Source organism: Thermus aquaticus, assembly GCF_001280255.1.
GTDB classification, from domain to species: Bacteria; Deinococcota; Deinococci; order Deinococcales; family Thermaceae; genus Thermus; species Thermus aquaticus.
In genome coordinates this window covers 1,265,699-1,689,216 of sequence record NZ_LHCI01000106.1, presented here as the reverse complement: position 1 = coordinate 1,689,216, position 423,518 = coordinate 1,265,699, and the positions used below count along the sequence as shown (strand labels likewise).

Here is a 423,518-nt window from a genome sequence, read left to right as displayed (position 1 = left end):
GGGGTGGGACTCCGAGGTGTACCGGTTTCGCGGGGTGGTGGAGGGGTTGTTTGGGGGGATGAAGACCTGGCTGGGGGGGCCTACCTTTGGGGAAGCCTTGGACGGCCATGGTGCGGGCGTTTTTGGAGCTCATCGCCTGCGGCCTTAGGGTCCTTCTCTCCCTTCTGCCGCCGCCCCCTGGGTACAAGGCGATTTACTGGGCAAGCCCCAGTGGGGGTGCCAAAGGGCCAAGCCGAGGGTCAGTCCGCCCCCACGGGAAAGGCGAGAAGGCGTCCCTGGTGCCGGATGACCTCAAAGGACACCTCGTAAACCTCCTGCAAAAGCTCGGGGCGCAGGAGCTCTGAAGGGGACCCCTGGGCCAAAAGCCGCCCCCCCTTGAGGAAGACCAGCCGGTCGGCGAAAAGGGCGGCCAGGTTGAGGTCGTGGAGGGCGGCCAGGACCAGGCGGCCTTCCCGGGCCAGGCGGCGGCAGAGGGCCATCACCTCCATCTGCTGCTTGGGGTCCAGGTGGTTGGTGGGTTCGTCTAGGAGGAGGATGGGGGTGTCCTGGGCCAGGATGCGGGCCAGGTCCACCCGGGCCCGTTCGCCCCCCGAAAGGGAGGGGTAGGGGCGGTGGGCCAGGTGCAGGGCCCCCGTCTGGGCCAAGGCCCAGGCCACGCGCTCCTCCTCCCTGGGCCTCTTTCCGTGGGGAAGCCGCCCAAGGGCCACCACCTCCTGGGCGGTGTAGGGAAAGGCCACCCCCCGGTGCTGGGGCAAAAAGGCCCGCACGAGGGCGAGCTCGCGGGGCGTGTAGGCCCGGAGGGGCTTTCCCCCGAGCCAGACCTCCCCCCTCGAGGGCCTCCACTCCCCGCTCAGGAGGCGGAGGAGGGTGCTCTTCCCCGCCCCGTTGGGGCCGAGGAGGGCCACCAGGGCCCCGGCGGGAAGCTTCAGGTCCACCCCCTCCACCAGCCAGTGGCCCTGGCGGGCATGCCCCAGGGCCCGGGCCTCAAGCATGCCTCCCCTCCCAAAGGACCAGGTAGAGGAACAGAGGACCCCCCAGGACCGTGGTCAGGAGCCCCACGGGAAGCTCCGCCGGGGCGAAGAGGGTCCGGGCCAAAAGGTCCGCCAGCACCGCGAGGGCCGCCCCCCCGAGAAAGGAGCCCGGAAGGAGAAAGCGGTAGTCCGACCCCACCCACCGCCGCAAGAACCAGGGCACCAAAAGGCCCACGAAGGCGACGTTGCCCCCCGCGGCCACTGCGGCCCCCACCGCCAGGCCGGACCAGGCCAACACCCACCTCCTCAGGCTCCAAACGGGCACCCCCAGGTGAAAGGCCTCCTCCTCTCCCAGGGCCAGGGCGTTCAGGAAGTGGGCTAGGCGAAGGAGGGCGAGCCCGCTGAGGAGGAGGAGGGATGCGGTCAGGGCCACGCCCTCCCAGCTGGCCCCGGCAAAGCTACCCAAGGTCCAGAAGCTGAGGCTACGCCCCTGGGGGTCGTGGACCATGAACTGGACAATCCCCAAAACGGCCCCTAAGGTAAGCCCCGCCGCCAGGCCCACGAGGAGAAGCACCGGGCCCTCCCGGTGGGCCAAACGGGAGAGGAGCCCCGCCAGGGCGAAGGCCCCCAAGGCGGCGAAGAGGGGGAGGAGCCAGGGGAGGGAGGGCCAGAGGGCCAACCCCAGGAGGGCCCCCAAGGCCGCCGCCCCGCCCATCCCCACCAGACCGGGCTCCACCAGAGGGGTCCGGAACACCCCCTGCAAGGCCGCCGCGGCCATGGCCAGGCCCCCGCCCACCAGGGCCGCCAGGACCACCCTGGGAAAACGGATGTTCCAGAGGACGGCCGCCCGCTCCCCCCCTTCGCGAAGGGCCTGGGGAAACTCCCAAAGGGGTATGGGGTAGGCTCCCTGCGAGGCGGCCAGAAGCAGGGCCAAGGGGAGGAGCAAGGCCAAGAGGGCCAGGGCCCTGGCGTAGGGCCGTCTGGCCAAGGTGGCCGATCCCCTCACCTCCGGAAGTCCGGGTGCGGGATGAGCACCTGCCCGCTCTTCTCGTAGATGGCCACGTGGAGATCCAGGGCCGCCTTGCCCACGGTGTAGCCGTACCCCGAGAGGTAGGTCACGTCCATGGCCACGATGCGGCCCGCCTTGCCCGCGGGGGTCTCGGCCACCCCGGGAAGGCGCAGGACCGCCTCAAAGCTAAAGGGCTGGTCAGGGAAGAAGGGCACCAGGATGACCTCGGGACGGGCGGCCACCACCGCCTCGGCGGTGAGGCTCACGCAACCCCGCACCGCTCCAGGCCCTTGCACCTTCTTCACCGCACTTTGGGCCCCGGCTAGGGCGATGAGGCCTGCCCCGCTGGCTTCCTCCCCGCAGACGAAGGTGTTGCGGGGATCCCGGGGGTAGAGGTAAAGGACCCGGGCTTCCGGACCTCTCCGCACCAGGATTTTGGAGCGGAGGGCCAGGAGGTCCCGCTCCAAAGCCCGCACCAGGTCCTCCCCGCGGGCCACCTGGCCCACAGCGGCGGCCACGGTGCGGATCTTCCTCTTGACCCCCTCCACCGTGGGCTCATCGGGCACCAGGACCACGCTCACCCCGGCCCGGCGAAGCTGTTCTAGGACCGGGGGCGGGCCCGCCTCGGAAACCGCGAGCACCAAAGTGGGCCGTTGGGCAAGGATGGCCTCCGCATTCAGGCGGAAAAAGAGGCCGACATCGGGCTTGCGCACCACCTGGGGAGGGATGTAGGAGCCCGTGTCCCGGGCCACGATGCGGTCGGCCACCCCAAGCCTGCCCAGGATTTCGGAGATGGAACCGCCCACGCTGACGATGCGCTCGCTGCTCCTAACCTCCACCTCCCGGCCCGTGGCATCGGTAACCCGCACTGGCTGGCCCAGAGCCAGACCCAGCAAGAGCAAAGAAAGGGCGATTAAGCGCATAACCGGCGCGAGAATAAAGTCCCAAGCCTCCTAGGGTCAAGTGGGGCAGGCTACGTTCCCCGGCTTCCCGGTGCCTAAGGGGCCTGCCCTCGAAGGCCAGGGTGGGGCGGGGGCCATAGGCCCAGCTCCTCCAGGGCGCAGGAAAAGCCTGAAGCCGCATCCCCTGCACCTCTCGCACGAAGGGGATGGTCTCCTCGTCCCGCCTACTTTGCCAGTAGGCCACCAGAGAGGCTTCTGGACCTGGCGGGCCACCCCCCTTTGTGACCTGGCCCCCTTGTTCCCTCACCCCTTCTTCGTATACTACCTACTGCAGGCTAGGGGTGCCCCAATGGAGGGGCTGAGAGCTGGGTGGTCCCAGCAACCCTTGGAACCTGATCCGGGTAATGCCGGCGGAGGGAAGCCTATGCGGATAGAAGCCCCACAACCCATTCCCGCCTCCCTCGGGCCGCGTGGGCCGTTTCCGTCGGCCTGAGGAGGTGGTGGCGTGCAGGGAAGGCTTTACCTGGTGGTGACCCCCAGGCCCGGCTGGTCCTTCGCCGAGACCCTGGACCGCACCGAGCGGGCCCTGGCGGGCGGGGTGGAGGTCCTGCAGCTTCGGGCCAAGGACTGGGAGGCCAGGCCCATCCTGGAGCTGGGGGAGAGGATGCGGGCCCTGGCCGAGCGCTACGGGGTTCCCTTCTTCTTAAACGACCGGCCCGACCTGGCCGCCCTCCTGGGGGCGGACGGGGTCCACCTGGGGCAGAACGACCTCACCCCCCCGGAGGCCCGGCGCTTCTTCGGGGGGATGGTGGGCCGCTCCACCCACGCGCCGGAGCAGGCCCTGAGGGCCCTCGAGGAGGGGGCGGACTACCTCTCCGTGGGGCCGGTGTGGGAGACCCCCACCAAGCCGGGGCGGCCTGCGGCGGGCCTCGGCTACGTGCGCTGGGCGGCGGAGAACCTGGGGAATAGGCCCTGGTTCGCCATCGGCGGCATAGACCTGGCCAACCTGGACCAGGTCCTGGAAGCCGGGGCCAGGCGCATCGTGGTGGTGCGGGCCATCCTGGACGCCCCCGACCCCGAGGGGGCGGCCAGGGCCTTTAGGGAGCGGCTCTATGGTGTGGCTTAACGGCGAGGCCAGGCCCCTCGAGGGGCGGGACCTCAGGGAGGTCCTGGAGGAGCTTAGGGTGGAGCTGGAGCGGGTGGCCGTTCTCGTGAACGAGGAGGCCTTCCCCGGGCGGGAGCTTCCTCCCTACGTCCTGAAGGAGGGGGACGTGGTGGAGGTGGTGGCCCTCATGCAAGGAGGCTAGATGGACACCTGGAAGGTGGGCGACGTGGAGCTCAAAAGCCGCCTCATCCTGGGCTCGGGCAAGTACCGGGACTTCGGGGTGATGCGGGAGGCCATCTGGGCGGCGGGGGCCGAGGTGGTCACGGTCTCCGTAAGGCGGGTGGAGCTCAAGGCCCCGGGGCATGTGGGGCTTTTGGAGGCCCTTGAGGGGGTGCGCCTCCTCCCCAACACCGCCGGGGCCAAGACGGCCGAGGAGGCGGTGCGCCTCGCCCGGCTGGGGAGGGCCCTCACCGGGGAGCGGTGGGTGAAGCTGGAGGTCATCCCCGACCCCACCTACCTCCTCCCGGACCCCGTGGAGACCCTGAAGGCGGCGGAGCGCCTCTTGGAGGAGGGCTTCCTGGTCCTCCCCTACATGGGGCCGGACCTGGTGCTGGCCAAAAGGCTCGCCGCCCTGGGCACGGCCACGGTGATGCCCCTGGCGGCCCCCATCGGCTCGGGCTGGGGGGTGAGGACCCGGGCCCTTTTGGAGCTCTTCGCCCGGGAGCGGGCCTCCCTCCCCCCGGTGGTGGTGGACGCAGGGCTCGGCCTCCCCTCCCACGCGGCGGAGGTGATGGAGCTGGGCCTGGACGCGGTTTTGGTCAACACCGCCATCGCCGAGGCCCAGGACCCCCCCGCCATGGCCGAGGCCTTTAGGCTTGCGGTGGAGGCGGGGAGGAGGGCCTTTTTGGCGGGGCCTATGCGGCCTAAGAAGGCGGCGAGCCCCTCCAGCCCCACCGAGGGCGTGCCCCTGGGGAGGCAGGGGTGAGGGCCGAGGTGGCCGTGGTGGGGGCGGGGATCATCGGGACCCTGGCTGCCTACGAGCTGGCCAGGCGGGGCCTTTCCGTCCTCCTCCTGGACGCGGGGAAGGAGGGGGCGGCCACCCTGGCCAGCGCCGGGATGCTGGCCCCCTACCCCGAGGGGCTTTCCGGGGAGCTCCTGGAGGCGGGGCTTTTCGGCCTGGGCTACTACCAGGAGCTCCTGGCCGAGCTCAAGGAGCGGGGCTTCTCCGTGGAGGCGGGCTTTGCCGGCACCCACGTGGTGGTCCTAAGCGAGGGGGAGAAGGCGGCCTGGAGGGCCGAAGAGCCCCTCCCTTACCCGGTGCGGGGCGGCCGGGGGGCCCGGCGCTTCCCCGGGGGGTACGTGAACCCCAAGGCCCTCCGGGAGGCCCTCCTGGCCGCCCTCCGGGGGATGGGCGTGCCCCTGGTCCAGGCCGAGGCCGAAGGGGTGGCGGAGGGGAGGGTGATCCTAAGGGAAGGTGCGGTGGAGGCCCGCTTCGTCCTCCTCGCCGTGGGGGCCTGGGGCGGGCGGTTTGGCCTAGGGGTGCGGCCCCTGAAGGGGGAGGCCCTCCTCCTCGAGGGCGAGGCCCCGCCCGGACCCCTCTTCGCCGGGGACGGCTACCTCCTTCCCCGGGAGGGCGGGGTCTATGTGGGGGCCACGAGCCGGGAGGGGTGGGCCGGGGGCGTGGACCTCTTCGGCCTCCGCTGGCTCGCCGACTATGCCCACGAGCGCTTTCCCCTTCTGGAAGGGGCCCGCTTCCTTGGGGTCCTCTGGGGCTATCGGCCCCTAGGGGAGCTCTTTGTGGGCGAGGTGGGAGAGGGCATCTACGCGGCTACAGGGCACGGGCGCAACGGGGTCCTCCTGGCCCCGTGGACGGCCAAGAGGCTTCTTGGGCTTATGGGGGTGGAAGGATGACGCAGCTGGAAGCGGCGAGGAAGGGCATCGTTACCGAGGAGATGGCCTACGTGGCCGAGAGGGAAGGGGTTTCCCCCGAGTTCGTGCGGGAGGGGGTGGCGGCGGGCCGGATCGTGATCCCCAGGAATCCCAACCACCGCACCCTCACCGACTTCAAGGGCATCGGCGAGGGGCTTTCCGTCAAGGTCAACGCCAACCTGGGCACCTCCTACGACTACGTGGACGTGGAGGCGGAGGTGGAAAAGGCCCGGGTGGCCATCCGCTACGGGGCGGACACCATCATGGACCTCTCCACCGGCGGGGACCTCAAGGAGATCCGGAGGAGGATCCTGGAGGTGGCCACCGTGCCCCTGGGCACCGTGCCCGTCTACGAGGCGGAGTTCCGGGCGGCCAGGCGCAAGAGCTTCTTTGACATGTCGGCGGACGAGCTGTTCCAGGTCATAGAGGAGCACGGGAAGGAGGGGGTGGACTACATCACCGTCCACGTGGGGGTCACCCTGAAGAACCTGGAGGTCTACCGGCATAGCGCCCGCACCACGGGCATCGTGAGCCGGGGCGGGGGCCTCATGGCCGCCTGGATGCTCCACCGGGGCGAGGAAAACCCCCTCTACGCCCGCTACGATGACCTCCTGGAGATCGCCCGCACCTACGACATGACCCTCTCCCTGGGGGACGGCCTCCGCCCTGGCTCCCTGGCCGACAGCACCGACCGGGCCCAGATCGCCGAGCTCCTCACCATCGGGGAGCTGGTGGAAAGGGCCAGGAGGGCGGGGGTGCAGGCCATGGTGGAGGGTCCCGGGCACATCCCCCTGAACGAGGTGGCCGCCAACGTCCAGATCCAGAAAAAGCTCACCGGCCACGCCCCCTTCTACATCCTGGGTATGCTCCCCGTGGACACGGCGGCGGGGTTTGACCACATCGCCGGGGCCATCGGCGGGGCGCTGGCGGGGTGGATGGGGGCCGATATGCTCTGCTACCTGACCCCGGCGGAGCACCTGGGCCTCCCCACCGCCGAGCACGTGAAGGAAGGGGTCATCGCCTTCAAGATCGCCGCCCACGCCGCCGACGTAGCCCGGGGGAATCCCATAGCCCTGGAGCGCAACCGGAGGATGTCCGAGGCCCGCTACCGCCTGGACTGGGAGGGGCAGTTCGCCCTCTCGCTTTTCCCCGAGGAGGCGAGGCGGATCAAGGAGGAGCGGGGCTCCAAGACCAAGGCCTGCAGCATGTGCGGCCCCTTCTGCCCCATGAACCTGGTGGAGGCGGTGCTTAGGGGCAGGGCCCGGATGGAGCTTCCTCTGGCATGATGCGGACCGCCCTCACCATCGCTGGCTCCGACCCCTCCGGGGGGGCGGGCCTCCAGGCGGACCTGAAGGCCTTCGGGCGCTTTGGGGTCTACGGCATGGCCGCCCCCACCCTCCTCACGGTGCAGAACACCTTGGGGGTAAAGCGGGTGGAGCTCCTCCCCCCAGAGCTGGTCTACGAGGAGATCGCCGCTATCGCCGAGGACCTCCCCATCCACGCCGCCAAAACCGGGGCCCTGGGAAGCGCTCCCATCATCGCCAAGGTGGCCGAGGCGGTGGAGCGCTTCGGCATCCGGCCTCTGGTGGTGGACCCGGTCATGGTGGCCAAAAGCGGGGACCCCCTCCTGGACCTCTCCGCGGTCTCCACCCTGGTGGGGAGGCTTTTCCCCTTGGCCACCCTCATCACCCCGAACCGCATGGAGGCCGAGGTCCTCCTGGGTAGGCCTATCCGGGGCCCGGAGGAGGCCGAGGAGGCGGCCTTGGCCCTTTTGGACCTGGGCCCCCAGGCCGTCCTCCTCAAGGGGGGGCACCTGGAGGGGGAAGAGGCGGTGGACCTCCTCGCCAGAGAGGCGGGGGTTCGGCGCTTCTCCGCTCCCAGGGTGCGGACCCGGAACACCCACGGCACGGGCTGCACCCTCTCCGCCGCCATCGCCGCCCTCCTGGCCCTAGGGAGGCCCTTGGAAGAAGCGGTGGCCGAGGCCAAGGCCTACCTCACCCGGGCCCTCTTGGCCGCGCCCCCCCTGGGCCACGGCCACGGGCCCCTGAACCACCTGGCCTAGCTCACCAGTCCCTCACCCCCTGGGCCAGGGCGTAGAGGTAGACGAGGGCCCCGGCGTCCCAGGCCTGGGGGCGGCAGGCCGTGGGGTAGGGCACGGGAGGTAGGCCCGCCTCCCTGGGAAAGCCCCCCACCAGCTCGGGCAGCCGCAGGTCGGGCTGGCTTCGGGCCAGGTCCAGGAGGGCCTGGGCCACCCGTTGGCCCTCCCTCCTTCGGCCGTAGCGGAAAAGCCCCCCGGCGAAGAGGGCCGTGTCGTGGGGCCAGACGGAGCCGTTGTGGTAGGAGAGGGGGTTGTAGCGGGCCTCCTTGGCCCCCAGGGTGCGGAGGCCCCAGCCCGTCCACATCTCCTCGGAGAGGAGGGTGTTTAGGAGCGCATCCACCCTTTCCTCGGGGACGGCCCCTGCCCAGAGGAGATGGCCGGCGTTGGAGGCCTTGACCCTCAAGGGCTCTTTCCTCTTGTCCAGGGCCAGGGCGTAGGTCTTGGCCTCCTCCAGCCAGAACCGTTCCTGGATGAGGCGGAAGAGCCCTTCGGCGTGGCGCTGGTGCCTCCTCGCCTTCGCCTCCTCCCCAAAGGCCCGGTAGAAGGCGCTGGCCGCCAGGTGGGCGGCGTAGGCGTACCCCTGGACCTCGCTGACCGCCAGAGGGGGCTCGGCCAGTCGGCCGTCACGGTGGCTCATGGAATCGTGGGAGTCCTTCCAGGCCTGGACGCTCAGCCCCCCGCCCGAGGGGGCGAACTCCAGCAGCCCATCCCCATCCAGGTCGGCGGCTTCCATCCAGGCCAGGGCCGCCTCCCAGTGGGGCCTGAGCTCCCGCACCAGGGCCAGGTCCCCGGTGAGGTCCAGGTACCGGCCCAGGAGGACCAGGAAGAGAGGGGTGGCGTCCACGGTGCCGTAGTAGCGGGCGAAGGGTACTCGGCCCAGGCGGGAGAGCTCCCCCAGGCGCACCTCGTGGAGGATCTTCCCGGGCTCCTCCTCCCGGAAAGGATCCCACACCGCTCCCTGCCGCCTGGCCAGGTAGCGGAGAACCCCCCTGGCCACCTCCTTCCCCCAGGGGAGGAGCATGAAGGCGGTGAGGAGGCTGTCCCGGCCAAAGGGGGCCACGAACCAGGGGATGCCGGCGGCGGGCACCGGGCCCTCGAGGGTGGCCAGGAGGAGGGCCCGGAGGTCCAAAAGGGCCTGCTGAAAGACCTCGCTCCAAGGCGCTTCCGCCTGGGGGAAGGCGGAGAGGAAGGCCTCGTAGCTGGGAAGGTCCCCCCCTTCCCCCAGGGGGCTTTCCAGGCTCACCGTCCAGCCCACCTGGCCTTCCCCTCTGGGCGGGAGGTGGAGGCGGAAGCCTTCCGGGGGAGGCAAGGGGGTGAGGGCGATCCCCTGCTCCACCCCGTCCGGGGCCCGGTAGACGAAGGCCCGGCCCTCCTTTGGGGCGGCGTGCCAGCCTCGAGCCTGGAAGAGATCCTCAAAGATGGCCTGAAGCTCCAGCCCCACCACCACCTCCACGGGCCCAGACCCCAGGTTCTGGAAGCGCAGGACCTCTTCCACCCGGCCCCGGGCCACCCTCAGGGTGCGCCTCAGGTAGAGCTCCCCGTCCGGCCCCCGGAACCTGGCCCAGTCCTGTACCAGGTGGTCGGGCCGAGGGGATCGGCTTTGCAGGAGTTCCAGGCCCGGGGGAAGGGCCAGGCGGTAGCGGGCCAGGAAGCGGGTGTCGTGCCGGTAAAACCCCTCGGCTCCCCCCTCGGCGAAGCCCCTCTCGTTCAGGACCAGGTAGGTGTCGTCTTCCTTCAGGGGAAAGGTCATGGCTTACTCCTTGACCGCACCCACGTTCACGCCCTCCACGAAGTAGCGTTGGAATACGGCGAAGAGGATGAGGATGGGGATCATGGACAAAAACCCTCCCGCCAGGATGAGCCCCCAGTCCCCCACCTGGCCGTAGGCGTTGCGGAAGGAGAGGAGGCCCAGGGGAAGGGTGTAGATCTCCCGGGGGCTGGTGAGGACGATGAAGGGCCAGAAAAACTCGTTCCAGGTTCCCTGGAAGGTGAGGATGGCCAGGGCCCCCAGGGCAGGGGTGGCCATGGGCAGGACGATGCGGAAAAGGGTCTGCAAGGGCGTGGCCCCGTCGATGAGGGCGGCCTCCTCCACCTCCCGGGGGATGGACTCAAAAAACTGCTTCATGATGAAGACGGCTCCCGCCCCCACCAGTCCGGAGAGGATGAGCCCGGCATAGGTGTTGAGGAGGGTTTCCACGCCGAAAAGCCTGGAGAGGCCGAAGATCCCGTCTTTTAGCACCAGGTAGTTGGAGATGAAGGTGACCTGGCCGGGCACCATCATGGAAAAGAGGAGGAAGAGGAAGAGGGCCTGCCTGCCCGGGAAGCGGAGCCTGGCTAGGGCGTAGCCCGCCATGGAGGCGAAGACCAGGGTGGTGAGCACCTTGATGAAGGCGATGAGGAAGGAGTTCAGGGTCCAGCGCAGAAAAAGACTCTGACCCGTCTCTAGGCTTCGGCTTTCCTGGAAGGCGCGGACGTAGTTGTGAAAGGCATAGCCCAGGAGGCCGGGAACCACGTTGTCCCAGGAGGCCACCCTTCCCCGACGCTCCATGCGGACCGGGTCCAGGGTGGCTTCCAGGAGGAGGGCCCCTCGAGGGGCCTCCAGGTCCAGGGGCACCCGCTCCAGGTAGGGCCCCTCCTTCTCGTAGGCGATCCGCAGGCGAAAGCGGTGGAGGTAGCCCTCAGCCTCCCCCAGCCGGAAGGGCCGCGTTTCCACAAGCTCGGGGCCGAGGAGGCCCACGTAGTCGGCGGCGTAGGGGCCCTCAAAGACCGCTCCCATCCCCGCCCCGGGCTTGCGCCGGGGGATGGCGGCCTGCAGGTCCGGAGGGGTGGGCTCGGGCCAGAAGTAGGCCACCTCCAAGACCACCTCCCTCCCCGGGCGCATCCCGCCCAGCCAGGGGTCCCCGGAGCCCTTCTGGCCCAGCTGCCAGGCGGCCGCCCAGTTCTTGGGCCTCACCTGGGGAAAGCCCAGGGTGAAGGGCCACTCCAGGGGATTGGTCTTGAGGCTAGCCAGGAAGCCCATGAGGAAAGGCCCCACGAAGAAGACCCCGAAGGCGAGGAGGAGGCCGTAGGCCCAGGCCACCCGGGCCCAGCGCCTTCTGGCCGCTTCCTTGGGGCTCATGTCCACCCCCTTTCGCTTACGCCGAAGCGGCGCTGGAGGAGGACCACGAGGAGGGTAAGGCCCGCCAGAAAGAGGGCCGCTGCCGAGGCCAGGCCCACCCGGGGCGCGGCCCCGGAAGGGAAGACGTTGCCGTAGACGTAGTAGGCCAGGGTGATGGTGGCCTCCAGGGGGGCCCCGCCGGAGCCTCCCACGAAGAGGACCTGGTCAAAGAGCTGCAGGGTGCCGATGAGGCCCAGGGTAATGACCAGGAAGAGGACTGGCCGCAGGAGGGGCACGGTGATGCGGCTGAACATGACCCAGGGGCTCGCCCCGTCCAGGGCCGCCGCCTCGTAGAGGGTCTTGGGAATGCCCTTGAGCCCCGCCAGGAAGAGGACCATGAAGGTGGGGATAGTGGTGTAGGTGTTCATGAGGATGATGGCCCAGAGGGGGTAAGGGATGCCCAGGAAGGTGGCGGAGGTGGGAAGCCAGGGGACTTCCACCCGCGCTTCCCGAACCTGGACCAGACCCAGAAGGTCCAGGGCGTAGGTCCCTAGGAGGGCTAAGGGGAGGCTCAGAAGGGCCAGGGCGGGGTCCAGGAAAGAGGTGGGGGTGCCCTTCCGCTTCTCCCAGAGCACCTGGGCCCCCTGGAGGAGGGCGAAGAGGAGGGCCAGGGCCAGGAGGTGGGGCAGGTGGGCCAGGAGGAGGGAGAGGGCCTGGTTCACCAGCCCCGTGCGCTGGAAGAGCCAAAGGAGGAGGAGGCTTGCCGCCGCCGTGGAGATGACCGAGGGCAGGTAGTAGACGGTGCGGAAGGCGGTGATCCCCTTTAGGGGCTGGTTTAGGGCCAGGGCCAGAAGCAGGGCAAGAAAGGTCTGCAAGGAGGTGACCACCAGGCTGTAGGCTAGGGTGTGCCAGAGGGCCTTGAGGAAGAGGGGGTCCTGGAAGAGGCGCAGGTAGTTGGCCAGGCCCACGAAGCGGGGAGGGGAGAAGAGGTCGTAATCGGTGAAGCTGAAGTAGACCGCCCGAAGGAAGGCGTAGAGGAAGAACACCCCTAGGGTGAAGAGGAGGGGGAGAAGGAGGAAGAGGGCGTAGAGGCCCTCGAGGGTCCGGGCTTTAAGGCGCATGGGTGCTCCCAGAGGGGAAAGGGGGCGGCGGGAACCGCCCCCTTTGGGTCTACCTCCTGCCCGTGAGCCGGTCCAGGGCCGCCTGGGCGTCCCTTAGGGCCTGGTCCACGCTCTTCTGGCCGGTCAAGACCGCCTGCAGGGCCTCGTTGATGGGCCGCATCCAGTCACCGCCAAAGCCGCGGAACTTAAAGGGGTAGACCAGGTTGACCCCACCCTGGGAGGTAGAGCCCTGGAAGACGACGCGGTTCAGCTCGGGCTCCTTGCCAGGGCGCTGGAAGTAGGGGTTGTTGGCCAGGGCTCGGCGGCTCGGGATGGCCAGGCCTCGCTCCAGGACCCACTGCTGGGCCTCGGGGGAGGTGAGGGCCTTGAGGACCTTGGCCGCCGCCTCCTTGTTTTTGCTCTGGGCGTTCATGCTCCAGGAGACGGTGAAGACGAAGTTGCCCCGCCTCTTGGTCACAGGGTCCAGGGGGAGGAAGGTGGTGCCGTAGCGCATGTTGGGGGCCTTGTCCCGCAGGAACCCACCGATCCAGGCGCCCTCCAGGGCCGTGGCCGCCTTCTCCCCGCCGAAGCAGCCGCCGGTCCAGCCCTCGCCCAGGTCCTGGGCGAAGCGGGCCGCTCCCCGCCTCACCAGGCCCGTGTACCACTCAAAGGCCCGGCGGAAGTTGGCGTCCAGGACGGTGTGCCCCTTCTCGTCAAAGGGCTTCCACCCCGTGGCGAAGGCGAAAGCTCCAAAGCGGGCGAAGTCCGCCACCACGCAGAGACCCGCCACGTCCTTCAGCTTGCTCTGGACCTGGCGGAGCTTGGCCTCAAAGGTCTCCCAGGTGTCCTGCTGGTTGGGGTACTTGACCCCCGCCTCGTCAAAGATGTCCTTGTTGAACTGAAGGGCCAGGGTGTTGAAGTCCTTGGGGATGCCGTAGAGCTTGCCCTGGTAGGTGAAGGCCTGGACCAGGTTGGGCAAAAACTCCCCCACCTCCTGCTTGGAGAAGTAGCGGTCCAGGGGCTCCACCTTCCCGGTGGCGAAGAGGCTCTCCGACCAGAAGATGTCCATGTAGAAGAGGTCCGGGGCCGTGCCCGCGGAGAGGGCGTTGAAGAGCCACTGGGTGTAGTCCCCCTCAATGGGCTCGTAGACCACCCGGATGCCTTCCTTGTCCAGCTTGGGCTGGACCACTTCCTTCAATAGGCCGTTGACGATGGCGATGTCGGTGCCGCCCCAGCCCGAGATGCGCACCTGGGTCTGGGCCAGGGCCGTGAGGCCAAGAAGAGCGAGAAGAACCGCGAGAGCCTTGCGCATACTTCCACCTCCGTTTGCCAGAATGCCTAGGGCCGAGGGCCTTCAGGGTTTTGCGCCGTCTATCACCTCCCTTTTTGCCGTGGTGCCCCGCACCACCAGGTGCACGGGCACCCGTTTGGCCACGGGTGTCTCGCCCGCCAGGGCCTTCTTGAGGAGGAGGGTGGCCTCTTGGGCGATGGTGGGGATGTCCTGGTGGACGGTGGTGAGCTCCTGGCCCACCTCGGGGAGGTCGTCGTAGCCCACCAGGCTCACGTCCCAGGGAACCCTTAGGCCCAGGTCATCGAGGGCCGCCTTGGCCCCCAGGGCCATCTCGTCCGAGGCGGCGAAGAGGGCGGTGAAGCGGAGCCCCCCTTCCCAGGCCCGTCGGACCGCCCGGTAGGCGGCGAGGGGGTCAAAGTTTCCGTCCAGCACCAGCTCTGGCCTGAAGGGAACCCCCTTTTCCTCCAGGGCCTGGCGGTAGCCCATAAGGCGCTCCCGGCCCGCCTGGTGGTGGAGGTGGCCCGTGAGGTGGGCCACCGCCTCGTGGCCCAGCTCCAGGAGGTGGCGGGTGGCCTGGTAGCCCCCGTCCACGTCGTCCGGGGCCACGGCGAAGACGCCGGGGTAGGCCCCGATGAGGACGAAGGGCCGCCCGGAGTGCCTGAGCCCCTCCAGACGGGGATCGTGATCGTGGGCGCCCAGGAGGATGTAGCCCATGGCCTCCTCCAGGGGGAGCCCGTACGGATCCGTGGCCACCTCCTTCACCCGGAGGCCGTCCTGGGCTAGGGCCTCCGAGAGGGCCTCGAGAAGGAGGGCAAAGTAAGGGGTGTACCGGCGCACCCCCGGAGCCAGGAGGAGGCCCACGCTGGTGGAGCGCCCCACGAGCTCCCGGGCCGCGGCCGAGGGGGTGAACCCCAGGGTGCGCACCAGCTCCAGGATACGCGCCCGGGTCTTAGGGCTCACCCCGGGGCGGCCGTTCAGCGCCCGGCTGACGGTGCCGACGGAAACGTTTGCTAAGCGCGCGATTTCTCGTATGGTGAAAGGCTCTTTTTTAGCCATCGTAATCGTTTACGCAAAGCCTAACCCACTCCCCTCGGCCCTGTCAAGCCCCACCCTTTCCCCCAGGGTGGGCTTCTGGTAAAACCGAGGGGGAGGTTGGGCATGACCATCGCCGAGCTGGAGGAGACCCTGAAGGAGGAGGCCCGCCGCTTCCTGGCGCGCGCCCAGGGGCTCAGGAGCCCGCACACGGAGGACCTTTTCTGCCGCCGCCTTTACATCTCCCCGGAGGAGGTCCGGGTGGAAAACTACCCCAGGCAACGCCCCTTGGCCGCCTTCAACCCCGGGGCGGTCCTGAAGGACGGGGTGGTCCACCTCTTTCCCCGCCTGATCTTTGACTACTACAGCTACGCCTCGGCCATCGGGCACGCGGCGGTGCCCGTGGAGGACCTCCTTCGGGGCCGGATCCCAAGGCCCTTGCCCGTGCGGATCGTCCTCTACCCCACGGAGCTCTACGAGGCGGTCCGGGGGTGCGAGGACGCCCGGGCCCACGCGGCGGGCGCGGGGTTCCTCCTCTTCTACACTGCGGTGGGCAAGCTGGGGGACGCCCGGAACACCGACCACAAGGACGTCTTCACCGCCACCCTCGCTCTGGCTGAGCTGGGGGAGGACCTTTCCGTGAGGCGGAAGGGGCTCCTGAGGGTGGGCCAGGAGGGGGAGGGGCTTTACCTGCCCACGAAAAACGCCACCCTGCTGGACGGGGGCAACCTCCTCCTGCGGCCGAGCTTTTCCGGCGTCCCGGACCTCTGCTGGCGGGGGCGCCTCGCCTTGGACACCCTGCGGGTGACCGACCTCAGGCCCGTGCTTCCCCCGGAGCCCTTTGAGTACAAGGTTGGCTGGTCCACCAACGCCCTCCGCCTCGAGGACGGCACCTACCTGGTGGCCTTCCACGGCATCTTCCGGGGGGACCTCTCCTACCGGCACGGCTTCGCCCGCCTTAGGGGGGACGGGGAGATGGTGGGCCTTTCCCACTACCTTCTGGCCCCCCAGGGCCTGGTGGAGTCCTACGGGGACCGCCCCCTGACCCTGTACGGCAACGGCCTCTTCCTCCACGGGGAGGAGCTCGTCTTCGTGGGCGGGGTGGGGGATTACGCCCTCGGGGTCTTCACCGCCCCCCTGGAGGAGGTCCTCGCCCGCATCGTCCCGGTCTAGGGCAGCCGTGGGGGCTTGCGGCGCACCCGGGGGAGGGTAGGGGTGGAAAGGCCTCCCTGGAAGGATCCCCTGGTTCACCTCCCGCCTCTTCTCTGGGCCTTGAACCTGGTGGCCTTGAGGGCCGCCATGCGGGAGATGCCTCCCGAGTGGGGTTCCTTTCTGCGCTTTGCCCTTGCCCTGCCCTTTTTTCTCCTCTTTCTCCGCCGCCTGCCCAGGCTTTTCCCTCTAGGGGAAACCCTTTTTCTGGCCCTCTTTGGGGTGACCCTCTTCAACCTGGTCTTCTTCAGCGGGATGCGTCTGGCCCCCGCCTCCGATGCCAGCGCCGTGGTCGCGGTCTACCCCCTCTCCACCGCCTTCGCCTACAGCCTTTACTTCCGCAAGCCCCTGCCCAGGAACCTCCTCCTGGGCCTCCTCCTCTCGGAGGCGGGGGTGGTCCTTCTGGCCCTGGGGCACGCCGGCGGGGGAGGGGGGAAGGGGAGGCTTCTTGGGGATCTTCTCCTGGTCTTGGCGGCTTTCATGTGGGGGGCCTACAGCGTGGGCGTGGCCCTGGCGGTGGCCAAGCGGCCCGCGTTGGAGGTCACCGCGGCCAGCATGCTCTTGGGAAGCCTCCTCCTCCTTCCCCTGGCCCTCACCAGGCCCTTTCCCGAGGCCAGCGGGAGTGCCTGGCTTTCCCTCCTCTACACCGCGTTGGGCGGGGCTTTCCTAGCCTTCACCCTGTGGGGCGCGGTCTTGGCTGGTCGTGTCAAGATGTATGTGTAGGACGAAGGCTTTAGCATAAAAGGGTATAAGTCCAGATAAATCCTTACACGACCGGCCGAGCCAGTGCCGGGCGGGGAGAGGCTTCTCAAGACCCCCCACTTCGCCCTCTACCGCTTTCCTCTCTGGGGAGGCCTGACCCTGAGGCCCGAGGCCCCCCTCATCCTCACCCTCCTGGAGGGGGAGGCTTGGCTTCCTGAGGAGACCCTCCGGCCCCCCGCCACCTTCCTTCTCTTTCCGGGGGAGGAGGTGCGCCTTCAGGGGGAGGGGCTTCTCTTGGGGGCGGAGCTAGGGGACGAGGCTTCGGACCAGGGCCTCGGCCTCCTTTAGGAGGGCGTTTACTGTCTCCTCCTCCGTGGCCTCGGCGTAGATGCGAAGAAGGGGTTCGGTGCCTGAGGGGCGGAAGAGGACCCAGGCTCCCTCGTAGACCCACTTGATCCCGTCTAGGTCCTCGAGGCCCCCGGGGGTGAGGCCCGCCAGGGGGCGGGGCTCCCACAGCTTCTCCAGAAGCCCTTCCGTGGGGATCTCCAGGTCTAGGCGATCGTAGGCGTGGGTGAGGCCGGTGAGGGCCTCAATCTCCCGGAACTGGGTGGCGAGGTCCTTCCCCGTGCGGGCCACGCTCTCCAGGAGGAGGAGAGCGTTGAGGATCCCGTCCCGTTCGGGCAGGTGCCCCTTCACCCCGATCCCGCCCGACTCCTCCCCCCCGATGAGCACGTCCTCCCTCAGGAAGGCCTCTGTGATCCACTTGAAGCCGATGGGGGTGGTCTTCACCGGAAGCCCCAGCCGCTCTGCGAGGCGGTCCACGATCCAAGAAACGGCGAAGTTCTTCACCACCCCCCCGGAGAGCCCCTTGGCGTGGAGGTGGCGAAGGAGGACGGCGAAGACCTGGTGGGGGTTGAAGAAGCGGCCACCGGGCAGGACGGCGGCGATGCGGTCCCCGTCCCCGTCCGTGGCCACGGCGAAGGTGGGCGCCTCCTCGGGGCCCATGACCGCGAGGAGGGTCTTGAGGTTCTTGGGCAGGGGCTCGGGGTTCACCCCGTAGAAGAGGGGATGGGGGACGTTGTGGAGCTCCCGCACCTCCAGGGCCAGCCCCGCGTGGCGCAGGAAGGCGGAGAGGTGGCTGTCCCCCGCCCCCCCCATGGCGTCGTGGTAGAGCACGCCGGGGAAGCGGGAGAGGGCCTCGAGGTCCAGAAGCCCCTTCAGGTGCTCGTAGTAGGCGGTGCGGACCTCCAGGGGCTCGGCCCTTCCCCGGGCCTCCGAGGGGGCCTCGGGGAGGAGGGCCTCCACCCCCTTCACCTCCTCGGGAAGGGCGCTTCCCCCGTAAGGCCCCTTGAGCTTCACCCCCAGGTACTGGGGGGGGTTGTGGCTTGCGGTGAGCATGAGGCCCCCGTCCGCCCCCAGGTGGCGGACGGCGAAGGAGAGCATGGGGGTGGGGTGGGGGCCCTGGAGGAGGTAGGCCTTAAGCCCGAGGCCCGCCAGGACCTCTGCCGCCTCCTCGGCGAAGGCCTGGGCCTGGAAGCGGGTATCGTACCCCACCACCACCGTCTTTCCCCCCCTGGCCAGGAGGTAGCGCCCGTAGGCGGTGGCCACCCGGGCGAGGTTGAAAAAGGTGAAGTCCCGTGCGATCACTCCTCGCCAGCCGTCGGTGCCGAAGCGAATTCTCTCGCCCATCGCTCCCGTAGTCTAGCAATAGACAAAGGCTTCTGTGCTACACTCGCTGATGACCATGGTGCCTTCGTATGCGGTTATCCTGGCCGGAGGTAAAGGAGAGCGCTTTTGGCCTCTTTCAACTCCGGAAAGGCCGAAGCCCTTCCTCAAGTTATTCGGTGAAAGAAGCCTTCTTCAGGCTACGGGCGAAAGGCTTTTAGGGGTAGTGTCGCGTATTTTGTGGGTTAAGCATGGAAGGCGGAATGGACGGAGAGGAGCTTAAGAGCTTGACCAAGGAGGAGATCAGCCGGCGCATCCGGGAAGGGGTCAAGGCCGTCATTGAGCAGGTGTTGGAAGAAGAGATGACCGAGCACCTGGCCGCAGGTTACCGTGAGCGCACCGAAAGCCGCCGCGGGGAGCGGAACGGCTACTACACCCGGGACCTCATCACCCGACGACCACCCTTCCATCCGCCAAGCGGTGATGGCGGAGCTTCCTGGGGCCAGCTGGCAGCGGTGCGTGGTGCACTTTATGGGGAACGTTTTAGCTCATGTGCCGCAGTCGGAGCGGGGCGTGGTGGCCGAGGAGCTCCAGGAGGTGTTTGTGGCGCGGCGGCGGGGCACGGCGGAATCTCTGGCCCGGGGGTTCGTTGAGCGCTACCGGGACCGGTACCGACGGGCGGTGGAGGTGTTTGCCCAGGGTTTGGGGGAGGCCCTGACCTACCTGGACTTTCCCGGGGTCCACCAGCGGCACATCAAGAGCACGAATGTGCTGGAGCGGCTTATCCGTGAGGTGAAGCGGCGGACCAGGGTGGTTGGGGTCTTCCCCGGCGAGGGGAGCCTGGTGAATTTGGCCACGGTGGTGATGCTGAGGGCCACGGAGGACTGGGCTTTCCGGCGTTACCTGGACATGGGCCTGCTTTGGGCCGCGGAAGAGAAACCCACAAAAATCGCGACTTGACCCCCGAGACCGCGGTAGGGGTAGGGCCCTATACCCCATATACTCACATCCCTTGATAACAATCAGAAGATCTTGACAAGCAGGCTATTTTGCGTTCTAATTATTCCTGAACCTAACCGAATGGTCGGTAAGGAGGTTGGAATGTTGCGTTTAATGATCTTCACAGGAGCTCTGCTTTTCCTTCTCATCAACTCTCTCAGCCTCGCGCAAGGTGGCTACCGCTGGCCCCGACAGCTAATCTTCGGTTCCACCGAAGTGGGCACTGCTGGCTACGCCCTTCTGGTGGCCTGGACCACGGAGTTCACCGTTGCCACAGGGGTCCAAGCCCGGGTGTTACCAGGTACCACAACCACAATCACAAGCTGGCTGTTGGAAGGACGGGTGGATTTTGTCTCAGCCCCGCTGACGGTCCTGGTGGAGTCCCTAGACGGGGAACCAGGATACCGCCCAGGGCCTTTAAGAGTGGCCTACCCTGTTTTCCTCACGCCTTGGGGACTGATGGTTCGGGGAGATAGCCCTTACCGCAGAGTGCAGGATGTTGGTCCAGGCACACGCCTAGCCTGGCCCCCTTTCTCATACTTCCACCGCATTTTGGATGGACTCCTCGCATGCCGGGGTCTGACGCGGGAGCATGTGCGCCTAGTACCCGTAGCCAACTATAGCGCCAACTCCCGCGTCATCGCTGAAGGAGGCGCGGACATCGCCTTCACCTCTCCTATATCAGACGTGAACGTGGAGGTGGAGGGGAATCCGAGGGGCATTCGCTGGCTGGCGGTGCCAACGGCCCAGGAAGATCGCACCTGCCTCCAGAGATGGCAGCGGGCCTACCCCCTTCTGCAGCTCGTGCGCCCTGCAGAAATCGGGGTCCAGTCCGCCCGGGGCGTGCGGATGTTCGTGATACCAAGCGTGTACTACACCCGCGCAGACGTGAGCGAGGAACTCGTCTACAACCTGGTGAAGTGGTTGGATGAAAACCACAGCCTCTACAGGGATAAGCACGCCCTTGCTAGATTCCAAAGCATGGAGAGCTTGCGCTTCATTGTGGAAAACATGGGCGTGCCCCTCCACCCGGGGACCGTGCGCTACCTGAGGGAGAAAGGCCTCTGGACCCAGGAAATGGCCAGGAAACAGGAAACCGCGGTAAAGCTGGTGGACCAATATGCTACCTTGTACGAGCGCGCCTCCAGCCTTGCCCGTTCCCGCCGTATCTCCACCGATCCTGCCAGTGAGTCTTGGCAGCGCTTCTGGCGGGATTTCCTGGCACAAAACCGCGTGCCTCGGTTCTCCGAGGCTTGGCGCCCCTAAGACGCCAGGGCATGGAAGGGCGTTTCGCCAGCTTGCCTTCCTGGGCCAGAGCTTGGGTCCTCCTGACCTCCCTCCTGGGGCTCTGCCTGATCCTCTTCTACTTCTTTGGCTTAAACCTTTTGAGGAAAAGTCTCCTAGACCTCACGTACTACTGGCTCCTTCTCGCCTTTTTCCTCCCCCTGACCTTCCTCCTTTTCCCGGCACGATCCCAGGATAAACAACCCTATTGGTACGACTATGCCCTCGCCATAGGCGCCCAGGGAAGTGGGCTACTCTTGGCTTGGCATGGACCCTCCATGGTCCTTAGGCCGTGGACGAATCCAGAGTCTTTTTGGCAGGCGGCCGTGGCCATCTTCCTTCTGTTGGCGGTCTTGGAAGGGGCGAGGAGGGCTGGGGGTTTAGGCTTTGCTCTGGTAGCCCTTCTTCTAGGAGCCTACCCTCTCCTCGCTCCCTACATGCCAGGGCTCCTATGGGGGCCCCCTATTACCTGGAGAGAGGCCTTGGGCTACGGCATGTACTCTACCCAAGGCCTCCTCGGTTTGCCGATGCGCACTGTAGGGGAACTCTTGGTTGGTTTCTTGGTGCTGGCTGCCTTCCTTGTCGCTACTGGTGCAGGCCAAACCTTTTTAGAGTTAGCATCAGTTCTCTTTGGATGGACCCGGGGCGGGGCAGCCAAGGTTAGCGTGATGGCCAGCGGCCTGTTCGGCAGTTTAAGCGGTAGCATCCTCTCCAATGTGGCCAGCACGGGAAGCGTCACGATCCCCACCATGATCCGCTCGGGCTTCTCACGAACCTACGCCGCTGCTGTGGAAGCGTGCGCCTCCACCGGGGGTGTCCTCATGCCCCCGGTTATGGGAGCGGTGGCCTTCGTGATGGCTACCCTTCTAGGCATACCCTACGGCCAGGTGGTGATGGCCGCCCTGATCCCCTCTTTCCTCTACTACCTTTCTCTCTTCGCTCACGTGGACCTTTATGCGGCACGACATGGACTGAGAGGGCTTCCACAACGTAACCATCCTCCCATAAGAGAGATCCTTCGGAAGGGAGCGCCTTTCATCCTGGTGCTGGCATTCCTAGTTTTCGCCTTGATCTACCTTAGGCTGGAGAGGTTTGCACCCTTTTATGCTCTGGGAATGCTTCTGCTCTTTCTCATCCTCCAAAAGCGGGTTTCCCTTGAAACTATGTACAGAGGTATCCTTGCTGCAGGCTCCCTTATCAGCCAAACCCTAGCCCTAATCCTTCCTGTTGGCTTGATCCTGGCAGGGCTTTTAGGGACGGGTGCAGCTCCCGCCCTCACAGGGGCTTTGGTCCAGTTAGGGGAAGGAAATCTGTTTCTCATCCTATTTCTTGGGGTACTCGTGGCCTTCCTCCTTGGGATGGCCGGTGTCATGGTAGCTGCTTATATTCTGTTGGCGGTCACTCTGGCACCCGCCCTAAGCCGTCTTGGGGACTTCTACCCCCTGGCGGTTCACCTCTTCATCGCCTATTGGTCCATGCTCTCTGCCATAACCCCTCCTGTAGCGGTGGCCGCCTTTCTGGCAGCGCGCCTAGCTGGGGCAAACCCTCTCACCACCTCTTGGGAAGCGATGAAATTAGGGTTGGCCATCTATTTCATTCCCTTTTTCTTCTTGTTCGAGCCAGCCCTTCTCCTTCATGGAAGCCCTGCTTCTATCGCCTACCACATCCTCCTTGCCCTCACAGGAATCCTCCTTCTAGTAGGAGGCCTAGAGGGTTACTTCTGGGGTCTGGGCCATCTTCCGCTTTGGACTCGCCCCATCTATATCCTAGGGGGCCTTCTTCTGGCCATTCCCGAAGGGACGACCAGCCTGATGGCTATCCTCCTGGTTCTCCTAGTGAGCGGATGGCTGTGGAGCAAGCGGAGGAAATTATGATTCCCAAGAAGGTCATCTTTCACCCAGACGCCACCTACAAGCCAGATTGGCGGCGGGAGGAGATCCCGCTTACCAAGGAGGACCTTTAGGCCATGTGGGCGAGAACGGGCGAGGTGCTGGCCAGCATAGAGAGGCAGGAGCGGATGATCCGCCGCTTTTACCGCTTCCTCACCAAGCACTTCGCCCCCAAGGAGGTGCGGGATGGACTTCAGCCTGGACCAGGAGACGGCGGCGCTTAGGGATCGGGTGCGGGCCTTTGTGGAGGAGGTCGTCATCCCTCGGGAAGGGGAGGTGGCCAAGGATTTAGGCCGCATGGAGGAGGTCCTGAGGGAGCTGCAGAAGGAGGCCAAGGCCCGGGGGCTCTTCCTGCCCCACATGCCCAAGGAGCTGGGCGGGCTCGGGCTCTCCTGGCGGCAGCTGGCCGTGGTCCTGGAGGAGGCGGGGCGGAGCCTCCTGGGTCCCCGGGCCCTCAACGCTGCCGCCCCGGACGAGGGCAACATGCACCTCCTCCACAGGGTGGCCAACGAGGCCCAGAAGCGCCGCTACCTCTACCCCCTCCTCTCCGGGGAGGTGCGCAGCGGCTTTGCCATGACCGAACCCATGGGAGCGGGAGCAGATCCGAATCTTCTTAAGGCCACAGCCCGGCGCAAGGGGAGGGGCTTTGTGCTGGAAGGGCGGAAGTGGTTCACCACCGGGGCCGAGGGGGCGGCCTTCTTCATCGTCCTGGCCCGGGCTGAGGAGGGCCCCACCATGTTCCTGGTGGACCGGGATCACCCAGGCCTGAAGCTGGTCCGCACCATCCCCACCATGGACCACTGGAGCCCCGGTGGCCACGGGGAGATCCTCCTGGAGGGGTGCGAGGTAGGGGAGGAGGCGGTCTTGGGAGAGCCGGGCAAGGGCTTCCACTACGCCGAGCTCCGCCTGGACCCGGCCCGCCTCACCCACTGCATGCGCTGGCTGGGCGTGGGGGTGCGGGCCACGGAGCTGGCCCAGGAATACGCCCTGAGGCGGGAGTCCTTCGGGAAGAGATTGGCGGAGCACCAGGGGGTGCAGTTCATGATCGCCGACAGCCATATAGAGCTCCACGCCGCCCGGCTCATGGTTTGGCACGCCGCCTGGAAGCTGGACCGGGGGGAGAGGATCCGCCACGAGGCCTCTATGGCCAAGGTGTTCGTAGCCGAGGCCGTGGGCCGGGCCGTGGACCGGGCGGTCCAGATCACGGGCGGCCTGGGCATCAGCGAGGACACCCCCCTGTCCATCTTCTACCGCGAGGTCCGCCCCTTCCGCATCTACGATGGGCCCAGCGAGGTCCACCGGGCCAGCATCGGCAAGCGGGCCCTGTATAAGGGGCTTAGGCCATGAGGGAAATCCTCCAGGCCGCCCTCGAAGAGCTCTTCGGACCAGGGGAAATCCTCGCCCTGAGGCGCCTCCCCGGCGGGGCCTCCAAGGAGGCCTGGGCCCTGGACTATCAGACCGGAAAAGAGGCCCTCCCCCTCTTCCTCCGGAGGGCGGGAGGGGGCGTTATCTACGCGGGGACCCTGCCCCTGGCCCAGGAGTTCCGCCTCCTCCAGATAGCCCACGCCCACGGGGTCAGGGTGCCCAGGCCCCTTCACTACTTCCCCGACCTGGAGGGTCGGGAAGCTTTCCTCATGGAACGGCTGGAGGGGGAATCCATCGGGGCCCGCATCGTCCGGCGCCCCGAGTACGCCAGGGTGCGGGAACGCCTCCCCGAGGCCATGGCCCAGGAGCTGGCGGCCATTCACGCCATCCCCCTTTCCGAAGTGGGCTTTCTTCCCTTCCCGAGCCGGCCTCCCTGGCAGGAGGCCTTGGACCTGGCCTACCGCGACCTGGATGCCTTAGACGAGCCCCACCCCGCCCTGGAGTGGGGGCTCCGCTGGCTCTCGCAAAACCCCCTGCCCCCTCGGCCCCCTGTGCTGGTGCATGGGGACTTCCGCATCGGCAACCTCCTCGTCACCCCTGAGGAGCTCGTGGCTGTCCTAGACTGGGAGTTCGCCCACATCGGCGACCCCCGGGAGGATCTGGCCTGGCCCCTGGTGCGGGCCTGGCGGTTCGGGGAGGACGGAAAGCGCCTAGGGGGGATCGGGGAAGTGGGACCTTTCTTGGAACGGTACAACGCCCTCACCGGCCGAGGGATCGCGGAAGGAGAGCTTTTCTGGTGGGAGGTCCTGGGCAACGTCCGCTGGGGCCTAGGGGCCCTGAAGCAGGCCAGGCGCCACCTAAAGGGAGAGGAGCGCAGCGTGGAACTGGCCGTCTTGGGGAGGCTGGCCGCCGAGATGGAGTACGAGATCCTTGACCTTTTGGAACGCCATGGATAGGCCCAACCTTGACGAACTCCTAGAGGCCACGGCGGAGTTTCTGGAAAGGGAGCTCTTGCCCACGGTGGGCGACCCCAGGCTCCGCTTCCAGCTCCTGGTGGCCCTAAACGCTCTCGGCATCGCCCGGAGGGAGCTGGCCCTGGGCGAGGCCCTGCGGCAGGAAGAGGCGGCGGAGCTGGAGGCCCTCTTGAGCCACGGGGGAGACCGGGAAGCCCTCCTAAAAGAGCTGGCCTGGAGAATCCGCCAAGGCCAGGCCCCCGAGGCCACCTCCGCTTTCCTCAAGGCCCATGTGCGGCGTAAGCTTCTCTTGGCCAACCCCAAGTACCTGGAACGATACCCATGAGGCGGCGTCTCCTCCTCCTGCGCCACGGAGAAGTGGACTACTTCCCGGGGGGGCGACCCGTTCCCCCCGAAGGGGTGGGCCTCACCGAAAGGGGCCGAGCCCAAGCGGAGGCCGTGGGGGAGCTCCTGCGAGGGGTTCCCCTGGACCGCGCCGTCCACTCGGGGCTCAGGAGGACGCAGGAGACCGCCGAGATCGCGCTCAAGGGCCGCTCTGTACCCCTCGAGGCCTGGCCGGAGTTTCAGGAGATCCGGCCAGGAAGGCTCAAGGACCTGGAGGACCCCAAAGAAGCCTTTCTCAAGGCCTTCTTCCCCAGGGACCCCTCGGATCGCTTCCTCGGCGGGGAGCGCTACGGCGACTTCCTGGATCGGGTTCTCGCCGCCTACGCCCGCCTTCTGGCTCAACCCTGGGACACCCTTCTCCTGGTGGCCCACGGCGGCGTGATCCGGGCTATCCTCTCCTACGCCCTCACCGGCAAGCCCATCCTGTTGCCCCTCGAGGTCCACCCCTGTGGCCTCTCCGTCCTGGACATGGACGAAGAGAGGGCCTTCCTTCGCCTCCACAACCTCACCCCCTACGAGCTTCTTCCCCAGGAGCGCAGGACCACCATGGAAGCCCTCTGGGAGGCCTACTATGGGGGATAGGGGTCCCGGGACTGGGCTCGGGTTGAGCCCCAACAGGACGGTGAACCCTCCACCCCGCTGAGAGAGGGGGCATAGGGCACCCCATCAAAGGCCCAGGTAGGTTTTCTGAAACTGGACATCCCCCAATAGCTCCTGGGCAGGGCCCTGGCGCACCAGCCTGCCGTTGGAGAGGACATAGGCCCGGTCGGCCATGGCCAAGGCCCGGGCTGCCTCCTGCTCCACCAGGAGCACGGTAACGCCCTCCCCACGAATCCGCTGGATCTGCTCAAAGACCAGAGCCCGAACCTTGGGCGCCAGCCCAGTGGAGGGCTCGTCAACGGCCAGAAGCTTGGGCCGGGCCATGAGGGCCCGCCCCAAGGCCAGCATCTGCTGCTCCCCTCCAGAAAGGTCCCCAGCCCGCTGCGCCCGCCTCTCGTACAGCCTGGGAAAGAGCTCGTAGACGAAGGCCAGCTGCTGCCGCACAGCTGCTTTGGGAAGGAGAAGGCCGCCAGCGAGGAGGTTTTCCTCAACGGTGAGCTCCCTAAAAGGCCGCCGCCTCTCGGGGCACAAAACCAGGCCCAACCGGGCAATCTGATGGGGCAAAAGATGGTCCACCCGCTGTCCCTGGAAGCGCACCTCCCCCTCGAGGCGGATCTCCTCAGCCTTGGTGCCCCGGTGGAGGTGGGCTTCAAGGCGCACTAGGCCGGATATGGCCCGGAGAAAGCTGGTCTTCCCCGCCCCGTTGGGACCCACCAAGCAGACGAGTTCCCCTTGGCGCACCTCCAAGTCTAACCCGAAGAGGATCTGTGCCTTGCCGTAGAGCAGGGAGAGGCCCCGGACCTCAAGCATGAGCCCCCTCCCCCAGGTAGGCCTCCACGACCCTGGGGTCCCGGAGCACCTCCTCCGGACTCCCCTCTGCCAAAACCTCCCCAAAGTTCAACACCACCACCCGGTCGGCGATCCGGAAAAGCTCGGAAAGCTTGTGCTCAATGATGACCATGGCGCACCCCTCGCTGTGGAGGCGACCGAACCGCCCCCCTTTGCGGAGTCTGGCCAAGGATTTGGCCAAGAGTTCCGTTTCCACGGGGGTTAGCCCGGCAAAGGGCTCATCCAGGATCAGGAGCTCGGGCTCCGTAGCCAAAGCGCGGGCGATCTCCAGGCGCTTAAGCTCCCCCTGGGAAAGCACGGAGGCGGGCTCCTTGGCCTTGTCGGCAATGCCCACAAACTCCAAGGCATCCAGGGCCCGGGCCTCGGCCCGCTTCACCCAGTCCCCGCGCCGCCCCCCGCGGGGCCCATAGGCGGCCACCAGGACGTTGGCGATGACGGGAAGGCGCTTCAGGGGCCTGGGGTTCTGGAAGGTGGCGGCAAGGCCGAGCCGCACCCTCTCCCACGTGGGCAACCGGGTGATGTCCCGCCCCTGGAAGCGTACCCTCCCCTCATCGGGCAGGTGGATGCCCAAGAGAACCCGGAGGAGGGTGGTCTTCCCCGCTCCGTTGGGGCCAATGAGGCCCACGATCTCCCTCGACTTCACCCGGAAGTCCACCCTGTAGAGAGCCTGGAGTCCCCCGAAGCGCTTAGAGATCCCCTCGGCCTCAAGCAGATCCATCCTGCACCTCCTCACGAAGCTCCCTCCGGGAAACCTTGCCCACGTCCGTCTTAGGGAGCTCCCCCCGGAACTCTATCTCCCGGGGAAGCTTGTAAGGGGCCAGGCGCTCGCTAAGGAAGGCCAGGAGGTCCTCTTCGGTTACCTTCCCTCGGGCCTCGGGCTCTAGGACCACATAGGCCTTGGGGTAAGCCCCCACCCTGGGATCGGGCACGCCCACCACGCCCGCTGCTTTGACCAGGGGGTGGGCCCTTAAGGCCTCTTCGATCTCGCGGGGGAAGACCGGCCGCCCCTTATACTTGATCATGTCCTTAGCCCGGTCGTAGAAGTAGAAATATCCCTCCTCATCCATGCGCACCAAGTCCCCGGTGCGGAAAAAGCGGATTCCTTGGTGCAGGAAAAAGCTCCGTGCGTTCTCGTCCTCCCGACACCAATAGCCCCGGGTCACGTTGGGCCCAAAGAGGGCCAGCTCCCCCACCTCCCCCACGGGCACGGGCTCAAGAGTATCCGGGTCTACCACCAGGGCCTGGATACCGGGCAGGGGGATGCCGAAGGAACCCCGCTTCACCCGCTCCCTGGGGTTGATATGGCTCACGGAGGTGGTCTCCGTCATGCCATAGCCCTCAGCGATCTCCCGGCCCGTCTTCCGGGCAAAGGTCTCAGCCGTGGCCTCGTGCAGGGTGTCCGCTCCGCTCACCACCACCGCAAGCCGCCGCCAGTCCACCCAGTGGGCCTTAGGATGGTCCCTTAGCACCTCGTAAAGCGAGGGCACGCCGAAAAAGTGGGTAGCCCGGTAGCGGACCATGGCCTCGAGGATCCAGTCAGGATCGGGAGTGGAAAAGACGATCAGCCTGGCCCCAGACAGCAACCCCCCGAGGAGGAGAACCACCTGTCCGTAGATGTGGTAGAAGGGCAGAAAGGCCAGGATGACGCTTTGCGACCCAAAGGGGTTTAGGCTTTGGATCATCCGGTGGGCAGCCAGGATGTTGCCATGGGTAATCTCCACGCCCTTGGGTAGGCCTGTGGTGCCCCCGGTGTAGGGAAGGGCGGCCAGGTCCTCTGCAGAGCGGGAAACGGGAGCCCGCAGGGGCTCGCTCCTAAGCAGGTGGGCGAAGGGGTAGGTTCCCGCCCCCTGGGGAACAGGCAACCCCCGCACCAAAAGCTGTTGCCAGACGGGCAAGGCCTCCTTAAGGGAGACCACCACCGTAGCCTCCAGCTCTACGCCTGTCCGGCGCGCCGTTTCAAAGAGGGCGTCTTGGACCACCAGGAACCGCGCCCCAGAATCCCTAAGCTGGTGGGCAAGCTCGTGGGAGGTGTAGAGGGGGCTCACAGGCACCACCACTCCACCTGCCCACAGTATGCCTAGGTAGGCGATGGCGAACTGGGGGCTGTTGGCCAGGTAGAGGCCCACCCGGTCCCCGGGCCTCAGGCCCAGGGCTTGAAGTCCCCCGGCAAAGCGCTGGGCGGCCTCGAGGAGCTCCCCGTAACGGTAGGCCCGCCCGTAGTAGAGGATGGCCACCGAACGCTCCCAGCTCCGGAAGGCCTCCGCTACCCATTCGCCCACGCTCCCCTGACCCGGCTCCACCTGCGAAGGAGTTCCCGGAGGATAGAAGCGGGTCCAGGGGCGTTCCAGATAAAGGGCCTCAGTCACGCTACCACCTCCTTCTCAGGAAGGCGCAACTCCACCCCACAGGCCCGGCAGCGCCTGCGGGTGAAAGCGTTGCGCACCTTGCACCTGGGACACGTCTCCTCCAGGCGGTCCAAAACCCCCCGCACCACCCCTTGGGGCAGGAAGCGCATCACCAGCAGGATCAAGAAAGCGAAGGCCACCATCCGCACCTCCTCAACCACTCGGAGAAACTCCAAAAGGGGGAAGAGGAGGAAGGTGCCCGCCACGGGGCCGTAGATGGTAGCCAGCCCCCCGAAAACCGACCAGACGATGGGCTGAATGGAGTTGAAGACGGAGAGGCTGTCCGGCCCCACCACCCGCAGGAAGTGGGCGTGGAGACCCCCAGCGAGGCCAGCGAAGAAGGCGCTGGCCCCAAAGGCCAAAAGCTTGTAGCGCACGGTGTTCACCCCCACCATGCGCACCGCCACCTCATCCTCGCGGATGGCGTGTAGGAAGAGGCCGATCCGGGATCCGCCAAGCTTCCAGAGAAACAAGGTGGAGAGGAGAAAGGTGAACACCACGATGTAGTACTCCTGCAGGCGGCTCTGCCCCAGCCGGGGCAGGCCGGAAAGGCCCAGCTCACCCCCCGTGATCTTAGGAAAGACGAAAACGAGGCCCAGGGCGATGATGGGAAAGGCCAGGGTAACGAGGGAAAGGTAAGGTCCCCGGACCCTTAAGGACGGGAGGCCAACGAAAACTCCCGCCAGCGCAGCCAGAGAAGCCCCCAAGGGCACAGTAAGCCAGGGGGGAAGACCCAGCTCCCGCCCTAAGATGGCCGAAACGTACCCGGAAAGACCGAAAAAGAAGGCGTGTCCCAGGCTCACCTGGCCCGTGTAGCCGGAAAGCAGGTCCCAGCTAGCGGCATAAAGTGCGAAGATGGCCGTGAGGGTTAGGACGCGGAGCCAGTAGGGATCCTGGGTAAAGAGCGGCAAAACCAACAGAAAAAGGACGAACAGGAGGGCCACGCTCCGCCCGGGCAAGGCCAGAACCTCATGCCTAAGGTAGAGGAAAATCCAGGGTAGGGACCAAACCCGCAAAGGACCGGTCATCGCTCCTCCGCAAAGCCCACGCCGAAAAGGCCCTCTGGCCTAGCCACCAGGACCAAGACCATGATGAAAAGGGCCACCGCAGTCCGCAGAAAGGCCCCCCCTGGAACAAGGTTGACCACCAAAACCTCAGCAAAGGCCAGGACCAAGGCCCCTAAAAGGGCTCCGGGAAGGCTACCCAGCCCCCCCAGGACCACCGCGGCCAGGACCACCAGGAGGGGAGGGTTCCACATGTGGGGCTCGAGGGTGGCCATGGGAGCCACGGCCAAGCCCGCCAGAGCTGCCAGCAAGGCCCCTAGGCCCACGGCCCAGTACCCGGCACGGGACAGGCTTATGCCCACGAGCTCCGCCGCCTCCTGGTCCTGGGCTGCGGCCCGGATCCCAAGGCCGAGCCGCGTTCCCTTCAGGAGGGCCCACGCGGCCAAAAGCACTGCGGCAGCGAAGCCCAGGGCCAGAAGGGCCTGCTGGGCCACCCGCACCCCCAGGACCTCCACGTACCCGGGAAGGAGGGCGGGCACAGAGCGAAAGTGCCCCCCAAAGAGAAGGAGGACCACCTCCTGCAGGAGGAGGGCTAGGGCGATGGTGACGATGAGCACTGTGGCCTCGTGCTCCCTCAGGGGCTCGAGGAGGAGCCCATAGGCGGCCAGGGCCAGGAGGAGAACAACGAGAACCCCGAGGAGAGCTGCCCCAGCAAAGCCCGTCCACCCCAGGAAGAAGAAAAGGGCGTAGGCGGCCACCATGTAGAAGGCCGTGTGGGCCAGGTTCAGGATCCGGGCCACCCCGTAGGTGAGGGCGAACCCCAGAGCCAGCATCCCGTAGATGCCGCTCAGGACTAGGCCGTTGACCAGGATGGCTGCGAACATCTACCGCCTCCAGGCCTCCACCACCCAGGGGGGCAGCTGGTAGGGGCGCACGCCCGCATAGCTGATCACCTTATCCCCCACTCGCCAGTTGCGAGGCCAGAAGGCCTGCATGCGGTTGCCCACCCACTGGACCCCAAGCCCGGTGGTGAAGCCAGGACCCCAGGTGACATCGTGCGTTTTGTCAAAGACAATCCGGCCGGAAGGACCCACTAAATCGGTGGCCTCCAGGGCCTTGACCACCGCCTCCACATCCAGGGTGCCAGCCCGGTTCAGGGCATCCGCAAGGACATAGAGGGCCCCGTAGGCTCCGCTGGCGGTGTAGATGGGGAACTCCTTGAAACGAGCCTGGAAGCTGGTGATGAAGGGGATGGTCTTGGGGGTGATGGCCACGCCCGGAGCCAGGGAACTGAGGGTGGCGACGTAGTTCCCCAGGTTATCCGTGGCCTTGAGCCAGGTCTCCTGCTGGGCTTCCACGTTGATGCCCACAGGGGCAGCGGGGATCCTCAGGCGTCCCCAGTCACGCCCGAAGGGAACCCCTACAGGGCCGGAGAGGACCGTGTAGATCACCTGGGCCCCGGCGCGCTGGATGGCGGTGAGCTCCGAGGTGACATCGGTCGCCACCGCTGAAGGCCGCCAGGTTCCCGCCACTTCGGCCCCATACCCCTGGGGTGGGGGTGCGGCGATAAGCCGGGTGGCCGTCTCCACCAGCGGATCGGCCCAGGCCGCCCGTTCGGCCAGGATGGCCACCTTGGGCCGCGGGATACCCAGCTGCTGCCGCACCGCTTGGACCACCTCGCCTAGGAGTAGGAGAGAGGTGCGGGCCAGGTCGCTGGACCTATTGGGGCTTACGCGGAAAAGGTACTTGAAGCGCTCGTAGTTCCGGTCCACACGGCCGGCGAGGATCCCGTCTAAGCCCGCACCCGTGAAGATGAAGATCCTCTTGTAGTCCGCCGCCACCTCGGTCATGGCCAGGACCGCCTCACTCCGGAAGCCCCCGACAAGGAAGTCCACGCGTTGGGCGGTGATAGCCCGCTCCACGGCGGTAGCCGCATCGGTTACGCTCAGCATCTCGTTGGTGTCCACCCTTAGTAGCTCAATGCGGTAGCGTCTGTCCCCCACCTGGATGCCCCCGGCGCGGTTGATCTCCTCCGCGGCCAGAGTGGCTCCGTACCACGTATGGGCCCCCTGCACGAAGGCCATGGGTCCCACTACGCCAATCCTCAGGGTCTGGGCCCAAGCCAGCGAGGTTAGGACAGCCAAGCCCCCGAGCGTAAGCCACTTGGACATCGATATCCTTAACATCCTTAGCTCCCCCCTTCTAAGCCAAGTGTTCCGCCAAAGACCCTGACCGTCTTCCAGACGGACTCGTTAGGCGAAGTTACCGACTAGTCGGTCGGGACGGTTGAGTAAACGGTTGAGTATAGGTTAACCCCTCAACCCAGAAGTGTCAAGAGGGGGCGCAGCTGAGCCCTCATCACCGTGAGGGCCGGGGCTTGACAAGGGGAAAAGAAGAGGGGGGTTAGTAAGGTGTGCAACCCACAACTACCAGGGGAGGCGGGAACCCTGGTATCTGGCCTTCCTTGGGCTTCCGGGCCGGACGCCTCCCTATGGGCGGCGGTTCATCTGGGGTGGGGGCCCCAAAGAGGAAGGAACTGCTTCCGCCTGGCCCGGATCGCCCTGGCCCAGGGGCCCCCGCCCTGGCGGGAAGCGGTGGTGGTGGAGCTGCCAGGTTGCTTCAGGAGCTGGGAGGGGGCAAGTGATGAGAGGTCAGACAGGCCCCACCTTGACAGGAGATAGCCGGGGGGCTTAATATGGCCTCAATTCTACTGAACGGTCGGTAAGGAGGTGAGGGATGAACCCAGGTCGCCAACACCGAACTCCGCCTGAACTGGTCAAGGTAAGGGCCCCTAGCGTCCGCAGCATCCCTCCAGCAACCTTTTAGGAGGTGATGTAAGGTGAAGGGTAGAACTTGGATCACCATTGGGTTCCTCCTGAGCTTGGCCTTAGCCCAGGTCCAGGAGGGGGTGGACTTAAGCCGGCTCGCCGCCTTCAAGGCCCGCCTCGAGGCTGAGGTAGACCAGGGCAGGCTCCCCGGGGCGGTATTCTTGGTGGCCCGAAACGGCCGGGTGGTCCTCCACGAGGCCGTGGGGTACCTGGATCCCACGACCAAGGCCCCCATGTCCAAAGAGGCCATCTTCCGGGTTTACTCCATGACAAAGCCCCTGACCTCGGTCTTAACCTTGCAGATGGTGGAGGAAGGGAGGCTTTTCCTTACCGACCCCATCGCCCTCTACCTCCCTGAGTTCCGGGACCTCAGGGTAGGGGTAGAGAAGTCCCAAGATGGGAGATCCGTGCTGGAGCTTGTCTCCGCGCCAAGGCCCATCACCATCTACGACCTCCTGCGCCACACCTCTGGAATAACCTACGGGATCTTCTTTGATTCCCTGGTTAAGCAGGAATACCGCAAGGTAGGGGTGGACGCTGTAGACCAGACCCCGGAGGAGTTCCTCAGCAAGCTCGCCCGTCTTCCCCTCCAGTTTTCACCAGGCTCGGTGTGGGAGTACGGTAACTCCACGGACCTCCTGGGCCACCTCCTGGAAAAGATAGCGGGGAAAAGCCTCGCTGAGCTCATGGCAGAGCGCATCTTCAAACCCCTGGGAATGGCCGATAGCGGCTTCCAGGTGCCTAAGGAGAAGTGGGAACGGATCGCCGAGCCCTTCCGTCAGGACCCCTTTACCCGAAGCCCCACCCCTCCAGCCCTCAACATCCGAGAACCCCCCAAGCGTTTCTCGGGGGGTGCGGGAGCCGTGGCCACAGCCTTGGACTACTACCGCTTTCTCCAGGCCCTCCTGAATGGGGGGGAGCTCGCAGGTAAGCGCATCCTCTCCCGCAAAAGCGTGGAGCTCCTCACTCGAGATCACCTTGGACCCCTCTATCTCCCCTCCCTACAGCGGGGAGACCCCTACCTCCCGGGCCCAGGGTACGGTTTCGGCCTAGGTGTGGCCGTACGCCTTTCCGAGGGAGGCAGTCCCCTTCCGGGATCGGCGGGAGACTACTTCTGGGCAGGGCTTTTCGGCACTTACTTCTTCGTGGACCCCAAGGAGCGGCTCGTGGGCATCTACATGATGCAGAATCCCGGAGGGCGCACCTACTACGCCCAGCTCTTTAGGAACGCAGTCTACGCCAGTTTGCGCTGATGGGAAGGCTTTCCGGCAAGACCATCCTTATCACCGGAGCGGCGAGCGGCATCGGCCGGGTAGCCTTAAAGCTGTTTGCAAAGGAAGGAGCGAGGCTCGTGGCCGTAGACCAGGAGGAGGCTACCCTAGCCGAAGCAGTAGCAGAACTAGAGACCGAGGCCTTGGCCGTCCCCGCAGACATAACCGACCCCGAAGGGGTGGAGCAGGCCTTCCAGGAGGGCCTGGAGGAGTTCGGGCAGCTTCACGGGTTGGCCCACTTTGCAGGCGTGGCCCACTCCGCCATTTCCTGGAAACTATCCCTAGAGGACTGGGAGAGGGTTCTCCGGGTCAACCTCACGGGAAGCTTCCTGGTGGCCAGGAAGGCGGGGGAGGTTCTAGGTGAGGGGGGAAGCCTGGTCCTCACGGGCTCGGTGGCAGCCTTAGGGGCCTTCGGGCTCGCTCACTACGCAACCAGCAAAATGGGCATCCTTGGCCTCGCCCGCACTCTGGCCCTGGAACTGGCCCCGAAGGGCATTCGGGTGAACGCCCTCGTCCCAGGTCTCATCGCCACCCCCATGACGGCGAGTCTGCCCGACTGGGCCTGGAGGGCAGAGGTAGAGGCCTCTCCCCTTAGGCGGGCAGGCCGCCCCGAGGAGGTGGCTCGGGCCGCCCTCTTCTTGCTCTCCGAAGAAAGCCGCTTTATCACAGGCCAAGCCCTCTTCGTAGACGGAGGCCGCTCCATCGCAGGCCTTCCTAGCCTACCGCCGGGGTTTGCTAAAGGAGGTGGCAAGGGTGTCCATGGATGTTAGGGACTCTCAGCTGGGCCAGAGGTTTGCCACGCAGTGCGGCACGGGCCCCTATCGCCACCGAGGCCGCTATCAGGGGCCTTGGGGTTTACAGCCCCGCCGGAGCGAGGCCCACCATACTTCTTCCCTTTGCCGGGGCCACCACCCCCCTGGCCTTTTGTCCCTCTTCACACTATGGGGCTTCCGGCAACGCCACCTCCTCCTTGCTCAGACAGGGACCCGGAACCCCCAACCCTGGAAGCCCGCCTCCATCGGGCATGTGATCTGTGGAGATGAGGTGACCTTCGCTTCCACAACGTGGAGGAGGTTTCCTTGAGTCCTTTCGCTGGCTGGTTCGGGGCCAAGGTCCTAAAAAAGGCGGGCGGTGAGGCGGAACTTTGCTTGAAGGTGCGAGAGGAGTTTCTCCAAGGCCAGGGCCTGGTGCACGGGGGCATCTTAGCGGCTCTTCTGGATAGCGCCTTGGGGAGCGCCGCGGAGAGCCTAGCGGGAAAAGTGGTCACCGCAGAGTTAGCGGTGAGCTACCTGAGGCCCGTACGGGGCGGCAGCTTGTTGGCAAGGGGCCGCATCCTCCACCTGGGGAAGCGGCTGGTCTTTGCGGTGGGGGAGATCTACCTGGAAGGTAGCCCTGTGGCCTTCGCCAAGGGAACCTTTTATCGGCTGGAGCCGGACCAAGACCAAGGAGGGCAGTAGACTTAGACCAAGGGGGGTGAAGGCGTGCTTTTAAGCACCATGATGGACGAGGAGCTGAACCTTTGGGACTTCCTGGAGCGGGCGGCGGAGCTTTTTGGGAAGAAGGAGGTGGTTTCCCGCCTCCACACCGGCGAGGTCCACCGCACCACCTACGCCGAGGTCCACCGCCGGGCCAAGCGGCTCATGGGAGGCTTGAGGGCCCTCGGGGTGGGCGTGGGGGACCGGGTGGCCACCCTGGGCTTCAACCACTTCCGCCACCTGGAGGCCTACTTCGCCGTGCCCGGGATGGGGGCCGTCCTCCACACCGCCAACCCCCGCCTCTCCCCCAAGGAGATCGCCTACATCCTCAACCACGCCGAGGACAAGGTCCTCCTCTTTGACCCCCAGCTCCTGCCCCTGGTGGAGGCCCTCCGGCCCGAGCTCAAGACCGTGGCCCACTTTGTGGTGATGGACGAGAAAGCCCCCGAGGGCTACCTGGCCTACGAGGCGGTCCTGGGGGAGGAGGCTGAGCCGGTGCGCCTCCCCGAGGAGGCCGCCTGCGGCATGGCCTACACCACCGGCACCACGGGGCTTCCCAAGGGGGTGGTCTACAGCCACCGGGCCCTGGTCCTCCACAGCCTGGCCGCCAACCTGGAGGACGGCACTGCCCTTTCCGAGAAGGACACCGTGCTTCCTGTGGTCCCCATGTTCCACGTCAACGCCTGGTGCCTCCCCTACGCCGCTACCTTGGTGGGGGCCAAACAGGTCCTCCCCGGCCCTAGGCTGGACCCCGCCTCCCTGGTGGAGCTCTTTGATGGGGAGGGGGTGACCTTTACTGCCGGGGTGCCCACGGTCTGGCTGGCCCTGGCCGACCACCTGGAGAGCACAGGCCACCGCCTCAAGACCCTGAGGCGCCTGGTGGTGGGGGGTTCGGCGGCTCCGCGGAGCCTGGTGGAGCGCTTTGAGCGCCTGGGCATTGAGGTGCGCCAGGGCTACGGTCTCACCGAGACCTCCCCGGTGGTGGTGCAGAACTTCCTCAAAAGCCACCTGGAGGCCCGCCTCTCTCCTGAGGAGAAGACCGCCCTCAAGGCCAAAACCGGCCTCCCCATCCCCCTGGTGCGCCTCAGGGTGGCGGACGAGGGGGGAAGGCCCGTGCCCAAAGACGGGAAGACCATGGGGGAGGTCCAGCTCAAAGGCCCCTGGATCACCCAGGGCTATTACCGGAACGAGGAGGCCAGCCGGGCCGCCCTGACCCCGGACGGCTGGTTCCGCACCGGGGACATCGCCGTCTGGGACGAGGAGGGCTACCTGGAGATCAAGGACCGCCTCAAGGACCTCATCAAGTCCGGCGGGGAGTGGATCTCCAGCGTGGACCTGGAGAACGCCCTCATGGGCCACCCCAAGGTGCGGGAGGCGGCGGTGGTGGCCATTCCCCACCCTAGGTGGCAGGAAAGGCCCTTGGCCGTGGTGGTGCCCCGGGACGAGCCCCCCAGCCCCGAGGAGCTGAACGGGCACCTCCTCGAGGCGGGCTTCGCCAAGTGGCAGCTTCCCGACGCCTACGTCTTCGTGGAGGAGATCCCCAGGACCAGCGCCGGCAAGTTCCTCAAGCGGGCTCTTAGGGAGAAGTACAGGGACTTTTTTGGCGGAGGGGCATGATGTTTCTAGAGCGTTTTCGCTTAGACGGCAAGGCGGCCCTGGTGACCGGGGGCTCCCGGGGGCTGGGCCTCGAGGCCGCCCTGGCCCTCCAGGAAGCGGGGGCCAGGGTGGCCGTTCTGGCCCGGCGGGCCAGCTTCCTGGAGGAGGCGAGGAAGGCTTTAGGGGAGGAGGCCCTTTATCTGGAAGGGGACGTGCGGGACGAGGCCCGGCTGGAGGAGGTGGTGGTGGCCGTGGAGGCGACCCTGGGGCCCCTGACCATCCTGGTCAACGCGGCCGGGATCAGCTGGGGCGCCCCCAGCCTGGAGATGCCGGTGGAGAAGGTGCGGGAGGTGTTGGAGGTCAACCTGGTGGGCGCCTTCCTGGCCAGCCGCGTGGCGGCCAGGCGGATGAAGGAGAGGGGTTACGGCAAGATCATCCACATCGCCTCCGTGGCCGGCCTCAAGGGGGAGTACCCCGAGGTCCTGGACGCCGTGGGCTACTCCGCCTCCAAAGGGGGGCTAATCGCCCTCACCCGGGACCTGGCGGTGAAGTGGGGAAGGTGGGGCATCCGGGTCAACGCCCTGGCCCCGGGTTTCTTCCCCACCCGCATGACGGAGAAGGTCCTGCCCCGGATAGAGTCCCTGCTCCAGGCCACCTTGCCCCTGGGCCGGCCGGGAAGACCGGGGGAGCTGGGCGGAGCGGTCCTCTTCCTGGCAAGCCCCGCCTCGGACTACATCACCGGGGCCGTCCTCCCCGTGGACGGGGGGGCCACGGCCACCTAGATCCTTGCCAGGACCCGGTTTAGCCCAGGCCCAGCTCCCGCAGGGCCTCCTGCCGGAGCCGTTCCGCCTCCTGGGCCAGGGGGCTTCCCTGGAGCCGGGCGAAGGCCTCCTCGTTCAGGGGGTCCAGCCGGAGGAGGGCGAGCCAGCCCCTCAGGTCCTGGCCCTGCCGCAGGAGGCGCCTTTTCTCCGCCAGGTAGGCCAGGCGGCGCTCCTCCAGGGCGGGGTGGTCCAGGTCGGCGAAGGGGAGGTCCAGGGGGGCCTTGGGGTCCAGGAGGTCCAGGTAGAGCTCGGGGACCTCGAGGCGGAGGCCGTAGGGGCGGGCCCGCAGGAAGTAGGGAGGTGCCCCTTTGGGGCGGCCGGGCTCCAGGGCGTTCACCACCTCCCACCAGAGGACCCGGAACTCCCCCGGGGAGGCCTCTAGGGCCTCCAGGAGGTCCTCCTTGTGCCAGTCCCGTGCGGCCAGAAGGGCCAGGAGGAGCCTGGCCTTCTCCCGGCGCAGGCGCACGGGTCTCCCCTCCACCAGGACCTGGAAGCTTCCCAGGGTCCGAATCTCCACCGACACCCCGGGGTGGTAGGCCTCGGGGAGCCGTCCCAGGCGCCAGAGGCCCCGGCGTAGCCGGGGAAGCGGCGGGGTAAAGAGGGTGCGGCCGGCGAGGAAGGGGTAGCGGAGAAGGAGCCCTTCAAAACCGTCGGCGAAGGGGTAAGCCTGGGCCACCGCCCTAAGGAAGGGGTCCAGGAGCTCCAGGGGAGGCAGAGGGAAGGCCTCTCCCCGGCGGAGCCAGGCCAGGGCCACCACCAGGGTCATGAACCCCTCCACCCAGAGGTCCCCCGCCGCCCGGGCCAGGCGGACCATCTCTCCGTAGGCCTCCCGGTCCCCCAGGGCGGCCAATCCTCCCAGAGCCTCCACCCGGAGGCGGGCGGGTCCGCCCTCGGCCAGGGCCAGGGCCGTCTGGTAGGCTCCCCGGGCCTCGGCGGGCCGCCCCAGGGCCAGGAGGGCGTGCCCCTTCCTGGCCTCGGCCAGGCTCACGCCGAAGGGGCTTCCCAGGACCTCGGCCTCAAAACGGCCCCGCTCGGCGAAGCGCAGGCCCTCTTCCGCATCCCCGGCCACGCACTCCAGGAGGGCCCGGAGTAGGGTCCCTTCCCGGTGGTTCTGGGGCGGGCGGTGGAGGCCCGGGTCCTGGGCCTCCTTGAGGAGGGCCAGGGCCTCGTCGGGCCGGCCCAGCCTGAGGAGAACCCTGGGGCCAGAAAGCCCAAGGGCGAGGGCCTCTTCTGGCCGCCCCTCGTTGAGGAGGTTTTCCGCCAGGAGGGGGCTCGCCTCCTCGGGGAAGCGCTTCAGGGCCTCCTCCAGGTAGGGCCTGGCCCGGGCGGGCTCCACCGTGTCCAGGAAGAGGCGCACCAGGCCCAGGTAGGCCCGGCCCTCCCCCGCCTCCAGGGCCCGCTGGTAGGCGGCCTCCGCCTCCCGGTACCGCCCCGCCTGGCGCAGGGCCTCGGCCTCGAGGAGGAATAGCCCCGTCCGCCCCCGCCTCACCCCCTCGGGCAGGTGGGCGAGGAGCCTGAGGACCGTGTAGGTGAGGCCCCGCTCAAGCCAGGCCTGCCCTTCCTTGAGGAGGAGGTCGGCGGCGTGGCCGAAGCGCCCGGCCTCCAGCAGGAACTCCGCCGCCCGGACCCCCTCGCCCTGGTGGAGGGCGGTCTCGGCGGCCTGGGCCAGAAGCTCCCGGGCCTCGGCCTCGGGCAGAAGGGCCTTGAGGGCGCTCCGCACCAGGGGGTGGAAGGCCAGCCTGCCCGGCCTGCGCTCCAGGAGGAGGTCCTCGGCGTAGGGGAGGAGGTCCTGGGCCTCTTCCTCCGGCACCTCCCCCAGGAGGGCGAGCCGGGCCGCCTTTAGGAGGAGCTCCTGGGGAAGGCCGTAGGCCAGATAGGTGAGGAGGCCCTCCCCGCTCTCCAGGGCGAGCTCAGGCCTTAGGCCCCGGCGCATGGCCAAGAGGACGACCCGGAGGCCCAGGGGCCAGCCCCGCACCAGGGAGTGGGCCCGCTCCACCTCAAAGGCGGGGAGCTCCGGGGCCAGGGCCTTGGCCAGGGCCCAGGCCTCTTCGGGGTCAAAGGCCAGCTCCTGCTCGGTTAGGACGGTGAGGAAGGCGAAGGGGGCGGCCTTGCGGGAGAGGAGGAGGAGGCGCAGAGAGGGGAGGCGGCAGAGCCCCTCCAGGGCCTTCAGGACCCCGGGGCTTTCCGCCCTATGGGCCTCGTCCAGGACGAGAAGCTGGGGGCCCAGGGGTTCCAGGGCCTCCAGGAAGGCCTCGAGGGCCCGGGGCCAGGCTCCCCCTTCCAGCAGGCGGGCGGCCTCCGAGAGCCCGGCCCGGTCCCGGTAGGCGTAGAGGAGGTGCCAGAGGAAGACCGCCGGGTCCTTGGCCTCCTCGGCCAGGGCCAGGTAAATCCCGCCCATCTCCGCCGCCAGGCTGGTCTTGCCGTAGCCGGGCCCTGCCGCCAGGACCACCCCCGGGCTTTTGCCAAAGGCGGCCTCCACCAGGCCCAGGGGGCGGAGGCGGGACACCTCCCGGGCGGTGCGGGGCGGGCGGAGCCTCGAGGGGGGCACCGGGTAGGGCACACCTCCATTTTGGCCGAACCCTGGGGGAAACGGGGGTGTAACGGGCGTGTAACGCCCCCCCGCTACCCTAAGGGCAGATGTACGTGCGAAGCCTTGGGGTTTACCTGCCGAGAGGCCGCATGACGGCGGAGGAGATCGCCGCCTCGTCGGGTCTGCCCGTGGAGGTGGTGCGGGAGAAGCTCGGCATCCGGGAAAAGCCCGTGCCCGGTCCCGAGGACCACCCGGCGGAGATGGCGGCCTGGGCCGCCGAGGAGGCCCTGAGGCTGGCGGGCTTCCCCGGTGAGGGGGTGGACTGGGTGCTTTCCATGGTGGAGGAATATAAGGACTACCCCGTCTGGGCCACGGCCCCCTACCTGGCCCTCCGGGTGGGGGCCCACCGGGCCAGGGGGCTGGACCTGAACCAGAAGTGCGCCACCTTCCTGGGGGCCCTGGAGGTGGCCCGGGGCCTCTTCGCCACCCGGAAGGAGGCCCAGGCGGTCCTGGTGGCCGGGGGGTACCGGAACGGGGACCTGGTGGACTACCAAGACCCCCACACCCGCTTTCTCTACGACCTGGCGGCGGGCGGGGCCGCCGCCCTCCTCACCCGGGAGGGGCCCGGGCTCAGGCTCCTGGGCCTGGCCCACCGCATGGACCCCGAGCTGGCCCTCTCCGTCAAGGTCCCCGTGGGGGGAACCAGGCGCCCCCTCACCCAGGAGAACCTGGGGGAGTACTGCCTAAGGGTGGAGGACCCCGAGGCCATGAAGGCCAGGCTGGACGCCACCTCCATCCCCACCTTCCTGGAGGTGGTTCGCGAGGCTTTGGAGGAGGCCGGGTACGGGGAGGCGGACCTGGACTACCTGGCCCTCCTCCACATGAAGCGCTCCGCCCACCAAAAGGTGCTCCAGGGCCTGGGCCTCGCCGAGGGGCAGTCCATCTACCTCGAGGACTACGGCCACCTGGGCCAGCTGGACCCCATCCTCTCCCTGCAGCTGGCCTGGCGGGAAGGGAGGCTTAAGGAGGGGAGCCTGGTGGCCTTGGCGGCGGCGGGGGTGGGGTACTTCTACGGGGCGGCGGTGCTGAAGCTTGAGGGGAGGCTTTATGCTTGAGCCCAACCGCATGGCCTGGCTGGCATCCCAGCACCCGGAGCGAAGGGCCCTCTTCTTCCGGGAGCACTGGTACACCTACGGGGAGCTCTACCAGAGGGCCAGGCGGGCGGCGGGAGCTCTCAGGGCCCTGGGCGTGGGCCCGGGGGACCGGGTGGGCCTTCTCTCCCACAACCACCTGGCCTACCTAGACCTCCTCTTTGCCGGGCCTCTTCTGGGCCACATCCTCACCCCCTTCAACCACCGCTTAAGCCTCCCCGAGCTCCAGGCCCTCCACGCCTACACGGAGCCCAGGGTCCTCTTCTACGGAGAGGGGTTTGGCGAGGTGGCCCTGGCCCTGGACCCCAAGGCCCTCCCCCTCGAGGCCCTGGAGGAGGGAGAAGAGGCTCCGGAAGCCCTTTCCGTGGGCCTGGAAGACCCCGCCCTCCTCCTCTTCACCGGGGGGACCACCGGCCTGCCCAAAGGGGCCCTCATCCCTTACCGCCAGCTTCTGCTGAACGCCCTGGAGACCGCGGCGGCCTGGGGCCTTTCCCGGGAGGACCGCTACATCCTGGCCACCCCCATGTTCCACGCCGCCCTCAACGCCCTGGCCACCCCCCTTCTCTTCCTGGGGGGGCAGGTGGTGCTCATGGAGCGCTTCCGGGCTGAGGAGTACCTGGAGCTTACCCGCTGCTTCCGGCCCACCATCCTCTTCCTGGTGCCCACCATGTTCCAGATGCTCACGGAGGCCGAGGGCTGGGAGGGGTTGGACCTCGGCTTCGTCCGCTTCGCCATCTCCGGCGGGGCCCCCTGCCCGGCCCCGGTGCGGGAGGCCTTCCGCAGGAAGGGGGTGCGCTTCAAGCAGGGCTACGGCCTCACGGAGTGCGGGGTGAACTGCTTCGCCTTTGAGCTGGCGGAGGCCGAGGCCTACCCCGAGAGCGTGGGCCGCCCCATGCCCCACCTGAGGGCGCGCCTGGTGCGGGAGGACGGGAAGGAGGCGGGGATAGGGGAGGCGGGGGAGCTCTGGCTTTCCGGGGGTGTGGTCATGAAGGGCTACTTCCGCCGCCCGGAGGAGAACGAGAAGGTCTTCGCCTGGGACGGGGAGCGGCTTTGGCTCAAGACCGGGGACCTGGCCTACCGGGACGAGGGGGGGCGCTTTTACATCGTGGGCCGCAGGAAGGAGATGTTCATCTCCGGCGGGGAGAACGTCTACCCGGTGGAGGTGGAAAGGGTCCTCTACGACCACCCGGCGGTGAAGGAGGCGGCGGTGGTGGGGGTCCCCGACCCCAGATGGGGGGAGGGGGGGGCGGCCTTCGTGGCCTTAAAGCCCGGGGAGACCCTCGAGGCCGAGGCCCTGAGGGCCTTTCTCCGCCAGCGCCTTGCCGGGTACAAGGTGCCCAAGCACGTGGTCTTCCTGGAGGAGCTTCCCAAGACCGGGCCGGGCAAGGTCAACAAGGAGGCCTTGAAGAGGCTTTGGGAGGAGGCCCATGGTGAGGCTTAGGTACGAGGTGGTGGGCGAGGGGCCCAAGGTGGTCCTCCTCAACGGCATCTTCCAGCGCCTGGAGAGCTGGGACCCGGTCCTTCCCCACCTTAAGGGCTTCGCCCTTCTCCGCTACGATATGCGGGGCCAGGGAGAAAGCGAGGCCCCGGAGGGGCCCTACACCCCGAGGCTCCACGCCGAGGACCTCCTCGGCCTCCTGGACCGCCTGGGGTGGGAGGAGGCCGCCCTGGTGGGGCTTTCCAACGGGGGTATCGTGGCCATGGCCCTGGCCCTTCTCGCCCCGGAAAGGGTCAGGGGCCTGGCCCTCGCCTGCACCACCCCCTACCTGGACCCGGCCCTCCGGGTCAAGGTGGAAAGCTGGCTCCATGCCCTCAGGGCGGGGGGAACTCCCCTCCGCCTCCGGGTGGCCCTGCCCTGGGTCTTCGGGGCCCGGTTCCTCAATACCCACCCCGAGCTCCTCGCGGAGGAGGGCCTTAAGGCCCTGGCCGCCCAGGCCCCGGGAGAGGCGGCCCAGGAGCGGCTCCTTCAGGGCTTCCTCACCCTGGAGGACCTGAGGCCGCATCTGAAGGCCCTCACCCTCCCCGCCCTCGTCCTCTACGGGGAGGAGGACCTCCTCTTCCCCAAGGCCTACGCCCAGGCCCTGGCGGAGAGCCTTGGGGCCAGGCTTGCCGCCCTGCCCACCGGGCACGCTGCCCCCCTCGAGGACCCCCAGGCCTTCGCCCGGGAAGTCCGGACTTTCTTGGAGGAGGTATATGCTTAGCTATCTGGAGGCTGGACAGGGAACACCCGTGGTTCTGGTTCACGGCAACTTCGCCTGCAAGGCGTGGTGGCGAGGCCTTTTGCAGGACCCCCCGGACGGGGCCCGGCTCCTGGCCCCTGACCTCCCCGGCTTCGGGGAGACCCCGGCCCCCGAGGGCTTCGTCCCCTCCATCCCCGCCTACGCCGAGGCCCTCCGGGGCTTTCTCCGGGAGATGGGGGTGGAGGAGGCGGTCCTGGTGGGCCACTCCCTGGGCGGGGCGGTGGTGATGGAGGCGGCCACGGAGAAGACCCGGGGGCTTGTCCTCCTAAACTCCGCCCCGCCCTCGGGCCTTGAGACCCCCGAGGCCTACTACCCCATCCTGGAGTCCTACCGGTATAACCGCGAGGCCCTGGCCCAGGCCCTTGCGGCCATGGCCCCCACCCACCGCCCCCCATGGTTCCCGGAGCTGGTGGACTGCGCCCAGAGGATGCACCCCGCCCACTATCAGGGGAACGCTCGGGCCCTTGCCGCCTGGCGGGCCTCCCGCGCCTACCCTGGCCCGGTGCTGGTCCTCTACGGAACCCTGGACCCCATCGTGACCAGGGCCATGGCCGAGGAGACAAAGGCCTTCTTCCCCAAGGGCAGGCTCATGGTGCTGGAGGGGGTGGGCCACTCCCTGAACCTCGAGGACCCGGCGCGGCTCAAGGCCATCCTGGAGGACTTTTTGAAGGAGGTGGCCCCATGAGGTTTCGGGTAGGGGACCGGGCCAGCTACACCCAGACCATCTCCGAGGCCCACGTGGCCCTCTTCGTGGGGGCGGTGGGGGACACCAACCCCCTCCACGTGGACGAGGCCTACGCCAAAAGGAGCCGCTTCGGCGGGCGCATCGCCCAGGGCATTCTGGTGGCGGGCCTCATCTCCACGGTCATCGGGACCAGGCTCCCCGGGGTGGGGGCCATCTACCTGGGCCAGACCCTGCGCTTCCTGAAACCCGTTCGCCTCGGGGACACCATCACCGCCACCGCCGTCCTCAAGGCGGTGCGGGAGCGGGAGAAGGGAGGGTATGTGCTCACGCTGGACACCTTCTGTGAGAACCAGAGGGGGGAGCGGGTGATCGAAGGCGAGGCGGAGGTCCTATGGGAAGGATGAGCTGGGCTTGGGTGGCAGCGGTTTTGGCGCTTGGGGTCCTTGCGGGGTGCGGGCAGAGCCCCGCTCCTTCTGCCCCGGCCGAGGTGAGGCCTGCGGGCTCGGGCCAGGTGACGGTGGGGACGTACACCCATCCCTGGGGCACCCGCGGCTACCGCCTCTACCGTCCGGCGGCCGGACAGCTTCCCCTTCTGGTCATGCTCCACGGGTGCACCCAGACCGCCGCTGATTTCGCCTTAGGCACCCGGATGGACCGAGTGGCCGACGCCCTGGGCTTTGCCGTCCTCTACCCGGAGCAGTCGTTCCTGGCCAACGCCAGCCGGTGCTGGAACTGGTTTTACTCCCTCAACCAGGGCCGGAGCGGGGAGGCCGCCCTTCTTGCGGACATGGCCCGGGATCTGGCCCGGAGCTTCGGTTTGGACGGGTCGCGGATAGGGGTGGCGGGGCTTTCCGCCGGAGGGGCCATGGCAGTGATCCTGGCTGCGGCCTATCCCGAGCGTTTCGCCTTTTTGGGCGTGGTGGCGGGCTTGGAATACAAGGCGGCGGAGACCCCCTACGGGGCGTTCCTGGCCATGCAACAGGGGGGGCCGGACCCGCAGGCCCAGGGGGCCAAGGTCTGCCAGGCCTGGGGGCGGGCCTACCGCATCCCTCTCGCCGTCTTCCACGGGGACGCGGACACCACCGTGAACCCGGTGAATGGGCAGCAGGTCTACCTGCACTGGCTTTACGCCCACCGCTACTGCGGGATCATTTCGGGATGGACAGAGAGCAGGAGCACCGTCAGCATGGGCGGGCGCAACGTGAGCCTGAGAACGGCTCGGGACGGCCAGTGGACGCTGGCCGAGTTCTACCTGATCCAGGGCATGAACCACCGCTGGCCCGGGGGCGACCCCAGCGGAAGCTACACCGACCCCTCGGGGCCGGACGCGAGCGGGATCATCGCAAGCCGCTGGCTTGCGAGCCGATAAGGAGGTGTAGGGATGAAAGGGATCAAGTGGGCGCTTCTCGTCGGTTTTGTAGGTATGGTCGGTTTGGTGGGTATGGCCTGGGCTCAGACCCAGGTCAAGGTGGGGGTCATCCTGCCCCTCTCGGGGGTCTCCGCCGTTTCGGGCAAGGCGGCCCTGAACGGCATCCAGCTGGCGGCGGACGAGGTGAACGCCGCCGGCAAGGTACGCCTGGAGCTGGTGGTGGTGGACGACGGCACCGACCCCGCCAAGGCGGTGCCCGCCTTCACCAAGCTCATGACCGTGGACCGGGTGGACATCGTCATCGGGGGGCTGGCCAGTAGCGTGGCTTTCGCCCTCTCGGGCCCGGTGAAGCAGTACGGCCCCCTCTTCCTCTGCATCGGGGCCGCCTCCTCCGTGGTGGAGCAGGCCTTTGAGGGCTACCCCCTCTTCTTCCACTACCACCCGTGGGACTACCACAACGTGACCGCCGCCCTCCAGTTCTTCCAGTACCTCAACCAGGCGCACGGCGCCAAGAAGGTGGCCATCCTTTACGAGGACGGGCCCTTCGGCTCGGCGGGGATCGGGGTCTACAGGCAGCAGCTGGAGCGCCTGGGCTACCAGGTCCAGGCGGAGCCCTACAAGGCGGGCAGCGGCCAGTTCACCCCCATCCTCACCCGCTTCCGGGCCTTCGCCCCCGATATCCTTTACTGGATTGGATACGATGTAGACGCCCTGCCCATCGCCACCCAGACCCGGCAGGTGGGGCTCAGGCCCAAGCTCATCTACGGGGCTCCGCCCTCCTGGCCCATCGGCTTTGAGAAAAACCCCCTCTCCCAGGACGTGGCGGGGATGACCGCTTGGCTCCCCACGGTGCCCAACGCCGAGTCCCGCCGCTTCGTCCAGGCCTACCGCAACAAGTACGGGGAGGTGACGGAGGAGTACATGGCCCCCATGGGCTACACCATTGTGAAGAGCCTGGCCCTGGCCGCCGAGCGGGCGGGGAGCGCCGACAAGAACCGGATCGCCGAGGCCTTGAGCGCCCTCAAGATGAACACGCCCTTTGGCCCCCTGAGCTTCAAGCCCTCGGACACCGGCAAGACCCGGTACCAGGGCTTCGGGCCGGAGATCTGGTTCCAGTTCCAGTACATCCAGGGAACCCGCCGTCCGGTCTTCCCCAAGGACAAGGCCAGTGTGCCCCTCCGTTACCCTGGGGAGTACTACCTGCGCTAGCATGGAGCTCCTTCTCCAGACCCTCCTGAACGGCCTCCTCATAGCTGGGGTTTATGCCCTGGTGGCCACCGGGCTTGCCCTCTCCCTGGGGGTGGTGGGCATCGTCAACTTCGCCCACGGAGAGTTCCTCATGGTGGGGGCCTTCCTCTCCTACCTGCTCTACGCCGCCCGGGGCGTGGACCCCCTCCTCGCCCTGGGCCTGGCCTTCCTGGCCGCCTTCCTGGTGGGGGCCCTCACCTACTGGGGCCTCATCCGCCCCGTCCTCAAGGCCCCGGAGCTCAACCAGATGCTCCTCACCTTCGGGCTTTCCATCCTCCTGCAGAACCTGGCCCTCCTCCTCTTCGGGGCCGACACCCGGGTGGTGGCCCCGCCCTACCAGGCGGCGACCCTGGCCCTGGGGCCTTTCTTCCTGGGGGCGGTGCCCCTGGGGGCCTTCCTTCTCTCTTTGGCCTTGCTCCTTCTACTCCAGGCCTTCCTCACCCGGACCCCCTTGGGCCTGGCCATGCGGGCGGTGGCCCAGAACCGCCTGGCCCCCGGGCTTTTGGGCATTGAGGCGGAGAGGGTCTATCTTTTGGCCTTTGGCCTGGCGGCGGCCTTGGCCGGGGTGGCGGGGGTGATGCTCTCGGTGATGCTCTACGCCAGCCCTACCGTGGGCTTTCTCTTCACCCTCAAGTCCTTCGCCATCGTGGCCCTGGCGGGGCTCGGCAACCTGAGGGGGGTCATGCCCGCCGCCTTGGTCCTGGCCCTGGCCGAGGCCCTGGTGAGCACCTACGTGCCGGGGGGTGGGGGTCTGGTGGAAGCGGTCTTTTTCCTGGTCCTCTTCCTGGCCCTGGTGGGCCGGGCCTGGAGGTGGGGATGAGGGGGGTGGTCCTCTTCCTCCTGGTCTTCGTCCTCCTGCCCTTCCTGCCCCTCGGGGTCTGGCGGGCCTACCTGCTGGACGCGGGGGTCTTCCTGCTCCTTTACACCGCTTTGGCCCTCTCCTGGGACCTGGTGGCCCGCACCGGCCAGCTCTCCCTGGCCCATGGCGCCTTCTTTGGGCTTGGGGCCTATGGGGTGGGGCTCCTCGTGCCCCACGTGGGGACCCTCCCCGCTCTGGCCTTGGGGAGCCTGCTTGCGGGGTTTTTCGCCCTCCTCCTGGGTTCGGTAACCTTGAGGCTCCACGGCCTCTACTTCGCCATCGCCAGCCTGGCCTTCAGCGAGGTGCTGAGGACCCTGGCCCTGAAGCTCCCCTTCACCGGCGGGCCCATCGGCCTTCCCGTTCCCCCGGCCTTCGGCGGTGCGCCTTTGGCGCCCTACTACCTGGCCTTCGCGGTTCTGGCCGTGGCCGTAGGTCTCAGCCTCTGGGCGGAGCACAGCCCCTTCCGCCTGGCCCAGGCGGCCTGCCGGCAGTCCGAGCCCGTGGCCCGGGTTTTGGGGGTGCGGGTGGTGCGGGTGAAGCTCCTTTCCCTCCTCCTGGGAAGCCTGGTAGCGGGCCTGGCGGGCGGGGTCTACGCCATGAAGGCCCTCTTCATCAACCCCTACGAGGCCTTCAGCCTGGGGCGGGCCGTGGAGGCCTTGGTCATCCCCATCTTCGGCGGGCTCTACACCACCCTGGGCCCCCTTCTTGGGGGCGTGGTCCTGGTGGGGCTGGAGCAGGTCTTGAGGCTTTGGATCCAGGAGGGGTACCTGGTGGTCTACGGGGCCATCCTCATCCTGGCCATCCTGTTTCTGCCCCGGGGGCTTCTGGGGCTCTGGAGGAGGCGGCGTGGCTAAGGTCTTAGAGGTCCAAGGGGTGTCCAAGCGTTTTCTCGGGCTGAAGGCCCTGCAGGGGGTCACGCTCCACCTGGAGGAGGGGGAGATCCTGGCGGTCATCGGCCCCAACGGGGCGGGGAAGAGCACCCTGCTCAACGTGATCTCCGGCCTTCTTCGGCCCGATGCGGGGCGGGTCCTCTTCCTGGGCCGGGACGTGACCCCCCTCCCCCCCGAGGCCCGCACCCATTTGGGCCTGGGCCGGGCCTTCCAGATCCCAACCCCCCTGCCCGAGCTCACCGTGCGGGAGAACCTGCTGGTGGGGGCGCTTTTTGGCAGGCCGGGTCGAAGCCGGAAGGAGGCGGAGGCCAGGGTGGAGGCGGTTTTGGAGCTCACCGGCCTGGCCGCCAAGGCCGAGGCTCCGGCGGGGGAGCTCACCCTATTGGAGGACAAGCGCCTGGAGCTGGCCCGGGCCCTGGCCACCGGCCCCAAGGTCCTCCTCCTGGACGAGGTCATGGCGGGCCTCCGCCCCAAGGAGGCCCAGGAGGCGGTGGACCTGGTGCGGCGGATCCGCGACGCCGGGGTCAGCGTTCTCTTCATTGAGCACCTGATGCCGGTGGTGCGGGCCTTGGCGGACCGGGTGGTGGTCTTGGACTACGGGGAGGTCATCGCCGAGGGGCCTTACGAGCAGGTGGCCCGGGAGGAGAGGGTGCGGGAGGCCTACCTGGGGAGGCGGGCATGAGGCTTAGGGTGGAGGCCCTCGAGGCGGGCTACGGCAAGGCCCAGGTCCTCTTCGGCGTGGACCTGGAGGTGGTGGAGAACGAGCTTGTGGCCCTCCTAGGGGCCAACGGGGCGGGGAAGACCACGCTTCTTCGGGCCATATCGGGTCTGGTGAGGCCCTGGTCGGGCCGGGTCCTCTTGGAGGGGCAGGACCTCGGAGGGCTTTCCCCCGCCAAAAGGGCCCGGATGGGCCTAGGGCACGTGCCCGAGGGGCGGCAGCTTTTCCCCCTTATGACCGTGGAGGAGAACCTGAGGCTGGGGGCGGTCTTTCTGGCCCCGGGGCGGGAGCGGGAGGGCTACGAGCGGGTCTACGGCCTCTTTCCCCGCCTGGCCGAGAGGCGGCGGCAGCTGGCGGGGACGCTTTCCGGTGGGGAGCAGCAGATGCTGGCCATCGGCCGGGCCCTTATGGGCTTTCCCAAGATCCTGCTGGTGGACGAGCCTTCCCTGGGCCTTTCCCCGAGGCTCGCTGAGGAGGTCCTTCTGGCCCTCAAGGCCGTGGCGGGGGAAGGCGTGGGGGTGCTCTTGGTGGAGCAGAACGTGGCCCTCACCCTGGATGTGGCCGAGAGGGGCTACGTCCTGGAGCACGGGAAGGTGGTGCTGGAAGGCCCCGCTTCGGCGCTGGCCCAAGACCCCCGGGTGCGGGAGGCGTACCTGAGCCTGTAGATTGGGGCCATGGGAATACTTTCGGGAAAGGCGGTTTTGGTCACGGGGGCGGGGAGCGGCATCGGCCTGGCCATGGCCCGGGCCTTCGCCCGGGAGGGGGCGAGGGTTCTGGTCCACGACGTGAAGGACGCCCGCTGGCTGGCCGAGGAGCTGGGCGGGGTCTTCCTCCAGGCGGACCTCGCCGATCCGCAGGCGGTGGAGGCTTTGGGGAAGGAGGCGGCGGCGCTGGGGGTGGACATCCTGGTCAACAACGCCGGCTTCCAGCACATAGACCCGGTGGAGGCCTTCCCCCTAGAGACCTGGCAGGCCATGGTCCAGGTGATGCTCACCGCCCCCTTCCAGCTCATCAAGGCCCTGATCCCCGGCATGAAGGCCAGGGGATGGGGGCGGATCATCAACGTGGCCAGCGTCCACGGCCTGGTGGCGAGCCCCTATAAAAGCGCCTACATCTCGGCCAAGCACGGCCTCGTGGGCCTCACCCGGACCGTGGCCCTCGAGGCCGGCCCCTACGGGGTCACGGTGAACGCCATCGCCCCGGCCTACGTGCGCACCCCCCTGGTGGAGGGCCAGATCCAGGACCAGGCCCGCACCCTGGGGATCTCCCCTGAGGAGGTGGCGGAGAAGGTCTTCCTGGCCCAGGCGGCCATCCGGCGCCTCATTGAGCCCGAGGAGGTGGCGGAGCTGGCCCTCTTCCTGGCCTCGGAGAAGGCCTCGGCCATCACCGGGGCGGTCTTGCCCATAGACCTGGGTTGGACGGCCCGGTAGACTGGGGTATGGAACTCTTCCTGGTGCGCCACGGCGTGGCCGAGCCCCTGCCCGAGGGGGCGGGGGAGGAGGCGGACGATGCCCGGGCCCTGACGCCCAAGGGGGTCCGCCGCTTCCGCAAGGTGGTCAAGGGGCTTTCCGCCTTGGGGGTGGAGCTGGACCTGATCCTGACAAGCCCCAAGCGCCGGGCCCTGGAGACGGCGGAGCTCCTCTCCGACCTCCTCTCGGGGGAGACCCGGGTCACGCCCCATCTGGCCGAGCCCCCGGGGGAGGCCCTTCTGGCGGAGATCCCCCAGGAAGGCCGGGTGGCCCTGGTGGGGCACGAGCCCTACCTTTCGGCGCTTTTGGGCTGGCTCCTCTTCGGGGACCTTCTGGGGGGGTCGGTGCGGGAGGCCCTCGAGGGCCGCTTCGTCCTCAAGAAGGGCGGGGTGGCCTGGCTGGAGGGGACGCCGCGCCCCGGGGGCATGGCCCTAAAGGCCCTCCTTCCCCCGAAAGTCTTCCGCATATGAAAGACGCCCGGGACTGGGTGGCCCACCTGGAGGCCTACCTGCCCCTGGCCCTCTCTGGCGAGGACCCCGAAGGGGTGCACCAGGTGCGGGTGGCGGGCAGGCGGCTTCGGGCCTACCTGGACCTTCTGGGCTTCAGGGTCTTAAAGGACGACCTTCGCTTCCTGGTGCGCCAGGCGGGGCGGGTGCGGGACCTGGAGGTGGCCTTAGGCAGGCCCCTTCCCGAGGGGTTTCGGGAGCACCTGAGGGCCGAGCTTTCCGAGGCCAGGCGGAGCCTGGTGGCCCTCCTCCGTTCCCCCTGGATGGGGGCCCTTCTCAGGGCCCTCAGGCACCTGCCGCCCCTGGACAAAGGGCAGGCCAGGAAGCGGCTTAGGCGCCCGCAGGAGCGCCTGGAGGCCCGCTTTTTGGAGCTTAGGGCGGAGCCAAGCTTGGAGCGCCTTCACGCCTTCCGCCGGGCCCTCAGGCGGGTGCGCTACGCTAAGGAGTTCCTGGGCCTTTCTACCAAGCGGGAGAAGGCCCTGCAGGAGGTTTTGGGGGAGGTGAACGACCTCAGGGTGCTCAAGGACCTCCTTCTGGCCTACCTCCACCGCCGGGAGGACCCCGAGGCCCGGAGCTACCTGGAGGGGTTGGAAAGCGCCTTGGAGGCCGCTACCCGGAGGGCCCTGGAGGGCCTCGGCCTCGGGTCCATCCCTCGGGGTTAGGGGTTGGGCCTCCAGGAGTAGAGGGCCCGGAGCCCGGCGGTTTTCTTGTGCCGATGGGCCTGCATCCGGGTCAGGACCTCATCCAGGAGGGCTACGGCCTCCAGCACATGGGGTCCCTTGTTGACCATGACGCACTCCGCCCGGGCCGCCAAGGTGGCGTCGGAAAGCTCCGCCCGTTGTTATCCTTGCCTTTACAAGGCAAGGCCGTTTTGAGTTAAAGTCTCTTCATGGGGCGTCTGGACCTGGAACGGGCCTGGGAACTTTTGGAGGAGGGCGACCTGCCTGAGGCCTTGGAGCACGCCGAGCGGGCCTACCGGAGGCACCCCAAGGACCCCGAGGCCCGCTTTCTTTACGGCCACCTCCGCTTCGTCCTGGAGGGGAGCTACGAGGGGCTCCGGCTCATGGAGCTGGGGGCCAAGGCCCTGGGCATGGAGGCTTGCACCCACCTTTGGCAGGTCTATGGGACAGACTTTCCCGCCCACCTCCTGGACCTGGCCCGCTTCCTGAAGCAAAAGGGTCTTCCCCTCCCGGGGGATACCGCCTGGGCCGAGGCGGTCTTGGAGGAGCAGGAGCTCCCCCTAGAGCTGGCGCGGGAGGTTGAGAGGAGCCTCTACCAAGAGGACCTGGTTTCTCTGGAAGGCTTTTACCGGAAACGCCCTACCCCTTACCTGGGCTACCTGTTGGTGCGCCTTTACCTGGTCCGCGGGGCTTTCCTCGAGGCCAGGCGCCTGGCCGAGAGGCTGGACAGGGAGTGGGGCGGGGACTGGCGGGTAGACCTGGCGGTCCTCCTCGCCCGCTTTCCCCAGGAGGGCCCGGCCCTGGCGGAGGAAGCGCGCCCTCTCCTGGCCCGTACCCCCCGGGACCCCCACCTGGCCGAGGGGCTAGCCCTTCTGGCCCTAGGGGTAGGGGAGGGCGGGGTGGCCCTGGGGCTGGACCGCGCCTTTGACCCGCCGTTGCGGGCCCGATTCCCCCAGTTGGAAGCGCCCCTAGCGGCCGCGGAGAGGGGTGAAGCCCTGTTGCCTCTGGAGCTTTTCCTCCCTCGAGGCCGGGCGGACATCCCCCTTCCTCCCTTCGCCTGGGAGGCCCTCCAGCCCTGGTTGCCCCGCCTCGAGGTCCGCGACCTTAACCTTTGGACGAGGCCCTTCCTGCGCTCAGGCCTCCTCTCCCCGGAGGACCCCCGGCTCAAGCCGGAGGCCCGGGACGCGATCCGGCGCCTAGGGGCCCTGGAGGAGGGAAGACCTCCCTTTGTGCCCCTGGCCAGCCTGGGGGAGCTCCTCGGTGCCTCCCCCGAGGAACGGGAGGCCGCCATGGCCGCCTTATCGTTGGAGGAGCTCCGACACTTCCGGAAGGAGTTCCCGGAAAGTCTCCTTCTGGAGCTGTATGACCTCCTCCACCGGCCCCTTCCGGAGTGGCCTGAGCGAGGGGTTCGCCGCCTCCTGGAGAGGGACCTCCCCTGGGGTGTGAGGGAGGCCCTCCGCCTGCGGCTGGAGCTTAAACGGGACCCCCTGGCCCCCCTCCCTGCCCCCGAGCCTCCGCCCGGGGCTCGCTGGCCGGAGGAGTTCTTCTACACCTGGCTTCTCCTGGTCCCGCCCTTGGAGGAGGTGGAGGAGGCGTTCCTCTACCCCCTGGGCGGCAAGGGCGCACTTCTGGACTGGACGAAGGTCTTTGCCTTGCGCCCTCTGCGCCTCGGGGTCCAGAAACCCTGGCGGCAAGAGCCCCTTCCGAGGGGAGGCGGCCTCCAAGACTGGGTCCGGCGCGTGCCCTTGAGCGTCCGGACCTTATGGCTTGCCGACCTGGAAGTGGAGATGGGCCTGGAGCTACCGGACCTCCTGGACCCTACGGCCCTGAGGGACCTCATAGAGGAACTGGAACCCGAGGCCCGCACCCTCTTGGCCCGTCTGGCCCGCGAGGAACGGCTCCCCCTTTCCCAGGTGGAGGAGAAAGTCCTAGGGGAACTGGAGCGCCGCTTCCTGGCCTTCGCTGGGGCGGGAGAAGTGGGCGTGCCCCAGGACCTGAGGGCAACGCTCTCCCGGTTGCTCTGAGGGCCGCTTCATACCACCCCATGCTGGCCCAAGCCAGCATGGGGGCTCCGGCAAAAGGTTCCTGGGGAAGTTACCAGGCCTGGTGGGGGCGGTGGTCCTCGAGGGGCATCCCCTCTACCTGGGGGTCCAATGGCGCCCTGGTCCCTCTTTGGCCTTCTCCGCCAGGCCTAGGCTAGGGTGTGGGAGCCATAAGCTAACTGTGATGGTGCGGTCTTTGGGCCTTCACCGTATAGAAGCTCGGTCCTTTTGGGGCCTGGCGGCCCGGGTCAACCTGATCCTTTTGGTCCACAACCCCGTTCGGAGTCGGGTCTTGCTCAGGATGGCCGGGGTGGAGCTATGAGGTGGCACACGAAGGTATTCACCTCCGTGCGAAGGCCCTTGAGGCCTCCGGAGCCAACATAGGTGAGGCGTGTCATGGGGCGGTCAAACGCTAAGTACCCCGCCGTGGCTCTTGCCACGGCGGGGGCCCCAAAAGGGCCTAGCGCCCTACGCTGGCGTTGTACCTGGCCAGGGCCTGGTCGGCCTTGGCCTTGGCCTCGGCCAGGGCTTCCCTGGCGGGCCTGCCCCGCAGGACCTCCTCCCAGGCCGCGGCCACGTACTGGCGGATCTCGGGGAAACTCCCCATGAGGCACCCGGCGGAGATGTTGTTCACCTTGGAGGTGGAAAGCTGCTGGATGGCGGTGGTGAGGTTGGGGTTCTTCACGTGGGCCTGGCGCACCTCGGGGATCCCGTCCACCCCCTTGACCACGGGGAAGTAGCCCGTGGCGATGTGCCACTTGGCCTGGGTCTTGGGCTCCAAGAGGAAGCGCACGAAGGCCCAGGCCGCCTCGGTCTCCTCCGCCGGGAAGCCCTTCAGCACGTAGAGGGCGGCGCCGCCGATGGCCACCCCGTTCCGCTCCTTGAGGTAGGGGAAGAAGGCGGTGCGCAAGGGGAAGCGGCCCCCCACCTGGCGCAGGACCCCGGTGAGGCTGGCGGTGGAGTAGCTGGCGATGGCCGCCTGGCCCTGGGAGAAGAGGCTTTGGGAGTCGCTCCAGTTCCTGCCCGTGTTGGCGGCCACCCCTTCCCGCACCAGCCGGGCGTAGGTGTCCAGGAAGGCCGCCGCGGCCTCGTTGTCAAAGGTCACTGCCGTGGCCCGGGCCTTGCGCCCGTTCTCGTTGTTGCAGAAGTACTGGCCGGAGTTGTAGGAGAACTGCTCCACGAACCAGGAGTCAATGGGGATGGAGAGACCGTAGCGCACCGTCTTGCCGGAGGCGTCCTTCTTGGTGAGCTTCCTGGCCGCTTCCTCCAGGTCCTTCAGGCTCCAGGTGGGCTTGAAGGCCAGGCCCGCCTCCTGGAAGGCGGCCATGTTGAAGTAGAGGAGGGGGTTGGAGGAGTTGAAGGCGAGGCCGTAGAGCTTGCCCTCCACGGTGTAGTAGCTCCGGGTCTGGGGGACGAAGCTGTCCAGGTTGAAGCCTTTCTGCCGGGCTAGGTCCTCGAGGGGCACCACGGCGCCCGAGTCCGCCATGATCCGGGCCCCGATGTCGTAGACCTGGATCACGTGGGGGTAGCCCCGGCCCGCCCTCAGGGCCGCCAGGAGCTTGTTGATGCCGTCGTCGTAGCTTCCCACGTACTGGCTTTTGACCTCGTACCTGCTCTGGCTGGCGTTGAACTCCTTGACCAGGGCCTCCGTGGCCTCCCCCAGGACCCCGCCCATGGAGTGCCAGAAGGTGATCTGCACCTTCTGGCCCAGGGCCGTGCCAAGGACCAGCGCCGCTAGACCTACCGTTAAAGGCTTCCGCATACCGACCTCCTATCCCTTCAGCCCGCCCAGGGCGATCCCCTTGACGAAGGCCCTTTGGGCGAGCAGGAAGGCCAAAAGGGTGGGCAGGAGCACCAGGAAGCTGGCCGCGGCCACCACGTTCCACCGGGCCACGGCGTCCGCCTCGTTCAGGATGAAGTTGATGGCGATCTGGGCGGTCTGCATCTCCTTGGACTGGGTCACCACCAGGGGCCAGAGGTACATGTTCCAGGTGCCGATGAAGGTGAGGGCGGCCAAGGCCCCTAAGGCGGGGGCGGCGAGGGGCAGGGCCACGTGGCGGATGAGGCCCAGGTGGCCTGCCCCGTCTATCCGGGCGGCGTCAAAGTAGTCCTCGGGGATGGTCTTGATGTACTGGCGGAGGAGGAAGACCCCCAGGGGGCTTGCGGCGAAGGGGAGGATTAGGGCCTGGTAGGTGTCCAACCAGTCCAGCCGGTTCACGAGGAGGTAAAGGGGGAGGAAGGTGACCTCGCCGGGGACCAGGAGGAGGGCCACCGCCAGGCCGAAGAGGGCCCTCTGGCCCCGGAAGGGGATGCGAGCCAGGGCGTAGCCTGCGAGGAGGCTGGTGAAGAGGACCCCAAGGGTGGTTAGCGTGGCCACCAGGAGGCTGTTGCCCAGGTAGCGCCACAGGGGGTAGTCGGTGAGGGCGGCCCGGTAGCCCTCGAGGCTCACCCTGGGGGGCAGGAGGCCGGGGGTGAAGAGGTCCTCCGGGGCCCGGAGGCTGGCCGAGAGGAGGACGAGAAGGGGAAGGGTGAGGAGGAAGGCGTAAAGGGAGGCCAGGAGGTAGGTGGGCCAGCGCTTACGCATAGTGCACCCTCCTTCCCAGTAGCCGGAACTGCAAGGCGGCCAGGACCACCAGGAAGAGGAAGAGGAGAAGCCCCTCGGAGGCGGCGTAGGCGAAGCGGAAGTTGAAGAAGGCGTCCTGGTAGACCCGGTAGATCCAGACCGTGGTGCTCTCCATGGGTCCGCCTCTGGTGAGGAGGTGGATCTGGCCGAAGGCGGTGAGGCTTTTCAGGAGGACCAGGAGGCCCACCAGGAAGAGGGTAGGGGAGAGGAGGGGGAGGACCACCCGCCAGAACCGGGTCCAGGGCCCGGCCCCGTCCACGCTGGCGGCCTCCAGGACCTCCTCGGGGATGTTCTGGAGCCCCGCCGTGAGGAGGATGGCGGTGAAGCCCACCCCGGCCCAGGCGGTGACCACGGCCAGGGTGGGGAGGGCCAGCTCGGGGCTGGTCAGCCAGGGCTGGGGGGAGAGGCCGAGGGCCTTAAGGGCGTGGTTGAGGTAGCCGCCCACGGGGTGGAGGAACCAGCCCCAGGCCACGGCGGCCACGGCGGTGGGCACGGCGGTGGTGAGGAAAAAGAGGGTGCGGAAGAAGGCCACCCCAGGGTAAGGGCGCCAGACCAGAAGGGCCGCCAGAAGGCCCAGGAGGAGCTCCAGGGGCACCACCATGAGGGCGAAGAGGAGCGTGGTCCTCACGCTTTTCCAAAAGGCGGGGTCGGCCAGCACCTGGCGGTAGTTTTCCAGCCCGCTATAGCGGAGGTCCCGGCCGAAGAGGTCCTCCTGGTGAAGGGAAAGCCACACCGCCTGGCCCAAGGGCACCACGTAGAAGAGGAAGAAGAGCCCGATGGCGGGGAGGACGAGGCCCAGGGCCCAGGCCTCTTCCTTGCGCCTGTGCGCCCGGGCCCGCGCGCTAGAGGGGGATGCCCTAACCATCAAGGGCATCCTTCCACGCCTTTGTCAGAAAAGCGTCATCCCACCCTTGACCTTCCCCTGACGGCGGGGGGCTACCATCCGCCCATGGACCTTCGCCTGAGCCTCAACGTGCAGGACCTCAAGGCCATGGCCCCCCGGTTGGAGGCCCTGGGCCTTGGGGCCGAGGCCTACCTGGACCCGGAGGTGCTGGAGGACGACGAGCTCTTTTGGAATGCGCCCCGCCTCCGCCTCCCCCTCTCCGTCCACCTGCCCTTCTGGAACCTGGACCTCCTTTCTCCAGACCCCGAGGTGGCGGGCCTCACCTTAAGGCGCCTCCTCTTCGGCCTGGAGCGGGCGGTGGAGCTGGGGGCCGACCGGGCGGTGCTGCACTCCGGCATCCCCACGGGCCGCACCCCGGAGGAGGCCCTGGAGCGGGCCCCCCTTTTCGCCGAGGCCCTGAGGCCCGTGGTGCGCCGGGCCCGGGCCCTGGGGATGGCCCTCTTCCTGGAGAACACCCACGAGCCTGACCCCGCTTCCCTCAAGGTGGTCCTCGAGGCCCTCCCCGAGCTGGGCTTCTGCTTTGACGCCAGCCACGCCCAGGTCTTCAGCCGCACCCCCCTTCCCGGGCCCTGGCTGGCCCTGGCCCCGGACCACCTGCACCTGAACGACCACGACGGGGCCTACGACCGGCACTGGAACCTGGGGCGGGGCCTCGCCCACCACGAGGACTGGCTGGGGCACTTCCTAGAGGCCACCCTGGTCCTAGAGGTCCGGGGGGACCCCACCCCTTCCCTGCGCTGGCTGGAGGGGTTTCTTGACCAAACCCTGACGGAGGCCCTGTAGCCTCGGGCCATGCGGAAAATCCTGGTCAGCAACGACGACGGCATCTACAGCCCCGGCCTCTGGGCCCTGGCGGAGGCGGCGAGCCGCTTCGGGGAGGTGGTGGTGAGCGCTCCCGACGCGGAGCAGAGCGGGGCCGGGCACGCCATCTCCATCGCCCACCCCCTCAGGGCCTACCCCCATCCCGCCCCCTTCCCCGCCTACCGGGTGCGGGGGACCCCGGCGGACTGCGTGGCCTTGGGAATGCACCTCCTGGGCCCCGTGGACCTGGTCCTCTCCGGGGTCAACCTGGGGAGCAACCTGGGGAACGAGATCTGGCACTCCGGCACCGTGGCCGCCGCCAAGCAGGGCTTCCTCCTGGGGGCCTCGGCGGCCGCCTTCAGCGTGCCCATGAACGGGGAGGAGCCCGACTTCGCCGCCCTAAAGCCCTGGATAGAGGACGTCCTGGAGGTCCTCCTCAGTCTCGAGGCGCCCTTTTTGGTCAACGTAAACCTCCCCCTCACCCCCAAGGGCATGCTCTGGACCCGGCAGTCCGTGCGCCACTACGAGGGCCTGGTGGTCCCCGAGACCGACCCCATGGGCCGGAAGGTCTACTGGTTCGCGGCGAGGCCCCTCAGGGAGGCCGAGGAGGGCACGGACCGCTGGGCGGTGGAGCAGGGCTTCGTGAGCCTCACCCCTCTTCGCCTGGACCTCACGGACGAGGCCAGGCTTTCCCCCAGCTACCGGCATGGGGCCCACCCTTAGCGTGGTCATCCCCACCAGGAACCGGCCCCACCTCCTCCGCGGGGCCCTCCTGAGCCTCCTCCGCCAGACCTACCCCGCCTTTGAGGCCGTGGTGGCCGAGGACGGGGACGGGGAGGGCCTTGGGGTGGTGGAAGCCCTGGGAGATCCCCGCCTCAAGGGGGTCTGGTCCGGGGGAAGGGGGCAGGTGGCGGCCAGGCTACGGGCTCTGGAGGTGGCCCAGGGGGATCTGGTCCTCTTCCTGGACGACGACGACCTTCTCCTGGATCCCGCCTACCTCTACCGGGTGGCCCGGGCCCTCAAGGGGGGCGCGGGGGTGGCCTACTCCGGGGGCCTCTTCCTGACCCCCAGCCGGGACATCCCCTACGAGCCCGGCCCCCTGGGCCCCTGGCTCCTAAAGGACAACCGCATCCTGGCCTCGGGGACCGCCCTTTCCCGCAAGGCCCTCCATGACCTCGGGGGGCTGGACCCCCAGATGGGCCACTACTGGGACTGGGACCTCTGGCTTAGGGCCTACCGGGCCGGGCTTCCCTTCCGCTACCTGCCGGGGCCCAACGTGGGGGTGCGGGTCCACGGGGAGAACCAGAGTTACGGGGCCAACCTGGAGGAGCGCAGGCGGGACCTCGAGGCCCTCATGGCCAAGCACGGCCTCGCGGGCATCGCCCTAAAGGACCACCTCCAGCTGGCCCTGACCGGCCTCTGACAGAGGTGTGCTCCAATGACCCGTGGAGGTGATGGGGATGAAAAGGAGGGACCTCCTCAAGACGGCGGCGCTTCTGGGAAGCCTCAGCCTCGCCCCCAAGGGCCTGGCCCAAGGCGCCCCCCAGAACGCGCCCGCCCTAGGCCGCAGGTACCGGAACCTGATCGTCTTCGTCTACGATGGCTTCTCCTGGGAGGACTACGCCATCGCCCAGGCCTACGCCAGGAGGCGCCTGGGCCGCACCCTGCACCTGGAGCGCCTTCTCACCCGCTACCCGAGTGGCCTCATCAACACCTATAGCCTCACCAGCTACGTCACCGAGTCCAGCGCCGCGGGCAACGCCTTCTCCTGCGGGGTGAAGACGGTGAACGGGGGGCTGGCGGTCCACGCGGACGGCACTCCCTTGAAGCCCTTCTTCGCCGCCGCCAAGGAGGCGGGGAAGGCGGTGGGCCTGGTGACCACCACCACGGTCACCCACGCCACCCCGGCCAGCTTCGTCATCTCCAACAAGGACCGCAACGCGGAGAACGAGATCGCCGAGCAGTACCTGGCCTTCGGGGCCGAGGTCTACCTGGGAGGCGGGGACCGCTTCTTCAACCCCGAGAGGCGCCCCGACAAGAAGGACCTCTACGGGGCGTTCCAGAAGGCGGGGTACGGCGTGGCGCGCACCCCGGAGGAGCTTAGGGCCAGCAACGCCTCCAGGCTCCTGGGGGTTTTCTCGGACAGCCACGTGCCCTACGAGGTGGACCGGCGCTTCCAGGGGGTGAAGGTCCCGAGCCTCAAGGAGATGGTCCAAGCCGCCCTGCCCCGGCTGGCCTCCTACCGCAACGGCTTCGTCCTGCAGGTGGAGGCGGGCCGGATTGACCACTCCAACCACCTCAACGACCCCGCCGCCACCCTTTGGGACGTCCTGGCCGCGGACGAGGCCCTGGAGCTCCTCACCGCTTTCGTAGACCAGCACCCGGACACCCTCCTCATCCTGGTCTCCGACCACGCCACCGGGGTGGGAGCCCTCTACGGGGCGGGGCGGAGCTACCTAGAGGGCTCGGCGGGGATAGACCTCCTCGAGGGCCAGAAGGCCAGCTTTGAGCACATGCAGAGGGTCCTGGGGAGTAACCCCGACGCCGCCCAGGTCAAGGAGGCCTACCGGGCCATGAAGGGGGTCAGCCTCACCGACGAGGAAGCCCAGATGGTGGTGGAGGCCCTCACCAAGAAGGTCTACCGCCCCGACGGCGTCCGCTACGGCATCCAGCCCGCCAACACCATGTCCTGGGCCATGGTCCAGCGGAACGCCAGCAAGCCCGACCGGCCCAACATCGGCTGGAGCTCGGGCCAGCACACGGCAAGCCCGGTGATCGCCCTCCTCTACGGGCAGGGGCTCCGCTTCCTCCAGCTCGGCCTCATGGACAACACCCACATCTTCCGCCTCATGGGCGAGGCCCTGGGCATCCGCTACCAGAACCCGGTTATGTCCGAAGAGGAGGCCTTGGAGATTCTCAAGACTAGGCCCGTGGGGATGCGCCACCCCGCGGACGCCTGGGCCTAGCCAGCCCTCCTCCTTCCTTTCCCCCGGGGAGCCCCGGGGGTTTTCGCCTGGCCCTGACCGCCCTCTGACCGAAGGACTTTACATTGAAGAGGGCAAGGGCTTTACATTGAAGGGGGTGAACGAAGATGGCTCCTTCCCTCTGGTCCCGCGCCTTGGCCGAGTTTCTGGGCACCTTCGCTCTCCTCCAGGCCAGCCTGGGGAGCCTAGCCTGGGGGGAGGGGCCTCTGGTCCCGGCGCTGGCCAGCGGCCTGGCCATCCTGGTCATGGTGGTGGCCCTGGGGGGTGTTTCCGGGGCCCACTTCAACCCGGCGGTGAGCCTGGTCTTCTTCCTAGAGGGGGCCCTGAAGGCCAGGGAGCTTCTCGCCTACTGGCTGGCCCAGCTTTTGGGGAGCCTCAGCGCCTCGGGGATGGCCGCCTTTCTCTACCCGGGGGTCCTGGCCAAGGGGCTTCCCACCTCCTCCGACTGGGGCAGGGGACTGGCCGCCGAGGTCCTGGGGGCCTTCTTCCTGGTCCTCGTCATCCTCATGGTGGTGCGGACCAGGCACCCTCTGGCGGGGGTGGCCATCGGCCTCACGGTGACCCTCCTCGTCCTCGCCCTGGCCTCCCTTTCTGGGGGCGCCTTCAACCCCGCCCGCTGGGCGGGCCCGGCCCTCCTCCTCGGGGACCTGGGCGGGGCCTTGGTTTACCTCCCCGGCCCTTTCCTGGGGGGGCTTCTGGCCCTGGCCGTCTCGCGGGCCCTGGCCCGGGGAGAGGCCGGGTAGCGGGTAGCGGGCCCACCCCTTTTCTCATCTCGGTGGGCTAGAATGCCCTTAGGGCGATGGAGTCCGCCCTAACCGCCCGCTTCGGGCTGATGACTCCTACCGGGTTTCCGGTAGGGGTTTTTGCTTGGGAGGGACCCGTGGAGAGAACGGCAGAAAGGCCAAGCCTCCTCGGCCCGGAGGGGCCCGTGGAGGAAGGGAAAGGGGCGTCCCCGCCCACTTCCAGGACCTCCACCTGGACGAGCTGGAAGCCGCCCTCTTCGCCCCTCACGGGGGGATGGGCCTGGAGGCCATCTTCCGCAGGCCCCTTCAGGACGAAAAGGCCGTGGTCCACCGCCAGAGGGTGGCCCAGGACCTGGAGGCCGAGCCGCTGGCCCAGGCCTTCCGGACCTTTTTCCGGGGCATGGAGAACATGCGCAAGGGTCTGGAGCTGGCGGAGGGGGCCCGCCACCCCTGGCAGAAGCGCCTCTACTTCCTCCTGGCGGCGGAGGCCTACCTGGAGGCCTTGGAGGGCCTTTGGAAGAGGAGGCCGAAGACGGCCAGATAGGCGGCGATGACGGCGCTGGGGTAGGGGAGGAGGCGGTTTAGGAAGCGGACCGCCGGGTCCAGGGCCGCCGCCAGGGTGAAGGCCAGAAAGACGTAGAGAAGGGGGTAGAGATGGGCGATGGCCCAAAGGGCCAGGAGGAAGAGCCCCGGCTAAAGGAACCAGCGCCCCATGTCTGCCGGTCTACCCGGCTTTGGACGGAAGCCAAGGGCCTTGCCCAGGAGGGCTTTTTCGTGCTAGGGTCAGGGGCATATGTGGCGGGTTCTGGTTTCCGACGAGATGCGCCTGGGAGAGGTCAAGTACCCCGGGGTCCTCCTGGACTACCGCCCAGGCATCGGCCGCGAGGAGCTTCTGGAGATCATCCCCGCCTACGATGCCCTCATTACCCGAAGCCGCACCCAGGTGGACGCCGAGCTCTTAAAGCGGGGCAAGCGCCTCAAGGTGGTGGGCCGGGGCGGGGTGGGGGTGGACAACGTGGACCTGGAGGCGGCGAGCCGCCTGGGCATCCTGGTGGTCAACGTCCCCGAGGCCAACACCCGCTCGGCCGCCGAGCTGGCCTTCGGCCTCCTCCTCTCGGCCGCCCGGGGCATCGCCCTCTCCGACCGCAAGATCCGCGCCGGGGAGTGGGACCGCAAGTTCCTGGGCCTGGAGCTTAAGGGCAAGACCCTGGGCATCGTGGGCTTGGGCCGCATCGGCGGCCAGGTGGCCCGCTTCGCCAAGGGCTTTGAGATGCGGGTCCTGGCCTACGATCCTTACATCCCCAGGACCCGGGCCGAGAGCCTGGGGGTGGAGCTTCTGGAGCACCTGGAGGACCTCCTCCGCCAGAGCCACTTCCTCACCGTGCACACCCCCCTGACCGAGGAGACCCGGGGGATGATCGGCCGCCGGGAGCTCTACCTCCTTCCCCGTGGGGCGGTGGTGGTGAACGCCGCCCGGGGCGGCATCGTGGACGAGAAGGCCCTTCTGGAGGTGTTGGAGGAGGGGCACCTCTTCGCCGCCGGCCTGGACGTCTTCTCCGAGGAGCCCCCGCCCAAGGACCATCCCCTCCTGAAGCACCCCCGGGTGGTCCTCACCGCCCACCTGGGGGCCAACACCCTCGAGGCCCAGGAGCGGGTGGGGGAGGCCATCCTGGAGAGGGTGGTGCGCACCCTGGAGGGGGACCTCTCCTACGCCCTGAACACCGGCTTTGACCCCGAGGCCCTTCAGGCCCTACGGGGCTTCCTCCCCCTGGGCGAGGCCCTGGGCAGGCTCCTGGCCCAGATCACCCGGGGGCGGCCCCAGGTTTTGGAGGTGGCCTTTCTGGGCCAGTACGAGAAGGACCCCGAGCCCGTGGCCAGCGCCGTGGCCAAGGGCCTCCTCTCCCGGGTCCTGGGGCCCGAGGCCGTGAACCTGGTCTCCGCCAGGCCCCTCCTGAAGGAGCGGGGCATCCGCCTCGTCACCCAGAGGCAGGAGGAGGCGGGAGAGTACACCAGGCTCCTGGAGGTGCGCCTCACCACCGACCAGGAGACCCGCCGGGCCCGGGGGGTGGTCATCGGAGGCAAGCCCCGCTTGGTGGGCATTGACGACTACTCCCTGGAGGTGGTGCCCGAGGGGTACATGCTGGTCTGCGTCAACTACGACCGCCCGGGGGTGGTGGGCCAAGTGGGAACCCTCCTGGGCGAGGCCGGGGTCAACATCGCCGGGATGCAGTTGGGCCGGGACGTGCCCGGGGGGCGGGCCCTGTTCGTCCTCACCGTGGACCAGAAGCCCGCCCCGGAGGTCCTCGAGGCCCTGAGGGCGTTGCCCGTGCTGGAACGGGTGGACCTGGCGGAGCTCTAATACCACCCCACGCTGGCGCAAGCCAGCGTGGGGGCCCCAAAAGGGCGTACCGAAGGTAGCTACTTAGCAAGTTGGCCTCGGGACTCCACCCTTTTTTGTAGACCGCAATCTCACCGATTGGAGGAGATGGCCCTCCTTCTTGAGGGAGCGGGCCTTCCCAGGATGGCGGGCCGGGTGCTGGCCTGGCTCCTTGCCGCCGACCTCCCCCGAAGAGACGCCTCGGGAGATAGGGGAAGGGCTGTCCTGAGGGCTTTCGGTTAGCGGAGACTTCTTGCACAAGCGAGAAACATCGTGATTTGTATCACTTACGCTTGCCAAAGGCGTACACCAACTCCTCCCCCTTCCGCACCACGAGGAGCAGGGCGGGCCGGCCCAGGCCGTCCTTGAGCAGGTACTTGGTCCGGACCTCCCCGTCCACCACCTTCTCCTCCTGCGCCTCCACGAAGTAGCCCGCGGCGGCGAAGGCCGTGAGGATCTGCTGGACGAAGGCGGCGTGGAGGCGGCTTGCCAGGCCTTTGGCGGCATAGACCTCCAGGGCGTAGCCCCTGGCCTCGGGAAAGCGGGCCAGGATGGGCTCCGGGCTTCTCGCCTTGTAGCTCCCCTGGGGCAGGCGGATGGCGGGGTCCAGGCTCGAGGCCACCGCCGCCACCGCCGTCACCTCTACCAGGGTCTGGGCTAGACCCCCTCCCCAAAGGGCCAGGAAGAGCATCACCACCTTCCACTGGGCCATGCCCCCATGATACGCCCCCTTGCGCCCCGGAAGCGGGCGTGGTATCTTGCCTGCAAACCTAAGGAGGTGAATGAGCATGAAGCGCAGAGAGTTTCTAAAGAAGGTGGGTGTGGGTTCCTTGGCGGCTTTGGGCATGCCCTACCTGGCCAGGGCTCAGGCCAGGCCGGTGAAGATGGCGCTGCTTCTGCCCCTCACCGGTCCCTTCGCCTTCGCCGGCAACGCCGGGCGGGAAGGGTTTGTGGACGGCGCGGACTACGTGAACGAGGTGCTGGGGGGGATCGCCGGGCGGAAGCTGGAGCTCATCGTGGAGGACACGGGCTACGACGTAGCCAGGGGCACGGCGGCCTTTAACCGCGTCCTCGCCCGGGAGCGGCCGGACGAGCTCCTCTTCGTCTACGGGGACTCCACCGGCCTCTCCAAGGCCCTGGCCCCGGAGATCGCCCGCCTGGGCCTGCCCTACTCGGCCACCAGCTTCGCCAGCGAGCTGGCCGACCCCAAGACCTACCCCACCATCTTCGTCTTTGGCCCCACCTACAACGACATGATGGAGGCCCTTCTGCGTCAAGTGCGCCTGCAGAAGGGCAAGGCCAGGATCGCCCTGGTCTACTCCAACACCGAGTTCGGCCGCGACCCCATCCCCTACGCCAAGGAGCGGGCCAAGGCCCTGGGCATGGAGGTGGTTCACGAGGAGGTCACGCCCCCGGCCTTCACCGACGCCACCCCCGTGGTCCTGAACCTGCGCCGGGCCAACCCCGACTTCGTCATCCTCCAGGGTTACGCCCTTTCCGTGGAGCCCTTGATCCTGCGCGCCGCCCGCGAGCAGGGCCTCAAGGCCCAGTTCATGGGCACCTACTACTCCGCCGAGCTGGTCCTCATCCAGCGGGCGGGGCCCGCCGCCGATGGCTTCACCGTCACCTACCACAACCCCTACTGGTACGAGGCCCTGGTCCCCGCCGTGGACGAGATGCGCAAGTTCCGGCAGCGGAAGGGCCGGGACACCTCCTACCGGCCCACCTACTACATGGGGAGCCTGGCCGTGGTCCTGGCCGTCGCCGAGGCCATGCGCCGGGCGGCCCAGGCGGGGAAGCTCTCCCGGGCCGGGCTGGTGGAGTACCTGGAGAAGATAGGGGACTACAACGCCCTGGGCCTCACCCGGGGCTTCCAGTTCGTGGACCACCGCATCCCCTACACCAAGCTCTACCGGGCCAGCGTCAAGGACGGGCGCTTCAACGCCATCACCGACTGGATCAAGCTGGCCTAGGCCCGCTTGGGCCCCGGGCTGGCGCGGGCTGGCCCGGGGCCTTTAGGAGGCTCCTGTGTCCGACCTCTTGCCCTATCTCATCGGCGGCCTGGCCAACGGGGCTCTTTACGGCCTCCTGGCCTTGGGCTTCGTCCTGGTTTACCGGGCCACCAGCGTGGTCAACTTCGCCATCGGGGAGTTTCTCCTGGTGGGGGCCTACCTCACCTACACCTTCGCCCTCTTCCTGCCCCTTCCCCTGGCCATTCTGGCCGCCCTTCCCCTGGCCTTCCTCTTCGGCCTTCTGGTGGAGCGGGGGTTTGTCCGTCCCCTCCTGGGCAGGAACGTGGTGGCGGTCATCATGGCCACCATCGGCCTGGCGGCGGCCCTGGACGGCGGGGTACAGCTCCTCTGGGGCCCCGACCTCAAGTACCTGCCCGGGAGCCTTCCCGACCTGGGCTTCGCCATGGGGGAGGTCTTCGTGCCCTCCCGGGCGGTGTGGAACCTGCTCCTGGCCGTGCCCCTTGGGCTTCTCCTTCTTTTCCTCCTCCGGCGTAGCCGGTACGGCGTCCTGGTGCGGGCCATCTCCGAGCGGGAGGTGGCGGCGTTGGCCCTAGGCATCCCCACGGCCCGCATCCTGGCCGGGGTCTGGGGGGTTTCCGCCCTCCTCGCCACCCTGGCGGGGGCCCTGTTGGCCGTGGCCAGCGGGGTGGGGCACAACCTGGTCTTCCTGGGCCTCAAGGTCTTCCCGGTGGCCATCCTGGGGGGTCTGGACTCCGTGGGGGGGCCCTGGTGGCGGGGTTTTTGCTGGGGGCCCTCGAGGCCCTCTCCCAGCGCTACCTGGAGCCCATCCTGCCCGGCTTCACCGAGGCCCTGCCCTTCGTGGTGGTGCTCCTTGTGCTCCTGGCGCGTCCTTATGGCCTTTTCGGCGAGCGGCAGATTGAGAGGGTGTGATGCTTTCCGTGGAGAACCTCAAGGTGGTGTATCGGGGCGTGATCCTGGCCCTGGACGGGGTTTCCCTGGAGGTGCGGGAAGGGGAGGCCGTGGCCCTTTTAGGCCCCAACGGGGCGGGGAAGAGTTCCTTGGTGCGGGCCATTGCCGGCCTCCTGCCCAAGTTTGAGGGGCGGGTCCTGGACGGGCACGTCCGCCTCATGGGCCGGGAGGCCACCCACCTGGACCCGGTGCGGATCTCGGCCCTGGGCCTGACCGCCGTCCTCGAGGGCCGCCCCCTTTTCCGCTACCTGACCCCGGTGGAGAACCTGGTGGCGGCGGGGCACCGCCTCTCCCCGAGGGAGCTCAAGGAGGGCATGGAGGAGGTCTTCGCCCGCTTTCCCCGCCTCTACGAGCGCCGCCACGAGCAGGCGGGCTACCTCTCTGGGGGGGAGCAGCAGATGCTCCTTCTGGGCATGGCCCTCCTCACCCGGCCCAAGCTCCTGGTGGTGGACGAGCCCTCCTTGGGCCTGGCCCCCAGGCTGGTGGCGGAGGTCATGGCCACGCTGGACGCCCTGAGGCGGGAGAAGGGCCTAAGCCTCCTCTTGGTGGAGCAGAACGCCCGGGCCGCTCTCTCCATCGTGGACCGGGTCTATGTGCTGGAGCGGGGGCGGGTGGTCTTTGAGGGGGAGGCCAAGGCGGCGGCGGAGGACCAGGACGTGATGGAGTTCTACCTGGGTAAGGAGGAGGTGGGCTTCCGCCAGGCCCGGCGCTACCGGCGAAGGAAGCGGTGGGTGTGATGCCACCCCACGCTGGGGGCCCTAGCAAAAGGTTCCTGGGGAAGTTACCAGGCACGTTGGGGCGAAGGAAACAGGAAACAAGGGTATGAAGATGATTCTGGAAGTCAAGAACCTCCACCTCGCCTTCAAGGGCGTCAAGGCCCTGGCCGGAGTGGAGTTTTCCGTGAGCCCAGGGGAGTTCTTCGCCGTCATCGGCCCCAACGGGGCGGGGAAGACCACGCTTTTAAACGTCCTCTCCGGGGTCTACGAGCCCGAGCGGGGCGAGGTCGTCTTCCTAGGCCAAAGCCTAAGGGGGAAGTCCCCCCAGGAGCGCGCCCGGATGGGGCTTGGGCGCACCTTCCAGGGGCTGGAGATCTTCCGTGGCATGAGCGTCTTGGACAACGTGAAGCTGGGGGCGGAGCTGGCCCTGGAAACCTACCCTATGGCCCTCCCAAAGGCGGAAAGGGAGTGGCGCCTTCGCGCCTGGGCCGAGGAGGTCCTGGACTACCTCCACCTCTCCCCCTACCGCCACGCCCCCGCCGGCCTCCTCCCCTACGGCCTGCAGAAGCGGGTGGAGGTGGCCCGGGCCCTGGCGGGAAAGCCAAAACTCCTCCTCCTGGACGAGCCCATGGCGGGGCTTTCCCTGGAGGAGAAGCAGGACCTGGCCCGCTTCCTCCTGGACGCCCGGGAGGAGTGGGGGGTGACCCTCCTCTGGGTGGAGCACGACCTGAGGGCGGTCCTGGAGCTTTCCGACCGGGTTCTGGTCCTCTCCTACGGCGAGGTCCTCTACTACGGGCCCCCTTCCGGGGTGCGCCAGGACCCCCGGGTGGTGGAGGCCTACCTGGGCCAGGGGTGAGTATGCGGGGAACGCTTTTAGAGCACCTGGTGAACCACGCCAAAGAGCGGCCCAAAGCCGCCGCCTTGCGGGTAAAGAGGCTTGGCATCTGGCAAAAGACCTCCTGGGAAGACCTCCTGGACCGGGTCCTGAGCCTGGCGGGGGGCTTGGCCGCCATGGGCCTAAAGGAAGGGGAGGTCCTGGCCATCCTGGGCCACAACGCTCCGGAGTGGGTGGAGGCCGAGCTCGCCGCCCAGGCCCTGGGGGCCCTGCCCATGGGCATCTACGCCGATGCCATGCCCGAGGAGGTGGGCTACTTCCTGGAGTTCACCGGGGCCAGGGGCATCGTGGTCTCGGACGAGGAGCAGCTGGACAAGGTCTACCCCCACCTGCACCTGGTGGACTTCGTCCTGGTGTGGGAGGAGGCGGGGATGAGCCGCCACTTCGGGGGGAAGGTCCGCCGCTTCAGCGAGGCTCTGGGGGATAGGCGGGTAGGGGAGGAGGCCATGGGAAAGCGGCGCCCCGAGGAGACCGCCCTCCTCGCCCCCACCTCGGGGACTACGGGGCGGAGCAAGCTGGCCATGCTCTCCCACGCCAACCTCCTGGCCGGGCACAGGGCTTTAGCCCAGGCCCTGGGGTTCCAGAAGGGGGCCTGGGTATTCAGCTACCTGCCCCTCCCCTGGATCGGGGAGCAGATGCTCACCGTGGTCCAGAGCCTGGTGGAGGGCTCCACCGTCCACTTCCCCGAGGACCCCACCACCCTGAGGGAGGACCTCAAGGAGGTGCAACCCGACTTCTTCCTGGCCCCGCCCAGGCTCTGGGAGGACATGGCGAGCCTCATCCAAAGCCGGATGGCCGATGCGGACTTCCTCAAGGCCTTCTTCTACCGGGTGGGCATGGGGGCCCTCCTGGAAGGGGCTAACCGGGAGTTCCGCGGCGAGAAGGTGGGCCTTTGGCTGGACCTCAAGCGGGCCCTCTTCTACCCCCTGATCGCCAGGCCCCTCAGGGCGAGGCTGGGCCTCGCCGCTTGCCGCATCGCCGTGACCGGGGGGGCCCCTTTAGGCCCCGAGGTCTTCACCTTCTTCCGCGCCCTGGGGCTGGACATCCGCCAGGTCTACGGCCAGTCGGAGACCGCCGCCGCCACCACCGCCCACACCACCGGGGACGCCCCTCCCGAGACCGTGGGCCCGCCCCTCCCCGGCACCGAGGTGCGCCTCAGCGAGGAGGGGGAGATCCAGGTCCGGGGCCCCCAGGTCTTCCAGGGCTACTTCCGGCAGGAGGCGGCCACCCGGGAGAGCTTCACCCAGGACGGCTTCTTCCGCACCGGGGACGCGGGCTTCTTTGACGAACGGGGGCACCTGGTCATCCTGGGCCGGGTGAAGGAGGTAGGGGCCCTTTTGGACGGCACCCGCTTCGCCCCGCAGTTCCTGGAAAACCGGCTCAAGTACTCCCCCTACATCCGCGAGGCCGTGGTTCTGGGCCACGGCAGGCCCTTCGTCACCGCCCTCGTGGAGCTGGACCCAGAGAACGTGCAGAACTGGGCCCGCAAGCGGGGCATCCCCTTCACCACCTACCTCTCCCTCACGGAGCGCCCCGAGGTCCGGGCCCTCATCGCCGAGGAGATTCGCATGGTGAACCAGACCCTGCCCGAAAAGCTCAGGATCCGCCGCTTCGCCATCCTGCCCAAGGAACTCCACCCCGACGACGAGGAGGTTACCCGCACCCGCAAGGTCCGCCGCCAGGTGGTGGAGGCCCGCTACGCCGCCGCCATCCAGGCCCTCTACGGCGAAGGGGGGCGGGTGGAGGTTACCCTTCCCATACGCTACCTGGAGGGGGAGGGAAGGCTGGAGGCGGTCCTCGAGGTCCAGGAGGTCTAAGGTGTACGCCCTCTCCAAGCGCCTCACCGACGCCTTCAGCCGCCGCTACGCCCGGACGGTCCGGGAGACCTACCGGGAGGACGAGGCCTACGCCAGCACTCCCCTGGGGCGGCTTGGCCTCTTTGCCCTCCTCCTTCTCCTCCTCTTCCTGCCCTTTCTCCTGGGCCCCTACCCCATGTACGTGGCCACCCTGGTGGCCATCGGGGCCCTTTCCGCCCTGGGGCTTCACCTTCTGGTGGGCGGGGCGGGCCAGATCTCCTTGGGGCACGCCGCCTTCATGGGGGTGGGGGCCTACGCCGCCAGCCACCTGGCGGGGCCCCTGGCCCCCCTGGGCATCCTCCTCGGCGGGGGGATAGCCGCCCTCCTGGGCCTCCTCCTCGGCCTTCCGGCGCTCCGCATCAAGGGGGTGTACCTGGCCATCGCCACCTTGGCCTTCCAGTTCTTGGCGGACTATGTGTTCAAGAACTGGGAAGCGGTCACCGGGGGGATTCGGGGTCGTACCCTGCCCCCGGCGGAACTCTTCGGCATCCCCTTGGACTCCCCGGAAAGGCTCTGGTACCTGGTCCTCCTCTTCCTTCTACCCCTTTTCTTTTACGGCAAGCGCCTACTCATGACCCGAACCGGGCGGGCCTTCATGGCGGTGCGGGACAACGACCTCTCCGCCCGGGTGGCTGGGGTGAACCTGACGCGGGTGAAGCTCTTCGCCTTCGCCCTCTCCGCCTTCTACGCCGGGGTGGCCGGGGGGCTTCTGGCCCAGCTCTACAAGGCGGTGACCCCGGAGTACTTCCCCCTTTCCGTGAGCATCCAGTACCTAGCCATGGTCATCGTGGGCGGGGCGGGCACGGTTCTGGGGGCCATCTTGGGGGCCTTTTTTGTGCTCCTCATTCCCGAGGTCCTCAATAGCTACGTGGGCGCCCTAGGGCCCCAGTACGCCGCCGCCCTGGCGGCCTGGCGCAACGTGCTCTTTGGTCTCCTGATCCTGGCCTTCTTGATCCTCGAGCCCCTGGGTTTGGTGGGGCTTTGGGGACGGGTGCGCAACTACTTCCGCACCTGGCCCTTGCCCTACTGAGCCTTTCTGTTGCAGAAGGGGAACCAGCCGGTTCCCCTTCTTCGCGTGACTGGGGGAGGAGGGCCTGGTCAAAAGCGCTTTCACGCGGTTTTCACAGCCCTACCCCTACGATGTGTGCGGGAGGTGGGAACCTTGAGAAACCGCAAACCGCTGACCGTCTTTCTGGCCTTCCTCCTGGCCCTGGGTTTGGCTCTGGCCCAAACCCTCCTCCTGGACCTAAAGGCCCAGAAGGTGGTGGTCAAGGAGGGCAAGGAAGTCTTGGAGGAGGCCCTGGCGGTAGCCCCTGGAGACACCCTGGAGTGGCGCCTGGTGGCGGAGAACCGGGGTAAGGAGACCTTGCGCCAGGTGGCCCTGGTTATCCCCATCCCCAAGGAGACCTTCTACCTGGATGGGACGGCGGCCCCCTTGCGGCTAGGTAACGCCACCATCCGCCCGGAGTTCAGCTTTGACGGGAGCAAGACCTTCGGTCTGCCACCCCTGAAGAAGCGGGTCCGGGTGGTGGAAAACGGAAAGGAGGTGGAAAAGGAGGTGGAAGTGGACCCCAAGGAGTACACGCACGCCCGTTGGGTACTGCCGGAGCTGAGACCCGGCCAAAAGGTGGAGGTCCGCCTGCGGACCATGGTCAAATAGGTGGATGTTAGAGGCTGTCGTAAAAGGGTGGTATCCTTGAAGGGTGCCTCTTAGACGATGTTACCCCAGCGACCTAACCGACGAGGAGTGGGCCCTCCTGGAGCCCCTCATCCCCGCCCCCAAGCCCGGCGGCCGGCCCGCCAAGGTGTCCAGAAGAGAGATCATGAACGCCATCCTTTACGTCCTGAAGAACGGCATCCCCTGGCGAGCCATGCCCCATGACCTGCCCCACTGGTCCACCGTCTACCACTACTTTCGCCGGTGGCAGAAGGAGGGGGTGTGGGAGAAAGCGGTGCAAGCCCTGGTCCGCCGGGACCGGGAGCGAGAAGGGAGACCCGCTTCCCCCAGCGCCCTGGTCATGGACAGTCAGTCGGTGAAAACGACGGAAAAAGGGGGCCCCGGGGAAACGATGGGGCGAAAAAGGTCAAAGGGAGAAAGCGCCAGATCCTAACGGACACGGGGGGCCGCCTCCTGAAGGTCTTTGTCCACCCGGCCAATGAGCATGACAAGTGGGGTGGGCGGGCCTTGCTGGCGGGGATGGGCCTCTCCTTGTGGCCACGGGTGCGGAAGCTTTTCGTGGACTGGGGGTACCGGGGCCTCAAGGAGACGGCTTCTTCCCTGGGTTTGGAGCTGGAGGTGGTGGCCCGTCCCTACGCGGGGGTACGGGGGGTCTGGGTGCGGGAGGGGGCGGAGGTGCCGGAGATTCCGCGGGAGCGTGGGTTCAAGCCTTTACCTAAGAGGTGGGTGGTGGAGAGGACCTTTGCCTGGCTGGGGCGGAACCGGCGTCTTGCCAAGGACTATGAGGAGAACCCTCGGGTAAGCGAGGCCTGGGTCTATCTGGGCATGCTACGATTGTTGGTGAAGCGGCTAGCCAGGGCCGCGTAACTGCCCCTGGAGGACTTTTACGACAGCCTCTTAGGAAAGGAGGTAGCAGATGCAAGGAAACGCTAAGAGCTTCTTGAAGGCAGTCCTCCTGGGGTTCGGCCTAGCCCTTTTGGTCCTGGGCACGGCTTTGGCCATGACCCCAGCGGGGACGCAGATCCAGAACCAGGCTTCCGCCAGCTACATTGACTCGGCAGGCCAGCCCCGCACCACCACGTCCAACCTGGTGGTTACGGTGGTGCAGCAGGTCTACGACTTCACCATAACCCCAAACGGCACCGAAAGCGCTCCCGGACAGATCAGGACTGCCCTTCCCGGTGGCCAGGTGATCTTTAACTACTTGGTCACCAACACCGGTAACGGCACCGACACTATCAACCTGAACACGGTCCAGGGCACCTCTGACAACTTTGACCTCCTGAGCCCCACCATCTACCTGGATGCCAACTGCAACGGCAACCTGGACCCCGGGGAGACCACGCCCATCACCAGCGTGACCCTGGGCATGGGCCAGCAGGCCTGCGTCATCGTGAGGGCCACCATTCCCGCAGGCGCCACCAGCGGCCATTACGGGAACCTGAACCTGGTAGGCACCTCAGCGGGCAGCCCCAGCGTCACCGACAACAACAACTGGGCCCGGGCCCTGGCCACCGCCCAGGCCGCCCTCACGGCCTTCAAGAGCGCTTCGCCCACTGGCCCCGTGGCCCCTGGCGGCACCATCACCTACACCATCTCCGGTGCTAACGTCGGTGGTAGCCCCGCTTACGGCTACCCCGTCACCGTGGACGGCACGCCCAGGAACGGCATCCTGATTGAGGACATCATTCCTACTGGGCTCACCGTTACCCAGGTTTCCGGCTCCGCCGGCGCTGGTACCGTTCGCTTCATCTACTACGATGGCACGGCCTGGACCACGTTGACTTCCACCACCGGTCTGAGCATCGTGGGCGGTGGCAACAAGAAGGTGGGCATGCTCATTGAGGGCACGGGGGCCTTCTTCCCCGTGGGCGCCGGGTACACCTTCTCCTTCCAGGCCACGGTGCCCTCTTCTGCGCCCGCCGGAACGGGCTATGCCAACACCGCCACCGTGACCTTTGACGCCAACGGCAACGGGAATGCCAACGACCCCGGCGAGACCGTTACCACCAACACCACCACCAACACCGTGGCGGCCGCCTACAACGTGGCCGTGGGGCCGTTTGGCTTCCCTCAGGGGAGCGCTACCGGTACCTACACCGTGGGTGGCTACACGGTGAACCGCTCCGGTGACCAGCAGACCATCGCCTCCGTCAACAGCGGCACCACCGTCATCTTCCGCCACACCCTTAAGAACACCGGCAACACTGCCGATAGCTTCACCCTGAGCTTTAGCGGCGCACCCGCTGGCTGGGCCTGCAGCCTGGTAGCCGATGACCTCACCACGCCCATCAGCGGCCCCGTGGGCCCCGTGGCCGCGAATAGCGACTTCAACTTCGCCCTCAAGTGCCAGGTTCCCGCCACCTACACCTCTAGCACTGCCACTACCATCACCATTACGGCCACCAGCGTGGGTGACCCCTCCAAGAGCGACACCACCACGGATGTGGTAAGCGCCGTGGCCGATGGGTTCCGCTTTGACCTCTACGGTGGTCTGACGGCTCCCTACCAAGTGGGCAAGACTCCGGATGGTCTGCAGCACACCTCTGATGACACCAGCACGACCCGCCCCTCAATCCCCACTACCACCGCCAACCCAGGGACTTCGGTGACCTACCGCCTGCGTGTAGAAAACCGCAACCCCAACAACCAGGCGGACAACTACCTGCTTCTGGTGCAGCCAGTTCTGAACTTCGGGCAGGTGGATAGCGTCCTCTTCTATGCGGACGCCAACGACGACGGTATCCCCGATGGTGCGCCCATCTCCAACACGGGTCTGGTCAACTTCGGAGACACCTTCAAGTACTTGGCCGTGGTCACGCTGAAGGCCAACGCTGCCCCCGTTTCCGTAGGCTTCAACTTCGCCGCTCAGAGCACGGCGTCCACCTCGGAAGGACTGGACTGGGTCTATGCCCAGATTGACGTGAACCTGGTGGCCCAGGTCACCCTGGACCCCGACCGCTCCGGCACCGTGACCAGCCCGGGCACCATCCAGTACACCCACACCCTGACCAACAACTCCAATACGCCGCTCTACTGCTACGTGGGTGGCAACGGCGGTAGCTACGGCTGGACCTACCAGTACTCTACGGACGGGAGCAACTGGTACAGCGCTTTGGGGAACGTGTCTGTGGGCGCGAACGGGGGTACCCAGACCATCTACGTCCGGGTGCTGGTACCCGCTGGCGAGCCCATCGGTCGGACTGACGTGAACACCGTCCAGGCCCGCTGCTTCGTCACCTACCCGTCCGATCCCCTGGCCACTACCCCCGATGCGCAGGACACCGCCACCGAAACCACCACCATCGTGGGCGGTGAGCTGCGCGTGACCAAGCGCGCCAAGACCTACGTGGGCACTGGCCCGGCCGTGCGCGATGCCACCGGCGCCACCGCCTTCCCCGGCGACGTGATTGAGTACACCATCGAGGCCGAGAACATCGGCACCGGCGACCTCACCAACGTCAAGATCTCCGCCCCCATCCCCGCCTACACCACCTTCGTGAGCGTCTCCGCCACGGCCACGGGCTTCAGCGGTAGCTACACCGTCCTCTACTCCACCGACGGCACCACCTGGAGCGCCACGCCGCCTGCCAGCGTGCCCACGGGTGGTACGGTCTACGTGGGCGTGGACACGAACGGAGACGGCAACATCACGAACGCCGACACCATGCCGCCCGGCGCCAAGATCACCATCACCCTGAGGGTCCAGGTGCAGTAGGCCCTAGTTCCCGCCCCGGGGAAGCCCCCGGGGCGGGCCCCACAAAGGGGGCTTCAAAGGTTTTTCACAAGCGCTTTTTAGGGTAGAAAACGATGAGACTCGCCCTCGCCCTCCTCCTGAGCCTCTTCAGCCTCGCCTGGGCCCTGACCCCGGCGGGCACCGTGATCCGCAACCAGGCCGAGGCCCGGGTGGGAGGGGAGCGGTATTTGAGCAACGTGGTGGAAACCCGGGTCCAGGCCCTCTGCGTGCCCAGCGTGACCCCTGACGGCACCATCCCGAGCCCGGGCCAGGAGGCCCAGGCCCCGGCGGGGGGCTTCGCCTACCTGGTCTACCGGGTGGCCAACCTGGGGAACGCCCTCTTTACCCTGGGTCTGGACTATCTGGACCAAGATGCGGGCTTCCGCCCCGAGGCGCTCCGCCTCTTTTTGGACGTGAACGAGAACGGCCAGCCGGACCCCGGGGAGCCCACGGTGGCCTCCCTGGACCTGGCTCCCGGGGAGGCGAAGCGGGTGGGGGTTGAGGTCCGGCTTCCTAGCCCCGCCTCCGGCTCCTACTTCTTCACCCTCAGGGCCACCTGCGCCGACAACCAGGGGGTGAAGCGGGACGAGGACAACTGGGCCCGGGTGCGGGTGGGGGAGGGGCCCGTCCTCCAGGTCTTCAAGGAGGCCACCCCCACCGCCGCCAGGCCCGGGGAAGCGGTCACCTTCCGCCTCACCCTCCACAACCTGGGCGGGGAGGCTTTGGGCCCCATCTACCTGACGGACGACCTCTCGGGCCTGCCCCTGGTCTACGTGGGTGGCTCGGCCAGGGCCCCTGTGGGCCGGGTGGAGTTCTATGACGGAAGCGCCTGGACCCCTCTGGAGCCCGCAAGCCCCAGGGCCATCCGCCTGGTCCTTTCCGGCCTAGCCCGGGGCGGCATGGCCGAGCTCTCCTTCCAGGCCCGGGTCCTCGAGGGAACGCCTCCCCAGACCCTGCGCAACCTGGCCCGGGCGGAGGGGCCGGGGGGCCCGGCGGAAGGGGCGGCGGAGGTCACCGTCCTGCCCCTCTACCAGCACCACCTGGGCCCCCAGGGGAACCCCAGGGCCCTGCCCGGGGGCGAGGGGAGCGCCGACGACCGCCAGGCCAAGGAGGCCCTCGAGGGCACCCGGGTCTGCTTCGCCCACACCCTGGAGAGCGCCGGGTCCGTGGCCGAGGCCTACGCCCTCCGGGTGGAGGGGCTTCCCGGTGGGGCGACGGCCGCCTTCCTCACCCTCTCCGGGACCCCTCTCGCCAACCCCCTGCCCCTGAACCCGGGGGAGAGGGCGGACTTCCTGGTCTGCTACGGGGGCTTCACCGCCCCCTTCGCCGCCAGGGTGGTGGCCCGGGGCGGAGCGGGCGACAACGCCACCTGGGACGAGATCACCCGGGTCCATCCCCAGGGGAGCCTCACCCTGCGCAAGGCGGTGAACCCGGCGGGCACGGTGAGGCCCGGGGACACCCTCACCTACACCCTCACCCTGGAGAACGCCATCGGCCCCATGGAGGTGGAGGTCCGGGACCCCCTGGACCCCCACCTGGAGTTCGTGTCGGCCTCCCACGGAGGGCGCCTGGAGGGGGGGAAGGTGGTCTGGCGCCTCACCCTTCCCCCGGGAACCACGACCCTCACCCTGACGGCGCGGGTGAAGCCCTCCACGCCGGACGATACCCGCATTCGCAACGGGGCTAGGCTCCACGCGCCCCTCTCTCCGGACCCCATCCCCTCCAACCCCGTGGAGAACCCCGTCTGGAGCGCTGGGCTCCTCCTCCAAAAGGAGGTGACGCCCAAGGAGGCCCAGCCGGGCGACCTCCTCACCTACACCCTGCGGGTGGCGAACCCGGCGGGGGCGGCCCTCGAGGTCCGGGTGGAGGACACCCCTGACCCCCGCCTGGCCTACGTGGAGGGAAGCGCCACCAAAGGGTGCCAGAGCCCCGTTCCCTGGCCCGTGGAGGTGCGGGATGGCAAGCTCCTCTTCGCCCCCTTCACCCTGCCCGCCCAGGGCACGGAGTGCCTGAGCTATCGGATGCGCCTCCGCCCTGGCCCCGCCGGACAGATCGGCAACGTGGCCCAGGCCCTTGGCCTCTCGGCTAACGGGGCTGCCACCGCCTCGGCCCAGGCTCAGGCGGTGGCTCGCCTGCGCCCCGGGGTTTTTGAGGAGAAGGGCCTCCTCCTGGGCCGGGTCTTCCTGGACCTGGACAAGGACGGCCTCTTCTCCCCCGGGGACATCCCGCTTCCTAGGGCCAGGCTCCTCCTCCCCGGTGGCCTACAGGTGCTCACCGATGCCGAAGGGCGCTACGCCTTCCGGGACCTCCCCTATGGGGTCTACGAGGTCATGCTGGACCCCGCCACCGCTCCCTTCCCGCCCCGGCCCCACCCCGAGGCCCTGGGCGAGGGGTACCGCCACCGGGTGCCCGTGTACGGCCTGGCGGTCAGCGACTTCCCCCTCGCCCTGGACCTCAGCGTGAAGGTGCGCCGAAGCACCACCTTGCGCATGGGGCCCCTCACCGTGGAGAAGCGGGTGCTGGAGGCGGAAGGGGCCAGGCTGGTGGTCCTCACCCTCAAGGCGGCGGAGCCCCTGCCCGAGTTCCGCCTGACCGACCCCGTGCCTGGGGGCGAGGACTTCGTCTTTGAGGCCGAGGTGCTGGAAGGGGAGAAGACCCTGAGCTACAGGCTCCCCCCTGAGGCGCCCTTCACCGATCCCGAGGTGCGCTGGAGGTATCCGTGAGGAGGCTCATCGCCCTCACCCTGCTCCTTGCCTTGGCGCAGGCCCAGCCCGCCCTGCCCCCCGATTTGGGGGCACCCCCGGCGGGGACCGACTGGGGGGTTATGGGCGTGATCCCGGGTAGCGGCCTTGGCTGGGCCAGCGACACCGTGGTCCTCCACTTGAGGGCCAAGGGGGAGGTCCGCCTCTTTCTCTACTCCCCGGGCCTGGACCCCGAGGACTACCGCTCGGCCCTGAAGGGGAAGCCGGAGCTCGGGGACGAGCGCTACGACAAGAACCCGGTCAAGACCACCTTCCGCCTGTTGGATGCCGACGGGCGGGTCCTGGCGGAGAAGGTCTACGGCCTCGAGCCCCACCGCTACGACCTCCTCTACCGGGGGCCCCTGAACGGGGAGTACCGCCTCGAGGCCCGCCTCGAGGGCCTGGCCAAGAACGCCTTTGCCCTCTTCCTGCCCAAGGGGGTGGAGGCCTACGCCCCGCCTGGCCTCTCGGTCTTTTCGGTGCGCTCTCCCCAGACCGCCTACCGGGCCAAGGAGCCCTACCCCCTTTACCGCCTTTTGGTGAAGACCCCGGGCTTCCGCCTGGGCCTTTACGACGGGGACGGGCCCGAGGAGCTGGAGGCCTACCTGGACGGCCCCAAGGGGCGGGCCAGGATGCCCGTGAGCGGGGATAGGGAGTGGGTCTTCTACGAGCTTTCCCCTGGGGCTTACACCCTCTCCTTCCGGGTGCCCCCCACGGCCAAGCAGTACTCCAACACCGTGGCCTTGGGTTTCCCCACCTGGATGCGCCTGAGGGAGGACGGGGTCATGGAGGAGTTCAGCCCCCTGCCCGTAGAGGTGCGGGCGGTGGACACCCAGGGGAACCCCGTGCCCATGGAGCGCCGCCTGGTGGAGGAGCGGGGCTATAGGGTGGTGGAGCCCCTCCTGCCCCAGGGCTACCGGCTTTTGCGGGTGCAGGTGGAGGGGGGCGAGCTTCTTGAGGGGAACCGGGTGCGCTTTGGCCTCATGGGCGGGCGGGCGGTTTACGTGCTGGAGAAGCCCGCGCCCAAGCTCGAGGAGAAGAAGGCCACGCTCCGCCTCGAGGCCCTCCTGGTCCTGCCGGGGAGCGAGCGGCCTTACGCCCTCCCCTTGAGGGTGGCGGACCGGGAGGTCCGCACCCCGGCCACCCTGGAGCTTTCCCCCGGGGCCTACTCCTGGGCGCTTCCCCAGGTTCCCGGGGCCCAGGTGGAGGGGCCCACCCAGGTGGCCCTGGAGCCCGGCGGGTCCAAGACCCTGGTCTTTAGGGTCTACCCAGAGGTGAACCTGGAGCTTTCCCCCATAGAGACCTCCCTGAGGGAAGGGGAGAGGGGGGTCCTGGTCCTCAAGGCCACCACGCCCTTCCCCGACCTCCTGCCCGCCGAGCTCAGCCTGGAGCTTCCCGAGGGCCTCGAGGCCCTCGCCCCCACCCGGGCCACCCTCCCCCTCAAGGGCGAGGCCCGGCTGGAGGTGCCCTTCCTGGCCAAGGAGCGGGGCACCTACGGGGTAACGGGGACCCTTCTTCCCTACGGCCTCAAGCGGGAAGGGCGGGTTTTGGTCAGGCGCCCCGCCACCTTCGCCCTGGAGAAGCGGGCCCTGAGCCCCCGGGTTCCGGTGGGGGAGAAGGTGGACTTCCTCCTTCTGGTGAAGAACCTGGGGGATGATCCTGGCCAGGTGGTTCTGGAGGACGTGGCCCCGGAGCTGAACCTCGCCTATCGGGAGGCGCTCTCCTTGGGTTCTGGTGAGGTCAGGGAGATCAGGCTTAAGGGCCATGTGAACCGCCCCGGGCCCACCATCAACACCGCCCGGCTCCTCCAGGGGGATAAAGAAGTCGCCCGGGCCCAGGCCGAGGTGGTGGGCCTCGCCCCCGGGGCCCAGCTGGAGCGGGAGGCGGACCTGGGCGCTTACGTGCCCGGGCAGGAGGTCTTGGTCTGCCTGCGGGTGAGGAACACCTCTGAGGTTCCCCTGTCCTACACGCTTCGGGACGAGCCCCCCGAGGTGGTGGAGGCGCTTTCCCGCACCCAGTTCCAAGGGGAGCTCAGGCCCGGGGATGCCCAGGCCCACTGCTACGGGGCCCGGGTGCGGTTTGGGCCTGAAGGGGAGGGGCGCTTCCGGGCCACCCTTACCTACGGGGGCGAAACCCAGGTGAAGGAGGCGAGGCTTAAGCGGGTCTTGCCTTCTTTGGTGAAGGAGGCTTCGGCGAGTAGGGTTCTTGCGGGCGGCGAGGTGCGCTTCCGCCTGCGGGTCAAAAACCCCCTTCCCCGTCCCCTGGCCCTTACCCTGCGGGAGTCCCCTGACCCCGGCTTGGGGATGGAGGCCCAGGAGGTGCCCCTTCTCCTCTCTGCCAATGAGGAGAAGGTGATGGAGTTCAAGGCCACCCCCAAGGCCCCGGGCCAGTACCGGAACCAGGCCTCCCTGTTCTTCCAGGGCCCCCCGGCCGCCTTCCCCGCCGAGGCCAGGGTCCAGGTCCTGCCCCTCCTGCAGGCGGAGCGCCTTTCCACCATTGAAATCCCCTACGGCGTGAACGCCCAGGCCGGCCAGGTGCTCCTGGGCTTCGCCCTCCCCGAAGGGGCGGAGTACGAGCCCGGCAGCGCCCGGCTGAACGGGAACCCCATCAAGGCCAGGCTCCTTAAGAACAAGGTCCTCTTCCTGGCGCCGGAGACCCAGGGCCTGGTGAGCTTCCGGGTGCGCCACGCCCAGGCCCTTCCGCCCCTGGCTGAGCCCGAGCTCACCCTGGTCTACGGCGGCCGGGAGGTGGCCTTCCGGGGCACGCTGAGCCTGGCCGACTACCGCAAGGCCTCTCCTGAGCCCGAGTCCAGAAAGGCCCCCATCCTCTACCCGCTCCCCGGCGCCCTGGTGCCCGAAGGGGTCACCCGGGCGGTGGTGGAGGTGCCCGCCGGGCTCACCCCCCGCCTCCTGGTGAACGGGGAAGAGGTGCCCTTCGCCAACGTGGGCCTGGTGGCCGAGGACCGGGAGAGGGGCGTGACCCGGGTGGAGTACTACGGCCTGAAGCTGAAGCCCGGCAAGAACCTCCTGAAGCTTCAGGCCCCGCCCCTCTACGACGAGGTGGAGGTCTTCGTCCCGGGCAGGCCCAAGGCCATTGAGGTCCTTCCTTTGAGCCTCCAGGCCGACGGGAGCACGCCTTTGGAGTTCCTGGTGCGGGTGATGGACGAAAACGGCCTGCCCACGGGCTTCGGGGCCCTCACCCTCGAGGCCAGCCCCGAGCCCCTCCTCCCCGATGCCTTCCCCCTGGAGCCCGGCTACCAGCTCCTCCTCAAGGACGGCGAGGCCCGCCTCCTCCTCAGGCCCACGCCCGTGCCCCGGGAGGTGGTGGTGCGGGCCCGCTTCGCCCCCCTGGAGGCCGAAAAGCGCTTCTTCGCCGGGGGTCTGGACAAGCCCCTCTGGCTCCTCCAGGGCGGGCTGGTGTGGCGGGTGGCGGAGGGCGAGTTCTTTGGCACCCTCGCCGCCTACGCCGAGCTTCCCTTCCTCCGGGGCCGGCTCCAGGCCGCCATCGGCTACCCGGCCGGGCTTCCCGCTTCCCAGGCCCCGGACCGCTTCCCGGTCACGGGTTCGGCGGGAGAGGCCCAGAGGATCCTCCCCTCCCAGGACCCCGTGGCCTTCCGCTACGACGACCACCTCCTCACCCTGGGCTACGGGGAGATGAACCTCTCCCTGCCGGGGGTTTCCGCCCCCAGGGCCACCGGGGCCTACCTGGAGACCCGGGGCGAGGTCGGCCTCAAGGCCTACGCCGCCCTCGTGGCCTCCGGGGAGAAGGAGGTGGAGATCACCCCCGACGGCACCCGCCTCTACTTCCTGGGCGAGGCGGTGAAGCCGGGGAGCGAGAAGCTCACCCTGGTGGAGGGGGCTTCCGAAAGGGTGCTGGTCCCCCTCAAGGACTACACCCTGGACTACCCCACGGGCCTCATCGCCCTGGCCAGGCCCCTCTACCCAGTGAGCGAGTCCGGCCTCTCCGTCCGCCTCAAGGTGCGCTACACGCCCATGGAGGCGGGCCGGGACTTCCTGGCCTACGGCTTCGGGGCCGAGTACCGCATGGGGGCCTTCAGCGTGGGGGCCGCCTACCAGCGCCTCCCCTCCGGGGAGGAGTGGGGGGCCGAGGCCCGCTACCAGGAGGGCTCGGACCGGGCCCGCCTGGCGGTGCAGAGGGGGAGCAAGACCCGCTTCGCCCTCGAGGCCGCCCTGGGGAACCCCACGGCCCTCCGCCTGGAGGCCAACCTCACCTACACCCTGGAGGACAGGGCCCTGAGCGGCCAGGCCAAGGCCTCCTACCCCTTGGGCCCCGGCCGGGTCTCCTTGGAGCAGAGGGACTTCCAAACGGCCCTCCTCTACGAGATAGACCTTAAGCCCCTGGTGGTGGGGGCGGGCCTGGGCTACGCCTGGGACCAGGCCCTCTTCCTGGCCCTCCTCCGGGGCGGGTATCGGGAAGGGGGTACGGAGGTCCTGGCCACCCTCACCAACCAAGGGGCCGCCCTCGAGGCCCGCCAGGCCCTCTCCGACACCCTCACCGCCGAGGCCTTCCTCTCCACCGACTGGGAGAGGGTGAAGGGCCGCTTCGGCCTTAAGCAGAGGCTAGGGGACGGCAACCTGGCCGTCTCCTACGAGCTCCCGAACGAGGCCGGGGAGGCGGGCCGGGCCCGCTTCGGGGCCGAGGTGCCCCTCCCCATCACCGACAAGCTTTCCCTGAACCTCTCCGGCCAGCTGAGCCTCCCCGGGGGCTTTGGCCTCTCCGCCGCCCTCCGCTACCGGGAGGAGGCCCTCTCCGCCCTCCTGGCCCTGGACTACGCCGAGGGGAAGCTCGTCCTCCGGGCCGGGGCCACGGGCGCGTTGGACCGGGAGAGCACCCTGGGCCTGGACGCCACCTTCCAGCTCCTCCCCGAGCTCAAAGGCCGCTTCAGCGTGGCCTACGCCCTCCGGGGAAGCCGGCTCGCCCTCCTCACCTACCACCGCCTGGTCTACCCCGAGGGGGAGCTCAAGGGCGAGGTCCAGGCCGCCTACCTCCTCACCCCGGGCCTGCAGGTGCGGGCGGCCCTGGCCTACCGCCACCTCCTGGAGGACCCCTTGGCCTTCACCTACCAGCTCTCCCTGGCGGCTTTGGGCTACCTGGGAGACACGGGCTTCGGCCTGGGGGGCGGGGTCCACTACGCCGCCCAGCCCGGCACCGGCTACAGCGCCCTCGCCTTCAGCGTGGAGGGGGCCTACCGCCTCCGGGACTACGCCAGCCTGGCCCTGGGCTACACCTTCACCGGCGCCCCCCTCTTCCTCACCCCGGAGGCCAGAGGGGGCCTCTACCTGCGCCTGGACATCTTCGGAGGTAGCCGATGAAGCGAGTTCTGATTCCGCTTTTGTTGCTTTTGCCGGGACTGGCTGAAGCCCAAGTGGTGCGCCCTTTCCAGTTTGCGTATAACCAAGACATCCACGGCGACATTGTGATCATTGGCAATACCCTCATGACCTGCGGAACCAGCACCGTTACCCCCTCCAACCCTCCCAACTGCAACACCAACGACACCAGCCTAAACAACGACCGGCAGATGGTTTTTGTGGATTTTGACGGTGACCCCAGCACCCCCAACTCTTCGCGGGCCACCTTAAACCTACCTTCCGGGGCCAACGTGGTTTTTGCAGGCCTTTACTGGGGAGCCCGGGCTAATCCCACCAGCACCGCCCGGAACCAAATCAGGCTTCGGCCTCCCGGGGCAGGGGCCTATCAAACCATAACCGCTACCTGGCTCGAGACCATCACCACCCAGGGTACGAGCACCACCCGCCCCTACGCCGCCTTTGCCGATGTAACAGCGATTGTCCGGTCTGCTGGCAGTGGAGACTACTGGGTAGCCGGGATCACCGCGGCAACTGGTAACGACGGACTTGGTTTTTATGCGGGCTGGAGTCTGGTGGTCGTTTACCAGCACCCTTCCGAACCCCTGCGCCGCCTATCGGTGGCCCACGGATTGGCCGTTGTGAGCAATGGGAATAATGTAACTCAGACTATTTCGGGACTTTTGACGCCTTTGGTGGGACCAGTGGAGGCCCGGATAGGAGCCGTGGCTTGGGAAGGAGATGCAGGAATTACAGGAGACCAATTCCAGATTCGCCCAACTGGGAGCGCTACCTGGCAGAGTTTGAGCGACAGTCAGAACCCGTCTAATAACTTTTTCAACTCCAGCATCAGTCGCTTGGGTTCCCGCTTCTCCGCCAAACTCCCAGACTACGTCAACCAGTTTGCCCTTGATGCCGACCTGGTGCAGTACAATGGCCTACCTAACGGTACCACCTCGGTAGACCTTCGGTTCACTTCTTCTCAGGATGTCTATTTCCCCCAGGTGCTCACTTTTGCGGTCAACCTCTACCTTCCCGACCTCGTCACCACCTTCACCAAGACCGTCCAGGACCTAAACGGGGGCGATGTCCTGCCGGGGGACGTGCTGGAGTACACCATTAGCTTCACCAACACCGGCCTAGACGGCGCAACCAACGTGGTGGTGCGCGATCCCATTCCTGCCCACACCCAGTACGTGCCCGGCAGTCTGCGGGTACTCACCAACGCCACCGGAGCCCCCACCGGCACCTTTACCGATGCCGCTGGGGACGACATCGCCGAGTACGCCGCCTCCTGCCCCGAGTTCTCGGGCGCCCCCTGCGTGCGCTTCCGGCTGGGTACCGGGGCCAACGCCACCAGCGGTGGGTTGATTCTGCCCACTCAGGGGGCTAGTGTGCGCTTTCGGGTACAGGTGCTGCCCTCCGCCGCGGGCCAGACCATCACCAACACTGCCCATGTGAGCTACAACAGCCAGACCCTGGGGACGGGCTACAGCAAAACCGCTTCGGCCAGCGTCCAAATCCCGGTCTACCAGAGGATCAGCGGCAAGGTCTACGAGGACCCCATCGGCAACGCCCAGCCTTCGGGCTTCGTGCCCCGGCCCGGGGTTAGGGTCCGCCTCTACCAGGACCTCAACAATAACGGCCAGATAGACGCCTCCGACACCTTCGTGGCCGAAACCACCACCGCCTCGGACGGGAGCTACACCTTTAGCGTGTTGAACGGTTACTACCTGGTGGCCGTGGATTCCCGTTCCGTGAGCCCCAGCGCTGGCTTCAACACCGGCTACGGCCAGGGGGATGTCTGGGCGGAAGAGACCTACGGAGACGACCCCACCACCCCCGCCTTGGACCTGGGCCCCCGCTACGGCGGGGCGAACCCCGGGGCCTCGGACGGCTTCAACCCCTCCGACACCGCTCCTTCCGCCAACACCGGAGCCAAGCACCTGGCCCGGGTCCAGGTTTCGGGTAGCGACGTGAGCGGCGTGGACTTCGCCTTCAGCTTCAACGTGGTGACCAACCTGCGGGGCGGGGACACCGCCGACGACGACGCCAGCGCCAACCGCACCGTCCAGGGCTCGCTTCGCCAGTTCCTGCAGAACGCCAACGCCATTGCAGGCCCCAACGCCATGCGCTTCGTGCCCGCAAGCCCCTACGCTCCCAATACCTCAGGCTCAGGTGGGAGCTGGTGGACCTTAAGCGTCAGCAACCCCCTGCCCTTCGTCCTGGACCAGTACACCACCCTGGACGGCACCGCCTACGATGCCCAGAACCCCCTTTCCCTGCGGGACACCAACCCGGGCGTTTTGGGCACCGGGGGCACGGTGGGGGTGGACGGCCTTCCCCTGCCCCAGACCCCCAGGCCCGAGCTGGCCCTGGACTTTAGCGCCCAGACCAACGCCAGCGGCACGGCGGGCATCCGGGTGGAGGCCCAGAACACCACCATCCGGCGTCTGAGCCTCTACGGCCAGCGGGGCTTTAGCACGGGGGGACAGGCGGCCATCTTCGTCACCAGCGCGGGCCAGGCCACCCTGGAGGAGCTGGTGGTGGGGGCAGTTCCCGATGGAAGCGACCCGACCAGCGTGGGGGCCCAGCAAAACCGCCGCTACGGGGTGCGCCTCGAGGGGCGGGCCACCGTCCGGGGGAGCTTCTTCGCCTACAACGGCTACGCCATCCTGCTCAACGGCCCCTCGGCCCAGGGGAGCCAGATTGAGGGGAACGAGTTCGCCTACAACGGCCCTAACTCCACCTCCACGGAAGGAGCGGCGGACGGGGACACCGTGGCCTTCTGGAACAGCGGGACCGCCTGGACCACCCCGACCGTCTTCCGGGGGAACCTGGTGCGGGACGTGCGGGAGGTAAGTGGGCTTGCGGCAGCCACCGACCGGGGGAAGGGGCTTGAACTCTGGTACTCGGGCACCAGGAACGTCCTCATAGAGAACAACACCATCCTGCGGGCCAGGACGGCGGGGGTGGGGATCCACGGCGGGGCCCAGGGCAACACCCTGCGGAAGAACATCATCCAGGACACCCTGGGCTACGCCGGCCAGGGCGGGGCGGGGGTGCACCTCTCCAACACCGGGGGCACGCCCCTCCGGAACCGCATCACCCAGAACCACTTCGGCAACAACCGGGGCCTGGCCATAGACCTGGACAGCGGTGCCGGGACGGTGGGGAACGGGGTTACCCCCAACGATGGGAACTGCAACAACACCTCCGAGCCCAACGTGGGCCTGGACTTCCCCGTGATCACCCGGGCCCAGGCGGTGGGCAGTAGCCTCCTCGTTGAGGGCACGGCCTGTCCCAACGTGACCGTGGAGGTGTACAAGGCGGTGGCGGGGAGTGGGGACTTTTTGGGAGGCCTCGGCTACGGGGAGGGGGTCCTTTACCTGGGGTCTGGCACCGCCAGCTCTAGCGGGGCCTTCAGCTTCACCGTGCCCCTTTCGGGCCTGAGCCCGGGCGATTACGTGAGCGCCATCGCCATTGATACGGGCGGCAACACCTCGGAGTTCAGCGCCAACTTCCAGGTGGTCTTCGGCTACACCCTTTCCGGCCAGGTCTACCACGACCGGGAGCCCAACGGCATGAGGAACGGGGAGGACTGGTCGGACGGGGTGCCTGTCTACGTGAAGCTGGTGCAGGGCAGCACGGTGGTGGCGGTAGAGACGGTAAACCCTGGGAGCGGGACCTACACCTTCACCGGGGTCGCCCCCGGCAGCTACACCCTGGTCCTGGACGATAACAACGACCCCGCCGACACCACCCCCACGCCGCCCTCGGGCTGGCTCTTCATCAACCCCGCTGGGGGCAGCCGGGGTGTGACCGTCACCAGCGCCGATGTGACCGGGCAGGACTTCGGCCTCTTCCGGGGCTTCCGCCTGGAGGGGCGGGTCTTCCTGGACGACGGGGAGGGGGGCGGCGACGCCAACAACGCCTGGCAGGACGGCGGGGAGCGGGGGGTGCCCGGGGTGGTGGTGACGGCCACGGACGGCACCAACAGCCGGACGGCCACCACGGACGGCCTGGGCTTCTACCGGCTTTACATCCCCTATAGCTTCGGGAGCGTGACCCTCTCCCATCCGGCCCGCCCGGCCACGGGCTGGAACGACGGGACCACAGCTTACCAGGTAGCCTCCTGGGCGGAGGCCACTGCGCCAAACTCCAGCGGGGCCACGGTGAACTTGGACCCCTCGGCGCTTTCTGGCGTGGTGGTGCGGAACTTTGGCGTGGTGCGGGAGAGCCGGCTTTACCCGGACGCCTCCGGGCAGACGGGCTCTCCCGGGGCCATAACCTACGCCCACTTCATCAAGCCCGGGACCCTGGGGAGCTACACCCTGAGCCTGGCCAACGCCCCCCGGTTCGCCTACCAGGTGCGCCGGGACGTGAACTGCGACGGGGACTTTGACGACCCTGGGGAGGGCTTCCAGGGGCTTCCCCTCACCTTCACCGTGGACGCCACCTGGCCCCGGGAGGCGGACGGGAGCCTGAAGGCCTGCGGCCTGGAGGTTCGGGTCCTGGTGCCCGCCGGGGAGCCCGACGGGAGCCTGGACATCGCCCTCTTGAGTGGGGCCCTCAGCTACGCCAACAACCCTGGGGTGGTGGAGGCCCGTGGCCTGACGGACACCACCACAGTGTCCACGGGGCAGGTGCGGCTGGAGAAGCGGGTGCGGAACGTGACCCAGGGGACGGCCTTTGGCGCCTCGGCTTCGGGCAAGCCTGGGGAGGTGCTGGAGTACTGCATCGCCTTCCGGAACCTGGGGACGGCGGCGGTGACGGGCTTTGTGCTGACGGACCCCATACCCTTCTTCACGGACCTGTTGTCTTACGGCTCCTCGCAGGACATCAAGCTGACCTTTGGCACCACCACCTACCTGACGGCGGCACAGGACAGCGACCAGGGCGAGGTGGTGGGGGGCGTGGTGCGGGTGGCCTTGGGGACGCTAGGGCCTGGGGCCTATGGGGAGGTATGCTACCAGGCCAGGATCCGCTGAGCGTCGTGTCGGCCGCCCCAAAGGGGGGTCTCCCCTTTGGGGCTTAGGAGGAAGGCGTTGCGGTCGTCCTTGAGCTGGCGCTTGAGGACCTCGAGGACCTTAGCCTTTCCCTCCTTGTCTAGGACGGGGAAGAGGAGCTCAAACCGGTTCTGGAAGTTCCTGGGCATGAGGTCGGCGCTGGTCAGGTAGAGGGCCCAGCGGCCCCCCTGGTAGAAGGCGGCCACCCGGGCGTGCTCCAGAAAGCGCCCCACCAGGCTCCGGGCCCGGAAGCGGGGGTGGAGGAGGGTGAGGGTGCTCCGCACGATGAGGTCCACCCGGGCCCCCTTGTCGGCGGCCCGGGCCAGGGCCTCGAGGAGGGCCGGGTCGGTGAGGTGGTTGCACTTGAGGAGGATCCGGCCCTTGGGGTGGCTTTCGGCCCGGATGTGCTCCAGAAGAAGCTCCTGGATGGCCTCGCCCGTCTTGAGGAGGTTAAGCCTAGGGGTCCGCCCCTCCTGGAGGGCCCGGAAGAACTCGGCCACCTCCATGACCACCTCCTTCCTGGCGGTGAAGAGGGAGAAGTCCGTGTACTGGCGGCCGTTTTGCGGGTTGTAGTTGCCGGTGCCCAGGTGGGCGTAGCCCCCCTTTTGGGTGAGGAGGAGGAGGGCCTTGGCGTGGACCTTCCTCTCCGAAAGGGGGAGGACCGCCACCCCGGCCCGGAGGAAGCGCAGGTACCAGGAGAGGTTCAATAGCTCGTCAAAGCGGGCCCGGGGCTCCAGGAGGACGTGGACCCGCTTGCCCGCCCTGGCGGCCTGGATCAGGGCCTCGGCCAGGGGGTTGGCCTCGCCGATGCGGTAGAGGGTGGCGTAGACCTCCTCCACCTCCTCGCTTAAAGCGGCCTCGGCGAAGCGCTCAAGGGCGGCGTAGTCCTCAAAGGGGTGGTAGAGGACCAGGTCTTTTTCCTGAAGCCGCTTCAGGGGGTTTTTCATGAAGGCCCGGGGCCGCTTGGGCTCCAAGGGGGGAAAGCGCCACCTAGAGGGGCCTTCGGCCACCAGGGTCTCCACCAAGGTCAGGTTCAAAGGGGGCGAGAGGAGGATCACCTCCTCGGGCAGGAGGCCCAAAGCCTCCTGGAGGCCCTCAAGCCAGCCCTTTGGGAATCCCCTTTCCGCCACCAGAAGGGTGGAAAGCCCCTCCTGGCGGCCCTCGAGGGCCTGGGCCAGCTCGTCCCAGTCGGCCCGGGCCCGCTCGCTTTCCAGAAGCCTGAGGACGCGAAACTCGTAAAGGGGGCTTTCCCGGGGCAAAAAGAGGTCGCTCCTGGCCCGCATGAGGGCCCCCAGGCGCACGTAGGTCCCCTCCCGGCCCGGTACCTTGAGAAGCCGGGGCAGGTCCTGGGGGAGGCGGACCAGGTGGTCCTCGGAGGCGAAGTAAAGGGCCCCGTGGCTGGCTTCCTTGGCCGCCTCCCAGGCGATGAGGTCGGTCTTGGGGACCACCACCTCCGCCAAAAAGACCCGGAAGTAAAGCCAGTCCAGGTCGTCCAGCTCCTCGGGCTCCAGGATCTTTAAGTGGGGGGCGGCCTCGGCTAAGAGGGCCCGGTAGCGCCCTTCGGCCAAACGGGCCTGGTCCTCGGCCTCCTTCAGGAGCCTTAGGTGGGCCTCGCTTCCCCTATGCTTCAGGAAGGGCTTGGCGATGCGGGCGGCGAAGAACTCGTCCAGGTTCCGGTTCCAGATGGCCAAAAAGCGCATCCTCTCCAGGAGGGGGAAGTCGGGCCTCTCGCTTTGGCGGAGGACCCGGCGGTTAAACTGAAGCCAGCTCTCTTCGGGGAGGAGGCGCATGTGCTACAGATTACGCCAGAGCAAGGTCAGATAGCGGTCAAAAGGAGAAGCCTAGCGGTCCTGGACCTGGGCTCGGGCACCTTCCGCCTGGTCCTCTACGCCTACGAGCCCGGTCGGTACTTCCAGCTTCTGGACGAGCTCAGGGAGCCCGTGGCCCTGGGGGAGGGCCTGAGCCGGGGGAGCCTCGCCCCCGAGGCCCTGGAGCGGGGGAGGAAGGCCCTTAAGGCCTTCGCCAGCTTCCTCGAGGCCCTGAAGCCCGACGAGGTCCTGACCCTGGCCACCAGCGCCGTGCGGGACGCCGCCAACGGGGGGGTGGTCCTCGAGGAGGCCAGGCGCCTGGGCCTCCAGGCCAAGCTCCTCCCCGGCGAGGAGGAGGCCAGGCTCGGGGTGCTGGCGGTGGCCAACGCCCTCCCCTTCCAGGCGGCCTTGGTGGTGGACCAGGGGGGTGGGAGCGCCCAGGTCTCCCTGATGGAGGGGCGCCGCTTCGCCTTCGGTAGGGCCCTGCCCCTGGGGGCCCTCCGCCTCACGGAGGCCTACCTCCGCTCGGACCCCCCCAAGAAGGCCGAGGTCAAGGCCCTGGAAAAGGAGGTGGCCCGGCACCTCCAGGGCCTTCCCCTCCCCAGGGGGCTTCCCCTGGTGGCCCTTGGGGGGAACCTGCGGGCCATCGCCAGGCTCCACCAGAAGCGGAAGGGCTACCCCCTGGACCTCCTCCACGGCTACTACCTGCCCAGGGGCGATCTGGAGGACCTGGCCGAGGACCTCCTTTCCCTTTCCCTCAAGGCCCGGGCCTCGCTTCCCGGGGTCCAGGCCGACCGGGCCAGGACCCTGCCGGCGAGCCTCCTCTTCCTGCGCCTCCTCCTCAAGGAGGCGGGCGCCCCAGGGGTCTATGTGAGCGGGGTGGGGATCCGCGAAGGGGCCCTCTTCACCCGCCTCCTCCCCGAGCCCCACCTCCTGCCCGACCCCCGGGCCTTCGCCGTGGAGAACCTGTTCCGGCACTACCCCTTCAACGAGGCCCACCGGGAGCGGGTGAAGGCGTTGGCCCTGGAGCTATTCCAGGGCCTCGCCCCCCTCCACGGCTACGGGGAAGGGGAGAAGCGGCTTCTTCTGGAGGCCGCCCACCTGCACGACATCGGCATGCACATCGGCTACCACGAGCACCACAAGCACGGGGCCTATCTGGTGCTCTCCACGCCGCTTTTCACCATGAGCCACCGGGAGCAGGCCCTGCTGGCCCTTCTGGTGCGCTACCACCGGCGGGGAAAGCCGGAGCCCGGGGCCTTCAGGAGCCTCCTGAATAGGGGAGACGCCAGGCTCCTTCTTCGGCTCTCCGCCCTCTTGCGCCTGGCGGAGATGCTGGAAAGGACGCGCTCGGGGCGGGTCCGAGGGGTGCGGGTGGCTTTGGGTGAGCAGGTCCGGCTTCTTCTGGAGGCCTCGGAGGAGCCCTGGGTGGAGGTTGTGGAGGCCAGCAAGCAGGAGGGGCTTTTCCGGGAGGCCTTTGGTCTTGGGTTAGAGGTGGCGTGGTAGGTTGAAGGGGGGAATGGTGTCACAAGCCGATAAAATCGTGATACTTAACACAAATAGATCACCCTGAGGCTTGACAACCTCCCCCAGCCAGGGTAGAGTACCTTTACCAACCGGTCGGTAGACTATGATCGCCACCACCCGCACCCGCATCCTGGAGGAAGCCGCCAAACTCTTCACCGAGAAGGGCTACGAGACCACCAGCGTTCAGGACATCGCCCAGGCCACCGGGCTCTCCAAAGCGGCCCTCTACCACCACTTCCGCAGCAAGGAGGAGGTGCTCTACGAGATCAGCCTCCTGGCCCTCGAGGGCCTCATCCGGGAAGGGGAGAAGGCCCTGAGCGAGCCCCATCCCTCCCTGGCCCTCCTGCACTTCATGGAGGGGCACGCCCGCTTTTTTGAGGAAAACCACGCCTTTTTCGTCACCATGCTCCAGGGCATCAAAAGCCTTTCCCCCGAGAAACGGGAGAAGACCGTGGTCCTGCGCGACCGGCACGAGGCCAACCTCCGTACCATCCTGAGGCGGGGGATAGAGGCGGGGGTCTTTCGCCCGGTGGACGTGGCCCTGGCGGGGCGGGCAGTCCTCTCCATGCTTAACTGGATGATCCGCTGGTTCCGGCCTGGCGGCCCCATGCGGGCCGAGGAGGTGGCCCGGGGCTACTACGACCTGATCCTAAGGGGGTTGGAGCGTGAAGGTGCCTGAGCACAAGGAGATCCGGGAGCTTGCCCGGAGGTTTCTTTCCGAGCAGGGCGGGGCGCTTAGGGCCTACGAAGAGGAGGAGGCCTTTCCCTGGCCCCTTGTGGAGGGGATGGCGAGGCTCGGCTTCCTTGGGGTCTTCGTCCCCGAGGAGTTGGGTGGGGCGGGGCTGGACTTCTGGGCCTACATCGCCCTCCTGGAGGAGATGGGGGGGTACGCCTCCTTGCGCTCTGTCCTCTCCGTGCAGCAGAGCCTGGTTCTCACCCCTCTCCTGGCCTATGGCACCGAGGCGCAGAAAGAGCGCTATGTGCCCAGGCTGGCCCGGGGCGAGGTCCTGGGGGCTTACGCCCTCACCGAGCCGGAAGCCGGCTCGGACGCCGGGAGCCTAAAGACCAGGGCCTACCGCGACGGGGATTTTTACGTCCTCGAGGGCCAGAAGACCTTCATCTCCCACGCCAACGTGGCCGAGGTCTTCATCGTCTTCGCCAAGACGGACCCTGACCAAGGCAGCAAGGGCATCAGCGCCTTTCTCGTGGAGCGCCAGGATGGGGTGAGGACCACCCCCCTCAAGGGGAAGCTGGGCCTGAGGGCTGCGGACACCGGGATGGTCTTCCTGGATGGGGTGCGGATTCCCAGGGACCGGCTCCTGGGCCAGGAAGGGGAGGGGTTTAAGATCGCCCTGTCCACGCTAGACACGGGCCGCATCTCCCTGGCGGCCGGAGCCGTGGGCCTCATGCAGAGGGCCCTGGACCTCTCCTTGGCCTACGCCAAGGAGAGGCGGCAGTTTGGCAGGCCCATCGCCAGCTTCCAGCTCATCCAGGAGAAGCTGGCGGAGATGAAGCTGGACCTGGAGGCCAGCCGCCTCCTCACCTACCAGGCGGTGGCCAAGAAGCTCTCCGGGGAACGGTACACCCTCGAGGCCAGCATGGCCAAGCTCTTCGCTTCCGAGGCCGCCAACCGGGTGGCCTACCGGGCCATCCAGGTCCACGGCGGGTACGGCTTCTTTGAGGAGTACGAGGTGGCGAGGCTTTATCGGGATGCCCGCATCCTCACCCTCTACGAGGGGACGAGCGAGATCCAGAAGCTGGTCATCGGGGCCCACCTGACGGGGATCAGGGCCTTTGCTTGAGGAGGTGCGCCATGCCCTTATACTTTGAGGACTTTCAGGTAGGCCAGCGCTTCACCACCCCCGCCCGCACCGTCACCGAGGCCGACATCGTCCACTTCGCCGGGGTCTCCGGGGACTTTAACCCCATCCACACCGACGCCGAGTTCGCCCGCTCCACCCCCTTCGGGGCCCGCATCGCCCACGGCCTCCTGGTCCTCTCCATGCTGACGGGCCTCAGGCAGCGCTCGGGCCATTTTGAGGGGACCCTCATCGCCTGGCTGGAGATCAGGAACTACCGCTTCCTGAAGCCCGTCTTCATCGGCGACACGGTCCACGGGGAGACGGAGATTCTGGAGAAGCGGGAGACCTCGAGGCCCGACCGGGGCATCCTGGTGCAGAAGGTGCGGGTCCTGAACCAGAAGGGCGAAGTGGTGCAGGAGGGGGAGTTCGTCACCATGGTGAAAAGAAGGGAAGGAGGCGCCTGATGGGCAGGCTGGAGGGGAAGAACGTTCTCATCACCGGGGCGGCCCACGGCATCGGCCGGGCCACCCTGGAGCTCTTCGCCCGGGAGGGGGCGAGGCTTGTGGCCTGCGACCTGGACCGGGAGGGCCTCGAGGCCGCCTCCCAGGCCACCGGGGCCATCCCCGTGGCCATGGACGTGGCGGACCCCGCCTCCGTAGAGCGGGGCTTCGCCGAGGCCCTGAAGGCTTTAGGCCGCCTGGACGGCGTGGTCCACTACGCCGGCATCACCCGGGACAACTTCCACTGGAAGATGCCCCTGGAGGACTGGGAGCTGGTGCTCAAGGTGAACCTCACCGGAAGCTTCCTGGTGGCCAAGGCCGCCAGCGAGGCCATGCGGGAGAGGAACCCGGGGAGCATCGTCCTCACCGCGAGCCGGGTCTACCTGGGCAACCTGGGGCAGGCCAACTACAGCGCCTCCAAGGCGGGGGTCGTGGGGCTCACCCGCACGCTGGCCCTGGAACTGGGGCGCTACGGCATCCGGGTGAACGCCCTGGCCCCCGGCTTCATTGAGACCCGGATGACGGAGAAGGTGCCGGAGAAGGTGCGGGAAAAGGCCATCGCCGCCACGCCCCTGGGCCGGACCGGGAAGCCTCTGGAGGTGGCCTACGCCGCGCTCTTTCTGGTTTCCGACGAGTCCAGCTTCATCACCGGCCAGGTCCTCTTCGTGGACGGGGGGCGGACCATCGGCGCGGCCCCGGCCTAAGGGGTAGGATGGGGGAGGAGGTCCACCATGAAAGGGCACCCCGAGGTGATCCAGAGCTTGCAGGAGCGGCTTTCCGAGGAGCTGGCCGCCATTTTGCAGTACATGGTCCACGCCGAGATGGCGGAGAACTGGGGCTTCAAGGCCCTGGCCAAGCACCTGAAGGCCCACGCCATCACCGAGATGCGCCACGCCGAGAAGCACATTGAAAGGATCCTCTTCCTGGAGGGCTTTCCCGAGGTGAGCCGCATCGGGGAGATCAAGATCGGGAAGAACGTGCAGGAGATCCTCTTCAAGGACTACGAGGGGGAACTGCAGGCGGTGAAGGGCTACAACGAGACCATGAACCTGGCCCAGAGCCTGGGGGACAACGGCACCCGGGATATGGTGGCGGCCATCCTCGAGGACGAGGAGGCCCACGTGGACTGGCTGGAGACCCAGCGGGAGCTTCTGGACCAGATGGGCCTCAGCAACTACTTGCAGTACCTGGCCGGGGGCCTGGACTGAACGTTTGCAACTCCTCAGGACACCGGGGCCTTCAGGTGCTTGCGGGCCCAGCGGTCCACGGCCTGGATGACCGCCTCCAGCTCCTCGCCCGAGGGGGTGAGGCGGTAGCGGGTGCGGGGGGGCATGTAGGACTCCACGGTCTTCTCCACGAGCCCCAGCCGCACCAGGTGGTCCAGGCGCTGGGAGAGCGTGGCCGGGTTCACCCCGCCGATGGCTCGGGAGAGCTCGTTGAACCCCTTGGGGCCCTCGAGAAGGGCCCGGATGATGTGCAGGGTCCACTTCTCCTGCAGGAGGTTGAGGGCGGCGTAGACGGGGCAGAAGGCGCCTTCTTCCCGCGCCGGGGCATCGGCCATAGCCCTATGGTAGCACTAAAGGTCGGGGAGCCGGGAGGCCGCCTCCTTAAGCCTTTCCCGGGAGGCGTGGAGGTAGATCTGGGTGGTGGCGATAGACTCGTGGCCCAGGAGGTCCTTGACGGCGTCCAGCTGGACGCCCCTTTCCACCAGGAGCGTGGCGTAGGCGTGGCGGAGCTTGTGGGGGGTGAAGCGCCTGGGGTCTAGGCCCGCCCTAAGGGCGGCTTCACGGAACTTGGCCTCCACGTACCGGGCCGAGGGCACCCGGCCCCGGCACCGCCCCTGGGCAAAAGTGAATACATTCACATTTCCCTGGGGTGGGCCCAGCTCCAAGAGCGCGCTCTGAGCGGTCCGGGAAAGGGGTACCAGCCGTTCCTTGTTGCCCTTACCCACCACCCGCACGGCCACGGGGCGCCCGCCTTCCTGGACGATGTTCTTGCCCTTCAGGGAAAGGGCCTCGGAGATGCGGAGGCCCGTGCCGTAGAGGAAGCGGGCAAGGGCGGTGAGGAGCCGGGCCTCCTTTTCCTGGGCCAGGGCCTCGAGGAAGCGCAAGAGCTCCTCGGGGGCCGGGTGCAGGGGAAGCCGCCTTCCGGCCTTGGGCCGCCCAATGCCCTCGGTAGGGTCCGCCACGGCCTCGCCCCGCACCTGGGCCAGGTAGCGGTAGTAGCTCCTCAGGGCCGCCAGGAAGCCCTGGACCCGCCTGGGGGCCCAGCGCTCCTCCAGGAGGATGGCCCGCACCGCCTCGGGGCCTGGCGGGAGGGCGCGGGCCTCGAGGAAGCGGAACCAGAGGACCAGGTCCTGGAGGTAGCGGCGCACCCCCCGGGGCGAGTAGCCCCGCTCCAAAAGAAGGTATTCGGCATAAGGGGCCAGGGGCAGAAGGGCCTTCTCGGGCTTTTTAACGCCGATGGTTTTCCAGATAACACCCTGGGTGGTCGGCCCAGCCATGGGGGCATTATACATGCGCGAAATGTACCTTTCGCGAAGATGGAGGACTTGCGCCCCTCAAAACTTCCAGCGCTCACCCCACGCGCGTGGGGCCCACGCCAGATGACCTCCCAGGCCATGGCGCCCTTCCCCGACCCCGACTTGCCCACGATGAGGAGCCGGCGGGCCTATCTACCGCCCATAGTCCCGCCAGTTTGCTACCTTTACCCAGGCGAAGGCGGCGAAGTCGCCGATGTTTTCGGTAAGCAACGTGCGGTTGTGCGCCCAAGCGGTCGTCGCAATCATTAGGTCAAACAGCTTCTTGTGGGGGTTGGGAAGCTTCGGCAGGTTCAGCTTCGCCGCTTCCCGCATGGCCTTCCTAGCCACCTTGCCCTCAAAGGGCAAGACGGCAAACCGCGCGAACATGGCCTCCACACTTCTTTCCCGCCTTGGGTCAACAACAAACTCTCCGGTGGCGTACTCAACCTGAACGATGGCCGAAGTTACCAGTTGCTCCTCGCTTAGCCTAGCAAGAAAACGATAAGCCTCCGGCTCGCCGCGCCGGAGGGCAATGAAGAAGTTGGTGTCAAGAAGAAGGCGCTTCGGCGGCCTCATTCTTGCGCCTAACCTTGCGCAAAGGGTGGCGGCGTCCGGTTACTCGCTCTATGGCCTCCACCATCTTCCTGGCATCCTCATCCGTAAGGGGAGGCATAGACTGGACGATCCTGAAGACTTCCGCCGCCTTCTTGGACTTGAAGACCAGGCCCTTAGCCATCGTGCCCTCATCTTACCTCAAGCTTGGTAGGCCCGCCACAGCTCCCACCTAGCCCAGGCGGTCAGGGCGAGGGCTACCACGGCCGGGTGGTCTCGCCCCTCGGGCACCCCTGGCCCTCCGGTCCATCCCCACGTGCGTGGGGACTACCCCCTGCGCACCCCGCTAAAAACCCCGCGAAACGGTCCATCCCCACGTGCGTGGGGACTACGCGGCCCTGGTGCCCACCCGTCCATATGTGGCCGGGCCATCCCCACGTGCGTGGGGACTACGGAGGACGTTTTGGAGACATAACGGCCTACCTCGGGCCATCCCCACGTGCGTGGGGACTACGGATTTGCCCGTCTGGCGGGCCCAGAAGCCGATCGGGCCATCCCCACGTGCGTGGGGACTACCCGTAGGCATCACTCCAGGAGCCCCCACTCGTCCGGGCCATCCCCACGTGCGTGGGGACTACGTCAAGGCCCTCCTTGAGGAGGAGGCCCCTATTCGGGCCATCCCCACGTGCGTGGGGACTACGCCCGGGTTCCCGACAGGCGTTGTCGGGTTGCCGGGCCATCCCCACGTGCGTGGGGACTACCAGGTTCGGCGAGGTGAGCAGGGCGGCGTAATCCGGGCCATCCCCACGTGCGTGGGGACTACGCCAACGCCGCCGCCTGCATCCTGGAGTCGGCCGGGCCATCCCCACGTGCGTGGGGACTACTATATGGCCGCTCGAGTGTGTATATATGTCTCCGGGCCATCCCCACGTGCGTGGGGACTACCCATCTAGCACCTCCTCAGTGAGTTCGGGTTCGGGCCATCCCCACGTGCGTGGGGACTACGTTCAGGAGTTTTTCTAGCTCCTCCCGGTAGCCCGGGCCATCCCCACGTGCGTGGGGACTACCCCGGCCATAGCCTGGACCACGCCCTTGGTTACGGGCCATCCCCACGTGCGTGGGGACTACTGACTACGAGGTCCTGCCTGACCAAGAAGAGCGGGCCATCCCCACGTGCGTGGGGACTACATCTGCCCCACATACTCCCCTGGCTCCAGCTCGGGCCATCCCCACGTGCGTGGGGACTACTGTGAGTGACGATCAACACGGCTGATCCCTGCCGGGCCATCCCCACGTGCGTGGGGACTACTGGAGGGCCATTCGCCCTTAGGGTTCCGCACCGGGCCATCCCCACGTGCGTGGGGACTACGGCCACCTCCACATTAGCCACATTATAGGCCACGGGCCATCCCCACGTGCGTGGGGACTACTCTTAGACACGGGCCCCAAAACTACAGAAGACCGGGCCATCCCCACGTGCGTGGGGACTACACTTGACCAGGACGGCAAAAATGCCGCTTCACCCCCCGTTATGTGTCTTTTAGGGAATGATTACGGTTTTTGGTTTTCAAGATCCCCTTCGGAAGCCTTGGCGAGGCGCTTTTTGTACCTCTCAACTTGCCTGGACAACTTCTCCGCCTTCCGCGCCGCCTCGGCGTTCCGAACGCCCACCAACACTATACCATCAAAGTCCCGCAGGAAGCGATCCGGGTAGCCGTGAAGCCGCAAGGCGAAGCCCTGCTCGTTGTTGGTACGGTAGGCGAGGGCCACCCTGCCGCCCTCGGCCTTCTCCACGGCCCGCTCCCAGAGGAGTTCCCGCACCGTGGCGCTAACCCGACCCACGAAGACCCCGGTGTCCACCTCCACCAGGAAGCGGGTGAGGTCCCCCCTAAGGCTCTTCGGAACCTTCTCCAGGATCATCACCACCATAGGCCACCCCGCCCTCCACCTCCCCCTCGAGGTCCCAAAGGCCCCCAGGACGGGTTGGGTCCTCTTCCACCAGGTCCTCGTCCCCGGGAAGGCCCAAGCCCCGGAAAAGCTCCAGGAGGTCCTCGGCCATACGCTCCAAAAGCCTTCCCTCCTGAATGGCCTCCCGCAGCATCCGGCGCACCCTACGCTCCACCCCCTCCTCGGACTCCGCCACGGTGCGGAAAGCGGCCGGGACGAGGTAATCCGCCTTGTAGAGATCGGCGATGTCGTAGACAAAGGAGAGGAGCTTCCCGGTGTGGATGAAGCCCAGGGCAGGGCTAAAGCCCATGGAGACGATGGCGGCGTGGGCGAGGCCGTAGAGGTAAGCGGCCCCGGCGGAGAGGGCCCGGTTCACGGGGTCCGCCGCCCGCCAGTTGCCCCGGTCGTAGCTCCGGCCGTGCCAGGGCACGCCCGTCTCCCGGCTCCAGCGGGCGTACGTCTCCCGCACCCGCACCCCCTCGAGGCCCCGCACCTGCTCCAGGGTCAGGCCCTCGGGCAGGGGCTCGGGGAAGCGCATGCGGTAAAGCCGCATCACCACCTGGAGGTGCAGGGCCGGTTCGGCCCAGGCCCGGGCCTGCCGGTAGAGCCGGACGGCGCTCCGGGTGTCTCCCAGGCCCTGGGCGTAGAAGCGGGCCATGCCCTCCCCCACCCAGGCCACGGTGCAGCCGTTTTCCGCGAGGAGGCGGATGGCGGCGTGGGTGATGCGGGTGCCGGGGCCCAGGAAGAGGACCCCTAGGCCCGCCACCGGGGCCAGGGTGAGGCCTTCTTGGTCGTAGATGCCGATGCCTCCCGCCTCCCGCTCCACCACGGCGTGCTCCACGTAGAGGTAGGAGAGGCCATCCCGGAACTTGGGAAGCTCCTTGAGGTTCCTGGCGCTGGGCACGGGGGGCATGGGCCCTCCTAGGGAGCGAGGGAGAGGAGGCCGAGGCCGAGGGCCTTGCCGGGGCCTATGCCCTGCTTCAGGGTGGCCTGCGCCTTCCCCGGGTCCACCACCTCGAGGCGCCCCTCAAAGAGCACCGCTTGGACCTGGAGAAGCCTCCCCTCGCCCCCTTCCCCTTTGCCGCGGCGGGCTTCTAGAAAGGTGTCCTGAAGGATGCGGACCAGGGGTCCCTGCTCCCCCTCAAGAAGGCGGAAACCTCCCTCCAGAAGCCGCCTCTCCAGCCAGGCGACCTTCTCCGCCGGGGTCTTCAAGGCCACCCGCTTCCCCGTGGCCGCAAGGCGCTTGGCGGGGTTGGCCCGCAGGCGGAAGCGGAGGCGCTGTCCAGGGTGGAGGGCTGGCTCAAAGGGCTTCGGGGGGAAGACCTCGGCGTACCCCTCCTCCAGCACGCTCCAGTCGGGCTCGGTGAGGGTCTGCACCAGGACCACGGGAGGCTCCAGGCCCCGGGTGGGCTCCAGGCGCCAAAGAAGCCGCTCCCTTCCTTCCTTAAGGGCCTCGGACACCGCCTTGGAGAGGGTGCGGTGCATCTCGTAGGGGTTGGCCAGGTCCCGTCGGGCCGCCTTGGAGGCCGGGTTTAGCACCAGCTTGCTAACCCACATGGGCCACCTCCCACCTTGGGGGGCCTTCCGGAACCGCTTCTTGGGGAAGCACCTCCTCCCGCACATACCGGGCGGCGAAGCGGCGCTCGCTAAAGGGCCCCGAGGGCTGGTCGTAGACCAGGCGGCCCTCCCCGGCTTCCAGGACCAGGAGAAGTTCCCCCTGAGGCCTTCCCCTCCCCAGGTAGGGGTAGGCCTTCAGGGCCTCCACCAAGGGGGCCTCGAGGAAGCCGTCGGGCAGGTAGGGCGGGGGGCTTGGCACGTAGCCCTTGCGGCCCAAGTAAAGGGGGAAGCGGGGGCGCTTCAGGGCGCTATGGAGCTCGCGAAGGAACCCCCCGTCCCCCTCGAGGCCCACCAGGAAGGCGGCGTCGGAGAGGAAGTACCGCCAGCTCTGCACGTCCCGCTTGGCCTTGAGGTCGGCGGCGAGGACGCCCTGAGCCGTCTGGTAGTCCACCCGGAGCACCCCCTTCCGGTCCACCCGCACCCCCATGCGGAGGGCGGCCAGGTCGGAGATGTCCTCCCTCCGGTCCCGGCCCAAGGCAGCGGCCAGAAGGCCCACTACCCCGCTTTTCGTGGGGTAGGGCCAGGTGTCCCGGTGGTCAAAGCGGCTCCGGGTGCCCCAGGACTGCAGGGGGCCTTGGAGCCTAAGGAGGAGGGTAGCCACGCTACACCTCCAGAAGCGCCCTCACGGCCTCCGCCACCTTCTCCTTGAGGGCCTTCAGGTCCCCTAACCGGGGAAGCCCGTCCCCCTGCGCTTCCGTGAGGTCCAGGGCCCCCTTCCACTCGGGGCTCAAGGGCCCATACACCCGGTCAAACCTGGCCCACTCCTCCATCAGGGCCTCCGCCGAAAGGCGGGAAAGGGGCGCGTCTTCCCTGGGCCGGATGGGCCGCTCAAAGGCCGTGGCCAGGTTCCGGGGCATCCCCTCCCCGGCCCGAAAGGCCACGAAGAGGGGCGGGTTGTGGGCGGCGAAGCTGTTCTGCTTGCCCGAGGGCAGGGTGAGGGCGAAGGCCTCGAGGAAGGCCAGGGCCCCCTTGAGGGCCAGCTCCTTGTCCCCCTGGAGGTTTTCCAGGAGCTTTTCCAGGTCCACCACGGCGTAGCGGTAGAGGGTAGCGGAGTAAAACTCCACGTCCCCCATCATCCCCGCCCCGGTCTCCTCCTTGGGGTTCAGGTCGTCCACGGCGGTGTAAAAGTCAAACTCCCGGTCCACCTTGTGGGTGGAGAGGGCGTGGGCTACCTGGGCTGCGGCGTCCTTCCCGAGCTCGGGCCGGTCCGCCAGCATCCGGCCAAAAAGGGCCAGGTCCACGGCCTTACCCCCGTCCAGGACCCGCTCCAGGGCCTTTTTGAGCTCGTCAGGGACCTCCGCCTTTTTCTTGCCCTTCACCTCCCCGGAGAGGGCCTCGAGGTTCTCCCGGATGCCCTGGGCCAAAGCGTCCAGCTCACGGTTGCCTAGGAAAAACAGGTACTCCGTCCGCCCCTCCTTCACCCCAAAGCCCAGGGCATTCAAGGCGTTTTCCACGGCTCGGCGGGCAAGCTCCTCCTTCACGTCCTCAAGCCTGCGGAGAAGCTCCTCCACAAGCCGCTTGGTCCGCACCGCCCGCTCCTCCTCGGAAAGGAGGGGCCAGTCCTTGAAGGCCACCCGCACCGCCCGCTTCTGGGCCTGGCTAGAGATCCTGGCCCGGCGGAAGCCCCCAAAGAGGGCGTCCTTGGGGCTTCCCGTGTCGTCCCGGTTCAGGTTGCTGGGAGCCACCGTCTGCAGGATGTGCACTTCCAAAAGCTTCATGCCTCCACCTCCTTCTCCTTCTCTTCCTCCGAGGCCTCGGTTCCGTAAAACTCCCTGGCCCAGCGAGCCTGGACCCGCCGCTCTGGGGAAAACCAACCGAGGAGGTCATCCAAAAGCCGGGCGAAGTCCAGCCCCTCCCCAACAAGCCCCACCGCCTGGCGCAGGCGGAAGGCGATCTGGTCCCGGTCAGCGTCCAAAAGCGCCAGGAAACGCTTCTCCACGCTATCGGACTCCTGGGCTTTCTCCCTTAAGGCCCGGGCCAGGGTGCGCCCCTTCTGGTGGGCACCGTCTTTAAGGGCGTAGAGGGCCGCCACCAGGTAGTGGGCCTCCCGCTTCCAGCCCTCCTCCCTGACAAAGGGCTCCACGTAGGGCATGGCCTTGGGGTAGGCCCCCGGGGGAAAGGCCAGGCTCCGCCTCAGGGCCGCCCGCGCCGGTGTCCAGGCCCTTTTTCCCTTCAAGGCCTCCAGCCACTCCAGAAACCGCTCTCCTTGGCTCACTTCACCACCTCCTTCAGCTCACCCAGAAGGCGCCCAAGAACCCGCTCCCCCTCGGCCACGGCCTTGAGGTGCCTGGCCTCGGTGCCCAGGAAAAGGCGGGTGGCCGCCCAGGCTTCCAGAGCGGCCCTCTTAAGGGCCTCCTGCCATAGCCCAAGCGCCTCCCCTTCCCCCACACGGGCGAGAAAGCCAGGGAAGGCGCCGTCCAGAGCGTGCCAGTAAAGCCGCCCCAGGGGGAGGGAGCGGGCGAAGTCGGTGAGCTCCTTGCGGTCCCGCTCGCCCACCACCGCCCGGGCCACTTGGAGGGCCAAGCCCTGTAAACCCCGCCCCAGCTCCTCGGCATCCTTCAGGGCCTTCTCCAGCTTCCCCTCCGCCTCCGGGCATAGAAGACCGGGCGGCAGAGGGTAGACCTCCCGGCGCACGTCCAGGACCTTGGCCTGGTCCGAGACCTGGCCCAACACCCTCAAGGCCACCCTGGCCTCTTCGCCCCCATCCTCGAGCTCTCCCTGTAGGTTCTCGGCGTGCTCCACGGTGGCGGCCACTTTGCCCCCCTGCCTGGGGAGCATGGCGGAGAAGTCCCGCCAGAAACTCCTGTCCTCGGAAAGGCGAAGGGCCGCCAGGTTGCCTCTGCTATCTAGGCGCTGGGCCACCATGGGGTCCCGGTAAGTGGCCTCTAGGGGCTCCACCCCGGGGCCGTACCCCATGAAGCGCACCCCGCCCCCCTCGTCCAGGAGGCGCACCCCCCGGGTGGGCCAGGTGTAGACCCGGGTCCGGCCGGCAATGGGCCATTTGGTCCTGCCGCCCTCGAGGTCGGCGAGCCTCAAAGGAGGCACCTCCCAGATGGGGGCGTCCTCCTCCGGGGTGTAGGGCACAAGGTTGAGGAGCAGGGTTTCCAGGAGGTTCCCCCCGGTGGGCAGGAAAAGGGCGGGGCGGGCCACAGGGGCGTCCTTGGCCGAGGCCACCCCAAAGCGGCGGAGAAGCCCACCGAGGGCAAAGGTCTGGTGCACCAGGAGCGCCCGGGCGGCCTGGGCGTAGGCGACTTTGGGGACGTTTTCCTCGGTGGTGTGGTCAAAGAGGGTGGGGTTGTTGCCGCTTGCGAGCTCGGGGAGGAGCTTGCTCCAGGGGAGGGCGTTCTCCTCCGGGAGGTCCGCCACCTGAAAGAAGGGGGTCTTGGGGTGGAAGAGGAAGAACCTGTCAGCAAAGCGGTCCAGGTAGTTCGTCAGGGGCCCCTCGGGGAAACGGCCCGCCCGCCACCAGTCCAGGACGTCCTCCAGGCGGCGGGGGCCCATAAGGGCCCGGTGGAGCACCGCCAGGAGAAGGCGGTGCAGGGCGGCCTCCTCCAGAGGCGAAGGGGTTTCTATGCGGGTAATGTTGTGGGCCTGGAGGAGGGCCTCTCTAAGCCCCACCTCCTCCACCCTCCCTTCCCTGAGCACGGGGATCCAGGGTTCCTCCAGAAGCGAAAACTTCTTCATGCTCCTCCCTTTATACCTCCTCTTCCCGACAACCCCTGTCGGGTTTAAACCTCCTTGTAGACCACACCCAGCTCTGGGTCCAGGTCCACTTGGAAGGCGCTTTTCTTTAGCGCGAAGACGCTTCCCACCTCTAAGGGCCTAAGGCCCCATAGGAGGCCGCTTCTTTTCCAGGGGCTGGGCGGGTCCTGCCCGAGGAGGGTTTGGGGTATGGGGTAGCGGGAAAGCCGCACCGCCCGCCGGAAGAGGGCCTCGGCCTCCTCCCGGGAGACCTCCCCCTTCAGGGGCGCCCTCCGCCGCCCCTCCCGGTCCAGGAAAAGCCCCTCACCCACCCGGAAGAGGGGCACCACGGCCACGCTGGGGTCCCCCAGGCGGGTGAGGAGGCGCTGGGTCTCCGCCTTCTCCTCATCGTCCTCGAGACGCTCCTGGGCCACCAAAGCGCCTTCGTCCCAGTAGGCCAGGAGGCGGGCTGGGTCCCTCAGGGAGAGGGCCCTGGCGGTCTCAGCCTCTTTGGCCCGGCGCTTTTTGAGGCTCTCCAGGCTCTTCCGGGCCCGCTCCAAAAGGTCGGCGGGGAACTCGCCGGGGTCCTCTTTGGGGACCCCTTCCCCTAGATGAACCGCCTCCTCGTAGACCGCCTCCAGGAGGGGCTCCAGGTCCTGGGGGAGCCGGAAGGAAAGCCGCCCCTCGAGGGCCCTCCAGGTGGCCAGCAGAACGAAATCTTCATAGACGGCGTCCCAGTAAAGGGGTTCGCCGAAGTCTAGGCCCTCCGGCACGCCCAAGAGGAGGCGGGGGAAGGCGTGTTTTTCAGGCCGGGACCGCCCGTGGCGGTGAAGCCTGCCGGCCCGCTGGAAAACCAGGTCCACAGGGGCCAGGTCGGTATAGAGGAGGTCAAAGTCCAGGTCCAGGCTCTGCTCCGCCACCTGGGTGGCCACCAGGATGGCCCGTTCGGGCCTGGGCCCCTCCTTGCCGAAGAGGGCCACGATGACCCCTTCCCTGAGGGCCCGCTCCTCGGCGGGGAAGCGGGCGTGGAGGAGGAAGACCAGGGTGCCATCGTCCAGGACCTTCCCCACCACCTCGCCCCCACGCTCGGGCAAGGTCCCAAGCACCTCCTCCCAGGCCTTCCCGCCCGAAACCCCTCCCAGGCGGCGCGCCAGCCCTTCCAGGGTGAGCGCTTCCCCCTTCCCCAGGGCCTGGTAGAGGGCCTGGGCCCGGTCCACGGTGTTCACAATGGCCCCAAGGGCCCCGGGGAGGGCTTCCTTCAGGGCCTTTGCCACCTCCTCCACCCCCACGGGGACCCGCTCGAGGGCCAGTTCCACTTCCCGGGCGGGGGATAAGGAGGCGCAGCGCACGGCTTCTCCCTCCACCACCACCACCCGGGGGTAGGCCCCCAGGTCCTGGGTCACCTCCCCACCCGCCCAGGCCGAAAGGAGCTCCCGCCGCCTCGAGGGGGGCAGTGTGGCGGTCATGACGATGGCGCTGGAGCCCAGGGCCTTGAGCCACCTGAGGAGCGAGAGGAGAAGCCCCGAGGTGTAAACGTCGTAGGCGTGGACCTCGTCCAGGACCACCACCCGGTTCATGAGGCCCCAAAGGCGGATGAAGTGGTGCTTGACCCGCAGGACCCCCAACAGGGCCTGGTCCAGGGTGCCCACCCCGTTAGGGGCCAGCATGGCCCGCTTGCGGGCGGAAAACCAGGCCGAGGCCACGGCACCCCCTTCTTCCCCCTCGTCCCACACTTGGGCGGGGTTGGCCCGCTCCAGGAGCTCGGCGTAGCGGGGGTTGAGGAGGGCGGTGCCGTGCTGGAGCTGGACCTCGGGCTTTTCAAGGATCTGCTCTAAAAAAGCCTGGACCCTGGGAAAGAGACCGTTGGCCGTGGCCTGGGTGGGCAGGCCCACGTAAAGCCCCCGGTGGTAAAGGCTCTGTTGCAGAAGGTGGTGGGCGAAGAGGGCGGCCTCGGTCTTCCCCATGCCCATGGGGGCCTCCACCAAGACCAAGACGGGCTCCTTGGGGCTTCCCAGAACCTGGGGAAGCGTGGCCTGAAGAGGGTTGGGTGGAAAAGGGAAAAGCTCCTGGAAGTCCCGCCTTTCGGGAAGGTGGAAGGGCCTCCAGCCAAGCCGCTCCAGGGCCTCGGCGGCGAGGTCTTGGGCCTCGCCGTAGTAATCCGGGGCAAGCGGGTCCCGTCCGTAAGGGAAAAAACCGGGGTCCGAGGCCACCCAGTCGGCGAAGGAGGCCAGGGCCATGACCCGAAGCACGGCCTCGGGCCTGGCCTCCCCGCCTTCCAGCTCGGGGAGCCGGGCCCCAAGCTTTTGGAACAGCTCCTCCAGAAGCCAACTTCGGACCTCCCACCAAAGGGGGTCTTCCTGTTTGAGCTGGCGACGGGCGGCTTTCTTCTCCTCGGGGCTTGCCAAGAAGCCGTGGTGGGCCCCGAGGGCGGCGGCGAGGTCGTTGGCCGCACGCTCGGGGAGCCCCTTCTCCTTAAGGAGCCGCTTCAGGAGGAGCTCCGTGAAGACCCCGTGGGCCACCCACTCCAGGCCCTCCTTCAGGGGTAGGCCCGCCGCCTGCACCCGCCTCGCCCCCTCCTCCCAGGCCGCCTGGAAGACGGGGCTCGCCTTGCCCAGATCGTGGAGGCCCACGAGGAGGGCCACCCAGGCCACAGCCTCCTCCACGGAAAGCCCCCAGTCCTCCGCGTAGAGGGCCAGGGTCCGGAAAGGCTCGCGGAAGAGCACCGCCTGGGCCACCGCCGCCGTGTCCAGCATGTGGGCGAGGAGGGGGTGGAAGGGATCGCCGCTTTTAGCCCACAGGGCTAGGGCTGCCTTTTCTGCGCTCATGCGCCCACCTTAAGCGGGGTTCCCGACACCTCATGTCGGGTTCCGTAGAGCTCCAAGAGCCGCTTTGCTTCCTCTAGCCAGAGGTGCCGGAGCTCCGGGGGGCTCAGCACCTCCACCCGGGGACCGAAGCTTTGGATCCAGGCCAGCACCTCGTAGGGCACCCCGTCCTTGAAGGGAGCGGCCTCGAGGCGGGCGAGGAGGCTCCCGTCGGGAAGCTCCGCCTCGAGGTGGAGGCCCGGGTAGTCCCCCTCCAGAACCCGCCAGGCCGCTTCAGGGGCGAAGCGGAGGCGCACTTCCACCCCCTTCTCCCGCACCCCCACCACCCCCCAGGCCTGGCGCAGGTAGGTCCTAGGGTCAAAGTCCTGGGGGATCTCGTAGGTCTCGTCCAGGAGGCGGGCGTTGCGCATCCGGGAGAGCTTAAAGGTGTGGACCGCCTTGTGGAAGGACCGCTCGTAGCCGATGGCGTAGAGGCCGAGGTTGGTGCGGTTCGCTTCCAGGAAGTAGACCAGAAGCTCCTTGGGCCGCCAGTTTTTGGAGCCGCCCGAGCGGTACTCAAAGGCCAACACCCTTCGCTCCAGAAGGGCCCGGGCCACGAGCTCCAAGGTGCGGCTATCCCCGTTTCGGGCCTCCAGACCCTCTGCGCTCTTCAGAAGGAGTTCCCGAAGCGGTTGGGGCAGGGCGCGGGCGAGCTTCTCCAGGGCGCTGCGGTACTGGCGGGTCGGGGCCTGGTGGTAGATGAGCCTCCCGGCAGCGAAGAGGGCCAGGGCCTCTATGGGGTGGAGGGGAGGGGGAAGGTCCCGGATAACGTAGACTCCCCGGCGGAGGCGCTCCACAGGCTGGCCGAGGGCTTTGAGGGCCTCGAGGTCCCGCTCCACGGTGCGCTCGCTCACGCCGAAGCGCCGCGCGAGCTCCGTCACCCGGTAGGGCCGGAGCTTCAGGAGGTCGGCCAGCGCAAGCAGTCGGGCGCTCTTGGCCTCCTGTCCCATGGAAAAAGCTTAAGTGCACTCCCCTCAGACTTGCAACTCCACTCCTTCAGAAGTCCTTCAGAGCCCGGACCACCGCCCTCTTAGGCTCTTGAAGGCTCGCGGGACTGTTAAAGCCGGCTTCCAGGGTTGCCGTGCCAAGCCTGACCATGCTAGGCTAGAGGTAGCCTCTTCTTTCCTCAGACCTACGCCTCGAGGCTGTGGAGCTTGACAAGCTTACCTGCACTATCTCCCGGAAAGACACATAACGGGGGGCGAGAGGGTATTTTTGCCGTCCTGGTCAAGTGTAGTCCCCACGCACGTGGGGATGGCCCGGGGGGCTCGCCACTCAGGCCCGCTAAATCTCCGTAGTCCCCACGCACGTGGGGATGGCCCTGTAGGAGGTGGAAGATGCGCAGGATTTTGGTGGTAGTCCCCACGCACGTGGGGATGGCCCGGAGTTCAGGAAGCAACTGGCCGAACTCCAGGAGTAGTCCCCACGCACGTGGGGATGGCCCGGAGAAGCGTGCTCTTCCCGTGCTGCGGCGGAGGTAGTCCCCACGCACGTGGGGATGGCCCGTTGCCGTAGTCCAGGGGCGTGCCCCGGGTGGAGTAGTCCCCACGCACGTGGGGATGGCCCGGTATCCTCGTCTTCTTGGACGATGGGGTACCCGTAGTCCCCACGCACGTGGGGATGGCCCGACGGCGTGGGCCTTCAAGCTGACGAGCTTCTTGTAGTCCCCACGCACGTGGGGATGGCCCGAGGCACTTCCCCTAGACGCTTCTTCTCCCCCGTAGTCCCCACGCACGTGGGGATGGCCCGTGGGGCGTGGCGGACCCTGGGGCCCTCTTCGCGTAGTCCCCACGCACGTGGGGATGGCCCGTCAACACTCGTCGCGGCCAACGCGCGAATCACGTAGTCCCCACGCACGTGGGGATGGCCCGTTCCTTGTTTTGTCTCCAAAGGACTACGCCGCGTAGTCCCCACGCACGTGGGGATGGCCCGGCCGCCCGGAAGGCCGGGGTGTGGCCCAAGCGGTAGTCCCCACGCACGTGGGGATGGCCCGACCTCAGAGAGAGGCATCCCCCGAGCGTGCCGTAGTCCCCACGCACGTGGGGATGGCCCGTGCTCCGGGAACTGGGGTTTTACATGCCCAAGTAGTCCCCACGCACGTGGGGATGGCCCGCGGGCCGAAGCCTGGCGGGGCCTCTATGAGGGGTAGTCCCCACGCACGTGGGGATGGCCCGTTCGGAGACGTCCCGGTCGTGGTGGGTGCCCCGTAGTCCCCACGCACGTGGGGATGGCCCGGCCTTGTGGGAGCCCTTTGGCCATGCCGTCCACGTAGTCCCCACGCACGTGGGGATGGCCCGCCCCCCGACTTCTCCCAGGGCTTTGAGCAGGGGTAGTCCCCACGCACGTGGGGATGGCCCGTAGCTCGTAAAGTCCGGCCAGGGCATCGGGGTGTAGTCCCCACGCACGTGGGGATGGCCCGGCCTCCTGGTCCCCGAAGCGCTCAGGGTCCAGTAGTCCCCACGCACGTGGGGATGGCCCGGCCCGCAGGAAGGCCAGCATCTTCGGGGAGGCGTAGTCCCCACACCCGTGGGGATGGCCCCAGTACGAGGCCGCCCAGCGCCAATACGAGGAAGTAGTCCCCACACCCGTGGGGATGGCCCGGTTTTCGTGGCCACTAGCGATCGTTCTCTCCATGTAGTCCCCACACCCGTGGGGATGGCCCGCACGTGGAGGTGGCCAAGCGCCTCCAGGAAAGCGTAGTCCCCACGCACGTGGGGATGGCCCGACGTGCGCCTCCTTACCCGGGAAGAGGCCGCCGTAGTCCCCACGCACGTGGGGATGGCCCGGAGGGCCAGCCTCAGCCTGAGCCTCGGGAGGGGATGGCCCGTAGCGCATAGCACCTCTTGGGCTGGGTGGGAGCCTCCCCCAGCCAGCCTTCCCACCCCCTGCCGGCGCCGGGGCCAGGCCCTGGAGTGTGAGGCGGGACACTTGTCCCTTACCTCCGGACGTGCTAACCTAACAAGCGATCGTTAGGTATGGACCGCCGCAGCCAAATCCTCCAGATGGCCGGGCACCTCTTCAGCCAGCGGGGCTACCACGCCACCAGCATCCGGGACCTGGCCAAGGCCCTGAACCTCCAGGGGGGAAGCCTCTACGCCCACATTGCCTCCAAGGAGGAGCTCCTTTTAGAGGTGGTGCGCCAGGCGGCGGCCCGCTTCCAGGAGGTCCTAAACAGCCTGCCCCAGGCGGGGCCCAAGGAGAAGATGGTGGCCCTGGTGAAGGGCCACCTCAGGGTCATCGCCGAGGAGCTTCCCCGGGCCACGGTCTTCTTCCACGAGTGGAAGCACCTCTCCCCTCCCCTCCTAAAGGAGGCCAAGGCTCTAAGGGACCGGTACGAGGAGGGGGTGCAGCGGGTCATCGCCGAGGGGGTGGAAAAGGGGGTCTTCCGGGTGGCGAACCTCCGGCTGGCCACCCTCTTCGTCCTCTCGGCCCTCAACTGGACCTACCAGTGGTACCGGCCCGAGGGGCCCATGTCCCTGGAAGAGCTCGCGGAAGCCTACGCCCAGATGGTGCTCAAAGCCCTTGGGGCTGAGGAAGGAGGCGAGGATGGTGAGGCTTAGGATCGGCTACCCGGAGGACCCCGACTACCAGGAGCGCCTGGAGGAGTTTGAGGCCAGGATCGCCCGGGGGGAGAAGATTGAACCCGGGGACTGGATGCCGGCCGAGTACCGGCGCCAGCTCATCCGCATGATCTCCCAGCACGCCCACAGCGAGTGGGTGGGGATGCTCCCCGAAGGGGCCTGGATCACCCGGGCCCCCTCCCTGAGGCGGAAGCTCATCCTCCTGGCCAAGGTCCAGGACGAGGCCGGGCACGGCCAGTACCTCTACCACGCCGCCGAGACCCTGGGCATCACCCGGGAGGAGATGGTGGAGGCCCTGCTTTCCGGCAAGGCCAAGTACTCCAACATCTTCAACTACCCCACCCTCACCTGGGCCGATGTGGGCATCATCGGCTGGCTGGTGGACGGGATGGCCATCAAGAACCAGACCATGCTGGCCCAGTGCTCCTACGGCCCCTACTCCCGGGCCATGGTGCGCATCTGCGCCGAGGAGACCTTCCACCACAAGCAGGGGAAGGAGGCCGTCCTCCTCTACGCCAGGGGGAGCAGGAAGCAGAGGCAGATGGTCCAGGACGCCCTGAACCGCTGGTGGTGGCCCACCCTGATGATGGCCGGGCCCCACGACTCGGAATCCCCCCACACCCCCCTTCTCCTCCGCTGGGGCATCAAGACCAAGACCAACGACCAAATCCGCCAGGAGTTCTTAAACGAGCACGTTCCCGAGCTCCTGGAGGCGGGGCTCACCCCCCCTGACCCCGACCTCCGCTACGACGAGAAGACGGGGAACTGGATCCACGGCCCCATCCCCTGGGACGAGTTCTGGAAGGTGATCGGCGGCGAGGGCCCCATGAACCGCCACCGCCTCGAGGCCAGGAGGCGGGCCCACGAGGAGGGGCGCTGGGTGCGGGAGGCCCTCGAGGCCCACGCCAAGAGGCGCCTGGCCCAGGCCGCCGACTAGGAGGAGGCCATGTGGGGAACCGAGTGGCCCCGGTGGGAGGTCATCAAGCAGGACACGGAGAAGAGCCTGCCCCAGATGGTGGGCTCGGTCCACGCCGCCGACCCCGAGCACGCCCTCCTCGTGGCCCGGCACGTCTTCGTGAGGCGGCCCTCCGCCTACGCCCTCTTCGTGGCCCCGGCCGAGGCCTTCTTCCACGTGACCCGGGAGGCCCTCAAAGACCCCAAGGCCCTGGAGGTGCCCGAGGGGGAGGAGGAGGCCTACTGGGTCTTCGCCAAAAGGAGCCACCGCCGGAGCATGGTCTACGGGGACCTGGTGGGCCGCTTCCTGGCCAAGAGCCCGGGGGAGGCGGTGAAGGAAGCCCTGCTCCAGACCCAGGGGGTGGCCTTCTGGGCCGTGCCGGAGAGGGTCATCGTGGGCACGGAGCCCAAGGCCGAGGTCATAGAGAGCTGGTTCGCCCCCGCCAAGGACAAGACCTACCGGCTGCAGTCCTACTACGGCCTCATCACCGCCAAGGAGGTGGAGGATGCTTGACCCCTACCTGAAGGAGGCCCTGGTGGGGAAGCTCACTGCCCTGGCCGACGACGAGGTGGTCCTGGCCCAGAGGCTTTCCGAGTGGGTGGCCCACGCCCCCATCCTGGAGGAGGACATCGCCATCGCCAACCTGGCCCAGGACGAGCTGGGCCACGCCAAGCTCTACCTGGAGCTGAGGCAGGAGCTGGACGGCAGCGACCCCGACCAGGTGGTCTTCTTGAGGGACCCCCTGGACTACGGGAACGCCGTCTTGGTGGAGCTTCCCCGGGGAGACTGGGCCTTCACCATGGTGCGGCAGTACCTCTTTGATGCCTACGAGGGGCTTTGGCTCCGGGAGGCCGCTTCCTCCCGCTACGCCCCCCTGGCCGAGGTGGCGGCCCGGATCCTAAAAGAGGAGCGCTTCCACCTCCGGCATTCGTCCTTGTGGGTGGAAAGGCTCGCCCTGGGGACCGAGGAGTCCCACCGTAGGGCCCAGGCGGCCCTGGACCTCCTCTTCCCCTACGCCCGCCAGCTCTTCCGCCCCCTGGAGGGGGAGGAGGCCTTGGTGGAGGCGGGGTTCGTGCCGGACCTAAAGGCCCTGGAAGGCCCCTACCTGGAGGAGGTGGGAAGCTTCCTGAAGGGGGTGGGGCTCAAGGTGCCCGAGGGCGGGTACGTGCCCAAAAGCCGCCGGGAGCACACGGAATACCTGTGGTCCCTCTTGGCCGAGATGCAGTCCGTGGCCCGCTGGGACCGGGAGGCCAAGGCGTGGTAGAACGCTACTTTGAGGCCTTAAAGGGCGTCAAAGACCCGGAGATCCCCGTCCTCAACATCGTGGAGATGGGGATGGTGCTGGGCCTCGAGGCCGAAGGGGATAGGGTCCGGGTCCGCTTCCGCCCCACTTTCTCGGGCTGCCCCGCCTTGGCCCTCATCCGGGAGGAGATCCGAAGGGCCCTGGAAGAGGCGGGAGCCAAGGAGGTGGAGGTGGTGGAGGAAAGGACCCCCTGGACCACCGAGCCCATGACCGAGGAGGCCAAGGAGAAGCTTCGCGCCTACGGCGTGGCCCCGCCCCTCCCCCTCCCCATGGCCCACCAGGACCCCCCCTGCCCCCGGTGTGGGAGCCGGAGGGTGGCCCTCAAAAACCCCTTCGGGGCCACGCTGTGCAAGATGCTCTACCAGTGCCAGGCCTGCGGGGAGGTCTTTGAGGCCTTTAAGACGGTCTAGGAGAAGGCATGCGCAAGCTGCAGAGCTACCTGATGGGCGCCTGGCATGAGGGCGCCGGGGAAGGCATGGCCATCCGGGACGCGGTCACGGGAGAGGAGCTTTACCGGGTGACCTCGGAGGGGCTTCCCCTGAAGGAGGCCGTGGCCTGGGGCCGGGAGGTGGGGGGAAAGGCCCTTCTTGCCCTGGGCTTCCAGGAGCGGGGAAGGCGGCTTAGGGCCCTGGCCCAGCACCTCTCCGAGCGGAAGGAGGAGCTTTACCGCCTCTACGCCACCACCGGCGGTACCCGGCGGGACGCCTGGTACGACGTGGACGGGGGGATCGGGGTGCTTTTCACCTACAGCTCCCTGGCCCGCGCCCTCCCCGAGGGGAACCTGCTGCCCGAGGACGAGTACATCCCCCTCTCCAAGGACCTCTCCTTCCAGGGGCGGCACGCCCTGGTGCCCAAGGGGGGGATTACCCTCCAGATCAACGCCTTCAACTTTCCGGTCTGGGGCCTTCTGGAAAAGTTTGCCCCCGCCTTCCTGGCGGGGGTGCCCACCCTGGCCAAGCCCGCCACGCCCACGGCCCACGTGGCCGAGGGGCTCGTGCGCCTCATGCTGGACTCGGGGCTTCTTCCTGAAGGGAGCCTGCAGTTCGTGGCCGGGGGGCTCGGGGAGGCCCTCGAGGCCCTGGACCACCGGGACAGCGTCTACTTCACGGGCTCCAAGGCCACCGCCGACCGCCTGCGCCTCTACCCCGCCTTCCAGAGGGGGGCTCTTTTCAACGCCGAGACCGACTCCCTAAACGCCGCCATCCTGGGCGAAGAGGCGGGGGAGGAGGAGCTGGAGCGCCTCGCCGAGGAGATCGCCCAGGAGCTCGCCATCAAGACGGGCCAGCGGTGCACGGCCATCAGGCGGGTCCTGGCGCCGGAAAAGAAGCTCACGGCGCTTCTGGAGGCCACCCAGGCCCACCTAGCCCCCCTCCGCCTGGGCGACCCCAGGGAGGAGGGGGTGGACCTGGGCCCCCTGGCCTCCCTGGCCCAGAAGGAGGAGGTGGAGCGGGCGGTGGCGGCGCTCCTTCAGGCGGGGGCCAGGGTCTACTGGGCCCACCCCGGGAGGCGGGATGGGACCTTCTTCCCGCCCACGCTCCTCCTGGCCGAGGACCCCTGGGCCGAGGCCCTCCACCGGATTGAGCCCTTCGGCCCCGTGGCCACCTTCTTCCCCTACCGCACCAAGGAGGAGGCCCTGAGGCTCGCCCGGCTGGGCGGGGGCATGCTGGCGGCCACCCTGGCCACGCCGGACCCCGGGGAGGCCCGCTTCTTCCTCCTGGGCCTCGGGGGCGAGGTGGGCCGGCTCCACCTCCTGAACCGGCGGGACGCCAAGACCTCCACCGGCCACGGCTCCCCCCTGCCCCGCCTCCTCCACGGCGGGCCGGGGCGGGCGGGGGGCGGGCTGGAGCTGGGGGGGCTCCTCTCCGTCAAGGCCCACCTGGCCCGCGTTGCCCTCCAGGGGGACCCCGAGACCCTCCAGGCCCTTCTTTTGGAGTACGCCAAGGGGGGCGAGCGCCCCGCGGAGGTCCACCCCTTCCGCAAGTACTACGAGGAGCTCCAGGTGGGCGAGACCCTCATCACCCACCGCCGCACGGTCACCGAGGCCGACATCGCCCTCTTCTCCGCCCTCTCCTGGGACCACTTCTACGCCCACACCGACGAACTCGCCGCCCGGGAGAGCCTCTTCGGCAAGCGGGTGGCCCACGGCTACTTCGTCCTCTCCGCCGCCGCCGGGCTCTTCGTGGACCCGGCCCCGGGGCCGGTCCTGGCCAACTACGGCCTCGAGGGCCTCCGCTTCACCGAGCCTGTGGCCGCCGGGGACACCATCCAGGCCCGCCTCACCGTCAAGGGCAAGCGTCCTAGGGACGAGAAGAGCGGCGTGGTGGAGTGGGCGGTGGAGGTGCAAAACCAGGAGGGCAAGGTAGTGGCCGCCTACACCATCCTCACCCTGGTGGCCCGGAAGCCCTCCTGAGGAGGCGGGCCCACTCCTCCCGGATGGCCTTGGCCATCCGGGGAAAGGTCCGGTGGTAGGCGGCGAGGAGGGCCCTTTTCTCCTCCCGGCTTGCCGGCGCGCCTTCCGCAAGCCGGGCGCGGAAAAAGGCCCGGGCCTCCTCCGGGGGGCCGTGCCAGCGGGCGAGCTCCTTTAGCTTCCGGTCCAGGAAGACCAGGGTGAGCACGATGCGCTTCTCCCCAAGCCTATAGGCTTCGCGAAGGTCCGGGTTCTCGTCCCGGAAGAAGAAGCGGGCCCGCTCCCCGGCGGCCTTGGCCAGAACGGGCGCGGCCTGGTGGCAGTCGGGGCACCAGTCCTCCACCAGGGCCAGGACCCAGGCCACCTCCTCCGGCAGGGGCTCGGGAGGGGCGGCCTCGAGGAAGGCCAGGAGGAGGGAGGCGTGGCGGCTTCGCTCCAGGAGCTGGGTGAAGGTCATGCCCTGGGCGAGGCGGGTCTGGAGGGCCGGGGCCATATCATGTGCTTTTGTTCACGATTCTCCAAGCTTGCGCTTTTCGTCTCCACTAGCCGCACCCTGCCGAAAGGCCTCCCACCGCGCGCGAAGCCTGGCGAAAAGGGCCTCCACCTTGGCCTTGGGCAGGATCACCTGCTCCGTCCGCCCCCGGCCCAAAAGGTCCCCCAGCTCGTTGTAGGCCTCCATGACGGCGTGGACCCGGTTCCCCTCGGTGCGCTCGTGGCGAGCGATGATCCGCACTCGCATGCCGGGCAGGGCCGAGGCCAGGTGGCGCACCTCCACGTAGCTCCCGATCCCCTCCTCCCCCTCTTCCAGAAAGGGCAGGATGATCTTCCGCCCCGCCAGCTCCATGTGCTTGGCCATCCAGTAGGTGGCGTACACGGGGTGGACCGGCCCCAGCTCCTCAAAGTCCACGGTCATGGCCTCGGTGACCACGGTCTCAAAGACCGCCTCATAGCCGATGGGGATGGGGCGCATGGCCTACTTCCTCAGGTCCAGGACCCGCCTCAGCTTGCCCCCCTCGCTCCTCGGGGCCTGGCCCGGGGCCAGGAGGGTCACCCGCATGCTGACCCCGATGGTGTCCTTGATCTTGTGGGCCACCTTCTCCCTTAGGGCGTGCAGGCGGTGGTCCGCCTCAATGACCTCGTCGGAGAGGGCCTTCTCGCCGATCTCCCGGAAGAACTCCTCGGAGACCTCCACCTTGAGCTCGGCCTCGTCCAGGGTGCCCTCCCGGCGCACCACGATCTGGTAGTAGGGGACCACCTCGGGGATCCCCAGGAGGACCGCCTCCACCTGGGTGGGGTAGACGTTGACCCCGCGGATGATGAGCATGTCGTCGGTGCGGCCCAGGATGGGCCCCATGCGCACGTGGGTGCGGCCGCAGGCGCAGGGCTCGTAGGTGAGGAAGGTCAGGTCCCCGGTCCAGTAGCGGAGAAGGGGCATGGCCTCCTTGGTGAGGTTGGTGAGGACCAGAACCCCCACCTTGCCCTCGGGAAGGGGTTCCCCGGTGTCCGGGTCCACCACCTCGGGGAGGAAGTGGTCCTCCCAGATGTGGCTTCCCTGCCGCTCCTCCACGCACTCGTTGGCCACCCCGGGGCCGATGATCTCGGAAAGCCCGTAGATGTTGGTGCTCCTCACCCCAAGCCCCTCGTCCACCTGCTTCCTGATGGCCTCGGTCCAGGGCTCGGCCCCCAGGACAGCGTACTCCAGGGAAAGCGCTTCCGGGGAAACCCCCCGCTTCCTGAACGCCTCGGCCAGGGTCTGGGCGTAGGAGGGGGTGCAGGAGATGACCTCCGGGCGGAAGTCCTGGATCAGCATGACCTGGCGCTCCGTCATCCCTCCGGAGACCGGCACCACCGTCATCCCCAAGGCCTCGGCCCCGCCGTGGAGGCCAAGCCCGCCGGTGAAGAGGCCGTAGCCGTAGGCGTTGTGGAGCATCATCCCCGGCCTGGCCCCCGCCGCCGCCAGGGAGCGGGCCACCACCTCGGCGAAGACCTGGAGGTCTTTTTTGGTGTAGCCCACCACCGTGGGTTTCCCCGTGGTGCCGCTACTGGCGTGGATCCGGGCCACCTCCTCCCGGGGCACGGCGAAGAGGCCGAAGGGGTAGTTTTCCCGCAGGTGGTCCTTCCTGGTAAAGGGGAGCTTGTGGAGGTCCTTAAGCCCGCCAAAGGCCTTGGGGTCCACCCCCGCCTCGTCCAGGCGCTGGCGGTAGAAGGGCACCCGCTCGTACACGTAGCCCACCACGAAGCGGAGCCTTTCGTCCTGAAGCTTCTCTAGCCTTTCCCGGGAAAGGGTTTCCAACTCGGGCTGGAAGATCATGCCGCCTCACCTCCTAAGCGAAAGACCGTGCCGATGAAAAGGGCCACCTTCTTGCCCTCGGCCACCACCTCCACCTCGTAGGTGGCCGTGCGGCGGGAGAGGTTCACCTCCTTGGCCCTGGCCTCCACCCTGGCCCCCAGGGCCAGGGGCCGGAAATAGTCCATGCGGCAGGAGAGGGCCACGGCGGGGCCCCGGGAGTTGGAGGCCAGGGCGAAGGCGCTATCCGCCAGGGCGTAGAGGAAGCCCCCGTGGGCGGTGCCGTGCAGGTTCAGGTGGGCCTCCCCCACCTCCCCCGCCACCACCGCCTCCCCCGGGGCCAGGTGGAGAACGGCAAAGCCCAGGTGCGCCATGAAGGGGTCTTTCATCCCTCCTCCGCCGTCCCCAGGTAGGCCTCCACCACCCGGGGGTCTTCCCGAAGCGCCGCCGCCGGGCCCGAGAGGACCATCTCCCCCGCCTCCATGACCAAGCCCCGGTCGGCCAGCTCCAGGGCCACCTTGGCGTTCTGCTCCACCACCAAGAGGGTGGTCCCCTCCCCCTTGAGCCCGGAGAGGATGCGGTAGATCTCCCGCACCATGAGGGGGGCGAGGCCCAAGGAGGGCTCGTCCAGAAGGAGGAGCCTGGGCCTGGCCATGAGGGCCCGGCCCAGGGCCAGCATCTGCTGCTCGCCGCCGGAGAGGGTGCCTGCGGGCTGCCGACGCCTTTCTAAAAGCCTGGGGAAGAGGGCGTAGATCCGCTCCAGGTCAGGCCTCAGGTTCTCCCGCCTGCGGAAGCGGGTGAAGCCCCCGAGGAGGAGGTTGTCCTCCACGGAGAGGCCGGGAAAGAGGGCCCGCCCCTCGGGGACCAGGACCACCCCTCGGGCCAGGAGGCCCTCAGGGGTTCGGGAAGGAACCTGGGCCCCGTCCAGAACAACCCGCCCCTCGGCGCGGGCGAGGCCGAGAAGCCCCCGGAGGAGGCTCGTCTTCCCCGCCCCGTTGGGGCCGATGACCGCCAGGGCCTCCCCTTCCTTAAGGGCGAAGGAGACGCCCCGCACCGCCTCGAGGGGGCCGTAGCGCACCGAGAGGTTTTCCACGAGAAGCATCAGGCCACCTCCCCCAGGTAGGCCGCCCGCACCAGGGGGTCCTTCTGCACCTCTTTGGGCGTGCCCTCGGCGATCTTCTCCCCGTAGTTCATGACCACCACCCGGTCCGCCAGGCCCATGATCAGGTCCATGTCGTGGTCCACGATGAGGATGGAGTAGCCCTCGCGGGCCAAGGACTTGAGGAGGTGGGCCAGCTCCCGCTTCTCCCCCGCCCTAAGGCCCGCCCCCGGCTCGTCCAGGAGGAGGACCGAGGCCCCCGAGGCCAGGGCGCGGGCGATCTCCAGGAGGCGTTGCTGGCCTGCAGGAAGCCTCTCCGCCTTCTCCAGGGCCAAGCTCTCCAGGCCCACGCGCTTGAGGGCCCGGTAGGCGGTGGCCAGGGCCCGCGCCTCTTCTTTCCGGTGGAGGCCCAGGAGGACCTGGAGGAAGCCCGCCCGGGTGCGGGCGTAGGTCCCTAGGGCCACGTTCTCCAGGACGGAAAGCTCGGGGAAGAGGTGGGGGTGCTGGAAGGTGCGGGCCAGGCCCAGGGGGTGGATGCGGTGGGGGGGAAGGCCGGTGATGGGCCGGCCCAGGAGGCGCACCTCGCCCGCGTCCGGGGGGATGGCCCCGGTGATGAGGTTGAAGGTGGTGGTCTTCCCCGCCCCGTTGGGGCCGATGAGGGCCAGGATCTCCCCCCGTCTGAGCCTTAAGGACACGCCGTTGACGGCGAGGAGCCCCCCGAAGGCCTTCCTGAGCCCCTGGGCCTCGAGGACCACCTGGCCCTCCCCGCCCAGAAGGGGCCTTTCGGGTAGGGGCGCTTCCCGGGGCAGGCGGCCCTCCCGCCGGGGGAGGTAGCGCGCCAAGAGGGGCCAGAGGCCTCTTGGGGCCAGGATCAGGATGGCGGCCAGGATGAGGCCATAGGCGATGGTCTCGTAGTTGCCCTGCCGCCCCAGGAGGAGGGGGAGGAGGTCCTTAAGCCAGTCCTCCAGGCCGGTAAAGAGGGCCGCCCCCAGGAGGACCCCGGGGATGGCCCCCACCCCCCCGGCCACGGCCATGACCAGGTACTTGATGGAGGCCTCGAGGGAAAAGGGCGTGGGATTCACGAAGCGGAGGAAGTGGGCGTAGAGGAAGCCCGCAAGCCCCGCCAGAAAACCGGAGAGGAGAAAGGCCTTAAGCCGCAAAGCCGCCGGGTCCACGCCGAAGCTGGCGGCGGCTAGGGCATCCCCCCTCAGGGCGAGAAGGGCCCGGCCCAGGCGGCTTTCCCGGAGGTTATGGAGGGCGAGGACGAGGAGGGCGAGGAGAAAGAGGCTTAGGAAGGCGTAGCGGAAGGCGCTGTCCAGGGGGAGGCCGAAGAGGACCAGGGGGGGTAGGTCGGTGAGCCCCGTGTGCCCCCCGGTGAGCCCCACCAGGTTCCCCGCCAGGATGTAGAGGGCCACCTGCCAGGCGATGGTGGAAAGGGGCAGGAAGTGGCCCTTAAGCCGCACCGTGAGCCCCCCCAGGACCAGGGCCAGAACGAGGGCGAGGCCCAGGCCCAAAAGGAGGCCGAGCCACGGGGAATACCCCCCCTTGACCGTCAGGAGGGCCGTGGCGTAGGCCCCCATGCCCATGAAGGCCGCCTGGGCAAAGCTGGTCATCCCCCCAAGCCCCGTGAGGACGTAGAGGGAAAGGGCCACCAAAGCGGCGATGGCGAAGAAGTTGAGGAGGGTCAGGTAGAAGGGAAAGGGGGAAAGGAGAAGGGGAAGCAGAAGGAGGGAAAACCACAGGTAGCGCATCACTCCTCCACCGCCCGGGCCTTCAGGCTCTGGAAGAAGAGGGCCGGCACCAACAGCAGGAAGACCAGGGCCTCCTTGTAGGCGCTGGCGTAGAAGCTGGTGAAGCTCTCAAAGAGGCCCACCAGAAGGGCCCCCAAGAAGGCCACCGGGTAGCTCAAAAGCCCCCCCAGGATGGCGGCCACGAAGCCCTTTAGGCCCAGCATGAAGCCCATGAAGTAGGCGGCGTTGATGAGGGGGGCGAGGAGAAGCCCGGAGACCGCCGCCAGAAAGCTGGCGATGGCAAAGGCTACCATCCCCGCCTCCTCCGGCCGGATGCCCAGAAGCCTGGCCCCCAGGCGGTTCTCCGCCGCCGCCAAAAGGGCCTTGCCGAAGAGGGAGAAGCGGAAGAAGAGGTAGAGGGCCACCACGGCGCTCAGGGCGAAGAGGAGGACCAGGACCCCCTGCCAGGAAAGCCCCACCGTGACCTCCCCCGAAAGGAGCGGGGCCGGGCGGTACTGCTCCGGGCCGAAGAAGACGAGGCCCAGGCCCTGGTAGGCCACGTGGAGCCCCACGGCCATGATGAGGTAGGCCAGCACCGTGGCCTCCCGCATGGGCTGGAAGAAGACCCGGTAGGTGGCGAGCCCCAGGTAGACCACGAGGAGGATGGCCGCCGGGTAGGCCAGGAGGGGAAGCTTCAGCCCCAGGAGGGCGAGAAGGAAGAGAAGGGCCCCCAGGCCCAGGGGCCAAAGGCTCCCCCGCCCCCGGGAGAGGAGGGCCCAGAGGAGGCCCAGGGCCAAGGCCAGCCACAGGGTCCCGGGAAGCTTACCCCCATGGAGCCACACCAGGGAAAGGGGGGCGAACATGAGGAGCTCCCCGATGGGCACCAGGATCACCCGGGTCACGGCGAAGACCAGGACCAGGGCCAGGGCCAGGAGGCCGTAGACCACCCCGTTCTGCAGGGCATCCAGGAGGAGGAAGCCGAGGATGGTGGCGTCCATGGCCTAGCGAAAGGTGCGGACCAGCTTCCAGCGGCCCCCTTCCACCTGCACCATCACCGCGCTGTCCTCAAAGCGGAGGCCCAGGTGGTCCTCCTTGCTGAAGGTGAAGACCCCGTGGGTAGCCACCAGGCCCCGGGTGGCCTCAATCTCGTCCCGCAATGCGGCGCGGAAGGCGGCCAGGTCCTTGTCGGGGTCAGCCTTCTTGAGGGCCCGCTCCAGGGCCGGCCTCAGGATCAGCCAGGCGTCCCAGGCGTGGGCCCCGAAGGTGGAGTAGGAGCCGATACCGTACTTGGCCTCGTAGCGCTGGATGTAGTCCAGGGCCACCCGCTTGCTGGGGTAGCCGGAGGGGAGCTGCTCCGCCACCAGGATGGGCCCGGCGGGCAGGAGGGTGCCCTCCACGTCCTTGCCCCCCACCCGGAGGAAGTCGGGGTTGGCCACCCCGTGGGTCTGGTAGATGAGGCCGCCGTAGCCCCGCTCCTTCAGGGTGCGCTGGGGAAGGACGGCGGGGGTGCCGCTAGCCCCGATGAGGACCGCCTCGGGCCTCCTGGCCAGGATGCGGAGCACCTGGCCGGTGACGCTGGTGTCCGTGCGGTTGTAGCGCTCGCTCACCACGAGCTGGAGGCCCTTGGGCTTGAGCTCGGCCTCAAAGAAGCGGGCCCAGCCCTCGCCGTAGGCGTCGTTGAAGCCGATGTAGCCCACGGTCTTCACCCCCCGGGCCACCATGTCGGCCACGATGGCCCGGGCCATGAGCTCCTCGGTCTGGGGGGTCTTGAAGACCCAGTAGCGCTGGGCGTCCACCGGGTGGATGATGTCCTTGCTGGCGGCCAAAGAGATCATGGGCACCTTGGCCTCGGCCACCACGGGGATCATGCCCAAGGAGGCGGGGGTGGTGGTGGTGCCGATGACGGCCACCACGCCCTCCTCCACCAGGCGCCTGGTGTTGCGCACGGCCTGGGTGGTGTCCGAGGCGTCGTCCAAGATGGTGAACTGCACCTTCCTCCCCGCCACGCCCCCCGTGCGCTCCAGGATCTCCTGGATGAGGAGCATGGTGTTGCGCTCGGGGATGCCCAGTGAGGCAGCGGGCCCCGTGGCGGAGACCACCACGCCCACCTTGAGGGCGCCTTGGGCCAGGGCCGAGAGGGCCAGGAAAAGGCCTGCCAAAAGCCAACGCTTCATCTCGCACCTCCTCTTTCCCACGGGCCTAGGGCCCGGTCGGGCCTAACTAACGTTTGCTTCAAGCATAGGAAGGGACCTTTGTCCTGTCAAGGGCTCTAGATGACGTGCTGGGGGATGCCCTCGAGGCCCGAAGCCCGCGTGGGCACGGGCCTTTCCTCCAGGTCCAGAAGGAGGCTTCCCTCCAGGAACCAGCTCTTGGGCGTGCGGTGGCCCCAGAGGGTCTGGCGGCGGGGGTCGTTGAGGGACCAGCGCAAGGGAGGGTGGTCGGGGTCCACGGTGAGGTAGTCGGAGGTGTAGAGCTCCACGCGGTGGCCGTCCGGGTCCTTGAGGTAGAGGAACATGGCGTTGGAGATGCCGTGCCGCCCAGGGCCCCGCTCAATCTGGTCGGTACGCATGGCCCCCGCCAGGATGTCGGCCGCCCGGATGATGGCCAAGGCGTCGGGGAGCCAGTAGGCGAAGTGGTGGAGCCTGGGGCCCTCGCCGTTGGTGAAGGCGATGTCGTGGACGTTGCCCTTGCGGTGGAGCCAGCTGGCCCAAAGCCTCCCCTCCTCGTCCTCGGTGTATTCGCTTAGGCGAAAGCCCAGGGCCTCCTGGTAGTACCGGGTGGCCTCGGAGACCTCGGGGGAGAAGACGTTGAAGTGGTCCAGGCGCAGGACCCCCGGGCCCCGGTATTCGTGGTAGTTCTGCAGGACCCGGGGGAGCTTCTCCGCCCGGAAGTAGAAGGCGAGGGGGTAGCCAAAGGGGTCCTGGACCCGAAGGACCACCGGGCGGCCCCAGTCGGCCTCCTCCCGGTGGGAAAGGCCCTCCCGCCTGGCCCAGGCCCTTAAGGCCTCCATCCCCTCCTCCGAGTCCACCTTGAAGCCCAAGGCCCGCACCGCCGGGAAGGGGGCCTGGGTGAGCTTCAGGCTCCACTCCAGCTCCTCGTAGCCCCTTAGGTAGGCGCTCTTCCCCTCCCGATGCTCCAGGCGGAGGCCCAAAAGCCCCTGGTAGAACTCCAGGCTCCGATCCAAGTCCCTCACCCAAAGCTCCAAAAACCCCACCCTCACGATGGCCATACTAGCCTCCTGTAGCCCCGGGCGAAGTAGACGAGGGGCGGGCCCGGCTCCCCCAGCTCCACCGCCTCCACCCGCCCCACCACGAGCCCGTGGTCCCCCGCCGGGTAGATGGCCTCCAGGCGGCACCGGAGCACCGCCAAGGCCCCGGGAATGGCCCCCTCCACCAGGGCCACGCCCTCTTGGGGCTTGCCAGCGAAGTGCGCGGCGATGGCCTCCTGCCCCTCGCGAAGGAGGCTCACGGCGAAGGCCCCGCTGGCCTCCAGCAGGGGGAAGAGCCTGGCCTTCTTGGCGATCCCCAGGGCCACCAGGGGAGGCTCCAGGCTCAAGGACATGAAGGCGGTGGCCGTCATGCCCCTTTCCTCCCCGTGGCGGGCGGAGACCACCGTGACCCCGGCGGCGAAGCGGCTCATGGCCTCCTTAAAGGCCTCCTTCACGCCTCAACCTCCGCAAAGACCGCCAAAGAGGCCTTGAGAAAGTCCCTGACCCGGGCCTTGTAGGGCTCCTTGTCGTAGACGGCGTAGAGGGTCTGGTACATGCGCACCGGGTCGCCGAAGAAGAAGCGCTCGTAGAGCTCCTGCCGGGCCCCGAAGCCGGAGAGGGTCATGTCCCAGGCCAGGCGGAAGAGGGCCACCCGCTCTTTGGCCTCGAGGGTCGCCCCCTGCAGGTACTTCTCCAGAAGGGGGGCGAGGGGCCCCTTGAAGTCCTTTTCCGAGGGGAGGGTGATGAGGCCGGAGGCCCCGATCTGCTCCAGGATCTCCCTTAGGCGGGGGTAGAGCCTGGGGTAGAGGTTCCGGGCCCCGTCCAAGGCCCCCCGGTCAGGCACCAGGAGGCCGTAGGCGTTCTCCCTGGCCTCCTCCTCGGCCCGGGTCCAGAGGGCCCGCATGGCCTCCAGGTAGACGATGATCTCGGCGATCTTTTCCTGAACGTGGCCGTAGGCGTCGGCCCCGATCCCCTCAGCCAAGAGGCTCGCCACCCCCAAGAAGGCCTCGGTCTTGGCGGTCTTCAAGGCCACCACCTGGTGGGCCATGTGGTTGAGGGCCCCGGTGGCGGCATAGGCGTGGTTGCAAAGCTCCACGTTGCCCAGGATGAAGACCCGCTCCCAGGGGACCAGGACGTCGTCAAAGACCACCAGGCAGTCCATCTCCTCGAGGCGGCTACTGAGGGGGTGGTCAAAGGGGCTATCCCCGCCCACCAGGCCCTCCCGGCAGACGAAGTGGAGGCCCGGGGTGGAGGTGGGGAGGGCGAAGGCCAGGGCGTACTTCTCGCTCCCCGCCTGGAGGAGGGTGGAGGGGAAGATCAGGACCTCGTCGGCCAGGGGGAAGGTGGCCGTCATCCGGGCCCCCCGGACCACGATGCCCGCCTCGGTCTGCCGCACCACGCCCACGGGGATGTAGGGGTCGGGCTGGGCGGAAGGGGGCTTGGCGCGGTTCACCTGGGGGTTGGTGAGGGCGTGGGTGGTGGCCAGGTCGTGGTCCCGGAGGTAGGCGTAGTACTGGCGCACGTTGTCGGCGAACTCGCCGAAGTAGTCGGCGCTGGCGGCGTAGGCCATGACCACGGCGTTCAGGTAATCGGGGCTTCGGCCCATCATCCCCAGGTGCTGGTCCGCCCAGAGCTTGTAGGCCCGGCCCCGCCGCCTCAGGTCCTCCTTGGTCTTGGGGATGAGGAAGCTCATGCCGTGGCGCTTCCCCCCCTCCTCGTAGGTGAGGGCTTCCCGGTACCGGGGGTCGTGCTGGAGGTCGTAAAGGGCGGCCATGGTGCGCACGATGCCCCGGAAGACCGGGTGGGTGGTGGGATCCTCCACCTTCTCCCCCTTGTACCAGAGGTTGGGGGGGCGCATCCTCAAGGCCTCTATGTACTCCGCTCCTGTCCTCGCCATGCTAGCCTCCTTGGCCGAACTTGGGCACGTGGGGGGGCCTTAGGGGAAGGCCCACGCTCTTGAGGTCCGTGTAGAAGTCCAGGGCGTAGAAGCCCCCTTCCCGCCGGTCGCCGCTCGCCTTCACCCCGCCGAAGGGCGTGGGCAGGTGGCGCACGTTGTGGCTGTTGAGGTAGACCATGCCCGCCTGAAGCTCCAGGGCCAGGCGGTGGGCCCGCTCCAGGTCCCGGGTGAAGACATAGGCGGCGAGGCCGTACTTGGTGTCGTTGGCCTTCTTGAGCCCGTCCTCCTCGTCCTTGAAGGGGATGGCCACCAAGACGGGGCCGAAGATCTCCTCCTGGGCGATTTTCATCCCGTTCTCCCCCACGAAGAGGGTGGGCTTCAGGTAGTTCCCCCGGGAGAGGTCCTCGCCCCTATAGGAGGTGAGGGCCCGCTCCCCGCCCACAAGGAGCCTCGCCCCCTCCGCCTTGCCCGCCTCTATGTAGCCAAGGACCCGCCTCAGGTGCTCGGGGTGGATGAGGGGCCCCACCTCGGTCTCCGGGTCCAGGGGGTGGCCCACCCGGATCCTGGCCGCCCTCTCGGCCACCCGGCCCACGAAGTCCTCAAAGATGCCCTCCTCCACCAGGAGCCTGGAGCTCGCCGTGCACCGCTCCCCGTTGAAGGAATAGATCTGGAAGACCACGGCGTCCAGGGCCCTCTCCAGGTCGGCGTCGGCGAAGACCAGGGCCGGGCTTTTGCCTCCCAGTTCCAGGGAGAGCCGTTTGAGGTGCTGGGCGGCGTTTTTCATGACGATCTTCCCCGTCTCCGTCTCCCCGGTGAGGGTGATGAGGGGCACCAGGGGGTGGGCCACCAGCGCCGCTCCCGCCTCCTCGCCGAAGCCCTGGACCAGGTTGAAGACCCCCGGGGGGAGGTCGGCCTCCTGGACGATCTCGGCCAGCTTGGTGGCGGTGAAGGGGCTCCACTCGGCGGGCTTCAGGACCACGGTGTCCCCGAAGGCCAGGGCGGGGGCGATGCGCCAGGTGGAGAGCATCAGGGGGGCGTTCCAGGGGGTGATGACGCCCACGGGGCCCGAGGGGACCCGGAGGGCGTAGTAGAGCCAGTCCCGGTCCACGGGGTAGGTGCGGTCCTCCATGGCGTGCTCGGCGTACTCGGCGTAGAAGGCGAAGTTCTCCGCCGCCCGGGCCACCTGGGCCCGGACGATCCGGAGCGCCTGGCCGGCATCCAGGCACTCCATGACCGCGAGCTCGTCGGCGTGCTTCTCTATGAGCTCGGCGATCCTCAGGAGGTAGCGCTTCCTCTCCCTGGCCGGGGTGCGGCTCCAGCGGGCGAAGGCCTCGTGGGCCGCCCGGGCCGCCCGGTCCACCTCCTTTTCCCCACCCCGCGCCGCCACCCCCAGGACCTCGTTGGTGGCGGGGTCCAGGGAGGGGAAGGTCTCCCCGCTCTCCGAAGGGATGAACTCCCCGGCGATGAAGTGCAGGGCGGGCCTTTCCCCAAGCCGCTTTCGGATCTCCTCAATCCGCTCCCAGGGGATTCCCGCTACCCGGTCGGCGTACCTCATGCCTCCTCCTCTATGGGGTTTTCCAGGGCCCCAAGGCCCTCAACCTCCAGGCGCATCACGTCCCCCGGCCGCACCCGGCTCACCCCTTTGGGGGTGCCGGTGAGGAGGACATCGTAGGGCTCTAAGGTCATGAACTCGGAGATGAAGGCCAGGAGCTCGGCGACCGAATAGAGCATCCTCGAGGTGTGCCCCTCCTGGCGGAGCTCCCCGTTCACGTAGGCCCTGAGCCAGAGGTTCTGGGGGTCCTCCACCTCCTCCACCACCAGAAAGGGCCCGAGGGGCAAAAAGGTGTCCCGGCCCTTGGCCCGGATGGGGGGGCGGAAGGTGTCCTTCACGAAGTCCCGGGCTACCAGGTCGTTGGCGATGGTGTAGCCCAGGACGTAGTCCAGGGCGTCCTTTTCCTTCACCCGCTTCATGGGCCGGCCCACCACCACGGCCAGCTCCACCTCGTAGTGGACGAACTCCGCCCCCCTGGGGTAGAGGACGGTGCCCTTGTGGGGCAGGAGGGTGTTGTTGGGCTTCCAGAAGAGGGCGGGCTCCTCGGGACGGGCCAGGTTTAGCTCCTCGGCGTGGTCGGCGTAGTTGAGGGCTACGCCCAAGACCTTGCCCGGGGTGAAGGGGAGAAGCCAGGCGACGGCCTCGGGGTCGTGGGCCTCCCCGGCCTCGTCCAGGAGGAGGCCATCGCGATAGACCCCCTGGTGCACCCGGCCCTTGTGGAAAAAGCGGGCTAGCTTCACGCCTCACCCCCCAAAAGGCCGTAGCGCTCCGCCATCCGCCTAAGCCTCTCCTCCACCTCGGGGGTGGTGGGGGCGAGGGGCAGGCGCCACTCCTTCTCGCAAAGCCCCATCCAGGAGAGGACGGTCTTCAAGGGGATGGGGTTGGTGTCCCAGAAGATGGCCTCGTTGGCCTCGAGGAGGTAGTAGTGCAACTCCCTGGCCCCCCCGTAGTCCCCGGCGAGGGCCCTTTCGCAGAGGAGGGCCACCTCCTTGGGAAGCCAGTTGGCGGTGGCGGCGATGGTGCCCACCGCCCCCAGGCTCATCATGGGCAGGGTGAGGCTTTCCAGGCCGCAGAAGACCAGGAAGTCCCGCCCCGCCTCCTGCAAAAGGTGGGAGACATACTCCAGGTCCTTGGAGGAGTGCTTGAGGCCGATGATGTTGGGGAAGTCCCGCCTGAGGCGGGCCACGGTCTTGGGGGCGATCTCCACCCCGGAGCGGCCCGGGATGTTGTAGAGGACGAGGGGAAAGTCGGGGACGGCCCGGGCCACCTCGGCGAAGTAGCGGTAAAGCCCCTCCTGGTTGGGCTTGACGTAGTAGGGGACGATGACCATGGCCCCCGCCGCCCCCACCTCCCGGGCGTAGCGGGTGAGCTCCAGGGTCTCCTCCAGGCGCAGGGAGCCCGTGCCCGCCAGGACCGGGACCCGGCCCGCCGCCGCCTCCACGGCCAGCCTTATGACCCGCTTCCTCTCCTCGAGGGTCTGGGTGCCGGGCTCCCCGGTGGTGCCCCCCACGCTAACGCCGTGGGAGCCCCCCTGGATGACCCGCTCCACAAGCCGCCTCAGGGCCTCCTCGTCAATCCGGCCCCGCCGAAAAGGGGTGATGAGGGGTGGTATGGACCCGCGGAACATGGGGCTCCTTTCGCTTTTCAGGATGAAAAGGCCCCCGGTGGCGGGCAATGATCTCTTTGCACAAAACTGCCCGGATCTTTGGTTAAAAAAACCAAAAAGGGCGTCCTCCCGTGGGGGTCGCGCCGTGGTATTGTTGTTTTGAACCATGAATGCCGCCAACTTTGGGGAAAACCCCCTAAGCTTCTCCGCCCTCATGGAGGACCTGGGCCTCACCCCTTTGGTCCCCTCGGAAAGGCCCGTCCTCTACCTCCTCCCCGAGCCCCGTCCCCTCATGGCCCAGGAAGGGGCCCTCCTCCTCTTCCGCCCGGAGGGAAGCCTTTACCGCCACCGCACCGCCTCGGGCTTCCTCCTGCCCGAGCCTGACGCGGAGCTCCAGGCCTTCGCCGAGCGGGAGGGGATGGGCCTCGCCCTCTACCCCCCCTGGCTAAAGCGGGAGGAGCTGGAAAGGGCTATCGCCCTGAGGCTTTTCGCCCTGGGGCCGGGCCTGGCCCTGGCGGGGCTTCTGGACCTTCTCCTGAAGCTTCCCGAAAGGCCCCTTTTAGAGGTCCTCCACCAGGCCACGGGCCTCTCCCTGGCCCGGGTGGCCCCCTGGGGGGAGGTCCTGGGCTTCGCCGGCCCCGTGCCCCCGGAGCACCCAAGAGCCCCCGGGGAGGGCCGGGGCTTTGTGGCCCTGGAGGCCGGGGAAGGGGTTCTGGTGGCCTACGGGGAGGAGGCCCCCCTCAGGCGGGCCCGGGGGCTATTGGAGGTGGCCGCCCGGCTCCTCAAGGTGCGGGCCCTGGAGCGGAGCCTGGAGAGGATGCGAGAGGAGTCCCTAGGGGAGGCCCTCCTTTTGGCCCTGGTCCTGGGGGAGGCCGAGCCCGAGCGGCTTTTCGCCTACGGCTTCACCGAGGGGGTGGAGTGGGTCCTGGGGCTCCTGGAGCCCCCCTCGGTCCCGGGGCGGCACCGGCTGGCGGAGGAAAGGCGGCGGGAGGCCACCCTGGAGCTCCGCCGCCTCGCCGGGGCCTATTTGGACCGCCTGGGGGTGCCCTACCTTCTCGGGGTGCGGGGGAACCGGGTCCTGGCCATGTGGCAGGTCCACAGCCCCAAGAAGGAGGCGGAAAGCCTCCTCAAGGCCCTTCCCCCGGGAAGCCGCCTGGGCTACTCGGCGGTCCACGCCGGGGGGGAGGTGGCCGAGGCCTACCGGGAGGCCCTGATCGCCCTCAAAGCCGCCAGGCCCGGCGAGGCCCTCTCCTTCACCGGGCTGGACCCGGTGGCCTTCGTCCTCCTGCAACAGTCCCCCGAGGACCTGAAGGCGCTGGTGGAGCGCTATCTGCCCCTGCCCCCCAAGCTCCTGAAGACCCTCGAGGCCTACCTGGAGGCGGGAAGCCTGGAGGAGGCGGCGAGGAGGCTCCACATCCACCCCAACACCCTCCGCTACCGCCTGAAGCGCATGGAGAAGGTCCTTGGCCCCCTCTCCCGCCCCGAGACCCTGGCCCGGGTCCACCTGGCCCTGCGGGCAAGGGACCTCCTGGTGGGCTAAGTGCCCGCGCTTTGGTTTCGCAACATGGAGTGCCCAAATCGGGGCTTTGGAAGGGCTTTTCTGGGGCCCCCACCGCGGCAAAAGCCGCGGTGGGGTACTTAATACCACCCCACGCTGGCCCAAGCCAGCACGGGGGCCCCGGCAAAAGGTTCCTGGGTTACCAGGCATGGTGGGCCTAAGGACAAGGCAAGGGTATAAAGAGGGACCGGTAGACGGCCTCCTTTTCCGCCTCGCTAAGGGCCGCTGTTTCCCAGGATTTCGCCGTAAAGCCCCACCACCTCCCCCACCACCAGTAGGGCTGGGGAGGGAACCCCCTCCCCTAGGCCCGGAAGGTCCCCCACCTGTCCCAGCCGCACCGTCTCCCCCGGCCAGCCCACCCGGGCGAGGAGGGCAAGGGGGGTTTTAGGGGAAAAGCGCTCCAGAAGCCGCTCCTTAAGCCCCCCCAGGGCATGGAGGGGCATGAGGAGGACCAGGGTGTCCGCATGGGGAAGGGGGAGGGTGGGGTCGTGCCCTGTGGCCACGGCGAAGCTCCGGGCAAGGCCCCGGTGGGTGAGGGGCAGGCCCAGAGCAGAAAGGGCCCCCACGGGGCTCGTCACCCCGGGGACCACCTCAAGGGCGATGCCCGCCCGCTTCAGGGCCAGGACCTCCTCTCCCCCGCGCCCGAAGACCATGGGGTCCCCTCCCTTAAGCCGAGCCACCACCCGCCCCTCCCGGGCCAGGGCAACGAGCCTTTCCGTGATGGCCTCCTGGGGGGTCTTCTCCCCGTACCCCTCCTTGCCCACGGGGACGAGCTCCCCTTTGGCCAGGGCGAGGACCCCAGGGTGGACCAGGCGGTCGTGGAGGACCACCTCGGCCACCTCTAAAACCCTCAGGGCCTTCAGGGTGAGGTGCTCCGGCCCCCCGAACCCCGCCCCCACCAGGTAGACCTTTCCCCTCATCGCCTCCTCGGGAAGAGACGGTGGAGCCTCCGGTGGAGGGCGTCCAGGTCCTGGTAGAGGGCCTCGGCCTCCGCCCTTAGGGCCTTAAGGCGCCCCTCCATGGCCTCCACCGTGAGGAGAAGCCCACGCCAGTAGGGCTCTTCGGGCTCCTTGGCGGCCTTTTCCTCCAGGTGAAGAAGGGCTTCCTTTAAGGCCCCTTCCAGGGCGGGGAAGGTTTTGGCCTCGGCGAGGCGCCTAAGCTCGGGCCTTTCCCCGAGCACGGGGGCGAGTTCCTCCCGCTCGTGGAGGAGGTCGTGGGCCTCCTTCTCCAAAAGCTCGCCGATCGCGATCCTCAGGGCCGAAAGCTCGTGGCATGCCATCTAGATCACCTCCAAAAGCTTTTCCTCGTAAATCTCCCCCCCCTCCAGATGGGCCTTCCGGAAGGGAAGGGCGTCCTCCGGGGAGAGCCCTCCGTAGACCACTCCCTCGGGGTAGGCGATGAGGACAGGCCCCTTGCCGCACCGGCCCAGGCAGGGGGTGGGGGTGAGCTGGACCCAGGGTCCCAGGTCCCTTAGGTCCTCCTCCAGGCGGCGTAGAAGCCCCAGGGCTCCCCTTTCCCGGCAGTCCTCCCCGGTGCAGAGGAGGAGGTGGGTGAAGGGCCCATGGGGGTGGCGGCCTGGGGCGAAGAGGGCGTGGCGGAGGGCGCGAAGCCCCGCGATCTGGGCCTCCCGCCTCGGGGCAAAGCGCCCCACGGGATAGCGGTAGCGGCAGGTGTCGCAGGGGGCGTACCCGCCCTCCAGGGCTTCCCGGTACCGGTCCACCAGGGCCTCGAGGAGGGCGGGGTGGCCCATGAGGGGAGGGAGGACCTCGAGATCCAGGCCCGCTACCCGGCCCCTCAGCCTCTCCTCCACCACCCCGCGGAAGAAGAGGTGGGGTAGGAGGAAAACCCGCCTGGGCCTAAGCCCGGCGAGCCGGAGGAGGGCCTCCCTGGGCGTGGGCCTCGCCTTGGCGGCGTAGGCCGGGAGCGTGGGCACCCCGGTTTTCTCCTCTATGAGCCGGGCCAGGGCCGCGCCCTCGGCGTTCGCCCCGGGGTCGGTGCCGCCCCTCAGGACCAGGACCGCCCCGTCCTCAGGCGTGGCCCCCTTGCGCCTAAGCCGCTCCGCCCATAGGGCCACCAGGGCGGGGTGGGTGCCGAGGGGACGGGCGAGGAGGAAGCGGGCCTTAGGGTAGTGAGCCTGCGCCGCCTCCAGGGCCAGGGGGAGGTCGGCCTTGAGGTGCCCCGCCCCGAGGAGGAGGAGGGGAAGGACCACCCCGCCTCCCCGCCCAGCGAGTTCCAAGGCGGCCTCGAGGAGGGTGGGGCTTTGGTGCTCCACAAAGCCCAAACGCACCCCCACCCCAAGCCGCCGTTCCAGCCCTACCCTGAGGCCTTGGGCCAGGGCCCGGGCCCTGGGGTCGGGGGAGCCGTGGGCGGCCAGGAGGATCACGGCAGGGCCTCCTCGGGGAGCCTCAAGGACAGGACCCCAAGGGCCAGGGTGAGGTTCCCCCGCTTGGTCTTCTCCACGAGAAGCCTCGCCCCTTCCGCCAGGACCGCCGCCTCCGCCACCCCCCATAGCCCCGTGTGGCGGAAAACCGCTTCCGAGGGGTTGGGAATCCTTTGGGCGTTCAGGACCTCCTTGGGGTGGAAGCGCAAGGGGAGCCCTGTCTCCTCCGCGAAGGCCAGAAGCCCCGCCTCGTCCCGCTTGAGCTCGGCGGTGGCGAGGGCCCTCAGGCTTTCCCGGGCGAAGCCCCTTTCCTGCAAGAAGCTGAAGACCTCCCGCCGTATCTCCTCTAAGGGGGTCCCCCGGTTGCACCCGATCCCGAGGACCAGGGCGGGCGGGTGGGCGAAGAGGGTGGGGACGGGGAGGGGGAAAGGCCGCCTCACGGTGAAAAGCACCATCCCTTCCACCCCTTCCGCTTTCGGGGCCTCGAGGAGCCGCACCATGGGGTAGCGCAACAAGGGGCTAAGGTCCACGCAGTCCGACCAAAATCCCACCGGCCTCCCGTCCACCAGGAGGGCGGAAACCTCCTTGAGGGGCTTCCAGTCGGGGACCCGGGCCCCCAGGGCCTTCGCCAGGAGGTCGGGGGCAGGGGCGCCAAGGCTGTCCGTCCCCGTGGTGAGGACGGCCTCGCCCCCCAGGGCCTCGGCGAGATGGCGGGCGAGGGGGTTCGCCCCCCCCAGGTGCCCTGCGAGGAGGGGGACGAAGTAGCGCCCCTTGAGGTCCACCACCAGCACGGCAGGGTCCACCCGCTTGTCCAGGATGAGAGGGGCGATGGCCCTGAGGACGATCCCCGAGGCCATAACGAAGACATGGCCATCGTGGAGGGACCAGGTTTTGGGGAGGAGTTCCCTGATGGGTTCCTCAAAGTAGACCGCCCCCTCCACGAGCCCCCGGTACTTGGCCGCGGCGTAGAGGGTGCTCCCGGGGAGGGCCTTGTGGATCCTCTCCGCCACGGAAAGCCCGGGGAGGGTCAGGGTGTAGACGGCGACCCTTTCCGGGCGGAGGGGCCCGATCTCAGGCATCCCCCCTCCTCAAGGAGCGGCCCGGGGTCTCCCCGGGGAGGGCCTCCCCGGTCTTCAGGTCGTACTTCAGGGCGTAGCCCCTAGGGGTGAGGAAGGTGCCTTCGTAGAAGCGGCTTTGGCGGTTGCCGATCACCACCGTGGTGAGCATACCCGCCTCCGCTTCCCTGAGCCCTTCCAGGGTGGTGAGGGTCACCTCCTGCCGCTTGCGGTAGGCGCTTTTGACCAGAGCGGCCGGGGTTTCCTTGGGGCGGTATTCCAGGAGGATCTCGGCGCTTCTTCTAAGCTGCCAGTCCCGCCTTTTGCTCTGGGGGTTGTAGAGGACCACCACGAAGTCCCCTTGCCCTGCAGCGTGGAGCCTCTGCTCTATTAGGGGCCAGGGGGTGAGGAGGTCGGAGAGGCTGATGAGGCAGGTGTCGTGGGCAAGGGGGCTTCCCAGGAGGCTCGCCACGGCGTTCGCTGCCGTGACCCCAGGGATCACCTCCAGAGCCACCTCCTTTCCCCCCAGGGCGAACCGCCCCGGGAGGCCCACTCCCCCGTCCACCCGGAGGAAGCCGCGCTCCTCCATGAGCTCCAAGACGGGGGCCGCCATCCCGTAGACCCCGGGGTCCCCCCCGGAGACCAGGGCCACCCTCTGGCCGGAAAGGGCCCGCTCCAGGGCCTCCTCCGCCCGGTCCAGCTCCTCCGTCATCCCCTTCCGGACCAGCTCCTTGCCCGAGAGGAGCCCCATCTCCTCCAGGAGCTTCACGTAGGTGCTGTAGCCGATCACCACTTGGGCCCTCTCCAGGGCTTCCCGGGCCCTCTGGGTGAGCCCCCCGAGGTCCCCGGGGCCCATGCCCACCAAAAAGAGCGCTCCCATCCTTCACCTCCGGTAGCGGTGCCTAAAGCTTGGGTCGTAAAGCCGGCTCCTCGCTCCCTTCGCCCTCAAGGCCTCCCCCACCAGGTAGACCGTGGTGTCCCGGGCGGGAAGGCGGGCGAGGCCCTCCAGGTCCGTAAGCCCCACCTCCTCCCCCGCCTGGCCCACCTTGTGGCCGTAAAGCACCGGGGTATCCCCGGGAAGCCCCGCCTCCATAAGCTCCCGGGCAAGCCTCTTGGGGTGCATCCCCGAGAGGTAGACCGCCAGGGTCAGGCCCCTTCGCGCCAGGGCTTTCGGGTCCTGCCCCTCGGGCACGGGCGTCCGCACCCCAAGCCGGGTAAAGGCCACCGCCTGAGCCACCTCCGGGGCGGTGAGGGAAAGGCCTGCCTTGGCGGCTAGGGCGAAGGCCGCCGTGACCCCGGGGACCACCTCCACCCCCACCCCCAAGGCCTCGAGGGCCTCCTTCTCCTCCAGAAGCGTCCCGTAAAGCCCCGGGTCCCCCGAGTGGAGCCGGACCACGGTCCCGCCCCTTCGGGCCTCCTCGGCCAACACCCCCACGATCTCCTCCAGGACCATCCCCTTGGAGTCTTGGAGCACCGCCCTCGGGGCGAGCCCCCGCAGCGCTCCTTCGGGGAAAAGGCTTCCCGTGTAGAGGACGAAGCGGGCCTCCCCTAGGAGCCTTGCCCCCTTTACCGTGAGGAGCTCCGGGTCCCCCGGTCCCCCGCCCACCACGTGTACCAAAGGCCTCATCCCTCTCCCTCCTGCATCGGGGAAGCCGCCCGCCAAAGCCCCACCAGGGTCCAGTAGTCCTCCCTCCTGGCCTGGTCTAGGGGCAGGACCTTCTCCCCCGGCATCCCAAGCCGCAGGAAGGCCCAACCCTTCCACCCGGGGAAGGCCCTTTCCAGGGCCTTCAGGTCCTTGGCCTTGTAGACGAAGACCGCCTGGAAGCGCTCTAGACCCGTGGGGTCTAGGGGCCTAAGGCCCGTCACCACGGCGAACCCCTCCTCCCCCATGGCCAAAGGCTTCAGGACGCGGGCCGCCGCCAGCTGGTGGGCGCTGATCCCGGGAACGGCCTCCACCTCCACCCCCTCCAGGTGGGGGAAGAGGTTGACCGGGGAGGCGTAGAGGAGGCTGTCCCCCAGGACCAGGTACCCTCCTTCTCCGTAGCGCGCCAGGGCCTCCCGGATGCGCCGCGCCGACTCTTGCCGCGCAGCCCGGGTCTTCTCCGGGTCGCCCCCGGTGAAGAGGGGAAGGGGTACCAGGGGCGTGCCCTTGGGGATGTGGGGTTGAGCGGCCCTCAGGGCGAGGGGTTCCCGCCCCTCTTCAAGGGGGTAGAAGAGGACGGGAAGGGTCTGGATAAGCCTCAGGGCCCGGAGGGTGAGGAGCTCAGGGTCACCGGGGCCTACGCCGATCAGGTAGAGCTTCATGCCCCCTCCTTCCTCACGGCGAGAAGGGTGATGGGGTTTTGCGCCTCGAGGCGGTGGTAACGGGCAAGGGGCACCACCCGGCCCACCTGGACCTGGAAGCCCTCCATGGGAAGCCCCGTCCCCTTTAGGAAGCCACAGGCTGCGAGGAGGTTCTCCAGGGTGATGGCCGCCACCACGAGCCTCCCCCCGGGCCTTAGGGCCTCTAGGCTTACCCGGAGGATCTCCTCAAGCTCCCCCCCGCTTCCCCCCACGAAGACGGCGTGGGGGGCGGGAAGGCCCTCCAGGGCCTTTGGGGCCTCCCCCTTCACCAGGAAGAGGTTAAAGGCCCCGAAGCGCTGGGCGTTCTCCTCTATGTGGGGCCAGGATTCGGGGTTTTTCTCCACGGCGTAGACCTCCCCCCACGGCGCGAGCCGCGCCGCCTCAATCCCCACGCTTCCCGTCCCGGCGCCCACGTCCCAAAGGACCCCGTCTGGGGGGAGGCCGAGGAGGCCCAGGGCGAGAAGGCGAACCTCCCGCTTGGTGATGAGCCCCTTCTTGGGCATCCTCCGCTCAAAGGCCTCGTCGGGGAAGAAGCCAAGCCTTGGCGGAAGAGGCCCCTTGGCCTCCAGGACAAGGACGTTGGGGTCTAGGAAGGTCTCCCGGGCCACCTCCTCCAGGCCCGCGAAGCTCCGCACCCGCTCGTCCTCCTCCCCGAGCCTTTCCGCCACGTGGGCCCGGGCATCCACGCCCATGGTCAGGAGGGCCCGGGCGATCCGCGCCGGGGTGTGCTCAGGGTCGGTGTAGACCACGGAAAGGGGGGAGAGGCTGAGCTCCAGAAGCGCCCCGCCCAGGGGCCTGCCGTGGAAGGAGAAGAAGCGGGCTTGGTCCCAGGGGAGCTTGAGCCTGGCGAAGGCCTCCTGGAAGGCGGTGGGGGCGGGGTAGACCTCGGCCTCGGGGAAGCGCTCCAGGACCCGCTTGCCGAGGCCGAAGAAGAGGGGGTCTCCCGAGGCCAGGAAGGCCACCTTCCTCCCCGCCTTGACCCGTTTCTCCGCTAGGTCCAGAAGGGCCTCCAAGGGGCCCTGGACGGGCACCTTCTCCCCAGGGTGGTCGGGGAAGTGGGCGAGGTGGCGCCTCCCCCCGATCAGGACCTCCGCCTCCTCCAGGCGCCTTAGGGCCTCGAGGCTCAGGCCCTCCCGGCCCCTCGCCCCCATCCCGATCACGTAGACCGCCATCATCCCTCCCTGAAGGCGGAGGAGGTGTCCACCCCGCCGTCCGCCGCAAGGCGGATCAGGGCGTGGAGGGCGGCTACCACCAGGGTGCTTCCTCCCTTCCGGCCCTCCGTGACGATCCAGGGCACCGGGGCCTCCATGAGGGCCCGCTTGGCCTCCAGGACGTTCACGAACCCCACGGGCATTCCCAGGACCAAGGCGGGCCTCGCCCCTTGCCGGATGGCCTCCACCAGGGCAAGGAGGAAGGTGGGGGCGTTCCCCACCCCCACGATGGCCCCTTGCAGAAGCCCCTTTTCCCACGCGTAGGCCACCGCCGCCTCAGCCCGGGTGCCCCCCGTGGCCTTGGCCCGCGCCACCACCTCGGGGTGGGCGAGGAGCTCCACCACCTCGTTGCCGAAAAGCCTAAGCCTTTCCGGGTTCAGGCCGCAGGCGATCATCCGGGCGTCCACCAGGATCCGCGCCCCCTCCTGGATGGCCTTTAGACCCGCTTCCACCGCCCCTTCGCTAAAGCGGGTGAGCTCCTTGTACTCAAAATCGGCGGTGGCGTGGATCATCCGGCGCACGATGGGCCACTGCAGGGGAGAAAACCCGTGGGCCCCGGCCTCCAGGTCCACGATGCGGAAGCTCTCCTCCTCTATGGCCCGCCCCTTCTCCGTCATCTGGTGGGCGGGGTTCCTCTGGGCCTTGATCAGCTCATCCACGGTACACCTCCCTGTCGGGCCAGGCGGCGAGGCATTGCCCCTGGTCAAAGTCCGTGAGGGCCACGCTCACGAAGGGCCTTTCCCCGATGTAGGCTTGGAGCTTCTCCCGGGCGAGGCGAACGAGGTTTAGGAAGAAGAGCTCCAGCCCCTCCTCTAGGGCGAGCTCCAGGAAGCGCCTTGCCGTGGCGGCCCCTTCCGCCTCCTTAAGGACCCTTGGGCTCGCCCCCGCCTGCTTAAGGAGGGAGAGAAGGAGGAAGCGGTTCACTTCGCCGCCCGCCGCGTGGGTCATGGTCTTGCCGTCGGCCATCTTGGAGATCTTCCCGATCATCCCCACGACGCGCACCACCTCTATGCCCACCTTTCGGGCGGCCCGCAGCACGTCCCCCACGAAGTCCCCCATTTCTATGAAGGCCATCTCGGGAAGGTGGGGGAGGAGCCTTTGCGCGAAGCGCTCGCTCTTGCCTCCCGTGGTGGCGGCGATCTCCAAAAGGCCGTTGGCCCGCGCCACCCCCACCGCCTGGACCACGCTCATGCGGAAGGCGCTGGTGGAGTAGGGCTTCACCACCCCTGTGGTCCCCAGGACGGAAAGCCCCCCGAGGATTCCGAGCCTGGGGTTTAAGGTCTTCTTGGCGAGCTCTTCGCCCCCGGGGATGGCGATGGTGATGGCGAGGGGCTTTTCCGTCACCTCCCGCACCGCCTCAAAGATCATCTGCCTGGGCACCGGGTTGATGGCGGGCTCCCCCACGGGCACCCCAAGGCCGGGCTTGGTCACCACCCCCACGCCTTCCCCGCCCTCCAGGCGGTCGGCGCTGGCGAAGCGCACCAGGGCCTGGATCTCCGCCCCGTGGGTCACGTCGGGGTCGTCCCCGGCGTCCTTGATCATCCCCACGAGGACCCCTTCCCCCTTCCGTTCCAGGCGGAAGACCTTGAAGGTCTGCCGCCACCCTGCGGGGAGCCAGATGTCCACCTCCTGGGGGGCTTCGCCAAGGAGGGCGAGGGCCGCGGCCTTGGCCGCTGCGGCGGCGTTCGCCCCCGTGGTGAAGCCGATGCGGCTTCCCTTCTTGTCCCGGGGCGGGGGGTAGGGGTGGCTCATGCGGGGCGCAAGGCGTAGAGCCTCAGGGAAACGAGCAAGCCGAAAAGCCCAAGACCTAAGGGCAGGGCGAGGGCCTCGAGGTCTACCCCTCCAAGCTCTGCCAGGGCCAGAAGGAGGGCCACGGCCACCACCGACCATCCGAGGAGGCGGCTTGCTACCTCGGCCCTTCGGGAGTCTTTGGCCAGGGTCTGAAGGCGGCTTGCCAAAAGCCCGTCCACCCCGTCCACGAGGAGCATGCCCAGGGTGAAGAGAGCCCCGAGCCTCAGGGGGGAAAGCTCGGCGGAGAGGGCCAGGGCAGAGAGCTGGCTCGCCGTCTCAAAGCCGAGGCCGAAGAGGACCCCGAGGAGGAGGGGGTTAAGGAGGGGAAGCCCTTTTGGGGGGGTTGGGGGGGTGGGCCGCAGGAGCCGATAGAGGTTCAGGGCCGCCACCAGGAGGAGGAGGAAGGCGGGAAGGTGGAGGGCCTCCAGGTCCACCCGCTGGAGGAGGCTTGCCGCTGGGAAGGCTAAAAGGGTGACGATCCCCCCGTGCCCCAAGGCGAAAAGGACGCCGTTAAGGGGAGAGGGCCTCACCCGGGAGAGCCCGTCCACCGCCGCCAGGTGGTCGGGGTCCACGCCGTGGCGCATCCCCAAGGCCACGGCCAAAAGCTCGAGGCCCGTCACGGAGCACCTGCCTTTTGCGGGGAATAGAGGGCTTGGGACCGGTATCCGCCTTTCTTCATCGCCGCCTCCTTTCGCCCCTGCTCGGGGGCAGGTGAGGCGCGGACCGGGGCGGGTATTCGGGCTTCCGGCCTAGACGATGGGCCTATGGGTTGGGCCGGTTACCGTTGCGGCACAGCGCCGGACTCTCACCGGTCTTCCCCCTTTTGCGCCCCAGGGCATCCGGGCCCTGGGGCACCCCGGCCGCACGGACCCCCCATGGGGGGCTTGGCCCAGGTTTTACCCCTTCCTCTGTCCGGCTGTCAAGCCTGGCCCCAGGGCCTTGACGGGGGCCCGGGGAGGGCCTAGGCTAGTACCGACCGATCGGTTAGGAGGCGGTATGCCCGAGGCCTGGATCGTGGAAGCGGTGCGAAGCCCCATCGGCAAGCACGGCGGGGCCCTCTCCTCCGTGCGCCCCGACGACCTTCTGGCCCACGTCCTTTCCGCCCTCATGGAGCGCTCAGGCGTCCCCAAAGAGGAGGTGGAGGACGTCTACGCCGGGTGCGCCAACCAGGCGGGTGAGGACAACCGCAACGTGGCCCGCATGGCCCTCCTCCTGGCGGGCTTTCCCGTGGAGGTGGCCGGGTGCACGGTGAACCGGCTCTGCGGCTCGGGCCTCGAGGCCGTGGCCCAAGCGGCCCGGGCCATCTGGGCCGGGGAGGGGCAGGTCTACGTGGGCAGCGGGGTGGAGTCCATGTCCCGGGCTCCCTACGCCGTGCCCAAGCCGGAAAGGGGCTTCCCCACCGGCAACCTCACCATGTACGACACCACGCTGGGCTGGCGCTTCGTCAACCCCAGGATGGAGGCCCTCTACGGCACCGAGAGCATGGGGGAAACCGCCGAGAACCTGGCGGAGATGTACGGGATCCCCCGGGAGGAGCAGGACCGCTTCGCCCTCCTCTCCCACGAGAAGGCGGTGCGGGCCTGGGACGAGGGTCGCTTCCTGGACGAGGTGGTCCCGGTGCCGGTGAGGCGGGGGAAGGAGGAGGCCCTGGTCTCCGTGGACGAGGGGCCCAGGCGGGACACCTCCTTGGAGAGGCTCGCCGCCCTAAGGCCCGTCTTCCGGGAGGGGGGCACGGTGACCGCGGGGAACGCTAGTCCCCTGAACGACGGGGCGGCGGCGGTCCTCCTGGTCTCCGACGCCTACGCCAAGGCCCACGGCCTCAGGCCCCTGGCCCGGATCCGCGCCATCGCCGTGGCCGGGGTGCCCCCCCGGATCATGGGCATCGGCCCCGTGCCCGCCACCAAGAAGGCCCTGGAGAGGGCGGGCCTGAGCCTGAAGGACCTGGGCCTCATAGAGCTCAACGAGGCCTTCGCCGCCCAGAGCCTGGCCGTCCTAAGGGAGTGGGGCCTTTCCATGGAGGACGAACGGCTCAACCCCAACGGCGGGGCCATCGCCCTGGGCCATCCCTTGGGGGCCTCGGGGGCCCGGATCCTCACCACCCTGGTCCACGAGATGCGGCGGCGGGGGGTCCAGTGGGGCCTCGCCACCATGTGCATCGGCGTGGGCCAGGGGATCGCCGTGGTGGTGGAAAGCCTCTAAAGGGGCGCAGGCCGCACCTCCTGGCCCCGGGCCTCGAGGTGGTAGGCCTCCTCCCCTTCCCCGGGAAAGTCCTCCCGGAAGTGGCTCCCCCGGCTTTCCCGCCTGAGGAGGGCCATGCGCAGGAGGAGGCGGGCCAGGAGGAGGAGGTTTCCCGCCTCCACCTCCTCCCGGGCCACCTCCTGGGGGGGACGCTCAAGAAGGGGAAGGCCCTCGGCCAGGTCCAGGGCCTGCTTCAGGCCCTCCCCCCGGCGCACCACCCCCGCCTCGCGGCCCATGGCCTCCCGAAGGGCGGGCAGGAGGCCCGGGTCCAGGCTGAGGGCGGGGAGGGGCTCGGCCCCTTTGGGAAAGGCCAGGTCCCCCAGGGCCGCCAAAGCGGCCCGCTCTCCCATGACCAGGCCCTCCAGGAGGCTGTTGGAGGCCAAGCGGTTGGCCCCGTGGAAGCCGGTGGAGGCCACCTCCCCGGCGGCGTAGAGCCCCGGCACCCCGGTGAAGCCCCTGAGGTCCGTCCGCACGCCGCCCATGGCGTAGTGGGCGGCGGGGGCCACGGGCAGGGGTTCACGGAAGGGGTCCAGGCCCAGGGCCAGGGCGGAGGCCACCACCGTGGGGAAGCGCTCCCTCAGGTTGGGGATGGGCCTTAGATCCAGGTAGACCCCGCCCGTCCGTTCCCGCTCCCGGTGGACCGCACGGGCCACCACGTCCCGGGGGGCGAGCTCGCCCAGGGGGTCATAGCGGGGCATGAACCTCTCCCCGTGGGCGTTGAGGAGGATGGCCCCCTCGCCCCGGCAGGCCTCGCTGATGAGGGCGCCATCGGGCAGGGCCGTGGGGTGGAACTGGACGAACTCCAGGTCCCTCAAGACGCCCCCCGCCCGCCAGGCCAGGGCCATCCCGTCTCCCGTGGCCCCTTTGGGGTTGGTGGTCACGGGGTATAGCCGCCCAAAGCCCCCCGTGGCCAGGAGGACCGCCCCGGCCCGCACCCATAGGGGCCCCCCGGGGGAGAGGATCAGGGCCCCCACCACCCGGCCGCCCGAAAGGAGGAGGCTGGCCGCCATGTAGCCCTCCAGGACCGGGCTTCGGAGGCGGGCGAGGAGGCCCCTCAGGAGGAGGAGGCCGCTTCGGTCCCCGCCCAGGTGGCGGACCCGGGGGCGGCTGTGCCCCCCTTCCCGGGTGGGTTCGGGGTGGAAGGGAAGCCCCAGGGCCAGGAGGCGCTCCAGGTGGCGGGGGGCCTCCTCCAGGATGGAGCGGGCCACCGCCGGGTCCACCAGGCCCCGCCCGGCCCGGAGGGTGTCCAGGAGGTGGGCCTCGAGGTCGGCCTCGTCCAGGGGAAAGGCCACCCCGCCCTGGGCCCAAGGGGTGGACCCCGAGGGCAGGGGGTCCTTGCTGAGGAGGAGGACCCTGGCCCCTTCCGCCTCCGCCGCCAGGGCCCCGTAGACCCCGGCCACGCCCGCTCCCAGAACCAGGAGGTCGGTCTCCAGGCGCTCCATCAGCCCACGGCCACCATGGCGGAAAGGGCCCGCCTGGCCTTCTCGGCCACCGCCTCAGGCACCCGGACCACGTGCTTCAGGTCCCGCAAGGAGAGGTAGACCTTCTCCAGGGTGATCCGCTTCATGTACTCGCAGACGGCGTCCGGCTTCACCGGGAAAAAGGCCTTTCCCGGGGCCTCCTTCCTGAGGCGGTGGAGGATGCCCACCTCCGTGGCCACCACGAACTCCCGCCCCTCGGCGGCCTTGGCGTAACGGACCATCCCCTCGGTGGAGAGCATTTTGGCGTCGGGCTTAAGGTAGAGGCAGCCGGAGCCGCAGCCGCACTCGGGGTGGATGAGGAACTCCGCCCCGGGGTGGGCCTCCAGGAGGGCCTTTAGGTGCTCCTCCCGGATCCCCGCGTGCACGTGGCACTCCCCGGGAAAGAGGTCCAGCCTCCTCCCGGTGACCCGGGCCACGTGGGCCCCCAGGAACATGTCGGGGACGAAGTAGATGGGCCGGTCCTCGGGAAGCCCCGCGACCACCTCCACGGCGTTGGCGCTGGTGACGCAGACGTCGGCCAGGGCCTTCACCTCGGCCCTGGTGTTGACGTAGGCCACCACGAGGCCGTCGGGGTGGGCCGTCTTCCAGGCCAGGATGTCCTCGGGCCGGATGCTGTCAGCCAGGGAACAGCCCGCCTCCAGGTCCGGGAGGAGGACCGTCTTCTCGGGGTTCAGGATGGCGGCCGTCTCCGCCATGAAGTGGACTCCGCAGAAGACGATGACCTCGGCTTCGGTCCTCTGGGCCTCTCGGGCCAAGCCCAAGGAGTCTCCCACGAAGTCCGCCACCTCCTGGACCTCGGGAAGCTGGTAGGAGTGGGCCAGGATGACCGCCCGGCGCTGCCGCTTCAGTTCCAGTACCGCTTGGGTCAGGGTTTCCTTATCCATGGTCTTCGGCTTGGACGGGCTTGAGGCCTTGCCCAAAGAAGTGAACGTCGTAGGCGAAGGCCTTCTCCATCTTCCTATGCCGCATGAAAAGAAAGCTGGCCCAGCCCACCAAGCTCACATCCCTCCGCCCCGAGGCCAGGGTGGCGGTGAGGGCCGCCTGGTGCAGGGCCTCGTCCACGGGGGCCACCCGCACCACCCCCAAAAGGTCATGGACCAAGGCCCTGGCCGCCTCCATCCCCAGGCGCCTCTGCGCCAGGGCCAGGCTCTCCACCACCCCGTAGGCGTGGGTGTGGAGGGGAACCCTTCGCCGAAGAAGCCCCGCAAAGACCTGGGCCGCTTCCCGGTGGTGGGCGTCGTCCCGGTCCAGAAGGGCGTAGAGGGCCGAGGTGTCAACGAGGACCACGGAAGGCCTCTTCCAGATAGCGGTCGTGGGCCTCGCCCACGTCCCCTGCCCCCGAGGCGAAGCGGCCCACCGCCTCCAGGGCGCGCCTCGCCCGCTCCTCGTGGCCGCCCCCTTCCTCCTCGGCCAGGTAGCGCTCCACCGCCCGGCGCACCGGTTCCCCCAGGGAGACCCCCTCCTCCAGGGCCCTGGCCTTCAGCCGGGCCACCTGGTCCGCGGAGAGCCGGACCTGGGTCCGCACCATACCACCATGATAGCCGGTTATGCCATCATGGCCTGGTCACCAGGAGGGAGAGGTCCAAGGCCTTGGCGGAGTGGGTCAGGGCGCCCACGCTCACGTAGTCCACCCCGGCCTCCGCCGCCCCCCTCGCCCTTTCCAGGGTCATGTTGCCGCTGGCCTCGAGGGGCACCCGCCCCGCCACCCGGCGCACCGCCTCCCGGATGGCCTCCAGGGAAAAGTTGTCCAGGAGGATGAGGTCCGCCCCCGCCTCCAGGGCCTCCTCCAGCTCGGCGAGGCTCGTCACCTCCACCTCCACCTTGAGGTAATGGGGGCCCCCTGCCCTGGCCCGCCGCACCGCCTCCCTGACCCCGCCCGCTGCCCGGATGTGGTTCTCCTTGATGAGAACGCCGTCAAAGAGGCCGAAGCGGTGGTTCCTCCCGCCGCCTACCCGCACCGCGTACTTCTCCAAGGCCCGGAGGCCGGGCGTGGTCTTGCGGGTGTCCAGAACCTGGGCCTTGGTGCCCTTCAGGGCCTCCACGTAGGCCCGGGTGAGGGTGGCGATACCGGAAAGCCGCTGCAGGAGGTTCAGGGCCAGCCGCTCCCCAGCCAGGATACCCCTCAGGGGGCCCGCCCCCCGGGCCACCTCCTGCCCCCTTCCCACAAAGGCCCCCTCGGCCACCAGAGGGGTGAAGGCCAGCCTGGGCTCCGCCAGGGCGAAGACCCGACCGGCCACGGGCAGGCCCGCCACCACGCCCTCCTCCTTGGCCACGATCACCGCCTCGCCCTCCAGCCCCTCGGGAACGAGGAGAGTCGTGGTAAGGTCCCCGTGCCCCAGGTCCTCCAAAAGCCAGGCCCTCAGGGCCCCGTCCAGGAGAAAGCCCTCCACTCCTCCTTTATACGCCTCCCGCCCTCACAAAGGCCAGGCCCCTGGCGGCGTAGGCTAAGGGCGTGAACCGCCTCCACCGGACGAGAAGCCCCTACCTCCTGGCCCACGCCCAAGACCCCGTGGACTGGTACCCCTTCGGCGAGGAGGCCTTCCAGAAGGCCAAGGCCGAGGGCAAGCCCATCTTCCTCTCCGTGGGCTACTCCAGCTGCCACTGGTGCCACGTGATGCACCGGGAGTCCTTCCAGGACGAGGAGGTGGCCGCCCTCCTCAACGCCCACTTCGTGCCCGTCAAGGTGGACCGGGAGGAGCTTCCCGACGTGGACGCCGCCTACATGCGGGCCCTGGTGAGCCTCACCGGCCAGGGGGGCTGGCCCATGAGCCTCTTCCTGACCCCCGAGGGCAAGCCCTTCTTCGGGGGCACCTACTTCCCCAAGGAGGACCGGGGCCACCTCCCCGGCTTCAAGCGGGTCCTCCTGGCCGTGGCCAGGGCCTGGCAGGAGGAGCGGGAGGCCCTGGAAAAGGAAGCGGAAAGGCTCACAGGGGCCCTATGGCGAAGCCTGAACCCCCCACCGGGCCCCATCCCGCCCGGGGTGGAGGAAAGGGCCCTGGAAGCCCTGGCCCGGGCCTTTGACCCCGAGTGGGGCGGCTTCCTCCCCGCCCCCAAGTTCCCCCAGGGGCCCCTCCTCCTCTACCTCCTGGCCCGGGCCTGGCAGGGCGAGGAAGCCCCCAGGCGCATGCTAGAAAGGACCCTCACCGCCATGGCCCTAGGCGGGGTTTACGACCAGCTGGGCGGGGGGTTCCACCGCTACGCCGTGGACCGCCATTGGCGGGTTCCCCACTTTGAGAAGATGCTCTACGACAACGCCCTCCTGGCCCGGGTCTACCTGGGCGCTTACCGGGTCCTCAGGAAGCCCCTCTTCCTCCGGGTGGCCCGGGAGACCCTGGACTGGCTCCTCTCCATGCAGGGCCGGGAAGGGGGGTTCTTCACCGCCCTGGACGCCGAGAGCGAGGGGGAGGAGGGGCGCTACTACACCTGGACCGAGGAGGAGCTCCAAGAGGCCCTGAGGGAGGACTTCCCCCTGGCCCGGCGCTACTTCGCCCTGGGGGAGGACCTCCCGGGCCGCTCCGTCCTCACGGCCTGGGGGGAGGAGGAGGTTAGGAAGGCCCTCGAGGGAGGCTTTGAGGCCTGGCGGGAAGGCGTGCGGCGGAGGCTTCTCCAGGCCAGGCGGAGGCGGATGCCCCCCGCCCTGGACGACAAGGTCCTGGCCGACTGGTCGGCCCTGGCGGTGCGGGCCCTGGCCGAGGCGGGAAGGCTGCTCAAAGAGGAGCGCTACCTGGAGGCGGCCCGGAAGGGAGCCCACTTCCTCCTCCTTCGCATGCGCCAAGGCGGGCTTCTCCGCCACGTCTGGCGGGAGGGGCACCTGGGGGAGGAGGCCTACGTGGCCGACCAGGCCTTCGCCGCCCTGGCCCTTTTGGAGCTTTACGCCGCCACGGCGGAGTGGCCCTACCTGGAGGAGGCCCGCAGGCTGGCCGAGGCGGGCCTCGCCCTCCTGGGAGAAGGCCGCCTCCCCCTCCCCGCCAAGGCCCTCGAGGAGGGGGCCATCCCCTCGGGGGAAAGCGCCCTGGCCGAGGCCTTGGTGCGGCTTGGGGGGATCTTCGGGCCCGAGTACTACGAGAAGGCCGAGGCCCTCCTGGAGCGGGAGGCCCACTTCCTGGCCCGCCACCCGGAGGCCCTGCCCGGCTTCCTCCTGGCCCACCGCCTCCTTCAGGAAGGAAGCGAGCTGGCCGTCCCCCTCCCCTCCCCCTTCCTGCGGGAGGCCCAGGCCCTCTACCTCCCCCTCACCCAGCTGGTCCTGGGGCCCGCCGGGGCCCTGCCGGCCCTGGAGGGCAAGGAGCCCGGCCTCCTCTACCCGTGCCGCCGGGGGGCCTGCCGCCTGCCCACGGACCGCCTGGAGGAGGCCCTGAAGGCCCTCAAGGCGCCCTGAAGCGCACCCAGGCCCCGGGCCAGGCCTGGCCCAGAAGCCAGAGGTCCCTGGGGTCCACCAGGGCAGGCTTGGCGTAGCCCCCCAGGCTCCCCTTGTCGGCCAGGAGGACGAGAGGCCGCCCCGAGGGGGGCACCTGGACCCCGCCCAGGGGGGTGGGCTCGGAAAGCCCCTCCCCTCCGGGGACCTCGGGGCCTTCCAGCTCCAGGCCCACCCTGTCGGCCCGGGCCACGCGGAAGGGGCCCTCTAGAAGGGCCAAGAAGGCCTCCCGGGTGTGCTGGGGCCCGGGGAGGAGGCGGAGGGCGAGGACCTCGGGGAGGGGTGGGAGGGGATAGGCGAGGCCCGCCCGGGCGGGCCTTAAGGCCTTCAGGCCCAGGACGTCCCCCGCCTTAAGGGGCCTTCCGATCCGCCCCCTTAGGTCCGGGGAGACCGAGCCCAGGAAGGGCTTGGCCTCGAGGCCCCCCGCCACCGCCAGGTAGACCCGGGCTCCCCTTCCCTTGGGCAGGAGGCGGAGGGCCTTTCCCCGGGGCCAGAGGAAGCTCCGCCCCGGGGCCACCTCCTCCCCCTCCAGAAGCCCCACCAGGCCGTACCCCGCGAGGGCCGCCACCAGGGGGCGGAGGGCGGTGAGCACGGGGCCCTTGTAGGCGATCTCCAAAAGCGGAGCCCCCTCCGGGTTACCCACCAGGCGGTTGGCCACCCGGGCCGAGCGGGGGTCCAGGGACCCGGAGCGGGCGAGGCCCAGGTGCCCCGCAAGGAACCGCCCTCCGTCCACCACCAGGTCCAAAAGCCCCGCCTCCTCCACCCGGATGGCGGGAAGGAGGGGGTCTTCCGGCAAGAGCTCTAGCGGCGGGGGCTCCTCCGGCGTAGGCCCCTCCGCCTCCCGAAAGCGGACCCGGTCCCCCGGGCGGAGGAGGAAGGGTTCGGGGCGGTGGGGATCGTAGACCGCCACCAGGCTCGTCCCCAGAAGGTTCCATCCTCCGGGAGAGGGCAGGGGGTAGATCCCCGTCTGCGGTCCCGCCACCGCCACGCTGTGGGCGGGCACCCTAGGCCTCGGATGGGGCCTCCTGGGGAGGCGCAGAGGGGGCTCCACGGGGGCCATGAAGGGGAAGCCCGGGGTGAAGCCCAGGGCGTAGACCCGGTAGAGGGGCTTCTGGTGGAGGGCCTTCACCGCCTCCACCGAGAGCCCGGCCCTCCCCGCCACCTCCCGGAGGTCCTCGCCGTCGTAGCGCACAGGGACCTCCACCACCCTCCCCTCCCCCACCTCCTCCCGAGGCGGGGCCTTCAGGAGGCGGAGGAGCCTGGCCTTGGGAAGCCGCCTGGGGTCGTATTCCAGGTAGAGGGTGCCGTAGGCGGGGACCGCGTCCAGAAGGCCAGGAGGAGGGGCCTGGAGCAGGGTCTCGGCCAGGGCCAGGGCCCTCCGGTTCGCCTCCTCGGACAGGCCCTCCCCGAAGCGCAGGTAAAGGCCTGCGAGCACCTCCCTACTCTACCCCCGGGGTGGGCCTCCCCTTGAGCTCCCGGTCGGGAAGGAGGAGGATGAAGGCCAGGGCCAAGGCGATGAAGAGGGCGCTATAGAGGAAGATCCTCCGCAGAGCCTCGGTGATGCCCAGGCTCAGGGCCTCCTTGAGCCGAGCCTTGGTCCTCTCCAGCTCCTCCACCGCCCGCCTGGGCACCTCGTCCAGGGCCTGGGCCTCCGCCTGGGCCAGAGCCCGCCGCAGGGCCCGCTCGGCCTCGGGCTCGGCCCGGGCCAGGGCCTCGTCCACCTGGCGGAGCAGCTGGTCCCGCAGGCCAGGCGGGGGCGGGTTCTCCACGAGGGCCTTGAGCCTGGCGTCAAGGAAAGGGGAGGCGAGAAGGGCCGCCTTGGCCTCGGGATCCCCGGAAAGGACCCGCTCCAGGAGGGCCAGGGTGCCCTTCCTCAGGCCCCCCGGGGGGATCATGGCCTTGAGGGCCTGGGGCACCCCGGGGTCGGCCAGGAGGGCTTGGTAGGCGGCCTCGTCGCCCCGGAGGGCCCGCACCGCCAGCCCCTCGAGGCGGGCAAACCGGGCGGGAAGGCCCCCTGGGGTCAGGTCCTTGAGGAAGGCCTTGGGAAGCGCGGGGTCCTCCGCCAGGGCCCGGTAGGCGGCCTCGTCGCCCTTCAGGGCGCGGACGAGGAGGTCCTCCAGGCGGGCGAACTCCCGGTCCAGGTCCAGGGCCATCCCCTCCCCGCTGCGGGCCATGGCGGGGGCGGAAGCGCCGCCGGGGAAGGCCTGGGCCAGGTGGCTCGTGAGGCTACCGGCGAGCACCGTCCCGAGGAGGGCGATGCCCATGGTGGAGCCGATCTGCCGCATGAACTGCACCGCGCTGGTGGCGCTCCCGATGCGGGCCATCGGCACGTCGTTCTGGGCGGCCACGTTGAGGAGGCTCTGGGCCGGCCCAAGCCCCAGGCCGATCAGGAAGAAGAGGCCCACGGCGAGCCACAAGGGGGTATCCACCTGCAGGACGAAGTGAAGGGCCAGAAACAGGGCGAGGAGGAAGAGGGCGCTCCCCAGGAGAAGGGCCTTGTAGCGGCCGAGCCGGGCGGCGGCCTGCCCCGCCCCCACGCTCCCCAGCACCACCCCAAGGGTGAGGGGGAGGACCGTGACCCCGCTCTGGCTCGCCGAAACCCCCTTCACCACTTGGAGGTAGAGGGGAAGAAAGGCCACGGTCCCCAAGAAGGCGGGCCCGTAGAAGAAGGAGGCCAAGGCGGCGTAGGTGAAGGTGGGGATGCGGAAGACGGAGAGGTCAAAAAGGGGGTGCTCCACCCGGAGCTCGGCCCACACCCAGAGGAACAGGCCCAGGGCCGCCAGGGCGAAGAGGCCCAGGATCTCCGGGCTTCCCCAGGGGTAGGTGCTGCCCCCCCAGGAGAAGGCCAGCATGAGGGGCACCGCCCAGCCCGCCAAGAGAAAGGCCCCCAAGAAGTCAAAGCGCTCCCGGTGCCCCGGGGAGAGCCGGGGCATGTAGCGGAGGATGAACCAAAGGGCCACCGCCCCCACGGGCATGTTGATGTAAAAGACCCAGCGCCAGGAGAGGTGGTCCGTGAGGAGGCCGCCGAGCCAGGGCCCCACCGCCGAGGAGAGGCCGAATATGGCCCCAAAGATCCCGGCGAGCTTCCCCCGCTCCCTGGGGGGGAAGAGCACGGCGATGGTGGTGAGGGCCAGGGCGAAGAGGGCCCCACCCCCGAGGCCTTGGAGCCCCCGGAAGAGGATGAGCTGGGCCATGTTCTGGGAGAGGCCCGAGAGGGCCGAGCCCAAGAGGAAGAGGACCACGGCCGTGAGGAGGATGCCCTTCCGGGAGAAGAGCTCGGTAAGGCGGCCGAAGATGGGCGCGGAGACGGTGGAGGCCAGGAGGTAGCTCGTGGTGACCCAGGCGTAGTACTCCGCCCCGCGGAGCTCCCCCACGATGCGGGGCATGGCGGTGGAGACGATGGTCTGGTCCAGGGCGGCCAGGAACAGGCCCAGCAGAACGCCTGCCATGGTAAAGCGGACCTCTTGCGGTGTCGGTTCCTTCATGCTTCTCCCTCCAACCTGGAAAGCAGCCGGGCCAAAAGCGCCTGCTCCTCCTCCGATAGCCGGGCCAGGCGCCGGGCCAAGGCCCCCTCCAGGAGGCGCTCCGCCTCCCGCAAGGCCGCCTCGCCCTTGGGGGTAAGCTCCAGGCGGTAGCGGCGGAGGTCCTTGGGGTCCAGGCTCCGCCTGAGAAAGCCCTCGGCCTCGAGGCGCCGCAGCATGTGGCTCACCGTGGGCGGGGGAAGGCCCATGGCCCGGGCGGCCCCCATGGGATGGGGATGGGCGCGGAGGACGCTCAGGAGCCAGGGGTCAAGCCCGGAAAGCCCAAGCCGGGCAAGCCCCGGCGCCACCTCCTCCCGCAGGGCACGCTGGAGCCGCCAGATTCGGGCGAGCAGGGCCCAGACCACCGGGGTATTCTACCAAAAGCCAATATTTTCATTGTGAACTAAGTGCCCGCACTTTGGTTTCGCAACATGGGGTGCCCAAGTCTGGCTTGTGGAAGGGCTTTTCTGGGGCCCCCACCGCGGCTTTCGCCGCGGTGGGGTACTTATCCCACCCATCCCCCGCCCTTGACAAAGGGCCCGGGGGCCCGTAGCCTCCGGGGAAAGGAGGTCAAGATGCAGGGCATCCTCTACAGCCTGGGCCAGAACCACTACGCCCTGGACCCGGACCTACAGGCCGTCCTGGAGGCCTTCGCCCCAGGCCTGCCCCAGGAGGAGCTTTCCGCCTTTGGGAGGCTGGTGGGGGAGGAGGTCCTGGAGGTGGCCCACCACGTGGACGCCCTCTCCCCTCCCCGCCTCCTGATGCACGACCTGGACGGGAACCGCATAGACCGGGCCCTGCTCTCCCCGGCGGAGAGGGCCCTTTTGGAAAAGCTCCGCCCCATGGTCCGCCCCGCCTACGAGGGCCGGGGCTGGCCCCTGCACTACGCCATGGGCTACCTCCTGGCGGACGGGGGGCTTTACTGCATCCTCACCATCACCCACCAGGTGGCCTACGCCCTCCACAAGTACGCCCCCGAGTGGGAGGCGGTGAAGCGGGAACTCCTTTACGGGAAGGCCTACGGGGCCACCTGGATGACGGAGGTCCAGGGAGGAAGCGACCTGGGGGCCAACCGCACCCTGGCGCGGCGGGAGGGAGAGGCCTACCGGCTTTACCACGGGGACAAGTACTTCGCCTCGGGGGCGGGCCTCGCCGACTACGCCCTGGTCACCGCCCGGCCCGAAGGCGCCCCGGAGGGCCCCAAGGGGCTCGCCCTCTTCCTCCTGCCCCGGGAGGTGGAGGGGAGGCTCAACTTCCGGGTGCGCCGCTTCAAGGAGAAGCTGGCCACCCGGGCCGTGCCCTCGGGGGAGGTGGAGCTGGAGGGAAGCCTCGCCTACCTCCTCGGCAGGCCCGAGGAGGGGATCTACTACACCCTGGAAACCCTCACCGTGGCCCGCCTGGCCAACGCCGTGGCCGCCATGGGCCTCGCCAAGAAGGCCCACCTGGAGGTCCTCTTCCGGGTGCGCCGCCGCACGGCCTTTGGCAGGAGGCTTCTGGACCACGACCTGGTCCAGCACGACCTTTTGGAGATGCGCTTAAGGCAGGTGGCGGGCACGGCCCTGGCCTTCCTGGCCGTGGCCCGGTTTGACCAGGTCTGGGAGGAAAGGCCCCCCTACTCCCAGGGCTACCACCTGGCCCGCCTCCTCTCCCACCTGGCCAAGGGGCGCACCGCCGAGCACGCCGCCCAAATCACCGGGCTCGCCATGGAGCTCTTCGGGGGCCTGGGCTTCTTGGAGGACTACGGCGTGGCCCGCTTCCACCGGGAGGCCCTCATCACCCCCATCTGGGAAGGCCCCGCTAACATCCAGGCCCTGGACATGCTGGAGGCCGTGGCCAAGAAGCGGGCCCACGAGCCCCTCCTGGAGATGCTGAAGGGCACCCCCCTGGCCCTGAAGGCCGCCGAGGGGGCCCTGGGGCTTCTAAGGGAAGGGGGGGCGTGGCAGGCCAAGGAGGCCCTGAGGCGGCTCGCCGACGCCGTCAGCGTCCACGCCTTGGAGGCTATGGGCGAGCCCTACGGGGAGATGGCCAGGCTCTACGCCCGCCGCTTCCTGGAAGGGGAAAGCCTTCCCAAGGAGGCGGCTAGACCAGAGCTTTACGACCCCTGGTGGAGCCTCTCGTAAAGGGGCGTGAGGTCCTCGGGGGTGAAGCGGGCCGTGTACCCCTTGGGGGGCACGGGCTCCTCATAGAAGAAGCGGGGGAGGCGGTCGTCCTGGTGGGTGAAGCCCGCCAGGTGGTTGAAGCGGTGCTCCAGCCTCAAGACCCCCTCCCCCACCTCCCGCCAGAACTCCGGGGTGAGGCGGGTGCCAAGGGCGGCGTTCACCGCCTCCACCACGAAGGCCACCTCCTTGTTGGTGACGCTTCCCCCGAAGACGCAAAGGCCCAGGGCGTCGTTGGCGGCGGCGTTCACCTGGGCGGTGTAGCTGGCCTCGAGGACCTCCTCCACCTTCATGGCCCGGGTCTCCAGCCTGGGCGCGTTGCCGGCCGTGTGGTCCGCCCCCTGGGCGGTGATCATCATGGTGATGCCCGTGGCCTCCACCACCCGGGGGTCATAGGCGGAGATGGCCTGCCGCTTGATGACGGGAACCCTTTCCACGCCCAGGGCCTCCCCTAGCCGGGCCGTCCCCTGGGCCAGGAGGCGGGCCTCCTCGCCGTCTTGGTAAAGGGAGCGGAGCCTCTCCTCCATGAAGGCGTAGTCCCCCCAGTCGGCCAGGCCCTTCTCCATGAAGAGGGCCAGGCTGGCCCCGGTCTCAATGGTGTCTATGCCCAGGTCGTTGGCCAGGCGGTTGAGGCGGGCCAGCCCATCGGGGTCGGGGAGGCCGCAGTTGGTGCCGAGGAGGCCGATGGTCTCGTACTCCAGGGGGGAGACCACCTCCTCCCCCTTCTCGTCCACGATCACGTTGGAGCACTGGATGACGCACCCCGGCATGCAGGCGTGGGTGTGCTTGCCGCCCCGGCTCTTGTTGAGGGGGGCGATGTGCTGCCCGCCCATGCGGAAGGCCTCCGGTGGAGAAAGCCGCCCCTCGCGGAAGTTGCGCACGGGCAGGCCGCCGAAGGCGTTCTGGAAGTCGGCCATGCCCATGGTGCCGATGGCGTTGTAAAACTGCATGACCAGGGGGTCCTCCCGGAGGAGCCTGGCGTAGCGGCGGACGGCCTCCAGCACCTTGGGCTTATCCCAGATCTCCGCCTTCCCCGGCACCTCCACCACGATAGCCTTGACCCTTTTCAGGCCCATCACCGCCCCCACGCCGCCCCGGGCCGCCAGGCGGGAGGGGCGCCCGTCTATGTCGGAGAAGGCGATGCCGGAAAGAAGCCCAAGCCTCTCCCCCACAGGCCCCATAAGGGCGAAGGCGATCCGCTCCCCGTAGGCGGCGAAGAGCTTTTTGGCGGCGGCGAAGTTACCAAGGCCGAGGAGGTCTTCAGCCGGGTCAAAGAAGACCTCCCCCGACCTGGTAAGGCGGAGGACCACCCAGTCCTCGCTCTGGCCCTCGAGGACCAGCCAGGCCAGCTTCATCTGCCCCAGGGCGTAGCCGAAGGTGCCCCCGCCGTTGGCCTCCTTGATGCCCAGGGTGAGGGGGCTCCGGGTGCCCACGCTGGTGCGGTTGGCGTTGGAAAACCCCGTGCCCGCCAGGGGCCCCACGGCGAAGACCAGGGGGTTCTCCGGGGAGAGGGGGTCAAAGCGGTGGGCCTCCCGCTCCAGCAGGATCCTGCCTGTGCGGTACCGCCCCCCGAAGGCCACCTCCTCCGGGGCCACCTCCTGCCAAAACGCCTTTTTCGCCTTCAGGTCAAGCTGTAAAGACCGCCACACCGTCCACCTCCACGCGCACCACCCGGGCTTCCTCCGGGTGTTCCAAAGGGTCCCGATCAAAGACCACCAGGTCGGCCCGCTCCCCGGGCCAGAGTCTGGCCGGGGGCAGGGCGCTCGCCTCAGGCCGAGTGTAGTAGAAAAGGGCCCGCTCCAGGGGGATCCCTCTTCCCATCAGGGGCCGGCCCGCCGCCAGGGCCCCCTTCAGGGGACCCACCTCCCGCACCACCGGGGCATCGGAAGAGAAGGCCAGGGCCAACCCCGCCTGCTCCAGAAGGGCGGCCATCAGGGCCCGGTGCAGGCTCCGGGCCCTCTTCTCCACCTCCGGCTGCTGGGCCAAAAGCCGCCTCAAGACCTCCTCGCTGACCTGGGCGAAGGGGATCTCCCAAGGAAGCTCCAACGCCGCCACTCCCGCCCGGGCCAGGACGGAAAGGGCGGGCTCAGGGAAGGTCTCAAAGAACTGGGGCACCGCCAGGGCGACGGCGGCGGGCTCCGGCACGTCCACCACGTGGACCCAGCCCACCCGCCTCCACGGGTCCCCGGCCAGGAGGCGGGCCCGGGAAAGGGAGGGAAGGCCCAAGTACCCCACCGCGGCTTTTGCCGCGGTGGGGGCCCCAGAAAAGCCCTTCCAAAGCCCCGACTTGGGCACCCCATGTTGCGAAACCAAAGTGCGGGCACTTAGAAGCTCGGCCGAGGGAAGGCCCGACATCACCTCTCCAGCTTTTGCACCACAAGCCCCCTGAGCCGGTTCACCGCCGCCCCAAGCTCCAAAGGGCGCGTGGCGGAAAGCTCCGGGACCTCCTCCAGGGCGAAGAGGTCCTCCACCGCCAAGGCCCTTTCCACCAGGGCCTTGAGGGGCGTCCTGCCGTCGGCCAGGCGCTCCAGGCGGCGGAAAAGGGCCCCGAGGAGGCGCACCTGGGCGTTCTCGTGGAGGTCCAAGGCCGAGAGGTCCACCACCTCCTCCCCGTAGAGGAGCTCCCTCAAGCCCCGGCCCTTGACCCTCTCCCGCCTGCCCCGCCTGGGGTCAAAGCTCTCCGGCAAGGGAGCCCGGGGAGGCACCTTTAAGGGGTAGCGGGGCTCGCCGTAAAGGCGGCCCGTGGGGTGGCTCTGGGCCACGGCCCGGGCCTCTTCCGTCACCTCCTTGGGCAAGTACTCCTCCATCAGGACCACGGTGTCGGCCAGGTCCAGGTAGTCGCCCACGCCCCCCACCACCAGGACCAGGCTCACGCCCAGGGCCTTCAGGTCCCCCACCCGGTCCAGAAGGGGGGTAAGGGTCTCCCGCTTCACCAAGGCCTGCATGCGGGCGTCCCGAACCAGGAGGTTGGTGGCCGAGGTGTCCTCGTCCAGGAAGAGGGTCCGGGCCCCGAGCTCCAGGGCCTCGAGGATGGCCGCCGCCAGGCTGGTGGAGCCCGAGGCGTCCTCGGTGGAGAAGAAGCTGGTGTCCTGGCCCAGGGGAAGGTCGTGAACGAAGGGCCTCAGGTCCACCCCCTTCACGCTCCGCCCGTCCTCGGACTGGACCCGCTGGGCCCAGGCCTCGGTCACCACCCACTCCCGGCCGTCCCCGGGGATGTGGGGGTGGACCCCGTGGACCAGGGCCTCCAAAAGGGTGGTCTTGCCGTGGAACCCGCCCCCGGTGATGAGGGTGAGGCCCCGGGGAAGCCCCATGCCCAAGACCTCCCCGGCGTGGGGCACTCGGAAGGCCACCCTGAGGGAGGGGGGGCTTCTGAAGGGGATGGCCCCCTTAAGGGGCCTTTGGCTCACCCCGCTTTCCCGGGGGAGGATGGCCCCATCCCCCACGAAGGCCACCAGGCCCCGCTCGGGAAGGCGCTTCTGGATATAGGCGAAGTCCTCCGCCTGGTGGACGTGGGCGAGGAGGGCCCTCGTGTCCAGGTCCTGGAGGAAGCCCCGGAGGTGCTCCAAAAGGGCCTTGAAGAGCCTCGCCGCCTCCTTCCCCAGGATGCGCCTGCCATGGGCGGGAAGGCCCAGGCGGAAGCGCAAATGGAGCTCCTCCCCCAGGTGGACCCCGGCCCGCTTCAGGACCTTGGGGCTTTCCACGGCCACGTAGACCTCCCCGGAGTGGCCGCTTCCCCCCACCCTGGGCAGGGAGCGGAGGCGGGCCTTGAGGCTCCTTAGGAGGAAGTCCTCCAGGGCGATGCACCCCTCGAGGCTCCCGTAGACCCGAAGCCCCTCCAGGCCCTCCCGGTAGCGCACCTCCAGGACGCTGGGGCTAGCGAAGGGGTCCCCCTGGACGTGGACGAAGCGCAAGGAAAACCCTTCCCCCCGCCACACGCCCTTCAGGTCCTTGTAGAAGGGGTAGGGCTTCCCCTCCAGGGCCGAGAGAAGGGCCAGGAGGTCGCCGTAGCTCCGCGCCATGGCATCCCGGCCTTTAGCCGACCCCCACCTCCACCCGCCTGAGGGCGCGGGAAAGCCGTTCCACCCCCTCCAGGAACTCCTCCTCCCGGATGGTGAGGGGCGGGGCCACGATCAGGACGTTGTGCTTGGCCAGGACGTAGACCCCTTCCCGGAAGAGGGCCTTCAGGAGAGCCTGCATGGGCGGGCTGAAGGGGGCGTGCCAGGGGGAGAGGGGCTCCTTGGTCCCCTTGTCCCGCACCAGCTCCACCCCATAGAAGGCCCCAAGCCCCCTTACCTCCCCCACCCAGGGGTGGTCCAGAAGGGGCCTCAGGGCCTCCAGGAAGAAGGGCTCAAGCCGCCTCGCCTGCTCAAAGAGCCCCTCCTCCCGGTAGGCCTCGAGGGCCGCCAGGCCCGCCGCCACCGCCAGGGGGTGTCCGGCGTAGGTGTGCCCCGTGGGCAGGGGGGTCTCGTCAAAGGCCCGGGCCAGCCCCTCCCGCACCAGGACCCCGCCCAGGGGCACATAGGCCGAGGTCACCCCCTTGGCGAAGGTGATGAGGTCAGGCACCACCCCCAAGCGCTCGGCGGCCAAGGCCGCCCCCACCCGGCCGAAGCCCGTCATCACCTCGTCAAAGACCAAAAGAATCCCGTGCCGATCGCAGATCTCCCGCACCCCCTCCAAGTACCCCGGGGGGTAGACGATCACCCCGTTGGAGCCCACCACCGGCTCCAGGAAGATGGCAGCCACCCGCTTGGGGTCCTCGTGGAGGAGGACCCTTTCCAGGTGCTCCAGGGCCCTCTTGGCCTCCTCCTTGGGGTCCTCGGTGTAAAAGGGGCTCCGGTAGGGGTAGGGGGCGAAGAAGTGGACCACCCCCGGGATGGCGGGCTCGGCGGGCCACCTGCGGTTTTCCCCGGTGAGGGCGGCGGCGCCGTGGGTGGCCCCGTGGAAGGAGCGGTAGGCGGCGAGGACCTTGGAGCGGCCCGTCAAGTGGCGGACAAACTTAAGGGCGTCCTCGTTGGCCTCGGCGCCGGAAGGGGTGAAGAAGACCCGGGCCCCTTCCGGCCAGGGGGCCAGGTCGGAGAGGGCCTTGGCCAGGAGGGCCCGTTTGTCGTGGAAGAGGCTTGGGGCGGCGTAGGCCAGCGTGGCGGCCTGCTCGGCGATGGCCCGGCTCAGGCGGGGGTGGCCGTGGCCCAGGTTCACCGCCACCAGGCCCGCCGAGAGGTCCAGGTAGCGCCTCCCCTCGGCATCCCAAAGCCACACCCCCTCCCCCCGCACCACCAGGGGCGGGTCCAGGGGCCTCTGCGCCACCCAGGGGGTGAGGACGTGCCGCTTGTGGAGGGCCCTGAGATCCATGGCGGGGATTATACCCCACTGCCCTCACCGCCACGTTCCCGGAAGCCCGCTTAGGGACTCCTCCAGGCGCCGCCAGCCCCCGGCCTGGAGGAGCTCTTCCAGCTTCCCGCCTCGCTCCACGCCTCCCAGCACCCCTCCGAAGACGGGCTCCCGCCAGAAAGTCCCCGTGTCAAAGGACTGCTTGTAGAGGCGGAAGGTCTCCCCGGTGGCCGGGTCGCGGGCGTAGGTCTGGTCGGAGAGGAGGTTGGTCCAGGAGCGGCTCATCCAGGTGTTGAACTCCTCCGCTTCCTTGTTCATCTGGAGGACCATCCGGGTGAGGTCGCGGCTCACCGTCCGGCTCCTTTCCGCCTCCAAAGCCATCCAGCGGGGGTCCAGGGCGAGGCCGAGGAGGACCCCGGCCAGGACCCCCTCCTCCCGGGCGAGGGCCTCCTTGGGGCCCTGCACCAGGGCGATCTCCAAATGGAGGGTGCAGTCGGCGGAAGAAGCGGCGAAGGAGGGGGCGTACCGGAGGAACCCCAGGGCCTCCACCACGGCCTGCCGCCCCACGCTTCCCTGGCGGGCGCGGAGGTCCAGGCTCTGCCGCCAGCTCTGGAACTGGTCCCCGGGCCGCCCCATAGCCATTAACATCTGCTGGCCCATCTGCCAATAAAAGGCCTCCCGCACCTTTTCCAGGTACTGGGCCACCCGGCTCACCCCCTGGAGGGGCTTGGCCTTTTCCACTTCCCAAGGGCTCCCCGTCTCCCAGGCCCAAAGTCCCTGGGCGAAGAGGGCGGGAAGCTCCCCAGGGCCCTGGGCGCAGAGGAAGCCCGGTACCTTCCCCGCTCGTCCGTTCCAGAGGAGGATAGTGCTGGGACTCCCCCCGAAGGGGGTGGCGATGGCCAAAGCCTGCAGGTAGATCGCCTCCCTCCGGAGAACCACCCCACCCTTGGAAAGCTGGAAGACGGGGCGGCGCTGGGTTTCGGTAAAGCCCACCACGCCCCCCTGGAGGGTGTACCCCTGGGGTACGGGAACCCGCAGGGCGGGAACCCCGAGCAGGGGATCCAACACCGCCTCCACCCGGTAGGGCACCCGCTTCTCGGGGCCCAAAAACTCCAGGGAGCGGAGAAGGCCCAGGACCTCCTTCCTGCGGTCCGTGGGCAGGTCCTGGGGCAGGTAGGCGCTCACGGCGAGGAGGCTCTTGGGGCCCGGGAGGAGGAGGTGGGTGGCCTCGTAGCGAAGGCCGGAAAGGGCCGCTTGGACCTGGGGGTCTGCGGCGAAGAGGAGGAGGTCCCCCATGGCCCCCTGGGTGAGGGGAAGGGGGTAGCCGAGGCCCCGGGCGAGGAGCATGAGCCCTCCCGAGGCCGGCTTGAAGTGGAGGGTGGCCTGCCCCCCGCTTAGGCGCCTCGCCTCCTCCAGGAGGGGCCTCACCGCCTCCTTAGGGGGCTTCAGGGGCATGCCCCGCACCAGAAGGGTGCTTTCCAGGTCGGTGAGGAGAAGGCCTCCCTCCCCCAGGACCACCTTCCACCCTTCGGGCAGGTCCAGGGCGAAGCCGTGGAGGCGGTCGGCCATCCGCTCGGCCCACGCGCCCATACCCAAAAGGAACACCGCCCAAAGCACCGCCATCCGTTTCATCCTCTCCCCTCCTTTGCGAGCCTCTGGATCTCCGGGTCCAGGGGGTTGTACCGCCCGCCGCCTCGCCTTAGGCGCACCAGGTCGTGGGGGAAAGAGCTGAGCCACCAAAGGGCAAGGCCGAATCCCAGGGCAACGAGGGCGACCCCTAAGCCCTCGGCGAGGGAAGAGAGGGAAAGCCCCACCCCCAAAAGGGCCAGGGCCCCGTAGATCTTCAGGAAGTGCCGCCGGTAGAGGCCGAGGGCCCATCGGTGGACTCCCTCCGCCTCACGGGGCGGGTAGAGGGCTCCCAGGAACCAGACCCGGCCGCGCTGGCCCAGGAGGTAGTCCTCGAGGCCCTCCACCCCCCGCCAATCCACCCCCAGATGGGCCAAGGCCTGGTCCCAGCCGGGAAGCCCCAGGGGCAGGGGAAGCCGCTCCCCAGCGAAGTCCAGAAAGAGTCTGCCGAAGAGGCGGTCTAGGGCCACGCCCTTCAGGGCCTCCCTGGGGTAGAGCCTCCCCCCGTGGCGCACGCCCTCGGGCTCCAGGGCGAGGGTATAGGCGGTGCGGCGGAGGTGGAGGGCGAAGGCCCAAAGGAGAAGCCCCCCACCAGCAGGGCCAAGGGTTCCCGAGCCGTAAGCCCAAAGGCAAGGAGGAAGGCCCCAAGGAGCAAGGCCCACCAAAGGCGCCAGCGCATCCCAGCGGGAAAGGCCAGCTCGCGCATGCTTCCCCCTACTCAAACCCGATCCAGGCCGCAAAGGCCCGGAGGCTTTCCTCAAGAAGGTCCAAGAAGGCTCGGATGGCCCCCTCCGCCACCCCGCCCGAAGCGCCCCGCCGTCCGCCCACCTCCCTCCCGCCCCTCAGGGCGCCTCCCCGCCCGGGGGTCCACCGGGAAGGGCGCCTCCAGCGCCGGGGTGGGAAGGCCCGCCGCACTTCCCGCCGTCCCTATACCCTTCATACCCTTCATCCTCCCTCAACGCCCGAAGCCAAATCCAGGGCACAGAAGGACCCCGCGCCCCTCTCGCCGGGAAGGGATTCCCGTCCTGAAGGTCCAGGTCTTGGGCCACGGCTTGTCCTCCCAAGGGTCAGCTTACGAAAGGGACCTTACACTGTTCTTAAACAGCCCCGCCCCTTGACACTATGTGAAAATGCGATACCGTCGTGTGCTACTTGACCCAAACCCCTGCGGTGTGAGAAAAGAGGGGGTGCTATGGTCTCCTGCCGAGAGCACCCCCTCTACTATCTTGACGCAGAAACCCTTCTGGTGGCTACCTACATCTGGGTGGATGACGAGCTCAAGGCCCTTCAGGCCCAAGGCTTCAAGCTCCCCAAAAAGCAAAAGCACCAGAAGGCTACTCTGGCCGAGCTACTGACCCTCGCCATCTTTTTCCTCCTTCAAGGCCAAGACCTCGCCAAAGGCTACCTAGCCGCTAAATCCACCCTGAAGGCTTACTTCCCCTCACTCCCTCATCTCTCCCGCTTTTACAGGGTCCTCCAAAAGGCCCAAGGGATTCTGGCCCACCTGGCCATCCGCCTCGCCGGGGGGATGGGTCTCCTCCAGGTGGTGGACCTCAAACCCATCCCCCTGGCCCACGGCCACCGCATCCACAGCCTCTCCCTCCCTGAAGCCGCTGTGGGCGTGGGGCCCCTGGGCGCGTTCGGCGGTTACGTGCTGATGCCGGTGATGAACGAGCGGGGCCTCTTTTTCCGCCGGGCCCTTCTCCCCGGAAATGCCCGGGAGACCTGGGGGAGGGACTTGGTGGCGGACCTTCCCGCGGTCTTGGGGGACCGGGGATTCCGTTGGGTCCAAGGTATCAAGACCCCGCCCTACCGGGTTCGTGGGGGGAAGGTGGTGGAGACGGGGTGGAGAGGTTGGATGGGGAGGGTCAGGAACTGGATTGAAGTTCGCTTCAGCGTGATGGTGCGGTCTTTGGGCCTTCACCGTATAGAAGCTCGGTCCTTTTGGGGCCTGGCGGCCCGGGTAAACCTGATCCTTTTGGTCCACAACCTCATTCGGAGCCGGGTCTTGCTCAGGATGGCCGGGGTGGAGCTATGAGGTAGCACACGAAGGGATATCATTTGCTTCATGAAGCGCTTGGCCGGCTTTCTGCTCCTTCTGGTCCCCGCCCTGGCCCAGGTGCGGGTGGCGGCCACCACGCCCATCCTGGCCGACCTGGTGAGCGCGGTGGGCGGGGATCGGGTTCGGGTGGCCACGGTGGTCCCGCCGGGAGCGGACCCCCATACCTTTGAGCCCACCCCCGCCCTGGCCAAGGCCCTCTCCCAAACCCAGCTCCTCTTCGCCAACGGGCTTGGCCTCGAGCCCTTCCTGCCCAAGATGAAAACCCTCCTTCCCAAGGGGGCCCAGGTGGTCCTCCTGGCCGAAGGGCGGAGGGGCCTCATCTGCGGAGAGGAGGAAGACGGCCACGCCCACGGCCCCTGCGACCCCCACCTCTGGCTAGACCCCACCTACGCCCTGGCCTACGCCGAGACCATAGCCAAGGAGCTAACCCGCCTGGACCCGGCCGGCCAGGCCCAGTACCGGGCCAACCTCAAGCGCTTCCAGGAGGAGGTCAAGAGGCGGGACCAGGCCTTCATGGCCTGTAACCTGAAGGGGGTCAAGGTGGTGGTCCAGCACGACGCCTTCCGCTACTTCGCCCGCCGCTACGGCCTGGTGGTGGTGGGCGTCTTAAGCCACGGGGGCGCCCAGGAGGTGGGGAGCCGAACCTTTTTGGCCCTAGTGGAAAAGGCCAAGAAGGAAGGGGTCAGGCTGGTCCTGGCCGAACCCCAATTCCAGGGGAAGGCCATCCGCACCCTGGCCGAGGCCATCGGGGCCAGGGTAGCCGTCCTCTACACCGACACCCTGGACGACAGGGTGAGGAGCTACCTGGACCTCCTGGACCACAACCGGAAGGCCCTTTGCCCATAATGGGGGCATGGGCTTCAAGGAGATCTTCGGCGCCCTCCCCGAGGCCAGCGCCCAGGCCCCGGGGCGGGTGAACCTTTTGGGCGAGCACACCGACTACCAGGAAGGCTACGTCCTCCCCACCCCCCTCCCCTACTTCACCCAGGTGGAGGTGGGCCGGGCCCAGGGCCGGGTGGAGGCCTACAGCGAAACCCTGGGGGAGCTCAGGGCAAGGCCCCTCGCAAGCCCGCCCCAAGGGGACTTCCTGGACTACCTCCTGGGGGTCGTCTGGGCCCTCCGGGAGGCGGGCTACGAGGTCCCCGGGGCCCGGTTTTACGTGCGCAGCCAGGTACCCCTGGGAGCCGGGCTTTCCAGCTCGGCGGCCTTGGAGGTGGCCGCCCTGAGGGCCCTCAGGGCCCTCTACCGCCTCCCCCTAAGCGACAAGGACCTGGCCCTTCTGGGCCAGAAAGCCGAGGTGGCCTACGTGGGGGTGCGGTGCGGCATCATGGACCAGATGGCGGCCAGCCTGGGCCAACCGGGCAAAGTCCTCTTCCTGGACACCCGCACCCTGGCCTACGAGAACCTGCCCCTCCCCCCGGGAACCCGGGTGGTGGTGCTGGACCTGGGTCTTGGCCGCCGCCTGGCCGAGGCCGGGTACAACCAGCGAAGGGCGGAGGCCGAGGAGGCGGCGAGGCAGCTTGGGGTGCGGGCCCTGCGGGACGTGGCCGACCTCTGCTTGGTGGAAAGCCTCCCCTTCCCCCTGGACAAGCGGGCCCGCCATATCGTGAGCGAGAACCTCAGGGTGCTAAGGGGCGTGGAGGCCCTGAGGCGGGGGGACGGCCGGGCCTTCGGCGAGCTCATGACCCAAAGCCACCGCTCCCTCTCCCAAGACTACGAGGTGAGCCTCCCCGAGCTGGACGAGCTGGTGGACGAGGCCCTAAAGGCCGGGGCCCTGGGGGCCAAGCTCACGGGGGCGGGGTTTGGCGGGGCGGTGGTGGCCCTGGTGGAGGAAACCCGCCAGCAGGCCTTCCAGGAGGCCCTTCGCGCCCGCTTCCCCACCCTGCGCTTTCTCTAAGGGGTAAGCTGGGGCCATGGAAAGACCAAGCCTCCCTCCCCTCCTGGATCGCCTTCTCCCCCTGGACGAGGCCAAGGTGGCGGAGGCCGCCCGGGAGGCCGGGGTGCCCCTGGCCCAGGCCTGGGGTGTGGTGGCCTACTAAGTGCCCGCACATTGGCTTTGCAACAGAGGGTGCCCAAGTCGGAGTTGTGGAAGGGCTTTTCTGGGGCCCCCACCGCGGCTTTTGCCGCGGTGGGGTACTTATCCCCGCTATCGGGGCCTTCCCCAGGGAAGGCTCCTGGTGGACGACCCCGTGGCCCGGGCCCGAGGGTTCGCCCGCCTAAGGAAGGAGGCCGAGGGCACCTACCCCCCTTTGGGCCTCGAGGCCCTCTCCCCCGTCTATGCGCTTCCAGGACAGAGCGCTTCGTGGAAACCCAGGGGGTGGAGGTGAACCCAAAAGACGCCCAAAGGCTGGGCCTGGCCGACGGGGAGCCCGTCTATGCGGTGAGCCGCCGGGGCAGGATCCGCGCCCGGGCCTGGGTCAAGGAGCACCCCCGAGGGGGTGGTCTACGCCCCCTTCCACTTCGCCGAGGCCCCCGCCAACCGCCTCACCCGTAGCGCCCTGGACCCCATAAGCCGCATCCCCGAGTACAAGGTGAGCGCCGTGCGGCTGGAAAAGGCCGACTAGAGGGCGGGGAAGGCGAAGGTCTCGTAGCCCAGCTCGGCCACGGCGAACCAGCGGTACTGCTCCTGACGGAAGGCCCAGTAGGCGGTGTAGACCTTTTTGTAGGTGGCGTCCTTGGCCGCCTGCTCCTCGTAGAGGGCCTGGGCCTCCTCCAGGGCCTTCCTCATGATCTCCAGGGGCCACCTCCTGAGCTTCACTCCCGCCCCTAGGAGGCGCCTTAGGGCCGGCGGGTTCTGGGCGTCGTACTTGGCCATCATGGTCAGGTTGACCTCGGCCGCCGCCACCTCAAAGGCCTCCTGGAACTCCTTGGGAAGCCTCTGCCACTCCTTCAGGCTCACCAGGAAGGAAAGCTGGGCCGAGGGCTCCCAGAAGGAGGGGTAGTAGTAGTATTTGGCCACCTTGTAGAAGCCCAGCTTCTCGTCGTCGTAGGGGCCGCTGAACTCGGTGGCGTCTATGGAGCCCCGCTCCAGGGCCGGGTAGATGTCCCCCGCCGCCAGGGTCTGGGGCACCACCCCAAGCCGCCCCATGACCAGGCCCCCAAGGCCAGGGATCCGCATCCTAAGGCCCCTCAGGTCGGAGAGGGCCCTGATCTCCTTGCGGAACCAGCCCCCCATCTGGGCCCCGGTGTTGCCCCCGGGAAACTGGATCAGGCCGAAGTCGGCGTAGACCCCCCTAAGGAGCTCCAGGCCCCCGCCGTACCGCATCCAGGCGTTGTGCTGGCGGTAGGTCATGCCGAAGGGCACGCCCCCGTCAAAGGCTAAAGCGGGGTTCTTGCCAATGTAAAAGGGCCCGTAGGTGTGCCCCGCCTCCACGGTGCCCGCCTGGACGGCGTCCAGCACCTGGCCCCCGGGAACGATCTCCCCCGCCTGGTAGGGGCGGATCTGGAACCGCCCCCCCGTGAGCTCAAAGACCCTCCGGGCCAGGTCCTCGGCCCCGCCATAGAGGGTGTCCAGGCTCTTGGGGTAGCTGGAGACCAGGCGCCAGCGCACCTGGGGCGCAGCCTGGGCGCGGGCCGTGAAGAGGAGGCTTCCCGCCAGGCCCACGCCTACCTTCTGGAGAAAGCTCCGCCTCCGCATAGACCCTCCTTGGGAGGGCTATTATAGCCTTGTTTCCTTCGGCCCACCGCGCCTGGTAACTTCCCCAGGAACCTTTTGCCGGGGCCCCCATGCTGGCCTGGGCCAACATGGGGTGGGATTATACCCTCAGGCTCCGGCCAGAAGGCGCTCCACCAGGGCGAGGAGGGCCTGGCCTTCAAAGGGCTTGCCCAAGAAGGCCTGGGCCCCAGCGGCCATGGCCTCGCTCTGGCTTTTGGCGGAGACGCTGGCCGAGAGGGCCAGGACCGGGGTGCTCCCTTGGGCCCGCACCTGGCGGATGACCTCGAGGCCCGAAACCCCCGGCATGACCAGGTCGCAGACCACAAGGTCATAGGCTTGCCCCAGCTTTTCCAGGGCCGCCTCGCCCGAAGGCGCCCAGTCCACCTGGTGCCCGGCCCGTTCCAGCATCCGCCGGACCATGTGGGCCACCAGGGGCTCGTCCTCAACCAGGAGAATCCTGGCCATATAGGGGTAGGATAACCCGGAAGAGGCTTCCCTTGCCCTCCTCGCTCTCTACCTCTATCCGCCCCCCGTGGGCCTCCACGATGTGCTTGGAGATGTAGAGGCCAAGCCCGGTGCCGGAAACCCCTCGGGCCCGGGCGTTCTCCGCCCGGCCAAAGCGCTGGAAGAGTTTGGGAAGATCCTCCTTCGGGATGCCAGGCCCGGTGTCGGCCACCTCCAAGGCCAGGGCTTCCTCCGTGGCGTAGGCCCTCAGGCTCACCCGGCCCCCGGGAGGCGTGAACTTGAAGGCGTTGGAGAGGAGGTTGCCCACCACCTGCACCATCCGGTCGGGGTCGGCCTCAAGGAGGGGAAGCTCCCCCACGTCCACCAAAAACTCCACCCCGGAAAGCCGGGCCACCCCGCTGAAGCTCTTGGCGAGCTCCAGAAGGAGAGGCCGAAGGTTCACCGGGCGCTTGGCCACCTCAAAGCGGCCCGCCTCGAGGCGGCTCGTGTCCAGCAGGTTGTCCACCATGGTCTTGAGGCGAAAGGCGCTTTCCAGGATAAACTCCACGGATTCCTTGGCGGAAGGGGGAAGCGCCTCCTCCCTTAGGAGCTCCGCCAGGCCCATGATGACCGCCAGGGGGGTCCTGAGCTCGTGGCTCACGGCGGCGATGAACTCCCCCTTCACCCTCTCCGCCTCCAGGTGGGGCCTCAGGTCCCGCAAGGTGACCACCACCCCGCCCACCCGGGGCTCGTGCAGGAGGTTCTGGCCCCAGGCGCTCACGGGGATAGGGGTGCCGTCGGCGTGGAGCACCTTGAACTCCGCCACCCGCACCACCCCGGGCTGGGCCAGAAGCTCCTGGAAGAGGGCCTCAGCCCTGGGCCGGTCCTCGGGGTGGACGAACTCCAGGGCCCGGATGGGGGCCCTCTTGTACCCCTCGGGATCGTAGCCCAGGATGTGGCGCACGCTTTGGGAGACGAAGCGGACCAGGCCCTCCCGGTCCAAAACGTAGACCACGTCCTGGGAGTGCTCAAGGAGGGCCTTGAGCTTAGCCTCCTCGGCCTCCAGAAGGGCCAAAAAGCGGGCCTTTTCCAGGATGAGGGCGAGGAGGGTACCCACCTGGCCCAGCCGGGCGAGAAGCCTCTCGGAAAAACGCCTCTCCCTGCGGTAGCCCAAGAGCAGGGCCCCCCGGAAGCTCCCCGCCCGGAAGGGGACCACCAGGGCGCCTTTCAGGCCCAGGGCCCCGGCGAGGGCGCAGTCCTCCGGCTTCAGGGCCTCCATCCCCAAAGGGGCCTCCTGGTCCAGGGCCCGCTCCAGCAGGTTGGGCCGGGGGAGGTCTTGGGGCAGGGCGCAGGTGGCGAAGAGGACCTCCGTCCGCCCGCCCTCCTCGGAAAGGAGGAGCCCCTCGTCGGCGGCGAAGGAGGCCCTGAGGCGCTCCACGATGGCCCGGCCCAGGGCCTTCAGGTCCCGCTCTTTGAGGGCCTCCTGGGCCAGGTCCACCAGGGCCTGGGTGAAGGCGGCCTGCTCCCTAAGGGCCCTCTCCATCCGGGTCCTCTCGGTGATGTCGTGGAGGACCAGGATCCTGGCCTCTCCCACCTTTCGGCCCCGGACGCTGTAGGCGTTCCCCCCCAGGGCGAGCTCCAGGCGGCCCCCCTCGAGGGCCGGGGCCAGCGCGGCGGGCAGGTCCTCTAGGGCCACCTCGGGCCCCGACGAGAGGACCTCCCGGGCCTTTCCGTTGGCGAAACCCCGCTCGCCGAAGAGGACCACCACGCCGTCCGGAAGCTCCTCCAGAATCTGGGAAAGCCGCTCCCGTTCGGCGGCCAAGGCCAGGGAGAGGGCCTTTTTCTCCCGAAAAAGCTCGGCGTTGCGGTAGGCCACCCCCGCCGCCTGGGCCAGAAGCTCCACGTAGCGGAGGTCCTCATCCCGCACCGGGCCGCCAGCGGGACCGTAGTCCATGGCCAGGACCCCCAGAACCCGGTCCTCGGCGAGAACGGGGACGAAGGCCACGCTGGGCCCCATGTCCTGGGCCACCTCGGGGGGCAGGGCCTCCTTGGGGAGGAGAAGGCTCACCTTCCCCCGGGCCGCCCGGGCCAGGGGATCGGGGGAGGAGGCGAGGCTTAGGCGAAGGCGGCTTCGCCCCTCCGTCCAGTAGGCCCTCCCCTCCTTCACCGTCAGGTACCCCTCCAAGACCTCACCCCGCACCAGGGCCACGGTGACCCGGTAAAAGCCGAAACGCTCCGCAAGGGCCCGGGCCAGGGTCTCCAGAACGGCCTCAGGCTCCAGAAGCCGCGCCACCTCCCGGGCCAAGGCCGTCACCTGGGAAAGGGCCTCGGCGTGCCGGGAAAGACGGCTTAGGGCCTGGTTGCGCTCGGCCATGAGCTCGCCGTTTTTTAGGGCCAAGGCGGTGAGCTGGGCCAGGAGGGGGAGAAGGGGGACGAGCCTTCCCGGAACGCCTTCCAGGCTCAGCACCCCCTTGGCGGCGAAGCGGGGGCAGGAAGGGCAGACCATGGCCCGGGTGGCCCGGGTAGCCCGGGGCCTCGCCACGCACCGCCTCTCGGGATCGGACCAACAGAAGCCCTCCTCCTCCCCCACCACGGGGAGGAGCCACTCCTCCCTGACCTTAAGGGGTCCCTCGCTGAAGAAGGCCTCCTGGACCGGCCCCGCCTGGTAAAGGGGCAGGGCGAGGGCGGAGACCGTGTAGTGCCGACCCCGACCCGAGGCCACCTCCCCCACCAGCTCCCGGGTCTTCGGCTGGAAGAGGAAGAGGGCCGCCCGCTCCACCCCCTCGTCCGTGGCCACCTCCAGGAGGTTCCTGAGGATCTGGGTGGGCTCGAGGTCCTTGAGGAGGGCCCGCTGAAACCGGGCCAGGACCTCCATCTGCCCTACAGGCCGCATCCTGCCCCAATGGTAGCATGGGGGCCAGGGTTGCCAGGGGCGGCGGAAAATCTTAGACTTGGTCAAAGGGAGAGGCCCCTGGCCCCAGGAGGAGGTGCGGGATGCCCATAGACTTCAGCCTCACGGAGGAGCAGAAGCAGCTCCAGGCCCTGGCCCGGCGCTTCGCCAAAGAGGTCATCATGCCCGTGGCCCGGGAATACGATGAGAAGGAGGAGGTCCCCTGGCCCATCATAGAGAAGCTCCATGAAGTCGGCCTCCTGAACGCCATTATTCCCGAAGAGTACGGGGGCATGGGCCTCAAGATGCTGGACGAGGTCATTGTGGGCGAGGAGCTGGCCTACGCCTGCATGGACATCTACACCATCCCCATGGCCAGCGACCTGGGCATCACCCCCGTCCTCCTGGCGGGCAGTGAGGAGCAGAAGGCGCGCTTTCTTAGGCCCCTCACGGAGAAGCCCGCCCTGGCCGCCTTCGCCCTAAGCGAGCCCGGCAACGGCTCCGACGCCGCCGCCCTCAAGACCAGGGCCGTGCGCCAGGGGGACCACTACGTGCTGAACGGCACCAAGATGTGGATCTCCAATGGCGGTGAGGCCGAGTGGGTGGTGGTCTTCGCCACCCTAAACCCCGAGCTCCGCCACAAGGGCGTGGTGGCGCTGGTGGTGGAAAAGGGCACCCCCGGCTTCCGGGCGGTCAAGATCCACGGCAAGATGGGCCAGCGGGCCTCGGGTACCTACGAGCTCGTCTTTGAGGACGTGAAGGTGCCCGTGGAAAACCGCCTGGGCGAGGAAGGGGAGGGCTTCAAGATCGCCATGCAGACCCTCAACAAGACCCGCATCCCCGTGGCGGCGGGGAGCGTGGGGGTGGCGCGGCGCGCCCTGGACGAGGCCAAAAAGTACGCCAAGGAGCGGGAGGCCTTTGGCAGGCCCATCGCCGAGTTCCAGGCCATCCAGTTCAAGCTGGCCGACATGCTGATGGGCATAGAGACCGCCCGGGCCTACACCTACTACGCCGCCTGGCTGGCGGACCAGGGTCTGCCCCACGCCCACGCCAGCGCCATCGCCAAGGCCTACGCCTCAGAGGTGGCCTTTGAGGCCGCCAACCAGGCCATCCAGATCCACGGGGGCTACGGCTATGTGCGGGAGTTCCCCGTGGAGAAGCTCCTCCGCGACGTGAAGCTCAACCAGATCTACGAGGGCACCAACGAGATCCAGAGGCTCATCATCGCCAGGCACGTGCTTTCGGAGTAAAGGGGGTAGGGAATGAAGTTTGTAGCGGTGATCCGACAGGTTCCAGACGGGGAAAGCCGGCTCAGGATCCAGGAGGGCAGGGTGGACCTCTCCGGGGCCACCCTGATCCTGGACCAGATGGACGAGTACGCAGTGGAGGAAGCCCTCCGCCTCAAGGAGAAGCACGGCGGGGAGGCCATCGTGGTGGGGTTCGGCCCCGAGCGCGCCGAGGAGGCCATCCGCACCGCCTTGGCCATGGGCATGGACCGGGGGGTCCACGTGGTCTTTGAGGGCTTCGCCGACCCGGTGGCGGTGGCCGAGGCCCTAGTCCCGGTGCTGCAGGAGGAGGCTCCCACCCTGGTCCTCACCGGGGGACAGCAGGCGGACTGGGATAGCCAAGCCCTAGGGGCAGCCCTGGCCGAGGGCCTGGGGGTGCCCGTGGTGGCCTGGACCACGGTCATAGAGCTGGAAGGAGATACGGCCAGGGCCAAGCACGACCTGGACGAGGGAGCCGAGTGGGTGCGGGTGCGGCTTCCCGCCCTCTTCACCACCCAGCAGGGCCTCAACGAGCCCCGCTACCCCACCCTGCCCGGCATCATGAAGGCCAAGAAAAAGGAGGTCCGCAAGGTCCAGGCTGAGGTTAGGCCCAAGGTGGTCCTCCTCTCCGAGGAGATCCAGGAGAAGGCGCGTTTGGGCAGGATTCTGGACGGCAAGGACCCGGTGGCGGCAGCGGAGGAGCTGGTCCGGCTTCTTCACGAAGAGGCCAAGGTCATCTAGGAGGGCGAGATGGTTCTGGTAGTCCTGGACCACGACGGCAACAAACTGCGCAAGGGAACCCTCGAGGCCCTGACCCGGGCCCGGAGGCTGGCCGAGGGCCTAGGGGAGAAGGTGGCCGGGGTGCTCCTGGCCGAGGAAGGGGCGCCTTTAGAGGAGGCCAGGAAATACGTGGACATCCTCTACACCGCCACCCTGGGCCCCTACACCGCCGAGCGGTGGGCGGCCGGCGTGCTGGCGGCGGCCAAGGAGGGGGCCAAGGCGGTGGTGGTCCCCTCCAGCCGGCAGAGCCGCACCTACCTGGGCCGGGTGGCCTACGCCCTGAAGGCGGGGCTTCTGGAGGACACCCTGGACTCCTCCCTGGAGGGGGGCGAGGTCCACGCCACCCGCTACGCCTACCTGAACCGGGTCACGCAAAGGGTGAAGGCCCCCCTCCCCGTGGTCCTCACGGTGAAGCCCAACACCACGCCCCTGGCCGAGCCCCTGGGGACCTCGGCGGAGGTGGTGCCCCTATCGGTGCCCCAGGTGCCCACCGTGGAGGTGCTGGAAAGGGTAGCGGAGGAGAAGAAGGGGGTCTCCCTCACCGAGGCCAACGTGGTGGTCACTGGCGGCCGGGGCATGGGCGGCCCCGAGGCCTTCAAGCTGGTGGAGGAGCTGGCCGCCCTCCTGGGCGGGGCCGTGGGGGCCACCCGGGCCGTGGTGGACGCCGGCTGGCGGCCCTACGGCGAGCAGGTGGGCCAGACGGGGAAGACGGTCCAGCCCGCCCTCTACATCGCCCTGGGGGTCTCCGGAGCGGTGCAGCACCTGGCGGGGATGAACAAGAGCAAGTACATCGTGGCCGTCAACAAGGACCCCGAGGCCCCCATCTTCAAGCACGCCGACTACGGCATCGTGGGGGACGTGCACCATGTCCTCCCCGCCCTCATTGAGGCGGTGAAGAAGCTCAAAGACTAAGGGGCCCCCATGCTGGCTTGCGCCAGCATGGGGTGGTATTAAGTGCCCGCGCTTTAGTTTCGCAACATGGGGTGCCCAAGTCTGGTCTTTGGAAGGGCTTTTCTGGGCCCCCCGCCGTGGCTCTTGCCACGGCGGGGTACTTAGGCCTGGCCTTCCCCGGAGGGAGGCGGGGCCTCTTCTTTGGCCCCTTTCCCGGGGGTCCTAAGGAAGCGCAGGAGGAGGTAGGCCAAGAGGAGGACGAGAAGCAGGCCCACCACGTAGGGCCAGGCCGCTCCGCCCGAGACCTCTGGCGCCTCCGGCAGGCTGATGGGGGGCGCCGGGGTCTTGGAGACCTCCTCCTCCACCTTGCCGAGCCTCTCGGAAAGGGCCTTCAGGGTCTCCCCCTGGGCCTGGACCTGGGCCTCGAGGGCGCTCACCCGGGAGGCCAAGCCCCGGTAGGCCTGGTAGGCCCCATACCCCGCCCAGGCCAGGAGCAGGACCAGCACCAAAGCCAGAATCCAACCCCACGCGCGCCGCATGGTTACCTCCTTTCCGGGCCGGGGCCAGGCCCTCTCCGAAAACCCTCCCTAGTGTATCATGGCCCCCAAGATGGCCGATAACGCCAGGCTTCTCTTGGACGAGCTTCTGGCCGAACTGGAGGAAAGGCGGCGGAAGGTGCTCATGGGGGGCGGCCCGGAGCGCCAGAAGAAGCAGCACGAGCAGGGCAAGCTGACCGCCCGGGAGCGAATAGACCACCTCCTGGACGAGGGAAGCTTCGTGGAGCTTATGCCCTTCGCCGAGCACCTGGAGACTGGGCTCATGGAGGGCCTCGAGGCCCCCGCCGACGGCGTGGTCACCGGCTACGGCACCATCGGCGGCCGGTTGGTCTTCGTCTTCAGCCAGGACTTCACCGTCCTCGGGGGCTCCCTGGGCAAGATGCACGGCCGCAAGATCGCCAGCCTCATGGACCTGGCGGCCAAGGTGGGGGCCCCGGTCATCGGCCTCAACGACTCCGCCGGGGCCCGGATCCAGGAGGGGGTAGACAGCCTCTCCGGCTACGGGGAGGTCTTCTACCGCAACGCCATCTACTCCGGGGTCATCCCCCAGATCTCCGCCATCCTGGGCCCTTGCGCCGGCGGCGCCGTCTACAGCCCCGCCATGACCGACTTCGTCCTCATGAGCCGCCGGGCCTACATGTTCATCACCGGCCCCGAGGTCATCAAAAGCGTCACCAAGGAGGAGGTGAGCTTTGAGGCCCTAGGTGGGGCCGACGTCCACATGGAAAAAAGCGGCGTGGCCCACCTGGAGGGCGAGGACGACCGGGAGGTCCTGGACCTCATCAAAAAGCTCCTCAGCTACCTGCCCCAAAGTAGCCGGGAGAGGCCCCCCGTCCTGGAGCCCCAGGACGACCCCCACCGCCCGGTGCCCGAGGTCCTGGACATCGTCCACCCCGACGCCAAGAGGCCCTACAACATGCACGCCCTCATACGGGCCATCCTGGACGGGGGCGAGTTCCTGGAGATTCAGCCCCGCTTCGCCCGCAACATCATCGTGGGCCTGGGGCGGCTCGGGGGCTACCCCGTGGGGGTCATCGCCAACAACCCCCGCTTCATGGCCGGGGCCCTGGACATCAACGCCTCGGACAAGGCGGCCCGCTTCATCCGCACCATGGACGCCTTTGGCATCCCCCTCCTCACCTTCGTGGACGTGACCGGCTTCCTGCCCGGCGTGGCCCAGGAGCACGGGGGCATCATCCGCCACGGGGCCAAGATGCTCTTCGCCTACGCCGAGGCCACGGTGCCCAAGATCACCCTCATCGTGCGCAAGGCCTATGGGGGGGCCTACCTGGCCATGAACTCCAAGGACATGGGGGCCGACGTGGTCCTGGCCTGGCCCACGGCGGCGGTGGCCGTCATGGGGGCGGAAGGAGCGGCCAACATCGTCTTCCGCCGGGAGATCCAGACCTCGCCAAACCCCGAGGAGACCCGCAGGAAGAAGATTGAGGAGTACCGCAGGGCTTTTGATAACCCCTGGGTGGCCGCGGGCCGGGGCTACATTGACGACGTGATTGACCCCGCCGAGACCCGCCGCCTCCTCTACCGCCACCTAAGGATGCTCTGGGAGAAGAAGGAAGAGCGCCCCTGGAAGAGGCACGACAACATCCCCCTGTAGCGGAGGCCCGGACCTACGACCAAAGTTCTAAAGTGCCCACACTTTGGTTTCGCAACATGGAATGCCCAAGTTGGGGCTGAGGCCTGCCCCTTCGCAAGCCCCTACTGAGGGCTTTCCCCACCAAGCCCCCCTTTCCGGGGGGCTTCTTTTATGCTGGAGGCCGTGGACCTGGAGTCCTTCGCCCGGGAGCTTATCCAGTGCCGCCTCTGCCCCAGGCTCGTGGCCTGGCGGGAAGGGGTGGCGGGGAAGAGGCGGGCCTTTCGGGAAGAGGCCTACTGGGCGAGGCCCGTGCCCGGCTCCGGGGACCCTAGGGCCAGGATCCTCCTCTTCGGCCTGGCTCCCGGGGCCCACGGCGCCAACCGCACCGGCCGCCCCTTCACCGGGGACGCCTCCGGAGCTTTCCTCTACCCGCTTCTTTACCAGGCCGGCCTCGCCAGCAAGCCCGAAAGCCTCCCCGGGGACGACCTGAGGCTCCATGGGGTCTACCTCACGGCCGCGGTGCGGTGCGCGCCGCCCGACAACCGGCCCACCCCCGAAGAGCTCCGGACCTGCGCCCGCTGGACGGAAGTGGAGCTTTCCCTCCTCCCTGAGCTTAGGGTCTTCCTGGCCCTGGGCCACATCGCCCACCAGGCCCTCCTCGCCCACTTGGGCCTCAGGAAGCGGGACTTCCCCTTCGCCCACGGCCGGGTCTACCCCCTGGAAGACGGGCGCTACCTGGTGGACAGCTACCACGTCTCCCGGCAGAACACCCAGACGGGGCGGCTAACCCGGGAGATGTTCCTCGAGGTCCTCCTCCTGGCTAGGCGCCTCGCCGGGCTTTGAGCCAGGCCGTAAGCTCCCGGTAGGAGAGCGTGTTCAGGACCCTTTCCGGGCCGATCCAGGCCCGCTTGGCGGTCCCCACGGCCAGCTCCATGAAGCGGAGGTGGTCCAGCTGGTGGGCGTCGGTGGAGAGGCTCACCCATAGGCCCATCCCATAGGCCATGCGGGCCAGATCGTCGGGCAGGTCCATGCGGTCGTAGTAGCCGTCAATCTCCACCGCCACCCCCCGCTCCAGGGCCTTCTGGAAGATGGCCTCCCAGTCCGCCTCTATGGGGGGCCTGCGGCCGATGAGCCTGGCGGTGGGGTGGGCCAGGACGTGGACAAAGGGGTTCTCCAGGGCCTTGAGAATGCGCCGGGTCTGGTCGGCCTTGGGGAGCTTGAACTGGGAGTGGATGGAAACGAGGACGATGTCTAGCTCACGCAGGACCCAGTCCGGGTAGTCCAGGGAGCCGTCGGGCCGGATGTCCACCTCGGCCCCCGCCAGGAGGTAGGGGGGGCCGTGGGCCTCGTTGAAGCGGCGGATGGCCTCTATCCGCTTTAACGCCTCCTCCGCCGAGGGCCCCCCCGCCACCCGCACCGCCGGGGAGTGGTCGGTGACGGCCAGGTACTCGTAGCCCAGCTCCCTGGCCGCCTGCCAGAGCTCCTCCAGGGTGTTCTGGCCGTCGGAGTAGGTGGAGTGGACCTGGAGGTCCCCCTTTACCTGGGAAAGCTCCAGAAGCCGGGGAAGGGCCCCCCTCTGGGCCGCCTCAATCTCCCCGTGGTCCTCCCTCAAAGGCGGGGGGATGAAGGGCAGGCCCAGGGCGGCGTAGACCCCCTCCTCGGTCTCGCCGGCGATCCGCTCCTCGCCCCGGAAGACCCCGTACTCGGAAAGCTTCAGGCCCATCCCCTGGGCCAGGGCCCGGAGGCGGATAGAGTGCTCCTTGCTGCCCGTGAGGTACTGGAGGCCCGCCCCGTAGCTCTCCTCCGGCACCACCCGGAGGTCCACCTGGAGGCCGTTTTTTAGAAAGACCGTGGCCCGCTCCCTGCCCTTGGCGTAGACCTCCTTCACCCCGGGCAGGGCCACGAAGCCCGCCACCACCTTCTCCGGCTCGAGGCTCGCCACCAGGTAGTCCAGGTCCCCCACGGTGTCCTTGTAGCGGCGAGCGGAGCCGCAGAGCTCCGCCTTTTTCACCCCGGGGAGGGCCCGGATCTGTTCCAGGAGGTTTCGCGCCAGGGAGAGCACCGCCCCCAAAGGCCGCCGCTTGCCCGCCGCCTGGGCCAGGAGGAGGCCCTCCTTGATGCGCTCGGCCTTCTTGGCCCCGAAGCCCTTGAGCCTAAGGAGGTCCCCCCTCTCCAGGGCCTCCTTGAGCTTCTCCAGGGAGTCTATGCCCAAGGCCTCGTAGAGCCCTCGGGCGGTCTTGGGCCCCACCCCCGGGACCTCCATGACCTCGAGGACCCCCCTCGGCACCTTCCCGCTCAGCTCCTCGTGCTTCTTCACCCGGCCCGTGGCGAGGAACTCCAGGATCTTGTCGGCCAGGTCGGGGCCGATGCCGGGAAGCTCCAAGAGGGCCTCCTTGCCCTTCTTGGCGATCTCCTCTATGGGGGTGTCCAGGTCGTAGAGGGTGCGGGCGGCCTGGTAGTAGGCCCGGACCCGGAAGGGGTTGTCCCCCAGAAACTCGCTCATGAGCCCGATCTCCTCAAAGACCCGGGCCAGCTCCTGGTTTCTCATGGCTTCACTATATACTTGGAGCGGTGCCCAGGCCGGACCGCTTCCGCAAAGCCGTGGTGGCCCTCCTCAAGGAGGCGGGCCGCCCCATGCACTACGCCGAGATCGGCCGCCACCTGAAGGAGACGGGCCTATGGGCAGAGGTGCGGGAGCCGGAGAAGATCGCCAAGGTGCGCCTCTCGGCCCTGGCCCGCTGGGAGCGGAGCCCGGTGGTGGCCCTGGGCGAGGGCCTTTACGCCCTCAGGGAAGAAGGCGGTACGAGGCCAGAACCTTGAGGTAGTTGGCCCGCTCAAAGGCGGCGGGCTCGGCCACCTTCTGGTAGCCCAACACCCCCTGCATCTCCTTCACGCTCCCGTACTCCTTATTCCTCCATGAAGGCCCTTAACCTTCACCTCTTCCCTACCCTACCCCCGCCCTGGGGTGAGGAATGTCCCGGGGATAAGATGAGGGCATGCTGGGTCCCTGGCGCTACCTTCTGGCCCTGGTCTTCCTCCTCCTGGCCCTCTTCTTGGAGGAAGCGCGCCCCCTCTTCCTTCTCCTCTCCGGTCTCGCCCTCCTTCTGGGAAGGCCTAGGTCCTGCCCCCGCCCTTGACGAAACCCCCCTGGGGACGAAGACTTAGGGGCGTGGACGCCTTCACGGAAAACCTCAACAAGCTGGCCGAGCTGGCCATCAGGGTTGGGCTCAACCTGGAAGAGGGCCAGGAGATCGTGGCCACCGCCCCCATAGAGGCGGTGGACTTCGTGCGCCTCCTGGCGGAAAAGGCCTACGAGAATGGGGCAAGCCTCTTCACCGTTCTTTATGGGGATAACCTCATCGCCAGGAAGCGCCTGGCCCTGGTGCCGGAGGCCCACCTGGACAGGGCCCCCGCCTGGCTGTACGAGGGCATGGCCAAGGCCTTTCACGAGGGCGCGGCCCGCCTGGCGGTGAGCGGCAACGACCCCAAGGCCCTGGAGGGCCTTCCCCCTGAGCGGGTGGGCCGGGCCCAGCAGGCCCAGAGCCGGGCCTACAGGCCCACCCTCTCCGCCATCACCGAGTTCGTCACCAACTGGACCATCGTCCCCTTCGCCCATCCGGGCTGGGCCAAAGCCGTCTTCCCCGGCCTCCCGGAGGAGGAGGCGGTGCAGAGGCTCTGGCAGGCCATCTTCCAGGCCACCCGGGTGGACCAGGAGGACCCCGTGGCCGCTTGGGAAGCCCACAACCGGGTGCTCCACGCCAAGGTGGCCTTCTTGAACGAAAAGCGCTTCCACGCCCTCCACTTCCAGGGGCCCGGCACGGACCTCACCGTGGGCCTGGCCGAGGGGCACCTCTGGCAGGGTGGGGCCACCCCCACCAAGAAGGGGCGGCTTTGCAACCCCAACCTGCCCACGGAGGAGGTCTTCACCGCCCCCCACCGGGAGCGGGTGGAGGGGGTGGTGCGCGCCAGCCGCCCCCTGGCCCTCTCCGGCCAGCTGGTGGAAGGCCTTTGGGCCCGGTTTGAAGGGGGCGTGGCCGTGGAGGTGGGCGCCGAGAAGGGGGAAGAAGTCCTCAAGAAGCTCCTGGACACCGACGAGGGAGCGAGGCGCCTGGGGGAGGTGGCCCTGGTACCCGCAGACAACCCCATCGCCAAGACCGGCCTCGTCTTCTTTGACACCCTCTTTGACGAGAACGCCGCCAGCCACATCGCCTTCGGCCAGGCCTACGCCGAGAACCTGGAAGGCCGCCCCAGCGGGGAGGAGTTCCGGCGCCGGGGCGGCAACGAGAGCATGGTCCACGTGGACTGGATGATCGGCTCCGAGGAGGTGGACGTGGACGGCCTCCTCGAGGACGGCACCCGCGTCCCCCTCATGCGGCGGGGGCGTTGGGTGATCTAAAGGCCCGAGCGCTTACCGGGGCGGCCTCTTACGGCCGCCCCCTTTTCGTCCTTTGGGGCGAGGGCGAGAGAAGTGCTTTTGTGCGAATATTCACGATTCTTCCCGCTCGTGCCTTATCTCTCCTATACAACCTCAAGGGCCTCCCGGAACATCCCCAGGAGGTCCTCCGGGGCCTCGAGGCCCACGGAAACCCGCACCAGACCGGGCGTCACCCCCGCCTGGAGCCTCCCCTCCTCGGGGAGGCGGCTGTGGGTGGTGGTCCAGGGGTGCACAAGGAGGGTGCGGGCGTCCCCCAGGTTGGCGGCCTTGGGCAGGGGGATGGCCCTAAGGAAGCGGCTCGCCGCCTCCTGGCTCCCCAGGTCCAGGGTGAGCATGGGCCCGAAGGCGCTCAGGTACTTCCGAGCCCGCCCGTGGGCGGGGTCCCCCTCTAGCCCCGGGTAGCGGAGGGCCTTCACCTTGGGGTGGCCCTGGAGGCGCTCGGCGAGGAAGTGGGCGGTCTCGCTCATCCGCGCCACCCTCAGGGCCACGGTCTCCAGGCCCTGGAAGAGGAGGTAGGCGTGGAAGGGGGAAAGGGCCATGCCCAGGAGGGAAAGGCCCAGGGTACGGACCCGCTCGGGGTAGCACCGCCCTCCCAGGGCCTCCCAGGGCACCTGGCCCCGGGGGTCCTTCTCCAGGAACTGGGGGTAGCGGGCCCAGAGCGCCGTGTCCCGGGAGAGGACGGCCCCGCCCAGGACCGAGCCGTGGCCGCTGGCCCACTTGGTGAGGCTTTGCACCACCACGTGCGCCCCCCACCTGAGGGGCCGGCAAAGCGCCCCCGCCGCCCCGAAGGTGTTGTCCACGATGAGGGCCACCCCCTTCTCCTCGGCCAAGGAGGCCAGGCCCTCGAGGTCCGGGATGTAAAGGGCGGGGTTGGCCAGGGTCTCCACGAAGATGGCCCGGGTGCTGGGGCTAAGGGCCTCCCGCACCCGGTCGGGCTCGGGGTCCACGTACCGAACCCGCACCCCCATGAGGCCCAGGACCTGGCCGAAAAGCCCGATGGTCTGGCCGAAAAGCCCCCTCGCCGCCACCACCTCGTCCCCCTGGCGCAGGAGGGCCAAAAGGGCGGCGAAGGTGGCCGCCTGGCCGCTGGCCAAGGCCACGGCGTAATCCGCCCCTTCCAGGGCCTTGAGCCTTTCCTCCAGGGCCCTGGCCGTGGGGTCCTTCTGCCTGGCGTAGACGTAACCTTCCCCAGTGGCGAAGCGCTCCGCCCCCTCCTCCAGGGTCTTGAAGCCGTAGGCGGCCACGGCGTAGATGGGAAGCCCCAAGGCCCCATGGGGGTCCTCGGGGAGGCCGGCGTGCACCGCCAGGGTCTCGTACTCCATCCTGCCCTCCTAGCGCACCAGAAGCACGGGACAGGGGGCCTCGGCCACCACCTTCTGGCTCTGGCTTCCCAGAAAGAGGCTCCCCACCGCCCCCAGGCCCCGGGTGCCCATGACGATCAGGTCCGCCTTCTCCCCGATGGCCGCCTGGAGGATGGCCTCCGCCGGCCGCCCCTGCAAAAGGAGGGCGTCCTCCCGGGGAACCCCGGTCAGGGCCATGGCCTCGGCCCGAACCTTCTCCGCCCGCTCCAGCCGCCTCTTCAGGGCCTCTTCAAAAAAGGGCTCCCCTAGGTAGTCGGGCACGGGCTCGTAGGCGTGGACCACCAGAAGCCTCGCCCCGTGGGCCTGGGCCTCGGCCTTGGCCACCGCCGCCGCCCGCTTGGCGTGGTCCGAGCCGTCGTAGGCCAGGAGGATGGTCTTGAACATGAGGCCATTTTACCCAAAACAGCGAAAAGGCTCGCTACCGCCTCGGTTGGACATATATACCCTTGACAGGATGAAGCTCATAAAGCACTATGACGGTATGGAATGCTGCCTGGATCGGCGTAGGGTGGTGCAGGGGCTTACGGGACTGGCCCTGGGAGGGTTAGGATTGGCACAACGGGGAAAAAGACGCCTGCGGCTAGCTTTTTGCTCCCAGCTCCTGTGCATTGTCCCCTATGAAGTGGCCCTGAGGCGGGGCTACTTTGCCGAAGAGGGCCTCGAGGTGGAGCTGGTCTACGCCCGGGGAGGAAGCCAGGCCCTGCAGTTTTTGGTGGGGCGGGCGGTGGACTACGCCGCCACCAGCCTGGACGCGGCCCTCCAGGCCTACCAGCAAGGGGCCCCCATCCTCCGCTTCTGTTCCACAGGCCGCCTCCCTCTCTTCGCCCTGGCCGCCGGCCCCAAAAGCGCCATCAAGGGCCTCAAGGACCTGGAGGGGAAGGCCGTGGGGGTTTCGGCCCTGGGCAACGCCGACCACGTCCTTTTGGTCTACCTCCTGAAAAAGGCCGGGGTGGATCCAAAGCGGGTGCAGTACGCCACCTTAGGCCCCAACCTCTACGAGGCCCTCAAAGCTGGGCACGTGGAAGCGGGAATGGTCCAGGAGCCCGCCCTCACCCTCCTCAAGGAGGCCGGGGGGCGGGAGCTGGTGAACCTCATGGACCTGAAGCAGGCCCGGGCTTACCTGGGCGGCCCCTACGAGTTCATGGGGGTGGCGGTGCGGCGGGAGGAGCGCCAGGGAAGGCTTGAGGAGATGCGGGCCATGGCCAGGGCCCTGGAGAAGGCCCTCCGCTTCATCCACGCCGCCAACGCCCGCCTCATCGCTGACACCCTGCCCAAGGCCCTGATTGCGGGCGGGGACGAGGAAAGGCTCCGGGGGGTGATTGAGCGCTACCGCAAGGACCTCTACCCCACAGGGGTGCGGATTGACCTGGAGGCCGCCCGCCGGGTAGCGGAAAGCCAGGTGGAGGCGGGCCTCCTCCCCCCCTCCTTCCGGGTGGAGGGGCTTTTGGACCTGGAGGTGCTGGGTGCTTGAGGTCCGGAACCTGGCCTTAGGCTACGGGAAGGTCCCCGTCCTGGCAGGGGTGAGCCTCCACGTGGCCGCGGGGGAGTTCGTGAGCCTGGTGGGGCCTTCGGGCAGCGGCAAGAGCACCCTCCTTCGGGCCATCGCCGGTCTCCTGAAGCCCCTTTCCGGGGAGATCCGGCGGGGGTTTCCTAAAGAGGCCCTGGGCTTTCTCTTCCAGGAGGATGCCCTCCTTCCCTGGCGCACCGCCCGGCAAAACGCCGCCTTGGGCCTGAGGATCCGCGGGTGGCCCCGGGAGAAGGCCCTGGAGGAGGCCGAGGCCTGGCTTTCCCGCCTGGGGCTTCAGGGGCTTGGGGACCGCTTTCCCCACGAGCTCTCCGGGGGGCAAAGGAAGCGGGTGGCCCTGGCCCAGGTCCTGGCCCTAAGGCCCCGCCTCCTCCTCATGGACGAGCCCTTTTCCAGCCTGGACGCCATCCTGCGCATGGAGATCACCCGCGACCTCCTCCGGCTGGTGGAGGGGGAGGGGATCTCCGTCCTCCTGGTGACCCACGACCTCGAGGAGGCCCTAGCCCTCTCCGACCGGGTTTACCTCCTCTCCCAGGGGCCCAGGGCCCGCATCGCCAAGGAGTACCCCGTTCCCTTCCCCAGGCCCCGGGACCCGGTGGGGGTGCGGAGCGACCCCCGCTTCGGCACCCTTCTTAAGAGGCTGTGGCAGGATCTGGAAGAGGTGGCCCTATGCGCCGCGTCCTAGGGGTTTTCGGTCTTCTCCTCCTCTGGGAAGGGCTTTCCGTCTCGGGGCTGGTAAACCCCCTCTACGCCCCACCCCCCCACGAGGTCCTCCTCACCCTTTGGGGCTTCCTCGCCAGCGGCGAGGCCTGGCCCCACCTCCAGGCCACCTTCAGCGCCGCCCTCTTGGGGCTTTTCTGGGGGATCCTCCTTGGGGGGGCCTTAGGCCTTCTCGCCGCCTTCAGTTCCCTCGTCGCCGACCTCCTGGAGCCCGTCATGCTCCTCCTCAACGCCATCCCCCGGGTGATCCTCGCCCCCCTCTTCGTGATCTGGCTCGGCATCGGCCTGGCCTCCAAGGTGGCCCTGAGCCTGGTCCTGGTGGCCGTGCTCATCTTCTTCGCCGTCTACGGGGGGGTGCGCAACGTGGACCCGAGGCTCGTGGAAAGGGTCCGGACCCTGGGGGGCGGAAGCCTATGGCTCCTGAGGGAGGTCTACCTCCCCTCCCTCGCCGCCTGGGTCCTCTCCTCCCTGAAGGTGGCCGTGGGCTTCGCCTTCACCGGAGCGGTGGTGGGGGAGTTCGTGGCGGCCAGCCGGGGCTTAGGCTACCTCCTCTCCTTCGCCCAGAGCACCTACAACGCCAAGCTCTCCCTGGCCCTCATCGCCCTAATCGTCCTCTTCGTCCTCTTCCTCTTCTTCCTCTTTGAGCGCTTGGAGCGCCACCTCCTCCGCTGGCGGCCGCAAGTGGGCGGGCAGGGGTAGGGCTAGGCCTCGGCCCGCCTCTCCGAGGGGATCTCCACCTTCCGCCCGCAACGGCAGGTCTCCCCCTCTATGCGGAAAACGCTCCCGTCCGCCCGGGGGTAGAGCCAAAGGGCCCCGCAGTCCGGGCAGCGGACCTCGGCCACCAGGGAACGGATTTCTTCCGGGCTAAAGCGGTAGGCTTCCCCGCACCAGTGGCAGACCACCTCCGCCCCTCCGTCCTTCACGATCATGTCCTCCCGCTCCTCGGGGGTGAAGAAGACCAGGGCCTCCAGGGCCTTTTCCCGGCTACAACGGCACTGGAAGCGGACCGGGATCTCGTTTTGGGCGTAGCCCAGGGCCCTCAGGTCCGTGGGCGCGTAGCCGAGGCCCTGGAAGATGGCCTCCAAAGCCCCCTCCAGGCCCTTCTCCTTGAGGAGGGGCGTGAGGCCCTGAAGCCCCGCCAGGTTGGCCTCGAGGCGGGCCACCACCTCCTCGGGGGCCCCGGGCATGACCTGAACGGCCACGCCCCCCGCCACCTCCACCTCGCCTTCCCCGTGGACCCGCACCCCCAGGAGGACGGCGGAGGGGATCTGCTCGGACTGCCAGAGGTAGTGGGCCAGGTCCTCGGCGATCTCGCCGGAGACCAGGGGCACCGTGCTGGTGTAGATCTCCCCGTTGGGGAGGCTCCGGTCCACCCGCAGGACCCCGGGCCCCAGAAGCTCCCCCACGTTGAGCTTGCCGTCTTCCCGCAAGGGCGCCTCCGCCTTCGGGTTTTTCACGTAGCTCCTCACGTGGCCGAAGGCGTCGGCCTCCGCCACCAGGCCCCCCAGGGGCCCCGCGCCCTCTATGCGCAGGGTGAGGCGCTCCTTGGGGGTCTTGAGGAGGAGCTGGGCCAGGAGGAGGGCCCCGGTCATGGCCCGGCCCAAGGCGGCGGTGGCCGTGGGGGAAAGGCCGTGCCGAAGCCTGGCCTCCTCCACCACGTCCGTCGTGTCCGCCGCCACCACCCTCAGGTTCCCGTCCCCGGCAAGTCCCCTCAGAATCCGCCCCATACCCCGCCATTTTGCCACAACCCCTATAATCGCCCTATGGGCCTCGTCATCTACGACACGATGCAAAGGAAGAAGGTCCCCTTTGAGCCCGCCACCCCGGGGCACGTGGGCATCTACGTCTGCGGCCCCACTGTCTACGCCGACCCCCACCTGGGCCACGCCCGGGGCCCCATCGTCTACGACGTCTTGCGGCGCTACTTCCTCCACAAGGGCTACAAGGTCCGCTTCGTCTCCAACATCACCGACGTGGGCCACCTGACCGAGGACGACGAGGGCGAGGACAAGGTGGCCAAACGGGCCAAGCTGGAAAAGCTTGAGCCCATGGAGGTGGCGGAGAAGTACACCTGGAGCTACTTTGACGCCATGGCGGCCCTGAACGTCCTGAGGCCCTCCATCGCCCCCAGGGCCTCGGGCCACATCCCCGAGATGTGGGAGCTCACGCAAAAGCTCCTGGAGCGGGGTGTGGCCTACGTGCGGGAGGGGAGCGTCTACTTCCGGGTCCGGGCCTTCCCGGAATACGGCAAGCTCTCCGGCAAAAGGCCCGAGGAGCTCAGGGCCGGGGCCAGGGTGGAGGTCCGGGAGGAGAAGGAGGACCCCCTGGACTTCGCCCTGTGGAAGGCCGCCGAGCCCGGCCACCTCATGCGCTGGAAGAGCCCCTGGGGGGAGGGCTACCCCGGCTGGCACATTGAGTGCACCGCCATGAGCCTCAAGTACCTGGGGGAGGGGTTTGACCTGCACGCCGGGGGGATTGACCTCCAGTTCCCCCACCACGAGTGCGAGATCGCCCAGGCGGAGGCGGCGGGGTACCGCTTCGCCCGGCACTGGATGCACCACAACCACGTCCTCCTGGAGGGGGAGAAGATGGCCAAGAGCACGGGAAACCTGGTCCTCCTCCACGACCTTCTCCGCGCCCACGAGCCCATGGCCGTGCGCTTTTACCTCCTGCAGACCCACTACCGGAGCCCCATGGACTTCACCTTTGCGGGCCTCGAGGCCGCCAAGAAGGGCTATGCCCGCCTCCTGAACGCCTACCGGGAGGTGCGCGCCCGCAAGAAGACCGCCCCCAAGGGCACCACCCCCGAGCTGGAGAGGGCTTTGGAGGCCCTGGAGAAGGGCTTCATGGCGGCCATAGAGGACGACCTCTCCACCCCTGAGGCTCTGGCCCAGTTCTTCACCTTCCTCCCCGAGCTCCACCGCCTCCTCCCCGAGGCCAGAGAGGAGAGCCTAAGGCGGGCGGAAGAGGCCTTCCACACCCTGGGGGAAGGGATCCTGGGCCTCTTCCCGGAAAGGGTCCTGGAGGAGAAGCTCTCGGGGCCTCTCCTCGAGGGCCTCATCGGCCTCCTCCTAGAGCTGAGGGAAGAGGCCCGGCGGGCCAAGGACTACGCCAAAAGCGACCTAATCCGGGACCGGCTCAAGGCCCTGGGGGTCATCGTGGAGGATACCAAGGAAGGCCCCAGGTGGCGCATAGAGGCGCTGTGAAATGACCCCGCCGCCCTTGGCGGCGGGGACTTCACAAAAGCCCCTAGCGCGGGATGGGGTAGCCCTGGGCCTCGAGGACCGCCTCGGCCACCTTCCGCCTCAGGGCCACCAGGTCCACGGGCTCGCGCTTGGTGAGCCTGCGGGCGGCCGAGTAGACCACCCGGGCCTCGTCCCCCTCCACAAGCCGCGGCAGAACGCCAAGGGCCCTCATCTGGGCCCGGTCCAGGGCCTGCACCAGATAGACCCGGGCCATGGCCTGGGCCAGGTCCCCAAGCCGCCTGGCCCGGAGGACGGCGCTCTCGGCGGCGTAGGCGTCAATGAGGATGTCGGCGGCGGCCGCCAGGACCTCCTGCTCCTCCTCCACCCCCTGGCCGTACCTCTGGGCCGCCAGGCCGGCCACCATCAGGAAGAGTTTCTTGAGGCCGGCGATCTGGTAGAGCTCCAGGTCCTCGGGCTCCTCAAAGCTGGGCTCCAAAAGCTCCTTCTGGAGCTTCATGGCCGCCTGGAAGAGGGGGAGTTGCCCCTTCAGGGCCCGGCGGAGGAGCATGCCGGGGATGAGGAGGCGGTTGATCTCGTTGGTGCCCTCAAAGATGCGGTTGATGCGAGCGTCCCGGTAGGCCCTCTCAATGGGGTACTCCTGGGAGTAGCCGTAGCCGCCGTGGATCTGCACCCCTTCGTCCACCACGTAGTCCAGGACCTCCGAGCCCAGCACCTTGATGATGCTGGCCTCCACGGCGTACTCCTCAATGCCCGCCATCACCGCCTCGGCGCCCTCCTTGCCCAAAAGGGCCTCGTCAATGAGACCCACGGTGCGGTAGACGGCGCTCTCGGCGGCGTAGATGCGGCTCGCCATCTCCCCCAGCTTCTCCTGGATGAGGCCGAAGCGGCCGATGGGGCGGCCGAACTGGACCCGCTGGGCCGCGTACTGGGCGGAAAGCTCCAGGGCCCGCTTGGCCCCGCCCACGGCCCCCGCCCCCAGCTTGTAGCGGCCCACGTTGAGGACGTTGAAGGCGATCTTGTGCCCCTTGCCGATCTCCCCCAGGACGTTCTCCACCGGCACCTTGACGTCCTCCAGGATCACCTGGCGGGTGCTGGAGGCCTTGATGCCCATCTTCTTCTCCTCGGGGCCGAAGGAGAGGCCCGGGGTGTCCCGCTCCACCAAAAAGGCGGTGAAGTGCTCCCCGTCCACCTTGGCGAAGACGGTGAAGAGCTGGGCGAAGCCCGCGTTGGAGATCCACTGCTTGACGCCGTTCAGGATGTAGTATTTGCCGTCTTCCGAGAGGGTGGCCCGGGTCTTGGCGGCCAGGGCATCCGAGCCCGAGCCGGGCTCGGTGAGGCAGTAGGCGGCGATCCACTCCCCGCTGGCGAGCTTCGGCAGGTACTTGCGCTTCTGCTCCTCGGTGCCGAAGTAGACGAGGGGCAGGGTGCCGATGGAGGTGTGGGCCCCGTAAGTGACGGAAAAGCCCCCGGTTCCCGAAAGCTCCTCCGCCACCACGGTGGAGATCACCTTGGGCAAGTCCAGGCCCCCGTAGGCCTCGGGGACGTCAATGGCCAGAAGCCCGAGCTCCCCTGCCTTACGCATCAGGGGCACGTTGAGCTCCAGCTCCCCGTGCTCCATGCGGTCCAGAAGGGGAAGCACCTCCCGCTCCACGAAGGTGCGGGTGGTGCGGGCAATCTCCTTGACGCTCTCGTCAAAGTCCTCCGGGGTGTAAATGGCCTCCGGGCTCTCCAGAAGCCAGCCGCCGCCCTTTTTCCAAAGCTTCTTCTCCTTGGTCATGGTCGCCTCCTTACGCCGGATACACCTCAAAGACGCCGGCGGCCCCCATGCCGCCGCCGATGCACATGGTGACCAGGCCGTACCCCCCGCCCCGCCGGGAAAGCTCGCTGATGAGCTGGGCGGTGAGCTTGGCCCCGGTGGCCCCCAAGGGGTGGCCCAGGGCGATGGCCCCGCCGTTGACGTTGGTTCTCTCCTCGGGCATCTCCAAAGCCCGCATCACCGCCAGGACCTGGGCGGCGAAGGCCTCGTTGAACTCAATGAGGTCAATCTGGTCTAGCTTTAGCCCGGCCCGCGCCAAGGCCTTGGGCACGGCCTTCACCGGGCCGATGCCCATCACGTCGGGCTCCACACCGGCCACGGCGAAGCTCACCAAGCGGGCGAGGGGCTTAAGGCCCAAAGCCTCGGCCTTCTCCCGGCTCATGACCACCACCGCCGCCGCCCCGTCGGAGTAGGGGCTGGCGTTCCCCGCCGTCACCGTGCCCCCCTTCTTGAAGGCGGGGCGGAGCTTGGCCAGGGCCTCGAGGCTGGTCTCGGGCCGCACGGTCTCGTCCCGCTCAAAGAGGACCTCCTCCACCCGTTTCTTGGTGCCCTGGTAGGTGACCTTAGGCACCCGGATGGGCACCACCTCGCTAAAGCGCCCCTGGGCCCAGGCCTGGGCCGCCCTCTGGTGGCTCCTAAGGGCCCAGCGGTCCTGGTCCTCCCGGCTGATGCCAAACCGCTCCGCCACCCGCTCGGCGGTGTAGCCCATGCCGATGTAAACGGAATAGGCCTCCGGGCTCCACTCGGTGGGGGTGAGGTCGGGGTGGAGCCGGGTGTGGAAGCCCGACATGGGCACCTGGCTCATCATCTCCCCCCCACCCGCCAACACCGCGTCCGCCATCCCCGTCATCACCGCCTGGGCCGCCATGGCGATGGTCTGGAGGCCCGAGGAGCAGAAGCGGTTGACCGTGGCCCCCGCCACCTCCACGGGAAAGCCCGCCCGGAGGAGGGCCAGGCGGGCGATGTTGAGCCCCTGGGCCGCCTCGGGCATGGCGCAGCCCCAGAGAACGTCCTCAAGCTCCCTGGGGTCCAGGCCCACCCGCTCCAGCGCCCCCCGCATCACCTGGGCCGAGAGGTCCACCGGGTGGAGGGTGGCCAAGGCCCCGTCCTTCTTGCCCCGGGCCACGGGGCTCCGAACCGCGCTCACGATGACCGCTTCCCGCATCTTCTCCCCCTTTAGTTCCTAAGAGGCTTCCCCGTCTTCAGGGTGTAGGCGATGCGCTCCTGGGTCTTCCGGGTGCCGAGGAGCTTCAAGAAGGCCTCGCGCTCCAGGTCCAGGAGGTCCCACTCCGAGACCTCCCGGGCCGGCCCTTCCCCGCCGGAGAGCACGTAGGCGATCTCCAGGCCGATCTTCATGTCGTGGTCCGTGATCTCCCCCGCCTCGCGGAAGGCCCACACGGCGTAGCGCAGGTTGCCAAGCGCCTCGCTCCCCAGGACGCGGATGGTGGGCGGCAGGGGCGGACGGTAGTCGGGGGCCAGCTCCAGGACCCGCCTTTTGGCGTCGGCGATCAGGAAGTCACGGTTCATGGAGATGCCATCCCGGTCCCTGAGGAAGCCCATCTTCCTGGCCTCGAGGGCGCTTGTGGAGGTCCTGGCCATGGCGATCAGGTTGAAGGCCCGCTTGACCGCCTCAAAGGGGTCCGCCTCCTCGTAGGGGGCGAGCTCCTTGGTGAAGCGGAGGAGCATCTCCTTGGTGCCGCCCCCGGCGGGCAAAAGGCCCACCCCGGCCTCCACCAAGCCCATGTAGAGCTCGGCGTGGGCCTGAACCTTATCGGCGTGCAGGGTGAACTCGGCCCCGCCCCCCAGGGTGAGGCCGAAGGGGGCCACCACCACGGGGAAGGGGCTGTAGCGCAAGGACATGGAGGCCTTCTGGAACTGCCGCACCGCCAGGGAGAGCTCGTCCCAGTCCCCCTCCTGGGCCAGGGAAAGGATGAGGGCCAGGTTGGCCCCGGCGGAGAAGGCCCTGGGGTCCTCGTTGCCGATGACGAGCCCCAAATAGCCCTTCTCCTCCACGTACTCCAGGCTCTTCTGGAGCATGCGGATGACTCCCTCCCCGATGGCGTTCATCTTGGTGCGGAACTCCAGAAGGGCCACCCCATCCCCCAGGTCCAGAAGCGCCGCCTCCTTGCCCTCCAGGAGGGTCTTCCCCTCGGACTTCAGGGCCTTTAAGGAGATGACCCCTTCCCGCTTGGGCAGGGGGTGGTAGGCCCCGTCAAACCCCAGGAAGGCGCCGTTCTTGTAGAAGGCCCCGTCCGCCTTCTCCAGAAGCTCGGGGACGGAAAGCCCATGGGCCCCAAGGAGATCCCTCACCCGGGCTAGGCCCACGGCGTCCATGTTCTTGAAGGGCCCCGCCTCCCAGCCAAAGCCCCACTCCAGGGCCTGGTCCACGGAGACCAGGTCGTAGGCGATCTCCGGAGCCTTCTCCAGGGTGTAGTGGGCGGTCCTGGCGAAAAGCTCCTGGAGGAAGGCCCCGTACTTGCCGGGAAGCTCCAGGGCCTTGGGGAGGCGCTCGGAAAGGGGAAGGTCCCGGATGGCCCCGAGCTCGGGGAGGTCCAGCTTGGCCCTGGGAACGTAGTCCAGGGTCCTGGGGTCCAGGACCAGGATCTCCCCGTTCACCCGCTTGTAAAAGCCGGCGCCCGTCTTCTCCCCCAAGCGCCCCTCCTCCACCAGGCGGAGGACCCAGGCGGGAAGGGCGAAGTCCTCCCCGGTGGCGTGGGCCAGTTCCTCGGTCACCAGCTTCAGCACGTCCAGGCCTGTGAGGTCGGCGGTGCGGAAGGTGGCCGAGTTGGGGCGGCCCAGGAGGGGCCCGGTAAGGGCGTCCACCTCGTCAATGGTGAGGCCGTGCTTCTCCATGAGGCGGACCGCCTGCACCATGCCGTAGACCCCAAGCCGATTGGCGATGAAGCCGGGGGAGTCCTTGGCGAGAACGGTCCCCTTGCCCAGGATGCGCTCGCCGAAGCGGCGGATCTCCGCCAACACCCTGGGGTCGGTCTCGGGGGTGGGGATGAGCTCCAGGAGGTGGAGGTAGCGGGGCGGGTTGAAGAAGTGGGTCCCCAGGAAGCGCTTGCGGAACGCCTCGGAGCGGCCTTCCAGGAGGATCTTCATGGGGATGCCGCTGGTGTTGGAGCTGACGATGGCCGTGGGCTTGAGGAGGCCCTCGAGGCGGGCGTAAAGGGCCTGTTTGGGCTCCGGCTTCTCTATGATGGCCTCCACCACCCAGTCGCAGTCCTTGAGCTTCTCCAGGTGGTCTTCGGTGTTGCCGATCTCCACATAGCGGGCGAGGTCGGCGTCCATAAAGGCCGCCGGCTTGGCCTTCAGGGCCCGCTCCAGCCCCTTCTTGGCGTACTCGTTCCGGTCTTCCTTTCCGGGGATGTCCAAAAGGACCACCGGGACCCCGGCGCTGGCCACTAGGGCGGCGATCCCGCTTCCCATGGTCCCCGCGCCCACCACGCCTACCTTCTTGATCATGGACACCTCCTTATACTGAGTCAAAGTTTACGCCCACGCCCCCTCTCCTGTCAAAGGGGCTTGACACCTCCGGGAGGTAGGCCTTAAGTACCCCACCGCGGCTTTCGCCGCGGTGGGAGCCCCAGAAAAGCCTTTAGCCCCGACTTGGGCATCCCATGTTGCGAAACCAAAATGCGGGCACTTAGACTGAGTGCGTTATGAAAAGAATCCTTTGGCTAGCGGCAGTAGGGCTTTTTAGCATCGGCCTCACCCAAGGGGTGCGGAGCCTGGGCATGGGGGGCGTGGCCCTCCCCGGGCCCGCCCACGCAGGGGCCAACCCTGCCTACGCCGCCTTCCCGGACACCTGGGGCAAAGAAGGCATCCAGCTCCCCATCGGTCTCCTGCGCCTGCTTCCCCTCTTCCCCGACACCAGCCCCTTCGCCTACTTCACCGACCCCCAGGCCTTCAAGGCCAACTTTGACCTCCTCAGCGCCTACGACCAGGCAAGCCACTTGCACAGCTTTCTCCTCAACCCTGCCCGAAGCCCCGACGAGGTGGTCTTCCGGGTGAGCGCCAATGGCCTCAGCATCACCGACGGTTCAGGACGGAACCTGATCCCCTCTTTCCAGACCGGGGCCTCTCCGGAAAAACCCCAGGCCCTCATCCCCGCTCCCCTCTTCAGCATCGCCCTGGACCTGGGTCCTGGGACCTATCTCTCCTTCGGGGCCTTCGCCGGAACCCAAGGGGTACGGCTTTCCCCCAGCCGGGAGCTGGCCCAGGCCTTGGCTGGGGGAAGCCTGGACGTGTGCAAAAGCCAGAACCCGTCCCCATGTGTCCTAGAAGGCGCCGGTGCCTTCAGCGCCGGGCTCAGCCTGGCCCTGGGCTTCGCCGCGCCCCTGGCGGAGGTGCCCGGGCTGGGCCGGGTCTACGTGGGGGTCAGGGGCGAGGGGTTTTACGGCCTGGGCTACGCCGAGGGAAGGGCCCTGGCCCGGCCCACCTTTGACCAAGACGGCAACGTGAGCGGGGTGAGCTACGAGTACCGCTACTTCCTGAGCTATCCCGACTACCTGGAGGGGAGCTTCGGCCTGGGGGCCGGGGGTATGGGCTACGGCCTCCGGGGGGACGCGGGGGTGGCCGTGGACGGGGGCAGGTGGGCCCTTGGCCTTGGGGTGCGGAACCTCCTGGGCTTTGCGGAGTGGAGGGGCCTAGAGGTCCAGGTACGGGACGGGACGGAGACCCGCACCCCCACCACCAAGCGGAGCGATTTCTCAAGCCCCGAGTTCTTCGTCAACGGAGCGTACCGCATGGAAGGCACCGACCTCCTGGTGGCGGCGGACGCCCGCTTTGGGAGCGTGGCCCCCGCCTTCCACCTGGGGCTGGAGTACCCCCTGGGTCCCGTAGCCCTACGGACGGGAATCGGCTATGAGGGGGGCCTCCGCTTTGGCGTGGGCATGGGGTTGAACTTGGAAGCCCTAGCCCTGGACCTGGCCCTCACCACCCACCAAGCCCCCCTGGTGGGAGGCACGGTGTACGGCATCGCCCTGGCAGTGAACTTCTAGGAGGTGTGGGATGAAACGCGCCCTACTTTTGACCGGTCTGCTCCTCCTGGCCGCCTGCAGCGGGCACACGGTGCACCGCCTCGAGGTGGACCTCTTGAGCTTCGTTCCCCAGGATAGCCGCCAAGGTACCCTGGACCTGACCCAGACCGAAATCCAAGTCCCCGGGGACCCCGCCGGCCAAGAGGTGGCGGTTCCCGGTGTAGACGCCCTGGTAGACGCTCGCTTTTTGGTGCAGGCGGAGCTGGAAAACACGGGCACCCTCCCGGCCTCCCTCAGCCTCGAGGTGCGCCTCGCACCCCAGGGAGACGCGGACCTCTACGATGGCAACGGGGACATCCAGGTGGGAAGCGCCACCCTAAGCTTGAATCCGGGGCAAAAGGGACCCCTGGGCCTGGACCTGACCCTGAAAGCGGGGGACCCCGGCTACGACTTGGTGAAGAGCGGCAACTTCCGGGTGGGGGCCCGAATGAGCCTCAGCGGGGAAAAGGTGAGCTACAAGCTCACCCAGGCCGAGGTGGTCCTGCGCCTCAAGCTCTTCAACCTGATCCCCTAGCGGTCGGCGAAGAGGTAGAGGACCTCCATGAGGGCCTCGGGGTAGTCCCGGGGCCTCAGGCCCTTTTTGGGAAGGCGGAAGCCCGGGGGGTACTGGGTGATCTCCACGCGGTGGGGCAGGGCCTTGAGGGCCCGGGCGTCATAGTCCAGGGGGTAGCGGGGGAAAACCACCACCAGGTGGGTGAGGTCCTCGGTGATGGAAAGCGCCCCCTTCCTCTCGGCCACCAGGCGGAGCCGGGTGAGGTTGACGAAGTTCTCCGCCTCCTCGGGGAGGGGGCCGTACCGCTCCTTGAGCTCCCGCACCAGGCGGGAGACCTCCGCCAGGGTCTTGGCCTCAGCGAAGCGGCTGTAGTAGCGGCTCCTGGCCTCGAGGCTCCCCACGTACTCGGCGGGAAGGCGGGCGGAGAGGGCGAGGTCCAGGGTAACGTGGGGCCTCTCCTCCACCTTCTCCCCCTTGAGCTTCCTTAAGGCCTCCTCAAGAAGCTCCGTGTAGACCTCCAGGGAGAGGGCCCGGATGTGGCCGTGCTGCTCGGGACCCAGAAGGTTCCCCACGCCCCTTATCTCCATGTCCTTCTCCGCCAGGAGGTGGCCGCTTCCCAGGTCCGAGAGGTCGGCGATAGCGTGGAGGCGCTTCTCCGCCGCCTCAGTGAGGCGGGGCGGGTGAAAGAGGTAGGCGTAGGCCTCCTGGTCCCGCCGCCCCACCCGGCCCCGGAGCTGGTAGAGGGTGGCGAGGCCCAGGAGGTCCGCCCGCTAAATGAGGATGGTGCCCGCCTCGGGGACGTCCAGGCCCGCCTCAATGATGGTGGTGGCCAGAAGGACATCGTAGGCCCCCTCGGCGAAGAGCACCATGGTCTCCTCAATAAGGCCCTCGGGCATCTGGCCGTGGACCACGCCGATCCGGGCCTCGGGCACCAGGTCCTCCAGGTAGCGCCGCCTGGCCTCAATGGAGGCCACCCGGTGGTGGACGTAAAAGGCCTTGCCGCCCCGCTCCAGCTCCCCTAGGATGGCCTCCCGCACCAGGAGGGGGTCAAAGGGGGCCAGGTAGGTCTTGATGGGCTTCCTCCCCGGGGGCGGGGTCTTGATGCTGGAGAGGTCCTTGAGGCCCACCAGGGCCGAGTAGAGGGTCCGGGGGATGGGCGTGGCCGAGAGGTAGAGGGTGTCCACGTTCTCCTTAAGCTCCCGGATCCTTTCCTTCTGGGCCACGCCGAAGCGGTGCTCCTCGTCCACGATGAGGAGGCCCAGGTCCTTGAAGGCCACGTCGGGCTGGAGGAGGCGGTGGGTGCCGATGACGATGTCCACCCGGCCCTCCTTCAGGTCCTTGAGGATGGCCTCCTCCTCCTTGGGCGGGGTGAAACGGGAGAGGACCTCCACCCGGACGGGGAGGCCGCGGAAGCGCTCCCGGAAGGTCCTGCCGTGCTGTTCGGCCAGCAGGGTGGTGGGCACCAGAAAGGCCACCTGGGCCCCGTGGCCCACCACCCGGTGGGCGGCCCTCAGGGCCACCTCGGTCTTGCCGAAGCCCACGTCCCCGGAGACCAGGCGGTCCATGGGGTGGGGGCTTTCCAGGTCGCGGAGGACCTCCTCGAGAGCCTGCCTCTGGTCGGGGGTGAGCTCGTGGGGAAAGCCCGCCTCCACCAGGGGGTCCCACTCGGGCAGGGCGGGGAAGGCCCGGCCCGGGGTGGCCTTCCTCTTGGCGTGGAGGACGAGAAGCCTGGCGGCCAGCTCCTCCACGTCCTTCCTGGCCTTCTCCTTGGCCCTCTGCCACTCCCCCTTGCCCAGGGAGGAGAGCTCCGGGGGGTCGTCGGTGGTGCCGGGGTGGCGCTTGAGGAGGGGTAGCCCCTCCACGGGCAGGTAGAGCCGCCCCTCCCCCCGGTAGCGGAGGACCAGGTAGTCCCGCCTGACCCCCAAGACCTCCCGGGTTTCCAGGCCCAGGTACTGGCCAATGCCGTGCTCGGGGTGGATGAGGAAGTCCCCGGGGCTTAAGGCGCCGGGGTCGGAAAGCCCTTCCCCCAGGCGCACCCTGGCCCGCACCGCCCCCGTGGCGAAGACCAGGGCCTCGGTGAGGAGGACCTCCTCCCCCCACTCCACCCCGCCCTCAAAGGCCCCGGGGAGGAGGGAAAGCCGCCCCTTGGGCCCGGGGTAGCGCTCCAGGACCAGGGGGGAGAAGGGCGCGAGGCGCCTTTTCAGGTACTCCAGGGTGCGGGCGTGGCCGGCGAAGAGGTGGACCCTTTTGCCCTCCTTGAGCCAGCGGGCCAGGTCCTTTTCCAGGGCTTTGAGGCTTCCCCGGTAAGGGGGAAGGGGCCTCGCCCCAAGCTCCAAAGAGGGAAGCTCCACCCCGCCCCCCAGGGCCACCAAAGGCCTCCCCGCAAGGAGAGGCCAGAGCTCCTTGGGGGCCAGGGCCGGGGTGTCCAGGTAAAGGGGCCCGGGGAAGTGGAGGACCTTTTGGGAGGTGAAGCCCTCGGCCTTTCCCGGCTTGGGCAGGAGGACGTGGCGCCTCCTCTCCTCGCCCGAAACCAGAAGGCGCTCCAGCTCCTCCCCAAAGAACTCCAGCCTCACCTCCCCCACCTCCAGGACCTCTCCCAGGACCCGCACCTCCTCGTCCCGGGCGTAGCCCATCTTGAAAAGCCGCTCCAGGAGGCCTTCCCGGGAATAGGCCCGCCCCACCTCGAGGACCAGGCGCCAGGCCTCGGGGTCCTCGGGGAAAGGGCTTAGGGCCTCCTCGTAGCTCATGACGAAGAGGGCCCGCTCCTCCAGGGCCTCGAGGCCCGGGTTCACGTAGACGGGCGCGCCGAAGGCGGCGAGATCCCGGTAGCGCTTTAGGCGCTCTTCCGGGGCCAGGAGGAGGGCAGGGGGTCTCTCCCGGGCGAAAAGCAGGGCCGAGGCCACCTGGGGCAGGGCCACCCGGTGGCCGTAAAGCTTCTCCTGAGCGATCTCCATGCAAAGCCCCAAAGGGGCCAGAAGCTATTCTAAAGCGTAGGCGTGCACGGCCAAAGACCCGAGGCCCACGTTGGCGGCGATGGCGGCCCCCGAGCGGGTGATGCGGCCCCGCTCCAGGCGTAACGCCCCCTCTAGAGCGCGCTTCAGGCCCTCAATCCACTCGCCCTTGGCGTCGGTGTGGGCGATGGCGATGCGGGCGGCGCGGCCCCTGAACCCCTCCAGGACCAGCCGGGCGAGCGCCTCGGGGACGGCGCTCTCCCGGGCCACCTTGAGGAAGCGGATGTGCCCCTTCTCTATGCGCAGGATGGGCCGGAGGCCCAGGAGGTTCCCCACCACCTCGCCGAAGCGGGGAAGGCGGCCGTTTCGGGCCAGGTGGGAGAGGTCGGCCACGCTGAAGTAGAGGCTGGAGCGCTTCATCCTCTCCATCTCCCGCACCACCTCTTCCTCCTCCGCGCCCCCCTTAAGCATCTCCACCGCCCTCAGGACCATGGCCCCAAGCCCGGCGGAGACCATCCCCGAGTCCACCACCCGGATGCGGGTGGGGGCCACCTTCAAGGCCGCCTCCCGGGCCCGCTCCACGGTCTTGGAAAGCTCCCCGGAGACGTGGAGGGAGAGGAGGCGGTCGTACACCTGAAGGTACCGCTCGTACACCTCGGCGAAGTCCTCCACACTGGGGGGCTCGGTTACGGGCTCGGCCCCCGCCCGCATGGCCTGGTAGAGGGCGTCCGGGGTGAGCTCTTGCCAGTCCTTGTACCTCCTGCCCCCCACATGCACATAGACCGGCACCAGGCCTACGGCTTGGTCCTGGAGCACTTTGGGGGAGAGGTCCGAGGCAGAGTCGGTCACAAGACCTAGGTCCACGCCCCCCATCTTATACCAGGTCAAAGGATAGGCCCCTATAATGGCGAAGGCATGGTCCTGGTCACCGGCTTTGAACCCTTCGGGGGCCTACCCCACAACCCCTCGGAGGCCCTCCTCGCCCTCCTACCGGAGGCCATCGGCGGCAAGCGCCTCCGGAGGGCCCTTCTCCCCGTGGACACCGCCAGGGTAAAGGAGGCCCTCGAGGCCCTCCTGGAGGAAGGCCCGGAGGCCGTCCTACACCTGGGCCTGGCGGAAGGGCGGCCCCTCCTCTCCCTGGAAAGGCTCGCGGTGAACCTCCTGGACTTTGAGCGCCCGGACAACGCCGGAAACGTCGTGGAAGACGTCCCCATCGTCCCCAACGCCCCTTTAGCCCTCCCGGCCCGCTTCCCCGTGAAGGCGGTCTTAAAGCGCTGGCGGGAAGCGGGCATTCCCGCCAGGCAAAGCCTCTCCGCCGGGAGCTACCTCTGCAACCAGGCCTTCTACCTTTCCCTCTTCCACCTGCCTGAAGAGGTCCCGGTGGGCTTCATCCACCTCCCCCCCGACGAGACCCTGGCCCTAAGCAAGCCCGGGCCTTACGTGCCCCTCGAGGTCCAGGCCCGGGCCGTCCTCCTCGCCCTGGAGGTCTTGTGAAGCCCGTTCTCTTTGTTTCCAACGGTCCTACGGAAGATGCCATAGGCGCCCGCATCGCCCAAGGTCTCCCCAGGGTGGTTTGGGCTTTACCCTTGGTAGGAGAGGGCAGGGTTTACGAAAAGGTGGCGGAGCGCATCCTCGGACCCCGTAAGGAAATGCCCTCAGGGGGATTTCTTTTCGGAAGCTGGAAAAACTTCCTTGCCGATCTCCAAGCAGGCTTCCTCAGCATGACTCTCCAGCAATGGCGTGCGGCTCTCACGATACCCAAACCCGCCGCAGTCGTGGTTGTGGGGGATGCCTATGCGCTTACCGTAGGGGTCTTGGCCGCTCGGGGAGCGCCCCTGTACCACGTGAACCCCCTCGTTTCCGCCCACTACCTCGAGGGCCTTTCATCCCCCCTAGAGCTCCTCCTAGACTGGGGAGGAAGCGACTTCACCCCCTATGAAAGGCTTCTCCACCGCAGGGCCAGGGCCGTCTTCGTAAGGGATGAAAAAAGCCTCAACCGCCTGAGGTCCTTGGGGATACGCCACGCCTACTGGTACGGAAGCTTCGCCATGGACCTCCTGCCCCCGCCCGAACGCGATCTAGGCTTCGTAGGGCCAGACCCCCTCCTAGCCCTCCTGCCAGGGACGCGGGGGGACGAGACCTTTAGCCTACCCCTCATGCTGGAAGCGAGCCGGTACTTGCCTCTGGTTCCGGCAGTAGCTTGGCCCAAGGCATGGGAAGCCTTGCCGTCCCTTCCCGGCTGGCAGAAGACCTTTTGGGACGGGGAAACCCTTAAGCTGGAGCGCCAAGGCCACACCGTCTGGGTCCTCCGCCGAGCCTTTTCAGCCATACTCCATCGGGCCAAGCTGGCCTTCGCCACGGCCGGCACGGCAACCGAGCAGGCAGCGGGCCTTGGCATTCCCATCGTGGCCTTCCCCACCCCAGGCCCCCAGTACACCAGGGCCTTCGCCCGCAGACAGAAGCGCCTTTTGGGGGAGGCGTTGCACTTGGTGGAAGCCGATCCCTACCGCGTAGCTGGCCAGGGGCTAATCCTTCTTCAGGCTCCGGAGCTTTACCAGCGCTCCAGCGAGGCTGGAAAGGCCCGAATAGGGCCACCCGGAGGCATCCAGGGCACCAGGGAACACATCCGCAAGGAGCTGGAGGAAGCGTCCCAGTAGTCTGGATGGGGAGAACCGTATGCGCCTCTACCGCGTAGGCCTCTTCACCGATGTGTACTTCCCCAACCCCAACGGGGTCACCACCAGCGTCTACCTCCTCCTGCGGGAGCTCAGGCGCATGGGGCACGAGGCCTGGGTCCTGGCCCCCGCCCACCCGGAGGCGCCAGAGAACGAGGAGGGCGTGGTGCGGGTGCCCTCGGTGGCCTACCCCTTTTACGAGGGGCAGCAGATCGCCCTGCCCTCGGCCCGCTACCTGCCCACGGACTTTGAGATCGTCCACACCCACACCCCCCTCACCCTGGGGGTCTGGGGCCTGAGGCTGGCCCGCAACAAGGGTCTGCCCCATGTCTCCACCTTCCACACCCACTACGAGAAGTACGCCCACTACGTGCCCGGGCTGGCCTTCCTGGACCGGTACACCGGCATCATTCCCCGCCTGGCCAAGGCCTTTTACAACCGGGTGGAGGTGGTCATCACCCCCACGGAACCCGTGAAGCGCCTGGCGGAAAGCTACGGGATAGAAAGGCCCATCCGGGTCATCCCCACCGGGATTGACAACCGCCTCCTGGAGGAGGCACCCCTGCCCTCCCCTTCCCCCTGGCCCGAGGGGAAAAGGCGGCTCATCACCGTGGGCCGCTTAGGGAAGGAGAAGAGCTTTGACGTGGTCCTCGAGGCCGTGGCGGAGATGGCCAAGGAGGCCGAGGTCTTCCTGGTGCACATTGGGGAAGGACCGGAGCTCCCCCACCTCCAGGCCCTGGCCCACAGGCTCGGCATCGCCGACCGGGTGCGCTTCCTGGGGCCCGTGCCCTACCGCAAGATCGGCGGCTACTACCGCCTGGCCGAACTCTTCGTCTTCGCCAGCGAGACGGAAACCCAGGGCCTGGTCATCTGGGAAGCCCAGGCCATGGGGGTGCCCGTGGTGGCCGTGGGGGCCGAAGGCACCCTGGAGGGGGTGGAGGACGGGAAGACCGGGTACCTGGTGCCGCCAAAAGACGCCAAGGCCCTGGCGGAAAAGGCCCTGGAGCTCCTTCGGGACGAGGAAAAGCGCCAGCGCTTCAGCCTCCAGGCCCGGGCCTGGGCCATGGAGCGCTCGGCGGAGCGCATCGCGGAAAAGATTGTGGCCGTCTACGACGAGGCCAACGAGATCCTCCGCGCCGAGCCCAAGAGGCTCATCTTTCCCTTTCCCCGCCTCCCCCTCGCCAAGGAAGACGACTAAGGAGTTTCTAGCGGTTTCGGTCAGCGTAGTAATCCTCCCCGTAATCAGCGGGTCTACCCAACAAACGAGCTAGCACGTTCTTGAGATGCAGCCCGTAAAAACTCCAGCGCCCTTTCTTTAACCGTCGGCTGGAGGTTTTAACCCGTGCCTGGGGAAGGTAGAGAATCTTACCTCGTTCCTTTAGCTTGAGCACCAACCGCAAATCTTCTCCGTACGGAACGTCGTATCCACCCACCTCTAAGGCAATCTGACGACGTACGGCGTGGTTACCTCCAGAAGCGTTGGGTTGGCCCAGCAAGTGCATAATTCTTAAAAAAATCGGGAAGCCATAGCGCGAAAGCCAACGGTCCAGGAGGGGCCCATCCATAAACTCAATGGGCCCATAAACCTCTACTACCTCAGGGTCAACAAAGGCATCCTGTATAGCGGCTATCCACCCCGGCTCCACCACGCAATCGGCATCTGTTGCGGCTACTACATCGCCGGTAGCTGCTTCTAAGCCTGTTTGGCGGGCTATGTGCAAGCCTATTTTGCTTTGATAGATCACCTTAGCCCCCATACTCCGCGCGATCTCCCCCGTGCGATCCGTAGAAGCGTTATCTACCACGATAATCTCGTGCGGAGGCGGATTCTGCTTCAAAATAGACTCAAGGCAGGCTCCGATGAATTCTTCTTCGTTTCGCGCGGGCACTACTACGCTCACCCTAGGCTTCATTCTCCCTCCTTTTGGCGCACAAGTGTGGCGAAAACCTAACCCTAAAAGTATACTCCAACGTGTTTCGCTACCTGCCGTGGGCCCGGGAAGGCCTCTTCGTCCTCTTCCGCCTCATCCTGACGGTGGGGCTCATGGAGGGGGTGCGGAGCGGGTACTTCGCCGGGCTTCTGCCCTTCTACGCCCCGGAGAAGCTCCACCTGGGCCCCACCGCCTTCACCCTGGCCTACACCCTGCACCAGCTTGCGGAAAACCTTTCCAAGAGCCTGGGTGGGCTCCTGGCGGAGAGGGTGGGCTTCGGCCTCACCCTGAGCCTGGCTGCTTTGGTGGGCTTTCTGGCCCTCCTCCTCACCCCCCTGGCCCAGGGGGCCTGGCTCCTTTGGGGCCTGGGCCTCCTTTGGGGGCTCTTTATGTCCACCCTCCACCCCGGGCTCATGACCTACGCCAGCCGCATTGCCGTGCCGGGAAGGGAGGCCAGGGCCCTCTCCTTCACCTTCACCCTGGTCATGCCCTGGGTGGGCATAGGCCTGGTGGGCGTGGGGCAGGTGGCGGCCCGGCACCCGGAGGCGGGCCTCACCGTCCTCCTCCTGGCCCAGGGGATGGCCCTGGCCCTGGCCCTCTCCCTCCTCCGCTTCCGCATCCCCATGCCCCAGAGGACCGGGGAGCGCTACCCCCTAAGCCGCCTCCTCCTCTTTCTCCCCGCCGCCTTCGGCCAGACCTTCGCCCCCGCCTTGGTCTCCCTCTTTCTCCTCCGCTTCGCCCGGGAGAGCCTGGGCCTCGAGCCCCTGGAGGTGGGGGGGCTCCTCCTCCTGGGCGGCGGGCTCACCTTCGGCCTCCTCCCCTTCACCGGCAGAATGGTGGACAAGAGGGGCTACCGCCTAAGCCTCATCCTGGGCCTGGCCCTCTTGGGTGGAGTCATGCTCCGCCTGGCCCAGGGACCCTCTTTAGCCGAGGTCTTCCTCCTTGCGGCCCTGGGGGGCCTGGGGTTTAGCCTCTTCATGCCCGGCTGGAACGGCTTCCTGGCCAGAAACCTGCCCCAGGAGAACCGGGCCGCCATCTGGGGTAGCCTGATGACCGTGGAGGGGCTGGGCGTGGCCCTGGGCCCGGTGGTGGGGGGCGCCCTTTGGGAGGCCTTCGGCCCCCACATCCCCTTCTTGGTCGGGGGCTTCATCTTTCTCGGCCTAAGCCTTTTCTACTTCTATGCGCTGGCCCTAAGGAGGTTTACATGGAACTAGCCCTTGGACTGGTACTCTTGCTCTATGGCCTTTCGGACATCCTCTTCCGCTTCCTGGGCCTTGGGGCCTACGCCCGGGGAAACCGTCGGGAGCCCAAGGTGGCCCTCACCTTTGACGATGGCCCCTCGGAAACCACGGAGGCCCTCCTGGCCCTCCTCAAGGCCCACGGGGTCAAGGCCACCTTCTTCCTGACCGGCGAAAGGGCGAAGAAGCGGCCGGACCTAGTGGAGAAGATAAGGGAGGCGGGCCACCAGATAGAGGACCACGGCCAGATCCACCAGGCCTGGAAGCTCTTTCTGCCCTGGGTGGAGTGGCGGCACATGGCCGAGAACCCGGGGCGCTACTACCGCCCCCCCCACGGCCTCCACACCCCCTTCACCCGCCCCTTCGCCCGGATTCTGGGCAAGCGGGTGGCCCTTTGGGACCTGGAGAGCAAGGACTGGCTGGACCTCCCCCCCGAGGCCCTGGCCGAGCGGCTCCTCTACTACCTGCGCCCGGGAAGCGTAGTCCTCCTCCACGATGGCCCGGAGAGGACCCTGGAGCTTCTAAAGCTGGCCCTCCCCAGGATGCTGGAGCTGGGCTACCGGCCGGTCACCCTAGACGAGCTCTCCCCTATACCCCTAGGGCCTCGTCTAGCCCTGATCAGGGGCCTTCAGGGGTTCAACGAGCGGTATGACCGGACGCACGGGCTAAAGAGGGTGGGCCTTGGCCCCTTTGACTTCCTCAAGGTGGAAGCCAAACCCTTTCCTTGGCCTCCATTCAAGGGAGAGTCCGCTTTGGAACTCCACCTTGACTCCGAACGGGTGGTGGAGCTCACCCCCTTCCAGGCCCTCAGGCAGATTCGGGAGGGGATGAAGGAGCTTGCGGCCATGATAGAAAGAGGCGAGATTCCTCGGCCCAAACTCCTTTACGGCTTCAGCTATCAGGCGGAGGACCTACGGGTTTTGGGTTTTCAGCCCTGGCCTTACCCTCTCCCCTCATGGGCTACCCGTGTGGCGGCCTTGGCCACCATGTGGCAACTCTGGCTCTACCGGGGTGATCTCCCCAACTGGCGTAGGCCCGCGGCTAGCCTCCGTTACATGGAAACCGAGGAGCTCCTACGGCGATTCCCACCGTCCACTCCCGCTTCCCCACCCCCGGCACCCGGTGGGGGCGAAACCCCACCTCCTTCAGGGCCCGCCTGAAGGCCCCCTAGGCCGAGTAGGTGGCGAGGACCGCCCCCCGTCGGCTGGCCAGACGAAGCTTCTTCAGTACCTCCTCCTCCCAGGCCTCGGGGTTCTTCTGGGGGCTGAAGGGGTCCAGAAAGACCGCCGTGGCCCAAAGGGTGGGAAGGGCCGCCTCGCGGATGTCCCCAAAGACCACCTTTAGCTCCCCCCAGGGACCGGCAAACCGCTCCTCGGGCCAGGCCTTTAGGATTTCCCCAAAGACCCTCTCCCCCAGGGGCAAAGGGAGGCGGATGGCGGCCATGACCTCCCGGGGCAGGGGCTCCTTCTCCACCGCCAGGTACCGGAGGAAGACCCCCCGGGCCAGGGCGCTTTCCAGGGCCACGCGGAAGTTCACCATAAGGCCCAAACCCACCTCCAGGACCCGAGGGGCCGGGTGGAGGTGGGTCCTGGTCTTCTCCAGGTAGAGCCTCCGGGCCTGCAGGAGGGCCCCCTGCCTGGGGTGGTAGGCCTCGCCGTAGCCGGGGTGGAAGAGGGTGGGGGTGCCGTCTTCTGTGTAGCGAAACTCCACCGGCCCTTAGAATACCCCCCATGGAGCTCGGCCTCTGGGATAAGCTTTCGGGCACCCTGGTCAACGCCGCCACCGTGGCCCTGGGCACGGGGCTGGGCCTCGCCCTCCGGGGGAGGCTTCCTGAGCGCATGGCCCGCATCATGGTCCAGGGTGTGGGGCTCACCACCCTCTTCATCGGCCTCTCCATGGCCCAAGCCCTGGGCCGGGCCAAGGGCGGGGTGGTGGACGGGGTGGTCCTGGGCCTCATCGCCCTGGTCCTAGGGGGGCTTGTGGGCGAGGCCCTAGGGGTGGAGGAGGCCCTCGAGGGCCTGGGGGAGAAGATCAAGCGGGCGGTGCGGGGCGGGGGAAGCTTCACCGAGGGCTTCGTGGCCGCAAGCCTCCTCTTCTGCGTGGGCCCCATGACCCTTCTGGGCTCCATCCAAAACGGCCTCACCGGGGACGCCAGCCTCCTCCTCCTCAAGGCCACCTTGGACGGGATGAGCGCCATCGCCCTCACCAGCTCCTTCGGCATCGGGGTGGGCTTCAGCGTCCTGGTCATCCTGCTCTACCAGGGCGGGGTGGCCCTCCTGGCGGGCACCCTGGCCCAGGTCCTGCCCGACCCCGCCCAGGACCCCCGGGTTCTCCTGGTGACCGGGGTGGGGGGGCTCATGGTCCTGGGCGTGGGCGCCAACCTCCTGGGCCTCACCAAGGTGCGGGTGGCCTCCTTCCTGCCCGCCCTCCTCCTCGCTCCCCTGGTCTGGGCCTTGGCCGACTGGCTCAGTTAAGATGACCCCTATGGAGCTTTCCCCCGAGCTTCTTAAGAAGCTGGAGGGCCTGGCCAGGCTCAGGCTCTCCCCCGAAGAAGAGGCCCTGCTCCTCGAGGACCTGAGGCGCATTCTGGAGTTCGTGGACGCCTTGCCCAAGGTGCAGGCGGAGGCCGAGGAGGAGGCCACGGGCAGGCTTCGGGAGGACGTGGAAACCCCGCCCCTTCCCCAGGCCCTGGCCCTTTCCGTGGCCCCCGACGGGGAAGACGGCTTCTTCCGGGTACCCCCGGTCTTGGAGTGACCATGGTGGACCTCAAGCGCCTTCGCCAGGACCCGGAGACCTTCCGCAAGGCCATCGCCCTGAAGGGCGTGGACCTGGACCTCGAGGCCCTCCTGGCCCTGGACCGGGAGGTCCAAAGCCTCAAGGCCCGCCTCCAGGAGGTCCAGACCGAGAGAAACCGCATCGCCAAGGAGGTGCCCAAGGCCCCCCCGGAGGCCCGCCCCGCCCTGGTGGCCCGGGGGAAGGCCCTGGCCGAGGAGGCCAAAGCCCTGGAGGAGGCCCTGAGGGAGAAGGAGACCTGCCTCCAGGAGCTTCTTCTGGAGGTTCCTCTCCCCCCCTGGCCCGGGGCCCCCGTGGGCCCGGACGACAGCGCCAACGTGGAGATCAAGCGGGTGGGAACCCCCAGGGAGTTCCCCTTCCCGCCCTTAGACCACGTGAGCCTTCTGGAGAAAAACGGCTGGTGGGAGCCCAGGGTCAGCAAGGTATCGGGAAGCCGCACCTACGCCCTGAGGGGGGACCTGGCCCTCTACGAGCTCGCCCTCATCCGCTTCGCCATGGACTTCATGGCCAAGAAGGGCTTCACGCTCCTCACCCTCCCCTCCTACGCCCGGGAGGCGGCCTTCATCGGCACCGGCCACTTCCCCGCCGCCAAAGACCAGGTCTGGCCCATCGCCGGCACCGACCTCTACCTGACCGGCACGGCGGAGGTGGTCCTGAACGCCCTGCACTCCGGGGAGATTCTGAAGAAGGAGGAGCTTCCCAAGCGCTACGCTGGCTACGCCCCCGCCTTCCGCTCGGAGGCGGGAAGCGCCGGCAAGGACGTGCGGGGGCTCATGCGGGTCCACCAGTTCCACAAGGTGGAGCAGTACGTCCTTACCGAGGCCACCCTCGAGGCCTCGGACCGGGCCTTCCAGGAGCTTTTGCAAAACGCCGAGGAGATCGTGAGCCTCCTGGAGCTCCCCTACCGCCTCCTGGAGGTCTCCACCGGGGACATGGGGCCCGGGAAGTGGCGGCAGGTGGACCTGGAGGTCTGGGTGCCCTCGGAGGGGCGCTACCGGGAGACCCACTCCTGCTCGGCCCTCCTGGACTGGCAGGCCCGGCGGACAGGCCTCCGCTACCGGGACGAGGAAGGCCGGGTGCGCCACGCCTACACCCTGAACAACACCGCCCTGGCCACCCCCCGCATCCTGGTTATGCTCCTGGAAAACCACCAGCTCCCCGACGGCCGGGTCCGGGTGCCCGAGGCCCTGGTCCCCTACATGGGCAAGGAGGTGCTGGAGCCGTGCGAATAGAGGCCGCCGAGCTCAGGATCCTGGAGCTTCCCCTGAAGTTCCGCTTTGAGACCAGCTTCGGGGTGCAGACCAAAAGGACCATCCTCCTCCTGAGGCTCTTCGGGGAGGGCCTCGAGGGCCTGGGGGAAGGGGTGATGGAGAGGCTTCCCCTCTACCGGGAGGAGACGGTGGCGGGGGCCCGCTACCTCCTGGAGGAGGTCTTCCTCCCCCGGGTCCTGGGCCAGGACCTCCCCAACCCCGAGGCCCTCGCCCACGCCCTAAGCCCCTTCCGGGGCAACCCCATGGCCAAGGCGGTCTTAGAGATGGCCTTCTATGACCTCTTCGCCAAAGCCCTGGGAAGGCCTTTGTGGCAGGTTCTGGGCGGGGTGCGGCGGGAGGTGGAGGTGGGGGTGTCCTTGGGCATCCAGCCTTCCCTGGAGGCCACGCTCAAGGTGGTGGAAAAGCACCTCCAAGAGGGCTACCGCCGCATCAAGCTCAAGATCAAGCCCGGCTGGGACTACGAGGTCCTGAAGGCCGTGAGGGAGGCCTTTCCCGAGGCCACCCTCACCGCCGACGCCAACAGCGCCTACCGGCTGGCGGACTTCGCCCGGCTTAAGCGCCTGGACGGGCTGGGGCTGGACTACCTAGAGCAGCCCTTGGGCTACGAGGACCTCCTGGACCACGCCAAGCTCCAGCGGGAGCTTTCCACCCCCATCTGCCTGGACGAGAGCCTCACCTCGGCGGAGAAGGCCAGGAAGGCCATTGAGTTGGGCTCGGGCCGGGTCTTCAACGTTAAGCCCGCCAGGCTGGGCGGCCACGGGGAAAGCCTCAGGGTCCACGCCCTGGCCCAGAGCGCCGGCATCCCCCTCTGGATGGGGGGGATGCTGGAGGCCGGGGTGGGGCGGGCCCACAACCTCCACCTGGCCACCCTGCCCGGCTTCACCAAGCCGGGGGACGTGAGCTCAGCCAGCCGCTACTGGGAGGAGGACATCGTGGAGGAGGCCCTCGAGGCCAAAGAGGGCCTCATGCCCGTGCCGGAAGGCCCCGGCATCGGGGTCCACCTGAAGCTTTCCTTCGTGGAGAGGATCACCCTATGGAAGGGCTACTGGTCCGGGAGCTAAGGGGCTGGGAGGAAATGGAACGGGTGGTGGACCTCCAGCGCCAGGTCTGGGGGCGCTCCGAGAGCGACCTGGTGCCCCGGGGCCTCCTCATCGCCGCCCAGGACGAGGGGGGGCTGGTGGCGGGGGCCTTTTGGCAGGGGGAGATGGTGGGCTTCGTCTTCGGCTTCCCCACCCAGGACCCCGGCCTCCAGCACTCCCACATGCTGGGGGTTTTGGAAGCGTACCGGGGCACGGGGGCCGCCCTCCTCCTCAAGCGCTTCCAGCGGGACTGGTGCCTGGCCCGGGGCATCCGCAAGGTGGTCTGGACCTTTGACCCCTTAAGGGGCCCCAACGCCAACTTCAACCTGAGGAAGCTGGGGGCCTTGAGCCGCACCTACCTCCCCGACCACTACGGCCCCATGAGCGGCATCAACGCCGGTGCCCCTTCGGATCGGCTTCTCGCCGAGTGGGACCTCCTCTCCCCTAGGGTCTACACCCGCATCTATGCCCCCCCGCCGGAGGCCCAGGTGGCGGGCCTTCCCCAGGCCAACCGGGTGGAGGGGGAGGTGCCCCTCGAGGCCAGGCTGGACCTGGAGGCAGAGAGGATCCTGGTCCAGATCCCCGAGGACTGGGGGCGGATCCTGAGGGAGGACCCCGCTTTGGCCCTGCGCTGGCGGGAGCACAGCCGAAAGGTCTTCGGCCACTACTTTGCCCAGGGCTACGCCGCGGTGGACTTCGTCCGGGGGCCCAACCGCTATGTTCTGGCCAAAGGCTGAGATCTGGACCGCCCGGGTGGTCTACACCGGCTTCGGCACCCCCATGCTCCAAGGGGGCCTCGCCGTCCAGGGCGGGGTGGTGGTGGGCCAGGGGCCTCTAGCGGAGCTTCTCGCCCGCTTCCCGCAAAGCCAGGTGGTGGACAAGGGCCTCGCCCTCTTCCCCCCGCCCGTCAACGCCCACACCCACCTGGACCTCTCCCTCCTTCCCCTCTACCGGGGGCCCTTCGCCGGCTTCATCCCCCACGTGGTGGCCCACCGGGCGCAAAGGGGCCTCGAGGGGGCCAGGCGGGGCCTGGAGGAGCTCATGGCCTCGGGGGTGGGGGCCTTCGGCGACATCGTCTTCAAGGACGAGGTCATGGAGTTCCTTCTGCGGGAAAGCCCCCTGCCGGGCGTGGCCTTTTACGAGGTCTTCGCCCCCGAGCCCGCCGAAGCCGAGGAGGTCTTCGCCAGGGTCAGGGCCAAGCTTTCCGCCTGGCGGAGGCTGGAGGGCCGGGTAAGGGTGGGCCTCGCCCCCCACGCCCCCTACTCCGTGAGCCCGCCCCTCCTTAGGAAGCTCGCCCAGTACGCCCGGGAGGAGGGGATCCCCCTTATGGTCCACGCGGCGGAAAGCCGGGAGGAGGTGAGGTTCCTGCGGGAAGGAGGGGGGCCTTTGGCGGCGCTTCGCGCCCGCTTCGCCAAAAGCCCCTGGCGGCCCCCGGGCCTCACCCCCGTCCGCCACCTCCACGCCCTGGGGGCTCTGGGGCCCGGCACCATTCTGGTCCACGGGGTCCAGGTGGACGAGGAGGAGGTGCGGCTCATCGCCGAAAGCGGGGCCAAGGTGGTCCTCTGCCCCCGCTCCAACGAGAACCTGGAGGTGGGGGAGGCTCCCCTTGCCCTTTACGCCCGCCACGGGGTGGAGCTGGCCTTGGGCACCGACTCCAGGGCCAGCAGCCCGGACCTGGACGTGAAGAAGGAGGCCCTCCACCTCCAGGGTAAGGCCGACCTCCGCCTCCTGGTGCGGGCCCTCACCCGGGGCGGGTACCGGGCGCTCGGCCTTCCCACCCCCCGCCTCACCCGGGGCACGCCCGCCCGTCTGGTACACTCCCTTTGATGCGGCCCCCGCCCCGCCTCCCCACCCTGCTGGACGAGGGCATGCGCCAGACGGGGCCGCTCATCCTCTATAGCGCCTTCACCGGGGCCCTGGCGGGGCTTTTGGTGGCCCTCCTGAACCTGGCCTTGAAAGCCCTGAGCGCCTTTTTCGGCGCCTTCATGGGCTACCTGCCCCCCGAGGCCCCAGGGGAAGGGGGGCTCCTCCAGGCCTTCACCGGCCCCCCCTCCCCTCTCCTGGCCCTCGTCCTCCCCCTCCTCTTCGCCCTCACCAGCTTCCTGGGAACCGGGCAGGGGCTCTTTGCCCTCCTCCTGGCCGCCAGGGAGGGCCGCCCACCCAGGCGGGGCGCCTACCCCCGGTCCGTCCTGGGAAGCGCCCTCCAGATCGCCTTTTACTCCCCCATGGGCCGGGAGGGGCCCTTCGGGGTTCTGGGCCTCTGGCTGGGAAGCGCCCTGGACCGCCGCTTCCCCCGGGTGGGCGGGGGGCTGGCCTTCGCCGGGCTGGCGGCGGGGCTAGGGGCCGCCCTCCACGCCCCCGTGGCCGGGGCCCTTCTGGCCACGGAGATCCTCTACCGCTCCCTCCTCCTCGAGGCCCGGGCCCTGACCCCGGCCCTCATCGGGGCCCTCTCGGGCTTCGCCGTCTACGGGGCTTTCTTCGGCTACACCCCCCTCCTCCCCCTCCGGGCGGAGGTGGACCTGGCCGCCGTCCCCTGGGGCGGGGTGGTGGGGCTTCTGGCGGCGGCCCTGGCCACCTTGTGGACGGAAGGGGGACGCCTCTTGGAAGGGCATTTAAAGCGCCTGGCCTTCCCCTTGAGGCACGCCCTTTTGGGCCTGGCCCTGGCCCTCTTCCTCCTCCTTCTGCCGGAGGCCCTGGGCCACGGCCTCGGCTGGGTGGCCGTGGCCGCCACGCCCCTTCTGGCCACCTGGGCCCTTTTCTACCTCCTCCTTTCCAAGCTTCTCCTCCTCCTCCTGGCCCAGGGGGTGCGGGCCTACGGGGGCCCCTACACCCCGGCCCTGGTCCTGGGGGGGCTTCTCGGGGCCCTTTTGGCCCGGCTTCCGGGCCCCCTGGCCCTGCCGCCCGAGGCCCTGGCCCTGGCCGGGGGGGCGGCGGTCCTCTCCGGGGTGGCCCGGGCCCCCTTCGCCGCCACCCTCCTGGCGGCGGAGTGGGGCGGGTACGCCACCTTGCCCCTGGTCATCCCCGCCGTCCTCCTAGCCTACGTCCTCACCCCCGCCCACGCCCTGGAGGAGGCCCGCCCGGAAGCCCCGGCCACGCCGGAGGGGTCTCCGTCTGAAACGCCTCCGCAAACGCCACCCCCGCCTCCTGTCCCCGAAGCCGACGACGGGCGCGAAAGTCCTCGAGGGTAACCGGCCAGCGGTAGAAGGCCTGGTAGAAGGCGAAGACGGCCTCGGCCACCTCCTCGGTCTCCGTCACGTCCACGTGGACCAGGGGCCTCAGGAGGTCCCGCCTCGGGTAGTGGTAAAGGCGCACGGGCTCCCGGTGGGCCTCCCCCACCAGCTTGGGGATGCGGCAGAGCTTCAGGGCGGAAAGCACCGCCTGGTAGGTGGCCCGGTGGTCCGGGTGGACGTCCAGGGGGTCCCAGGTGAGGACCGCCTGGGGGCGGAAGTCGGCCATGAGCCGGGCCAGGGCCAGGGCCTCCTCCCTACCCCCCGTGAGGAAGGTGTCCCTAAAGGGGAGAAAGCGGTACTCGGCCCCTAGAAGGCCCGCCACGTGGGCCCCATGCCCCTCCCGCACCCGGGCCACCTCCTCCGGGCTGGCCTCGCCGAACTGGCTCGCCAGCTCCCCCCGGGTCATCCAGACCAGAAGGACCCTGTCCCCCCTCCGGGCGTGCAGGGCCAGGGTGCCCGAGGCCCCGATCTCGTCATCGGGATGGGCGAAGACGGCCATAAGGTTCATGGGGTAGAGTCTACCCAACTTGCCTCCGGAGGGAAAACCCCTTAGCATGGGGCCTAACTATGGTGCGGGGCATACGGGGGGCCATCACCGTGGAGGAGGACACGCCCGAGGCCATCCACCGGGCTACCCGGGAGCTCCTTTTGAAGATGCTGGAGGCCAACGGCATTCAGAGCCACGAGGAGCTGGCCGCCATCATCTTCACCGTCACCGAGGACCTCCCCTCGGCCTTCCCCGCCGAGGCCGCCCGGCAGATCGGCATGCACCGCGTCCCCCTCCTCTCGGCCCGGGAGGTGCCGGTGCCGGGAAGCCTCCCCCGGGTCATCCGGGTCCTCGCCCTCTGGAACACGGACACCCCTCAGGATCGGGTGCGCCACGTGTACCTGCGGGAGGCGGTGCGCCTTCGGCCTGATCTGGAAAGCGCCCAATGAGGGGAAACCGCTTCTTTGTTCCCCGGCGCAAGCTCACGAAGTACCTCCTCAACCCGAATCACGAGGCAGGCCGGGCCAAGGCCCGTTTTCTCCTCCTAGCAAGGGGTTTAGCCCCAAAGACCCCGCTACCCTGGAACAGGCCCTGATCCAGCATGCCCGGGAAGCCGCCGTCTGCCAGATCCGCCCCGGAGCCGAGGGCAAAGGCTATCTGGTAAGCTACCTAGGCCCCCTGCACGCGCCCACGGGCCCTGTGGAAAGGTTCATGAGCGGGTACATTGAGGAAGGGGAAGCAACGTTTGTCACCGCCTACCCCGCCGGAACCAGGGACCGCTGCCATGAGGCTACAGGAGCTTGACAGCGTGGAACTGACCAGGGATCTCCCCTCCTTTGTCAGGGGAACCCGGGGCGTGGTGGTCCTCGTCTACCCCAGCGGGAAGCAGGTAGAGGTGGAGTTCTTGAACCCCAAGGGGGACACCCTGGGCGTGGAGAGCCTCCCCACGGCCTTCTTGCGCAAGGTGCCACGAGCGCCCAAACCGAAGGCGGCCCCTCGCAAAGTTTCCTCCCAGGAGCTAGTGAAGCTCTTGGCTCAAGAGGGGAACGTATCCGAAGAATCGGCCAGCCGCATCCTAAAGCTTTTGGGCCGCCTTGCGGCCCAAAAGCGGGTGACCTGGAAGGCGATAAAAGGGCTAGCCGAATAGGCTAGACCCCCAACACCTTCCCCCAGTCCGTGGGCTCCTTGGGGCTTATGTAGCCGGTGTCCATCTGGGCCAGCTGGAGCCTGCCGGAGTACTCCTCGTTGACCGCGTGCCAGTAGGTGTACTCCTCAATGACCCAGATCCCCGACTCCCGGGCCCCGTTGCCGCTGGCCTTCACCCCGCCGAAAGGCAGGTGGGCCTCGGCCCCCACGGTGGCGTTGTTGATGCTGGTCATGCCGGCCCGGATCCCCACCTTGAAGAGGTAGGCCCAGTGGCGGTGGTTGGTGTAGATGGCGCTGGAAAGCCCGTAAGGGGGGCTGTTGGCCACCTCTATGGCTTCCTCAATGCCGTCCACCTTCACCAGGTTGACGGTGGGCCCGAAGATCTCCTCCTGGAACTGGCGCATGCCGGGGCGGGCTTCAAAGACCGTGGGCCAGCCGAAAAGGCCGGCCTCAGGGTCCCCGTGGAAGCGGGGGTAGGGGTTGTCCCGGGTGATGCGCCCCCGGCCGAAAAGGAGCGTGGCCCCGTCCTCCTCGGCCCAGCGGTAGTGCTCCAGCCAGCGGGCGTAAAGCCTCTCGTTGATGAAGGGGCCGTAGGTGACCTCAGGGTAAAGGAGGGGGTTGCCGATGGCGGTGGCCTCCACCTTCTCCAAAAAGCGGCGCTTGAACTCCTCGTAGATGGGGGCATCCACCAGGATGTTGCCCGCCGAGGTGCACCGCTGTCCCCCGGTGGCGAAGGCGCTCCACCAGGCTCCCTCCACCGCCAGGTCCAGATCGGCGTCCCGCATGACCACCAGCGGGTTCTTGCCCCCAAGCTCCAGGGTGGGCCGGATGAGGTTCCGCCCCGCCACCTCCCCGATCCAGCGGCCCACCTTGGTGCTCCCCGTGAAGGCGAACTTCTGGAAAAGCCCCTCGTCCATGAGCTCCACCAACCACTGGCCCGTGGAGTCCTTGCCCCCGCCGAAGACCAGGTTGATGACCCCGGGGGGCAGGCCCGCCTCCTCAAAGAGCTTGACGAACACGTAGGACAGGACCGGAGAATCTTCGGAGGGCTTCCAGACCACAGCGTTGCCGGTGAGGACCGCCGGGATCAGCTTCCAGCTGGGCACGGCGATGGGGAAGTTGCCGGCGGTGATCATGCCCACCACCCCTAAAGGCCTCCTGAAGGTGAAGAGCTCCTTGTCCCGCATCTCGCTGGGGACGGTCTGGCCGTAGAGCCTGCGCCCCTCGGAGGCGAAGAAGATGGCGGTGTCTATGGCCTCCTGCACGTCCCCCGCCGCCTCCTTGAAGGTCTTCCCCACCTCCCGCACCATGAGGCGGGTCAGGGTGGGCTTCTCCCTTTCCAGGATCTTGGCCAGGTTGAAGAGGACCTGGCCCCGGACCGGGGCCGGGGTGCGGCTCCACTCCAAGAAGGCCTCCCTGGCCTTCAGAGCCGCTTTCCTCAGGGTGTCCTTGGTGCCCTCGGGGAAGCGGGCGATCAGGTCCTCGTGGTCGGAGGGGTTTCGCCGTTCCAAAGGCGCCCCCTCAAAGACCTCCTCCCCGCCGATGAGGTGGCCCAGCTCCAGAGCGTTGCCGTACTTGCTGGCGAAAGCCTTCATAGGAACCTCCAAAGAGGATTCTACCCCTGGCCGAACTTGGCCTTCAAAGCCCTCAAGGTGGCGGGAGGGACCAGCTTGGACACGTCCCCACCGTAGCGGGCGATCTCCTTCACCATGGTGCTGGACACGAAGGAGTAGCGGGTGGCGGAAAGGATGAAGAGGGTTTCCAAGCCCGGCAGGAGCTGACGGTTCAGGTGGGCCATCTGCAGCTCGTACTCGTAGTCGGAGACGGCCCTCAGGCCCTTGACGATGGCCTGGGCCCCCACCCGCTTCACGAAGTCCACCAGAAGCCCGCTGAAGGTAGCGGCCTCCACGTTGGGGAGGTGGGCGGTGGCCTCCCGGACGATGGCGAGCCGCTCCTCGGCGGTGAAGAGGTACTGCCCCCGCTTGTTGGGGTTCTCCAGGATGGCCACCGTGACCTTGGCAAAGAGGCGGCTCGCCCGCTGGATCACGTCCAGGTGGCCGTTGGTCAGGGGGTCAAAGCTTCCGGGATAGACCACGTGCATCTAAACCTCCACCAGGGTGAGGGCGTTCTCCCCGTAGACCCGGCGCTCCCCCAGGGGCAGGTGGAGGTCCTTGGGGTGCTGGAGGATGTAAAGCCCCCCCTCCTCCACCAGGCCGCTTTCCAGAAGGGCCTGGAAAAGGGCCGCCAGGTCCATGGGGTAGGGCGGGGCCATGAAGGCCACGGTGTAGCGCTCCCCTTTGGCCTTGGCCTCGGGAAGGAAGACCTCCACCGGCAAGGGGACGATGCGGACCTTAAGCCCGGCCCGCCTGGCGTTGTCCCTGAGGAGGGCGATGGCCTCCTTGTCCTTCTCCACCAGGGTGGCCTCAAAGCCCTCGCTGGCCGCCTCGAGGCCCACCGCCCCGCTTCCCGCGTAGAGGTCCAGAAACCGCCCCCTTTTGGGGTAGCGGAGGCGCAGGTAGTCAAAGAGGGCCTTCCTGAGACGCACCGGGGAAGGCCGGGCCGAGGCGGGCACCTTGAGGGGCACGCCCTTCGCCTTGCCGCCGAGAATCCTCACCACGCCCATAGCTTAAAGCTCCAGGGCCAGCCCGGCCAGGCGAGCGAGGCCCTGGTCCACCTCCTCTAGGGTGAGGAGGATGTCCAGGTGGGCCAGGGTGCTGGCCCGGCTCTCGGCCAGGCCGGCCTCGAGGCGGGCCAGGTGGGCCCGCCTCAGGCCCTCAAAGAAGGCCTCGCCTGGCTCCCGCAAGACCTCCTCCGCCAGGGCCCGCTCCCCTCCCAGGGCCGCCGCCAGCTTATCCAGGCTGGAAAGGACCCGGGAGGCCGCAAGAAGCAGGTCCTCCTTCCCTTCCGGGCTAAAGCGGAGGCCCTGGGACCAGAGCCTCTCCGCCTGGCGCACCACCCTCCGCACCAGGTCCCCCAGGTGCTCCAGCTCGCTGGCGGCCATGAAGAGCTTCACCGCCCGCTCGTCCCCCGTGCGGCTCACCAGCTCCGAGGTGTAAAGGACCAGCTCCCGGGTCAGGGCGTCCACCTTCGCCTCGAGGGCCTCCAGGCTCCGCTCTCCCCCCTCCTCCTGGCTCAGGACCCGGATGGCCTGGGCCAGCATCCCCCGCACAGCGTCGGCCACCCGGGCCAGCTCCCGCCGGGCCAGGCCCAGGGCGAGAAGGGGGGTATCCAGGGCCTCACGGCGCAGGTACTTGGGGGCCACCCTGCGCCTGGGGAAAAGCCTCTCGGCCAGCCTTTCCCAGAAGGGGGCCAGGGGCGGGTAAAGGAGGGCGTAGAGGAGGTGGCTCAGGAGGTGCCAGGCCAGGACGCCGTCGGCCAGGGGAGGGACCAAGGGCAGAAGAAGCAGGGAAAGGAGAAGGCGGTGGAGGAAAAGGGGCACCCCCAGGCGTAAAGCCTCCACCCGACCCCCCAAAGCGGCCAAGAAGAAGGTGCTGGTGGTCCCCACCCCGGCCCCCAGGACCAGGGCCTCGGCCACGCCCGGGGTAAGCTTCCCGGAAAGGAGCAGGGCCAGCGCGGCCACGCCGTTAGCCGAGCCCAGAAGCCCCCCCAGAAGGAGGCCCGCCAGATACCCTTCCCCAAGGCCCGAGAGCCTCTGGGCTAGGGCCAGAACCGGGGCCAGCCCCGCCCCCATCTCGGCGAAGCCCAGAAAGAGGAGGCCGAGGCCGAAGAGGAAGAGGCTGAAGCGCCTTACGGCGGGCACCAGGTAGAGGAAAAGGGCCAGGACCAAGAGGGCCTCCCAGACCCTCTCCCTGGCCACGGCCAGAAGCCCCACCCAGACCCCGGCCCCGGCCGTGGCCGCCAGGGCCAGAAGGGCCGCCTGGGCGTGGGTCAGAACGCCCACCTCCAGAAGCGCCAGCGCCAGAAGCCCAAGCCCCGAGCCGCTCCCCGAGAAGGCCCCGAGGAGAAGGCCGTAAAGGAGGCCCCAAAAGGGCGAGCCCAGGACCCGGGCCAGAAGCCCCCGCCTTCCCTTCCAGGCCCAAAGGGCCTCGGCCACCAGGTGGAGGCCCAGGAAGAAGAGGGCCAGGCCCGCCAGAAAGCGCACGGGGGCAGTATACAGAAAGCCGGCCCCAAGGGCCGGCCCTATGGTCGGGGAGACTGGATTTGAACCAGCGACCCCCTCGTCCCGAACGAGGTGCGCTACCGGGCTGCGCTACTCCCCGTAGCGGAGTCCAGTATAGGGGAGGAGGGGCAAAAGGTCAAAGGGGATTGACGCAGGGCCCCGGGGTTTCTACACTGGGGCCTAACCGCGCCGGGGCGCGGCCAAAACCAGCCCGTTCTCTTATCCAGAGCGGTGGAGGGTACGGCCCTGTGAAACCGCGGCAACCTCCCGCCCCCTCCGTTCCATGGCCGGAAGCGGGCGGGGCTGGTGCCAACGCCGGCCCGGGCGGGGGAAACGCCCGGGGACGATAAGAGAGGGGGGTAAGCGCCACGCCCAACCCCTTCTTGGCGAGAGAACGGTCTTGCCGGGAAGGGGCTTTTTATGGCCCCTTCCAGCGCCCCCGCGGGGAAGGAGGCCAAGATGCGCTTTGAGACCCTGCAGCTCCACGCCGGGTACACCCCGGAGCCCACCACCTCAAGCCGGCAGGTGCCCATCTACCCCACCACCAGCTACGTCTTCACTAGCCCCGAGCACGCCGCCGACCTCTTCGCCCTGAGGGCCTTCGGCAACATCTACTCCCGCATCATGAACCCCACGGTGGACGTCCTGGAGAAGCGTCTGGCGGCCCTCGAGGGGGGCCAGGCGGCCCTGGCCACGGCAAGCGGCCACGCCGCCCAGTTCCTGGCCCTCACCACCATTGCCCAGGCGGGGGACAACCTCGTCTCCACGCCCAACCTCTACGGGGGCACCTTCAACCAGTTCAAGGTGACCCTGAAGCGCCTGGGCATTGAGGTGCGCTTCACCTCCAGGGAGGAGCGCCCGGAGGAGTTCCTGGCTCTCACCGACGAGAAGACCCGGGCCTGGTGGGTGGAGTCCATCGGCAACCCCGCCCTCAATATCCCCGACCTCGAGGCCCTGGCCCAGGCGGCCCGGGAGCGGGGCGTGGCCCTTTTTGTGGACAACACCTTCGGCATGGGGGGCTACCTCCTCAGGCCCCTGGAGTGGGGGGCCGCGGTGGTGACCCACTCCCTCACCAAGTGGGTGGGGGGGCACGGGGCGGTCATCGCCGGGGCCATCGTGGACCGGGGCCAGTTCCCCTGGGACAACGGCCGCTACCCCCTCATCACCGAGCCCCAGCCCGGCTACCACGGCCTCAGGCTCACCGAGGCCTTCGGCAACCTGGCCTTCATCGTCAAGGCCCGGGTGGACGGCCTCCGGGACCAGGGGCAGGCCCTGGGGCCCTTTGAGGCCTGGGTGGTCCTCCTGGGGATGGAGACCCTCTCCTTAAGGGCGGAGCGCCACGTGGAAAACACCCTGCACCTGGCCCACTGGCTCAGGGAGCACCCCAAGGTGGCCTGGGTCAACTACCCGGGCCTCGAGGACCACCCCCACCACGGAAGGGCCCAGAAGTACTTCCGGGGCAGGCCGGGGGCCGTCCTCACCTTCGGCCTCAAGGGCGGGTACGAGGCGGCCAAGGCCTTCATCTCCCGCCTCAAGCTCATCTCCCACCTGGCCAACGTGGGGGACCCCCGGACCCTGGCCATCCCCCCCGCCTCCACTACCCACTCCCAGCTCTCCCCCGAGGAGCAGGCCCTGGCCGGGGTAGCGCCGGAGATGGTCCGCCTCTCCGTGGGCCTGGAGCACGTGGAGGACCTGAAGGCGGAGCTAGAGGAGGCCCTGGGATGAGGGAGATCGCCCTGGAGGCCTGGGGGGACCACGAGGCGCTGATCCTCAAGCCCCCCCGCTCCCCCCTCTCCATCCCCCCGCCCAGGCCCCGCACCGCCGTCCTCTTCCCCAGGCGGGAGGGGTTTTACACCGAGCTGGGAGGGTTTTTGCCCGAGGTGCGCCTCCGCTTTGAGACCTACGGGGGGCTTTCCCGCAAGCGGGATAACGCCGTCCTGGTCTTCCACGCCCTCACGGGGAGCGCCCACCTGGCGGGGGTCTACGACGAGGCCACCTTCCAAAGCCTCTCCCCCCTGGAAAGGGCCTTTGGGAAGGAAGGCTGGTGGGACAGCCTGGTGGGGCCGGGGAGGATCCTGGACCCAAGCCTCTACTACGTCATCTCCGCCAACCACCTGGGAAGCTGCTACGGCTCCACCGGGCCCCTCTCCTTAGACCCCAGGACGGGGAAGCCCTACGGCAAAGACTTTCCGCCCCTCACCATCCGGGACCTGGCCCGGGCCCAGGCCAGGCTTCTGGACCACCTGGGGGTGGAGAAGGCGACGGTGATCGGCGGGAGCCTGGGGGGGATGGTGGCCTTGGAGTTCGCCCTCATGTACCCGGAGCGGGTTAGGAAGCTGGTGGTCCTGGCGGCCCCGCCCCGCCACGGCCCCTGGGCCCGGGCCTTCAACCACCTCGCCCGCCAGGCCATCCTCCTGGACCCCGGGTACCAAGAGGGCCACCCCGCCCCCAGGGGCATGGCCCTGGCCCGGGGCATCGCCATGATGAGCTACCGGGCCCCCGAGGGGTTCGCCGCCCGCTGGCAGGAGGCCCCGGAGCTAGGGGAGGCCTATCTGGACTACCAGGGGGAGAAGTTCCTGAAGCGCTTTCACGCCGAGAGCTACCTGGTTCTATCCCGGGCCATGGACACCCACGACGTGGGCCGGGGGCGGGGGGGCCTCGAGGCCGCCCTCAAAAGGCTTCGGGACCTGCCCGCCCTCTTCGTGGGCATTGACACCGACCTCCTCTACCCCGCCTGGGAGGTGCGGGAGGCGGCCCGCCTGGCCGGGGCCCGATACCGGGAGATCAAGAGCCCCCACGGCCACGACGCCTTCCTCATAGAGACCGACCAGGTGGAGGAGATCCTCGAGGCCTTCCTCCCCTAAGGCCCGGCCTACTTGCCCACGCAGAAGTTCTGGAAGACCCGGGCCACCACCTCCTCGGCCACCTCCCGCCCCGTAAGGGCGGCCAGGGCCTTCAGGGCCTCCTCCAGGGCCAGGCCCATGAGGTCCTCGGGGAGCGCGAGGGCCTCCCCTAGCCTTTCTTTGGCCCTAACGAGGGCCTCCACCTGGCGCTCGGTGAGGAGGAACTCCCCGCCCTCCCGGCCCAGAAGGGCCTCCTTCAGGGCCTCCTTGAGCCTCTCCATCCCCTCCCCCGTCAGACTGGAGACGGAAAGAAAGGCCGGGTCCTCCCAGGCCGGGGGCAGGTCGGCCTTGGTGGCCACCCGGACGACCCTCTCCCAGGGAAGGGGGGGCGGCGGGGGCCGGGGAAGCGAGCGGTCGGCCACGTAGAGGATGAGGTCCGCCTCCTCGGCAATCCTGAGGGCCCGCTCCACCCCCGCCCGCTCCAGGGGGTCCTCCGTCTCCCGCACCCCGGCGGTGTCCACGGCGATGAGGGGGATGCCGAAAAGCTCCAGGGGGGCCTCCAGGTAGTCCCGGGTGGTGCCGGGAATGGGGGAAACCAAAGCCCGCTCGTAGCCCAAAAGGGCGTTCAAGAGGGAGCTCTTCCCGGCGTTAGGCGCCCCGATCAGGGCCAGGCGGGCTCCCTTCTGGGCCAGGCGGGAGGCCTTGGCCTGGGCCAAAAGGCCCTCCACCTCCGCCAAAGCCTCCCGGATCACCCCTTCCGCCCGGTGGGGCTCCACCCCCTCCTCGGGGTAGTCCAAAAGGGCCTGGATGTGGGCCAAAAGCCCAAGGAGCTTCTCCTCCAAGGCGGCGATCCTGCGGGAAAGGGCCCCCTCCAAGGCCCTCAGGGCCTGCCTCCTGGCCAGCTCCCCTTCCGCCTCTATGAGGGCCAAAACGGCCTCCGCCTGGGCCAGGTCCAGCTTGCCGTTGAGGTAGGCCCTTAAGGTGAACTCTCCCCGCCCGGCGGGCCTCGCCCCCAAGGAGACCAGGACCTCCATCACCCGCCTCAAGACCGCCGGGGAGCCGTGGGTCTGGAACTCCACCAGGTCCTCCCCGGTGTAGGAGTGGGGGGCCCGGAAGACCAAAAGCAGGGCCTGGTCAATGACCTCCCCCGTGGCGGGGTCCACCACCTCCCCCAGGGTGAAGCGGCCGCCCTTGAGGCGCCTCGGGTCCCGGCCCCGGAAGGCCCGGGCGGCCAGCTCCAAGGCCCCCTCCCCGGAAAGGCGCACTACGCCGATGGCCCCCTTGCCGGGGGGCGTGGCGATGGCGCAGATGGGGTCCTTGAGGGTCACGCCACGTCTACCTGGACCTCTTCCCGAATAATCCTCAAGGGGCGGCCCAGGTATTCCTCCAAAAAGCCCAGGGCATCCTGAATGGCTTCCCCCGGGGTGAAGCCGTACCCTTGGAGCTCCGGGTAGTCCAAAAGCCGGGCCACGTAGGGCTCGTGCTCACCTTCCAGCTCCGGATGGTATTCTACCAGCACCCTAAGTCTCATCCTCCAACCTCTCTATGGCCCTCAGCAGAGCCTTGACCGCTTCAGGGTGAACGGGCTTGCTCCTTGGATGTGGCTCGTGGACGCTGACCACCAAACCGCTCTTATGTGAAAGCCTTCTCCTGCTACCCTTGCCCACATGGAGGGAGAACCCATAGGCCTCGGCTAGGTCCAGAAACTCGTCCCAGGAGCACCTGGCGACCCTGGCGCGAACCCTGGCGAGAAGCTCCTCCCGCCCGTCCATTATAGGGCCCCCTCCAGGGCCTCGAGGGTCCTCGCCACCTCCTCCTCGCCGTGGGCGGTGGAGAGGAAGGCGGCCTCAAAGTTGGAGGGCGGCCAGTACACGCCCCGGGAAAGAAGGCCGTGGAAGAAGCGCTTGAAGAGCTCGGTATCGGTGCGCCTGGCCTCGGCGAAGGTGCGCACGGGGCCTTCGGTGAAGAAGACGGTCAGCATGGACCCCACCCGGTTGATGGTGTGGGGCACGCCCTTCCTGGTCAAGACCTCCCTAAGCCCCGCCTCCAGCCTGGCCCCCACGGCCTCCAGGTGGGCGTAGAGGCCGGGGTCCGCCTCCAGGATTTCCAAGGTGGCCAACCCCGAGGCCATGGCCAGCGGGTTCCCAGAAAGGGTCCCCGCCTGGTAGACGGGCCCAAGGGGGGCCACCCGCTCCATGACCTCCCGCCTCCCCCCGTAGGCGGCGGCGGGAAGCCCCCCGCCCAGGACCTTGCCCAGGGTGACGAGGTCGGGCTTGAGGCCAAAACGCTCCGTGGCCCCGCCAAAGGCCAGGCGGAAGCCCGTCATCACCTCGTCGGCGATGAGGAGGACGCCAAACTCCCTGGCCTCGTGGAGGGCCTTCAGGAAGTCCTCGGTGGGGACCAGCACCCCGGCGTTCCCCACCACCGGTTCAAAGATGATGGCGGCGATCTCCTCCCCCCGGCGCCTCAGGACCTCCCTGAGCCCCTCGGCGTCGTTGTACTCCAGGACCAGGGTGAGCCGGGCGTAGGCCTCGGGCACCCCGGCCGAGGAGGGCACCCCCAGGGTGAGGGCCCCGCTTCCCGCCTCCACCAGAAGGCCGTCGGCGTGGCCGTGGTAGTTCCCCCGGAACTTGACGATCAGGTCCCGGCCCGTGTACCCCCGGGCGAGCCTCAGGGCGCTCATGGTGGCCTCCGTCCCCGAGCTCACGAAGCGCACCAGCTCCACGCCCGGGTAGGCCGCCTTGACCTTTTTGGCTAGGGCCACCTCGAGGGGGTGGGGCGCCCCGAAGGTGAGCCCTCCCTCCATGACCTCCCGCACCCGGGAAAGGACTTTGGGGTGGGCGTGGCCCAGGATGAGGGGCCCCCAGCTCAGGACGTAGTCCAGGTAGCGGTTCCCGTCCGCGTCCCAGACGTAGGCCCCCTCGCCCCGCACCAGGTAAGGGGGAGTCCCCCCCACCGCCTTGAAGGCCCTGACCGGGCTGCTCACCCCGCCCGGGATGTGCCTCCCTGCCTCCTGGAAGTACGCCTCAGAAATGGGCCGCTCCATGCCCTCCACTCTAAGCGCCCCGCCGTGGCTTTACCACGGCGGGGGCCCCAAAGGCTTGGAATGACGGGCGGCCCTTTGGCGGGGCCCGGAAGAAGCCCTAATAGGTTAGCACCTTCCTGAGGGCGGCCAGGACCCTCCTGGCGTTGGGGCGGTAGAGGTCCTCAATGGCGCTGAAGGGCGGGTAGGGGGCGTCGTACCCCGCCACCCGGAGGACCGGGGCCTCGAGGTGGTCTATGGCCCCTTCGGCGATGCGGGCGGCCACCTCGGCCCCAAAGCCCCCGGTGCGCATGGCCTCGTAGACCACCACCGCCCGGCCCGTCTCCCGCACCGCCTCCAGGAGGGTGTCCTCGTCCAGGGGCACCAGGGTCTCCAGGTCCACCACCATGACCTCCACCCCTTCCCGGGCCGCCACCTCCGCCGCCTCCAGCATCACCTCCACCATCCCCCCGTAGCCGATCAAGGTGGCGGCCTTCCCCTGGCGCACCACCCGGGCCTTTCCCAGGGGCAGGGTGTAGTAGCCCTCGGGGACGGGGGCCCGGGCGCTCCGGTAGAGCTTGATGGCCTCCAGGAAAAAGACCGGGTCCTCGTCCTCTATGGCCGAAAGGAGGAGGCCCTTGGCCCTTTCTGGGCTCGAGGGGATTACCACCTTGACCCCCGGGGCGTGGGCCAGGATGGCCTCCGGGGAGTCGGCGTGCTGTTCCGGGGTGTGGACGCCCCCGCCGTAGGGAGCCCGCACCACCACGGGAAGGCCCACCCGCCCCCGGGAGCGGTGCCGCCACCGCCCCAGGTGGGAGAGGATCTGGTCCAGGGCGGGGTAGAGGAAGCCGGCGAACTGGATCTCGGCCACGGGGCGCATCCCCCCCATGGCCAGGCCGATGGCCATGCCTAGGATGCCGCTTTCCGCCAGAGGGGTGTCAAAGACCCGGCTTTCCCCGTGCTTGGCCTGAAGCCCCTCGGTGACCCGGAAGACCCCCCCAAGCCGCCCCACGTCCTCCCCGAAGACCAAGACCCTCCCGTCCCGGGAAAGGGCCAGGTCCAGGGCCTCGTTGATGGCCTGGACCATGTTGAGAAGGCGCGTCTTCTCGGCTACCATGCCTCCTCCACGTGGAGGCCCCGCCGCAGGGCCTCATAAGCCCGCCTCTGGTCGGGGCCCATCTCCTTGTAGACGTGCTCCACGATCTCCTCAGGCCTGGGCTCTGGGGCTTGGTCGGCCAGGGCCAGCTCCCGGGCGAACTCCTCCTCCAGCTCCTCCAGAAGAGCCCTTTCCCTCTCCTCGTCCCAGAGGCCTCTTTCCTCCAGGGCCTTCCTAAGGCGCAGGATGGGGTCCTTCCGCCGCCAGGCCTCCTCCTCCTCCCGGGTGCGGTAGCGGGTGGGGTCGTCAGAGGTGGTGTGGGGGGCCAGGCGGTAGGTGAGGGCCTCGAGGAGGGTAGGGCCTTCCCCCCGCCTCGCCCTTTCCACCGCCTTCTTAGCCTCCAGGTAGACGGCAAAGGCATCGTTCCCGTCCACCACCACCCCGGGCATGCCGTAGCCCTCGGCCCTACGGGCGATGTAGTCCACCCGCATCTGCTTGGCGCGGGGAACGCTGATGGCGTAGCCGTTGTTCTGCACCAGGAAGACCACCGGGGCCTGGAAGACGGCGGCGAAGTTCAGGCCCTCGTGAAAGTCCCCCTCGCTGGTGCCCCCGTCCCCGATGGAGGTGGCCACCACCCAGTCCTCCCCCCGGTACCGGCCCGCCAGGGCCAGGCCCACGGCCTGGGGAATCTGGGTGGCGATGGGGATGTAGGGGTTCACCACCCGCACCCCCTCGGGAAAGCCCCAGCCCGCCGGGTGGGCCCGCCAGTAGAGGATGAGGACGTGGATGGGGAGGCCCCTGGCGAGGAGCATGGCGCTCTCCCGGTAGGAGGGGACCACCCAGTCCCCCTCCCCTAGGGCCAGGGCCACCCCCACCTGGGCCGCCTCCTGGCCCATAAAGGGGGGGTAGACCCCAAGCCGCCCCTGGCGCTGGAGGGTGACGGCCTTCTCGTCAAAAAACCGGGCCCGGCGCATGGCCCGGTAGAGCCTCAGGGCCTCCCCCTCTTCCAGGGGGAACTCGCCCTTTTCCAGGTAGGCCACAGGCTTTAGCTTCACGCCAGGGAGTTTACCACAGGAGCCAGGCGCTCCAGGGCCACCATAAGCTCCTCCTCCTTCTTGCAGAAGGCGAAGCGGAAAAGCCCCTCCGGGGGGTCTTCCCAGTAGAAGGCCGAGGCGGGGATCAGGGCCACCCGGGCCCTTTCCACCAGGCGAAAGGCGTCCCACCCCGGAAGCTCGGCCATGAGGAAGTAGGTGCCCTCAGGGATGTAGACCCGAAGCCCCAGGGCCCTAAGCCTCCCGGCGAGAAGGTCCCGCCTTTTCCGGTAGCTTTCCCTCAAGGCCTCGTAAAAGCCTTCCCGCCTCGCCACCCTCAGGGCCTCGGCCACCCCGGCCTGGAGGGGGGAGGGGGCGGAAAAGCTGGTCCACTGGCGCATCCCGGCGATGGTGGGCATGAACGCCTTAGGCCCCACGATCCAGCCCACGCGGTAGCCGGTGGCCTCGAGGCGCTTCCCGGCGCTCCCCACGGTGAAGGTGCGCTCCGGGGCGAACTCCCTAAGGCGCCTGGGCCTCTCCCCGTAGTAGAGCTCGTCGTAGACCTCGTCGGAAACCAGAAAGAGGTCGTGCCTCCTGGCAAGCTCGGCGATGGCCTTTAGCTCCGCTTCCTTGAAGACGAGGCCCGTGGGGTTCATAGGCGTGTTCAGGAGGAGGAGGCGGGTCCTTGGGGCGATGGCCCTCTCCAAGGCCCCAAGGTCCAGCCGGAAGCCCCCTTCCTCCAGGGGAAGCCGCACCAGCCGGGCCTCGGCCCCGGCCAGGAAAGCGTCCGGCAGGTAGACGTCAAAGAAGGGTTCCAGGACCACCACCTCCTCCCCCGGCCCCACCAAGCTCTGGAGGAGGACGTAAAGGGCCTCGGTGGCCCCGGAGGTGACCACCACGGCCTCAGGCTCCACGCCAAACTCCTCCGCCAGGGCCTCCCTTAAAGCAGGAAGCCCGGCGGGAGGGGCGTACTGGTCGTAGCGGCCCAGGGCGCGGCGCACCGCCTCCAGGAGGAAGGGAGGCGGGGGGGTGGAGGGGAAGCCCTGGCCCAGGTTCACCGCGCCCAGGCGCTGGGCGAGGGCGCTCATCTTGGGAAAGATGCTCTCCTTGGCGGCCTGGGTCCGGGGGTGGAGGCGCATGGGGATAGGGTAGCGCAACTTTATGCCCGTGGGGAGAGGTCCCCTTGGGCGAGGCTTCTTGGCCTCGCTCCGTAGCCGCTTAGCCCGCCATCCGAAGGAGGGCGAGGAAGCTTTCCAGCTCCAGGCTGGCCCCGCCCACGAGCCCCCCGTCCACGTTGGGCATGGAGAGGAGGTCGGCGAAGTTCTTGGGGTTCACGCTTCCCCCGTAGAGGACGCGCACCCGGCTGGCGAAGGCCTCTCCGTAGCGCTCGGCGAGGGCCTGGCGGATGGCCTGGTGCATGGCCTCGGCGTCCTCGGGGGTGGCGTTTTTCCCGGTGCCGATGGCCCAGACGGGCTCATAGGCGATGACCAGGCGATCGGGGCTTTCGGGCTCCACGCCCTTAAGGCTCCCCAAAAGCTGGGCCAGGGTGTAGGGTACGGCCTCTCCCCTCTCCCGGACTTCTAGAGGCTCCCCCACGCAGAGGATGGGGGTGATGCCCTCCTCCAGAAGCCTTTTGGCCTTCTCCGCCACCAGCGCATCGCTTTCCCCGTGGTAGCGCCTTCTTTCCGAGTGGCCCACGATGGCGTAGCGGCATCCCAGGTCGGCGAGCATCCGGGCCGACACCTCCCCGGTGTAGGCCCCCTCCCGGTGGGCGGACACGTCCTGGGCCCCGTAGGCGACCCCCGTGCCCGAGAGGACCTCCTTGGCCACCGGGAGCATGGGGAAGGCGGGTAGGACCGCCGCCTCCGAGTCCAAGGGGGGAAGGAGCCTTTTTAGCTCCGCCAGCCAGACCCGGGCCTCCGAGGGAACCTTGTGCATCTTCCAGTTTCCTGCCACTAGCACACGCCGCATGGGGGCATCATAAAGGGAAAGCCCCCGCTCAAGAAAGAGGCGGGGGCCTGAGGAACTTTGTCTATTCCAGGACCTCAATCCCGGGAAGCGTGCCCTTCTCCAGGTACTCCAGGCTGGCTCCGCCCCCGGTGGACACGTGGCCAAAGCGGTCCTTCAGCCCCAGGCGGTTCACCGCCGCCACCGAGTCCCCGCCCCCCACCACGGTGAAGGCCCCTTCCAGATCCGCCAGGGCCCGGCCCACGGCCAGGGTCCCCTCGTCAAAGGGGGGCACCTCAAAGACCCCCATGGGCCCGTTCCAGAAGGCGGTGCGCACGCCCCTCAAGGCCTCCCGGAAAAGCTCCCGGGTCCTGGGCCCGATGTCCAGGCCCATGTAGGGCGTGGGGATGGCGTCGGCCGGGAAGACCTGGGTGGGCACGCCGGGCTCTATCTTTTCCGCCGCCACCACGTCGGCGGGCAGGTAGACCTTTACCCCCAGGGCCTCGGCCCGGGCCAGGAGGTCCCTGGCCAGGTCCAGGCGGTCCTCCTCCACCAGGCTTTTACCCACCTCCCCCCCCAGGGCCTTGATGAAGGTAAAGGCCATGGCCCCGCCGATGAGGAGGCGGTCCACCTTGGGCAGAAGGCTCTCCAGCACCCCGATCTTGTCGGAGACCTTGGCCCCGCCGATGACCACGGCGTAAGGCTTCTCCGGGTCGTGGAGAAGGCGGGAGAGGGCCTTCACCTCCTTTTCCATGAGGAAGCCGGCGTAGGCGGGGAGGAGCCTGGCCACCCCCACCACGCTGGCGTGGGCTCGGTGGGCGCTCCCGAAGGCATCCAGCACGAAGGCATCCCCCAGCTGGGCGTAGCGGCGGGAGAGCTCCGGGTCGTTCTTCTCCTCCCCGGGCTCAAAGCGCACGTTTTCCAGAAGGGCCACCTCGCCCGGGGCCAGGCCCTTCACGGCCTCCAAGGCCTCGTCGGAGCCCGGGCTATGGGGAACGAAGCGCGCCTTGGGGATGTGCCGGGCCAGGGCCTCGGCCACGGGGGTCAGTGAGTACTTGGGGTCGGGGCCCTTGGGGCGGCCCAGGTGGGAGAGGAGGACCAAAGAGGCCCCCCCCTCCAGGAGGTGGCGCAGGGTGGGAAGGCTTTCCAGGATCCGGGTCTCATCCTGGACCACGCCGCCCTGGATGGGGACGTTGTAATCCACCCGCACCAGGACCCGCTTCCCCCTGGGGTCCAGGTCCTTCAGGGTGCGCATCTAAACCCCCTTCCTGAGGACCAGCTCCACCAGGTCCGCCACCCGGTTGGCGTAGCCCCACTCGTTGTCGTACCAGGCGAAGACCTTGACCATGTTGCCCAGGGCCTTGGTCAGCTTGGCGTCCACGATGGAGGAGTGGGGGTCCATGACGATGTCCTGGAGGACGATCTCGTCCTCGGTGTAGGCCAGGATGCCCTTCAGGGGCCCTTCGGCGGCGGCCTTGAGGGCGGCGTTCACCTCCTCGGCGGTGACCTCCCGCTTGAGGAGGGCGGTGATGTCGGAGATGCTCCCCGTGGCCGTGGGCACGCGGAGGGCCATGCCGTCAAAGCGGCCCTTGAGGGAGGGCAGGACCAGAGCGGTGGCCTTGGCCGCCCCGGTGGTGGTGGGGATGATGTTGATGGCGGCGGCCCGGGCCCGGCGCAGGTCCTTGTGGGGCAGGTCCAGGAGCCGCTGGTCGTTGGTGTAGGAGTGGACGGTGGTCATGAGGGCCTTCTCCACGCCGAAGGCCTCCTCCAGGACCTTCATCACCGGGGCCAGGGAGTTGGTGGTGCAGGAGGCGTTGGAGATGATGTGGTGCCGGGAGGGGTCGTAGGCCTCGTGGTTCACCCCCATGACGATGGTGATGTCCTCGCCCTTGGCGGGGGCGGTGATAATGACCTTCTTGGCCCCCCCTTCCAGGTGGGCCTTGGCCTTGTCGGCGTCGGTGAAGACCCCCGTGGACTCAATGACCACGCCCACCCCCGCCTCGGCCCAGGGGATCTCCTTGGGGTCCTTGACGGCCGTGGCCCGGATGGCCTTCCCGTCCACGTAGAGGTACTGGTCGTCGTAGGCCACCTCGCCGGGGAAGCGGTGGTAGATGGAGTCGTACTTGAGGAGGTGGGCCAGGGTCTTGTTGTCGGTGAGGTCGTTGATAAGGGCCACCTCCACGCCCCGGCTATGCAGGATGCGGAAGACCTGACGCCCGATGCGGCCGAATCCGTTGATGCCTACCTTCATAGCTTTCCTCCTTCGCCCCGAAGGGGCTCTAACGCCAGTCTACTATCCTTCGCAAACCCTTGGCGCATAAGGGCCCTTCGTCCCCCGATAAGCCCCCCCTTTAGGGGGCCCTTGACCCCGTCAACCCAGGTCCGGTATTTTGGTTGACGAACCCGGCAGGGTTCATAAGGAGGAGGCTATGAAAAAGACCCAGTCCCTGCCCTACCTGCCCCTGGCCAAGACCCTGTGGCCCGCCCGCTCCTTGGGCCGCGACCTGAGCCTCGTCCTGGCGGGAAGCCTCTTTGTGGCCCTTCTGGCCCAGGTGGCCATCCCCCTCCCCTTCACCCCGGTGCCCATCACCGGGCAGACCCTGGGGGTTTTGCTGGTGGGGGCCGCCCTGGGAAGCCGGCTTGGCTTCATGGCCCTCCTGGCCTACCTCCTCGAGGGGGCCATGGGCCTTCCCGTCTTCGCCGGAGGCACGGGCGGTCTGGCCAAGATCCTGGGGCCCACGGGGGGCTTTCTCCTGGCCTTTCCCCTGGCCGCCGGCCTGGTGGGGCTTCTAGTGGAGCGCTTGGGCCTGGACCGGAGCTTCCTGGGCACCCTCCTCGCCATGCTCCTGGGGAACGCCCTCATCTACCTCCTGGGCCTGCCCTGGCTCTGGGCCTGGCTTATGGGGGCGGGGAAGGCCCTTGGTCTTTCCGGGCTTCTCGCCATGGGCCTCTTCCCCTTCATCCCCGGGGACCTGGTGAAGGCGGTCCTGGCGGCTCTTCTTCTCCCTAGCGCCTGGCGCCTCCTGGGCCGGAGGTAATGCGCCTCGCCCTCGCTCATCTGGGCAAGCGGGAAAGCCTAGAGTTGCTCCTCAAGGCCCTAAGCCCCCTAGCCCGGGCCGCCCGGGAGGAGGGAGCGGGGCTTTTGCTCCTGCCCGAGCTGGTCCTGGGGAAAGCGCCCTCGCCCCCCCTTCCGGAAGCCCTCTCGGCGCTTGCCCAGGAAACCGGGATCCTCCTCGTGGCCGGCCACCTGGGGGAGGGCTCTCGCAACCGTCTCCAGGTTTTTCCCGAAGGCCCCGTCTACGACAAGGTCCACCTCTACCTGCCCCAAGGAGAAGAGGGCGACCGGGGCCTCCTCCCCGGGAAGGGCCCCGTGGCCTTCCCCTGGCGGGGCCGGAGCTTCGGCCTCGCCCTCTGCTACGACCTGGACTTCCCCGAGCTCTTCCGGGCCTACGCCCTGAAGGGGGTCCAGGCCTTTCTGGTGGGGGCCGCCTGGCCCGGGGCCTACGCCGGGCTTCTTGAGATCCTGGCCCGGGCCCGGGCAGCGGAGAACCAGGCCTACCTCTTCCTGGCAAGCCGCGCGGACACGGGGAGCCCCACCCTCTTCATCGCCCCCGACGGACGCGTCCTGGGGAGGCGGGAGGAGGAAGGGCTCCTCCTGGCCGAGCCCGACTGGGGCTTCCTCGAGGCCTACCGGGAGAAGTACCCCATCCTGCGGCACCGCCGGGAGGAGGCCTATCGGGTAAGATAGGCCCCGTGCGGCCCACGCTGGAGAACCGTCGCGCCCGCCACGACTACGAGATCCTGGAGACCTACGAGGCCGGGATCGCCCTCAAGGGCACCGAGGTCAAGTCCCTCCGGGAGGGGAAGGTGGACTTCACCGGGAGCTTCGCCCGCTTCCAGAACGGCGAGCTCCATCTGGAAAACCTCTACATCGCACCCTATGAGAAGGGCTCCTACATGAACGTGGACCCCAGGCGGCCCAGGAAGCTCCTCCTGCACAAGCACGAGCTCAGGCGCCTCCTGGGCAAGGTGGAGCAGAAGGGGCTCACCCTGGTGCCCCTCAAGATCTACTTCAACGAGCGGGGCTACGCCAAGGTTCTCCTGGGCCTGGCCCGGGGCAAGAAGGCCTACCAGAAAAAGCTGGACGACAAGAAAGAGGCCGTGCGCCGGGCTTTGGAGGAGCTATGAGGCTTTGGCTCCTTTTCCTTTGGGGTCTGGCCCTGGCCCAGGCCCCCAAGCCCCTCAAAGTGGGGGCCCTCACCGGGGAGTCCCTCTACCCCGGCGGGCGGGGGGTGGCCTACGGGGAGGCCCGCCTGGTGGCCCAGGGCCTGGGGCTAAGCCTCTGGCAGGGGGGCGGCCAGGTGGCCCTGGGCCTGGGGAGCCGGGTGCAGGCCTTCCCCGTGGTGGCCGAGGAGGCCAGGGCCGCCACAGGCCCTTCCGCCTGGCGGCAGGGGGACAAGGTCTATGTGCCCCTCCGTCCCCTGGCCGAGGCGCTGGGACTCGAGTACCGGGCCCGGGAAGGCATCCTCCTGAGCCTCCCCTGGGCCAGGCTCCTGGGGGTGGAGCGGGGCCAGGGAAGGCTCCTCCTCCGCTTTTCCCGGGAGGTCAACGCCGTGGTCCGGGAGGGGGGGGTGCTCTTCCTCCTGGCCCAGGGGGAGGGCGAGGGCTTGCGGCAGGAGGCCCTGGGCCTCTTCCTGCCCCTAGAGTCCCCGCCCGACCGCCTCTACTACCCCGGCGGGAACCGGGTGGCCCTGGAGTGGGGGCCCCTTCCCCGCCCCAGGCCCCTGGTCCTCCTGGACCCCGGGCACGGCGGCCAGGACCCGGGGATGACCTTTGGGGACCTCAAGGAGAAGGACCTGGCCCTGGACCTGGCCCGCAGGGTGGCGGCACGCCTTCCGGGAAGCCGCCTGACCCGCACCGGCGACGAGACCCTTCCCCTCGAGGCCCGCCTGGAGAAGGCCCGGGAAGCCGGGGTCCTCATCTCCTTCCACCTCACCCAAGGAAGCGCCCTAAACCTCTACCTGCCCAAGGGGCGCACAACCCCCCTGGCCAAAAGCGCCGAGGCCCTCCTGGCCTCGGTCACCAAGGAGCGGGCCGGCCTCCTCAAGGCCTACGCCGGAGACCCCCGCCTCCTCGCCAAGGCCCTGGAGGAGGCCTTGGGGTCCCTGGGCCTGGTGGTGGCCAAGGCAGAAGGCCCCTACGCCCTTCTGGACATCCCCGGGGCCGGGGTCATCCTGGAGGTGGGCGTGGAGCGCCTGAAAACCCCTGAGGCCAAAGAGGCCCTGGCCCAGGCCATAGCCCGCGGCGTGCGGGCGTATCTGGAGGGACCATGAGGGGACTCTTCACGTTATGGAACCTCTTTGGGCTTATCGTCTTCCTCCTGGGCGGGGCCTTCTACCTGAAAGGCCAGGAAAGGATGGGCCCCGCCGCCCTCCCCATCCCGGCGGAGGAGGCGGCCCAAAACACCCTGGTCCTGGTCCTCCTGCGGCCCAACCCGCCCGAGGGCTTCCTCAAGGAGACCCGGACCCTGGAGCTAGGCCCCGGGGAGACCCCGGGGGGGAAGGCCCTGGAGCTCTGGTCGGAGGCCGCCTCTGCCCCCAGGCCCAAGGCCCTCTTCTTCCAGGGGAAAAGGCTTTGGGTGGACCTGCCCCAGAACTTCGCCCTGGGGCTTGACGCCACCCTCGAGGCCTTCCGCCTCTACAGCCTGGCCTACACCCTCCTCTCCACCTTCCCCCAGGCCGAGGAGGTCCGCTTCCTGGTGGAGGGGCGGCCCAGCGCTGGCCTGGCCCACCTGGACCTCAGCAAGCCCATCCGCCTGCCATGAACACCTGGCGCATTGACCGGCTCACCCTTCAGGGGTTCAAGTCCTTCGCTGAACGGACGGTCCTGGACTTCCCCGACCCCATCACCGGCATCATCGGCCCCAACGGCTCCGGCAAGAGCAACCTGGTGGAGGCCATCCGCTTCGTCACCGGGGCCCGGGCCCAGGAGCTTAGGGGTCAGGAGCTCAAGGCCTTCCTCTTCCAGGGCGGGGAAGGCAAGCCCCCGGCGGGCTTCGCCGAGGTGCGGCTGGAGCTTTCCCGGGGCCGGGAGCGCCTCCTGGTGGAAAGGCGCATAGAGGGAGAAAGGAGCCTCTTCCGGGTCAACGGCCGCCCGATGAGCCTCAAGGCCCTGGCCCTCCACCTCTCGGGCACGGGGCTTGGCCGGGGCGGGTACGCCATCGTGGGCCAGGGGGAGGTGGGGGCCCTTCTGGAGGCCCCGGAGGAGGTCCTTCTCTCCCACCTGGAGGAGGCGGCGGGCCTCAAGCCGGTGGCCGAGGCGGCCCGGGCCACGGAGATAAAGCTCAAGGAGGCCCTAGAGCTCCTGGAGGCCAGGGAGAAGGAGCTTGCCGAGCTGAAGGCCCGGGCGGAGGCCCTGGGGAAGGAGGCCGAGAGGGCGAAGAGGGCCCGGGAGCTTGCCGCTTTGGCCCTGGCCCTCAAGCGAAGCCTCCTTCTGGCCCGCAAGGAGGAAGCGGAAGGGGAGGTGGAGGCCTTAAGGGCCCGGCTTCTCGCCCTCAAGGAGGAGGAGGCCGAACTCCTCTCCCGGCGGGAGGCCTTGGACAGGGAGAGGAAGGCCCTGGCCGAGGAGGTGGAAGCCTTGAGGGCGAGGCTTCAGGAAGCCCTTCTTTCCCTCAAGGAGAAGGAGGCCCTGGAAGGGGAGGCGCGGGAGCTCACCCGGGTCCTCAAGGCCCTGGAGCGGCCCAGGCCGGAGAACCCCGGGCCCCCGCCCCCCGCCCCGGCCCTGCCCAAAGAGGAGGCCCTTCGGCGCCTCAAGGCCCTGAAGGCCAAGGAGGCCCAGCTCCTCCAGGAAAAGCGCCACCTGGAGGAGGCCTGGCGCCGCTACGAGGTGGCCTTGGCCCGCTACCAGGAGAGGCTTTCCGCCTACCAAAGGGCCCTTTCGGAAAGGGCCAGGCTGGAGGCGGAGCTCCAGGCCAAGGAGGAGGCCCTTCTTCCCCTCGAGGCCGGGGTAAGGCAAAGGCGGGAGCGTGGGGCCCGCCTCCGGGAGGTGGAGGCCCAGCTTTTGGCCCTCCGCCGGGAAGAGGAGCGCCTCAGAAGCCTGGTGGCCTCGGGAGCGGATTTGCAGGAAGGCCCCAGGAAGGTGCGGGGCCTCCCCGGCATCCTGGGCGTGGTGGCCGACCTCATCCGGCCTGAGCCCGGGCTGGAGGGGGCTTTGGAGGTGGCCCTGGGCCCCAGGCTGGGCTGGGTGCTGGCCCAGGACGAGGAGGCCGCCAAAGGGGCCATTGCCCGGCTGAAGCGGGAGGGGGGACGGGCCACCTTTCTGCCCCTGACCCTCCTCACCCCCCCGCCCAGGCCCTCCCCCAGGCCGGCCCAAGGCCTCCTCGGTCCCGCCTACCGGCTCGCCCGGCTCCAGCCCGAAGGCCTTCCCGAGGAGGCCATCCTCCTCACCCTCTTCGCCGATACTCTGGTCTTTCAGGACCTGGAGGCCGCCCTTGCCTACCGCAAGGGCGGGGGCCGGGAGCGCCTGGTGACCCTGGAAGGGGAGGTCCTGGAGCGCTCCGGGGCCCTCACCGGGGGAAGGGGACGGCAGGGGGAAAGCCTCCTCCTCCGCCGCCGGCTTAAGGAGGCGGAAGAGGAAAGAAGAAGGCTGGAGGAGGCAAAGAAGGCCCTCCAGGAGGCCTTAAAGGACCTGCCCACCGAGGAGGCCCTGGCCGAGCTGAAGGCCCAGGTTTCCTCCCTGAAGGCCCGGCTCAGCGCCCCCCCGCCAAGCCCCCCTGAGCCCCCCGAGCCCCCCAAGGCCACCTGGGACGAGGCCCCCCTGAAGGCCCTCGAGGCGGAGAAGGCGGCCCTGGAAGAGGCCCTGGCCCAGGCGGAAGCGTGGGAGCGCTGGCAGGTCCTGAAAAAGGCCCTCGCCGCCTGGGAGGAGGCCCAGGAGGAGGCGATAAGGCTTAGGGCGAGGTTAGCCCAGCTGGAGGCCCGCCTCAAGGCCTTCGCCCCCCTGGAGGAGGAGGCCCGGGCCCTCACCGCCCGCCTGGAGGCCCTGAAGCGAGAGCGGGCGGGGAAAGAGGAGGCCCTGGAAAAGGCCCTGGCCCGCTGGAACGCCCTTTTGGCCGAAAGGGAGATGGCCGGGCTCACCCTGGCCCGAAGGGAGGCCCTTCTGGAGGAGCTTTCCCGGGAGCTTTCCGCCCTTCCCCCCGGCGAGCGCCACCCCGGCACCCCCCGGGCCCTCCAGGCCCGGTTGGCCCAGGTGGAAAAGGAGAGGGAGGCCCTAGGCCCGGTCAACGCCCTAGCGGAGAGGGAACTTACGGAGCTTACGCCCCTCCTGGAGGCCAAGGAGAAGGAGGTGGACGAGGCCACCTTGGCCCTCTTCCGCCTCGAGGCCGAGCTCAAGGCCGTGGAAGGGGAGTACGGGAAGAGGCTCCAAGAGGCCTTCGCCCGCTTCCAGGAGGCCTTCCGGAACCACGCCCTGCTCCTCCTCGGGGCCCGGGCCGAGGCCAGGCGGGAAAGCGGGGGCCTCCGCCTCCTCTTGGTGCCCAAGGGCAAGCGCACCCAGGACCTGAGGCTCCTCTCCTTGGGGGAGAAGACCCTGGGGGCTTTGGCCTTCCTCTTCGCCCTGGGGGAGCTCCAGGGAGGACTGCCCCTGGCCGTTTTGGACGAGGTAGACGCCGCTTTGGACGAGGCCAACCTCCTCCGCTTCGCCCGCTTCCTGAATAGCGGCCGGCAGTTCCTCCTGGTGACCCACCAGAAGCGCACCATGGAGGCCTGCCACGCCCTCTACGGGGTCACGGCGGAGGGCGGGGTGAGCCGGGTGTACAGCATCCGCAAGGAGGTGCTGGATGACGCTTGAAACCTACCAGAAGGAGGCCGCCAAGACCGCCCGCTACCCTGAGGCCTACCGCCTCCTCTACCCCACCCTGGGCCTGGTGGGGGAGGCGGGGGAGCTGGCCAACAAGGTCAAGAAGGTCCTGAGGGACCAGGAAGGCGAGCTCACCGAGGAAACCCGGGAGGCCCTTCTGGCGGAGCTCGGGGACGTGCTCTGGTACGTGGCCCAGGTGGCCACGGACCTGGGGGTGAGCCTCGAGGCCGTAGCCGAGGCCAACCTGAGGAAACTCCGCTCCCGCCTGGAGCGGGGGGTCATCTCCGGCTCCGGCGACAACCGCTAACGCGAACCGCTCTTCAAGGAAGACGAAGCCAAGAAGGACCAGTACACCGAGTACCGCCGCTGGTACCTGCGCCTCAAGAAGCGGAGTAGAGGCAAAAGGACTGCCCCCAGGGTCTTCCTAGGGGCGGTTTCACTTTAGGGCCTGGTCAAAGAGGTCCATGAAGCCCTTCTTTTTCTTGTAGGGCTTCCCCTCCTTGCGGTGGTAGGCCTCCCGCTCCTCCTCGTAATGGCGCTCCACCTCCCGGGCCTGGCTCAGGAGCTTTTCCAACTCCCCTTTGTCCAGCCAGACCCCGCCGCACTGGGGGCAGACATCCAGGACCACCCCCCGGCGCTCCACCTCCCGCATGCCCGCCCCGCAGTTGGGGCAAAGGAGGAGGGGCCTCTACTCCTCCCGCCGGCCAAAGAGGCCCAGGAGGCTGGCGTAGTAGAGGATGGTGGCCAAGGAGCTAGCTAGGGCCGCCACGTAGGTGAGGGCTGCCCAGGTAAGGACCTGGCGGGCGGGGCCCACCTCCCGGCTCGTGAGGAAGCCCATGCGCCGCAGGAACTCCATGGCCCTCCTGGAGGCGTCAAACTCCACGGGCAGGGTGACGAGCTGGAAGAAGGCCACCGCCAGGTACAAATAGAGGCCCAGCTTGGCCAGGCCCAAAGCCCCAAGGCCCAGACCCACGAGGACCAGGATAGGCCCCCAGTTACTCCCAATGCTGGCCACGGGCCAGAGGTTGGCCCTGACCCGAAGCCAGGCGTAGCCCTGGGCGTCCTGAACGGCGTGCCCCACCTCGTGGGCGGCCACGGCCAGAGCCGCCAGGCTGGGAGAGGCGTAGTTGGGCTCGGAAAGACGCACGGCCTTGGCCTGGGGGTCGTAGTGGTCGGTAAGGACCCCGGGCACGGGCTCCACCCGCACGTGGGTGAGCCCGTGGGCGTCCAGGATGGCCCGGGCGACTTCGGCCCCCGTGAGGCCCCGGCTGTTGGCCACGCGGCTAAAGCGGGCGAAGGTGGCCTGAAGCCCCCACTGGATGAAGAGGCTAGCCACAAAGACGGCGATCATCAGCAGAAAGGTCACGTCCATGGTTCCCTCCTTGAGGAGTAGCAAAAACCCGAGGCCACCCGTTCAGGTGGTCTCGCCATGCGCCTTTTGGCGCCCCAGCCGGCCGGGGAAGTCCCGTACTGACGACCGGCTGGCCCCCTTTGGGGGCGGCTACTCCCCAGAGGCCTTTATACCAAAAACCCCCTTCCTCCACAAGGACCTGGGCCAACGCGCAGAGCGGAGAGGGGTTTGAAGGCGAACGCTCCCAAGGCCGCCTCCTTCTCCCTGACCCCCAAAGGCTACATACCGGTCAAGTCTGGCCAATGTGACCCTCCTCCTTATTTCCCACACACTCAGGGGTATAGTGGGGGCTGGAGGTGGCCCTATGGGATACGCCCATCCGGAAGTTCTGGTGAGCACGGCCTGGGTAGAAGAGCACCTCGAGGACCCTTCGCTCCGCATCCTGGAGGTGGACGAGGACATCCTCCTCTACGACACCGGCCACATCCCCGGGGCCCAGAAGATTGACTGGCAGCGGGACTTCTGGGACCCGGTGGTGCGGGACTTCATTGACGAGGAGGGGTTCGCCCGCTTAATGGAACGGCTCGGCATCTCCAACGACACCACCGTGGTCCTCTACGGCGACAAGAACAACTGGTGGGCGGCCTACGCCTTCTGGTTCTTCAAGTACAACGGCCACGCCGACGTGCGCCTCATGAACGGGGGAAGGCAGAAGTGGCTGGAGGAGGGGCGGCCCCTCACCACCGAGGTCCCCGCCTACCCCCCGGGCCGCTACCAGGTTCCCTACCGGGACGAGTCCATCCGCGCCTACCGGGACGAGGTCCTCAAGCACATCCTCAAGGTCAAGGAGGGCAAGGGGGCCCTGGTGGACGTGCGGAGCCCCGAGGAGTACCGTGGGGAGCTCACCCACATGCCCAACTACCCCCAGGAGGGGGCGCTCCGCGCCGGCCACATCCCCGGGGCCAGGAACATCCCCTGGGCCAAGGCGGTGAACCCGGACGGCACCTTCAAAAGCGCCGAGGAGCTCAAGGCCCTCTACGAGCCCCTGGGCGTGACCCCGGACAAGGACATCGTGGTCTACTGCCGCATCGCCGAGCGCTCCAGCCACTCCTGGTTCGTCCTCAAGTACCTCCTGGGCTACCCCCGCGTGAAGAACTACGACGGCTCCTGGACGGAGTGGGGAAACCTGGTGGGGGTGCCCATCGCCAAGGGGGAGGAAGGCTAGGGGCCTTTGGGCTTCAGGGCCTCTTCCGCCAGCCTTCGCCCCGTGGGGGTTTCGGCCAGGCCGCCGAGGCCCGTCTCCCTAAGCTCTAGGGGGAGGAGGCGGCCCACGCGAGCCATGGCCAGGACCACCTCGTCCGGGGGGATGACGCTCCTGATCCCCGCCAGGGCCATGGAGGCGGCGCTCACGGCGTGGACGGCGTAGAAGCCGTTGCGCATGACGCAGGGCACCTCCACAAACCCCCCCACGGGGTCGCAGACCAGGCCCAGGGTGTTCTGCAGGGCCAAAGCGGCGGCGTGGGCCGAGGCCTCGGGGCTTCCCCCCAGGAGCTCGGTCACGGCGGCAGCGGCCATGGCGGCGCTGGAACCGATCTCCGCCTGGCACCCTCCACTGGCCCCGGCGATGTGGATGACCCGGTTGATCATCTTGGCCACGCCCGCCGCCAGGACCATGGGCATGAGCAGGCGCTCCTCGGGGATGGCAAGATGGTCCGCCACCCCCAAAAGGGCCCCGGGGAGGGTGCCGGCGCTCCCCGCCGTGGGCGCAGCCACGATGCGACCCATGCGGGCGTTCTCCTCGTTGACGGCCATGGCATAGGCCTGAACCCGCTTGAGGAGGGGGTCCCGCAGGGGATCCGGGGCCTCCCACAGGGTCTTGGCGTTCTTGCCCACCATCCCCGCCACACTGGGCGCGTCGGAGGCCAGGCCTCTCTGGATGGAATCCCGCATGACGGCCAAGCGCTCCCGCATCTTGCTAAGGATGACCTCGCGGGAGAGGCCCGTCTCCTCTTCCTCCTCCCGCAAGACGTGCTCCGAGGCCAGACCGGAAAGCTCCGCCAAAGCGTTCAAGGTTAAGGGCATGGCTTTAGCATAAGCGCCCGCACTTTGGTTTCGCAACATGGGGTGCCCAAGTTGGGGCTGTGGAAGGGATTTTTTGGGGCCCCCACCGCGGCGAAACGAAAGCCGCGGTGGGGTACTTAGCCCTTTTGCGGGTCTTTCACCGCCTAAGGCTAGGCTAAGAGGAGATGCGGGTCCTCATCGCCGACGACCACCCCCTCTTCCGCCTGGGGCTGAAGGCGGGCCTCGAGGCCCAGGGCCTCGCGGTGGTGGCCGAGGCGGAAAACGGCCAGGAGGCCCTGGATAAGGCCCTGGCCCTGAAGCCGGACGCCGTCTTGCTGGATTTGCGCATGCCGGGCATGGACGGCCTCACCTGCGCCAGGAAGCTCCGGGAAAGGGGCTACCGGGGCCTCATCGCCTTCCTCACCACCTACCAGGAGCCAGCCCTCCTGAAGGAGGCGGCTTTAGCGGGGGCGGACGCCTACTTCTCCAAGGAGCTTTCCGCCCCGGAGCTGAAGCGGCGGCTTCTAAGGGTCATGCAGGGGGAGGAGCGCCTCACGCCCCCCGACCTGCCGAGCCTCACCCCCAGGGAAGAGGAGGTGCTTGCGCTTTTGGCCCAGGGGCTTTCCGTCAAGGAGATGGCCAAGGCCCTGGGCCTCTCCCCCGACACGGTCAAGGACCACCTGGAAAACCTCTACGCCAAGCTGGAGGCCCGTAACCGGGTAGAGGCCCTGGAGAAGGCGAGAAGCCTGGGCTTCCTGCAATAAAGAGGGCGGCAACCCCGCCCCCCTGAGGGGCCCCCACCGCGGCGAAAGCCGCGGTGGGGTGCTTAGGCCTGGCCCTCTCCCGAGGCCTCGGAAGGGGCCTCCTGGGCCACCTGGGCGGCCTGGGCCGCCTTGGCCCGCTCCTGGTCCTGGCCGATCCGCTTGCGGTCGGCCCGGAGCTTGCGGCGGATCTCCCGCTCGGAAAGCTCGCGGATGAAGTAGAGCTTGGCCCGGCGGGCGCGACCCCGCTGCACGATCTCCACCTTCTCAATGAGGGGGGAGTTGAAGGGGAAGATGCGCTCCACCCCCACCCCGTAGCTCACCTTGCGCACGGTGAAGCTGGAGTTGTAGCCGTTGCGCTTGATCTTGATGACGATGCCCTCAAAGTTCTGGATGCGGGTGCGGCCCCCTTCCTTCACCCGGTAGGCCACCCGCACCGTGTCGCCCGGCCGGAACTCGGGCAGGTCCGTGCGGGCGTAGCGGGACTCCACCACCTTCAGAAGCGCTCCTCGGTTCATCCTATGCCTCCCATCCCAGAGGAACCCTTAGGGGTTCGTGGGCAAACAGACCTAAGTTTACCCTTCCCGGTCCATCTCCGCAAGCCACCCGGCCTCCAGGGCCCCGATCCTGGCCCGCAAGAGGAGCTCGGGCCTTAGCTCCAAGGTGCGCTTTAACGCCTCCTTGCGGCGGAAGCGGGCCACGGCCTCGTGGTCTCCCGAAAGGAGCACCTCCGGCACCTTTAGGCCCCGGAACTCCGGGGGCCTGGTGTAGTGGGGGTAGTCCAGAAGGCCCCGCACGAAGGAGTCCTCCCGGTGGCTCATGGGGTCCCCGATCACCCCGGGCACCAGGCGGGCCGTGGCCTCGAGGACCGCCAAGGCCGCCACCTCCCCCCCCATGAGCACGTAGTCCCCGATGGAGAGGCTCCTGGTCACAAAGGCCTCCACCCGGGCGTCAAACCCCTCGTACCGCCCACAGAGGAGGACCAGGTGCTCCTTCCGGGAAAGCTCCTCGGCCACCTCCTGGGTAAAGGGCCTGCCCGCCGGGGAGAGGAGGATGACCTCGTCGGCCGGCAGGGCCGACTCTATGGCCGCCACCGCCACGTCGGCCCGAATCACCATCCCCGCCCCGCCCCCATAGGGGGTGTCGTCCACGCTGCGGTGCCGCCCCAGGCCGAAGGCCCGGAGGTCCACCACCTCCGCCGAAAGAAGCCCCCGCTGCAAGGCCTTGGCGATCAAGGACTCCTCCAGCCAGGGACGGATCAGCTGGGGAAAGAGGGTGATGAAGGTGTAGCGCATTCAGTCAAAGAGGCCGGGGATGGGCTCCACGTGGATGCCCTCCGCCTCCACCCGCACGTAAGGGGCCTGGAGGGGCACCAGGCGCTCGGCCCGGTCCCTGAGCCTCTCCCCCACCCCCCGGATCACTAGCACGTCCTGGGCCCCGGCGTCCAGGATGTCGGCCACCTCCCCCACCTTCTGCCCCTCCACGTAGACGGGAAGGCCGATGAGGGCGAAGTAGTAGTACTGGCCCTCCTCGAGGGGAGGGAGGTCGGCCACCTCGGCGTAGACGCGAAGGCCCACCAAGGCCTCCGCCAGCTCCCGGGTGGAGACCCCGGCTAGGTGCACCACCAGCTCCTCCCCCACCTGGTAGAGGTCCTCCACCGCCCGCCAGCCGTGCCCCTCCACGTAGATGCGCGTTAGATGGGCCACCACCGGCTCCCCCCGGAACTTCAGCCCGCCCGCCAGGGCGTAGGGGGCGCCGAAACGGCCGATCTCCACCAGACGCCCCGCCATCACCGCACCTCCACGCCCACCTTGCGCTTGGCGTAGGCCCGCACCAGGGTGCGGATGGACTCAATGACCCGCCCCCCCTTGCCGATGAGGCGCCCCTTGTCCTCGGGGGCCACCTCCACCAGGTAAACGGGCCCTTCCCGCCCACGCCTTTCCTGGACCCGGACCGCCTCTGGGCGGTCCACCACGCTCTTGGCCAAATACTCCACCAGGTCCTTCATAGCTTTCATGGTAAAGGAAAAGCGCCCGGGGATGCCCCGGGCGCGGGGGGCGCTCCTTTAGGCCCCCTGGGTCTCCTGCCGGAAGACCCCCGCCTGGCGGAGGAGCCTCCGGGCGGTGTCCGTGGGCTGTGCCCCCACGGAAAGCCAGTACCGGGCCCGCTCCACGTCCACCTTGAGCCAGTCCGGGGTGGTCTTCCTGGGGTCGTAGTAGCCGATCTTCTCAATGTAGGCGCCGTCCCGCTTCCTGCGGACATCGGTGACCACGATGCGGTAGTGGGGGTTGTGCTTGGAGCCGAACCGAGAAAGCCTGATCTTGACCATTTTTCCTTTACCTCCTGAACATTCCCATGAGTCCCCGGCCCTTCTTCTTCTCCAGGGACTTCATTAGGGCCTTCATCTCCTCAAATGCCTTGATGAAGCGGTTGACCTCCTGGACCGAGGTCCCGCTTCCCTTGGCGATGCGCTTGCGCCGGGAACCGTTTAGGATGCGGGGGTCTTTGCGCTCCTCGGGGGTCATGGAGAGGACGATGGCCTCCAGGCGCTTTATGGCCTTCTCGTCCACCTTAAGCCCCTGGGGAACCCCGGGCAGGAGGCCCAGGATCTCGGAGAAGGGGCCCAGGCGCTTGAGGTTCTGCATCTGCTTGAGGAAGTCCTCCAGGGAAAGCTCCTTGGCGGACTTGGGCGCCTCCGCCTCCAGCCCCGCCGCCCGCACCTTCTCCGCCAGGCTGGCCACGTCCCCCATGCCCAGGATGCGGCCCGCCAGGCGCTCGGGGTAGAAGGGCTCCAGGCCCTCCGGCTTCTCGGAAACCCCGGCGAAGTAGATGGGCTTGCCCGTCACGTGGCGGGCGGAAAGGGCCGCCCCGCCCCGGGCATCCCCGTCCAGCTTGGTGAGGACGAGGCCCGTGACCCCCACCTTCTCGTCAAAGGCCCTGGCCACGGAAAGGGCTTCCTGCCCGGTCATGGCGTCCAGGACCAGGAGAACCTCGTCCGGGCCAAGGACCTCCTTGAGGCGGGCCAGCTCCCCCATGAGGGGCTCGTCAATCTGCAGGCGGCCGGCGGTGTCCACCAGGATCAGGTCCCGGGCCTCGAGGCGGGCCTTCTCCTCCACCCGGCGGCGGATGGACTCAGGGGACTCCCCGTCCATCACCTCCAGCACGGGCACGCCCACCTTCTCGCCCAGAAGCCTTAGTTGCTCCCTGGCGGCGGGCCTCTGGGTGTCGGCGGCCACCAAGAGGGGCCTCCTCCCCTTGCCCTTGTAGTAGAGGGCCAGCTTGGCGGCGGTGGTGGTCTTGCCGGAGCCCTGGAGGCCCACCAGGAACCAGAGGTTCCTGTCCTTGAGGACAGGGAGCCTGGCCTCGCCCCCCAGGGCCTCCTTGAGGGCCTCGTAGACGGTGGCCAGGATCACCTCGGCGGGGGTGAGGCTCTCCAGGACCTGCTTCCCCAAGGCCTCCTCCCGCACCCGCTCCACGAAGTCCCGGGCCACCTCCAGGTTGACATCGGCGTCCATGAGGGCCCGGCGGATCTCCCTGAGGGTGGCCTTCAGGTCCTCCTCGGTGATCCGGCCCCGCCCCCTAAGGCGGCCGATGGCCTCTTGCAGTCGCGCCGAAAGCTGTTGGAACATGCCCCTCCTGGCCCCAAGGGCCGGGCTTCAGGATAGGGCACCCCCCTTGAGCGTGTCAACCTCAATTTTTCGCACATTTCTAGCGGGCCGGGTTGACGGGAAAAGGCCCTGCCCTTAGCTTAGAAGAGGTATGCGCGAGGCTCTGCCCTCGAGTCCCAGGCCCTGAAGGCCGCCTCCGGGCGGCCTTCGGCGAGAAAGGAGGCCGCCCATGGAAAAGATTCTTTCCCCCATCCTGAAGGCCCTGGAAGAGGGCGACACCCTCAGCCTGAAGCGGCTTCTGGAGGAGGCCCATCCCCAGGACCTCCTCCTCATCTGGGATGACCTCAACGGGGAGCACCGCTACGTCCTCCTCACCCTCCTCCCCAAGGAGAGGGCGGCCGAGGTCTTCTCCAACCTCCCCCCCGAGGACCAGGCCGAGTACCTGAAGACCCTCCCCCCTTGGCGGGTCCAGGAGCTTTTAGAGGAGCTCTCCCTGGACGACCTGGCCGATGCCCTTCAGGCGGTGGAGGAGGAGGACCCTGCCCTGGCCAGGAAGCTCAAGGAGGCCCTGGACCCCGAAACCCGGGCCGAGGTGGAGGAGCTCACCCAGTACGAGGAGGACGAGGCCGGCGGCCTCATGACTCCGGAGTACGTGGCCGTGCGGGCCTCCATGGCTGTGGAGGACGTCCTCCGCTTCCTGCGCCGGGCCGCCCCCGACGCCGAGACCATCTACTACCTCTACGTGGTGGACGAGGAGGGCCGGCTCATGGGCGTGCTTTCCCTGAGGGACCTGATCGTGGCCGACCCCAGGACCAAGGTGGCCGAGATCATGAACCCCAAGGTGGTCTACGTCCGCACCGACACCGACCAGGAGGAGGTGGCCCGCCTCATGGCCGACTACGACTTCACCGTGCTGCCGGTGGTGGACGAGGAGGGGCACCTCGTGGGCATCGTCACCGTGGACGACGTCCTGGACGTGCTGGAGGAGGAGGCCACCGAGGACATCCACAAGCTGGCCGCCGTGGACGTGCCCGACCTGGTCTACAGCCAGGCCTCGCCGCTCCAGCTCTGGCTGGCCCGGGTGCGCTGGCTCATCATCCTGATCCTGACCGGGATGGTGACCAGCTCCATCCTGCAGGGCTTTGAAAGCGTCCTGGAGGCCGTCACCGCCCTGGCCTTTTACGTGCCCGTCCTCATAGGCACCGGGGGGAACACGGGCAACCAGTCGGCCACCCTCATCATCCGGGCCCTGGCCACCCGGGACCTGGACCTCAGGGACTGGCGGCGGGTCCTATTCAAGGAAACGGTGGTGGGAAGCCTTTTAGGCCTCACCCTGGCCTCTGTCCTCCTCATCAAGGTGGGGCTGGACGGCTATGGCCCCCTCATCCCCGTGGTGGGCCTGTCCCTTTTCCTCCTGGTCCTCTTCGCCAACCTGGTGGGCTCCACGCTCCCCATGGTCCTAAGGCGGCTCGGCGTGGACCCGGCCCTGGTCTCCAACCCCCTTATCGCCACCCTCTCCGACGTGATCGGCCTCCTCATCTACCTGAGCGTGGCCCGGCTGATCCTGGGCATTTAGCCATGCGCCTCCGGATGATCGTGGAGTGGACCAAGGGAAGCCCCCTCCGGCACGCCTGGAAGGAGGGAAGGCTCGTCCCGGTGGGCGAGGACCGGCCCGCCCCGGTCAACTACGGCCTCATCCCGGGCCTCCTGAACCCTGCCGACGGGGAGGAGGTGGACGCCGCGCTCCTGGGACCTCCCCACCCCCTGGGCGAGGCGGAGGGCGAGGTGGTGGGCCTGCTTCACCTCGAGGACGGCGACCACAAGGTCCTCCTGGCCCCCCAAGATTCCGCCCCGGATGAGGACGTGGCCCCCCTCCTCGCCTGGTTCGCTCCGGAAAGGCGGCCCACCCTCCTTCCCAAGGAGGCCGCCTTGGACTTCCTTCAGAGGATCAGCATGGCGTCGCCCAGGGAATAAAAGCGGTAGCCCTCTTCCACGGCCAGACGGTAGGCCTCCATGGTGCGCTCGTAGCCCAAAAAGGCCGCCACCAGCATGAGGAGGGTGGACCTGGGCAGGTGGAAGTTGGTGAAGAGGCCGTCTATGACCTTGAAGGCGTAGGGGGGGCGGATGAAGAGCCGGGTCTCCCCCGCCCCCGCCGCCACCCCCTTCCCTTCCCGGTAGGCGCTCTCCAGGGCCCGCACCACCGTGGTGCCCACGGCGATGACCCGCCTCCCCTCGGCCTTGGCCCGGTTCACCGCAAGGGCGGCGGCCTCGGGGATCTCGTAGGGCTCGGGGTGCATGGCGTGCTTCTCCGGATCCCCCTTCACCGGCCGGAAGGTGCCGGGCCCCACGTGGAGGGTCAGGAAGTGGAGCTCCACCCCCATCTCCCGAAGTCTTTCCAGAAGCTCCGGGGTGAAGTGGAGGCCCGCCGTGGGGGCGGCCACGGAGCCCGGGCGCTTGGCGTAGACGGTCTGGTAGCGCTCCAGGGGAATCTGGGCCTTGATGTAGGGGGGAAGGGGGACCTCCCCCACCTCCTCCAGGTGGGCCAAGAGGTCCCCCTGGATCTGGAGGAGGCGCACCCCGTCCGCCTCCACCCCCACCACCTCCGCCTTCAGGCCCGGGACCGGGCGCCAATCCCTGGGGGAGAGGAAGGAAAGCTCCGTCCCCACCGGGGCCCTCCTGGCGGGGCCCAGGAGGGCCTCCCATAGGCCCGGGGCCCTTTCCCGCACCAGAAGGACCTCCACCCTGCCCCCCGTGGGCTTCCTGGCCAGGAGGCGGGCCGGGATCACCTTGCTCTCGTTGAAGACCAGGAGGTCCCCTGGGCGCAGGAACTCCGGCAGGTCCCGCACCCGCCGGTGCGCCACCCGGAAGGGGCCTTCCCGGTAGACCACCATCATCCGGGCCAGGTCGCGGGGCTCCACCCCTTCCTGGGCGATGAGCTCGGGAGGAAGGTGGTAATCGTAAGCTTCCAGTCCTGCCATAGCCTAGCGCTCGGGGTTTTTGGGCTCCATGAAGGGGTTGGGGATCTCGGGGAGGTGGACGAAGCGGTCCACGGCGTCTATAAGCCTCTGAGCCGTGGTCTCCCGGAAGGCGATGACCTCCACCCGGATGCCCCTTTCCATGAGGACCTCGAGGATCTCCACAAAGTCCCCGTCCCCACTCCCCAGGACCACCACGTCCAGGTAGGGCATGAGGCGCACCATGTCGGCGGCGATGCCCATGTCCCAGTTGCCCTCGTAGATGGGCCTTCCGCCCTCCCCGGTCTCCTTCACCGTCAGGTACATGCGCCGCACCCGGTAGCCGATGGTGGAAAGCTTGTAGATGAAGGGCCAGGCCGAGGTGTCCCCCTCCTTCTCCACCACGTAGGCCGTGGCCCGGACCAGGCGCCTTCCCCCCACGGCGAAGCGGAGGAGGCTTTCAAAGTTGACGTTCCGCTCGTAGTAGTCCCGGGCGGAGTGGTAGAGGTTCTGGGTGTCCACGAACACCCCCACCCGCTGGTCCTGGTGGTGGCCCAAAAGCTCCATGGACCCCATCTTACCCTGCGTTCCTGAGGCCCGCCGCCACCCCCAGGATGGAGAGGAGCAGGGCCTTCCTCAAGGCCTCGTCCTCCCGCCCCCCGGGGGCGCGGTAGCGCCTTAGGAGCTCCACCTGGACGATGTTGATGGGGTCCACGTAGGGGTTTCTGAGGGCGATCTGGCGCTCCAAGGTCCTTTGGTTGTGGAGGAGAGGGGCCTGGAAGATGGCCTCCAGGAGGGCCTGGGTGCGGAGGTACTCCTCGGCGATCCGGTGAAAGAGGGGGTGGAGGGCCTCGGGCACCAGGCGCAAATAGAGCCGGGCTACCCCCAGGTCGGCCTTGGCCAGGGCCATGGCGGCGCTCTCCAGGGTGGTGGCGAAGAAGGGCCATTCCCGGTACATCTCCCTTAGAAGCTCCAAAGGAAGCTCTTCCAGGACGGAGAGGCCGTACCAGCCCGGCAGAAGAAGGCGCACCTGGGTCCAGGCCATGACCCAGGGGATGGCCCGGAGGTCCCCGATGTCCCTGACCCGGCCGTGGCGGTAGACGGGGCGGCTGGCGATGGGGAGCTCCCCGATCTCCCGGATAGGGGTGAGGGCCTCAAAGAAAGGGAAAAAGCCCTCTTCCGCCAGGAGGGCCCGGTAGTGGGCCATGCTCCTCCCCCCCGCCCAAGAGAGAGCCTCCCGCCAGTGGGGCTTAGGCTCCACCCCGTCCCCCAAGGCGGCCTGGGCGAAGTGGAAGAGGAGCTGCTCCAGGTGGCGCACGGCCAGATCGGGGTGGCTGTAGCGGTCCGCCAGGGCCTCCCCCTGCTCCGTGAGGCGGAGGCGGCGGCCCACGCTCCTTGGGGGGAGGCTGGCGATGGCCCGGCCCGCCGGGCCGCCCCCCCGGGCGGTGGAGGTGCCCCGGCCGTGGAAGAAGTGAACGGGAAGCCTCCGCTCCTCCCCCACCTGGCTTAAGGCCTCCTGGGCCTCGTAGAGGGCCAGGTTGGCCATGAGGAAGCCGGCGTCCTTGTTGGAGTCGGAGTAGCCGATCATGACCTCCACCCCGCCCCGGCCCCGGGCGTGGGCCAGGAAGACGGGGTTCTCCAAGAGGCGGCGGAGGACCAAGGGGGCCCGCCTGAGGTCCTCCAGGGTCTCAAAGAGGGGGACCACGTCAAAGGGGAGGGGCTTACCCGGGCGGTAGAGCCCCACCTCCCGGGCCAGGAGGAAGACGCTGAGGAGGTCGGCGGGGTGGTGGGTCATGGAGACCACGTGGGCCCCCTTGTCCCGCCAGGCCCGTAGGGCCCCCAGGGCCACCCTCAGGGCCTCCTCCTGGGGCTCCTCCCCCACGGGGAGGAGGGGCCTCGCCGTCTTCAGCTCCTCGGTGAGGAGGGCCTCCTGGGCCTCGGGGGAAAGGCTTAGGAAGTCTGGGTGGACCCCGCCCAGGCGAAGGAGCTCGGCGGCGGCCAGGAGGAGCTTCCCCGACTCCTCCCGAAGGTCCAGGGGGGCGAGCTCCAGGCCGAAGGCGCTCAAGCGGGCCTCGAGGGGGCGCAAAAAGCTCCTCCCCACCTCCTCAAGCCCCACGGCCCTAAGCCCCCCTTCCGCCACCTTCAGGGCGGAAAGGAGCTCCTCGGTGGTGGCCTCGTCCTGGGAAACCTTCCGGTAGATTTGCGCGAAGAAGCGGCGGTAGGGCTCTCCGGGGAACCGCTCCACCCCCTCGCCCCCCGCCCGCACCTCCCGGGGCACGGGCACCTTGGCCTCGGAAAGGGAGAGGTCCCGCACCAAGGCTCCCAGCTCCTCCAGAACCTTTTCCTTGGCCACCTCGCGGGCGTAGCGGGCGGCGAAACGGGTGACCTCGGGGGTCACGAAGGGGTTCCCATCCCGGTCCCCGCCGATCCAGCTTCGGAAGCGGACAGGGCTTTTGAGGCGGGGCCTCTTGCCGTAGACCCGCTCCAAGGCGGTCTCCAGCCCCTCCACCACCTTGGGGATGGCCCGCCAGAGGGTGGTGGGCAGGTAGTAAAGCCCCCCCTTGATCTCGTCCTCCACGCTGGGCCTGGCCTTGCGCACCTCCTCGGTGGCGTAGAGGAGGGCCACCCGGGCCTCGAGCCGGGTCCTGTCCCCCTCCTCCAGCTCCCCCTGTAAGGCCTCCAGGTGGTGGCGCAGGGTGCGGCGGCGGGTCTCCGTGGGGTGGGCGGTGAAGGTGAGGAGGAGCTCCAGCCGGTTCAGGTGGGCCTCGGCTTCCTCCAGGGAAAGCCCCCGGGCCTTCAGGGCCTGGGCCAGGGCCAAAAAGCCCTCGGGCCTGGGGTTCTCGGGGGTCTCCGCCTGGGCCCGCACCCGGTTCACCCGCACCCGGTGGCGCTCCTCCGCCAGGTTCACCAGGTGGAAGTAGTGGGTGAAGGCCCGCACCAGGGCCTCGGCCTCCTCCGTGGAGAGGGTCCCCACCCGCTTCAAAAGCGCCTCCCCCGCCCCCTCGTCCCCCTGCCGCCTGGCCTTGGCCAGGAGGCGCACCTCCTCCACCAGGGCGAAAAACCTCTCCCCGGAAACCCTCCGGATGGCCTCCCCCAGGAGCCGGCCCAGGAGGTCCACCTCCGCCTTCAAAAGCTCAAAGGGCTCCGTCATGGCTCTTCCCACACGTAGGGGCTGATGGAAATGGGCCTCCCCCCTTCCAAGACCAGCTCGGTGGCGTGGAGGCGAGCCTTCCCCTCTGCGGCGCGGAAGGGCTGGGGGCGGCCCGTCAGGAAGCGGGCCAGGAAGGTCTCTATCTCCCCCCCGATGATGGACTGGTAGGTGCCCGTCATGCCCACGTCGGTCTGGTAGAGGGTCCCTTTGGGCAGGCGGGTGGCGTCCAGGGTGGGCACGTGGGTGTGGGTGCCGAGGACAGCGCTGACCCGCCCGTCCAGGTAGTGGGCCAGGGCCATCTTCTCGCTGGTGGCCTCGGCGTGGACCTCCACCAGCACGTAGTCCGCCTTCTCCCTTTCCAGAAGGGCGTCCAGGGCCCGGAAGGGGTCGTCCAGGGGGTCCATGAAGATGCGGCCCATCACCTGGACGAAGAGGAGGCTCTCGCCGGTCTCGAGGCGCCAAAAGCCCTTCCCCGGCGTCCCCGGGGGGTAGTTGAGGGCCCGCACCACGGGCTCTTTTTCCAAAAGCTCGTAGACCTCCTTGTGGTCCCAGGCGTGGTTGCCCAGGGAGATGAGGTCCACCCCCGCCTCCCGCAGGAGGCGGTAGCTCCTCTTGTCCAGGCCCTTACCTTTGGCGGCGTTCTCCCCGTTGGCGATGACCAGGTCGTAGCGGTCGCGGATGTCCGGCAGGTGCAGGCTCACGGCCCTGAGGCCGGGCTCCGCCATCACGTCGCCGATGAAAAGAAGGCGCATAGGGGCATTATAGGGCGACAAGGAAAAACCCCTGGCAGGACCCCGGGGGTGCTCCAGTAGCGCCATGGTGGTGCCGCAATCCCCTTCCGGGGCTAAGTGGTTTGCAACAGGTGGTCCTCATGGCCCTGGAGGAGGCTACCCGCCGGTTGTCGCAATCCCCTTACGGGGCTAGGTGGTTTGCAACCTACACCGCGCGCGTGGGCAAGTTTACCTACACCCTGGTCGCAATCCCCTTACGGGGCTAGGTGGTTTGCAACAGAACCTGTAGTGTACACTGGTCGGATTGAAAACGGCCAGTGGTCGCAATCCCCTTACGGGGCTACGTGGTTTGCAACTCGCAAGGTGGTCGCTACCCTCAAGGCGTGGCCTAGCGGGTCGCAATCCCCTTACGGGGCTACGTGGTTTGCAACGAAGGTAGAGCTTTACATGGGCGAGGATGGCGAGGGGTGGTCGCAATCCCCTTACGGGGCTACGTGGTTTGCAACTAGTGCCTCCCTCGTGGGTGTGGGATGCCATAAGCGAAGGTCGCAATCCCCTTACGGGGCTACGTGGTTTGCAACCGCTCAAAAAGCGGGTGGCCAAACTTGAAGAACAGGTGTCGCAATCCCCTTACGGGGCTACGTGGTTTGCAACCCCCGGGGACGTGGTCCTGGACCCCTTTTGCGGGTGCGGCGTCGCAATCCCCTTACGGGGCTACGTGGTTTGCAACTCTACCCCTATAAGAATGCCCTTCTGGACGGCACTGTCAGAGGGAGGTTTGTGAGAAAGATGAAGCTTGGAATATGCATGGGGCGAATAACGGGGGTTTTCGGGGGTTTATGCCGATGAACACACGCAGGAGAGAGGGCCGATGAGAAGGGGAAACGCATATTGCCCATCCCCAAGGGAAGAACTGGCTTTCAAGGTCCCCACCCGGAGGTCCGGGTTAGGGGGAGTATAGCACACACCGCAACGTTGGGCCAGGTCAAAATATGGGCCAAAAGGCGGCCTGGAAAGGGGGCTTTGATTTTCAAAGCGCAAGAAAAGCCAGTTGCATCGTAATTTTGCTGACAAGTGTAGTAAAGGCCCTTCCGCCGCCAGAGGCGGAAGGGGCACGCCCTTGGGCCAACCCCAGGAGGTGGACCCGGGGCTTTCCCGGCCAAGGGAAAGCGGGGAGCGGAGGCCCGCTCCCCGGAAGCTTCTCAAGGCGTTGCCCTGAAAAGGCCTAGGAGGCGCTGGAGGAGCGCTTCTGCAAGAAGTAAACCACCCCGTAGCCGATGGCGGCCACGATGAGGACGGGAATGGCGTAGGTGAGAAGGGTCCAGATGAGCCCGGAGAGGGCTAGGAGGACCTTGCCCAGGAAGGTGAAGACCCAGCCCCCCACCCAGAGGGCGAGGAGCACCCCCACCACCACCAAGAGGCCCAAAACCACCCACTCCAGGATGTCGCGCAGGGTCCTTTCCATGCCTCCAGCATACACTGAAAAAGATGGAGCGGTACCGCCTCGAGGAGGGCATCGTGGTGGGCAGGAAGCCCCTGGCGCAGGGGGATCTTCTGGTGCGCTTCCTCACGCCCAAGGGGAGCCTCGAGGCGGTGGCCCGCAAAGGCCAGAGGCCCACGGGGCGCACGGGAAGGCTTTCCCTTTTCCACCACGTGCGCTTCCAGCTTTACGCCAAGGAGGAGGGCCTTCCCACCCTGACCCAGGCGAAACTCATAGGCAGGCTCCACGGCCTAGAGGAGCCCAGGCGCTTCCTCCTCGCCTCCTTTCTGGCCGAGCTGGCCTACCGCCTGGCCTCCCCCGAGGCCGCTCCCAGGATCTACCCCGTCTTCGTCTCCGGCCTCCGGGGCCTCGCCAAACACCCCAACCCTCTCCTCCCCCTGGTCTGGGCGGGCTGGCGGGTGCTGAAGGCCGGGGGGCTTTCCCCTAACCTCCTGGGGCCAGGCCTCCACCTCAAGGGCGGCAGGCTGGGGGGGGAAGGGGTCTACCTGGGGGAAAAAGGGGTGGAGGCCCTGAGGGCCGTCCTCCACCTCCTCGGCGGGGAGGCCCTCCCCTACCTAGAGGAGGCCCCCCTAGACCGCCTCTTCCTGGCCCTCAAGGCCCACGCCGAGGAGAGCCTGGGGCCCTTGCGCTCGGCGGAGGCTATAGGGGTTTGATCTCCAGGATGGTGTAGACCTGGGCCCCCTTCTTGCCCCGGATCTCCACCACGTCCCCCACCTTCTTGCCCAAAAGGGCCTGGCCCAAGGGGGACTCGTCGGAGATCTTTCCGCTGAAGATGTCGGCCTCGTGGCTCCCCACGATGGCCAGGGAAAGCCTCTCCCCGCTTTCCGTCTCCAGCTCCACCTGACATCCCAGGGCCACCTGGTCGTAGGAGCCGTTCCCCTCCACGACCACGGCCCGGGCCAGGAGGTCTTCCAGCTGGGCGATGCGGGCCTCGTTCTGCCACATGGCCCGCCTGGCCTCGTCGTAGCCGGCGTTTTCCCGCAGGTCCCCCTCCTCCAGGGCCTGCTCAAAGTCGGCGGAGATCTCCTGCCTTTTGGTGGTCTTCAGGTGGTTCAGCTCCTCCTGAAGGCGGCGAAAGCCTTCTGGGGTGAGGTAGACGGGCTTCTTCATGCGTCCTCCCGTGCAAAAAGGGCTACCAGCCCAAAGCCTTCGGGCTGGCGGTACCGCTATTCAGTATAGCAAGCGGGGAGGAAGCGCTCTATGAGGGGAAAGAGGGCCTCCGGCGGCCTGCCCACGGGCAAAAGGCCCACGCCGCTTCCGGCAAGGAGAAGGGCGCCCTCCAGCTCCTCCGGGCGCAAATGGGCCCGCTCCACCTTTAGCCCAAGCTCCCGGGCCGCCTCGGCCACCTTCTCCCGGGTGAGGCCCTCGAGGCCCCCCTCCAGGAGGTAGAGGGTGCCCTTCCGAAAGAGCAAGGGGCTGGTGCGGCTCCCGTCCACCACGTGCCCCTTCTCGTTCAGGAGGAGGCCCTCAAAGGCACCTTGCCTTTTGGCCTCCTCCAGGGCCAGGCGGTAGGGCAGGTAGTTGCCCGTCTTGTAGGGGAAGAGGTCCGGGTGGACCCGGTAGGGGGTCAGGTGGACCCGCACCCCCTCCCGGTAGAGGGCCCGGGGCGGGGGGGCGTAGGGCCTGGCCTCGGAGAGCCACACCCCCTCCCCCACGGTGAGGCGAAGGCGGAGGCAGGGGGCCTGGGGAAAGGCGGCGAGGAGGACCTTCAGGTCCTGCAAAAAGGCCTCGTCCCCGGGGTAGCTAAGGCCCAAGGCCTCGGCGTGGCGGCGGAGGCGGGCCAGGTGGTCCGGTAGCCAGAGGGGCCTTCCCCCCTCGGCCCTCAAGGTGGTGAAGACGCTATACCCGTGGTAAAGAAAGCCCTCGGGAAGGGGCTCGGCGAAGGGCTTGCCCGAAAGGAGCACCCGCTTCATCCCACCTCCAAAAAGCGGGCGAGTAGCTCCATGCCCCAGGGGGAGAGGATGCTTTCCGGGTGGAACTGGACCCCAAAGGCCACCTTACCGTCCCAGATGGCCATGGGCACCCCGTCCTCCGTCCAGGCCAGGAGGCGGAGGGCGGGGGGCAGGCGCCTTAAGGCCAGGGAGTGGTAGCGGGCGAAGGGCAGGGGGTTGGGAAGGCCCCGGAAGAGGGCCTCCCCCGCGTGGTGGATGGGGTGGGCCTCCCCGTGGACCGGGGCCTCCCGGTAAAGCTCCGCCCCCAGGGCCACCCCCAGGGCCTGGTGGCCCAGGCAGACCCCCAGGAAGGGAACGCCCTCCTCCAAGGCCCTCTTGGTCCACTCCAGGACCCTTCCCGCCCTATAGGGGTCCTTGGGCCCCGGGCCCACCAGGAGGTGGGTGAAGCCGGAAAACCTGGGGGCCTCCTCCTGGTCCACCACCTCCACCTCCGCCCCCAGGGCCCGCAGGTAGTCCACCAGGTTGTGGCTGAAGGAGTCCCGGTTTTCCAGGAAGAGGACCCGGGCCTCGAGGCGGCGGGGAGGGGGCGGGGGAGCCCACCTGGCGGTGGGCTTGGGCGGGGCCAGGGGGCTTCCCGGCCTGCCCCCCGTGAGGGCCCTCAGGAGCCCCTCGGCTTTGTGGAGGGTCTCCTCGTACTCCTTATCGGGGTCAGAGGCGATGACCACCCCGGCCCCGGCGGAGAAGTAAAGGGTCTCCTTCACCTGATACATGGAGCGGATGAGGATGTTGAAGTCCGCCCCCCTCCCCGAGACGTACCCCAGGCTCCCGGTGTAGGCCCCTCGGGGCACGGGCTCCAGGTCCCGGATGGCCTCCATGACCGTCCCCTTGGGGGCTCCGGTGATGGTCCCCCCGGGGAAGAGGGCGGCGAAGACCTCCCCCAACGAGGCCCGGGTGTACCCCTCCACCTCGGAGACCAAGTGCATGACGTGGGCGTAGCGCTCCACGGTGAAAAGCTCCCTTACCCGCACCGTGCCCGGCAGGGCCACCTTGGCCAGGTCGTTGCGGAGGAGGTCCACCAGCATGGCGTGCTCGGCCCGCTCCTTGGGGGAAGAGAGGAGCTCCTCCTCCAGGCGGAGGTCCTCGGCCTCCTCCCGCCCCCGGGGCCTGGTCCCGGCGATGGGCCGGGTCAAGACCCTGGCCCCCACCTTCTGGAAAAGCCGCTCCGGGCTCCCCGAGACCACCGCCCAGCCTTCCCCCTCCAGAAGCCCCATGAAGGGGGAGGGGTTTTGGACCCGGAGGCGGGCGTAAAGGGCCAGGGGGTCCAGAGCGCCCTGGGCCCGGAAGCGGTGGGAGAGGTTTACCTGGTAGACCACCCCGGCCCGGATCCGCTCCTGGACCTCCCTCACCCCCTCCAGGAAGCGGGCTTTGGGGTAGTCGCTATGGAGGCGAAGGGGCGGCAAGGGCGGGGGGAGGTAGGGGGAAGGCCGGATGGGGAGGGCGGGCCTTTCCACAAGCCGCCCCTCCAGGAAGGCTAAGCCCTCGGGGTAGTAGAAGAAGGCGGCCTCGGGAAGGCCGGGCACGGGCGGGTGGGTGGGAAGCCCCAGGTGGCGGGCGAACTCGTAGGCGAAAAAGCCCATCCAGGCGGGGAAGAAGCCCCGTCCTAGGCCCCTTTCCAGGTAGGGGAAGAGGTCCAAAGCCTCCCCCACCCTCCGCCCGTCCAGGTAGAGCCGCCCTTCCAGGACCTCGAGGCGGTGCCGGGGCTTTAGCCCCAGGAGGGAGAGCCGGGAAAAGGGGGTCTTTGGCCCCAAGGACTCCAGGAGGGCCGGGCGGAGGCCCAGGGCCCTCGCGGCCTGAAAGAGGCCCAGCACGGCCAGAGTATACTCAGGGGAGATGGTCAAGCACCGCTTCACGGTGGAGGCCTACCACAAGGCCTACGAGGCGGGGGCCCTCCCCGAACGGGTGGAGCTCCTCGAGGGGGAGGTGTACGCCGTGTCGCCCATGGGGAAAAAGCACCGGCTCTACGTGATGCACCTGGACAGGGTCTTTCAGGAAGCCTTCGGCGAGGAGGCCGTGGTCATGGTCCAGTGCCCCTTGGCCCTTTCCGCCGACTCGGAGCCCATCCCGGACCTGGCCCTTCTCCGCCCTCCCCTGGAGGCCTACCGGGAGCGGGACCCTGGCCCCGAAGACGTTCTCCTTTTGGTGGAGATCGCGGACACCACCCTGGTCCAGGACCGCGCCCTGAAGCTTCCCCTCTACCAGAAGGCGGGCATCCCCGAGGTCTGGCTGGTGAACCTGCTGGAGGAGGTCCTCGAGGTCTACGCCTTCCCCCACTACGCCATGGAGCGCCACCCCAAGGGGGAGGCCGTGGCCCCCAGGGCCTTCCCCACCCGCCCCGTCGCCTGGTGGGCCTAATGCCACCCCCTGCTGGCTTGCGCCAGCATGGGGGCCCCGGCAAGGGGAAGTTACCGGGCATAGTGGGCCGAAGGAAAAGGGTCAGTCCACGCTGAAGTAGCGGGCCTCGGGGTGGTGGACCACCAGGGCGCTGGTGCTGTGCTCGGGGACGAGCTGGTAGCTCTCCGTCAGCCCCACCCCGATCTGGGAAAAGCCCATGAGGCGGTCCAGCTTGGCCTGGTCGGAAAGGTCTGGGCAGGCGGGGTAGCCGAAGGAGTAACGGGCCCCCTGGTAGCCCTGCTGGAAGAGCTTGCGGACATCGGTGGCGTCCTTCCCCGCGATGCCCCACATCTGCCGCATCCTCTTGTGCCAGTACTCCGCCAGGGCCTCGGTCATCTCCACGCTGAAGCCGTGGACGAAGAGGTAGTCCTGGTAGGCCCCGCTTTCAAAAAGGGCCTTGGCCTTGAGGGAAGGCTCCTCCCCCATGGTGACGAGCTGCACCCCCAGAACGTCCCGGGCCCCCGCCTGGAAGGCGGCCTCGGGCATCCAGGCCGCCTCGTCCCCCAAAGGCGGGGCAAAGCGGGGGCGGAAGTAGTCCACCAGGGACAGCCCCCCGCCCTTCTGCCGGGGAAAGGGGAAGCGCTCCAGAACCTCCCCCGTCTCTGGGTTGAACACCAAAAGCTCCTCCCCTTCCCGGGCCGCGGGGAAGAAGCCGTAGAGGACCCTGGGCCTAAGCCACCCCTCTTCCCTAGCCTCCTTGAGGAGCCTCCGGAATACGGGCTCCGCCTCCCTTTCCACCAGGGCCTGCCAGGCCTCCCGGGAAAGCCCCTTTCGGCTGTAGCCCCACTGGCCCCGGTAAAGGGCCAGCTTGTTGACGTAGTGGGCGATGGTGTAGAGGTCCAACCCCTCCTCCTTCCGCACCCCGAAAAAGGGCGGGCGGGGGATGAAGGCGGGCTCGCCCACGGGCTTGGCCTTCACCTCCACCCGGGGGAGGGGAGCCTCCCGCCCCTTGACCTCCCGCCAGGTGAGCTCAGGGGGAGCGTGGCCGGTGAGCTCCTCCATGAGCCTCAGGCCTTCAAAGGCGTCCTCGGCGTAGTAGACGTTGGGGTAGATGGCCTTCAGCTCCTCCACGTAGGCGCGGGTGAGGGCCGCCCCACCCAGGATGACGGGGAGAGTGTAGCCCCTTTCCGCCATGTACTCCAGGTTCTCCTTCATGACCACGGTGCTCTTGACCAGGAGGCCCGACATGCCCAGAGCGTGGGGCCTGTGCTCCTCCACCGCCTTCAGCATCTCCTCAATGGGCACCTTGATGCCCAGGTTGATCACCTGGTAGCCGTTGTTGGTCAGGATGATGTCCACCAGGTTCTTGCCGATGTCGTGCACGTCCCCCTTCACCGTGGCCAGGACCATCTTGCCCTTGCCCTCTCCCCGCTTCTCCATGTGGGGCTCCAGGAAGGCCACCGCCCGCTTCATGACCTCAGCCGCTTGGAGGACGAAGGGAAGCTGCATCTTTCCCGCTCCGAAGAGCTCCCCCACCTCCTTCATCCCCTCGAGGAGGGGGCCGTTGATGAGGTCCAGGGGCCTGTGCCCGGCCTTGAGGGCCTCTTCCAGATCGGCCTCGAGGCCCCCCTTCCGCCCCTCCACCACGCGCCGCTTTAGCCTCTCCAAAAGGGGCAAGGCGGAAAAGGCATCCTCCTTGGCGCCCACGTCCTCCCGGTGGGCCTCAAAGTAGGCCATGAAGGCGAAGAGGGGGTCATAGCCCTCCCGCCGCCGGTCGTGGATGAGGTCCAGGGCCAAGGCGTAGGCCTCCTCGGGGATCTGGGCTATGGGCAGGATCTTGCCGGCATCCACAATGGCGGCGGTGAGGCCCCGCTTCCTGGCCTCGTCCAGAAAAACCGAGTTCAGCACCCGCCTGGCCCTGGGCTTGAGGCCAAAGGAGACGTTGGAAATCCCCAGGATGAACCCCACCCCGGGAAGCCTCTCCTTAAGCTCCTCCATGGCCAGGAGGGTCTCCCGGGCCAGGGGGCGGCTTTCCTCGTCCCCCTGGGTAATGGGGAAGGTGAGGAGGTCCAAAAGGAGGTCCTCGGGGCGAAAGCCGTGGTGCTCCGTCAGGCGCTCGTACATCCTGAGAGCCACCCGGACCTTCTCCGCCCTGGTCTTGGCCATGCCCTTCTCGTCAATGGTGAGGGCCACCAGGGCCGCCCCGTGGGCCTTGGCCAGGGAGGCCACGCGGTCAAACTTCTCCAGGCCGTCCTCCAGGTTCACGGAGTTGAGGAGAACCCGGCCCGGCAGGTGCTTCAGGGCCAGCTCCATGGCCTCTGGGCTGGTGGAGTCCACCATGAAGGGCACGGTGACCGCCGTGGCCAGATGGGGAAGAAGCCACTGGAGGTCCTCTAGCTCGTCCCGCCCCGTCCAGGCCACGCTGAGGTCCAGGGCGTGGGCCCCCTCCTCCACCTGCTCCCGGGCCAGGGCCAGGATGCCCTCGAGGTCCCTCCCAAAGAGCATCTCCCGGAAGCGCTTGCTCCCCGTGGCGTTCAGCCTCTCCCCCACCAGGAAGACGCTGGCCTCCTGCTTGAGGGACACCGCCAGGTACAAGGAGGCCACCTGCGGGGGAAAGGCCTTGGGGCGCCCTGGGGCGGGAAGCCCCCGCACCGCCTCGGCCACGCGCCGGATGTGCTCCGGCCCCGTGCCGCAACACCCCCCCACGGCGTTCACCCCGTACTCGGCCACGAACTTGCGGTGCCACCTGGCCAGCTCCTCGGGGGTGAGGTCGTAGACCACCTTCCCCCCCTCGTTGCGGGGCAGGCCGGCGTTGGGAAGGCAGGAGACGAAGCGGGTGCTGTTCTTGGCGAAGTAGCGGATCTTGTTGTCCATGAGGTCGGGGCCCGTGGCGCAGTTCATCCCCACCACGTCTATGGGTAGGCTCTCCAGGGCCGCCAGGGCCGCCTGCTCGTCGGTGCCCACCAGCATGGTGCCCGTGGCCTCAATGGTCACCTGGACCTGGAGGGGCACCTCCCGCCCCACCTCGGCCATGGCCTCCCGGGCGGCCAAGACGGCGCACCGCACCTGGAGGATGTCCTGGGCGGTCTCCAGAAGGACCAGGTCCACCCCGCCCCTAAGGAGCCCCCGCACCGCCTCCTTGTAGGCCGCAAAAAGCTCGTCCCAGGTGATCTGACCCAGGGAGATGAGCTTGGTCCCCGGCCCCAAGGCCCCGGCCACGAAGGCCCCGTAGGGCTCGGCGGCCTCCTTGGCGAGCCTGGCCCCCAGGTAGGCGAGCTCCTCGGCCCTATGGCCCAGCCCGTACTCGGCCAAAACATGGCGGAGCGCCCCGAAGGTGTTGGTCTCTACCACCTCGGCCCCCGCCTCCAGGTAGGCCAGGTGGATCTCCCGGATGACCTCGGGCCGGGTGGCGTTCAGGACCTCGGGGCAGCCGTAGTAGGCCTCCCCCCCGTAGTCCTCCGGGGTCAGGTCCCGCTTCTGAAGCTCGGTCCCCATGGCCCCGTCAAAGATGACCGGCCTTTCCAGAAGGGCCTTCAGGTAGGGGAACTTGCGGGCCCGGGCCTCCTTGTTGTAGCCCAGGCGCACCAGGGGGGCCTCGCCCCAGCCCGCCCCACCCAGGTGGTGGCGGCAGCCGGGACTGCAGGTGTGGACCTCCACCATATCCCGCTAGTGTAGCCGGAAAAGAGGGGCTATGCTACCCCCATGGACCCCTTCGGCATCCTCTACACCGACCTCTACCAACTCACCATGGGCCAGGTCTACTTCCGGATGGGCCTCCACGAGCGCGAAGCCCTCTTTGAGGCCTTCTACCGAAGAAACCCCGACTACGGGGCCCACCAGGCGGGCTACACGGTCTTCGCCGGGCTGGACCCCCTCCTTTCCTGGATGGAGGAGGCCCGGTTTGGCGAGGCGGAGCTCAATGCCCTCCGGGCCCTCAAAAGCCGTTCGGGCAGGCCCCTTTTTTCCGAGGACTACCTGGCCTACCTAAAGGCGATGGGGGGGTTTTCCGGCCTGACCGTGAGGGCCCACCTCGAGGGCCGGGTGGCCCACCCCCAGGTCCCCCTCATCAGCGTGGAGGGGCCCCTCCTCCAGGCCCAGCTTCTGGAGACCGCCCTCCTCAACCGCATCAACTACGAGACCCTGGTCGCCACCAAGGCCAGCCGGGTGCGGGAGGCGGCCGGAGAGGCGGTGGTGCTGGAGTTCGGCCTGCGGCGGGCCCCCGGCAAGGGGGGGGAGAGCGCCACCCGGGCAAGCCTGATCGGCGGGGCCGACCGCTCCAGCGCCGTCTCCCTCTCCCACCTCCTGGGCCTCCCCTCCTCCGGCACCCACGCCCACAGCCTGGTCCAGGCCTTTTTGGCCCTGGGCCACTCGGAGGAGGAGGCCTTTCAGGCCTTCGCCGAGGTCTTCCCCGATGACACCATCCTTCTTCTGGACACCGTGGACACCCTGCACTCGGGCCTGCCCCACGCCATCAAGGTCTTTGAGGCCTTGCGCAAAAAGGGCCACCGGCCCGTGGGGGTCAGGATAGACTCGGGCGACCTGGCCTACCTGGCCATCCAGGTGGCCCGGGAAATGGACAAAGCAGGCTTCCCCGAGGCCCTGATCGTCCTCTCGGGAGACCTGGACGAGCTCGTGATCTGGCAGATCAAGAGCCAGATCCTGGAGGAGGCCCCCCGCTACGGGGTGGAGCCGGAGGCCCTCCTGAAGCGCCTGGTCTTTGGGGTGGGCACCCGGATGGTGGTCTCCTGGGGCTACCCCGCCCTGGGAGGGGTCTACAAGCTGGTGGCCATAAGGGAAAACGGCGCCTGGGCCCCCGCCATCAAGATCTCAGACTCCCTGGAAAAGATCCTGAACCCCGGCCACAAGCGGGTCTACCGGGTCTACGACGAAAGGGGCCTGGCCACCGCCGACCTCCTGGCCCTGGCCGAGGAGGAGGTGCGGGAGGACAGGCCCCTCACCCTGCGCCACCCCACGGACCCCACCAAGAGGCGGGTCCTGAGCCCCGGGGCCTTCACCCTCGAGCCCCTTCTGGTGGAGGCCTTCCGAGGGGGCAAGCGCCTCTTCCCGCCCCTCTCCATAAACGAACTGAGGGCCCGACGGGACCGGGACGTGGCCCGGCTGGACCCCGGGGTGCGCCGCCTGGTGAACCCCCACATCTACCACGTCTCCCTCACGGAGAGGCTCTTCGCCCTCAAGGAGGAGCTGGTGAGGAAGCTGGATCGCTAAGTGCCCGCGCTTTGGTTTCGCAACATGGGGTAAGGGCTTTTCTGGGGCCCCCACCGCGGCGAAGGCCGCGGTGGGGTACTTAGGAGGCTTGTCTCAGCTTGGCCTCTTCGAGGGCCTTCAGGGGCTGGTCCAGGTGGGGAAGGTCTATGACGATCTCCCGCACCCCGCTTCCCGGGGCCTCAAACATCAGGTCCACCATGGTCTTCTCCAGGATGGCCCTAAGGCCGCGAGCCCCCGTGCCCCGCTTGAGGGCCCGCCTGGCGATCTCCCGGAGGGCGGCCTGGGTGAAGCGGAGCTCAATCCCCTCCATGCGCAGAAGCGCCTGATACTGCTTGACCAGGGCGTTTTTGGGCTCGGTGAGGATGCGCACCAGGTCCTCCTCGCCTAAGGGGTGGAGCTGGACGATCAAGGGGGCCCGGCCCACGAACTCGGGGATGAGGCCGAACTTCACCAGGTCCTCGGGGATGACCTCCATGGGCTCCTCCTTGGCCCTAGGGCGGGTGAAGCCGATGGTGGTGCGCTCGGTGCGGGCCTTGACGATGTTCTCCAGCCCCTCAAAGGCCCCGCCCAGGATGAAGAGGATGTTCTTGGTGTTGACGGGGATGAACTCCTGGTGGGGGTGCTTCCTGCCCCCCTGGGGGGGGACGTTGGCGATGGTGCCCTCAATGATCTTGAGGAGGGCCTGCTGGACGCCCTCGCCGGAGACGTCCCTGGTGAGGGAGGGGTTTTCCGACTTGCGGGCGATCTTGTCAATCTCGTCAATGTAGACGATGCCCATCTCCGCCCGGGCCACGTCAAAGTCGGCGTTCTGCAAAAGGCGCAGGATCACGTTCTCCACGTCCTCCCCCACGTACCCCGCCTCGGTGAGGGTGGTGGCGTCGGCGATGGCGAAGGGGACCTCCAGGAAGCGGGCCAGGGTCTCGGCGAGAAGGGTCTTGCCGGTGCCCGTGGGGCCGATGAGGAGGATGTTGGACTTGCCGATCTCCGCCTCGGGGTGGAGGAGGCGCTTGTAGTGGTTGTAGACGGCCACCGAAAGGGCCCGCTTGGCCGCCTCCTGCCCCACCACGTACCCGTCCAGGTGGGCCTTGATCTCCTGGGGCTTGGGCAGGCGCGTGGGGCCTTTGGGCCTCTCCCCCTGGCGGAGGATCTCCTGGGCCCTTTCCACGCAGTCCTCGCAGATGTAGACCTCGTCAATGGGGCTTTCCAGGAGCCGACCCGTCTCCGGAGGGCGGAGGCCGCAGAAGCTGCAGAAAGGCCTAGGCTTCTTCACGGGTCACCACCTGGTCAATGAGGCCGTACTCCAGGGCCTCCTGGGCCGAGAGGTAGTAGTCGCGGTCCGTGTCCCGCTCCACCTTCTCCAGCGGCTGGCCCGTGTGCTTGGCCAGGATCTCGTTCAAAAGCTTCTTGGCCTTGAGGATCTCCTGGGCCTGGATGGCGATGTCGCTGGCCGTGCCCCTGGCCCCGCCCCAGGGCTGGTGGATCATGACCTTGGAGTGGGGCAGGGCATAGCGGCGCCCCTTCTCCCCCGCCGCCAGGATCACCGCCGCCATGCTGGCCGCCATGCCGATGACGATGGTGGAAACAGGGGCCCGGACAAACTGCATGGTGTCGTAGATGGCCAGGCCGGCGTCCACCTCCCCGCCGGGGGAGTTGATGTAGAGGCGGATCTCCTGGTTGGGGTTCTGGGCGTCTAGGAAGAGGAGCTGGGCCACGATGGTGTTGGCCACCTGAGCGTCTATGGGGGTGCCCAGGAAGATGATGCGGTCTTTGAGGAGGCGGGAGTAGATGTCGTAGACCCGCTCCCCGCGGGCGGTCTGCTCAATGACGTACGGGATCACCATACCGCTTCCTATTGTAGCGGCAAGCCCAGGGGGAAACCCCCCCTGGGCCACCAATGGAACCATACCCTTGTTTCCTTCGGCCCACCATGCCTGGTAACTTCCCCAGGAACCCTTTGCCGGGGCCCCCATGCTGGCTTGGGCCAGCATGGGGTGGCATCAGATCTGGGCCAGGGCCTGGCGAAGGGCCTTGTCCTGGACGTAGGCCGCCCGCAGGCGGGCGAGGCCCCGCTCGCCGAACTCCCGCTTGAGCTCGGCCAGGCTCATGCCGTAGGAGCGGGCCACCGCCTGCAGGTAGGCCTGCCACTCCTCCTCGGTGACCTCGGGCTTCAGCTCCTCGGCCAGCTTCTCCTTGGCCAGGGAGCGCCTGACCCGCTTCAGGGCCTCCTGGCGGAGCTCCTCCTTGAACTTGGGAAGCTCCCCCTTCTCCTCCAGGGCCTTCAGGTAGGCCTCCAGGGTCACGCCCTGCCGGTAGAGGTCCTCCGCCAAATGCTCCAGGAGGTGGCGCTCCTCGGCCTCCACCATGGAGGGGGGGATCTCGGCCTCCAGCCCCTCCGCCAGCTTCTCCAAGAAGGCCCGCTCCCGGGCCTCCTGGTAGGCCCTTTGGGCCTGGGCCTCGAGGCGTTGGCGCACCTTGGTCCTCAGGTCTTCCAGGCTCTCGGCCTCGAGGGTCTTGGCGAACTCCTCGTCCAGCTCGGGAAGCTCCAGGGTCTTGACCTCCAGGATCTCGGTGCGCGCCTCCCGCACCTTCTCGCCTTCTTTGTTCAGGACGGGGACCATGACCACCTCCCCCGCCCTCTTGCCCAAAAGGGCCTCCCGCACGTGGGGCAGGGCCTTGGAGAGGTCAATGGGGAACTCCACCCCCTCCTCGGTGCGGACGAAAACGTGGTCCCCTTCCCTGGCCTCCCGGTCCACGGGGACAAGCTCGGCGTAGCGGTGCCGGAGCTCCTCCAGGGCCTTGTCCACCATCTCCTCCGTGACCTCAGGGGGAGACACCTCCAAGGAGAAGCTCCGCCAGTCTGGAAGCCTCACCTCGGGGTAGTTCTCCACCTCGGCCACGTAGCGGAAGCCCTCCCCTTCCTTAAGCTCCTCCTCCACCACCCGGGCGGCCACGGGCAAAAGGCCCAGCTCCCGGACGGCCTCGGGGTAGGTCTCCTCCACCAGGCGCTCCTTGAGGTCCTTAAGAAGCTCCTCCCGCCCAAGCCGGGCCTCCACCACCTTGAGGGGGGCCTTGCCGGGGCGGAAGCCCGGGATCCTGACCCTTTTGGCCAGGTCCTTCAGCATGGCCTGATAGCTGGCCTCCACCTTTTCCGCCGGGACCTCAACCCGGACCTTCACCAGATAGCTGGAACGCTCCAGGATCTCCGCCACGCCTCACCTCGCAAGAACAGGGCCCCGCCCTTTTGGTGCGAGGAGCGGGACTTGAACCCGCACGGGTTGCCCCACCGGATCCTAAGTCCGGCGCGTCTACCGGTTCCGCCATCCTCGCAAGGAGGGCGAGGCCCTCCTCTAAAATACCACCCCTTTCGGGGTGGCGGGATTGGGGTGAGCGATGGGACTTGAACCCACGACCCCCGGATCCACAGTCCGGTGCTCTAACCAGCTGAGCTACGCTCACCACGCTCAGCATCCGCCATTCTAAGGGGCTATCTCCCCTCCGTCAAGGCCTTGAGGCCGCCCTCCAGGCTCATGGCCTCGTACCCTTCCGCCTCCAGGTAAAGGGCGGCCACCTGGCTCAAAAGCCCCCTCTCGCAGACGAGGAGGAGGGGGACCTTGGGCAGGCCGTGCTCTCCCTTTTGGATCTTCTCCAGGGGTACCCACTCGGCGGGAAAGGGCAAAGGGGTCTCCCGCTTCTCTGGGGGGCGTACGTCCACCACCTTGACCCCGGCCTCCAGAAGGGCGGGGAGCTCCTCGGGGCGCACCTTGCGCATGGGGTCAGTATACCGAACCCCTCCCCTGCGCGTTCGCAACTTTATGCGCATCTTTCCGGGACAAGGCGCATACCTTTGCCAAACCCCCTTGGCCCCGGAAGCCCTCTGTGCTAAGCTTGTCCCCCGGGTACGCGATGCCGCCGAGAAGAGACCTCAGGAAAATCCTCATCATCGGTTCCGGGCCCATCACCATCGGCCAGGCCGCCGAGTTTGACTACTCGGGTACCCAGGCGGTGAAGGCCCTCCGGGGCGCGGGCTACGAGGCCATCCTGGTGAACTCCAACCCCGCCACCATCATGACCGACCCCGACCTGGCCGAGAGGACCTACGTGGAGCCCCTCACCCTCGAGGCCCTGGAGAAGGTCATCGCCAAGGAGGCCCCGGACGCCCTCCTCCCCACCCTGGGGGGGCAGACGGCCCTCAACCTCTCCATGGCCCTCCACGAGGAGGGGATTCTTAAGCGCTACGGCGTGGAGCTCATCGGGGCCAACGCCGAGGCCATCAAGAAGGGGGAGGACCGGGAGGCCTTCCAGAAGGCCATGCGGAAGATCGGCCTGGAGGTGCCCCGGGGAAAGATGGTGGCCAGCGTGGAAGAGGGCCTCCACTTCGCCCGGGAGGTGGGCTTTCCCGTGGTGGTGCGCCCCTCCTTCACCCTAGGGGGCACCGGGGGCGGCATCGCCAAAGACGAAGGGGAGCTCAAGGAGGTCCTGGCCCGGGGCCTGGCCCTCTCCCCGGTCCACACCGCTTTGGTGGAGGAGTCGGTGCTGGGCTGGAAAGAGTTTGAGCTGGAGGTGATGCGGGACCACGCCGACACCGTGGTCATCATCACCAGCATTGAGAACGTGGACCCCATGGGGGTCCACACCGGGGACTCCATCACCGTGGCCCCCGCCCAGACCCTCTCCGACGTGGAGTACCAAAGGATGCGGGACGCCGCCAAGGCGGTGATCCGGGAGATCGGGGTGGACACCGGCGGCTCCAACATCCAGTTCGCCGTGGACCCCAAGACGGGCCGCCAGGTGGTCATTGAGATGAACCCCAGGGTCTCCCGCTCAAGCGCCTTGGCCTCCAAGGCCACCGGCTTCCCCATCGCCAAGATCGCCGCCCTCCTCGCCGTGGGCTACCGCCTGGACGAGCTTCCCAACGACATCACCCGCAAGACCCCGGCCTCCTTTGAGCCCACTATTGACTACGTGGTGGTCAAGATCCCCCGCTTCGCCTTTGAGAAGTTCCAGGACCTCCCCAACACCCTGGGGGGCCTGAAGGACGAGCTCGGGACCCAGATGAAGTCCGTGGGGGAGGTGATGGCCATGGGCCGCACCTTCAAGGAGGCCCTGCTGAAGGCCCTGCGGGGCCTGGAGCGGGATGTGCGGGCGTTGGCGGGGGTGAAGACCGAGGCGCTGGAGAAGAAGCTCTACCCCAACCCCGACCGCATCTACGCCGTGCTGGAGCTCCTTAGGCGGGGGATGGGGGTGGAGGAGCTTCACCAGGCCACCCGGATTGACCCCTGGTTCCTGCACCAGATGCGGGAGATCGTAGAGGCCGAGGCCTGGCTCCAGGACCACCCGCCAAGGGACCGGGAGGCCTGGCGCTTTTACAAGGGCCTAGGGCTCCCCGATGCCCGGATCGGGGAGCTTCTTGGGAAAAAGGAGGCCGAGGTCCGGGCCGAGCGCAAAGCCTTGGGCGTGGTCCCCGTCTACAAGACCGTGGACACCTGCGCCGCCGAGTTTGAGGCCTACACCCCCTACCACTACTCCACCTACGAGCTGGAGGACGAGGTCTGGCCCTCAAAGAAGCCCAAGGTGGTCATCCTGGGCTCGGGGCCCATACGGATCGGCCAGGGGGTGGAGTTTGACTACGCCACGGTCCACGCGGTCTGGGCCCTGAAGGAGGCGGGCTACGAGACCATCATGGTGAACTCCAACCCCGAGACCGTCTCCACCGACTACGACCCCGCCGACCGCCTCTACTTTGAGCCTTTGACCCTCGAGGACGTCCTCAACCTGGTGGAGCACGAGAAGCCCCTGGGGGTGATCGCCACCTTGGGGGGGCAGACCCCCCTGAAGCTGGCCCAGGGCCTGGAGGAGGCCGGGGTCAGGCTTCTCGGCACCCCCTTCCAGGCCATCCACCAGGCCGAGGACCGGGAGGCCTTCCATCGCCTCTGCCAGCGCCTCGGCATCCCCCAGCCCGAGGGGAGGGTGGCGAAAAGCCCGGAGGAGGCCCTGGAGCTTGCGAAGGAGGTGGGCTTCCCCCTCCTCGCCCGGCCCAGCTACGTCCTGGGGGGGCGGGCCATGCGGGTCCTGAGGAGCCAGGAGGAGCTTAAGCGCTACCTGGAGGAGGTCTACGGGCCCCTCCAGGAGAAGCCCTCCATCTTGCTGGACCGCTACCTGGAAGGGGCCTTGGAGCTGGACGTGGACGCCCTCTCCGACGGGGAGGAGGTCTTGATCGCCGGGGTGATGGAGCACGTGGAGCGGGCCGGGGTCCACTCGGGGGACTCGGCCACGGTCCTGCCCCCCGTCCACCTCTCCCAGGAGGCCCTGGAAAAGGTCAGGGCCTACACCCGGCGCCTGGCCCTGGCCCTGGGGGTCCGGGGGCTTTTGAACGTGCAGTACGCGGTGCTGGGCGAGGAGGTCTACATCCTCGAGGCCAACCCGAGGGCCTCCCGCACCGTCCCCTTCGTCTCCAAGGCCATCGGCGTGCCCCTCGCCAAGCTGGCGGCCCTGATCGCCGTGGGCAAAAGCCTGAAGGAGCTCGGCGTGCGGGACCTGGACCCCGTGCCCCCCTACTTCGCCGTCAAGGAGGTGGTCATCCCCTGGCTCAAGTTCCCCGGGGTCATCCCCGTCCTGGGGCCCGAGATGCGCTCCACCGGGGAGAGCATGGGCCTGGACGAAGACCCCTACCTGGCCTACTACAAAGCCCAGCTGGGGGCCGGGCAGAGGCTTCCCCTCTCGGGGAGGGTCCGCTTCATCGGCGAGGGAGAAGGGGTGGAGGCGCTCAAGAAGGCCTACCGGGAGGCGGGCTTCGCCCTAAGCGAGGGCGAGTACGACCTCCTCATCAGCCTCATCCCCCACCCCGAGCTAAGACGGGCGGTGGAGGCGGGGCTTCCCTTCATCACCACGGAGGAAGGGGCCCTCTGGAGCCTCAAGGCCATCCTGAGGGCCCGGGAAAAGCCCCTAGAGGTGCGAAGCCTCCAGGAGTGGCACGGGGTGTACAATAGGGCCCAATGAAGCTCATCGTGGCCATCGTCCAGGACACGGACGCCCCCGGGCTCACCAAGGCCCTCTTGGAGCGGGGGCTCCAGTCCACCAAGCTGGCCTCCACCGGGGGCTTCCTCAGGGAGGGGAACACCACGCTCCTCATCGGCCTCGAGGACGACCGGGTGGAGGAGGCCCTGGAGCTCATCCGGGAGAAGTGCCGCACCCGCACCCGCCTGGTCACCCGGGGCCTCCCCCTCTCCGAGGCCCCCGACCCCTTTCTGGCCCAGCCGGTGGAGGTCCAGGTGGGGGGGGCCGTGGTCTTCGTCCTGCCGGTGGAGGCCTTCTTCCGGGTATGAGGCGGCTTTTCCCCCTCGCCCTCCTCCTGGGCCTGGCCCTGGCCCAGATCGGCCGCCCGGTGGAGGCCCTCCAGAAGGCCCTGGGGCCCCTTCCCCCGGGGGCCAAGGTGGAGGTGGAGGCCAAAGGGGGCCGCCTCCTCTCGGCCACCTACCGGGGGCCCGAGAACGCCTCCTTCCTGGCCCGCTTCCTGGAAAAGGGCACAGGGATGCCCTTCGGCCAGGCCTTCTTGGACTGGTACGCCAAGAACAAGGAGGCCCTGAAGGGCAGGCGCCTCACCCTGAACCTGGGCGAGGACTTCCTCCTGGAGCTCTACCCAAGCCCATTCCAGGCCCGCCTCCTCCCGAGAAGCGTCCCCGAGAGCGCCTTCGGCCAAGACCGCCTGGTCCTTGGGCAGAAGGGGCCTTTTCTCCGGGTCTTCTCCGACTTCCAGTGCCCCTACTGCCAGCGCCTGGCCCGGGAGGTCCTGCCCGCCCTAAAGGCCAGGGCCCAGGAGGGGGAGCTCCGCTTAAGCTACCGCCACTTCCCCCTCACCGAGATCCACCCCGAGGCCCTCCCCGCCGCCCACGCCAGCGAGTGCGCCCAGGAGCAGGGGGCCTTCTGGCCCTACCACGACCTCCTCATGGCGGGCAGGCTCGGGGACTACCTGGGCCTGGCCCGGGCCCTGGGCCTGGACCAGGAGGCCTTTGCCCGCTGCCTGCAAAGCCCGGAGGTGCGGAAGCGGGTGGAAGAGGAGCGGGCTTTGGCCCTGCGCCTGGGCCTTAGGGGAACCCCCACGGTCTTCGCCGGGCCCTACAAGGTGCCCAACCCCTTTGACCTGGCCCAGGTTCTGGACTACCTGGAGCTCGCCCGCTAAAGTGGGCGGGGTGGAAGGCGGGCTCGTTCTCCTCAAAGACCAAAAGGGGCGCGCCTTCCTGGTGCGCCTCAGGCCCGGTGGGGTCTTTCACCACCACCGGGGGACGGTGCCCCACGAGGCCATCCTCGAGGCCGGCCCCGGGGGGCGGGTGCAGACCCACCTGGGGGAGCCCCTCTCCGTCCACCGGCCCACCCTGGAGGAGTACGTCCTCCACATGAAAAGGAGCGCCACCCCCACCTACCCCAAGGACGCCAGCGCCATCCTGACCCTTCTGGACCTGGCCCCGGGCATGCGGGTCCTGGAGGCGGGGACGGGGTCCGGGGGGCTCACCCTCTTCCTGGCCCGGGCCGTGGGGCCTAGTGGGCTCGTGGACACCTACGAGAAGCGCCCCCACCACCTGAAGCAGGCGGTGGAGAACGTGCGGGCCTTCTGGCAGGCGGACAACATCCGCTTCCACGAAGGGAGCCTAGAGGAGGCCAGCCTGGAGAAGGAGGCCTACGACGGCGTAGCCCTGGACCTGATGGAGCCCTGGGCCGTCCTAGGGGTGGCGGCGGAGGCCCTGAAGCCCGACCGCTTCCTGGTGGCCTACCTGCCCAACATCACCCAGGCCCTGGAGCTCATCGCCAAGGCCGAGGGCCTGCCCCTGGCCCTCCATAGGGTCATGGAGGTGGGCTGGCGGGAGTGGGAGGTGCGCCTGCCCGTGGCCCATCCCCGCTTCCACCAGGTGGCCCACACGGCCTTTCTGGTGGCCTTCAGAAAATGGAAGGTCTCCTGATCCACGCCGTCCTGCGGGAGCTAGAGAAGGAGCTCCCCGCCCCGAACCTGGGCCTGGCCTTCCCCGACGAGGGCACGGCGGCCATCCTCCTCAAGGGGCGGTCGGGGCGGATCTTCAACCTGGTCCTCCACTACCGCCCCCCCTCCCCCAGCCTGGTCCTGGAGGAAGCGACCCTTTTGGGTGAGCCCAAGACCCCCTTCCAACGCCAGCTCTCCGCCCGGGTCAAGGGGCCTTTGGTGGAGGCCCGCCAGCTCAAGCTGGACCGGGTGGTCTTCTTCCGCTTCGCCGGGGAAAAGGGCTTCGTGGACACCCCCCCTTCGGTCCTGGTCCTGGAGGCCACCGGCAGGAACGCCAACCTCCTCCTCCTGGACGAGGCGGGGACCATATTGGGGGTGGACCGGGTCATCACCAAGGAGGTGAACCGCTACCGGGAGCTCCGCCCGGGCCTCCCCTACACCCCCCCGCCCCCCTACGAGAAGCTGGACCCGAGAACCCTAAAGGAGGAGGACCTCCGCCCCCTCCTGGGTAAGCCCCTCAAGGAGATCGTCCGCCTGGTGGACGGGGTGGGCCTGGAGCTCATGCGGGAGCTGGCCCGCCGGGCGGGCCTCACGCCGGAAACCCCGCTGGACGAGGAGGGCTTAAAGCGGGTCTACGGGGCCCTGAAGAGCCTGGTGGAAGACCCCTCTTTGCGCACCGCCCTTTCCGAGGAGCTGAGGAAAAGGTGGGCCGAGGAGGAGAAGGAGGCCCTGAGGAGGCCCCTCCTCGAGGCCCTGGAGCGGGAGAAGCGGACGCTTCTCGCCAGGCTTTCCGACTACCATAAGGCCCTGGAGCGCCTGGAGGAAGCAGGAAGGCTTCGGGCCATGGCCGACCTCCTCCTCGCCCGCCTCAAGGAGGTGCCCAAGGGAGCGGAAAGGGTGCGCCTTACGGGGTTTGACGGCAAGCCCATGGAAATCCCCCTGGACCCCGCCCTAAGCCCCCAGGAGAACGCCAAGAAGCTCTACGAACGGGCCCGGCGCCTGGAAGAGCTTTCGGAAAGGGCCCTGGAGCTGATCCCCAAAACCGAGGCCAAAATAGCGGCCCTGGAAAAGGAAGAGGAACGCCTGAAGGAGGCCGATCTGGAGGAGCTCCTCGCCCTCACCAGAAGGCCCAAGAAGGAAAGGGAGGCCCGGCTTGGCCTCCGCTACACCTCCCCTTCGGGCTTTTCCGTCCTGGTGGGAAGGAACGCCAAGGAAAACGACCTCCTCACCCGCCTGGCCCACTCGGAGGACCTCTGGTTCCACGCCCAGGGGGTGCCGGGAAGCCACGTGATCCTGAAGGCCGAAGGCAAGAACCCGCCCCTGGAGGACCTCCTCTTCGCCGCCAGGCTGGCCGCCTACCACTCCAAGGCCCGGGGGGAGGCCCAGGTGCCCGTGGACTACACCAGGAAGAAGCACGTCTGGCGGCCCAGGAAGGCGGCGCCGGGCCAGGTCCTCTACACCGGGGCCAAGACCCTCTTCGTGGAGGGCACGCTTCCCAAGGCGGAAGGGGAGGAGTAAACTCGCCTTTCGTGAGGCGCGTGATGTTCCACGCCAAGATCCACCGGGCCAGGGTGACCGAGGCCGACCTCCACTACGTGGGCTCGGTAACCGTGGACCAGGAGCTTCTGGAGGCCGCCGGGATCCTCCCCTACGAGCAGGTGGACATCTACGACATCACCAACGGGGCCCGGCTCACCACCTACGCCCTGCCCGGGGAACGGGGCTCGGGGGAGATCAAGATCAACGGGGCCGCCGCCCACCTGGTGCGCCCGGGGGACCTGGTCATCCTGGTGGCCTACGGGGTCTTTGAGGAAGAGGAGGCCAGGAGCCTGAAGCCCACCGTGGTCCTAGTGGACGAGAGAAACCGGATCCTCGAGGTGCGCCGAGGGTGAGCCGCCTCAAGCTTTACCTGGAGCTCATCCGCTTTGAGCACACCCTCTTCGCCCTCCCCTTCGCCTACGGGGGGATGCTCCTGGCGGCGGGAGGGTGGCCGGGGTGGCGCACCTTTTTCCTGGTGACCCTGGCCATGGTGGGGGCCAGGACCATGGCCATGGCCCTAAACCGCCTCATAGACTGGCCCATAGACGCCCTGAACCCCAGGACCAAGGACCGCCACCTGCCCCGGGGCCTGGTCAAGCCCTGGGAGACCCTCTTCCTGGCCCTTTTGGGCCTGGCCCTCTTGGTCTACGCCGGCCTCTCCCTGAACCCCCTCACGGCCAGGCTTCTGCCGGTGGCCGTCTTCTTCCTCACCGTTTACAGCTACACCAAGCGCTTCACCTGGCTGTGCCACTACGTTCTGGGCCTCACCATCGGGGCGGCGGCGGCGGGCGGGTGGATCGCCGTCACCGGGAGCTTCGCCCCCACCGCCTACTGGCTCTGGGCGGGGGTGGCCTTGTGGATCGCCGGGTTTGACATCCTCTACGCCACCCAGGACTACGCCTTTGACCGGGCCCACGGGGTGAAGAGCATCCCCGCCCGCTTCGGCATCCCCCTGGCTCTCGGGATCGCCCGCGTAAGCCACGCCCTGGCCTGGCTCGCCTTCCTCCTGGCGGGGGTGAGCTACGGGGCCGGCCCCTTCTACTTCCTGGGCCTAATCCTGGTAGGGGGCCTCCTCCTCTACGAGCACCGCCTGGTCTCCCCCGAGGACCTCTCCCAGGTGGACCGGGCCTTCTTTCAGGCCAACGTGGGCGTGAGCCTGGGGATGTTTCTCTCCATCCTCTTAGACCTGGCCTTTTGGATGTAGGCTCGGGGCATGGAAGGGTTACGGCAGCAGGCCAGGAAGGCCATAGAGGAGTTCCTGGAGCTTTTCCCCATGCCCGAAGGGAGCCTCTTCGTCCTGGGGGGCTCCACCAGCGAGGTCCTGGGGGCGAAGGTGGGGACGAGGCCCAGCCTGGAGGCCGCCGAGGCCATCCTGGAGGGCCTTCTTCCCCCGCTTATGGCGCGGGGGGTCTTCGTGGCCGTCCAGGGGTGCGAGCACCTGAACCGGGCCCTGGTGGTGGAGCGGGAGGCCCTGAGGGCCTACGGCCTCGAGGAGGTCACCGTCTTCCCCCACCCCAAGGCGGGCGGGGCCTTGGCCACCGCCGCCTTCCTCCGCTTCCGGGACCCGGTCATGGTGGAGTCCCTGAAGGCCCAGGCCCACGGGGGAATGGACATCGGCGGGGTCTTGATCGGGATGCACCTGCGCCCGGTGGCCGTGCCCCTCAGGCTTTCCACGCGGAAGCTGGGCGAAGCGGTCCTCCTCGCCGCCAAGACCAGGCCCAGGCTGGTGGGCGGGGCCCGGGCGGTCTACACCCGGGAGGAGATGCTCAAGAAGCTGGAAGAATATCGCTAAAGGCCTCCCGGAAGAGGGCCGCCACCCCCAAGGCCTCGTAGCGGTCGTAGTGGCCCATGAGGGAGAGGCGGAAGATCCTGCCCTTCAGGGGCCCCTGCCCCCCGGCGATGACCGCTTTCCTCCTGGCAAAGGCCTCCTTCACCGCCCCGTAGGCCACGCCCTCGGGCAGGTAAAAGGCGGCCACGGCGGGGCTTCGCACCTCCGGAACCGGCCGCAAGCCCAAAGCCTCCCCCACCCCGTAAAGGAGCTCGTTCTGCCAGGCCTTGAGCTCCAGGTGGGCCTCTAGGCGCGGCAGGACCTCCTCCAAGACCGCCGCCACCGCCCCCACCAGGTTGATGGCCGGGGTCCAGGCGCTCTCCCCTTCCCGCTGGGCCCTAAGCTCCCGGGAGAGGTCCAGGTAGTAGCCCCGGGGGCGGAGGGCGGCCAGGGCCCTAGGGGCGAGGGCCACGAAGCCGAGGCCGGGCGGGCACATGAGGCCCTTCTGGCTTCCGGAGGCGGCGGCGTCCACCCCGAAGGCCTCGAGGGCCACCTCCTTGAGGAGGAGGCTCGTCACCATGTCCGCCCCCACCAGGCCCTCGGGGTTTTCCGCCTTGAAGGCCCGGGCCAGGGCGGGAAGGTCGGCGAGGGCCCCGGTGGAGGTCTCCGAGTGGACGAGGAGGAGGCCGCGGTACCCTTTTCGCGCCACGTCCTCGGGCCCCGGCACCCGGCCGTAGGGGAAGTCCAGGCGGTGGACGTCAAGCCCCGCCTCCAGGGCGATCTCGTAAAAGCGCTCGGAGAACTTGCCGTAAACGGGCACCAAGACCCTATCCCCGGGGGCGAAGAGGTTCTTGACCAGGGCCTCCATGGCCAAGGTGCCGCTTCCTGTCAGGATCAGGACCTCCCCTTGGGTGCCGAAGGCCTCCTTGAGGAGGGTGCGCGCCCGGAGGAAGAGGGCCCGGGCGGGCTCGGTGCGGTGGTGGAGCTGGGGCCGGGCGAGGGCCTCCAGGGCCTTGGGGTGAAGCCGCACCGGGCCTGGGGTGAGGAGCCAGTCCATGGGAAAAGTGTATCGTGTTTTCCGTGCGCCTCGCCCTCCGCTTCCGCGCCCTAAAGGCCGGGGAGCACCTCCTCCCCCTCCCGGCCGACCTGCCCGGCCAGAGGGTCTGGGACCTGGCCCTTTCCAAAAGGCCCCTCGAGGTCTACGAGGCCTCCGGCAACGCCCTGGCCCGCTTTGCCCTGGAAGAGGGGGAGGTCCTGGAGGTCCGCTTCAGCCTGAGGCCCGAGCCCCTGGCCCACGACCCCCCCTGGCGGGAGGCCCTCCTAAGGGAGCCCCCCGAGGCCTGGCCCGGCATCCTGGCCCACCGGGGGCACCGGGTGGAAAGGGCCCTGGGCTTCCTCCTCTCGGGCAGGCCCCACACCTGGTTCCTGGTGGACGGCCTTCCCCTGGACCCCGTGCTCTTCCAGGCCCTAAAGGAGGACCCCGCCCACCTCCTTCCCCTCGGGGTGGCCCCCAGGCCTAGGGTCTACCTGGGCGGCCACGAGGGGAAAAGGCTCCTCCTCATGAGGGCCCCCTGGCCCGGGGAGGAGGTCCCCATGTGGGAGGGGCTGAGGTCTTTGGACCCCGACCCCCTTCCCCCGGCGCGGGCTTTGGCCCTGGGGGCCTTGGGCCTTTCCGCCCTGGGCCTCCCCACGGGCCCTTGGCCCTACCTCCCCTACCTCCTTCTCCTCGCCTTGCGCCAGGGAAAGGCCCTGAAGGACCTTTTCCCCACGGCGCCCTTGAGGGCCCTCGAGGCCCCCCTCTTTCACGCCTTCGCCCTCTCGGTGACGCTTGACCCCAGACCCGAGCTGGGTCTGGGGTTCCTGGCGCTCTTCTTCTGGAACCGCCTCAGGCCCTCTTCCGGAGTTCCTCCAGAATCTCCCGAAGGAGCTTGACCTCCTCGGGGGGCTCGGGGGGAGCCGCCGGGGCCTCCTCCTTCTTCCGTCGCTTGGCCAGCTCGTTCATGGGCATCACCACGAGGAAGTAGATGGCGGCGGCCACGACCAGGAAGTTGGCGAGGGCGTTGATGAACTTGCCCAGGGCGATGGGCCCGAGCTTGATGGCGGAGAAGTCCGGCGCGCCGCCCAGGGCGCCGATGAGGGGCATGAGCACGTCGGAAACCAGGGAGTTGACCACCTGCCCGAAGGCCCCGCCGATGATGACCGCCACCGCCAGGTCCACCACGTTGCCCCGCATGATGAAGTCCCTAAACCCTTTGAGCATAGCGTCACCTCCTTCAATCCACGCCCTTTCTGGGCACTCCCAGACTACAGGGTGCCTGTGGAAAACCCGTGAAGGCCTGCCCTGCGGTAAAATGCGCCCGCACCCCCGATGGGCCGGCCGGGCTCAAAGCGCGGGGTCAGGAGGTCAAGGATGGCCAAGGTAAGGCTGGAACACGTGTGGAAGCGCTTCGGCAAGGTGGTGGCGGTCAAGGACTTCAACCTGGAGACGGAGGACGGGGAGTTCGTGGTCTTCGTGGGGCCTAGTGGTTGCGGGAAGACCACCACCTTGCGCATGATCGCTGGGCTGGAGGAGATCTCCGAGGGCAAGATCTACATTGGCGAGCGCCTGGTGAACGACGTTCCCCCCAAGGACCGGGACATCGCCATGGTCTTCCAGAACTACGCCCTTTACCCCCACATGAACGTCTACGAGAACATGGCCTTCGGGCTCCGGCTCCGGCGCTACCCCAAGGACGAGATTGACCGGAGGGTGAAGGAGGCCGCCCGCATCCTGAAGATTGAGCACCTCCTCCACCGCAAGCCCCGGGAGCTCTCCGGCGGCCAGCGCCAGCGGGTGGCCATGGGAAGGGCCATCGTGCGGGAGCCCAAGGTCTTCCTCATGGACGAGCCCCTCTCCAACCTGGACGCCAAGCTCCGGGTGGAGATGCGGGCCGAGATCGCCAAGCTCCAAAGGCGGCTTGGGGTCACCACCATCTACGTGACCCACGACCAGGTGGAGGCCATGACCCTGGGCCACCGCATCGTGGTCATGAAGGACGGGGAGATCCAGCAGGTGGACACCCCCCTAAACCTCTACGACTTCCCCGCTAACCGCTTCGTGGCGGGGTTCATCGGGAGCCCCTCCATGAACTTCATCCGGGCCCGGGTGGAGGTCCAGGGGGAGAAGGTGTACCTGACCGCCCCCGGCTTCCGCCTCCGGGCCAACCCCGTCCTGGCGGGCTCGGTGAGGCCCTACGCCGGCAAGGAGGTGTGGCTGGGCATCCGCCCCGAGCACCTGGGCCTCAAGGGCTACACCGTGATCCCCGAAGAGGAGAACGTGATCCGGGGCGAGGTGGAGGTGGTGGAGCCTCTGGGGGCGGAGACCGAGCTCCACGTGAGCGTGGACGGCACGGTGCTGGTGGCCAAGGTGGACGGCCACGCCCCCGTGCGGCCCGGAACCCAGGTGGAGCTCCTCGCCGACACGGGCCGCCTCCACGCCTTTGACCCCGAGACCGACCTCACCATCGGCCACTCCCAGGAGCGGGCGGCCGTGGCCCGCTAAGGGCCCTGGGACGGGGGAGGTTCCCCCGCCCTTTATCATGGAGGGGTGAGCGGGGTGAAGCCCTTCGCTATAGGCATCGCCGGCGGGAGCGCCAGCGGCAAGCCCACCCTGGCCCAGGCCCTGGCCCACCTGGTCCGGACGGAGGCCGCATGAACCGCTGGCTCAACCTCCTGATCCTTCTCTCCCTCCTCCCCTCCCTCCTCGCCCTTTCCCCCAGGCTCCGGGCGGAGCGTCCCGGCCCCGTGGCCCTGGTGGTGGACGCCGAAGCCCTGCGGGAGGAGGCGAAGGCCCAGGGGAAGGGCCTCCTCGAGGTCCTCGCCGCCTACCGGGCCCTGGGGGTGAACGGGGTCGCCTTCCCCGAGCGGTTCGTCAAGGACTGGGTGGCGGGTGGGGTCCTCCTCCTTCGCCAGGGGCGGGAGCTTCAGGAGGCGGGGCTTCCCGCCAGGCCCGGCTGGTACTACCTGAAGGGGGAGGATTGGCTCCTTTCCCTCCTGGAGCGGGCCTACGAGCTGCCCACGGAGCGCCTGGGGGCCTGGCTGGGCTTCCCCGTGGACGTGAGCGCCTTTCCCGCCTTCTACCCCCTGGAGGAGGTTCGGCAGGCCAAGGAGGCCGGGTACTACGTGGTGGTGCGGCCCATCAACCAGCGCCTGCGCCGGCTGGACCCCGGGCTTCCCCTGGTGCCCAAGGAGGCGAACGCGGTGGTCTTCGCCGGCCTCGAGGCCCTGGGCTACCCCTACCGGCTGGAGGAGGCCCAGGCCCTGGTCCAGGTGCCCGTGGCCCTCATTGAGGGCACGCCCCAGCCCGGCCTCCAGGCCTTCCGGGAAAAGGGGGTGCTTCGCCTCTTCAGCCTCCGCTACGAATGGCAGCTCACGCTAAAGCCCGAGGAGGCCGCTGACAAGTACGTCCTGGCGGCCAGGGAGCGGGGCCACCAGCTCCTCTACCTGAGGCCCTACCCCTACCCCGAGGACACCGCCCGGATGCTCCGGCGGATCCAGGAGGGCCTGAGCGCAAGCGGCATCCCCACGGGGGCTCCCAAGCCCAGGGACCTTGCCCCAAGCCCCTTGAGGCACGCCGCCTGGCTCGGGGTTCTGGCGGGCCTCGGCCTCCTGGCCCAGGGGCTTTCCCTGTACGGACCCGCCGTGGCCTTTCTCCTCCTCCTCTTCGCCCTGGGCTATGCGGGGAGCCAGGCGGGCGCCCTTCTCGCCGCCCTGGTCTTTCCGGTACTGGGCTTCCTGGGCCCACGGGAGGGCCTGAGGATGTGGCTCCGGGCCCTGGGCTACGCCCTTGCGGGGGCCGTCTTCCTCTCCGCCCTGGGCTCCACCAGGGAGGCGGTGCTGGGGCTCACCCCCTTCAAGGGGGTCTCCCTCACCCTCCTGGTCCCGCCCCTCCTCGTGGCCTACAGCTTCCTGGACCGGAACTACCGGGAAACCCTCACCCGTCTCTTTCAGCACCCCCTGCGCCTGGGGGAGGTGGCCTTGGCCCTCCTGGCCCTCTTCCTCTTGGCCCTCGCCCTCCTAAGGCGGGGGAACGACGCCCCCCTGGTCCTCGAGGCCGAGCTGAAGCTGAGAAGCCTCCTCCAGGACCTCATGGTCCGCCCCCGCTTCAAGGAGGTCTTCGGCCACGCCCTTTTCCCCATCGCCCTCCTCCTTCCCTGGCCCCGCTGGGTGCAAAACGGCCTCCTCTTCCTGGCCGCCATCGGCGTGGCCTCCATCCTCAACACCTTCAGCCACTTCCACACCCCCCTTCCCATCTCCTTCTTCCGGGTCTTGAACGGGGCCCTCTTGGGCCTCCTCATAGGCGGGGGTGGGGTTATCCTGGTAAGGAGGCTAAGGGCATGGTGGTCGGGGTAGCGGGGTATTACGGGTTTAAAAACGCCGGGGACGAGGCCATCCTCGAGGCCATCGCCCGGGAGCTCAAGGCCCGGGGCCACCAGGTCCTGGCCCTCTCGGGCGACCCCAGGCGCACCCGGGAAGAGCACGGCATCCGGGCCGCCCACCGCCTGAACCCCCTGGCCCTCCTGCAGGCCGACCTCTGGCTTTTAGGGGGCGGGGGGCTTTTGCAGGACGCCACCAGCCCCCTGAGCCTTCTTTACTACCTCTCCGTGCTCCGGCTGGCCCGCCTTTTCCGCAAGCGGGTCATGGTCTTCAACCAGTCCCTGGGGCCCCTTTCCCCCTGGGGGGAACGGCAGGTCCAAAGGGCCCTTAGAGGGGTTCCCGTGATCCTCCGGGACCAGGACTCCTTGGAGTACGCCAAGAGGCTCGGCATCCCCGCCGAGCTGGGGGCCGACCCCGCCCTCCTCCTCACCCCGCCCCCGGTAAAGCGGGAGGAAGACCTGGTCCTGGTCATCCCCCGGGCCGGAGTGGGCAAGGAAGCGGTGCGCACCCTCTACGTCACCGCCAACCGCCTCTTTCACGACGGCAAGAGGGTCCTCGTCCTCCTGCTTCAGCCCGGCTACGACGAGGAGATCCTCCCCGACCTCCCCCACCACCAGGTGGAGAAGACCGCCGACCCCAGGCGGGTCCTCTACCTGGCGGCCCAGGCGGGGTACGTGATCTCCATGCGGCTTCACGGCCTGATCCTGGCGGCGGCCGCCGGTACCCCCTTCGCCGCCCTCTCCTACGACCCCAAGGTGGCCGCCTTCGCCAAGGAGACCGGCGCCTTCTACCAGGAGCTTCCCGGCGACCCCATCCAGCTCTCCAAGGCAGCGGTCTACGGCCGCTACCCCGACTGGGAAAAGGTGGCCGCCCTCAAGGAGCGGGCCAAGCGGAGCTTTGACCTGGCCCTGGGCGAAGCCTCCCCCGTCAAGCGCTCCCACGGACGCGGCTGAGCCTGGCCTTCAGGCCCTCGGCGAAGGCCTGGAGGTCGCTCAGGGCTTCCTCCACCTCCTGCCGGAGGAGGAACTCCCCCGGGGCCAGGCGCTTGAGGACGAGGAAGGGGGGCTTAGAGAGGAGCTCCACCCCCTGGCGCACCACCTCGGGCACCAGGCCCTCCTCGAGGGCCTCGGCCTCCAGGTCGGAAAGGAGAAGCACCTCGCCAAGCCGCCTCTTGGAAAGGAGCAATAAAAAGACGGCGAAGGCCCCCCTTTCGGAAAGCTCCGCCACCAGCCGATCCTCCAGGGCCTCCACCGCCTCCAGGTCCACCCGCCCTCCTTTAAGGAGGTCCTCGAGGTCCAGAGGGGTGATGGGGAAGCGGGCCTTGAGGCGGACCAGGCGGCTTAGGGCCTCGGGGGAAAGGTAGCCCACCCCATGGGGCACGGCCCCCTTCTCGGATTCCGGGGCCAGGAAGGCGGCGTAGGCCCCCTCTTTCTGGTAGGGCCTGAGGAGGGCGGCCTCCCCCTCCCCCAGGCGCAAAAGGGCCAGGACCACCTGCCTCCGCCCCAGCGGGGCCTTGTAAACCCAAGGGGGGCCTCCCTCCAGGAAGAAGCCCAGCCGCCCCAGGTCCTCGGTGGCCCCAGGGGGTTCCAGGGCCTTGGGCTCGTGGGGGAAGAGCACCTCCTTGGGGTACGGGGTGACCCGCACCCGCTTTTTCTCGGGCCCCCTAACCTCCTCCTTGGGCTTCTCCTGGGGCTTTTCCGGCTGGGGGGCGCGGAGGGAGGCCCTGGGCAGGGCCTTGAGCTCAATCTCCTCCCCCCGGAAGTGGAGGAGGATGGCCTCGTTGGCGGCCAGGCGCCGCTTGGCGTAGTAGGGGGCCAGGCCCCGCACCACGCCCGCCTTCCAGTCCACCTCCCCTTCGTAGACCTCCCCGTCCTCGTCCACAAAGAGGACGCGCTCCTTCCCGAGAAGGCGCTGGCGCAAGGAGGCGGTGAGGGCCATGGTGCCCGTGTGGATACAGGTGCTGGTCAGGACATAGCGCGCGGTCATATCACCTCCCCAAGTCCACCAGGGGGCGGGGGCTCCCTGAAGTGAGCATATAGTACACCTCGTAGACCACGGCCAGGGTCCTCTCCACGTCCAAAAGGGCCCGGTGCTCCGCCCTGGGCGCAAGCTCCAGGACCTCGGAAAGGGCGTCCAGGCCGTAGCGCCTGAGGCCCCGCATGGCCCTTTTGCTGAGACGGATGGAGTCCACCACGGGGTTTTCTAGCTCCAGGCCCAGCTCCCCCAGAGCGGGGCGCAGAAACCCCAGGTCAAAGGAAGCGTTCTGGATCACCAAAGTGGCCCCCTCGAGGAGAGGGTAGGCCCGGAAGAGGACCTCCTCCAGGGGTGGGGCCTTCTCCAGCTCCTCCAAGGTGATGCCGGTGAGGCGCTGGATGAAGGGGCTTGGGGGGCGGCGTGGCCGGGCCAGGCTCTGGAAGGCCACCCTTCTTGCCCCCTCCAGGCGCACCAGGGCCACCTCAATGATCTCGTTGAGGCCGGGGGCCAGGCCCGTGGTCTCCAGGTCCAGGACCACCACCGCCTCCTCGGGGTGGGGAAAGGGGTAGCGCCACTCCCAAAGCCCCACCTCCTCCTCCCTGATGAAGCGGCCGTCCAGGAGGGGGGCCACCACCGGGGCCACGGGGCCCCTCAGGCCCAGGGCCTCGCCCAGGGCGGGAAGGGGTAGAGGCCTCCCCTCGGCCCGGAGACGGCGGGCCATGCGGGTGGCCATGCGGTAGCGAAAGGCGGGGTCCATCACAGGGCTTCCCCCAAAGGCGTCTTGAGGAAGGCCCGGGCGGTGGCCTCCTCGTGGGCCAAAGCCGCCCTCAGGAGGAGCTCGTCCTTCCCCCAGGGCGCCAGGAGCTGGAGGCCCACGGGCAGGTGCCCTTCAAACCCGGCGGGGAGGGAGAGGGCGGGGAGGCCCGTCAGGTTGGCCCCCACGGTGTAAAGGTCCTCCCGGTACATGGCCAGGGGGTCCGGCCGGCCCCCCAGGGGGAAGGCGGGGTGGGGGGTGGTGGGAAGGAGCAGGAGGTCCACCTCCTGGAAGAGGGCCCTGGCCTCGGCCTTGAGGCGGGCGCGGAAGGCCTGGGCTCGGCCGTAGTAGGCCTCGTAGTAGCCGCTGGAGAGGACGAAGGTGCCCACCAGAACCCGGCGCTTGACCTCGAGGCCAAACCGGGCCCGGGTGGCCTCCACCACCTGCCACACCTCCTCCCCCTCCGCCCTAGTCCCAAAGAGGGTCCCGTCGTAGCGGGCCAAGTTGGAGCTAGCCTCCGCCGGGGCCAGGATGTAGTAGGCGGCCAGGGCCAGGGGCAAAGAGGGCCAGGACACCTCCTTCACCCTGAGGCCAAGCCCCTGGAAGACCCCAAGGGCCTCCTCCAGGGCCCGCTCCACCCCGGGGCTGTTGCCGAAAAGCCCCTCCCGCACCACGCCGAGGCGCAAGGGAGGAAGGGGCTCCTCTAAGGCCTCCTGGAACCTTGGGGAAAGGTCCAGGCTGGTGGCGTCCATGGGGTCCAGGCCCGCCATGGCGTCCATGAGGAGGGCCAGGTCCCTCACCGATCGGGCCATGGGGCCGATCCCTTCCAGGCTGGAAGCGTAGGCCACGAGGCCAAAGCGGCTCACCCGCCCGTAGGTGGGCTTGAGGCCATAGACGCCGCAAAAGCTCGCGGGCTGGCGCACGCTCCCCCCGGTGTCCGACCCCAGGGCCAGGGGGGCCAGGTCGGCGGCCACCGCCGCCGCGCTTCCCCCGCTGCTCCCCCCGGGCACCCGGGAGGGATCAAAGGGGTTTTTGCTGGGGAAGAAGGCGGAGTGCTCGGTACTGGAGCCCATGCCGAACTCGTCCAGGTTGGTCTTGCCCAGGACGAGGGCACCTTGGGCCTTGAGCCGGGCCACGGCCGTGGCGTCGTAGGGGGGAACGAAATTCTCCAGGAGGCGGCTTCCCGCCGTGGTGCGCAGGCCCTTGGTGGCGATGTTATCCTTGACCGCCACAAGTAGGCCCGCAAGGGGCAGGTCCCTTTCCACCCTCCTGGCTTCTTCCAGAAGGCGCTCGTTCAGGGTGAGGAAGGCCTTTAGCCCTGGGTCCAGCTCGCGAACCCGCCTGAGGTAGGCCTCGGCCACCTCCAGGGGACTAAGCTCCCCCCGGGCCACCTGGGCGCGGATCTCGTGGGCCAGCATGCCCCCACTATAGCCGGAAGTGGAGGCGAAGCCAGTCCCGAAAGCCTAAAAAGGCCTCTTCCCCGCCCCGGGGCAGGTAGGTCACGTCCTTGGGCTCGTGGCGGAACCAGGTGTACTGCCTCTTGGCGTAGGCCTTGACCGCCTGGATGTCCCGCCTCAAGGCCTCCTCCAGGCCGTACTCCCCCTTCAGGTAGCCCACCACCTCCTTGTAGCCGATGGCCTGGAGGGCCGTGGGCATCCTGGGGTAGCGCGCAAGGAGCCCCCGCACCTCCTCCACCAGGCCCCGGGCGAACTGCCGCCTGGCCCGCTCCTCCAGCCTGGGGAAAAGCCAGGCCCGTTCCGGCCAGAGGACCAGCTTTTTGTAGCGGAAGCGGGGGGGCCTTCTTTTGTGCTGGGCCGGAGGAAGGCCGGTGCGGCGGAGGACCTCGAGGGCCCGGACAAGCCGCCTGGGGTTTTTCCCCACCCGGCTGGCATCCTCCGGGCTGGCCTGGGCCAGCTCCTCCAGGAGGGCCTCAAAGCCCCTTTGTGAAAGCTCCTCCCAGAGGGCGGCCTGCAGGGCCTCGTCGGGGGGCGGCAGGTCGTGGATCCCCTCGGAAAGGGCGCGGATGTAGTACCCCGTCCCCCCCACCACCAGGGGCACCCTTCCCCTGGCCAGGACGTGGGCGATGGCCCCCTCGGCCATCTCCAGGAAGCGGGCCACGCTCATGGCCTCGCTGGGGTCCAGGACGTCCACCAGGTGGTGGGGAACCAGGGCCCGCTCCTCCTGGGTGGGCTTGTCGGTGCCGATGTCCAGGCCCCGGTAGACCATGGTGGCGTCGGCGGAGATGACCTCCAGGGGAAGCTCCTGGCCCAAGCGAAGGGCGAGGGCGGTCTTGCCGCTCCCCGTGGGCCCGGCCAGGACGGGTATGGCCTCCACATCCCTTATGCTAAAGGCATGCTGGAGCCTCTGGACCGCCTGGAGACCCTGAGAAAGCTGAAGGAGCTACAGGAGCGCATCGCCGAGCTGGCCTACCAGCTCACGGGGGAGGAGCCCGCCGCCTGGGCGCCCAGGGTAGACCTCCTGGAAGAAGCGGAGCACTACGTCCTTCTCGTGGACCTGCCCGGGGTGCGCCCCGAGGACCTGGAGCTTTTGGAGGAGGGAAGCCGCGTCACCCTGGCCGGGGTGCGCCACCCCCTGCCCGGCACCTACCTCCTGGAAGAACGGCCCATGGGCACCTTCCGCCGCACCCTGGACCTCCCGGGACCCATTGAGGAGGGCACGGCCCAGGCCACGCTGCGCCAGGGGGTCCTCGAGGTCCGCTTCAGGAAGAAACGAGGAGGCGCCCTTCCCCTCTAAGGCCAGACCTCGTGGCAGGCCCGGCACCTGGGCTCGTAGTGCTCCTCGGCCCCCACCAGGATGACGGGGTCGCTATAGCGGGCGGGCTTGCCGTTCACCAGGCGCTGGGTGCGGGTGGCTGGGGCCCCGCACCTCGGGCAGATGGCGGAAAGCTTCTCCACGAACTCCGCCCGGGCCAGAAGCTCCGGCATGAGGCCAAAGGGCTCCCCCCGGAAGTCCAGGTCCAGCCCCGCCAAGATGACCCGCACCCCCTGGGCCGCAAGCCGCTCCACCAGGGGGAGGAGGCCCCGGTCCAGGAACTGGACCTCGTCCACGGCCACCACCTGGGGCAGGGGGTCCAGGTGGGCCTCCATCTCGGCGGCGCTCTCCACGGGAATGGCGGCCACCTGCTTGCCGTCGTGGCTCACCACGTGGCTTTCGTGGTAACGGTTGTCCAGCCTGGGCTTGAAGACCAGAACGCTCTGCCGGGCAATGAGGGCCCGCCTGACCCGGCGGATCAGCTCCTCGCTCTTCCCGGAAAACATGGGCCCGGCGATCACCTCAATCCAACCCTGGCGGTGCATAACGGGGGGCATAGGCGTCCTCCAGAGGGGGATTCTATAAGGAAACCGGGGGGCGCCAAGCCCCCCGCCCCCAAGGGCCTCCTTACCGCCCCTTGCGGTAGGCGTCCCCGTAGCGCCGCTGGAAGCGCTCCACCCGGCCCTCGGTGTCCACGAAACGCTGCTGCCCCGTGTAGAAGGGGTGGCACTTGCTGCAGACCTCCACGTGGATCTCGGGCTTGGTGGAGTAGGTGTGGATGACGTTGCCGCAACCGCAGATGATGCGGGCGGGGACCAGTTTGGGGTGAATGCCTTCTTTCACGTTCGCCTCCTCCCGCACGGTCTTGGCCGTGCGAAAACCGCCTTTTAGTCTACCGGGGAAGCCCCTTTGGCGCAAGGGCCCCTAGCGGGGCGGGGGAAGGCGGCGCCATCTGCGGCCAAAGAGCCTCCAGGAAAGCCGCCTCCAGGCCAGGTAGGCCGAGGCGTAGATCAGGCCCAAGGCGAAAAGAAGCCAGAGGAGGCCCAAAGCCGCAAGCCCCAAGAGGGACAGAAGCAAGAGGGCCAAAGGCGCGTACCAGGGAAGCCTCACCCCTTCACCTTAGACCCAAGCTCTGCTAGAATGATGAGTGCCCCAGGATAGGGGTGCGGTCGCGCCCGGGGGACTTCCCCCCTGGGTGAGGAAAGTCCGGGCACCATAGGGCAGGGTGCCAGCTAACGGCTGGGCGGGGCAACCCGACGGAAAGTGCCACAGAGAAGAGACCGCCAGCGGCCGGGGCTTCCCCGGTGCGGGCAAGGGTGAAACGGTGGGGTAAGAGCCCACCGCCTGGCCTGGCAACAGGCTGGGGCACGGCAAACCCCACCCGGTGCAAGGCCCGATAGGCAGGAAGGGCTTGCCCGGCCCGTTAGAACCTGCGGGATGGGCCGCTTGAGGCCGGTGGCGACACCGGTCCCAGAGAGATGACCGCGTAAAACAGAACCCGGCTTACGCCCTATCCTGGGGACCCCGAGCGCAGGCTCGGGGATTTTTTTTGCCCAAGGGGTGGGTGGTAGGTGGGACCAGAGTGGGAGGTAGTGGAAATCTGTGGGGGTTGCGTGGTATACTCCCCGGCGAAAGCCCCGCCCGGGCACGGCTTACACCTTCCCGAGCCACCTTGGCCGGCCCCCGCGGAGGTGGGAGCGGGTGGGAGATGCCTTTCGGCGAGTACCAGTACAGCCTGGACGACAAAGGGCGGGTGGTCATCCCCGCCCCCTTCCGGGACTTCCTGGAAGACGGCCTGGTGCTCACCCGGGGGATGGAGGGCTGCCTCTACGTCTTCCCCTCGGACCGCTGGCGCAAGATTGAGGAGCAGCTGGTGAACCTCCCCCTCACCGACGCCGAGGCCAGGGCCTTCGTGCGCTTCTTCTACTCCGGGGCCCACAAGACCCGCATGGACAACGCCTCCCGGGTGCTGATCCCGCCCCCTTTGCGCCAGTTCGCCGGCCTGCAGGAAGGCGGAGAGGTGGTGGTGGCCGGGGCTCCGGGCCGGCTGGAGATTTGGAGCCAGGAGCGCTGGTGGAAGACCATTGAGGCCATCATGCAGAACCCGCCGGCGCCCGAGGCCCTCAAAGGACTCATCGGATAGGGATTTATGGAGGCCACTACGGAGCACATTCCCGTTCTCTATCAAGAGGCCCTGGACCTTCTAAGGGTCCAGCCGGGCCAGGTCTACGTGGACGCCACCTTAGGGGGCGCGGGCCACACCCGGGGCATCCTGAAGCGCGGGGGGCGGGTCATCGCCTTGGACCAGGACCCCGAGGCCGTGGAGCGGGCCAAGGCCCTTTCCCACCCTAACCTCCTCGCCTACCGGGCCAACTTCCGCCACCTGAAGGAGGTCCTGAAGGAGGCGGGCGTGGAAGAGGTGGCGGGGATTCTGGCGGACCTGGGGGTTTCCAGCTTCCACCTGGAAGATCCAAGGCGGGGCTTCAGCTATCAGCAGGAGGGGCCCCTGGACATGCGCATGGGCCTCGAGGGCCCCACGGCGGAGGAGGTGGTCAACACCCTGCCCCTGGAGGACCTCTACCGGATCCTCAGGGACCTGGGGGAGGAGCGCCAAGCCTACCGCATCGCCAAGGCCATCGTGGAGGCCAGGAGGAAGGCCAGGATCCGCACCACCACCGAGCTGGCCGAGATCGTGCGCCGGGCGGTGGGCTTCAGGGCGGCGGGCCACCCCGCCCGCAAAACCTTCCAGGCCCTCCGCATCTACGTCAACGACGAGCTGAACGCCCTGGAAGAGTTCCTGCGCCAGGCCGAGGAGGTCCTGGCCCCTGGGGGGCGGCTGGTGGTCATTGCCTTCCACTCCCTGGAGGACCGCATCGTCAAGCGCTTCCTGAGGGAAAGCCGCCTCAAGGTCCTCACCAAAAAGCCCCTCACGCCAAGCCAGGAGGAGATGGCCAAGAACCCGCGGGCCCGTAGCGCCAAGTTGCGGGCGGCGGAGAAGGAGGCGGCATGAGGACGGCCTTGCGGATGGGGTTCCTCTACCTCCTGGCCCTCCTCCTCCTCTTCGCCCTGGGCCACCGCAACCAGATGGAAAAGGCCCGGATGGCCCGCCTCGAGGTCCAGCTGGAAGCCCTCTCCCAAAGGGAAGAGGCCCTCCTAAAAGAGGGCTGGGAGGCGGCCAAGCCCCACCGGGTGCTGGACTGGGCCAAGGAGCGGGGCTTTATTCCCATGAGCCAGGGGAGGTGGGCGCCGTGACCGTGGGCGTGAAGCGCCTGCCCTGGGTGGTGGCGGGGTTTGGCCTGTGGGTCGTCCTCTTCCTCCTGGGCGTTCATGCCCTCCTCACCCGGGGCCCAAACCTCCCCGCCCCGCCCCCACCCGTCCCCGCCCCCAGGGGCCACCTTTACGCCAAGGACGGCACCCCCCTGGCCGTGACCCTGAAGGAGGGGCGGTACTACCCCCTGGGGGAAAGCGCCAGCCAGCTTCTGGGCTTCACCGAGCGGGGGTCGGGCCGGGGCCTCGAGGGCCTGGAACGGGACCTGAACGCCGGTCTGAGCGAAGGGCGCGCCTTCACCCTGACCCTGGACCCCTGGGTCCAGGCCATAGCGGAAAAGGCCCTCTGGAAAGGGTTAAGCCGAAGCCGTGGGGCCTTCGCCACCCTGATCGTCCTGGACCGGGAAGGCCAGATCCTGGCCGTGGCCAACGGCCCCGCCTTTCACCCCCTGGCCCCCAGAAAAGACCCCGACCAGGACGTCTCCTGGCGGAACCACGCCTTCCTGGTGGCCCTGGAGCCCGGCTCCACCATGAAGGCCCTCACCGCCGCCATGCTCCTGGAAGAGGGCGTAGCCACCCTAAAGACCCGGGTGGAGGCGCCCATGCACCGGGTGGTGGACGGCTGGACCATCCAAGACGCCGTGCCCCACCCCCCAAGCCTGACCCTGGCCGAAGTCCTCAAGTACTCCTCCAACGTGGGCATCAGCGGGCTGGCCGAAAGGATTTCCAAGGACACTTTCTATAGCTACATGGAGAGGCTCCACCTCACCGACCCCAACCCCCTGCCCGGCATCCGCACCACGCCCCCCCTGGTCAAACCCCCTGGAACCTGGAGCCGGGCGGCCTACGCCAACCACACCTTCGGCCAGGGGTTTCTCGTCACCCCCCTGCACCTGGCCGCCGCCTTCTCCACCCTGGTGGACGGCCTCTACCGCCCCCCCCGCCTCCTTCTGGGCCAGGAAGCCAGGCCCACCCGGGTCTTCTCCGAGGCCACCGCAAAAGCCGTCCGGGAGGCCCTGACCCTGAGCCTGGCCCCCCGGGCCAGCCTCCCCGGCTACCCCCTGGCGGGGAAGACGGGCACGGCCCAGGTGGTGGTGGCGGGGCGGGATTCCCGGGAGGTCTTCACCGCCTGGTTCGCCGGCTTCGTGCCCGGGGACCGGCCCCTTTACACCGTGGTGGTGGCCGTCCACCACCCCAAGGGCGAGGTCCACGGCAGCCAGGTGGCCGCCCCCATCTTCCGGGAGGTGGCCGCCGGGCTGTTGGCCTATGCCGGGATTCCCCCCTATGCTGAGGAGCGGTGAGGTAGTGGTGCATCTTGCGCATGTTAGGGAAGTGACGCCCGAGTGGGTGGCCGAGGCCACGGGGGGGAGGCTCCACCCCGGGGGTGGGCCGGTCCGCGACCTCCACTGGCACAGCGGCCAGGTGGGGGAAGGCTTCCTCTTCGTGGCCCTCCCGGGAAGCCGGGCCCACGGCCGGGAGTTCGCCGGAGAAGCCCTGGCCAAAGGCGCCACCCTGGTCCTCTCCGACCGCCCGGGAAGGGCCACGGTGGAGGTGGAGGACCCCCATAAGGCCCTCATCCGGCTAGGCCGGGCCCTCAGGGACCTCTTCCCCGGCCCGGTGGTGGCCGTGGGGGGAAGCTCCGGCAAGACCACGGCCAAGGAGGCCCTGGCCCAGGGATTGGGTTTTCCCGCCCCCGAGGGCAACCAGAACACCGCCCCGCCCCTGGCCCGCTTTTTCCTGAAGCTCCCCCAGGAAGCTCCCGGGGCCGTAGTGGAGCTGGGCGTGGACCGGGTGGGGGAGATGGCCGAGCTCATGGAGCTGGCCCGCCCGGACCTGGCCGTTCTCACCGCCTTGGGAGAGGAGCACCTTCTGGCCTTCGGCGACCTGAAGGGCGTGGTGGAGGAGGAGATGGGCCTCCTAAAGGCCCCCATGGCCCTGGTGAGCCAGCAGGCCAAGGAGGTGCTTTTAGCCTTTGGCCACCGGGTAGACTGGCCCACCTACGGCTTCGGCCAGGCCACCTTCCGGGGGGAGGGGCTGGAGCTTCTTCCCCAGGAAAGCCGCTTCCGCTACCGGGGCCTCCCGGTCCGGGTGCCCTACCCGGGCCTGGGCCCGGCCCTGGGGGCCCTGGCCGCCATGGCGGCGGCGGAGGTGCTGGGCTGGGACCTTTTGGAGGTGGCCGAAAGGCTCGCCCACCTGCGCCTGCCCCCGGGGCGCATGGAAAGGCGGGAGATCGGGGGCGTGGTCTTCCTCAACGACGCCTACAACGCCAACCCCCTCTCGGTGAAGGCGGGGCTCGCCTGGCTCGCCGCCCAGCCCGGGCGGAAGTGGGCGGTCCTGGGGGAGATGCGGGAGCTTGCGGAAAAGGCGCTGGAGCTTCACCTGGAGGTGGCCGAGGAGGCGGCCCGGCTGGGCCTAACCCCCCTTTACCTGGGCCCCTTCGCCAAGGCCCAGGCCGCCTTGGGGGGCGAGGCGGTGGAGGACCTCGAGGCCGCCCTCGCCTGGCTGAAGGCCCGGGTCCGGCCCGGGGACCTGGTCTACCTGAAGGCCTCCCGAGCGGTGGGCCTGGAAAGGATCCTGGAGCTATGGGACGCCTAAGGGCCCGCGCTTTGGTCTCGCAACACGGGGTGCCCAAGTCTGGGCTCTGGAAGGGCTTTTCTGGGGCCTCCACCTGGGCAAAAGCCGCGGCGGGGTACTTGGCCCTCCTCCCCGCCCTGGGCCTCCTTGCGGCCTGCGTTCCCCAGGCCCAGGGCCCCCTCCTCCCCTACCCGGGCGGGTTCGCCCGGGGGGGGCTGGTGGAAGGGCGGTTCAGCCTGGCCCTCCCCGGCACCCCCCTCTTCCTGGACGCCGACGAAAAGGCCCTCTACGCCGCCTACCCCTACCAGCTCTTGGTCTATGGGGAAGGCCGCCTGCAAAGCCTTCCCCTCCCGGGGGTGCCCCGCTTCCTCAGGGCTAGCCCCAGGCTCGTGGTGGGCCTGGAAGGCGGGGTGTGGACGGAAGGCGCCTTTTACCCCTACCCCGCCCTGGACGCCCTCCTCACCCAGGAGGGGCTTTACCACGTGGACGGCCGGGGCTTTCACCGGGATGGGGCCCTCGTCCTCCCCGGGGCCTTCCGCCAGGTGGTGGCCTGGGAGGGATGGGTGGTGGCCTTGGGCCAGGAGGCCCGCTTCTACCCCGCCGGCCCCACCCTGCCCCTCCCCGGGCCCGTCAGGAAGGCCCAGGCGGGGGCCTGCGGGGTGGTGGCCCTCCTGGAAGGGCTCTACCTCCTGCGCCCTGAGGGCCTGAAGCCCCTGGGCCCGGCCCAGGACTTCGCCGCCTTCGGGGAGAAGATCTACCTGGCCCCTTCTTTGGAGGTCCTGAACTGCAAGGAGGTGGCATGGCCCTAGCCCTGGTGCTCTCCTGGTTCCTGACGGCCGTCTGGATCGCCTTCATGAAGGGGCTCGGCCTGGGCAAGCGGGTCCGGGAGGATGGGCCGAGGAGCCACCTGGCCAAGGAGGGCACGCCCAGCATGGGCGGCGTAGCCTTCCTCCTGGCCGCCTTCCTGGCCTACTGGGCCCTGGGGATGGACGGGCTTAGGGGGCTTTGGCTTCTCGGCCTGGGCTTCGCCCTTTTGGGGCTGTTGGACGACCTTTCGGGGAGCCTCAAGAGGCCCTTGAAGGCCCGGGAGAAGCTCTTTTTCCAGACCCTGATGGCCCTGGTCTTCGCCCTCTGGGCCGTCCGGCAGGTGGCCTACACCCCCTGGCCCATCCTGGACGTCCTCCTGATCCTCCTGGCCGTGGTGGGGGCCGCCAACGCCTTCAACTTCACCGACGGCCTGGACGGGCTTCTGGCCTCGTTGACGGCCGTCCTCCTCATCCCCTTCTACCCCCTGCCCCTGGCCCAGACCCTCCTGGGCGGGGTTCTGGGCTTCTTGTGGCACAACGCCCCCAAGGCCAAGGTCTTCATGGGGGACACGGGAAGCCAGGCCCTGGGGGCCATGGTGGCGGGGCTTTTTATTCTGACGGGGAAGCTCTGGCTCCTGCCCCTGGCCGCCATCGTCCCCGTCCTGGAGGTCCTCTCCGTGGTGGCCCAGGTTCTCTACTTCAGGAGGACGGGAAGGCGTCTCCTGCGCATGAGCCCCCTCCACCACCACTTTGAGCTCATAGGCTGGGAAGAGGCCAAGATCGTCTTTCGCTTCGCCATCCTCACCGCCTTGGCCACGGCGCTGGCCTTTGGAGGTGGCCTGTGATCCTGGTCTTCGGCCTGGGGCGAAGCGGCCTGGGGGTCCTCCGCTTCCTGGCCCGGCGGGGGCTTTCCGCCCGCTTTTACGACGACCGCCCCAAGGAGGAGGAGGTGGCCCAGGCCCTGGCCCTGGGCTTCACCCCCGACTGGCGGCTGGCAGGGGCCTACCGGGAGGTGGTGGCCGCCCCCGGGGTGCCCCTCGCCCACCCCAAGCTGGAGGCGCTTGCGGCCCGGGGCGCTTTGGTCATGGGAGAGGCGGAGCTGGCCTACCGGCTCTCCCCCACGCCCATCATCGGCATCACCGGCACGGCGGGAAAGACCAGCACCACCCTCTTCACCGCCCACCTCCTCCGGGGCCAGGGGCTTAGGGCCCTCGAGGGGGGCAACGTGGACCCGCCCCTGGTCGGCGTGGTGGACGAGGCGGAGGTGGCGGTGGCGGAGCTTTCCAGCTTCCAGCTGGAAAGGATCCACCGCTTTCGCCCCCGGGTGGCCGTCCTCCTCAACCTGGGGGTGGACCACCTGGACCGGCACGGGAGCCTCGAGGCCTACCACGCCGCCAAGCTGAACCTCCTAAAAAACCTGACCCCCGAGGACGCCCTGGTCTACAACGAGGCCGATCCCAAGGTGAGGGAGGCGGCCTCCCGCACCCCCGCCAGGCCCTACCCCTTCACCCCCGGGAATAGCCCCAGGGAGAGCAACCTAAAAGCGGCCCTGGAGGCCACCCGGGCCTACCTGGACCTCCTGGGAAGGCCCCTGGACGAAAAGGCCCTGGAGGCGAGCCTCAAAACCCTCCCCGAGCCCCCCCACCGCTTTCAGGCCTTCGCCCGCAAGGGGGAGGTGGTCTTCATCGACGACTCCATCGCCACCCGCACCCCCGCCGTGGCCGCCGCCCTGCAGGCGGCCCCGGCCCCCATCGCCTGGATTTTGGGAGGCGAGGACAAGGGGGCGGACCTGGAGGCCCTGAAGCCCCACCTGGACCGGGTCCGGGTGGTCCTGGCCATAGGCCGGGACGGGCCCAGGATGGCCGAGGGCCTGGGAGGGGGCGTGGAGGTGGTGGTCATCCCGGAAAAGGACGGGCGGGAGGCCATGAGGCGCGCCGTGGCCGAGGCCCTGAAGCGGCTAGAGAGAGGAAGCGTCCTCCTGGCCCCCTTGGCCAGCAGCTTTGACCAGTTCCAGGACTACAAGGACCGCGCCCGGGCCTTCCGGGAGGCGGTCTACGCTCTGGGAGGTGAGCCGTGGACCCCTTCTACCCCCTCATAGGCCTCCTCCTCATGGCCTTTGGCCTCCTGGGCGTGGGGGTGGCGGAGCCCACCCTCCTAGGGGGGCACCTCCTCCGGGTGGGGCTCGCCCTTCTGGCCATGGCCCTGGGGGCCCTCCTCCCGCCCAGGCTCCTCCTCCGCCACGCCCTGGGGCTTCACCTCTTCACCCTCCTTCTCCTCCTCCTGGTGCTGGCCTTCGGGGACGGGCCCGGGGGGGTGCGGCGCTGGTTCTACCTGGGCCCAGTGGCCTTCCAGCCCTCGGAGCTGGCCAAGCTGAGCCTGGTCTTCTACCTGGCCTCCTTCGTGGGCCGCAAGGGCCACGACAACCCCATTCTGGGCCCGGCCCTCCTGGTGGGGGGCACCGTGGGCCTGGTCTTGGTGGAGCCCGACTTCGCCACCGCCCTCTTCCTCTTCACCCTTGGGGCCCTCCTCTTCATCCTGGCGGGGGTGCCCTGGCGGAGGCTCATCGCCATCGCCCTGGCGGGGCTCCTCGTCATCTCCCCCTTCTCCGGGGTCTACCTGAAGCGCTTCGCCTACGTTTCCGAGAGGTTCAGCGGCTTTTTGAGCTACCTGAAGGGGGAGGCTAGCCCCAAGGAGGCCGCCTACCAGGTCCTCCAGGCCCAGAAGGCCATCCTCATGGCGGGGCCTCTGGGCCAGGGCCCCGGGGCCACCCTGCTTCACCTGCCCCAGGCCCACAACGACATGGTCTTCGCCAGCCTGGTCTACGCCACGGGCTGGCTGGGGGGGCTTGTGGTCCTCTTCCTCTACTTCCTCCTCTTCCTCAAGGGATTCCACCTCTCCCTGAGGCTCCAGGGGCCGGAGAGCCTGGTGGCCATGGGCCTCACCCTCTACCTCACCCTGCAGGCCGCCATCAACATCGGGGTCACCTTGGGCTTCCTGCCCGTGACCGGGGTGCCCCTGCCCCTCATCTCCTACGGAGGAAGCTCCCTTCTGGTCTCCGGCCTGGCCCTGGGCATCCTGACCCGGCTTTCCTGGGAAGCCTCTAGAAAGGGGGTGGTAAGGTGGTCCTCCTAACGGGAGGGGGCACCGGGGGGCACCTCTTCCCCGCCCTGGCCGTGGCCGAGGAGCTCAGGAGGCGGGGGCACCGGGTCTTCTACCTGGGGGCCCAGGGGGGCCTCGAGGCCCGGCTCCTCCCCAAGACCCCCATCCCCCCCGCCCTCATCCCCGCCGGCAAGCTGGACCGGAGCGCCTTCCGCCCCGCCGAGGGATACAAGCTCCTAAAAGGCCTCCTGGCCGCCAGGAAGGTCCTGAAGGAGGTGGCCCCAAGGGCCATCCTTTCCACCGGGGGCTACGCCGGCTTCCCCGGGGCCTTCGTGGGGGCCATGGGGGGGATCCCCCTCCTCCTCCACGAACAAAACGCCAAGCTGGGCCTGGCCCTCCGCCTCCTCCTTCCCATGGCCCGGGGCCTGGCCCTTTCCGTGCCCATCCCCCTGGCCCCGGGGCTCGCCGCCAAGGCCCGGGTCCTGGGCTACCCCGTGCGGGAGGTGCGCTACCCCAAGGAGGAGGCCAAGACAAGGCTGGGCTTTGACCCCAAGAAGCCCCTCCTCCTGGTCCTCGGGGGAAGCCAGGGAAGCCTGGAGCTCAACGAGACCCTTCCTCCCCTCCTCAAGCCCCTGGGCCTCAGCGTCCTCCACCAGGTGGGGGAGAGGTGGCTGGAAAGGTTTGGCCACCTGGAGGACGAGGCCTACAAGGTGGCGGGCTTTCTGGACGCCCCCCTGGCCATGAGCGCCGCCGACCTCCTCCTCTCCCGGGCCGGGGCGGGCACCCTGGCCGAGGCCGCCTTCCACCACCTCCCCGCCCTCCTCTTCCCCCTCGCCCCGAGCCTGGACGGCGGGGCCCAGCTGGCCAACGCCATGGCCTACGCCAAGGCGGGGGCGGCGGAACTGGCCAGGCGGGAGGCCCTGAAGGAGCAGATAGAGAGGATTTTGGAAAACCCCGGCCCGTACCGGGAGGCCATGGCCCGCCTCTCCCCCGAAGGGGCGGCGGGGAGGATCGCCGACTGGCTGGAGGAGTACCTATGAAGCGCGTGCACGTGATGGGCGTGGAAGGGGTGGGCATGAGCGCCCTGGCCCGCCTCCTCATGGCGGAAGGCGTGGAGGTCACGGGGTGCGACCTGGCCCCGGGCAAAAGGGCCGAAGCCCTGGGCATCCCCGTCTACCAGGGCCACGCCCCCGAGCACCTGAAGGACGAGGACACCCTCCTCCTCCCCACCCCCATCCCCCCCGACCACCCGGAGGTGGCGGCCGCCCGGGCCAAGGGCCTCAGGGTGCTGAGGCGGATGGAGCTCCTCGCCCATCTCCTCTCCCAGAAGCCCTCCATCGGGGTCACCGGCACCCACGGCAAGACCACCACCACGGGGATGCTGGCCAGCATCCTCCTGGAGGCGGGTCTAGACCCCTGGGTCCTCCTGGGCGGGGAGCTTAGCCTCCTCCCGGGGAACGCCCGGTACGGCCAGGGCCCCCGCCTGGCGGAGGTGGACGAGTCGGACCCCCTCTTCCAGGGGGTGCGGGTCTCGGTGGCCGTGGCCACCAACCTGGAGGCGGACCACATCGCCCCTCCGGGCCAGCGGGCGCCCAACTACCACGAGAGCCTCGAGGCCCTGGAGGAGGCCATGAGGGGCTTTCTAAAGGGCGCAGGCGTGGCCGTGGTCCCGGCCTTTGACGAGAGGCTTAAGCGGCTTTCGCAAGACCTCCCCAGGCGCCTCTTTGGGGAAGGGGGGGAGCTCTGGGCGGAAGGGCTGGAGCCCGGCCCCACGGGAAGCCGCTTCCTTCTGGTGTGGGAGGGGCGGGTCCTGGGGGAGGCGCGCCTCCAGGTCCCCGGGGCCCACAACGTCAGGAACGCCCTCGCCGCCGCTCTGGCCGCCCTGGCCTTCGGGGTGGAGGTGGAGGCCATCCTGAAGGGCCTTTTCCGCTTTCCCGGTGTGGGGCGGCGCTTCCAGAAGGTGGGCGAGGTGGGAGGGGCCTGGGTGGTGGACGACTACGCCCACCACCCCACCGAGGTCCGGGCCACCCTGGAGGCGGCGGGCCACCTGGGGCGGCGCATCCGGGTCCTCTTCCAGCCCCACCGCCTCCTCCGCACCCAGGCCCTCTGGGAGGAGTTCGTGGAGGCCCTGGCCCAGGCCCAGGAGGTGGTGGTCCTCCCCGTCTACACCGCCGGCGAGCGGGCCCAGGTCTCCCCCGAGGCCCTGAGCCAGAGGATCGCCGAGGGCCTGAAGGCCAGGGGGGTGGCCGCCCGCTACCTGGAGGGGGAGGAAGCCCTGGCCTACGCCCGGGCCACGGCGGGCCCAGGGGACCTGTGGCTGGCCCTGGGGGCGGGCGACGTGACCGATCTTGCCCGGAGGCTGGTCCATGAAGGTTGAGCGGGTGCTCCTCAAGGACTACACCACCCTGGGCGTGGGCGGCCCCGCCGAGCTCTGGACCGTGGAGACCCGGGAGGAGCTAAGGCGGGCCACCGAGGCCCCTTACCGGGTCCTCGGGAACGGGTCCAACCTTCTTGTCCTGGACGAGGGGGTGCCGGAGCGGGTCATCCGCCTGGCGGGGGAGTTCCAGGCGTGGGACCTGAAGGGCTGGGTGGGGGCCGGGGCCCTCCTGCCCCTACTGGTGCAGGAGGCGGCCAGGGCGGGGCTTTCGGGCCTCGAGGGCCTCCTGGGCATCCCCGCCCAGGTGGGGGGCGCGGTGAAGATGAACGCCGGCACCCGCTTCGGCGAGATGGCGGACGCCCTGGAGGCGGTGGAGATCTTCCACGACGGCGCCTTCCACGTCTACGCCCCCGAGGAGCTGGGCTTCGGCTACCGCAAGAGCAACCTCCCCCCGGGGGGCATCGTGACCCGGGTCCGGCTTAGGCTCAAGGAGCGCCCCCTGGAGGAGATCAAAAGGCGCATGGAGGAGGTGGACGCGGCCAGGAAGGGGCAGCCCAAGAAGAAAAGCGCCGGCTGCGCCTTCAAAAACCCCCCCGGCCACTCGGCGGGCCGCCTCATAGACCAGCGGGGCCTCAAGGGCCTCAGGGTGGGGGACGCCATGGTCTCCCTGGAGCACGGCAACTTCATCGTCAACCTGGGCCGGGCCACGGCCAAGGACGTGCTGGCGCTCCTTAAGCGCATCCAGGAAGAGCTCCCCCTGGAGCTGGAGTGGGAGGTCTGGCCGTGATTTCGCGCGGTTTTCCCACCCCGGGGGTAAAATGGCGCCAATGAGGACCATCCTGGCCCTCCTTCTCCTGGCCACCCTCTACGTGGCCAGCCTGGTCCTCTTCCCCGTGGAGAAGGTGGAGGTGGTGGGGCTAAGGCACCTGAAGCCCGAGGACCTCCTGGCCAAAGCCCGCCTCTACCAGGGAGACCCCTGGCTCTGGGTCCTCCCCCAGCGGCTCGCCCCCCTGCAAAAGGACCCCTGGATCGCCGAGGCCCGTCTGGAAAAGCCGAGGCCCGGGGCGGTGCGCCTCTATGTGCGGGAAAGGAAGCCCCTCCTCCCCCTCCCGGGCGGCGATGCCCTCTCCGAGGACGGCGTGGTCCTCCCCGGCGCAGGCCCCCTGGCCCCGGGCCCAAAGGTGGAGGGCAAAGGGCCTTTGCCCAAAGAGGACCTCCTGAAGCTGGCCCGGGCCTACCCCAAGGCCAAGGCCCTGCGCTACACCCCAGCGGGGTTTTGGGTAGTCCTGGACCAAAGCACCCTTTTCGCCCCCGAGGTCCGGTTTCTGCTAGAGTATGCCCAAGTGGAGCGGCCTTCTGCAAGCCGGGTCTACCTGTATTCTTGGGGGGTGAGCGTACGCCCATGATTATCGCCGGACTAGACGTTGGCACCAGCAAGGTCACCACCGTGATCGGGGAGCTTGGCCCCGACGGGATTCTGGACATCATCGGGGAAGGTACCGCCCCCTCCCAGGGGCTGAAGCGGGGCGTGGTGGTCAACCTGGAGCGCACCAGCGAGGCCATCCGTCAGAGCGTCCACCAGGCCGAAAGGGTGGCCGGGGTCAGGGTGGAGCGGGTGGTGGTGGGCGTGGGGGGTGCCCACCTGAAGAGCGTTACCAGCCACGGCCTGGCCGCCATCCGAAGGGGGCACAGCATCGCCGAAAGCGACGTGGAGCGGGCCATTGAGCAGGCCAAGGCCTACCCCTTTGACGGCGAGCTGGAGCTCCTCCACGCCCTGCCCCTGGAGTTCAAGGTGGACGGCCAGGAGGGGATCAGGGACCCCGTGGGCATGGCGGGGGTGCGCCTCGAGGTGGAGGTCCACCTGATGGCCGCCGCCCGGGGGCCCCTCTCCAACCTGCGCCGAGCGGTGGAGGACGCCGGGCTCTTCATAGACGCCCTGGTGGCCCAGCCCCTGGCCAGCGGCCTGGGGGTCCTGAACCCGGAGGAGGAGAAGATGACCGTCCTCCTCCTGGACGTGGGCGGGGGCACCACGGACGTGGCCGTCTTCCGGGAGGGCAGGCTGGCCCACTCCGCCGTCCTGCCCCTTGGGGGGGATCACGTGACCCAGGACATCGCCCAGCTCCTCAAGATCCCCTTTGAGGAGGCGGAAAGGGTCAAGAAGAAGTACGGCGCGGCCCTGCCCGAGCTGGCGGACCCCGAGCTGGTCCTGGAGATCAACCAAGAGGGGGGCTCCCTGGGCGAGGTGCCCGCGCCGGAGCTGGCCCGCATCATCCGGCCCCGCCTCCGGGAGATCCTCCACCTGGCCCGCCAGTCCGTGGACGAGGCCATGGGGCCGCTGGAGGTCAAGGTGAACCGGGTGGTCCTCGCCGGGGGGACGGCCCTCCTCCGGGGCTTTGACCTCCTGGCCCGCCAGCAGTACAGCCTCCCGGTGCGGGTGGGCAAGCCCCATGGGGTCTCGGGCCTCACCGACGTGGTGGCCACCCCCGCCCACGCCACCGCCGTGGGCCTGGTGCGCTACGGGACCACCCTGCCCGCGAAGGCCCTCGAGGCCAAGCCCAAACGGGAAAAGAGAGAGAAGCAAGAAGGCGGCCAGGGCGCGGGCATCTGGGCCCGCATCAAGGAGATTATCAACAATCTATTCTAGGAGGGAAAGCATGGAAGGAGCGGTCATCAAGGTTATCGGGCTCGGGGGCGCGGGGGGGAACGCCGTAAACCGCATGATTGAGGCCGGGCTCTCCGGCGTGGAGTTCATCGCTGCCAACACCGACGCCCAGGTCCTGGCCAAGAGCCTGGCGGACATCCGCATTCAGCTCGGGGAGAGGCTCACCCGGGGCCTGGGGGCGGGAGGCAACCCGGAGATCGGCGAGAAGGCGGCCTTGGAGTCCGAGGACCTCATCGCCGAGGCCCTGGAAGGGGCGGACCTGGTCTTCCTCACCGCCGGCATGGGGGGCGGCACAGGCACGGGGAGCGCCCCCGTGGTGGCGGAGGTCGCCAAGCGCCTGGGGGCCCTGACCGTGGCCGTGGTGACCCGGCCCTTCCGCTTTGAAGGCCCCAAGCGCCTGAAGGTGGCCGAGGAGGGGATCCGGAAGCTCAAGGACCGGGTGGACGCCGTGGTGGTGGTCCAGAACGACCGCCTCCTCTCCGCCGTGGACAAGAAGATGACCCTGAAGGACGCCTTCCTCATCGCCGACCGGGTCCTCTACCACGGGGTCAAGGGCATCACGGATGTCATCAACCTCCCCGGCCTCATCAACGTGGACTTCGCCGATGTCAAGGCCCTCCTGGAAGGGGCGGGCCAGGTCCTCATGGGCATCGGGGCCGGGCGCGGGGAGGGCAGGGTGGAGGAGGCGGCCAAAACCGCCACCATGAGCCCCCTCCTGGAGCGCTCCATTGAAGGGGCCAAGCGCCTTCTCCTCAACGTGGTGGGTTCGGAGGACCTCTCCCTCACGGAGGCCGCCGAGGTGGTGGAAAGGGTGCGGGAGGCCACCGGCAACGAGGACGTGGACATCCTCTACGGCGTGACCTACGACGAAAGGGCCCAGGACGAGCTTAGGGTGATCCTCATCGCCGCCGGCTTCGGGGAGAGCACCGTGGTGCCCAAGCCCATCCGCCCCCTGGACTTCCCCACCCACGCCGACGCCTACAACTTTGACATCCCCGCCTTCATCCGCTACGGGGACGGGGACTTCCCGCCCAAGCGAGGCAACTGAACCTCCGTGATCGTCCTGGGCGTAGACCCCGGCATCACCCACCTGGGCCTTGGGGTGGTGGAGGCAGAGGAGAAGGGGGCCCTGAAGGCCCGCCTTCTCCACGGGGAGGTGGTGAGGACCTCCCACAAGGAAAAGGCCGAGGCCCGGGTGGGGCGGATCCACGCCCGGGCCAAAGAAGCCCTCCTCGCCTTCCGCCCCGAGGCCCTGGCGGTGGAGGAGCAGTTCTTCTACCGCCAAAACGAGCTGGCCTACAAGGTGGGCTGGGCCCTGGGGGCGGTCCTGGTGGCGGCCTTTGAAGCTGGGGTCCCCGTCTACGCCTACGGGCCCATGCAGGTGAAGCAGGCCCTGGCCGGCCACGGCCACGCCAGCAAGGAGGAGGTGGCCCTGATGGTGCGAAGCGCCCTGGGCCTAAAGGAGACCCCCAGGCCCAGCCACCTAGCGGACGCCCTGGCCATCGCCCTCACCCACGCCTTCTACGCCCGTCTGGGAGCGGCCAAGCCCCTTTGATCCTGTTTCCTTAGGCCCACCATGCCTGGTAACTTCCCCAGGAACCTTTCGCCGGGGCCCCCATGCTGGCGCAAGCTAGCATGGGGTGGTATGAGGACTATATCCAGCCTTTGCGGGCGGCGTAGCGCAGAAGCTCGCTCCGCGAAGCGAGGCCCAGCTTCTCCATTCCCCGCTCCCGGTAAGTGGCCACGGTCTTCTCGGAGATCCCCAGCTTCTCCGCCACCTCCTTGTGGGAAAGCCCCTGGGCCAGAAGGCGGAGAACCTCCTCCTCCCGGGGCGAAAGGGGGGCCTCCTCGGCGCTTTCCCGCACCAGCTCCATGGCCAGACGCATGGCCAGAGCGGGGTTCAGGTACCGCTCCCCCCGGGCCACGGCCAAGACGGCGTCCAAAAGCTCCTGGTCCACGGCCGCCTTGCTGACGTACCCCTGCCCCCCAGCCTGAAGGAACCCTCGCACGTACTCCAGGTCCTCGTGCATGGAAAGGGCGAGAAGCCTGAGCTCGGGGAACCGCTCGCGAAGCCTCTGGCAAAGGGCGATGCCCGTGCCGTCGGGGAGGGAGACGTCCAGGATGGCCACGTCAGCCTGGACCTTCTCCAGAAGCTCCAGGGCCTCCCGGCAGCTGCCCGCCTCCCCCACCACCCGCACCGGGCCCCTGGCCTCCAGCAGGTGGCGGAGCCCGCTCCGCACCAGAAGGTGATCCTCCACCAGCACCACCCGGATCATGCGGCCACCCCTATGGGAAGCCTAACCTGGACCCGGGTTCCCTGACCAGGAGCGCTTTCCACGGAAAGACGCCCGCCTAGGAGCTCTACCCGCTCCCGCATGCCCAAAAGCCCCTGGCGTCCCGGGTCCACCGCCTCAGGGTCAAACCCCCGGCCCTCGTCCTCCACGAAGACCCGGACCTCCCCCAAGACCTCCACCACCCCCACCGAGGCTCGGGGGCTTCCCGAGTGCCGGGCCACGTTGGTGAGGGCTTCCTGTACCACCCGGTAGACCACGGTCTCCAGCTCCTGGGGCAGGGGACGGGTGAGGTGGAGGGAAAGGTCCACCTCCACCCCCGTGCGCTCGGCAAACTCCCGCACGTAGCGCCGGAGGGCCGCCTCCAGGCCCAGGTGGTCCAGGACGCTGGGCCTGAGGTCCAGGGCCAGGCGGCGCACCTCGGTCAGGGTATGGCGGGCCAGCTCCTTCAGGGCCTCCACTCGGTCCCCGGGGAGCCCCTCGAGGCCCAGGATCAAGCCGGTGAGGGCCTGGCCCACCTCGTCGTGAAGCTCCCGGGCGATGCGGGCCCTCTCCTCCTCCTGGGCCTTGAGCCAGGCCTTCAGAAGCCTCGCCCGCTGCGCCTCCTTCTCCGCCAGGGCCTCGTAGAGGCGGGCGTTCTCCAAGGCGGTGGCCAGGGGTCCTGCCAGGGCCTCGAGGAAGGCCCTCAGCCAGGCCTCCTCCACCTCCGGCCGTCCATGGAGGACCAGGGCCCCGTGAGGGGGGACAGGCACCGCGACCCCCTGGGGCCGGACCACGACCTGGCGGGAAGCCAGGGCCTCCTGGGCCAGGGAGGCCACCCCACCCAGGGGACAGCGGTCCCGGCAGGCCTCGCAGTGCACCACCCGCCCGGAGAGCCAGAGATCCCCACAGGTGAAGCCCAGCTCCCGCACCAAAAGGCCCAGCACCCTCTCCGAGAGGGTGACCAGGTCCAGGGCGTGCATCTCGGAAAGGAGGCGGTTTAAAAGCCTTAGGTCCCGCTCCCGCCGCCGCACCTCGGCCCCCATGGCGTTGAGGGCCCTGCCCAGAGCCCCAAGCTCGTGGGGGGGCTCGGGGAAACGGGCCGGCTGCCCCTCTTTCAGGCGGCTGGCTTCCTGAACCATCAGGGAAAGGGGCTCCAGGAGGCGGGTAAGAAAGAGGTAGCCCAGAGCTCCCCCCAGACCCACCGCCCAGAGAAGTCCAAAAAGGCCCGCCCACACCACCCTTGAGAAGGAGGCCACCAAGGGGGTCCGCTCCAGGCCCAAGCGCCCCCCCCCCGCCTCTCCTCCCATGATCCCGGCCTCCACCTGGTACACGGTCTTGCCGCCCACCTGCAGGACCTTCTCCCCACCCAAACGGGCCAAGGCCTCGGGTACCCCCCCGCTTAGGGTATGGGCCACCACCTCCCCCCGGGGGTTCAGGATGTAGACGTAGGCCAGATGGGGGTAGCGGTCCTTAAGGTGGCGGAGCTTCTCCTCCACGGCCAGCCGATCGGAAAGCAGAATATCGTCCAGGACCAGAAAGGACAGGTCCCGGGCCAGGCCCCGGGCTTCCTGCCAGAGGGCCCTTTCCCCTTCGGCCAGCAAAAAGAGCCCACCTCCAAGAAGGAGCATCCCCCCCGTGGCCAAGGCGGCCAGCAGAACGGTGAAGAAGAGCTGCTGCACGAGCCCCCACCTCACGGCAACACCTCCCGGGCCCGCCGGTAGACCAGGCGGTACGCCTCGCCCGTAGCCGGAACGAAGCCCTCCAGGTAGAGGGCCTTCAGGGCCTCCCTGCCCTTGGGCGTGGCCGCGAAGGCCAGGATGGCCTGGCGCAGACGCTCTTTGCTCCCCTGAGGAAGCCCCTTAAGCACCACCACCGGAGGGGCGGGGTCTTGGGGCCCTTCCCAGAGGGGACGAAGCCCCGGCATCCCCAGGGCCTCGTACACCACCGCGTCCACCGCCGCCCCCTCGGCCAGCCCCTCCTTCAGGGCCATCAGGGCCCGATCGTGGCCATAGGTGAAAAAGGCCCGGGCAAAAAAGCCCTCTCCCAGGTCCCGGGCCGCCAGCCGGGGCCAGGCGTGGCCGGTGTTGGAAAGGGGATCGGTGAAGGCAAAGGGCTTGCCAGCCAGTTGCTCCAGCTTCCGGTAAGGACCATCCGCCCGCACTAGGATGAGGCTCCGGTAAGGGACTTTTGGTTGGGTCGCCAGGATCACTTCCAAAAAGCCCTCCTCCACCCCCACCCCTGCGGCCAGGGAGCAGAGAAACCCCATCTCCGCCTCCCTGCGGCGAAGGGCCTCGAGGACCCCCGCGTAGGTTCGCCGGCCGAAGACCTCCACCCGCACCCCCAGGACCTCCCCCAGCCCCCGGGCCAAAACCCGGTAGGGCTCGGCCTCCTGGGGCGAGCGCATCCCCGCCACCACCACCCGCACCTCCCCACCCGCCACCCCTATCCGATAGGGCGGGGCCAGGGCTACCTGGGGAGGCCTGGCGCAGGCCACCAAGAGGAAGCACAGGAGAAGAAGCCTCATTACCCCCCAGCATAGGAAAGGCGCAGGGGTACCAATGTCCCAAGGCCTGTCGGGAAAACTCCCGACACCTCTGTCCTACCTCCCACGGATACCCGGGCGGGGCCGAGCCGCCTAGCCTGGGGGAGGAAAGGAGGTGGGTATGGAACACACCCCCATGAACCCGGAGGAGAGGCGGCGGTTCCTGGCCAAGATGGCCAGCGCCGTCTTCGCCTCCATGGTGGCCCCCGGGCTCGCCCAGGGCACGCCCAGGCCCGAGGCGCCGGAGCCGGTGAGCGAGGACGTCCTCCTCAGGATGCAAAAGGACCTGGAGCGGGCCCTGAAAAACCCGGGCCGCAAGTGGGGCATGGTCATTGACCTCAGGAAGTGCGTGGGCTGCCACGCCTGCACCGTGAGCTGCATGGCGGAAAACCGCCTGCCCCCCGGCGTGGTCTACCGCCCGGTCAGCGAGGAGGAGGTGGGCACCTACCCCAACGTCACCTACCGCTTCGTTCCCAAGCCCTGCATGCAGTGCGACAATCCCCCTTGCGTCCCCGCCTGCCCTTACGACGCCACCTGGAAGCGGCCGGACGGCATCGTGGAGATTGACTACGAGCTCTGCGTGGGCTGCGAGAAGTGCATCCCCCCCTGCCCCTACAACTCCCGCCACAAGGACGAGGGGGCCTACTGGACGGAAGGGACCCCGGGCCAGGGCAAGATGCCCTACGAGGCCCTGCCCGTCTACGAGTGGAACAAGAAGGTGGCCCGGGAGGACGAGGCCGGCCCCATGGACAAGGTGCGCAAGTGCCACTTCTGCCTACACCGCATAGAGCGGGGCCTCCTCCCCCAGTGCGTGACCACCTGCATCGGCCGGGCCACCTACTTCGGGGACCTCGAGGACCCCACCTCCCTGGTCTCCGAGCTGATCAAGAAGCCCAACGTCATCCGGCTGAAAGAGGAAGCGGGCACCAAGCCCCGCGTGTACTACCTGGTGTAGGAGGTGCGTATGGAAAAGCTTTCCCGGCGGGAACTCCTCAAACTCTCGGGCGCGGGCGCCCTCCTCGGGCCCCTGGGCCTTGCCCTGCAAGAGGCCAGCGCCCAGGGCATGGAGGCCTACGAGGTGCAGCTGCCCGAGAACACCATCTACTCCTCCTGCCTCCAGTGCAACACCGGCTGCCCCATCAAGGTGAAGCTCTACCAGGGGGTGGCCAGCAAGATTGACGGCAACCCCCTCGCCCCCTGGACCTTCCGCCCCCACCTTCCCATGGCCACCGACCCCAACACCCTGGCCAAGGTGGACGGGGCGCTCTGCCCCAAGGGCCAGGCGGGCATCCAGACCGCCTACGACCCCTACCGCATCCGCCGCGTCCTGAAGCGGGCGGGCCCCCGGGGTAGCGGCAAGTGGGAGGAGATCCCCTTCCACCAGGCGGTGAAGGAGATCGTGGAGGGCGGAAAGCTCTTCGCCCACCTGGGGGACGAGCGCCACTACCCTGGCCTCAAGGAGGTCTGGGCCCTCAAAGACCCCGAGGTCATGGCCCGCATGGCCCAGGCGGTCAGGAACATCTGGGCGGAAAAGGACCCGGCGAAGAAGAAGGCCCTGGTGGAGAAGTTCAAGGAGGACTTCAAGGAGCACCTCCACACCCTCATTGACCCCGACCATCCCGACCTGGGACCCAAGAACAACCAAGTGGTCTTCGCCTGGGGCCGCCTGAAGGCCGGACGCCGGCACTTCATAGACTGGTTCTTCCAAAGAAGCCTGGGGACCGTCAACCTCCACGGGCACACCACTGTCTGCCAGGGCTCGCTCTACTTCGCGGGCAAGGCCATGAGCGAGCAACCCACCTTTGATGCTTCCGGCAAGCTCTCCTGGTCCGGGGGAATGAAGTTCTACTGGCAGGCGGACCTCTCCAAGGCCCGCTTCGTGGTCTTCGTGGGGGCCAACATCTTTGAGGGCAACTACGGTCCGCCCCTGCGGGTGGGCTGGATCACGGAGAGGGTCTCCAAGGGGGAGCTGGAATACGCCATCGTGGACCCCAGGGGGCAGAAGGGGATCAAGGAGGCCAGCCGCTGGATCGCGCCCAAACCCGGGCACGACGCCGCCATCGCCTTCGGCATCATCCGCCTCCTCCTGGAGTGGGGCAAGTACGATGCCAAGTTCCTCTCCGCCGCCAACAAAGGGGCGGCCAAGGCCATCGGTGAGGCCAGCTGGACCAACGCCACCTGGCTGGTCAAGATGAAAGACGGCCAGCCGGAAAGGCTCCTCCGGGCCAGCGACCTGGGCCTTCCCAAGCCCAAGGCCAGGGTGGGGGACAAGGAGGTGGAGCTGGACGCCCCCGTGGTCCTGGTGGAAGGAAAACCCGTGGCCTTCAACCCCAACGACGAGGCCCAGGCGGTCTTCGGAGACCTCTTCGTGGACACCCGGCTCTCGGGGATCCCCGTGAAATCCGCCCTGCAACTCATCAAGGAGGAAGCCTTCAAGCACCAGGTGCGGACCTGGGCGGCCTTCGCCGGGGTCCAGGAGGAGGACATCCGCTTCCTGGCGGAAAAGCTGGCCCAGCACGGCAAGAGGGCCGTGGTGGACCTCCACCGCGGGGCGAGCCAACACACCAACGGCTTCTACACCGTGGCCGCCTGGCTCACCATCAACGCCCTCTTGGGCAACCTAGACCACCAGGGCGGGTCCACCATGGGCTTCACCTACGACATCACGGGCGCCCGGGCGGGTGGTCCCTTCCGTATAGATCGGCTCCACCCCAAGCCCCTTGCGCCCTTCGGCGTAAGCCTCATCCGCCACGAGGTCAAGTACGAGGACACCACCCTCTTCGCCGGCTTCCCCGCCAAGCGGCCTTGGTACCCCCACGCCTCCGACGTCTACCAGGAAATCCTCCCCTCCGCGGCCCAGGGCTACCCCTATCCCATCAAAATCCTCTTCCACTACATGGGGGACCCCGCCTACGCCCTCCCCGGGGGCCACGAGCAGATCCGGGCCATGCTGGACCCCGACAAGATCCCCCTGATCGTGGCCTTTGACATTGTCGTGGGCAACACCTACGCCTTCGCCGACTACGTCATCCCCGACCTCTCCTACCTGGAGCGCTGGGAATTCCACGGCACCCACTTCTCCATCCCCTGGAGGGTCCAGCCCGTGCGCCAGCCCGCCATCGCCCCCATCCCCGAGGAGGTGGAGGTCTTCGGGCAGAAGATGCCCATCTGCCTGGAAAGCTTCCTGATGGCGCTGGCGGAGCACCTGGGCCTGCCGGGGTTCGGGGAAAAGGGGTTCGCTAACGGCATGCCCTTCACCCACATGGACCACTTCTACCTGAAGCTGGCCGCCAACCTGGCCTTTGGGGAAAGGGCCGATGGCTCCGACGCGCTCCCTGAAGCGGGCGAGGAGGAGCTCAGGATCTTCCGCCAGGCCAGGCGGCACCTGCCCCCCTCGGTCTTTGACGAGAGGCGCTGGCGGGAAGCCGTCGGGGACGAGAGCCTCTTCCGCCGCACCGTCTACCTGCTGAACCGGGGCGGCCGCTTCCAGGAGTTCGCCAAGGTGTACGGTTCCGGCGGCCTCCTGACCAACCGCTACGGACGGCAGGTGAACCTCTTCTTTGAGAAGCAGGCCCTCTCCCTCCACCCCATGACCGGAAAGCCCTACTGGCCCCTGCCCGCCTACTTCCTCCCCTACCAGGACGCCCTGGGGCGGCAGCTCCGGGACCCCGGCTACGGCCTCACCCTCCTCACCCACCGGGACATCCTCATGACCAAGAGCCGCACCGTCTCCAACTACTGGCTCAGGAGCATCAAGCCGGAGAACGCCATTCTGGTCAACGCCGAGGACGCCAAGCGCCTGGGGCTGAAGGACGGGCAGCTGGTGAAGGTGGTTTCGGCGACCAACCCTAAAGGGGAGTGGGACCTGGGGCCCATGGGCCGGAAGCCCATGGTGGGGCGGGTCAAGGTGGTCCAGGGCCTGCGCCCGGGGTGCGTGGCCTTCCCCTTGGGCTGGGGGCACTGGGGCTACGGGGCCACGGACCTGGTGGTCAACGGCCAGGTCATCAAAGGAGACCCCAGGCGGGCCATGGGCATCCACGCCAACGCCGCCATGCGCCTGGACCCTTACCTGAAGGACATGGCCCTCACGGACATCGTGGGGGGTAGCGTGGTCTTTTACGAGACCAAGGTGAACCTGCTTCCGGTCTAGGCCGCGTCCCCCCGGGCCTCCGGGGGGACAAACCTACCGGGATACCCGTGATAGTGCGTTGACGGAGGGTAGGCATGATCCCTGCGCTAAGAACCGCCCAAGACCCCACCCGCTTCGCCTTGGAGCTCATCCGCACGGTGATGCTCATCCTCTGCCTGGTGGGTTGGGTCATGTACCCCCTGGAACTCCTCCTCCTGGAGCACTGGACCGAGGCCTGGCAGAGCCGGATCCCCTTCCTCGTGGCCGTTCCCGGCTTCGTCTTCACCCTCTGGATCCTCTTTGACCGCAAGACCCCCTGGGTGCGCATCGCCTTCATCCTCACCATGTGGGCCTCGGTGCTCACCGGGGTTCTGGGGGCCTACTTCCACCTGGTTTGGAACATGGAAGGGGACATTAACTGGGAGTTTGAGGCCGCCATGGAGGCCATGGCGGGAAGCCGCCCGGTGCTAGCGGCCCTGGCCTTCACCCACATGGGGGTGACCGGGGTTTTAAGCATCTACCGGGCCCGCTAGGAGGTGAGGGATGATAGAGGCCTTGATCCGCGCCGACACAGAAGAGAAAAGGCTTCTGGAGTTCATCCGGAGCGCCTTTCTCCTCATCGCCATGGTGGGGTTCGCCTTCTACGGGATGGAGCACTGGATTCTGGACCACTGGACGGAGTCCTGGCAAAGCCGCATCCCCTTCTACGTTTCCTTGGTGGGCTTTCCCCTGACGCTCCTCATGTTCTTTCACCGGGGCAGGTGGGTGCGCTATCCCTTCCTTCTCTGGATGCTGGTCTCCGTGGCTACGGGGGTGGTGGGGGCCTACTACCACCTCCTCTGGAACGCCCAGGATGCGGAGGTGAACCTCTTTAGCCTCGCCGGCTTCCTGGAGGCCTTCAAGGGAAGCCGTCCGGTGCTGGCGGCCTTGGCCCATACCCACGTGGGCGCCGTGGCCTTCGTGGTGGGAATAACCATAAGGGACTGAGGGAGGTAAGCGATGAAGAGAGCGGTTTTCGGTTTTCTGGTGCTGGCCCTAGGTTTGGTGTTGGCGCAGGCCCCCAAGGTGGACGGAAAGATCGCCCCCGGGGAGTACGCCAAGAGCTTCAGGCACGATAAAAGCGGCTTCACCCTTTACTGGAGCATCGTGGGGGACACCCTCTACCTGGGCCTCGAGGGGGAGAGCAAGGGCTGGATTGGCCTGGGGTTCCTGCCGGAAAAGACCGACAAGAAGAAGGGGGCTGACCAGTACCTCTTCTACATGGACGGGGGCAAGCTGGTGGCCCTGGACATGTACCAGACCAAGCGCACCGGGGCCCCGGTCCCCGACGAAAAGGAGGGGGGCAAGAACTCCATCCTGGCCGCCGCCGCCACCTATGAGGGGGGTAGGTGGACCGTGGAGTTCAGCCGCAAACTGAAGACCGGGGAGCCCACGGACGTGGAAATCGTCCCCGGGAGGAAGCTAATCCTCATGCTGGCGGTGGCGGACAAGATGGACCCCAAGGAGGAGCACAAGAAGACCCAGCGCTGGTACGTGGAGGACTTCGCCTTCTAGAAGCGGCTTCAGAGGCCCTGGGTCTTCCCAGGGCCTCTTTTTCCTTTGGGGCTTTATACCCTTGACTTTTATAGACGCATGGGTACCATAAGGCCATGGAGCGGACAGCGCGTCCCATGCCCCTCCCCCTCCTCCTCTTTCTCTTGGCCTCGGCCTGGCTCTCCTTTGCGGTCTATGAGACCTCCGGCACGCGGCTTCTTCTGGCCTTCTGGGTGGCCATCCTCCTGGGCCTCGCCCTCTTCCACGCCAGGTTCGGCTTCGCCTCGGGCTTCCGGCGCTTCCTCCTCACGGGGGAAAGCCGCCTCATGCGGGCCCACTTCCTCCTCTTCGCCCTCACCGCCCTCCTTTTCTTCCCCTTCCTCAAGGAAGGCGAGGCCTTCGGCCAGGCGGTCCAGGGCTTCCTGGTGCCCCTGGGGGTGGCCCTCTTCTTGGGAGCCTTCCTTTTCGGCCTGGGTATGCAGCTGGGAGACGGGTGCGCCTCCGGTACCCTCTACCACACGGGAAGCGGGGACAGCCGGGGGGTTCTCGTCCTCCTGGGCTTCATGGCGGGCTCCCTCCTTGGGGTCTACCACCTCCCCTTCTGGCAGGGCCTCCCCGCCTGGGCTCCGGGAAGCGCCCTCACCTGGTTTCCCTCCCCCTACCTGGGCCTAGCCCTCTGGCTCGGCCTCTTGGGCGGCCTGTACCTGGGGGTGAGCCTGGTGGAGAAAAGGAGAAGGGGCAAGGTGGAGCCCCTCTTCCGCCAGGAGGCCACCCACCCCCTCCTGGGCCCCTGGAGCCTGGTGGGCGGGGCGGTGGTCCTGGCCTTGGGTAGCCTCCTCCTTCTCCTCCTCCAGGGGCGGCCCTGGGGCGTAACGGCCGCCTTCGCCCTCTGGGGTGGGAAGCTGGCCGAGGCGCTGGGGGTTCCCGTTTTGGACTGGGCCCTTTTCAACGCTCCCGACTTCGCCGAGAAGCTCCAAGACAGTGTGCTTCGGGACCCCACCAGCGTCACCAACTTCGGCCTCTTCCTGGGGGCCTTCCTGGGGGCCGCCTTGGGCGGGGCCTTGCGCTTCAAGGACCTCCGAAAGATTCCCTGGAGCACCCATCTGGGGGTCTTCCTGGGCGGGGTGCTCATGGGCTACGGGGCCCGGCTGGCGGGAGGGTGCAACATCGGGGCCTACCTGGGAGGGACGGCCTCCTTCAGCCTCCATGGGCCGCTTTGGGGGGTCTTCGCCCTCCTGGGCACCGCCCTGGGCCTTCGCCTCAGGCCCCTCTGCCGCCTGGAGAACGAGCTAGCACCGGAGGTAGCCCGGCAGGACCTCCTCCAGGGGCGTGGGGCGGGGGACTAGGGCCAGGACCTCAGGGGAAAGGGGGGCGGTGTTGCCCCCCTTCAGCATCACGTACTGGTCCTTGGTAAGGGGGGCGAAGGGAAGAAGGCTCATGAGGGGCACCAGGAGGTCCATGAGGCCAAGGGAGATGGGCAGGAAAGGCTTCTTCCGCCCCACAGTCTCCATCACCCTCTCCAGAAGCTCCCGGAAGGTGTACTCCCTGGGCCCCACCAGGTCGTAGGTCCCCAAAACCCCCCGCTCCAAAGCCTCCACGAAGGCCAAGGCCACGTCCCCCACGTAAACGGGGCGGAAGGGAAAGCGCCCATCCCCGATGAGGGGAACAAAGGGCAGGGGGCCGCAGACCAGGTTTTTCAGGACCCGGCCGAAAAACTCGTCGCCGGGGCCGAAGATGAGGCTAGGGCGGAAGATGGTCCAGGAAAGGCCGCTTTGCCGCACCACCTCCTCCCCCTCGGCCTTGGTCTCGTAGTAGCGGCTCCCCGTGCCCCTCCTCGCCCCCAGGGCGGACATGTGGAGGAGGCGGCCCACCCCGGCCCTACGCATCCCCTCCACCAGGTTCCTCACCCCCTCCACGTGGACCGCCCGGAAGGTTTGGGGGCCTTCCCGGATGATGCCCGCCAGGTAGATGGCGGCCTCCGCACCCCTCAGGTCTGGGACCTCCCGGGTGATGTCCCCCTGGAGCCAGACCGCTCCCCGGGGAAGGTCCATGGGCTTCCGGGAGAGGACCAGGGGGGTGTGCCCCCGCTCCAGGAGAAGGGGCACCAGGGCCCGGCCCACGAAGCCCGTGCCCCCCACCACAAAAACCCGCATCCTAGGCGGCCTCCAAAACCCCTTCCGCCGCCTCCTCCAAGGCCCCTAGGTCCAGGAGGTAGACCTTGCGGTAGGCGGTGGCGATGAGGCCCTCCTGGCGCAGGTCGGAAAGGATCTTGGAGACCGACTCCCGGGTGGAGGCGGTGGCGTCGGCGATCTCCTCGTGGGAGGCGGTCACGTAAAGGCCCTTTTCGTCGCGGAAGGAGGCGGGCGTGTCGGCCAGGAAGAGGAGGTAGCGGGCGATGCGGGACCGGAGCTCCCCCGTCTGCAGGTGGGCCTCGTAGGCGTGGACCCGGCGCATCTGCCGGGCCAGGTTTCTGGCCACGGCGTGGAGGGCCTCGTGGTTCATGGCCCTGGGGTCAAAGCCCTGGACGGCCACCTCGGTCATGGCCTCGGCGGTGTAGCGGTAGCGCTTGCCCTCCAGGGCCTCCTCCCCGAAGTAGTCCCCGGGCAGGACGTGGCGGAGGGTGATGAGGCGGCCATCGGGCAGGAGCTCCACAATGCGGACCAGGCCCTCCTCCAGGCGGTACAGGGTGTGGGCGCTTTCGCCCCTTAGGTAGATGGTCTCCTTGCGGCCGAACTTCTTCATGCTTCCTCCTCCTTTTTGGCCTGCCACAGCTCTTGGGCCAGGCCCTCGAGGCCCTCCACGTACCGGGCCCCGAGGCGATGGGCCTCTTCCGGCGAGGCCCCCCGCCCCCCCAGGTAGACCCTGGGACCCAGGGAGGCCAGGGCCCCCTCGGGCAGGGCCTTCAGGTGATCGGGGAGGGAGACGGAAAGGACCACGGCCCGGGCCCCTAGGCGCTCCGCCAGGCTCCGGAGGTCGGGGAGGGGGATATCGGGGCCCAGGTAGAGGGCGGGAAGCCCCCGGCGCCTCAGGGCGTAGGCCGCCAGCATGGCCCCGATTTCGTGCCGCTCCCCGGGGGGCGTGGTCACCAGAATGGGGGGCCCCGGGGGGAGGCCCGCCAGGTCCAGAAGCTCCTGGAGCCTGGCCCGGAGGAAGGTGGTGGCCAGGTGCTCCTCGGCCACCCCCACCTCCCCCTGGTGCCAGGCCTCCCCCACCCGCTTGAGGACGGGGACGAGGAGGCGGGTGATGGCCCCCTCGGGGCCCAAAAGCCGCACCCCCCGGCGGAAGAGGGCCTCGGCCTCCTGGAGGTCGGCGGCCAAAAGGGCCCGGTAGAGGCCCTCCTCCAGGCCCTCAAAGGAGCCCTCCTGGGCCAGGTAGCGGCGGATGGCGGCCTGGGGCGTGGCCCCTTCCTCCAGCCAACGGCGGATGGTCCTTAAGGCCTCCACCTCCTCCTGGCGGTAGAGGCGGTGCCCCCCGGGGGTGCGCTCGGGCCTGGGGAAGCCGTAGCGGCGCTCCCACTGCCTGAGGACCTCGGCGGAGAGGCCGGTCATGGCCTCCACCTCGGCGATGGTGTACACCCCAGGACGGGTCATGGCTTTAGCTTAAGGGGTTGTTCAGGTTTTGTCAAGCTTTGGTTCACCTCGGCCGAGTGTGGCCGGGGCAAAGGTCTCTTTCCTGAAGTATCCTGAAAGTGGAGGCTATATGGAGCCCGACTGGAACGCCCTCTCCCGGGTGATCCGGGCCCACTCCGCCACCTTTTACTTGGGAAGCCGCCTCTTTCCCCCGGAGGCCAGGAAGGGGGCTTGGGCGGTCTACGCCGCCTGCCGCCTGGGGGACGAGGCCGTGGACGGGGAAGGCGGGGGCGAGGAGGCCCTTGAGGCCTGGTGGGAAGGGGTGGAGCGGGCCTACGCCGGAAGGCCCCGGGAGAACTGGGAGCGGGGCCTCACCTGGGCCCTGGAGCGCTGGCCCATCCCCTTTGAGGCCTTCGCCCACATGAAGGAGGGCTTCCTCACCGACCTGGGCCCCGTGCGCCTGAAGACCGAGGAAGAGCTATTCACCTACTGCTACCGGGTGGCGGGCACCGTGGGCCGGATGATGGCCCCCATCGCCGGGGGGACCCTCGAGGCCGAGGCCAAGGCCATCCGCCTGGGCCAGGCCATGCAGCTCACCAACATCCTGCGGGACGTGGGGGAGGACCTGGCCCGGGACCGGCTCTACCTGCCCCTGGACCTGTTGGAGGCCTATGGGGTGAAGCTGGAAGACCTTCGGGAAGGCCACATCACCCCCGGCTACCGGGCCCTCATGGCCCACCTGGAGGCCAAGGCCCGGGCCCTTTACCGGGAGGGCCTGGAGGGGCTCCGCCACCTCCAGGTGGGGCGGGCCGCCATCGCCCTGGCCGCCTTGCAGTACCAGGGCATCCTGGACAAGCTCCGCCTCCAGGGGTACGACAACCTGAGGCGCCGGGCCCACCTCAAGCCCTGGGAGAGGCTTTTGCTCCTCCCCAAGGCCCTACTGGCGGCGCGGCCATGAACCTGGTCTGGCACCGGGGCGACCTGCGCCTCAAGGACCACCCCGCCCTCCTTCAGGCCCTATCCCAGGGGCCCCTGGTGGGCCTGGTGGTCCTGGACCCCAACAACCTGAGGACCTCCCCCAGGCGGCGGGCCTGGTTTTTGGAGAACGTCCGCGCCCTCAGGGCCGCCTACCGGGAGCGGGGCGGGGCGCTGTGGGTGGTGGAGGGCCTCCCCTGGGAGCGGGTGCCGGAGGTGGCCCGAAGGCTGAAGGCCAAGGCGGTCTACGCCCTCAAAAGCTACACCCCCTACGGCCGCTACCGGGATGCGAGGACGGAGGCGGCCTTGGGCGTCCCCCTCCACCTCCTCCCCGCCCCCCACCTCATCCCCCCGGACCTCCCCCGGGCCCACCGGGTCTACACCCCCTTCAGCCGGAACTTCCAGGGCCTGGACCCGCCCCTCCCCGCCCCCGAGGCCCTGCCCCAGGCCCCGGAGGAAGGAGAGATTCCCCAGGAGGACCCCGGCCTCCCCCTGCCCCAGCCCGGGGAAGAAGCCGCCTGGGCTAGGCTCCAGGCCTTCTTGGACACCCGGCTCCCCCGCTATCCCCTGGAGCGGAACCGCCTGGACGGGGAGGGGGGCTCGAGGCTCTCCCCCTACTTCGCCCCGGGGGTCCTCAGCCCCCGAGAGGCGGCCTGGGAGGCCCTGAGGCGGGGAGGCGAGGGGGCCAGGAAGTGGGTGGCGGAGCTCCTCTGGCGGGACTTCTCCTACCACCTCCTCTACCACTTCCCCGAGATGGCCCAAAGGGCCCTGGACGCCCGCTTTGAGGCCCTGCCCTGGACGGAGGACGAGGAGCTCTTTCAGGCCTGGTACCTGGGGAAGACCGGGGTGCCCCTGGTGGACGCCGCCATGCGGGAGCTCCAGGCCACCGGCTCCCTCTCCAACCGGGCCCGGATGGCCGTGGCCCAGTTCGCCGTCAAGTACCTCCTCCTCCCCTGGCAGAAGGCAGAGGAGGCCTTCCGCCACCTCCTCCTGGACGGGGACCGGGCGGTGAACCTCCAGGGCTGGCAGTGGGCGGGGGGCCTGGGGGTGGACGCCGCCCCCTACTTCCGCGTCTTCAACCTGGTGGAGCAGGGCCGGCGCCACGACCCGGACGGGGCCTGGCTCCGGCGCTTCGCCCCGGAATATCCCTCCTACGAGCCCAAGGACCCCGTGGTGGACCTGGCGGAGGCCCGAAGGCGCTACCTGGCCCTGGCCAAAGGCCTAATAACGTAGCGGGAAGCCCACTTCCCCATACCCCCTCCCCTATCCTAGGGTTATGTTCAAGGTGCGCGACCCCCAAAGGACTCTGAGGACCATCGCCCTCTTCCGTTACGGCCTGGCGAGCCTCTTCCTCCTCCTGGCCTCCTTTCACGAGGAAAAGCTCCTCTTCCTGGGCCTGGCGGTCTTGGCCCTGGTGATGGCCCGCACGGGGTTCTGCCCCGTCATCCGCCGCTAGGGTATCTTGGCCCCATGGAGCGCTTAGACCTCAAGGAGGCCCTGCCCCACCTGAAGCGTCTCCAGCAGGACCCCCTCGCCGTCCTCCTGGAGTGGGGTCGGGCCCACCCCCGCCTCTTCCTGCCCCTGCCGGGCCTCCCTCTGGCCCTGGTCTTTGACCCCGAAGGCGTGGAGAGGGTCCTTCTGGCAGAAGGGCTCACCAAGGCCACCTTCCAGTACCGGGCCCTCGCCCGCCTCACCGGCAGGGGCCTCCTCACCGACTGGGGCAAGGGCTGGAAGGAGGCCCGCAAGGCCCTCAAAGACCCCTTCCTTCCCAAGGCGGTGCGGGAGTACCGCCCGGCCATGGAGGCCGAGGCCGAGGCCTTCTTCGCCCCCTGGCGGGAAGAGGTGCGGGACCTGGACCACGAGATGCTGGCCCTCTCCCTGAGGCTTCTCGGGGTAGCCCTTTTCGGCAGGCCCCTTTCCCCAAGGCTGGCGGAGCTTTCCCTGGAAGCCCTGGACCGCGTCATGGCCCAAACCCGCTCCCCCCTTGCCCTCCTCAACCCCTTCCAAGAGGCCCGCTTTCAAAGAGCCAAGGCCGCCCTTTACCGGGAGGCCGAGGCCCTAATAGGCCACCCACCCCTCTCCCACCTCCCCCGGGAAAGGGCCCTCGCCGAAGCCGTGACCCTCCTGGTGGCCGGGCACGAGACCGTGGCCAGCGCCCTCACCTGGTCCCTTTACCTCCTCTCCCACCACCCCGAGTGGCAAAGCCGGGTGGCCAAGAGCGAGGAAGCCGCCCTGGCCGCCTTCCAGGAGGCTCTGCGCCTCTTCCCGCCGGCCTGGATCCTGACCCGCAAGGCGGAAGGCCCCTTCGCCCTGGACGGAACGACCCTTCCCCCAGGCACCACCCTGGTCCTCTCCCCCTACGTGACCCAGAGGCTTTACTTCCCCGACGGCGAGAGTTTCCGGCCGGAGCGCTTCCTGGAGGAGAAGGGCACGCCCTCGGGGCGGTACTTCCCCTTCGGCCTAGGGCAGAGGCTCTGCCTGGGCCGGGACTTCGCCCTCCTGGAAGGCCCCGTCGTCCTAGGGGCCTTCTTCCGCCGCTTCCGCCTGGACCCCCTCCCCACCCCCCGGGTCCTGGCCCAGGTGACCCTGAGGCCGGAAGGGGGGCTCTGGGCAACCCCCAAGCCCCTGGAGGTGCGGGCATGACCTACCTGGAGTTCCACCTGGTCTTTATCCTTCCCCCACTCCTTCTCCTCCTCCTCTGGACCAGGCCCAGGCCCCCTAGGCTTTGGGCCTACCTCCTCATGCCCCTCATCGCCCTCCTCTACACCACCCCCTGGGACAACTTCCTGGTCTACCGGGGGGTCTGGGGCTACCCCGAGGGCCGGGTCCTCCTCCGCATCGGCTACGTGCCCCTGGAGGAGTACCTTTTTTTCGTCCTCCAGCCTCTCCTCACCGGGGCCCTCCTCTTGCGGCTGGCGGGGGCTCCGCCCCCGGGGGGGCCGGGCCTCTTCCGGGTGGTGGGGGGAGGGTTCTGGCTCCTCGTCGCCGCCTTGGGGGTGATGCTCCTGGCCCTTGGGGGCGAGTACCTCTACCTGGGCCTGATCCTGGCCTACTTCGCCCCCGTCTTCGTCCTGCAGTGGGCCTTTGGGGGGGACCTCCTTGTGGCCTGGCGGAAACCCCTCCTCCTGGGGACGGCCCTCCCCACCCTCTACCTCTGGTTCGCCGACTTTTACGCCATTACCCGGGAAGGGATCTGGTGGATTTCCAAGGAATATACCCTGGGCCTGGGCCTGGCGGGGCTTCCTCTAGAGGAGATGCTCTTTTTCCTCTTCACCAACCTGGCCGTGGTCCAGGGCCTCCTTCTGGCCTGGCACCCCGAGGCCCTGAGGCGCCTAAAATAGCCCCCATGGAGGCCCTTCAGGAAAGGCCTTTGGGGAAGCTCCTCTCCGCCATCGTGGGGGGATTTCTGCTCCTAAGCCTCAAGGGAAGCCTCCGGGGCGTGTACCTGAAGGGGGAGGTGCCCAAGGGGCCTCTGGTGCTGGCCATGAACCACCACAGCTTCTTTGACGGCCACCTGGTCTGGTTTCTTTCCAGGCGAGAGAGGCGGTCGGCCAGCCTCCTGGTGGCCGAGGAGAACCTGAAGGCCTTCCCGGTGCTTAGGCTCCTTGGGGCCCTCGAGGCCAGGCGGGTCCGGGAGGCCCTGAGGCGCCTTAAGGAGGGGGCCTGGGTGGCCCTTTTTCCCGAAGGGGAGATGCGCTACCCCGGGCCCCTGGGCCCCTTGAAGCCTGGTGCGGCCTGGCTGGCGAGGCGGGCTGGGGTTCCCCTCCTCCCCGTGGCCTGCCGGGTAGTCCTCAGGGGGTTTGAGCACCCCGAGGCCTTTCTCCTGGTGGCCCCGCCCCTTTCCCCGGACGTGGACCTGGAAGGGGCGCTAAGGGGGCTTCTTCAGGAGCTGGACGAGACCTTAAGGCGCACCCACCCCAGAAAGACCCCGGAGGGCTTCCGGGAGGTCCTAAAGGGAAGGCGGAGCCTGGAGGAAAGGCTAAGCCCCCTGGTGAGGCTTTTTCGCTGATGGGCGACTTCTTCTTCGGGGTCTTTCTCTTCCTCCTCATGAGGTGGCTCGCCCTCCTCCATAACCTCCTCCGCTTTCCCCGCCTCCGCCCGGGCCCCACGCCGGAAAGGCCCACGGCCTCCATCCTGGTCCCCGCCCGGAACGAGGCGGAAAACCTGAGGCGCACCCTCCCCACCCTCCTCCACCAGGGGGCCCTCGAGGTCCTGGTCCTGGACGACCTCTCCGAAGACGAGACGGCCCGGGTAGCCCAGGAGGTGGCCGGGGGGCATCCCGGCTTCCGCCTCCTCCGCGGGAAGCCCCTCCCCCCGGGCTGGCGGGGGAAGAACTGGGCCTCTTGGCAGCTGGCCCAAGCGGCCCGAGGGGAGGTCCTGGTCTTCACCGACGCCGATGTCCTCTGGGAGGAAGGGGCCTTGGGGGGGCTCCTTTCCGCCCTGGAGGGCAAGGACCTGGTCTCGGCCCTGCCCCGGCAGGAGGGGGTGGTGGAGGCCTTCGTCATGAACGGGCTCCTCTCCTTCCTGCCCCACCCCGCCCTGGAGGCCCTGCGCCTGGCCAACGGCCAGGTCCTGGCCTTCCGGAAGGAGGCCTACTGGGCCATGGGGGGGCACAGGGCGGTGCGGGAAGAGGTCCTGGAGGACGTGGCCCTGGCCCGAAGGGCGGGCCGCTACGGCCTCTACCTGGGCGTGGCGCTTTTCCGGGTGCGGATGTACAGGGGCTACGGCGAGGCCCTTAAGGGCTTCGCCAAGAACTTCCTGGACATCCACCTGAAAAACCCCGCCGTCCTCCTAGGCTCGGCGTTCTACCACCTGGCCCTCTACACCCTGCCCTGGCTCCTCGGCCGCTTTGACCTGGGGCTTCTGGGCCTCTTGGAGCGCCTGGCCGTCCAGCTCGTCCTCAAAGGCCCCCTCCTCCCCGCCCTCCTCACGCCCCTGGCCCCGCTCCTCCTCATGCCCGTATACCTCAGGGCCCTCCTCCCGGGAAAAACCTGGAAGGGTAGGCCCCTTTGACACCACCCCATGCTGGCGCAAGCCAGCATGGGGTGGTATGAAAGGTGGGCCAGGCCCATCTTTCCCGGTAAAGGAGCCTGGTAGACTCCTCCCATGCGCGCGGTGGTGATCGGTAGCGGGGTGGGCGGGCTTTCCGCCGCCATACGGCTTGCGGCCATGGGCCTAGAGGTCCTGGTCCTGGAAAAGCTCCCGGGCCCTGGGGGCCGGGCCTTCGTCCACCAGGCCCAGGGCTTCACCTTTGACATGGGCCCCACGGTGATCACCGTCCCCCCCTTCCTGGAGGACCTCTTCGCCACCAGCCCAGGAAACCCCAGGCTCTACCCCGACTTCCCCGAGGAGGAGGGGCTAACGCACACGCAAAGGTACGTGAAGATCGTCCCCCTGGACCCCTTCTACCGCATCCACTTCCCCGACGGCACCCACTTTGACTACAACAACGACCGGGAGCACCTCCTCTCGGAGATCCAGCGCCTGGCCCCGGAGGACCTCCCGGGCTACCGCCGCTTTGAGGCCCACGCCAGGGCCCTCTTCCAGAAGGGCTTTCTGGAGCTGGGCTTCACCCACTTCGGAAGCCTCCTGGACCTCTTGCGGGTGGCCCCGGACCTCCTCCGCCTGGACGCCGTGCGCCCCCTCTTCTCCTTGGTCTCCCGCTACTTCCGAAACCCCAAGATGCGCCAGGTCTTCTCCTTTGAGTCCCTCCTAATCGGGGGGAACCCCCTCTCGGTCCCCGCCCTTTACGCCATGATCCACTTCGTGGAGCGGAACTGGGGGGTCCACTTCGCCATGGGGGGGACGGGGGCCCTGGTCCGGGGCCTGGTGCGGAAGCTGGAGGAGCTCGGCGGGAGGATCCGCTTTAACGCCCCTGTGCGCCGCATCCTCACCAGGGGCAGGCGGGCCGTGGGCGTGGTCCTCCAGGACGGAGAGAGGATAGAGGCCGACCTGGTAGTCTCCAACGCCGACTACGTCCACACCTACGGGGAGCTCCTCGCCCCCGAGGACCGCTTCTGGCACAGCGACCTCCGCCTCAAGCGCACCCGGCTTTCCATGAGCCTCTTCGTGGCCTACTTCGGCTTCAGGGCCCGGGGGGACGAGGGGGAAAGGCTCAGGCACCACAACGTCCTCCTCTCCCACCGTTACGAGGAGCTCCTCCGGGACATCTTCCAAAGGAAGGTCCTCCCCGACGACTTCGCCCACTACCTCCACCTCCCCACCCTCACCGACCCCTCCCTGGCCCCCCCGGGCCACCACGCCGCCTACACCCTGGTGCCCGTGCCCCACAACGGAAGCGGCCTGGACTGGGGAAGGATCGGCCCCGAGTACCTGGAAAAGGCCCTGCGCTACCTGGACGAGGCCGGCTACCTGCCCGGCCTCATGGACCGGCTGGTCTACACCCACTTCGTCACCCCGGACTACTTCCAGTGGACCCTGAATAGCCACCTGGGCAACGCCTTCGGCCCCGAGCCCGTCCTGTGGCAGACGGCCAGCTTCCGGCCCCACAACCGCTCCGAGGACGTGAAGGGCCTCTACCTGGTGGGGCAGAGCTACCAGCCGGGGGCGGGGCTTCCCAGCGTGATGATGTCGGCCAAGATGACCGCCCGGCTCATCGCCCACGACCTGGGCCTGGAACGGGCCCCCAAAGAGCTTCTGGAGGCCAGGGCTTGAGCACGCTGGAGAGGAAGCGGAAGCACCTCGAGGCCTGCCTCCACGGGGAGGTGGCCTTCCAGAAGACCACCACCGGCCTGGAGCGCTTCCGCCTCCGCTACCAGGCCCTCTCGGGCCTCGCCTTAAGCGAGGTGGACCTCACCACGCCCTTTTTGGGTAAGACCCTGAAGGCCCCCTTCCTGATCGGGGCCATGACCGGCGGGGAGGAGAACGGCGAGCGCATCAACCTGGCCCTGGCCGAAGCCGCCGAGGCCCTGGGGGTGGGGATGATGCTGGGCTCGGGCCGAATCGTCCTGGAGCGCCCCGAGGCCCTGAGGAGCTTCCAGGTGCGCAAGGTGGCCCCCAAAGCCCTCCTCGTCGCCAACCTGGGCCTGGCCCAGCTGAGGCGCTACGGGCGGGAGGACCTCATCAGGCTGGTGGAGATGCTGGAGGCCGACGCCCTCGCCCTCCACGTGAACCCCCTCCAGGAGGCGGTGCAGCGGGGGGACACCGACTTTAGGGGGCTTCTCGCGAGGCTTAGGGCCCTCCTCCCCCTCCCCTTTCCCGTCCTGGTCAAGGAGGTGGGGCACGGCCTCTCCCGGGAGGCGGCCTTGGCCCTAAAGGGCCTCCCCTTGGCGGCGGTGGACGTGGCCGGGGCCGGAGGGACCAGCTGGGCCAGGGTGGAGGAGTGGGTGCGCTACGGGGAGGTCCGCCACCCCGAGCTCTGCGAGATGGGCGTTCCCACGGCTCAGGCCATCCTCGAGGTGCGGGAAGTCCTCCCCGAGGTGCCCCTCATCGCCTCCGGAGGGGTCTACACGGGGACGGACGCCGCCAAGGCCCTGGCCCTGGGGGCGGACCTGGTGGCCGTGGCCAGGCCCCTCCTCAGGCCCGCCCTCATGGGCGCTGAGGCCGCCGCGGCCTGGATAGCCGACTACCTGGAGGAGCTCCGCACGGCCCTCTTCGCCGTGGGGGCGAGGAGGCCAGTGGAGGCCAGGGGAAAGGTGGAGGCTTCGCCGGGGCTTTAGCCACGGCGGGGCGCTCAGGAACTCTTCAGGTCCATGAGGGGCTTGGGGTAGGGCATCAGGAGGGCCTGGGCTTCTATGTACTCCTGGCCGAAGCGGAGCGCCCAGGAATGGAGGAGGGCCAGGGGGGCCTCGAGGGGCGCCCGCTCCTCGCGGAAGTCCAGCAAAAGGTCCAGGAAGTGGGCCTTCTCCCGGGCGTTTAGGCCCTTCTTAAAGTAGCCAAAGGCGTGGAGAAGGGCATCGGCCATGGCCCCCAGGCGGTAGGGCTTTTCCGTGGCCCTGAGGAAGCCCTCCTCGTAGGCCCGAAGCACCTCCCGAAAGGCCTTCCCCCGGGCCTCGCCCAGAAGCCGGCCCAGGGCCCGGGTCTCCTTCTGGCTGTAGGCCATGAGGAGGAGCTTGTAGCGGGCGTGGAAGGCCATGAGCTCGCCCAGGTCCCCAAGTCGCCTAAGCCGGGCCAGGCCGAAGATGCGGGTGAAGAATTGGGCCCGGACGCGGGCGCTGGTGAGCCGCCCCTCGTCCTCCTTGGGCAGGAGGGGAAAGGCCGCCATCACCGCCTGGGCGAAGAGGCCGGGCCCGTGGCCCACGGCGCCCCCCTGGTCGGCGTAGGCGTAGACCTTGGCGTCCTTGAGGGCGCAGGTGGGGGAGCGGTTTTTCAGGATGAAGCCCTCCACCTCCCCCAGGCCGGAGAGGAAGGCCCGGCTGAAGGCCCGCATCCTTTCCGTCAGGTCCTCCCCCGTCTTGGGCTGGACCATCCTGGGCCCATCCTCGCCCCGCACCAGGCGCACCGTGGGCCTGGGCACCCCGAGGCCGATCTCCACCTCGGGGCAGACGGGCACGAAGTCCACGTGCGCCTTCAGGGCGGCCACAACCTTGTCGGGGATCAGCTCTCCCGAGTAGCGCACGGCGGCGAAGCCCAGGCAGGCGCTCACCACCAGGCGGGGCCTGGGCCAGGCCTCCAGGGAGGGGTTCGGGGCCTCCATGGCCTTATGCTAAGGGCTGGCCTCGCATTTTCACACGGCTTTCACACGGCCCTGTAATATTGTCCTCTGAGGGGAGGCGATGAACCCTCGAGCCCAAGATGGGCGCCATGGGCCGAGGGGGAGCCAGTGGCGCAACCGGCCCCTAAAGCCCTTTAGGAGGTGCAGAGATGAAAAGGAAGCTGGTTGCCCTCATGGCCCTTCTGGCAAGCCTGAGCCTGGCGCAGACCGCTAGCCCCAAGGTCACCGTGAACATCCCCTCCGTCCTCCAGCTCACGCTGGACGCCACCGACTACCTGTTCGACTTTGGCGATGCCAGCGCATCGGGTACGGTTACCATAGGTGGAACTCCCTACACCAAGGCCTCCTGGGCCGCCTACCTGACCTTCCTGGACACCGCTAGCGGCACCCAGGACTTCGCCCCCACGTCCATCAGGGATGCGGCCGAGAACGACCTCGGGGACTACGGGACGGTGACCGTCCGCACCAACCGAGCTCAGTGGACGGTGAAGATCGACTCCATCAGCGGGACCCTCACCCTGGGCAACGGCCGGGTCAAGGTCTTCGCCGAGAAGGTGAGCGGCAAGGGGGCCTCCTGGACCACCACCCCCACCCCCATCACGGCCGCAAGCCCTCTCACCCTCTTCAACGCCGGTAGCGGCGGCCAGGGGAGGAGCGTCTACAAGCTCTACTACCTCTTCACCATGGACATCACCGACGATATTCCTCTCGCGGGCATCAACCAACAGATCACCGTCAACCTCCTCCTCACCTCGCCCTAGGCCTTAGGAGTTTTCCGTGGCCGCTTCCTGCCCAGGCCGGAAGCGGCCTGTATGCTTAAAAGGGGAAACGAAACCATGAAGCGCCCCCTAGTCGCCCTCACGGGCCTCCTCCTGACCCAGGCCCTGGCCCAGGTGGACCTCGCCCTCTCCCCCGCCCGGCTGGAGCTGGTCCTGCCCCCTGGGGGAGAAGTCACAGAAGTGGTCCGGATGCGGAACGGCCTGGACCGGGAGGAAGCCCTCAGCGTAGCCCTAAGGCCCTTCGCCCTCACGCCCCAAGGGGACGTGGCGGAAAGCCCCGAGCGCAACCTCTGCCCCCACCTCACCGCCACCCCCACGGCCTTCACCGTGCCCCCAAGGGGGACCGCCGAAGTCCGCCTCACCCTGAAGGCCCCGCCCGGAGCCGAGGGCACCCTGGCCTGCCTGGTGGTCTTCACCGCAGGGCCCAGGCCCACGGGCCTGGGAGGCCTCCGGATCACCGCCAGCCCCTCCCTGGGCCTCGCCGTCTACCTCACCCTGAGGGGAACGGAGCGCCCCGCCCTCCGGGCCAAGGTAGGGGGCGAGGGGAAGGCCCTTCCCCTTTTGCTGGAAAACCCCGGGAACGTCCTCCAAAGGGTCACAGGGGAGGCCCGGGTCTTTGACGGGGAGGGGAAGGAGGTGGCCCGCCTCCCCATCGCCGAGCTCCCCGTCTTCCCCGGGGGATACCGGGAGCTCGCCCTGGAGCCGGAAGCGCCCCTTCCCCCAGGGCGGTACCGGGTGGTCCTGATCCTGGAAAGCGCCTACGGGCGCTACGCAGCGGAGGGCGTATGGGCCGTGCCCTGAGCCTTTTCCTCCTCGCCCTCCTCCTTCCCGAGGCCCTGGGCCAGAGCGTGAACTGCGACGCCACGGACCTGCTATACGACTTTTCCGCCCCCGGCTCCCTCACCCAGGCCACCGTGGCGGGACAGCCCTACTACGTGGCCAACCTGGCCTCCTACCTCCTCCTCCTGGACGGCACGGGTCCCATGCGCTTCCTCCCCACGGCGGTGACGGGAGCGCCCGGGGGAGTGTACCGGATGGCCTGCACGGTGCGGACCCCAAACCGGGACCCGATAAGGGGAGGGACGCTTTGCGGGGCGGGGAGGAGGTTCTGCTTGCGGGTGACGGGCGTTTCCGGTTCCCTCCCCGTGGACTGGACCTCGAGGCTCTACGTCATGGTTCAGGTCATCTCCGGAAACGCCACGAGCCTCGCGCCCACGCCCACCCTTCTCTCCGCCGTCCCCTACAACCGGCGCCTCGCCGACATACGGAGGAACACCACCGCCACCTTGCACATCTACTACTGGGTCGAGGTCAGCCCCCACGACCTCTTCCCCCCCCTGCCCGCCACAGGCGCCCTCACCCTCACGTACGAGGTCCAGGGTGACTGATCCCATGCGCCCCATCCTCGCCCTCCTCTTCCTCTCCCTGGCCCTGGCGGCGAGGCCCGGGGAGGTTCTGGTCCTCCCGTTCCTGGGCCTACCCCCTGGGGAGGTGGAGGTAGCCTCGGACCTCCCCCTCCTCCTCACGCCGAGCCCTGGGGAGGGACCCTTTCTCGTGGTGGTGGAGGTTCCCAAGGAGGCCCCACCGGGCTCCTACCGGGTGTGCCTCAGGCCCAGGGGGGGAACGGAGGTCTGCCAGAAGGTGGAGGTGGAGGCCATAAGGGACCTGGAGGCGAGAGTCCCCCGGGAGGTCTACGGAGGGAGTCTCCGGCTCCTCCTCCGGAACCGGGGGAACGTGGCCGAAAGGGTCCACCTGGCCCAAGCCGAGGGGAGCGAGGTGAACCTTAGCCCTGTGAGCCTCACCCTGGCCCCGGGGGAGGAAAGAGAGGTGGCGCTCTCCCTCTCTGGCTTCGGCCTCCTGAAGCTGGCCCTCCTCTTCGGGGAGAAGCGGGCCCTCTACCTCGTTCAGGTCCTCCCCGAAGGGGGAAGCCCCCTCCCCTACGCCCTCCAGGGACGGCTGGAGGGAAGCCTGGGCCAGGGCCCTCCCGCCTTCCGCCTCTCCCTGGAGGGCCCCCTCTCCCGGGAGGTGGGGGTGGGGTTCCTGGGGGGGACGGACGCTCTGCGCCTCGCCCTGCGCACGGGGCCCTGGAGCGGGCGGCTTAGCCTGCTCCCCACCCTGGGGGGGGAGGTGGGCTACCGGGAAGGCCCCCACGCCCTCTCCCTGGCCTACCCCTGGGCCCTGGAATGGACCTACACGCCGGGAGAGACCTACCGCCTGCGCCTCTCCCCCACCTCCCTCGCCCTGGGCTACGCCGACGGCACCTACACCTTTGGGGCTAACTTCCCTTGGACCTTCCGGTCCTTTTCGGAAGCCTCTTTACGCCTGGAACGCCACGGGGACCTTTACCTCTACGCCCGCTACGAAGGGGGGCTCTACGGGGGCCTGGCCTGGGGAGGGTGGCGGGGCGAGGCGGGGTACGGCCCGGCGGGGCCTTCCCTGCGGATGGCCCACACGGGCACCCTCTCCGGTCGCTCTGGGGCCCCTACACCCCAGATGAACCTCACCTACGCCCTTCAGGGAGGGTACGCCGGAGGGCCGGAGCTGGGCTTCGCCCTGGCCTACCCCCTTTCCCCCTTCACCCTGGCCTTCCGGGGGAGCCTCCTGCCCCAGGCCTCCTTTGGCCTCGGCCTGGGGTACCGGGAGGGAGCGCTTTCGGGAAGCCTGGACCTGAGCCCGGGGAGGGCGCTTCTCTTCCTGGAGTGGCGGGATAGCCCTTACGCCCTGAGGCTGGAAGGGCGGTACGACGGGGACTTTCGTCTGGCCCTGGCAGGGAGCTACGCCTTCCGCCTCCCCGTGCCCGAACCCGTTACCCTGGCCCTGGGCGGGTACGAGGAAGCGCCAGTGGAGGGGCGGGTGGAGGTCCTGGGGAAGCCGGTAGCGGGTGCCCGGGTAGGGGGGAGGAGGGGCCAGGCGGTCACCGATGCCGAGGGGCGCTTCCGCCTCTACGTCCGCCGGGAGGGGGAGGCCCTGCGGATAGACCCACCCCCGGGCCTCCTGGCCCTGCCGGGGGAGGTCCGGGTCCGCCCCGGGGAAGGCCCCTACCGGGTGGCCCTCACCCCGGCGGGGGCCGTGCGCCTCCGGTGCGAGGGTTCGGGCCAGGGGGCCTACCTGGTGGGGGAAGTGGGGGTGTTCGTGGCCTGCGGGAACCGGGCGGTGGTGCCCCCGGGAACCTACCGGGTGGAGCCCGTGGCCCCTAGGGGCTACCGGGCGGAGGGGCTTTCCCTGAACCTGCCTCCCCTAACCGAGGAGGAGCTCGCCCTCACCTTCACCCCCGTTCCCGAGGAGAGGCTTTTGGAGGCGAGGCCCCTCAGGGTGGAGTGGCCCGCGGCCCTGGCCCCGGGGGAGGTGGGGCGGGTTCTGGTGCGGGAGGTGGCCGAGGCGGAGCTCCTGGATCTGCCCCTTCTCCGGAGGGAGAGGACCGAGGAAGGGGTCCTCCTGCACTTCCAGGCGCCGTGGGAGGCCCAGGGCTCCCTGGCCCTCAGGGTGGCGGCGGGCGGGAAGGTGGAAAGCCGCCTGGTACCCGTGGACCCGGGAAGGCCCCTCTTCCAGGTGAGGCTTTCGCCCCCCAGGGCCTCCTTAGGCCAAGAGGTGGAGGTGCGGGTGGAGGCCCTCTTCCCCGCCCAGGGGGCCGAGGTCTACCTGGAGGGGGAAAGGCTTCTCGCCCTGGAGGCCGTGGGCGAGGGGCCTCCCTGGGTCTATGTGGGGAAGCTCGCCCTCACCCAGACCCTGGCGGCCAGGGCCTCCCCCCTGGCGGGCCTCCTCGCCCTGCCCCTCGAGGTGCGGGCCTGGCAGGGGGAAAAGGAGGTAAGGACGAGGGTCCGCCTCCTCCTTTCGCCCTAAATGGCTTCTTCCCCACAGAAAGCCTTCCCTGAGCCTCGGATGCGCTTCTTTGGGGCCCCCGCCGCGGCAAGAGCCACGGCGGGGTACTTAAACTGAAGGCGTGGCGGAAATCCGGGTGGGCACGGCCAGCTGGACGGACGAGACCCTGCTTCAGTCCGGGTGGTACCCGCCCGAGGCCAGGCGGGACCCGGAGAAGCGCCTCCGCTACTACGCCCGGTTCTTTGACACCGTGGAGGTGGACAGCACCTTCTACGCCCTGCCCAAGAAGGAGGTGGTGGCCAAGTGGGTGGAGAGGACCCCCGAGGGCTTCCTCTTCCACGTCAAGGCCTACTCCGCCTTCACCGGCCACGGCCTCGAGGCCGGCGCCCTCCCCAAGGACCTCCGCGCCCTCCTCCCCAGGCAGGAGGGGCACCTGGCCCAGCGGGAGGTGCCGGAGGAGGTGGTGGAGGCGGCCTGGGAACGCTTCTTCCTGGCCCTGGAGCCCCTGAAGGCCTCGGGCAAGCTGGGCTACCTCCACTTCGGCCTCCCCCCCTGGACCGAGCCCAAGCCCAGGAGCTTCCAGTACCTGGAGAGGCTTGCGGAGAGGACCCGGGGCTACTGGGTAGCCGTGGAGTTCCGCAACCCCAAGTGGTACGTGGCCTGGGGCTTCGTCAAGCGGGAGCTTTCCCGGCTGGGCCTCATCCACGTCAGCGTGGACGCGCCTCCCCACCCCGAGGCCCCGCCCCGGGTCCTGGAGGCCACCCACCCCGTGGCCGTCCTCCGCTGCCACGGCCGCAACGCCGAAACCTGGAAGGGCCCCCACACCAGGCCCTACGAGCGCTTCAACTGGCGCTACAGCGAGGAGGAGCTCGAGGACCTGGCCCAGGCCACCCGCACCCTGGCCAAGGGAGCGGAAAGGGTCTTCGTCATCTTCAACAACAACTACGGCACCCAGGGGGTGGAGGCCGCCTTGGGCCTGAAGCGCCTCCTGGGACTCCCTTAGAGGGCCAGGGCCAGGCCCTCCGCCCGAGGGTCGGAGGCGGCGCAAAGGGCCTCCTCCAGCCGGAGGATCACCTGCCCCCGCCCGAAGGCGCCGTACTCCGCCTCGTAGCGCACCCTGTGCCCCAGGTCCTTGAGGAAGAGGGCCGTGGCCTGGGGGATGCCGGGCTCCAGGAGGACCTCCCCCCCGGGGACCACCTGCCACCGGGGCCGGTCCAGGGCGGCCTGGGGGTTGAGGCCGAAGTCCGCCAGGCCCAGGACCACCTGCACGTGCCCCTGGGGTTGCATGAACCCCCCCATGACCCCAAAGGGCCCCAAGGGTTTCCCCTCCCGGGTCAGGAAGCCCGGGATGATGGTGTGGAAGGGCCTCTTTCCCGGCCCCACCCGGTTGGGGTGCCCCTCCTCCAGGGCGAAGCCCAGGCCCCGGTTCTGCAGGGCGATCCCCGTCCCCGGCACCAGGATGCCGGAGCCGAAGCCCTGGTAGTTGGACTGGATCAGGGAGACCATGACCTCCCCGTCCGCCGCCGCCAGGTAAACCGTCCCCTCGGGCTTGAGGCCGGGAAGGGCCAGGGGAAGGGCCCTCTCCCCGATGAGGCGCCGCCTCTCGGCGGCGTAGGCCTTGGAGAGGAAGGCCTCAGGGGCCAGCTCCATGAACCGGGGGTCGGCCACAAAGCGGTAGGTGTCGGCCAGGGCCAGGCGCATGGCCTCAATCTGCAGGTGGTAGCCCATGGGGTCCTCGGGACGGAGGTCCAGCCCCTCCAGGATGTTCAGGGCCAGGAGGACGGCCACCCCCTGGCCGTTGGGGGGAAGCTCGTGGACCGTGAGGCCCTTGTAGGTGGTAGCGAGGGGCTTCACCCACTCGGGGGCGTGGGCCTTCAGGTCCTCCAGGGTGAGAAGCCCCCCCGTGGCCCCGCTGAAGGCGGCCAGGGCCTGGGCCAGCGGGCCCCCGTAGAGGCTTTCCCCGTAGCTCTCCCCGATCTCCCGCAAGGTTTTGGCGTGGAGGGGGCTTCGCCACACCTCCCCCGCCCGGGGGGCCCGGCCATGGGGAAAGAAGACCTCCTGGAAGGCCTGGAACTCGGGGGCTTTGAGGGGAAGGTACACCCCTTCCGCCCGCCGCCAGGCCCTAGCCGTCTCCGGCCCCACGGGAAAGCCCTCCTCGGCGTGGCGGATGGCGGGGGCCAGGACCTCCATGAAGGGAAGCCTCCCCCATCTTTCGTGCAGGGCCCGCCAGCCGGAGACCGCCCCGGGCACGGTGACGGGAAGCCAGCCCCTCTCCGGCATCCGCCCTTCGGGAAGCTTCTCGGGGGTGAGAGCCAGGGGGCTTTTGCCGGAGGCGTTCAGGCCGTGGAGCTCCCCGTCCCAGACGATGGCGAAAAGGTCCCCGCCGATGCCGTTGGAGGTGGGCTCCACCACGGTGAGGCAGGCGGCCATGGCGATGGCGGCATCCACGGCGCTGCCCCCCTTCAAGAGCATCTCCATCCCCGCCAAGGCCGCCAGGGGCTGGCTGGTGGCCACCGCCCCCCGCCTCCCCAGGACCACGTGGCGGCGGGAGGGGTAGGGGTAGTGGGTGAGGTCCATGCCCCCATGCTACCTTGAGGGGGATGGCCCGCCCGCCCCTGTCCGAGGCCCAGGAGGACTACCTCAAGCACCTCTACGCCCTCGAGGAGGCCCTGAAAGGCCCCGTCCCCACCCAGGCCCTGGCCGAGCGCCTTGGGGTCAAGCCCCCCTCGGTGACGGAGATGCTGAAGAAGCTTTCCGCTTTGGGCCTGGTGGAGCACCTCCCCTACCGGGGGGCCAGGCTGACGGAGGCCGGGCAAAGGGTAGCCCTCGAGGTCCTCCGCCACCACCGCCTCCTGGAGGCCTACCTGCACCAGGCCCTGGGCTACGGCTGGGATGAGGTCCACCAGGAGGCCGAGAGGCTGGAGCACGTCATCAGCGAGGAGCTGGAGGAGCGCATCGCCGAGGCCCTGGGCCACCCCCCCTTTGACCCCCATGGGGACCCCATCCCCACCCGGGACCTGACCCTGCCCCAGGGGCGAGGCCTCACCCTGGACCAGGCCCCCCTGGGGCCGGCCCGGGTGGCCCGGGCCCTGGCCCAGGACCGGGGCACCCTGAACCTCCTCGCCCGGCTGGGCCTGGTGCCGGGAGCCTTCCTGGAGGTGCTGGACAAGGAGACCGGGGTGCGGGTGAGGGTGGGAGGAGAGGTCTACCTCCTCCCCCTGGAGCTAGCCCAAGGGGTGGCCGTGGAGCCCTTAGGCTAGGGGCGTGATAGACCTGAGGAGCGACACCGTGACCCGGCCCACCCCGGCCATGCGCCGGGCCATGGCCGAGGCCCAGGTGGGGGACGACGTCTACGGAGAAGACCCCACGGTCAACCGTCTCCAGGACCTGGCCACCGAGCTATTGGGCTTTAAGAGGGCCCTCTTCTTCCCCTCCGGCACCATGGCCAACCAGGTGGCCCTCCTCCTCCACCTGCCCCGGGGAGGCGAGGTCCTGGCCCCGGAGGGGGCCCACCTCTACGAGTACGAGCTTGGGGCCCCCGCCCTCCTGGCCGGGGCCCTGGTCCGGGCCGTGTCCGCCCCTGGCGGGGTGCCGGACCTCGAGGCCCTTAAGAGGGCCATCCGCCGGGGCCCCTTCCAGGCCCCCACGGGCCTCATCGCCCTGGAGAACACCCACAACCTGGCGGGGGGCCGGGTGGTGCCCCTGGAGGCGCAGAAGGCGGTCCAGGCCCTGGAGGCGGTGGACAGGGCCCTTCAGTCCAAAGCCCCGTAGACCAGGGCGCGGAAGGTGAGCCAGAGGCGGCTCCCGTAGCGGGAATGGAGGGCCCTCTCCGGCTCCAGGACCGAGAGGAGGTTGGGGGCCTGGGCCATAAGGAGGGCCGTGAGCCCAATCCCCGGGTCCACGAAGAAGTAGGTGCCGCCAAAGCCCGCCCAGTTCCACTCCCCGGGGTTCCCCGGGGCCAGGCCCATGCCGGAAAGCCTCACCGCCACCCCCAGGCCGAAGCCGTACCCCGGCCCCGGCATGTACTCGGACCCCCGGCGCATCCCCTCATAGGCCAGAGGCCCCAGGTGGTCCTGGGTCATGAGGCGGCAAAAGGCCGGGGCGAGGAGGCCCCGCCCCAGGCGCAGGGCCTCGAGGAAGCGGAGGTAGTCCCAGGCCGTCCCCACACCCCCCATGCCCCCGGCGTACCTGGGAGGCTTTCCCTCCACGGGGAGGAGGCGGAGGCTCCGCCCGGTCTCCGGGTCTTTGGGGAAGGGCTGGGCTAGGCGGGCGGGGTCCTTGGCCACGAAGCCGGAGTCCCTCATGCCAAGAGGCCCAAAGACCCGCTCCTCCATGAGCTCGGCCAGGGACTTCCCCGAGAACGCCTCCAGGAGGTGGCCCAGGACATCGGTGGAAAGGCCATACTCCATGGTCTCCCCTGGCTGGAACCGGAGGGGAATCCGGGAAAGCCTCTCCAGGAAGGTTTCCCGGTCCAGGTCGTACCGGTCCACCCCCGCCTCCAGGTAGAGGCGCTTGACCGGCGAGCGGAAAAAGACCCCGTAGGTGAAGCCCGCCGTGTGGCGCAGGAGGTCGTAGAGGGTGATGGGGGCCTTGAGGGGCTCTAAGACCACTTCCTCCCCCACCTCCCGCCCCACCTGGAGGTGGGCGAAGCCTGGGAGGTACTTCTCCAGGGGGTCCTGGAGGGCAAGGGCCCCCTCCTCCACGAAGGTGAGGGCCAGGGCGGAAACCCAGGGCTTGGTCATGGAGTAAAGGCGGAAGAGGGCGTCCTCCCGCATGGGTAGGCCCCTCTCGGGGTCCAGGAGGCCGTAGACCCCCTGGAAGACCACCTCCCCCTCCCGGGCCACCAGGGCCACGGCCCCGGGAAGCCAGCCCTCCTCCACCGCCCGCCTCAGGTAAGCGTCCAGTCTAGAAAACCTCACCTTGGCCTCCTTTCGCCTTCAGGAAAAAAGAGGCCCAAAGCGGGGGGCTCCTGCCCCAGAACGCGTAGAAGAAGCGCCACCTGGGCCCCATGCCGCGCCTCGTGCAAGGAGGCGTGCCAGAGGAGGTCCCCCAGGGGGTAGCGCTTCTCGGGCGCGTCGTGCAGGGCCACCACCTGGTTCTCGTCCACCGGGCCCTGGAGAGAGGCCCCGGTGGCCCGGCCCACGGCCTCCTGGTACCTCCCGGGGCAAGCCCTCCCCCTCCGGGAAACGGGCGAGGACCATGGGGGCCCTGAGGATGTCCTCGTGGAGCCAGGCGTCCACCACCACCGCCGTGTGCAGGAGAAGGGCCTTCACGCTCCTGAGCCTTTTCCGCACCAGGGGCCTTTCCAGGGCCTCTTCGGAAACCCCCTCCAGGGCCTCCCTGGACCAGAGGAGGTAGGCGCAAAACCCCTTTAGGTCCACGGGGGCCATCCTACCACCCAGGCGTAGTAGGGGGTTTCCACGAACTCCGGAGGGCCCTCCAGGTAAACCCGAAGCCCGGGGAAGGCCAGAGTCCCCCCTTCCCAGGCGAAGTCCAGGGGGTCCACCGGCATGGGGTAGTGGAGGACCCCGTGGCGGGGAAGGCCCAGGCGCAGGGCCTCGAGGGGGGAGACCTGGCCCACCAACAGGTAGCGGGCCCGCCTGGGCCCCCTTTCCGTGTAAAGGTCCACCTCGGCTCCCAGGTCCAGGAGGAAGGCTTTGCCCTTCACAAAAAGCCTAGCCCTATCCGTCCAGGTAGACATGGGGCCTTCCCCCAAGGTGGGCCACCCGGACCCCAGGGCCGTAGAGGCCTTGGAGGAGAGGCTCGGTGAGGACCGCCTCCGGCCTGCCCTGGGCCACCACCCGCCCGCCATGCACCACGGCCACCCGGTGGGCCAACGCCGCCTGGTTGGGGTCGTGGAGGACGGCAAGGACCCCGAGGCCCATCTCCGCCAGGCGCCTCAAGAGGGCTACCACCCCCACCTGGTGCTCCAGGTCCAAAAAGGTGGTGGGCTCGTCCAGGAGGAGGTACCTGGGCTTCGCCGCCAGGGCCCGGGCCAGGAGGACCCGCTGCCGCTCCCCGCCGGAAAGGGTCCCAAGAAGCCTCCCCCGGAGGTGGGCGGCCCCGGTGGCCTCGAGGGCCCAGGCCACCGCCTCCCCGTCCTCCTTCCCCTCCCGGCCCCAAAGCCCCAGGTGGGGAAGCCTTCCCAGGCGCACCACCTCCTCCACCAGAAGCCCCTCGGGGTAGGGCCCCCCTTGGGGGAGGTAGGCGAGGAGCCGCCCCCGCTCGTAGCTGCCGTAGGCCCTTAGGGGCTTCCCCTCCAGGAGCACTTCCCCCCTCTGAGGGCGGAGGAGGCCCGCCATCGCCCTAAGGAGGGTGGTCTTCCCCGCCCCGTTGGGCCCGAGGAGGGCGAGCCACTCCCCTGGCCTTAGGGCGAGGTCCACCCCCTTAAGGGCGTGGGGCCCCCAAAGCCCCCTGGCCTCAAGCCCAGCCACGCCGCCTCCACATGAGGTAAAGGAAGAAAGGCCCCCCGAGGAGGGTGGTCACCACGCCCACGGGAAGCTCCGCCGGCCGGGTGAGGGTGCGGGCCAGAAGGTCGGCCAGAGAAAGGAGAGCCGCTCCACCCAGGGCGCTGGCGGGAAGGAGGAGGCGGTAGTCCTCGCCGAGAAGGCGCCTTAGGGCGTGGGGGGCCACCAGGCCCACAAAGCCGATGATGCCCGCCTGGGCCACGGCGCCCGCCGTGAGGAGGCTGGCCGAGAGGAGCAGGGTGAGCTTTAACGCCTCCAGGGGCAGGCCCAGGCTCCTCGCCGTCTCCTCGCCCAGCTGGAGGGCGTTCAGGGCCCGGCCCAGAAGGAGGAGGGGGGGCAGGGTCAGCAGGAAGATGAGGGCCAGGACCCGCACCGAGGGCCAGCCCAGAAAGGCCAGGTTCCCCAGGGTGTAGGCGAAGACCGCCCGCACCCGGTCGGCGTCCTGCATCATCAGGTAGGTGGTGGCCCCGGTGAGGACGCTCCCCACCACCACCCCCGCCAGCACCAGCTCGTGGGTGCGGGCCACTCCCCCGGCCAGGACCAGGGTGAGGAGGGTGGCGAGAAGGGCCCCCAAAAAGCCGAAGAAGGTGGCGGAAAGGGGCAGGTGCTGGAAGACGGCGTGCTGGGCGAAGGCGGGGGAAAGCCCCCCCAAAAGGGCGGCGAAGAGGGTCACGGCGAAGGCCGCCCCCGAGGCGGAACCCATCAGGTAGGGGTCGGCCAAAGGGTTGCGAAAAAGCCCCTGAAAGGCCGCCCCCGCCACCCCAAGGGCGGCCCCCACCAGCATCCCCCCCAGGACCCGGGGCAGGCGGAGCTGGGTGACGATGGGGTTCTCCTCCCACCCAAGAAGGGCCCGCACCACCTCCCCCGGGGAGAGGGCCACCGCCCCCAGGGCCACCCCCAGGACCAAGGCCAGGAGGAGCAGGAAGAGGAGCCAGGCGAAGACCAGGCTCCGCCTGAGGGCCAGGGGCAGGGCAAGGGTCATGGCTTGTGGAAGCAGTCCACCAAAAGCCTCAGGCCCTGGGCCACCCGGGGGCCGGGGCGGGAGAGGAGGCTGTCCTCCCCGCCCGTGTAGACGCAGATCCGCCCCTGGCGCACGGCGGCGATGCGGTCCCAGCCCGGCCGCTTGCGGATGGTCTCCAAGGCGCCCGGGTAGGTGGCCACGATCACCTCGGGGTTTTTCTCCAGGACGAACTCCGGGCTGATCTTGGGGAAGAGGCCCAGCTCCTTGGGGACGATGTTGACCCCCCGGGCCTTGGCGATGAGGACCCCGATGAAGCTCTCGGGACCCACGGTGTAGGGCGTGGGGTCAATCTCGTAGTAGACCCGGGGGCGGCCCTTGGCCTTGGCCGCCCGGGCCTCTTCCCCGTAGACCTCCTTCTGGATCTGGGCCACCAGCCGCTCGGCCTCGGAGGAAAGCCCAAGCAGCCTCCCCAAGGCGCGGACCGTCTTGAAGATGTCCTCGTAGGTCTCGGTCCGGACGGCGTAGACGGTGAGGCCCGCCCGCTCCAGGGTCTCGTAGAGCTTGCCGTACTTGGAGACCAGGACCAGGTCGGGCTTCAGGCTCACGATCAGCTCGGGGTTGGGGTTGTAAAGCCCCCCGGCCTTGGGCAGGCGCTTCACGCTTTCGGGCCAGTCGGAGTAGTCGTCGGTGGCCACGATCCGGTCGCAGGCCCCCAGGGCGCAGACCGTCTCCGTCACCGAGGGGAGCATGGTGACGATCCGCTTGGGCGGGGCCTTGAGGGTGACGGTACGCCCCAGGTCGTCGGTGACCGTGAGGGGAAAGGCCAGGGCCAAAGCCAAAAGGACCGAAAGGAACGCCAGCACTCGCTTCATGCCTACCTCCCTAAGGCCGCTAGGGCCAGGTCCAGGGGAGGTAGGGAAAAGCCCCTGCCGGGAGGCAGGGGCTAAAGGCAAAAGGCCGTTCGCCCCCACTTCTCCCCCATCCGCGTGAGGTGCCCGCCTCGGGGAAAGGCGGGCGGCCCTGGCAGGCATTCGGGCTTCCGGTCTGCGTTGAAGGGCACGAAGCGGGACCGGTTACCGTTGCGGGACAGCGCCGGACTTGCACCGGACTTCCCCACTTTAAGCCTGGACTACGCGCCCAGGCACCAGGGCATACGGGACCTGGCTTTGGGGCCCTAGCGGGCCTTGCCCCAAGGCTACGCCCTGCCCCCATACCTTGACAAGGGGTAGGCGGAGGGAGTTAAGTGGGTACCGAGGAACCAGCGCCGCTAACCCAGCGCTTTAAAGTGACCTGGTCCCTCGGGTGCGTTGGCCGGCTTGCGGGCCGAAAGTCCGCGGCACAAGAGGAGGTGGAGGTTATGAAAAGGTGGCTTCTGGCGGTAGGCGTGGCCCTGGGACTCGGCGCCCTGGCCCAGACGGGCAAACTGGAGATCTTCTCCTGGTGGGCGGGGGACGAGGGCCCGGCCCTCGAGGCCCTCATCAAGCTCTACAAGCAAAAGTACCCCGGGGTGGAGGTCATCAACGCCACCGTGACCGGCGGGGCGGGGGGTAACGCCAAGGCGGTCCTCAAGACCCGGATGCTGGGCGGCAACCCCCCCGACACCTTCCAGGTCCACGCCGGGATGGAGCTGATCGGCACCTGGGTGGTGGCGGACCGCATGGAGGACCTCACCCCCCTCTTCCGGCAGGAGGGCTGGCTCAAGGCCTTCCCCAAAGGACTTCTGGACCTCATCTCCTACAAGGGGGGCATCTGGAGCGTTCCGGTCAACATCCACCGCTCCAACGTCATGTGGTACATGCCCGCCAAGCTCAAGGAGTGGGGGGTCACCCCGCCCAAGACCTGGGCCGAGTTCCTGGCCACCTGCCAGACCCTTAAGAAGAAGGGCCTCGAGGCCCCCCTGGCCCTGGGGGAGAACTGGACCCAGCAGCACCTCTGGGAGAGCGTGGCCCTGGGTATCCTGGGCCCCGAGGGCTGGAACAACCTCTGGAACGGCAAGCTGAAGTTCACCGATCCCAAGGCCGTGGCCGTCTGGGAAACCTTCGGCAAGGTGCTGGACTGCGCCAACAAGGACGCCGCCGGCCTCTCCTGGCAGCAGGCCGTGGACCGGGTGGTCCAGGGCCAGGCCGCCTTCAACGTCATGGGGGACTGGGCGGCGGGCTACATGAGCACCACCCTGAAGCTGAAGCCCGGCACCGACTTCGCCTGGGCCCCTTCCCCCGGTACCTCCGGGGTCTTCATGATGCTCTCCGACTCCTTCGGCCTGCCTAAGGGGGCCAAGAACCGGCAGAACGCCATCAACTGGCTGAAGCTGGTGGGCTCCAAAGAGGGCCAGGACACCTTCAACCCCTTGAAGGGCTCCATCGCCGCCAGGCTGGACTCCGACCCCGCCAAGTACAACGCCTACGGCCAGTCCGCCATGAAGGACTGGCAGTCTAATCGCATCGTGGGCTCCCTGGTCCACGGGGCCGTGGCCCCCGAGAGCTTCATGAGCCAGTTCGGCACGGTGATGGAAATCTTCCTCCAGAGCAAGAATCCGCAGGCCGCGGCCAACGCGGCCCAAGCCATCGCCAACCAGGTGGGGCTCGGGCGCTAGCTCCCAAAAGCCCGTGGGGGCCCCCGGCCCCCGCGGGTTTCTTGGAGGAACCATGCGCGACCGGATCGCGGCTTTTTTGGTCCTGTTCCCCTCCTTGGTGGCCGTGGGGATTTTCGTCTACGGCTTCATCGGGCAGAACCTCTGGGTCTCCCTGACCGACTGGGGAAAGGACCCGGCCCAGGCCCTGGCCCTCCACCCCCAGCTCCGCTTCCTGGGCTTGGAAAACTACCGGGAGCTTTTCACCGGATTCGTGGACGTGCGCTTCCGGCAAAGCGTCGTCAACCTCATCTTCTTCACGGTCTTCTTCATGGCGGGAAGCCTGGGCCTGGGCTTCCTCCTGGCCTTGGCCCTGGACCGGGCCCCCAAGGGGGAGGGGTTTTTCCGCACGGTCTTTCTCTTCCCCATGGCCCTCTCCTTTGTGGTGACCGGGACCATCTGGCGCTGGCTTCTCCAGCCCCAGGGCGGCGTCAACGTCCTGCCCACACTCTTCGGCCTGCCCCCCCTCTCCTTCCCCTGGCTCACCACCCGGGAGCAGGTGTTCGTCTTTGACTGGAACCACCTCCCCTTCTTCACCGCCCTGGTAGTGGGGGGCCTTCTCCTCTACGTGGCCCTTAAGGCCCGCGGGGAGGGGGAGAGAAGGCGCTTTCTCTGGGGCCTGGCCTCGGGAGGGGTCCTTCTCCTCTGGGCCTTCACCCTGGGCCAGCGGGTCCAGCTCCTCCCCTACCCCGAACCCCACGGCTTCAGCCTAGCCCTGATCGGGGTCATCCTGGCGGCCGTGTGGCAGATGTCCGGCTACACCATGGCCCTCTACCTGGCGGGCCTCAGGGGGATCCCGGTGGAGGTCATTGAGGCCGCCAAGGTGGACGGGGCCAGCGAGTGGCAGCTCCTTCGCCGCGTGATCCTCCCCATGCTGGCCCCCATCACCCTCTCGGCCATGATCGTCCTGGGGCACATCGCCCTGAAGATCTTTGACCTCATCTTCGCCATGGCCGGCCTAGACTACGCCCCCACCGACGTGCCCGCCATTTACATGTACTTGCTGGCCTTCCGAGGCAACCAGTTCGCCAAGGGCGCGGCCATCGGCATCCTGCTCCTCCTCCTGGTGGCGGTAGTGGTGATCCCTTACCTGGCAAGTCAGCTGAAAAAGGAGGTGCGGCGCTGATGGGCCGTGTACTGCTTTACGCCTTCCTTGTCCTGGTCACGCTGTTCTTCCTCCTTCCCGTCTACCTGGTCCTCCTCACCGCCCTGAAGGAGCCCGCCAAGATCACCCTGGACACCGTCTGGCGCTGGCCCGACCCCGTCTACTGGGAAAGCTTCCGCATCGCCTGGGAGGCCTTCCGGCCCAAGTTCCAAAACAGCCTGGTGCTGGCCACCTACGCCACCCTCCTCTCGGCCCTGGTGGGGGCCCTGAACGGCTACGTCCTGGCCAAGTGGCCCTTTAGGGGATCCAACCTCCTCTTCGCCCTCATGCTCTTCGGGATGTTCATCCCCTACCAGAGCATCCTCATCCCCCTTTTCCAGTTTGTGAAGGCTATCGGGCTTTATGGATCCCTCTGGGGCCTGGTCCTGGTGCACGTGGTCTACGGTATCCCCATCGTCACCCTTATCTTCAAGAACTATTACAGTGAGATCCCCGATGAGCTCGTGGAGGCGGCCCGCATAGACGGGGCCGGTTTCTTCGGGGTCTTCCGCCACGTGATCCTGCCCCTTTCCGCCCCCGCCTTCGTGGTGGTGGCCATCTGGCAGTTCACGCAGATCTGGAATGAGTTTCTTTTCGCCGTGACCCTCACCCGGCCCGAGAGCCAGCCCATCACCGTGGCCCTAGCCCAGTTGGCGGGAGGCGAGGCGGTGAAGTGGAACCTGCCCATGGCCGGGGCCATCCTGGCGGCCTTGCCCACGCTCTTGGTCTACATATTCCTGGGACGCTACTTCTTGCGAGGCCTCCTGGCGGGCTCAGTAAAGGGATAAACTGAGCCTATGCGCGCTTGGGTGCAGGAAAGGTTAGAAGGGCCCATGGTCTTGAAGGAGGCGCCGGAGCCGGTGCCGGGCCCGGGGGAGGTCCTTTTGGAGGTGGAGGCGGTGGGGCTCAACTTCGCCGACCACCTCATGCGGCTCGGGGGGTACCTGACCCGGGTCCGCCCCCCCTTCACCCCGGGGATGGAGGCCGTGGGGAGGGTGGGGGGAAGGCGGTACGCGGCCCTGATGCCCTATGGGGCGCTGGCGGAGCGGGTGGCCGTGCCGGAGGAGGCCCTTCTTCCCCTTCCCGAAGCCCTCTCCTGGGAGGAGGCCGCCGCCTTTCCCGTCTCCTTCCTCACCGCCTACCTGGCCCTCGTGCGGGCCCAGGCCAGGCCCGGGGAGTGGGTCCTGGTCCAGGCGGCGGCGGGGGCCTTGGGCACGGCGGCGGTGCAGGTGGCCAAGGCCCTGGGGCTTAGGGTGCTGGGAGCGGCCTCGAGGCCGGAAAAGCTCCCCCTGGTCCAGGCCCTGGGGGCGGACGCCCTCGCCACCTACGAGGCCCTTCCGGAGAAGGTGCGGGAACTGGGGGGCGTGGACCTCGTCCTAGAGGTGCGGGGCAAGGCGGTGGAGGAAAGCCTGGACTTCCTCAAGGCCAGGGGCCGCCTGGTCTACATCGGGGCCGCCGAGGGGGAGGTGGCCCCCATCAACCCCCTCCGCCTCATGCGCAAAAACCTGGCGGTGCTGGGCTTCTGGCTGGCCCCCCTCCTCCGGGAAAGGCCCCTTCTGGAGGAGGCCCTGGGCTTCCTCCTCCCCCGCCTGGGCCGGGAGATGCGGCCCGTGGTGGGGGCCGTCTTCCCCTTCGCCGAGGCCGAGGCCGCCTTCCAGGCCCTTCTGGACCGGGGCCACACCGGCAAGATCGTGGTCCGCCTCTAAATGCCCCGCCGCGGCTTTTGCCACGGCGGAGGCTCCAAGCGCATCTAAGTACCCCGCCGCGGCAAAAACCACGGTGGGGGCCCCAGAAAAACCCTTAGCCCCGGTTTGGGCACCCCATGTTGCGAAACCAAAGTGCGGGTACTTAGAGGCTGTCGTAAAAGTCCTCCAGGGGCAGTTACGCGGCCCTGGCTAGCCGCTTCACCAACAATCGTAGCATGCCCAGATAGACCCAGGCCTCGCTTACCCGAGGGTTCTCCTCATAGTCCTTGGCAAGACGCCGGTTCCGCCCCAGCCAGGCAAAGGTCCTCTCCACCACCCACCGCTTAGGTAAAGGCTTGAACCCACGCTCCCGCGGAATCTCCGGCACCTCCGCCCCCTCCCGCACCCAGACCCCCCGTACCCCCTTCCGGACCCGGCCAAGCCCCCGCACCTGGAAGGTCTCAATCCCGGTCCCGGCGGACCAGGGCTTGCACCGCTTTCTCCCACACCCCCTCCTTCTGCCACTGGCGAAAGTAGTGGTAGACGGTGGACCAGTGGGGCAGGTCATGGGGCATGGCTCGCCAGGGGATGCCGTTCTTCAGGACGTAAAGGATGGCGTTCATGATCTCTCTTCTGGACACCTTGGCGGGCCGGCCGCCGGGCTTGGGGGCGGGAATGAGGGGCTCCAGGAGGGCCCACTCCTCGTCGGTTAGGTCGCTGGGGTAACATCGTCTAAAAGGCACCCTTCAAGGATACCACCCTTTTACGACAGCCTCTAAGCCTTGCGAACAAAGGGGTAGACGGCCACTTATACCCTTGTTTCGGAACCTTTTGCCGGGGCCCCCATGCTGGCTTGCGCCAACATGAGGTGGTATTAGGGTAGCCCCAGGTGGGCCCGCACCGCCGCCAGGTCAAAGAGGGCGTGGCCCACGCTTTTAAAGAGGACGAACTCCCCTTCCGCCCGCCGCCCCAAAAGGGCTTCCTTTAGGGGGATGGCGGGCCTCTTTACCCCCTGAAGCTCCCCGGCCTCCAGGAGGGCGTCCTCCGTGTCCACGTAGAGGGCGGCCCGCTCCACCAGGGCCTTCGGCACCTCCCGCATCTCCGGGCGGTAGGCGCCCACCGCCGCCAGAAAGACCCCGGGGGGCACCCTCTCGGGAAGGACCGGGGTGGGGCTAGGGGTAGCGGTGACGAGGAAGGCCACGTCCTCCGGGACCTCCTCCCCCGTCCACTCCAGGGCCTCGAGGCCCATCGCCCTGGCCTTTCGCAGAAGGGCCTCCACCCTTGCCCTCCCCCTCCCCCGCACGTAGACCCGGCTCAGGGGAAAGGCCTCGAGGAAGGCCTCCAGATGGGCCTCCCCCTGGGCCCCGGGGCCCACGATGAGGAGGGCCCCCGCTTTCCTCGGGGCCAGGACCTGGGCCGCGAGAAGGGAGAGGGCGGCGGTGCGCCTTTTCGTGATCTCCTCTCCGGGGAGGTGGAAGACCTCCCCCGTAGAGAAGCGCCTGGCCCAGACCTCCGCCCGGACCATGGGGTCTTGTCCCTCCTGCACCGTGACCAGCTTGCAGACCGCCACCTCCTCGTCGGCCGCCGGCATCACCAGAAAGGCCCCGCCGGGGATGGGGAGGACCTGGCGCCTCGGGGCCACCCCGCCCCTCAGGAGGACGCCCCGGATGGCCTCGGCCAAAGCCCTATAGCCTCCCATGCCTCTAGAATGCCCCACATGGAAGCCCTCCTCAACACCGTCTTCCCCGTGGCCCTGGTGGTCTTCTCGGGCTACCTTTTGGGCCGGCGGATGGCCATGGACCTCCCCACCCTCTCCCGCCTCACCGTCTACCTCCTGGTGCCCGCCCTCATCTTTGACGCCATGTACCGGGCCCAGTTCTCCCGGGAAGGGCTTTTGGGCCTCACCCTGGGCTTCCTCCTCACCTACCTGGGTCTTTACCTCTTCGTGGCCCTCCTGGGCCGCCTCCTTAGGGAGAGCCCCGAGGCGGCCAAGAGCCTGGCCCTCGCTGCCCTCTTCCCCAACTCCGGCAACATGGGGCTTTCCCTCACCTACTTCGCCCTGGGGGAGGTGGGGCTTGGGCTGGCCGTGGTCTACTTCATCCTCTCCAGCGTCCTCATGTTCGGCCTGGGACCCGCCTTCATCCGGGGGGGAGGGGTCCTCGAGGGCCTCCGCTTCACCCTGCGCCTGCCCCTCTTTTACGCCCTCGTCCTGGGCCTCCTCTTCCGGGGCCTGGGGGTGGTCTTCCCCTTCCGCCTGGAGGAGGGGGTGCGCCTCATGGGCCAGGCCGCCATCCCCGTCCTCCTCCTCACCCTGGGGACGCAGATGGCCCAAACCCCCTTCCGGCTCGGAGCCTTTGAGCTTTGGGCGAGCGGCCTACGGCTCCTCGTGGCCCCCCTTTTCGCCTATCTGGCGGGGCTTCTCCTCGGCCTCCCCCGGCTGGAGCACCAGGTCCTGGTGCTCCAGTCCGCCACCCCCATCGCCGTCAACGCCTTCTTGCTCTCCCGGGAGTTTGGCAAGGACGCGGCCCGCATAGGGCGAAGCGTGGTGGTCTCCACCTTCTTGGCCTTCCTAACGGTTCCCCTGATCCTCTTCCTCATCGGGGTCCGGTAGAAGGGGCGTGCCCAGGTCCAGCTGGAAAAGAACCCCTCCCGCCCAAAGCCCCACCAGGCGGTGGTAGCCTTCCTTCAGGGGAAAGCGGGCCTCCTGGACCCCAGGGCCCTCCAGGAAAAGGGCCTTCTCCAGGAGGAGATCCCCCTCCCGGTACCACTTCAGGTGCAGGTACCCGGGCCCGGGAAGCCGCTCCACCCTCAGGACCAGCCTGGCCTCCTCCCCATCCTTGAGGAGACGCGCCACCACAAAAGGCCTCTCCGGGAGCGGGGGCCTTCCCGGGTCCAGGGGCAAAAAGGTGTAGCGGCAGGCGGAAAGGAGAAGGAGGAGAAGAAGAAGCCCCCTCACCGCCCCTCCCCGGCGGTCACTATGGCCAAAAGGGCAGTAGCCGCCGTCTCCGCCCTGAGGATCCGCCGCCCCAGGCTCACCGGGGCGAAGCCCCGCTCCTCAAGGAGGGCCACCTCCTCCTCGGCGAAGCCCCCTTCCGGCCCCACGGCCAAGGAGAGATTCCGGTTCGGGTCCAGGACCTCCCGCACCAAAGCCCTCGCTCCCACGTGGGCCACGAGGCCCTGCTCCACCTCTGGCACCGCCTTCAGGGGGATGGGGGAGAGGACCTCGGGCACCCGAAGCCTCCCCGACTGCTTGGCCGCCTCCTTGGCGATGGCCTTTAGCCGCCTTAGCTTCCCCTCCCCCATCTCCTTGGGCACACTGTGGCGGGTGATGAGGGGCTGGATCCTGGTGGCCCCGAGTTCCGTGGCCGCCCGCACCACCTCGGAAAGCTTGTCCCCCTTGAGGAGGGCCACGTAGAGGACCACCTCCACCCCCACCTCTCGCTCGGGCCTCCTCTCCTCCAGGATGCGGTAGCGGACCGGGGGGCCCAGGTCCACCACCTCGGCCAGGGCCTCGCGGCTTTCGTCAAAGACGGTGAAGCGGTCCCCCACCCCGGCCCTCAGCACCTCCACCAGGTGGCGGCCCTCCTCCAGGGGGAGGAGGCCGGTGAGGCCGGGGCTATAGGCGCGGTGGGGGCGCACCCTCACCTCCTGTAGGCTAGGAGGACCCACTCCCCCTCGGCCGCCTCCTCCAGGGGGGTGAGGCCCGCCATGGCCTCCCGCACCAGGGGGGCCTTCTCCTCGAGGATGCCCGTGAGGAGAAGCCGCCCCCCGGGGGCGAGGGCCTCCCGGTAAAGGGGGGCGAGCTCGGCGTGGAGCTCGGCGAAGAGGTTGGCCACCACGAGGCCGAAGGGGGCCAGGGGCAGGGCGGCCTCGAGGCTCCCCAGGAGAAACTGGGGATAGACCCCGTTTCTTCTGGCGTTGGCCTCGGCCTGGGGGAGGACGCTTGGGTCCACGTCCACCCCCAGGGCCTTCCCCCCAAGCTTCTCGGCGGCGATGGCCAGGATGCCGCTTCCCGTGCCCACGTCCAGGACCCTTTCCCCGGGGGAAAGGTGCCGGGCCAGGGCCATGAGGGCGAGGCGCGTGGTCTCGTGGTGCCCGGTGCCGAAGGCCATGCCGGGCTCAATGACCAGGGGAATCCCCTCCCCCTCCCAGGCGTGCCAGGGGGCGAGGACCACGAAGGGCGGGGCCAGGGCGGGCTTCAGGTCCCGCCGCCAGGCCTCCATCCAGTCCTCGTCGGGAAGCTCTTCCCATTCCCCGCCAAAGGGCAAGTCCGTTCTGGCCGGAAAGTAGGCCAGGATCTCCCCTTCCCCCTCCAGGATCCCCCGGGCCCCCCGGTCAAAAAGCTCGGGGATGAGGGCGTCCAGCTCCAGGGGCGTGCCCTTCAGGCGGTAAACCCACACCCCGTCATTCTACCCGGTAGCGGCAACAGCTTCCCCCCTCGGCGATCCGCTCCTCCCGCACCAGGGGCAGGCCCAGAAGCTCCTGGTAGGCCAGAAGCTCCCCCTGGCACAAGGCCTCGTGCTCCCGGGAGAGGGCCAGCTTGGGGCAGCGCCGCTGGCAGAGGTAAAGGCGCCCTTCCTCCTCCACCACCTCCGCCTCGTACCCCTCCTCGTTGAGGCGCCGGGCCAGCCGGGTGAGCTTTTCCTTCGGGGGAAGGCCCCTCAGGTCCAGGGGAGCCAGGCGGACCAGGTTCCGCTGGGCCAAAAAGGCCACCACCCCCTCCTTGCCCAAGGCCTTCTCCAGCCCCTGCAGGACGTCCCGGCAGAGGAGGGCGTAGGGGCTCTCCCCGTCCTGGGCCCGGTAGAGGCGGTAGGGGCGGCCCCGGCCCGAGCAGCGCCGCACCTCGGAGCGCACCAGGCCCCGGGCCTCCAGGTCCTGGAGGTGCTTGCCCACGGCGGCCCGGCTCAGGCCCAGGGCCTCGGCCACCTCCTTGGCGGTGAGGGGCCGGGCCCTGAGGAGCTCCAGAACCTTTTCCTTGGTGCCTTCCAGAAGGAGGGCCATTCTAGGCCATGGGCAGGGAGATGAAGGCCTGGACGCTTAGGGCGGCGGCGAGCTCCCTGGCCGCCCTTATGAAGGCCTGGGCCTCGAGGCCCTCGGGGTCAGCGGCCACGATGGGGAGCCCTTTGTCCCCGCTTTCCCGAAGGGAAAGGGTGAGGGGAACCTCGCCCAGGAAGCGGGTCTTGAGCCTCTCGGCAAGCCGCCTTCCGCCCCCCTCCCCGAAGATGGGGGTGGGCTTGCCGCAGTGGGGGCAGAGGAAGGCGCTCATGTTCTCCAGGACCCCCAGAACGGGCACCTGGACCTTCTTAAACATGTCGGCGGCCCGCTCGGCGTCCATGAGGGCCACCTCCTGGGGCGTGGTGACGATGACCCCGCCCGAGACCCGGGTGAGCTGGGTCAGGGAAAGCTGCACGTCCCCGGTCCCCGGGGGGAGGTCCACCACCAGGTAGTCCAGCTCCCCCCAGTTCACGTCCTCCAGAAACTGCTTGATGGTGCCGTGGAGGATGGGACCCCGCCAGATCATGGCTTGCCCCGGGGGGACGATGTTGGCGATGGAGAGGACCTTGATGCCGTGGGCCTCCAGGGGGAGGATTTTGCGGTTTCCGTCCACCTTGAGCCTCTCCCCCTCGAGGCCCAGCATCTTGGCCTGGCTCGGGCCGTAGAGGTCGGCGTCCAGAAGGCCCACCCGGGCGCCCTCGCGGCTCAGGGCCAGGGCCAGGTTGGCGGCCACGGTGCTCTTCCCCACCCCGCCCTTGCCCGAGCCCACCGCCACCACGTGCTTGACCCCGGGGATGGGGTACTGCTCGGGAGGGCGCACCCCGCCGCCAAAGCGCACCCGCACCTCCTCCAGGCCCAGAGGCGAAAGGGCCCGCCGGATGTCGGCCTCAATCTGGCCCTTTAGGGGACAGGCCGGGGTGGTGAGGTGGATGAGGAGGTCCGCCTTATTCCCTTCCAGGCGGATCTCCCCCACCATGCCCAAGGAGACCAGGTCTTTGCCCAGCTCGGGGTCCATGACCCCCCTCAGGGCCTCGAGGACCCGCTCTTCGGAAAGCGCCATACCGGGCCTAGGCTATACCAGGGCGAAGTTTTGGGCAAGGCGCGGCCTCACACTTATACTCCTAGCGTGTACCCCGAGTGGCAGAAGAAGCGCTTTTACGAGCTCCACCTGGCCTGGCTGGTCCAGGGGCCCAGGGGCCTGGAGCTCCTTTTTAAGGTGAACCCCTACAGCCTCTACCCCACGCGGGAGGAGGCCCTGGAGGCGGCGAAAGCCCTCCTCAAAGGCAGGCTGGACCAGGACCCCAGGGTGGGCCAGGGAAAAGCCCCCATCCTCCTCTCCGAAGAGGACCGGGCCCGCTTTCTCGTCCTTCTGGAAAGCGGGAAGGCCCTCCTGCCCCTGGACCGCTACGCCCTTTTGGGGGAGGTGGCCGAGGTGGAGGAACGCCTCCTCCACAAGGCCCCCTTCCAGGACCCCACCAACGTCCTCCAAAGCCTTAAGGGCCTCCCCGTCCGCCTCCTCCTCACCCCCTTGAACGACCCCGAAGGGGAAAGCCAAAAGTTGGCCCAGGGGCCTTTGGAGGTCCTCCCCGAGGGCATCCGCGTGGGGGATTTTTTCCTTCCCATCCCGCCCGAGACCCCCGTTGAGGGCCTGGCCTACGAGGAGGCCTTCTTCCATCTGGGAGACGGCCGCTACTACCTCTACGCCCTCTCCAGCTCCACGTCTTCGTAGAGGGCGTGGAGGTCCAAGGGGGCATCCACGCAGGGCAGAAACACCTGGCCCTCGGTGTGGATCCCATGCCCCTCCACCAGCTCGTGGCGCTCGGGGCTTTGGGCCTCCCACTCCAGGTAGGCCTCGAGGCTCAAGGGCCGAGGCTGGGCCGCTTCGCCCATGGTAGCCCCATCCTAGCGCTCCCGGGTAAAGTGATGGGTAGCATGGACCTACCCAAGGCCTACGACCCCAAGTCCGTGGAACCCAAGTGGGCCAAGAAGTGGGCGGAAAACCCCTTCGTGGCCAACCCCAAAAGCAGCAAGCCCCCCTTCGTCATCTTCATGCCGCCCCCCAACGTCACGGGGAGCCTGCACATGGGCCACGCCCTGGACAACTCCCTGCAGGACGCCCTCATCCGCTACAAGCGCATGCGGGGGTTTGAGGCGGTCTGGCTCCCCGGCACCGATCACGCCGGCATCGCCACCCAGGTGGTGGTGGAAAGGCTCCTCTTAAAAGAGGGCAAGACCCGGCACGACCTGGGGCGGGAAGAGTTCCTGAAGCGAGTCTGGCAGTGGAAGGAGGCGTCCGGGGGGACCATCCTCCGGCAGCTTAAGCGCCTGGGAGCCAGCGCCGACTGGAGCCGGGAGGCCTTCACCATGGACGAAGCCCGCTCCCGGGCGGTGCGCTACGCCTTCAGCCGCTACTACCACGAGGGCCTGGCCTACCGGGCCCCCAGGCTCGTCAACTGGTGCCCCCGGTGCGAGACCACCCTCTCGGACCTGGAGGTGGAGACCGAACCCACCCCGGGCAAGCTCTACACCCTCCGCTACGAGGTGGAAGGGGGCGGGTACATAGAGATCGCCACCGTCCGCCCCGAGACCGTCTTCGCCGACCAGGCCATCGCCGTCCACCCCGAGGACGAGCGCTACCAGGCGTTCATCGGCAAGAAGGCCCGGATCCCCCTCACCGACATCTGGATCCCCATCCTGGCCGACCCCGCCGTGGAGCGGGAGTTCGGCACCGGGGCCCTGAAGGTGACCCCCGCCCACGACCCCCTGGACTACGAGATCGGGGAAAGGCATGGCCTCACGCCCGTCTCCGTCATCAACCTCGAGGGCCGGATGGAGGGGGAGAGGGTGCCCGAGCCCTTGAGGGGGCTTGACCGCTTTGAGGCCCGCAAAAAGGCGGTGGCCCTCTTCCAGGAGGCGGGCCACCTGGTGAAGGAAGAGGACTACACCATCGCCCTCGCCACCTGCTCCCGCTGCGGCACCCCCTTGGAATACGCCATCTTCCCCCAGTGGTGGCTCAGGATGAAGCCCCTGGCGGAGGAGGTCCTAAAGGGCCTGGAGCGGGACGAGATCGCCTTCGTCCCCGAGAGGTGGAAGAAGGTCAACATGGACTGGCTTAGGAACGTCCGGGACTGGAACATCTCCCGCCAGCTCTGGTGGGGGCACCAGATCCCCGCCTGGTACTGCCAGGACTGCGGGGCGGTCAACGTCCCCAAGCCGGAAAGCTACCTGGAAGACCCCACGGCCTGCGAGGCCTGCGGAAGCCAAAGCCTGAAGCGGGACGAGGACGTCTTTGACACCTGGTTCTCCTCGGCCCTCTGGCCCCTTTCCACCCTGGGCTGGCCTGAAAAGACCGAGGACCTGAAGGCCTTCTACCCCGGGGACGTCCTGGTGACGGGGTACGACATCCTCTTCCTCTGGGTCTCCCGCATGGAGGTCTCCGGCTACCACTTCATGGGGGAAAGGCCCTTCAAGACCGTCCTCCTCCACGGCCTGGTCCTGGACGAGAAGGGCCAGAAGATGTCCAAGTCCAAGGGGAACGTCATTGACCCCCTGGAGATGGTGGAGCGCTACGGCGCCGACGCCCTCCGCTTCGCCCTCACCTACCTGGCCACGGGGGGGCAGGACATAAGGCTGGACCTCCGCTGGCTGGAGATGGCCAGGAACTTCGCCAACAAGCTCTACAACGCCGCCCGCTTCGTCCTCCTCTCCCGGGAGGGCTTTAGCCCCAAGGAGGACGCCCCCACCCTGGCGGACCGCTTCATGAAAAGCCGCCTGGCCCGGGGCGTGGAGGAGATCACCGCTCTTTACGAGGCCCTGGACCTGGCCCAGGCCGCCCGGGAGGTCTACGAGCTCATCTGGAGCGAGTTCTGCGACTGGTACCTGGAGGCCTCCAAGCCCGCCCTGAAGGCTGGGAACGCCCACACCCTGAGGACTCTGGAGGAGAGCCTGGCCACCCTCCTCAAGCTCCTCCACCCCATCATGCCCTTCATCACCAGCGAGCTCTACCAGGCCCTGACGGGCAGGGAGGAGCTGGCCCTCGAGGCCTGGCCCGAGCCCGGCCCCCAGGACCCGGAGGCCGAGGCCCGGTTTGAGGTCCTCAAGCAGGCGGTGAGCGCCGTCAGGGCCCTGAAGGCGGAGGCGGGGCTTCCCCAGGGGGAGGAGGTCCGGGTCTATTTGGAGGGGGATGCCGCCTCCGTGGCGGAAAACCTCCCCGTCTTCCGCTTCCTGGCCCGGGCCGAGCTTCTAGAGGAGCGCCCGGAAAAGGCCCTGGTCAAGGCCATGCCCCGGGTGACGGTGAGGATGCCCTTAGAGGGCCTCCTTGACGTGGAGGAGTGGAAGCGCCGCCAGGAAAAACGCCTGAAGGAGCTTTTGGAGCTGGCGGAGAGGAGCCGGAAGAAGCTCGCCTCCCCCGGCTTCCGGGAAAAGGCCCCAAAGGAGGTGGTGGAGGCCGAGGAGGCGAGGCTAAAGGAGAACCTGGCCCAGGCGGACAGGATCCGGGAGGCCCTTAGCCAAATAGGGTGAGCCTGGGATCCTGAGCCCCGCCGGGGGCCTCGGCAATGGCCTCCACAAGGCGCAGGTTCACGGTGACGAAGGGGAAACGCTCCAAGGGCTCCAGGTCCACGATGGGCTTATCCGGGGTCAGGGCGTAGAGGTTGGCCTCGAGGAGGGTCTGGAAGGGCTTGGCCTGGGAGAGGAAGTCGGAAAGCCGCGCCCCCTTGGGTACCTGGAGCTCCCCCGCCAAGAGGTAGTCCCCGAAGAGGAAGGCCAGGCGGCGCCTCTCCAGAAGGCCGGGGCTGGTGCGGGGCTCGGAGGGCCTTCCCCCCGCCACCCACTGGATCCTCTCCTTCCTCAAGGCGAGAAACCCGGTGCTGGCCTTGAGCTCTCGGGCCTCGGGCGGGTGGCGAAAGCCCGGGGTGTAAACGAGGGCCCCGGTCACGGGCCGGTAGGCCCTTTCGGCGTTCAGGAGGTCGGCCGTGCCCGCCCCCGGCACCAGGTAGATGAGGCCATACACCCGGTAGGCCCGGGTGTAGACCCTCGCCTCATGGGCTTCCCGCGGCTGCTTGTACACTGTTCACCTCCCAATAGGCCAGAAGGGCCTCGCTGAAAAGGGGAGCGTGCCCCCTCTCGTAGGCCAGAAGGAGGCGGCGGGCGGTCAGGGATTTGAGCCTTTCTGCCGGCGTGGCCAGGATGGGGGGCGAGGCCAGCCGGGCCCGGGCCTCCCGGCCCAGGGCCACCTCCACCCGCTCCACGGCCACCGGGTTTGGGGGAAGGCCCAGCCAGATGGGGGCCTCCTCGGGAGGGAGGAGGCGGAAGCCCTTCTTTCGGGCGTATTCCAGGCCCTCCGGGTTGTCCCCGGGGATGTAGACCCCCTCCCCCATCCTGGCCCGGGCCAGGGCCTCTTCCAGCCTCAGGGGGAAGGCGAAGGCCGTGAGGCCCCCCTCTAGCTCCCCCGGCTCCCGCAGGTGGACCGCCTGGACCTCGTAGCTCACGCTCCCGCTCCAGGCGTTTTCCGTGAGGAGGCCCGCCACCTCCACCTCCCTGGGCACCGCAAGCCCCCCCATGCGCCAGGCCACCACCCGCACCCCCTGCAGGCGGAAGGCCAGATGCCGCCCCTCCCCCATGGTGCGGGCCTCCTCCGGGCTTCCCTGGAGGAGGAAAAGGGGCTCGGGGTTGCCCGCCCCGTAGGGCTTCAGGAGCTCCAGCTCCCGGTAGACCTGGGCCAGAAAGCCCGGGGCGGGGAGGGGGGCCAGGAGGGGGACCTCGAGCTCGGGCTCGGGGAAGCGAGCGGCGTATTCCAGAAGCCTTCTTTTCAGCTCGGGAAAGCGGGCCTCGTCCATGGCGAATCCCGCCGCCTCCTTATGCCCCCCAAAGCGCTTTAGGAGGTCCTCCACGCTCTTAAGGGCCTCCACGGCGCTTATGGGCGCAAGGCTCCGCACCGTGCCCTTCCCCTGGGCCACCAGGAAGACGGGCCTAAGGGTGGCCTCCAGAATGCGGCTCGCCACGATGCCCATGACCCCGGGGTGCCCCTCCTCGTCCCGAAGGACGATGGCCCTCTCCTCCGGGTCCACCTGGGGCAGGAGGCGGCGGAGCATGGCCTCCTCTATGGTCTGGCGGCGGGCGTTCAGCCGGTTAAGCTCCTCCACCAGCTCCCGCGCCTCCTCCTCGCTATCGGTGAGGAGGAGCTTGAGGGCCTTTTCCGCCTCCCCCAGGCGGCTCGCCGCGTTGATGCGTGGGGCGATGCGGAAGGCCACCTCGTCGGCCTGGCCCGTGTAGCCCACGGCCTGGGCCAGAAGCCTGAGGCCCACCCAGGCCGAGGTGGCCATACGGGCCAGGCCCTCCTTGGCCAGGGCCCGGTTCCAGCCCCACAAGGGGGCCACGTCGGCGATGGTGCCAAGAGCGGCCAGGTCGGCGTACTCCAGGGGAGGGGGCAGGCCAAGCCTCTCGTGAAGGGCAAAGAGGAGGAGGAAGGCCACCCCGGCCCCCGTGGGGTGCTCGCCCAGGCCCGGGGTGTAGGCGGGGTGGAGGACCACCCCGGGGGGCGGGGCTTCCTTGGGCGTGTGGTGGTCGGTGACCAGGACTTCCACCCCGTTTTCCACGAGCTCCTTAAGCTCGGCGTGGTTGGCGATGCCGCAGTCCACGGTGAGGAAGACCTCGGCGGCCTCGAGGTGCTCGGGCACCCTTTCCATGAGGACCCCGTAGCCCTCCTCGAGGCGGTGGGGGATGAAGGGGTGGACCCTGGCCCCCAAAGCGGTGAGGCCCCGCACCAGGATGGCCGTGCCCGTGAGGCCATCGGCATCGTAGTCCCCGTGGACGCGGATCCTCTTTCCCTCCCGTATGGCCTTCAGGAGGAGGTCCACGGCCTCTTCCAGGCCCTTTAGGGGAAGAAGGCGAAGGGGCGGGTCCAGGTCCTCCTTGCGCCGCACCCCCCGGTACCAGAGGGCCAGGGCCGCCTCAGGCCCCACCCCGAAGGCCTCCATGACCTCCCGCCACTCCGGAAGAGGAGGCAGGGAAAGGAGGCGCCAGCGGAGGCGGCTCATGCCTCGTCCCGGTCGGGGATCCTGGGGATCTCCTCTATCCTCTCCCGCTTCAGGGCGTTCACCTCCCCCTGAAGCCGCCTGATCTCCCGTACAAGCCGCCTCCTTTCCCTCACGCCCCCAAGCCAGAGGGCCAAGGCCCAAAGCCCCCCCATCAGGAGCCCCAAAGAGTAGGCCCCGGGCAGGAGGGCGTAAAGGGGAAGGGGCCCCAAGGGGGAGGGCACCTCCAAGAAGGGGTAGGCGTAGTAGAGGTACGCCCCCGCCCCCACCACGCCCAGGCTCACGAGAAGGAACACCCAGCCCAAAAGCTTCATACCACCTCCAGGGCCTCGGAAAGCCGGATTCGCCCCTCGTAAAGGGCTTTGCCCAGGATGGCCCCCTCCACGCCCAAGGCCTTCAGGCCTAGAAGGTCCTGAAGCCCGGCGATCCCACCCCCGGCGATCAGGGTGTGGGGCCAGGCCTCCCGGACCCGGGCCACGACCTCCAGGTCCAGGCCCATGAGGGTCCCATCCCGGCGCACATCGGTGTAGATGAGGGTGCGCACCCCCATGGCCGCCCACCGGGAAAGAAGGTCCAAGGCGGAGACGGAGGCCCTTTCCTGCCAGCCCGAGACCACCACCGATAGCCCCCTGGCGTCCAGGGCCACGGCCAGGCGCTCAGGGCCAGCCTCGGCCAGCATGGCCTCAAGGAGGTCCGGCTCCTTCACGGCCACCGTGCCCACCACCGCCCGGTCCGCCCCCAGGGCCAGGGCCTCGCGCAAGGCCTCCAGGCTCCGGATCCCCCCGGCCAGCTCAAAGGGGATCCTGAGGGCCTTGCGGATCGCTTCCACAGCCTCCCGGTTGTGGCCGGTGCCCAAAGCCCGGTCCAGGTCCACCAGGTGCAGGTAGCGCGCCCCCTCCTCCTGGAAGCGCAAGGCGGCCAGCACCGGGTCCCCGTAGGGGGTCTCCCGGGAAGGGTCCCCCTCCAGGAGGCGCACCGCCTGGCCGCCTTTTAGGTCCACGGCGGGGATCAGGAGCATGGCCCTATCCTACAAGCTCCCGCACGGCCTCCGCCAAGTCGGGCTTCCTCATGAGGCTTGTGCCCACCAAGACAGCGTCAAAAAGCCCGTGCAAGCCCTCCAGGTCCTCCCTCCTGGCGTAGCCCGACTCCGCCACCAGAAGGCCCCCAAAGCCCCGCTCCCGGGCGAGCCGGCCCAGCCTGGGGGCGGTGGCGAGGTCCACCCTCAGGCTCACCAGGTCCCGGTTGTTGATGCCAAGGATCTCGGCCCCGCTCTCCAGGGCCAGCTCCAGCTCCTCTTCCGTGTGGACCTCCACCAGGGCCTCGAGGCCCAGGGCCCTGGCCCTTTCTAGGTAGGCCCCGGTCAGCTCCGAGAGAAGGGCCACGATGAGGAGGACGGCGCTGGCCCCAAAGGCCCTGGCCTCCTCCAGCATGAAGGGGTCCACCACGAAGTCCTTGCGCAGGAGGGGAAGGCCCACCGCCTGACGCACCCTCTTTAGGTCCTCCAGGCTTCCCCCAAAATGGTGGGGCTCGGTGAGGACGCTTAAGGCCCTGGCCCCGCCCCGCTCGTAGGCCAAGGCGGCCTCCACCGGGTCCACCTCCCTAATACGGCCCTCGGAGGGGCTCTGCCGCTTGACCTCGGCGATGAGGGAAAGGCCGGGGAGGGCCAGGGCCTGGGCGAAAGAAGGCACGGCGGGCGGCTCGGGGAGAGGGGAGGAGGCCACCTCCAGGGCCCGCCTCCTGGCGATCTCCCCCAGGACCCCGGGCACACGGGAAAGGTCGGGCCGCATGCGGATATTCTAAAGGTATGCGGGGCGTGGCCTTGGCGCTTGGCGGTGGAGGTGTCAGGGGCTACGCCCACCTCGGGGTCCTCGAGGTCCTGGAAAAGGCCAAGGTGCCCATCCGGGGCCTCTCGGGAAGCTCCGCGGGGGCCCTGGCCGCCGCCGGCTTCGCCTTCGGCCACAAGGACCCCTACAAGGTGCACGAGGCCATCTTTGACCCCGATCTGGCCCGCCTGGCCCAGGGAGGCGGCCTGAGGGTCCTCGCCCGCCTCTTCGGGGGCCTCCGCCGCCCCCACCTGGCCGAGGCCGGGCGGCTGGAGGAGGGCCTGAAGGCCCTCTTCGGCGATGCCCTCCTGGAGGAAAGCCCCATCCCCCTGGCCATCCAGGCCGCAGACCTCCTGACGGGCGAGGCCGTGGTCCTGAGGCGGGGCCCGGTCTACAAGGCCGTCCTCGCCAGCATGGCCATCCCCGGCCTCTTTCCCCCCGTGGCGTGGGAAGGGCGGCTTCTGGTGGACGGAGACGTGGCGGAGAAGGTGCCCGTGCGGGCAGCCAGGGCCCTCTTCCCCAAGGTGGTGGCCGTGGACGTGTCCAACCCGCCGCCCAAGGAGCCGCCCAGGACGGCCCTCGAGGCCGCCCTCCTGGCGGGGGAGGCCAGCCGCCGCCGCCTCAAAGAGCTGGCCCTCAAGGAGGCCGACCTGGTCATCGCCCTGGACCCCCCCTTCCCCATAGACACCTTTGACCACGGCAAGATCTCCCTGGTCTACCAGCTGGGCCAGAAACGGGCCTGGGAAAGGCTTCAAGAGGTCCAGGCCCTGGCCCAGGTCCGCCTCAAGGACCTCCTCCCGGTCTTCTTAAAAGCCGGCCCTCCCCCTGCCAAAGGAGGATGAGGAAAACCCCAAGGCCAAGGGGCAAAAGGAGAAGCCCAAGAGGCCGCAAAAGAAGCCCCATCACCCCCAGAAAGAAAAAGGCCGAGGCCCCCAGGCCCACGGCCAGCAAAGGGGCTAAAGGCCCCTTTCCCGCCCGCAACGATCCCTGAGCCTGGAGGTAGAGCCACCCCGCCCCTAAGAAGGCCAAGGTCCAAAGGGCAGGGTGGGAAGCCTGCGGCAGAAGGAAACTCAGGACTGCCAAAGCCACCCCGTGGAAGGCCAGAAGCCCAAGGGCGTAGAGCCTGAGGCCAAGCCGCCTAAGGCCAGGGTCCCCCTTGGGGTCTAAAAGGGCCCGGAAAAGCCCCTCCATACCTAGTGGTGCAGGACCCTTTGCAAGAAGTTTTTGGTCCTCTCCTCCTTGGGGCGGCTGAAGATCTCCTCCGGCCTCCCCTCCTCCACGATCTGCCCCCCGTCCATGAAGATCACCCGGTCCGCCACCTCCCGGGCAAACCCCATCTCGTGGGTCACCACCAGCATGGTCATCCCGCCCCGGGCCAGGTCCCGCATCACGTCCAACACCTCCCCCACCATCTCCGGGTCTAGGGCGCTCGTGGGCTCGTCAAAGAGCATCACCTTGGGCTCCATGGCCAAAGCCCTGGCGATGGCCACCCGCTGCTGCTGGCCCCCGGAAAGCTGCCCCGGGTACTTCCCCGCCTGGTCCAGAATCCCCACCCGCTCAAGAAGCTCCAAGGCCTTCCTCTCCGCCTTCTCCCGGGACCAGCCCCGTACCCGCATGGGGGCCAGGGTGATGTTCTCCAGGACCGTCATGTGGGGGAAGAGGTTGAACTGCTGGAAGACCATCCCCACCTCCCGCCGCACCGCCCGGAGGGCCTTCTCGTCTTTGACGTTATGCCCGTCCACCACCACCTCCCCCTCCTGGAAGTCCTCCAGGCGGTTGACCGTGCGGATCAGGGTGCTCTTCCCCGAGCCCGAGGGGCCGATAATGACCAGCTTCTCCCCGGGGGCTACCTCCAGGTTGATGCCCTTCAGGACGTGCAGGGGGCCAAACCACTTGTGCAGGTTGTGGATCTTGATGATGGGTTCCACTTCCCGCTATTTTCGCACCCGCTGCCAGAGATAGACAAGGCCAAAAAGGCCGAAGCCCAGGAGGTCCGTGACCAGGCCCGGCACCACCAGGGCGAGGGCCGCCGCCATGAGAAAGGCCCTCTCCAGAAGCGTGGTGGGCTTGTGCAAAAAGCCCACCAGGCTGGCGCTGAAGGCGGTCATGCCCAAAAGGGCGGTGAGGAAGATCCAGGCTCCCTCGCCCCAAGAACCCACCCCCAGGAGGAGGAGCTTGGGGTTGAAGAAGAACATGTAGGCGAGAAGGGCGGTTCTGAGCTCATAGACGAAGCCCTGGACCGCTGTCCTCCAGAAGTCCGAGCGGGCGATAGCGCTGGCGGCGTAGGCGGCCAGGGCCACGGGAGGGGTGGAGTCGGCCATGATGCCGAAGTAGAAGACGAACATGTGGGCGGCCACCGGGGGCACAGGGTAGCCCGCCTTCTCGGAAAGCCCAAGGACCACGGGGACCACCAGGGAGGCCATGACGATGTAGTTGGCCGTGGTGGGAAGCCCCATGCCCAGGAGGAGGCTCGTGAGCTGGGCCAGGACCAAGACCAGGATCAGGTTCCCTCCGGAGAGCCTCTCCACGATGTCCGTGAGCCCGAAGCCGAGGCCGGTCATGGTGACGATGCCCACGATGACGCCGGCGCTGGCCGTGGCCAAGGCGATGCCCACCATGCCCCTGGCGCCGGCCTCGAGGCCCTCCAGGAGAAGCCGGAATCCCCTAAGGAACCCAGGCCCCAGCCCCGCCCCACCCCGCCAGGCCCGCCAGACCTCCTGCAAAACGATGAGGAGGGCCATAAGGAAGATGGTGTTCAAGGCCGCCCGCTCGGGGGTGAGCCGCAGGGCCACCAGGGCGTAGATGAGGTAGACGAGGGGCAAGAGGTAGTGGAAGCCGGAGCGGAGAATGGGGGCGAGGGGCGGGAGCTCGGAGCGGGGCACCCCCTTGAGGCTCAGGCGCAGGGCCTCGAGGTGCACGGTGATGAAGAGGGTGGCGTAGGCCAGAAGGGCGGGCACTAGGGCGATCAGGATCAGGTTGGCGTAGGGGATGCCCAGAAACTCCGCCATGATGAAGGCCGCCGCCCCCATGACCGGGGGCATGAGCTGGCCGTTGGAGGAGCTGGCCACCTCCACCGCCCCCGCCTTCTCCGGCGGGTAGCCCACCCGCTTCATCAGGGGAATGGTGAAGGTGCCCGTGGTGACCACGTTGGAAACCGAACTCCCCGAGACCACCCCGGTCAGGGCGCTGGCCACCACCGCCGCCTTAGCGGGCCCCCCGCGGAAGTGGCCCAGGAGAGCGTAGGCCGCCTGGATGAAGAAGCGCCCCGCCCCCGCCTTCTCCAGAAGGGCGCCAAAGAGGACGAAGAGGAAGACGAAGGTGGCGGAAACCCCCAAAGGCACCCCGAAGATGCCCTCCGCCGTGGTGTAGAGCTGGCCCATCAGGTGGCTCCACTGGCTCCCCGCATGGAGCTGGAGCCAGGGGGGAAGGGTGAAGGGGAGAAGCCCCTTGGGCCCGGTGAGGGCGTAGAGGACGAAGACCGAGGCGATAATGGGCAGGGCGGGCCCCACCACCCGCCAGGCCGCCAGGAAGAGGACCAAAAGGGTCAGGGTGCCGAAGAAGACATCCCGCTCGCTGGGAATCCCGCCCCGGATCTGGGTGATGCCGTAATAGTCCACCACCACGTAAAGGGCCCCCGCCACCCCCAGAAGGGCGAGAACCCAATCCCCTAGGGGAACCCGGTCCCTGGGGCCCCGCCTTCCTGGGTAGGCCAGAAAGGCCAGGGCCAGGGCGAAGCCCAGGTGGATGGCCCTGAGGCGGATGGGGTCCAGGGTGCCCACCTCCGTGGCCCAGAGCTGGAAAAGGCTCCAGGCCACCGCCAAAGCGAAAAGGACGTGCCGAGCCCACCCCTTGGGCCTCCTTCCCCCCAGCTCGCTTTCCTCCAGCAACAGCGAAGCGTCCTTCTCCATACCTCCTCCGAGAGAAAAGGGGCCCCAAGCAGGGCCCCCCAGGCGCTAGGCCAAGGCTACTTCAGAACCCCCACTTCCTTGTAGAAGCGCTCCGCCCCGGGGTGGAGGGGGATAGGAAGGCCCTTGACGGCCCTCTGCAGGCTGAAGAAGCGCTCCAGGTTGGGGTGGATCTTCTTGAAGGCCTCCTGGTTGCCGAAAACGGCCTTCATGAACTTGTAGACCGTGTCGGCGGAGAGCTTCTCGGAGGCGATGAGCATGGCCTGGACCGCCACCGTGGGCGTGGTCACGTCCACCCCCTTGTAGGTGCCCCCGGGGATGTTGAAGCCCACGTAGAAGGGGTACTTCTTGGCGATGGCCTGGACCTTGCCCAGGTCCACGGCCACCAGGGTGATGGGGGTGGTGAGGGCCAGTTGCTGGATGGCGGAGGCCCCCAGGCCCACGGTGTAGAAGAGGGCGTCGGCCCGCTTGTCCTGCATGAGCTGGATGCCCTGGGTGGCGCTCACCCGGATGGCCTGGCCCAGGTCCTCAAAGCGGAGGCCGTAGGCCTCGAGGATCTGCCGGGCGTTCTGCTCGGTGCCCGAGCCCACGTCACCCACCACCACCCGCTTGCCCTTGAGGTCGGCCACGGTGCGGATGCCGGCGTCGGCCCGGGCCACGATGTGGACCACCTCGGGGTAGAGGGCGGCCAGGGCCCGGATGCCCTTCACCGGCCTGCCGTCAAAGGCGGTGATGCAGCACCCTTGGAAGGCGTAGAAGCTGATGTCGTTCTGGGCTAGGGCCATCTCAAACTCCCCGGCGGCGATGGCGTTGATGTTGGCCACGCTCCCACCCGTGGAGCGGGCGTTGGCCCGGATGCCCACGTTGGCGTCGTTGACCAGCTTGGCCATGCCCGTGGCCACGGGGAAGTAGACCCCCGTGGTGGAGCCGGAGCCGATGGTGAGGAACTCCTGGGCCAAGCCGAGCCCCAGGAAGGCCAGTGCCGCCAAAACCACGCGCTTCATTCGCATAAACCACCTCCTTTAGACCCAAGGAAGTATACCCCGCCACCCTAGAACCCGCAACCCCTAGCGGCCCGCCACCTTGAGCCTCTCCTCCAGGCGGTTGGTGAACTGGGTCAGCACCGTGGTGAGGAGGAGGTAGATGGCGGCCACAGCCAAGTAGACCTCCACCGGACGGAAGGTGGCGGAGATGATGCGCTGGCCGGAAAGGGCGAGCTCCGTCAGGGTGATGACGCTGGCCAAGGAGGAGTCCTTGAGAAGGGCCACCAGGTTGTTGACCAGGGGGGGGACCACGATGCGCAGGGCCTGGGGCAGGACCACGAAGCGCATGGTGTCCACCGGGGAAAGGCCCAAGGACCAGGCGGCCTCCCACTGCCCCTTGGGGATGGCCTGGATGCCCGCCCGCACCACCTCGGCGTTGTAGGCCCCCACGTTGAAGGAGAGGGCGATGAAGGCCGCCCAGTAGGGGGTGAGGGCCTGCTGCGCCCCCGGCCATAGGGGCTGGAGGAGGAAGGGCAAGGCGTTGTAGGCGAAGAGGATCTGTACCAAAAGAGGGGTGCCCCGGGTGACCCAGATGTAAAAGGTGGCGGGAAGGCGCACCCAGGCCCGGCTGGAAAGCCGGGCCATCCCCGCCAGAACCCCGATGACGAGCCCCGCCAGACCGGAGATCAGGGTGAGCTTCAGGGTGATCTCCGCCCCCTCCGCCATGGCCCTCCCGGCGGAGGCCGCCCGCTCAGGGCCGAAGCCGGCGAGGAGGAAGTAGCGCTCCAAAGCCGCCCCCAAAAGGGCGAAGAAGGCCACGTACCCCAGGAAGAGGAGGACCAGCCAAAGAAGCCAGCGCAAGAGGATGGGCTTCATGGGTCAAGAAAAGGGCCCAGGAGGGGAAAACTCCCGGGCCCGTAAGGAACTACCTGCAGCGCACGTCCTCCCCGAACCACTTCTTGGAGATCTGGGCGTAGGTGCCGTCCTTCATCAGGTCGGCCAGGGCCTTGTTGAGGACGTCCAGGCCGCTCTTGTTGCCCTTGGCCACCGCCATGGCCACCCGCTCTTGGAAGACCAGCTCGCCCAGCTGGAGGGTGCCCTCCAGCTTCCTCTCCTTAATGGCCTCCTTGGCCACGAAGCGGTCGGTGATCCAGGCATCTATGCGGCCCGCCAGGAGGTCCTGCAGGGCCTCGGGGTCCTTCTGGTAGGTGCGCACCTGCCTGACCCCGGGAATCTTCTGGGCCGCCTCCATGTAGGTGGTGCCGATCTGCACCCCCACCACCTTGCCCTGAAGGTCCTTCTTGGTCTTGGGCCCACCCTTCTTGCTGACGATAATGCCCCCGGTGCAGTAGTGGGGGTTGGTGAAGTCCACCGCCTTGGCCCGCTCCTCGGTGATGCCGTGGGAGGCGATGACGAAGTCAAACCGCCCCTGGTTGAGCTGGATGAGGAGGCTGTCAAAGGACTGGGCGATCCACTTGGGCTTCAGGCCCAGCTTCTTGGCAATGGTGTTGCCCAGGTCTATCTCAAAGCCGGTGAGCTGGTTCTTCTCGTCAAAGTAGTTGAAGGGGGGAAAGGCCCCTTCGGTGCCGATGCGGATCTCCCCGCTCTTCTTGATCTGGTCAAAGGTCCGCACCTGGGCGAAGGCGAGGCCGAGGGCCAGGATGCCGAGAAACACCAGGGCTTTACGCATGGGCCACCTCCTGAAAAGGCACGGGGGGATTATACACGAAAAGCCGGGCTCGCTGGCCCTCGGGAATGGGCCTCCTCTTGGCCTGAGAGGAATGCCAGCGCCAGGTGGCCTCAGGCCCAGCGAACCCAGTTCACCCGCCCGGTGACGGGGTGCCTGAGGGCCAGGCGCACCCCGTAGGCGTAGCTTCCCGGACGGGAGGGCCAGTAGGCCACCTCGTAGCCGCCTTCCCCCGGGGCCAAGGGGACGATCTCCACCTCCCCCGTGCTCCTTTTGGCCACCAGCTGGACCTCCAAAAAGGGCCTTAAGACCTCGGGGACCTCCCCCTCGAGGCAGGCCCGCACCCTGAGGGCCTCCCCGTTCAGGGTCTGGTGGCTGGGCCCCTCAACGCTAAAGCCGAGGGCGTGGAAGGCGGGGAGGGCCTGGTGGAAGGCCTGGAGGAGGTCCTTAAGCCCCTCCGCTTTCTTCCCCATCTCGGCCCCTTGGGCGTAAAGAAGGGCGTACTCCCCCACCATCCGGTGGGCGCTAAAGCGCGGGCCCACGGTGCGGAGGCTTTCCTGGACCATGGAGAGCCAGCCCAAGGAGTACCCCTCGGGTCCCTTGGCGTAGAAGAGGGGCAGGACCTCGCCTTCCAGGACGTCGTAAAGGGCCTGAGCATCCGCCATGTCCTGGGCCTCCTCGCTCTCGTAGACCCGCTCGTCGCCGATGGCGAAGCCGTTCTTGCCGTTGTAGGCCTCGGCCCACCAGCCGTCCAGGACGCTCAGGTTCAAGACCCCGTTCAAGGCCGCCTTCATGCCGCTGGTGCCGCTAGCCTCCATGGGGCGGCGAGGGGTGTTGAGCCAGACGTCGGAGCCGTGGACCAGGACCCGGGCCAGGTACATGTCGTAGTCCTCCAGGACCACCATGCGGTCCTCGAGGCCGTACTCCCTGATCTTGGCCACCAGCTCCTGCAGGTAGGCCTTGCCGGGCTCGTCCTTGGGGTGGGCCTTCCCGGCGAAGACGAACTGCACGGGGTAAGGCCCCCGAAGGATCTTGAGGAGGCGCTCCGGGTCTTTAAAGAGGAGGACCGCCCGCTTGTAGGTAGCGAAGCGCCGGGCGAAGCCGATGGTGAGGACCTCGGGGTCCAAAAGGCGCTCCGCCGCCTTCAGGCGGCTTGGGCTTTCCCCGTTGCGGCGGCGCTGCTCCAGGACCCGGTGCCGCACCTCCCGCACCAGCTCGGCCCTTAAGTCCTTGTGGATGCGCCAGAACTCCTCCCCCAGGCCCTCCACCTTCCAGGTGGCGGGGTCCTCGGGGGACTTCAGCCACTCGGGGCCGAAGACCTCGGCGTAGTGGCGGCGGAGGCGGGGATGGAGGAAGGTCCAGGTGTGGACCCCGTTGGTCACGTGGCCGATGGGCACCTCCTCCAAAAGGAGGCCGGGCCAGAGGTGGTGGAACATCTGCCGGGAGACCTCGCCGTGGAGGCGGCTCACCCCGCCCGCTTGGTGGCTGGTGGAAAGGGCCAGGTTGGACATGGAGAAGACCTGACCCCAGGGCTTCTCCTCGAGAGCCAGCCGTAAAAAGCCCTCCCGGTCTGTGCCCATCTTCTCAAAGAAGCCCCCCAGGTAGCGGTCTATGAGTTCCAGGGGGAAGGCGTCGTGCCCGGCAGGAACGGGGGTGTGGGTGGTGAAGAGGGCCCCGGCCCGGGCTAACTCCAGGGCCACGGGGAAGGGGTGGCCCTCGGCGACCAGCTCCCGCACCCGCTCCAGGCCCAAAAAGGCGGAGTGCCCCTCGTTCATGTGGAACACCTGGGGGCTCAGGCCCAAAGCCCTGAGGAAGCGCACCCCGGCGATGCCCAAGATCATCTCCTGCTGGATGCGCATCTCCAGACCCGGGGCGTAGAGCCTGGCGGTGATGGCCCGGTCCTCGGGGGCGTTCTCCGGGAGGTCGGTGGTGAGGAGAAAGACGGGCACCGCCCCCACCTGGACCCGGTAGCCCCCCACGTGGACCACCCGCCCGGGGAAGTCCACGGCCACTTTGAGGGGCCTCCCCTCGCCGTCCAGGACCGGGAGGAGGGGAAGCTCCTCGGGGCGCAGGGTTTCATAAACCTCCACCTGGGCCCCCTCGGGGGAGAGGCGCTGGTGGAAGTAGCCCTGGTGGTAGAAGATCCCCACGCCCACCAGGTTGAGCCCCAGGTCGCTGGCGGCCTTCACGTGGTCCCCCGCCAAAACCCCAAGCCCCCCGGAGTAGATGGGCAGGGAGCTATGGAAGCCGTACTCGGCGGAGAAGTAGGCGGTCAGGGGACCCTTTTTGACCTCCCGGGCCTTCAGGTAGTCCCTGAGGGCCTGGACCACCGCCTGGACCCGGGCGGGGTAGCCCGTGGCGCACAGGGCCGAAAGCCGGGCGGGGTCGGCCTCCAGGAGGAGCTTGACCGGGTTGCCGCGGAAGCGCTTCCAGAGCACGGGGTCTATCTCCTGGAAAAGCTCCGCCGCCTCCGGGTTCCAGCTCCACCAGAGGTTGTAAGCCAGCTCCTTAAGCCCCCCAATGGCCTCGGGGAGCCTGGGCATGGCGGTGATGTGGCCTAGCGTCCTCATGGGGAAAGATTATAAACCCTCAGGGCCTCGCCCAGTTTCTTCGGCCTACCATGCCTGGTAACTTCCCCAGGAACCTTTTGCCGGGGCCCCCGTGCTGGCGCAAGCCAGCATGGGGTAGTATCACCTGAGCCTCCGCCAAAGCTCGGGGCTAAAGAGGAGGAAAACGGGCAGGATCTCTATCCGGCCCGCCCACATCTCCAGGATGAGGACCACCTTGGAAAGGGGGTGAAGCCCAGCGTAGGAACCAAAGGGCCCCACCTCGCCAAGCCCAGGACCGATGTTGCCGATAGCCTGGGCGCTGGCGGTGAAGGCCACCACAAAGTCCTTTTCCAGTAGGGCGATGATCACTGCTCCCACGCCGAACAAGAGGGTGTAAAGGAAGACGAAAACGGAAACCTGCCTCAGGGCCTCCTCCCCCACCACCCGCCCGCCCAGCCTTAAGGGGAGGACGGCCTTGGGGTGGAGGGTGCGGGTGATCTCCCGGCGCAGAAAGCCGAAGAGGAGAAGCCAGCGCACCACCTTGATGCCGCCCGCTCCCGAGCCCGCGCTTCCCCCGATGAACATCAAAAGGACCAGGATGGCCTGGGCGGGGACCACCCACTTTGCGAAGTCCACGCTGGCGAAGCCGGTGGTGGTGAGGATGGAGACCACCTGGAAGAAGGCGTGTCGGAGGCTGGCCTCGAGGCCATAGAGGTGATGGGTGTAAAGGTAAAAGGCCAGGGCCAGCCCCGCCAGCAGCACGATCCCCGTGTAGGCGCGAAACTCGGCGTCCTGGATGAGAGGCCTTGTCTCCCGCCGGAAGAGGAGGCGGTACTGCAGGAGAAAGCTCACCCCCGCCCAGAACATGAAGAAGGTTCCCGCCCACTGGGCCAGGGGAGCGTAGGCGGCGAAGCTATTGGGGTTGGGGCTGAAGCCCCCGGCGGGAGCGGTGGTGAGGGCGTTGGCCAAGGCCTCAAAGGGGGGGATGCCAGCAACCAGGTAGGCCACGAAGGCGAGAAGGGTCAGAAGGACGTAGGCCCTTAGCACCGCCCGGGCCGTCTCCCGAAGCTTGGGGGTGAGCTTCTCCTTCTCCACCCCGGTGCTCTCGGCGAAGAAGGCCTGGCGGCCCGCCACCTGGAGCTGGGGGAAGACCACCAGGAAGAGCACCACGATGCCGATCCCCCCCATCCACTGGGTGAGGCTCCGCCAGAGGAAAAGGCTCTGGCCGAACCGGCCGAAGTCCGAAAGGACCGTGGCCCCCGTGGTGGTGAAGCCCGACATGGCCTCAAAGAGGGCATCCAGATAGCCCATCCCCCCGGAAAGCCAGTAGGGCACGGCCCCCAAAGCGGGCACCAGGAACCAAAGGAGGGCCACGCTGGCGAAGACCTCGGCCCGTCTGGGCTGGGCCTCCGGGTGGCCCAGGCCCTGGAGAAGCCGCCCAAGGCCCACCCCCAAAAGGGCGGCCACGGCGAAGCCCCGGGCATCCTCGCCCAGGAAAAAGGCCCCCAGGGCGAAGAGGAGAAGGAGGAAGCCCATCCCCTGGTAGGTGAGCCCCAGGAGGTAGAGGCTCGCCCCCAGGCCCCGCCTAGCGGAGGATCTGGGCCAGGGCTTCATCCGCCACCTCCCGGGCCGCCACCAGGAAGAGCCGGTCCCCCGGGAGGGCCTCCAGGTCCTCCCGGTAGAGCATCACCCGATGGTCCCGCTCCAGGGCCACGGGAACCACCTCGGGTAGGGCCAGGTGCCGCAGGGGCTTGGCCTTGGAAGCCTCGGGAAGCTCCACCTCCAGAAGCTCTATGTTCTCGTCCATGGTGGAAACGTGCTCCACGTTCTCCGGCCCCAAAAAGTCCAGCACCGAGCGCACCGCCGCCTGCCTGGGGGTCAGGGCCAGGTCAATGCCCACCTGCTCAAAGAGCCGGCGGGTCTCCGAGCGGGAAACCCGGGTGATGACCTTGCTGACCCCAAGCTGCTTGGCCAGGAGGGAAGCCAGGAGGTTCTTCTCGTCGTTGTCGGTGACGGCCACCACCACGTCGGCCTCCGCCATGCCCTCGGCCTCCAAAAGCTCTATGTCGGTGCCGTCCCCGTGAATGACCAAAGCCTCGGGGAGCTCCTGGGAAAGCCACTCGCACCGCTCCCGGCTGGCCTCAATGAGGACCACCTCCACCCGCCTTTTTAAAAGCTCCTGGGCCACCATGAAGCCCACGTTCCCCCCGCCCAGGATCATGACCCGGCGCACCTCCCGCCCCACGGCGAAGTGGGCCTCCAACTCGGGAAAGGCCCGGGCGGTGGTGACGAAGAGGAGCTTGTCTCCGGGCTCCAGAACGAGCTCGGGAAAGAGGGAATGGGCAAAGCTCAAAAAGGTGCCGTCCCGAACCACCCCCACCACCAGGACCCCTTCCGGCCAGGCCATCTCCCAGAGGAGGCGGTGGGCGTAGGGCCCCCCTTCCTTCACCCGGTACTCCACGAAGCGAAGCCGCCCCTCGGCCAGAAGCTCCACGTCCACCGCCCCGGGGACCAGGATCACCTCCACGATCTCCCGGGCCATGGCCCTTTGCGGCCAAAGGACCTTGTCTATGCGGGTGCCCAGGATCTCCGCCGTCCTGGGGTCGGCCAGGACGTCCACGTACCCCCCCTTGCCCACGAAGCAGAGGACCTGCCTGGACCCCAGGCCCTTGGCCAGCAGGGAGGCCAGGAGGTTCACCTCGTCGGAGTCGGTGCAGGCGATGAAGAGGTCGGCCCGGTCCACCCCCGCCTCCCGCAGGGTGTCGGGGTCCGTGGCCCCGCCCACCACCACCTTCACGTCCAAAGAGCCCAAGCGCTCCCGGGCCTGGGGGTTCCGGTCAATGACCACCACCTCGTGGGCCTTCTCCAGGGTGCGGGCCAGCTCGCCCCCCACCTCCCCGCCCCCAGCGACGACGATGTACATACCGCCCCTATCCTACGCCTGGACCCCGAAGAGGTCGTGGGTGTCCGCCCGGGTGATGCGCACCCGGACCCTCTCCCCCACCCGGACCGTGCCGTCCGTCTCCACGTAGACCACCCCGTCAATGCCGGGGGCGTCCCGGTAGGAGCGGCCCACGGCCAGGCCCGGCTCGGGAAGCTCGTCCACCAAGACCTCGAGGACCCGGCCCACGAAGCCCTGGTTCTTCCTGAGGCTGATCCTGGCCTGGAGCTCCATGAGCCTAAAGAGGCGCTCCTCCTTGACCTCCTCGGGCACGGGATCGGGAAGGAGGTTGGCCTCCGCCCCCTCCACCGGGGAGTAGGTGAAGGCCCCCACCCGGTCCAGCTCCGCCTCCTCCAGAAAGTCCAGGAGGATCTGAAAGTCCTCCTCGGTCTCCCCGGGAAAGCCCACGATGAAGGTGGAGCGCACCGCCAGCTCCGGCACCACCTCCCGCCAGGCCTTCAGGGTCTTGAGGTGACTCCCGTACCCCCCGGGGCGGCGCATGAGCCTCAGGATGCGCTCGGAGGCGTGCTGGAGGGGCACGTCCAGGTAGGGGAGGACCTTCCCCTCGGCCATGAGGGGGAGGAGGTCCTTTACGTGGGGGTAGGGGTAGACGTAGTGGAGGCGGATCCAGACCCCAAGCTCAGCCATGTTCTCCAGGAGGTCCTTGAGGTGGGCCCGCACCAGCCGGTCGCCGAAGAAGCTCTCCCGATGCCCCAGGTCCACCCCGTAGGCGGAAAGGTCCTGGGCGATGAGGAGGAGCTCCTTGGTGCCGGTGGCCGCAAGCCGGTACGCTTCCGCCAACACCTCGGCGGCGTCCCGGGAGCGGAGCCTTCCCCGAAGCTGGGGGATGATGCAGAAGCTACACCTGTGGTCGCACCCCTCCGAGAGCTTGATGTAGGCGTAGTGCCGGGGCGTGAGCTTCACCTGAGGCGGGATCAGGTCCAAGAAGGGGTCCCTAGGGGCGGGCAGGACCGCCTGCACCACCTCCAGCACCCGCTCCACCTCCCCGGGCCCCGTCACCGCCAGCACCTGGGGGTGGGCCTCCCGGATCACCTCGGGCCTGGCCCCCAGGCACCCCGTGACCACCACCTTGCCGTTGGCCTTCAAGGCCTCGCCGATGGTGGCCAGGCTCTCCTCCACGGCCGGGGTGATGAAGCCACACGTGTTGACGATGACCAGCTCCGCCTCCTCGTAGCTGGGGCTGGTCTCGTAGCCCAGAGCCCTGAGCCGGGAGAGGATCTGTTCCGAGTCCACCAAAGCCTTGGGACACCCCAGGCTCACAAAGCCGATCTTCGCCATATCCCTCCTGGGGCCTTGGGGCCCAACAAGGGGAAAGTATAGCAAAAGCTTCAGGGGAAGCTTTTGGTGACGGGTTTGCCGGGCTCCCCCATGGGGCCCAGGTCCTGGCCCTCCAGGATCACCCGCACCGCCCCGGGATTCCCGGCCCGCACCTCCACGGGCAGGTCAAAGCTGAGCTCGGCCCCCACCTCGGGAATGCCCTCGTAAAGCCGCTTATCCCCCTGCCGGACCCTGAGCCAGCTCCGGCCTTCCAGCTTGAGAACCAGCTTGCCCTTCTCTACCGGGACGGGAGGGCTTGCGGGCGGGGGCTGGGGAAGGGGCTTCAGGCGGTAGGTGAGGGTGAGGGGGGCCTTGAGGAGGACCTCCGCCTCGAGGGGCTCATAGCCGGGAAGCTCCAGCCTTAAAACCCTCTTCCCCCCCTCCACAGGGGGGCTTTCCAGGGGGGTCTGGCCCAGATAAAAGCCGTCCAGGTAGACCCGGGCCCCGGGGGGCTCGGAGACCACCCGCAAGGGGTAGCGCTCCGGGGGCTTGGAGGGAGGAGGCGGGGCCACCTCCACCACCTGGACCGGGCGGGGTCTTAAGAGGAGGTAGGCCCCGTAGCCCAGGCCAAAAAGGAGCAGGAGGAAAAGGAAAAGCCCCAGGGGAAAAGGGCGCCTCCCGGGCCCCTTCCTGGGAGGCGGCGGCGGGGCCTGGCGGGGGTAGAGGGCCAGGAGGGGCTCCGGGTCCAGGCCCAGGAGGAGGGCGTAGCGGCGCAGGTAGCCCCGGGCCAGGGGAGGCTCGGGGAGCGCCTCAAAGCCGCAGGCCTCCAGGGCCTCCAGAACGCTGGCCTTCAGGGCCAGGCGCTCTGCGGCCTCCTTCAGGGAAAGCCCCTTCGCCTCCCGGGCCCGCCTTAGCCTCTCGCCCAGCTCGCACACAAGGCTATTCTAGCCCGGCCCAGGCCAGGGCCACCTGGGCCGCCACCCGGGCGTTCTCCAGGAGGAGCCTCTCGTTGACCCGGTCCGTCTCCCCCTGGGAAAGCTCGGAGAGCTTCCGCAGGAGGTAGGGGGTGAGGGCCTTGCCGTGGACCCCCTCCCGGGCCGCCTGGCGGCCCGCCTCCTCCACCATCCGGGCCACCTCCTCATAGGGAAGCCCCTGGGAGACGGGGTTGGCCAGGAGGACCCCTCCCAGGCCCAGCTCCCGGGCGCGCTTGAGGACCAGGGCGGCCTCGAGGGGGGTCTCCACCACGGCGGGCACGGGGTAGGGGGAGGAGGGGGAAAAGAAGGCGGGGAGGCGGTCCGTGCGGTAGCCCACCACGGCCACCCCCAGGGTCTCCAGCCGCTCCAGGGTGGCCTCCAGGTCCAGGATGGCCTTGGGCCCCGAGGCCACCACCAGGATGGGGGTGCGGGAAAGGGCCACCAGGTCGGCGCTCTCGTCGTAGGGCTCGGGGTGGACCCCGCCGATGCCCCCCGTGGCGAAGACGGCGATGCCGTGGCGGTGGGCCAGGTGGGCCGTGGCCGCCACCGTGGTCCCGGCGCTAAGGCCGCGGGCCAGAAGGGCCGCCAGGTTCCAGAGGCTGGCCTTATCGGCCCCGCCCCTGGCCAAGGCCTCCATCTCCTCCGGGGTAAGGCCCACCCGCACCTCGCCCCGCACCAGGGCGATGGTTCTGGGGATGGCCCCCTCGGCCCGCACCGCCTCTTCCAGGGCCAGGGCCGTCTTCAGGTTCAGCGGGTAGGGCAGGCCGTGGGTGAGAACGGCGGACTCCAGGGCCACCAGGGCTTCCGGCACGGGCCCCAGTATAACCGGCCTCGGCGCTTCTTTGGGGCCCCAAAAGGGCGTGCCAAAGCCCAGGGCTAAAGGCTCTTCCGGGGCCCCCACCGCGGATTTCGCCGCGGTGGGGCACTTAGACCTCGGGCCAGACCAGGACCTCCTCCCCCACCTTGAGGCCCAGGAAGAGGAGGTGCTCCGGGGCCAGGCGGAGCTCCACGCCAAGCCCCTCCACCCCCTCCACGGCCAGGCTCCCCTCTCCCTTGCCCCGCACCCGCACCCGGGCAAACCCCCCGTAGTGGGACCGCCAGGCGGTGAGGAGGAGGCGGTCCACCTGGGCCCCCCGTCCCCCCAAGGCCACCCGCAGGCGGGCGGTGTGGGGCACCCGGGGGTGGACCTCCAGGAGGCGGAGCCGGGCCAGGTGCCCCAGGCGCTTCAGAACCGCCTCCAGGGGAAGCCCGGTGGCCGCCGCCAGGTCCAGGGGGCTCTTTCCCGCCCCCAGGGCCAAAAGGAGGGCCTGGTCCTCCCCTTCCAGGGTGGCCCCATAGGCCCGGGAGGAGGGGCGCACCAGGTCAAAGGGGCCCACCTCCACCCCCTCGTCCAGGAGGCGGAGGGCCTCCAGGAGGTAGGCCTCGAGGGGGGCCTCGAGGGAGGTCGTGGGGGCCCGCTCCCCCAAAAGGAAGCGGAACCTCCCCTCCTTTAGGGCCAGGATCCCCAAAAGGGCCTCCTTGCCCGCCTTCTTTCCCAAAAAGGCGTGGACCGGCCTGCCCCCCTCCAGGTACACCCCGCCCCCCTCCACCAGAAAGGCCCCGGTCTTCCCCCCCTGGGCCAGAAGCTGGAGGAGGTCAATGGGACCTAGGAGGCGGAAATCGCCTTCCATAGCGCTCCCAGATACCCTTCCCCAAAGAAGTGGACGTGGGCCAGGAGGTAGTAGACCTGGTAGCGGGGAAGGACCCTTTCCACCTCCTCGGGGATGGGGTAGGCCTCCCGGTAGGCCCGCCAGAAGGCCTGGGGAAAGCCCCCAAAAAGGCGCATCATGGCCAGGTCCACGCCCCGCTCCCCCACGAAGAAGGAGGGGTCCAGAAGGGCCGGGCCGCCCTGGGCGAAGTGGACGTTGCCCCGCCACAGGTCCCCGTGGAGGGGGGCGGGCCCTTCCGTGGGGAGGGGTTTAAGGTAAAGGGCCTCCACCTTGGGGCCCAGCTCCCCAAGCCGCCCCCAGGTGGCCTTCAGGAGAGGCTCCACGCACCTCAGGAAGAAGAACTCCGTCCACGCATCCCCCCGCCTTTCGGGCAGGGGAAAGGTGCCCAGGTACCCCGCCTCGGCCCAGTAGGCCTCCTCTCGGCTTCGGTGAAGGCGGGCCAGCATCCGGGCCAGGCCCTCCCAGTCCTCCGGGCCCGGGGACAGGTACTCCAGGACGATCCCCTCTTCCCCCCACCAGTAGACCCGGGGCACCCTCGCGCCCCGCGCCTCGAGGGCCTTCAGGCCCCTGGCCTCGGCCTGGAAGAGGCCCGGCGGGGCGTGGCGCGCCGTCTTCACCACATAAGGCCCCAGGCGGTAGACCAGGGCCATATCACCCCCGTGGAGGGGGGTGGGCGGGCCCTCGGCCTCAAGCCCCGCCTTCTCCATCAGCGACAGGGGGTCCATATTGGTCCAAGAAGGCCCGGCAGGCGGCCTCCACCATCCAGTAAACCTCCCGGCAGTCCTGGAGGTCCCCATAGTAGGGGTCCGGCACCTCGCCCCCGCCCAGGTAGTCCAGGAGAAGCCGGGCCTTGCCCCTGGCCTCGGGAAAGCGGCGGTGGACCTCGAGGAGGTTCTCCCGGTCCATGACCAGGATGTGGTCAAAGCGGAGGGCGTCCTCCCGGGTCATCTGCCGGGCCACGTGGGAAAAGTAGGCCCCCTCCTCCTCCAGAACCCGCCTGGCCCGGGGGTCCATGGGCTCCCCGGCGTGCCAGGCCCCGGTGCCTGCCGAGTCCACCTCAAAGCGGTCCTCGAGGCCTCTCTCCCGCAAAAGCTTGCGGAAAGCCCCCTCCGCCAGGGGGCTTCGGCAGATGTTGCCCAGGCAGACGAAGAGCACGCGCACCGGGCGCTCCATGCCCCCTATGATACCCACCTAAGTACCCCACCGCGGCAAAAGCCGCGGTGGGGTGCTTAGTAAGGGAGTTCGGCCACCACCTCCGTGCCCTTGCCCAGCTCCGAGCGCACGAAAAAGCGCCCGCCCCGGGCCTCCACCCGCTCCCGCATCTGGGTGAGGCCGAAGCCCCCAAGCCCCTGGGCGCTGGGCTCGGCGAAGCCCCGGCCGTTGTCCCGCACCACTAGCCTCGCCCCCCGCTCCCCTAAAGGCTCCAGGACCACGTCCACCCGGGTGGGCCTGGCGTGCTTGGCGGCGTTGGTGAGGGCCTCCTGCAACACCCGGAAGAGGACCAGCTCGCTGGCCTGGGAAAGCCCCACCCTTTCGGGCGTGGAGATCTGGACCCGGAAGCCCGCCTGCTCGGCGAAGGCCTGGGCGTAGCGGCGCACGGACTCCAGAAAGCCGTAGCGCTCCAGGTCAATGGGCCTAAGGGCGAAGATGCTCCGCCGCACCTCCCGGATCTGGGCCCTCAGGGTGTCCTTCACCTCGGCCAACGCCTTCAAGGCCGCCTCCCGGTCCTTGTCCAGGAGGCGCTCGGCCAGGTCCAGCTTCAGGGCCATAAAGGCCAGGCTCTGGGCGATGCCGTCGTGGATCTCCCGGGCGATGCGGGTGCGCTCCTCGTTGATGGCCAGCTCCTCGGCCCTTAGGTAGGCCTGGGCGTTCCGCACCGCCAGGGCCACCTGGGAGGCCAGGAAGGAGAGGAAGGGGATGCGGCGGGAAAGCCCCTTCCCCTTGACCACCAATACCCCCACGGGCTCCCGAGCCTTGAGGGGCAGGGCCAGGGTCTCGGGGGCCACGAAGACGGGCCCCTCCAAAGCCCCCTTCCAGGGCCCCTCCGGCAGAAAGGGGTGGCCTGGCAGGTCCAGGTTCCGCACCACCCGGGGCACCAAGAAGCCCTCCTCGTCCAGGAGGAGGACGCCCGCCCCCTCGGCCTCGGCCCAGGCGCGGATGCGCTCCAAAAGCCCCTCCAGAAGCCGGTCTAGGTTGGCCTCGGCCTTCAGGGCCTGGTCCACCTCGTAGAGGGTGAGGAGGTCCCGGCTTCGGGCCACCACCGCCTGCAGGGCCCCGGCCACCTCGTGGGCCAGAACCTCCAGGAAGGCCCGGTCCGCCCCCTGGGCGCAGACCTCCAGGTACCCCTTAAGCCCGGGAAGCTCCACCCTGAGGCCCTCCCCCTCGCACCCGGCCCGCACCCCCTCCACCTCGAGGCCCACGGGAAGGCCCAGGCTCTCCTCCAGGACCCGGGCCACCCGCTGGACCGCCTCCTCCAGGTTCTCGCTCTTCAGGGCCTCGCGGAAGACCCGCCCCGCGGCGAGAAGCCTGCGGTTGGCCTCCTCCAGGGCCCTTTCCGCCCTGGCCCTCTCCAGAACCTCCTGGGCGATCCACTCCAGGACGGCGTAGGTGACCAAAGGCCCCACCAAGCCGTAAAAGCCCAGCCGGAGCCAAAGGGTGAAGTCCTGGTGGCGGTAGGGGAGGAGGGCCAGCTCAAAGGCCACCACCACCAGGGCGATGATGGGGGGCAGGAGGCGCTGGGCCAGCCGGACCAAGCGGATCAGGTTCTCGCTAGCCATCCTTCTTCCTCATCTGGTAGCGGCTCTGGTGCAGGAGGCCCCTGAGCATCTGCACCTCCCCCGGGGTGAGCCTGGCCTTGTGGAAGATGCGCCTCAGGCGGCGCATAGCGTGGGGAAAGCGGTTCTGGTCGGTGAAGCCGATCTCCAGCACATAGCGGCCCAGGTCCTCAAAGAAGGCCTCGAGGGCCGCCACCTGGGCCAGCTCCTCCCGGGGAAACCTCCCCTCCCCCACCGCCTTAAAGAGCTCGTAGGCGAAGACCACCACCGCCTGGGCCAGGTTCAAGGAGGGCTGCTCCGGGGCCGTGGGGATGGTGCCGATCACGTGGGCCAGGGCCAGCTCCTCGTTGGTGAGGCCAAAGGTCTCCCGGCCGAAGACCAAGGCCACCTCCCCCTCCACGGAGAGGACGCGGGCCGGCACCTCCCAGGCGGGGACCATGGGGGCCGGGTAGAGCTTCCGGGGCCTGCCCGTGGTGGCTACCACCAGCTCTACGTCCGCTAGGGCCTCCATCAGGCTGTCCACGGCCACAGCCCGGTCCAGGATCTCCTCGGCGTGGACCGCCAGCCAGTAGGCCTCCCTGGCCCAGGGGGGCCCCACCCGGGGGGCGGGGTTGACCAGGTAAAGCCGGGCCAGGCCGAAGTTGCGCATGGCCCGGGCCACCGCCCCCACGTTCATGGGCTCCTGGGGCTCCACCAGGACCACCCGCACCCGGGACAAGGCCTCCCTCATGGCGCCTCCTCCGAAGGCGGTGCCTGGGGGGCCGGGCTCTCCTCGGGAGCCGGGCTTTGCAGGCCCGTAGGTGGGGTTTCCCGGGCCCCTGGCCCCTCCGCCGGCAGGGTGGGCTTCGGGGGAGACGGCGGCGCAGGGACCTTGCCCTCGGGGAAGACCATCTCCCCCCCCCCCGCCGAGGGGTAGCCGGAGAGGAGGTCCACCCGGGCCCGGACCAGGCCCGGGGGCGGGGGGAAATCCTGCCCGGGCCGGCCCCGCAGGGCCTCGGCCACGAAGTCCCGCCAGATGGGGGGGTTCACCACCGAGCTGGAGGGCTCCCGCCCCCCCATGCGCAGGGGGCGGTTGTCGTCCCGCCCCACCCAGACCACGGCCGAAAGCCCCCGGGTCACCCCGGCGAACCACAGGTCCCGGGCCTCGTTGGTGGTGCCCGTCTTGCCCCCCACCACCCGCCCGGGAATCCGGGCCCCTTTGGCCAGGCCCTTCTCCCCCAGGTCGTAGACGTAGCCCTTCAGGAGGTCCCAGCCTTGGTAGGCCACCAGGGGGTCAAAGAGGAGGCGGCGCTCGGGGGTGGCCCGGTAGAGGACCTCCCCCCTGGCGTCCTCCACCCGGGCCACAAAGATGGGGGCCACCCGGTACCCCCCGTTCACGAAGGCGGCGTAGGCGGCGGCCAGGTCTATGGGGGTGATGGAAGCCCCCCCGATGGCGATGGCCAGGGTGGGGTAGCGCACGGCGAAGCCCGCCTGGGCGAGCTTTTCGGCGACCTTTTCCACCCCTACCTGGTGGGCGGTGTAGATGGCGGGCAGGTTCAAGGAGAGGTCCAGGGCGTAGCGCAGGGTGATGCTCCTGTTTAGGAAGGTGCCGGAGAAGTTCTTGGGCCGCCAAACGCCCCCCGGCTGGCTGGGGTCGGGGAACTCCAAGGGGCGGTCCGGCACCAGGGTGGCCTGGGTCCAGCCCGCCTCGAGGGCGGTGGCGTAGACGAAGGGCTTCACGGCGCTCCCCGGGTTCCTCAGGGCCCGGGTGGCCCGGTTGTACTGGTCGTTCTCCCGCCGGATGCCCCCCACCAGGGCCAGGACCTCCCCCGTCTCCGGGTCCAGGCCCACCAGGGCCAGCTCGGCCCCCTCGGGCAGGCGGGCCCTCTGGGCGGCGGCCTCCGCCGCCCGCTGCATGGCGGGGTCCAGGGTGGTGTAGACCTTGAGCCCCCCCTCCCCATAAACCTTCTCCTTGCCGAAGCGGGCCTCCAAGAAGCGCCGCACCTCCAGGACGAAGTGGGAGGCCATTTTGGGGCTGATGGAGCGGACCAGCCGGGCCTCGGGGTCAACGAGCCTGGCCTCCAGGAGGTTCCCCTCTTCGTCGTAGCGGGCCCGCCAGCCGCTGGGCTCCAGGGGTTCGCGCCAGGCGGCCTCGGCCACCTCCCGGCTCACCCAGCCCTCGGCCACCATCTCGTTCAGAAGGCGGCGCATGCGTTCCCTGACCCCCTTGAGGTCGCCGTAGCGGGCGTTGGGAGCGGGGATCAGGGAGGCCAGGTAGAGCCCCTCGGCCAGGCTCAGCCCCCCCGGGTCCTTGCCGAAGTAGGCCTCCGCCGCCCCGGCGATCCCCACCGCGTTCCCTCCCCAGGGAATCACGTTCAGGTACATCTCCAGGATCTCCTCCTTGGTGTAGCGCCGCTCCAGCTCTAGGGCCAGAATCCACTCCTTGATCTTCCTTTCCAGGGTTCTCTCCTGGGCCAGGTCCTTGAGGAGCGTGTTCTTGAGGACCTGGGTGGAGATGGTGCTCCCCCCCTGGAGGTCCCCCTTCAGCACGGCGTAAAGGGCTCCGAAGAGGCGGAGGAAGTCCACCCCGTAGTGCTGGAAGTAGCGGCGGTCCTCGGAGAAGACGATGGCGGCCACCGCCGCCGGGGAGACCTGGGAAAGCCGCACCAGGCCCCGGTGGATGGCCCGCCCCTCCTCCACGCTGGCGATCTGGGCGAGGAGAGAGCCGTCCCGGGCGTAGAGGGTGGAGGTGGCGGTCAGGCGAAGGCGGTCCAGCTGGGCAAGGTCGGGGAGGTCCCGGGTGAAGGCGTAGGCCACGTAGCCGAGGGCCAGCCCCGCCCCCAGAAAAAGCGCCAAGAGGAAAAGGGCGAAAAGCCGAAGCCAGCGCACGGCCCCTAGTTTACTCGAGGCCCACCCTTAAGTACCCCGCCGCGGCTCTTGCCACGGCCCCAAAAGGACGTACCGGAGCCTAAATAGCGATGGGTGGCCACTTAAGTACCCCACCGCGGCCTTTGCCGCGGTGGGGGCCCCAGAAAAGCCCTTCCACAGCCCCGGCTTGGGCACCCTATGTCGCAAAACCAACGTGCGGGCACTTAGGAGGCGCTTCCTAGAGGGAGATCCAGGAAGCGGAAGAGCTTCTCCCGGGTTAAGGGTTTTTCTATGGCCTTCACCCGCACCACCTCCGCCGTGGTGCGGAGCTTCTCGGAAGGGGGGATGAGAACCGCGATGGAAACGAACTTTAAGCGCTTCACGTGGCGGATCCGGTTGGCGACGGAAAAGGGGTCCAGGTCCAGGTCCTCGTCCAAAAGGATGTGGCGGGGAGTGTTGTCCACCAGCCAGAAGAGCCCCTCCTTGGCATTATCAAAGTGGCGCACCGGGATCCCCCGCTCCGAGAGGAGCAGGTCCACGTAGGCCCTCAAGGCCTCGTTGCGGCTTAATAAAAGCAGGCCCGGATACTCCGCCGCCACGGGCTGAGTTTATCGGACCTCTGTAAAAATCGCATGAAAAAAGGCGTGGCTGGGGCGCGTGGACTCGAACCACGACCGGCGGATCCAAAGTCCGCTGTCCTGCCATTAGACGACGCCCCAGCGCCAAAGGCAATTTTAGGGCAAAGGAACCCCGCCGTCAAACGCTGAAGAGGATGTAAAGGACATCCCCGTCCTGCACCTCGTAGTCCTTGCCCTCGAGGCGCACCCAGCCCCGCTCCTTGGCCCTGGCCCACCCCCCGGCCTCCACCAGCCTGTCCCAGGGGATGACCTCGGCCCGGATGAAGCCCCGCTCCATGTCGGAGTGGATCTCCCCGGCGGCCTCCTTGGCCTTGGTCCCCCGGCGCACCGTCCAGGCCCGCACCTCCTTCTCCCCCGCCGTGAAGAAGGTGACGAGGCCCAAAGCCCGGTAACCCGCCCGGGCCAGGCGCTTTAGGCCGCTTTCCTTTAGGCCGTAGGCGGCGAGGAGCTCCCTGGCCTCCTCCTCAGAAAGCTCGGCCAGCTCCGCCTCCAGCTTGGCGGAGACCACCACCACCTCGGCCCCCTCCCGCTCCGCCCGGGCCCTCAGGGCGGCCACGTGGGGGTTACCCGCGCCATCGGGCAGGTCCTCCTCCGAGACGTTGGCCACGTAGATGACCGGCTTGGCGGTGAGGAGGGGGGTCTCCTTGAGGAGGCGGCGGCCCTCTTCGGAGAGGGGAAAGGTGCGGGCGGGCCTGCCCTCGGTGAGGTGGGCGTGAAGGCCCTCGGCCTCCTCCAGAAGGGGGGCGAGCTCCCGGTTGGCCCGGGCCTCCTTCCTCAAGCGCCCTAGCCGCCTTTCCCAGGTGGCCAGGTCGGCCAGGAGGAGCTCCGTCTCCACCACCTCCACGTCCTCCAGGGGGTCCACCCGGCCCATGACGTGGACCACGTTGGGGTCGGGAAAGCAGCGCACCACGTGGGCGATGGCCGCCACCTCCCGGATGTGGGCCAGAAACTGGTTGCCAAGCCCCTCCCCCTTGTGGGCCCCCTTCACCAGGCCGGCGATGTCCACGAACTCCACGTGGGTGGGGATGACGGGCGGCAGGCGCTCCCCTCTGGCGAAGGTCTTCTGCAGGGCGTAAAGGCGCGGGTCCTCCAGGGCCACCACCCCCACGTTCTTGTCAATGGTGGCGAAGGGGTAGTTGGCCGCCAGGACCCCCGCCCGGGTGAGGGCGTTGAAGAGGGTGGACTTGCCGACGTTGGGTAGACCGACGATGCCTACGGCGAGCATGCTGACCTCAAAAAAAGCCCCGTCCGGGGCTTCGCCTTATCCTAAATGCCCGCCCTTTGGTTTCGCAACATGGGGTGCCCAACTCGGGGCTAAGGGCTTTTCTGGGGCCCCCACCGCGGCAAAAGCCGCGGTGGGGTACTTGGCACAAAGTCTCCTAGCCTTCTCAAAGAAAACCCCTCTATGATGGACAGGGTATGGACCTGGCCGCCCACATTGACCACACCCTGCTGAAGCCCACCGCCACGCCGGAAGAGGTCCTGAAGGCGGCGGAGGAAGCTCTGGAATGGGGCTTTTACGGCCTCTGCATCCCGCCCTCCTACGTGGCCCTGGTGCGCCAGGCCTTCCCCCACGCCCCCTTCCGCCTGGTGACCGTGGTGGGCTTCCCCTTGGGCTACCAGGAGAAGGAGGTGAAGGCCCTCGAGGCCGCCCTGGCCTTCGCCCGGGGCGCCGACGAGGTGGACATGGTCCTCCACCTGGGCCAGGCCAAGGCGGGGAAGGTGGCCTACGTGGAAGAGGAGGTCCGCGCCGTGCGGCAGGCGGTGCCAAGGGCGGTCCTCAAGGTGATTCTGGAAACGGGCTACTTCACCCCGGAGGAGGTGCGCAACCTGGCCGAGGCCGCCATCAGGGGCGGGGCGGACTTCCTCAAAACCTCCACCGGCTTCGGCCCCAGGGGGGCGAGCCCGGAGGACGTGGCCCTCCTCCTGGAGGTGGCCCGGGGCCGGGCCCAGGTCAAGGCGGCCGGGGGCATCCGGGACCGGAAGACCGCCCTGCGGTTCCTGGAGATGGGGGCCACCCGCCTGGGCACCTCCAGCGGCGTGGCCCTGGTGCGGGGGGAAGAGGGGCATGGGTACTAGAAGGCGCAAGGGTAAGGAGATCGCCGGGCTTCCCGGCTACCTGATCCTCCTGGTCCTTCTCCTCCTCTGGCTTTTCCAGGAGCTCCGCCCTGGCCCCTCTCCCTCAGCCCTCCCGGAAACGGGGCAGGCGGAGGTCTACTTCATGCCCCAAGACGGGCCCCAGGCCAAGGCCCGTCTCCTCGCCCTCATGGCGGGCGCCCGGGAAAGCCTCTATGGGGCCTTTTACGAGTTCAGGGACCTGGAGATCGCCAAGGGGCTCCTTGAGGCCAAGGCCCGCGGCGTGAAGGTGGAGATCTACGGGGAAAGCGACTTCCGCCAGGACTTCCGCCGCTACCTGGTGGCGGCGAGCCTGGGCCAGACCCAGGAGCCCCCCAGGGTGCCCCAGACGGCCCTAAGGGAAAGGGTCCGGCCCACCTCCATAGACTGCGAGGAGATCGCCGGGATTCCCGTCTGCTTTGACGAGCGGGAAGGCTTCATGCACCACAAGTTCCTGGTGGCCGACGAAAAGGCGGTCTGGACCGGGAGCACCAACATGACCTGGAACGCCTTCGCCCGCAATGACGAAAACAGCCTCCTCCTCCCCTCCCCCACCCTGGCCCGGGGCTACGCCCGGGAGTTCAAGGCCCTCTTCGGGGGGAATAAGGAGGGCCTTGGCGAGCCCGTGGCCTTCCGCCTGGAAGACCCTCCGGTGGAAGGCACCGCCTACTTCAGCCCCAAGGGGGGGAAGGCGGCCCGGGAAGCCCTGCTTCAGGCCGCCCGGGAGGCCAAGCGGGAGATCCTGGTGGCCGCCTTCGTCCTCACGGACCGGGAGGTGGTGAAGGCCCTCGAGGACGCCCACCGCCGAGGGGTGGAGGTCAAGGTCCTTCTGGAGACCCGCACCCTCCGGGACAGCCGGGAGGAGGACCTGAGGAGGGCGGGCATCCCCGTGCGCCAGGACGGGAACCCCTACACCCTGCACCACAAGGTCCTGGTCCTGGACGGGGAGCGGGTGGTGACCGGAAGCTACAACTTCTCCGCCCGGGCCTGGCAGGTGAACAACGAAAACCTCCTGGTCCTGCAAAGCCCGGCCCTGGCCCAGCGTTACCGGAAGGAGGTCCTGAGGCTATGGGAGGAAGGGAAGCCCCTCTGATCCTGGCCTCGGGGAGCCCCAGGCGGAAGGCCCTGCTCGAGGCCCTGGGCTACCCCCTCCGCCTGGCCCCACCGGAGGTGGAGGAAGACCTGGACCTCCCCCCGAGGGAGCTGGCCCAGGCCTTGGCCCGGAGGAAAGGGGAAAGGGTGGAGGGCCAATGGGTCCTGGCGGCCGACACCGTGGTGGACCTGGAGGGCGAGGCTTTGGGCAAGCCCAGGGACCGGGAGGAGAACCGCCTTTTCCTCCGCCGCCTCTCGGGGCGGGCCCATTTGGTCCACACCGCCATCTACCTCCGCACACCTTTGGACCTGGTGGAGGAGGTGCACACCGCCAGCGTTCACTTCCGCCCGCTAAGCGAGGAGGAGATCGCCTGGTATGTGGAAAGCGGCGAGGGGCTGGATAAGGCGGGGGGCTACGGCGCCCAGGGCCTGGGCATGGCCCTCATAGAGAGGGTGGAGGGCGACTTCTACACCGTGGTGGGCCTTCCCGTCTCCCGGGTCTTCGCCCTCCTGTGGGAAAGGGGGTTCCGCCCGTGAGGGAGGTGGCCCTCCGCCGGGCGATCTTCCTCCTTCTCCTCCTCCTGGGGCTTGGGCTTTCCGCCCTCACCCGGCCCATGGCCCCGCGCCTGGCCCTCACCCTTTCCCCCCTCACCGCCCCCCTGCCCGCCCTGGGGTTTCGCCTAGGGCAGAACCTGAAGGCCTCCTGGAGCGCCCTCCTTAACCGCCAAGACCTTTACGCCGAAAACCAGGCCCTGAAGGAGAAGCTGGCCCTTCTAGAAGGGGAAAATCGCCGCCTAGCCCTGGAGGTGGCCCGGCTGGAGCGGGCTCTGGCCGTGCGCAAGACCCAGGCCCCGGGGCTCATCGCCGTGGCCCCGGTGATCGGGGAGGACCTCTCGGGGCTTTACCGCCGCCTCCTCCTGGGCATGGGGGAGCGGGACGGCCTCCGGGTGGGGATGCCCGTGACCGCCCCCCAGGGCCTGGTGGGCCTCATCGTGGAGGTGGAGGAAAGGCGGGCTTTGGTGCGCACCCTGGTGGACCCGGAAAGCCTGATCGGGGTGCGGCCGGAAAAGGGCTTGGGCCGGGGAATCGCCCGGGGAGCGCCCCCCGATAGGCTCCTCGCCGAGTTCCCCCCTTCGGTGAGGGTGGCCCCGGGCGACCTCCTGGTCACCGGAGCCCCCCTAGGCCTCTTCCCGGACGGCATCCCCGTGGGCCGGGTGGAGCGGGTGGAAAAGGCCCTGGGCGGGCTCAAGCTGAGGGCCTGGGTCCGCCCCCTGGTGGACCTCTCCCTTCTGGAAGAGGTCATGGTGCTGAGGCCCCTATGAGGCGCCTTATGGCCCTCCTCCTCACCCTCTTCCTTTCGGGCCTCCTCTCGGCCCTCTGGCCCCAAGGGCTCATGGCCCCCGACCTCTTCCTGGTCCTGGCCCTCTGGTACGCCCAGGGAAGCCCCGCCTACCTGGGCCTCCCCGTGGCCTTCCTCCTGGGGCTCCTCCAGGACCTTTTGGGCTATGGCCTAGTGGGCCTCCACGGCGTGGGTCTTCTCTTCGCCGCCTACGCCTACTACGCCGCAAACCGCCGCCTGGCCTCCGGGGAAAGCCTCCCCGCCCTGGTGGCCTTCACCTGGGCCTTTGCCGCCAAGTGGCTGGGCCACTTCCTGGTGGCCTACTGGCTGAGGCTGGAAATCCCCCCTCTCATCCCCCTGGACCTCCTCCTCGAGGCCCTCTTCACCCTCCCCCTCTTCCTCCTGGCCCGGCGCTTTAGACCATGAAAAGCCGCCTCTACGCCCTCATGGCCTTCTTCCTCCTGGCCTTCGGCCTCCTAGGCCTGAGGGCCTGGCAACTCCAGGTGCTGGAGCACGAGAAGTACGCCTTAAGGAGCCAGGGGAACTACCTGAAGACGGAGAGGATCCCCGCCCCCAGGGGCCGCATCCTGGACCGCAAGGGCCGGGTCATCGCCCAGGACCGCCTGGCGGTGGACCTGGTCTACGAGGGGGGGGAGGTGGCCTTCAAGGAGAGGCTTCTTCCCCTCCTGGGCCTCAAGGAGCTCCCCAAGGGCCCCGCCGTCCTCAAGGCGGGCGTCCCCGAGCACCTCCTGCCCACCCTGGCCGAGCTGGTGGCCGGCCAGAAGAACCTGAAGCTCGTGGAGCGCATTGAGCGCACCTACCCCAACCCCATCTCCGGTCCCGTCCTGGGCTACGTCCTCTTGGCCAACGCCGAGCAGGTGAAAAGGGGCTACCACCCGGAGGAGGAGGTGGGCCAGGCGGGCCTCGAGGCCGCCCTGGAGCCCTACCTGCGGGGCAAGGCGGGGGTGAGGGCGGTGGAGGTCAACGTCCGGGGGGAGCGCCTCCGGGAGACCATCCTGGAGGAGCCCACACCGGGGCAGGACGTGGTCCTCACCCTGGACCTGGACCTGCAGAAGGCGGCGGAAAAGGCCCTGGAGGAGGCTTTAGAGGACATCAACGCGGGCCGCCGCCAGATGGGCCTCCCCCCCGCCTCCCGGGCCAAGGGGGCCATCGTGGCCCTGGACCCCACCACGGGGGAGGTTTTGGCCATGGCCAGCTCCCCTTCCTTTGACCCCCATCTCTTCGCCCGAAGGCCCGTGCCCAAAGAGGCCAGGGCCCTTCTGGAAGACCGGGACCTGCCCCTCCTCAACCGGGCCGTCCAACCCTACACCCCGGGCTCCACCTTCAAGCTGGCCACGGGCTACGCCCTCCTGGAGGAGGGGTATGTGAACCCCGCGACCACTTACCGCTGTAGCCCCTACATCGTCTACGGGGGCCAGGTGCGGCGCAACTGGGCCACCCGGGACATGGGCCCCATGACGGTGAAGGAGGCCATCGCCTGGAGCTGCAACACCTGGTACTACCAGGCGGTGGCCCAGGACCCCTTGGGCTTCGTGGACCGGCTGGCGCAAAGGGCCCGCCTCCTGGGCCTGGGCGAGGCCACGGGCCTTGAGGTGGCGGAGAAAACGGGCCTCCTCCCCACAAGGGGCTGGAAGCGGGAGGCCCTAAAGGAGCCCTGGTACCCGGGGGAGACCCTTTCCGTGGCCATCGGCCAAGGCCCTATCCTCGCCACTCCCGCCCAGATCGCCCGGATGCTGGCCACCATCGCCAACGAGGGCAAAAAACCCCGCCTCCACCTGGTAAAGCGCCTGGGAAACTTTCCCGTGGCCCCTCGCCTGGAGCCCGTGCCGGGGCAGTCCTGGAAGGTCCTGAAGGAGGGCATGAGGAGGACGGTGACCCAGGGCACGGCCCGCCACGTCCTGGGGGACTTCCCCGTGCCCACGGGCGGCAAGACGGGGACGGCCGAGACCCCGGGCAAGCGCCGGGGCCTGGAGCACGCCTGGTACATGGGCTACGGCCCCGCGGAGCCCGGCACCCCTTACCCTCCCCTGGTGGTGGTGGCCTTTTTTGAAAACGGGGGGGAGGGAAGCCGGGTGGCCCTGCCGGCGGTCAAGAAGGTCATGGCCGCCTACTGGAAGGTGCCCGCCCCTTAGAATGGGGCCATGCGGCTTCGCGCCACCCCCAAGGCCCTGGCCCTTCGCCTGGACGGCCACGAAACCCCCGAGGACCTCAAGCGCCTCGCCCTCCCCGAGGGCCTGCCCCTGGAGGTGGAGGTGGCGGGGCCCGTGAGCGGGGAGGTCCTCGAGGCCCTCCTCGCCCTGGACCGCCCCCTGACCCTGGTCCCCCCCAGAGGCCATAGGCCCACCGGGACCCTGGTGGTCCCCAAGACCCTGCGGGCCGGGAAACGCGTGGAGCACCCGGGGACGGTGGTGGTCCTGGGGGACGTGAACCCCGGGGCCGAGGTGGTGGCGGGCGGGGACGTGATCGTGGTGGGGAAGCTCCGGGGCCTGGCCCACGCCGGGGCGGCGGGGGACGAGGGGCGCTTCATCTTCGCCCTGGAGCTGGCCGCCAAGCAGGTGCGCATCGGCCCCCACCTGGCCCAGGCCCCCGAAGGCGAGAAGGCCCGGGGGCCGGAGCTGGTGCGGGCGGAAGAGGGGCGGATCGTGGTGGAGCCCTGGCCTAAAAGGTGATGGTCCCCGTCTCCACCCCGTAGCGCTTCAGAACCAGGTAGATAATCCAGCCCGTCAGGGCCACGTAGAGCCAGATGGGCACCAAGACCCGGGCCCAGCGCTTGTGAAGAGGGAACTCCTTTCTGAACGCCCGCCAGATGACGTAAAGAGCCAAGGGGCCGTTCAGGGCCGCCAAGAGGGTGTGGGTGATCAGGATGAAGTAGTAGACCCCCTTCCAGGCCTCGGGGCCTCCGTAGGCCGTGGTGCCGTAAAGGGCCCACTTGGTCAGGTAAAAGACCAGGAAGAGGGCCGCCAGGGCCGTGGCCGTCAGCATGGCCCGGGGGTGGTTTACCCTGTCCCCGCGCCGGATGAGGAAAAGCCCCACCAGTAGGGCGAGGCCGGAAAGGACGATGGACCAGACCGCCAAGAGGCTCAGAAGGTCTTTCATAGGCTCTCTCCCAGTTTCTCCGCCATAAGCCGCACGGGCAGAAGCCTGGCCGTGCGGGCGTAGCTGTAGCCCCGGAGGAAGAACTCCTCGCGCCTAGTGATCTGGTAAAGCCTCAGGTAGGCTACCGCTAAAAGCCCGTCCCGCTCCTGGCCTGGGGGAAGGCGGTGGAGGAGGCGGGCGATCTCCTGTAGACGGCGCTCGCCCGGGGCCTCGAGGGGGGTCTCCCGCAAAGCCCGGGCCAGGTCGGCTAAGGTCTCCCCCAACCCCCGCATGGGAAGGAGTCTACCACGCTAGGGAAGCGCCCGCACCGCCCGGTTCCCGGCGGCGTCCACGGCCACCAGGCTGGCCCCCGGGCGCGTCTCCACCACAAAGGCCACCGAGGTCCCCTTGGGCAAAGAAAGGGGCACCCACCGCCCCCCTTCCCTCAGGGAAACCCGCTCCACCCCCACGTTGTCCTCCACCACCCCGTAGGCCCTTAGGAGGCCACCCTCCCGCTCCACCCGATCCACGCGGATTTTGGGCGGGGTGGCGTCCAGGGTGAGGGGAAGGCGCCGCTCGGCGCGGTTGCCCAGGGCGTCCTCGGCCTCAAGGCGCACCTCCACCTGGCCCGAGCTCGGCGCCTGGAGGCGGAAGCGGAGGTGGACAAGCCGCTTGCCCCTTTCCCCTTCGGGAAGGACCTCCTTTCCGTTCACCCGCACGCTCACCACCCCGGAGGGGTCAAAGGCGTAGCCTTGGGCCAGCAGGCTCTTCCCCGGCGCCACCCCGCCCCCTTGGGGCTCGGTGAGGCCCACCTGGGGCGGTAGGGTGTCGGGCCGGGCGCAGGCGGCCAGGAAAAGGACCATGGGCCAAAGCCACCACATGCCCCGAGGATATCCCAAAAATGAAGCTGGGAGGGACCGAACCCTCCCAGCGCACCCCTAGGACCTAGAACCGGTAAGCAGCGCCCAGGCGAACCCTGAAGACAAAACCGTCGGGCTGGGTGACAAAAGCATTATCGTTTGCGTAACTAGAGTCACCAGGGCAAGTGGTGGTGGTAGGCCCACCAGAAGAGCTACCCGTAAGGCAGCTCTGCAGATAGTAGTCTGCTCCCAGATCAGCCACCACATCCAGATTGGGGATCACGGCATAGGCCGCCCTAATCCCCCCACCGAAGCCAAAGGCGTTGGAAGAGACCTTGAGCCAGCCACTGTTATTGTAGGCACCGCCCTCAAACATGTTGTAGCGAAGGCCCAAGTATGGGGCCAGGGAAACGGGGAGCCCCTGGGCGGGAAGCTTGTAGAGGACATCCAGGCTCAGGGTGATGTTCTGGCCCCACTCGGTAAGGTTACCGGCGCTTTTGACATTTCCCCAAGTGGTCCCTGTATTTTGGTCAATGACATAGTTGTCATCCAGCGCATCGCTGGTGGCGAAGCCCAGGCCGAGGCGCACCGCCAGGGGAAGGCCAGGCGCGAGGTCCTCGGCCACCACCGCCAGCTGACCGCCGAGGCCGCTGTATATATAGCCTGCGCTAGCCTCCAAGCTGAACTTCTGCGCCATACCAAGAGCACCCAAAAAGGCCAAGAGTCCGACTAGAGCCCTCTTCATCTCAACCCCCTTGCGTGGGCTCAAGACCCACACCTAGAAACCTAACATGGAAACAAAACTTTGTCAAGGGCGAAGCGGGAAAAATCACGTGGTGTAAAGGGCGTTGATCCTGACGTAGCCCTCGGTGAGGTCGCACCCGAAGGCCTCGGCGCTATAGGGCCCCTCCCCCAGGTCGGCGAAGACCTCCACCTCCTCGGCCCGCATGGCCTGGCTGGCCCTTTCCCGGTCAAAGGGCAGGGCCCCGCCCCGGTAGAGGGGGATCCCCTGCAGGCGGATCTCCACCTTCAGGGGGTCAAACCGAGCCCCGGAGTTGCCGAGGGCGGCCAGAATGCGGCCCCAGTTGGGGTCGTTGCCGTAGAGGGCGCTCTTCCAGAGGGCGCTGGCCGCCACGGCCCTGGCCGCCCGCCGGGCCTCCTCCTCCGTGGCCGCGCCCTGGACCCGCACGGTCATGAGCTTGGTGGCCCCCTCCCCGTCCCGGGCGATCTTGCGGGCAAGCTCCCGGGCCACCTCCTCCACGGCCTCAAAGAAGGGCCCCAGGGGCACCTCCCCGTAGGCCCCGTTGGCCATGAGCAGGGCCAGGTCGTTGGTGGAGGTGTCCCCGTCCACGGTCACCTGGTTGAAGGTGCGGTCCACCACCCCCCTCCAGGAGGCCCGCAGGGCCTCCTGGGGTACCTTGGCGTCGGTGACCAGAAAGGCCAGCATGGTGGCCATGTTGGGGTGGATCATGCCGCTCCCCTTGGCCACGCCCACGATCCTGGCCCCCGCCACCTCCCTCTCGGCCACCTTGACCACCAGGTCCGTGGTCAGGATGGCCTCGGCGAAGGCCTCCACCGTGGGGGTGAGGGCGATTTGGGGCAACGAGGCCTCTATCTTCTCCACCGGCAGGGGCACGCCGATGACCCCGGTGGAGGCGGTGAGGACCTCTTCCACCGGAACCCCGAGCCTCCTGGCCGCCAGCTCAGCCATGAGGAGGTCGTCCCTAAAACCCCGCTCCCCCGTGGCGCAGTTGGCGTTCCCGGCGTTGACCACCACCGCCCGCAAGGGGCCTCCCTGGGCGTAAAGGGCCCGCCCCCGGTGGATAGAGGGGGCGGCGGCCCGGTTCTGGGTGGCGGCGTAGGCCCAGCTGGCGGGAAGCCCCGAGGCCAGAAGGGCCAAATCCGGCTTGCCCGAGGGCTTGATGCCCGCCCGCACCGCACCCGCGCGAAAACCTCTCGGAAGGTTCACGGCCATAGGCCCTCCTTGGGCAGGGCCAGGTCCTCAGGGAGGCCCAGCATCAGGTTCAGGTTCTGTACCGCCTGGCCCGCCATGCCCTTCACCAGGTTGTCCAAGGCGGCGAAGACCAGGACCCGCCCGGTGCGGGCCTCGTAAAGGGGCCTCAGGTCCACCCGGTTGGAAGCGTAGGTGGCCTTTGTCTGGGGCAGGTCCGAAAGGAGGCGCACGAAGGGCTCACCCTGGTAAAACTCCAAGTAGAGGCCCTCGAGGCGGGCCTGGTCCCAGTGCCCCTCCACCTCCGCCTCCGCCGTGACGAGAATCCCCCGGGTCATGGGCACCAGGTGGGGGGTGAAGCTCAAGCGAAGCTCCGCCCTGGGGCCGTGGGTCCTGGGCCAGCGCCCCTGGGCCAGCACCCTCCCCAGGTTGGCCTCCATCTCGGGGATGTGGCGGTGGGTTCCCCCCGCCCGGTAGGGCTTCAGGTTCTCGTTGACCTCGGCGAAGAAGGTGCCCTCCCCTTCCCTCCCCGCCCCCGAGACCCCGCTCAGGCCCACCAGGAAGCCCCCCTTCAGGGCCCCCGCCGCCGCCAGGGGGGCCAGGGCCAGGGTGGCGGCGGTCACGTAGCACCCCGGGTTGGCCACGAGCCTGGCCCCCCGTACCTCCTCCCGGTGGAGCTCGGGCAGGCCGTAGACCGCCTCCTTATAAAGCTCGGGGCTTTTGTGGGGAATGCCATACCAGGCCCCGTAGACCTCGGGGGGAAGGCGGAAGTCCCCGGAGAGGTCCACGACCCTTTTGCCTTCCCTCAGGGCCAGGGGGGCGATCTCCATGGAAAGCCCGTTGGGCAGGGCCAGGAAGACCACCTCCGCCCGCTCCAGGACCTCTTCCTGGGGGGCGAAGAGGGCCCCGTCCCAAAGCTGGGGCCAGGCCGCCTCCAGGGGCTTGCCCACGTGCTTGCGGCTAGAAAAGCCCACGAGCTCCACCTCCGGGTGCCCCTTGAGGAGGCGGATGAGCTCCGCCCCCCCGTAGCCCGAAGCCCCCAGGATGCCCACCCTTACCACGGCACCTCCAAAGGGACCTCGGGAAAGGCCAGGGGAGCCACCCGCTCCCCGGGCTTGACCCAGATCTGCTCCCGGTAGTGGTCCCCCTCAGGGGTGCGGAAAAGGAGAAGCCGCCCGCCCAGAAGGTCCTGGACCCAGACCTCGGGCACACCGCCTTGGGCGTAGAGGGGAAGCTTTTTGTTTAGGTCATAGTCCAGGCTGGACTCGGCCACCTCCACGGCCAGATAGGCGTCTTCAGGCTCGGGAAGACGACGGCTGTAATCTGCCGGTTTGAGGAGGAGAAGATCGGGCTCCAGGTAGGTGTCGGGCGGCAAAACCAGGGGGCCCTGCACCTGAACGAGAAGTTGGGGAAACGCTTCCTGCAAAACCCGGTTCCAGCGGTTCACGGTGTAGGCGTGGCGGGGACCTATCGGGGCCATCTGGTAGATCTCCCCTTTCAGGAGCTCCACCCCCCGCTCCGGCAGGGGAAGGCGGAAGAACTCCTCCAGGCGGAAGCGGTAGGGCCGGACCATACCCCTACTTTAGCAGGGTGAGGAGGACGGCCTTGGCGGTGTGGAGGCGGTTTTCCGCCTGGTCAAAGACCCGGCTCCGGGGTCCAAAGACCGCCTCCTCCGTGGTCTCCTCCCCGTAGTGGGCGGGAAGGCAGTGGAGGAAGATACCCTCGGGGTGGAGGAGGTCCAGAAGGGGCCCATTGGCCTGGAAGCCCTGAAAGTCCCTCAGGCGCTTTTCCCGCTCCGCCTCCTGGCCCATGCTGGTCCAGACGTCGGTGTAAAGGGCGTGGGCCCCCAGGACGGCCTCCTTGGGGTCGTGGGTGAGGAAGGCCCCGGCCCGGGCCAGAAGCGCCGCCTCGGGCTCATAGCCCCTGGGGGTGGCCACCCGCACCTTCAGGCCCACCAGGGGGGCCACCTCCAGGAGGGAGGCCAGGACGTTGTTGCCGTCCCCCACCCAGGCCACCTCGAGGCCCTCCAGCCCCCCAAAGGCCTCCTTCAGGGTGAGGAGGTCAGCCAGGGCCTGCAGGGGATGGGCCCTGTCGGAAAGGGCGTTGATGACGGGAATCCGGGCGTGGCGGGCCAGCTCCTCCACCGTGCGGTGCCGGTAGACGCGGGCGGCGATGCCCTCCACGAAGCGCTCCAGGTTCTTGGCGATGTCCCGCACGGGCTCCCGCTCGCCGATGCCCACCTGCTTCTGGTCCAGGTAAAGGGCGTGCCCCCCCAGGTGGACCATGGCCACCTCGAGGGTGGTCCGGGTGCGCAGGGAGGGCTTCTCAAAGAGGAGGGCCAGGGACTTCCCCTTCAGGTCCTCCCCCCGGTAGCGCTCCCGCTTGAGGGCCTCCGCCAGGTCCAGAAGGCGCTTTAGCGCCTCCTTGGTGTAGCCGGAGAAGTCCAAAAGGTCCTTGGGTAAGGTCAGGGTCTCTCCCCCCATGAGGCCTACAGCATAGCGCAGGCCTGCAAACTTATGCAACCCCTAGGAGCGGGCCCAGGGCACGTGGAGGATGGGAAGGGGGCTTATGAAGGGCTCGGCGTAGTCCACCCCCAGGTAGTTCCCGAAGTAGCGCCGCATGGCTTTGCGGGCCTCCACCCCCTTGGGCCCCACGGTCTCGCTCGCGGCCTCCCCGGAAAACTGGCTCCTATAGGCCAAGACCGCCCGCTCCCACTGGTCTATGAAGGCGGAGATCTTCACCAGGAAGCTGGGGGTGAAGGGGTGGTTGCCGGGGTAGAAGAAAAGCCTCTCCACCCGGTGGGGCCTACCCTCCAGGGGAGCCTTGGGGAGGGCGGCCAGGTGGACCGCGGCCACGGCCAGGCGGGCGGCGGCGGTGTGGTCGGGGTGGCGGTCGGCCTCGAGGGGGGCAAGGACGATCCGGGGCCTGAGCCGCCTCAGGGCCCCCGCCAGAAGGAGCCTCTGCTCGGGGATGTCGGCAAGCCCCCCGTCGGGAAGCCCGAGGTTTCCCCGAAAATCCAGGCCCAAGATCCGGCTCGCCTCGGCCACCTCCTTTTCCCTCTCCTCCGGGGTGCCCTTGGTGCCCATCTCCCCCCGGGTCAGGTCCAGAATCCCCGTGGAAAGCCCCTCCGCCTTGGCCCGGGCCAGCGTCCCCCCACACCCCAGCTCTCCGTCATCGGGGTGGGGAGCGAGGACCAGGAGGTCAAGCATCCTCTTCCTCCAAAATCTGCCGAAGGGCTTCCGCAAGCGCAGGCACCTTTTGGGCCACGATATCCCAAAGGGTAGCGTCGTCCAAGGCAAAGTAGGCGTGGGCCAAAACGTCCCTCAGCCCGGCGATGGCCCGCCACTCTACCCAAGGGTACCGGTTCCGCACGTCCTCGGGCACCTTCTTGGCGGCTTCGCCCAAAACCTCCAGGTTGCGAAGTACGGCGTCATAGACCAGTTCGTTCTGCACAAAGCCGCCAAAGTCTAACCCTCGGGTGTAGCGCAGGATTTTCTCGGAGGCTTCCCACATGTCCCGCAGGAAAAGCCGATAACTACGCGACACGAACGGCCTCCCTCAACACCTGAGGAGCCGCCCATGGCTTCAAAGCCCCCTTCATCACCAAGTCCACGGGTTTTCCCAGAACGGATTCCAAAAACTCCTTTACCCGCCAGTAGCCCTCAAAACCGGGGGGAGAAGCAAACACCACCAGAAGGTCCACGTCGCTCCCGGATGTGGCCTCACCCCGGGCTACCGAGCCAAAGAGGTAAAGTTCCTCCACCCCTAAGGCGCAAAGCTCGGGCCAGCGGGAGCGAAGCAGGGCCAAGACCTCCTCCTTCCGCACGCCTCCAGTCTAGCGCACCTCCACCCGCTCCCCCAAGCGCCTTTCCGTCCCCTCCTGGAGGCGCTTGAGGTTTTCCCGATGGGTCCAGAAGATGAGGGCCGCCATGAGGAAGACCGTGGCCACCTCCCAAGGGGGCCGGCTCAGGGCCAGGGAGAGGACGAAGGCGGCCACCCCCCCGGCCAGGCTCCCCGCCGACACATAGCGGGTGATGAGCATCACGCTGACCCCGATGGGGAAGGTCCAGAGGGCCAGGAATGGGTCCAGGAAGAGGAGGGTGCCGAAGCTGGTGGCCACCCCCTTTCCCCCCTTGAAGCCCAGGAAAACCGAGTAGTTATGCCCCAGGACCGCCATGAGGGCCACGCCGCCTAGAAGCCAGTCCGCTAGCCCCAGGGCCCGGGCAATGAGCACGGCGATGCCCCCCTTGAAGACGTCAAAGAAGGCCACCACCAAAGCGGGTCCCCACCCAAGCGCCCGGAGGACGTTGGTGGCCCCGATGTTCCCCGAGCCCACCTTGCGGATGTCCACGCCGTAGGTCCTGGCCACCAGGACCCCAGCGGGGATAGATCCGAAAAGGTAGGCCAGGAGCAATACCAGGAGCGCCCCCATCACGTCAGGCCATTCTACCCCCCCATTTGGGGGATACCGATGTCCCATGCCCCCTTGCTATCCTATGCGAGATGATACCAAAAGGCCTAACCTTGGTAGAGCTGGTGGTGGTCCTGGCCGTTCTAGCCGTTGCCTCCGGCATTATGGCCCTGAATGTCCGTCCCTTTTATAACCCCCTGCAGGATGCGCTTTCCCGAACCGAAGGATTCGTGAAGCAGGTACGCTCCAAGGCCATGGCCACTACCTCCGCATACCGCATCACCCTCGAGGGAAATCGGCTAAAAGCTGCCTACGCCTCCACCTGTCGGAGTACCTCCTTCACTGAGGATCTCGCGCTTCAGGTGGAAATCCCGCCTGAGGTCGCCGTGACCTTCACGCCCCAAGGGGGTGTGCCCTGCTTCAACAGCCGGGGTCTTATGGTCCTGCTGAACGCTAGCAGCCACTCCGGGGATCCGTACTACCGCTTCACCGACCGTCAAGGCAGACAGGCGACCCTAAGACTCTTCCTGGGAGGGGGGGTGGTACGGCAATGAGAAAAGGCCTGACTCTAGTGGAGGTTCTGGTAGCCCTGGCTATCCTTGCCTTGCTGGGGCCTATTCTAGGCGGTTTCATCACCTACCTCCAGGTGAACACCCGATCCGAGGTCCGCAGCGCGGCCGTAACCGTGGCCCAGGAAACACTAGAAGGCCTGAGGCTCCTCAACCCCCAGAGCCTGCCTTCTCAAGGGTGCAGTGAACGTGCCGTCACGCGGTCCGGCCGAAGCTTCAAGGTGGAGACCTGCTACTGCCAAAACCGGCGGCTTTGCGGCCGGGGGGCCCGCCACATCACGGTCCAGGTCTTTTTGGGCAACGAGGACCAGCCGGTCTATCGGGTGGAGACGGTCTTCACCCAGTTGCGGTAAGGAGGTGCCGGAATGAGGAGAGGAGGCTTTACGCTGGTGGAGATCCTGGTAGCCCTGGGCATCGCAAGCCTGCTTCTGGGAGTCATCCTCAGCACCACCCTGGGGCAGAGGGGGCTCTATGCGCTGGACCAGAACCGTACTGCGGCCAATCAAAACCTGCGGGCCGCGCTGGACATTCTGGTCGCCGACCTGCGCCAGGCGGGGGAAAGGCTGCCCCTGGACTTCCCGGCGGTGGAGGTAAGGAACGGCACAGAATTGGTGTTGCGGAGGAACCTCTTTGACGTTGTGTTGAGCCTATGCGACAGGAACGGTATAAGCGGCAACCAGGACAACATCCCGGTGGCCGATAGGAATCCTCCGCGGAACGCCTCCACGGAATACATCGAAGCTTGTCGGTTCCGCGATGAAGACGGAAACGGATTTGACGACCGGATAGACGCCTGGAGGAACTACCGTTGCGGCCTGGACGGGGATCCCGCCTGCCAGACAGGCAACCGCAGGGAGGTGGTCCGGGTTTACATCCACGACCCGAGCACGGGCAGAGGCAGAGGGGAGTGGTTTGATTACGACGGCGAAGACAGGTCCGGAGTGCATATCCATAAAGGCAACCGAGACCGCTGGCAGAACAGCTATGGTCCCCTGTCCAGGCTCTACATACTTGAGGAAAGGCGTTACTTCCTTTCGGGAACCGTCCTGAACCTGGCCGAGAACGGGGGAGGGGGCAGGGGTCTGGTCGGGGACGTGGTCGGCTTACAGATCAAGGCCAGAGCCGGGAACAGCACCTACACCGACTTCCCTCCCCCTGGGGTGAGCTGGACCTCTCTGGAGTACGTGGAGGTGACTGTGAGAAGCCGGTTAGGCAACGTGGAGCGGGCGCCGTCCACCCGGGCGGTCCCGCGAAACGTCTTCTCCCACTAGAGAGGAGGATGGGATGAGGAAGGGTTTTGCCCTGGTGACCGTGCTCATCATGCTGGTGGTCCTCATGTCCCTGCTCACCGCCTACTTCACCCTGACGCGGATTGAGCTCGGGGCCACCCAGGCCAGTGTGCGGCAGACCACGGGGTTTTACGCCGCCGAAGCGGGGCTGAACCTCAGGGCCGAAGAGGTCCGGGCCAGGTTTCTAGGCTACGGGAGGCCCTCGGGAACCAGCCCCTCAGGGAACAACCGCTGCCAGGGGAGCAACCAAGGTTCCGGGGATTTTGCCTGCAAGACCTACACCATATCCGGGCGGACGGTGCGCACCTATATGGTGGAGCCTCCTGGTAACCCGCAAACCGTGCGGATCCCACCCGGAGAGCTCTTTGGGAACCTGGAGGCTCAGGAGTACCGTTACTCCCTCTTCTCCGAAGCCATCGGCCCCGACGGCCGGACTGAGGCAATACTGGAGATGGTCTTCAAGAGCCGCCTAGTTCCCGTGTTCCAGTTCGCCGCCTTTTACGACAAGGACCTGGAGATCAACCCTGGTCCTCCCATGACCTTGAACGGTCGGGTTCACACCAACGGGGACTTATACTTAGGACCCGGAGAAATCCTAACCATTGAAGGCCAAACGAGCACCGCAGGTAGACTTTTCCGCGGCAGGAAGGACGAAAACGTTTGCAGAGAAACTGACACTACTGGCATTGTTGAAATTCGCGGAGCTGACGGAGTTTACCGCCGCTTGCAGTGCCAAGGCGGAACTCGACGGGCCTACAGCCAAAGCGAGGTGGCCCCATGGGGGGGCCGCATCCAGGTGGGGGTAAACCGGGTCACCGTTCCGGCCCCAGAAGAGCTGGACCCCGATCCTGGGAGGACGTATTTTTCCCAAGCGCACCTGCGCCTCAGGCTAAACCTCTTTAACAACCCGCCCACCGTAGAGGTTGTCCGCCAGGACGGGAATGTGGATTTCTTTGCCACCTCAGATCTAAACGTCTGCCCCGGAACCATCGGGGGTCCCCCCGGGAGGGCCGTGGGCTACAGCAACACCTTCTTTGACAACCGGGAGGGGAAGGCAATCCAGATGCTGGAGGTAGACCTCCGAGCCCTCCTGGATTGTGTCCACCTCCGTAACCTCTTGGGAGGGGGGGTGAGGCTCGATGATGCCACCTACGGGGGTCTGGTCTTCCACCTGACCGTCCACGGGCCAAACAGCCGTGCCCGAGGGAACGGTTATGGGGTGCGCATCCGAAATGGGGCCTACATCGGTTCGTCTATACCGGGCGCTCCCCGTCCCCGTGGCCTCACCATCGTCAGCGACCAACCGGCCTACATCCAAGGGGACTTCAACCGCAACGAAAACTGGATCCCGGCGGCTTTTCTGGCGGACGCCATCAACATCTTGTCCAACGCTTGGGACAGCGATCACAGGAGCCGTCAACCCCTGGCCCAGAGGCGGGCTAGCGAGACAGAGGTTAACGCCGCCTTCCTATCGGGCACAGACACCACGGGAGGAGTGGAGGGGGTGGGGGGCCAAGACAGGGGTCAGTACAATGGTGGCCTGGAAAACTACCCCCGTTTCCACGAGGCCTGGCAGTGGTCATCAGGGAGCAACCGCACGTTCGTGACCTTTACCTATAGGGGGTCCTTCGTCAACCTCGGTAGCCCCAGGAAGGCAGCAGGAAGGTGGTGCTATGGTATGGACAACTGCAACGGCTACGCCACCTTCCACGGCACCTACGAGGCGCCAAGGCGCCAATGGTCCTACGATGTCCGCTTCTCCCAGAGCCAACTCCCGCCCCTCTCCCCACGGTTCGTCTACCTGAAGCAGGAGCGCTTCCTCAGAGAGTTTGAGCGTCCCTAGACTGGGAAAGCTTCCCGCAGGTGGAGGTCCTTTCGGGGCAAAGAAAAAAGAAAGTAGAAGGGATAGCGGGAACTTTGCCCTAGCTGCTCGCTGAGGTGTAGCTCCTGAGGGCCAGCAGGAAGAAGCCCCGGGCCAGGAGGAAGAGGAGGAGGGCGAGCCCCCCGGCGAGAAGCAGGGGGGCTTCCCCTCTCTTGAGGGCCGCCTCGGCGGGCACGGTGGTGAGAAAGGCCACCGGCACCACGAAGGTGAAGAAGACCCGGTAAAGGGCGGGGTAAGCCCCCACGGGAAACCGCCCCGCTTCCAGAAGCCCCCTGAGGACCTCGGTGACGTTGTAAATCTTCACAAACCAGATGCTGGTGGTGGCCAGAAGGAACCAAAGGCTGTAGAGGATCACCGCTCCCAGGGCGAAGTAAAGGGCAAAAAGGGCGAAGTCCAGAGGGGAAAGCCCCAGGCGAAGCCCCCCATAGAGGAGGAGGCCAAGGCCCAGGGCGAGGTCCCCCAGGCCCCAGGGGGAGAAGGCCCGCAAGGAGAGCCAGAACTGGGGATCTATGGGCTTCAGGAGGACGAAGTCCAAGGTGCCCTGCTGCACGTGCTCCACGATCTTGTTGAGGTTGGGGGCCAGGAGGGTGGAGGCCAGCCCCTGCAAAAGGGTGAAGGCGGCGAGGACCAAAAGGGCCTCCTCCCAGGCCCAGCCCCCCGGCCGGTACCCCCCCTGGTAGAGGAGGGCGAGGCCGAAAAGGGCCCCAACTAGGGTGAGGAAGGAGGAGAGGAGCCCGAGGAGGAAGTTCCCCCGGTACTCCATCTCCGCCGCCAGGCTGGTGAGGAGAAAGAGGCGGAAGACCCTAAGGTAGCGCACCTTTCCAGGGTAGACTTGGAGGCATGGCGGGCGCAAGCCCCATCGTGCTAGCGGAGGACCTCACCCGGCACTACCGGGTAGCCAGGAAGGAAGAGACCCTCCTTGGCACCCTACGCCACTTCTTCCGCCGCCAGTACCACACCATCCGAGCGGTGGAAGGGGTTTCCTTTCGGATACATCCCGGGGAGGTGGTGGGCTTCCTGGGTCCCAACGGGGCGGGCAAGACCACCACCCTGAAGATGCTGACCGGCCTGGTCCACCCCACGAGGGGCAGGGCCCTGGTGGCCGGGCACGTGCCCCAGAGGCGGGAAAAGGCCTTCTTGAAGAAGATCACCCTGGTCATGGGCAACAAGCAACAGCTCATCTGGGACCTGCCCGCCATGGACTCCTTCCGTCTGAACGCCGCCATCTACGAGGTGCCGGAGGGCGAGTTCAGGAAGCGGGTCCTGGAGCTTGCCGAGATGCTTTCCCTCACGGAAAGGCTCCACCAACCTGTGCGGAAGCTCTCCTTGGGGGAGAGGATGAAGGCGGAGCTTTTGGCCGCCCTCCTCCACCGCCCGGAGGTGCTCTTCCTGGACGAGCCCACCCTGGGCCTGGACGTGAACGCCCAGGTGGCCGTGCGGGAGTTCATCCGCGAGTACAACCGCCGCTATGGGGCCACGGTCCTCCTCACCAGCCACTACATGGCCGACATCGCCGCCCTCTGCCCGAGGGTCCTGGTCATCCACCAGGGGAGGCTTCTCTACGACGGGGCCCTCGAGGGCCTCCTGGACCGCTTCGCCCCTTACCGGGAGGTGGGGCTCACCCTGAAGCACCCCTTGCCCCGGGAGGCCTTCCTCCCCTTCGGCGAGGTGCGGGAGCTGGAAGGGCGGGAGGTGAGGCTCCTCGTGCCCCGGGAGAGGCTCACCGAAAGGGTGGCCGAGATCCTCAAGAGGCTTCCCGTGGAGGACCTGGAGGTGCGGGACCCTCCTCTGGAGGAGGTCATCGCCCGGGTCTTCAAAAGCCCAATGGAGGCCCTATGAGGAAGGCCAAGACCCTTCTCGCCGTCTACCTGGCCTACATGCTGGAGTACCGGGCGGAGCTCTTTCTCTGGGCCTTGGCCGGGCTTCTTCCCCTCATCCTTATGGGGGTCTGGACCGAGGCCGCCCGGGGCGGGGGCTCCCCCCTCTCCTCGGGGGAGTTCGCCCGCTACTTCCTCATGGTCTTCCTGGTGCGCCAGGCCACGGTGGTCTGGGTGGTGTGGGAGTTTGAGCGGGACGTGGTGGAGGGCCGGCTCTCCTTCCGCCTCCTCCGCCCCCTAGACCCCTTCTTGGACCACCTGGCGGCCCACGTGGCCGAGAGGCTGGCCAGGCTCCCCTTCGTGGTCCTCCTCACCCTCCTCTTCTTCTACCTCTTCCCCGAGGCCCGCTTTACCCCCGAACCAGGCCCCTTCCTTTTGGGCCTTCTCCTCACCCTCCTGGCCTTCCTGCTCCGCTACACCATGCAGTACACCACGGCCATGCTCACCTTCTGGACGGAACGGGCCACCAGCGTGGAGGAGGTCTTCTTCCTTCTCTACCTCTTCCTCTCGGGGACCATCGCCCCCCTCGAGGTCTTCCCCGAGCCCCTAAGGGAGCTCGCCCTCCTCACCCCCTTCCCCTACCTGGTCTACCTGCCCGCCGCCCTCCTGGCGGGGCAGGAGGTGGCCCTTTTCCCGGGGCTTTGGATCATGCTCCTCTGGGGTGTGGCCTTCCTCCTCCTGGCCCGCCTCCTCTTTTGGCTTGGCCTTAAGCGCTACTCGGGCCAGGGGGCATAACACCACCCCATGCTGGCTTGCGCTAGCATGGGGGCCCCGGCAAAAGGGCTTCCCCGGGCCAGTAAGGCAGGAGAAAAGGACATAATAGGGGTATGGCCACCCGCTACCGCTTCCGGGTAGAGGAGTTTGAGCGGGCCTTCCAGGGGGTGCCCCACGTGGAGCTCCTGAGGGGAGAGGTGTACCAGATGAGCCCCATCGGACCCAAGCACGTGCACAAGGTAGCCCAGCTGGACGCAAGGCTTCAGGAGACCCTTAGAGGTAAGGCGGTGGTCCTAGTCCAGTCCCCCCTGAGGCTTTCCGAGGACTCTGAGCCCGAGCCCGACCTCATGGTTCTGAGGCCACCCCTGGACCGCTACCGGGAAAAACTCCCCGCTCCGGAAGATGTCCTCCTCCTCGTAGAGGTGGCCGACACCTCCTTGGAGTTTGACCGGGAGGTGAAGCTTCCCCTCTACGCCGAGGCGGGCATCCCCGAGGTCTGGCTCGTGAACCTGAAGGAGAACCTCCTGGAGGTCTACCGGGACCCCCGGGGCGGCCGCTACCGGGAGATCCGGCTCCTCTCCCCCGAGGAAGAAGTGAGCCCCACCCTCCTCCCCGAGGTCAGCCTGCGCTGGGCGTAGCCTGGCGCACGGGGTAGAGGAGGGCGTAGGCGTAGCCGTCGGTGAGGGCCTTGAGGGAGGCCTCGAGGATGTTCTCGCTGGCCCCCACGGTGCTGAAGCGCTCCCCTCCCCGCTTCATCTCCACCATCACCCGCACGCCGCTGTTGGTGCCCGCCTCCCGGCCCGAGAGGATGCGCACTTTGTAGTCGGCGAGCTCAACGTCGGCCAGCTCCGGGTAAAACCCCAAAACCGCCTTGCGGAAGGCCCGGTCCAGGGCAGACACCGGGCCATAGGGGCTTTCGGCAGCGGTGTGCTCCAGGGTCTTTCCCACCCGGACCCGCACCGTGGCCTCGGCCCAGGCGGTGGCGAGGCCGGCGCCGTGGACGAAGACCGAGAACCCCTCCACCTGGAAGGGAAGGCTTCCCCCCTTCAGCCGGTGGGCCAGGACGTAGAAGCTGGCCTCCGCCCCCTCAAAGGCATAGCCCTCGTACTCCAGGGCCTTCACCTCGTCCAAAAGGCGCTTGGCCTCCTCCTTGGAGAGGTCCACCCCCAGCTCCTGGAGCTTGGCCAAAAGGTTGGAGCGCCCCGAGACGTCGGAGACCAGAAAGCGCCTCCCGTTCCCCACCCACTCCGGGGGGATGTGCTCGTAGGTGCGGGGGTTCTTGAGGACCGCCGAGACGTGGACCCCCGCCTTGTGGGCGAAGGCCGACTCCCCCACGTAGGGAGCGCGGCGGTTGGGGGTGAGGTTGGCCCTCTCGTCCACGAAGTGGGAAAGCTCCTTCAGGCCCCTCAGCCTCTCCGGCGGGATGGCGGGGATGTGGTACTTGAAGACCAGGTTGGGGAGGAAGCTCGTGAGGTTCAGGTTGCCACACCGCTCCCCGTAGCCGTTGATGGTGCCCTGGACGTGGGTGGCCCCGGCTCTTACCGCCGCCAGGGCGTTGGCCACGGCCAGATCGGCGTCGTTGTGGGGGTGGATGCCCACCCTCACCCCGGGAAAGCGCTCCACCACCACCTTGGTCACGGCGTAGACCTCCTCGGGGAGGGTGCCCCCGTTGGTGTCGCAGAGGACCAGGGTGTCGGCCCCGCCCTTTAGGGCGGCCTCGAGGGTGGCCAGGGCGTAGCCGGGGTCCTCCTTGTAGCCATCAAAGAAGTGCTCGGCGTCGTAAATGACCCGCCTTCCCCGGCTGGCGAAGAAGGCCACGGTGTCCTCCACCATGCGGAGGTTCTCCTCCAAGGAGGTCTCCAAGGCCTCCAGCACGTGCAGGGTCCAGCTCTTCCCGAAGAGGACCACCACCGGGGTCTCGGCCTCCAGGAGGGCCAGGACCGAGGGGTCCTCCTCGGGGAGGAGCCCCTTCCGCCTTGTGGCCCCGAAGGCCGCAAGCCTGGACTCCCCCAGGTCCACCCCCTTCATCCGGGCGAAGAACTCGGCATCCTTGGGGTTGGAGCCCGGCCAGCCCCCCTCAATGAGGTGGATACCGAAGGCGGCCAGCCTTTTGGCGATGGCCACCTTGTCCTCCACGGAAAGGCTTATCCCCTCCCCTTGCGTGCCGTCGCGAAGCGTGGTGTCCAGGATCTCCACCATCACACACCCCGCTGGACCTCCTCAATGGAGGGCGGGTGCCGGGTGGCCCGGCCCGAGGCCAGCTTGCCGGCGGCGTCCAGGAAGGCCAGGGCGCTGGCCTCTATGATGTCCGGGGAAACGCCCACGCCCACCGCCTGGAGCTCCCCAAGCCGAAGGCGCACGGTCACCTGGCCCAAAGCCTCGGTGCTGCCGGTGATGGCCTCCACCCGGTAAAGCTCCAGCTCGGGCTTGAGGCCGATGGCCTCCTCAATGGCCTTGTAGACGGCGTCCACAGGCCCGTCCCCGGTGTGGGTGGCCACCCTTTCCCCGTCCGGGGTCATCACCCGCACCGTGGCCGTGGGCAGGAGGCCGGAGCCGGAGAAGAACTGGACGTGCTTGAGCTCAAAGAAGCGGGAGGCGGGCTCCAGCCCGGTCTCCACCAGGGCCTGGAGCTCCTCGGCCGAGAGAGGCCCCTTCTTCTCGGCGATCTCCTTGAAGCGGCTGAAGAGGACCTTCAGCTGCTCCTCAGTGAGGTCCTTGTAGCCCAGGTCCTCGAGGGCCTTCCTAAAGGCGGCCCGGCCCGAGTGCTTGCCGAGGACGAGGACGGCGGGCCTCCGGCCGATGAGCTCGGCGTCCATGATCTCGTAGGTGCCCCGGTGCTTGAGGACCCCGTCTTGGTGGATGCCCGACTCGTGGGCGAAGGCGTTGTCCCCCACGATGGCCTTGTTGGGAGGCACGGGCATGCCGGTGTAGCGCTCCACCAGCCGGGACACCCGGTAGATCTCCCGGGTGTTGATCTGGGTGTAGGCCTTGTAGAAGTCCCGGCGGACGTAGAGGGCCATGACCACCTCTTCCAGGGCGGTGTTCCCCGCCCGCTCGCCGATGCCGTTTACGGTGCACTCCACCTGCCCGGCCCCGTTCAAAACGCCGGCCAGGGCGTTGGCCGTGGCCAGGCCCAGGTCGTCGTGGGTGTGGGTGGAGATGACCACGTCCCGGCCCCGAACCACCTCATCCCGGATCCTGCGGATCAGGGCCCCGTACTCCTCGGGGGTGCCGTAGCCCGTGGTGTCGGGGATGTTGACCGTGGTGGCCCCCGCCTCAATGGCCACCTCGTAAAGCCTCTTGACGAAGTCCCACTCCGCCCGCATCACGTCCTGGGCGGAAAACTCCACGTCGTCCACGTACTTCCTAGCGTAGCGGACCATCTCGTCCGCCATCTCCAGGACCTCCTCCTCGGTCTTCTTCAGCATGTACTGGAGGTGGATCTTGGAGGCGGAAGTGAAGACGTGGATCCTGGGCTTTTCCGCCTTCTCCAGAGCCCTGGCCGCCTGGTCAATGTCCAGGGTGTGGGTGCGGGCGAGGGCGGCGATGACGGGCCCCTTGACCTCGGCGGCGATGCGCCTCACCGCCTCAAACTCCAAAGGCCCCGATACGGGGAAGCCCGCCTCAATGATGTCCACGTTGAGCCGGGCCAGGGCGTGGGCGATCTCCAGCTTCTGGTCCAGGGAGAGCGCCACCCCAGGGCTCTGCTCGCCGTCGCGGAGCGTGGTGTCAAAGATGCGGATGTGCCTTTCCTTCTCCATCTTCCCTCCTCCAATCACAAGGGGGCCCCTTCGGGGCCCCCAAAGCGCCCCTTAGCCTACCTCCTCTAGCACCCGGGCCTTCAGGAAGGGCATCATGGCCCGAAGCCTTGCGCCCACCTCCTCAATGGGGTGGGCCTTCCACCGCTTGCGGCCCGCCTCCAGCACGGGCTGGCCCGCCTGGTTCTCCAGCATCCACTCCCGGGCGAACTCCCCGGTCTGGATCTGGCGCAGGATCTCCCGCATGCGCCTTTTGGTCTCCTCCACGGGCACGCTCAGGTCCCCCCGGGTGTAGTCCCCGTACTCGGCGGTGTTGGAGATGGAGTAGCGCATGCCGGAAAGCCCCGCCTCGTAGATCAGGTCCACGATCAGCTTCACCTCGTGGACCGTCTCAAAGTAGGCCATCTCCGGGGGGTAGCCCGCCTCCACCAGGGTCTCAAACCCCGCCTGGATGAGCCGGGTGAGGCCCCCGCAAAGGACCGCCTGCTCCCCGAAGAGGTCGGTCTCCGTCTCGTCCTTGAAGGTGGTGGGGATGACCCCGGCCCGAGCCGACCCGATGGCCTTGGCGTAGGCCAGCGCCGTGGGAAAGGCGCTTCCGGAGGCGTCCTGGTGGACGGCCACCAGGGCCGGGACCCCGCTTCCCTTGACGTACTCCGAGCGCACCAGGTGGCCTGGGCCCTTGGGGGCCACCATCCACACGTCCAGGTCCTTGCGGGGCTTGATCTGGCTGAAGTGGATGTTGAAGCCGTGGGCGAAGGCCAGGGCCCCGCCCTCCTTGAGGTGGGGCTCAATGTCCTGGCGGTAAACCGCGGCCTGGAGCTCGTCGGGCAGGAGAACCATGACGATGTCCGCCTCGGCCACGGCCTCAGGGGTGGGGAGGACCCGAAGCCCGGCCCCTTCCGCCTTGGCCCAGCTCCTGGAACCGGGGCGGAGGCCCACCCGCACGTCCACCCCCGAGTCCTTGAGGTTCAGGGCGTGGGCGTGCCCCTGGGAGCCAAAGCCCAGAACGGCCACCTTCTTGCCGGAAAGAAAGCCTAGGTCCGCGTCGTGCTCGTAGTACACCTTCATACCGCCTCCCGTTTCTCCCTGACCTTCAGGACCCTTTCGCCGCGGCTCATGGCCACGGCTCCGGTGCGCATGACCTCGAGGATCCCGTAAGGCCTCAGGGCCTCAATGAAGGAGTCCACCTTCTTGGAGTCGCCGGTGAGCTCCAGGATCAGGCTCCTCTGGGCCACGTCCACCACCCGGGCCCGGAAGGCCTCCTGGATGTCCTTCACCGCCAGCCGCTCCTCCACCCCGGCCACGTGGACCTTGACCAGGCAAAGCTCCCGCTCCACGTGGGGCTCGGTGTGGTCCGTGACCTTCAGGACCTCAACCAGCCGGTTCAGCTGCTTCTCCACCTGCTCCAGGGTGTGGTCGTCCCCAGAGACCACCAGGCTGATGCGGGAAAGCCCCGGCTGGTGGGTGGTGCCCACCGCCAGGCTCTCCAGGTTGAATCCCCTCCGGGCGAAGAGGCCCGTGATGCGGTTCAGCACCCGGGGGTGGTCCTGCACCAAGACCGAGATGATGTGCCTCACGCGCCCACCTCCTCCTCTTCGGGGTGCTCCAGGATCATGTCCTCGGCCGCCCCACCCGCCGGGATCATGGGGAAGACCCCTTCCTCGTGGTAGACCTTGAACTCCGCCACCACCGGGCCGTCGGCGTTTAAGACCGCCTCCACGCCCTTTTTCAGGTCCTCCTTGCGCTCCACCCGCACCCCCTTGATGCCGTAGGCCTCCGCCAGCTTGGCGAAGTCGGGGTTGGAGTCAGCCAGGTAGACCTCGGAGTAGCGCTTGGCGTGGAAGAGGTCCTGCCACTGCCGCACCATCCCCAGGTAGCCGTTGTTGAGGATGACCACCTTGACGGGGAGCCGGTACTTCACCACCGTGGCCAGCTCCTGCAGGGTCATCTGGAAGGAGCCGTCCCCGTCAAAGTCTATGACCAGCTCCTCGGGCCTGGCGATCTGGGCCCCGATGGCGAAGGGCAGGCCCACCCCCATGGTGCCCAAACCCCCGCTGGTGAGGAAGCTCCGGGGCCGGGTCACGGTGAAGTACTGGGCGGCGAACATCTGGTGCTGCCCCACCCCGGTGGTGACGATGGCGTTGCCCCCGGTGGCCTCGTGGAAGGCGCGGATGACCTCCGGGGCCTGGAGGTGGGGCCTGGGCCTATAGCGGAGGGGGTAGCGGGTGCGCCACTCCTCCAGCTCCCGCCACCAGGCGGCCAGCCTCAGAGGCTTGGCCCCCTTCAGCATCTCCTTCAGGACCAAACGGGAGTCCCCCACGATGGGGATGTGGGTGCGCACCACCTTGCCGATCTCCGCCGGGTCAATGTCCACGTGGATGATGGTGTGGGCGTGGGGGGCGAAGCGGGAGACCTTGCCCGTCACCCGGTCGTCAAAGCGGAGGCCGATGGCCAGGATCACGTCGGCGTGGTGGATGGCCCGGTTGGCGGCCACGGTGCCGTGCATCCCCGGCATGCCAAGCCATAAGGGGTGGTTGCCGGGGAAGGCCCCGAGGCCCATCAGGGTGGTGATGACGGGGAGGCCCGTTTTCTCGGCGAAGGCCAGGAGCTCGGCGTGGGCGTGCTGGGCCCCGCCCCCCACCATGAGGATGGGCCGCTCCGCCTTTTCCAAGGCGTCTAAAGCCCGCTCAATCTGCTTGGGGTGGCCCCGAAGGGTGGGCTTGTAGCCGGGGAGGTCCAGCTCCACGTCAAACTCCCCGGTGAACTCGGCGAGCTGCACGTCCTTGGGGAGGTCTATGAGCACGGGCCCCGGCCGACCGGTGGAGGCGATGTGGAAGGCCTCCTTGACGACGCGGGGGATCTCGTTGACGTCCTGGACCAGGTAGTTGTGCTTGGTGATGGGCATGGTGACCCCGGTCACGTCGGCCTCCTGGAAGGCGTCGGTGCCGATCAGGGCCCGGGGCACGTTGCCGGTGATGGCCACCACCGGGGTGGAGTCCATCAGGGCGTCGGCCAGGCCCGTGACCAGGTTCAAGGCCCCGGGGCCCGAGGTGGCCATGACCACGCCCACCCGGCCCGAGGCCCGGGCGTAGGCGGTGGCGGCGTGGATGCCCCCCTGCTCGTGGCGCACCAGGATGTGGCGTATGGGGCTATCGTAGAGGGCGTCGTAGGTGGGCATGATGGCCCCGCCCGGGTGGCCGAAGATGACCTCCACCCCTTCCCGCTCCAGCGCCTTTAAAAGTGCCTCGGCTCCCTTCATCTCCCCCTCCTAAAGCGAAACCCCCCGGGTTCTCCGGGGGGTTTAAGGATGCGCCTAAGGACGCTACGCCCCACCCCCCGCTGGCCCTACGATTAGGACCAGGGCTAGGGATAGGGCGAGGACAGAGCGCATCTTGGCCCTAATGGTAGCCGCCCCCTTGGGGCGTGTCAAGGGGCAAGCCTTTGGGCGATGGCCTTCAGGGCCCTTTCCGCCTCCTCCCGGCCGTTTTCAATGAAGACCGAGCGGGTATCGGGCCCGTAGGCGCAGGAGCCGATGGCGAAGAGGCCGGGGAGGGAGGTCTCCCCTTCCGGGCTGAGGAGGGGCTTTTCCCCCTGGTAGGCCACCCGGGCCTCCCTGAGGAGGCGGTCCTCGGCCCGATAGCCCACCAGGACCAGGACGAAGTCGGCCTCCAAGAAGACCCTCCCCTCCGGGCGGGTGAGCCATAGCCCCTCCCGGGTGATGGCCTCCACCCGGGCCTCCATGACCGCCCGGATGCTCCCCTCCTTGACCCGGTTTTGGAAGTCCGGCAGAAGCCAGTACTTGACGCCGGGCCGCACCCAGGGGCCCCGGTGGACCAGGGTCACCCGGGCCCCACCTCGGTAGAGGTCCAGGGCCGCCTCCACGGCGGAGTTGCTTCCCCCCACCACGGCCACCTTCTTCCCGAAGAAGGGGGCCGCCTCCTCGTAGCGGTGGCGGACGTGGGGAAGCTCCTCCCCGGGGACCCCCAGGCGGTTTGGGCGGTCAAAGTAGCCGGTGGCCACCACCACGTACCGGGCGGCGTGAACCTCTTCCTCCTCCTTGAGGAGATCCCTGGCCCGCACCCTGAAGGCCCCCTCCCTCCCCTCCACCGCCAGGGCCTCGGTGTAGGTCTTCACCTGAAGCCCCTCCCGCTCAGCCACCTTCTGGTAGTAGAGGAGGGCCTCCTTCCGGGTGGGCTTGGGGCCGTGGGCGACCAGGGGGTGGCCGCCGATCTCAATGTTCTTGGCCTCGGAGAAGAAGACCATGTCCCGGGGGAAGCGGTAGATGGTGTGGGCCACGGTGCCCTTCTCCAAAACCAGGTGGGAAAGCCCCAGGCGCTTGGCCCACAAGGCCGCGGCGAGCCCCACCGGCCCCGCCCCCACCACCAGGACGTCCACCATGGGGAAAAGTCTACGGGAACGGGTAGACTCTTGCCCGTGGCTTGGCTCACCAACCCCGAGATCTGGCTGGCCTTTTTGACCCTGACGGTCCTCGAGGTGGTCCTGGGCGTGGACAACGTGATCTTCATCTGCATCCTGGCCTCCAAGCTCCCCCAGGTCCTCCTCCTGGACATCGTCTTCTCCATTGACTCGGTGATCACCTCCGTGGGCCTCACCCCCTATGTGCCGGTGATGGTGGCGGCCATCCTGGCCTCGGTGGCGGTGATGCTCCTCGCTTCCAAGGGCATCTCCGCCTTTGTGAACCGCCACCCCACGGTGAAGATGCTGGCCCTAAGCTTCCTCCTCCTCATCGGCTTCACCCTGGTGGCCGAGGGCACGGGGGTCCACATCCCCAAGGGGTACGTCTACTTCGCCATGGGCTTCGCCGTCTTCGTGGAGTGGCTGGACCTGAGGGCGGGGCTTAGGGGAAGGCCCGTCAAGCTCCACGACCCCTACGAGGAGGCGTAAGGCCACCCCATGCTGGCTTGCGCCAGCATGGGGGCCCCGGCAAAAGAAGTTACCAGGGCATGGTGGGCCGAAGGAAAGGGGAGGCAAGGGTATAAAATCGCGCTTGGAGGTGGCGTATGGAATACCGGGTTGAGCGGGACACCATGGGAGAGGTCAAGGTTCCGGCGGACCGCTACTGGGGGGCCCAGACCCAACGCTCTCTGGAGCACTTCCGGATCGGGGCCTGGCGCTTCCGGATGCCGCTGGAGATCATCCGGGCCTACGGGATGCTGAAGAAGGCCGCCGCCAGAGCCAACCTGGAGCTGGGGGAGCTACCCGAGGAGATCGCCAGGGCCATCATCCAGGCGGCCGAGGAGGTCATCGCCGGGAAGCTGGACGACCACTTCCCCCTGGTGGTCTTCCAGACCGGGTCCGGAACCCAGACCAACATGAACGTCAACGAGGTCATCGCCAACCGGGCCTCGGAGATCCTGGGCAAGCCCCTGGGGAGCAAGTACGTCCACCCCAATGACCACGTGAACCGGGGCCAGAGCTCCAACGACACCTTCCCCACCGCCATGTACGTGGCCACCGCCTTGGCTCTTCACCAGCACCTTTACCCGGCGGTGGAGGGCCTCATCGCCACCTTTGAGGAAAAAGCCAGGGCCTTTGACGGCATCGTCAAGGTGGGCCGCACCCACCTCATGGACGCCGTCCCCATCACCCTGGGCCAGGAGGTGGGGAGCTGGGCCGCCCAGCTTAGGAACACCCTGGCCATGGTCAAGGAGGCGGAAAAGGGCCTCTACAACCTGGCCATCGGCGGCACCGCCGTGGGCACGGGCCTCAACGCCCACCCCCGCTTCGGGGAGCTGGTGGCCCGGTATCTGGCGGAGGAGACCGGCCTCCCCTTCCGGGTGGCGGAAAACCGCTTCGCCGCCCTGGCCGCCCACGACGAGCTGGTCCACGTCATGGGGGCTCTAAGGACCCTGGCCGGGGCCCTGATGAAGATCGGCAACGACATCCGCTGGCTGGCCTCGGGGCCCTACGGGGGTATCGGCGAGATCTTCATCCCTGCCAACGAGCCCGGGAGCTCCATCATGCCGGGCAAGGTGAACCCCACCCAGGTGGAGGCCCTGACCATGGTGGTGGTGCGGGTCTTTGGCAACGACCAGGCCGTGGCCTTCGCCGGGAGCCAGGGCAACTTCCAGCTCAACGTCTACAAGCCGGTCATGGTGGACGCCGCCTTGGAGTCCATCAAGCTTCTGGGCGACGCCGTGGCCTCCTTTGACCAGCACCTGGCCCAGGGGATTGAGCCCAACCTGGAGCGCATAGAGGAGCACCTCAACAAGAACCCCATGCTGGCCACCGCCCTCAACAAGGCCATCGGCTACGACAAGGCGGCGGAGATCGTCAAGAAGGCCATCAAGGAGAAGAAGTCCCTGAAGCAGGCGGCCCTGGAGCTGGGTTACCTCACCGAGGAGGAGTTTGACCGGATCGTGGTGCCCATGCGCCTGGCCAAGCCCCACGAAAACGCTTAGCCCCTCGAGGGCCTGGCCATGGCAAGGAACGTGAGAACGGCCACGCCCTGAGGGGCCTGGCCCCTTATAGTGGAAGGCGGAGGTGTGTTATGCCGTACCCGTTCAAGCTACCCGAGCTAGGCTACCCCTACGAGGCCCTCGAGCCCCACATTGACGCCAGGACCATGGAGATCCACCACCAGAAGCACCACGGCGCCTACGTCACCAACCTGAACGCCGCCCTGGAGAAGTACCCCTACCTCCAAGGCGCCGAGGTGGAAACCCTCCTCCGGCACCTCACCGCCCTCCCCGCCGACATCCAGGCCGCCGTGCGCAACAACGGGGGCGGGCACCTGAACCACAGCCTCTTCTGGCGCCTCCTCACCCCGGGCGGGGCCAAGGAGCCCGTGGGGGAGCTGAAGAAGGCCATTGACGAGCAGTTTGGCGGCTTCGCCGCCCTAAAGGAGAAGCTCACCCAGGCGGCCATGGGGCGCTTCGGCTCCGGGTGGGCCTGGCTGGTCAAGGACCCCTTCGGCAAGCTCCACGTGATCTCCACCGCCAACCAGGACAACCCAGTGATGGAGGGCTTCGCCCCCATCGTGGGCATTGACGTCTGGGAGCACGCCTACTACCTGAAGTACCAGAACCGCCGGGCCGACTACCTGCAGGCCATCTGGAACGTCCTGAACTGGGACGTGGCCGAGGAGATCTACAAGGGCGCCTGAAGGCGGAGAACGCCGCTGACGGCTCTTTCCAGGGCCGTCAGCGCTTCCTTTAGCCGCCAAGCCCCCCTGTCCCGCACCCCGGCGGGGTTGGAGATGGCCCTGAGCTCCGCCCCCCGGACCCCCAGGGCCAGGCAGGCCCGGGCGAAGGCCGCCCCCTCCATGCTCTCCACCTCTGCCCCCCATCTTTGGGCCAGGGCCTGGGCCTCCTCGAGGCTCTCCGAGACCAGGTCCCGGGTGAGGCCGGTGGCCAGCCCAAGGCCCAGGCCCTCTTTCAAGGAGGCGGTGAGGCCGGGGTCCAGGGGAAAGCGGTTGTAGTAGCGCGCTCCCCCCTTCCTTAGAGCGGGAAAGCCCAGGGGCTTAAGGCCCTCCCTTAGGCCCAGGTCCGCCTCCACCTCCTCCTTGATGAGGACCGCCTGGCCCAAGGCCAGCCCCGAGCCCGGGTAGGCCCCGGCGATGCCGAAGAGAAGGGCCCTCTCCACCGGGTGGCTCGCGGCGTAGGCGGCGAGGGCCATGGCGGCGTTGACCTTGCCCACGCCGGTCTCCAGGTAGACGAAGCCCTCACCCTTCAGGCCCTTCCAGGCCAGGAAGGCGAAGGGCTCCCCCCGGAGGAAGGGGGCCTCGAGGCGGGTCGGGGAAAGGAGGAGCCACACTACTCCACCACCTTGAAGCCCAGGGCCTCGGCCCGCTCCACGAAGAACTGAATGTTCTCCCCCTTGACCTCGCCCCCCAGGCTCTTGCGCTCAAAGGCCCCTTCCGCCGCCAGGATCATGGTCTCCGCCAGGCAGGCGGGCACCTGGTCCGGGGCCCCGAAGTGAAGGTCCAGGGTGGCCCGGGCCTGGCCGGGAAGCCGCACCACCCCCCCGGGGATCACCCTTACCCCCGGTACCTCCCGCACGCTTTCATGGACGTCCGGGGGGACGCCCTCGTCGTAGATCCAGGCCCCGGGCTTCACGTGCTCGGGGTAGATGACGGGGTTGGGGTCGCTGGTGGCGGTGAAGACCAGGTCCGCCTCCCGGATGACCCCTATGTCGGTGGTGACCGCAATCTCCGGGGCCTCCCCCTTCCGCTCCAAGTTCCTCCTGAGGCTCTCCGCCGCCCGGGAAAGCCTCTCGGGGTCCCGGCCCACCAGGATCAGCTTCCCCACATAGGGGGCGATCTGGCGGGCGATGCCGAAGGCCACCACCCCGTTCGCCCCCACCACGGCCGCCGTAGTGCGCTTCAGGTCCTTGCCGCTTTGGGCGAAGTGGGCCAGGATCTGGGGAATGGCCGCCTTTACCGTGCCGGCGGTGTAGGCCCCGCCGTTGGTCACCTCTATCCCGGGCACGGCCTCCTGGACCCTGAGGCCCTTCTCCCCCACCACGCTCCAGAAGGCCCCCAGGCCCACCACCGTGGCCCCCAGCTCCTTGGCGAGCCTCGCCCCCTGGATGGCCCGCTTGACCGCCAAATCGGGCTTGGCCTTGATCTGGTGGGGCAAAAGAGGCGCGGAGATGAGGTGGCACAGGACCTCCCGGCCGTCGGCCGTCCTCACCCCCCGCACCTCCCCCACCTTCATGGGGCGGAAAAGCTCCGCCAGGCGTTCCATCCAGGCCTGCTTGAGGAGGCGGAGACGCACCAGGGGCCTCATCCAGCGGAAGCGGGGGCTTTGCCAGAAGTCCTCCACGGTGAGGGGGTGGATGAGGAAAGCGCAGACCACCTGCCTTTCCGAAGGGAGCGGCAGAGGGTCCCCCAGCTTGGGCTCGGTGCCCTCCAGGATGCGCCCCAGGTTCTCCTTGTAGCGCCATAGGGCCAGGAGGAAAAGGAGGAGGCCGAGAAGCTTTTCCCTGGGGGCGTAGCCCCCCAGCAGGACCAGAAAAAGCCCCAGGGGCAGGGCCAAGGCCGCCAGGGAGGCGTAGCCCGTGAGGGCGTAGAGGGTAAGGGCCAGGGCCACGGGGACCATCCCCCAGGCGGGCGGCAGGGGAAGGGCCGCCAGCACCCCCAAAAGCACCCCCGCCCCCTTGGCCCGTAAAGGCCAGGGGTCCCGGAAGAAGACGGGGTAGAGGTGGCCCAGATAGGCGGCCACCCCCAGGGCCAAGAGTTCCCCAAGCCCCAGGCCCAAGGCCCGCCCCAGGAGGAGGGGCAGGTAGCCCTTGAGGAAGTCTAGAAGGAAGGAAAGGAGGAGCGTCCAAAGGCCTAGGCGCTTCAGGGCGCTTTCCAGGCCCAGGGTGTAGGGGCTCGCCGTGCGCAGGTCCACGCCCCGCCTCTGGGCCAAAAGGTGGCCCAGGGGCAAAGCCCCCACCAGGTAGGCGAGAAGGAGGAGAAGGGCGGTCATCGCAGGTAGTTTAGCCCGGCCACGGCCCCGCCCGTGAGGAGAAGGGTCAGAAGCCCCGCTGCCACCACGCCTAGGGAGATGGCGAGAAGGGCGTACCGCCTTTTGAGGCCCAGGACCACGGCCAGCACGCTCCCGCTCCAGGCCCCGGTGCCGGGAAGGGGCACGGCCACGAAGAGGAAGAGGCCCAAGGCCCCCAGGCGCTGGACCTGCTCCTCGCCCTTCAGGCGGACCCGGGCCTCGAGGGCCTCCCAGGCCCGGCGGAGGACGGGCACCCGGGTGGCCGCCTCCACGGCCCAGGGCAGAAGGAAAAGGGCCACCGGGGCCACCAGCAGGTTCCCCAAAAGGGCAAGAAGGAAGCTTTCCCAGGGGGGAAGCCCCAAGACCACCCCCAGGGGGATGGCCCCCCTTAGCTCCACCACCGGCAAAGCCGCTACCAGAAGAACATAAAGCTCGGGCGTCATCTTCATAAAGAAGGCGCCGGGACCCTAGCCCGGCGCCAGGCCCCCTGGCCTCAGGCCCGGGCCGCTTTGGCCTTCTCCACCAGCTCGGCGAAGGCCTGGGGCTCCCGCACCGCCAGGTCGGCCAGGACCTTGCGGTCCAGCTCAATCCCCGCCTTCTTGAGCCCGTTCATGAAGCTGGAGTAGTTGAGGCCGTGCTGGCGGCAGGCGGCGTTGATGCGCACGATCCAGAGCTTGCGGAACTCCCGCTTCCTGGCCTTGCGGTCCCGGTAGGCGTAGTTCCCGGCGGCAAAGAGGGTCTCCCGGGCCTTGCGGAAGCTCTTGGAGCGGAGGCCCCAGTACCCCTTGGCCAGCTTGAGGATCTTCTTGTGCCTGCGGCGACGGACGACGCCGGTCTTGGCGCGCGGCATCCTCTACCTCCTCAGTAGGGCAGGAGGCGCTTGATGCGCTCCGCCTCCGGCTTGGCCAGGGTGAACTTCCGCCCCTTCTGGCGGATGGTCTTCCCCGACTTGTGCCAGTTCAGGTGCCGTTTGCCCGTCTTCATGGCCACCACCTTGCCCGAAGCGGTGACCTTCACCCGCTTCTTGGCGCCCTTGTGGGTCTTCATCTTGCCCATGCTTCTCCTCCTCTGGGAAGCGCCCCCAGGCGGGGGACTTGGGTGCTCCCCAAAGCCTTCCCACTATAGCAAAGACCGCTAAGGAGGTCTAGGCCGACACCTTGGCCGGGGCCAGGAGCATGTTCATGTCCCGGCCCAAAAGCTCGGGCTTCATCTCCACCACGGCCAGGCCCTCGAGGTCCTTGGCCACCCGCTCCAGAAGCCGCTGGCCCAGCTCGGGGTAGCTCATCTCCCGCCCCCGGAACATGATGGTGACCTTGACCTTGTGGCCCTCCTCCAGGAAGCGCTTGATATGGTTCAGCTTGGTCTGATAGTCGTGGTCGTCAATCTTGACCCGGAACTTGATGGACTTGACCTCGGTGCGCTTGGCCTTTTTGCGGGCCTCCTTCTCCGCCACCTGCTGCTCGTAGCGCCACTTGGAGTAGTTCATGATGCGGGCCACCGGTGGTTCGGCGGTGGGGCCCACCAGGACCAGGTCCAGGTCCTGCTCCCGGGCCAGGCGCAAAGCCTCCTGGGTGTCCATGATGCCCAGCTGCTGGCCGTCGGCACCGATCACCCTCACCTGTTTGGCACGGATGCGCTCGTTGGTCAGATACTCCTTTATCTACATCACCTCCTAGCCCGCAAAGCTTTACTCAGGTTCGCGGGCTAAGGGGAGTGTAGCAGGAAAGGCCCCTCGTCTACAATGGGGGCATGGTCCAGGTGGAAAAAGGCCGCGTGGCCACGCTATTCCTGAACGACCCAGAGAGGCGAAACCCCCTCTCGCCCAAGATGGTGGAAGGCCTTCTCGCGGCCCTGGAGGAGCTGGAAGCCGACCAGGGGGTGCGGGCTCTGGTCCTGACGGGAAGGGGCCAGGCCTTCAGCGCCGGGGCCGACCTGGCCTTTTTGGAAAGGGTCACGGAGATGGGGGCCGAGGAGAACTACCGCCACTCCCTTTCCCTCATGGCCCTCTTCCGCCGCCTCTACACCTATCCCAAGCCCACGGTGGCGGCGGTGAACGGCCCGGCGGTGGCCGGAGGGGCGGGGCTCGCCCTGGCCTGCGACCTGGTGGTCATGGAAGAGGAGGCGAGGATGGGCTTCACCGAGGTCAGGATCGGCTTCGTGGCCGCCTTGGTCTCCGTCCTCCTCACCCGGGCCGTGGGGGAGAAGGTGGCCAAGGACCTCCTCCTCACGGGAAGGCTCGTGGGAGCGGAAGAGGCCAAGGCCCTGGGACTCGTGAACCGCACCGCCCCCAAGGGGGAGGCCCTCAAAGTGGCCCAGGCCCTGGCGGAAGAAGTTGCGGAGAACGCCCCCACCTCCTTGCGCCTCACCAAGGAGCTCCTGGCCGCCCTGCCGGGGATGGGCCTCGAGGAGGGCTTCCGCCTGGCGGCCCTGGCCAACGCCTGGGTGCGGGAGACCGGGGACCTGAAGGAGGGCATCCGGGCCTTCTTTGAGAAGCGCAAGCCCCGCTTCTGAGCGCCCCAGAAAAACCCCTAGCCCCGGCTTGGGCACCCCACGTTGCGAAAGCAAAGCGCGGGCACTTGGGTAAACTTGCCTTATGGGCCTCGTCCCCCCGAACTTCATCACCGAGATCGTGGAAAAAGACCTACGGGAGGGTAAGTACGAGCGCATCAAGACCCGCTTCCCTCCCGAGCCCAACGGCTACCTCCACATCGGCCACGCCCGGAGCATCGTCCTCAACTTCGGCCTGGCCCGGGACTACGGTGGGAAGTGCTACCTGCGCATGGACGACACCAACCCCGAGACCGAGAAGGAGGAGTACGCCAGGGCCATCCTGGAGGACGTGCGCTGGCTGGGCTTTGAGCCGGACGGGATCTTTTACGCCTCGGACTACTTTGAGAGGATGTACGAATGCGCCCTCCTCCTCATCCAGGAGGGGAAGGCCTACGTGGACGACCTCTCCGAGGAGGAGATGAGCGCCCTGAGGGCCGAGGGGAAGCCGAGCCCCTACCGGGAAAGGAGCGTGGAGGAGAACCTGGACCTCTTCCAGAGGATGGCCCGGGGAGAGTTCCCCACGGGAAGCCGGGTCCTCAGGGCCAAGATTGACCCCGCCCACCCCAACTTCAAGCTGAGGGACCCGGTCCTCTACCGCATCGTCCACGCCCCCCATTACCACGCGGGGGACCGGTGGGTGGTCTACCCCCTCTACGACTACGCCCACCCCTTGGAGGACTTCATAGAGGGCATCACCCACTCCCTCTGCACCCTGGAGTTTGAGAACAACCGGGCGATCTACGACTGGGTCATTGAAAACGTGAAGGGCAAGTGCGGCTTTCCCCTCTCCCCCAGGCCCCACCAGTACGAGTTCGCCCGCCTGGACTTAAGCCACACCGTCCTCTCCAAGAGGAAGCTCATCAAGCTGGTGGAGGGAGGGTACGTCTCCGGCTGGGACGACCCCCGCCTCCCCACCCTGAGGGCCCTGAGGCGGCGGGGGGTGAGGCCCGAGGCCATCATAGAGTTCGTGCGCAGGACGGGCATCTCCCGCAACGAGGCCCTGATCCCCATGGACCTCTTTGAGGAGGTGGTCCGGGACGACCTGAACCCCGTGGCCCCCAGGGTCTTGGGGGTCATAGACCCCTTGGAAGTGGTCCTCACCAACTACCAGGGGGAGGAGTGGATAGAGGCCCCCTACTGGCCCCGGGACATCCCCAAGGAGGGGAGCCGCCCTCTCCCCTTCTCGGGAAGAATCTATATAGAGCGCTCGGACTTCAGCCTGAACCCCCCCAAAGGTTGGAAACGCTTCGCCCCGGGGCAGAGGGTGCGCCTCCGGCACGCCTACGTCATAGAGCTGGAGGACGTGGTGGAGGAAGGCGGGGAGGTACGGCGCCTCAAGGCCCGGGTGGTCCCCGGGACCCTGGGGGCCAACCCCGAGGACGGGGTTAAGCCCAAGGGGGTGATCCACTGGGTCTCGGCGGCCCACGCCCTGCCGGTGGAGTTCCGCCTCTACGGCCGCCTCTTCCTGACGGCCGACCCCGAGGAGGGCGGGGACTTTCTCAAGAACCTGAACCCCAAGGCCCTCGAGGTCCGCCGGGGCTTCATTGAGCCCAGCGTGGCCAAAGACCCCCGGGAGACCCGCTACCAGCTGGAACGCCTGGGCTACTTCTGGCAGGACCCCGTGGACTCCAGGCCCGAAGCCCTGGTCCTAAACCGCATCGTCCCCCTCAAGGAGGGCTTCAAGGCGGGCTAAGCCTCCTGGGGTACTTTTTGGGGCCAAGCCAGCGTGGGGTGGCCTCAAAGCCCCAGGCTCACCCCCAAAGCCGCCCCCAGGCCGAAGCTCTGGTTGGGGGTCAGGTAGTAAATGGGGTGAAGCTCCAAGTAGGCCCCCACGAGGGGCAGGGGTAGGTTGAGCCAGGTGCCCAAGACCCCCCGCAAGCCCCCCTGCCCCGCCCCGTCCTGGGGCAGGGAGAGGGCCCTCCCCGTGCCGTAGAAGCCCCCCAAGCCCAGGTAGAGGTCGGTGAGGGGGACCTTGAAGAGGAGGTCCACCCCTCCCCCCAGGACCTCGAGGCCCACCCCACTGTAGACCCGCCCGTCTAAGAGAAGGGGCACTAGGGGAAAGCGAAGGCCCCCCTGGAGGCCAAAGGGGCTACCCAAGCTCACCTCGGCCCGCTGGGCCAGGGCCACACCGAGCAGCACAAGGGCCAGAACCAAGAACCTACGCACGCCGCACCTCCCGCAAAAGGTCTTCCACCTGCGCCAGGCGGGCCTGGTGTGCCCCAGGCTGGTAGTCCACCAGAACCGCCTCCACCTTCAGCATACCCAGGGCCCTGAGGAAGGCCTCCTTGAGGGCCCGGCTCTCCAAGGGACTCACCCGCATCCCAAGCTCCGGGTGGAAGGCCAGGAAGCGCTCGGCCCCGGCCCTCGTGGTCCACACCCCGGAAAGCCTCCGCCCCAGGGCCTCCACCACCAGGTGCTCCCCGGGCTCCCCCTCCAGGACGTACCAGGTACCGGAAAGCTCCGGCTCCACCGGTCCATAATACCCTCGTGCGCCTGGACCGGTACCTGGTGGAAAAGGGCCTGGTGGAGAGTCGGGAAAAGGCCAAGCGCCTCATCGCCGAGGGGAAGGTGCGGGTGGGGGGAAGGGTGGTCACCAAGCCCGCCCACCCCGTGCCCGAAGGCGCCGCCGTGGAGCTTCTAGAGGAGGAGCGCTACGTGGGCCGGGGGGCCTACAAGCTCCTCGGGGCCCTCGAGGCCTTCCCCATAGCCGTAGCGGGGAAGGTGGCCGCCGACCTGGGGGCCAGCACCGGGGGCTTCACCCAGGTCCTTCTGGAAAGGGGGGCCAGCCGGGTCTACGCCGTGGACGTGGGCAGGGGCCAGCTCCACCCAAGCCTCCGCCAGGACCCCAGGGTGGTGGTCCTCGAGGGCGTGGACGCCCGCGCCGTGAGCCTCCCGGAGCCCGTGGACCTTATCCTCATGGACCTGGCCTTCATCTCCGCCACCCAGGTCCTCCCCAAGGCGCTGGAGCTTCTGAGGGAGGGGGGCGAGGCCCTGGTCCTGGTCAAGCCCCAGTACGAGCTCTGGCCCGGGGCCCACCAAGGGGTGGTGCGGGAGGAGGCTTTAAGGCGGGAGGCCCTGAGGCGGGTCAGGGAACGGGCGGAGGCCCTGGGCTTCAGGGTCTTGGGGGAGAAGGAAAGCCCCCTCCCGGGCAAGGAGGGGAACCTGGAGTACTGGCTCTGGCTCAGGGCCCCTTGAGCCACTCCTCGGCGATCTGGACGGCGTTGAGGGCGGCCCCCTTCAGGAGCTGGTCCCCCACCACGAAGAAGTCCAGGCCGTTCTCAAAGGCCAGGCTCTTCCGGATCCGGCCCACCTCCACGTCCCACTTGCCGCTCGCGGTGAGGGGCATGGGGTAGCGCCGCTTCTCGGGCTCGTCCACCAGCTCCACGCCCGGGGCGCCCCTCAGAACCTCCCGGGCGGCCTCGGGGGTGACGGGCTCAGCGAACTCCACGCTGGCCGCCTCGGCGTGGGCGCGAAGGGTGGGGACCCGGACCGCCGTGGCGCTGATCTTTATGGAGTCATCGCCAAAGATCTTGTGGGTCTCCCACACCACCTTCATCTCCTCGCGGGTGTAGCCGTTTTCCTGGAAGGCGTCAATGTGGGGGATGACGTTGAAGGGCAGGGGGTGGGCGAAGACCTCGGCCCTGGGGGTCTCCCCGTGCAGGAAGCGGTGGGTTTCGCTGAGGAGCTCCTCCATGCCCTTGGCCCCCGCCCCCGAGGCCGCCTGGTAGGTGGCCACGACCACCCGCCTGGCCCGGAAGGCCCGGTGGAGGGGCCAGAGGGCCATGGCCAGGATGGCCGTGGTGCAGTTGGGGTTGGCGATGATGCCCTGGTGGGTGAAGATCTTTTCCCGATTGACCTCGGGGACCACCAAAGGCACCCAGGGCTCGTAGCGGAAGGCGCTGGAGTTGTCTATGACCAGGGCCCCGCCCTGGACCCAGACGGGGGCCAGGGCTTTGGAGAGGGCCCCCCCGGCGCTGGCCAGGACCAGGTCCACGGGCAGAGGCCCCTCGGGAAGGGGCTCCACGGGGATCTCCTCCCCACGGAAGGGGAGGCGCGCCCCAGCGGAGCGGGGGGAGGCGTAGAGCCGGAGCTCGGAGAGGGGGAAGTCCCGGGCCTCGAGGACCTTGAGGATCTCCCGCCCCACGGCCCCCGTGGCCCCCACCACCGCCACCCTCATGCCTCCTCCTCCACGTCCGAAAGCGCAAGCTCCTCCCACATGACCCGGGTGTGGGCCCAAAGGTGGGTGAGGCTGCGAAGGGCCTCCTCCTCTAAGGCGCTTCGCTCCTCCGGAGAGGCCTCCTTCAGCTTTTGGTACACCATCTTAAGGTGGTCCACCTCCTCAAAGAGCTCCTGCCAGATGGGCTCGGGCAGGCCTACCAGCCCCTCAACCTGCGCAGGATCCGCCTTCGCTCCCCTTCCCATGCCCGAATCTCCTTTTCCCACTTCCCGATCAGCCCCCAGTCCGGACTGGCCTTCTCCAGCTCCGCCTGGATCTTCTGATGATGCCGGAGAATCTGGTGCTCTAGACCCGCCAAGCGCTTGCGAAGGTGCTTGTTTTTGCCCAAGGCGCTCCCGCAAAGCTACCCCTAGTCTACCACCGAAGCTTCTCCTTCAAAAACCCCTCCAGCTCGTCCACGTGGAGGCGGATCTGCTCCATGGTGTCCCGGTCCCGCACCGTGACCGTGTCCTTGAGCTTGCTGGTGCCGTCCTTGCCCTGGCCCAGGGTGTCGTAGTCCACGGTGACGGCAAAGGGGGTGCCCACCTCGTCATGGCGGCGGTAGGCCTTGCCAATGTTGCCCGTGTCCTCGTAGAGCACCCGCCCGAGGCCCAGGGCCTGCAGCCTGGCCTTAAGCCTTTTGGCGTACTCGGTGATCTCGGGGCGGTTCTTCACCAGGGGGATCACCGCCACCTTGATGGGGGCGAGCTGGGGCTTGAGCTTCAGGACGATGCGCTCTTCCCCACTGGGAAGCTCCTCCCGGGTGAAGGCCTCGGCGAGGAGGGCCAAGACCCCCCGGTCCACCCCGGCGGAGGGCTCAATGACGTAGGGCACGAACCACCTGCCCGTCTCGGGATCCCGGTAGGCCAGGCGCTGGGTGGCGTGCTCGTTCTTGAGGACCCTGGCGGTGATGCCAAGCTCCTCCTGGTCCTTGGTGTGGCTCCCCAGGTCAAAGTCGGTGCGGTTGGCGATGCCCTCCAGCTCCTCCAGGCCGTGGGGGAAGCGGTAGAGGAGGTCCACGGTGGCCTTGGCGTAGTGGGCCAGCTCCTCGGGGGGTTGCTGGTAGGCCACCAGGTTCTCCCGGCTCAAGCCCATCTCCTGCCACCACTTGAGGCGTTCCTCCACCCAGTAGCGGTGCCAGCGCTCGTCCTCCCCCGGGCGCACGAAGTACTCAATCTCCATCTGCTCAAACTCCCGCACCCGGAAGATGAAGTTCCTGGGGGTGATCTCGTTGCGGAAGGCCTTGCCGATCTGGGCGATGCCGAAGGGGAGCTTGCGGCTGGTGGTGTCCAGGACGTTTTTGAAGTTGATGAAGATCCCCTGGGCGGTCTCGGGACGCAGGTAGGCCAGGCCCGCCTCGTCCTCCACCGGCCCCACGTAGGTCTTGAACATCATGTTGAAGTACCGGGGCGGGGTCCAGTCCCCTGGCTCCCCGGTGGCCGGGTCCACCACCATGGCCGCCGTCATGGCCCCCCCGGCCCGCTCGGGGAAGGTCATCATGGCCTGGACCAGGGCGTGGAGGTTCCCCTCCTCCACCTCCATGGCCCGAAAGAGGCGTCTTAAGACCTCCTCGGGCTGCTCTTTGAGGAGGTGATCCAGGCGGTAGCGCTTCTTGGTGATGCGGTTGTCCACCATGGGGTCGGCGAAGGTGGCCTCGTGCCCGGAGTAGTGGAGGACCAGGCGGTGGGTGAGGACGCTGGCGTCCAGCCCCTCCATGTCGTCCCGCTCGTAGACGTTTCTGCGCCACCAGGCCTGCTTCAGGTTGTTCTTGAGCTCCACCCCCAAAGGCCCGTAGTCGTAGACGCCCTGCAGGCCGCCGTAAATCTCCGCGCTTTGAAAGATGAAGCCCCGCCTTTTGCAAAGGGCCACCAGTTCGTCCAGGGTGCTGGCCGGCATGCCATCTCCTCCCAAAGGGCCCAAGGGCCCGATAGCTGGCATCTTAAGGCCAAGGTGAGCGAAGGTGCAAACGCTTCCCCAGGCCGGCCTTACGCTAGAATGTGGGTAGAGGGGAGCATGAACAGGTACGACGATCGCGCCAGGCTGGTCTTCCACTACGCGAGGGAGGAGGGGAGCCGCTTAGGCCACTCCATGATCGGCCCGGAGCACCTCCTCCTGGGCCTGATGCGCGAGGGGGGCACGGCGGCCCGCATCCTCCAGGAGTACGGGGCGAGCCTCGAGGCCATGCGCCGCATGGTGGAGGAGCTGGTGGGCCGCGGCGAGGGGAGCCGCACCGGGGAACCCCCCGCCATCACGCCCAGGGCGAGGCGGGTCATGGAGTTGGCCAGCGCCGAGGCCCGCAACATGGGGGCCCAGGTGATCGGCACCGAGCACATCCTCCTGGGCATCATCCGCGAAGGGGACGGGATCGCCTACCGCATCCTCTCCCACTTCGCCAAGGACGTGGACGCCATCCGCTGGCGCATCCTGGCCATGGCGGATAACCGCGAGCGGGAAAAGCCCGTGAACACGCCTTTCCTGGACGAGTACGGCCGCGACCTCACCAAGGAGGCCCGGGAAGGGAAGCTGGACCCGGTGATCGGCCGCCAGGAGGAGATCAACCGGGTGATCCAGATCCTGGCCCGCCGCACCAAGAACAACCCGGTGCTCATCGGGGACCCCGGGGTGGGCAAGACCGCCATCGTGGAAGGGCTGGCCCAGGCCATCGTGGAGGGCCGGGTCCCCCCCATCCTCAAGGGGGCCCGGGTGGTGGCCATTGACCTGGCCGGGGTGGTGGCGGGCACCAAGTACCGGGGCGAGTTTGAGGAGCGCCTGCGCCAGATCATTGAGGAGCTCAAAAACGCCAAGGTCATCGCCTTCATTGACGAGCTCCACACCCTGATCGGCGCCGGGGGGGCCGAGGGCACCCTGGACGCCGCCAACATCCTCAAGCCCGCCCTGGCCCGGGGCGAGATCCAGGTCATCGGGGCCACCACCACCGGGGAGTACCACCGCTACATAGAGAAAGACGCCGCCCTGGAACGGCGCTTCCAGCCCGTCATCGTCCTGGAGCCCTCCCCAGAGGAGACCCTGGAGATCCTAAAAGGCCTCCGGCCCCGCTACGAGGCCCACCACGGGGTCATCATCCCCGACGAGATCCTGGAGCTTTCCGTCAAGATCGGCATCCGTTCCCTCCCGGGGCGCAACTTCCCCGACAAAGCCATTGACCTCATTGACGAGGCCGCCAGCCGGGTCCGCCTCAACGCCTCCCTGGGCCTCCCCGTGGCCGAGGAGGAGGACGGCACCCCGGTGGTCACCCGGGAGGACATTGAGGCCGTGGTGGACTCCTGGGGCGGGGTCTACGTGGACGACAAGGACGACGAGAAGCTCATGCACCTGGAGGAGGAGCTCAGAAAGCGGGTGGTGGGCCAGGAGGAGGCCATCAAGGCCCTGGCCAACGCCCTTCGCCGGGCCCGGGTGGGCCTTGGGGGGAGGACCAGGGTGGCGGCCAGCTTCCTCTTCGTGGGCCAAAGCGGCGTGGGCAAGACCCAGCTGGCCAAGGCCTTGGCCGAGGTCCTCTTCGGCTCGGAGCGGGCCCTCATCCGCTTTGACATGTCCGAGTTCCAGGAGCCCCACTCCATCTCCAAGCTGATCGGGGCCCCTCCCGGCTACGTGGGCTACGAGCAGGGGGGCCGCCTCACCGAGGCCGTCCGCCGCCAGCCCTTCAGCGTGGTCCTCCTGGACGAGATTGAGAAGGCCCACCCCGACATCTACAACACCTTCCTCCAGGTCCTGGACGAGGGCCGCCTGACCGACGGCATGGGGCGGACCGTGGACTTCCGCCGGGTCATCCTCATCATGACCTCCAACACCGGCTACAACGTGGGCCCGGCCATCGGTTTCACCTCCAGGGAGGTGGACACCGAGTCCCCCTTGAAGGCCCTCTTCACCCCCGAGTTCCTGGACCGCCTGGACGAGGTCATCCGCTTCCGTCCCCTCACCGAGGAGGAGCTGGTGCGGGTGGCCGAGCTCATGCTGGAGGAGATCCAGAAGGAGCTCAAGGCCCGGGACGTAGAGGTCACCTTCGCCCCCGAGGTGGCCCGCTTCGTGGTGGACCAGGCCCCCAAGACGGGGAGCGCCCGGGCCATCCGTGGGGTCATCCGGGAGCGCATAGAAGACCCCCTCTCCCTGGCCCTCCTGAAGAAGCCCACGGGCCGCCTTTACGTGACCGTGGAGGACGGGGGCCTGGCCTTCCACGAGGTGGAGGAGTTCCTGGTCTAGGGCTTCATGGCCAAGGCCAGCTACGTCTGCGTGGAGTGCGGCTACCGCACCCCCAAGCCTCTGGGGCGCTGCCCTGGGTGTGGGGCCTGGGGAAGCTTCAAGGAATCGGTCCAGGAGCCGCCCAGGGCGAGCCCCAGCCCGAGGATCCCCGAACTCCTGCCCCTTTCCCAGGTAGACGAGGCGGAGGAGAGGCGCTTCTCCTCGGGGCTCTCCGAAGTGGACCGGGTCCTGGGCGGGGGGTTTGTGCCCGGGGAGGTGGTTCTTCTGGGCGGGGAGCCGGGGGTGGGCAAGAGCACCCTGCTTCTGGAGATGGCCCGGCGCATGCCCAGGCGGGTCTACTACGTGGCGGGGGAGGAGTCCCCCGCCCAGATCAAGCTCCGGGCGAGGCGGCTTGGGGGGGAGGAGCTTCTGCTGGTGCGGGAGACCCGCCTGGAGCCCCTTCTGGCCCTCCTGGAGCGGGAGCCCCCCGAGGCCCTCTTTGTGGACTCCATCCAGACCATTGAGGCCAACGGGAGCCCGGGAAGCCTGGTGGCGGTGCGGGAGGCCACCTCGGCCCTGGTGCGCTTCGCCAAGGAGAGCGGGACGGCGGTGGTCCTGGTGGGCCACGTGACCAAGGAGGGGGTGGTGGCGGGCCCCAAGAGCGTGGAGCACGCCGTGGACGCCACCCTTTACCTGGAGACCGCCGGGGTCTACCGGGTCCTAAGGAGCGCCAAGAACCGCTTCGGCCCGGTGGGGGAGCTCGGGGTCTTCCGTATGGAGGAGGAGGGGCTTCTGGAGGTGGGAAACCCCTCGGAGGCCTTTCTCCAGGAAAGGCCCCTGGGGGTGCCGGGGAGCGCCGTCGCCCTGGCCCTGGCCGGGGAGAGGGCCCTGGCCCTCGAGGTCCAGGCCCTGGCCGCCAAGACGCCCTTCCCCGCCCCCCGCCGGGTGGTCCAGGGACTGGACGGGAGGCGGGTGGACATGGTCCTGGCGGTCCTGGAGAGGCGGCTCGGCCTTCCCCTCGCCAACCTGGACGTCTACGTGAACCTGGCGGGGGGGCTAAGGGTCCTGGACCCGGGGCTGGACCTGGCCGTGGCCCTGGCGGTGTATTCTGCGGTGGTGGGCCGCCCCCTCCCCCAGGACCTGGCGGTGGTGGGTGAGGTGGGCCTTCTCGGCGAGGTCCGGAGCGTGGTGAGCCTGGAAAGAAGGCTGAAGGAAGGCGAGCGGGCCGGGTTCGGGCGCTTTCTGCACCCCGGCAACACCCGGGGCCTGGCCCAGGCGGTGGAGGCCTATCTGGGATGAGGCTCCTCTTTTACCTCCTGTTCGCCCTTTTGGGCTACCAGCTGGCGGTGGCCCTCGAGGGCCTGGCCATCCTGCCCAAGGCCCTGGGCCTTCTCTCCCTGAACCGGCTCTATCTAACCTTGGCGGGGCTCCTGACCGGGGTCCTCCTGGCCCCCAGACTGGAGATCTTACTGGAAAAGCGGCTCAGGAAGCTCAAGGAGCTACCGCCGGAGATCCCGGTGGCCCTTACCCTGGGGGCCACCTTGGGCCTCCTCCTCGCCACCCTCCTCACCACCCTCCTCTCCCAGGTCCCCGGCTTCTCCCCCTACCACAGCCTCTTTCTGGCCGTGGTCCTGGTGGGCCTCTTCGCCTACTTGGCCCTGGGG

At 68.4% G+C, this 423,518-nt stretch carries 412 protein-coding genes, 4 tRNA genes, 1 other RNA gene, 14 pseudogenes, 3 CRISPR repeat arrays and 6 riboswitches (1 of these 440 cut by a window edge); of the genes and pseudogenes, 214 read left to right on the top strand and 217 right to left on the bottom strand.

Annotation, left to right across the window (positions count from 1 at the left end; all coding sequences use genetic code 11):
• Positions 1–197 (top strand): annotated as a pseudogene (locus tag BVI061214_RS12980) (hypothetical protein); the annotation flags it as partial.
• A 42-nt stretch (positions 198–239) separates the two neighbouring features.
• Here the strand turns inward: BVI061214_RS12980 and BVI061214_RS09935 are convergent.
• The 3 genes from BVI061214_RS09935 to BVI061214_RS09925 are packed head-to-tail and all read right to left on the bottom strand — an operon-like array spanning position 240 to position 2,903.
• The gene (locus BVI061214_RS09935; RefSeq protein ID WP_053768251.1) at positions 240–992 is read right to left on the bottom strand and encodes a heme ABC transporter ATP-binding protein; all 753 of its coding nucleotides are present in this window, start codon (positions 990–992) and stop codon (positions 240–242) included.
• Positions 985–1,959: a FecCD family ABC transporter permease gene (locus tag BVI061214_RS09930; protein ID WP_248841756.1), complete on the bottom strand. Its 975-nt coding sequence runs from the start codon at positions 1,957–1,959 to the stop codon at positions 985–987. Before BVI061214_RS09930 ends, BVI061214_RS09935 begins: the two co-directional genes overlap by 8 nt.
• Before the next feature lie 14 nt (positions 1,960–1,973).
• The gene (locus BVI061214_RS09925; RefSeq protein ID WP_053768249.1) at positions 1,974–2,903 is read right to left on the bottom strand and encodes a heme/hemin ABC transporter substrate-binding protein; all 930 of its coding nucleotides are present in this window, start codon (positions 2,901–2,903) and stop codon (positions 1,974–1,976) included.
• Between the two features lie 306 nt (positions 2,904–3,209).
• Positions 3,210–3,318, top strand: a riboswitch (TPP riboswitch).
• A 69-nt stretch (positions 3,319–3,387) separates the two neighbouring features.
• Here BVI061214_RS09925 and thiE point away from each other — a divergent pair.
• The 6 genes from thiE to thiD are packed head-to-tail and all read left to right on the top strand — an operon-like array spanning position 3,388 to position 7,978.
• Positions 3,388–4,008: a thiamine phosphate synthase gene (gene thiE / locus BVI061214_RS09920; protein WP_003048785.1), complete on the top strand. Its 621-nt coding sequence runs from the start codon at positions 3,388–3,390 to the stop codon at positions 4,006–4,008.
• Positions 3,995–4,189, top strand: coding sequence for a sulfur carrier protein ThiS (gene thiS / locus BVI061214_RS09915; RefSeq protein WP_053768248.1), 195 nt, complete (start codon positions 3,995–3,997; stop codon positions 4,187–4,189). Before thiE ends, thiS begins: the two co-directional genes overlap by 14 nt.
• Positions 4,190–4,972 carry a thiazole synthase gene (locus BVI061214_RS09910; RefSeq protein WP_003048787.1) on the top strand — a complete coding sequence of 261 codons (783 nt, stop codon included), beginning with the start codon at positions 4,190–4,192 and terminating at the stop codon, positions 4,970–4,972.
• The gene (locus BVI061214_RS09905) at positions 4,969–5,898 is read left to right on the top strand and encodes an NAD(P)/FAD-dependent oxidoreductase (protein ID WP_053768247.1); all 930 of its coding nucleotides are present in this window, start codon (positions 4,969–4,971) and stop codon (positions 5,896–5,898) included. Before BVI061214_RS09910 ends, BVI061214_RS09905 begins: the two co-directional genes overlap by 4 nt.
• Positions 5,895–7,202 carry a phosphomethylpyrimidine synthase ThiC gene (gene thiC, locus BVI061214_RS09900; protein ID WP_053768246.1) on the top strand — a complete coding sequence of 436 codons (1,308 nt, stop codon included), beginning with the start codon at positions 5,895–5,897 and terminating at the stop codon, positions 7,200–7,202. The genes BVI061214_RS09905 and thiC overlap by 4 nt, the downstream gene beginning before the upstream one ends.
• Positions 7,202–7,978, top strand: a complete 777-nt coding sequence (gene thiD, locus BVI061214_RS09895) for a bifunctional hydroxymethylpyrimidine kinase/phosphomethylpyrimidine kinase (RefSeq protein ID WP_053768245.1) — start codon at positions 7,202–7,204, stop codon at positions 7,976–7,978. The genes thiC and thiD overlap by 1 nt, the downstream gene beginning before the upstream one ends.
• Before the next feature lies 1 nt (position 7,979).
• Here thiD and BVI061214_RS09890 read toward each other — a convergent pair whose 3' ends face one another.
• The 5 genes from BVI061214_RS09890 to BVI061214_RS09870 are packed head-to-tail and all read right to left on the bottom strand — an operon-like array spanning position 7,980 to position 14,558.
• Complete coding sequence (locus tag BVI061214_RS09890; RefSeq protein ID WP_053768244.1) at positions 7,980–9,764, bottom strand: glycogen debranching N-terminal domain-containing protein; 1,785 nt, start codon at positions 9,762–9,764, stop codon at positions 7,980–7,982.
• Between the two features lie 3 nt (positions 9,765–9,767).
• A complete protein-coding gene (locus tag BVI061214_RS09885) occupies positions 9,768–11,132 on the bottom strand; it encodes a carbohydrate ABC transporter permease (RefSeq protein WP_053768243.1) in 1,365 nt (454 codons plus the stop codon).
• Positions 11,129–12,232 carry a carbohydrate ABC transporter permease gene (locus tag BVI061214_RS09880; protein ID WP_053768242.1) on the bottom strand — a complete coding sequence of 368 codons (1,104 nt, stop codon included), beginning with the start codon at positions 12,230–12,232 and terminating at the stop codon, positions 11,129–11,131. The genes BVI061214_RS09885 and BVI061214_RS09880 overlap by 4 nt, the downstream gene beginning before the upstream one ends.
• Positions 12,233–12,281: 49 nt before the next feature.
• Positions 12,282–13,523 carry an ABC transporter substrate-binding protein gene (locus tag BVI061214_RS09875; protein WP_053768241.1) on the bottom strand — a complete coding sequence of 414 codons (1,242 nt, stop codon included), beginning with the start codon at positions 13,521–13,523 and terminating at the stop codon, positions 12,282–12,284.
• Between the two features lie 42 nt (positions 13,524–13,565).
• A complete protein-coding gene (locus BVI061214_RS09870; protein ID WP_053768240.1) occupies positions 13,566–14,558 on the bottom strand; it encodes a LacI family DNA-binding transcriptional regulator in 993 nt (330 codons plus the stop codon).
• Positions 14,559–14,660: 102 nt separating this feature from the next.
• Here BVI061214_RS09870 and BVI061214_RS09865 point away from each other — a divergent pair, with 102 nt between their 5' ends.
• The 3 genes from BVI061214_RS09865 to BVI061214_RS09855 all read left to right on the top strand — a co-directional run bounded on the left by BVI061214_RS09865 (position 14,661) and on the right by BVI061214_RS09855 (position 16,793).
• A complete protein-coding gene (locus BVI061214_RS09865; protein WP_053768239.1) occupies positions 14,661–15,707 on the top strand; it encodes a glycoside hydrolase family 130 protein in 1,047 nt (348 codons plus the stop codon).
• A 15-nt stretch (positions 15,708–15,722) separates the two neighbouring features.
• Positions 15,723–16,466 (top strand): EamA family transporter, encoded by a 744-nt coding sequence (locus BVI061214_RS09860; RefSeq protein ID WP_248841755.1) that lies wholly within the window; start codon positions 15,723–15,725, stop codon positions 16,464–16,466.
• Positions 16,467–16,529: 63 nt separating this feature from the next.
• Positions 16,530–16,793: a hypothetical protein gene (locus BVI061214_RS09855; protein WP_053768238.1), complete on the top strand. Its 264-nt coding sequence runs from the start codon at positions 16,530–16,532 to the stop codon at positions 16,791–16,793.
• On the opposite strand, the gene BVI061214_RS09850 is transcribed toward BVI061214_RS09855, so the two are convergent.
• Positions 16,752–18,134 carry a phosphohexomutase domain-containing protein gene (locus BVI061214_RS09850; protein WP_053768237.1) on the bottom strand — a complete coding sequence of 461 codons (1,383 nt, stop codon included), beginning with the start codon at positions 18,132–18,134 and terminating at the stop codon, positions 16,752–16,754. The two genes, BVI061214_RS09855 and BVI061214_RS09850, sit on opposite strands and share 42 nt — an antisense overlap.
• Before the next feature lie 49 nt (positions 18,135–18,183).
• On the opposite strand from BVI061214_RS09850, the gene BVI061214_RS12640 reads away from it, so the two are divergent.
• The 10 genes and pseudogenes from BVI061214_RS12640 (at position 18,184) to BVI061214_RS09805 (ending at position 25,587) form a co-directional block, all read left to right on the top strand.
• Positions 18,184–18,393, top strand: a complete 210-nt coding sequence (locus tag BVI061214_RS12640; protein ID WP_346179659.1) for a sugar phosphate nucleotidyltransferase — start codon at positions 18,184–18,186, stop codon at positions 18,391–18,393.
• Positions 18,362–18,553: pseudogene (locus BVI061214_RS14195) on the top strand (transposase); the annotation flags it as partial. The gene BVI061214_RS12640 and the pseudogene BVI061214_RS14195, both read left to right, overlap by 32 nt.
• 40 nt (positions 18,554–18,593) lie before the next feature.
• A pseudogene (locus BVI061214_RS09840) lies at positions 18,594–18,939 on the top strand (transposase); the annotation flags it as partial.
• A gap of 764 nt (positions 18,940–19,703) precedes the next feature.
• Positions 19,704–20,375 carry a TAXI family TRAP transporter solute-binding subunit gene (locus BVI061214_RS14190; protein WP_003048801.1) on the top strand — a complete coding sequence of 224 codons (672 nt, stop codon included), beginning with the start codon at positions 19,704–19,706 and terminating at the stop codon, positions 20,373–20,375.
• 11 nt (positions 20,376–20,386) lie between these two features.
• Entirely contained in the window at positions 20,387–22,267 is a 1,881-nt protein-coding gene (locus BVI061214_RS09830; RefSeq protein WP_053768234.1) for a TRAP transporter permease, read from the top strand.
• 92 nt (positions 22,268–22,359) lie between these two features.
• The gene (locus BVI061214_RS13480) at positions 22,360–22,506 is read left to right on the top strand and encodes a hypothetical protein (protein WP_211256784.1); all 147 of its coding nucleotides are present in this window, start codon (positions 22,360–22,362) and stop codon (positions 22,504–22,506) included.
• Complete coding sequence (locus BVI061214_RS09820; RefSeq protein WP_053768233.1) at positions 22,469–23,629, top strand: acyl-CoA dehydrogenase family protein; 1,161 nt, start codon at positions 22,469–22,471, stop codon at positions 23,627–23,629. The genes BVI061214_RS13480 and BVI061214_RS09820 overlap by 38 nt, the downstream gene beginning before the upstream one ends.
• Positions 23,626–24,603, top strand: coding sequence for a phosphotransferase family protein (locus BVI061214_RS09815; protein ID WP_053768232.1), 978 nt, complete (start codon positions 23,626–23,628; stop codon positions 24,601–24,603). The genes BVI061214_RS09820 and BVI061214_RS09815 overlap by 4 nt, the downstream gene beginning before the upstream one ends.
• Positions 24,596–24,946: a DUF6285 domain-containing protein gene (locus BVI061214_RS09810; RefSeq protein WP_053768231.1), complete on the top strand. Its 351-nt coding sequence runs from the start codon at positions 24,596–24,598 to the stop codon at positions 24,944–24,946. Before BVI061214_RS09815 ends, BVI061214_RS09810 begins: the two co-directional genes overlap by 8 nt.
• Positions 24,943–25,587 carry a histidine phosphatase family protein gene (locus BVI061214_RS09805; protein WP_003048807.1) on the top strand — a complete coding sequence of 215 codons (645 nt, stop codon included), beginning with the start codon at positions 24,943–24,945 and terminating at the stop codon, positions 25,585–25,587. Before BVI061214_RS09810 ends, BVI061214_RS09805 begins: the two co-directional genes overlap by 4 nt.
• 84 nt (positions 25,588–25,671) lie before the next feature.
• On the opposite strand, the gene BVI061214_RS09800 is transcribed toward BVI061214_RS09805, so the two are convergent.
• From BVI061214_RS09800 to BVI061214_RS09775, 6 genes are read right to left on the bottom strand one after another with little or no spacing between them, the layout of a single operon-like run.
• Positions 25,672–26,415 carry an ABC transporter ATP-binding protein gene (locus BVI061214_RS09800; protein WP_053768230.1) on the bottom strand — a complete coding sequence of 248 codons (744 nt, stop codon included), beginning with the start codon at positions 26,413–26,415 and terminating at the stop codon, positions 25,672–25,674.
• Positions 26,408–27,172 (bottom strand): ABC transporter ATP-binding protein, encoded by a 765-nt coding sequence (locus BVI061214_RS09795; RefSeq protein WP_053768229.1) that lies wholly within the window; start codon positions 27,170–27,172, stop codon positions 26,408–26,410. The genes BVI061214_RS09800 and BVI061214_RS09795 overlap by 8 nt, the downstream gene beginning before the upstream one ends.
• On the bottom strand, positions 27,159–28,820 hold the full coding sequence (locus tag BVI061214_RS09790; protein WP_053768228.1) for an AMP-binding protein: 1,662 nt from the start codon (positions 28,818–28,820) through the stop codon (positions 27,159–27,161). Before BVI061214_RS09790 ends, BVI061214_RS09795 begins: the two co-directional genes overlap by 14 nt.
• Positions 28,817–29,887, bottom strand: a complete 1,071-nt coding sequence (locus BVI061214_RS09785; RefSeq protein ID WP_053768227.1) for an ABC transporter permease subunit — start codon at positions 29,885–29,887, stop codon at positions 28,817–28,819. The genes BVI061214_RS09790 and BVI061214_RS09785 overlap by 4 nt, the downstream gene beginning before the upstream one ends.
• Positions 29,884–30,747, bottom strand: a complete 864-nt coding sequence (locus tag BVI061214_RS09780; RefSeq protein WP_053768226.1) for a branched-chain amino acid ABC transporter permease — start codon at positions 30,745–30,747, stop codon at positions 29,884–29,886. Before BVI061214_RS09780 ends, BVI061214_RS09785 begins: the two co-directional genes overlap by 4 nt.
• Complete coding sequence (locus BVI061214_RS09775) at positions 30,748–31,947, bottom strand: ABC transporter substrate-binding protein (RefSeq protein WP_248841754.1); 1,200 nt, start codon at positions 31,945–31,947, stop codon at positions 30,748–30,750.
• 343 nt (positions 31,948–32,290) lie between these two features.
• Between BVI061214_RS09775 and BVI061214_RS13870 the strand changes: the two are divergent.
• The 6 genes and pseudogenes from BVI061214_RS13870 to BVI061214_RS09750 all read left to right on the top strand — a co-directional run.
• A pseudogene (locus BVI061214_RS13870) lies at positions 32,291–32,507 on the top strand (IS4-like element ISTth2 family transposase); the annotation flags it as partial.
• Positions 32,508–32,702: 195 nt separating this feature from the next.
• Positions 32,703–33,944, top strand: a complete 1,242-nt coding sequence (locus BVI061214_RS09770) for a serine hydrolase domain-containing protein (protein WP_003045334.1) — start codon at positions 32,703–32,705, stop codon at positions 33,942–33,944.
• On the top strand, positions 33,944–34,732 hold the full coding sequence (locus tag BVI061214_RS09765) for an SDR family NAD(P)-dependent oxidoreductase (RefSeq protein ID WP_003045336.1): 789 nt from the start codon (positions 33,944–33,946) through the stop codon (positions 34,730–34,732). Before BVI061214_RS09770 ends, BVI061214_RS09765 begins: the two co-directional genes overlap by 1 nt.
• A 309-nt stretch (positions 34,733–35,041) precedes the next feature.
• Positions 35,042–35,419 carry a PaaI family thioesterase gene (locus BVI061214_RS09760; protein ID WP_003045339.1) on the top strand — a complete coding sequence of 126 codons (378 nt, stop codon included), beginning with the start codon at positions 35,042–35,044 and terminating at the stop codon, positions 35,417–35,419.
• A gap of 24 nt (positions 35,420–35,443) precedes the next feature.
• A complete protein-coding gene (locus tag BVI061214_RS09755) occupies positions 35,444–37,054 on the top strand; it encodes a long-chain fatty acid--CoA ligase (RefSeq protein ID WP_162208014.1) in 1,611 nt (536 codons plus the stop codon).
• Positions 37,054–37,815 carry an SDR family oxidoreductase gene (locus tag BVI061214_RS09750; RefSeq protein WP_053768224.1) on the top strand — a complete coding sequence of 254 codons (762 nt, stop codon included), beginning with the start codon at positions 37,054–37,056 and terminating at the stop codon, positions 37,813–37,815. The genes BVI061214_RS09755 and BVI061214_RS09750 overlap by 1 nt, the downstream gene beginning before the upstream one ends.
• A 19-nt stretch (positions 37,816–37,834) precedes the next feature.
• Here BVI061214_RS09750 and BVI061214_RS09745 read toward each other — a convergent pair whose 3' ends face one another.
• Positions 37,835–40,414, bottom strand: a complete 2,580-nt coding sequence (locus BVI061214_RS09745) for a tetratricopeptide repeat protein (protein WP_053768223.1) — start codon at positions 40,412–40,414, stop codon at positions 37,835–37,837.
• Positions 40,415–40,491: 77 nt separating this feature from the next.
• Between BVI061214_RS09745 and BVI061214_RS09740 the strand changes: the two genes are divergently transcribed.
• Genes BVI061214_RS09740 through BVI061214_RS09675 form a run of 14 tightly spaced genes read left to right on the top strand, consistent with a single transcriptional unit; the run spans position 40,492 to position 52,181 of the window.
• On the top strand, positions 40,492–41,499 hold the full coding sequence (locus tag BVI061214_RS09740; RefSeq protein ID WP_053768222.1) for a 3-oxoacyl-ACP synthase: 1,008 nt from the start codon (positions 40,492–40,494) through the stop codon (positions 41,497–41,499).
• A complete protein-coding gene (locus BVI061214_RS09735) occupies positions 41,492–42,976 on the top strand; it encodes a class I adenylate-forming enzyme family protein (RefSeq protein WP_053768221.1) in 1,485 nt (494 codons plus the stop codon). Before BVI061214_RS09740 ends, BVI061214_RS09735 begins: the two co-directional genes overlap by 8 nt.
• Positions 42,963–43,736 (top strand): alpha/beta fold hydrolase, encoded by a 774-nt coding sequence (locus BVI061214_RS09730; protein WP_053768220.1) that lies wholly within the window; start codon positions 42,963–42,965, stop codon positions 43,734–43,736. Before BVI061214_RS09735 ends, BVI061214_RS09730 begins: the two co-directional genes overlap by 14 nt.
• A complete protein-coding gene (locus BVI061214_RS09725; RefSeq protein WP_053768219.1) occupies positions 43,729–44,460 on the top strand; it encodes an alpha/beta fold hydrolase in 732 nt (243 codons plus the stop codon). The genes BVI061214_RS09730 and BVI061214_RS09725 overlap by 8 nt, the downstream gene beginning before the upstream one ends.
• Entirely contained in the window at positions 44,457–44,864 is a 408-nt protein-coding gene (locus tag BVI061214_RS09720; protein WP_053768218.1) for a MaoC family dehydratase, read from the top strand. The genes BVI061214_RS09725 and BVI061214_RS09720 overlap by 4 nt, the downstream gene beginning before the upstream one ends.
• Complete coding sequence (locus BVI061214_RS09715; protein WP_053768217.1) at positions 44,861–45,829, top strand: extracellular catalytic domain type 1 short-chain-length polyhydroxyalkanoate depolymerase; 969 nt, start codon at positions 44,861–44,863, stop codon at positions 45,827–45,829. The genes BVI061214_RS09720 and BVI061214_RS09715 overlap by 4 nt, the downstream gene beginning before the upstream one ends.
• A gap of 54 nt (positions 45,830–45,883) precedes the next feature.
• The gene (locus tag BVI061214_RS09710) at positions 45,884–47,038 is read left to right on the top strand and encodes an ABC transporter substrate-binding protein (protein ID WP_428843227.1); all 1,155 of its coding nucleotides are present in this window, start codon (positions 45,884–45,886) and stop codon (positions 47,036–47,038) included.
• Between the two features lies 1 nt (position 47,039).
• On the top strand, positions 47,040–47,897 hold the full coding sequence (locus BVI061214_RS09705) for a branched-chain amino acid ABC transporter permease (protein ID WP_053768215.1): 858 nt from the start codon (positions 47,040–47,042) through the stop codon (positions 47,895–47,897).
• On the top strand, positions 47,894–48,790 hold the full coding sequence (locus tag BVI061214_RS09700) for a branched-chain amino acid ABC transporter permease (protein ID WP_053768214.1): 897 nt from the start codon (positions 47,894–47,896) through the stop codon (positions 48,788–48,790). The genes BVI061214_RS09705 and BVI061214_RS09700 overlap by 4 nt, the downstream gene beginning before the upstream one ends.
• Complete coding sequence (locus BVI061214_RS09695) at positions 48,783–49,508, top strand: ABC transporter ATP-binding protein (protein ID WP_053768213.1); 726 nt, start codon at positions 48,783–48,785, stop codon at positions 49,506–49,508. Before BVI061214_RS09700 ends, BVI061214_RS09695 begins: the two co-directional genes overlap by 8 nt.
• A complete protein-coding gene (locus tag BVI061214_RS09690) occupies positions 49,505–50,209 on the top strand; it encodes an ABC transporter ATP-binding protein (RefSeq protein WP_053768212.1) in 705 nt (234 codons plus the stop codon). The genes BVI061214_RS09695 and BVI061214_RS09690 overlap by 4 nt, the downstream gene beginning before the upstream one ends.
• A gap of 9 nt (positions 50,210–50,218) precedes the next feature.
• Positions 50,219–50,974, top strand: coding sequence for a 3-hydroxybutyrate dehydrogenase (locus BVI061214_RS09685; RefSeq protein ID WP_053768211.1), 756 nt, complete (start codon positions 50,219–50,221; stop codon positions 50,972–50,974).
• 8 nt (positions 50,975–50,982) lie between these two features.
• Positions 50,983–51,483, top strand: a complete 501-nt coding sequence (locus tag BVI061214_RS09680) for a SixA phosphatase family protein (RefSeq protein ID WP_053768210.1) — start codon at positions 50,983–50,985, stop codon at positions 51,481–51,483.
• Positions 51,480–52,181, top strand: a complete 702-nt coding sequence (locus BVI061214_RS09675; protein WP_053768209.1) for a CHAD domain-containing protein — start codon at positions 51,480–51,482, stop codon at positions 52,179–52,181. The genes BVI061214_RS09680 and BVI061214_RS09675 overlap by 4 nt, the downstream gene beginning before the upstream one ends.
• On the opposite strand, the gene BVI061214_RS12630 is transcribed toward BVI061214_RS09675, so the two are convergent.
• On the bottom strand, positions 52,178–52,333 hold the full coding sequence (locus tag BVI061214_RS12630) for a pyruvate kinase (protein WP_248841753.1): 156 nt from the start codon (positions 52,331–52,333) through the stop codon (positions 52,178–52,180). The genes BVI061214_RS09675 and BVI061214_RS12630 overlap by 4 nt on opposite strands.
• A 75-nt stretch (positions 52,334–52,408) precedes the next feature.
• Here BVI061214_RS12630 and BVI061214_RS14070 point away from each other — a divergent pair, with 75 nt between their 5' ends.
• Together BVI061214_RS14070 and BVI061214_RS13310 are read left to right on the top strand one after the other, a co-directional pair.
• A complete protein-coding gene (locus BVI061214_RS14070) occupies positions 52,409–54,223 on the top strand; it encodes a tetratricopeptide repeat protein (protein ID WP_053768208.1) in 1,815 nt (604 codons plus the stop codon).
• 190 nt (positions 54,224–54,413) lie between these two features.
• Positions 54,414–54,563 (top strand): annotated as a pseudogene (locus BVI061214_RS13310) (transposase); the annotation flags it as partial.
• Between the two features lie 138 nt (positions 54,564–54,701).
• On the opposite strand, the gene BVI061214_RS09665 reads toward BVI061214_RS13310, so the two are convergent.
• The 3 genes from BVI061214_RS09665 to BVI061214_RS09655 are packed head-to-tail and all read right to left on the bottom strand — an operon-like array spanning position 54,702 to position 57,729.
• The gene (locus BVI061214_RS09665; protein ID WP_053768207.1) at positions 54,702–56,003 is read right to left on the bottom strand and encodes an ABC transporter substrate-binding protein; all 1,302 of its coding nucleotides are present in this window, start codon (positions 56,001–56,003) and stop codon (positions 54,702–54,704) included.
• 9 nt (positions 56,004–56,012) lie between these two features.
• Complete coding sequence (locus BVI061214_RS09660; RefSeq protein ID WP_003045385.1) at positions 56,013–56,825, bottom strand: carbohydrate ABC transporter permease; 813 nt, start codon at positions 56,823–56,825, stop codon at positions 56,013–56,015.
• Positions 56,818–57,729 carry a carbohydrate ABC transporter permease gene (locus BVI061214_RS09655; RefSeq protein ID WP_053768642.1) on the bottom strand — a complete coding sequence of 304 codons (912 nt, stop codon included), beginning with the start codon at positions 57,727–57,729 and terminating at the stop codon, positions 56,818–56,820. Before BVI061214_RS09655 ends, BVI061214_RS09660 begins: the two co-directional genes overlap by 8 nt.
• Before the next feature lie 84 nt (positions 57,730–57,813).
• Here BVI061214_RS09655 and BVI061214_RS09650 point away from each other — a divergent pair, with 84 nt between their 5' ends.
• From BVI061214_RS09650 to BVI061214_RS14065, 8 genes are all read left to right on the top strand, one after another.
• Entirely contained in the window at positions 57,814–58,551 is a 738-nt protein-coding gene (locus tag BVI061214_RS09650) for a sugar phosphate isomerase/epimerase family protein (protein ID WP_053768641.1), read from the top strand.
• A gap of 9 nt (positions 58,552–58,560) precedes the next feature.
• Positions 58,561–59,292: a 5'/3'-nucleotidase SurE gene (gene surE, locus BVI061214_RS09645; protein WP_053768206.1), complete on the top strand. Its 732-nt coding sequence runs from the start codon at positions 58,561–58,563 to the stop codon at positions 59,290–59,292.
• A complete protein-coding gene (locus tag BVI061214_RS09640) occupies positions 59,276–59,992 on the top strand; it encodes a glycosyltransferase family 2 protein (protein ID WP_053768205.1) in 717 nt (238 codons plus the stop codon). Before surE ends, BVI061214_RS09640 begins: the two co-directional genes overlap by 17 nt.
• Before the next feature lie 37 nt (positions 59,993–60,029).
• A complete protein-coding gene (locus tag BVI061214_RS09635; protein WP_053768640.1) occupies positions 60,030–61,535 on the top strand; it encodes an alkaline phosphatase in 1,506 nt (501 codons plus the stop codon).
• A 125-nt stretch (positions 61,536–61,660) separates the two neighbouring features.
• The gene (locus BVI061214_RS09630; protein ID WP_053768204.1) at positions 61,661–62,296 is read left to right on the top strand and encodes an MIP/aquaporin family protein; all 636 of its coding nucleotides are present in this window, start codon (positions 61,661–61,663) and stop codon (positions 62,294–62,296) included.
• A 43-nt stretch (positions 62,297–62,339) separates the two neighbouring features.
• Positions 62,340–62,402, top strand: a riboswitch (Fluoride riboswitch).
• 18 nt (positions 62,403–62,420) lie between these two features.
• Entirely contained in the window at positions 62,421–62,840 is a 420-nt protein-coding gene (locus BVI061214_RS09625; protein ID WP_053768203.1) for a hypothetical protein, read from the top strand.
• 249 nt (positions 62,841–63,089) lie between these two features.
• Positions 63,090–64,655 (top strand): phosphoglycerate dehydrogenase, encoded by a 1,566-nt coding sequence (serA, locus tag BVI061214_RS09620; protein ID WP_053768202.1) that lies wholly within the window; start codon positions 63,090–63,092, stop codon positions 64,653–64,655.
• A 126-nt stretch (positions 64,656–64,781) separates the two neighbouring features.
• Positions 64,782–64,916 (top strand): hypothetical protein, encoded by a 135-nt coding sequence (locus tag BVI061214_RS14065; protein ID WP_282953990.1) that lies wholly within the window; start codon positions 64,782–64,784, stop codon positions 64,914–64,916.
• Between the two features lie 40 nt (positions 64,917–64,956).
• Here BVI061214_RS14065 and BVI061214_RS09615 read toward each other — a convergent pair whose 3' ends face one another.
• Positions 64,957–65,385 carry a hypothetical protein gene (locus BVI061214_RS09615; protein ID WP_053768201.1) on the bottom strand — a complete coding sequence of 143 codons (429 nt, stop codon included), beginning with the start codon at positions 65,383–65,385 and terminating at the stop codon, positions 64,957–64,959.
• Between the two features lie 76 nt (positions 65,386–65,461).
• Between BVI061214_RS09615 and BVI061214_RS09610 the strand changes: the two genes are divergently transcribed.
• The 12 genes and pseudogenes from BVI061214_RS09610 to BVI061214_RS13860 all read left to right on the top strand — a co-directional run bounded on the left by BVI061214_RS09610 (position 65,462) and on the right by BVI061214_RS13860 (position 89,558).
• On the top strand, positions 65,462–66,646 hold the full coding sequence (locus BVI061214_RS09610; protein WP_053768639.1) for an ABC transporter substrate-binding protein: 1,185 nt from the start codon (positions 65,462–65,464) through the stop codon (positions 66,644–66,646).
• A 55-nt stretch (positions 66,647–66,701) separates the two neighbouring features.
• Positions 66,702–67,576: pseudogene (locus BVI061214_RS09605) on the top strand (branched-chain amino acid ABC transporter permease).
• A complete protein-coding gene (locus BVI061214_RS09600; protein WP_053768200.1) occupies positions 67,576–68,352 on the top strand; it encodes an ABC transporter ATP-binding protein in 777 nt (258 codons plus the stop codon). Before BVI061214_RS09605 ends, BVI061214_RS09600 begins: the two are co-directional and overlap by 1 nt.
• An 85-nt stretch (positions 68,353–68,437) precedes the next feature.
• The gene (locus tag BVI061214_RS09595; protein ID WP_053768199.1) at positions 68,438–69,187 is read left to right on the top strand and encodes an ABC transporter ATP-binding protein; all 750 of its coding nucleotides are present in this window, start codon (positions 68,438–68,440) and stop codon (positions 69,185–69,187) included.
• A 2-nt stretch (positions 69,188–69,189) separates the two neighbouring features.
• A complete protein-coding gene (locus tag BVI061214_RS09590; protein ID WP_053768198.1) occupies positions 69,190–71,043 on the top strand; it encodes an AMP-binding protein in 1,854 nt (617 codons plus the stop codon).
• Position 71,044: 1 nt separating this feature from the next.
• Positions 71,045–72,112: a branched-chain amino acid ABC transporter permease gene (locus tag BVI061214_RS09585; protein ID WP_053768197.1), complete on the top strand. Its 1,068-nt coding sequence runs from the start codon at positions 71,045–71,047 to the stop codon at positions 72,110–72,112.
• A gap of 114 nt (positions 72,113–72,226) precedes the next feature.
• Positions 72,227–72,742, top strand: a complete 516-nt coding sequence (locus BVI061214_RS09580) for a hypothetical protein (protein WP_248841752.1) — start codon at positions 72,227–72,229, stop codon at positions 72,740–72,742.
• A 43-nt stretch (positions 72,743–72,785) separates the two neighbouring features.
• A protein-coding gene (locus BVI061214_RS12975) for an IS5 family transposase (protein ID WP_428843226.1) occupies positions 72,786–73,627 on the top strand; the annotation gives its coding sequence in 2 pieces (ribosomal slippage) (positions 72,786–73,122 and positions 73,122–73,627; 843 coding nt in all).
• Between the two features lie 49 nt (positions 73,628–73,676).
• A complete protein-coding gene (locus BVI061214_RS09565) occupies positions 73,677–76,478 on the top strand; it encodes a DUF11 domain-containing protein (RefSeq protein ID WP_053768195.1) in 2,802 nt (933 codons plus the stop codon).
• Positions 76,479–76,570: 92 nt separating this feature from the next.
• Complete coding sequence (locus tag BVI061214_RS09560) at positions 76,571–79,219, top strand: DUF11 domain-containing protein (protein WP_053768194.1); 2,649 nt, start codon at positions 76,571–76,573, stop codon at positions 79,217–79,219.
• Positions 79,216–84,570: a hypothetical protein gene (locus BVI061214_RS09555; RefSeq protein WP_053768193.1), complete on the top strand. Its 5,355-nt coding sequence runs from the start codon at positions 79,216–79,218 to the stop codon at positions 84,568–84,570. Before BVI061214_RS09560 ends, BVI061214_RS09555 begins: the two co-directional genes overlap by 4 nt.
• A gap of 1,001 nt (positions 84,571–85,571) precedes the next feature.
• Positions 85,572–89,558 (top strand): right-handed parallel beta-helix repeat-containing protein, encoded by a 3,987-nt coding sequence (locus BVI061214_RS13860; protein ID WP_053768192.1) that lies wholly within the window; start codon positions 85,572–85,574, stop codon positions 89,556–89,558.
• Here BVI061214_RS13860 and BVI061214_RS09545 read toward each other — a convergent pair.
• Complete coding sequence (locus BVI061214_RS09545) at positions 89,537–91,366, bottom strand: polyphosphate kinase (RefSeq protein WP_053768191.1); 1,830 nt, start codon at positions 91,364–91,366, stop codon at positions 89,537–89,539. The two genes, BVI061214_RS13860 and BVI061214_RS09545, sit on opposite strands and share 22 nt — an antisense overlap.
• On the opposite strand from BVI061214_RS09545, the gene BVI061214_RS09540 reads away from it, so the two are divergent.
• The 6 genes from BVI061214_RS09540 (at position 91,367) to bfr (ending at position 96,421) form a co-directional block, all read left to right on the top strand.
• Entirely contained in the window at positions 91,367–92,890 is a 1,524-nt protein-coding gene (locus BVI061214_RS09540; protein WP_053768190.1) for a Ppx/GppA phosphatase family protein, read from the top strand.
• Between the two features lie 124 nt (positions 92,891–93,014).
• The gene (locus BVI061214_RS09535; protein ID WP_053768189.1) at positions 93,015–93,590 is read left to right on the top strand and encodes a TetR/AcrR family transcriptional regulator; all 576 of its coding nucleotides are present in this window, start codon (positions 93,015–93,017) and stop codon (positions 93,588–93,590) included.
• Positions 93,577–94,713 (top strand): acyl-CoA dehydrogenase family protein, encoded by a 1,137-nt coding sequence (locus BVI061214_RS09530; protein WP_053768188.1) that lies wholly within the window; start codon positions 93,577–93,579, stop codon positions 94,711–94,713. Before BVI061214_RS09535 ends, BVI061214_RS09530 begins: the two co-directional genes overlap by 14 nt.
• A gap of 11 nt (positions 94,714–94,724) precedes the next feature.
• Positions 94,725–95,177: a MaoC family dehydratase gene (locus BVI061214_RS09525; RefSeq protein ID WP_053768187.1), complete on the top strand. Its 453-nt coding sequence runs from the start codon at positions 94,725–94,727 to the stop codon at positions 95,175–95,177.
• Positions 95,177–95,917: an SDR family oxidoreductase gene (locus BVI061214_RS09520; protein ID WP_003045433.1), complete on the top strand. Its 741-nt coding sequence runs from the start codon at positions 95,177–95,179 to the stop codon at positions 95,915–95,917. Before BVI061214_RS09525 ends, BVI061214_RS09520 begins: the two co-directional genes overlap by 1 nt.
• Positions 95,918–95,944: 27 nt before the next feature.
• On the top strand, positions 95,945–96,421 hold the full coding sequence (bfr, locus tag BVI061214_RS09515) for a bacterioferritin (protein ID WP_003045435.1): 477 nt from the start codon (positions 95,945–95,947) through the stop codon (positions 96,419–96,421).
• A gap of 14 nt (positions 96,422–96,435) precedes the next feature.
• Here the strand turns inward: bfr and BVI061214_RS09510 are convergent, their stop codons facing one another.
• The 13 genes from BVI061214_RS09510 to BVI061214_RS09455 all read right to left on the bottom strand — a co-directional run bounded on the left by BVI061214_RS09510 (position 96,436) and on the right by BVI061214_RS09455 (position 109,342).
• Positions 96,436–96,774: a winged helix-turn-helix transcriptional regulator gene (locus tag BVI061214_RS09510; RefSeq protein WP_053768186.1), complete on the bottom strand. Its 339-nt coding sequence runs from the start codon at positions 96,772–96,774 to the stop codon at positions 96,436–96,438.
• A 15-nt stretch (positions 96,775–96,789) separates the two neighbouring features.
• Entirely contained in the window at positions 96,790–97,731 is a 942-nt protein-coding gene (locus tag BVI061214_RS09505) for a tyrosine-type recombinase/integrase (RefSeq protein ID WP_053768185.1), read from the bottom strand.
• A gap of 156 nt (positions 97,732–97,887) precedes the next feature.
• Positions 97,888–98,310, bottom strand: a complete 423-nt coding sequence (locus BVI061214_RS09500; RefSeq protein WP_053768184.1) for a type II toxin-antitoxin system VapC family toxin — start codon at positions 98,308–98,310, stop codon at positions 97,888–97,890.
• Positions 98,282–98,470, bottom strand: coding sequence for a hypothetical protein (locus BVI061214_RS12970; RefSeq protein WP_156303252.1), 189 nt, complete (start codon positions 98,468–98,470; stop codon positions 98,282–98,284). The genes BVI061214_RS09500 and BVI061214_RS12970 overlap by 29 nt, the downstream gene beginning before the upstream one ends.
• Positions 98,471–98,588: 118 nt before the next feature.
• Positions 98,589–99,777: a CRISPR direct-repeat array (repeat unit 29 nt; unit sequence CGGGCCATCCCCACGTGCGTGGGGACTAC).
• Positions 99,778–99,837: 60 nt separating this feature from the next.
• Complete coding sequence (gene cas2e / locus BVI061214_RS09495; RefSeq protein ID WP_053768183.1) at positions 99,838–100,215, bottom strand: type I-E CRISPR-associated endoribonuclease Cas2e; 378 nt, start codon at positions 100,213–100,215, stop codon at positions 99,838–99,840.
• Positions 100,175–101,146: a type I-E CRISPR-associated endonuclease Cas1e gene (gene cas1e, locus BVI061214_RS09490; RefSeq protein WP_053768182.1), complete on the bottom strand. Its 972-nt coding sequence runs from the start codon at positions 101,144–101,146 to the stop codon at positions 100,175–100,177. Before cas1e ends, cas2e begins: the two co-directional genes overlap by 41 nt.
• 8 nt (positions 101,147–101,154) lie before the next feature.
• The gene (gene cas6e / locus BVI061214_RS09485) at positions 101,155–101,790 is read right to left on the bottom strand and encodes a type I-E CRISPR-associated protein Cas6/Cse3/CasE (RefSeq protein ID WP_053768181.1); all 636 of its coding nucleotides are present in this window, start codon (positions 101,788–101,790) and stop codon (positions 101,155–101,157) included.
• Complete coding sequence (gene cas5e, locus BVI061214_RS09480; protein WP_053768180.1) at positions 101,780–102,451, bottom strand: type I-E CRISPR-associated protein Cas5/CasD; 672 nt, start codon at positions 102,449–102,451, stop codon at positions 101,780–101,782. The genes cas6e and cas5e overlap by 11 nt, the downstream gene beginning before the upstream one ends.
• 1 nt (position 102,452) lies before the next feature.
• A complete protein-coding gene (cas7e, locus tag BVI061214_RS09475) occupies positions 102,453–103,568 on the bottom strand; it encodes a type I-E CRISPR-associated protein Cas7/Cse4/CasC (protein ID WP_053768179.1) in 1,116 nt (371 codons plus the stop codon).
• Positions 103,565–104,065 carry a type I-E CRISPR-associated protein Cse2/CasB gene (casB, locus tag BVI061214_RS09470; protein ID WP_053768178.1) on the bottom strand — a complete coding sequence of 167 codons (501 nt, stop codon included), beginning with the start codon at positions 104,063–104,065 and terminating at the stop codon, positions 103,565–103,567. The genes cas7e and casB overlap by 4 nt, the downstream gene beginning before the upstream one ends.
• Positions 104,062–105,534 carry a type I-E CRISPR-associated protein Cse1/CasA gene (casA, locus tag BVI061214_RS09465; RefSeq protein WP_053768177.1) on the bottom strand — a complete coding sequence of 491 codons (1,473 nt, stop codon included), beginning with the start codon at positions 105,532–105,534 and terminating at the stop codon, positions 104,062–104,064. Before casA ends, casB begins: the two co-directional genes overlap by 4 nt.
• A gap of 44 nt (positions 105,535–105,578) precedes the next feature.
• Entirely contained in the window at positions 105,579–108,356 is a 2,778-nt protein-coding gene (locus BVI061214_RS09460) for a CRISPR-associated helicase/endonuclease Cas3 (RefSeq protein ID WP_053768176.1), read from the bottom strand.
• Positions 108,353–109,342: a helix-turn-helix transcriptional regulator gene (locus tag BVI061214_RS09455; protein ID WP_053768175.1), complete on the bottom strand. Its 990-nt coding sequence runs from the start codon at positions 109,340–109,342 to the stop codon at positions 108,353–108,355. The genes BVI061214_RS09460 and BVI061214_RS09455 overlap by 4 nt, the downstream gene beginning before the upstream one ends.
• A gap of 283 nt (positions 109,343–109,625) precedes the next feature.
• Positions 109,626–111,178: a CRISPR direct-repeat array (repeat unit 29 nt; unit sequence GTAGTCCCCACGCACGTGGGGATGGCCCG).
• 189 nt (positions 111,179–111,367) lie between these two features.
• Between BVI061214_RS09455 and BVI061214_RS09450 the strand changes: the two genes are divergently transcribed.
• From BVI061214_RS09450 to paaZ, 6 genes are read left to right on the top strand one after another with little or no spacing between them, the layout of a single operon-like run.
• Positions 111,368–111,952 carry a TetR/AcrR family transcriptional regulator gene (locus tag BVI061214_RS09450; protein ID WP_003045462.1) on the top strand — a complete coding sequence of 195 codons (585 nt, stop codon included), beginning with the start codon at positions 111,368–111,370 and terminating at the stop codon, positions 111,950–111,952.
• Positions 111,939–112,910, top strand: a complete 972-nt coding sequence (gene paaA, locus BVI061214_RS09445) for a 1,2-phenylacetyl-CoA epoxidase subunit PaaA (protein WP_053768174.1) — start codon at positions 111,939–111,941, stop codon at positions 112,908–112,910. The genes BVI061214_RS09450 and paaA overlap by 14 nt, the downstream gene beginning before the upstream one ends.
• Before the next feature lie 9 nt (positions 112,911–112,919).
• Positions 112,920–113,441: a phenylacetic acid degradation protein gene (locus tag BVI061214_RS09440; RefSeq protein ID WP_053768173.1), complete on the top strand. Its 522-nt coding sequence runs from the start codon at positions 112,920–112,922 to the stop codon at positions 113,439–113,441.
• Complete coding sequence (gene paaC, locus BVI061214_RS09435; RefSeq protein ID WP_053768172.1) at positions 113,434–114,192, top strand: 1,2-phenylacetyl-CoA epoxidase subunit PaaC; 759 nt, start codon at positions 113,434–113,436, stop codon at positions 114,190–114,192. The genes BVI061214_RS09440 and paaC overlap by 8 nt, the downstream gene beginning before the upstream one ends.
• Complete coding sequence (gene paaD, locus BVI061214_RS09430) at positions 114,186–114,641, top strand: 1,2-phenylacetyl-CoA epoxidase subunit PaaD (RefSeq protein ID WP_053768171.1); 456 nt, start codon at positions 114,186–114,188, stop codon at positions 114,639–114,641. Before paaC ends, paaD begins: the two co-directional genes overlap by 7 nt.
• An 8-nt stretch (positions 114,642–114,649) precedes the next feature.
• Positions 114,650–116,641 (top strand): phenylacetic acid degradation bifunctional protein PaaZ, encoded by a 1,992-nt coding sequence (paaZ, locus tag BVI061214_RS09425; RefSeq protein WP_053768170.1) that lies wholly within the window; start codon positions 114,650–114,652, stop codon positions 116,639–116,641.
• On the opposite strand, the gene BVI061214_RS09420 is transcribed toward paaZ, so the two are convergent.
• The 14 genes from BVI061214_RS09420 to hpaI all read right to left on the bottom strand — a co-directional run bounded on the left by BVI061214_RS09420 (position 116,613) and on the right by hpaI (position 130,038).
• Positions 116,613–117,131 (bottom strand): thioredoxin family protein, encoded by a 519-nt coding sequence (locus BVI061214_RS09420; RefSeq protein WP_053768169.1) that lies wholly within the window; start codon positions 117,129–117,131, stop codon positions 116,613–116,615. The two genes, paaZ and BVI061214_RS09420, sit on opposite strands and share 29 nt — an antisense overlap.
• 15 nt (positions 117,132–117,146) lie before the next feature.
• Entirely contained in the window at positions 117,147–117,608 is a 462-nt protein-coding gene (locus BVI061214_RS09415; RefSeq protein ID WP_053768168.1) for a thioesterase family protein, read from the bottom strand.
• Positions 117,609–117,611: 3 nt separating this feature from the next.
• Entirely contained in the window at positions 117,612–118,949 is a 1,338-nt protein-coding gene (locus tag BVI061214_RS09410) for a phenylacetate--CoA ligase family protein (protein WP_156303250.1), read from the bottom strand.
• Positions 118,946–119,314: a hydroxyphenylacetyl-CoA thioesterase PaaI gene (paaI, locus tag BVI061214_RS09405; protein WP_003045478.1), complete on the bottom strand. Its 369-nt coding sequence runs from the start codon at positions 119,312–119,314 to the stop codon at positions 118,946–118,948. The genes BVI061214_RS09410 and paaI overlap by 4 nt, the downstream gene beginning before the upstream one ends.
• Complete coding sequence (locus BVI061214_RS09400; RefSeq protein ID WP_003045481.1) at positions 119,311–120,027, bottom strand: ABC transporter ATP-binding protein; 717 nt, start codon at positions 120,025–120,027, stop codon at positions 119,311–119,313. The genes paaI and BVI061214_RS09400 overlap by 4 nt, the downstream gene beginning before the upstream one ends.
• Positions 120,027–121,775 carry a branched-chain amino acid ABC transporter ATP-binding protein/permease gene (locus BVI061214_RS09395; RefSeq protein ID WP_053768167.1) on the bottom strand — a complete coding sequence of 583 codons (1,749 nt, stop codon included), beginning with the start codon at positions 121,773–121,775 and terminating at the stop codon, positions 120,027–120,029. The genes BVI061214_RS09400 and BVI061214_RS09395 overlap by 1 nt, the downstream gene beginning before the upstream one ends.
• Complete coding sequence (locus tag BVI061214_RS09390; RefSeq protein WP_053768166.1) at positions 121,775–122,752, bottom strand: branched-chain amino acid ABC transporter permease; 978 nt, start codon at positions 122,750–122,752, stop codon at positions 121,775–121,777. Before BVI061214_RS09390 ends, BVI061214_RS09395 begins: the two co-directional genes overlap by 1 nt.
• 3 nt (positions 122,753–122,755) lie before the next feature.
• Complete coding sequence (locus tag BVI061214_RS09385) at positions 122,756–123,928, bottom strand: ABC transporter substrate-binding protein (protein ID WP_053768165.1); 1,173 nt, start codon at positions 123,926–123,928, stop codon at positions 122,756–122,758.
• A gap of 95 nt (positions 123,929–124,023) precedes the next feature.
• Positions 124,024–124,983 (bottom strand): 3,4-dihydroxyphenylacetate 2,3-dioxygenase, encoded by a 960-nt coding sequence (hpaD, locus tag BVI061214_RS09380; protein ID WP_053768164.1) that lies wholly within the window; start codon positions 124,981–124,983, stop codon positions 124,024–124,026.
• Entirely contained in the window at positions 124,971–125,417 is a 447-nt protein-coding gene (gene hpaC, locus BVI061214_RS09375; protein WP_053768163.1) for a 4-hydroxyphenylacetate 3-monooxygenase reductase subunit, read from the bottom strand. The genes hpaD and hpaC overlap by 13 nt, the downstream gene beginning before the upstream one ends.
• Positions 125,414–126,859 (bottom strand): 4-hydroxyphenylacetate 3-monooxygenase, oxygenase component, encoded by a 1,446-nt coding sequence (hpaB, locus tag BVI061214_RS09370; RefSeq protein WP_053768162.1) that lies wholly within the window; start codon positions 126,857–126,859, stop codon positions 125,414–125,416. Before hpaB ends, hpaC begins: the two co-directional genes overlap by 4 nt.
• A 1-nt stretch (position 126,860) precedes the next feature.
• Complete coding sequence (gene hpaE, locus BVI061214_RS09365; protein WP_053768161.1) at positions 126,861–128,414, bottom strand: 5-carboxymethyl-2-hydroxymuconate semialdehyde dehydrogenase; 1,554 nt, start codon at positions 128,412–128,414, stop codon at positions 126,861–126,863.
• Positions 128,411–129,151 carry a fumarylacetoacetate hydrolase family protein gene (locus BVI061214_RS09360; protein ID WP_053768160.1) on the bottom strand — a complete coding sequence of 247 codons (741 nt, stop codon included), beginning with the start codon at positions 129,149–129,151 and terminating at the stop codon, positions 128,411–128,413. Before BVI061214_RS09360 ends, hpaE begins: the two co-directional genes overlap by 4 nt.
• Positions 129,148–130,038, bottom strand: a complete 891-nt coding sequence (gene hpaI, locus BVI061214_RS09355; RefSeq protein WP_053768635.1) for a 2,4-dihydroxyhept-2-ene-1,7-dioic acid aldolase — start codon at positions 130,036–130,038, stop codon at positions 129,148–129,150. Before hpaI ends, BVI061214_RS09360 begins: the two co-directional genes overlap by 4 nt.
• 145 nt (positions 130,039–130,183) lie before the next feature.
• Between hpaI and BVI061214_RS09350 the strand changes: the two genes are divergently transcribed.
• Positions 130,184–131,557: a PucR family transcriptional regulator gene (locus BVI061214_RS09350; RefSeq protein WP_053768159.1), complete on the top strand. Its 1,374-nt coding sequence runs from the start codon at positions 130,184–130,186 to the stop codon at positions 131,555–131,557.
• Positions 131,558–131,790: 233 nt separating this feature from the next.
• On the opposite strand, the gene cobA is transcribed toward BVI061214_RS09350, so the two are convergent.
• From cobA to BVI061214_RS09295, 11 genes are read right to left on the bottom strand one after another with little or no spacing between them, the layout of a single operon-like run.
• Positions 131,791–132,495 carry a uroporphyrinogen-III C-methyltransferase gene (gene cobA / locus BVI061214_RS09345; RefSeq protein ID WP_053768158.1) on the bottom strand — a complete coding sequence of 235 codons (705 nt, stop codon included), beginning with the start codon at positions 132,493–132,495 and terminating at the stop codon, positions 131,791–131,793.
• The gene (locus BVI061214_RS09340) at positions 132,492–132,854 is read right to left on the bottom strand and encodes a DUF3209 family protein (protein ID WP_053768157.1); all 363 of its coding nucleotides are present in this window, start codon (positions 132,852–132,854) and stop codon (positions 132,492–132,494) included. The genes cobA and BVI061214_RS09340 overlap by 4 nt, the downstream gene beginning before the upstream one ends.
• Entirely contained in the window at positions 132,855–133,958 is a 1,104-nt protein-coding gene (locus BVI061214_RS09335; RefSeq protein ID WP_053768156.1) for a CbiX/SirB N-terminal domain-containing protein, read from the bottom strand.
• A complete protein-coding gene (locus BVI061214_RS09330) occupies positions 133,955–135,034 on the bottom strand; it encodes a cobalt-precorrin 5A hydrolase (RefSeq protein ID WP_053768155.1) in 1,080 nt (359 codons plus the stop codon). The genes BVI061214_RS09335 and BVI061214_RS09330 overlap by 4 nt, the downstream gene beginning before the upstream one ends.
• Positions 135,027–135,890, bottom strand: coding sequence for a precorrin-3B C(17)-methyltransferase (cobJ, locus tag BVI061214_RS09325; RefSeq protein WP_053768154.1), 864 nt, complete (start codon positions 135,888–135,890; stop codon positions 135,027–135,029). The genes BVI061214_RS09330 and cobJ overlap by 8 nt, the downstream gene beginning before the upstream one ends.
• A 3-nt stretch (positions 135,891–135,893) precedes the next feature.
• Positions 135,894–136,637, bottom strand: coding sequence for a cobalt-precorrin-4/precorrin-4 C(11)-methyltransferase (locus BVI061214_RS09320; protein ID WP_053768153.1), 744 nt, complete (start codon positions 136,635–136,637; stop codon positions 135,894–135,896).
• Positions 136,634–137,314, bottom strand: a complete 681-nt coding sequence (locus BVI061214_RS09315) for a precorrin-2 C(20)-methyltransferase (protein ID WP_053768152.1) — start codon at positions 137,312–137,314, stop codon at positions 136,634–136,636. The genes BVI061214_RS09320 and BVI061214_RS09315 overlap by 4 nt, the downstream gene beginning before the upstream one ends.
• A complete protein-coding gene (cbiE, locus tag BVI061214_RS09310; protein WP_248841748.1) occupies positions 137,311–138,528 on the bottom strand; it encodes a precorrin-6y C5,15-methyltransferase (decarboxylating) subunit CbiE in 1,218 nt (405 codons plus the stop codon). Before cbiE ends, BVI061214_RS09315 begins: the two co-directional genes overlap by 4 nt.
• Entirely contained in the window at positions 138,525–139,223 is a 699-nt protein-coding gene (locus tag BVI061214_RS09305; RefSeq protein WP_082333141.1) for a precorrin-8X methylmutase, read from the bottom strand. Before BVI061214_RS09305 ends, cbiE begins: the two co-directional genes overlap by 4 nt.
• On the bottom strand, positions 139,216–140,316 hold the full coding sequence (locus BVI061214_RS09300; RefSeq protein ID WP_003045525.1) for a cobalt-precorrin-5B (C(1))-methyltransferase: 1,101 nt from the start codon (positions 140,314–140,316) through the stop codon (positions 139,216–139,218). The genes BVI061214_RS09305 and BVI061214_RS09300 overlap by 8 nt, the downstream gene beginning before the upstream one ends.
• Positions 140,313–140,975, bottom strand: a complete 663-nt coding sequence (locus tag BVI061214_RS09295) for a HoxN/HupN/NixA family nickel/cobalt transporter (RefSeq protein ID WP_003045527.1) — start codon at positions 140,973–140,975, stop codon at positions 140,313–140,315. The genes BVI061214_RS09300 and BVI061214_RS09295 overlap by 4 nt, the downstream gene beginning before the upstream one ends.
• A gap of 90 nt (positions 140,976–141,065) precedes the next feature.
• Positions 141,066–141,228: riboswitch (cobalamin riboswitch) on the bottom strand.
• Positions 141,229–141,351: 123 nt separating this feature from the next.
• On the opposite strand from BVI061214_RS09295, the gene BVI061214_RS09290 reads away from it, so the two are divergent.
• Positions 141,352–142,554 (top strand): thiolase family protein, encoded by a 1,203-nt coding sequence (locus BVI061214_RS09290; RefSeq protein ID WP_053768151.1) that lies wholly within the window; start codon positions 141,352–141,354, stop codon positions 142,552–142,554.
• Here the strand turns inward: BVI061214_RS09290 and nadB are convergent.
• The 5 genes from nadB to nadC are packed head-to-tail and all read right to left on the bottom strand — an operon-like array spanning position 142,551 to position 146,464.
• The gene (gene nadB, locus BVI061214_RS09285; protein ID WP_053768150.1) at positions 142,551–144,035 is read right to left on the bottom strand and encodes an L-aspartate oxidase; all 1,485 of its coding nucleotides are present in this window, start codon (positions 144,033–144,035) and stop codon (positions 142,551–142,553) included. The genes BVI061214_RS09290 and nadB overlap by 4 nt on opposite strands.
• Positions 144,035–144,958: a quinolinate synthase NadA gene (nadA, locus tag BVI061214_RS09280; RefSeq protein ID WP_053768149.1), complete on the bottom strand. Its 924-nt coding sequence runs from the start codon at positions 144,956–144,958 to the stop codon at positions 144,035–144,037. The genes nadB and nadA overlap by 1 nt, the downstream gene beginning before the upstream one ends.
• The gene (locus tag BVI061214_RS09275) at positions 144,951–145,361 is read right to left on the bottom strand and encodes a type II toxin-antitoxin system VapC family toxin (protein WP_053768148.1); all 411 of its coding nucleotides are present in this window, start codon (positions 145,359–145,361) and stop codon (positions 144,951–144,953) included. Before BVI061214_RS09275 ends, nadA begins: the two co-directional genes overlap by 8 nt.
• The gene (locus BVI061214_RS09270; RefSeq protein WP_053768147.1) at positions 145,348–145,602 is read right to left on the bottom strand and encodes a ribbon-helix-helix domain-containing protein; all 255 of its coding nucleotides are present in this window, start codon (positions 145,600–145,602) and stop codon (positions 145,348–145,350) included. The genes BVI061214_RS09275 and BVI061214_RS09270 overlap by 14 nt, the downstream gene beginning before the upstream one ends.
• A gap of 25 nt (positions 145,603–145,627) precedes the next feature.
• The gene (nadC, locus tag BVI061214_RS09265; protein WP_053768146.1) at positions 145,628–146,464 is read right to left on the bottom strand and encodes a carboxylating nicotinate-nucleotide diphosphorylase; all 837 of its coding nucleotides are present in this window, start codon (positions 146,462–146,464) and stop codon (positions 145,628–145,630) included.
• A gap of 62 nt (positions 146,465–146,526) precedes the next feature.
• Here nadC and BVI061214_RS09260 point away from each other — a divergent pair, with 62 nt between their 5' ends.
• Positions 146,527–148,449, top strand: a complete 1,923-nt coding sequence (locus tag BVI061214_RS09260) for a thioredoxin domain-containing protein (protein WP_053768145.1) — start codon at positions 146,527–146,529, stop codon at positions 148,447–148,449.
• On the opposite strand, the gene pxpB is transcribed toward BVI061214_RS09260, so the two are convergent.
• Genes pxpB through BVI061214_RS09245 form a run of 3 tightly spaced genes read right to left on the bottom strand, consistent with a single transcriptional unit; the run spans position 148,436 to position 152,371 of the window.
• Positions 148,436–149,920 carry a 5-oxoprolinase subunit PxpB gene (pxpB, locus tag BVI061214_RS09255; RefSeq protein WP_053768144.1) on the bottom strand — a complete coding sequence of 495 codons (1,485 nt, stop codon included), beginning with the start codon at positions 149,918–149,920 and terminating at the stop codon, positions 148,436–148,438. The two genes, BVI061214_RS09260 and pxpB, sit on opposite strands and share 14 nt — an antisense overlap.
• Positions 149,921–149,924: 4 nt before the next feature.
• The gene (locus BVI061214_RS09250; RefSeq protein WP_248841747.1) at positions 149,925–151,934 is read right to left on the bottom strand and encodes an MDR family MFS transporter; all 2,010 of its coding nucleotides are present in this window, start codon (positions 151,932–151,934) and stop codon (positions 149,925–149,927) included.
• A gap of 32 nt (positions 151,935–151,966) precedes the next feature.
• Positions 151,967–152,371 (bottom strand): MarR family winged helix-turn-helix transcriptional regulator, encoded by a 405-nt coding sequence (locus tag BVI061214_RS09245; RefSeq protein ID WP_053768142.1) that lies wholly within the window; start codon positions 152,369–152,371, stop codon positions 151,967–151,969.
• 210 nt (positions 152,372–152,581) lie between these two features.
• On the opposite strand from BVI061214_RS09245, the gene BVI061214_RS09240 reads away from it, so the two are divergent.
• Positions 152,582–154,126: an acyl-CoA dehydrogenase family protein gene (locus BVI061214_RS09240; protein WP_053768141.1), complete on the top strand. Its 1,545-nt coding sequence runs from the start codon at positions 152,582–152,584 to the stop codon at positions 154,124–154,126.
• On the opposite strand, the gene BVI061214_RS09235 is transcribed toward BVI061214_RS09240, so the two are convergent.
• From BVI061214_RS09235 to BVI061214_RS09210, 6 genes are read right to left on the bottom strand one after another with little or no spacing between them, the layout of a single operon-like run.
• Entirely contained in the window at positions 154,099–155,811 is a 1,713-nt protein-coding gene (locus BVI061214_RS09235) for an aldehyde ferredoxin oxidoreductase C-terminal domain-containing protein (RefSeq protein ID WP_053768140.1), read from the bottom strand. The genes BVI061214_RS09240 and BVI061214_RS09235 overlap by 28 nt on opposite strands.
• The gene (locus BVI061214_RS13855; RefSeq protein WP_248841746.1) at positions 155,789–156,517 is read right to left on the bottom strand and encodes a hypothetical protein; all 729 of its coding nucleotides are present in this window, start codon (positions 156,515–156,517) and stop codon (positions 155,789–155,791) included. The genes BVI061214_RS09235 and BVI061214_RS13855 overlap by 23 nt, the downstream gene beginning before the upstream one ends.
• Positions 156,517–158,181, bottom strand: coding sequence for an ABC-ATPase domain-containing protein (locus BVI061214_RS09225; protein ID WP_053768138.1), 1,665 nt, complete (start codon positions 158,179–158,181; stop codon positions 156,517–156,519). Before BVI061214_RS09225 ends, BVI061214_RS13855 begins: the two co-directional genes overlap by 1 nt.
• A 13-nt stretch (positions 158,182–158,194) precedes the next feature.
• Entirely contained in the window at positions 158,195–159,511 is a 1,317-nt protein-coding gene (locus BVI061214_RS09220; protein ID WP_053768137.1) for an aminotransferase class III-fold pyridoxal phosphate-dependent enzyme, read from the bottom strand.
• Positions 159,512–159,535: 24 nt separating this feature from the next.
• A complete protein-coding gene (locus BVI061214_RS09215; protein WP_053768136.1) occupies positions 159,536–161,122 on the bottom strand; it encodes a hypothetical protein in 1,587 nt (528 codons plus the stop codon).
• A complete protein-coding gene (locus BVI061214_RS09210) occupies positions 161,119–161,778 on the bottom strand; it encodes a hypothetical protein (protein WP_248841745.1) in 660 nt (219 codons plus the stop codon). Before BVI061214_RS09210 ends, BVI061214_RS09215 begins: the two co-directional genes overlap by 4 nt.
• 530 nt (positions 161,779–162,308) lie before the next feature.
• On the opposite strand from BVI061214_RS09210, the gene BVI061214_RS09200 reads away from it, so the two are divergent.
• The 6 genes and pseudogenes from BVI061214_RS09200 (at position 162,309) to BVI061214_RS13850 (ending at position 165,742) form a co-directional block, all read left to right on the top strand.
• Positions 162,309–163,154 (top strand): hypothetical protein, encoded by an 846-nt coding sequence (locus BVI061214_RS09200; protein ID WP_053768134.1) that lies wholly within the window; start codon positions 162,309–162,311, stop codon positions 163,152–163,154.
• A gap of 30 nt (positions 163,155–163,184) precedes the next feature.
• On the top strand, positions 163,185–164,024 hold the full coding sequence (locus BVI061214_RS09195) for a metal ABC transporter substrate-binding protein (protein ID WP_053768133.1): 840 nt from the start codon (positions 163,185–163,187) through the stop codon (positions 164,022–164,024).
• Between the two features lie 7 nt (positions 164,025–164,031).
• Positions 164,032–165,075, top strand: coding sequence for a galactokinase (gene galK / locus BVI061214_RS09190; RefSeq protein WP_053768132.1), 1,044 nt, complete (start codon positions 164,032–164,034; stop codon positions 165,073–165,075).
• A 16-nt stretch (positions 165,076–165,091) separates the two neighbouring features.
• Entirely contained in the window at positions 165,092–165,217 is a 126-nt protein-coding gene (locus tag BVI061214_RS14060) for a hypothetical protein (RefSeq protein WP_282953989.1), read from the top strand.
• Between the two features lie 138 nt (positions 165,218–165,355).
• Positions 165,356–165,505, top strand: a complete 150-nt coding sequence (locus tag BVI061214_RS12965) for a hypothetical protein (protein ID WP_248841744.1) — start codon at positions 165,356–165,358, stop codon at positions 165,503–165,505.
• Positions 165,481–165,742 (top strand): annotated as a pseudogene (locus BVI061214_RS13850) (molybdopterin dinucleotide binding domain-containing protein). The gene BVI061214_RS12965 and the pseudogene BVI061214_RS13850 overlap by 25 nt, the downstream one beginning before the upstream one ends.
• On the opposite strand, the gene BVI061214_RS09185 reads toward BVI061214_RS13850, so the two are convergent.
• From BVI061214_RS09185 to BVI061214_RS09175, 3 genes are all read right to left on the bottom strand, one after another.
• Positions 165,739–166,815, bottom strand: coding sequence for a TRAP transporter substrate-binding protein (locus BVI061214_RS09185; protein WP_053768131.1), 1,077 nt, complete (start codon positions 166,813–166,815; stop codon positions 165,739–165,741). The pseudogene BVI061214_RS13850 and the gene BVI061214_RS09185 overlap by 4 nt on opposite strands.
• Positions 166,816–166,941: 126 nt before the next feature.
• Positions 166,942–167,298, bottom strand: coding sequence for a response regulator transcription factor (locus tag BVI061214_RS09180; RefSeq protein ID WP_003045568.1), 357 nt, complete (start codon positions 167,296–167,298; stop codon positions 166,942–166,944).
• On the bottom strand, positions 167,276–170,170 hold the full coding sequence (locus BVI061214_RS09175) for an ATP-binding protein (RefSeq protein WP_053768130.1): 2,895 nt from the start codon (positions 170,168–170,170) through the stop codon (positions 167,276–167,278). The genes BVI061214_RS09180 and BVI061214_RS09175 overlap by 23 nt, the downstream gene beginning before the upstream one ends.
• Before the next feature lie 101 nt (positions 170,171–170,271).
• Between BVI061214_RS09175 and BVI061214_RS09170 the strand changes: the two genes are divergently transcribed.
• From BVI061214_RS09170 to BVI061214_RS09160, 3 genes are read left to right on the top strand one after another with little or no spacing between them, the layout of a single operon-like run.
• On the top strand, positions 170,272–171,417 hold the full coding sequence (locus BVI061214_RS09170) for an acyl-CoA dehydrogenase family protein (protein WP_053768129.1): 1,146 nt from the start codon (positions 170,272–170,274) through the stop codon (positions 171,415–171,417).
• 12 nt (positions 171,418–171,429) lie between these two features.
• Positions 171,430–172,173 carry an electron transfer flavoprotein subunit beta/FixA family protein gene (locus BVI061214_RS09165; protein ID WP_053768128.1) on the top strand — a complete coding sequence of 248 codons (744 nt, stop codon included), beginning with the start codon at positions 171,430–171,432 and terminating at the stop codon, positions 172,171–172,173.
• 9 nt (positions 172,174–172,182) lie between these two features.
• Complete coding sequence (locus tag BVI061214_RS09160) at positions 172,183–173,124, top strand: electron transfer flavoprotein subunit alpha/FixB family protein (protein WP_053768127.1); 942 nt, start codon at positions 172,183–172,185, stop codon at positions 173,122–173,124.
• Between the two features lie 140 nt (positions 173,125–173,264).
• Here the strand turns inward: BVI061214_RS09160 and BVI061214_RS09155 are convergent, their stop codons facing one another.
• Positions 173,265–173,642, bottom strand: a complete 378-nt coding sequence (locus BVI061214_RS09155; RefSeq protein ID WP_053768126.1) for a hypothetical protein — start codon at positions 173,640–173,642, stop codon at positions 173,265–173,267.
• Between the two features lie 70 nt (positions 173,643–173,712).
• Between BVI061214_RS09155 and BVI061214_RS09150 the strand changes: the two genes are divergently transcribed.
• Complete coding sequence (locus BVI061214_RS09150) at positions 173,713–175,275, top strand: acyl-CoA carboxylase subunit beta (RefSeq protein WP_040684275.1); 1,563 nt, start codon at positions 173,713–173,715, stop codon at positions 175,273–175,275.
• Between the two features lie 150 nt (positions 175,276–175,425).
• Positions 175,426–176,097 (top strand): uracil-DNA glycosylase, encoded by a 672-nt coding sequence (locus BVI061214_RS09145; protein WP_053768125.1) that lies wholly within the window; start codon positions 175,426–175,428, stop codon positions 176,095–176,097.
• Here BVI061214_RS09145 and polX read toward each other — a convergent pair.
• Positions 176,075–177,802 carry a DNA polymerase/3'-5' exonuclease PolX gene (gene polX, locus BVI061214_RS09140; protein ID WP_053768124.1) on the bottom strand — a complete coding sequence of 576 codons (1,728 nt, stop codon included), beginning with the start codon at positions 177,800–177,802 and terminating at the stop codon, positions 176,075–176,077. The genes BVI061214_RS09145 and polX overlap by 23 nt on opposite strands.
• 23 nt (positions 177,803–177,825) lie before the next feature.
• Between polX and BVI061214_RS09135 the strand changes: the two genes are divergently transcribed.
• The 3 genes from BVI061214_RS09135 to BVI061214_RS09130 all read left to right on the top strand — a co-directional run bounded on the left by BVI061214_RS09135 (position 177,826) and on the right by BVI061214_RS09130 (position 179,650).
• Positions 177,826–178,074 carry an HTH domain-containing protein gene (locus BVI061214_RS09135; protein WP_003045587.1) on the top strand — a complete coding sequence of 83 codons (249 nt, stop codon included), beginning with the start codon at positions 177,826–177,828 and terminating at the stop codon, positions 178,072–178,074.
• 176 nt (positions 178,075–178,250) lie between these two features.
• Positions 178,251–178,391, top strand: coding sequence for a hypothetical protein (locus BVI061214_RS13305; RefSeq protein WP_169775285.1), 141 nt, complete (start codon positions 178,251–178,253; stop codon positions 178,389–178,391).
• Between the two features lie 32 nt (positions 178,392–178,423).
• Positions 178,424–179,650: an aminopeptidase gene (locus BVI061214_RS09130; RefSeq protein ID WP_053768123.1), complete on the top strand. Its 1,227-nt coding sequence runs from the start codon at positions 178,424–178,426 to the stop codon at positions 179,648–179,650.
• A gap of 122 nt (positions 179,651–179,772) precedes the next feature.
• Here BVI061214_RS09130 and BVI061214_RS09125 read toward each other — a convergent pair whose 3' ends face one another.
• Positions 179,773–181,011 carry a PLP-dependent transferase gene (locus BVI061214_RS09125; RefSeq protein ID WP_053768122.1) on the bottom strand — a complete coding sequence of 413 codons (1,239 nt, stop codon included), beginning with the start codon at positions 181,009–181,011 and terminating at the stop codon, positions 179,773–179,775.
• A gap of 9 nt (positions 181,012–181,020) precedes the next feature.
• Positions 181,021–181,434, bottom strand: coding sequence for a universal stress protein (locus tag BVI061214_RS09120; RefSeq protein ID WP_053768121.1), 414 nt, complete (start codon positions 181,432–181,434; stop codon positions 181,021–181,023).
• Positions 181,435–181,672: 238 nt separating this feature from the next.
• Here BVI061214_RS09120 and BVI061214_RS09115 point away from each other — a divergent pair, with 238 nt between their 5' ends.
• Genes BVI061214_RS09115 through BVI061214_RS09105 form a run of 3 tightly spaced genes read left to right on the top strand, consistent with a single transcriptional unit; the run spans position 181,673 to position 183,994 of the window.
• Complete coding sequence (locus BVI061214_RS09115; RefSeq protein ID WP_231623761.1) at positions 181,673–182,521, top strand: ABC transporter substrate-binding protein; 849 nt, start codon at positions 181,673–181,675, stop codon at positions 182,519–182,521.
• Positions 182,514–183,260, top strand: a complete 747-nt coding sequence (locus tag BVI061214_RS09110; RefSeq protein WP_053768119.1) for an ABC transporter ATP-binding protein — start codon at positions 182,514–182,516, stop codon at positions 183,258–183,260. Before BVI061214_RS09115 ends, BVI061214_RS09110 begins: the two co-directional genes overlap by 8 nt.
• Positions 183,245–183,994, top strand: a complete 750-nt coding sequence (locus BVI061214_RS09105) for an ABC transporter permease (RefSeq protein WP_053768118.1) — start codon at positions 183,245–183,247, stop codon at positions 183,992–183,994. Before BVI061214_RS09110 ends, BVI061214_RS09105 begins: the two co-directional genes overlap by 16 nt.
• Positions 183,995–183,996: 2 nt before the next feature.
• Here the strand turns inward: BVI061214_RS09105 and hslO are convergent, their stop codons facing one another.
• Positions 183,997–185,022 carry an Hsp33 family molecular chaperone HslO gene (hslO, locus tag BVI061214_RS09100; RefSeq protein ID WP_053768117.1) on the bottom strand — a complete coding sequence of 342 codons (1,026 nt, stop codon included), beginning with the start codon at positions 185,020–185,022 and terminating at the stop codon, positions 183,997–183,999.
• A gap of 36 nt (positions 185,023–185,058) precedes the next feature.
• On the opposite strand from hslO, the gene cysS reads away from it, so the two are divergent.
• Positions 185,059–186,501, top strand: coding sequence for a cysteine--tRNA ligase (cysS, locus tag BVI061214_RS09095; protein ID WP_053768116.1), 1,443 nt, complete (start codon positions 185,059–185,061; stop codon positions 186,499–186,501).
• A 43-nt stretch (positions 186,502–186,544) separates the two neighbouring features.
• Here cysS and BVI061214_RS09090 read toward each other — a convergent pair whose 3' ends face one another.
• From BVI061214_RS09090 to BVI061214_RS09080, 3 genes are read right to left on the bottom strand one after another with little or no spacing between them, the layout of a single operon-like run.
• Entirely contained in the window at positions 186,545–188,278 is a 1,734-nt protein-coding gene (locus tag BVI061214_RS09090) for an acyl-CoA dehydrogenase family protein (RefSeq protein ID WP_053768115.1), read from the bottom strand.
• 10 nt (positions 188,279–188,288) lie between these two features.
• A complete protein-coding gene (locus tag BVI061214_RS09085) occupies positions 188,289–189,482 on the bottom strand; it encodes a thiolase family protein (RefSeq protein WP_053768114.1) in 1,194 nt (397 codons plus the stop codon).
• Positions 189,483–189,493: 11 nt separating this feature from the next.
• On the bottom strand, positions 189,494–191,785 hold the full coding sequence (locus BVI061214_RS09080) for a 3-hydroxyacyl-CoA dehydrogenase/enoyl-CoA hydratase family protein (protein WP_053768113.1): 2,292 nt from the start codon (positions 191,783–191,785) through the stop codon (positions 189,494–189,496).
• Between the two features lie 197 nt (positions 191,786–191,982).
• Between BVI061214_RS09080 and BVI061214_RS09075 the strand changes: the two genes are divergently transcribed.
• Together BVI061214_RS09075 and BVI061214_RS09070 are read left to right on the top strand one after the other, a co-directional pair.
• Positions 191,983–193,323, top strand: coding sequence for a hypothetical protein (locus tag BVI061214_RS09075; RefSeq protein WP_053768112.1), 1,341 nt, complete (start codon positions 191,983–191,985; stop codon positions 193,321–193,323).
• Positions 193,324–193,333: 10 nt separating this feature from the next.
• The gene (locus BVI061214_RS09070; protein ID WP_053768111.1) at positions 193,334–193,876 is read left to right on the top strand and encodes a hypothetical protein; all 543 of its coding nucleotides are present in this window, start codon (positions 193,334–193,336) and stop codon (positions 193,874–193,876) included.
• On the opposite strand, the pseudogene mfd reads toward BVI061214_RS09070, so the two are convergent.
• Positions 193,873–196,809 (bottom strand): annotated as a pseudogene (mfd, locus tag BVI061214_RS09065) (transcription-repair coupling factor). The gene BVI061214_RS09070 and the pseudogene mfd overlap by 4 nt on opposite strands.
• Positions 196,810–196,833: 24 nt before the next feature.
• On the bottom strand, positions 196,834–197,670 hold the full coding sequence (locus BVI061214_RS09060; protein WP_053768632.1) for a DegV family protein: 837 nt from the start codon (positions 197,668–197,670) through the stop codon (positions 196,834–196,836).
• Between the two features lie 51 nt (positions 197,671–197,721).
• Here BVI061214_RS09060 and BVI061214_RS09055 point away from each other — a divergent pair, with 51 nt between their 5' ends.
• Genes BVI061214_RS09055 through BVI061214_RS09045 form a run of 3 tightly spaced genes read left to right on the top strand, consistent with a single transcriptional unit; the run spans position 197,722 to position 200,679 of the window.
• Positions 197,722–198,300, top strand: a complete 579-nt coding sequence (locus tag BVI061214_RS09055) for a pyroglutamyl-peptidase I (protein WP_053768110.1) — start codon at positions 197,722–197,724, stop codon at positions 198,298–198,300.
• Positions 198,297–199,463: a lipid-A-disaccharide synthase-related protein gene (locus tag BVI061214_RS09050; protein ID WP_053768109.1), complete on the top strand. Its 1,167-nt coding sequence runs from the start codon at positions 198,297–198,299 to the stop codon at positions 199,461–199,463. Before BVI061214_RS09055 ends, BVI061214_RS09050 begins: the two co-directional genes overlap by 4 nt.
• Positions 199,464–199,482: 19 nt before the next feature.
• A complete protein-coding gene (locus tag BVI061214_RS09045) occupies positions 199,483–200,679 on the top strand; it encodes a glycosyltransferase family 4 protein (RefSeq protein WP_053768108.1) in 1,197 nt (398 codons plus the stop codon).
• Between the two features lie 7 nt (positions 200,680–200,686).
• Here BVI061214_RS09045 and BVI061214_RS12600 read toward each other — a convergent pair whose 3' ends face one another.
• On the bottom strand, positions 200,687–201,394 hold the full coding sequence (locus BVI061214_RS12600) for a glycosyltransferase family 2 protein (RefSeq protein ID WP_082333140.1): 708 nt from the start codon (positions 201,392–201,394) through the stop codon (positions 200,687–200,689).
• A gap of 59 nt (positions 201,395–201,453) precedes the next feature.
• On the opposite strand from BVI061214_RS12600, the gene BVI061214_RS09040 reads away from it, so the two are divergent.
• Positions 201,454–202,626 (top strand): MFS transporter, encoded by a 1,173-nt coding sequence (locus tag BVI061214_RS09040; protein WP_053768107.1) that lies wholly within the window; start codon positions 201,454–201,456, stop codon positions 202,624–202,626.
• Positions 202,617–203,810 carry a polysaccharide deacetylase family protein gene (locus BVI061214_RS09035; RefSeq protein WP_053768106.1) on the top strand — a complete coding sequence of 398 codons (1,194 nt, stop codon included), beginning with the start codon at positions 202,617–202,619 and terminating at the stop codon, positions 203,808–203,810. Before BVI061214_RS09040 ends, BVI061214_RS09035 begins: the two co-directional genes overlap by 10 nt.
• Here BVI061214_RS09035 and mnmC2 read toward each other — a convergent pair.
• Positions 203,692–204,360 (bottom strand): annotated as a pseudogene (gene mnmC2, locus BVI061214_RS12595) (tRNA (5-methylaminomethyl-2-thiouridine)(34)-methyltransferase MnmC2). The gene BVI061214_RS09035 and the pseudogene mnmC2 sit on opposite strands and share 119 nt — an antisense overlap.
• A 20-nt stretch (positions 204,361–204,380) precedes the next feature.
• On the opposite strand from mnmC2, the gene BVI061214_RS09030 reads away from it, so the two are divergent.
• The 7 genes and pseudogenes from BVI061214_RS09030 to BVI061214_RS13840 all read left to right on the top strand — a co-directional run.
• A complete protein-coding gene (locus BVI061214_RS09030) occupies positions 204,381–205,124 on the top strand; it encodes a DUF554 domain-containing protein (RefSeq protein WP_053768105.1) in 744 nt (247 codons plus the stop codon).
• Between the two features lie 10 nt (positions 205,125–205,134).
• Positions 205,135–205,404, top strand: coding sequence for an Asp-tRNA(Asn)/Glu-tRNA(Gln) amidotransferase subunit GatC (gene gatC / locus BVI061214_RS09025; RefSeq protein WP_211256783.1), 270 nt, complete (start codon positions 205,135–205,137; stop codon positions 205,402–205,404).
• Between the two features lie 2 nt (positions 205,405–205,406).
• Complete coding sequence (serS, locus tag BVI061214_RS09020) at positions 205,407–206,675, top strand: serine--tRNA ligase (RefSeq protein ID WP_053768103.1); 1,269 nt, start codon at positions 205,407–205,409, stop codon at positions 206,673–206,675.
• Positions 206,666–207,775: an o-succinylbenzoate synthase gene (gene menC, locus BVI061214_RS09015; protein ID WP_053768102.1), complete on the top strand. Its 1,110-nt coding sequence runs from the start codon at positions 206,666–206,668 to the stop codon at positions 207,773–207,775. Before serS ends, menC begins: the two co-directional genes overlap by 10 nt.
• On the top strand, positions 207,748–208,530 hold the full coding sequence (locus BVI061214_RS09010; protein WP_053768101.1) for a GNAT family N-acetyltransferase: 783 nt from the start codon (positions 207,748–207,750) through the stop codon (positions 208,528–208,530). The genes menC and BVI061214_RS09010 overlap by 28 nt, the downstream gene beginning before the upstream one ends.
• Positions 208,511–209,620: an amidohydrolase family protein gene (locus tag BVI061214_RS09005; RefSeq protein ID WP_053768100.1), complete on the top strand. Its 1,110-nt coding sequence runs from the start codon at positions 208,511–208,513 to the stop codon at positions 209,618–209,620. The genes BVI061214_RS09010 and BVI061214_RS09005 overlap by 20 nt, the downstream gene beginning before the upstream one ends.
• Positions 209,620–210,780, top strand: a pseudogene (locus BVI061214_RS13840) (chloride channel protein); the annotation flags it as partial. The gene BVI061214_RS09005 and the pseudogene BVI061214_RS13840, both read left to right, overlap by 1 nt.
• Positions 210,781–210,838: 58 nt before the next feature.
• Here BVI061214_RS13840 and BVI061214_RS12590 read toward each other — a convergent pair.
• The gene (locus BVI061214_RS12590; protein ID WP_082333165.1) at positions 210,839–211,522 is read right to left on the bottom strand and encodes a PIG-L deacetylase family protein; all 684 of its coding nucleotides are present in this window, start codon (positions 211,520–211,522) and stop codon (positions 210,839–210,841) included.
• A gap of 68 nt (positions 211,523–211,590) precedes the next feature.
• Between BVI061214_RS12590 and aroH the strand changes: the two genes are divergently transcribed.
• The 3 genes from aroH to BVI061214_RS08990 all read left to right on the top strand — a co-directional run bounded on the left by aroH (position 211,591) and on the right by BVI061214_RS08990 (position 212,657).
• Complete coding sequence (gene aroH, locus BVI061214_RS08995) at positions 211,591–211,959, top strand: chorismate mutase (protein ID WP_053768098.1); 369 nt, start codon at positions 211,591–211,593, stop codon at positions 211,957–211,959.
• Complete coding sequence (locus tag BVI061214_RS14105) at positions 211,956–212,105, top strand: DUF6883 domain-containing protein (protein WP_346179656.1); 150 nt, start codon at positions 211,956–211,958, stop codon at positions 212,103–212,105. The genes aroH and BVI061214_RS14105 overlap by 4 nt, the downstream gene beginning before the upstream one ends.
• Before the next feature lie 213 nt (positions 212,106–212,318).
• On the top strand, positions 212,319–212,657 hold the full coding sequence (locus BVI061214_RS08990) for a DUF4926 domain-containing protein (protein WP_211256782.1): 339 nt from the start codon (positions 212,319–212,321) through the stop codon (positions 212,655–212,657).
• A 1-nt stretch (position 212,658) separates the two neighbouring features.
• Here the strand turns inward: BVI061214_RS08990 and BVI061214_RS08985 are convergent, their stop codons facing one another.
• The 5 genes from BVI061214_RS08985 to BVI061214_RS08965 form a co-directional block, all read right to left on the bottom strand.
• Complete coding sequence (locus BVI061214_RS08985; RefSeq protein ID WP_053768096.1) at positions 212,659–214,251, bottom strand: aldehyde dehydrogenase family protein; 1,593 nt, start codon at positions 214,249–214,251, stop codon at positions 212,659–212,661.
• Positions 214,252–214,271: 20 nt separating this feature from the next.
• Complete coding sequence (coaD, locus tag BVI061214_RS08980) at positions 214,272–214,757, bottom strand: pantetheine-phosphate adenylyltransferase (protein WP_053768095.1); 486 nt, start codon at positions 214,755–214,757, stop codon at positions 214,272–214,274.
• Complete coding sequence (locus BVI061214_RS08975) at positions 214,758–215,273, bottom strand: RsmD family RNA methyltransferase (RefSeq protein WP_053768631.1); 516 nt, start codon at positions 215,271–215,273, stop codon at positions 214,758–214,760.
• 9 nt (positions 215,274–215,282) lie between these two features.
• Positions 215,283–216,758 (bottom strand): Na/Pi cotransporter family protein, encoded by a 1,476-nt coding sequence (locus BVI061214_RS08970; protein ID WP_053768094.1) that lies wholly within the window; start codon positions 216,756–216,758, stop codon positions 215,283–215,285.
• Between the two features lie 41 nt (positions 216,759–216,799).
• Positions 216,800–216,876 (bottom strand) — tRNA-Pro (locus BVI061214_RS08965).
• A 116-nt stretch (positions 216,877–216,992) separates the two neighbouring features.
• A riboswitch (SAM riboswitch) is annotated at positions 216,993–217,129 on the top strand.
• A 106-nt stretch (positions 217,130–217,235) separates the two neighbouring features.
• Between BVI061214_RS08965 and BVI061214_RS08960 the strand changes: the two genes are divergently transcribed.
• The gene (locus BVI061214_RS08960; RefSeq protein ID WP_053768630.1) at positions 217,236–218,501 is read left to right on the top strand and encodes an O-acetylhomoserine aminocarboxypropyltransferase/cysteine synthase family protein; all 1,266 of its coding nucleotides are present in this window, start codon (positions 217,236–217,238) and stop codon (positions 218,499–218,501) included.
• The gene (gene metX, locus BVI061214_RS08955; RefSeq protein WP_053768093.1) at positions 218,498–219,640 is read left to right on the top strand and encodes a homoserine O-acetyltransferase MetX; all 1,143 of its coding nucleotides are present in this window, start codon (positions 218,498–218,500) and stop codon (positions 219,638–219,640) included. The genes BVI061214_RS08960 and metX overlap by 4 nt, the downstream gene beginning before the upstream one ends.
• A gap of 8 nt (positions 219,641–219,648) precedes the next feature.
• Here metX and mnmE read toward each other — a convergent pair whose 3' ends face one another.
• The 10 genes from mnmE to gap form a co-directional block, all read right to left on the bottom strand.
• Complete coding sequence (mnmE, locus tag BVI061214_RS08950) at positions 219,649–220,947, bottom strand: tRNA uridine-5-carboxymethylaminomethyl(34) synthesis GTPase MnmE (RefSeq protein WP_053768092.1); 1,299 nt, start codon at positions 220,945–220,947, stop codon at positions 219,649–219,651.
• Positions 220,944–221,150: a hypothetical protein gene (locus BVI061214_RS08945; RefSeq protein WP_003045676.1), complete on the bottom strand. Its 207-nt coding sequence runs from the start codon at positions 221,148–221,150 to the stop codon at positions 220,944–220,946. Before BVI061214_RS08945 ends, mnmE begins: the two co-directional genes overlap by 4 nt.
• Positions 221,140–221,391 carry a type II toxin-antitoxin system HicA family toxin gene (locus BVI061214_RS08940; RefSeq protein WP_053768091.1) on the bottom strand — a complete coding sequence of 84 codons (252 nt, stop codon included), beginning with the start codon at positions 221,389–221,391 and terminating at the stop codon, positions 221,140–221,142. The genes BVI061214_RS08945 and BVI061214_RS08940 overlap by 11 nt, the downstream gene beginning before the upstream one ends.
• On the bottom strand, positions 221,391–222,665 hold the full coding sequence (gene hemL / locus BVI061214_RS08935) for a glutamate-1-semialdehyde 2,1-aminomutase (RefSeq protein ID WP_053768090.1): 1,275 nt from the start codon (positions 222,663–222,665) through the stop codon (positions 221,391–221,393). Before hemL ends, BVI061214_RS08940 begins: the two co-directional genes overlap by 1 nt.
• A gap of 97 nt (positions 222,666–222,762) precedes the next feature.
• Positions 222,763–223,758 carry an alpha-ketoacid dehydrogenase subunit beta gene (locus BVI061214_RS08930; RefSeq protein WP_053768089.1) on the bottom strand — a complete coding sequence of 332 codons (996 nt, stop codon included), beginning with the start codon at positions 223,756–223,758 and terminating at the stop codon, positions 222,763–222,765.
• Positions 223,752–224,792, bottom strand: coding sequence for a pyruvate dehydrogenase (acetyl-transferring) E1 component subunit alpha (gene pdhA, locus BVI061214_RS08925; protein ID WP_053768088.1), 1,041 nt, complete (start codon positions 224,790–224,792; stop codon positions 223,752–223,754). The genes BVI061214_RS08930 and pdhA overlap by 7 nt, the downstream gene beginning before the upstream one ends.
• Complete coding sequence (locus BVI061214_RS08920) at positions 224,789–225,907, bottom strand: pyridoxal phosphate-dependent aminotransferase (RefSeq protein WP_053768087.1); 1,119 nt, start codon at positions 225,905–225,907, stop codon at positions 224,789–224,791. The genes pdhA and BVI061214_RS08920 overlap by 4 nt, the downstream gene beginning before the upstream one ends.
• A gap of 79 nt (positions 225,908–225,986) precedes the next feature.
• Positions 225,987–226,739, bottom strand: coding sequence for a triose-phosphate isomerase (tpiA, locus tag BVI061214_RS08915; RefSeq protein WP_053768086.1), 753 nt, complete (start codon positions 226,737–226,739; stop codon positions 225,987–225,989).
• 61 nt (positions 226,740–226,800) lie between these two features.
• Positions 226,801–227,970 carry a phosphoglycerate kinase gene (locus tag BVI061214_RS08910; RefSeq protein WP_053768085.1) on the bottom strand — a complete coding sequence of 390 codons (1,170 nt, stop codon included), beginning with the start codon at positions 227,968–227,970 and terminating at the stop codon, positions 226,801–226,803.
• Positions 227,971–228,966: a type I glyceraldehyde-3-phosphate dehydrogenase gene (gene gap / locus BVI061214_RS08905; RefSeq protein WP_053768084.1), complete on the bottom strand. Its 996-nt coding sequence runs from the start codon at positions 228,964–228,966 to the stop codon at positions 227,971–227,973. It abuts the gene before it with no gap.
• A 178-nt stretch (positions 228,967–229,144) separates the two neighbouring features.
• Here gap and BVI061214_RS08900 point away from each other — a divergent pair, with 178 nt between their 5' ends.
• Genes BVI061214_RS08900 through BVI061214_RS08870 form a run of 7 tightly spaced genes read left to right on the top strand, consistent with a single transcriptional unit; the run spans position 229,145 to position 235,875 of the window.
• Positions 229,145–229,753, top strand: coding sequence for a biotin transporter BioY (locus tag BVI061214_RS08900; RefSeq protein WP_003045693.1), 609 nt, complete (start codon positions 229,145–229,147; stop codon positions 229,751–229,753).
• A complete protein-coding gene (locus tag BVI061214_RS08895) occupies positions 229,753–230,463 on the top strand; it encodes a carbon-nitrogen hydrolase family protein (RefSeq protein WP_053768083.1) in 711 nt (236 codons plus the stop codon). Before BVI061214_RS08900 ends, BVI061214_RS08895 begins: the two co-directional genes overlap by 1 nt.
• Positions 230,464–230,468: 5 nt before the next feature.
• Complete coding sequence (gene smpB, locus BVI061214_RS08890) at positions 230,469–230,903, top strand: SsrA-binding protein SmpB (RefSeq protein WP_053768082.1); 435 nt, start codon at positions 230,469–230,471, stop codon at positions 230,901–230,903.
• Complete coding sequence (locus BVI061214_RS08885) at positions 230,900–232,048, top strand: N-acetylmuramoyl-L-alanine amidase family protein (protein WP_053768081.1); 1,149 nt, start codon at positions 230,900–230,902, stop codon at positions 232,046–232,048. Before smpB ends, BVI061214_RS08885 begins: the two co-directional genes overlap by 4 nt.
• Complete coding sequence (locus BVI061214_RS08880) at positions 232,045–232,539, top strand: GerMN domain-containing protein (protein WP_053768080.1); 495 nt, start codon at positions 232,045–232,047, stop codon at positions 232,537–232,539. The genes BVI061214_RS08885 and BVI061214_RS08880 overlap by 4 nt, the downstream gene beginning before the upstream one ends.
• Positions 232,536–235,559, top strand: coding sequence for an AAA family ATPase (locus BVI061214_RS08875; protein WP_053768079.1), 3,024 nt, complete (start codon positions 232,536–232,538; stop codon positions 235,557–235,559). Before BVI061214_RS08880 ends, BVI061214_RS08875 begins: the two co-directional genes overlap by 4 nt.
• Entirely contained in the window at positions 235,549–235,875 is a 327-nt protein-coding gene (locus tag BVI061214_RS08870) for a nucleoside triphosphate pyrophosphohydrolase family protein (RefSeq protein WP_003045706.1), read from the top strand. Before BVI061214_RS08875 ends, BVI061214_RS08870 begins: the two co-directional genes overlap by 11 nt.
• Before the next feature lie 129 nt (positions 235,876–236,004).
• Here the strand turns inward: BVI061214_RS08870 and BVI061214_RS08865 are convergent.
• Positions 236,005–236,253, bottom strand: a pseudogene (locus BVI061214_RS08865) (TFIIB-type zinc ribbon-containing protein); the annotation flags it as partial.
• 3 nt (positions 236,254–236,256) lie between these two features.
• On the bottom strand, positions 236,257–236,940 hold the full coding sequence (locus tag BVI061214_RS08860; RefSeq protein ID WP_053768077.1) for a zinc metallopeptidase: 684 nt from the start codon (positions 236,938–236,940) through the stop codon (positions 236,257–236,259).
• Positions 236,941–237,283: 343 nt separating this feature from the next.
• On the opposite strand from BVI061214_RS08860, the gene BVI061214_RS08855 reads away from it, so the two are divergent.
• Complete coding sequence (locus BVI061214_RS08855) at positions 237,284–238,144, top strand: sulfurtransferase (protein WP_053768076.1); 861 nt, start codon at positions 237,284–237,286, stop codon at positions 238,142–238,144.
• Here BVI061214_RS08855 and sdaAA read toward each other — a convergent pair.
• The gene (sdaAA, locus tag BVI061214_RS08850) at positions 238,141–239,001 is read right to left on the bottom strand and encodes an L-serine ammonia-lyase, iron-sulfur-dependent, subunit alpha (RefSeq protein WP_053768075.1); all 861 of its coding nucleotides are present in this window, start codon (positions 238,999–239,001) and stop codon (positions 238,141–238,143) included. The two genes, BVI061214_RS08855 and sdaAA, sit on opposite strands and share 4 nt — an antisense overlap.
• Positions 239,002–239,165: 164 nt before the next feature.
• On the opposite strand from sdaAA, the gene BVI061214_RS08845 reads away from it, so the two are divergent.
• The gene (locus BVI061214_RS08845; RefSeq protein WP_053768074.1) at positions 239,166–239,744 is read left to right on the top strand and encodes a response regulator transcription factor; all 579 of its coding nucleotides are present in this window, start codon (positions 239,166–239,168) and stop codon (positions 239,742–239,744) included.
• Positions 239,745–239,806: 62 nt separating this feature from the next.
• On the opposite strand, the gene rplS is transcribed toward BVI061214_RS08845, so the two are convergent.
• The 6 genes from rplS to ffh are packed head-to-tail and all read right to left on the bottom strand — an operon-like array spanning position 239,807 to position 243,370.
• The gene (gene rplS, locus BVI061214_RS08840) at positions 239,807–240,259 is read right to left on the bottom strand and encodes a 50S ribosomal protein L19 (protein ID WP_003045717.1); all 453 of its coding nucleotides are present in this window, start codon (positions 240,257–240,259) and stop codon (positions 239,807–239,809) included.
• A 57-nt stretch (positions 240,260–240,316) separates the two neighbouring features.
• Positions 240,317–241,036 carry a tRNA (guanosine(37)-N1)-methyltransferase TrmD gene (gene trmD, locus BVI061214_RS08835; RefSeq protein WP_053768073.1) on the bottom strand — a complete coding sequence of 240 codons (720 nt, stop codon included), beginning with the start codon at positions 241,034–241,036 and terminating at the stop codon, positions 240,317–240,319.
• Positions 241,037–241,531 (bottom strand): ribosome maturation factor RimM, encoded by a 495-nt coding sequence (rimM, locus tag BVI061214_RS08830; protein ID WP_003045721.1) that lies wholly within the window; start codon positions 241,529–241,531, stop codon positions 241,037–241,039.
• Entirely contained in the window at positions 241,531–241,749 is a 219-nt protein-coding gene (locus BVI061214_RS08825) for a KH domain-containing protein (RefSeq protein ID WP_053768072.1), read from the bottom strand. Before BVI061214_RS08825 ends, rimM begins: the two co-directional genes overlap by 1 nt.
• A 57-nt stretch (positions 241,750–241,806) precedes the next feature.
• Positions 241,807–242,070 carry a 30S ribosomal protein S16 gene (rpsP, locus tag BVI061214_RS08820; RefSeq protein ID WP_003045725.1) on the bottom strand — a complete coding sequence of 88 codons (264 nt, stop codon included), beginning with the start codon at positions 242,068–242,070 and terminating at the stop codon, positions 241,807–241,809.
• 7 nt (positions 242,071–242,077) lie between these two features.
• Positions 242,078–243,370 carry a signal recognition particle protein gene (gene ffh / locus BVI061214_RS08815; RefSeq protein ID WP_003045728.1) on the bottom strand — a complete coding sequence of 431 codons (1,293 nt, stop codon included), beginning with the start codon at positions 243,368–243,370 and terminating at the stop codon, positions 242,078–242,080.
• Between the two features lie 208 nt (positions 243,371–243,578).
• On the opposite strand from ffh, the gene mgtE reads away from it, so the two are divergent.
• Both mgtE and BVI061214_RS08805 read left to right on the top strand, forming a co-directional pair.
• Positions 243,579–244,925, top strand: coding sequence for a magnesium transporter (gene mgtE, locus BVI061214_RS08810; RefSeq protein WP_053768071.1), 1,347 nt, complete (start codon positions 243,579–243,581; stop codon positions 244,923–244,925).
• 2 nt (positions 244,926–244,927) lie between these two features.
• Positions 244,928–245,323: an ADP-ribosylglycohydrolase gene (locus tag BVI061214_RS08805; protein WP_082333139.1), complete on the top strand. Its 396-nt coding sequence runs from the start codon at positions 244,928–244,930 to the stop codon at positions 245,321–245,323.
• On the opposite strand, the gene queA is transcribed toward BVI061214_RS08805, so the two are convergent.
• The 5 genes from queA to BVI061214_RS08780 form a co-directional block, all read right to left on the bottom strand.
• Positions 245,290–246,327 carry a tRNA preQ1(34) S-adenosylmethionine ribosyltransferase-isomerase QueA gene (queA, locus tag BVI061214_RS08800; RefSeq protein WP_053768070.1) on the bottom strand — a complete coding sequence of 346 codons (1,038 nt, stop codon included), beginning with the start codon at positions 246,325–246,327 and terminating at the stop codon, positions 245,290–245,292. The two genes, BVI061214_RS08805 and queA, sit on opposite strands and share 34 nt — an antisense overlap.
• A gap of 3 nt (positions 246,328–246,330) precedes the next feature.
• A complete protein-coding gene (locus tag BVI061214_RS08795; RefSeq protein ID WP_003045736.1) occupies positions 246,331–246,870 on the bottom strand; it encodes a LabA-like NYN domain-containing protein in 540 nt (179 codons plus the stop codon).
• Positions 246,871–246,880: 10 nt separating this feature from the next.
• Positions 246,881–249,454 (bottom strand): phosphoenolpyruvate carboxylase, encoded by a 2,574-nt coding sequence (locus BVI061214_RS08790; RefSeq protein ID WP_053768069.1) that lies wholly within the window; start codon positions 249,452–249,454, stop codon positions 246,881–246,883.
• On the bottom strand, positions 249,451–250,206 hold the full coding sequence (locus tag BVI061214_RS08785; protein ID WP_053768068.1) for a TIGR00282 family metallophosphoesterase: 756 nt from the start codon (positions 250,204–250,206) through the stop codon (positions 249,451–249,453). Before BVI061214_RS08785 ends, BVI061214_RS08790 begins: the two co-directional genes overlap by 4 nt.
• Positions 250,207–250,277: 71 nt before the next feature.
• Positions 250,278–250,915: a CRISPR direct-repeat array (repeat unit 37 nt; unit sequence GGTCGCAATCCCCTTACGGGGCTACGTGGTTTGCAAC).
• 495 nt (positions 250,916–251,410) lie between these two features.
• Entirely contained in the window at positions 251,411–251,650 is a 240-nt protein-coding gene (locus tag BVI061214_RS08780) for a hypothetical protein (protein WP_003045745.1), read from the bottom strand.
• A 23-nt stretch (positions 251,651–251,673) separates the two neighbouring features.
• Here BVI061214_RS08780 and recO point away from each other — a divergent pair, with 23 nt between their 5' ends.
• A complete protein-coding gene (recO, locus tag BVI061214_RS08775; protein WP_053768067.1) occupies positions 251,674–252,339 on the top strand; it encodes a DNA repair protein RecO in 666 nt (221 codons plus the stop codon).
• Here the strand turns inward: recO and greA are convergent.
• Genes greA through BVI061214_RS08760 form a run of 3 tightly spaced genes read right to left on the bottom strand, consistent with a single transcriptional unit; the run spans position 252,326 to position 255,446 of the window.
• On the bottom strand, positions 252,326–252,796 hold the full coding sequence (gene greA / locus BVI061214_RS08770; protein ID WP_053768066.1) for a transcription elongation factor GreA: 471 nt from the start codon (positions 252,794–252,796) through the stop codon (positions 252,326–252,328). The two genes, recO and greA, sit on opposite strands and share 14 nt — an antisense overlap.
• A 56-nt stretch (positions 252,797–252,852) precedes the next feature.
• Positions 252,853–253,599, bottom strand: a complete 747-nt coding sequence (locus BVI061214_RS08765; protein ID WP_053768065.1) for an aminotransferase class IV — start codon at positions 253,597–253,599, stop codon at positions 252,853–252,855.
• Positions 253,596–255,446: a chorismate-binding protein gene (locus BVI061214_RS08760; RefSeq protein ID WP_053768064.1), complete on the bottom strand. Its 1,851-nt coding sequence runs from the start codon at positions 255,444–255,446 to the stop codon at positions 253,596–253,598. Before BVI061214_RS08760 ends, BVI061214_RS08765 begins: the two co-directional genes overlap by 4 nt.
• Before the next feature lie 22 nt (positions 255,447–255,468).
• On the opposite strand from BVI061214_RS08760, the gene BVI061214_RS08755 reads away from it, so the two are divergent.
• On the top strand, positions 255,469–255,990 hold the full coding sequence (locus tag BVI061214_RS08755; RefSeq protein ID WP_053768063.1) for a Uma2 family endonuclease: 522 nt from the start codon (positions 255,469–255,471) through the stop codon (positions 255,988–255,990).
• Positions 255,991–256,071: 81 nt separating this feature from the next.
• Here BVI061214_RS08755 and metH read toward each other — a convergent pair whose 3' ends face one another.
• The gene (metH, locus tag BVI061214_RS08750; protein WP_053768062.1) at positions 256,072–259,629 is read right to left on the bottom strand and encodes a methionine synthase; all 3,558 of its coding nucleotides are present in this window, start codon (positions 259,627–259,629) and stop codon (positions 256,072–256,074) included.
• Between the two features lie 42 nt (positions 259,630–259,671).
• Here metH and BVI061214_RS08745 point away from each other — a divergent pair, with 42 nt between their 5' ends.
• Positions 259,672–261,195, top strand: a complete 1,524-nt coding sequence (locus tag BVI061214_RS08745) for a nicotinate phosphoribosyltransferase (RefSeq protein ID WP_053768061.1) — start codon at positions 259,672–259,674, stop codon at positions 261,193–261,195.
• Positions 261,196–261,274: 79 nt separating this feature from the next.
• Here the strand turns inward: BVI061214_RS08745 and clpX are convergent, their stop codons facing one another.
• From clpX to BVI061214_RS08715, 6 genes are all read right to left on the bottom strand, one after another.
• Entirely contained in the window at positions 261,275–262,465 is a 1,191-nt protein-coding gene (gene clpX, locus BVI061214_RS08740; protein WP_003045761.1) for an ATP-dependent Clp protease ATP-binding subunit ClpX, read from the bottom strand.
• Positions 262,452–263,036 carry an ATP-dependent Clp endopeptidase proteolytic subunit ClpP gene (gene clpP / locus BVI061214_RS08735; protein ID WP_003045764.1) on the bottom strand — a complete coding sequence of 195 codons (585 nt, stop codon included), beginning with the start codon at positions 263,034–263,036 and terminating at the stop codon, positions 262,452–262,454. The genes clpX and clpP overlap by 14 nt, the downstream gene beginning before the upstream one ends.
• Before the next feature lie 156 nt (positions 263,037–263,192).
• On the bottom strand, positions 263,193–264,404 hold the full coding sequence (gene tig / locus BVI061214_RS08730; RefSeq protein ID WP_003045766.1) for a trigger factor: 1,212 nt from the start codon (positions 264,402–264,404) through the stop codon (positions 263,193–263,195).
• Positions 264,405–264,437: 33 nt separating this feature from the next.
• Positions 264,438–264,522 (bottom strand) — tRNA-Leu (locus BVI061214_RS08725).
• A 52-nt stretch (positions 264,523–264,574) separates the two neighbouring features.
• A tRNA-His gene (locus BVI061214_RS08720) sits at positions 264,575–264,651 on the bottom strand.
• 28 nt (positions 264,652–264,679) lie between these two features.
• Positions 264,680–264,964, bottom strand: a complete 285-nt coding sequence (locus BVI061214_RS08715; RefSeq protein ID WP_053768060.1) for a rhodanese-like domain-containing protein — start codon at positions 264,962–264,964, stop codon at positions 264,680–264,682.
• A gap of 134 nt (positions 264,965–265,098) precedes the next feature.
• Here BVI061214_RS08715 and carB point away from each other — a divergent pair, with 134 nt between their 5' ends.
• From carB to BVI061214_RS08675, 8 genes are read left to right on the top strand one after another with little or no spacing between them, the layout of a single operon-like run.
• On the top strand, positions 265,099–268,191 hold the full coding sequence (gene carB / locus BVI061214_RS08710; RefSeq protein WP_053768059.1) for a carbamoyl-phosphate synthase large subunit: 3,093 nt from the start codon (positions 265,099–265,101) through the stop codon (positions 268,189–268,191).
• Entirely contained in the window at positions 268,188–268,517 is a 330-nt protein-coding gene (locus BVI061214_RS08705; RefSeq protein ID WP_003045772.1) for a cyclic-di-AMP receptor, read from the top strand. The genes carB and BVI061214_RS08705 overlap by 4 nt, the downstream gene beginning before the upstream one ends.
• Positions 268,514–269,371 carry a DsbA family protein gene (locus tag BVI061214_RS08700; protein ID WP_053768058.1) on the top strand — a complete coding sequence of 286 codons (858 nt, stop codon included), beginning with the start codon at positions 268,514–268,516 and terminating at the stop codon, positions 269,369–269,371. Before BVI061214_RS08705 ends, BVI061214_RS08700 begins: the two co-directional genes overlap by 4 nt.
• Position 269,372: 1 nt before the next feature.
• Entirely contained in the window at positions 269,373–270,146 is a 774-nt protein-coding gene (locus BVI061214_RS08695; RefSeq protein ID WP_053768057.1) for a tRNA (adenine-N1)-methyltransferase, read from the top strand.
• Positions 270,131–271,681 (top strand): Rqc2 family fibronectin-binding protein, encoded by a 1,551-nt coding sequence (locus tag BVI061214_RS08690; RefSeq protein WP_053768056.1) that lies wholly within the window; start codon positions 270,131–270,133, stop codon positions 271,679–271,681. Before BVI061214_RS08695 ends, BVI061214_RS08690 begins: the two co-directional genes overlap by 16 nt.
• Before the next feature lie 23 nt (positions 271,682–271,704).
• Positions 271,705–272,055, top strand: a complete 351-nt coding sequence (gene panD, locus BVI061214_RS08685) for an aspartate 1-decarboxylase (protein ID WP_003045780.1) — start codon at positions 271,705–271,707, stop codon at positions 272,053–272,055.
• The gene (gene mqnP / locus BVI061214_RS08680; protein WP_053768055.1) at positions 272,052–272,906 is read left to right on the top strand and encodes a menaquinone biosynthesis prenyltransferase MqnP; all 855 of its coding nucleotides are present in this window, start codon (positions 272,052–272,054) and stop codon (positions 272,904–272,906) included. Before panD ends, mqnP begins: the two co-directional genes overlap by 4 nt.
• A 9-nt stretch (positions 272,907–272,915) precedes the next feature.
• Positions 272,916–273,494, top strand: a complete 579-nt coding sequence (locus BVI061214_RS08675) for a TIGR01440 family protein (protein ID WP_053768054.1) — start codon at positions 272,916–272,918, stop codon at positions 273,492–273,494.
• Here the strand turns inward: BVI061214_RS08675 and BVI061214_RS08670 are convergent.
• Complete coding sequence (locus BVI061214_RS08670; protein WP_053768053.1) at positions 273,469–274,527, bottom strand: pyridoxal-phosphate-dependent aminotransferase family protein; 1,059 nt, start codon at positions 274,525–274,527, stop codon at positions 273,469–273,471. The two genes, BVI061214_RS08675 and BVI061214_RS08670, sit on opposite strands and share 26 nt — an antisense overlap.
• 23 nt (positions 274,528–274,550) lie before the next feature.
• On the opposite strand from BVI061214_RS08670, the gene BVI061214_RS08665 reads away from it, so the two are divergent.
• Positions 274,551–275,402, top strand: coding sequence for a hypothetical protein (locus BVI061214_RS08665; RefSeq protein ID WP_053768628.1), 852 nt, complete (start codon positions 274,551–274,553; stop codon positions 275,400–275,402).
• On the opposite strand, the gene mscL is transcribed toward BVI061214_RS08665, so the two are convergent.
• Complete coding sequence (gene mscL, locus BVI061214_RS08660) at positions 275,356–275,730, bottom strand: large conductance mechanosensitive channel protein MscL (protein ID WP_053768052.1); 375 nt, start codon at positions 275,728–275,730, stop codon at positions 275,356–275,358. The genes BVI061214_RS08665 and mscL overlap by 47 nt on opposite strands.
• A gap of 150 nt (positions 275,731–275,880) precedes the next feature.
• Here mscL and BVI061214_RS08655 point away from each other — a divergent pair, with 150 nt between their 5' ends.
• From BVI061214_RS08655 to csaB, 4 genes and pseudogenes are all read left to right on the top strand, one after another.
• Complete coding sequence (locus BVI061214_RS08655) at positions 275,881–277,011, top strand: ABC transporter ATP-binding protein (RefSeq protein WP_053768051.1); 1,131 nt, start codon at positions 275,881–275,883, stop codon at positions 277,009–277,011.
• Between the two features lie 45 nt (positions 277,012–277,056).
• Positions 277,057–277,161 (top strand): annotated as a pseudogene (locus BVI061214_RS12955) (uridine kinase); the annotation flags it as partial.
• Complete coding sequence (locus tag BVI061214_RS08650) at positions 277,161–278,861, top strand: DUF5693 family protein (RefSeq protein WP_053768050.1); 1,701 nt, start codon at positions 277,161–277,163, stop codon at positions 278,859–278,861. The pseudogene BVI061214_RS12955 and the gene BVI061214_RS08650, both read left to right, overlap by 1 nt.
• On the top strand, positions 278,846–279,838 hold the full coding sequence (gene csaB, locus BVI061214_RS08645) for a polysaccharide pyruvyl transferase CsaB (RefSeq protein ID WP_053768049.1): 993 nt from the start codon (positions 278,846–278,848) through the stop codon (positions 279,836–279,838). Before BVI061214_RS08650 ends, csaB begins: the two co-directional genes overlap by 16 nt.
• Here the strand turns inward: csaB and BVI061214_RS08640 are convergent.
• The 4 genes from BVI061214_RS08640 to miaA are packed head-to-tail and all read right to left on the bottom strand — an operon-like array spanning position 279,813 to position 283,947.
• Positions 279,813–280,871 carry a hypothetical protein gene (locus BVI061214_RS08640; protein WP_003045801.1) on the bottom strand — a complete coding sequence of 353 codons (1,059 nt, stop codon included), beginning with the start codon at positions 280,869–280,871 and terminating at the stop codon, positions 279,813–279,815. The two genes, csaB and BVI061214_RS08640, sit on opposite strands and share 26 nt — an antisense overlap.
• A 1-nt stretch (position 280,872) precedes the next feature.
• Positions 280,873–281,616, bottom strand: coding sequence for a 3'-5' exonuclease (locus BVI061214_RS08635; protein ID WP_053768627.1), 744 nt, complete (start codon positions 281,614–281,616; stop codon positions 280,873–280,875).
• Positions 281,616–283,031 carry an Asp-tRNA(Asn)/Glu-tRNA(Gln) amidotransferase subunit GatA gene (gatA, locus tag BVI061214_RS08630; protein ID WP_053768048.1) on the bottom strand — a complete coding sequence of 472 codons (1,416 nt, stop codon included), beginning with the start codon at positions 283,029–283,031 and terminating at the stop codon, positions 281,616–281,618. The genes BVI061214_RS08635 and gatA overlap by 1 nt, the downstream gene beginning before the upstream one ends.
• A 7-nt stretch (positions 283,032–283,038) precedes the next feature.
• Entirely contained in the window at positions 283,039–283,947 is a 909-nt protein-coding gene (gene miaA / locus BVI061214_RS08625) for a tRNA (adenosine(37)-N6)-dimethylallyltransferase MiaA (protein ID WP_053768047.1), read from the bottom strand.
• A gap of 18 nt (positions 283,948–283,965) precedes the next feature.
• On the opposite strand from miaA, the gene BVI061214_RS08620 reads away from it, so the two are divergent.
• Entirely contained in the window at positions 283,966–284,367 is a 402-nt protein-coding gene (locus BVI061214_RS08620; protein ID WP_003045810.1) for an Hsp20/alpha crystallin family protein, read from the top strand.
• Here the strand turns inward: BVI061214_RS08620 and BVI061214_RS08615 are convergent.
• The 3 genes from BVI061214_RS08615 to BVI061214_RS08605 form a co-directional block, all read right to left on the bottom strand.
• Positions 284,364–284,942 (bottom strand): thymidine kinase, encoded by a 579-nt coding sequence (locus tag BVI061214_RS08615; RefSeq protein WP_053768046.1) that lies wholly within the window; start codon positions 284,940–284,942, stop codon positions 284,364–284,366. The genes BVI061214_RS08620 and BVI061214_RS08615 overlap by 4 nt on opposite strands.
• A 70-nt stretch (positions 284,943–285,012) precedes the next feature.
• Complete coding sequence (gene rpmE / locus BVI061214_RS08610; protein WP_040684285.1) at positions 285,013–285,228, bottom strand: 50S ribosomal protein L31; 216 nt, start codon at positions 285,226–285,228, stop codon at positions 285,013–285,015.
• An 81-nt stretch (positions 285,229–285,309) separates the two neighbouring features.
• The gene (locus BVI061214_RS08605; RefSeq protein WP_053768045.1) at positions 285,310–285,495 is read right to left on the bottom strand and encodes a hypothetical protein; all 186 of its coding nucleotides are present in this window, start codon (positions 285,493–285,495) and stop codon (positions 285,310–285,312) included.
• Positions 285,496–285,538: 43 nt separating this feature from the next.
• Between BVI061214_RS08605 and rnpB the strand changes: the two genes are divergently transcribed.
• From rnpB to BVI061214_RS08525, 17 genes are all read left to right on the top strand, one after another.
• Positions 285,539–285,907, top strand: an RNA gene (gene rnpB, locus BVI061214_RS11910) — RNase P RNA component class A.
• 186 nt (positions 285,908–286,093) lie between these two features.
• Positions 286,094–286,528 (top strand): division/cell wall cluster transcriptional repressor MraZ, encoded by a 435-nt coding sequence (gene mraZ, locus BVI061214_RS08600; protein ID WP_003048553.1) that lies wholly within the window; start codon positions 286,094–286,096, stop codon positions 286,526–286,528.
• 6 nt (positions 286,529–286,534) lie between these two features.
• Positions 286,535–287,395 (top strand): 16S rRNA (cytosine(1402)-N(4))-methyltransferase RsmH, encoded by an 861-nt coding sequence (gene rsmH / locus BVI061214_RS08595; RefSeq protein ID WP_053768044.1) that lies wholly within the window; start codon positions 286,535–286,537, stop codon positions 287,393–287,395.
• Positions 287,392–287,637 carry a hypothetical protein gene (locus BVI061214_RS08590; RefSeq protein ID WP_053768043.1) on the top strand — a complete coding sequence of 82 codons (246 nt, stop codon included), beginning with the start codon at positions 287,392–287,394 and terminating at the stop codon, positions 287,635–287,637. The genes rsmH and BVI061214_RS08590 overlap by 4 nt, the downstream gene beginning before the upstream one ends.
• The gene (locus BVI061214_RS08585) at positions 287,634–288,953 is read left to right on the top strand and encodes a peptidoglycan D,D-transpeptidase FtsI family protein (RefSeq protein WP_053768626.1); all 1,320 of its coding nucleotides are present in this window, start codon (positions 287,634–287,636) and stop codon (positions 288,951–288,953) included. Before BVI061214_RS08590 ends, BVI061214_RS08585 begins: the two co-directional genes overlap by 4 nt.
• Positions 288,937–290,247, top strand: a complete 1,311-nt coding sequence (locus tag BVI061214_RS08580; RefSeq protein WP_053768042.1) for a UDP-N-acetylmuramoyl-tripeptide--D-alanyl-D-alanine ligase — start codon at positions 288,937–288,939, stop codon at positions 290,245–290,247. Before BVI061214_RS08585 ends, BVI061214_RS08580 begins: the two co-directional genes overlap by 17 nt.
• Positions 290,235–291,035: a hypothetical protein gene (locus BVI061214_RS08575; protein WP_156303248.1), complete on the top strand. Its 801-nt coding sequence runs from the start codon at positions 290,235–290,237 to the stop codon at positions 291,033–291,035. Before BVI061214_RS08580 ends, BVI061214_RS08575 begins: the two co-directional genes overlap by 13 nt.
• Complete coding sequence (locus tag BVI061214_RS08570) at positions 291,026–291,877, top strand: phospho-N-acetylmuramoyl-pentapeptide-transferase (RefSeq protein ID WP_053768041.1); 852 nt, start codon at positions 291,026–291,028, stop codon at positions 291,875–291,877. Before BVI061214_RS08575 ends, BVI061214_RS08570 begins: the two co-directional genes overlap by 10 nt.
• Positions 291,874–293,130: a Mur ligase family protein gene (locus tag BVI061214_RS08565; RefSeq protein WP_053768040.1), complete on the top strand. Its 1,257-nt coding sequence runs from the start codon at positions 291,874–291,876 to the stop codon at positions 293,128–293,130. The genes BVI061214_RS08570 and BVI061214_RS08565 overlap by 4 nt, the downstream gene beginning before the upstream one ends.
• Complete coding sequence (locus BVI061214_RS08560; RefSeq protein ID WP_003048569.1) at positions 293,106–294,164, top strand: FtsW/RodA/SpoVE family cell cycle protein; 1,059 nt, start codon at positions 293,106–293,108, stop codon at positions 294,162–294,164. Before BVI061214_RS08565 ends, BVI061214_RS08560 begins: the two co-directional genes overlap by 25 nt.
• Positions 294,152–295,171, top strand: coding sequence for a UDP-N-acetylglucosamine--N-acetylmuramyl-(pentapeptide) pyrophosphoryl-undecaprenol N-acetylglucosamine transferase (locus BVI061214_RS08555; RefSeq protein ID WP_053768039.1), 1,020 nt, complete (start codon positions 294,152–294,154; stop codon positions 295,169–295,171). The genes BVI061214_RS08560 and BVI061214_RS08555 overlap by 13 nt, the downstream gene beginning before the upstream one ends.
• Positions 295,168–296,508, top strand: coding sequence for a UDP-N-acetylmuramate--L-alanine ligase (gene murC, locus BVI061214_RS08550; RefSeq protein WP_053768038.1), 1,341 nt, complete (start codon positions 295,168–295,170; stop codon positions 296,506–296,508). Before BVI061214_RS08555 ends, murC begins: the two co-directional genes overlap by 4 nt.
• Positions 296,498–297,295 (top strand): UDP-N-acetylmuramate dehydrogenase, encoded by a 798-nt coding sequence (locus BVI061214_RS08545; RefSeq protein ID WP_003048574.1) that lies wholly within the window; start codon positions 296,498–296,500, stop codon positions 297,293–297,295. The genes murC and BVI061214_RS08545 overlap by 11 nt, the downstream gene beginning before the upstream one ends.
• Positions 297,296–297,326: 31 nt before the next feature.
• Entirely contained in the window at positions 297,327–297,914 is a 588-nt protein-coding gene (locus BVI061214_RS08540; protein ID WP_053768037.1) for an FtsQ-type POTRA domain-containing protein, read from the top strand.
• Positions 297,911–299,152 carry a cell division protein FtsA gene (ftsA, locus tag BVI061214_RS08535; RefSeq protein WP_053768036.1) on the top strand — a complete coding sequence of 414 codons (1,242 nt, stop codon included), beginning with the start codon at positions 297,911–297,913 and terminating at the stop codon, positions 299,150–299,152. The genes BVI061214_RS08540 and ftsA overlap by 4 nt, the downstream gene beginning before the upstream one ends.
• 10 nt (positions 299,153–299,162) lie before the next feature.
• Positions 299,163–300,218 (top strand): cell division protein FtsZ, encoded by a 1,056-nt coding sequence (ftsZ, locus tag BVI061214_RS08530; RefSeq protein ID WP_053768035.1) that lies wholly within the window; start codon positions 299,163–299,165, stop codon positions 300,216–300,218.
• A gap of 6 nt (positions 300,219–300,224) precedes the next feature.
• A complete protein-coding gene (locus BVI061214_RS08525; protein ID WP_003048581.1) occupies positions 300,225–300,725 on the top strand; it encodes a crossover junction endodeoxyribonuclease RuvC in 501 nt (166 codons plus the stop codon).
• A gap of 97 nt (positions 300,726–300,822) precedes the next feature.
• On the opposite strand, the gene BVI061214_RS08520 is transcribed toward BVI061214_RS08525, so the two are convergent.
• The 3 genes from BVI061214_RS08520 to BVI061214_RS08510 are packed head-to-tail and all read right to left on the bottom strand — an operon-like array spanning position 300,823 to position 303,967.
• Positions 300,823–301,446 carry a response regulator transcription factor gene (locus BVI061214_RS08520; RefSeq protein WP_003048583.1) on the bottom strand — a complete coding sequence of 208 codons (624 nt, stop codon included), beginning with the start codon at positions 301,444–301,446 and terminating at the stop codon, positions 300,823–300,825.
• Positions 301,443–303,137: a sensor histidine kinase gene (locus BVI061214_RS14055; protein WP_053768034.1), complete on the bottom strand. Its 1,695-nt coding sequence runs from the start codon at positions 303,135–303,137 to the stop codon at positions 301,443–301,445. The genes BVI061214_RS08520 and BVI061214_RS14055 overlap by 4 nt, the downstream gene beginning before the upstream one ends.
• A complete protein-coding gene (locus tag BVI061214_RS08510; RefSeq protein ID WP_053768033.1) occupies positions 303,134–303,967 on the bottom strand; it encodes a PhnD/SsuA/transferrin family substrate-binding protein in 834 nt (277 codons plus the stop codon). The genes BVI061214_RS14055 and BVI061214_RS08510 overlap by 4 nt, the downstream gene beginning before the upstream one ends.
• Positions 303,968–304,106: 139 nt before the next feature.
• On the opposite strand from BVI061214_RS08510, the gene BVI061214_RS08505 reads away from it, so the two are divergent.
• The 6 genes from BVI061214_RS08505 to BVI061214_RS08480 all read left to right on the top strand — a co-directional run bounded on the left by BVI061214_RS08505 (position 304,107) and on the right by BVI061214_RS08480 (position 310,993).
• Positions 304,107–304,940 (top strand): 4Fe-4S dicluster domain-containing protein, encoded by an 834-nt coding sequence (locus tag BVI061214_RS08505; RefSeq protein ID WP_053768032.1) that lies wholly within the window; start codon positions 304,107–304,109, stop codon positions 304,938–304,940.
• 9 nt (positions 304,941–304,949) lie between these two features.
• The gene (locus BVI061214_RS08500) at positions 304,950–308,135 is read left to right on the top strand and encodes a molybdopterin-dependent oxidoreductase (RefSeq protein ID WP_053768031.1); all 3,186 of its coding nucleotides are present in this window, start codon (positions 304,950–304,952) and stop codon (positions 308,133–308,135) included.
• Positions 308,136–308,209: 74 nt separating this feature from the next.
• Entirely contained in the window at positions 308,210–308,647 is a 438-nt protein-coding gene (locus BVI061214_RS08495; RefSeq protein WP_053768030.1) for a hypothetical protein, read from the top strand.
• Positions 308,648–308,657: 10 nt separating this feature from the next.
• A complete protein-coding gene (locus tag BVI061214_RS08490; protein WP_053768029.1) occupies positions 308,658–309,101 on the top strand; it encodes a hypothetical protein in 444 nt (147 codons plus the stop codon).
• Between the two features lie 12 nt (positions 309,102–309,113).
• Positions 309,114–309,668 (top strand): DOMON domain-containing protein, encoded by a 555-nt coding sequence (locus BVI061214_RS08485; RefSeq protein WP_053768028.1) that lies wholly within the window; start codon positions 309,114–309,116, stop codon positions 309,666–309,668.
• Between the two features lie 95 nt (positions 309,669–309,763).
• Entirely contained in the window at positions 309,764–310,993 is a 1,230-nt protein-coding gene (locus BVI061214_RS08480) for a YeeE/YedE family protein (RefSeq protein WP_053768027.1), read from the top strand.
• On the opposite strand, the gene BVI061214_RS08475 is transcribed toward BVI061214_RS08480, so the two are convergent.
• From BVI061214_RS08475 to carH, 3 genes are read right to left on the bottom strand one after another with little or no spacing between them, the layout of a single operon-like run.
• Entirely contained in the window at positions 310,937–311,800 is an 864-nt protein-coding gene (locus tag BVI061214_RS08475) for a complex I NDUFA9 subunit family protein (protein ID WP_053768026.1), read from the bottom strand. The two genes, BVI061214_RS08480 and BVI061214_RS08475, sit on opposite strands and share 57 nt — an antisense overlap.
• A gap of 1 nt (position 311,801) precedes the next feature.
• A complete protein-coding gene (gene ldrP / locus BVI061214_RS08470) occupies positions 311,802–312,389 on the bottom strand; it encodes a transcriptional regulator LdrP (RefSeq protein WP_053768025.1) in 588 nt (195 codons plus the stop codon).
• On the bottom strand, positions 312,386–313,237 hold the full coding sequence (gene carH / locus BVI061214_RS08465; RefSeq protein ID WP_053768024.1) for an HTH-type transcriptional repressor CarH: 852 nt from the start codon (positions 313,235–313,237) through the stop codon (positions 312,386–312,388). Before carH ends, ldrP begins: the two co-directional genes overlap by 4 nt.
• A 109-nt stretch (positions 313,238–313,346) precedes the next feature.
• Here carH and BVI061214_RS08460 point away from each other — a divergent pair, with 109 nt between their 5' ends.
• The 9 genes from BVI061214_RS08460 (at position 313,347) to fni (ending at position 321,870) form a co-directional block, all read left to right on the top strand.
• Entirely contained in the window at positions 313,347–314,174 is an 828-nt protein-coding gene (locus BVI061214_RS08460; protein ID WP_053768023.1) for a phytoene/squalene synthase family protein, read from the top strand.
• Complete coding sequence (phr, locus tag BVI061214_RS08455) at positions 314,171–315,424, top strand: deoxyribodipyrimidine photo-lyase (protein WP_053768022.1); 1,254 nt, start codon at positions 314,171–314,173, stop codon at positions 315,422–315,424. The genes BVI061214_RS08460 and phr overlap by 4 nt, the downstream gene beginning before the upstream one ends.
• 43 nt (positions 315,425–315,467) lie before the next feature.
• Positions 315,468–315,647, top strand: a complete 180-nt coding sequence (locus BVI061214_RS08450) for a hypothetical protein (protein WP_053768021.1) — start codon at positions 315,468–315,470, stop codon at positions 315,645–315,647.
• A gap of 14 nt (positions 315,648–315,661) precedes the next feature.
• On the top strand, positions 315,662–316,834 hold the full coding sequence (locus tag BVI061214_RS08445) for a cytochrome P450 (protein WP_053768020.1): 1,173 nt from the start codon (positions 315,662–315,664) through the stop codon (positions 316,832–316,834).
• Complete coding sequence (locus tag BVI061214_RS08440; RefSeq protein ID WP_053768019.1) at positions 316,831–317,532, top strand: lycopene cyclase domain-containing protein; 702 nt, start codon at positions 316,831–316,833, stop codon at positions 317,530–317,532. Before BVI061214_RS08445 ends, BVI061214_RS08440 begins: the two co-directional genes overlap by 4 nt.
• Before the next feature lie 5 nt (positions 317,533–317,537).
• The gene (locus BVI061214_RS08435) at positions 317,538–318,200 is read left to right on the top strand and encodes a lysophospholipid acyltransferase family protein (RefSeq protein WP_053768018.1); all 663 of its coding nucleotides are present in this window, start codon (positions 317,538–317,540) and stop codon (positions 318,198–318,200) included.
• Entirely contained in the window at positions 318,197–319,204 is a 1,008-nt protein-coding gene (locus BVI061214_RS08430; RefSeq protein ID WP_053768017.1) for a glycosyltransferase family 2 protein, read from the top strand. Before BVI061214_RS08435 ends, BVI061214_RS08430 begins: the two co-directional genes overlap by 4 nt.
• 93 nt (positions 319,205–319,297) lie before the next feature.
• Positions 319,298–320,866 carry a phytoene desaturase family protein gene (gene crtI / locus BVI061214_RS08425; protein ID WP_053768016.1) on the top strand — a complete coding sequence of 523 codons (1,569 nt, stop codon included), beginning with the start codon at positions 319,298–319,300 and terminating at the stop codon, positions 320,864–320,866.
• Positions 320,863–321,870: a type 2 isopentenyl-diphosphate Delta-isomerase gene (gene fni, locus BVI061214_RS08420; RefSeq protein WP_053768015.1), complete on the top strand. Its 1,008-nt coding sequence runs from the start codon at positions 320,863–320,865 to the stop codon at positions 321,868–321,870. The genes crtI and fni overlap by 4 nt, the downstream gene beginning before the upstream one ends.
• A gap of 14 nt (positions 321,871–321,884) precedes the next feature.
• On the opposite strand, the gene BVI061214_RS08415 is transcribed toward fni, so the two are convergent.
• A complete protein-coding gene (locus BVI061214_RS08415) occupies positions 321,885–322,847 on the bottom strand; it encodes a YbgA family protein (protein WP_053768014.1) in 963 nt (320 codons plus the stop codon).
• Between the two features lie 63 nt (positions 322,848–322,910).
• Positions 322,911–322,997, top strand: a riboswitch (cyclic di-GMP riboswitch).
• A 17-nt stretch (positions 322,998–323,014) separates the two neighbouring features.
• On the opposite strand from BVI061214_RS08415, the gene BVI061214_RS08410 reads away from it, so the two are divergent.
• The 5 genes from BVI061214_RS08410 (at position 323,015) to BVI061214_RS08390 (ending at position 328,466) form a co-directional block, all read left to right on the top strand.
• Positions 323,015–323,626, top strand: coding sequence for a hypothetical protein (locus BVI061214_RS08410; protein ID WP_053768013.1), 612 nt, complete (start codon positions 323,015–323,017; stop codon positions 323,624–323,626).
• Positions 323,627–323,701: 75 nt separating this feature from the next.
• Positions 323,702–324,445, top strand: a complete 744-nt coding sequence (locus BVI061214_RS08405; RefSeq protein ID WP_248841741.1) for a COG1470 family protein — start codon at positions 323,702–323,704, stop codon at positions 324,443–324,445.
• Positions 324,430–325,032, top strand: coding sequence for a hypothetical protein (locus tag BVI061214_RS08400; protein WP_053768011.1), 603 nt, complete (start codon positions 324,430–324,432; stop codon positions 325,030–325,032). Before BVI061214_RS08405 ends, BVI061214_RS08400 begins: the two co-directional genes overlap by 16 nt.
• A 4-nt stretch (positions 325,033–325,036) precedes the next feature.
• Positions 325,037–327,484, top strand: coding sequence for a COG1470 family protein (locus BVI061214_RS08395; RefSeq protein WP_053768010.1), 2,448 nt, complete (start codon positions 325,037–325,039; stop codon positions 327,482–327,484).
• Positions 327,485–327,584: 100 nt separating this feature from the next.
• Positions 327,585–328,466 (top strand): DUF72 domain-containing protein, encoded by an 882-nt coding sequence (locus tag BVI061214_RS08390; RefSeq protein ID WP_053768009.1) that lies wholly within the window; start codon positions 327,585–327,587, stop codon positions 328,464–328,466.
• Here BVI061214_RS08390 and BVI061214_RS08385 read toward each other — a convergent pair.
• Positions 328,463–330,040, bottom strand: coding sequence for a gamma-glutamyltransferase family protein (locus tag BVI061214_RS08385; RefSeq protein WP_053768008.1), 1,578 nt, complete (start codon positions 330,038–330,040; stop codon positions 328,463–328,465). The two genes, BVI061214_RS08390 and BVI061214_RS08385, sit on opposite strands and share 4 nt — an antisense overlap.
• Before the next feature lie 23 nt (positions 330,041–330,063).
• On the opposite strand from BVI061214_RS08385, the gene mntR reads away from it, so the two are divergent.
• Both mntR and BVI061214_RS08375 read left to right on the top strand, forming a co-directional pair.
• Positions 330,064–330,723 carry a manganese-dependent transcriptional regulator MntR gene (gene mntR / locus BVI061214_RS08380; RefSeq protein WP_053768007.1) on the top strand — a complete coding sequence of 220 codons (660 nt, stop codon included), beginning with the start codon at positions 330,064–330,066 and terminating at the stop codon, positions 330,721–330,723.
• 4 nt (positions 330,724–330,727) lie between these two features.
• Positions 330,728–331,195, top strand: a pseudogene (locus BVI061214_RS08375) (threonine aldolase family protein); the annotation flags it as partial.
• A 20-nt stretch (positions 331,196–331,215) separates the two neighbouring features.
• On the opposite strand, the gene BVI061214_RS08370 reads toward BVI061214_RS08375, so the two are convergent.
• The 6 genes from BVI061214_RS08370 to BVI061214_RS08345 all read right to left on the bottom strand — a co-directional run bounded on the left by BVI061214_RS08370 (position 331,216) and on the right by BVI061214_RS08345 (position 335,763).
• Positions 331,216–332,382, bottom strand: a complete 1,167-nt coding sequence (locus BVI061214_RS08370; RefSeq protein ID WP_053768006.1) for a serine hydrolase domain-containing protein — start codon at positions 332,380–332,382, stop codon at positions 331,216–331,218.
• On the bottom strand, positions 332,379–332,606 hold the full coding sequence (locus BVI061214_RS08365) for a DinB family protein (protein ID WP_053768005.1): 228 nt from the start codon (positions 332,604–332,606) through the stop codon (positions 332,379–332,381). Before BVI061214_RS08365 ends, BVI061214_RS08370 begins: the two co-directional genes overlap by 4 nt.
• Before the next feature lie 228 nt (positions 332,607–332,834).
• Positions 332,835–333,164 carry a hypothetical protein gene (locus BVI061214_RS08360; protein ID WP_003048655.1) on the bottom strand — a complete coding sequence of 110 codons (330 nt, stop codon included), beginning with the start codon at positions 333,162–333,164 and terminating at the stop codon, positions 332,835–332,837.
• Positions 333,145–333,897: an ABC transporter ATP-binding protein gene (locus BVI061214_RS08355; RefSeq protein WP_053768004.1), complete on the bottom strand. Its 753-nt coding sequence runs from the start codon at positions 333,895–333,897 to the stop codon at positions 333,145–333,147. The genes BVI061214_RS08360 and BVI061214_RS08355 overlap by 20 nt, the downstream gene beginning before the upstream one ends.
• A complete protein-coding gene (locus BVI061214_RS08350; RefSeq protein ID WP_053768003.1) occupies positions 333,884–334,912 on the bottom strand; it encodes a FecCD family ABC transporter permease in 1,029 nt (342 codons plus the stop codon). The genes BVI061214_RS08355 and BVI061214_RS08350 overlap by 14 nt, the downstream gene beginning before the upstream one ends.
• A complete protein-coding gene (locus tag BVI061214_RS08345; protein ID WP_053768002.1) occupies positions 334,909–335,763 on the bottom strand; it encodes an ABC transporter substrate-binding protein in 855 nt (284 codons plus the stop codon). Before BVI061214_RS08345 ends, BVI061214_RS08350 begins: the two co-directional genes overlap by 4 nt.
• A gap of 133 nt (positions 335,764–335,896) precedes the next feature.
• Positions 335,897–336,055: riboswitch (cobalamin riboswitch) on the bottom strand.
• A 193-nt stretch (positions 336,056–336,248) separates the two neighbouring features.
• Between BVI061214_RS08345 and BVI061214_RS08340 the strand changes: the two genes are divergently transcribed.
• The 4 genes from BVI061214_RS08340 to BVI061214_RS08325 are packed head-to-tail and all read left to right on the top strand — an operon-like array spanning position 336,249 to position 340,370.
• Positions 336,249–337,484 carry an ABC transporter substrate-binding protein gene (locus tag BVI061214_RS08340; RefSeq protein WP_053768001.1) on the top strand — a complete coding sequence of 412 codons (1,236 nt, stop codon included), beginning with the start codon at positions 336,249–336,251 and terminating at the stop codon, positions 337,482–337,484.
• Between the two features lie 52 nt (positions 337,485–337,536).
• Positions 337,537–338,646: a carbohydrate ABC transporter permease gene (locus BVI061214_RS08335; protein ID WP_053768000.1), complete on the top strand. Its 1,110-nt coding sequence runs from the start codon at positions 337,537–337,539 to the stop codon at positions 338,644–338,646.
• Entirely contained in the window at positions 338,646–339,452 is an 807-nt protein-coding gene (locus tag BVI061214_RS08330) for a carbohydrate ABC transporter permease (protein ID WP_053767999.1), read from the top strand. The genes BVI061214_RS08335 and BVI061214_RS08330 overlap by 1 nt, the downstream gene beginning before the upstream one ends.
• Positions 339,453–339,461: 9 nt before the next feature.
• Positions 339,462–340,370, top strand: a complete 909-nt coding sequence (locus tag BVI061214_RS08325; RefSeq protein WP_053767998.1) for a zinc-binding dehydrogenase — start codon at positions 339,462–339,464, stop codon at positions 340,368–340,370.
• Between the two features lie 175 nt (positions 340,371–340,545).
• On the opposite strand, the gene BVI061214_RS13825 is transcribed toward BVI061214_RS08325, so the two are convergent.
• The 3 genes from BVI061214_RS13825 to BVI061214_RS08310 form a co-directional block, all read right to left on the bottom strand.
• The gene (locus BVI061214_RS13825; RefSeq protein WP_428843225.1) at positions 340,546–340,800 is read right to left on the bottom strand and encodes a transposase; all 255 of its coding nucleotides are present in this window, start codon (positions 340,798–340,800) and stop codon (positions 340,546–340,548) included.
• 10 nt (positions 340,801–340,810) lie between these two features.
• A complete protein-coding gene (locus BVI061214_RS13820; RefSeq protein ID WP_082333137.1) occupies positions 340,811–341,092 on the bottom strand; it encodes an IS5 family transposase in 282 nt (93 codons plus the stop codon).
• 131 nt (positions 341,093–341,223) lie between these two features.
• The gene (locus BVI061214_RS08310; RefSeq protein ID WP_053767997.1) at positions 341,224–342,048 is read right to left on the bottom strand and encodes a Rossmann-fold NAD(P)-binding domain-containing protein; all 825 of its coding nucleotides are present in this window, start codon (positions 342,046–342,048) and stop codon (positions 341,224–341,226) included.
• Positions 342,049–342,057: 9 nt separating this feature from the next.
• Between BVI061214_RS08310 and BVI061214_RS08305 the strand changes: the two genes are divergently transcribed.
• Positions 342,058–342,960 carry an AEC family transporter gene (locus BVI061214_RS08305; protein ID WP_211256781.1) on the top strand — a complete coding sequence of 301 codons (903 nt, stop codon included), beginning with the start codon at positions 342,058–342,060 and terminating at the stop codon, positions 342,958–342,960.
• Here BVI061214_RS08305 and BVI061214_RS08300 read toward each other — a convergent pair.
• From BVI061214_RS08300 to BVI061214_RS08280, 5 genes are read right to left on the bottom strand one after another with little or no spacing between them, the layout of a single operon-like run.
• Positions 342,919–343,305: a hypothetical protein gene (locus tag BVI061214_RS08300; RefSeq protein WP_053767995.1), complete on the bottom strand. Its 387-nt coding sequence runs from the start codon at positions 343,303–343,305 to the stop codon at positions 342,919–342,921. The two genes, BVI061214_RS08305 and BVI061214_RS08300, sit on opposite strands and share 42 nt — an antisense overlap.
• Positions 343,302–343,988 (bottom strand): 16S rRNA (uracil(1498)-N(3))-methyltransferase, encoded by a 687-nt coding sequence (locus BVI061214_RS08295; protein WP_053767994.1) that lies wholly within the window; start codon positions 343,986–343,988, stop codon positions 343,302–343,304. Before BVI061214_RS08295 ends, BVI061214_RS08300 begins: the two co-directional genes overlap by 4 nt.
• A gap of 2 nt (positions 343,989–343,990) precedes the next feature.
• Positions 343,991–344,749: a 50S ribosomal protein L11 methyltransferase gene (locus BVI061214_RS08290; RefSeq protein WP_053767993.1), complete on the bottom strand. Its 759-nt coding sequence runs from the start codon at positions 344,747–344,749 to the stop codon at positions 343,991–343,993.
• A 4-nt stretch (positions 344,750–344,753) separates the two neighbouring features.
• A complete protein-coding gene (locus BVI061214_RS08285; RefSeq protein WP_053767992.1) occupies positions 344,754–345,350 on the bottom strand; it encodes a helix-turn-helix transcriptional regulator in 597 nt (198 codons plus the stop codon).
• A 1-nt stretch (position 345,351) separates the two neighbouring features.
• Entirely contained in the window at positions 345,352–346,404 is a 1,053-nt protein-coding gene (locus BVI061214_RS08280) for an Mrp/NBP35 family ATP-binding protein (protein WP_053767991.1), read from the bottom strand.
• Between the two features lie 66 nt (positions 346,405–346,470).
• Here BVI061214_RS08280 and BVI061214_RS08275 point away from each other — a divergent pair, with 66 nt between their 5' ends.
• Positions 346,471–347,073 carry a hypothetical protein gene (locus BVI061214_RS08275; RefSeq protein ID WP_053767990.1) on the top strand — a complete coding sequence of 201 codons (603 nt, stop codon included), beginning with the start codon at positions 346,471–346,473 and terminating at the stop codon, positions 347,071–347,073.
• Here the strand turns inward: BVI061214_RS08275 and BVI061214_RS13815 are convergent.
• On the bottom strand, positions 347,043–347,234 hold the full coding sequence (locus tag BVI061214_RS13815) for a hypothetical protein (RefSeq protein ID WP_053767989.1): 192 nt from the start codon (positions 347,232–347,234) through the stop codon (positions 347,043–347,045). The genes BVI061214_RS08275 and BVI061214_RS13815 overlap by 31 nt on opposite strands.
• Before the next feature lie 42 nt (positions 347,235–347,276).
• Here BVI061214_RS13815 and BVI061214_RS08265 point away from each other — a divergent pair, with 42 nt between their 5' ends.
• On the top strand, positions 347,277–349,865 hold the full coding sequence (locus BVI061214_RS08265; RefSeq protein ID WP_053767988.1) for a valine--tRNA ligase: 2,589 nt from the start codon (positions 347,277–347,279) through the stop codon (positions 349,863–349,865).
• On the opposite strand, the gene BVI061214_RS08260 is transcribed toward BVI061214_RS08265, so the two are convergent.
• The 5 genes from BVI061214_RS08260 to trpC are packed head-to-tail and all read right to left on the bottom strand — an operon-like array spanning position 349,849 to position 354,165.
• Positions 349,849–350,412 carry a DUF6812 domain-containing protein gene (locus BVI061214_RS08260; protein WP_053767987.1) on the bottom strand — a complete coding sequence of 188 codons (564 nt, stop codon included), beginning with the start codon at positions 350,410–350,412 and terminating at the stop codon, positions 349,849–349,851. The genes BVI061214_RS08265 and BVI061214_RS08260 overlap by 17 nt on opposite strands.
• A complete protein-coding gene (locus BVI061214_RS08255; protein WP_053767986.1) occupies positions 350,384–352,381 on the bottom strand; it encodes a single-stranded-DNA-specific exonuclease RecJ in 1,998 nt (665 codons plus the stop codon). Before BVI061214_RS08255 ends, BVI061214_RS08260 begins: the two co-directional genes overlap by 29 nt.
• Positions 352,378–352,692: a DUF1049 domain-containing protein gene (locus BVI061214_RS08250; RefSeq protein ID WP_053767985.1), complete on the bottom strand. Its 315-nt coding sequence runs from the start codon at positions 352,690–352,692 to the stop codon at positions 352,378–352,380. The genes BVI061214_RS08255 and BVI061214_RS08250 overlap by 4 nt, the downstream gene beginning before the upstream one ends.
• A complete protein-coding gene (gene hisA, locus BVI061214_RS08245; protein WP_053767984.1) occupies positions 352,689–353,396 on the bottom strand; it encodes a 1-(5-phosphoribosyl)-5-[(5-phosphoribosylamino)methylideneamino]imidazole-4-carboxamide isomerase in 708 nt (235 codons plus the stop codon). Before hisA ends, BVI061214_RS08250 begins: the two co-directional genes overlap by 4 nt.
• Positions 353,397–353,400: 4 nt before the next feature.
• The gene (gene trpC, locus BVI061214_RS08240) at positions 353,401–354,165 is read right to left on the bottom strand and encodes an indole-3-glycerol phosphate synthase TrpC (RefSeq protein WP_053767983.1); all 765 of its coding nucleotides are present in this window, start codon (positions 354,163–354,165) and stop codon (positions 353,401–353,403) included.
• 17 nt (positions 354,166–354,182) lie between these two features.
• On the opposite strand from trpC, the gene BVI061214_RS08235 reads away from it, so the two are divergent.
• Positions 354,183–355,043: a patatin-like phospholipase family protein gene (locus BVI061214_RS08235; protein WP_003047706.1), complete on the top strand. Its 861-nt coding sequence runs from the start codon at positions 354,183–354,185 to the stop codon at positions 355,041–355,043.
• Here the strand turns inward: BVI061214_RS08235 and BVI061214_RS08230 are convergent.
• The 21 genes from BVI061214_RS08230 to ychF form a co-directional block, all read right to left on the bottom strand.
• The gene (locus tag BVI061214_RS08230) at positions 354,985–355,392 is read right to left on the bottom strand and encodes a hypothetical protein (protein ID WP_053767982.1); all 408 of its coding nucleotides are present in this window, start codon (positions 355,390–355,392) and stop codon (positions 354,985–354,987) included. The two genes, BVI061214_RS08235 and BVI061214_RS08230, sit on opposite strands and share 59 nt — an antisense overlap.
• 2 nt (positions 355,393–355,394) lie before the next feature.
• Positions 355,395–356,129, bottom strand: a complete 735-nt coding sequence (locus BVI061214_RS08225; RefSeq protein WP_003047712.1) for an amino acid ABC transporter ATP-binding protein — start codon at positions 356,127–356,129, stop codon at positions 355,395–355,397.
• Between the two features lie 6 nt (positions 356,130–356,135).
• Entirely contained in the window at positions 356,136–358,109 is a 1,974-nt protein-coding gene (locus tag BVI061214_RS08220; protein WP_053767981.1) for a TRAP transporter permease, read from the bottom strand.
• A gap of 56 nt (positions 358,110–358,165) precedes the next feature.
• Positions 358,166–359,110 (bottom strand): TAXI family TRAP transporter solute-binding subunit, encoded by a 945-nt coding sequence (locus tag BVI061214_RS08215; RefSeq protein ID WP_156303310.1) that lies wholly within the window; start codon positions 359,108–359,110, stop codon positions 358,166–358,168.
• 63 nt (positions 359,111–359,173) lie between these two features.
• Positions 359,174–359,965, bottom strand: coding sequence for an amino acid ABC transporter permease (locus BVI061214_RS08210; protein WP_053767979.1), 792 nt, complete (start codon positions 359,963–359,965; stop codon positions 359,174–359,176).
• A 49-nt stretch (positions 359,966–360,014) separates the two neighbouring features.
• A complete protein-coding gene (locus BVI061214_RS08205) occupies positions 360,015–360,779 on the bottom strand; it encodes an ABC transporter substrate-binding protein (RefSeq protein ID WP_053767978.1) in 765 nt (254 codons plus the stop codon).
• Positions 360,780–360,889: 110 nt separating this feature from the next.
• Complete coding sequence (glgP, locus tag BVI061214_RS08200; protein ID WP_156303247.1) at positions 360,890–363,346, bottom strand: alpha-glucan family phosphorylase; 2,457 nt, start codon at positions 363,344–363,346, stop codon at positions 360,890–360,892.
• A 120-nt stretch (positions 363,347–363,466) separates the two neighbouring features.
• Positions 363,467–364,939, bottom strand: coding sequence for a TrkH family potassium uptake protein (locus BVI061214_RS08195; RefSeq protein WP_053767976.1), 1,473 nt, complete (start codon positions 364,937–364,939; stop codon positions 363,467–363,469).
• Positions 364,911–366,248 carry a Trk system potassium transporter TrkA gene (gene trkA, locus BVI061214_RS08190; RefSeq protein ID WP_053767975.1) on the bottom strand — a complete coding sequence of 446 codons (1,338 nt, stop codon included), beginning with the start codon at positions 366,246–366,248 and terminating at the stop codon, positions 364,911–364,913. Before trkA ends, BVI061214_RS08195 begins: the two co-directional genes overlap by 29 nt.
• Positions 366,249–366,260: 12 nt before the next feature.
• Positions 366,261–367,565 (bottom strand): 30S ribosomal protein S12 methylthiotransferase RimO, encoded by a 1,305-nt coding sequence (gene rimO / locus BVI061214_RS08185; protein WP_053767974.1) that lies wholly within the window; start codon positions 367,563–367,565, stop codon positions 366,261–366,263.
• Positions 367,566–367,615: 50 nt separating this feature from the next.
• Complete coding sequence (locus BVI061214_RS08180; RefSeq protein ID WP_053767973.1) at positions 367,616–368,479, bottom strand: RodZ domain-containing protein; 864 nt, start codon at positions 368,477–368,479, stop codon at positions 367,616–367,618.
• A 4-nt stretch (positions 368,480–368,483) separates the two neighbouring features.
• Entirely contained in the window at positions 368,484–369,329 is an 846-nt protein-coding gene (locus BVI061214_RS08175) for a pseudouridine-5'-phosphate glycosidase (RefSeq protein ID WP_053767972.1), read from the bottom strand.
• A gap of 115 nt (positions 369,330–369,444) precedes the next feature.
• Positions 369,445–370,188, bottom strand: coding sequence for a DUF4388 domain-containing protein (locus BVI061214_RS08170; protein WP_003047745.1), 744 nt, complete (start codon positions 370,186–370,188; stop codon positions 369,445–369,447).
• The gene (locus BVI061214_RS08165) at positions 370,164–370,952 is read right to left on the bottom strand and encodes a fructosamine kinase family protein (RefSeq protein ID WP_053767971.1); all 789 of its coding nucleotides are present in this window, start codon (positions 370,950–370,952) and stop codon (positions 370,164–370,166) included. The genes BVI061214_RS08170 and BVI061214_RS08165 overlap by 25 nt, the downstream gene beginning before the upstream one ends.
• Positions 370,915–371,400 carry a low molecular weight protein-tyrosine-phosphatase gene (locus BVI061214_RS08160; protein WP_156303246.1) on the bottom strand — a complete coding sequence of 162 codons (486 nt, stop codon included), beginning with the start codon at positions 371,398–371,400 and terminating at the stop codon, positions 370,915–370,917. The genes BVI061214_RS08165 and BVI061214_RS08160 overlap by 38 nt, the downstream gene beginning before the upstream one ends.
• Before the next feature lie 56 nt (positions 371,401–371,456).
• Positions 371,457–373,004, bottom strand: a complete 1,548-nt coding sequence (locus BVI061214_RS08155; RefSeq protein WP_053767970.1) for a sensor histidine kinase — start codon at positions 373,002–373,004, stop codon at positions 371,457–371,459.
• A complete protein-coding gene (locus tag BVI061214_RS08150) occupies positions 372,997–373,731 on the bottom strand; it encodes an RNA methyltransferase (RefSeq protein WP_053767969.1) in 735 nt (244 codons plus the stop codon). Before BVI061214_RS08150 ends, BVI061214_RS08155 begins: the two co-directional genes overlap by 8 nt.
• Positions 373,728–375,869, bottom strand: a complete 2,142-nt coding sequence (locus BVI061214_RS08145; protein WP_053767968.1) for a transglycosylase domain-containing protein — start codon at positions 375,867–375,869, stop codon at positions 373,728–373,730. Before BVI061214_RS08145 ends, BVI061214_RS08150 begins: the two co-directional genes overlap by 4 nt.
• Positions 375,870–376,072: 203 nt before the next feature.
• Positions 376,073–376,447, bottom strand: a complete 375-nt coding sequence (locus BVI061214_RS08140) for a hypothetical protein (protein WP_053767967.1) — start codon at positions 376,445–376,447, stop codon at positions 376,073–376,075.
• A 46-nt stretch (positions 376,448–376,493) separates the two neighbouring features.
• A tRNA-Gln gene (locus BVI061214_RS08135) sits at positions 376,494–376,567 on the bottom strand.
• 37 nt (positions 376,568–376,604) lie between these two features.
• Positions 376,605–377,711, bottom strand: coding sequence for a redox-regulated ATPase YchF (gene ychF / locus BVI061214_RS08130; RefSeq protein ID WP_053767966.1), 1,107 nt, complete (start codon positions 377,709–377,711; stop codon positions 376,605–376,607).
• Positions 377,712–377,905: 194 nt separating this feature from the next.
• On the opposite strand from ychF, the gene deoC reads away from it, so the two are divergent.
• Genes deoC through BVI061214_RS08095 form a run of 7 tightly spaced genes read left to right on the top strand, consistent with a single transcriptional unit; the run spans position 377,906 to position 383,722 of the window.
• Positions 377,906–378,565, top strand: coding sequence for a deoxyribose-phosphate aldolase (gene deoC, locus BVI061214_RS08125; protein ID WP_053767965.1), 660 nt, complete (start codon positions 377,906–377,908; stop codon positions 378,563–378,565).
• Complete coding sequence (locus BVI061214_RS08120; RefSeq protein ID WP_053767964.1) at positions 378,555–379,694, top strand: phospholipase D-like domain-containing protein; 1,140 nt, start codon at positions 378,555–378,557, stop codon at positions 379,692–379,694. The genes deoC and BVI061214_RS08120 overlap by 11 nt, the downstream gene beginning before the upstream one ends.
• Positions 379,670–380,230 (top strand): Maf family protein, encoded by a 561-nt coding sequence (locus BVI061214_RS08115; RefSeq protein ID WP_053767963.1) that lies wholly within the window; start codon positions 379,670–379,672, stop codon positions 380,228–380,230. The genes BVI061214_RS08120 and BVI061214_RS08115 overlap by 25 nt, the downstream gene beginning before the upstream one ends.
• Positions 380,227–381,015, top strand: a complete 789-nt coding sequence (gene mreC, locus BVI061214_RS08110) for a rod shape-determining protein MreC (protein ID WP_053767962.1) — start codon at positions 380,227–380,229, stop codon at positions 381,013–381,015. The genes BVI061214_RS08115 and mreC overlap by 4 nt, the downstream gene beginning before the upstream one ends.
• On the top strand, positions 381,012–381,458 hold the full coding sequence (locus tag BVI061214_RS08105) for a hypothetical protein (RefSeq protein ID WP_053767961.1): 447 nt from the start codon (positions 381,012–381,014) through the stop codon (positions 381,456–381,458). The genes mreC and BVI061214_RS08105 overlap by 4 nt, the downstream gene beginning before the upstream one ends.
• Entirely contained in the window at positions 381,455–383,185 is a 1,731-nt protein-coding gene (locus BVI061214_RS08100) for a penicillin-binding transpeptidase domain-containing protein (protein WP_053767960.1), read from the top strand. Before BVI061214_RS08105 ends, BVI061214_RS08100 begins: the two co-directional genes overlap by 4 nt.
• 9 nt (positions 383,186–383,194) lie before the next feature.
• Positions 383,195–383,722, top strand: a complete 528-nt coding sequence (locus BVI061214_RS08095) for a septum site-determining protein MinC (protein WP_053767959.1) — start codon at positions 383,195–383,197, stop codon at positions 383,720–383,722.
• On the opposite strand, the gene BVI061214_RS08090 is transcribed toward BVI061214_RS08095, so the two are convergent.
• From BVI061214_RS08090 to plsY, 12 genes are all read right to left on the bottom strand, one after another.
• Positions 383,712–384,149: a DUF420 domain-containing protein gene (locus tag BVI061214_RS08090; protein WP_003047794.1), complete on the bottom strand. Its 438-nt coding sequence runs from the start codon at positions 384,147–384,149 to the stop codon at positions 383,712–383,714. The two genes, BVI061214_RS08095 and BVI061214_RS08090, sit on opposite strands and share 11 nt — an antisense overlap.
• Positions 384,146–384,421 carry a hypothetical protein gene (locus tag BVI061214_RS08085; protein ID WP_053767958.1) on the bottom strand — a complete coding sequence of 92 codons (276 nt, stop codon included), beginning with the start codon at positions 384,419–384,421 and terminating at the stop codon, positions 384,146–384,148. Before BVI061214_RS08085 ends, BVI061214_RS08090 begins: the two co-directional genes overlap by 4 nt.
• Before the next feature lie 18 nt (positions 384,422–384,439).
• Positions 384,440–385,009 (bottom strand): hypothetical protein, encoded by a 570-nt coding sequence (locus BVI061214_RS08080; protein ID WP_053767957.1) that lies wholly within the window; start codon positions 385,007–385,009, stop codon positions 384,440–384,442.
• A 64-nt stretch (positions 385,010–385,073) separates the two neighbouring features.
• The gene (locus BVI061214_RS08075) at positions 385,074–385,733 is read right to left on the bottom strand and encodes a hypothetical protein (protein WP_053767956.1); all 660 of its coding nucleotides are present in this window, start codon (positions 385,731–385,733) and stop codon (positions 385,074–385,076) included.
• An 84-nt stretch (positions 385,734–385,817) separates the two neighbouring features.
• A complete protein-coding gene (argJ, locus tag BVI061214_RS08070) occupies positions 385,818–386,963 on the bottom strand; it encodes a bifunctional glutamate N-acetyltransferase/amino-acid acetyltransferase ArgJ (RefSeq protein ID WP_053767955.1) in 1,146 nt (381 codons plus the stop codon).
• Positions 386,954–387,991 carry an N-acetyl-gamma-glutamyl-phosphate reductase gene (argC, locus tag BVI061214_RS08065; RefSeq protein WP_156303308.1) on the bottom strand — a complete coding sequence of 346 codons (1,038 nt, stop codon included), beginning with the start codon at positions 387,989–387,991 and terminating at the stop codon, positions 386,954–386,956. Before argC ends, argJ begins: the two co-directional genes overlap by 10 nt.
• Before the next feature lie 2 nt (positions 387,992–387,993).
• On the bottom strand, positions 387,994–388,512 hold the full coding sequence (locus BVI061214_RS08060) for a Uma2 family endonuclease (protein ID WP_053767953.1): 519 nt from the start codon (positions 388,510–388,512) through the stop codon (positions 387,994–387,996).
• A 4-nt stretch (positions 388,513–388,516) separates the two neighbouring features.
• Positions 388,517–389,422, bottom strand: coding sequence for an ornithine carbamoyltransferase (argF, locus tag BVI061214_RS08055; protein WP_053767952.1), 906 nt, complete (start codon positions 389,420–389,422; stop codon positions 388,517–388,519).
• Between the two features lie 42 nt (positions 389,423–389,464).
• Positions 389,465–390,148 carry a bacillithiol biosynthesis deacetylase BshB1 gene (bshB1, locus tag BVI061214_RS08050; protein WP_053767951.1) on the bottom strand — a complete coding sequence of 228 codons (684 nt, stop codon included), beginning with the start codon at positions 390,146–390,148 and terminating at the stop codon, positions 389,465–389,467.
• Positions 390,141–390,485, bottom strand: a complete 345-nt coding sequence (locus tag BVI061214_RS08045) for a HepT-like ribonuclease domain-containing protein (RefSeq protein ID WP_053767950.1) — start codon at positions 390,483–390,485, stop codon at positions 390,141–390,143. Before BVI061214_RS08045 ends, bshB1 begins: the two co-directional genes overlap by 8 nt.
• Positions 390,475–390,765 (bottom strand): nucleotidyltransferase family protein, encoded by a 291-nt coding sequence (locus BVI061214_RS08040; protein WP_053767949.1) that lies wholly within the window; start codon positions 390,763–390,765, stop codon positions 390,475–390,477. Before BVI061214_RS08040 ends, BVI061214_RS08045 begins: the two co-directional genes overlap by 11 nt.
• Positions 390,766–390,774: 9 nt before the next feature.
• Positions 390,775–391,371 (bottom strand): glycerol-3-phosphate 1-O-acyltransferase PlsY, encoded by a 597-nt coding sequence (plsY, locus tag BVI061214_RS08035; RefSeq protein ID WP_053767948.1) that lies wholly within the window; start codon positions 391,369–391,371, stop codon positions 390,775–390,777.
• Positions 391,372–391,442: 71 nt separating this feature from the next.
• On the opposite strand from plsY, the gene BVI061214_RS08030 reads away from it, so the two are divergent.
• The 5 genes and pseudogenes from BVI061214_RS08030 to BVI061214_RS08015 all read left to right on the top strand — a co-directional run bounded on the left by BVI061214_RS08030 (position 391,443) and on the right by BVI061214_RS08015 (position 395,051).
• Complete coding sequence (locus BVI061214_RS08030; RefSeq protein ID WP_082333136.1) at positions 391,443–391,904, top strand: prepilin-type N-terminal cleavage/methylation domain-containing protein; 462 nt, start codon at positions 391,443–391,445, stop codon at positions 391,902–391,904.
• A pseudogene (locus tag BVI061214_RS14185) lies at positions 391,901–391,960 on the top strand (prepilin-type N-terminal cleavage/methylation domain-containing protein); the annotation flags it as partial. The gene BVI061214_RS08030 and the pseudogene BVI061214_RS14185, both read left to right, overlap by 4 nt.
• Before the next feature lie 180 nt (positions 391,961–392,140).
• Positions 392,141–392,272, top strand: a complete 132-nt coding sequence (locus BVI061214_RS14050; RefSeq protein WP_282953988.1) for a hypothetical protein — start codon at positions 392,141–392,143, stop codon at positions 392,270–392,272.
• 12 nt (positions 392,273–392,284) lie between these two features.
• Positions 392,285–393,190 (top strand): PilW family protein, encoded by a 906-nt coding sequence (locus BVI061214_RS08020; protein WP_053767945.1) that lies wholly within the window; start codon positions 392,285–392,287, stop codon positions 393,188–393,190.
• A 49-nt stretch (positions 393,191–393,239) separates the two neighbouring features.
• A complete protein-coding gene (locus BVI061214_RS08015) occupies positions 393,240–395,051 on the top strand; it encodes a hypothetical protein (protein ID WP_248841740.1) in 1,812 nt (603 codons plus the stop codon).
• A gap of 79 nt (positions 395,052–395,130) precedes the next feature.
• Here the strand turns inward: BVI061214_RS08015 and BVI061214_RS08010 are convergent, their stop codons facing one another.
• Positions 395,131–395,907, bottom strand: a complete 777-nt coding sequence (locus BVI061214_RS08010) for an ABC transporter permease (protein ID WP_053767943.1) — start codon at positions 395,905–395,907, stop codon at positions 395,131–395,133.
• A 23-nt stretch (positions 395,908–395,930) separates the two neighbouring features.
• On the opposite strand from BVI061214_RS08010, the gene BVI061214_RS08005 reads away from it, so the two are divergent.
• The 3 genes from BVI061214_RS08005 to BVI061214_RS07995 all read left to right on the top strand — a co-directional run bounded on the left by BVI061214_RS08005 (position 395,931) and on the right by BVI061214_RS07995 (position 398,319).
• The gene (locus tag BVI061214_RS08005) at positions 395,931–396,929 is read left to right on the top strand and encodes an ABC transporter ATP-binding protein (RefSeq protein ID WP_053767942.1); all 999 of its coding nucleotides are present in this window, start codon (positions 395,931–395,933) and stop codon (positions 396,927–396,929) included.
• On the top strand, positions 396,926–397,702 hold the full coding sequence (locus BVI061214_RS08000; protein ID WP_053767941.1) for an ABC transporter permease: 777 nt from the start codon (positions 396,926–396,928) through the stop codon (positions 397,700–397,702). Before BVI061214_RS08005 ends, BVI061214_RS08000 begins: the two co-directional genes overlap by 4 nt.
• A gap of 92 nt (positions 397,703–397,794) precedes the next feature.
• Positions 397,795–398,319 carry a Uma2 family endonuclease gene (locus BVI061214_RS07995; RefSeq protein ID WP_053767940.1) on the top strand — a complete coding sequence of 175 codons (525 nt, stop codon included), beginning with the start codon at positions 397,795–397,797 and terminating at the stop codon, positions 398,317–398,319.
• Here BVI061214_RS07995 and cimA read toward each other — a convergent pair.
• The 6 genes from cimA to BVI061214_RS07965 form a co-directional block, all read right to left on the bottom strand.
• Positions 398,300–399,880, bottom strand: coding sequence for a citramalate synthase (cimA, locus tag BVI061214_RS07990; protein WP_053767939.1), 1,581 nt, complete (start codon positions 399,878–399,880; stop codon positions 398,300–398,302). The two genes, BVI061214_RS07995 and cimA, sit on opposite strands and share 20 nt — an antisense overlap.
• Positions 399,880–401,442, bottom strand: coding sequence for a 2-isopropylmalate synthase (locus BVI061214_RS07985; RefSeq protein WP_053768623.1), 1,563 nt, complete (start codon positions 401,440–401,442; stop codon positions 399,880–399,882). Before BVI061214_RS07985 ends, cimA begins: the two co-directional genes overlap by 1 nt.
• Positions 401,443–401,493: 51 nt before the next feature.
• Complete coding sequence (gene ilvC / locus BVI061214_RS07980) at positions 401,494–402,507, bottom strand: ketol-acid reductoisomerase (RefSeq protein ID WP_053767938.1); 1,014 nt, start codon at positions 402,505–402,507, stop codon at positions 401,494–401,496.
• Positions 402,504–403,016 (bottom strand): acetolactate synthase small subunit, encoded by a 513-nt coding sequence (ilvN, locus tag BVI061214_RS07975; RefSeq protein ID WP_003047862.1) that lies wholly within the window; start codon positions 403,014–403,016, stop codon positions 402,504–402,506. The genes ilvC and ilvN overlap by 4 nt, the downstream gene beginning before the upstream one ends.
• Positions 403,013–404,698: a biosynthetic-type acetolactate synthase large subunit gene (gene ilvB, locus BVI061214_RS07970; protein ID WP_053767937.1), complete on the bottom strand. Its 1,686-nt coding sequence runs from the start codon at positions 404,696–404,698 to the stop codon at positions 403,013–403,015. The genes ilvN and ilvB overlap by 4 nt, the downstream gene beginning before the upstream one ends.
• A 167-nt stretch (positions 404,699–404,865) precedes the next feature.
• Positions 404,866–405,837, bottom strand: a complete 972-nt coding sequence (locus BVI061214_RS07965; RefSeq protein WP_053767936.1) for a YpdA family putative bacillithiol disulfide reductase — start codon at positions 405,835–405,837, stop codon at positions 404,866–404,868.
• A 36-nt stretch (positions 405,838–405,873) separates the two neighbouring features.
• Between BVI061214_RS07965 and BVI061214_RS07960 the strand changes: the two genes are divergently transcribed.
• From BVI061214_RS07960 to BVI061214_RS07950, 3 genes are all read left to right on the top strand, one after another.
• On the top strand, positions 405,874–406,344 hold the full coding sequence (locus BVI061214_RS07960) for a TerC family protein (RefSeq protein WP_053768622.1): 471 nt from the start codon (positions 405,874–405,876) through the stop codon (positions 406,342–406,344).
• 116 nt (positions 406,345–406,460) lie between these two features.
• Complete coding sequence (fumC, locus tag BVI061214_RS07955; protein ID WP_053767935.1) at positions 406,461–407,861, top strand: class II fumarate hydratase; 1,401 nt, start codon at positions 406,461–406,463, stop codon at positions 407,859–407,861.
• Positions 407,862–407,950: 89 nt separating this feature from the next.
• Positions 407,951–408,565 (top strand): superoxide dismutase, encoded by a 615-nt coding sequence (locus BVI061214_RS07950; protein WP_053767934.1) that lies wholly within the window; start codon positions 407,951–407,953, stop codon positions 408,563–408,565.
• Here BVI061214_RS07950 and mqnB read toward each other — a convergent pair.
• From mqnB to infC, 6 genes are all read right to left on the bottom strand, one after another.
• Positions 408,550–409,215 carry a futalosine hydrolase gene (gene mqnB / locus BVI061214_RS07945; protein ID WP_053767933.1) on the bottom strand — a complete coding sequence of 222 codons (666 nt, stop codon included), beginning with the start codon at positions 409,213–409,215 and terminating at the stop codon, positions 408,550–408,552. The two genes, BVI061214_RS07950 and mqnB, sit on opposite strands and share 16 nt — an antisense overlap.
• Entirely contained in the window at positions 409,215–410,873 is a 1,659-nt protein-coding gene (locus tag BVI061214_RS07940) for a glycerol-3-phosphate acyltransferase (RefSeq protein WP_053767932.1), read from the bottom strand. Before BVI061214_RS07940 ends, mqnB begins: the two co-directional genes overlap by 1 nt.
• Positions 410,870–411,340, bottom strand: coding sequence for a COG2426 family protein (locus tag BVI061214_RS07935; RefSeq protein WP_003047888.1), 471 nt, complete (start codon positions 411,338–411,340; stop codon positions 410,870–410,872). The genes BVI061214_RS07940 and BVI061214_RS07935 overlap by 4 nt, the downstream gene beginning before the upstream one ends.
• A 44-nt stretch (positions 411,341–411,384) precedes the next feature.
• Entirely contained in the window at positions 411,385–411,741 is a 357-nt protein-coding gene (rplT, locus tag BVI061214_RS07930) for a 50S ribosomal protein L20 (protein WP_053767931.1), read from the bottom strand.
• Between the two features lie 11 nt (positions 411,742–411,752).
• Entirely contained in the window at positions 411,753–411,947 is a 195-nt protein-coding gene (rpmI, locus tag BVI061214_RS07925; protein ID WP_003047894.1) for a 50S ribosomal protein L35, read from the bottom strand.
• An 88-nt stretch (positions 411,948–412,035) separates the two neighbouring features.
• On the bottom strand, positions 412,036–412,551 hold the full coding sequence (infC, locus tag BVI061214_RS07920; RefSeq protein WP_081453663.1) for a translation initiation factor IF-3: 516 nt from the start codon (positions 412,549–412,551) through the stop codon (positions 412,036–412,038).
• Positions 412,552–412,640: 89 nt separating this feature from the next.
• On the opposite strand from infC, the gene BVI061214_RS07915 reads away from it, so the two are divergent.
• Both BVI061214_RS07915 and BVI061214_RS07910 read left to right on the top strand, forming a co-directional pair.
• Complete coding sequence (locus BVI061214_RS07915; RefSeq protein WP_053767930.1) at positions 412,641–413,402, top strand: enoyl-CoA hydratase/isomerase family protein; 762 nt, start codon at positions 412,641–412,643, stop codon at positions 413,400–413,402.
• An 82-nt stretch (positions 413,403–413,484) separates the two neighbouring features.
• Positions 413,485–415,134 carry a glutamine--tRNA ligase/YqeY domain fusion protein gene (locus BVI061214_RS07910; RefSeq protein ID WP_053767929.1) on the top strand — a complete coding sequence of 550 codons (1,650 nt, stop codon included), beginning with the start codon at positions 413,485–413,487 and terminating at the stop codon, positions 415,132–415,134.
• Positions 415,135–415,178: 44 nt separating this feature from the next.
• Here BVI061214_RS07910 and BVI061214_RS07905 read toward each other — a convergent pair whose 3' ends face one another.
• A complete protein-coding gene (locus tag BVI061214_RS07905) occupies positions 415,179–415,607 on the bottom strand; it encodes a hypothetical protein (protein ID WP_053767928.1) in 429 nt (142 codons plus the stop codon).
• Complete coding sequence (locus BVI061214_RS07900; RefSeq protein ID WP_053767927.1) at positions 415,600–415,911, bottom strand: DUF3234 domain-containing protein; 312 nt, start codon at positions 415,909–415,911, stop codon at positions 415,600–415,602. Before BVI061214_RS07900 ends, BVI061214_RS07905 begins: the two co-directional genes overlap by 8 nt.
• A gap of 17 nt (positions 415,912–415,928) precedes the next feature.
• Here BVI061214_RS07900 and BVI061214_RS07895 point away from each other — a divergent pair, with 17 nt between their 5' ends.
• Complete coding sequence (locus tag BVI061214_RS07895; protein WP_053767926.1) at positions 415,929–416,636, top strand: TlyA family RNA methyltransferase; 708 nt, start codon at positions 415,929–415,931, stop codon at positions 416,634–416,636.
• Here the strand turns inward: BVI061214_RS07895 and BVI061214_RS07890 are convergent.
• The 3 genes from BVI061214_RS07890 to BVI061214_RS07880 form a co-directional block, all read right to left on the bottom strand.
• Entirely contained in the window at positions 416,623–417,618 is a 996-nt protein-coding gene (locus tag BVI061214_RS07890; protein ID WP_053767925.1) for an aspartate-semialdehyde dehydrogenase, read from the bottom strand. The two genes, BVI061214_RS07895 and BVI061214_RS07890, sit on opposite strands and share 14 nt — an antisense overlap.
• The gene (locus BVI061214_RS07885; RefSeq protein ID WP_003047916.1) at positions 417,615–417,863 is read right to left on the bottom strand and encodes a hypothetical protein; all 249 of its coding nucleotides are present in this window, start codon (positions 417,861–417,863) and stop codon (positions 417,615–417,617) included. Before BVI061214_RS07885 ends, BVI061214_RS07890 begins: the two co-directional genes overlap by 4 nt.
• A gap of 169 nt (positions 417,864–418,032) precedes the next feature.
• Complete coding sequence (locus tag BVI061214_RS07880; protein ID WP_053767924.1) at positions 418,033–419,553, bottom strand: glycine--tRNA ligase; 1,521 nt, start codon at positions 419,551–419,553, stop codon at positions 418,033–418,035.
• Positions 419,554–419,670: 117 nt separating this feature from the next.
• Between BVI061214_RS07880 and BVI061214_RS07875 the strand changes: the two genes are divergently transcribed.
• The 3 genes in view from BVI061214_RS07875 to BVI061214_RS07865 are tightly spaced (at most 6 nt apart) and all read left to right on the top strand, a layout consistent with a single transcriptional unit that may run on beyond the window.
• Positions 419,671–421,875 (top strand): ATP-dependent Clp protease ATP-binding subunit, encoded by a 2,205-nt coding sequence (locus tag BVI061214_RS07875; protein WP_053768621.1) that lies wholly within the window; start codon positions 419,671–419,673, stop codon positions 421,873–421,875.
• Positions 421,876–421,881: 6 nt separating this feature from the next.
• Entirely contained in the window at positions 421,882–423,153 is a 1,272-nt protein-coding gene (gene radA / locus BVI061214_RS07870; protein ID WP_053767923.1) for a DNA repair protein RadA, read from the top strand.
• A protein-coding gene (locus BVI061214_RS07865; RefSeq protein ID WP_053767922.1) for a PIN/TRAM domain-containing protein crosses the window boundary here: on the top strand, positions 423,150–423,518 show its start. The gene runs 636 nt beyond the window's last position; 369 of the gene's 1,005 nt are visible here — the first part of the coding sequence; its start codon is at positions 423,150–423,152; the stop codon falls past the right edge of the window. Before radA ends, BVI061214_RS07865 begins: the two co-directional genes overlap by 4 nt.

Coding starts and splice junctions, on each gene's coding strand:
- BVI061214_RS09935 (WP_053768251.1), bottom strand. CDS start 992: ATGCTTGAGGCCCGGGCCCTGGGGCATGCCCGCCAGGGCCACTGGCTG.
- BVI061214_RS09925 (WP_053768249.1), bottom strand. CDS start 2,903: ATGCGCTTAATCGCCCTTTCTTTGCTCTTGCTGGGTCTGGCTCTGGGC.
- thiS (WP_053768248.1), top strand. CDS start 3,995: ATGGTGTGGCTTAACGGCGAGGCCAGGCCCCTCGAGGGGCGGGACCTC.
- BVI061214_RS09910 (WP_003048787.1), top strand. CDS start 4,190: ATGGACACCTGGAAGGTGGGCGACGTGGAGCTCAAAAGCCGCCTCATC.
- thiC (WP_053768246.1), top strand. CDS start 5,895: ATGACGCAGCTGGAAGCGGCGAGGAAGGGCATCGTTACCGAGGAGATG.
- thiD (WP_053768245.1), top strand. CDS start 7,202: ATGCGGACCGCCCTCACCATCGCTGGCTCCGACCCCTCCGGGGGGGCG.
- BVI061214_RS09890 (WP_053768244.1), bottom strand. CDS start 9,764: ATGACCTTTCCCCTGAAGGAAGACGACACCTACCTGGTCCTGAACGAG.
- BVI061214_RS09885 (WP_053768243.1), bottom strand. CDS start 11,132: ATGAGCCCCAAGGAAGCGGCCAGAAGGCGCTGGGCCCGGGTGGCCTGG.
- BVI061214_RS09880 (WP_053768242.1), bottom strand. CDS start 12,232: ATGCGCCTTAAAGCCCGGACCCTCGAGGGCCTCTACGCCCTCTTCCTC.
- BVI061214_RS09875 (WP_053768241.1), bottom strand. CDS start 13,523: ATGCGCAAGGCTCTCGCGGTTCTTCTCGCTCTTCTTGGCCTCACGGCC.
- BVI061214_RS09870 (WP_053768240.1), bottom strand. CDS start 14,558: ATGGCTAAAAAAGAGCCTTTCACCATACGAGAAATCGCGCGCTTAGCA.
- BVI061214_RS09865 (WP_053768239.1), top strand. CDS start 14,661: ATGACCATCGCCGAGCTGGAGGAGACCCTGAAGGAGGAGGCCCGCCGC.
- BVI061214_RS09850 (WP_053768237.1), bottom strand. CDS start 18,134: ATGGGCGAGAGAATTCGCTTCGGCACCGACGGCTGGCGAGGAGTGATC.
- BVI061214_RS12640 (WP_346179659.1), top strand. CDS start 18,184: ATGACCATGGTGCCTTCGTATGCGGTTATCCTGGCCGGAGGTAAAGGA.
- BVI061214_RS09830 (WP_053768234.1), top strand. CDS start 20,387: ATGGAAGGGCGTTTCGCCAGCTTGCCTTCCTGGGCCAGAGCTTGGGTC.
- BVI061214_RS13480 (WP_211256784.1), top strand. CDS start 22,360: ATGTGGGCGAGAACGGGCGAGGTGCTGGCCAGCATAGAGAGGCAGGAG.
- BVI061214_RS09820 (WP_053768233.1), top strand. CDS start 22,469: ATGGACTTCAGCCTGGACCAGGAGACGGCGGCGCTTAGGGATCGGGTG.
- BVI061214_RS09815 (WP_053768232.1), top strand. CDS start 23,626: ATGAGGGAAATCCTCCAGGCCGCCCTCGAAGAGCTCTTCGGACCAGGG.
- BVI061214_RS09810 (WP_053768231.1), top strand. CDS start 24,596: ATGGATAGGCCCAACCTTGACGAACTCCTAGAGGCCACGGCGGAGTTT.
- BVI061214_RS09805 (WP_003048807.1), top strand. CDS start 24,943: ATGAGGCGGCGTCTCCTCCTCCTGCGCCACGGAGAAGTGGACTACTTC.
- BVI061214_RS09800 (WP_053768230.1), bottom strand. CDS start 26,415: ATGCTTGAGGTCCGGGGCCTCTCCCTGCTCTACGGCAAGGCACAGATC.
- BVI061214_RS09795 (WP_053768229.1), bottom strand. CDS start 27,172: ATGGATCTGCTTGAGGCCGAGGGGATCTCTAAGCGCTTCGGGGGACTC.
- BVI061214_RS09785 (WP_053768227.1), bottom strand. CDS start 29,887: ATGACCGGTCCTTTGCGGGTTTGGTCCCTACCCTGGATTTTCCTCTAC.
- BVI061214_RS09780 (WP_053768226.1), bottom strand. CDS start 30,747: ATGTTCGCAGCCATCCTGGTCAACGGCCTAGTCCTGAGCGGCATCTAC.
- BVI061214_RS09775 (WP_248841754.1), bottom strand. CDS start 31,947: ATGGCCTTCGTGCAGGGGGCCCATACGTGGTACGGAGCCACTCTGGCC.
- BVI061214_RS09765 (WP_003045336.1), top strand. CDS start 33,944: ATGGGAAGGCTTTCCGGCAAGACCATCCTTATCACCGGAGCGGCGAGC.
- BVI061214_RS09750 (WP_053768224.1), top strand. CDS start 37,054: ATGTTTCTAGAGCGTTTTCGCTTAGACGGCAAGGCGGCCCTGGTGACC.
- BVI061214_RS09740 (WP_053768222.1), top strand. CDS start 40,492: ATGTACGTGCGAAGCCTTGGGGTTTACCTGCCGAGAGGCCGCATGACG.
- BVI061214_RS09735 (WP_053768221.1), top strand. CDS start 41,492: ATGCTTGAGCCCAACCGCATGGCCTGGCTGGCATCCCAGCACCCGGAG.
- BVI061214_RS09730 (WP_053768220.1), top strand. CDS start 42,963: ATGGTGAGGCTTAGGTACGAGGTGGTGGGCGAGGGGCCCAAGGTGGTC.
- BVI061214_RS09725 (WP_053768219.1), top strand. CDS start 43,729: ATGCTTAGCTATCTGGAGGCTGGACAGGGAACACCCGTGGTTCTGGTT.
- BVI061214_RS09720 (WP_053768218.1), top strand. CDS start 44,457: ATGAGGTTTCGGGTAGGGGACCGGGCCAGCTACACCCAGACCATCTCC.
- BVI061214_RS09715 (WP_053768217.1), top strand. CDS start 44,861: ATGAGCTGGGCTTGGGTGGCAGCGGTTTTGGCGCTTGGGGTCCTTGCG.
- BVI061214_RS09710 (WP_428843227.1), top strand. CDS start 45,884: ATGGTCGGTTTGGTGGGTATGGCCTGGGCTCAGACCCAGGTCAAGGTG.
- BVI061214_RS09705 (WP_053768215.1), top strand. CDS start 47,040: ATGGAGCTCCTTCTCCAGACCCTCCTGAACGGCCTCCTCATAGCTGGG.
- BVI061214_RS09700 (WP_053768214.1), top strand. CDS start 47,894: ATGAGGGGGGTGGTCCTCTTCCTCCTGGTCTTCGTCCTCCTGCCCTTC.
- BVI061214_RS09690 (WP_053768212.1), top strand. CDS start 49,505: ATGAGGCTTAGGGTGGAGGCCCTCGAGGCGGGCTACGGCAAGGCCCAG.
- BVI061214_RS09685 (WP_053768211.1), top strand. CDS start 50,219: ATGGGAATACTTTCGGGAAAGGCGGTTTTGGTCACGGGGGCGGGGAGC.
- BVI061214_RS09680 (WP_053768210.1), top strand. CDS start 50,983: ATGGAACTCTTCCTGGTGCGCCACGGCGTGGCCGAGCCCCTGCCCGAG.
- BVI061214_RS09675 (WP_053768209.1), top strand. CDS start 51,480: ATGAAAGACGCCCGGGACTGGGTGGCCCACCTGGAGGCCTACCTGCCC.
- BVI061214_RS14070 (WP_053768208.1), top strand. CDS start 52,409: ATGGGGCGTCTGGACCTGGAACGGGCCTGGGAACTTTTGGAGGAGGGC.
- BVI061214_RS09665 (WP_053768207.1), bottom strand. CDS start 56,003: ATGCGGAAGCCTTTAACGGTAGGTCTAGCGGCGCTGGTCCTTGGCACG.
- BVI061214_RS09660 (WP_003045385.1), bottom strand. CDS start 56,825: ATGCGTAAGCGCTGGCCCACCTACCTCCTGGCCTCCCTTTACGCCTTC.
- BVI061214_RS09655 (WP_053768642.1), bottom strand. CDS start 57,729: ATGGTTAGGGCATCCCCCTCTAGCGCGCGGGCCCGGGCGCACAGGCGC.
- BVI061214_RS09650 (WP_053768641.1), top strand. CDS start 57,814: ATGGACCTTCGCCTGAGCCTCAACGTGCAGGACCTCAAGGCCATGGCC.
- surE (WP_053768206.1), top strand. CDS start 58,561: ATGCGGAAAATCCTGGTCAGCAACGACGACGGCATCTACAGCCCCGGC.
- BVI061214_RS09640 (WP_053768205.1), top strand. CDS start 59,276: ATGGGGCCCACCCTTAGCGTGGTCATCCCCACCAGGAACCGGCCCCAC.
- BVI061214_RS09635 (WP_053768640.1), top strand. CDS start 60,030: ATGAAAAGGAGGGACCTCCTCAAGACGGCGGCGCTTCTGGGAAGCCTC.
- BVI061214_RS09630 (WP_053768204.1), top strand. CDS start 61,661: ATGGCTCCTTCCCTCTGGTCCCGCGCCTTGGCCGAGTTTCTGGGCACC.
- serA (WP_053768202.1), top strand. CDS start 63,090: ATGTGGCGGGTTCTGGTTTCCGACGAGATGCGCCTGGGAGAGGTCAAG.
- BVI061214_RS14065 (WP_282953990.1), top strand. CDS start 64,782: ATGGCCCTCCTTCTTGAGGGAGCGGGCCTTCCCAGGATGGCGGGCCGG.
- BVI061214_RS09615 (WP_053768201.1), bottom strand. CDS start 65,385: ATGGCCCAGTGGAAGGTGGTGATGCTCTTCCTGGCCCTTTGGGGAGGG.
- BVI061214_RS09610 (WP_053768639.1), top strand. CDS start 65,462: ATGAAGCGCAGAGAGTTTCTAAAGAAGGTGGGTGTGGGTTCCTTGGCG.
- BVI061214_RS09600 (WP_053768200.1), top strand. CDS start 67,576: ATGCTTTCCGTGGAGAACCTCAAGGTGGTGTATCGGGGCGTGATCCTG.
- BVI061214_RS09595 (WP_053768199.1), top strand. CDS start 68,438: ATGAAGATGATTCTGGAAGTCAAGAACCTCCACCTCGCCTTCAAGGGC.
- BVI061214_RS09590 (WP_053768198.1), top strand. CDS start 69,190: ATGCGGGGAACGCTTTTAGAGCACCTGGTGAACCACGCCAAAGAGCGG.
- BVI061214_RS09565 (WP_053768195.1), top strand. CDS start 73,677: ATGCAAGGAAACGCTAAGAGCTTCTTGAAGGCAGTCCTCCTGGGGTTC.
- BVI061214_RS09560 (WP_053768194.1), top strand. CDS start 76,571: ATGAGACTCGCCCTCGCCCTCCTCCTGAGCCTCTTCAGCCTCGCCTGG.
- BVI061214_RS09545 (WP_053768191.1), bottom strand. CDS start 91,366: ATGCGCCTCCTCCCCGAAGAGAGCTGGCTTCAGTTTAACCGCCGGGTC.
- BVI061214_RS09535 (WP_053768189.1), top strand. CDS start 93,015: ATGATCGCCACCACCCGCACCCGCATCCTGGAGGAAGCCGCCAAACTC.
- BVI061214_RS09525 (WP_053768187.1), top strand. CDS start 94,725: ATGCCCTTATACTTTGAGGACTTTCAGGTAGGCCAGCGCTTCACCACC.
- BVI061214_RS09520 (WP_003045433.1), top strand. CDS start 95,177: ATGGGCAGGCTGGAGGGGAAGAACGTTCTCATCACCGGGGCGGCCCAC.
- bfr (WP_003045435.1), top strand. CDS start 95,945: ATGAAAGGGCACCCCGAGGTGATCCAGAGCTTGCAGGAGCGGCTTTCC.
- BVI061214_RS09510 (WP_053768186.1), bottom strand. CDS start 96,774: ATGGCCGATGCCCCGGCGCGGGAAGAAGGCGCCTTCTGCCCCGTCTAC.
- BVI061214_RS09505 (WP_053768185.1), bottom strand. CDS start 97,731: ATGTATAATGCCCCCATGGCTGGGCCGACCACCCAGGGTGTTATCTGG.
- BVI061214_RS09500 (WP_053768184.1), bottom strand. CDS start 98,310: ATGAGGCCGCCGAAGCGCCTTCTTCTTGACACCAACTTCTTCATTGCC.
- BVI061214_RS12970 (WP_156303252.1), bottom strand. CDS start 98,470: ATGGCTAAGGGCCTGGTCTTCAAGTCCAAGAAGGCGGCGGAAGTCTTC.
- cas2e (WP_053768183.1), bottom strand. CDS start 100,215: ATGGTGGTGATGATCCTGGAGAAGGTTCCGAAGAGCCTTAGGGGGGAC.
- cas1e (WP_053768182.1), bottom strand. CDS start 101,146: ATGCCCCCCGTGCCCAGCGCCAGGAACCTCAAGGAGCTTCCCAAGTTC.
- cas6e (WP_053768181.1), bottom strand. CDS start 101,790: ATGTGGGTTAGCAAGCTGGTGCTAAACCCGGCCTCCAAGGCGGCCCGA.
- cas7e (WP_053768179.1), bottom strand. CDS start 103,568: ATGAAGCTTTTGGAAGTGCACATCCTGCAGACGGTGGCTCCCAGCAAC.
- casA (WP_053768177.1), bottom strand. CDS start 105,534: ATGAAGAAGTTTTCGCTTCTGGAGGAACCCTGGATCCCCGTGCTCAGG.
- BVI061214_RS09460 (WP_053768176.1), bottom strand. CDS start 108,356: ATGAGCGCAGAAAAGGCAGCCCTAGCCCTGTGGGCTAAAAGCGGCGAT.
- BVI061214_RS09455 (WP_053768175.1), bottom strand. CDS start 109,342: ATGGGACAGGAGGCCAAGAGCGCCCGACTGCTTGCGCTGGCCGACCTC.
- BVI061214_RS09450 (WP_003045462.1), top strand. CDS start 111,368: ATGGACCGCCGCAGCCAAATCCTCCAGATGGCCGGGCACCTCTTCAGC.
- paaA (WP_053768174.1), top strand. CDS start 111,939: ATGGTGAGGCTTAGGATCGGCTACCCGGAGGACCCCGACTACCAGGAG.
- BVI061214_RS09440 (WP_053768173.1), top strand. CDS start 112,920: ATGTGGGGAACCGAGTGGCCCCGGTGGGAGGTCATCAAGCAGGACACG.
- paaC (WP_053768172.1), top strand. CDS start 113,434: ATGCTTGACCCCTACCTGAAGGAGGCCCTGGTGGGGAAGCTCACTGCC.
- paaZ (WP_053768170.1), top strand. CDS start 114,650: ATGCGCAAGCTGCAGAGCTACCTGATGGGCGCCTGGCATGAGGGCGCC.
- BVI061214_RS09420 (WP_053768169.1), bottom strand. CDS start 117,131: ATGGCCCCGGCCCTCCAGACCCGCCTCGCCCAGGGCATGACCTTCACC.
- BVI061214_RS09415 (WP_053768168.1), bottom strand. CDS start 117,608: ATGCGCCCCATCCCCATCGGCTATGAGGCGGTCTTTGAGACCGTGGTC.
- BVI061214_RS09410 (WP_156303250.1), bottom strand. CDS start 118,949: ATGATCTTCCAGCCCGAGTTGGAAACCCTTTCCCGGGAAAGGCTAGAG.
- paaI (WP_003045478.1), bottom strand. CDS start 119,314: ATGAAAGACCCCTTCATGGCGCACCTGGGCTTTGCCGTTCTCCACCTG.
- BVI061214_RS09400 (WP_003045481.1), bottom strand. CDS start 120,027: ATGCTTCTCGTGGAAAACCTCTCGGTGCGCTACGGCCCCCTCGAGGCG.
- BVI061214_RS09395 (WP_053768167.1), bottom strand. CDS start 121,775: ATGCGCTACCTGTGGTTTTCCCTCCTTCTGCTTCCCCTTCTCCTTTCC.
- BVI061214_RS09390 (WP_053768166.1), bottom strand. CDS start 122,752: ATGGACGCCACCATCCTCGGCTTCCTCCTCCTGGATGCCCTGCAGAAC.
- BVI061214_RS09385 (WP_053768165.1), bottom strand. CDS start 123,928: ATGAAGCGTTGGCTTTTGGCAGGCCTTTTCCTGGCCCTCTCGGCCCTG.
- hpaD (WP_053768164.1), bottom strand. CDS start 124,983: ATGGCCATCGTGAGGGTGGGGTTTTTGGAGCTTTGGGTGAGGGACTTG.
- hpaB (WP_053768162.1), bottom strand. CDS start 126,859: ATGGCGAGGACAGGAGCGGAGTACATAGAGGCCTTGAGGATGCGCCCC.
- hpaE (WP_053768161.1), bottom strand. CDS start 128,414: ATGAGGTACGCCGACCGGGTAGCGGGAATCCCCTGGGAGCGGATTGAG.
- hpaI (WP_053768635.1), bottom strand. CDS start 130,038: ATGTTCCGCGGGTCCATACCACCCCTCATCACCCCTTTTCGGCGGGGC.
- BVI061214_RS09350 (WP_053768159.1), top strand. CDS start 130,184: ATGAATGCCGCCAACTTTGGGGAAAACCCCCTAAGCTTCTCCGCCCTC.
- cobA (WP_053768158.1), bottom strand. CDS start 132,495: ATGAGGGGAAAGGTCTACCTGGTGGGGGCGGGGTTCGGGGGGCCGGAG.
- BVI061214_RS09340 (WP_053768157.1), bottom strand. CDS start 132,854: ATGGCATGCCACGAGCTTTCGGCCCTGAGGATCGCGATCGGCGAGCTT.
- BVI061214_RS09330 (WP_053768155.1), bottom strand. CDS start 135,034: ATGCCTGAGATCGGGCCCCTCCGCCCGGAAAGGGTCGCCGTCTACACC.
- cobJ (WP_053768154.1), bottom strand. CDS start 135,890: ATGGGAGCGCTCTTTTTGGTGGGCATGGGCCCCGGGGACCTCGGGGGG.
- BVI061214_RS09320 (WP_053768153.1), bottom strand. CDS start 136,637: ATGAGGCCTTTGGTACACGTGGTGGGCGGGGGACCGGGGGACCCGGAG.
- BVI061214_RS09315 (WP_053768152.1), bottom strand. CDS start 137,314: ATGAAGCTCTACCTGATCGGCGTAGGCCCCGGTGACCCTGAGCTCCTC.
- cbiE (WP_248841748.1), bottom strand. CDS start 138,528: ATGATGGCGGTCTACGTGATCGGGATGGGGGCGAGGGGCCGGGAGGGC.
- BVI061214_RS09300 (WP_003045525.1), bottom strand. CDS start 140,316: ATGAGCCACCCCTACCCCCCGCCCCGGGACAAGAAGGGAAGCCGCATC.
- BVI061214_RS09290 (WP_053768151.1), top strand. CDS start 141,352: ATGCCCGAGGCCTGGATCGTGGAAGCGGTGCGAAGCCCCATCGGCAAG.
- nadB (WP_053768150.1), bottom strand. CDS start 144,035: ATGGAGCGCCTGGAGACCGACCTCCTGGTTCTGGGAGCGGGCGTGGCC.
- nadA (WP_053768149.1), bottom strand. CDS start 144,958: ATGGATAAGGAAACCCTGACCCAAGCGGTACTGGAACTGAAGCGGCAG.
- BVI061214_RS09270 (WP_053768147.1), bottom strand. CDS start 145,602: ATGGTGCGGACCCAGGTCCGGCTCTCCGCGGACCAGGTGGCCCGGCTG.
- BVI061214_RS09250 (WP_248841747.1), bottom strand. CDS start 151,934: ATGGCAGGCGTTCTGCTGGGCCTGTTCCTGGCCGCCCTGGACCAGACC.
- BVI061214_RS09240 (WP_053768141.1), top strand. CDS start 152,582: ATGCAGGGCATCCTCTACAGCCTGGGCCAGAACCACTACGCCCTGGAC.
- BVI061214_RS13855 (WP_248841746.1), bottom strand. CDS start 156,517: ATGTCGGGCCTTCCCTCGGCCGAGCTTCTAAGTGCCCGCACTTTGGTT.
- BVI061214_RS09225 (WP_053768138.1), bottom strand. CDS start 158,181: ATGGCGCGGAGCTACGGCGACCTCCTGGCCCTTCTCTCGGCCCTGGAG.
- BVI061214_RS09220 (WP_053768137.1), bottom strand. CDS start 159,511: ATGGATCTCAGGGCCCTCCACAAGCGGCACGTCCTCACCCCCTGGGTG.
- BVI061214_RS09215 (WP_053768136.1), bottom strand. CDS start 161,122: ATGAAACGGATGGCGGTGCTTTGGGCGGTGTTCCTTTTGGGTATGGGC.
- BVI061214_RS09200 (WP_053768134.1), top strand. CDS start 162,309: ATGGTCTCCTGCCGAGAGCACCCCCTCTACTATCTTGACGCAGAAACC.
- BVI061214_RS09195 (WP_053768133.1), top strand. CDS start 163,185: ATGAAGCGCTTGGCCGGCTTTCTGCTCCTTCTGGTCCCCGCCCTGGCC.
- galK (WP_053768132.1), top strand. CDS start 164,032: ATGGGCTTCAAGGAGATCTTCGGCGCCCTCCCCGAGGCCAGCGCCCAG.
- BVI061214_RS14060 (WP_282953989.1), top strand. CDS start 165,092: ATGGAAAGACCAAGCCTCCCTCCCCTCCTGGATCGCCTTCTCCCCCTG.
- BVI061214_RS09185 (WP_053768131.1), bottom strand. CDS start 166,815: ATGCGGAGGCGGAGCTTTCTCCAGAAGGTAGGCGTGGGCCTGGCGGGA.
- BVI061214_RS09180 (WP_003045568.1), bottom strand. CDS start 167,298: ATGGCCAGGATTCTCCTGGTTGAGGACGAGCCCCTGGTGGCCCACATG.
- BVI061214_RS09175 (WP_053768130.1), bottom strand. CDS start 170,170: ATGCGGCCTGTAGGGCAGATGGAGGTCCTGGCCCGGTTTCAGCGGGCC.
- BVI061214_RS09170 (WP_053768129.1), top strand. CDS start 170,272: ATGCCCATAGACTTCAGCCTCACGGAGGAGCAGAAGCAGCTCCAGGCC.
- BVI061214_RS09165 (WP_053768128.1), top strand. CDS start 171,430: ATGAAGTTTGTAGCGGTGATCCGACAGGTTCCAGACGGGGAAAGCCGG.
- BVI061214_RS09160 (WP_053768127.1), top strand. CDS start 172,183: ATGGTTCTGGTAGTCCTGGACCACGACGGCAACAAACTGCGCAAGGGA.
- BVI061214_RS09155 (WP_053768126.1), bottom strand. CDS start 173,642: ATGCGGCGCGCGTGGGGTTGGATTCTGGCTTTGGTGCTGGTCCTGCTC.
- BVI061214_RS09150 (WP_040684275.1), top strand. CDS start 173,713: ATGGCCGATAACGCCAGGCTTCTCTTGGACGAGCTTCTGGCCGAACTG.
- BVI061214_RS09145 (WP_053768125.1), top strand. CDS start 175,426: ATGCTGGAGGCCGTGGACCTGGAGTCCTTCGCCCGGGAGCTTATCCAG.
- polX (WP_053768124.1), bottom strand. CDS start 177,802: ATGAGAAACCAGGAGCTGGCCCGGGTCTTTGAGGAGATCGGGCTCATG.
- BVI061214_RS13305 (WP_169775285.1), top strand. CDS start 178,251: ATGCTGGGTCCCTGGCGCTACCTTCTGGCCCTGGTCTTCCTCCTCCTG.
- BVI061214_RS09125 (WP_053768122.1), bottom strand. CDS start 181,011: ATGGAGTACGAGACCCTGGCGGTGCACGCCGGCCTCCCCGAGGACCCC.
- BVI061214_RS09120 (WP_053768121.1), bottom strand. CDS start 181,434: ATGTTCAAGACCATCCTCCTGGCCTACGACGGCTCGGACCACGCCAAG.
- BVI061214_RS09105 (WP_053768118.1), top strand. CDS start 183,245: ATGCGCCGCGTCCTAGGGGTTTTCGGTCTTCTCCTCCTCTGGGAAGGG.
- hslO (WP_053768117.1), bottom strand. CDS start 185,022: ATGGGGCGGATTCTGAGGGGACTTGCCGGGGACGGGAACCTGAGGGTG.
- cysS (WP_053768116.1), top strand. CDS start 185,059: ATGGGCCTCGTCATCTACGACACGATGCAAAGGAAGAAGGTCCCCTTT.
- BVI061214_RS09090 (WP_053768115.1), bottom strand. CDS start 188,278: ATGACCAAGGAGAAGAAGCTTTGGAAAAAGGGCGGCGGCTGGCTTCTG.
- BVI061214_RS09085 (WP_053768114.1), bottom strand. CDS start 189,482: ATGCGGGAAGCGGTCATCGTGAGCGCGGTTCGGAGCCCCGTGGCCCGG.
- BVI061214_RS09080 (WP_053768113.1), bottom strand. CDS start 191,785: ATGATCAAGAAGGTAGGCGTGGTGGGCGCGGGGACCATGGGAAGCGGG.
- BVI061214_RS09075 (WP_053768112.1), top strand. CDS start 191,983: ATGAAAAGAATCCTTTGGCTAGCGGCAGTAGGGCTTTTTAGCATCGGC.
- BVI061214_RS09070 (WP_053768111.1), top strand. CDS start 193,334: ATGAAACGCGCCCTACTTTTGACCGGTCTGCTCCTCCTGGCCGCCTGC.
- BVI061214_RS09055 (WP_053768110.1), top strand. CDS start 197,722: ATGGTCCTGGTCACCGGCTTTGAACCCTTCGGGGGCCTACCCCACAAC.
- BVI061214_RS09045 (WP_053768108.1), top strand. CDS start 199,483: ATGCGCCTCTACCGCGTAGGCCTCTTCACCGATGTGTACTTCCCCAAC.
- BVI061214_RS12600 (WP_082333140.1), bottom strand. CDS start 201,394: ATGAAGCCTAGGGTGAGCGTAGTAGTGCCCGCGCGAAACGAAGAAGAA.
- BVI061214_RS09035 (WP_053768106.1), top strand. CDS start 202,617: ATGGAACTAGCCCTTGGACTGGTACTCTTGCTCTATGGCCTTTCGGAC.
- BVI061214_RS09030 (WP_053768105.1), top strand. CDS start 204,381: ATGGAGCTCGGCCTCTGGGATAAGCTTTCGGGCACCCTGGTCAACGCC.
- gatC (WP_211256783.1), top strand. CDS start 205,135: ATGGAGCTTTCCCCCGAGCTTCTTAAGAAGCTGGAGGGCCTGGCCAGG.
- serS (WP_053768103.1), top strand. CDS start 205,407: ATGGTGGACCTCAAGCGCCTTCGCCAGGACCCGGAGACCTTCCGCAAG.
- BVI061214_RS09010 (WP_053768101.1), top strand. CDS start 207,748: ATGGAAGGGCTACTGGTCCGGGAGCTAAGGGGCTGGGAGGAAATGGAA.
- BVI061214_RS09005 (WP_053768100.1), top strand. CDS start 208,511: ATGTTCTGGCCAAAGGCTGAGATCTGGACCGCCCGGGTGGTCTACACC.
- BVI061214_RS12590 (WP_082333165.1), bottom strand. CDS start 211,522: ATGGCCGTCTTCGCCCATCCCGATGACGAGATCGGGGCCTCGGGCACC.
- aroH (WP_053768098.1), top strand. CDS start 211,591: ATGGTGCGGGGCATACGGGGGGCCATCACCGTGGAGGAGGACACGCCC.
- BVI061214_RS14105 (WP_346179656.1), top strand. CDS start 211,956: ATGAGGGGAAACCGCTTCTTTGTTCCCCGGCGCAAGCTCACGAAGTAC.
- BVI061214_RS08985 (WP_053768096.1), bottom strand. CDS start 214,251: ATGAAGGCTTTCGCCAGCAAGTACGGCAACGCTCTGGAGCTGGGCCAC.
- coaD (WP_053768095.1), bottom strand. CDS start 214,757: ATGCACGTGGTCTATCCCGGAAGCTTTGACCCCCTGACCAACGGCCAC.
- BVI061214_RS08960 (WP_053768630.1), top strand. CDS start 217,236: ATGCGCTTTGAGACCCTGCAGCTCCACGCCGGGTACACCCCGGAGCCC.
- metX (WP_053768093.1), top strand. CDS start 218,498: ATGAGGGAGATCGCCCTGGAGGCCTGGGGGGACCACGAGGCGCTGATC.
- BVI061214_RS08945 (WP_003045676.1), bottom strand. CDS start 221,150: ATGAGACTTAGGGTGCTGGTAGAATACCATCCGGAGCTGGAAGGTGAG.
- BVI061214_RS08940 (WP_053768091.1), bottom strand. CDS start 221,391: ATGGACGGGCGGGAGGAGCTTCTCGCCAGGGTTCGCGCCAGGGTCGCC.
- hemL (WP_053768090.1), bottom strand. CDS start 222,665: ATGGAGCGGCCCATTTCTGAGGCGTACTTCCAGGAGGCAGGGAGGCAC.
- BVI061214_RS08930 (WP_053768089.1), bottom strand. CDS start 223,758: ATGGTAGCCGAGAAGACGCGCCTTCTCAACATGGTCCAGGCCATCAAC.
- BVI061214_RS08920 (WP_053768087.1), bottom strand. CDS start 225,907: ATGCGCCTCCACCCCCGGACCCAGGCCGCCAAGGAGAGCATCTTTCCC.
- tpiA (WP_053768086.1), bottom strand. CDS start 226,739: ATGCGGCGTGTGCTAGTGGCAGGAAACTGGAAGATGCACAAGGTTCCC.
- BVI061214_RS08910 (WP_053768085.1), bottom strand. CDS start 227,970: ATGCGCACCCTGAAGGACCTGGACCCCAGGGGGAAGCGGGTCCTGGTG.
- gap (WP_053768084.1), bottom strand. CDS start 228,966: ATGAAGGTAGGCATCAACGGATTCGGCCGCATCGGGCGTCAGGTCTTC.
- BVI061214_RS08900 (WP_003045693.1), top strand. CDS start 229,145: ATGAAAAAGACCCAGTCCCTGCCCTACCTGCCCCTGGCCAAGACCCTG.
- BVI061214_RS08895 (WP_053768083.1), top strand. CDS start 229,753: ATGCGCCTCGCCCTCGCTCATCTGGGCAAGCGGGAAAGCCTAGAGTTG.
- BVI061214_RS08885 (WP_053768081.1), top strand. CDS start 230,900: ATGAGGCTTTGGCTCCTTTTCCTTTGGGGTCTGGCCCTGGCCCAGGCC.
- BVI061214_RS08880 (WP_053768080.1), top strand. CDS start 232,045: ATGAGGGGACTCTTCACGTTATGGAACCTCTTTGGGCTTATCGTCTTC.
- BVI061214_RS08875 (WP_053768079.1), top strand. CDS start 232,536: ATGAACACCTGGCGCATTGACCGGCTCACCCTTCAGGGGTTCAAGTCC.
- BVI061214_RS08870 (WP_003045706.1), top strand. CDS start 235,549: ATGACGCTTGAAACCTACCAGAAGGAGGCCGCCAAGACCGCCCGCTAC.
- BVI061214_RS08860 (WP_053768077.1), bottom strand. CDS start 236,940: ATGGACGTGACCTTTCTGCTGATGATCGCCGTCTTTGTGGCTAGCCTC.
- BVI061214_RS08855 (WP_053768076.1), top strand. CDS start 237,284: ATGGGATACGCCCATCCGGAAGTTCTGGTGAGCACGGCCTGGGTAGAA.
- sdaAA (WP_053768075.1), bottom strand. CDS start 239,001: ATGCCCTTAACCTTGAACGCTTTGGCGGAGCTTTCCGGTCTGGCCTCG.
- BVI061214_RS08845 (WP_053768074.1), top strand. CDS start 239,166: ATGCGGGTCCTCATCGCCGACGACCACCCCCTCTTCCGCCTGGGGCTG.
- rplS (WP_003045717.1), bottom strand. CDS start 240,259: ATGAACCGAGGAGCGCTTCTGAAGGTGGTGGAGTCCCGCTACGCCCGC.
- trmD (WP_053768073.1), bottom strand. CDS start 241,036: ATGCGCTACACCTTCATCACCCTCTTTCCCCAGCTGATCCGTCCCTGG.
- rimM (WP_003045721.1), bottom strand. CDS start 241,531: ATGGCGGGGCGTCTGGTGGAGATCGGCCGTTTCGGCGCCCCCTACGCC.
- BVI061214_RS08825 (WP_053768072.1), bottom strand. CDS start 241,749: ATGAAGGACCTGGTGGAGTATTTGGCCAAGAGCGTGGTGGACCGCCCA.
- rpsP (WP_003045725.1), bottom strand. CDS start 242,070: ATGGTCAAGATCAGGCTTTCTCGGTTCGGCTCCAAGCACAACCCCCAC.
- ffh (WP_003045728.1), bottom strand. CDS start 243,370: ATGTTCCAACAGCTTTCGGCGCGACTGCAAGAGGCCATCGGCCGCCTT.
- mgtE (WP_053768071.1), top strand. CDS start 243,579: ATGGAAAAGATTCTTTCCCCCATCCTGAAGGCCCTGGAAGAGGGCGAC.
- BVI061214_RS08805 (WP_082333139.1), top strand. CDS start 244,928: ATGCGCCTCCGGATGATCGTGGAGTGGACCAAGGGAAGCCCCCTCCGG.
- queA (WP_053768070.1), bottom strand. CDS start 246,327: ATGGCAGGACTGGAAGCTTACGATTACCACCTTCCTCCCGAGCTCATC.
- BVI061214_RS08795 (WP_003045736.1), bottom strand. CDS start 246,870: ATGGAGCTTTTGGGCCACCACCAGGACCAGCGGGTGGGGGTGTTCGTG.
- BVI061214_RS08790 (WP_053768069.1), bottom strand. CDS start 249,454: ATGACGGAGCCCTTTGAGCTTTTGAAGGCGGAGGTGGACCTCCTGGGC.
- BVI061214_RS08785 (WP_053768068.1), bottom strand. CDS start 250,206: ATGCGCCTTCTTTTCATCGGCGACGTGATGGCGGAGCCCGGCCTCAGG.
- BVI061214_RS08780 (WP_003045745.1), bottom strand. CDS start 251,650: ATGGAAAGGACCCTGCGCGACATCCTGGAGTGGGTGGTTTTGGGCCTC.
- recO (WP_053768067.1), top strand. CDS start 251,674: ATGGAGCGGTACCGCCTCGAGGAGGGCATCGTGGTGGGCAGGAAGCCC.
- greA (WP_053768066.1), bottom strand. CDS start 252,796: ATGAAGAAGCCCGTCTACCTCACCCCAGAAGGCTTTCGCCGCCTTCAG.
- BVI061214_RS08765 (WP_053768065.1), bottom strand. CDS start 253,599: ATGAAGCGGGTGCTCCTTTCGGGCAAGCCCTTCGCCGAGCCCCTTCCC.
- BVI061214_RS08755 (WP_053768063.1), top strand. CDS start 255,469: ATGGTCAAGCACCGCTTCACGGTGGAGGCCTACCACAAGGCCTACGAG.
- metH (WP_053768062.1), bottom strand. CDS start 259,629: ATGGTGGAGGTCCACACCTGCAGTCCCGGCTGCCGCCACCACCTGGGT.
- BVI061214_RS08745 (WP_053768061.1), top strand. CDS start 259,672: ATGGACCCCTTCGGCATCCTCTACACCGACCTCTACCAACTCACCATG.
- clpP (WP_003045764.1), bottom strand. CDS start 263,036: ATGGTGATCCCGTACGTCATTGAGCAGACCGCCCGCGGGGAGCGGGTC.
- BVI061214_RS08715 (WP_053768060.1), bottom strand. CDS start 264,964: ATGCGCAAGGTGCGCCCCGAGGAGCTCCCCGCCCTTCTGGAGGCCGGG.
- carB (WP_053768059.1), top strand. CDS start 265,099: ATGCCGCCGAGAAGAGACCTCAGGAAAATCCTCATCATCGGTTCCGGG.
- BVI061214_RS08705 (WP_003045772.1), top strand. CDS start 268,188: ATGAAGCTCATCGTGGCCATCGTCCAGGACACGGACGCCCCCGGGCTC.
- BVI061214_RS08700 (WP_053768058.1), top strand. CDS start 268,514: ATGAGGCGGCTTTTCCCCCTCGCCCTCCTCCTGGGCCTGGCCCTGGCC.
- BVI061214_RS08690 (WP_053768056.1), top strand. CDS start 270,131: ATGGAAGGTCTCCTGATCCACGCCGTCCTGCGGGAGCTAGAGAAGGAG.
- panD (WP_003045780.1), top strand. CDS start 271,705: ATGTTCCACGCCAAGATCCACCGGGCCAGGGTGACCGAGGCCGACCTC.
- BVI061214_RS08675 (WP_053768054.1), top strand. CDS start 272,916: ATGGAAGGGTTACGGCAGCAGGCCAGGAAGGCCATAGAGGAGTTCCTG.
- BVI061214_RS08670 (WP_053768053.1), bottom strand. CDS start 274,527: ATGGACTGGCTCCTCACCCCAGGCCCGGTGCGGCTTCACCCCAAGGCC.
- mscL (WP_053768052.1), bottom strand. CDS start 275,730: ATGCTCAAAGGGTTTAGGGACTTCATCATGCGGGGCAACGTGGTGGAC.
- BVI061214_RS08655 (WP_053768051.1), top strand. CDS start 275,881: ATGGCCAAGGTAAGGCTGGAACACGTGTGGAAGCGCTTCGGCAAGGTG.
- BVI061214_RS08650 (WP_053768050.1), top strand. CDS start 277,161: ATGAACCGCTGGCTCAACCTCCTGATCCTTCTCTCCCTCCTCCCCTCC.
- csaB (WP_053768049.1), top strand. CDS start 278,846: ATGGTGGTCGGGGTAGCGGGGTATTACGGGTTTAAAAACGCCGGGGAC.
- BVI061214_RS08640 (WP_003045801.1), bottom strand. CDS start 280,871: ATGACCGCGCGCTATGTCCTGACCAGCACCTGTATCCACACGGGCACC.
- BVI061214_RS08635 (WP_053768627.1), bottom strand. CDS start 281,616: ATGGACCCCGCCTTTCGCTACCGCATGGCCACCCGCATGGCCCGCCGT.
- gatA (WP_053768048.1), bottom strand. CDS start 283,031: ATGCTGGCCCACGAGATCCGCGCCCAGGTGGCCCGGGGGGAGCTTAGT.
- BVI061214_RS08620 (WP_003045810.1), top strand. CDS start 283,966: ATGCTGGAGCCTCTGGACCGCCTGGAGACCCTGAGAAAGCTGAAGGAG.
- BVI061214_RS08615 (WP_053768046.1), bottom strand. CDS start 284,942: ATGCCCCCCGTTATGCACCGCCAGGGTTGGATTGAGGTGATCGCCGGG.
- mraZ (WP_003048553.1), top strand. CDS start 286,094: ATGCCTTTCGGCGAGTACCAGTACAGCCTGGACGACAAAGGGCGGGTG.
- rsmH (WP_053768044.1), top strand. CDS start 286,535: ATGGAGGCCACTACGGAGCACATTCCCGTTCTCTATCAAGAGGCCCTG.
- BVI061214_RS08590 (WP_053768043.1), top strand. CDS start 287,392: ATGAGGACGGCCTTGCGGATGGGGTTCCTCTACCTCCTGGCCCTCCTC.
- BVI061214_RS08580 (WP_053768042.1), top strand. CDS start 288,937: ATGCTGAGGAGCGGTGAGGTAGTGGTGCATCTTGCGCATGTTAGGGAA.
- BVI061214_RS08575 (WP_156303248.1), top strand. CDS start 290,235: ATGGGACGCCTAAGGGCCCGCGCTTTGGTCTCGCAACACGGGGTGCCC.
- BVI061214_RS08570 (WP_053768041.1), top strand. CDS start 291,026: ATGGCCCTAGCCCTGGTGCTCTCCTGGTTCCTGACGGCCGTCTGGATC.
- murC (WP_053768038.1), top strand. CDS start 295,168: ATGAAGCGCGTGCACGTGATGGGCGTGGAAGGGGTGGGCATGAGCGCC.
- BVI061214_RS08545 (WP_003048574.1), top strand. CDS start 296,498: ATGAAGGTTGAGCGGGTGCTCCTCAAGGACTACACCACCCTGGGCGTG.
- BVI061214_RS08540 (WP_053768037.1), top strand. CDS start 297,327: ATGGCGCCAATGAGGACCATCCTGGCCCTCCTTCTCCTGGCCACCCTC.
- ftsA (WP_053768036.1), top strand. CDS start 297,911: ATGATTATCGCCGGACTAGACGTTGGCACCAGCAAGGTCACCACCGTG.
- ftsZ (WP_053768035.1), top strand. CDS start 299,163: ATGGAAGGAGCGGTCATCAAGGTTATCGGGCTCGGGGGCGCGGGGGGG.
- BVI061214_RS08520 (WP_003048583.1), bottom strand. CDS start 301,446: ATGATCCGGGTGGTGCTGGTGGAGGATCACCTTCTGGTGCGGAGCGGG.
- BVI061214_RS08510 (WP_053768033.1), bottom strand. CDS start 303,967: ATGAGGCTTCTTCTCCTGTGCTTCCTCTTGGTGGCCTGCGCCAGGCCT.
- BVI061214_RS08505 (WP_053768032.1), top strand. CDS start 304,107: ATGGAACACACCCCCATGAACCCGGAGGAGAGGCGGCGGTTCCTGGCC.
- BVI061214_RS08500 (WP_053768031.1), top strand. CDS start 304,950: ATGGAAAAGCTTTCCCGGCGGGAACTCCTCAAACTCTCGGGCGCGGGC.
- BVI061214_RS08495 (WP_053768030.1), top strand. CDS start 308,210: ATGATCCCTGCGCTAAGAACCGCCCAAGACCCCACCCGCTTCGCCTTG.
- BVI061214_RS08490 (WP_053768029.1), top strand. CDS start 308,658: ATGATAGAGGCCTTGATCCGCGCCGACACAGAAGAGAAAAGGCTTCTG.
- BVI061214_RS08485 (WP_053768028.1), top strand. CDS start 309,114: ATGAAGAGAGCGGTTTTCGGTTTTCTGGTGCTGGCCCTAGGTTTGGTG.
- BVI061214_RS08480 (WP_053768027.1), top strand. CDS start 309,764: ATGGAGCGGACAGCGCGTCCCATGCCCCTCCCCCTCCTCCTCTTTCTC.
- BVI061214_RS08475 (WP_053768026.1), bottom strand. CDS start 311,800: ATGCGGGTTTTTGTGGTGGGGGGCACGGGCTTCGTGGGCCGGGCCCTG.
- ldrP (WP_053768025.1), bottom strand. CDS start 312,389: ATGAAGAAGTTCGGCCGCAAGGAGACCATCTACCTAAGGGGCGAAAGC.
- carH (WP_053768024.1), bottom strand. CDS start 313,237: ATGACCCGTCCTGGGGTGTACACCATCGCCGAGGTGGAGGCCATGACC.
- BVI061214_RS08460 (WP_053768023.1), top strand. CDS start 313,347: ATGGAGCCCGACTGGAACGCCCTCTCCCGGGTGATCCGGGCCCACTCC.
- phr (WP_053768022.1), top strand. CDS start 314,171: ATGAACCTGGTCTGGCACCGGGGCGACCTGCGCCTCAAGGACCACCCC.
- BVI061214_RS08450 (WP_053768021.1), top strand. CDS start 315,468: ATGTTCAAGGTGCGCGACCCCCAAAGGACTCTGAGGACCATCGCCCTC.
- BVI061214_RS08445 (WP_053768020.1), top strand. CDS start 315,662: ATGGAGCGCTTAGACCTCAAGGAGGCCCTGCCCCACCTGAAGCGTCTC.
- BVI061214_RS08440 (WP_053768019.1), top strand. CDS start 316,831: ATGACCTACCTGGAGTTCCACCTGGTCTTTATCCTTCCCCCACTCCTT.
- BVI061214_RS08435 (WP_053768018.1), top strand. CDS start 317,538: ATGGAGGCCCTTCAGGAAAGGCCTTTGGGGAAGCTCCTCTCCGCCATC.
- crtI (WP_053768016.1), top strand. CDS start 319,298: ATGCGCGCGGTGGTGATCGGTAGCGGGGTGGGCGGGCTTTCCGCCGCC.
- BVI061214_RS08415 (WP_053768014.1), bottom strand. CDS start 322,847: ATGGAGGCCCCGAACCCCTCCCTGGAGGCCTGGCCCAGGCCCCGCCTG.
- BVI061214_RS08410 (WP_053768013.1), top strand. CDS start 323,015: ATGAAAAGGAAGCTGGTTGCCCTCATGGCCCTTCTGGCAAGCCTGAGC.
- BVI061214_RS08405 (WP_248841741.1), top strand. CDS start 323,702: ATGAAGCGCCCCCTAGTCGCCCTCACGGGCCTCCTCCTGACCCAGGCC.
- BVI061214_RS08400 (WP_053768011.1), top strand. CDS start 324,430: ATGGGCCGTGCCCTGAGCCTTTTCCTCCTCGCCCTCCTCCTTCCCGAG.
- BVI061214_RS08395 (WP_053768010.1), top strand. CDS start 325,037: ATGCGCCCCATCCTCGCCCTCCTCTTCCTCTCCCTGGCCCTGGCGGCG.
- BVI061214_RS08385 (WP_053768008.1), bottom strand. CDS start 330,040: ATGGACCTCACCCACTACCCCTACCCCTCCCGCCGCCACGTGGTCCTG.
- mntR (WP_053768007.1), top strand. CDS start 330,064: ATGGCCCGCCCGCCCCTGTCCGAGGCCCAGGAGGACTACCTCAAGCAC.
- BVI061214_RS08360 (WP_003048655.1), bottom strand. CDS start 333,164: ATGTCTACCTGGACGGATAGGGCTAGGCTTTTTGTGAAGGGCAAAGCC.
- BVI061214_RS08350 (WP_053768003.1), bottom strand. CDS start 334,912: ATGACCCTTGCCCTGCCCCTGGCCCTCAGGCGGAGCCTGGTCTTCGCC.
- BVI061214_RS08345 (WP_053768002.1), bottom strand. CDS start 335,763: ATGAAGCGAGTGCTGGCGTTCCTTTCGGTCCTTTTGGCTTTGGCCCTG.
- BVI061214_RS08340 (WP_053768001.1), top strand. CDS start 336,249: ATGAAAAGGTGGCTTCTGGCGGTAGGCGTGGCCCTGGGACTCGGCGCC.
- BVI061214_RS08335 (WP_053768000.1), top strand. CDS start 337,537: ATGCGCGACCGGATCGCGGCTTTTTTGGTCCTGTTCCCCTCCTTGGTG.
- BVI061214_RS08330 (WP_053767999.1), top strand. CDS start 338,646: ATGGGCCGTGTACTGCTTTACGCCTTCCTTGTCCTGGTCACGCTGTTC.
- BVI061214_RS08325 (WP_053767998.1), top strand. CDS start 339,462: ATGCGCGCTTGGGTGCAGGAAAGGTTAGAAGGGCCCATGGTCTTGAAG.
- BVI061214_RS08310 (WP_053767997.1), bottom strand. CDS start 342,048: ATGGGAGGCTATAGGGCTTTGGCCGAGGCCATCCGGGGCGTCCTCCTG.
- BVI061214_RS08305 (WP_211256781.1), top strand. CDS start 342,058: ATGCCCCACATGGAAGCCCTCCTCAACACCGTCTTCCCCGTGGCCCTG.
- BVI061214_RS08285 (WP_053767992.1), bottom strand. CDS start 345,350: ATGGCCCTCCTTCTGGAAGGCACCAAGGAAAAGGTTCTGGAGCTCCTC.
- BVI061214_RS08280 (WP_053767991.1), bottom strand. CDS start 346,404: ATGGCGCTTTCCGAAGAGCGGGTCCTCGAGGCCCTGAGGGGGGTCATG.
- BVI061214_RS13815 (WP_053767989.1), bottom strand. CDS start 347,234: ATGGGCGAAGCGGCCCAGCCTCGGCCCTTGAGCCTCGAGGCCTACCTG.
- BVI061214_RS08265 (WP_053767988.1), top strand. CDS start 347,277: ATGGACCTACCCAAGGCCTACGACCCCAAGTCCGTGGAACCCAAGTGG.
- BVI061214_RS08255 (WP_053767986.1), bottom strand. CDS start 352,381: ATGAGCCGCCTCCGCTGGCGCCTCCTTTCCCTGCCTCCTCTTCCGGAG.
- BVI061214_RS08250 (WP_053767985.1), bottom strand. CDS start 352,692: ATGAAGCTTTTGGGCTGGGTGTTCCTTCTCGTGAGCCTGGGCGTGGTG.
- hisA (WP_053767984.1), bottom strand. CDS start 353,396: ATGCTCCTGATCCCCGCCGTGGACCTAAAAGGCGGCCAGGCGGTGCGC.
- trpC (WP_053767983.1), bottom strand. CDS start 354,165: ATGCGGCCCGACCTTTCCCGTGTGCCCGGGGTCCTGGGGGAGATCGCC.
- BVI061214_RS08235 (WP_003047706.1), top strand. CDS start 354,183: ATGCGGGGCGTGGCCTTGGCGCTTGGCGGTGGAGGTGTCAGGGGCTAC.
- BVI061214_RS08230 (WP_053767982.1), bottom strand. CDS start 355,392: ATGGAGGGGCTTTTCCGGGCCCTTTTAGACCCCAAGGGGGACCCTGGC.
- BVI061214_RS08220 (WP_053767981.1), bottom strand. CDS start 358,109: ATGGAGAAGGACGCTTCGCTGTTGCTGGAGGAAAGCGAGCTGGGGGGA.
- BVI061214_RS08215 (WP_156303310.1), bottom strand. CDS start 359,110: ATGAAGCGCGTGGTTTTGGCGGCACTGGCCTTCCTGGGGCTCGGCTTG.
- BVI061214_RS08210 (WP_053767979.1), bottom strand. CDS start 359,965: ATGAAGCCCATCCTCTTGCGCTGGCTTCTTTGGCTGGTCCTCCTCTTC.
- BVI061214_RS08205 (WP_053767978.1), bottom strand. CDS start 360,779: ATGCGTAAAGCCCTGGTGTTTCTCGGCATCCTGGCCCTCGGCCTCGCC.
- glgP (WP_156303247.1), bottom strand. CDS start 363,346: ATGAGGACGCTAGGCCACATCACCGCCATGCCCAGGCTCCCCGAGGCC.
- BVI061214_RS08195 (WP_053767976.1), bottom strand. CDS start 364,939: ATGAAGCCCTGGCCCAGATCCTCCGCTAGGCGGGGCCTGGGGGCGAGC.
- trkA (WP_053767975.1), bottom strand. CDS start 366,248: ATGTACATCGTCGTCGCTGGGGGCGGGGAGGTGGGGGGCGAGCTGGCC.
- rimO (WP_053767974.1), bottom strand. CDS start 367,565: ATGGCGAAGATCGGCTTTGTGAGCCTGGGGTGTCCCAAGGCTTTGGTG.
- BVI061214_RS08170 (WP_003047745.1), bottom strand. CDS start 370,188: ATGGAAGGCGATTTCCGCCTCCTAGGTCCCATTGACCTCCTCCAGCTT.
- BVI061214_RS08165 (WP_053767971.1), bottom strand. CDS start 370,952: ATGGACCCCCTGTCGCTGATGGAGAAGGCGGGGCTTGAGGCCGAGGGC.
- BVI061214_RS08160 (WP_156303246.1), bottom strand. CDS start 371,400: ATGGAGCGCCCGGTGCGCGTGCTCTTCGTCTGCCTGGGCAACATCTGC.
- BVI061214_RS08155 (WP_053767970.1), bottom strand. CDS start 373,004: ATGGCTAGCGAGAACCTGATCCGCTTGGTCCGGCTGGCCCAGCGCCTC.
- BVI061214_RS08150 (WP_053767969.1), bottom strand. CDS start 373,731: ATGAGGGAGGCCTTGTCCCGGGTGCGGGTGGTCCTGGTGGAGCCCCAG.
- ychF (WP_053767966.1), bottom strand. CDS start 377,711: ATGCTCGCCGTAGGCATCGTCGGTCTACCCAACGTCGGCAAGTCCACC.
- deoC (WP_053767965.1), top strand. CDS start 377,906: ATGGACCTGGCCGCCCACATTGACCACACCCTGCTGAAGCCCACCGCC.
- BVI061214_RS08120 (WP_053767964.1), top strand. CDS start 378,555: ATGGGTACTAGAAGGCGCAAGGGTAAGGAGATCGCCGGGCTTCCCGGC.
- BVI061214_RS08115 (WP_053767963.1), top strand. CDS start 379,670: ATGGGAGGAAGGGAAGCCCCTCTGATCCTGGCCTCGGGGAGCCCCAGG.
- BVI061214_RS08105 (WP_053767961.1), top strand. CDS start 381,012: ATGAGGCGCCTTATGGCCCTCCTCCTCACCCTCTTCCTTTCGGGCCTC.
- BVI061214_RS08100 (WP_053767960.1), top strand. CDS start 381,455: ATGAAAAGCCGCCTCTACGCCCTCATGGCCTTCTTCCTCCTGGCCTTC.
- BVI061214_RS08095 (WP_053767959.1), top strand. CDS start 383,195: ATGCGGCTTCGCGCCACCCCCAAGGCCCTGGCCCTTCGCCTGGACGGC.
- BVI061214_RS08090 (WP_003047794.1), bottom strand. CDS start 384,149: ATGAAAGACCTTCTGAGCCTCTTGGCGGTCTGGTCCATCGTCCTTTCC.
- BVI061214_RS08085 (WP_053767958.1), bottom strand. CDS start 384,421: ATGCGGGGGTTGGGGGAGACCTTAGCCGACCTGGCCCGGGCTTTGCGG.
- BVI061214_RS08080 (WP_053767957.1), bottom strand. CDS start 385,009: ATGTGGTGGCTTTGGCCCATGGTCCTTTTCCTGGCCGCCTGCGCCCGG.
- BVI061214_RS08075 (WP_053767956.1), bottom strand. CDS start 385,733: ATGAAGAGGGCTCTAGTCGGACTCTTGGCCTTTTTGGGTGCTCTTGGT.
- argJ (WP_053767955.1), bottom strand. CDS start 386,963: ATGGCCGTGAACCTTCCGAGAGGTTTTCGCGCGGGTGCGGTGCGGGCG.
- BVI061214_RS08060 (WP_053767953.1), bottom strand. CDS start 388,512: ATGGTCCGGCCCTACCGCTTCCGCCTGGAGGAGTTCTTCCGCCTTCCC.
- argF (WP_053767952.1), bottom strand. CDS start 389,422: ATGGGGGGAGAGACCCTGACCTTACCCAAGGACCTTTTGGACTTCTCC.
- bshB1 (WP_053767951.1), bottom strand. CDS start 390,148: ATGCTTGACCTCCTGGTCCTCGCTCCCCACCCCGATGACGGAGAGCTG.
- plsY (WP_053767948.1), bottom strand. CDS start 391,371: ATGGGGGCGCTCCTGGTATTGCTCCTGGCCTACCTTTTCGGATCTATC.
- BVI061214_RS08030 (WP_082333136.1), top strand. CDS start 391,443: ATGATACCAAAAGGCCTAACCTTGGTAGAGCTGGTGGTGGTCCTGGCC.
- BVI061214_RS08020 (WP_053767945.1), top strand. CDS start 392,285: ATGAGGAGAGGAGGCTTTACGCTGGTGGAGATCCTGGTAGCCCTGGGC.
- BVI061214_RS08015 (WP_248841740.1), top strand. CDS start 393,240: ATGCTGGTGGTCCTCATGTCCCTGCTCACCGCCTACTTCACCCTGACG.
- BVI061214_RS08005 (WP_053767942.1), top strand. CDS start 395,931: ATGGCGGGCGCAAGCCCCATCGTGCTAGCGGAGGACCTCACCCGGCAC.
- BVI061214_RS08000 (WP_053767941.1), top strand. CDS start 396,926: ATGAGGAAGGCCAAGACCCTTCTCGCCGTCTACCTGGCCTACATGCTG.
- BVI061214_RS07995 (WP_053767940.1), top strand. CDS start 397,795: ATGGCCACCCGCTACCGCTTCCGGGTAGAGGAGTTTGAGCGGGCCTTC.
- cimA (WP_053767939.1), bottom strand. CDS start 399,880: ATGGTGGAGATCCTGGACACCACGCTTCGCGACGGCACGCAAGGGGAG.
- BVI061214_RS07985 (WP_053768623.1), bottom strand. CDS start 401,442: ATGGAGAAGGAAAGGCACATCCGCATCTTTGACACCACGCTCCGCGAC.
- ilvC (WP_053767938.1), bottom strand. CDS start 402,507: ATGAAGGTGTACTACGAGCACGACGCGGACCTAGGCTTTCTTTCCGGC.
- ilvB (WP_053767937.1), bottom strand. CDS start 404,698: ATGAAGGGAGCCGAGGCACTTTTAAAGGCGCTGGAGCGGGAAGGGGTG.
- BVI061214_RS07965 (WP_053767936.1), bottom strand. CDS start 405,837: ATGGTGGACGTCCTGGTGGTGGGGGCGGGGCCGGTGGGGCTCGCCGCG.
- fumC (WP_053767935.1), top strand. CDS start 406,461: ATGGAATACCGGGTTGAGCGGGACACCATGGGAGAGGTCAAGGTTCCG.
- BVI061214_RS07950 (WP_053767934.1), top strand. CDS start 407,951: ATGCCGTACCCGTTCAAGCTACCCGAGCTAGGCTACCCCTACGAGGCC.
- BVI061214_RS07940 (WP_053767932.1), bottom strand. CDS start 410,873: ATGACCGCCCTTCTCCTCCTTCTCGCCTACCTGGTGGGGGCTTTGCCC.
- BVI061214_RS07935 (WP_003047888.1), bottom strand. CDS start 411,340: ATGAAGATGACGCCCGAGCTTTATGTTCTTCTGGTAGCGGCTTTGCCG.
- rplT (WP_053767931.1), bottom strand. CDS start 411,741: ATGCCGCGCGCCAAGACCGGCGTCGTCCGTCGCCGCAGGCACAAGAAG.
- rpmI (WP_003047894.1), bottom strand. CDS start 411,947: ATGGGCAAGATGAAGACCCACAAGGGCGCCAAGAAGCGGGTGAAGGTC.
- BVI061214_RS07915 (WP_053767930.1), top strand. CDS start 412,641: ATGGTCCAGGTGGAAAAAGGCCGCGTGGCCACGCTATTCCTGAACGAC.
- BVI061214_RS07910 (WP_053767929.1), top strand. CDS start 413,485: ATGGGCCTCGTCCCCCCGAACTTCATCACCGAGATCGTGGAAAAAGAC.
- BVI061214_RS07890 (WP_053767925.1), bottom strand. CDS start 417,618: ATGAGGGTGGCGGTGGTGGGGGCCACGGGGGCCGTGGGGCGGGAGATC.
- BVI061214_RS07885 (WP_003047916.1), bottom strand. CDS start 417,863: ATGGGAAGGGGAGCGAAGGCGGATCCTGCGCAGGTTGAGGGGCTGGTA.
- BVI061214_RS07880 (WP_053767924.1), bottom strand. CDS start 419,553: ATGCCGGCCAGCACCCTGGACGAACTGGTGGCCCTTTGCAAAAGGCGG.
- BVI061214_RS07875 (WP_053768621.1), top strand. CDS start 419,671: ATGAACAGGTACGACGATCGCGCCAGGCTGGTCTTCCACTACGCGAGG.
- radA (WP_053767923.1), top strand. CDS start 421,882: ATGGCCAAGGCCAGCTACGTCTGCGTGGAGTGCGGCTACCGCACCCCC.